This window comes from Pseudomonas sp. S2_B10 (assembly GCF_054668425.1).
The window spans coordinates 3,144,084-3,605,456 of sequence record NZ_CP162768.1 but is presented as its reverse complement, the minus strand read 5'-3'; the positions used below and the strand labels follow the sequence as shown (position 1 = coordinate 3,605,456).

Annotated in this window: 378 protein-coding genes, 5 tRNA genes, 11 pseudogenes and 1 riboswitch (2 of these 395 running past the window's edge); of the genes and pseudogenes, 181 read left to right on the top strand and 213 right to left on the bottom strand. The window is 60.5% G+C overall.

Annotation, left to right across the window (positions count from 1 at the left end; genetic code table 11):
• Window positions 1-884, bottom strand: the 5' portion of a protein-coding gene (gene amaB, locus AB4O45_RS16085) for an L-piperidine-6-carboxylate dehydrogenase (protein ID WP_024011383.1). Its footprint begins 607 nt before the window's first position; 884 of the gene's 1,491 nt are visible here — the first part of the coding sequence; its start codon is at window positions 882-884; the stop codon falls past the left edge of the window.
• Window positions 885-1,048: 164 nt separating this feature from the next.
• On the opposite strand from amaB, the gene AB4O45_RS16080 reads away from it, so the two are divergent.
• From AB4O45_RS16080 to nadE, 3 genes are all read left to right on the top strand, one after another.
• Window positions 1,049-1,948: a LysR family transcriptional regulator gene (locus AB4O45_RS16080; protein ID WP_071174249.1), complete on the top strand. Its 900-nt coding sequence runs from the start codon at window positions 1,049-1,051 to the stop codon at window positions 1,946-1,948.
• A gap of 214 nt (window positions 1,949-2,162) precedes the next feature.
• Entirely contained in the window at window positions 2,163-3,386 is a 1,224-nt protein-coding gene (gene pncB / locus AB4O45_RS16075) for a nicotinate phosphoribosyltransferase (RefSeq protein WP_076565435.1), read from the top strand.
• Between the two features lie 4 nt (window positions 3,387-3,390).
• Window positions 3,391-4,218, top strand: coding sequence for an ammonia-dependent NAD(+) synthetase (nadE, locus tag AB4O45_RS16070; protein WP_460160295.1), 828 nt, complete (start codon window positions 3,391-3,393; stop codon window positions 4,216-4,218).
• Between the two features lie 167 nt (window positions 4,219-4,385).
• Here the strand turns inward: nadE and azu are convergent, their stop codons facing one another.
• Window positions 4,386-4,832, bottom strand: coding sequence for an azurin (gene azu, locus AB4O45_RS16065; protein WP_252885227.1), 447 nt, complete (start codon window positions 4,830-4,832; stop codon window positions 4,386-4,388).
• Window positions 4,833-5,174: 342 nt separating this feature from the next.
• Between azu and AB4O45_RS16060 the strand changes: the two genes are divergently transcribed.
• Both AB4O45_RS16060 and AB4O45_RS16055 read left to right on the top strand, forming a co-directional pair.
• Window positions 5,175-5,762: an LOG family protein gene (locus AB4O45_RS16060; RefSeq protein WP_024011379.1), complete on the top strand. Its 588-nt coding sequence runs from the start codon at window positions 5,175-5,177 to the stop codon at window positions 5,760-5,762.
• A 68-nt stretch (window positions 5,763-5,830) separates the two neighbouring features.
• Window positions 5,831-6,019: a hypothetical protein gene (locus AB4O45_RS16055; protein ID WP_016771927.1), complete on the top strand. Its 189-nt coding sequence runs from the start codon at window positions 5,831-5,833 to the stop codon at window positions 6,017-6,019.
• 209 nt (window positions 6,020-6,228) lie between these two features.
• Here AB4O45_RS16055 and AB4O45_RS16050 read toward each other — a convergent pair whose 3' ends face one another.
• The 4 genes from AB4O45_RS16050 to AB4O45_RS16035 form a co-directional block, all read right to left on the bottom strand.
• The gene (locus AB4O45_RS16050) at window positions 6,229-7,119 is read right to left on the bottom strand and encodes a transglutaminase family protein (RefSeq protein ID WP_110602754.1); all 891 of its coding nucleotides are present in this window, start codon (window positions 7,117-7,119) and stop codon (window positions 6,229-6,231) included.
• Window positions 7,119-9,605, bottom strand: coding sequence for a circularly permuted type 2 ATP-grasp protein (locus AB4O45_RS16045; protein WP_150741657.1), 2,487 nt, complete (start codon window positions 9,603-9,605; stop codon window positions 7,119-7,121). The genes AB4O45_RS16050 and AB4O45_RS16045 overlap by 1 nt, the downstream gene beginning before the upstream one ends.
• An 88-nt stretch (window positions 9,606-9,693) precedes the next feature.
• The gene (locus AB4O45_RS16040; protein ID WP_460160294.1) at window positions 9,694-12,969 is read right to left on the bottom strand and encodes a transglutaminase family protein; all 3,276 of its coding nucleotides are present in this window, start codon (window positions 12,967-12,969) and stop codon (window positions 9,694-9,696) included.
• A gap of 341 nt (window positions 12,970-13,310) precedes the next feature.
• Window positions 13,311-15,614 (bottom strand): YgiQ family radical SAM protein, encoded by a 2,304-nt coding sequence (locus AB4O45_RS16035; RefSeq protein ID WP_016771932.1) that lies wholly within the window; start codon window positions 15,612-15,614, stop codon window positions 13,311-13,313.
• Window positions 15,615-15,843: 229 nt separating this feature from the next.
• On the opposite strand from AB4O45_RS16035, the gene AB4O45_RS16030 reads away from it, so the two are divergent.
• Both AB4O45_RS16030 and AB4O45_RS16025 read left to right on the top strand, forming a co-directional pair.
• A complete protein-coding gene (locus AB4O45_RS16030) occupies window positions 15,844-18,549 on the top strand; it encodes a hypothetical protein (RefSeq protein WP_460160293.1) in 2,706 nt (901 codons plus the stop codon).
• Window positions 18,550-18,552: 3 nt separating this feature from the next.
• Complete coding sequence (locus AB4O45_RS16025) at window positions 18,553-23,193, top strand: NEL-type E3 ubiquitin ligase domain-containing protein (protein ID WP_460160292.1); 4,641 nt, start codon at window positions 18,553-18,555, stop codon at window positions 23,191-23,193.
• A gap of 39 nt (window positions 23,194-23,232) precedes the next feature.
• On the opposite strand, the gene dnaB is transcribed toward AB4O45_RS16025, so the two are convergent.
• The 7 genes from dnaB to rnr form a co-directional block, all read right to left on the bottom strand.
• Window positions 23,233-24,630, bottom strand: a complete 1,398-nt coding sequence (gene dnaB / locus AB4O45_RS16020; RefSeq protein WP_016771936.1) for a replicative DNA helicase — start codon at window positions 24,628-24,630, stop codon at window positions 23,233-23,235.
• 119 nt (window positions 24,631-24,749) lie between these two features.
• Complete coding sequence (gene rplI / locus AB4O45_RS16015; RefSeq protein WP_003221136.1) at window positions 24,750-25,196, bottom strand: 50S ribosomal protein L9; 447 nt, start codon at window positions 25,194-25,196, stop codon at window positions 24,750-24,752.
• An 18-nt stretch (window positions 25,197-25,214) separates the two neighbouring features.
• The gene (locus AB4O45_RS16010; protein WP_016771937.1) at window positions 25,215-26,108 is read right to left on the bottom strand and encodes a hypothetical protein; all 894 of its coding nucleotides are present in this window, start codon (window positions 26,106-26,108) and stop codon (window positions 25,215-25,217) included.
• 36 nt (window positions 26,109-26,144) lie between these two features.
• On the bottom strand, window positions 26,145-26,375 hold the full coding sequence (gene rpsR, locus AB4O45_RS16005) for a 30S ribosomal protein S18 (protein ID WP_002551829.1): 231 nt from the start codon (window positions 26,373-26,375) through the stop codon (window positions 26,145-26,147).
• A gap of 29 nt (window positions 26,376-26,404) precedes the next feature.
• Window positions 26,405-26,827 (bottom strand): 30S ribosomal protein S6, encoded by a 423-nt coding sequence (rpsF, locus tag AB4O45_RS16000; RefSeq protein WP_016771938.1) that lies wholly within the window; start codon window positions 26,825-26,827, stop codon window positions 26,405-26,407.
• Window positions 26,828-27,133: 306 nt separating this feature from the next.
• Window positions 27,134-27,898 carry a 23S rRNA (guanosine(2251)-2'-O)-methyltransferase RlmB gene (gene rlmB, locus AB4O45_RS15995; RefSeq protein WP_024011372.1) on the bottom strand — a complete coding sequence of 255 codons (765 nt, stop codon included), beginning with the start codon at window positions 27,896-27,898 and terminating at the stop codon, window positions 27,134-27,136.
• Window positions 27,895-30,525, bottom strand: coding sequence for a ribonuclease R (gene rnr / locus AB4O45_RS15990; protein ID WP_460160291.1), 2,631 nt, complete (start codon window positions 30,523-30,525; stop codon window positions 27,895-27,897). Before rnr ends, rlmB begins: the two co-directional genes overlap by 4 nt.
• Window positions 30,526-30,750: 225 nt before the next feature.
• Between rnr and AB4O45_RS15985 the strand changes: the two genes are divergently transcribed.
• The 4 genes from AB4O45_RS15985 (at window position 30,751) to AB4O45_RS15970 (ending at window position 33,865) form a co-directional block, all read left to right on the top strand.
• Window positions 30,751-30,837, top strand: a tRNA-Leu gene (locus AB4O45_RS15985).
• A gap of 180 nt (window positions 30,838-31,017) precedes the next feature.
• Window positions 31,018-31,104 (top strand) — tRNA-Leu (locus AB4O45_RS15980).
• 185 nt (window positions 31,105-31,289) lie between these two features.
• The gene (locus tag AB4O45_RS15975) at window positions 31,290-32,300 is read left to right on the top strand and encodes an extracellular solute-binding protein (protein ID WP_016771941.1); all 1,011 of its coding nucleotides are present in this window, start codon (window positions 31,290-31,292) and stop codon (window positions 32,298-32,300) included.
• On the top strand, window positions 32,300-33,865 hold the full coding sequence (locus AB4O45_RS15970; RefSeq protein ID WP_150741662.1) for an ABC transporter permease: 1,566 nt from the start codon (window positions 32,300-32,302) through the stop codon (window positions 33,863-33,865). The genes AB4O45_RS15975 and AB4O45_RS15970 overlap by 1 nt, the downstream gene beginning before the upstream one ends.
• A 90-nt stretch (window positions 33,866-33,955) precedes the next feature.
• On the opposite strand, the gene AB4O45_RS15965 is transcribed toward AB4O45_RS15970, so the two are convergent.
• The 3 genes from AB4O45_RS15965 to AB4O45_RS15955 form a co-directional block, all read right to left on the bottom strand.
• Complete coding sequence (locus tag AB4O45_RS15965; RefSeq protein WP_217851188.1) at window positions 33,956-35,890, bottom strand: methyl-accepting chemotaxis protein; 1,935 nt, start codon at window positions 35,888-35,890, stop codon at window positions 33,956-33,958.
• 139 nt (window positions 35,891-36,029) lie between these two features.
• Window positions 36,030-37,319, bottom strand: a complete 1,290-nt coding sequence (locus tag AB4O45_RS15960; protein ID WP_016771943.1) for an adenylosuccinate synthase — start codon at window positions 37,317-37,319, stop codon at window positions 36,030-36,032.
• A gap of 54 nt (window positions 37,320-37,373) precedes the next feature.
• Window positions 37,374-38,561 (bottom strand): ATP phosphoribosyltransferase regulatory subunit, encoded by a 1,188-nt coding sequence (locus AB4O45_RS15955; protein ID WP_460160290.1) that lies wholly within the window; start codon window positions 38,559-38,561, stop codon window positions 37,374-37,376.
• A gap of 89 nt (window positions 38,562-38,650) precedes the next feature.
• Between AB4O45_RS15955 and AB4O45_RS15950 the strand changes: the two genes are divergently transcribed.
• Window positions 38,651-38,857, top strand: coding sequence for a hypothetical protein (locus AB4O45_RS15950; RefSeq protein ID WP_150638270.1), 207 nt, complete (start codon window positions 38,651-38,653; stop codon window positions 38,855-38,857).
• Between the two features lie 17 nt (window positions 38,858-38,874).
• Here AB4O45_RS15950 and hflC read toward each other — a convergent pair whose 3' ends face one another.
• From hflC to AB4O45_RS15905, 9 genes are all read right to left on the bottom strand, one after another.
• Window positions 38,875-39,744, bottom strand: coding sequence for a protease modulator HflC (gene hflC, locus AB4O45_RS15945; RefSeq protein WP_016771945.1), 870 nt, complete (start codon window positions 39,742-39,744; stop codon window positions 38,875-38,877).
• Entirely contained in the window at window positions 39,744-40,910 is a 1,167-nt protein-coding gene (hflK, locus tag AB4O45_RS15940) for an FtsH protease activity modulator HflK (protein ID WP_024011368.1), read from the bottom strand. Before hflK ends, hflC begins: the two co-directional genes overlap by 1 nt.
• Window positions 40,911-41,006: 96 nt before the next feature.
• Window positions 41,007-42,308, bottom strand: a complete 1,302-nt coding sequence (gene hflX / locus AB4O45_RS15935; RefSeq protein WP_041480728.1) for a ribosome rescue GTPase HflX — start codon at window positions 42,306-42,308, stop codon at window positions 41,007-41,009.
• A gap of 12 nt (window positions 42,309-42,320) precedes the next feature.
• Complete coding sequence (hfq, locus tag AB4O45_RS15930; RefSeq protein WP_016771947.1) at window positions 42,321-42,587, bottom strand: RNA chaperone Hfq; 267 nt, start codon at window positions 42,585-42,587, stop codon at window positions 42,321-42,323.
• A gap of 95 nt (window positions 42,588-42,682) precedes the next feature.
• A complete protein-coding gene (gene miaA / locus AB4O45_RS15925) occupies window positions 42,683-43,654 on the bottom strand; it encodes a tRNA (adenosine(37)-N6)-dimethylallyltransferase MiaA (protein WP_353187896.1) in 972 nt (323 codons plus the stop codon).
• A complete protein-coding gene (gene mutL, locus AB4O45_RS15920) occupies window positions 43,654-45,561 on the bottom strand; it encodes a DNA mismatch repair endonuclease MutL (protein ID WP_252868703.1) in 1,908 nt (635 codons plus the stop codon). The genes miaA and mutL overlap by 1 nt, the downstream gene beginning before the upstream one ends.
• Entirely contained in the window at window positions 45,558-46,937 is a 1,380-nt protein-coding gene (locus AB4O45_RS15915) for an N-acetylmuramoyl-L-alanine amidase (RefSeq protein ID WP_370593506.1), read from the bottom strand. Before AB4O45_RS15915 ends, mutL begins: the two co-directional genes overlap by 4 nt.
• A 51-nt stretch (window positions 46,938-46,988) precedes the next feature.
• A complete protein-coding gene (gene tsaE, locus AB4O45_RS15910) occupies window positions 46,989-47,459 on the bottom strand; it encodes a tRNA (adenosine(37)-N6)-threonylcarbamoyltransferase complex ATPase subunit type 1 TsaE (protein WP_041480731.1) in 471 nt (156 codons plus the stop codon).
• Window positions 47,447-48,946 (bottom strand): NAD(P)H-hydrate dehydratase, encoded by a 1,500-nt coding sequence (locus tag AB4O45_RS15905; RefSeq protein ID WP_460160289.1) that lies wholly within the window; start codon window positions 48,944-48,946, stop codon window positions 47,447-47,449. Before AB4O45_RS15905 ends, tsaE begins: the two co-directional genes overlap by 13 nt.
• A gap of 63 nt (window positions 48,947-49,009) precedes the next feature.
• Between AB4O45_RS15905 and queG the strand changes: the two genes are divergently transcribed.
• The gene (gene queG, locus AB4O45_RS15900) at window positions 49,010-50,110 is read left to right on the top strand and encodes a tRNA epoxyqueuosine(34) reductase QueG (RefSeq protein WP_252887227.1); all 1,101 of its coding nucleotides are present in this window, start codon (window positions 49,010-49,012) and stop codon (window positions 50,108-50,110) included.
• A gap of 55 nt (window positions 50,111-50,165) precedes the next feature.
• Here the strand turns inward: queG and AB4O45_RS15895 are convergent, their stop codons facing one another.
• The 6 genes from AB4O45_RS15895 to orn all read right to left on the bottom strand — a co-directional run bounded on the left by AB4O45_RS15895 (window position 50,166) and on the right by orn (window position 61,533).
• Complete coding sequence (locus tag AB4O45_RS15895; protein ID WP_460160288.1) at window positions 50,166-54,908, bottom strand: RHS repeat domain-containing protein; 4,743 nt, start codon at window positions 54,906-54,908, stop codon at window positions 50,166-50,168.
• Window positions 54,909-54,988: 80 nt separating this feature from the next.
• Window positions 54,989-55,975: a hypothetical protein gene (locus AB4O45_RS15890; RefSeq protein WP_460160287.1), complete on the bottom strand. Its 987-nt coding sequence runs from the start codon at window positions 55,973-55,975 to the stop codon at window positions 54,989-54,991.
• A gap of 341 nt (window positions 55,976-56,316) precedes the next feature.
• Window positions 56,317-58,836 carry a leucine-rich repeat domain-containing protein gene (locus tag AB4O45_RS15885; protein ID WP_460160286.1) on the bottom strand — a complete coding sequence of 840 codons (2,520 nt, stop codon included), beginning with the start codon at window positions 58,834-58,836 and terminating at the stop codon, window positions 56,317-56,319.
• A gap of 185 nt (window positions 58,837-59,021) precedes the next feature.
• Entirely contained in the window at window positions 59,022-60,047 is a 1,026-nt protein-coding gene (locus AB4O45_RS15880) for a hypothetical protein (protein ID WP_095180966.1), read from the bottom strand.
• A gap of 177 nt (window positions 60,048-60,224) precedes the next feature.
• Complete coding sequence (locus AB4O45_RS15875; RefSeq protein ID WP_177342722.1) at window positions 60,225-60,839, bottom strand: trimeric intracellular cation channel family protein; 615 nt, start codon at window positions 60,837-60,839, stop codon at window positions 60,225-60,227.
• A 151-nt stretch (window positions 60,840-60,990) separates the two neighbouring features.
• Entirely contained in the window at window positions 60,991-61,533 is a 543-nt protein-coding gene (gene orn, locus AB4O45_RS15870; protein WP_016771957.1) for an oligoribonuclease, read from the bottom strand.
• 107 nt (window positions 61,534-61,640) lie between these two features.
• Between orn and rsgA the strand changes: the two genes are divergently transcribed.
• The 3 genes from rsgA (at window position 61,641) to AB4O45_RS15855 (ending at window position 64,430) form a co-directional block, all read left to right on the top strand.
• On the top strand, window positions 61,641-62,672 hold the full coding sequence (rsgA, locus tag AB4O45_RS15865; RefSeq protein WP_024011360.1) for a small ribosomal subunit biogenesis GTPase RsgA: 1,032 nt from the start codon (window positions 61,641-61,643) through the stop codon (window positions 62,670-62,672).
• 313 nt (window positions 62,673-62,985) lie between these two features.
• Complete coding sequence (locus AB4O45_RS15860) at window positions 62,986-63,945, top strand: caspase family protein (protein ID WP_460160285.1); 960 nt, start codon at window positions 62,986-62,988, stop codon at window positions 63,943-63,945.
• A complete protein-coding gene (locus tag AB4O45_RS15855) occupies window positions 63,945-64,430 on the top strand; it encodes a toll/interleukin-1 receptor domain-containing protein (RefSeq protein WP_056787531.1) in 486 nt (161 codons plus the stop codon). The genes AB4O45_RS15860 and AB4O45_RS15855 overlap by 1 nt, the downstream gene beginning before the upstream one ends.
• Before the next feature lie 59 nt (window positions 64,431-64,489).
• On the opposite strand, the gene motB is transcribed toward AB4O45_RS15855, so the two are convergent.
• Window positions 64,490-65,530: a flagellar motor protein MotB gene (gene motB / locus AB4O45_RS15850; RefSeq protein ID WP_073471668.1), complete on the bottom strand. Its 1,041-nt coding sequence runs from the start codon at window positions 65,528-65,530 to the stop codon at window positions 64,490-64,492.
• A 3-nt stretch (window positions 65,531-65,533) separates the two neighbouring features.
• Window positions 65,534-66,385, bottom strand: a complete 852-nt coding sequence (gene motA / locus AB4O45_RS15845; protein WP_024011357.1) for a flagellar motor stator protein MotA — start codon at window positions 66,383-66,385, stop codon at window positions 65,534-65,536.
• Between the two features lie 166 nt (window positions 66,386-66,551).
• Between motA and AB4O45_RS15840 the strand changes: the two genes are divergently transcribed.
• The 4 genes from AB4O45_RS15840 (at window position 66,552) to AB4O45_RS15825 (ending at window position 71,642) form a co-directional block, all read left to right on the top strand.
• Complete coding sequence (locus tag AB4O45_RS15840; RefSeq protein WP_252868696.1) at window positions 66,552-68,090, top strand: HDOD domain-containing protein; 1,539 nt, start codon at window positions 66,552-66,554, stop codon at window positions 68,088-68,090.
• A 42-nt stretch (window positions 68,091-68,132) separates the two neighbouring features.
• Window positions 68,133-68,948: a thiosulfate sulfurtransferase gene (gene rhdA, locus AB4O45_RS15835; protein ID WP_076565369.1), complete on the top strand. Its 816-nt coding sequence runs from the start codon at window positions 68,133-68,135 to the stop codon at window positions 68,946-68,948.
• Between the two features lie 18 nt (window positions 68,949-68,966).
• On the top strand, window positions 68,967-69,827 hold the full coding sequence (gene asd, locus AB4O45_RS15830; RefSeq protein WP_024011354.1) for an archaetidylserine decarboxylase: 861 nt from the start codon (window positions 68,967-68,969) through the stop codon (window positions 69,825-69,827).
• 66 nt (window positions 69,828-69,893) lie between these two features.
• Window positions 69,894-71,642, top strand: coding sequence for a molecular chaperone (locus AB4O45_RS15825; protein ID WP_460160284.1), 1,749 nt, complete (start codon window positions 69,894-69,896; stop codon window positions 71,640-71,642).
• Between the two features lie 103 nt (window positions 71,643-71,745).
• Here AB4O45_RS15825 and serB read toward each other — a convergent pair whose 3' ends face one another.
• Window positions 71,746-72,960 (bottom strand): phosphoserine phosphatase SerB, encoded by a 1,215-nt coding sequence (serB, locus tag AB4O45_RS15820; RefSeq protein ID WP_016771966.1) that lies wholly within the window; start codon window positions 72,958-72,960, stop codon window positions 71,746-71,748.
• Between the two features lie 134 nt (window positions 72,961-73,094).
• Between serB and AB4O45_RS15815 the strand changes: the two genes are divergently transcribed.
• Window positions 73,095-74,606, top strand: a complete 1,512-nt coding sequence (locus AB4O45_RS15815; RefSeq protein WP_056787522.1) for an AhpA/YtjB family protein — start codon at window positions 73,095-73,097, stop codon at window positions 74,604-74,606.
• A 348-nt stretch (window positions 74,607-74,954) separates the two neighbouring features.
• Here the strand turns inward: AB4O45_RS15815 and AB4O45_RS15810 are convergent, their stop codons facing one another.
• The 9 genes from AB4O45_RS15810 to AB4O45_RS15770 form a co-directional block, all read right to left on the bottom strand.
• Window positions 74,955-75,665 (bottom strand): PqiC family protein, encoded by a 711-nt coding sequence (locus AB4O45_RS15810; RefSeq protein WP_024011350.1) that lies wholly within the window; start codon window positions 75,663-75,665, stop codon window positions 74,955-74,957.
• A 185-nt stretch (window positions 75,666-75,850) separates the two neighbouring features.
• Complete coding sequence (parC, locus tag AB4O45_RS15805) at window positions 75,851-78,115, bottom strand: DNA topoisomerase IV subunit A (protein WP_024011349.1); 2,265 nt, start codon at window positions 78,113-78,115, stop codon at window positions 75,851-75,853.
• Window positions 78,116-78,122: 7 nt separating this feature from the next.
• Window positions 78,123-78,647, bottom strand: a complete 525-nt coding sequence (locus tag AB4O45_RS15800; protein WP_041477648.1) for a retropepsin-like aspartic protease family protein — start codon at window positions 78,645-78,647, stop codon at window positions 78,123-78,125.
• Complete coding sequence (locus tag AB4O45_RS15795; RefSeq protein ID WP_041477647.1) at window positions 78,644-79,633, bottom strand: esterase-like activity of phytase family protein; 990 nt, start codon at window positions 79,631-79,633, stop codon at window positions 78,644-78,646. Before AB4O45_RS15795 ends, AB4O45_RS15800 begins: the two co-directional genes overlap by 4 nt.
• Entirely contained in the window at window positions 79,633-81,540 is a 1,908-nt protein-coding gene (gene parE / locus AB4O45_RS15790) for a DNA topoisomerase IV subunit B (RefSeq protein ID WP_024011346.1), read from the bottom strand. Before parE ends, AB4O45_RS15795 begins: the two co-directional genes overlap by 1 nt.
• A 41-nt stretch (window positions 81,541-81,581) precedes the next feature.
• Window positions 81,582-82,190: a YqiA/YcfP family alpha/beta fold hydrolase gene (locus tag AB4O45_RS15785; protein WP_095180976.1), complete on the bottom strand. Its 609-nt coding sequence runs from the start codon at window positions 82,188-82,190 to the stop codon at window positions 81,582-81,584.
• A gap of 290 nt (window positions 82,191-82,480) precedes the next feature.
• Window positions 82,481-83,296 carry a 3',5'-cyclic-AMP phosphodiesterase gene (gene cpdA / locus AB4O45_RS15780; protein ID WP_460160283.1) on the bottom strand — a complete coding sequence of 272 codons (816 nt, stop codon included), beginning with the start codon at window positions 83,294-83,296 and terminating at the stop codon, window positions 82,481-82,483.
• A gap of 97 nt (window positions 83,297-83,393) precedes the next feature.
• Complete coding sequence (locus AB4O45_RS15775) at window positions 83,394-83,846, bottom strand: DUF1249 domain-containing protein (RefSeq protein ID WP_016771972.1); 453 nt, start codon at window positions 83,844-83,846, stop codon at window positions 83,394-83,396.
• Window positions 83,837-84,454, bottom strand: a complete 618-nt coding sequence (locus tag AB4O45_RS15770) for an NUDIX domain-containing protein (RefSeq protein ID WP_024011344.1) — start codon at window positions 84,452-84,454, stop codon at window positions 83,837-83,839. The genes AB4O45_RS15775 and AB4O45_RS15770 overlap by 10 nt, the downstream gene beginning before the upstream one ends.
• A gap of 227 nt (window positions 84,455-84,681) precedes the next feature.
• On the opposite strand from AB4O45_RS15770, the gene AB4O45_RS15765 reads away from it, so the two are divergent.
• A complete protein-coding gene (locus AB4O45_RS15765; protein ID WP_016771974.1) occupies window positions 84,682-85,428 on the top strand; it encodes an RsiV family protein in 747 nt (248 codons plus the stop codon).
• Here AB4O45_RS15765 and cytX read toward each other — a convergent pair.
• Window positions 85,397-86,689, bottom strand: a complete 1,293-nt coding sequence (gene cytX / locus AB4O45_RS15760) for a putative hydroxymethylpyrimidine transporter CytX (protein WP_460160282.1) — start codon at window positions 86,687-86,689, stop codon at window positions 85,397-85,399. The two genes, AB4O45_RS15765 and cytX, sit on opposite strands and share 32 nt — an antisense overlap.
• A gap of 140 nt (window positions 86,690-86,829) precedes the next feature.
• Window positions 86,830-88,719: a phosphomethylpyrimidine synthase ThiC gene (gene thiC, locus AB4O45_RS15755; RefSeq protein ID WP_095180980.1), complete on the bottom strand. Its 1,890-nt coding sequence runs from the start codon at window positions 88,717-88,719 to the stop codon at window positions 86,830-86,832.
• Window positions 88,720-88,864: 145 nt separating this feature from the next.
• Window positions 88,865-88,970, bottom strand: a riboswitch (TPP riboswitch).
• Window positions 88,971-89,174: 204 nt separating this feature from the next.
• Here thiC and AB4O45_RS15750 point away from each other — a divergent pair.
• Window positions 89,175-90,608, top strand: a complete 1,434-nt coding sequence (locus AB4O45_RS15750) for a TolC family outer membrane protein (protein ID WP_016771977.1) — start codon at window positions 89,175-89,177, stop codon at window positions 90,606-90,608.
• Window positions 90,609-91,614: 1,006 nt separating this feature from the next.
• On the opposite strand, the gene waaA is transcribed toward AB4O45_RS15750, so the two are convergent.
• A complete protein-coding gene (waaA, locus tag AB4O45_RS15745; RefSeq protein WP_460160281.1) occupies window positions 91,615-92,889 on the bottom strand; it encodes a lipid IV(A) 3-deoxy-D-manno-octulosonic acid transferase in 1,275 nt (424 codons plus the stop codon).
• A gap of 11 nt (window positions 92,890-92,900) precedes the next feature.
• Entirely contained in the window at window positions 92,901-93,797 is an 897-nt protein-coding gene (locus tag AB4O45_RS15740; RefSeq protein ID WP_095180982.1) for a LysR family transcriptional regulator, read from the bottom strand.
• A 107-nt stretch (window positions 93,798-93,904) separates the two neighbouring features.
• On the opposite strand from AB4O45_RS15740, the gene AB4O45_RS15735 reads away from it, so the two are divergent.
• The 4 genes from AB4O45_RS15735 (at window position 93,905) to AB4O45_RS15720 (ending at window position 97,425) form a co-directional block, all read left to right on the top strand.
• The gene (locus AB4O45_RS15735) at window positions 93,905-94,237 is read left to right on the top strand and encodes a DMT family transporter (protein ID WP_460160280.1); all 333 of its coding nucleotides are present in this window, start codon (window positions 93,905-93,907) and stop codon (window positions 94,235-94,237) included.
• A gap of 202 nt (window positions 94,238-94,439) precedes the next feature.
• Complete coding sequence (locus AB4O45_RS15730) at window positions 94,440-95,615, top strand: FAD-dependent oxidoreductase (RefSeq protein WP_305382073.1); 1,176 nt, start codon at window positions 94,440-94,442, stop codon at window positions 95,613-95,615.
• Window positions 95,612-96,424: an aldo/keto reductase gene (locus tag AB4O45_RS15725; RefSeq protein ID WP_095180984.1), complete on the top strand. Its 813-nt coding sequence runs from the start codon at window positions 95,612-95,614 to the stop codon at window positions 96,422-96,424. The genes AB4O45_RS15730 and AB4O45_RS15725 overlap by 4 nt, the downstream gene beginning before the upstream one ends.
• A 32-nt stretch (window positions 96,425-96,456) precedes the next feature.
• On the top strand, window positions 96,457-97,425 hold the full coding sequence (locus AB4O45_RS15720; RefSeq protein ID WP_056787497.1) for a hypothetical protein: 969 nt from the start codon (window positions 96,457-96,459) through the stop codon (window positions 97,423-97,425).
• Between the two features lie 84 nt (window positions 97,426-97,509).
• On the opposite strand, the gene hldE is transcribed toward AB4O45_RS15720, so the two are convergent.
• From hldE to AB4O45_RS15705, 3 genes are all read right to left on the bottom strand, one after another.
• Complete coding sequence (gene hldE, locus AB4O45_RS15715) at window positions 97,510-98,931, bottom strand: bifunctional D-glycero-beta-D-manno-heptose-7-phosphate kinase/D-glycero-beta-D-manno-heptose 1-phosphate adenylyltransferase HldE (RefSeq protein WP_041477636.1); 1,422 nt, start codon at window positions 98,929-98,931, stop codon at window positions 97,510-97,512.
• A 99-nt stretch (window positions 98,932-99,030) separates the two neighbouring features.
• Window positions 99,031-100,836, bottom strand: a complete 1,806-nt coding sequence (gene msbA / locus AB4O45_RS15710; RefSeq protein WP_016771984.1) for a lipid A export permease/ATP-binding protein MsbA — start codon at window positions 100,834-100,836, stop codon at window positions 99,031-99,033.
• A gap of 15 nt (window positions 100,837-100,851) precedes the next feature.
• Window positions 100,852-102,024 carry an O-antigen ligase family protein gene (locus AB4O45_RS15705; protein ID WP_095180985.1) on the bottom strand — a complete coding sequence of 391 codons (1,173 nt, stop codon included), beginning with the start codon at window positions 102,022-102,024 and terminating at the stop codon, window positions 100,852-100,854.
• Between the two features lie 150 nt (window positions 102,025-102,174).
• Between AB4O45_RS15705 and AB4O45_RS15700 the strand changes: the two genes are divergently transcribed.
• Complete coding sequence (locus AB4O45_RS15700) at window positions 102,175-102,741, top strand: lipopolysaccharide kinase InaA family protein (protein ID WP_224787295.1); 567 nt, start codon at window positions 102,175-102,177, stop codon at window positions 102,739-102,741.
• On the opposite strand, the gene AB4O45_RS15695 is transcribed toward AB4O45_RS15700, so the two are convergent.
• From AB4O45_RS15695 to AB4O45_RS15610, 18 genes and pseudogenes are all read right to left on the bottom strand, one after another.
• On the bottom strand, window positions 102,736-103,830 hold the full coding sequence (locus tag AB4O45_RS15695; RefSeq protein WP_460160279.1) for a glycosyltransferase family 4 protein: 1,095 nt from the start codon (window positions 103,828-103,830) through the stop codon (window positions 102,736-102,738). The genes AB4O45_RS15700 and AB4O45_RS15695 overlap by 6 nt on opposite strands.
• 54 nt (window positions 103,831-103,884) lie before the next feature.
• Window positions 103,885-104,646 (bottom strand): glycosyltransferase family 2 protein, encoded by a 762-nt coding sequence (locus AB4O45_RS15690; protein ID WP_252877317.1) that lies wholly within the window; start codon window positions 104,644-104,646, stop codon window positions 103,885-103,887.
• Between the two features lie 54 nt (window positions 104,647-104,700).
• A complete protein-coding gene (locus AB4O45_RS15685) occupies window positions 104,701-105,657 on the bottom strand; it encodes a glycosyltransferase (protein WP_460160278.1) in 957 nt (318 codons plus the stop codon).
• An 81-nt stretch (window positions 105,658-105,738) separates the two neighbouring features.
• Window positions 105,739-107,139, bottom strand: coding sequence for a PIG-L deacetylase family protein (locus AB4O45_RS15680; RefSeq protein ID WP_460161509.1), 1,401 nt, complete (start codon window positions 107,137-107,139; stop codon window positions 105,739-105,741).
• Window positions 107,140-107,147: 8 nt separating this feature from the next.
• A complete protein-coding gene (locus tag AB4O45_RS15675) occupies window positions 107,148-108,044 on the bottom strand; it encodes an antimicrobial resistance protein Mig-14 (protein ID WP_353187912.1) in 897 nt (298 codons plus the stop codon).
• On the bottom strand, window positions 108,044-109,174 hold the full coding sequence (locus tag AB4O45_RS15670) for a glycosyltransferase (protein ID WP_460094322.1): 1,131 nt from the start codon (window positions 109,172-109,174) through the stop codon (window positions 108,044-108,046). The genes AB4O45_RS15675 and AB4O45_RS15670 overlap by 1 nt, the downstream gene beginning before the upstream one ends.
• Window positions 109,158-110,915: a carbamoyltransferase family protein gene (locus tag AB4O45_RS15665; protein ID WP_024011327.1), complete on the bottom strand. Its 1,758-nt coding sequence runs from the start codon at window positions 110,913-110,915 to the stop codon at window positions 109,158-109,160. The genes AB4O45_RS15670 and AB4O45_RS15665 overlap by 17 nt, the downstream gene beginning before the upstream one ends.
• 225 nt (window positions 110,916-111,140) lie before the next feature.
• Window positions 111,141-111,545, bottom strand: a pseudogene (locus tag AB4O45_RS15660) (DUF3800 domain-containing protein); the annotation flags it as partial.
• 72 nt (window positions 111,546-111,617) lie between these two features.
• Window positions 111,618-111,947: a YceK/YidQ family lipoprotein gene (locus AB4O45_RS15655; RefSeq protein WP_370593503.1), complete on the bottom strand. Its 330-nt coding sequence runs from the start codon at window positions 111,945-111,947 to the stop codon at window positions 111,618-111,620.
• 180 nt (window positions 111,948-112,127) lie between these two features.
• Window positions 112,128-113,579, bottom strand: coding sequence for a lipopolysaccharide kinase InaA family protein (locus tag AB4O45_RS15650; RefSeq protein WP_460160277.1), 1,452 nt, complete (start codon window positions 113,577-113,579; stop codon window positions 112,128-112,130).
• Window positions 113,579-114,331 (bottom strand): lipopolysaccharide kinase InaA family protein, encoded by a 753-nt coding sequence (locus tag AB4O45_RS15645; protein WP_056787474.1) that lies wholly within the window; start codon window positions 114,329-114,331, stop codon window positions 113,579-113,581. The genes AB4O45_RS15650 and AB4O45_RS15645 overlap by 1 nt, the downstream gene beginning before the upstream one ends.
• Window positions 114,328-115,062 (bottom strand): lipopolysaccharide kinase InaA family protein, encoded by a 735-nt coding sequence (locus tag AB4O45_RS15640; RefSeq protein ID WP_041477623.1) that lies wholly within the window; start codon window positions 115,060-115,062, stop codon window positions 114,328-114,330. The genes AB4O45_RS15645 and AB4O45_RS15640 overlap by 4 nt, the downstream gene beginning before the upstream one ends.
• Window positions 115,062-115,868: a lipopolysaccharide core heptose(I) kinase RfaP gene (gene rfaP / locus AB4O45_RS15635; RefSeq protein WP_252877312.1), complete on the bottom strand. Its 807-nt coding sequence runs from the start codon at window positions 115,866-115,868 to the stop codon at window positions 115,062-115,064. The genes AB4O45_RS15640 and rfaP overlap by 1 nt, the downstream gene beginning before the upstream one ends.
• Entirely contained in the window at window positions 115,868-116,989 is a 1,122-nt protein-coding gene (locus AB4O45_RS15630) for a glycosyltransferase family 4 protein (protein ID WP_310219249.1), read from the bottom strand. Before AB4O45_RS15630 ends, rfaP begins: the two co-directional genes overlap by 1 nt.
• Window positions 116,989-118,050 (bottom strand): lipopolysaccharide heptosyltransferase RfaC, encoded by a 1,062-nt coding sequence (gene rfaC, locus AB4O45_RS15625; RefSeq protein WP_323620069.1) that lies wholly within the window; start codon window positions 118,048-118,050, stop codon window positions 116,989-116,991. Before rfaC ends, AB4O45_RS15630 begins: the two co-directional genes overlap by 1 nt.
• 1 nt (window position 118,051) lies before the next feature.
• Entirely contained in the window at window positions 118,052-119,086 is a 1,035-nt protein-coding gene (waaF, locus tag AB4O45_RS15620) for a lipopolysaccharide heptosyltransferase II (RefSeq protein ID WP_095180992.1), read from the bottom strand.
• Between the two features lie 326 nt (window positions 119,087-119,412).
• A complete protein-coding gene (gene glnE, locus AB4O45_RS15615) occupies window positions 119,413-122,352 on the bottom strand; it encodes a bifunctional [glutamate--ammonia ligase]-adenylyl-L-tyrosine phosphorylase/[glutamate--ammonia-ligase] adenylyltransferase (protein ID WP_460160276.1) in 2,940 nt (979 codons plus the stop codon).
• On the bottom strand, window positions 122,349-122,474 hold the full coding sequence (locus tag AB4O45_RS15610; protein ID WP_256584330.1) for a hypothetical protein: 126 nt from the start codon (window positions 122,472-122,474) through the stop codon (window positions 122,349-122,351). The genes glnE and AB4O45_RS15610 overlap by 4 nt, the downstream gene beginning before the upstream one ends.
• 262 nt (window positions 122,475-122,736) lie before the next feature.
• On the opposite strand from AB4O45_RS15610, the gene aceE reads away from it, so the two are divergent.
• The 5 genes from aceE to msrA all read left to right on the top strand — a co-directional run bounded on the left by aceE (window position 122,737) and on the right by msrA (window position 132,854).
• Window positions 122,737-125,382, top strand: coding sequence for a pyruvate dehydrogenase (acetyl-transferring), homodimeric type (gene aceE / locus AB4O45_RS15605; RefSeq protein WP_024011316.1), 2,646 nt, complete (start codon window positions 122,737-122,739; stop codon window positions 125,380-125,382).
• A gap of 11 nt (window positions 125,383-125,393) precedes the next feature.
• Complete coding sequence (gene aceF / locus AB4O45_RS15600; protein ID WP_460160275.1) at window positions 125,394-127,367, top strand: dihydrolipoyllysine-residue acetyltransferase; 1,974 nt, start codon at window positions 125,394-125,396, stop codon at window positions 127,365-127,367.
• 277 nt (window positions 127,368-127,644) lie between these two features.
• Window positions 127,645-129,042, top strand: a complete 1,398-nt coding sequence (locus AB4O45_RS15595; protein ID WP_460160274.1) for an alkaline phosphatase D family protein — start codon at window positions 127,645-127,647, stop codon at window positions 129,040-129,042.
• A 254-nt stretch (window positions 129,043-129,296) separates the two neighbouring features.
• Window positions 129,297-131,993: a putative bifunctional diguanylate cyclase/phosphodiesterase gene (locus AB4O45_RS15590; RefSeq protein WP_460160273.1), complete on the top strand. Its 2,697-nt coding sequence runs from the start codon at window positions 129,297-129,299 to the stop codon at window positions 131,991-131,993.
• A 195-nt stretch (window positions 131,994-132,188) separates the two neighbouring features.
• The gene (gene msrA, locus AB4O45_RS15585; protein WP_460160272.1) at window positions 132,189-132,854 is read left to right on the top strand and encodes a peptide-methionine (S)-S-oxide reductase MsrA; all 666 of its coding nucleotides are present in this window, start codon (window positions 132,189-132,191) and stop codon (window positions 132,852-132,854) included.
• Window positions 132,855-132,978: 124 nt separating this feature from the next.
• Here msrA and AB4O45_RS15580 read toward each other — a convergent pair whose 3' ends face one another.
• On the bottom strand, window positions 132,979-133,818 hold the full coding sequence (locus AB4O45_RS15580; RefSeq protein WP_016772007.1) for a 23S rRNA (adenine(2030)-N(6))-methyltransferase RlmJ: 840 nt from the start codon (window positions 133,816-133,818) through the stop codon (window positions 132,979-132,981).
• 1,210 nt (window positions 133,819-135,028) lie between these two features.
• Between AB4O45_RS15580 and AB4O45_RS15575 the strand changes: the two genes are divergently transcribed.
• Window positions 135,029-135,262, top strand: a complete 234-nt coding sequence (locus AB4O45_RS15575; RefSeq protein ID WP_150638083.1) for a S1 domain-containing protein — start codon at window positions 135,029-135,031, stop codon at window positions 135,260-135,262.
• A gap of 165 nt (window positions 135,263-135,427) precedes the next feature.
• Here AB4O45_RS15575 and AB4O45_RS15570 read toward each other — a convergent pair whose 3' ends face one another.
• From AB4O45_RS15570 to putP, 4 genes are all read right to left on the bottom strand, one after another.
• The gene (locus AB4O45_RS15570) at window positions 135,428-135,748 is read right to left on the bottom strand and encodes a hypothetical protein (protein ID WP_056787448.1); all 321 of its coding nucleotides are present in this window, start codon (window positions 135,746-135,748) and stop codon (window positions 135,428-135,430) included.
• Window positions 135,749-136,079: 331 nt separating this feature from the next.
• Window positions 136,080-136,802: a DUF4123 domain-containing protein gene (locus AB4O45_RS15565; RefSeq protein WP_460160271.1), complete on the bottom strand. Its 723-nt coding sequence runs from the start codon at window positions 136,800-136,802 to the stop codon at window positions 136,080-136,082.
• The gene (locus AB4O45_RS15560) at window positions 136,783-138,798 is read right to left on the bottom strand and encodes a type VI secretion system Vgr family protein (protein ID WP_460160270.1); all 2,016 of its coding nucleotides are present in this window, start codon (window positions 138,796-138,798) and stop codon (window positions 136,783-136,785) included. The genes AB4O45_RS15565 and AB4O45_RS15560 overlap by 20 nt, the downstream gene beginning before the upstream one ends.
• Before the next feature lie 347 nt (window positions 138,799-139,145).
• Window positions 139,146-140,630 (bottom strand): sodium/proline symporter PutP, encoded by a 1,485-nt coding sequence (gene putP, locus AB4O45_RS15555; RefSeq protein ID WP_150638076.1) that lies wholly within the window; start codon window positions 140,628-140,630, stop codon window positions 139,146-139,148.
• A 458-nt stretch (window positions 140,631-141,088) separates the two neighbouring features.
• Here putP and putA point away from each other — a divergent pair, with 458 nt between their 5' ends.
• The gene (gene putA, locus AB4O45_RS15550; RefSeq protein WP_460160269.1) at window positions 141,089-145,042 is read left to right on the top strand and encodes a trifunctional transcriptional regulator/proline dehydrogenase/L-glutamate gamma-semialdehyde dehydrogenase; all 3,954 of its coding nucleotides are present in this window, start codon (window positions 141,089-141,091) and stop codon (window positions 145,040-145,042) included.
• A gap of 312 nt (window positions 145,043-145,354) precedes the next feature.
• Window positions 145,355-147,157, top strand: a complete 1,803-nt coding sequence (locus AB4O45_RS15545) for an acyl-CoA dehydrogenase (protein WP_460160268.1) — start codon at window positions 145,355-145,357, stop codon at window positions 147,155-147,157.
• A 201-nt stretch (window positions 147,158-147,358) separates the two neighbouring features.
• Here the strand turns inward: AB4O45_RS15545 and AB4O45_RS15540 are convergent, their stop codons facing one another.
• Window positions 147,359-148,066 carry a methyl-accepting chemotaxis protein gene (locus tag AB4O45_RS15540; protein WP_374046345.1) on the bottom strand — a complete coding sequence of 236 codons (708 nt, stop codon included), beginning with the start codon at window positions 148,064-148,066 and terminating at the stop codon, window positions 147,359-147,361.
• A 207-nt stretch (window positions 148,067-148,273) separates the two neighbouring features.
• Window positions 148,274-149,251 (bottom strand): annotated as a pseudogene (locus tag AB4O45_RS15535) (cache domain-containing protein); the annotation flags it as partial.
• Window positions 149,252-149,548: 297 nt separating this feature from the next.
• Here AB4O45_RS15535 and AB4O45_RS15530 point away from each other — a divergent pair.
• A complete protein-coding gene (locus AB4O45_RS15530) occupies window positions 149,549-149,920 on the top strand; it encodes a hypothetical protein (protein ID WP_056787429.1) in 372 nt (123 codons plus the stop codon).
• 57 nt (window positions 149,921-149,977) lie between these two features.
• Here the strand turns inward: AB4O45_RS15530 and AB4O45_RS15525 are convergent, their stop codons facing one another.
• On the bottom strand, window positions 149,978-150,280 hold the full coding sequence (locus AB4O45_RS15525; protein WP_056787426.1) for a cell division protein ZapA: 303 nt from the start codon (window positions 150,278-150,280) through the stop codon (window positions 149,978-149,980).
• Complete coding sequence (locus tag AB4O45_RS15520; protein ID WP_122508526.1) at window positions 150,277-150,507, bottom strand: hypothetical protein; 231 nt, start codon at window positions 150,505-150,507, stop codon at window positions 150,277-150,279. Before AB4O45_RS15520 ends, AB4O45_RS15525 begins: the two co-directional genes overlap by 4 nt.
• Before the next feature lie 277 nt (window positions 150,508-150,784).
• Between AB4O45_RS15520 and AB4O45_RS15515 the strand changes: the two are divergent.
• The 5 genes and pseudogenes from AB4O45_RS15515 to selO all read left to right on the top strand — a co-directional run.
• Window positions 150,785-151,507 (top strand): annotated as a pseudogene (locus AB4O45_RS15515) (MCP four helix bundle domain-containing protein); the annotation flags it as partial.
• A 30-nt stretch (window positions 151,508-151,537) separates the two neighbouring features.
• Entirely contained in the window at window positions 151,538-152,410 is an 873-nt protein-coding gene (locus AB4O45_RS15510) for a methyl-accepting chemotaxis protein (protein WP_370695130.1), read from the top strand.
• Between the two features lie 315 nt (window positions 152,411-152,725).
• Window positions 152,726-154,468, top strand: coding sequence for a potassium/proton antiporter (locus tag AB4O45_RS15505; protein ID WP_217851103.1), 1,743 nt, complete (start codon window positions 152,726-152,728; stop codon window positions 154,466-154,468).
• Window positions 154,469-154,502: 34 nt separating this feature from the next.
• The gene (gene mscK / locus AB4O45_RS15500; protein WP_095181005.1) at window positions 154,503-157,856 is read left to right on the top strand and encodes a mechanosensitive channel MscK; all 3,354 of its coding nucleotides are present in this window, start codon (window positions 154,503-154,505) and stop codon (window positions 157,854-157,856) included.
• Between the two features lie 48 nt (window positions 157,857-157,904).
• Window positions 157,905-159,368 carry a protein adenylyltransferase SelO gene (gene selO, locus AB4O45_RS15495; RefSeq protein ID WP_460160267.1) on the top strand — a complete coding sequence of 488 codons (1,464 nt, stop codon included), beginning with the start codon at window positions 157,905-157,907 and terminating at the stop codon, window positions 159,366-159,368.
• 5 nt (window positions 159,369-159,373) lie between these two features.
• Here the strand turns inward: selO and mazF are convergent, their stop codons facing one another.
• Window positions 159,374-159,736, bottom strand: a complete 363-nt coding sequence (mazF, locus tag AB4O45_RS15490; RefSeq protein WP_056787412.1) for a type II toxin-antitoxin system toxin MazF — start codon at window positions 159,734-159,736, stop codon at window positions 159,374-159,376.
• Window positions 159,736-160,005 carry a type II toxin-antitoxin system antitoxin MazE gene (gene mazE, locus AB4O45_RS15485; protein ID WP_008077592.1) on the bottom strand — a complete coding sequence of 90 codons (270 nt, stop codon included), beginning with the start codon at window positions 160,003-160,005 and terminating at the stop codon, window positions 159,736-159,738. Before mazE ends, mazF begins: the two co-directional genes overlap by 1 nt.
• Window positions 160,006-160,241: 236 nt before the next feature.
• Here mazE and trxC point away from each other — a divergent pair, with 236 nt between their 5' ends.
• Window positions 160,242-160,676, top strand: coding sequence for a thioredoxin TrxC (gene trxC, locus AB4O45_RS15480; RefSeq protein ID WP_095181008.1), 435 nt, complete (start codon window positions 160,242-160,244; stop codon window positions 160,674-160,676).
• A 132-nt stretch (window positions 160,677-160,808) separates the two neighbouring features.
• On the opposite strand, the gene AB4O45_RS15475 is transcribed toward trxC, so the two are convergent.
• Complete coding sequence (locus AB4O45_RS15475; protein ID WP_056787407.1) at window positions 160,809-161,579, bottom strand: ParA family protein; 771 nt, start codon at window positions 161,577-161,579, stop codon at window positions 160,809-160,811.
• 356 nt (window positions 161,580-161,935) lie between these two features.
• Between AB4O45_RS15475 and AB4O45_RS15470 the strand changes: the two genes are divergently transcribed.
• The 22 genes from AB4O45_RS15470 to AB4O45_RS15365 all read left to right on the top strand — a co-directional run bounded on the left by AB4O45_RS15470 (window position 161,936) and on the right by AB4O45_RS15365 (window position 181,083).
• Window positions 161,936-162,661, top strand: coding sequence for a beta-ketoacyl synthase chain length factor (locus AB4O45_RS15470; RefSeq protein ID WP_041477598.1), 726 nt, complete (start codon window positions 161,936-161,938; stop codon window positions 162,659-162,661).
• Window positions 162,637-163,449, top strand: coding sequence for a lysophospholipid acyltransferase family protein (locus tag AB4O45_RS15465; protein WP_041477597.1), 813 nt, complete (start codon window positions 162,637-162,639; stop codon window positions 163,447-163,449). Before AB4O45_RS15470 ends, AB4O45_RS15465 begins: the two co-directional genes overlap by 25 nt.
• A complete protein-coding gene (locus AB4O45_RS15460) occupies window positions 163,427-163,702 on the top strand; it encodes a phosphopantetheine-binding protein (RefSeq protein WP_039756723.1) in 276 nt (91 codons plus the stop codon). Before AB4O45_RS15465 ends, AB4O45_RS15460 begins: the two co-directional genes overlap by 23 nt.
• A 9-nt stretch (window positions 163,703-163,711) precedes the next feature.
• Window positions 163,712-163,966 carry an acyl carrier protein gene (locus AB4O45_RS15455; protein ID WP_150638062.1) on the top strand — a complete coding sequence of 85 codons (255 nt, stop codon included), beginning with the start codon at window positions 163,712-163,714 and terminating at the stop codon, window positions 163,964-163,966.
• Window positions 163,963-164,508: a COG4648 family protein gene (locus AB4O45_RS15450; protein ID WP_041477595.1), complete on the top strand. Its 546-nt coding sequence runs from the start codon at window positions 163,963-163,965 to the stop codon at window positions 164,506-164,508. Before AB4O45_RS15455 ends, AB4O45_RS15450 begins: the two co-directional genes overlap by 4 nt.
• Complete coding sequence (locus AB4O45_RS15445) at window positions 164,505-166,184, top strand: acyl-CoA synthetase family protein (protein ID WP_252868666.1); 1,680 nt, start codon at window positions 164,505-164,507, stop codon at window positions 166,182-166,184. The genes AB4O45_RS15450 and AB4O45_RS15445 overlap by 4 nt, the downstream gene beginning before the upstream one ends.
• On the top strand, window positions 166,177-166,911 hold the full coding sequence (locus tag AB4O45_RS15440) for a glycosyltransferase family 2 protein (protein WP_056787395.1): 735 nt from the start codon (window positions 166,177-166,179) through the stop codon (window positions 166,909-166,911). Before AB4O45_RS15445 ends, AB4O45_RS15440 begins: the two co-directional genes overlap by 8 nt.
• Entirely contained in the window at window positions 166,908-167,855 is a 948-nt protein-coding gene (locus AB4O45_RS15435) for an LpxL/LpxP family acyltransferase (RefSeq protein WP_016772029.1), read from the top strand. Before AB4O45_RS15440 ends, AB4O45_RS15435 begins: the two co-directional genes overlap by 4 nt.
• Entirely contained in the window at window positions 167,836-169,380 is a 1,545-nt protein-coding gene (locus AB4O45_RS15430) for an HAL/PAL/TAL family ammonia-lyase (protein WP_460160266.1), read from the top strand. Before AB4O45_RS15435 ends, AB4O45_RS15430 begins: the two co-directional genes overlap by 20 nt.
• Window positions 169,373-169,798: an acyl-CoA thioesterase gene (locus AB4O45_RS15425; protein WP_056787385.1), complete on the top strand. Its 426-nt coding sequence runs from the start codon at window positions 169,373-169,375 to the stop codon at window positions 169,796-169,798. Before AB4O45_RS15430 ends, AB4O45_RS15425 begins: the two co-directional genes overlap by 8 nt.
• Window positions 169,795-170,397, top strand: coding sequence for an outer membrane lipoprotein carrier protein LolA (locus tag AB4O45_RS15420; protein WP_056787382.1), 603 nt, complete (start codon window positions 169,795-169,797; stop codon window positions 170,395-170,397). The genes AB4O45_RS15425 and AB4O45_RS15420 overlap by 4 nt, the downstream gene beginning before the upstream one ends.
• Window positions 170,381-172,711: an MMPL family transporter gene (locus AB4O45_RS15415; RefSeq protein WP_460160265.1), complete on the top strand. Its 2,331-nt coding sequence runs from the start codon at window positions 170,381-170,383 to the stop codon at window positions 172,709-172,711. Before AB4O45_RS15420 ends, AB4O45_RS15415 begins: the two co-directional genes overlap by 17 nt.
• Window positions 172,708-173,871, top strand: coding sequence for a cation:proton antiporter (locus tag AB4O45_RS15410; RefSeq protein WP_460160264.1), 1,164 nt, complete (start codon window positions 172,708-172,710; stop codon window positions 173,869-173,871). The genes AB4O45_RS15415 and AB4O45_RS15410 overlap by 4 nt, the downstream gene beginning before the upstream one ends.
• Complete coding sequence (locus AB4O45_RS15405; RefSeq protein ID WP_460160263.1) at window positions 173,858-175,105, top strand: NAD(P)/FAD-dependent oxidoreductase; 1,248 nt, start codon at window positions 173,858-173,860, stop codon at window positions 175,103-175,105. The genes AB4O45_RS15410 and AB4O45_RS15405 overlap by 14 nt, the downstream gene beginning before the upstream one ends.
• Entirely contained in the window at window positions 175,102-175,827 is a 726-nt protein-coding gene (locus AB4O45_RS15400; protein WP_095181020.1) for a class I SAM-dependent methyltransferase, read from the top strand. The genes AB4O45_RS15405 and AB4O45_RS15400 overlap by 4 nt, the downstream gene beginning before the upstream one ends.
• Window positions 175,827-176,438: a hypothetical protein gene (locus tag AB4O45_RS15395; protein WP_460160262.1), complete on the top strand. Its 612-nt coding sequence runs from the start codon at window positions 175,827-175,829 to the stop codon at window positions 176,436-176,438. Before AB4O45_RS15400 ends, AB4O45_RS15395 begins: the two co-directional genes overlap by 1 nt.
• Window positions 176,435-177,631 carry a beta-ketoacyl-[acyl-carrier-protein] synthase family protein gene (locus tag AB4O45_RS15390; RefSeq protein WP_460160261.1) on the top strand — a complete coding sequence of 399 codons (1,197 nt, stop codon included), beginning with the start codon at window positions 176,435-176,437 and terminating at the stop codon, window positions 177,629-177,631. The genes AB4O45_RS15395 and AB4O45_RS15390 overlap by 4 nt, the downstream gene beginning before the upstream one ends.
• A complete protein-coding gene (locus tag AB4O45_RS15385) occupies window positions 177,628-178,092 on the top strand; it encodes a hotdog family protein (protein ID WP_056787367.1) in 465 nt (154 codons plus the stop codon). The genes AB4O45_RS15390 and AB4O45_RS15385 overlap by 4 nt, the downstream gene beginning before the upstream one ends.
• Window positions 178,085-178,813, top strand: coding sequence for a 3-ketoacyl-ACP reductase FabG2 (locus AB4O45_RS15380; RefSeq protein ID WP_460160260.1), 729 nt, complete (start codon window positions 178,085-178,087; stop codon window positions 178,811-178,813). Before AB4O45_RS15385 ends, AB4O45_RS15380 begins: the two co-directional genes overlap by 8 nt.
• On the top strand, window positions 178,813-180,039 hold the full coding sequence (locus AB4O45_RS15375) for a beta-ketoacyl-ACP synthase (protein ID WP_150741717.1): 1,227 nt from the start codon (window positions 178,813-178,815) through the stop codon (window positions 180,037-180,039). The genes AB4O45_RS15380 and AB4O45_RS15375 overlap by 1 nt, the downstream gene beginning before the upstream one ends.
• A gap of 29 nt (window positions 180,040-180,068) precedes the next feature.
• Window positions 180,069-180,512 (top strand): excinuclease, encoded by a 444-nt coding sequence (locus tag AB4O45_RS15370; protein WP_095181023.1) that lies wholly within the window; start codon window positions 180,069-180,071, stop codon window positions 180,510-180,512.
• 133 nt (window positions 180,513-180,645) lie between these two features.
• Window positions 180,646-181,083: a hypothetical protein gene (locus AB4O45_RS15365; RefSeq protein WP_041477579.1), complete on the top strand. Its 438-nt coding sequence runs from the start codon at window positions 180,646-180,648 to the stop codon at window positions 181,081-181,083.
• 103 nt (window positions 181,084-181,186) lie between these two features.
• Here AB4O45_RS15365 and AB4O45_RS15360 read toward each other — a convergent pair whose 3' ends face one another.
• Window positions 181,187-182,089 (bottom strand): LysR family transcriptional regulator, encoded by a 903-nt coding sequence (locus AB4O45_RS15360; RefSeq protein WP_056787362.1) that lies wholly within the window; start codon window positions 182,087-182,089, stop codon window positions 181,187-181,189.
• Window positions 182,090-182,207: 118 nt separating this feature from the next.
• Between AB4O45_RS15360 and AB4O45_RS15355 the strand changes: the two genes are divergently transcribed.
• Window positions 182,208-183,482 (top strand): MFS transporter, encoded by a 1,275-nt coding sequence (locus AB4O45_RS15355; RefSeq protein ID WP_460160259.1) that lies wholly within the window; start codon window positions 182,208-182,210, stop codon window positions 183,480-183,482.
• A 176-nt stretch (window positions 183,483-183,658) separates the two neighbouring features.
• Here AB4O45_RS15355 and hemE read toward each other — a convergent pair whose 3' ends face one another.
• The 11 genes from hemE to AB4O45_RS15300 all read right to left on the bottom strand — a co-directional run bounded on the left by hemE (window position 183,659) and on the right by AB4O45_RS15300 (window position 199,732).
• Window positions 183,659-184,726, bottom strand: a complete 1,068-nt coding sequence (hemE, locus tag AB4O45_RS15350) for a uroporphyrinogen decarboxylase (RefSeq protein WP_460160258.1) — start codon at window positions 184,724-184,726, stop codon at window positions 183,659-183,661.
• Window positions 184,727-184,977: 251 nt separating this feature from the next.
• Entirely contained in the window at window positions 184,978-186,396 is a 1,419-nt protein-coding gene (locus AB4O45_RS15345; RefSeq protein ID WP_095181026.1) for an FAD-dependent oxidoreductase, read from the bottom strand.
• 33 nt (window positions 186,397-186,429) lie between these two features.
• The gene (gene gltB, locus AB4O45_RS15340) at window positions 186,430-190,875 is read right to left on the bottom strand and encodes a glutamate synthase large subunit (RefSeq protein WP_460160257.1); all 4,446 of its coding nucleotides are present in this window, start codon (window positions 190,873-190,875) and stop codon (window positions 186,430-186,432) included.
• 614 nt (window positions 190,876-191,489) lie between these two features.
• A complete protein-coding gene (locus tag AB4O45_RS15335) occupies window positions 191,490-193,082 on the bottom strand; it encodes an AAA family ATPase (protein WP_252877286.1) in 1,593 nt (530 codons plus the stop codon).
• A gap of 10 nt (window positions 193,083-193,092) precedes the next feature.
• A complete protein-coding gene (aroB, locus tag AB4O45_RS15330; RefSeq protein WP_041477573.1) occupies window positions 193,093-194,193 on the bottom strand; it encodes a 3-dehydroquinate synthase in 1,101 nt (366 codons plus the stop codon).
• A 152-nt stretch (window positions 194,194-194,345) separates the two neighbouring features.
• Window positions 194,346-194,864 carry a shikimate kinase AroK gene (aroK, locus tag AB4O45_RS15325; protein ID WP_024011270.1) on the bottom strand — a complete coding sequence of 173 codons (519 nt, stop codon included), beginning with the start codon at window positions 194,862-194,864 and terminating at the stop codon, window positions 194,346-194,348.
• Between the two features lie 4 nt (window positions 194,865-194,868).
• The gene (pilQ, locus tag AB4O45_RS15320; protein WP_406228076.1) at window positions 194,869-196,947 is read right to left on the bottom strand and encodes a type IV pilus secretin PilQ; all 2,079 of its coding nucleotides are present in this window, start codon (window positions 196,945-196,947) and stop codon (window positions 194,869-194,871) included.
• 13 nt (window positions 196,948-196,960) lie between these two features.
• Window positions 196,961-197,485 (bottom strand): pilus assembly protein PilP, encoded by a 525-nt coding sequence (locus AB4O45_RS15315; protein WP_041477571.1) that lies wholly within the window; start codon window positions 197,483-197,485, stop codon window positions 196,961-196,963.
• Window positions 197,482-198,105 carry a type 4a pilus biogenesis protein PilO gene (gene pilO / locus AB4O45_RS15310; protein WP_041477570.1) on the bottom strand — a complete coding sequence of 208 codons (624 nt, stop codon included), beginning with the start codon at window positions 198,103-198,105 and terminating at the stop codon, window positions 197,482-197,484. The genes AB4O45_RS15315 and pilO overlap by 4 nt, the downstream gene beginning before the upstream one ends.
• Window positions 198,102-198,668: a PilN domain-containing protein gene (locus AB4O45_RS15305; RefSeq protein ID WP_056787334.1), complete on the bottom strand. Its 567-nt coding sequence runs from the start codon at window positions 198,666-198,668 to the stop codon at window positions 198,102-198,104. The genes pilO and AB4O45_RS15305 overlap by 4 nt, the downstream gene beginning before the upstream one ends.
• Window positions 198,668-199,732, bottom strand: a complete 1,065-nt coding sequence (locus AB4O45_RS15300) for a pilus assembly protein PilM (protein ID WP_056787331.1) — start codon at window positions 199,730-199,732, stop codon at window positions 198,668-198,670. Before AB4O45_RS15300 ends, AB4O45_RS15305 begins: the two co-directional genes overlap by 1 nt.
• A gap of 219 nt (window positions 199,733-199,951) precedes the next feature.
• Between AB4O45_RS15300 and AB4O45_RS15295 the strand changes: the two genes are divergently transcribed.
• Window positions 199,952-202,396: a penicillin-binding protein 1A gene (locus tag AB4O45_RS15295; RefSeq protein WP_375709703.1), complete on the top strand. Its 2,445-nt coding sequence runs from the start codon at window positions 199,952-199,954 to the stop codon at window positions 202,394-202,396.
• Window positions 202,397-202,719: 323 nt separating this feature from the next.
• Here the strand turns inward: AB4O45_RS15295 and AB4O45_RS15290 are convergent, their stop codons facing one another.
• From AB4O45_RS15290 to rpmE, 3 genes are all read right to left on the bottom strand, one after another.
• Entirely contained in the window at window positions 202,720-203,988 is a 1,269-nt protein-coding gene (locus AB4O45_RS15290) for a malic enzyme-like NAD(P)-binding protein (RefSeq protein ID WP_016772053.1), read from the bottom strand.
• Window positions 203,989-204,172: 184 nt separating this feature from the next.
• A complete protein-coding gene (locus AB4O45_RS15285; protein ID WP_460161508.1) occupies window positions 204,173-204,961 on the bottom strand; it encodes a thermonuclease family protein in 789 nt (262 codons plus the stop codon).
• A gap of 41 nt (window positions 204,962-205,002) precedes the next feature.
• Window positions 205,003-205,224 (bottom strand): 50S ribosomal protein L31, encoded by a 222-nt coding sequence (gene rpmE / locus AB4O45_RS15280; protein WP_041477565.1) that lies wholly within the window; start codon window positions 205,222-205,224, stop codon window positions 205,003-205,005.
• 284 nt (window positions 205,225-205,508) lie between these two features.
• On the opposite strand from rpmE, the gene AB4O45_RS15275 reads away from it, so the two are divergent.
• Window positions 205,509-207,728 carry a primosomal protein N' gene (locus AB4O45_RS15275; protein WP_041477564.1) on the top strand — a complete coding sequence of 740 codons (2,220 nt, stop codon included), beginning with the start codon at window positions 205,509-205,511 and terminating at the stop codon, window positions 207,726-207,728.
• Window positions 207,729-207,847: 119 nt separating this feature from the next.
• On the opposite strand, the gene AB4O45_RS15270 is transcribed toward AB4O45_RS15275, so the two are convergent.
• Window positions 207,848-207,970: a hypothetical protein gene (locus AB4O45_RS15270; protein WP_016772057.1), complete on the bottom strand. Its 123-nt coding sequence runs from the start codon at window positions 207,968-207,970 to the stop codon at window positions 207,848-207,850.
• Between AB4O45_RS15270 and argS the strand changes: the two genes are divergently transcribed.
• The 9 genes from argS (at window position 207,969) to AB4O45_RS15225 (ending at window position 218,643) form a co-directional block, all read left to right on the top strand.
• Window positions 207,969-209,705, top strand: a complete 1,737-nt coding sequence (gene argS, locus AB4O45_RS15265) for an arginine--tRNA ligase (RefSeq protein WP_095181033.1) — start codon at window positions 207,969-207,971, stop codon at window positions 209,703-209,705. The genes AB4O45_RS15270 and argS overlap by 2 nt on opposite strands.
• Window position 209,706: 1 nt before the next feature.
• Window positions 209,707-210,417: an SPOR domain-containing protein gene (locus AB4O45_RS15260; protein ID WP_041477562.1), complete on the top strand. Its 711-nt coding sequence runs from the start codon at window positions 209,707-209,709 to the stop codon at window positions 210,415-210,417.
• A gap of 290 nt (window positions 210,418-210,707) precedes the next feature.
• Window positions 210,708-211,238, top strand: coding sequence for an ATP-dependent protease subunit HslV (gene hslV, locus AB4O45_RS15255; RefSeq protein ID WP_007968352.1), 531 nt, complete (start codon window positions 210,708-210,710; stop codon window positions 211,236-211,238).
• A gap of 55 nt (window positions 211,239-211,293) precedes the next feature.
• Window positions 211,294-212,631 carry an ATP-dependent protease ATPase subunit HslU gene (hslU, locus tag AB4O45_RS15250; RefSeq protein WP_041477561.1) on the top strand — a complete coding sequence of 446 codons (1,338 nt, stop codon included), beginning with the start codon at window positions 211,294-211,296 and terminating at the stop codon, window positions 212,629-212,631.
• 153 nt (window positions 212,632-212,784) lie between these two features.
• Window positions 212,785-213,162 (top strand): gamma-butyrobetaine hydroxylase family protein, encoded by a 378-nt coding sequence (locus AB4O45_RS15245; RefSeq protein WP_133337328.1) that lies wholly within the window; start codon window positions 212,785-212,787, stop codon window positions 213,160-213,162.
• 257 nt (window positions 213,163-213,419) lie between these two features.
• On the top strand, window positions 213,420-215,099 hold the full coding sequence (phaC, locus tag AB4O45_RS15240; protein WP_041477559.1) for a class II poly(R)-hydroxyalkanoic acid synthase: 1,680 nt from the start codon (window positions 213,420-213,422) through the stop codon (window positions 215,097-215,099).
• Window positions 215,100-215,314: 215 nt separating this feature from the next.
• Complete coding sequence (gene phaZ, locus AB4O45_RS15235) at window positions 215,315-216,169, top strand: poly(3-hydroxyalkanoate) depolymerase (RefSeq protein WP_016772063.1); 855 nt, start codon at window positions 215,315-215,317, stop codon at window positions 216,167-216,169.
• A 140-nt stretch (window positions 216,170-216,309) separates the two neighbouring features.
• The gene (phaC, locus tag AB4O45_RS15230) at window positions 216,310-217,992 is read left to right on the top strand and encodes a class II poly(R)-hydroxyalkanoic acid synthase (protein ID WP_071174138.1); all 1,683 of its coding nucleotides are present in this window, start codon (window positions 216,310-216,312) and stop codon (window positions 217,990-217,992) included.
• Window positions 217,993-218,022: 30 nt separating this feature from the next.
• Entirely contained in the window at window positions 218,023-218,643 is a 621-nt protein-coding gene (locus AB4O45_RS15225; RefSeq protein WP_024011259.1) for a TetR/AcrR family transcriptional regulator, read from the top strand.
• 254 nt (window positions 218,644-218,897) lie between these two features.
• Here AB4O45_RS15225 and AB4O45_RS15220 read toward each other — a convergent pair whose 3' ends face one another.
• From AB4O45_RS15220 to AB4O45_RS15210, 3 genes are all read right to left on the bottom strand, one after another.
• Window positions 218,898-219,803, bottom strand: coding sequence for a phasin family protein (locus AB4O45_RS15220; RefSeq protein WP_217851073.1), 906 nt, complete (start codon window positions 219,801-219,803; stop codon window positions 218,898-218,900).
• A 10-nt stretch (window positions 219,804-219,813) separates the two neighbouring features.
• Window positions 219,814-220,236, bottom strand: coding sequence for a phasin family protein (locus tag AB4O45_RS15215; protein ID WP_076565216.1), 423 nt, complete (start codon window positions 220,234-220,236; stop codon window positions 219,814-219,816).
• 231 nt (window positions 220,237-220,467) lie between these two features.
• A complete protein-coding gene (locus AB4O45_RS15210) occupies window positions 220,468-220,743 on the bottom strand; it encodes a polyhydroxyalkanoic acid system family protein (RefSeq protein ID WP_150638023.1) in 276 nt (91 codons plus the stop codon).
• 154 nt (window positions 220,744-220,897) lie between these two features.
• Here AB4O45_RS15210 and ubiE point away from each other — a divergent pair, with 154 nt between their 5' ends.
• The 11 genes and pseudogenes from ubiE (at window position 220,898) to AB4O45_RS15155 (ending at window position 229,115) form a co-directional block, all read left to right on the top strand.
• Window positions 220,898-221,668, top strand: coding sequence for a bifunctional demethylmenaquinone methyltransferase/2-methoxy-6-polyprenyl-1,4-benzoquinol methylase UbiE (ubiE, locus tag AB4O45_RS15205; RefSeq protein WP_016772069.1), 771 nt, complete (start codon window positions 220,898-220,900; stop codon window positions 221,666-221,668).
• Complete coding sequence (locus AB4O45_RS15200; RefSeq protein WP_150638021.1) at window positions 221,668-222,291, top strand: ubiquinone biosynthesis accessory factor UbiJ; 624 nt, start codon at window positions 221,668-221,670, stop codon at window positions 222,289-222,291. Before ubiE ends, AB4O45_RS15200 begins: the two co-directional genes overlap by 1 nt.
• Complete coding sequence (gene ubiB / locus AB4O45_RS15195; RefSeq protein ID WP_056787303.1) at window positions 222,288-223,892, top strand: ubiquinone biosynthesis regulatory protein kinase UbiB; 1,605 nt, start codon at window positions 222,288-222,290, stop codon at window positions 223,890-223,892. Before AB4O45_RS15200 ends, ubiB begins: the two co-directional genes overlap by 4 nt.
• Before the next feature lie 120 nt (window positions 223,893-224,012).
• The gene (gene hisI, locus AB4O45_RS15190) at window positions 224,013-224,414 is read left to right on the top strand and encodes a phosphoribosyl-AMP cyclohydrolase (RefSeq protein WP_007899278.1); all 402 of its coding nucleotides are present in this window, start codon (window positions 224,013-224,015) and stop codon (window positions 224,412-224,414) included.
• Window positions 224,407-224,739, top strand: a complete 333-nt coding sequence (locus tag AB4O45_RS15185; protein WP_003220849.1) for a phosphoribosyl-ATP diphosphatase — start codon at window positions 224,407-224,409, stop codon at window positions 224,737-224,739. Before hisI ends, AB4O45_RS15185 begins: the two co-directional genes overlap by 8 nt.
• Window positions 224,740-224,764: 25 nt before the next feature.
• On the top strand, window positions 224,765-225,046 hold the full coding sequence (locus AB4O45_RS15180; protein WP_016772073.1) for a twin-arginine translocase TatA/TatE family subunit: 282 nt from the start codon (window positions 224,765-224,767) through the stop codon (window positions 225,044-225,046).
• Window positions 225,047-225,056: 10 nt separating this feature from the next.
• Window positions 225,057-225,500 carry a Sec-independent protein translocase protein TatB gene (tatB, locus tag AB4O45_RS15175; RefSeq protein WP_460160256.1) on the top strand — a complete coding sequence of 148 codons (444 nt, stop codon included), beginning with the start codon at window positions 225,057-225,059 and terminating at the stop codon, window positions 225,498-225,500.
• Window positions 225,497-226,288 (top strand): twin-arginine translocase subunit TatC, encoded by a 792-nt coding sequence (gene tatC / locus AB4O45_RS15170; RefSeq protein WP_016772075.1) that lies wholly within the window; start codon window positions 225,497-225,499, stop codon window positions 226,286-226,288. The genes tatB and tatC overlap by 4 nt, the downstream gene beginning before the upstream one ends.
• Window positions 226,285-226,992, top strand: coding sequence for a 16S rRNA (uracil(1498)-N(3))-methyltransferase (locus AB4O45_RS15165; protein WP_423663844.1), 708 nt, complete (start codon window positions 226,285-226,287; stop codon window positions 226,990-226,992). The genes tatC and AB4O45_RS15165 overlap by 4 nt, the downstream gene beginning before the upstream one ends.
• Before the next feature lie 206 nt (window positions 226,993-227,198).
• Window positions 227,199-228,212: pseudogene (locus AB4O45_RS15160) on the top strand (methyl-accepting chemotaxis protein); the annotation flags it as partial.
• A gap of 30 nt (window positions 228,213-228,242) precedes the next feature.
• Window positions 228,243-229,115, top strand: a complete 873-nt coding sequence (locus tag AB4O45_RS15155) for a methyl-accepting chemotaxis protein (protein ID WP_370695128.1) — start codon at window positions 228,243-228,245, stop codon at window positions 229,113-229,115.
• Between the two features lie 253 nt (window positions 229,116-229,368).
• Here AB4O45_RS15155 and mdoH read toward each other — a convergent pair whose 3' ends face one another.
• The 15 genes from mdoH to hutC all read right to left on the bottom strand — a co-directional run bounded on the left by mdoH (window position 229,369) and on the right by hutC (window position 249,143).
• Entirely contained in the window at window positions 229,369-231,939 is a 2,571-nt protein-coding gene (mdoH, locus tag AB4O45_RS15150; RefSeq protein WP_056787293.1) for a glucans biosynthesis glucosyltransferase MdoH, read from the bottom strand.
• Window positions 231,932-233,713 (bottom strand): glucan biosynthesis protein G, encoded by a 1,782-nt coding sequence (locus AB4O45_RS15145; protein ID WP_162098724.1) that lies wholly within the window; start codon window positions 233,711-233,713, stop codon window positions 231,932-231,934. Before AB4O45_RS15145 ends, mdoH begins: the two co-directional genes overlap by 8 nt.
• A gap of 305 nt (window positions 233,714-234,018) precedes the next feature.
• Window positions 234,019-234,456: a D-aminoacyl-tRNA deacylase gene (dtd, locus tag AB4O45_RS15140; RefSeq protein WP_236168190.1), complete on the bottom strand. Its 438-nt coding sequence runs from the start codon at window positions 234,454-234,456 to the stop codon at window positions 234,019-234,021.
• On the bottom strand, window positions 234,453-235,424 hold the full coding sequence (pip, locus tag AB4O45_RS15135) for a prolyl aminopeptidase (RefSeq protein WP_056787286.1): 972 nt from the start codon (window positions 235,422-235,424) through the stop codon (window positions 234,453-234,455). The genes dtd and pip overlap by 4 nt, the downstream gene beginning before the upstream one ends.
• A 245-nt stretch (window positions 235,425-235,669) precedes the next feature.
• A complete protein-coding gene (hutG, locus tag AB4O45_RS15130; protein WP_150638010.1) occupies window positions 235,670-236,473 on the bottom strand; it encodes an N-formylglutamate deformylase in 804 nt (267 codons plus the stop codon).
• 10 nt (window positions 236,474-236,483) lie between these two features.
• Window positions 236,484-237,689, bottom strand: coding sequence for an imidazolonepropionase (gene hutI / locus AB4O45_RS15125; RefSeq protein WP_150638008.1), 1,206 nt, complete (start codon window positions 237,687-237,689; stop codon window positions 236,484-236,486).
• Window positions 237,690-237,933: 244 nt separating this feature from the next.
• Complete coding sequence (hutH, locus tag AB4O45_RS15120) at window positions 237,934-239,466, bottom strand: histidine ammonia-lyase (RefSeq protein ID WP_150638006.1); 1,533 nt, start codon at window positions 239,464-239,466, stop codon at window positions 237,934-237,936.
• Between the two features lie 116 nt (window positions 239,467-239,582).
• A complete protein-coding gene (hutH, locus tag AB4O45_RS15115; RefSeq protein WP_460160255.1) occupies window positions 239,583-241,106 on the bottom strand; it encodes a histidine ammonia-lyase in 1,524 nt (507 codons plus the stop codon).
• Between the two features lie 184 nt (window positions 241,107-241,290).
• Window positions 241,291-242,121 carry a quaternary amine ABC transporter ATP-binding protein gene (locus AB4O45_RS15110; RefSeq protein WP_016772086.1) on the bottom strand — a complete coding sequence of 277 codons (831 nt, stop codon included), beginning with the start codon at window positions 242,119-242,121 and terminating at the stop codon, window positions 241,291-241,293.
• Window positions 242,118-242,969, bottom strand: coding sequence for an ABC transporter permease (locus tag AB4O45_RS15105; RefSeq protein WP_016772087.1), 852 nt, complete (start codon window positions 242,967-242,969; stop codon window positions 242,118-242,120). Before AB4O45_RS15105 ends, AB4O45_RS15110 begins: the two co-directional genes overlap by 4 nt.
• Window positions 242,970-243,039: 70 nt before the next feature.
• Window positions 243,040-244,008 carry an ABC transporter substrate-binding protein gene (locus tag AB4O45_RS15100; protein WP_071174126.1) on the bottom strand — a complete coding sequence of 323 codons (969 nt, stop codon included), beginning with the start codon at window positions 244,006-244,008 and terminating at the stop codon, window positions 243,040-243,042.
• A 71-nt stretch (window positions 244,009-244,079) separates the two neighbouring features.
• Window positions 244,080-245,552: a purine-cytosine permease family protein gene (locus tag AB4O45_RS15095; protein ID WP_460160254.1), complete on the bottom strand. Its 1,473-nt coding sequence runs from the start codon at window positions 245,550-245,552 to the stop codon at window positions 244,080-244,082.
• Between the two features lie 148 nt (window positions 245,553-245,700).
• Window positions 245,701-247,389, bottom strand: a complete 1,689-nt coding sequence (gene hutU, locus AB4O45_RS15090; protein ID WP_310219330.1) for a urocanate hydratase — start codon at window positions 247,387-247,389, stop codon at window positions 245,701-245,703.
• Between the two features lie 474 nt (window positions 247,390-247,863).
• Window positions 247,864-248,436: a HutD/Ves family protein gene (locus AB4O45_RS15085; RefSeq protein ID WP_460160253.1), complete on the bottom strand. Its 573-nt coding sequence runs from the start codon at window positions 248,434-248,436 to the stop codon at window positions 247,864-247,866.
• Window positions 248,433-249,143, bottom strand: a complete 711-nt coding sequence (gene hutC / locus AB4O45_RS15080) for a histidine utilization repressor (protein WP_252883865.1) — start codon at window positions 249,141-249,143, stop codon at window positions 248,433-248,435. The genes AB4O45_RS15085 and hutC overlap by 4 nt, the downstream gene beginning before the upstream one ends.
• Before the next feature lie 146 nt (window positions 249,144-249,289).
• Here hutC and AB4O45_RS15075 point away from each other — a divergent pair, with 146 nt between their 5' ends.
• The gene (locus AB4O45_RS15075) at window positions 249,290-250,654 is read left to right on the top strand and encodes a formimidoylglutamate deiminase (protein WP_460160252.1); all 1,365 of its coding nucleotides are present in this window, start codon (window positions 249,290-249,292) and stop codon (window positions 250,652-250,654) included.
• Window positions 250,655-250,775: 121 nt separating this feature from the next.
• Here AB4O45_RS15075 and AB4O45_RS15070 read toward each other — a convergent pair whose 3' ends face one another.
• Both AB4O45_RS15070 and AB4O45_RS15065 read right to left on the bottom strand, forming a co-directional pair.
• On the bottom strand, window positions 250,776-251,345 hold the full coding sequence (locus AB4O45_RS15070; RefSeq protein ID WP_460160251.1) for a lipocalin family protein: 570 nt from the start codon (window positions 251,343-251,345) through the stop codon (window positions 250,776-250,778).
• 29 nt (window positions 251,346-251,374) lie between these two features.
• Window positions 251,375-251,629: a hypothetical protein gene (locus AB4O45_RS15065; RefSeq protein WP_016772095.1), complete on the bottom strand. Its 255-nt coding sequence runs from the start codon at window positions 251,627-251,629 to the stop codon at window positions 251,375-251,377.
• Between the two features lie 230 nt (window positions 251,630-251,859).
• On the opposite strand from AB4O45_RS15065, the pseudogene AB4O45_RS15060 reads away from it, so the two are divergent.
• A pseudogene (locus AB4O45_RS15060) lies at window positions 251,860-252,897 on the top strand (cache domain-containing protein); the annotation flags it as partial.
• 141 nt (window positions 252,898-253,038) lie between these two features.
• A complete protein-coding gene (locus AB4O45_RS15055) occupies window positions 253,039-253,803 on the top strand; it encodes a methyl-accepting chemotaxis protein (RefSeq protein ID WP_371915145.1) in 765 nt (254 codons plus the stop codon).
• Window positions 253,804-253,910: 107 nt separating this feature from the next.
• On the opposite strand, the gene AB4O45_RS15050 is transcribed toward AB4O45_RS15055, so the two are convergent.
• From AB4O45_RS15050 to AB4O45_RS15030, 5 genes are all read right to left on the bottom strand, one after another.
• Window positions 253,911-254,513: a DUF924 family protein gene (locus AB4O45_RS15050; RefSeq protein ID WP_305382021.1), complete on the bottom strand. Its 603-nt coding sequence runs from the start codon at window positions 254,511-254,513 to the stop codon at window positions 253,911-253,913.
• A 3-nt stretch (window positions 254,514-254,516) separates the two neighbouring features.
• Window positions 254,517-255,527: a class 1 fructose-bisphosphatase gene (locus tag AB4O45_RS15045; RefSeq protein ID WP_016772098.1), complete on the bottom strand. Its 1,011-nt coding sequence runs from the start codon at window positions 255,525-255,527 to the stop codon at window positions 254,517-254,519.
• A 339-nt stretch (window positions 255,528-255,866) separates the two neighbouring features.
• A complete protein-coding gene (locus AB4O45_RS15040) occupies window positions 255,867-257,231 on the bottom strand; it encodes a DUF3999 domain-containing protein (RefSeq protein WP_150637988.1) in 1,365 nt (454 codons plus the stop codon).
• Window positions 257,228-260,809 carry a DUF2339 domain-containing protein gene (locus AB4O45_RS15035; protein ID WP_460160250.1) on the bottom strand — a complete coding sequence of 1,194 codons (3,582 nt, stop codon included), beginning with the start codon at window positions 260,807-260,809 and terminating at the stop codon, window positions 257,228-257,230. Before AB4O45_RS15035 ends, AB4O45_RS15040 begins: the two co-directional genes overlap by 4 nt.
• Window positions 260,810-261,060: 251 nt before the next feature.
• A complete protein-coding gene (locus AB4O45_RS15030; protein ID WP_041477535.1) occupies window positions 261,061-263,511 on the bottom strand; it encodes a glycogen/starch/alpha-glucan phosphorylase in 2,451 nt (816 codons plus the stop codon).
• A gap of 259 nt (window positions 263,512-263,770) precedes the next feature.
• On the opposite strand from AB4O45_RS15030, the gene AB4O45_RS15025 reads away from it, so the two are divergent.
• Entirely contained in the window at window positions 263,771-264,208 is a 438-nt protein-coding gene (locus tag AB4O45_RS15025) for a YkgJ family cysteine cluster protein (protein ID WP_016772101.1), read from the top strand.
• A gap of 217 nt (window positions 264,209-264,425) precedes the next feature.
• Here AB4O45_RS15025 and typA read toward each other — a convergent pair whose 3' ends face one another.
• Both typA and thiI read right to left on the bottom strand, forming a co-directional pair.
• A complete protein-coding gene (gene typA / locus AB4O45_RS15020) occupies window positions 264,426-266,246 on the bottom strand; it encodes a translational GTPase TypA (protein ID WP_016772102.1) in 1,821 nt (606 codons plus the stop codon).
• Window positions 266,247-266,385: 139 nt separating this feature from the next.
• Window positions 266,386-267,840: a tRNA uracil 4-sulfurtransferase ThiI gene (thiI, locus tag AB4O45_RS15015; RefSeq protein WP_024011233.1), complete on the bottom strand. Its 1,455-nt coding sequence runs from the start codon at window positions 267,838-267,840 to the stop codon at window positions 266,386-266,388.
• 327 nt (window positions 267,841-268,167) lie between these two features.
• Between thiI and glnA the strand changes: the two genes are divergently transcribed.
• The 5 genes from glnA to ntrC all read left to right on the top strand — a co-directional run bounded on the left by glnA (window position 268,168) and on the right by ntrC (window position 273,733).
• Window positions 268,168-269,574: a type I glutamate--ammonia ligase gene (gene glnA, locus AB4O45_RS15010; protein ID WP_016772104.1), complete on the top strand. Its 1,407-nt coding sequence runs from the start codon at window positions 268,168-268,170 to the stop codon at window positions 269,572-269,574.
• Between the two features lie 277 nt (window positions 269,575-269,851).
• Window positions 269,852-270,364, top strand: coding sequence for a DUF4124 domain-containing protein (locus AB4O45_RS15005; protein WP_460160249.1), 513 nt, complete (start codon window positions 269,852-269,854; stop codon window positions 270,362-270,364).
• Complete coding sequence (locus AB4O45_RS15000; RefSeq protein WP_460160248.1) at window positions 270,361-270,984, top strand: DUF4124 domain-containing protein; 624 nt, start codon at window positions 270,361-270,363, stop codon at window positions 270,982-270,984. The genes AB4O45_RS15005 and AB4O45_RS15000 overlap by 4 nt, the downstream gene beginning before the upstream one ends.
• 230 nt (window positions 270,985-271,214) lie before the next feature.
• Window positions 271,215-272,300, top strand: coding sequence for a nitrogen regulation protein NR(II) (glnL, locus tag AB4O45_RS14995; RefSeq protein WP_024011230.1), 1,086 nt, complete (start codon window positions 271,215-271,217; stop codon window positions 272,298-272,300).
• Window positions 272,297-273,733 carry a nitrogen regulation protein NR(I) gene (gene ntrC / locus AB4O45_RS14990; protein WP_016772108.1) on the top strand — a complete coding sequence of 479 codons (1,437 nt, stop codon included), beginning with the start codon at window positions 272,297-272,299 and terminating at the stop codon, window positions 273,731-273,733. Before glnL ends, ntrC begins: the two co-directional genes overlap by 4 nt.
• Window positions 273,734-274,344: 611 nt before the next feature.
• Here the strand turns inward: ntrC and AB4O45_RS14985 are convergent.
• From AB4O45_RS14985 to AB4O45_RS14970, 4 genes are all read right to left on the bottom strand, one after another.
• The gene (locus tag AB4O45_RS14985) at window positions 274,345-276,816 is read right to left on the bottom strand and encodes a leucine-rich repeat domain-containing protein (RefSeq protein ID WP_460160247.1); all 2,472 of its coding nucleotides are present in this window, start codon (window positions 276,814-276,816) and stop codon (window positions 274,345-274,347) included.
• Window positions 276,817-277,063: 247 nt separating this feature from the next.
• Entirely contained in the window at window positions 277,064-279,529 is a 2,466-nt protein-coding gene (locus tag AB4O45_RS14980) for a leucine-rich repeat domain-containing protein (protein ID WP_460160246.1), read from the bottom strand.
• 119 nt (window positions 279,530-279,648) lie between these two features.
• Window positions 279,649-281,640 carry a leucine-rich repeat domain-containing protein gene (locus tag AB4O45_RS14975; protein WP_460160245.1) on the bottom strand — a complete coding sequence of 664 codons (1,992 nt, stop codon included), beginning with the start codon at window positions 281,638-281,640 and terminating at the stop codon, window positions 279,649-279,651.
• A gap of 186 nt (window positions 281,641-281,826) precedes the next feature.
• Entirely contained in the window at window positions 281,827-282,267 is a 441-nt protein-coding gene (locus tag AB4O45_RS14970; protein WP_056787242.1) for a hypothetical protein, read from the bottom strand.
• On the opposite strand from AB4O45_RS14970, the gene AB4O45_RS14965 reads away from it, so the two are divergent.
• The gene (locus AB4O45_RS14965) at window positions 282,266-282,721 is read left to right on the top strand and encodes a tRNA (cytidine(34)-2'-O)-methyltransferase (protein ID WP_016772113.1); all 456 of its coding nucleotides are present in this window, start codon (window positions 282,266-282,268) and stop codon (window positions 282,719-282,721) included. The genes AB4O45_RS14970 and AB4O45_RS14965 overlap by 2 nt on opposite strands.
• A 96-nt stretch (window positions 282,722-282,817) precedes the next feature.
• Here the strand turns inward: AB4O45_RS14965 and secB are convergent, their stop codons facing one another.
• Genes secB through AB4O45_RS14950 form a run of 3 tightly spaced genes read right to left on the bottom strand, consistent with a single transcriptional unit; the run spans window position 282,818 to window position 284,030 of the window.
• Window positions 282,818-283,303 (bottom strand): protein-export chaperone SecB, encoded by a 486-nt coding sequence (gene secB, locus AB4O45_RS14960; protein WP_016772114.1) that lies wholly within the window; start codon window positions 283,301-283,303, stop codon window positions 282,818-282,820.
• 57 nt (window positions 283,304-283,360) lie between these two features.
• A complete protein-coding gene (gene grxC, locus AB4O45_RS14955; protein WP_016772115.1) occupies window positions 283,361-283,615 on the bottom strand; it encodes a glutaredoxin 3 in 255 nt (84 codons plus the stop codon).
• A gap of 1 nt (window position 283,616) precedes the next feature.
• Window positions 283,617-284,030, bottom strand: a complete 414-nt coding sequence (locus AB4O45_RS14950) for a rhodanese-like domain-containing protein (RefSeq protein WP_016772116.1) — start codon at window positions 284,028-284,030, stop codon at window positions 283,617-283,619.
• A gap of 153 nt (window positions 284,031-284,183) precedes the next feature.
• On the opposite strand from AB4O45_RS14950, the gene gpmI reads away from it, so the two are divergent.
• The 5 genes and pseudogenes from gpmI (at window position 284,184) to AB4O45_RS14925 (ending at window position 290,871) form a co-directional block, all read left to right on the top strand.
• Window positions 284,184-285,713 (top strand): 2,3-bisphosphoglycerate-independent phosphoglycerate mutase, encoded by a 1,530-nt coding sequence (gene gpmI, locus AB4O45_RS14945; RefSeq protein ID WP_256808494.1) that lies wholly within the window; start codon window positions 284,184-284,186, stop codon window positions 285,711-285,713.
• A 254-nt stretch (window positions 285,714-285,967) separates the two neighbouring features.
• Window positions 285,968-287,252, top strand: a pseudogene (locus AB4O45_RS14940) (murein hydrolase activator EnvC family protein).
• 31 nt (window positions 287,253-287,283) lie between these two features.
• The gene (locus AB4O45_RS14935) at window positions 287,284-288,603 is read left to right on the top strand and encodes a S41 family peptidase (RefSeq protein WP_423664265.1); all 1,320 of its coding nucleotides are present in this window, start codon (window positions 287,284-287,286) and stop codon (window positions 288,601-288,603) included.
• A gap of 2 nt (window positions 288,604-288,605) precedes the next feature.
• On the top strand, window positions 288,606-289,382 hold the full coding sequence (locus tag AB4O45_RS14930; RefSeq protein WP_460094354.1) for a divergent polysaccharide deacetylase family protein: 777 nt from the start codon (window positions 288,606-288,608) through the stop codon (window positions 289,380-289,382).
• Window positions 289,383-289,497: 115 nt separating this feature from the next.
• Window positions 289,498-290,871: a Vps62-related protein gene (locus tag AB4O45_RS14925; protein ID WP_460094355.1), complete on the top strand. Its 1,374-nt coding sequence runs from the start codon at window positions 289,498-289,500 to the stop codon at window positions 290,869-290,871.
• Here AB4O45_RS14925 and AB4O45_RS14920 read toward each other — a convergent pair.
• The 7 genes from AB4O45_RS14920 to AB4O45_RS14890 form a co-directional block, all read right to left on the bottom strand.
• Complete coding sequence (locus AB4O45_RS14920; protein ID WP_256808503.1) at window positions 290,852-291,607, bottom strand: substrate-binding periplasmic protein; 756 nt, start codon at window positions 291,605-291,607, stop codon at window positions 290,852-290,854. The genes AB4O45_RS14925 and AB4O45_RS14920 overlap by 20 nt on opposite strands.
• 73 nt (window positions 291,608-291,680) lie before the next feature.
• A complete protein-coding gene (gene hisF / locus AB4O45_RS14915) occupies window positions 291,681-292,451 on the bottom strand; it encodes an imidazole glycerol phosphate synthase subunit HisF (protein WP_007897430.1) in 771 nt (256 codons plus the stop codon).
• A gap of 9 nt (window positions 292,452-292,460) precedes the next feature.
• Window positions 292,461-293,198, bottom strand: coding sequence for a 1-(5-phosphoribosyl)-5-[(5-phosphoribosylamino)methylideneamino]imidazole-4-carboxamide isomerase (gene hisA, locus AB4O45_RS14910; RefSeq protein ID WP_056787231.1), 738 nt, complete (start codon window positions 293,196-293,198; stop codon window positions 292,461-292,463).
• A gap of 42 nt (window positions 293,199-293,240) precedes the next feature.
• Window positions 293,241-293,501, bottom strand: a complete 261-nt coding sequence (locus AB4O45_RS14905; RefSeq protein WP_056787227.1) for a DUF2164 domain-containing protein — start codon at window positions 293,499-293,501, stop codon at window positions 293,241-293,243.
• On the bottom strand, window positions 293,502-294,140 hold the full coding sequence (gene hisH / locus AB4O45_RS14900) for an imidazole glycerol phosphate synthase subunit HisH (RefSeq protein WP_056787225.1): 639 nt from the start codon (window positions 294,138-294,140) through the stop codon (window positions 293,502-293,504). It lies immediately after the preceding gene.
• Window positions 294,140-294,733: an imidazoleglycerol-phosphate dehydratase HisB gene (gene hisB, locus AB4O45_RS14895; RefSeq protein ID WP_016772125.1), complete on the bottom strand. Its 594-nt coding sequence runs from the start codon at window positions 294,731-294,733 to the stop codon at window positions 294,140-294,142. The genes hisH and hisB overlap by 1 nt, the downstream gene beginning before the upstream one ends.
• A 273-nt stretch (window positions 294,734-295,006) precedes the next feature.
• On the bottom strand, window positions 295,007-296,671 hold the full coding sequence (locus tag AB4O45_RS14890) for an OFA family MFS transporter (protein WP_016772126.1): 1,665 nt from the start codon (window positions 296,669-296,671) through the stop codon (window positions 295,007-295,009).
• 228 nt (window positions 296,672-296,899) lie between these two features.
• Between AB4O45_RS14890 and AB4O45_RS14885 the strand changes: the two are divergent.
• From AB4O45_RS14885 to AB4O45_RS14830, 12 genes and pseudogenes are all read left to right on the top strand, one after another.
• Window positions 296,900-297,116 (top strand): annotated as a pseudogene (locus AB4O45_RS14885) (acetyl-CoA sensor PanZ family protein); the annotation flags it as partial.
• A 78-nt stretch (window positions 297,117-297,194) separates the two neighbouring features.
• Entirely contained in the window at window positions 297,195-299,411 is a 2,217-nt protein-coding gene (locus tag AB4O45_RS14880; RefSeq protein ID WP_460160244.1) for an AsmA family protein, read from the top strand.
• Window positions 299,408-300,475, top strand: coding sequence for an A/G-specific adenine glycosylase (mutY, locus tag AB4O45_RS14875; protein ID WP_460160243.1), 1,068 nt, complete (start codon window positions 299,408-299,410; stop codon window positions 300,473-300,475). Before AB4O45_RS14880 ends, mutY begins: the two co-directional genes overlap by 4 nt.
• Entirely contained in the window at window positions 300,472-300,744 is a 273-nt protein-coding gene (locus AB4O45_RS14870; protein WP_016772129.1) for an oxidative damage protection protein, read from the top strand. Before mutY ends, AB4O45_RS14870 begins: the two co-directional genes overlap by 4 nt.
• 91 nt (window positions 300,745-300,835) lie before the next feature.
• Window positions 300,836-300,911 (top strand) — tRNA-Phe (locus tag AB4O45_RS14865).
• Window positions 300,912-301,314: 403 nt separating this feature from the next.
• A complete protein-coding gene (sbnA, locus tag AB4O45_RS14860) occupies window positions 301,315-302,289 on the top strand; it encodes a 2,3-diaminopropionate biosynthesis protein SbnA (protein ID WP_336354163.1) in 975 nt (324 codons plus the stop codon).
• Between the two features lie 5 nt (window positions 302,290-302,294).
• A complete protein-coding gene (sbnB, locus tag AB4O45_RS14855; RefSeq protein WP_460160242.1) occupies window positions 302,295-303,326 on the top strand; it encodes a 2,3-diaminopropionate biosynthesis protein SbnB in 1,032 nt (343 codons plus the stop codon).
• Window positions 303,320-305,101 carry an FAD/NAD(P)-binding protein gene (locus AB4O45_RS14850; protein WP_460160241.1) on the top strand — a complete coding sequence of 594 codons (1,782 nt, stop codon included), beginning with the start codon at window positions 303,320-303,322 and terminating at the stop codon, window positions 305,099-305,101. The genes sbnB and AB4O45_RS14850 overlap by 7 nt, the downstream gene beginning before the upstream one ends.
• A complete protein-coding gene (locus AB4O45_RS14845) occupies window positions 305,098-305,712 on the top strand; it encodes a glutathione S-transferase family protein (protein ID WP_056787214.1) in 615 nt (204 codons plus the stop codon). Before AB4O45_RS14850 ends, AB4O45_RS14845 begins: the two co-directional genes overlap by 4 nt.
• Window positions 305,713-305,727: 15 nt before the next feature.
• Complete coding sequence (locus tag AB4O45_RS14840; RefSeq protein WP_150637955.1) at window positions 305,728-307,152, top strand: L-lactate permease; 1,425 nt, start codon at window positions 305,728-305,730, stop codon at window positions 307,150-307,152.
• A 27-nt stretch (window positions 307,153-307,179) separates the two neighbouring features.
• Complete coding sequence (locus AB4O45_RS14835) at window positions 307,180-308,658, top strand: aminotransferase-like domain-containing protein (RefSeq protein WP_150637953.1); 1,479 nt, start codon at window positions 307,180-307,182, stop codon at window positions 308,656-308,658.
• Between the two features lie 22 nt (window positions 308,659-308,680).
• Window positions 308,681-309,028, top strand: a complete 348-nt coding sequence (locus tag AB4O45_RS14830; protein WP_252868628.1) for a hypothetical protein — start codon at window positions 308,681-308,683, stop codon at window positions 309,026-309,028.
• A gap of 12 nt (window positions 309,029-309,040) precedes the next feature.
• On the opposite strand, the gene AB4O45_RS14825 is transcribed toward AB4O45_RS14830, so the two are convergent.
• Entirely contained in the window at window positions 309,041-309,331 is a 291-nt protein-coding gene (locus tag AB4O45_RS14825) for a YceK/YidQ family lipoprotein (protein ID WP_252868627.1), read from the bottom strand.
• Between the two features lie 17 nt (window positions 309,332-309,348).
• The gene (locus tag AB4O45_RS14820) at window positions 309,349-309,633 is read right to left on the bottom strand and encodes a hypothetical protein (protein ID WP_133337418.1); all 285 of its coding nucleotides are present in this window, start codon (window positions 309,631-309,633) and stop codon (window positions 309,349-309,351) included.
• Window positions 309,634-309,665: 32 nt separating this feature from the next.
• On the opposite strand from AB4O45_RS14820, the gene AB4O45_RS14815 reads away from it, so the two are divergent.
• The 5 genes from AB4O45_RS14815 (at window position 309,666) to vapC (ending at window position 312,303) form a co-directional block, all read left to right on the top strand.
• The gene (locus tag AB4O45_RS14815; protein ID WP_460160240.1) at window positions 309,666-310,607 is read left to right on the top strand and encodes an alpha/beta hydrolase family protein; all 942 of its coding nucleotides are present in this window, start codon (window positions 309,666-309,668) and stop codon (window positions 310,605-310,607) included.
• 29 nt (window positions 310,608-310,636) lie between these two features.
• Window positions 310,637-311,050: a hypothetical protein gene (locus AB4O45_RS14810; RefSeq protein ID WP_016772137.1), complete on the top strand. Its 414-nt coding sequence runs from the start codon at window positions 310,637-310,639 to the stop codon at window positions 311,048-311,050.
• A 6-nt stretch (window positions 311,051-311,056) separates the two neighbouring features.
• Entirely contained in the window at window positions 311,057-311,509 is a 453-nt protein-coding gene (locus AB4O45_RS14805) for a hypothetical protein (RefSeq protein ID WP_056787197.1), read from the top strand.
• 165 nt (window positions 311,510-311,674) lie between these two features.
• Window positions 311,675-311,905, top strand: a complete 231-nt coding sequence (gene vapB, locus AB4O45_RS14800; protein ID WP_024011210.1) for a type II toxin-antitoxin system VapB family antitoxin — start codon at window positions 311,675-311,677, stop codon at window positions 311,903-311,905.
• The gene (gene vapC / locus AB4O45_RS14795) at window positions 311,905-312,303 is read left to right on the top strand and encodes a type II toxin-antitoxin system tRNA(fMet)-specific endonuclease VapC (RefSeq protein WP_016772140.1); all 399 of its coding nucleotides are present in this window, start codon (window positions 311,905-311,907) and stop codon (window positions 312,301-312,303) included. The genes vapB and vapC overlap by 1 nt, the downstream gene beginning before the upstream one ends.
• A 78-nt stretch (window positions 312,304-312,381) precedes the next feature.
• On the opposite strand, the gene gabP is transcribed toward vapC, so the two are convergent.
• Window positions 312,382-313,773, bottom strand: a complete 1,392-nt coding sequence (gabP, locus tag AB4O45_RS14790) for a GABA permease (protein ID WP_460160239.1) — start codon at window positions 313,771-313,773, stop codon at window positions 312,382-312,384.
• A gap of 543 nt (window positions 313,774-314,316) precedes the next feature.
• Here gabP and AB4O45_RS14785 point away from each other — a divergent pair.
• The 6 genes from AB4O45_RS14785 to AB4O45_RS14760 all read left to right on the top strand — a co-directional run bounded on the left by AB4O45_RS14785 (window position 314,317) and on the right by AB4O45_RS14760 (window position 319,036).
• Window positions 314,317-315,090 (top strand): ABC transporter ATP-binding protein, encoded by a 774-nt coding sequence (locus tag AB4O45_RS14785; RefSeq protein ID WP_236168220.1) that lies wholly within the window; start codon window positions 314,317-314,319, stop codon window positions 315,088-315,090.
• A gap of 13 nt (window positions 315,091-315,103) precedes the next feature.
• Complete coding sequence (locus tag AB4O45_RS14780; RefSeq protein ID WP_150741763.1) at window positions 315,104-315,856, top strand: ABC transporter substrate-binding protein; 753 nt, start codon at window positions 315,104-315,106, stop codon at window positions 315,854-315,856.
• A 77-nt stretch (window positions 315,857-315,933) separates the two neighbouring features.
• Window positions 315,934-316,629 carry an ABC transporter permease gene (locus AB4O45_RS14775; protein ID WP_041477511.1) on the top strand — a complete coding sequence of 232 codons (696 nt, stop codon included), beginning with the start codon at window positions 315,934-315,936 and terminating at the stop codon, window positions 316,627-316,629.
• Window positions 316,626-317,315, top strand: a complete 690-nt coding sequence (locus AB4O45_RS14770) for an ABC transporter permease (RefSeq protein WP_064363372.1) — start codon at window positions 316,626-316,628, stop codon at window positions 317,313-317,315. Before AB4O45_RS14775 ends, AB4O45_RS14770 begins: the two co-directional genes overlap by 4 nt.
• Window positions 317,296-318,531, top strand: coding sequence for a methyltransferase (locus AB4O45_RS14765; RefSeq protein ID WP_460160238.1), 1,236 nt, complete (start codon window positions 317,296-317,298; stop codon window positions 318,529-318,531). The genes AB4O45_RS14770 and AB4O45_RS14765 overlap by 20 nt, the downstream gene beginning before the upstream one ends.
• A 429-nt stretch (window positions 318,532-318,960) precedes the next feature.
• A tRNA-Thr gene (locus AB4O45_RS14760) sits at window positions 318,961-319,036 on the top strand.
• 85 nt (window positions 319,037-319,121) lie between these two features.
• Here AB4O45_RS14760 and AB4O45_RS14755 read toward each other — a convergent pair.
• Window positions 319,122-319,223 (bottom strand): annotated as a pseudogene (locus AB4O45_RS14755) (helix-turn-helix domain-containing protein); the annotation flags it as partial.
• Here AB4O45_RS14755 and AB4O45_RS14750 point away from each other — a divergent pair.
• Together AB4O45_RS14750 and AB4O45_RS14745 are read left to right on the top strand one after the other, a co-directional pair.
• A complete protein-coding gene (locus tag AB4O45_RS14750; protein WP_374046343.1) occupies window positions 319,192-319,287 on the top strand; it encodes a DUF3077 domain-containing protein in 96 nt (31 codons plus the stop codon). The pseudogene AB4O45_RS14755 and the gene AB4O45_RS14750 overlap by 32 nt on opposite strands.
• Window positions 319,288-319,620: 333 nt before the next feature.
• The gene (locus AB4O45_RS14745; protein ID WP_460160237.1) at window positions 319,621-320,418 is read left to right on the top strand and encodes a lipopolysaccharide biosynthesis protein; all 798 of its coding nucleotides are present in this window, start codon (window positions 319,621-319,623) and stop codon (window positions 320,416-320,418) included.
• On the opposite strand, the gene AB4O45_RS14740 is transcribed toward AB4O45_RS14745, so the two are convergent.
• The 3 genes from AB4O45_RS14740 to AB4O45_RS14730 form a co-directional block, all read right to left on the bottom strand.
• A complete protein-coding gene (locus AB4O45_RS14740) occupies window positions 320,409-321,089 on the bottom strand; it encodes an RES family NAD+ phosphorylase (protein ID WP_353188688.1) in 681 nt (226 codons plus the stop codon). The two genes, AB4O45_RS14745 and AB4O45_RS14740, sit on opposite strands and share 10 nt — an antisense overlap.
• Complete coding sequence (locus AB4O45_RS14735) at window positions 321,086-321,493, bottom strand: MbcA/ParS/Xre antitoxin family protein (protein ID WP_056787162.1); 408 nt, start codon at window positions 321,491-321,493, stop codon at window positions 321,086-321,088. The genes AB4O45_RS14740 and AB4O45_RS14735 overlap by 4 nt, the downstream gene beginning before the upstream one ends.
• Window positions 321,494-321,712: 219 nt before the next feature.
• A complete protein-coding gene (locus tag AB4O45_RS14730; protein WP_056787159.1) occupies window positions 321,713-322,003 on the bottom strand; it encodes a type II toxin-antitoxin system RelB/DinJ family antitoxin in 291 nt (96 codons plus the stop codon).
• Between the two features lie 468 nt (window positions 322,004-322,471).
• Here AB4O45_RS14730 and AB4O45_RS14725 point away from each other — a divergent pair, with 468 nt between their 5' ends.
• A complete protein-coding gene (locus AB4O45_RS14725) occupies window positions 322,472-323,398 on the top strand; it encodes a LysR family transcriptional regulator (protein WP_460160236.1) in 927 nt (308 codons plus the stop codon).
• Here AB4O45_RS14725 and AB4O45_RS14720 read toward each other — a convergent pair.
• The 9 genes from AB4O45_RS14720 to AB4O45_RS14680 form a co-directional block, all read right to left on the bottom strand.
• On the bottom strand, window positions 323,315-323,632 hold the full coding sequence (locus AB4O45_RS14720; protein WP_041477503.1) for an AzlD domain-containing protein: 318 nt from the start codon (window positions 323,630-323,632) through the stop codon (window positions 323,315-323,317). The two genes, AB4O45_RS14725 and AB4O45_RS14720, sit on opposite strands and share 84 nt — an antisense overlap.
• Window positions 323,611-324,327, bottom strand: coding sequence for an AzlC family ABC transporter permease (locus tag AB4O45_RS14715; protein ID WP_016772152.1), 717 nt, complete (start codon window positions 324,325-324,327; stop codon window positions 323,611-323,613). The genes AB4O45_RS14720 and AB4O45_RS14715 overlap by 22 nt, the downstream gene beginning before the upstream one ends.
• On the bottom strand, window positions 324,324-324,701 hold the full coding sequence (locus AB4O45_RS14710) for a GNAT family N-acetyltransferase (protein WP_008080517.1): 378 nt from the start codon (window positions 324,699-324,701) through the stop codon (window positions 324,324-324,326). The genes AB4O45_RS14715 and AB4O45_RS14710 overlap by 4 nt, the downstream gene beginning before the upstream one ends.
• 79 nt (window positions 324,702-324,780) lie before the next feature.
• Window positions 324,781-325,527 carry a 2OG-Fe dioxygenase family protein gene (locus tag AB4O45_RS14705; RefSeq protein WP_041477502.1) on the bottom strand — a complete coding sequence of 249 codons (747 nt, stop codon included), beginning with the start codon at window positions 325,525-325,527 and terminating at the stop codon, window positions 324,781-324,783.
• 231 nt (window positions 325,528-325,758) lie between these two features.
• Window positions 325,759-327,063 (bottom strand): OprD family porin, encoded by a 1,305-nt coding sequence (locus tag AB4O45_RS14700; RefSeq protein WP_056787155.1) that lies wholly within the window; start codon window positions 327,061-327,063, stop codon window positions 325,759-325,761.
• 463 nt (window positions 327,064-327,526) lie between these two features.
• The gene (locus tag AB4O45_RS14695) at window positions 327,527-327,739 is read right to left on the bottom strand and encodes a hypothetical protein (protein ID WP_150637940.1); all 213 of its coding nucleotides are present in this window, start codon (window positions 327,737-327,739) and stop codon (window positions 327,527-327,529) included.
• A gap of 245 nt (window positions 327,740-327,984) precedes the next feature.
• Window positions 327,985-329,091 carry an agmatine deiminase gene (gene aguA / locus AB4O45_RS14690; RefSeq protein ID WP_460160235.1) on the bottom strand — a complete coding sequence of 369 codons (1,107 nt, stop codon included), beginning with the start codon at window positions 329,089-329,091 and terminating at the stop codon, window positions 327,985-327,987.
• Complete coding sequence (aguB, locus tag AB4O45_RS14685; RefSeq protein WP_460160234.1) at window positions 329,091-329,969, bottom strand: N-carbamoylputrescine amidase; 879 nt, start codon at window positions 329,967-329,969, stop codon at window positions 329,091-329,093. The genes aguA and aguB overlap by 1 nt, the downstream gene beginning before the upstream one ends.
• Before the next feature lie 304 nt (window positions 329,970-330,273).
• The gene (locus AB4O45_RS14680; RefSeq protein WP_460160233.1) at window positions 330,274-333,186 is read right to left on the bottom strand and encodes an aminotransferase; all 2,913 of its coding nucleotides are present in this window, start codon (window positions 333,184-333,186) and stop codon (window positions 330,274-330,276) included.
• Window positions 333,187-333,347: 161 nt separating this feature from the next.
• Between AB4O45_RS14680 and rfbC the strand changes: the two genes are divergently transcribed.
• Genes rfbC through AB4O45_RS14660 form a run of 4 tightly spaced genes read left to right on the top strand, consistent with a single transcriptional unit; the run spans window position 333,348 to window position 337,575 of the window.
• The gene (rfbC, locus tag AB4O45_RS14675) at window positions 333,348-333,893 is read left to right on the top strand and encodes a dTDP-4-dehydrorhamnose 3,5-epimerase (RefSeq protein ID WP_056787145.1); all 546 of its coding nucleotides are present in this window, start codon (window positions 333,348-333,350) and stop codon (window positions 333,891-333,893) included.
• Between the two features lie 42 nt (window positions 333,894-333,935).
• Window positions 333,936-335,744, top strand: coding sequence for a sensor histidine kinase (locus AB4O45_RS14670; RefSeq protein ID WP_150637936.1), 1,809 nt, complete (start codon window positions 333,936-333,938; stop codon window positions 335,742-335,744).
• On the top strand, window positions 335,741-337,123 hold the full coding sequence (locus AB4O45_RS14665) for a sigma-54-dependent transcriptional regulator (protein ID WP_041477494.1): 1,383 nt from the start codon (window positions 335,741-335,743) through the stop codon (window positions 337,121-337,123). The genes AB4O45_RS14670 and AB4O45_RS14665 overlap by 4 nt, the downstream gene beginning before the upstream one ends.
• Window positions 337,120-337,575, top strand: a complete 456-nt coding sequence (locus tag AB4O45_RS14660; RefSeq protein WP_056787139.1) for a thioesterase domain-containing protein — start codon at window positions 337,120-337,122, stop codon at window positions 337,573-337,575. Before AB4O45_RS14665 ends, AB4O45_RS14660 begins: the two co-directional genes overlap by 4 nt.
• A gap of 203 nt (window positions 337,576-337,778) precedes the next feature.
• Here AB4O45_RS14660 and cysQ read toward each other — a convergent pair whose 3' ends face one another.
• Both cysQ and nudE read right to left on the bottom strand, forming a co-directional pair.
• Window positions 337,779-338,606: a 3'(2'),5'-bisphosphate nucleotidase CysQ gene (cysQ, locus tag AB4O45_RS14655; protein ID WP_252880129.1), complete on the bottom strand. Its 828-nt coding sequence runs from the start codon at window positions 338,604-338,606 to the stop codon at window positions 337,779-337,781.
• Between the two features lie 7 nt (window positions 338,607-338,613).
• A complete protein-coding gene (gene nudE, locus AB4O45_RS14650; protein WP_016772166.1) occupies window positions 338,614-339,183 on the bottom strand; it encodes an ADP compounds hydrolase NudE in 570 nt (189 codons plus the stop codon).
• Between the two features lie 88 nt (window positions 339,184-339,271).
• Between nudE and yrfG the strand changes: the two genes are divergently transcribed.
• Window positions 339,272-339,934, top strand: coding sequence for a GMP/IMP nucleotidase (gene yrfG / locus AB4O45_RS14645; protein ID WP_310219380.1), 663 nt, complete (start codon window positions 339,272-339,274; stop codon window positions 339,932-339,934).
• Window positions 339,935-340,031: 97 nt separating this feature from the next.
• Here the strand turns inward: yrfG and lysM are convergent, their stop codons facing one another.
• Complete coding sequence (gene lysM / locus AB4O45_RS14640) at window positions 340,032-340,472, bottom strand: peptidoglycan-binding protein LysM (protein WP_123585632.1); 441 nt, start codon at window positions 340,470-340,472, stop codon at window positions 340,032-340,034.
• A gap of 137 nt (window positions 340,473-340,609) precedes the next feature.
• Between lysM and AB4O45_RS14635 the strand changes: the two genes are divergently transcribed.
• The 4 genes from AB4O45_RS14635 to AB4O45_RS14620 all read left to right on the top strand — a co-directional run bounded on the left by AB4O45_RS14635 (window position 340,610) and on the right by AB4O45_RS14620 (window position 345,592).
• The gene (locus tag AB4O45_RS14635) at window positions 340,610-341,497 is read left to right on the top strand and encodes a LysR family transcriptional regulator (RefSeq protein ID WP_252868618.1); all 888 of its coding nucleotides are present in this window, start codon (window positions 340,610-340,612) and stop codon (window positions 341,495-341,497) included.
• Window positions 341,498-341,589: 92 nt separating this feature from the next.
• Entirely contained in the window at window positions 341,590-342,429 is an 840-nt protein-coding gene (gene fdhD, locus AB4O45_RS14630; protein ID WP_016772170.1) for a formate dehydrogenase accessory sulfurtransferase FdhD, read from the top strand.
• On the top strand, window positions 342,426-344,774 hold the full coding sequence (locus AB4O45_RS14625) for an FdhF/YdeP family oxidoreductase (RefSeq protein ID WP_460160232.1): 2,349 nt from the start codon (window positions 342,426-342,428) through the stop codon (window positions 344,772-344,774). The genes fdhD and AB4O45_RS14625 overlap by 4 nt, the downstream gene beginning before the upstream one ends.
• 332 nt (window positions 344,775-345,106) lie before the next feature.
• Window positions 345,107-345,592, top strand: coding sequence for a glycine zipper domain-containing protein (locus tag AB4O45_RS14620; RefSeq protein WP_039756448.1), 486 nt, complete (start codon window positions 345,107-345,109; stop codon window positions 345,590-345,592).
• A gap of 54 nt (window positions 345,593-345,646) precedes the next feature.
• Here AB4O45_RS14620 and AB4O45_RS14615 read toward each other — a convergent pair whose 3' ends face one another.
• The 3 genes from AB4O45_RS14615 to AB4O45_RS14605 form a co-directional block, all read right to left on the bottom strand.
• Window positions 345,647-346,066 carry an acyl-CoA thioesterase gene (locus AB4O45_RS14615; RefSeq protein WP_457264672.1) on the bottom strand — a complete coding sequence of 140 codons (420 nt, stop codon included), beginning with the start codon at window positions 346,064-346,066 and terminating at the stop codon, window positions 345,647-345,649.
• 102 nt (window positions 346,067-346,168) lie between these two features.
• Entirely contained in the window at window positions 346,169-347,395 is a 1,227-nt protein-coding gene (locus tag AB4O45_RS14610) for a 3-hydroxyacyl-CoA dehydrogenase (RefSeq protein ID WP_252877248.1), read from the bottom strand.
• Between the two features lie 213 nt (window positions 347,396-347,608).
• Window positions 347,609-349,537, bottom strand: coding sequence for a RecQ family ATP-dependent DNA helicase (locus AB4O45_RS14605; RefSeq protein ID WP_252877247.1), 1,929 nt, complete (start codon window positions 349,535-349,537; stop codon window positions 347,609-347,611).
• A 271-nt stretch (window positions 349,538-349,808) separates the two neighbouring features.
• Between AB4O45_RS14605 and AB4O45_RS14600 the strand changes: the two genes are divergently transcribed.
• The 3 genes from AB4O45_RS14600 (at window position 349,809) to AB4O45_RS14590 (ending at window position 351,994) form a co-directional block, all read left to right on the top strand.
• On the top strand, window positions 349,809-350,951 hold the full coding sequence (locus AB4O45_RS14600; RefSeq protein ID WP_095181095.1) for a lipase family protein: 1,143 nt from the start codon (window positions 349,809-349,811) through the stop codon (window positions 350,949-350,951).
• A 264-nt stretch (window positions 350,952-351,215) separates the two neighbouring features.
• Window positions 351,216-351,722, top strand: coding sequence for an antitoxin PaaA2 family protein (locus AB4O45_RS14595; RefSeq protein ID WP_460161507.1), 507 nt, complete (start codon window positions 351,216-351,218; stop codon window positions 351,720-351,722).
• On the top strand, window positions 351,722-351,994 hold the full coding sequence (locus AB4O45_RS14590) for a type II toxin-antitoxin system RelE/ParE family toxin (RefSeq protein WP_056787114.1): 273 nt from the start codon (window positions 351,722-351,724) through the stop codon (window positions 351,992-351,994). Before AB4O45_RS14595 ends, AB4O45_RS14590 begins: the two co-directional genes overlap by 1 nt.
• 177 nt (window positions 351,995-352,171) lie before the next feature.
• On the opposite strand, the gene AB4O45_RS14585 is transcribed toward AB4O45_RS14590, so the two are convergent.
• On the bottom strand, window positions 352,172-353,713 hold the full coding sequence (locus tag AB4O45_RS14585) for a phosphoenolpyruvate carboxykinase (protein ID WP_016772179.1): 1,542 nt from the start codon (window positions 353,711-353,713) through the stop codon (window positions 352,172-352,174).
• Between the two features lie 181 nt (window positions 353,714-353,894).
• Window positions 353,895-354,797: an Hsp33 family molecular chaperone HslO gene (hslO, locus tag AB4O45_RS14580; protein WP_150637920.1), complete on the bottom strand. Its 903-nt coding sequence runs from the start codon at window positions 354,795-354,797 to the stop codon at window positions 353,895-353,897.
• 107 nt (window positions 354,798-354,904) lie between these two features.
• On the opposite strand from hslO, the gene AB4O45_RS14575 reads away from it, so the two are divergent.
• Window positions 354,905-355,705, top strand: coding sequence for a phosphatase PAP2 family protein (locus tag AB4O45_RS14575; protein WP_150741778.1), 801 nt, complete (start codon window positions 354,905-354,907; stop codon window positions 355,703-355,705).
• Window positions 355,706-355,802: 97 nt separating this feature from the next.
• Here AB4O45_RS14575 and AB4O45_RS14570 read toward each other — a convergent pair whose 3' ends face one another.
• Window positions 355,803-356,210: an RNA-binding S4 domain-containing protein gene (locus AB4O45_RS14570; RefSeq protein ID WP_016772182.1), complete on the bottom strand. Its 408-nt coding sequence runs from the start codon at window positions 356,208-356,210 to the stop codon at window positions 355,803-355,805.
• 116 nt (window positions 356,211-356,326) lie between these two features.
• Between AB4O45_RS14570 and rimA the strand changes: the two genes are divergently transcribed.
• From rimA to rimK, 3 genes are read left to right on the top strand one after another with little or no spacing between them, the layout of a single operon-like run.
• Complete coding sequence (rimA, locus tag AB4O45_RS14565; protein WP_460161506.1) at window positions 356,327-357,106, top strand: S6 modification regulatory phosphodiesterase RimA; 780 nt, start codon at window positions 356,327-356,329, stop codon at window positions 357,104-357,106.
• A gap of 16 nt (window positions 357,107-357,122) precedes the next feature.
• On the top strand, window positions 357,123-357,602 hold the full coding sequence (rimB, locus tag AB4O45_RS14560) for a retropepsin-like aspartic endopeptidase RimB (protein ID WP_016772184.1): 480 nt from the start codon (window positions 357,123-357,125) through the stop codon (window positions 357,600-357,602).
• Entirely contained in the window at window positions 357,599-358,504 is a 906-nt protein-coding gene (rimK, locus tag AB4O45_RS14555; protein ID WP_024011184.1) for a 30S ribosomal protein S6--L-glutamate ligase, read from the top strand. The genes rimB and rimK overlap by 4 nt, the downstream gene beginning before the upstream one ends.
• A gap of 86 nt (window positions 358,505-358,590) precedes the next feature.
• On the opposite strand, the pseudogene AB4O45_RS14550 reads toward rimK, so the two are convergent.
• Both AB4O45_RS14550 and ompR read right to left on the bottom strand, forming a co-directional pair.
• Window positions 358,591-359,903: pseudogene (locus AB4O45_RS14550) on the bottom strand (ATP-binding protein).
• 114 nt (window positions 359,904-360,017) lie between these two features.
• Window positions 360,018-360,758, bottom strand: a complete 741-nt coding sequence (gene ompR, locus AB4O45_RS14545; RefSeq protein WP_016772186.1) for an osmolarity response regulator transcription factor OmpR — start codon at window positions 360,756-360,758, stop codon at window positions 360,018-360,020.
• A 358-nt stretch (window positions 360,759-361,116) separates the two neighbouring features.
• On the opposite strand from ompR, the pseudogene AB4O45_RS14540 reads away from it, so the two are divergent.
• From AB4O45_RS14540 to tauD, 7 genes and pseudogenes are all read left to right on the top strand, one after another.
• Window positions 361,117-363,442: pseudogene (locus tag AB4O45_RS14540) on the top strand (Tex family protein).
• Window positions 363,442-363,825 (top strand): PaaI family thioesterase, encoded by a 384-nt coding sequence (locus tag AB4O45_RS14535; protein ID WP_460160231.1) that lies wholly within the window; start codon window positions 363,442-363,444, stop codon window positions 363,823-363,825. Before AB4O45_RS14540 ends, AB4O45_RS14535 begins: the two are co-directional and overlap by 1 nt.
• Before the next feature lie 247 nt (window positions 363,826-364,072).
• Window positions 364,073-365,656 carry a glutamate--cysteine ligase gene (gene gshA / locus AB4O45_RS14530; RefSeq protein WP_041477477.1) on the top strand — a complete coding sequence of 528 codons (1,584 nt, stop codon included), beginning with the start codon at window positions 364,073-364,075 and terminating at the stop codon, window positions 365,654-365,656.
• 328 nt (window positions 365,657-365,984) lie between these two features.
• Window positions 365,985-366,962, top strand: a complete 978-nt coding sequence (gene tauA, locus AB4O45_RS14525) for a taurine ABC transporter substrate-binding protein (protein WP_024011179.1) — start codon at window positions 365,985-365,987, stop codon at window positions 366,960-366,962.
• 15 nt (window positions 366,963-366,977) lie between these two features.
• Complete coding sequence (tauB, locus tag AB4O45_RS14520; RefSeq protein WP_041477476.1) at window positions 366,978-367,772, top strand: taurine ABC transporter ATP-binding subunit; 795 nt, start codon at window positions 366,978-366,980, stop codon at window positions 367,770-367,772.
• A complete protein-coding gene (gene tauC / locus AB4O45_RS14515; protein ID WP_150637913.1) occupies window positions 367,769-368,602 on the top strand; it encodes a taurine ABC transporter permease TauC in 834 nt (277 codons plus the stop codon). Before tauB ends, tauC begins: the two co-directional genes overlap by 4 nt.
• Before the next feature lie 139 nt (window positions 368,603-368,741).
• Complete coding sequence (gene tauD, locus AB4O45_RS14510; protein WP_065615359.1) at window positions 368,742-369,584, top strand: taurine dioxygenase; 843 nt, start codon at window positions 368,742-368,744, stop codon at window positions 369,582-369,584.
• A 199-nt stretch (window positions 369,585-369,783) separates the two neighbouring features.
• On the opposite strand, the gene mgrA is transcribed toward tauD, so the two are convergent.
• Window positions 369,784-370,821, bottom strand: a complete 1,038-nt coding sequence (mgrA, locus tag AB4O45_RS14505) for an L-glyceraldehyde 3-phosphate reductase (RefSeq protein WP_460094380.1) — start codon at window positions 370,819-370,821, stop codon at window positions 369,784-369,786.
• Between the two features lie 537 nt (window positions 370,822-371,358).
• Between mgrA and AB4O45_RS14500 the strand changes: the two are divergent.
• A pseudogene (locus tag AB4O45_RS14500) lies at window positions 371,359-371,619 on the top strand (hypothetical protein).
• A 24-nt stretch (window positions 371,620-371,643) separates the two neighbouring features.
• Here AB4O45_RS14500 and betT read toward each other — a convergent pair.
• Together betT and epsC are read right to left on the bottom strand one after the other, a co-directional pair.
• On the bottom strand, window positions 371,644-373,605 hold the full coding sequence (betT, locus tag AB4O45_RS14495) for a choline transporter BetT (RefSeq protein WP_460161505.1): 1,962 nt from the start codon (window positions 373,603-373,605) through the stop codon (window positions 371,644-371,646).
• Between the two features lie 473 nt (window positions 373,606-374,078).
• Window positions 374,079-375,005 carry a serine O-acetyltransferase EpsC gene (gene epsC / locus AB4O45_RS14490; RefSeq protein WP_150637907.1) on the bottom strand — a complete coding sequence of 309 codons (927 nt, stop codon included), beginning with the start codon at window positions 375,003-375,005 and terminating at the stop codon, window positions 374,079-374,081.
• A 190-nt stretch (window positions 375,006-375,195) separates the two neighbouring features.
• On the opposite strand from epsC, the gene AB4O45_RS14485 reads away from it, so the two are divergent.
• The 11 genes from AB4O45_RS14485 (at window position 375,196) to AB4O45_RS14435 (ending at window position 386,656) form a co-directional block, all read left to right on the top strand.
• Window positions 375,196-376,188 carry a D-cysteine desulfhydrase gene (locus AB4O45_RS14485; RefSeq protein ID WP_056787068.1) on the top strand — a complete coding sequence of 331 codons (993 nt, stop codon included), beginning with the start codon at window positions 375,196-375,198 and terminating at the stop codon, window positions 376,186-376,188.
• A gap of 243 nt (window positions 376,189-376,431) precedes the next feature.
• The gene (tcyJ, locus tag AB4O45_RS14480) at window positions 376,432-377,232 is read left to right on the top strand and encodes a cystine ABC transporter substrate-binding protein (protein WP_016772199.1); all 801 of its coding nucleotides are present in this window, start codon (window positions 376,432-376,434) and stop codon (window positions 377,230-377,232) included.
• On the top strand, window positions 377,232-377,897 hold the full coding sequence (tcyL, locus tag AB4O45_RS14475) for a cystine ABC transporter permease (RefSeq protein WP_016772200.1): 666 nt from the start codon (window positions 377,232-377,234) through the stop codon (window positions 377,895-377,897). The genes tcyJ and tcyL overlap by 1 nt, the downstream gene beginning before the upstream one ends.
• Before the next feature lie 4 nt (window positions 377,898-377,901).
• Entirely contained in the window at window positions 377,902-378,651 is a 750-nt protein-coding gene (tcyN, locus tag AB4O45_RS14470) for an L-cystine ABC transporter ATP-binding protein TcyN (protein WP_076565047.1), read from the top strand.
• A gap of 462 nt (window positions 378,652-379,113) precedes the next feature.
• A complete protein-coding gene (locus tag AB4O45_RS14465) occupies window positions 379,114-379,878 on the top strand; it encodes a hypothetical protein (RefSeq protein WP_252877239.1) in 765 nt (254 codons plus the stop codon).
• A gap of 264 nt (window positions 379,879-380,142) precedes the next feature.
• Window positions 380,143-381,384: an SfnB family sulfur acquisition oxidoreductase gene (locus AB4O45_RS14460; RefSeq protein WP_252877238.1), complete on the top strand. Its 1,242-nt coding sequence runs from the start codon at window positions 380,143-380,145 to the stop codon at window positions 381,382-381,384.
• Between the two features lie 27 nt (window positions 381,385-381,411).
• Window positions 381,412-382,605, top strand: a complete 1,194-nt coding sequence (locus AB4O45_RS14455; protein ID WP_252877237.1) for an SfnB family sulfur acquisition oxidoreductase — start codon at window positions 381,412-381,414, stop codon at window positions 382,603-382,605.
• Window positions 382,605-383,963: an LLM class flavin-dependent oxidoreductase gene (locus tag AB4O45_RS14450; protein ID WP_460160230.1), complete on the top strand. Its 1,359-nt coding sequence runs from the start codon at window positions 382,605-382,607 to the stop codon at window positions 383,961-383,963. The genes AB4O45_RS14455 and AB4O45_RS14450 overlap by 1 nt, the downstream gene beginning before the upstream one ends.
• A 125-nt stretch (window positions 383,964-384,088) precedes the next feature.
• Window positions 384,089-384,898 carry a MetQ/NlpA family ABC transporter substrate-binding protein gene (locus AB4O45_RS14445; protein WP_243241532.1) on the top strand — a complete coding sequence of 270 codons (810 nt, stop codon included), beginning with the start codon at window positions 384,089-384,091 and terminating at the stop codon, window positions 384,896-384,898.
• Between the two features lie 2 nt (window positions 384,899-384,900).
• On the top strand, window positions 384,901-386,022 hold the full coding sequence (locus AB4O45_RS14440) for a methionine ABC transporter ATP-binding protein (protein ID WP_460160229.1): 1,122 nt from the start codon (window positions 384,901-384,903) through the stop codon (window positions 386,020-386,022).
• Window positions 386,012-386,656, top strand: a complete 645-nt coding sequence (locus tag AB4O45_RS14435; protein WP_016772208.1) for a methionine ABC transporter permease — start codon at window positions 386,012-386,014, stop codon at window positions 386,654-386,656. Before AB4O45_RS14440 ends, AB4O45_RS14435 begins: the two co-directional genes overlap by 11 nt.
• 77 nt (window positions 386,657-386,733) lie before the next feature.
• Here the strand turns inward: AB4O45_RS14435 and AB4O45_RS14430 are convergent, their stop codons facing one another.
• Complete coding sequence (locus tag AB4O45_RS14430; RefSeq protein ID WP_460160228.1) at window positions 386,734-389,541, bottom strand: RHS repeat domain-containing protein; 2,808 nt, start codon at window positions 389,539-389,541, stop codon at window positions 386,734-386,736.
• A gap of 109 nt (window positions 389,542-389,650) precedes the next feature.
• Window positions 389,651-392,554 carry an RHS repeat domain-containing protein gene (locus tag AB4O45_RS14425; protein WP_460160227.1) on the bottom strand — a complete coding sequence of 968 codons (2,904 nt, stop codon included), beginning with the start codon at window positions 392,552-392,554 and terminating at the stop codon, window positions 389,651-389,653.
• Window positions 392,555-393,011: 457 nt separating this feature from the next.
• Here AB4O45_RS14425 and AB4O45_RS14420 point away from each other — a divergent pair, with 457 nt between their 5' ends.
• Entirely contained in the window at window positions 393,012-393,368 is a 357-nt protein-coding gene (locus AB4O45_RS14420) for a DUF6124 family protein (protein WP_041477463.1), read from the top strand.
• A gap of 105 nt (window positions 393,369-393,473) precedes the next feature.
• Window positions 393,474-394,103 carry a class I SAM-dependent methyltransferase gene (locus AB4O45_RS14415; RefSeq protein WP_056787053.1) on the top strand — a complete coding sequence of 210 codons (630 nt, stop codon included), beginning with the start codon at window positions 393,474-393,476 and terminating at the stop codon, window positions 394,101-394,103.
• A gap of 90 nt (window positions 394,104-394,193) precedes the next feature.
• Here the strand turns inward: AB4O45_RS14415 and AB4O45_RS14410 are convergent, their stop codons facing one another.
• Genes AB4O45_RS14410 through AB4O45_RS14400 form a run of 3 tightly spaced genes read right to left on the bottom strand, consistent with a single transcriptional unit; the run spans window position 394,194 to window position 399,408 of the window.
• Window positions 394,194-397,247, bottom strand: a complete 3,054-nt coding sequence (locus tag AB4O45_RS14410) for an efflux RND transporter permease subunit (protein ID WP_056787048.1) — start codon at window positions 397,245-397,247, stop codon at window positions 394,194-394,196.
• Entirely contained in the window at window positions 397,244-398,308 is a 1,065-nt protein-coding gene (locus tag AB4O45_RS14405) for an efflux RND transporter periplasmic adaptor subunit (RefSeq protein WP_041477460.1), read from the bottom strand. Before AB4O45_RS14405 ends, AB4O45_RS14410 begins: the two co-directional genes overlap by 4 nt.
• Window positions 398,305-399,408, bottom strand: coding sequence for an efflux RND transporter periplasmic adaptor subunit (locus tag AB4O45_RS14400; protein ID WP_252885128.1), 1,104 nt, complete (start codon window positions 399,406-399,408; stop codon window positions 398,305-398,307). Before AB4O45_RS14400 ends, AB4O45_RS14405 begins: the two co-directional genes overlap by 4 nt.
• A gap of 146 nt (window positions 399,409-399,554) precedes the next feature.
• On the opposite strand from AB4O45_RS14400, the gene AB4O45_RS14395 reads away from it, so the two are divergent.
• Window positions 399,555-400,715: an AAA family ATPase gene (locus AB4O45_RS14395; RefSeq protein ID WP_056787044.1), complete on the top strand. Its 1,161-nt coding sequence runs from the start codon at window positions 399,555-399,557 to the stop codon at window positions 400,713-400,715.
• Window positions 400,716-401,545: 830 nt separating this feature from the next.
• Here AB4O45_RS14395 and AB4O45_RS14390 read toward each other — a convergent pair.
• The 8 genes from AB4O45_RS14390 to AB4O45_RS14355 form a co-directional block, all read right to left on the bottom strand.
• Window positions 401,546-402,343 carry a MetQ/NlpA family ABC transporter substrate-binding protein gene (locus AB4O45_RS14390; protein ID WP_016772222.1) on the bottom strand — a complete coding sequence of 266 codons (798 nt, stop codon included), beginning with the start codon at window positions 402,341-402,343 and terminating at the stop codon, window positions 401,546-401,548.
• A 255-nt stretch (window positions 402,344-402,598) separates the two neighbouring features.
• Window positions 402,599-403,519, bottom strand: coding sequence for a sigma 54-interacting transcriptional regulator (locus AB4O45_RS14385; protein WP_460160226.1), 921 nt, complete (start codon window positions 403,517-403,519; stop codon window positions 402,599-402,601).
• A gap of 51 nt (window positions 403,520-403,570) precedes the next feature.
• Complete coding sequence (locus tag AB4O45_RS14380) at window positions 403,571-404,152, bottom strand: alpha/beta hydrolase (RefSeq protein ID WP_041477456.1); 582 nt, start codon at window positions 404,150-404,152, stop codon at window positions 403,571-403,573.
• A 363-nt stretch (window positions 404,153-404,515) separates the two neighbouring features.
• Window positions 404,516-404,917 (bottom strand): ExbD/TolR family protein, encoded by a 402-nt coding sequence (locus AB4O45_RS14375; protein ID WP_056787038.1) that lies wholly within the window; start codon window positions 404,915-404,917, stop codon window positions 404,516-404,518.
• A 1-nt stretch (window position 404,918) separates the two neighbouring features.
• Window positions 404,919-405,644, bottom strand: coding sequence for a MotA/TolQ/ExbB proton channel family protein (locus AB4O45_RS14370; protein ID WP_252882984.1), 726 nt, complete (start codon window positions 405,642-405,644; stop codon window positions 404,919-404,921).
• A gap of 45 nt (window positions 405,645-405,689) precedes the next feature.
• Entirely contained in the window at window positions 405,690-406,496 is an 807-nt protein-coding gene (locus AB4O45_RS14365; protein ID WP_460160225.1) for an energy transducer TonB, read from the bottom strand.
• Between the two features lie 271 nt (window positions 406,497-406,767).
• Window positions 406,768-408,111 carry an aryl-sulfate sulfotransferase gene (locus AB4O45_RS14360; RefSeq protein WP_460160224.1) on the bottom strand — a complete coding sequence of 448 codons (1,344 nt, stop codon included), beginning with the start codon at window positions 408,109-408,111 and terminating at the stop codon, window positions 406,768-406,770.
• 22 nt (window positions 408,112-408,133) lie between these two features.
• Entirely contained in the window at window positions 408,134-410,494 is a 2,361-nt protein-coding gene (locus tag AB4O45_RS14355) for a TonB-dependent receptor (protein ID WP_460160223.1), read from the bottom strand.
• 165 nt (window positions 410,495-410,659) lie between these two features.
• Here AB4O45_RS14355 and AB4O45_RS14350 point away from each other — a divergent pair, with 165 nt between their 5' ends.
• Together AB4O45_RS14350 and AB4O45_RS14345 are read left to right on the top strand one after the other, a co-directional pair.
• Window positions 410,660-411,604, top strand: a complete 945-nt coding sequence (locus AB4O45_RS14350) for a LysR family transcriptional regulator (protein ID WP_460094388.1) — start codon at window positions 410,660-410,662, stop codon at window positions 411,602-411,604.
• Between the two features lie 178 nt (window positions 411,605-411,782).
• Window positions 411,783-413,399: an alkaline phosphatase family protein gene (locus AB4O45_RS14345; protein ID WP_460160222.1), complete on the top strand. Its 1,617-nt coding sequence runs from the start codon at window positions 411,783-411,785 to the stop codon at window positions 413,397-413,399.
• Window positions 413,400-413,597: 198 nt separating this feature from the next.
• On the opposite strand, the gene AB4O45_RS14340 is transcribed toward AB4O45_RS14345, so the two are convergent.
• Window positions 413,598-414,506, bottom strand: a complete 909-nt coding sequence (locus AB4O45_RS14340; RefSeq protein ID WP_056787022.1) for a TauD/TfdA dioxygenase family protein — start codon at window positions 414,504-414,506, stop codon at window positions 413,598-413,600.
• 182 nt (window positions 414,507-414,688) lie between these two features.
• Between AB4O45_RS14340 and AB4O45_RS14335 the strand changes: the two genes are divergently transcribed.
• Window positions 414,689-415,609 carry a LysR family transcriptional regulator gene (locus AB4O45_RS14335; protein ID WP_041477448.1) on the top strand — a complete coding sequence of 307 codons (921 nt, stop codon included), beginning with the start codon at window positions 414,689-414,691 and terminating at the stop codon, window positions 415,607-415,609.
• Between the two features lie 100 nt (window positions 415,610-415,709).
• Here the strand turns inward: AB4O45_RS14335 and AB4O45_RS14330 are convergent, their stop codons facing one another.
• Entirely contained in the window at window positions 415,710-416,723 is a 1,014-nt protein-coding gene (locus AB4O45_RS14330) for an ABC transporter substrate-binding protein (protein ID WP_252868598.1), read from the bottom strand.
• A gap of 396 nt (window positions 416,724-417,119) precedes the next feature.
• Between AB4O45_RS14330 and AB4O45_RS14325 the strand changes: the two genes are divergently transcribed.
• The 3 genes from AB4O45_RS14325 to AB4O45_RS14315 are packed head-to-tail and all read left to right on the top strand — an operon-like array spanning window position 417,120 to window position 421,155.
• Window positions 417,120-418,718, top strand: coding sequence for an ABC transporter permease (locus AB4O45_RS14325; RefSeq protein ID WP_460160221.1), 1,599 nt, complete (start codon window positions 417,120-417,122; stop codon window positions 418,716-418,718).
• Complete coding sequence (locus AB4O45_RS14320; RefSeq protein ID WP_041477445.1) at window positions 418,715-419,530, top strand: ABC transporter ATP-binding protein; 816 nt, start codon at window positions 418,715-418,717, stop codon at window positions 419,528-419,530. Before AB4O45_RS14325 ends, AB4O45_RS14320 begins: the two co-directional genes overlap by 4 nt.
• Before the next feature lie 14 nt (window positions 419,531-419,544).
• Window positions 419,545-421,155, top strand: coding sequence for an arylsulfatase (locus AB4O45_RS14315; protein ID WP_460160220.1), 1,611 nt, complete (start codon window positions 419,545-419,547; stop codon window positions 421,153-421,155).
• 179 nt (window positions 421,156-421,334) lie between these two features.
• On the opposite strand, the gene AB4O45_RS14310 is transcribed toward AB4O45_RS14315, so the two are convergent.
• Window positions 421,335-422,405, bottom strand: a complete 1,071-nt coding sequence (locus AB4O45_RS14310; protein ID WP_460160219.1) for a fatty acid desaturase — start codon at window positions 422,403-422,405, stop codon at window positions 421,335-421,337.
• 100 nt (window positions 422,406-422,505) lie between these two features.
• On the opposite strand from AB4O45_RS14310, the gene AB4O45_RS14305 reads away from it, so the two are divergent.
• Entirely contained in the window at window positions 422,506-423,510 is a 1,005-nt protein-coding gene (locus AB4O45_RS14305) for an AraC family transcriptional regulator (RefSeq protein ID WP_460160218.1), read from the top strand.
• A 3-nt stretch (window positions 423,511-423,513) separates the two neighbouring features.
• Here the strand turns inward: AB4O45_RS14305 and AB4O45_RS14300 are convergent, their stop codons facing one another.
• The 4 genes from AB4O45_RS14300 to AB4O45_RS14285 all read right to left on the bottom strand — a co-directional run bounded on the left by AB4O45_RS14300 (window position 423,514) and on the right by AB4O45_RS14285 (window position 427,147).
• Window positions 423,514-424,737, bottom strand: coding sequence for a type II toxin-antitoxin system HipA family toxin (locus AB4O45_RS14300; protein WP_460160217.1), 1,224 nt, complete (start codon window positions 424,735-424,737; stop codon window positions 423,514-423,516).
• On the bottom strand, window positions 424,730-424,978 hold the full coding sequence (locus AB4O45_RS14295) for a helix-turn-helix domain-containing protein (protein WP_064361629.1): 249 nt from the start codon (window positions 424,976-424,978) through the stop codon (window positions 424,730-424,732). Before AB4O45_RS14295 ends, AB4O45_RS14300 begins: the two co-directional genes overlap by 8 nt.
• 110 nt (window positions 424,979-425,088) lie before the next feature.
• Complete coding sequence (locus tag AB4O45_RS14290; RefSeq protein ID WP_252885124.1) at window positions 425,089-426,477, bottom strand: heavy metal sensor histidine kinase; 1,389 nt, start codon at window positions 426,475-426,477, stop codon at window positions 425,089-425,091.
• A complete protein-coding gene (locus AB4O45_RS14285; protein ID WP_041477440.1) occupies window positions 426,467-427,147 on the bottom strand; it encodes a heavy metal response regulator transcription factor in 681 nt (226 codons plus the stop codon). Before AB4O45_RS14285 ends, AB4O45_RS14290 begins: the two co-directional genes overlap by 11 nt.
• Window positions 427,148-427,283: 136 nt before the next feature.
• On the opposite strand from AB4O45_RS14285, the gene AB4O45_RS14280 reads away from it, so the two are divergent.
• Window positions 427,284-427,769, top strand: a complete 486-nt coding sequence (locus AB4O45_RS14280) for a GlcG/HbpS family heme-binding protein (RefSeq protein ID WP_431078272.1) — start codon at window positions 427,284-427,286, stop codon at window positions 427,767-427,769.
• Between the two features lie 11 nt (window positions 427,770-427,780).
• Entirely contained in the window at window positions 427,781-428,191 is a 411-nt protein-coding gene (gene uraH, locus AB4O45_RS14275) for a hydroxyisourate hydrolase (protein ID WP_042610175.1), read from the top strand.
• Between the two features lie 159 nt (window positions 428,192-428,350).
• On the opposite strand, the gene AB4O45_RS14270 is transcribed toward uraH, so the two are convergent.
• Entirely contained in the window at window positions 428,351-429,028 is a 678-nt protein-coding gene (locus AB4O45_RS14270) for a Crp/Fnr family transcriptional regulator (RefSeq protein ID WP_457264712.1), read from the bottom strand.
• Window positions 429,029-429,112: 84 nt separating this feature from the next.
• Between AB4O45_RS14270 and AB4O45_RS14265 the strand changes: the two genes are divergently transcribed.
• Window positions 429,113-429,637 (top strand): Mpo1 family 2-hydroxy fatty acid dioxygenase, encoded by a 525-nt coding sequence (locus AB4O45_RS14265; RefSeq protein WP_095181132.1) that lies wholly within the window; start codon window positions 429,113-429,115, stop codon window positions 429,635-429,637.
• An 82-nt stretch (window positions 429,638-429,719) separates the two neighbouring features.
• On the opposite strand, the gene AB4O45_RS14260 is transcribed toward AB4O45_RS14265, so the two are convergent.
• The 6 genes from AB4O45_RS14260 to dibA all read right to left on the bottom strand — a co-directional run bounded on the left by AB4O45_RS14260 (window position 429,720) and on the right by dibA (window position 436,096).
• Window positions 429,720-430,709: a sulfate/molybdate ABC transporter ATP-binding protein gene (locus AB4O45_RS14260; protein ID WP_056786991.1), complete on the bottom strand. Its 990-nt coding sequence runs from the start codon at window positions 430,707-430,709 to the stop codon at window positions 429,720-429,722.
• 3 nt (window positions 430,710-430,712) lie between these two features.
• Window positions 430,713-431,585, bottom strand: a complete 873-nt coding sequence (gene cysW, locus AB4O45_RS14255) for a sulfate ABC transporter permease subunit CysW (protein ID WP_041477435.1) — start codon at window positions 431,583-431,585, stop codon at window positions 430,713-430,715.
• Window positions 431,586-431,597: 12 nt separating this feature from the next.
• Window positions 431,598-432,416, bottom strand: a complete 819-nt coding sequence (cysT, locus tag AB4O45_RS14250; protein WP_016772245.1) for a sulfate ABC transporter permease subunit CysT — start codon at window positions 432,414-432,416, stop codon at window positions 431,598-431,600.
• Between the two features lie 126 nt (window positions 432,417-432,542).
• Window positions 432,543-433,556 (bottom strand): sulfate ABC transporter substrate-binding protein, encoded by a 1,014-nt coding sequence (locus AB4O45_RS14245; RefSeq protein ID WP_150637858.1) that lies wholly within the window; start codon window positions 433,554-433,556, stop codon window positions 432,543-432,545.
• Window positions 433,557-433,695: 139 nt separating this feature from the next.
• Window positions 433,696-433,878, bottom strand: a complete 183-nt coding sequence (gene oscA / locus AB4O45_RS14240) for a sulfur starvation response protein OscA (RefSeq protein WP_007917682.1) — start codon at window positions 433,876-433,878, stop codon at window positions 433,696-433,698.
• A gap of 298 nt (window positions 433,879-434,176) precedes the next feature.
• The gene (gene dibA, locus AB4O45_RS14235) at window positions 434,177-436,096 is read right to left on the bottom strand and encodes a phosphodiesterase DibA (protein ID WP_252879211.1); all 1,920 of its coding nucleotides are present in this window, start codon (window positions 436,094-436,096) and stop codon (window positions 434,177-434,179) included.
• Window positions 436,097-436,243: 147 nt separating this feature from the next.
• Here dibA and desA point away from each other — a divergent pair, with 147 nt between their 5' ends.
• Both desA and AB4O45_RS14225 read left to right on the top strand, forming a co-directional pair.
• Window positions 436,244-437,428: a delta-9 fatty acid desaturase DesA gene (desA, locus tag AB4O45_RS14230; protein ID WP_016772248.1), complete on the top strand. Its 1,185-nt coding sequence runs from the start codon at window positions 436,244-436,246 to the stop codon at window positions 437,426-437,428.
• A gap of 194 nt (window positions 437,429-437,622) precedes the next feature.
• Window positions 437,623-438,612 carry a GGDEF domain-containing protein gene (locus AB4O45_RS14225; protein WP_150638089.1) on the top strand — a complete coding sequence of 330 codons (990 nt, stop codon included), beginning with the start codon at window positions 437,623-437,625 and terminating at the stop codon, window positions 438,610-438,612.
• 135 nt (window positions 438,613-438,747) lie between these two features.
• Here AB4O45_RS14225 and AB4O45_RS14220 read toward each other — a convergent pair whose 3' ends face one another.
• The 3 genes from AB4O45_RS14220 to gabD all read right to left on the bottom strand — a co-directional run bounded on the left by AB4O45_RS14220 (window position 438,748) and on the right by gabD (window position 442,999).
• The gene (locus AB4O45_RS14220) at window positions 438,748-439,959 is read right to left on the bottom strand and encodes an HDOD domain-containing protein (RefSeq protein WP_460160216.1); all 1,212 of its coding nucleotides are present in this window, start codon (window positions 439,957-439,959) and stop codon (window positions 438,748-438,750) included.
• A 134-nt stretch (window positions 439,960-440,093) separates the two neighbouring features.
• Complete coding sequence (gene gabT, locus AB4O45_RS14215; RefSeq protein ID WP_016772251.1) at window positions 440,094-441,371, bottom strand: 4-aminobutyrate--2-oxoglutarate transaminase; 1,278 nt, start codon at window positions 441,369-441,371, stop codon at window positions 440,094-440,096.
• A gap of 185 nt (window positions 441,372-441,556) precedes the next feature.
• Complete coding sequence (gabD, locus tag AB4O45_RS14210; protein ID WP_024011131.1) at window positions 441,557-442,999, bottom strand: NADP-dependent succinate-semialdehyde dehydrogenase; 1,443 nt, start codon at window positions 442,997-442,999, stop codon at window positions 441,557-441,559.
• Between the two features lie 433 nt (window positions 443,000-443,432).
• On the opposite strand from gabD, the gene AB4O45_RS14205 reads away from it, so the two are divergent.
• Window positions 443,433-443,509: transfer RNA gene (locus tag AB4O45_RS14205), tRNA-Arg, on the top strand.
• 77 nt (window positions 443,510-443,586) lie between these two features.
• On the opposite strand, the gene AB4O45_RS14200 is transcribed toward AB4O45_RS14205, so the two are convergent.
• Together AB4O45_RS14200 and AB4O45_RS14195 are read right to left on the bottom strand one after the other, a co-directional pair.
• Entirely contained in the window at window positions 443,587-443,856 is a 270-nt protein-coding gene (locus AB4O45_RS14200) for a hypothetical protein (RefSeq protein ID WP_071174021.1), read from the bottom strand.
• Window positions 443,857-443,902: 46 nt separating this feature from the next.
• A complete protein-coding gene (locus AB4O45_RS14195; protein WP_460160215.1) occupies window positions 443,903-444,463 on the bottom strand; it encodes a YbhB/YbcL family Raf kinase inhibitor-like protein in 561 nt (186 codons plus the stop codon).
• 139 nt (window positions 444,464-444,602) lie between these two features.
• Between AB4O45_RS14195 and AB4O45_RS14190 the strand changes: the two genes are divergently transcribed.
• On the top strand, window positions 444,603-446,126 hold the full coding sequence (locus AB4O45_RS14190) for an FAD-dependent oxidoreductase (RefSeq protein ID WP_460160214.1): 1,524 nt from the start codon (window positions 444,603-444,605) through the stop codon (window positions 446,124-446,126).
• A gap of 18 nt (window positions 446,127-446,144) precedes the next feature.
• Here the strand turns inward: AB4O45_RS14190 and pgaD are convergent, their stop codons facing one another.
• The 14 genes from pgaD to AB4O45_RS14120 form a co-directional block, all read right to left on the bottom strand.
• Window positions 446,145-446,675, bottom strand: a complete 531-nt coding sequence (gene pgaD, locus AB4O45_RS14185) for a poly-beta-1,6-N-acetyl-D-glucosamine biosynthesis protein PgaD (RefSeq protein WP_460160213.1) — start codon at window positions 446,673-446,675, stop codon at window positions 446,145-446,147.
• Complete coding sequence (pgaC, locus tag AB4O45_RS14180) at window positions 446,672-448,027, bottom strand: poly-beta-1,6-N-acetyl-D-glucosamine synthase (RefSeq protein ID WP_095181141.1); 1,356 nt, start codon at window positions 448,025-448,027, stop codon at window positions 446,672-446,674. Before pgaC ends, pgaD begins: the two co-directional genes overlap by 4 nt.
• A gap of 1 nt (window position 448,028) precedes the next feature.
• A complete protein-coding gene (gene pgaB / locus AB4O45_RS14175) occupies window positions 448,029-450,026 on the bottom strand; it encodes a poly-beta-1,6-N-acetyl-D-glucosamine N-deacetylase PgaB (protein WP_056786970.1) in 1,998 nt (665 codons plus the stop codon).
• Between the two features lie 12 nt (window positions 450,027-450,038).
• Entirely contained in the window at window positions 450,039-452,519 is a 2,481-nt protein-coding gene (gene pgaA, locus AB4O45_RS14170) for a poly-beta-1,6 N-acetyl-D-glucosamine export porin PgaA (protein WP_460160212.1), read from the bottom strand.
• A 235-nt stretch (window positions 452,520-452,754) separates the two neighbouring features.
• On the bottom strand, window positions 452,755-454,260 hold the full coding sequence (locus AB4O45_RS14165) for a YdgA family protein (RefSeq protein WP_016772258.1): 1,506 nt from the start codon (window positions 454,258-454,260) through the stop codon (window positions 452,755-452,757).
• A 249-nt stretch (window positions 454,261-454,509) separates the two neighbouring features.
• The gene (locus AB4O45_RS14160; RefSeq protein WP_150637846.1) at window positions 454,510-455,145 is read right to left on the bottom strand and encodes an NADH:ubiquinone oxidoreductase subunit N; all 636 of its coding nucleotides are present in this window, start codon (window positions 455,143-455,145) and stop codon (window positions 454,510-454,512) included.
• A gap of 93 nt (window positions 455,146-455,238) precedes the next feature.
• Window positions 455,239-456,681, bottom strand: a complete 1,443-nt coding sequence (locus AB4O45_RS14155; RefSeq protein ID WP_150742986.1) for an efflux transporter outer membrane subunit — start codon at window positions 456,679-456,681, stop codon at window positions 455,239-455,241.
• Window positions 456,678-457,565: an efflux RND transporter periplasmic adaptor subunit gene (locus AB4O45_RS14150; RefSeq protein ID WP_460160211.1), complete on the bottom strand. Its 888-nt coding sequence runs from the start codon at window positions 457,563-457,565 to the stop codon at window positions 456,678-456,680. Before AB4O45_RS14150 ends, AB4O45_RS14155 begins: the two co-directional genes overlap by 4 nt.
• A complete protein-coding gene (locus tag AB4O45_RS14145; protein WP_016772264.1) occupies window positions 457,562-457,771 on the bottom strand; it encodes a DUF1656 domain-containing protein in 210 nt (69 codons plus the stop codon). The genes AB4O45_RS14150 and AB4O45_RS14145 overlap by 4 nt, the downstream gene beginning before the upstream one ends.
• Window positions 457,768-459,831 carry an FUSC family protein gene (locus AB4O45_RS14140; RefSeq protein ID WP_252887102.1) on the bottom strand — a complete coding sequence of 688 codons (2,064 nt, stop codon included), beginning with the start codon at window positions 459,829-459,831 and terminating at the stop codon, window positions 457,768-457,770. The genes AB4O45_RS14145 and AB4O45_RS14140 overlap by 4 nt, the downstream gene beginning before the upstream one ends.
• Window positions 459,828-460,256, bottom strand: coding sequence for a MarR family winged helix-turn-helix transcriptional regulator (locus AB4O45_RS14135; protein WP_150743122.1), 429 nt, complete (start codon window positions 460,254-460,256; stop codon window positions 459,828-459,830). The genes AB4O45_RS14140 and AB4O45_RS14135 overlap by 4 nt, the downstream gene beginning before the upstream one ends.
• Before the next feature lie 363 nt (window positions 460,257-460,619).
• Window positions 460,620-460,901 carry a type II toxin-antitoxin system RelE family toxin gene (locus AB4O45_RS14130; protein WP_071174010.1) on the bottom strand — a complete coding sequence of 94 codons (282 nt, stop codon included), beginning with the start codon at window positions 460,899-460,901 and terminating at the stop codon, window positions 460,620-460,622.
• Complete coding sequence (locus tag AB4O45_RS14125) at window positions 460,891-461,136, bottom strand: type II toxin-antitoxin system Phd/YefM family antitoxin (protein ID WP_041477418.1); 246 nt, start codon at window positions 461,134-461,136, stop codon at window positions 460,891-460,893. The genes AB4O45_RS14130 and AB4O45_RS14125 overlap by 11 nt, the downstream gene beginning before the upstream one ends.
• Window positions 461,137-461,225: 89 nt before the next feature.
• Window positions 461,226-461,373, bottom strand: the 3' portion of a protein-coding gene (locus AB4O45_RS14120) for a DUF2789 domain-containing protein (RefSeq protein ID WP_095181147.1). It continues 98 nt past the right edge of the window; the window shows 148 of its 246 coding nt (coding positions 99-246); the start codon falls outside the window, past its right edge — the gene reads right to left on this strand; its stop codon occupies window positions 461,226-461,228.

Genomic DNA, 461,373 nt, shown 5'->3' with positions numbered 1-461,373 from the left:
TGGGCGATCAGACGGCGCAAAGTCGTGCAGCGTTGCCCGGCGGTGCCGACGGCGCTGAACAGAATCGCGCGCACTGCCATGTCCAGATCGGCGCTCGGGCCGAGGATCATCGCGTTGTTGCCGCCCAGTTCAAGGATGCTGCGGGCAAAACGCGCGGCGACTTTCGGCGCCACTTCGCGGCCCATGCGCGTGCTGCCGGTGGCGCTGATCAGCGCGACACGCGGATCATCGACCAGCGCTTCGCCGGCATCGCGACCGCCGATCACCACCTGGCACAGGCTCGGTGGGGCATCACTGAAATTTTTCACCACGCGATCAAACAGCGCCTGACAGGCCAGCGCGGTCAGCGGGGTTTTCTCTGATGGCTTCCACACCACCGGGTTGCCGCAGACCAGCGCCAGGGTGGTGTTCCACGCCCACACTGCGACCGGGAAGTTGAACGCGCTGATGACGCCGACCACGCCGAGCGGATGCCAGGTTTCACGCATATGGTGGCCCGGGCGCTCGGAGGCGATGGTCAGACCGTACAACTGGCGCGACAGGCCAACGGCGAAATCGCAGATGTCGATCATCTCCTGTACTTCACCCAGGCCTTCCTGAGTGATCTTGCCAGCCTCCCACGACACCAGCTCGCCGAGATCGGCCTTGTACTCGCGCAACACTTCGCCGAACTGACGCACCAGCTCACCGCGACGCGGTGCCGGCACCTTGCGCCAGTGCTCGAATGCATGATCTGCGCGACTGATGTGCTGCTCGACTTCGGCAGCGCCCTCCCAGTTCACCGAGGCAATTTCACTGCCATCGATGGGCGAATGCACCGGCACCTTGCCGTTCTGGTACAGGGCCGGGTTGACTCCAAGACGATCAAGCAATGCGGCTACCATCGGTCTCTCCTCAAGCAAAAACAGAATATGTGCGGCCATCCTTTGCATGGCCGGGCAGGCCTTTAGTTGTAGCCTCACTGCGGCGATGCAACAAACGACCTTTACGCCAGATATCATTCCGTTTATTCATGCTGCCTTGAGAAAGACAAGAAAAAGGACTGGCCATGCTGAACAAACGCCACTTGCCCTCGATCACCGCGCTGCAATGCTTCGAGGCCGTGACCCGGCACCTGAGTTTTACCCGCGCCGCCGAAGAGCTGAACCTGACCCAGAGTGCGGTGAGCAAACAGGTCGCACAGCTTGAAGAACTGTTGCAGCACTTGCTGTTCCGCCGCGTGCGTCGGCGCTTGCAGATGACGCCGGCCGGGGATTTGTATCTGGTCGAGGTCAGAAAAATCCTCAGCCAAGTGGAGATGTCGACGCATTACCTGCGTTCCTACGGCGGCGAAACCGAAGTCTTGCGCGTCTCCACCCCGTCAACCTTCGGCGCCCGTTGGCTGGTGCCGCGCCTGAAAGGCTGGCGCCTGCGCCATCCGTCGATTCATCTGGATCTGTGTAACGAGCAGGAAGCCGACGATCTGTTGCAGGGGCGCAGCGATCTGGCCTTCTATTTCGGCCAGGCTTCGCGTCCGGGCACCGAATGCCTGAAATTGTTCGGCGAACAACTGGTGCCGGTCTGCGCCCCGGGCAGCCTGCCGGACACGCCATTCACTGACCCGACGCAACTCACCGACCTGGTACTGCTGCAAAATGCCTCGCGACCGCAGGCCTGGCACGACTGGTTCGACAGTCAGGGCTACCACACCGAACACAGCTACCACGGGCCGCGTTTCGAAACCTTTTACATGTGCATCCGCGCCGCCCAGGTCGGCTGTGGCGTGGCGCTGCTGCCGCGGTTTCTGGTGGAAGAGGAATTGGCCGAAGGCAAACTGGTCATACCCTGGCAGCATGCGATGCCCAGCAGCGATGCCTATTACCTGGCCTACCCGGAGCACGCGGCGGAAGTGCCGAAGGTGCGGGATTTTGTGAAATGGATGCTTGAACAAATCGATAGCCCGGTGTGAGGTCAACCGGGATCCCTGTGGGAGCGAGCCTGCTCGCGAAAGCGTCGGGTCAGCCACATCATCTTTAACTGACACACCGCCTTCGCGAGCAGGCTCGCTCCCACAGTGGATCTGCGGCGCTCTGAAAAAATGCTGGCAATCCCCACCGCCGATATGCGCCACTAGCGCCATCGATATAGACCGCGCCAGGCGCGGCGCAACTGGAGACCCGTTTATGAGCGAGAGTGTGTTTGCCGATCGCATCGTGCAGAACCTGCTCGACACCGACTTCTACAAGCTGACGATGATGCAGGCGGTGCTGCACAACTACCCCAACGTCGAAGTCGAATGGGAGTTCCGCTGCCGCAACGCCGAGGATCTGCGTCCGTATCTGGCCGAGATCCGCCACCAGATCGAGCGACTGGCCGAGCTGAGCCTGAGTGCCGATCAGTTGAGTTTTCTCGAGCGCATCACTTTCCTGAAACCGGACTTCCTGCGTTTCCTGGGTCTGTTCCGCTTCAACCTGCGTTACCTGCACACCGGCATCGAGAACGGAGAGTTGTTCATCCGCCTGCGCGGGCCGTGGCTGCATGTGATCCTCTACGAAGTGCCGCTGCTGGCGATCGTCAGCGAAGTGCGCAATCGCTATCGCTACCGGGAGACTTCGCTGGAGCAGGCACGCGAACAGCTGTATCGCAAGTTCGACTGGCTGACCGCCAATGCTTCGGCCGATGAGCTGTCGCAATTGCAGGTTGCCGATTTCGGCACGCGTCGACGCTTTTCCTTTGGCGTGCAGGCCGAAGTGGTCAACGTGCTCAAGCACGACTTCCCGGGTCGTTTCGTCGGTACCAGCAATGTGCACCTGTCCCGCGAGCTGGACATGAAACCGCTGGGCACCATGGCCCACGAGTGGATCATGGCCCATCAGCAACTCGGCCCGCGCCTGATCGACAGCCAGATCGCCGCGCTCGATTGCTGGGTTCGCGAGTACCGTGGCCTGCTCGGCATTGCCCTCACCGATTGCATCACCACCGATGCGTTTCTTGGCGATTTCGATCTGTTCTTCGCCAAACTCTTCGATGGCCTGCGCCACGATTCCGGGGACCCGGTGGCGTGGGGTGAAAAGTGCATCGCGCACTATCACAAGCTCGGCATCGACCCGATGAGCAAGACCCTGGTGTTTTCCGACAGTCTGACCCTGCCCAAATCGCTGGAGATTTTCCGCGCGCTGCACGGTCGCATCAATGTGAGCTTCGGCATCGGTACCAACCTCACTTGTGATATCCCGGGTGTCGAACCGATGAGCATCGTGCTTAAAATGACCGCCTGCAACGGCCAGCCGGTGGCGAAGATCTCCGACGAGCCTGGCAAGACCCACTGCAAAGATCCGAATTTCGTCGCCTATTTGCGACATGTGTTCAAGGTTCCTGCCGAATCCAGTCTATCTAGCAAGGAGTGAATTCATGCAAGCCGTACAGCGTGAGATTGCTGAGCAGCTCAAGGTGCAACCACCGTTCGCCGACGATCAGGCCCTGCAGGCGGAAATCGCCCGGCGCCTGACGTTCATCCAGGAATGTCTGGTCAATTCCGGGCTCAAGACCCTGGTGCTGGGCATCAGCGGCGGCGTCGACTCACTGACCGCCGGCCTCCTGGCCCAGCGCGCGGTACGTGAACTGCGCGAAAAAACCGGCGACGACCGCTACAAATTCATCGCCGTGCGCCTGCCGTATGAAACCCAGTTCGACGAGCACGACGCCAAGGCTTCGCTCGACTGCATCGCCCCTGACGAAATCCACACCGTGAACATCGGCCCGGCGGTCAAGGCACTGGCGGCTCAGGTGTCAGCGTTCGAAGGCAAACCGGCGGCGTCGGTGGACTTCGTGCTGGGTAATACCAAGGCGCGGATGCGCATGGTGGCGCAGTACACGATTGCCGGGGTGGCGGGCGGTCTGGTGATTGGCACCGACCATGCGGCGGAAGCGGTGATGGGTTTCTTCACCAAATTCGGCGATGGCGCCTGCGACCTCGCCCCGCTCAGTGGCTTGGTGAAAAATCAGGTGCGCGCCATTGCCCGCAGCTTTGGCGCGCCGGAATCGCTGGTCGAAAAAGTCCCGACAGCCGACCTCGAAGATCTTTCGCCAGGCAAGCCGGACGAAGCAGCGCATGGCGTGACCTATGCCGAGATCGATGCATTCCTGCACGGTGAAGCGGTGCGGGAAGAGGCGGCGAAGATCATTGTCGACACGTACAACAAGACCCATCACAAACGCGTGATGCCGTTTGCGCCTTGAGGTATGGAAATGCCTGCACGAGCCTGTAGGAGCCTGTAGGAGCTGACGAGTGCAACGAGGCTGCGATCTTTTGATCTTGCTTTGAAGATCAAGATCAAGAGATCGCAGCCTTCGGCAGCTCCTACACAAAAAAAGCGTCCCGGGGGGACGCTTTTTTTGTGCCTGGTTTATTTGACGACGATAGTGCCTTTCATCATCGAGATATGGCCAGGGAACGAGCAGAAGAAGCCGTATTTTTCAGCGGCATCCAGCTTCGATACATCAAAGGTCACCGAATCGGTTTCCTTGGCGCCGATGATCTTGGTGTGGGCGATGATGCGGGCGTCGCCATCTTTCAGGTAGTTCTTGTCGATACCGGCTGCCAGGCCGTCGGTAGCGATTGGCTGCATGTCAGCTTCTTTGCTGATCACCAGGTTATGGCCCATGACGGTCTTCGGCAGGCTGCCGGAGTGGGTCAGTTCGACGGTGAAGGTCTTGCAGCTCTTGTCGATCACGATTTCCTTGGTGTTGAAGGTCATCTGATCGGTGGAATCAACGGTGGTTTTGCACTCGGCAGCCATCAATTGGCTGCTGGCCAGCGCCAGCAGGGATACCGCAACAACTTTGGAAAACATGGTGAATCTCCAAGGCAGGGTTAACAAAAACACTAGTGGTGGAAAGACTGCCTGAAATCATCGCAAGTTCATATGACTTGAGTCAAAAATTGTATACAACTTTCAGGCTATGACACTCATCGACACAATCTAACGGCCATTTTGTACGGCCAACCCTATGATCGGCCCACCTACTGAAACGGAGTGCAAGTCATGTTCTTTAACGGTCTGTTGTGCAGCTTGCTCGCCGCCTACGCTTGTGGCGCCAGCGGTACTTTTGAATCACCCGAACGCGAAGTCTAGCCCTTGGAGCGCAGCGTGCCAGCCGTTACCCTGTGCGCCTGATCGACCCAGGAGTAACGCATGTCGCTGAAATCCGTTTGTGTGTTTTGCGGTGCCAATGCCGGTACCGTGCCGGCCTACACTGAGGCTGCCGTGGCCCTTGGCCGGGCATTGGCCGAGCGAAATCTGACGCTGGTCTACGGCGGCGGCGCGGTCGGCTTGATGGGCATTGTGGCTGATGCCGCGCTGGCCGCTGGCGGCGAAGTGATCGGCATCATTCCGCAAAGCCTGATGGACAAGGAGATCGGCCACAAGAGCCTGACGCGCCTGGAAGTGGTCGACGGCATGCATGCGCGCAAGGCGCGGATGGCCGAACTCAGCGATGCATTCATCGCCCTGCCCGGCGGCCTCGGCACGCTGGAAGAGCTGTTCGAAGTCTGGACCTGGGGCCAGCTCGGCTACCACGGCAAGCCTTTGGGGCTGCTGGAAGTGAACGGTTTCTACAGCAAACTCACGGCTTTTCTCGATCATATCGTCGGCGAAGGCTTCGTTCGCGCGCCACACCGTGACATGCTGCAAGTGAGCGAATCGCCAGATTCCCTGCTCGACGCCCTCGATCAGTGGCAGCCGACCGTCACGCCCAAGTGGGTCGACCAAAAACCCGGTTAACCCCCGGACACCGATACAGGGCAGAATACGCGCCGCTCAACCTCACCTTCGACCCCAGAGGATCGCCCATGGCCAAACCCAATTACTCCTTCGCCAAACGTCAACGAGACCTGGCAAAGGAACAGAAGAAAGAGGAAAAGCTTCAGCGCAAGAAGCAAACCGCTGAAGAAGCGGCACTGAACCCTGACGGTGAAGTGGCGACCGATGATGATGTTGATGCATCCGATGCACCGAAAGATCAGACGCCCGACGCCTGAGCCCCACCGGGTTTGATGATCGAATCAGACCCTGCGGATTTGTGACGGGGCTGGCAGTTCTGCTGCCGGCCCTCACAGCCCTGCTTTCCCTGAAACACCAAAATCCCCTGTGGGAGCGAGCCTGCTCGCGAATGCGATATATCTGTTACAAATCTATTGGCTGACCTGACGCTTTCGCGAGCAGGCTCGCTCCCACATTTGAAGACTCATCAATTCTGAGGCATCACCGTAACCCGCACTTCCGGGTCGTGATTACCGCCACCGAGAATCACTCCGCGCAACGGCGACACATCGGAGAAATCCCTTCCCCACGCCAACGTGATGTGTTCCAGCGCCGGCCGCACATTGTTGGTCGGATCGAAATCCACCCAGCCCGATACCGGACAGAACACCGATACCCACGCATGCGAGGCGTCGGCGCCGATCAGGCGTGGCTGCCCCGGCGGCGGCTGGGTCAGCAGGTAGCCGCTGACATAACGCGCCGCCAGACCGCGCGAGCGCACACAGGCCAGCATCAGATGAGCGAAGTCCTGACACACGCCGCGTCGACGCTCCAGCACTTCCACCAGCGGCGTCGCCACCTGGGTGGCTTCGGCATCGAAGGTGAATTCGCTGAAGATCTTCTGCATCAGCGCCTGCACGCCGAGCAGCAACGGTCGCCCTGGCGGAAAACAGCTTTGCGAGAACTCGACGAAGCTGCGCTTCAAATGCACATAAGGTGACTGGAACCGGTAGCGACAGGCTTCGAGCAAGTCGGCGGACAACGGCTGACTGCTGTAGGTCAGCGCATCGCGGGTCTGCTCCCACGCCGGCGACTGATTAAAATCCAGCGCCGGTCGCGCCAGTACCTCGACCGTCAGCCGGGCGTTGACCTGCAATTGGTCATGGGGCCGCTCAAAGGCCAACCGCGTCAGCGGATTGCCGAAAACATCCAGCTCATCCCGGCGCATGGTCGGTTCGGGGCTGATCAGCAACTGCTGCTCGGTGCAGCGCTGCCAGCTGCATTCGCGCGGCCACAGGTGCGCCAGTTGCTGCGCGAGGGAGACCGGGCTGTCGTAGTGATAACAGGTGTCGTGAAAGATCTGGTACTGAGCGCTCATCACACGGACACCGTTCGCTGGCTGACATCATCGACATGGGCGAAATGGCGCAGGGCCAGACGATCCGATACCTGGCCGCTGGCTTCGGCGATTTCCTGCAACAGATCGGCCAGACCATCCAGCGCGGCACGTACGCTGGATTTGCCGAACAGCGGGTTCTCCAGACAACCGAGATCAAACCGCGAGAGGCGTTCGACCAGCTGCGGCAGCGCGGTTTCGCGAGGTGCGCCGAAGTCGTCGTTCAAGCGTTTCAGCGTGCGGGTGACCAGTTTCAGCTGAAACAGCACCGCGTGGGGGTTCTGCTCATCCAGCAACAGCAGATCGAGCACCGGAATCAATTGCGCCACCGCCAGATAGCGTGAGCGATAGGTGATGCTGCTGTTACCCAACTCCAGCAACCACTCCAGCCCGGCCTGATCGAAAGCACCCGCACCGCGCAGAAATGCGGCGAGGCTGCTGCTGAGAAATTGCAGGCGTTCGATGCGCCGGCCAATCATCAGAAAGCGCCAGCCTTCATCGCGGGTCATGTCATCCAGCGCAAACCCCGACAGCGCTGCCAGCGACATCACCAGACGGTTGAGAAAATCCAGCAGTTCGCCGAAGTCCGGTTCATCGACTTCCAGCTCCAGCGCCTCGCGCTGCAATTCGACCAGCGCCTGCCAGTTTTCCCGGGACAGCTTGCCGCGCACTTGCGAGGCGGCCCATTGCAGGCGTTGCAAGTTGGAGCGCAGGCTGAACGACCAATCCTCGCCCAGCAACGCAGCGAGCAGGCGCTCCGGCAGTTCGCCCTCATCCGGCAACAGCGCCAGCCGCTCGCCGAGATCGACCGCTGCTTGCAGCGCCTGCGGATCATCGCCATCGACGTAACGCGTGAGCATGATGCGCAGCAGCCGCGCGCTGTCGTCACAGCGCTCGCAGTAGCGGCCGAACCAGAACAGATTCTCCACCACCCGCGACGGCAGGTACGGATCGCGCCGCACCAGATCGTGCACGCCGACATTGCGCTGCGCCTTCCACTGCTCGCCACTCGGCGCACGGTCGCTGAGCACCCAGGTGTCCTTGCTCGCCCCGCCGCGCTGCATCGACACCACTTCGGCATCAGCCTCGGCCGCCACTCGGGTCAGACCGCCCGGCAACACGCGGTAGCCGTCGTGGCTGGCCACCGCATACATGCGCATGCCGATCGCGCGGGGTTGCAGATGACCGTCTTCGGCTTGCCACACCGGCGCCTGCGACAGTTGCGCGAGTTCTTGCGCGACGTAGGCATAAGGCCGCGCCTGCATACGCTGCGCCAGTTCCAGGCGCTGGCTTTCACTCAAATCACGGCCGAAAACAGGCGCGAAACTCTGCGACGGGAACGCCGGTTTGATCAGCAGCTCCGGAAGTTTTTCCAACGCCTGCGCCAACACTGGCGCTTCACCGCACCACCAGGTGGCGATCGAGGGCAGGATCAGTTCTTCGCCGAACAGGAACTGATTGATCTTCGGCAGAAACCCCAGCAGGCCCGGCGATTCGAGCACGCCGCTGCCTAGCGCATTGGCCACCAGCACCCGCCCCTGACGCACCGCCTCAAGCAGACCGGGGACGCCGAGCGCCGAGTCGGTACGCAGTTCCAGCGGGTCGCAGAAATCATCATCGAGGCGGCGCATGATCGCGTGCACCCGGCGCAGGCCGCTGAGGGTTTTCAGGTAAACGGTGGCATTGCGCACCGTCAGATCGCCGCCCTCGACCAGCGGATAGCCGAGCTGGCGCGCCAGATACAGATGTTCGAAATAACTTTCATTGAACCGCCCCGGTGTCAGCAGCACCACCAGCGGTGCGTCATCGCCCTCCGGTGCCTGACGGGCCAAAGTTTCCTGCAAGGTGCGGAAGAAACCGGCCAGATGCTGGACCTTAAGATCCCGGTACAAATCGGGAAAGGCGCGGGAGACGATGGTGCGGTTTTCCAGCGCATAGCCGGCCCCGGACGGCGCCTGGGTGCGATCGGCAGTGACCCACCAGCGACCATCCGGTGTGCGCGCCAGATCCACGGCATACAAATGCAAAAAGGCTGATTCGGGCGGGGCAATGCCCTGACAGGGCCAGAGAAAATTGTTGTGTCCGAATACCAGCTCGGCGGGCAGCAGGCCTTCGCTGATCAACCGCTGCGGACCGTACAGATCCGCCAGCACTGCATTGAGCAAGCGCGCACGCTGAGCGATGCCGGCGGACAATTGCTGCCATTCATCTGCCGCGATCACATGGGGCAGCAGATCCAGCTCCCACGGCCGGTCAGCGCCCTTGGGATCGGCATAGACGTTGTAGGTGACGCCGTTTTCCTGAATCTGCCGCGCCAGCAAGGCTTGGCGCTGCACCAGTTGCGCCGGACTGCTGCGCTGCAACTGATCGAACAGGCGCTGCCAATGCGAGCGCACCGCGCCGCTGCCGTCGAGCAGTTCATGATAGGTGCCCGCGGTCAGCGGGTAGCGGTCTAGCAGGTCAGGCATGGAAAGCTCGGCAGACAGCAGGGAACGGTCAGACTAACGCAGGCACATGACACGCGGATATACGAAAAATCCGCGTGTTGCGTAGGCTCTAGAAACGGCGCAGATCGATGGTCATCGGTAGCTCGTCATTGATTTCTACTTTGGGTACGGGAAGCTTCCCCGGCGTGTGTCCGAGGCGGAAAAACCGCGCCATGCGCCGACTCTCCGCTTCATTGGCATTGACCGGCAAGGTTTCGTAATTGCGCCCGCCGGGATGGGCCACGTGATACTGGCAACCGCCCAGCGAACGCCCCATCCAGGTATCGAGCAGGTCGAATACCAATGGTGCGTGCACGGCTATGGTCGGATGCAGACAGTTGGCTGGTTGCCAGGCCCGAAAGCGCACCCCGGCGACAAACTCGCCTACTCGTCCGGTCGGGTGCAACGGCACCGCGACGCCATTACAGGTCAGCAGATAGCGCTGTGGCGGCAGGCCGTTGAGCTTGACCTGCAAGCGCTCCAGCGAAGAATCGACGTAGCGCACCGTGCCGCCCGCCGAGCCCTCCTCGCCCAGGACATGCCAGGGTTCAAGCGCCTGACGCAGCTCCAGCTCGATGCCATTGACGGCGTAGTCGCCGACCTTGGGAAAACGAAATTCCAGATGCGCCGCGAACCACTCGGCGCGCAACGGGTAGCCAGCGTTGTTGAGTTCGACGATAACGTCGGCGAAATCCTCTTCGATAAAGTGCGGCAGCAGAAAGCGGTCGTGCAGCTCGGTGCCCCAGCGCGCGAGTTTCGCCGGCGCATAAGGCTCGCGCCAGAACCGCGCGACCAGCGCCCGCAGCAACAACTGCTGAGCCAGACTCATGCGCGCATGGGGCGGCATTTCAAAAGCGCGCAGTTCCAGCAAGCCAAGACGCCCGGTGGCGCCGTCCGGTGAATACAGTTTGTCGATGCAGAACTCGGCGCGATGGGTATTGCCGGTGACGTCAATCAGCAGATTGCGCAACAGTCGATCGACCAGCCACGGCGCACATTCCTCGCCCGGTTCCGGCATCTGCGCGAAAGCGATTTCCAGTTCGTACAAGGCGTCATTGCGCGCCTCATCAACCCGAGGCGCCTGGGACGTCGGGCCGATGAAGAGGCCGGAAAACAGGTACGACAGCGAAGGATGGTTGTGCCAGTAACTGATCAGGCTGCGCAGCAGATCCGGCCGCCGCAGAAACGGTGAGTCCGCCGGTGTCGCGCCGCCGAGTACGAAATGATTGCCGCCGCCGGTGCCGGTGTGGCGCCCGTCGATCATGAACTTTTCGGTGGTCAGGCGGGTTTGCCGTGCCTGTTCATAGAGAAACTCGGTGCGCTCGACCAACTCATCCCAAGTCGCCGATGGCTGCACGTTGACCTCGATCACGCCGGGGTCCGGAGTGACACGGAAATTGCTCAGGCGCGGATCACTTGGTGGTTCATAGCCTTCCAGCAGCACCGGGCAATGCAGTTCTTCAGCGGTGGCCTCAATGGCCGAGACCAGTTCCAGATAATCCTCGACCCGCTCCAGCGGCGGCATGAACAGATACAGCCGCCCTTCGCGGGCTTCAGCGCAGAATGCGGTGCGGGTCAGCCAGTCGGCGGACTCATCGATTTTCGGCACGCGCTCATCCAGCGCAGCAGGTTCGCCGTGAACACCAAGCTGCGCAGGATCCGGCAGTTCAGCGAAGTCCTGATTCGGATCGTTGGGATGGATGAACGGATATTCCGCCGCTTTCACCCACGGCTGCGACGCCAGCGGCAGGCGATAACCCAGCGGCGAATCCCCGGGCACCAAGCGACAGTGCTCATCGCGCAGATACCAACGCCCGCTCTGCCATTGATCGCCCTTGGCCGTGAGCGCCAGCGGCAGCACCTGGCCGATCACCTTGTTCAGGCCCTGACTGAAGACCTTGCGCAACCGCGCACGCTCCAATGGCTCTTCCAGACGCGAATCTTCGGCGCTGACGTTGCCGGGCAACGCGCCCTCGCGCCAGAGGTAATAGAGATGATCCTCGTAAGCCGGGAAGACGAAGCGCGCAGGCAACTTCAGACGCTCGGCGACGCTGGCGAGAAAGCGTCCGGCCAGTTCGCCGTCGGCGCCATAGTCCTGCTGTTCGTCGGCGATCAATGCGTCGTTGTGCCAGATCGGCTGACCGTCGCGGCGCCAGTAACAATTGAGCGACCAGCGCGGCAGCTGCTCGCCGGGATACCACTTGCCCTGACCGAAATGCACCAGCCCCTGCGGTGCATATTGCTTGCGCATGCGTTGAAACAGTTCGGCGGACAGCCGACGCTTGTCCGGCCCCAGCGCGGCAGTGTTCCATTCGGCGCCGTCCGGGTCGTCAATGGAGACGAAGGTCGGCTCGCCGCCCATGGTCAGGCGCACATCGCCTTCGAGCAGGTCGGCATCGATCTGCCGGCCCAGTGCCTGGATCGCCCGCCACTGTTCATCGGTGTAGGGCTTGGTGACGCGTGGCGCTTCCCAGATTCGCTCGACCGACATTTCATGGCTGAACTGTGTCTCGCAAGGTTCGACCAGACCACTGATCGGCGCCGCCGAGGACGGATCGGGACTGCAGGCCAACGGAATATGCCCTTCCCCGGCGAACAGCCCGGACGTCGCATCAAGGCCAATCCAGCCGGCACCCGGCAAATACACCTCGCACCAGGCATGCAGGTCGGTGAAGTCGACTTCAGTGCCGGACGGGCCGTCGAGGCTTTTCACGTCGGCGGTCAGTTGAATCAGGTAACCGGAAACAAACCGCGCCGCCAGACCGAGATTGCGCAACAGCTGCACCAGCAACCATGCCGAATCACGGCAGGAACCGGAGGCGTGTTGCAGTGTGTGCTCCGGAGTCTGCACCCCGGGCTCCATGCGGATCAGGTAGCCGATGTCTTCACTGAGGCGCTGATTGAGCGCCACCAGAAAATCCACCGCCGGCAGTGGCGTGCGGTCGATGCTGTCCAGGTAAGCCTTGAACGTTGGCGTCAGCGGCAGGGTTTCGAGGTACGGCGCCAGCTCCTTGCGTTCATCGGCGGCGTAGCTGAACGGAATTCTCTCGGCGTACGGTTCGAGGAAGAAGTCGAACGGATTGAACACCGCCATTTCCGCGACCAGATCGACTTCGATGCGCAGCTCTGCGGTTTTTTCGGGGAACACCAGACGTGCCAGGTAATTGCCCTGGGGGTCCTGCTGCCAATTGATGAAATGCTGCTCGGGCGAGACTTTCAGCGCATAGGAAAGAATTCGCGTGCGGCTGTGGGGCGCCGGGCGCAGGCGGACGATCTGCGGGCCGAGTTCGACAGCGCGGTCGTAGCGATAATGCGTGACGTGATGCAATGCGACATGAATCGACACGGCGTGCCTCCTGCGAGCCTTGGGCGTATGGGAAAGCGCGCAAGACTTATGCCATGCACAGGCTTGCGCGCTTTCGCGAAATGCTCAAGGCAGTACAGCACCAAAACCGGGCGATGCGAGGAAATGCTTGGACTCAGTTGCACGCAAATGTTGCGGACGCTGATTCTTGCGGTGTTTGATCGGACGCTTTCGCGAGCAGGCTCGCTCCCACATTTGGAATGCGTTCCCCGGTGGGAGCGAGCCTGCTCGCGAAGAGGCCAGAGGCATTCCCACGCGGAGCGTGGGAACGATCAGCAAAACGCCAACCCGAAGGTTGGCGTTCTGTTCAGCTCAAGCAGTGTTTAGCGCGGCACGACCGGCTTGCGTGTCGGCTTCGGCCCTTTGCCTTTGGCCGCATCCTTGCGCTCCTTGGCCGCCTGCTGGTTGCGGGCGAAAGCCGCAGCCTTGGCCTGTTCACGCTTGTCCCACGGATTACCGCCATCACTGGCACGCGGCGGCAGACCGGTGTGCTGGGTGAGAATCTTGGTGGTCTTCTCTTTGGCGACCTTGTGGCTGCCGGCCGGCGTCGAGTTCTTGCGACGGGCGCTCTGGTAGCTGTCGGTGGCAGGCTGATGCGCCGGGATCAGTTGATCCTTGCCCGGGCCGATCAGATCGGCGCGGCCCATGCGGATCAGCGCTTCACGCAGCATCGGCCAGCCTTTCGGGTCGTGATAACGCAAGAACGCCTTGTGCAGACGACGCTGATCTTCGCTCTTGACGATGGTCACGCCGTCGCTCTTGTACGTCACCTTGCGCAGCGGGTTCTTGCCCGAGTGGTACATCGCCGTGGCGGTGGCCATCGGCGACGGGTAGAACGCCTGCACCTGATCGGCGCGGAAGCCATTGCCCTTGAGCCACAGAGCAAGGTTCATCATGTCTTCGTCGGTGGTGCCCGGGTGGGCGGCGATGAAGTACGGGATCAGGTACTGCTCCTTGCCCGCTTCCTTGGTGTACTTCTCGAACATGCGCTTGAACTTGTCATAGCTGCCGATGCCCGGCTTCATCATCTGGTTGAGCGGACCTTCCTCGGTGTGCTCCGGGGCGATCTTCAGATAACCGCCGACATGGTGAGTCACCAGCTCCTTGACGTATTCCGGCGACTCGACGGCGAGGTCGTAACGCAAACCGGAGGCGATCAGGATCTTCTTCACACCCGGCAGGGCGCGGGCGCTGCGATACAGCTGGATCAGCGACGAGTGGTCGGTGTTCAGGTTCGGGCAGATACCGGGGAACACGCACGACGGCTTGCGGCAGGCGGATTCGATTTCCGGGCTCTTGCAGGCGATGCGGTACATGTTCGCAGTCGGGCCGCCGAGGTCGGAAATCACGCCGGTGAAACCCGGCACCTTGTCGCGGATCTCTTCGATTTCGCGAATGATCGACTCTTCGGAACGGTTCTGGATGATGCGGCCTTCGTGCTCGGTGATCGAGCAGAAGGTGCAGCCACCAAAGCAGCCACGCATGATGTTCACCGAGAAACGGATCATGTCGTAGGCCGGGATCTTCTCCTTGCCGTACGCCGGGTGCGGCACACGGGCGTAAGGCATGCCGAACACGTAGTCCATTTCTTCGGTGGTCATCGGAATCGGCGGCGGGTTGAACCAGACATCGAGCTCGCCATGCTTCTGCACCAGCGCACGGGCGTTGCCCGGGTTGGTTTCCAGGTGCAACACGCGGTTGGCGTGGGCGTAAAGAACCGGGTCGTTGCGCACCTTCTCCATCGACGGCAGACGAATCACGGTCTTGTCACGGGTCATGCGCGGGCTGGCCAGGATCTGCACGACCTTGGCTTCCTGCGGATCTTCGACCGGGCCTTTTTCCTGCTCGATGGCGCAGGCCTGGGTGTCCTGGGTATTCACGTACGGGTTGATGATCTTGTCGACCTTGCCCGGACGGTCGATGCGCGTGGAGTCGACTTCGTACCAGCCCTGCGGCGTGTCGCGACGGATGAACGCGGTGCCGCGCACATCGGTGATGTCTTCGATCTTGTGGCCCCACGACAGGCGCTGGGCAACTTCGACAATGGCCCGCTCGGCGTTGCCGTACAGCAGAATGTCGGCGCTGGCGTCGATCAGGATCGAGTTGCGCACGCGATCCTGCCAATAGTCGTAGTGGGCGATGCGGCGCAGCGAGGCTTCAATGCCGCCGAGCACGATCGGCACATGCTTGTAGGCTTCCTTGCAGCGCTGGCTGTAGACCAGACTGGCGCGATCCGGACGCTTGCCGGCCATGCCGCCGGGCGTGTACGCGTCATCGGAACGGATTTTCTTGTCCGCGGTGTAACGATTGATCATCGAGTCCATGTTGCCCGCCGCGACGCCGAAGAACAGGTTCGGCTCGCCGAGCTTCATGAAGTCGTCTTTGGACTGCCAGTTCGGCTGCGCGATGATCCCGACGCGGAAACCTTGCGACTCCAGCAGCCGGCCGATGATCGCCATGCCGAACGACGGATGATCGACGTAGGCATCACCGGTAACAATGATGATGTCGCACGAATCCCAGCCGAGCTGATCCATCTCCTCCCTGCTCATCGGCAGGAATGGCGCTGGCCCGAAACATTCGGCCCAATATTTTGGATAGTCAAATAACGGCTTGGCTGCTTGCATGTCGACGACCGGTGTTGAAGTGAAAAATCGCGGGCGCGGAATATAGCACAAATTTTGACCAATTCCGACGACGGTGGTCGGTTTCTCTGCGAGCTGGTCTCGCGCAGCCAGCCCGCGACACATCACGAGTTTTCGCTGAGCGTACGACGCACCAAAACGGCAAGGAAGCCGCCCGCCCGCAGCACTCCCCCGGGAGTAACGGGGCATTCAACGTAAAGGAAGACAGGCAATGTCACCCAAACCGCCAATCAGAGGCATCACTAACGTCTCGATCCATAATCCGCGACCCGATTATTCGCTAGCCCGGCCTGGTTTCCCCCTGTCCTTCGATGGCGCGTCGGGGCTCAGGATTCCCACGCGCCCGACGACAACGATCGCAACAGCGATCGATCACGTGCTCAACCACATTATCCCCATGCCTGCGCGGGCGGCGGTCAGAACGGCAGCGGTAGCGCAATCTGTTGCCTTTGTGCACGACCGCCCTTTGAAGGATTACTGGATCACTTCGCTGGTTGTGCTGCCGGCGGCCGATGCCGAAGGCATGTCGACGCTCAATGGACGCCAGTATGTCCAGGTACCGGAGGGTGGCACCGTACAGGTGAGTCTGGACTCGGCCAGCGGTTTCTACCGGGCAAAATTGCCCAGCGAATTGCACGCGTCGGGACCGCTATTGCGCTTCGATACCGACAGCCGTCTCTGGCAGCCCATCGACACCTCGGCGCCCTCCACCTACCCCTTGTCCACGACCCGGCTGGAGGCGTTTCGCACCGATCTGGATTTCAGCACGGTCGAGCCGGACGGCGATGGCCTGTTGCGCTTCAACGGCAAACTCTATGTGCAGATCGAGAGCTACGCCTATCAGGTTCTGCATGATCTCGACGCCTCGACACCGCACAGAGCGGTGATGCGCATCGTTCGCCCTGAAGATCCGATCGCCGCCGATGCGACAAACGTTTACGTCGCATCACGTCCCGGCAGGTCGGAAGCGATTACTTTCAATGCTCAATCCGGCTGGCGCGGAACCTCCTTGACAGGTGTAGCCGGAATGCCGAGAGGCGCAGCGGCGCGACCCTCAGACTTATGGCTGCATCTGGAGGTGACAGTCGCACTCGAGGGTATCAACAAGCGGATCAAGCAGGATCAGGATAAACGTGAACAGCTGATAAACGCCTGGCTGGAGGCGAGTAACGCGCAGGGAGAGCATGCGCAAACCGTTCGACGCGAAACAATGGCGCTGCTTGATCGCGAGGTTCACTGCCACAAAGAACTGAAACACCTTGGAAAGGCGCTGAAATACTACGAGGAGCAAAAATCCTCGATCAAGCGCTTCATGAAGCAGGACGCTTACCTGAACAACATAATCAGGCTGCAAAAAAAACAGATGCTCGCCTATCAGCAACTGATCGAATGCGGCTTGACGCGCCACGCCCTGGAGGGTCCGATGATCGACCTCGACCCGGAGCGGCTTCCGCGAACAGTCAACGTTCTGGGCAGGATGCTGAGTCATCTGAAAGAGCGCCAGCAAATCGCCGACAATCTGGTGAACAAATGGCGGGTCTCTCCAGACGAGTTCAGCGCGGATGTTCTTTCACCAATGGACACCCATAACGTTGTTGCCTCCTGGGTCCTGACCAAAAGTCTGATGCTGGATACCCCACAATCGGCCGGCAACGCCCCTCTGGCATCGGAACTGGCCACCCGCTTTGGTCAGGTGACCTTTGTTTACGGAGCGCTTGGCGCAGTTCCCGAGGTTTCCCACCCTGCCGTATTGAATAACCTGTTCCAGGAATGCACAGCCATCCGCCACTGGTTCGAACGCCTTGATCTGGCACCGGGGGAGCAGCACGCCACTTCACGCAGGGAGATCACTGCGGAAATCGAAATATTCGAGCAGACGCTGGTAGGCCGCTTGAACCAGTTTCTCCATCAGGCTGACCGTCCGGTGCTGACGTTCGACCAGCAGAACATTGATTTCGAGTTCATTCCGGCCCAGGACAGAAGCGGTCTCCAACCGCCGCCCAAGCTCATCTTTCGGGCAAAGAAAAACGGCGTCTACAAGCTCAATGTCGGCGAGTCTCGACGCACCGCGCAAAACGAAGAGGTGATTGAGGTCCGCAACCTCCACAATCCCAGGCAGCCGTCACAGACCTATGACCGAGGACGCGGTGAATGGCGTTCGCCGCGGACAACGCCGCAGAGGAGCTTGCCGTCATTGGTTGCCGAAGCCACTCGGCACCTTGACCGTGTCGACGCGCATGTCCGCGCTGCCCTCCACGAAGAACGGCAAAGAAACCATCCGGACAACATTGTCGAGATGCTCGAAAGCAGCGCCGGGGCAATGGATGACACCGTATTGCAGTTGCAGCGGGCGGAACCGGCCCATGATGAGACCGCCGCGCTGATTCGACGCCTGCAGGACGCCAGTGAACGTCTGCGCAATGAGGGCGAAACCATCCGCCTGCGAATCTATAAGGACAAGCATGTTCTGAACGTCGACCGACTGCTGTACCTGATCGACAAGGGCCACGTGAACGCCCGGAAAATCGAGAGCCGATTGAAACGTGGCAAGGGTTCGGACCGGCAATATCTCGACATCTATCTAGTCACCGATGCACATACCCACGATCCCCTCTGGCACGCACATTTCCATTATGCGAGACAGGATTCCCCGGACTTGAATTTCAACGTGCGCGGCGCGCATTTGAAAACCCTTGAACAAAGCAGCAGGGGTATTCAATCGCAGCGCAGGGAAGAACTGGCGCAGCGGCCGCATCAACCTGTCTGGCGCGAATATCTCGATGGACGCACAGCGCAGAAAATCTTCGACCTGGCCGCCGCCTCCGCTCACCCGATGACACAGCCTCAGGCAATGACGCCGAACAGGCCGGCAGCTTCCGCTGAAGAAGCTACCGTGCAACGACTACAAGGAATGTAAGACATGCCAAGCAAACCGCCGTCGAAAGTGACGCTTCCCGGTCATTCACATATTCGACCGGACACATCCATGGATACGCCCCCGCCACGCCTCAACCTGACCCCGCGCCCCGGCCTGGATCCGACCACGTTGAGCGGCCCGTCAATCCGCGCGAACAGGCCCACAGACGGTATCGATCCTGATGCAATCGTTCCTGCTCCCAACGTCACAGTGCAGGCGATTGCTTCAATGCATGACGCCTTCGCTCATGTGGGCCACCCGCCTGAGCATTACCGGCTCAGTGCAACGATCGGCTTGCCCGATGCCGACGCTGAAGGCCTGAGAACATTCAAGGGCCGCCATTACGTGGAAATGACCGATGGTGGCTTCGTGCAGGTGGGCAAGGATGCGCAGAGCGGCCTCTGGCGCGCCAGGCTGGCCAGTGAATCGATCCCCTCCGGACCGCTGATGCTGCACGACCCCGAGAGTGGGCGATGGCATGCGCTGGAGTTTTCGCAACCAAGCACCTTCGCTTTATCGGGGGCGCGTCTGCAGGCGTTTCGCACGCCGCTCGACTTCAGCACCAGCTCACCCGACAGCGACGGGCTGCACCGCCATGACGGCAAGCTCTATGCAGTGATCGATAATCACGGCTATCAGGTCCTGTACGATTCCGATGCGTCGACGCCTCTGGCCGAAGTGATGCGCATCGTTCGCCCGCAAGATCCTGTCGCCGCCGACATCGACAACATCTACAGCGCTACGCGCCCGGGCAGATCAGAGCCTGTGGTGTTCGATGCCCGTCAGGGCTGGCAAGGCATCTTAGTCGGCGGAGCCGGCGGAATGCAGCGTGGCAGTCCCGACCAACCGGCTTCACCGGGGCTGCGGGAACGGCTCAACACCGCGTTCAACCGACTGCGCACGCCACAATCGCGACTGCGAAAACTTTATCCCTCTCTGGACAGCGAGCAGATCCGCACGCTGCTGAGCCCCCACAGCGACGATGTACAAGGCTTCTTGACCCGCGTCGAGACTGAATACAAGACCTTGAAGCTGGAACTCGCGACGTGGCTGAAGACCAGTACGCTGGCCGGCGGGGCGGCCCATCCCTCGGTGGAGCGCGCCGCGCAAGAGATCAAGCGTTGCTGGAAACGGCAGACGGGAACAACGCTGCAGCTGGATCTTGGCGGCGCCGGCATCGCTGCGCTCTCGGCAGATTTCAGCCATGTACGCACGCTGCACTTGCAGGCGGTGGCATGGTCGGCGGGGTGCGAAACTTTTCTCAAGGGGTTCACAGCCCTTGAACGCTTGAAAATCAACGCTTCGGCGCTCGATACACCGCCGGCGAATCTCACGCAGATGCCCGGCCTGAAGGAACTGGACCTGCGAGCGAACCGCATTGAACTGAGCGAGCAAACCGCCGGCGAGCTGGCTTCGCTCAGCCAACTGGAAAACCTTGATCTGTCGGACAACCCGCTGGGCAAGACCCTGGACTTCAGCGGCATGCTCCAGCTCAAGACCGTGAGTCTGCGCAACACCGGGCTGGATGAATGGCCAACGGGGCTGCGAGATCAGCTAGCGATAGAGTCAATCGATCTGCGCGACAACCGATTGCGCGAAATTCCGCAGGCAATCATCAATCCGGCGAGTGATCAGTTGCTCGACATCGCCAACATCAACCGCGTCACCCTGATCGAAGGCAATCCCTTCGCCAGCGGTTATTGGCGGCGACTGGAAGTCTATTGGCAGCGGGTTACGGCGCAATACCCGGCACTGATCACCAGCGCACGCACGGCTGCATTCCGGATTGATGGCGACATTCCAGAAGTCGCCATGCTGCTGCAGATGCATCCAGAGAGAACCCCGCAAACTGCCCGGGAATACCTGATCGGTCTGGGGGATGATGCAGAAGCCACGATCAGCCGGCGTTTCGAGGAGTTCAAGGTGCTCGACGCACAGCTGCAGGCTTACGTCGCCGACAGCACGTCGGCAGCATCCAGCGCCGCCGGCCAGGAAAAGCTTCGGGCAGAATACATTGCCCGGACTATCAAGGACTGCTGGCTCCAGGAATCGACGTCGCTCATGCTGCCAGCAGTGAACGGACCGCTACCGTCACTGACTGCCGACTTCAGTCGGTTGAAAATGCTCATCCTCAATAACGTCGTCTGGTCCGACACTGCCGACACGTTCCTGTCGCGGTTGCCTGATCTGGACATTCTGACGATCACCCGCTCCGGCCTGAAAAAATTGCCCGCAGCCATCAGCGGGATGAGCCGGCTCGCCCACCTCAATCTGACTGAAAACCAGATAAAACTCGATGAGCACAGCGCTGGTGCATTGAGTGCATTGCATCAGCTGGTTACCGTCAAGCTCTCTGACAACCCACTGCAGATACCGCCCGATTTCAGCGCGATGTCCGGACTGCAGACACTGGAGCTGAGGAACACCGGAATCAGCGAGTGGCCCCTCGGGCTGGCTGACAAGACCACCTTGACCGGCGTCGACCTCAGCAACAATAAACTGCGCAACGTCCCCGACGCGCATATCAACCCGCCTGCCGATCAATTGGCCGTGGTCGCGCGGATCAACAACCGCACGCTGATTGAGGGCAACGACTTCCCTTCGCCTTACTGGAGAAAGTTCGATGGCTACTGGCGAAGACTCAATGAACTGCATCCCGAGTTGATGACTCCAGCCCACCCCGCCGTATTCGATACTGAGAACTCGCGAGCGCAACGCTACCGAAGACTGTTTCCGGGCAAAAGCATCAAGGCCTGCCGGGATTTTATCTGGAGCCAAGACAAGGGCACTGTCGCGACCAGGCTGTTGGCGCTCGAGCAGGATTTCGCCGTGCTGAAAAACCAGTTGGATGACTGGGTTTTTTCCGGAGGCAGCAATCGTCTGCGCTATATCCGCGTCAATCAATTGCACGCCAACACTCAAACCCGCAATGAGCGCATCGAGGCACGTGACCGGATCATCAGTTGCTGGCGACGTGAAACGCCCGAGCAACACGCCTTCGACGGCACGCCGATAGGTCTTGAACTGGATTTGAGCGGTTTGACACTGCCAACCCTGCCGGATCTGAGCAGCGACTTCAGCCATGTCGGCTCACTCAAACTCAACAACATGAATCTCACCGAATCCCCGGAAGGTTTCCTGACCCGCTTCCGGCATTTGCGCTGGCTGAACATGGCGAACAATCGACTCAGGGATCTTCCTCCGGCCATCGGCGAGATGCACGGGATGACGCGGTTGTTCCTGCAGGGCAATCAACTGGAACTCACCGCCGAGACCGCGCAGATACTGGCCGGGAGAACCACTCTGAGGGCCTTGTGGATTCACGACAACCCGCACTTGAGCGTGAGCCCGGATTTCAGTGCGATCACTGACATGCGCGAGGTCGACATGTCCAATACGGGCATCGAAAGCTGGCCAACCGGACTGTTCGATCAGCCCCTGCTGGGCAAGGTCCATCTGAACGACAACCGGATCACGAGTCTGCCCGACTTTGTCGTCGCACCGGCAGCGGATCGCCTGACGCATTCGATTCAGGTCAACAGTGGCACTCAGATAAGCGGTAATCCCCTGAGCGCATACACACGAGAACGCCTGGCCGGCTACGGTGAATGGCTGAACCGCTCCGCAGCATCGCTCTACAATCCATTGAACCTGCTGACGACTTCTGTTTCGGCAGCCCACCCGCAAGCAGTGGCAACGAACTCTGTTTCGGTCTATCCGCAGTTGACCGTCGGCATGACGGCAGACGAGGCGATGATTCGCGCCGAGCAATTGAACAGGCTCAAAGCACAGGTGGGCTCAGATGGCTTTTTCAACATCATTTCCAAGCTCGCCCACCATGCCGATTTCCGCCGACAGATCTGGGACGTGGTCGATGCGATCAGCGAGAACAGCGTGCAGACACGTGCGCTGCGCAGAGACGTTTTTGATCGCGCCTGCGAGGCTGGCTGCACTGACCTTGCCGCTGCCACGTTTACAGACATGCAAGTACTGACCATGACGCACAAGGCGCGAATGCAGGCGAGGCAAGACGGCGATGGTGCTCGATTGGTGGACCTGTCCAGAAGCCTGTTCAGACTCAGACAGGTCGATGATCTGGCCGCAGCCGAAATCGCTGCGAGCAGGGCAATCGTCGACGATCCGCAAACTTCAGCGAGGGAGCGCAATATCCATCAGCTGCGCTTGCGCGACCCGCACGAGATGACGATGGCCTACCGCTTTGGGCTCAAGGATCGGCTGCAGTTACCGTTTCAGCCGCAGACACTGTCCTTTATCGGCATGGCCGGCGTCACATCGCCGATGCTGGAAGTGGCCTACCGAAAGGTCATCGCCTTGAACGACTCCCCCGATGAGTTTCAGGCTCTGGTATCGATGGATTTCTGGCAGGACTTCATCACGCACAAATACTCGTCCCGGTTCGACGCCGCACGTCAGCCCTATCAACAGAAACAGGCCGCACTGGACGCGCAGTCCGCGACAAATGCCCTGACCGAAACCGAATATCAGGCGCAAACCAATGACGTCACAGCACAGCTGGCCATCAGCGAAGCGACGCTGATCCAGGCACTGACCCGCGAGGAAATTCGCCCCGGTGACGGAGTCGAAACAACTGCAAGCAGCGAGACGGCAGCTTCGGCCGATTGAAACCGACCACGACAGCAGGCCGGATGATCCGGTCTGCTGTTACTCGTCGTCGTCGAAGTTGTAACTGCCCGGCGCGAGGTTTTCGAAGCGCGTGTACTTGCCGATGAACGCCAGCCGAATAAACCCGATCGGGCCGTTACGCTGTTTGCCGATGATGATTTCGGCAATGCCCTTGTGCTCGGTTTCCGGGTGATACACCTCGTCGCGATAAACGAACATGATCACGTCGGCGTCCTGCTCGATCGCTCCGGATTCGCGCAAGTCGGAGTTGACCGGGCGTTTGTTGGGGCGTTGTTCGAGGGAGCGGTTGAGCTGCGACAGGGCGACTACCGGGCAGTTGAATTCCTTGGCCAGCGCTTTCAGCGATCGCGAAATCTCGGAAATTTCGTTGGTGCGGTTGTCACCGCTGGAACCGGGGATCTGCATCAGTTGCAGGTAGTCGATCATGATCAAGCCGACATCGCCGTGCTCACGCACCAGACGCCGGGTCCGCGCGCGCATTTCCGAAGGGCTGATACCGGCGGTGTCATCGATGAACAGTTTGCGATCGTTGAGCAGGTTCACCGCTGACGTCAGGCGCGGCCAGTCGTCATCTTCGAGCTGGCCGGAACGCACCTTGGTCTGGTCGATTCGGCCGAGCGAAGACAGCATACGCATGATCAGCGATTCGCCTGGCATCTCGAGGGAGTAAACCAGGACAGCCTTTTCGCTGCGCAACACGGCGTTTTCCACCAGGTTCATCGCGAAGGTGGTTTTACCCATCGACGGACGGCCGGCGACGATAATCAGGTCGGACGGCTGCAAGCCGCTGGTCTTTTCATCGAGGTCGGTGTAACCCGTAGACAGACCGGTGATGGCGTCGGCGGTGTTGAACAGGGTATCGATCCGGTCGATGGCCTTGGTCAGCAACTCATTGACGCCGACCGGGCCGCCGGTCTTCGGCCGCGCTTCGGCGATCTGGAAGATCTGCCGTTCGGCTTCATCGAGGATCTCTTCGGCGGTGCGGCCTTCGGGGTTGAAGGCGCTGTCGGCAATCTCGGTACTGATGCCGATCAGTTGGCGCAACGTCGCACGCTGGCGGACGATCTGCGCATAGGCCTTGATGTTGGCGACGGACGGGGTGTTTTTCGCCAGTTCGCCCAGATAGCCGAGGCCGCCGACTTGCGAAGTCTGACCTTCCTTGTCCAGCTGTTCGGCAAGGGTCACGACGTCGATCGGCGAGTTCTGATCAGCCAGTTTGGCGATCGCTCGGAAGATCAGACGGTGGTCATGTCGATAGAAATCGCCATCGGAGACTTGATCGAGCACGCGTTCCCAAGCGTTGTTGTCCAGCATCAGACCACCGAGTACGGCCTGTTCGGCCTCGATGGAATGCGGCGGCACCTTCAGGGCAGCGGTTTGCAGATCGTATTGCTCGGGAGCGGAGATATCGTTCATGGCCACTTGAGTATTAGTGAAAAGCAGGGAATTCAGAAAGACAAAGGGCACGACCTGTAAACAGGATCGTGCCCGATGTTAACCGTCTGACGGACAAGCCGCCAGCCGATCCGTGTTGCTTAAGCTGCTACCACGACAACGCGTACGGTGGCTTCAACTTCGGCGTGCAGGTGCACGGCCACGTCGAATTCACCCACGTTGCGGATGGTGCCGTTCGGCAGACGAACTTCGCTCTTCTGCACTTCAACGCCGGAGGCGGTCAGTGCGTCAGCGATGTCGTGAGTACCGATCGAACCGAACAGCTTGCCTTCGTCGCCAGCGGTGGCAGTGATGGTCACTTCCAGCTCGGCCAGTTGGGCAGCACGGCTTTCAGCCGATGCCTTACGGTCTGCGGCGGCTTTTTCCAGCTCGGCGCGACGCTCTTCGAACGCAGCCAGGTTGGCAGCGGTCGCAGCGGTAGCCTTGCCGAAAGGCAGCAGGTAGTTACGGCCGTAACCGGCCTTAACGTTTACTTTGTCGCCCAGGTTGCCCAGGTTGGCGATTTTTTCCAGAAGGATCAGTTGCATGTGAAAATCCTCTAACTTTTAACCTTCACCGTTCGCGCTGTCGGTGTCTTTCGACACGTGACGACCGCGAAAATCAATCAGGCTGTCGACAATGGCCAGAACCACGAGCAACGGATAGATCAGCTGCATGAACAACAGCAGCGTGACGTACAACCCCACCAGCCAGAAACCGGCCAGTCGCTTCTGCCCGACCAGCCCGTGAATCAGGGCCAGCCCGGCGAACACCAGCGGTACACTGCACAACGGCGTCAACATGGCCATCTGTGCGCCGAGATTCGGGCCCAGAAGCATCAACGCCAGCAGTAACATCGCCGGCCCCAGCGGGATGCGGATGGCGCGAAACTCGCGACCGAAACCACCCGGGTTGTACAACAACGCCTGCCAATGCCGCCCGACAATCAGGCTCAGCACGCTGACGATCTGCAACAAGGCCGCAATCAGTCCGGTCAGGACCGGTGCAATCAGGGACGCGAAACGCGCTTGCTCATCGACCGACAATTGCTTGTAGGTCTCACCGAGAAGTGCCGGCATGACCTTTATAAGGGCCTGTGCAAGCATCTCGATCTGAGCCGCAAACGCGACCCCGAGCACCACTGAAAACACCACGCCGATCACTACGCTGACCAGCAGCGTGCGGACCCAGGATTCGCTTGCGCGCAAAACCAACGCAAGCCCCGAAGACCCCAGCAGCACCAGAAGTGCCCGTGGGTCGTCGGCATACAGCCACCAGATCAAGGCCGGCAGCAGTCCCAGCGACAGAACGCCAAGGGCGTCCGTCAATCCGCGCCGCAGCAGCACAAGGCTCCCGGCGGCAGCACCCAACCAATACAACAACGGCAATGTTGCACATCCGGCCACCACGAGAGTGGCCTGCATTCGGCCTCGCATGATGAACTCAGCTAAGGCGCGCATGCATTCAATCCTTTGCTACTTGTCGACTGCCCGGTCTCAGCGGCCGTGGCTGTCGGTGTAGGCCAGCAGGGCCAGGAAGCGGGCGCGCTTGATAGCGGTGGCCAGCTGACGCTGATAACGAGCTTTGGTACCGGTGATGCGGCTTGGAACGATTTTGCCGGTCTCGGATACGTAAGCTTTCAGAGTGTTGAGATCTTTGTAGTCGATCTCTTTCACGTCTTCAGCGGTGAAGCGGCAGAATTTACGACGACGGAAGAAACGTGCCATTTGATAGGCTCCTTAATAAGGTCCGTGGATTACTCGTCAGCGTTATCGCTGTTGTCGCTGTCATCACTGTCGGTGCCTTCGGCGCCTTCGTGCTCAGGACGGTCGCGACGCTCACGGCGCTCACTGCGGTTTTCTTCAGCCTTGAGCATCTCGGACTGGCCGGTAACGGCTTCGTCGCGACGGATGACCAGGTTACGGATCACTGCATCGTTGTAGCGGAAGTTGTCTTCCAGCTCGGCCAGGGCCTTGCCAGTGCACTCAACGTTCAGCATCACGTAGTGAGCCTTGTGAACATTGTTGATTGCGTAGGCCAGTTGACGACGGCCCCAGTCTTCCAGACGGTGGATTTTGCCGCCGTCTTCTTCGATCAGCTTGGTGTAACGCTCAACCATGCCGCCGACTTGCTCGCTCTGATCCGGGTGGACCAGAAAGATGATTTCGTAATGACGCATGAATGCTCCTTACGGGTTGTAGCCTGCCGCTCAAAAACGGTCAGACAAGGAGTGAATGACACTTATGGACTTGCTGGCGCGGGGCACATGCGTGCCTGCCGTCACAGCAAGGGGCGCAATTGTAGAGAAGGGACTGCGGGCGCGCAAGGCAATTGGTGAATATTTGAACAACCACCGATCTTCCAGACACCGTAAACGAATGTGGGAGCGAGCCTGCTCGCGAATGCGGCCTGCCAGGCAACAATGACGTCGACTGACACTCCCTCTTCGCGAGCAGGCTCGCTCCCACAGTTGATTGCGTGAAGCTTATTTCTTCGCGGCAGCCTTGGCCTTCGCACCGCGCTGGCGCTGGGCTTCGAACAGGCACACGCCGGTGGCGACCGAGACGTTGAGGCTGCTGACGCTGCCGGCCATCGGCAGGTTCACCAGATAGTCGCAGTGCTCGCGGGTCAGGCGACGCATGCCTTTGCCTTCGGCGCCCATGATCAGAATGGTCGGGCCGGTCAGGTCCTGGTCATAAATGCTGACCTCGGCTTCACCAGCGGTGCCGACTACCCACAAACCGCGCTGCTGAAGTTTTTCCAACGTGCGCGCCAGGTTGGTCACGGCCACCAGCGGGATCACTTCCGCCGCGCCGCAGGCGACTTTACGCACCACCGGGGTCAGCGTGGCCGACTTGTCTTTCGGCACGATCACCGCCAGCGCACCGGCCGCATCGGCCGAACGCAGGCAGGCGCCGAGGTTGTGCGGATCGGTCACACCGTCGAGCACCAGCAACAGCGGCGCGCCTTCGGTGCGATCGAGCAACTCGTCGAGCATCGCCTCGCCCCAGACCTGACTCGGGCTGACTTCAGCCACAACGCCCTGATGCACGCCTTCAACCCAGGCGTCCATTTCGCGACGCTCGGCCTGGCCGACCTGAACACGGTTTTCATTGGCCAGCTCGACCAGCGTCTGCACGCGCGGATCGTTGCGGCTTTCCGCCAGCCAGATCTGCTTGACGCGCTTGGGGTGGTGACGCAGCAACGCTTCTACCGCGTGAACGCCGTAGATTTTTTCCAACTGACTCATGACTTCGCCTTCGGTTTACGCGCCCCGCCACTTTTGGCTGGAGCGGAACCCGCTTTTGGCGGGCCCTTACGGTGTTTGCTCGGCTTGGCTGGCTTGCCGTCGGTCGACCTGTCAGGCGCCGACCGTCCGGTCTTTCCCCCGGACGCCGCTTTACCACCGTTTTTCGCATCGGCCAGCAAGGCCTTCTTCAATTCACGGCTTTTGCGCAGCTCGGCGTTTTTCGCCACGGCATCGCTCGGGCGATAGGCTTCGGCGACCTTTTCCTTGGCCGGACGACGGCTGGCGGTTTTCGCTGGAGCCTTTTCTTCCGCAGCCTTGGCAGCAGGCGCAGCGGTTTCGGCGCCACGTTTCTTGCGACCAATCGGCGCGCTGATGGTTTTCTCGGCCATCTCGAAGTCGATCTTGCGCTCATCGAGGTCGACGCGCATGACGCGTACTTCAACGGTGTCGCCAAGACGGAAACTGCGACCGGTGCGCTCGCCCGCCAAGCGGTGATGCACAGGATCGAAGTGGTAGTAATCGCCCGGCAATGCGGTGACGTGCACCAGGCCTTCGACGTAGATATCGGTCAGCTCGACGAACAGACCAAAACCGGTCACTGCGGTGATCACGCCCGGGAACGATTCGCCCACGCGATCCTTCATGAACTCGCACTTGAGCCAGTTCACCACGTCGCGGGTCGCCTCGTCGGCACGGCGCTCGCTCATCGAGCACTGCTCGCCAAGCTGCTCCAGCGCCGCTTCGTCGTACGGATAGATGCGCGCTTTCGGAATGGTCATCGCACCGGCACGACGAACGTGCGGGGTGTCCTGTTTCGAATGGATCACGCTGCGAATCGCGCGGTGCGTGAGCAGGTCCGGGTAACGACGGATCGGCGAAGTGAAGTGGGTATAGGCTTCGTAATTCAGGCCGAAGTGGCCGTCGTTTTCAGCGCTGTACACCGCCTGACTCAACGAACGCAGCATCACAGTCTGGATCAGGTGGAAATCCGGACGATCCTTGATGCTCGCGAGCAAAGCCTGATAATCCTTCGGCGACGGACCGTCCTTGCCCTTGTGCAGGGAAAGGCCGAGCTCACCAAGGAACGCGCGCAGCTTTTCCAGACGCTCTGGCGGCGGACCGGCGTGAACGCGATACAGCGCAGGGATTTCGTGCTTCTTGAGGAATTCGGCAGTGGCCACGTTGGCGGCCAGCATGCACTCCTCGATCAGCTTGTGCGCATCGTTGCGCACGGTCGGACGGATTTCCGCGATCTTGCGCTCGGAGCCGAAGATGATCCGGGTTTCCTGGGTTTCGAAATCGATCGCGCCACGCACATGACGGGCGGCCAGCAATACCTTGTACAACGCGTAGAGCTGCTTGAGGTGCGGGACGACGTCGGTGTACTCGCCACGCAATTTGCGCGCTTCGGTAGCCTTCGGCGTTTCCAGCATCGCGCTGACCTTGTTGTAGGTCAGACGGGCGTGGGAATGGATCACCGCCTCATAGAAGCAGTAGTCGGTCATTTCGCCGGACTTGGAGATGGTCATCTCGCAAACCATGGCCAGACGATCGACTTGCGGGTTCAGCGAGCACAGGCCGTTGGACAGTTGCTCCGGCAGCATCGGAATCACGCGCTCGGGGAAGTACACCGAGTTGCCGCGAACCTGAGCTTCGTTGTCCAGCGCCGAGCCGATCTTCACGTAACTGGAAACGTCGGCAATCGCCACGTACAACTTCCAGCCACCGGAGAACAGACGCAGCTTGCCCGGTTTGGCTTCGCAGTAGACCGCATCGTCGAAGTCGCGGGCATCTTCGCCGTCGATGGTGACGAACGGCAGATGACGCAGGTCGATGCGCTTCTCTTTGTCTTTTTCTTCAACTTCCGGCTTGAGCTTGGCGGCTTCTTTCACAACCGCTTCAGGCCAGACGTGCGGGATATCGTAGGTGCGCAGGGCAACATCGATTTCCATGCCCGGCGCCATGTAGTTGCCGACCACTTCGACCACATCGCCTTGCGGCTGGAAACGCGGCGTTGGCCAGTGGGTGATTTTCACCTCGACGAATTGACCGATCTGCGCATTGGCGTTGCGGCCCGGGGTGACCAGCACTTCCTGCTGAATCTTCGGATTGTCGGCAACGACGAAACCGATGCCGCCTTCTTCGAAGTAGCGGCCGACGATGGTTTCGTGAGCGCGGGAAACTACTTCGACGATCACGCCTTCACGGCGACCACGACGGTCGAGCCCGGAAACCCTGGCCAGCGCGCGGTCACCGTCGAACACCAGACGCATTTGCGCCGGGTTCATGAACAGGTCGTCGCTGCCGTCGTCCGGCACCAGGAAGCCGAAACCGTCACGGTGACCGCTGATGCGGCCGAGGATCAGGTCGAGCTTGTCCACCGGCGCGTAAGTGCCACGGCGGGTGTAGATCAGTTGAGCGTCGCGCTCCATGGCGCGCAAGCGGCGGCGCAGGGCCTCGATCTGGTCTTCGGTGGTCAGACCAAACTCTTCGACCAGTTGCTCGCGGGCAGCAGGCGAACCCCGATCGGCGAGGTGCGCCAGGATCAGTTCGCGGCTGGGAATAGGGTTTTCGTATTTTTCCGCTTCACGAGCGGCCTCGGGATCGAGGGACTGCCAATCGGCCATTAGAGAGTTTTCACCTTGTCTATATGCGGGTTAGTTTGGCATAGGCGCCGGGAAACGGGAAATTTCCGCTTCTATAAGGCTTTGCATGGCCCTGTATCGACGCTCTGATAGGGTTTTGAACGCCGCTGGTAAAAAAATTCAGTTTTTTCTGCAGTAGGGGTTTACAGTTAAAAAGGCGCTCCGTATAGTGCGCGCCATCGACGACGCACAAGCGCTTTCGATGATGCCCAGGTGGTGAAATTGGTAGACACGCCAGCTTCAGGTGCTGGTGACCTTACGGTCGTGGAAGTTCGAGTCTTCTCCTGGGCACCAATTTCGAGTTTGAGACTAGATCAGTTTCAAGACTCACACAAAACCCGCGAAAGCGGGTTTTTTGCATTTGCGGGAAAGCTTTTGTTCACACTGATTTATTAAAACCAAATCAGGGGTTTACAGATCAAAAAGGCCTCCGTATAGTGCGCCACATCAACAGCGGCAACGCTTGCGATGATTGCCCAGATGGTGAAATTGGTAGACACGCCAGCTTCAGGTGCTGGTGACCTTACGGTCGTGGAAGTTCGAGTCTTCTTCTGGGCACCAATTCAAATTCAAGGTTCACGCCTTGGATTTCACAAAAACCCGCGAAAGCGGGTTTTTGCGTTTCTGGCTTCCTGAATTTCGCCATCCCTACAAGACTGCCAGTCGCCCCACAAGGCGCACATGAGAAACAATATCGTTTATCATTGTTGCAAGTTTTTGCAATGCGACAGTGAGGAACCCTGCGAATGACGTTTCGAAATACCCTGCGCCGAGGCCTGACCTTCACCCTCCTCGGCCTGGCACTCGCCACTCCCCTCACCCAGGCTGCCGATGCGGTTTCCCTGACTCTCTACAACGGCCAGCACAAGGAAGTCGGCGACGCGATTGCCAAGGCTTTCGAAGCCAAGACCGGCATCCACGTCAACGTGCGCAAAGGCAGCAGCAACCAGCTCGCCAGCCAGATCATCGAAGAAGGCGACCGCTCCCCCGCCGATGTGATCTACACCGAAGAGTCGCCGCCGCTGAATAACCTCGGCGAACAGGGTCTGCTGGCCAAGGCCGATGACGCCACGCTGGCAGTTCTGCCGGAAAAATACGTCGCCGCCAATGGCACCTGGATCGGCGTTACCGCCCGCGTACGCGTGGTCGCGTTCAATCCGAAACTGATCGATGAAAAAGACCTGCCGAAATCGGTGATGGAATTTTCCGAGCCGCAGTGGCAGGGCAAGGTCGGCTTCGTTCCGACCAGCGGCGCCTTCCAGGAGCAGGCCGTAGCGATCATCAAGCTGCACGGTCGTGACGCCGCCGAAGAATGGCTGACCGGCCTGCGCGCATTCGGCAAGACCTACAGCAACAACATGGTCGCGCTCAAAGCGGTGGAAAACGGCGAAGTCGCTACCGTACTGGTGAACAACTACTACTGGTTCGCCCTGCAACGCGAGAAGGGCAAGCTCGATTCCAAATTGCATTACTTCACCGGCGGCGACGCTGGCGGCTTGATCACCGTGTCCAGCGCTGCCGTACTGAAATCCAGCAAACATCCAAAAGAAGCCCAGCAATTCCTCGCCTTCATGGCCAGCGAAGAAGGTCAGCGCGTGATCACCCAGACCACCGCTGAATATCCGCTGCACAAAGGCATGGAATCGGATCGCGGTCTCAAGCCGTTCAGCGAACTGGAAGCGCCGAATGTCACCCCGGCGGATCTGGGCAACGCTGAAGAAGCGCTGGAACTGGAACGCGAAGTTGGCCTGAACTGATGGCAGCATCGTTATCGCCCCCCGCCGCGCGCGGGGGTTATGTGCCAAGGCGCAAGCGGCCGTCGATCTGGCTGGTGCTGCCGGTATTGCTACTGGTGGTACTGAGCCTGTTGCCACTGGCCTACGTCGGGGTGAAAGCCTGGCAGGCCGGCTGGGCCGAGGCGCTGCATTTGCTGTGGCGCCCGTATGTGTTTGGCCTGTTGCGCAACACCTTGGCACTGATGGTCGGCGTGACGATCACCTGCGCCGTGATCGGCCTGTCGCTGGCATGGCTACTGGAACGCAGCAATCTGCCGGGTCGACGCCTGTGGGGCGTGATCCTGTGCCTGCCGTTTGCGGTGCCGGCGTTTGTCAGCAGCTTCACCTGGGTGTCGCTGAGTGCGCAGTTCGAAGGCCTCGGCGGAGCGATTCTGGTGATGAGCCTGTCGAAGTATCCGCTGATCTTCCTGCCAGTCGCGGCGACCCTGCGCAATCTCGATCCCTCTCTCGAAGAATCCGCCCGCACATTGGGACAGAATCGCTGGGGCGTGTTTTTCCGCGTCACCCTGCCGCTGTTGTGGCCATCGCTGTTGGCCGGCTCGCTGCTGATTGCCCTGCACATGCTGGTGGAATTCGGCGCGCTGTCGATCATCGGTTTGCAGACCTTTACCACGGCGATCTACCAGCAATTCGAACTGGAATTCAGTAACGCCAACGCAGCGATGCTTTCGGCGGTGTTGCTGGCGCTGTGCCTGCTGCTGTTGTGGCTGGAACTGCGGGTGCGCGGCAAGGGCCGGCATGTGCGCACCGGCCAAGGTGCAGCGCGACAGGCTGAGCAAGTCAAGCTTGGGCCATGGGCTGCGGCAGGTCAGTTGTATTGCCTGTTGCTGGCGATTATCGGCAGCGGCGTTCCGCTGGGCATGTTGGCCTACTGGCTGGCGGTCGGTTCGTCGGCGGCATTCCCGGTAGCAGCGATCACTGAGGCGCTGCTGTCATCGCTGGCATTGTCGTTGGGCGGCGCGGCGTTGTGCCTGGCGCTGGCAGTGCCGGTCGGGCTGCTGGTGGTGCGCTACAAAGGCCAATTGGCAATCTGGGCCGAACGCCTGCCTTATCTGCTGCACGCGCTGCCGGGCCTGGTGATTGCGTTGACGCTGGTGTATTTCGCCCTGCATTACGTGCCGGTGCTGTATCAGACGTCGGGCTTGCTGCTGATCGCCTATGCGCTGCTGTTTCTGCCATTGGCGCAGGCGCCGATTCGTACGGCACTGAACAAGGCTGCGCCACAGCTGGAAGAAGCGGCGCGGACCTTGGGCGCATCGTCGTTCACGGCTTTTTGCCGGGTGACATTACCGATCATTTTCCCGGCACTGGGCGCGGCGTTTGCGCTGGTGTTTCTCGATGCGATGAAGGAACTGACGGCAACGTTGCTGCTCAGCCCTACCGGACTCAATACATTAGCGACCGAGGTCTGGGCGCATACAGCGAATGTCGAGTTTGCGGCGGCGGCACCTTATGCGGCGTTGTTGATTGTAGTGTCCGGGCTGCCTGTGTACTTGCTGACGACACGGATGTATCTGAGCCGCTGATACCGTTTTCGCGAGCAGGCTCGCTCCCACGATGGATTGAGTTTCCCTGTGGGAGCGAGCCTGCTCGCGAAGAAGCCAGCCCGGATTACATCAGGCCCGGAACTGCCCCAGGCTGGCTTTCAATTGCGCCGCCAGACCATCCAGCACCTTGCCACTGGCCGTGGTTTCCACCACTGCCTGCGCCGCTTTCTCGGCCTGTGCATGAATCGTCTCGACGCGCCCACGCACTGCCTGCGCACCCTGCGCCTGATGTGCTGCTGCTTGCGTCGCCAGACCGATCGCCGCATGCACCTGCTCGACCGAAGCCTGCACCGATTGCTGCAAGCGCGCACTGTCGCGCAAGACCAGCAAACCTTCGCTGGCCTGCCGTCCGGCCTGGCCAATCGCCTCGACTGCCTCACGTGCGCCCTGTTGCAGAGCGACGATGTGCGCTTGAATATCACCCGTGGAGCTTTGCGTCTTGCTCGCCAGCGCACGAACTTCATCCGCCACCACGGCAAACCCACGCCCGGTTTCACCGGCCCGCGCCGCCTCGATCGCAGCGTTCAATGCCAGCAGGTTGGTCTGTTCGGCGATGCCGTGAATCACCGTCAGCACCACCTCAATCTGCTCGCTCTGCTGCGCCAGTCGCTCGATAACCTTCGCCCCGGTATCGACCTGCCCGGCCAGCGCTTCGATCAGGCTGCCAACCTTCGCCGAAGTCCGGGTGTTCTCATCGGTGGCCTGACGAATATCGACAACCTGCTTGAGCGCCGCCTGCATTGCCTGACTTTCCGACTGCGCCTCGTCTGCCATTTGCGACAGCGCGCGCAGGCTTTCTGCAACTTCATCGCGCTGCATTCCGGCAGCCGCATCGGCGCCAGCGTTGCGCAAAGTCATCGCGCCAATTTCCACGCCAGTGCGCTGCGCGACATCGCCCGCCTCGCGCACGATCGGCTGCAGCTTGTCGACGAAGCGATTGACCGCCGACGCCATGTCGCCGATTTCATCCTTGCTGTTGATCTGCACACGCTTGGTCAGGTCGCCCTCGCCCGCCGCCAGATCGTCCATCGCCGCATTGAGCATTTTCAGGCGATTGACCACGCGATGACCGAGCACCACGGCCAGCAACAGCAGCACGCCGCAACCGACCAGTGCCAGGCCAAGGCCGATACGCCAGCGCAGTGTCGCGGCAGCGTCTTGAACGGTTTGTGCGGTGTTGGCTTTCATTTCGCCAGCGGTGCCCTGCGCCGATTGCAGACGCGCCTGCATCGCTTTGGCGCTGTCCGCCGCCGCGCCTTTGAGGCTGTCGCCGACCAATTGATCGCTGCTGGCAATCAGCGCCAGGAAGCGCTTGTCGAGCTCGGCCAGATCGGTTTCCACCGAGGCCGTGGACACACCCATCAGCACTTTGCCGATTTCCACGCCGTTGGGATTGATCGAGGCCTCGAGGTAGTAGACCGAAGGATCATTCTTCGCCGCATCCAGCACTTTATCCAGCGCGCGCTCGCCCTGACCTTTTTCCAGCAAGGCCTTGTTGATCGGGTTTTCACGGTTGAGATAACGGGTCAGATGCTGGCCGGTGGCGTCGTCATACACCACGAACAGCACGTTGGGATTGCGCTGGGCGCGGCGGGCGAACTCCGAGAGCGTCGGCACGTCGCTGTCCCACATGGCACGCGGCGCTACGGATGCAAGCAACTGCGCCATGTCGTTGGCCGAATCCTTCAGATCCTTTTCCAGCGTCGCTCGCAGCTGCGCCTGCTCTTCTTTCAGACGCGCGGACAGGCCGACCGTCAGGCGCTGACGAGTGCTGGCCGATAACGCATCAAGACTTGAAGTGACTTCACGCCCGGCCTGCTCCAGCTCACCGGAGAGCTTCTGGCTGTCGGCACCCAGGCGCACGGCCAGATCGGCTTCCAGCGCGGTGACCGTGCTCCGCGTCAGGGCAACCGCCACCAACACCTGCACCAAAAGGGCGATACCAAGGGTAACGAACACCGGCCGCAACAAACGGCTTTGTAACAGTGAGAGAACGGCTGACACTTTAAATCCCTCTACTTCTGACGCCATTAATTTGATGGCACTCTTGTAGACAGATTCACAGCAAAGGTCATGCCGTCCAACAGGCATAAACGACAAAGGCCCCGATTAAGGGGCCTTTGTTTTTTACATCAACGACTTATCAAGCAAACGGATGACGCAGAACGATGGTTTCGTTGCGGTCCGGGCCCGTCGAAATAATGTCGATCGGCGCGCCGATCAACTCTTCAACGCGTTTGATGTAGGCACGAGCATTGGCCGGCAGCTCTTCCAGGGTTTTTGCACCCACGGTCGATTCGCTCCAGCCCGGCACTTCTTCGTACACAGGCTGCAGGCCTACGTAGCTGTCAGCATCGGTCGGGGCAACAGCATTGCCTTGCGCGTCTTTGTAGCCGACGCAGATGTTGATGGTTTCCAGACCGTCGAGTACGTCCAGCTTGGTCAGGCAGATGCCCGAGATGCTGTTCACATCGATAGCGCGACGCAGGATGACGGCGTCAAACCAGCCGCAGCGACGGGCACGGCCGGTGGTAGCGCCGAACTCGTGACCCTGCTTGGCCAGGTGTGCACCGACTTCGTCAAACAGCTCGGTCGGGAACGGACCGGAACCGACGCGAGTGGTGTAAGCCTTGGTGATGCCCAGGATGTAGTCGAGGAACATCGGACCAACGCCCGAACCGGTCGCCACGCCACCCGCAGTGGTGTTGGAGCTGGTCACGTACGGGTAGGTGCCGTGGTCGATGTCGAGCAACGAACCTTGCGCGCCTTCGAACATGATGTCCTTGCCAGCACGACGCAGGTCGTGCAGCTCGGCGGTCACGTCGAGCATCAGCGGCTTGAGCAGCTCAGCGTATTCCTTGCACTCGGCCAGGGTCTTTTCGAATTCGATGGCTGGCTCTTTGTAGTAACCGACCAGCATGAAGTTGTGGTAATCCACCAGTTCACGCAGCTTGTCTTCGAAGCGCGGCATGTTCAGCAGGTCGCCGACGCGCAGGCCACGACGGGCAACTTTATCTTCGTACGCCGGGCCGATGCCGCGACCGGTAGTACCGATCTTCAACTCGCCACGGGCCTTTTCACGGGCCTGGTCCAGCGCGACGTGGAAGGACAGGATCAGCGGGCAGGACGGGCTGATACGCAAGCGCTCGCGCACCGGTACGCCTTTCTCTTCCAGCTTGGTGATCTCGCGCAGCAGGGCGTCAGGTGCAACCACCACGCCGTTGCCGATCAGGCATTGCACGCCTTCGCGCAGCACGCCCGACGGAATCAGGTGCAAGACGGTTTTCTCGCCGTCGATCACCAGCGTGTGACCCGCGTTGTGGCCACCCTGGTAGCGCACTACGGCGGCAGCATGTTCGGTCAGCAGATCAACGATCTTGCCTTTGCCCTCATCACCCCACTGGGTGCCCAGGACTACGACATTCTTACCCATAACACTTGTCCTCATTCGCGCAAACTTGGTGCCGGCGATGGCCGGCAGGAAAACTCAAGAAGCCAGTGGCGATACTTGCCAAAGCCCGTTCTGCTGAATCAATTGCCGGTCGCAGTCCGCATCACGGGCGGCGGCCAAAGGTTGTCCAGGCAAGGCCTGAACGACACGCTGACCCTCACTGCGCAACTGGCAAACCCGCTGCCAGAGTGCCGCATCCGTACTGTCAGGCATCCAGATACCGCCAGACGGTAGCTCGATCTCAGCACGCCCCAGGGTCACCAGGGTTTTCAAATCGGTAGAGAAACCAGTCGCCGGACGGGCGCGACCGAAGTCGGCACCGATGTCATCGTAACGACCGCCCTGAGCGATGGACTGGCCAACGCCCGGCACGAACACCGCGAACACCACACCGGTGTGGTAGTGGTAGCCGCGCAACTCACCGAGGTCGAAATACAGCGGCAGGTGCGGGAAGCGCACGGAAAGACGCTCGGCGATCGCCAGCAGGTCTTCCAGCGCCGCCAGCACCGGCGCCGGCGCATTGGCCAGACGCTCGCGGGCAGCGCTCAATACTTCACGGCCGCCGCACAGATCAACCAAGGCACGCAGCATCCCCGACAGATCGGCCGGGAGACCTTCGGTCAGGGTAATCACTTCATCGATGGCCTTGCGCTGCAGGGCATCGAACAACTGCTGCTCGACTTCACCGGAAAGACCAGCGGCACGCGCCAGACCACGGTAGATGCCGACATGCCCGAGGTCCATGTGCACGTCCGGCACATCGGCCAGTTGCAGCATGGCCAGCATCAGGCTGATGACTTCGACGTCGCTGCTCGGGCTGGCGTCGCCGTACAGCTCGGCGCCCAGCTGGATCGGGCTGCGCGAGGACGACAATGCACGCGGCTGGGCGTGCAGGACACTGCCTGCGTAGCACAGACGGCTCGGGCCTTCGCGGCGCAGGGTGTGCGCATCGATACGCGCCACCTGCGGTGTGATGTCGGCACGGAAACCCATCTGCCGGCCCGATTGCGGGTCGATGACCTTGAAGGTACGCAGATCCAGGTCCTGGCCCGCGCCGGTCAGCAGGGATTCCAGGTACTCGATATGGGGAGTCACGACGAACTCGTAACCCCAGCTCTGGAACAGATCCAACACCTGACGACGCGCGACTTCAATGCGCGCCGCCTCCGGTGGCAGTACTTCTTCGATGCCATCTGGCAGCAGCCAGCGGTCTACCGTTGCCATTACGCCATTCCCCTTTGATCCGGGCGGCCAGCACGAGGGCGAGCCTTGAGTGAAGCAGAAAATGACCGGGTCGTTCAAAACGCACGCGCATGAACGACGCAGCGAAAGGCCGGCTGGCGGCTTCGCCCATCACTTTCCTCGAAAAACGCTCGGGCTATTCAAACCCGATGCCTGCAACAAAAACAGCAATCAAACGTGCAGACGCAAAAAAGCCGGGAATTTCCCGGCTGCCGCATCATACACACGTTTTCCGAAAGGATCACCCCGCCCGAGGTTTTAGCCGCCGGGCGGACTGATTCAGGTCAACGTCGTATCAAGGTTTGGCTTTTTCCAGGTAACGGAAGAAGTCGCTGCTTGGGTCGAGGACCAGGACGTCGGATTTGTTCGCAAAGCTTTCACGGTAGGCACGCAGGCTACGGTAGAAACCGTAGAACTCCTGATCCTGACCGTAGGCCTTGGAGTAGATCGCAGCTGCCTGGGCGTCACCGTCACCGCGAACCTCTTCGGATTCACGATAGGCTTCGGCCAGCAGCACGCGGCGTTGACGATCGGCGTCGGCACGGATGCCTTCGGCCAGCTCGTTACCCTTGGCGCGGTGCTCGCGAGCTTCACGCTCACGCTCGGTGCTCATACGCTCGAACACACTGCGGTTCACTTCTTTCGGCAAATCGATGGCCTTGACCCGGACATCGACCACTTCGATACCCAGCTCTTTTTCCGCCATCTTGTTCAGCGATGCAGTGATGTCAGCCATCAGCGCATCACGCTCACCCGACACCACTTCGTGCAGGGTGCGCTTGCCGAACTGGTCACGCAGGCCGGATTCCAGACGACGGGACAGACGTTCGTCGGCGATCTGCTTCAGACCCGAAGTTGCGGTGTAGAAGCGCTCGGCATCTTTCACCCGCCACTTGGCGTAGGCATCGACCATCACGGCTTTCTTTTCCAGGGTCAGGAAGCGCTGCGTCGGTGCATCCAGCGTCAGCAGACGCGCGTCGAATTTGCGCACCTGGTTGACGTAAGGCACCTTCACATGCAGACCCGGCTGGACATCGGCCTGAACCACACGACCGAATTGCAGCAGCACCGCGCGCTCGGTCTGAGCGACGATGTAGAAGCAATTCCAGCCCACCAGTACCACAACGACGCCAACGATCAGGGCGATCAGCGATTTATTGCTCATCAGCGGGTCTCCCTTGTACGCGTCTGCGGCACGTCAGTGACATGCGGCGTGACGTCCGTGTTGTTGCTGGCGGCCGAACCGGTCACCGGTGCGTTGCCCGAGCTATTCTGGATCATTTTGTCCAACGGCAGGTAAAGCAGATTGCTCTGGCCGTTCTTGTTGCCGGTCACGAGCACCTTGCTGGTGTTGCTGAAGACTTCCTGCATGGTGTCCAGGTACAGACGCTCGCGGGTGACTTCAGGTGCCTTGCGATACTCGGCGACCAGTTTGGTGAAGCGATCGGCCTCACCCTTGGCGCGCGAGATGGTCTCGTCGCGATAACCGTTGGCATCTTCGATGATGCGCTGGGCCTGACCACGGGCTTCCGGCACGACGCCGTTGGCGTAGGTTTCAGCCTGGTTGCGCGAACGCTGCTCGTCTTCACGGGCGCGGATCACGTCATCGAAGGCTTCCTGCACTTCACGCGGTGCCGCTGCGCTCTGTACGTTGACCTGAGTGACAGTGATACCGGTGCGATAGGTATCGAGGAAACGTTGCAGACGCTCCTTGATCTCGCTAGCCATCAATTCACGACCTTCGGTCAGCACCTGGTCCATGGCGGTGGAACCGACCACGTGACGCAGTGCACTTTCAGTCGCGTGCTGCAGGCTGATCTCCGGCTGATCGACGTTCAGCACGAAGTCCTGCAGGTTGCTGATCTTGTACTGCACGGTCAGCGGCACTTCGACGATGTTCTCGTCTTCAGTCAGCATCTGGCCTTGCTTGGTGTACGCACGCTCACGCGTCACGTTCTCCATGTACTTCTTGTCGATCGGCGGGAAGTAGATGTTCAGGCCCGGGCCGACAGTCTCGTAGTACTTGCCGAAGCGCAGCACCACGGCTTGCTCCTGCTCGTCCACCACGTAGACCGCGCTGTACAGCCAGACAGCCGCCAGCACGACCAGGCCGATGCCGAGCAGACCGCCGAAGCCGCCACTGCTGCGCCCCGACCCGCCGCCGTCATCACCGCGTTTCTTACCACCACCGAACAACCCGTTCAGGCTTTCCTGCAGCTTTCGGAAGGCCTCGTCGAGATCCGGTGGCCCCTTGCGGTCGCCGTTATTGCGGCGCTTGCCACCCCAGGGATCCTGATTATTCGAGTTGCCACCCGGCTCATTCCAAGCCATAGCGCTCTCCATCTGATAAAGCAAAGACGCACCCACGGCGCGCCGACCAATGCTACAGAATGCCTGCCGTTGCGGCACAACCGCTTTGTCAGGCTTTTATTGCAAAGTGTGTTGCTCGATGAATTCCATCGGCTGCAATCCTTCGCGGCTTACCAATCGATTCAACTCGATCCGGGGCAAACGAACGGCCAGCAGGCTGACACCTTCATCATCGTATTCTTCTTTCTGCACCGCCCCGAGTTCGAAGAACTGCGCACGCAGCCGAGCGAATCGTTGCGGCAAGCGCAAGGTACCGACGAACAGATCACTGCCGAGCAACTCGGCGATGGCCTGTTCAAGCAATTCCAGACCGCTGCCATCACGCGCCGAGAGCCAGACCCGTTGCGGCTTGCCATCGGCATCGCGCTGGATCTGCGGCTCGACGCCTTCAAGCAAATCGAGTTTGTTATAGACCTCGAGGATCGGCAAGTCCTGGGCACCAATCTCGCCCAGCACCACCATCACCTGCTCGATCTGCAACATGCGATCCGGTTCGGCCGCATCGATCACGTGCAACAGCAGGTCGGAATTGCTCGACTCTTCGAGCGTAGACCGAAATGCCTCGACCAGCTTGTGTGGCAGGTGACGAATGAACCCCACGGTGTCGGCGAGGACGATGGGACCGAGGTCGTCAAGCTCCAGCCGGCGCAGGGTCGGGTCGAGCGTGGCGAACAGTTGATCGGCCGCGTACACCTCGGACTTCGTCACGTTGTTGAAGAGTGTCGATTTGCCGGCGTTGGTGTATCCCACCAGCGAAACGGTAGGGATGTCCGCACGGGATCGGCCACGGCGCGACTGCTCGCGCTGACTGCGCACCTTCTCCAGCCGCCCCTTGATCTGACGCAGGCGAACCCGCAGCAGACGGCGGTCGGTTTCCAGCTGGGTTTCACCCGGACCGCGCATACCGATACCGCCACCCTGACGCTCAAGGTGAGTCCAGCCGCGAACCAGCCGCGTGCTCATGTGGTCAAGCTGGGCCAGTTCGACCTGCAGCTTGCCCTCATGGGTGCGTGCGCGTTGGGCGAAAATATCGAGAATCAGCCCGGTGCGGTCGATCACGCGACACTCGAAAACACGTTCGAGGTTGCGTTCCTGACTGGGCGTGAGGATGTGATTGAAAATCACCAGATCGGCTTCTTCAGCCTTGACCAGGTCGCGCAGTTCCTCGACCTTGCCGCTGCCGATCAGATATTTGGCGGTTGGCCGATGACGCGGCACGTTAAAAAACGCGACGGTCTCGGCGCCAGCCGAATTTGCCAACTCCTGAAACTCCTGCGGATCTTCGCGCGCCTCAGGGTCCTGTCCATCCAAGTGAACGAGGATGACTCGTTCACCACCACCGTGGCGCTCAAAGAACAAAGGAGACTCCTATCAGGCGTTACCCGGCGCTGCATCGGCATCGCCCTGTTCGTTTTCGGTTGCGCTAGGCAGACGAATTGGACGAACCGGCACGACGGTCGAGATAGCGTGTTTGTAGACCATCTGGCTTACGGTGTTTTTCAGCAGGATCACGAACTGGTCGAACGACTCGATCGTCCCTTGCAGCTTGATACCGTTGACCAGATAGATGGAAACCCCGACTTTCTCTTTACGTAAAGTGTTCAGGTAAGGGTCTTGTAGCGAATGCCCTTTTGACATGTGCCGCACTCCTTTAAGGATTCAATAATAAAAACAGGTAAATTCAGATGGCTTCGGCCGTCACACCCCCAAGGATAGACGGCAATTGCAAGGACTCAGCTCAATATGGAGATGGTCCCGAGGTATTTCAAGGCGCGTGGCAGATTGTCGCAATCAAGACTGTCCAGCCAATGCAAATCGTCCCAGCTGCGCAGCCAGGTAAACTGGCGTTTGGCCAATTGGCGCGTGGCGATGATGCCCCGCTCCTGCATCTGGGCCAATGTCAGCTTGCCGTCCAGGTAATCCCAGACTTGGCGGTAGCCTACCGCACGTATAGACGGCAACCCCGAATGCAGGTCACTTCTTTTACGCAGGGCTACGACCTCGTCGATGAATCCCTGTTCCAACATATTTGTGAATCTTTGTTCAATTCGCTGGTGCAGAACCTGACGATTCGCCGGAGCAATGGCCAGGTTCGCGACAGTATAGGGCAATTGTTGCCGTCCCGAAGCGGCTGCTTCAGTACTTTGCACAGATTGTTGCTCGCGCAGAGCGGTCATGCTCTGCCCGCTGACTCGATACACTTCCAGTGCCCGACTCAAGCGTTGCGGATCATTGGGATGGATGCGCGCCGCCGACACCGGATCGATCTGCGCCAACTGTTCGTGCAGGGCTTGCCAGCCGAGGCGTGCAGCTTCTTCCTCGATCTGCGCGCGGACCTCGGGATCGGCTGCCGGCATGTCCGCCAGACCTTCGACCAGAGCCTTGTAATAGAGCATGGTGCCGCCGACCAGCAGCGGGATCTTTCCTCGCCCAGTGATTTCGGCCATGGCCTGCAACGCGTCGCGACGGAAATCGGCAGCGGAATACGCTTCAGCGGGGTCGAGAATGTCGATCAGCCGGTGTGGGTATTCGGCGAGCAGTTCTTGCGAAGGCTTGGCCGTGCCGATGTCCATGCCGCGGTAGACAAGCGCCGAATCGACACTGATCAACTCGCACGGCAGCACCTTGGTCAGCTCGATGGCCAGATCGGTCTTGCCCGCAGCGGTCGGGCCCATCAGGAAAATCGCTGGAGGCAGCTGGCTCATCAGCGACCGCGCAGGAACAGTTTGTCCAGATCGTCCAGGCCCAATTGGGTCCAGGTCGGTCGGCCATGGTTGCATTGACCACTGCGCTCGGTGTTTTCCATATCGCGCAGCAGACCGTTCATTTCCGGCAGGGCCAGACGCCGGTTGGCGCGGATCGCGCCGTGGCAGGCCATGGTGCCGAGCAGTTCGTTGAGGTGCGCCTGGATACGGTCACTGGTGCCGTATTCCATCAGGTCAGAGAGCACGTCGCCGACCAGTCGATTGGCTTCGGCCTGCTTGAGCAAAGCGGGAATCTGCCGGATCGCCAGGGTTTCCGGCCCCAGCCGCTGCAATTCAAAACCAAGACGCTGAAACCAGGCGGCGTGTTCTTCAGCACAATCGGCCTCGCGCTGACTGACCGCCAGCGACTCCGGCACCAGCAACGGCTGGCCACTGAGACCTTCGCTGGCCATGGCGATTTTCAGGCGCTCGTACATGATCCGCTCGTGGGCGGCATGCATGTCCACCAGCACCAGGCCATGGGCGTTTTCGGACAAGATATAGATGCCTTTTAGCTGCGCCAGTGCATAGCCGAGCGGCGGAATATCTTCCTGACCGGTCGGCAGTGCGCTGGCATTGGCTTCAGGCAGCGGCGCGAAAAATTCCTTGTATGCGGCTTGCGCCTCGGCAGCAGGCAGCGCCGATTGCGGACGCGGCGTGTATTGATACTGATAAGCGCCGCCAGCGCTGGCCCCGGACGAAGTATTGAACACCGGTTGCGCCTGCGGCTGCTCCAGCAGCGCATTGGCGGCCAGACGCATCTCGCCCTGTGGGCCAAACTCGCCCGCCTCGATCCCGCTCGGCCGAACGATCGCCGTGGTGACCGAGCCGGCCAATTGATCTTCCGGACGCACATCGCCCAGCGCACGGTGCAGCGTGCCATACAGGAAATCGTGGACCATGCGCCCGTCACGGAAGCGTACTTCGTGCTTGGTCGGGTGCACGTTGACGTCTACTGCTGCGGGATCGACCTCGAAAAACAACGCGAAGGTCGGATGCCGACCGTTGAACAGTACGTCGCGATAAGCCTGGCGTACCGCGTGGGCCACCAGTTTGTCGCGCACCGCCCGCCCGTTCACAAAGAAATACTGCAAGTCAGCCTGGCTACGGTTGAAGGTTGGCAAACCGACCCAGCCCCACAGGTGCAAGCCATTGCGTTCGATCTCGATCGGCAACGCCTGCTCAAGGAAACCCGAACCGCAGATCGCCGCCACACGCCGTGCGCGGGCTGCATCATCGTGGGCCTCGTGCAGGCTGAGGATGGTCTTGCCGTTGTGGCGCAGATGAAAAGCCACGTCGAAGCGCGCCAGCGCCAGACGCTTGATCACTTCCTGCAGGTGATCGAATTCGGTTTTTTCGGTCTTGAGAAATTTGCGCCGGGCCGGGGTGTTGAAGAACAGGTCGCGAACTTCCACCGAGGTGCCCACCGGATGCGCCGCCGGCTGCACGCGCGGCGCCATATCCCGGCCTTCGGTCTCGACCTGCCAGGCCTGATCGGCATCGCGGGTGCGCGAGGTGAGGGTCAGACGCGCCACGGAGCTGATCGACGCCAGCGCCTCGCCACGGAAACCCAGGCTCATCACCTGTTCGAGGTCTTCGAGGTTGCGAATCTTGCTGGTGGCATGACGGGCCAGGGCCAGCGGCAGGTCATCGGCGGAAATACCGCTGCCGTCATCGCGCACGCGCAGCAACTTGACGCCGCCCTGCTCGACATCGACGTCAATACGCCTGGCGCCGGAGTCGAGGCTGTTTTCCAGCAACTCCTTGATCACCGAAGCCGGGCGCTCAACCACCTCACCGGCGGCAATCTGGTTCGCCAGCCGTGGGCTGAGCAGCTCGATGCGCGCGGTGTTCATTACCTGGTTCATTCTTTGGACGCCAGTTCGGTGCCTGGAATGGTCAGGTGCTGACCGACTTTCAGCTCATCGCTTTTCAGATTGTTGGCGGCGCGCAAGGTGGCCGGCGAAACCTGATAGCGCACGCCGATCATCGCCAGGGTTTCACCCGGGCCGACACGGTGGTCGCGCGGGCCTTGGGCAATCTTGCCGGAGTCACGCAGCCAGGCGATGTAGGTGCCCGGCGGCGGATTCTGCTGGAAGAACTGGCGCACGCCGCTGCTGATCGAACGGGCCAGCGCTTGCTGATGGCTCGATGCGGACAGCTTGTTCGCTTCGTTGGCGTTGGAGATAAAGCCGGTTTCGACCAGGATCGACGGGATGTCCGGCGACTTCAGCACCATGAACCCGGCTTGTTCCACACGCTGTTTGTGCAGCGGCGTAACGCGACCGATATTGGTCAGCACCTTCTGGCCGACGTTGAGGCTGGAAGTCAGCGACGCAGTCATCGACAGGTCGAGCAACACGCCGGCGAGCATGCGGTCCTTGTCGTCGAGGCTGACGTTGCCGGCACCACCGATCAGGTCGGATCGGTTTTCACTGTCGGCCAGCCAGCGGGCGGTCTCGGAGGTAGCGCCACGATCGGACAGGGCGAACACTGAAGCACCGAAAGCGGCCGCGGACGGCGCAGCGTCGGCGTGGATCGAGACGAACAGGTCGGCGCCCTTCTTGCGGGCGATTTCGGTACGCCCGCGCAATGGAATGAAGTAGTCGCCGGTACGGGTCAGCTCGGCGCGGAAGCCTTTCATGCCGTTGACCTGACGCTGCAATTCGCGGGCGATCTGCAGCACCACGTCTTTCTCACGCTGGCCGCGCGAGCCGGACGCGCCCGGGTCTTCCCCTCCGTGGCCGGCATCGATCACGACGATAATGTCGCGCTTGCCGGCCGGGGCTGGCGGCAGCTTGATCGCCGGTTCGGTCGGAGTCACCGGCACCGCCGGCACGGTCGCCACCGATGGCGTCGGGGCTGGCGGCGGCGCGGCATCGGCCGGGTTGTCGAACAGATCGACCACCAGACGGTTGCCGTATTGCGCGTTCGGCGCCAGCGAGAAGCTTTTCGGGGTGACGGCTTTTTTCAGGTCGATGACCACCCGCAGGTCGGTCGGCGTGCGCTGGGCTGAGCGCATCGCGGTGATAGGCGTGTTCGCGGTCTGCACGTTCAACGGCGCGCCGAGGGTGGCGCCGTTGATGTCGATCACCAGCCGATCAGGGGCTGTCAGGGTGAAAACGCTGTGCTGCACCGGGCCGCTGAGGTCAAAGACCAGTCGCGTGTTGTCCGGCGCCCGCCACAGGCGCACGCTGTTGACCTTTGAATCGGCCACAGCGTTGACGGTTACTGCCATCAACATCAGTCCAGCGGCAGCCACCAACGCGCGAAAGCGCATACCAAACCCCATCATTTAATTGGATTCCAATGCCAAAGCGGCACACCAGGCCTCGCCACGCGAGCCCTGGGCTAAAATTTTCAGCGAACGCCCGCTGTCTTGCGGGCTAATGGTAATGGTCAGGTCAGGCTTTGGCAAAAAGCCTGCACCTTTATCGGGCCATTCGATCAGGCACAGGGCATCGTCTTCGAAGTAGTCGCGGATGCCGAGAAACTCCAGCTCCTCGGGATCGACCAGGCGATAGAGATCGAAGTGGAAGGCACGAACGTCACCGATCTCGTAGGGCTCGACCAATGTGAAGGTCGGACTTTTTACCGCGCCGACATGCCCCAGCCCACGAATGATGCCCCGTGACAGGGTGGTTTTGCCCATACCCAGATTGCCTTCAAGAAAAATCAGGCCATGGCCCTGGGTGACGCGGGCGATCCGTGCGCCAAAGTCGCTCATTGCCTGTTCATCGGCCAGGTACAGGGTTACTTCAGACACGGTGCTTGCTCCTCCAACAACTGACGAATGGCTGGAATCAGATCACTGGCCGCCAGCCCGCGGCCGAATTTGCCTTGTTGCATGCCGGCGTTGGCGTGCAGCCAGACGGCCAGGCATGCCGCATCGAACGCGCCCATGCCCTGGGCCAGCATTGCGCCGGTCAGACCGGCCAGCACATCGCCGAGCCCGCCCGTGGCCATCGCCGGATGACCCTGATGACACAAGGCCAGACGCCCATCGGGATGGGCGATCAGACTGCCGGTCCCTTTCAGAACCACTACCGCTGAATACTTTTTGCTCAACGCCAGAGCAGCGGCCGGGCGATCGGCCTGCGCTTCGGCGGTACTGATGCCAAGCAAGCGCGCCGCTTCACCCGGATGCGGGGTGATCACGCTATCCTTGGGCAACTGGACAAAATCGCTGGCCAGCAGGTTCAACGCGTCAGCGTCCCACACTTGCGGCAACGCAGCATTGGCGGCCGCCGACAACAGCGCACGGCCCCAACTGCCCTGACCGAGACCCGGTCCGACCACCAGCACCGAAACCTTTTCCAGCAGCCCCATCAGTTGATTGGCTGATGAAGTGCCGAGCGCCATCGCCTCCGGCACCCGAGTCAGCGCCGCCGGCATATGCTCTGGGCGAGTCGCCAGCGAAACCATGCCTGCGCCGCCGCGCAAGGCCATTTCAGTGCTGAGCAGAATCGCTCCGCCGAAACCGTGATCGCCGCCGATCAGCAACACATGGCCAAAGCGGCCCTTGTGCGAGGTCGGCGCGCGCGGCGCAAGTGCTGGAAGATTAGCGGCGCTCAGACGCTGAGCGCAGACAGGAATGTCACTGAAAATTTCGTCGGGGGCTTGCAGGTCGCTGAAGACCAGCTCACCGATATGATCCGCCGCATCACCGGTCAACAGCCCGACCTTCATACCAATGAAGGTCACCGTTAGATCGGCGCATACCGCGACACCCAGTTCACACCCGGTATCGGCACACAGCCCGGAAGGAATATCGACCGCCGCTACCGGCAAGCCGCAGGCGTTGATCGCCTTGATCGCCGAGGCATAGGGCTCACGCACTTCGCCGCTCAGGCCAGTGCCGAGCAACGCATCGAGGACGACACCGCGCAGCTCGCGTTGCGCCTGCCAGCCTTGCACCACAACACCAGCAGCCACCGATTCGGCATGGGCCAGTGCGGCATCGCCCTGCAAACGTTGCGGATCGCAGACGGCGAGAACGCGCACGGTCCAGCCGGCCCGCAGCGCCAGCCCGGCCACCAGATAACCGTCGCCAGCGTTGTTGCCGTGCCCGGCGAGCACCGTCAGTTCCTTCGCTGCCGGCCACTTGCGCACCAGTGCGCGCCACGTCGCGCGGGCGGCGCGTTGCATCAATTCGAAGCCCGGCGTGCCGGCGGCGATCAGCCGCGCGTCGAGTTCGCGCACCTGCGCGGCGCGGTACAGCGCGTCGGGTAATTCATCTTTCGTCTGCGGCATGCGTCTTCGGGCTCCGATGTCTGGCAGAATTATACGCACCTCAGCTCCGGTTTCTCTCGCCTCATGTCCGCCATCACCACAGACCTGCCCGCCCTCGCCCAATCGATCAAGGATTGGGGCCGCGAGCTGGGCTTCCAGCAAGTCGGCATCAGCGGTCTGGACCTGGCCGAACACGAGCAGCATCTGCAGCGCTGGCTCGAGGCCGGCTACCACGGCGACATGGACTACATGGGCGCCCATGGCAGCAAACGTTCGCACCCGGAAGAGCTGGTGCCGGGCACGTTGCGCGTGGTTTCCCTGCGCATGGACTACTTGCCAGGCGATACCGAAATGGCCAAACGCCTGGCTGAGCCGGAGAAGGCTTACGTGTCGCGTTATGCCTTGGGCCGCGATTACCACAAATTGATCCGTAAACGTGTTCAACAATTGGCCGACAAGATCCAGGCGGAGATCGGCCCGTTCGGCTTTCGTGCGTTTGTCGACAGCGCACCGGTGCTGGAAAAAGCCATCGCCGAACAGGCTGGACTGGGCTGGATCGGTAAAAATACCTTGGTGTTGAACCGCAAGGCCGGCAGTTATTTTTTCTTGAGCGAACTGTTCGTCGACCTGCCGCTACCGGTGGACGAACCGCACAGCACTGAACATTGCGGGCGTTGCACCGCATGCCTGGATATCTGCCCGACCAATGCCTTTGTCGGCCCGTACGTGCTGGACGCCCGGCGCTGCATTTCCTATTTGACCATTGAGCTGAAAACCGCGATTCCCGAAGAATTGCGGCCATTGATAGGCAATCGGGTGTTTGGCTGCGATGACTGCCAGATCGTCTGCCCATGGAACCGCTTCGCTCGGCCGACTGGAGAAAGCGATTTCAAGCCACGGCACAATCTCGATAATGCCGAGCTGGCTGAACTGTTCATGTGGGATGAAGAAAAGTTCTTGAACAGCACCGAAGGTTCACCGTTGCGGCGTGCCGGGTACGAGCGCTGGTTACGCAATCTGGCGGTGGGGCTGGGGAATGCGCCTTCATCGATTCCTGTGCTGGAAGCGTTGAAGGCGCGACGTGATTATCCGTCAGAGTTGGTCAGGGAACATGTCGAGTGGGCACTGGAACAGCACGCCCACCGCGCGCTCGCAAAACCGGCAAGCGTACTGTTCAAATCGTAGCCGGACCTTGAGTGTTCCTGCTTTCGCCTTGTATCGTTTCGTTGCGTGCTCCGACTTACTTTTTTTCCTTTAAATGACCACCCAGCTGGTTGATGACCGCGATCCGCTCCTTGGCGTTTTCGGTCATATATATTCGGTCTCCTTGCGATAGATAGAGATGCATCGGCTTTGATGCTGAGCCGGATGGACCATGCATGGGCGTGTATTTGGCATGAATCAGCGCTGCAGAGGACGTCGGGGAGTTACCCGCCTCAATGTGCTGCATGAAGGTTTCGGCCTTTTCAAGCAAGCCGGTAAGGCCCTCTTTCTCAAGGATGTTCTTTTTGGGGTCGACCCTGACGAGTGACCATGGTTTCTCGGCCTCTTCCTGAACGGCCGCGCTGGCCTTCGCCTTCGCCTTGGCCGCCGCCTTGTTTCCCTTACCCTTGATCATGCCTCGGGCCATCTCTTGACCCGCTGCTTTGGAGCCTTTACTACTCAGGCCCTGCTTGAAGGCGCCAGCCAGTTTCCTGCCAGCATTGATGCCCGCTTTGGCACCAGCTGCCAGCCCTGCCCCCACCGAAGCCAGCCCAAGACCAAAACTGATCCAGCCCAATATCTCGCCCGCTTGAGAACCCGGTGCGAGTTCATTGACCACCTCGCTGGCAATACCCGCCAGGCCTGAAGCAACCGCCAGCCCCAATGCCGCCACTGCCCATGGCGTCGCCGCGCCCATCGTCACCACGCTGGCAACAATTCCGAGAACACTGAGGCCGATGCCCAGGATCGATTGCCAGGAGATATGCCCGGTAGGGTCGACACGATTGACAGGGTCGCCCAGGCAATAACTGTAGGCATTCAATCCGCCCGCGCCAAATGGACTCATGCTGTCGGGGGCGAGAAAGCGCATCAGTGTCGGACTATAAGCCCTGTAACCGTTGCCCAGCAGATACAGCCCGGTAACCGGATCCAGCTGTTCGCCGTTGAACCCTGCCACGCTGAACAATCCACCTTCGGCGGGACGATGCCCATAAGGGCTGTAGGCGCAATCGGTGAGCTGCTCCTTGCCCAGCGTTGCCAGCACACTTTGCTGCTGATCGGTGGCGTATAGCTGCGCGTCGGGGTTCAACCCCGATTGCTGTTGCCCCACGAGCGCTCCACCGTGACGCACAACACTGGTTGAACTTTCACCACTCACCTCGTTGGCAACCCGGCCTGCGTAGTAGTAACGCTGCACAATTGTTTTTTCGGCTTGCGACAGCTCCACCAGATCATCGAAACCGTCGTAATGGTAGCCACGAATCACTGATCCCCCTGCGCTGGACAACTGCTCGAGACGTCCGAACGCGTCATAGGCCAGCGTTCGCGCCTGGTCGTCCTTGATCATCCTGCCGTTGGCGTCGTATTCCAGCGTCACTGCCGAGGGATAGTCGACGTGGGAATGTTTGACGGCGCTGAGCTGTGCAGGATCAGGATTGTCGTAACTGAAGGTGGTCAGATTCACCCCCAGCGGGAACTTCGTCTGCACGGTGAGGATGTTATCCAATGCATCGAAGGTGAATGTCTGGCGGATAATTTCCTTGCCATACGGATCGCGCGGCTTTTGCGTGCCGGCACAGTCGTACTGGATCAAGCGCCCGCGCACATCGTAGGTGAACTGTTCATCACGTAACACTTGAGTGCCACGTCTGGACACTTTCTGCGCCAGTTTGCCAGCCAGCGTGTAAGTCGATTCCAGGGTCTGGTCTGGCTGCCCCTGAATCTCGAATGTTCGGCGGGTTTCACGCCCGATATCGTCATAGGCAAACCGGGTGAGCATTTGACGCTTGATTGACGTTTCTTCGGTTTTCGTCCAGTCCAGCATCCCCGTCTGCGCGTCGTAGTGGAATTCGGTTTTAAGCGAGCCTTGAGAGGTGGATAGCAGGCGGCCGTGCTTATCGTATTCGGATGTGCTTTCGACTCCGAGCACATCGACATGGGCGATCGGTCGCCCCTGCAGGGACCAGCTACTGGAGGTTGCTTTGGTGATAGCGCCGAGGGTCGTCGTTTCGGTTTTCACACGCCCGGAGGGGTGATAGGCGAAATTGCGCTGTCTGCCGTTTTCGGTACAGGTCAAGGGATTGCCACTGAGGGGGTCATACGTCATGGTCGTGACCAGATCCCCTGCCTTGCGCTCAGTCAGCAGGCCGCCCAGTTCCCGCAAATAAGTGAATTCGGTCTTTTTGCCATCAGCACTCCTGTACCACTGCGGCTGGGTGAAGCCCGCTTCATAACCTGCCTCGGACTTACGTCCGCCAACGGTACTCCGGATCAAGCGACCCAGACCGTCATAAGTTTGCTGCCCCAACACTTTGTCAGCGACCTTGATGTTGATCGGCAGACCTTCATCACTATGCCCGGCGTAGTCGGTCACGACCGCAGTGGCGTCGGGCAGGACACTGCGGGTTATCCGGTCAAAAACGTCGTACTCATATCGACTGGTATTGCCGACAGGGTCTGTCTGACTGGTTGTGCGCCCGTAACCGTCATAGGTGTAAACGGTTTTGCCGAGACTCTTGTTCTTCAGATTGAAGCTCTCGACGCTCAGCGGTTTACCGAAATCATTGACGAGGGTGATCGTCTTGCCCATCCCCTGGAACCAATGGGTCTGCCGGCGAAGAACCGGGTCCGCCTCGCTGTGTTCGATACGCCCATCATCGTGCAGCGTCTTGCTGACCTGGCCCCAGGAATCGAATTCGTAGCCGGTGCTGACCGGATAAGGCTTGCCATCACGCCAATCAGTCAGCGTCACTTTCACCTTGTGGCCGACCGAATCATGCAGCGCAGAATAAAGCGTGCGTGTCTGAATCAGACCGTCCTTGTCGGGATGGTCGCAGTCCTTTTCATGAACGGTGATCACCCGTTCCATCCCGTCATAAGTCACTTTTTGCTCGCCGCCAGCAGGATCCGTGGTCACCATTGTCGCCGGATGCTGTTTGCTGGCAGCCAGATAGGTCCACCGGGTAACGGCCGCATATGGGGTGCCGCCAGCAACCGTTTTGCCCACTGCCCGACCGATTGCGTCGTACTCATGCTCGATGTGCTCGCCATCGACACCGACTTCAGAGACCTGTAATCCGGTCAGCGTCGACAGCACTTTCTCACTGGTCTGCAGCGTGCCGTCAAATCCGCGCGTGCTGGACCTGACTCGCAAACTGTCACCCTCAAGCTCATAGGAAAATTCGATAGCGGTTTTTTTTTCATTCAGGATGACACTCTGCTCTTTCGTGGCTCCATGCTTGAGTGGATCCTCGGGCGTATTCAAATAACTGCGTGCGGTTTTCGAACGCAATACCTCAACGCCTTCCAACACTTCACAAAAACGCTCCTCGACCGGTAACACGGATGCCAGTTCCGCACCGTCCAGCGCCGGATGCAGCGCGTAGTCGTAGTAGGTGACTGTCGAAGCACCATCGGATGCGGCAGCAGTCACCGTCCTTTTTTTCGGGAATCTGGAAAAGCCCAGCGGATCCTCTGGGCAGTTATCTCCACCACTGGCCGGATAAAATTCCGTGGTCGTCGTCACCCCTGTGGGCTCGACCTGCTTGAGCAAGTTACCTTCGTCATCGAACTCCGTGACGGTGGTTTCCACACGCTGCTGTTGAGTACGCCGATCGAGGTACGTCACCGTGTGGACTTTAGGCATGCGGAACTGAGCCACCTGCTCACTGAATGGCTTGGTAACGGAACAGTGATATTCCGTGGTGGTGGCGATCTGGGCGTCACCGCAGGTTGTAACCTCAGCCACCAACAGATGGAATTTGTTGTAGGTGCGTTTGATGCGGGTATGTACTTTGCCGCTGACCAGCAAGTGCTCGTCCGAGGTGTAGACGTAGTGGCCGGGCGCCAGATAGAGAGGATCCAGGTCACTATCCTTGGCAGGAAGGAGGCCCTGCCCAAGGAAGTTATGGTCGGAGTACGTGTAAGTCTTGCACAGTCGGGGCTGGCTGCGCCCAGGGTAGACATCGTGAGCAATCACAAACGGCAGTGTCCGTTCCACACCGCTGATGAAGCTGTGGCCGTGCCGCTTGTAGCGAATGATTTCGACCCCGCGCAGCGGATTGACGATGCGATGAACATAGCTGGCTCCAGCGATGACTTCATACTCAAGGTCCCAACCCTTACCAACCGGCAGCTCGATGGCCGTCACTCGAGAGTTCTTCAAGATCAGCTTGTAGTTGGAACTGGAAGTAGTGTCGGGATGCCGGGACAGCGTCACCTGACCTGCCGCGCGGGTGATTTTCAACAGGCAGCGCTTGGCATCACGGACTTCGGCCAATCGGGGAAACTGGTTGAACAACTCATGCTTCAGGGTAATGCTCACACCGTTCGCCGCTATTATTTTTTCCGCGACGGCGACCTGAGTGCCGGCCAGGACTTTGAGCAGTTCACGCCGGCCATCCTTGTATCGAACTTCATAGCGCCCTGCTCCAGCGACTGACACTTTCGCCGTTTGCAGTTTCATTTCCTTGAACTTAAGGCCGGTAGGCGTCTCGACAGCCTTGTAGCGCTCACCGTTGGACAAGGTCATCACTTTGCTGCGCAAGTCATAATTGGTCAGTGTCAAAGACCAGCCAACGCCGAAACCACTATCCGCCTGATTGAGCGGATTAAAGCCCACTGAAAGCGCAAGCTCCGGACCATTGAGATCCGCCGAGTGCAACTTGCCAAGCGAAAATGCGCAGGTGTACATGCCCGTGCGGGGATCAACGCCTCCTGAAACAAATTCACCAAAGTTGAAAGCGTTTGAATGAACAGAGGGAGAGAAATTACTTTCCATTGGTAAACCGTCCTTTTATTTCCAGACTTAGGTTGAGCAGTTAAAACTGGCCAGCAAAAAGCGCCGACCACACAACGAAGTCAGCTAAGCTGCTTCATTGACCGCCTGGATTGATCCAGAATAAAAGTGAGCCGCTCTTTATCACCATCGATACAAAGGCGGTGCTCCGTACCGAACTCATCGAACACGGCAAACTCGAATGCGCTTTCATTTTCCCGTGCTGCTTGCGGGTCAGCGGAAAGATATTGAATAAGGGTTAATTGCCCAGGCACCTTATTGATAGGGACGGTAACGTAGCTCAGGGGACTGCGGAATGTTGCTTGCACGCCATATATCGGTGCCATATAGCCATAAAAAACTTTGCGACTACCTTGTATTCCGGGGATATTACCGGACACATAGACTTGCACCGCCTCTTCGGAATCATAAGGATCAAGTTTCACCTCACTGCTGTACCAGTCAAGGAGGTGAATCTGCCTGCCTTCAGCGCGCAGGGCAATATGATAATGCTGAATCGAATCGTATCGACCCCTCTGCCGTTTCTCATCATACTTGCTCAATGAAAAGCTGCTCAGCGAGTACTCTTTCGGAGGAATCGCCTCCAGCGTGACACTGCTGTCGAAACCAACCCCATTACTTCGCAATACCACGCCATTCAAGGAGATCTCGGCAGCTACTTCCATAATTCCAGGTCGGGAAGCCGAGACCCAGAACTGGAAAATCTGTACCGGATCTGCGGCGTTGCTTACCTGGTTGTCACTAACCCGAGGGAGTTCTGTCAGGCGCGTTGCACCACCCGACATTTCGTGAGCGTAACGATTTTCCTGAATCGAAACACTCCAGTCTCCCTCCAGAGGCCGAGCACCGTTGTAGGCAATCAGCCGCAATGACGGCAATCCAGGATGTCCATGCAGCGATACGCCGTCGCCATTGTTATCGATACCGTGCAGAAGCACCAATACACGCACCTGCATGCGACCGTTGGCATAAAGCACTTTGTGCTGGCCATGATTTGTGGCGTCGAGCTTTACCTCGATACGGGAAATACCAACTTGCTCATCAAACATCTGATAACACCTCAGCCGATTAATATATTTCGCCCTTCAAGGGCTCGGCAAAGTATTAACGTCGAATTTAAATATAAACAGCCGCGACATTTGACATTTTGTGAAAAAGCAAACTTTCAACATTATCTTTAATAATTCACACAGATGCTAATAACTTCAAAAAATGCGATCTGCATGTTACGAGATTCAACACTAAGCCCTTCGCCCCTTTGATTCTGGCCCACGATGGCCTGTTACCCCTTCCGAATTCAATCAACCCGAACCGGAAGGGGAGTCAGCGAGTAGCTTATGTTTGCCAAATCATGTTGGCAGCGTGATCGATCCGTTACTTTCGACAACACTCAGTCGCTATCTGGACCTGTCGAAAATCCGCTCTCCGATGACTCACTATCGGAATCAAAATCTGAAACTGCTTCTTCCGTTTGGATTTCCACTTTCCGGTCCATACTGGAATTTTCAAGGTATTGATTAATCCGCCGCATCGACTCGTCACTCAGCGGATTGTTCAATAAACCAACATATAGATCTTGAGTATCCGGAATATCGAACAAATCGCCCCCTACGTCTGAGATATTATTATCCTGTAACGCCATGACCCGAAGATCTCCAAGCCTGTCTATGCCGGAGGGTAGGCTGGAGAGATTGGCGTTATATAGCATCAACTCGGTTAAACCTGTCATGAAGCCTACATGCGGAGCAACTGTCAGAGGGTTGTTGGCCAGATTCAACAAAGTGAGCGTCTCGATCCTGGACACACCTTCAGCCGTCGCTTCAGATAATTCAAGCGAACAATCGTCCAGTACCAGTTGACGCAACTGGCGCATTTGGAATATCCCTGACGGGAAGTCCTCCATTTTTATGCCAGTGACCATCAAATATTGAACATTGGGAAAACTGTCAAAAAAAGCGCCGATGCGTGCGCCTGGTGTTTCTACAGTCAATACCAACTCTGTTACATAGTCGAACCTGGCGGATAATCTTGGTAACTCACCAGTAAAATCGACATGATGGGAAAAATGATAGTCACCGTAACCCCACCTGGAAACCGACTTGCGTCGCCAGATATCTTGCAGTTTTGCGCTAAATTGCTCGCGAGCCGGGCGCTGTTCTGCGATCTGCATTGCGTCCTGCGAAGAGTCCGCTTGGGTCGATAATCCTTCCGCACTCCAGATCGCCAATTCATTGCGCAATATTGCGAGGTCTGTCTCCAGGCGCGCTAAAACTGTGGACGGCTCAGATCCCAGGCGCTCGGAAACGAACGCGGCCAACTCCTTGTCATCAAGTTGCGGATAGAGGCTACGGACACGTTCCACAACGGATCCTGTCAACATCGGGTTGACATCGCCGCCGCCTCGCAGCCCCGCTTGCGCGTATTGGGCGCTGGCCGGAACAGCCGTTACCTGCACCGGTGCCAGTCCCAACAATTCGCTCACGCGTTGGCGCGACGGCAATGGCTGTGCGCGTACCAGTTGCCGCAGCGCCGCACCACCGCCCTGCGCTACACCGAGCAACTGGCGCTGCCCGGGCAGTAAAAGGCGCCAGACGGCGGCATACAGATCCATCCGATCCTGAGGGGACGCGATGCCGCTGCGTTGGATAACGTAGCCTTCATGCTGACGAATCAATATGTGCCGCACTGGCGATCGAGCATCGCCAATAGCACTCAATGACTCACCCTCTGACGCTTGCAGACGAATCTCGATACGAATCTGTCGCGGCCACTGATCAAGCTGCCCGAGCATCTGCAAAGCCAGTTGGTCACTGTCCAGGCTGGCTACCGCATCCAGATAGATTCCTTCGCACGCCCTGGCGAGACGCACCTCGCGTAGCGCCACCAGCGTTTTTTCTGCCATGTGCCGCGGCATTCCCGGCCGCAGGCGCAAATGCCTGTGGTCGGCGGCACTGGCCTCTCGCCACAACGCCTGAGCAATCGTCTTGGGCAGATGAGGAAAAATCCGTCGCATCTGCAACGTATTGTCATCGCAATCGAGTTCGAACGCCCGCTCGCTCTGCTCAAAGAGCAAAGCGCGGGACTGTTCGATAACGCGCTCGCTCAGATCAGTTGCCTGTAGCGTTAACAAAGCCTGCAGTTGTGAATCGGCTTGCGCACGCACGGTCGGATCGGAATGTTGCACTTGGGTGATGAACTGGCGGATCTTTTGATCGAGGGCGAAGCGCCTCGCAGTGTCCTGCAGCAATGCCAGCGAAGCGGGATGAATGTCGGACCTGTGCGCCATCATCGCGTCGACGCCGCTCACGGCAAATATGCGTTGGGTCATCAGTGGAGGGAAATCCTTTATTGAATACTCCGTGCCGGGAAGCTCTGTCGTGCGATTTTGTCCGGTAAAGACAGTTGCAACTGGATTGGCCGACTCAGGATCATCCAGCGGATGCCACAAACGGCCCTCGCTGTCAGGCCTCAACAGCGGACCGGAAGGATGCAGTTCTCTGGCATGTGTGGCGCGAAACAGGCCGCTCTCGGGGTCTCGGACCACTTGTACGATGTGATTGTCAGCGACGGCAACATACTGACGCTGCTTCATGATTGCGATGCCCCATGCATCGGTCTTGTCGAGACGCTCTTGCGTGGGTATCCAGTAGTTCTCCAGCGAATTCCTTGCGGACACACTTGCGAACTCGTCGATCGTGAAATATTTCGGCCTCGTGCTCACACTGATGACAGGCATCACTGCAAGCGAATCTGAAGAAGATGGCGAAGGCAAGGGTCCCTGATGATGTGCAACAGTCGAATGCGGCATTGTCGAAGACGGGTTCAGAGCCCGGGGCAGGCCATCCCCGCTGGACTCGATGGGTCTGGTTGGGGCAGATACAGGTTTGATTTTCGGCGGTTTGCCAGTCATGAATGCTCATCCTTGAGGAGTGGTGACGCTGGCCACACATCGCTGCGGGGCCAGCGCAAGACATCAGATAAAGCACTTTCGTGCATATGCCTGATCATCGAACATGGCAGCTTATCTGCAGCCGCGATGCCAAACGCATATACAGCTACTACATCCCAAGACATTGCATCAATGGATGATGAAACTCAGCCTCGCTGAAGAGACAAATTGCGCTCATAAAAACTCACGCGAATCGCCAACTTATGCCCGGTACCATATTCATCGATAGCGATAAAGTAGAGGACACTTCCATATTTTTGCGCACCGGTATTTTCCGAGTATTCGGATAACGCCTGCACAATAGTGAGTTCTCCGTCGCTTTGCGTATTTACTTTGTAATGCTTGTGATTCCATGTTTGCGCATCGCCGGTGAAAGCATATACAAACGGATCACCCCTATCAGGCAAGGTGACGGTCACACTGGTTTTTTCGGGACGGACGAAAATGCACTTCATATAATTGGTTTTGATTTCGTTAAGCCTGTTCCCGCCCGCAAAATCGAGGTTTTCGCCCTCTTCAGCCCCCTCGACCATCCAATCGACCAGGCGGATTTGCTTCCCGTCCGGGTACAGCCCCAGATGGTACTTCCAGATACGATTACCAGGCGACTCATTACCAATCCTGTTCTGATACAACTGAAAGACTCCATATGTCGCGGGCTTTTCAGCCTCCAGAGTCACGCTGCTGTAATGAACACTGGCAGGGGTGGTTCCGTTGCTCAAAATCCTCTCCCCGTTGAGAGACAGGCGCGCACCGACCTCAGTCGTTCCGGCGCTCGACGAGGAAACCCAGAACGTACGCACCTGTGGATGAACGCTGTCATTCTCAAGATCATCATCGTGCCTGTCCAAGGCATCCGGTGCAGGCCGTGCCTCACGCGTAAACCGCCCTTGGACTGCGCTCGCGACCCAACCATCGCGCAAGGTCTTGCCGGTCGCGTAATGAATAAGCTGGATGCTTTCCAGTACATCTTCCGGTACATGCACAGCGTTGCCGTCGGCGTCTACTCCGGCAACGAGCACCTGAACTTTGACTTGCATCCGGCCATTAGCAAAAAGTGCCCTGCTTTGAGTGTTATCACTGGCGTCAAACTTGACCTTCAGACTGGACAACCCCACAAGAACGGGCGAAGTGTTTTGTTGATTACCTGTAGCATCCATGCTTTCACTCATAATACAGCTCCTCTGTGAGAATATAACTTGATAGTGACATCGAAAACATGTCAGCAAAAAAAGTTACATACCCACCAAGAAAATATCAAAGTGAAAAGTGTAAGAAATATGCGTGCACCAGCCGCCGGCAACTCATATGCCTTTAAACCAGCCTCCAATACACCAACGCAAGAATGATCAATGTTCGTCGTTATAGACGAACTTCGGCATTTCCCAATGGAAACGGATGGCCAGCAGACGTAACAGGAACCCGCCAAACAAAGTGATCAGGATGGCTTGTTCGCCCGGCACATTTATATAAAGACAAAACATGTAGCACCATGCCGCAGCGAATGAAACACTGGCATAAAGTTCGCGGCGAAATATCAGCGGAATGTCATTGCAGAAAATGTCGCGCAGGATGCCGCCGAACACACCGGTGATGACGCCGCTGACCGAGGCCACCAGCATGCCGTGGCCCATTTCCAGCGCTGTCATGCAACCGATCAAGGTAAATGCCACCAGCCCCACCGCGTCGAGCACCAGAAACAGCGAGCGCAGGTGACGCATCCAGCGTGCGGCAAACACCGTAAACATCGCCGCCACCGAGGTCAGCACCAGATATTCCGGGTGTTTGACCCAGGTCAGCGGGTAGTGCCCGAGCAACACATCGCGCACTGAACCGCCACCGAGCGCGGTGATGCAGGCGATCAGCACCACGCCGAACCAGTCCATGCCGCGTCGTCCGGCAGACAGCGCGCCGGTCATGGCTTCGGCAGTGATGGCGATCAGATAGAGCATCAGCAACATGATGGCAGTCCAGGCAGGAAGGCGCGCAGTCTAGCCATTTCGGCGCCGCACCAGAAGAGGGCGCGCCTCTCGCGAGCCGGCTCGCGTCCACATAAGCCGCATTCCATGTGGGAGCGAGCCTGCTCGCGAAAGCGTCAGGGCTGATGCCGCCGCATCAGAATTTGATGAAATGCTTGCGGTAGTGCTGCAGCTCGGCGATCGATTCGCGGATGTCATCCAGCGCCAGATGCGTGCTGCCCTTCTTGAAGCTGTCGCGCACATCCGGAGCCCAGCGCGCGGCCAGTTCCTTGAGCGTGGAGACGTCGAGGTTGCGATAGTGGAAGTAGCTTTCCAGCGCCTTCATGTGGGTATAAAGGAAGCGACGATCCTGGCAGATGCTATTGCCGCAGATCGGCGACTTGCCCTTCGGCACCCACTTTTCCAGAAAGGCGATGGTCTCAGCTTCTGCCTCAGCCATGCTGATGCGGCTGTCGCGCACACGCTGGGTCAGACCGGAGTTGCCGTGGGTGCGGGTATTCCACTCGTCCATGCGCGCGAGCACTTCGTCGCTATGGTGGATGGCAATCACCGGACCTTCAGCCAATGTGTTCAGCTCACTGTCGGTAACGATAGTGGCCATTTCGATGATGACATCGTTGTCCGGGTCCAGACCGGTCATTTCCAGGTCGATCCAGATCAGGTTCTGCGGATTTTGCATATTCGGGCTCCTAGGCAATGCTGCGCAGTTTAGCCTAGGCCGGTGGCCGGGCGTGCTAAACTCGCGGCCGTTTTACCTAATCGCTGCATTCTTCAGACGGAACACCCATGGCCAAACGCCAACTCAATCGTCGTCAAAACTGGCGCATCGAAAAGATCCAGGGCGAGCGCGCCGCACGCGCCGCCAAACGCGAGTCCTCGGCGGTCGAAGCCCTCGAGGGCGGCGACCTTGGCCCAGAGCAACACGGCCTGGTGATCGCCCACTTCGGCGTGCAGGTCGAAGTCGAAGCCGTCGACGGCGAACTCGCCGGTCAAGTGTTCCGCTGCCACTTGCGCGCCAACCTGCCAGCGCTGGTCACTGGCGACAAAGTGGTCTGGCGCGCCGGCAACCAAGGCATTGGCGTGATCGTCGCGCAACTGCCGCGCAGCACCGAACTGTGCCGCCCCGACAGTCGTGGCCAGCTCAAGCCGGTTGCCGCCAACGTCGACATGATCGTCATCGTTTTCGCGCCGCTGCCCGAGCCTCATGCCAACCTGATCGACCGCTATCTGGTCGCCGCCGAACATGCCGGCATCCGCCCGCTTCTGCTGCTGAACAAATTCGACCTGATCGACGAGCAGAACGCCCCGGCGCTGAACGCGTTGCTGGCGGTGTACCGCACGCTGGGTTATCCGGTGCTGGAAGTCTCGGCTCACCACGGCGATGGCATGGAACAGCTGCAAAAGCAGCTCGACGGGCGCATCAGCGTGTTCGTAGGCCAGTCCGGCGTCGGCAAGTCGTCGCTGGTCAACAGCCTGCTGCCGGAAGTCGAAACCCGCGTCGGGCCGTTGTCGGAATTGTCCGGTCAGGGCACGCACACCACCACCACCGCGCGCCTGTTCCACTTCCCTGGCGGCGGCGAACTGATCGACTCCCCGGGCATCCGTGAATTCGGTCTGGGCCACGTCAGCCGCGCCGATGTCGAAGCCGGTTTCATCGAGTTCGATGACCTGCTCGGCACTTGCCGTTTCCGCGACTGCAAGCACGACCGCGAACCGGGTTGCGCGCTGCTCAAGGCGCTCGAAGATGGCCGCATCCAGCAGCAACGGATGAACAGCTATCGCTCGATCATCGCCAGCCTGCCCGAAAACGGTTATTAAACAGTCGCGCCGGCAGCCCCGCACCACGGGCTGCCGGTTGTCGGACCGCATCTGAATCAGCTCTCCCCCACTTAAACATAAGCCTCTGCTGTAGGCTTTTGCGCGGCTGCTTGCAGGACCTTTCTGTTTTGCCGCGCAGACCTTGTAGGCCTGAGCCAGCGGCCTACATTCCTTTCCTCCTTCGCTCACAGCGACCTTCGAGGAAAGCCATGCCAACCTGTGTTTTATTCATCCGCCATTCGTCTCGCTACATCCACGCGTGCAGTGCCCACAGCATCGTCGGCGCGATCCGCCTGCACACGGTGGTATGAGCATGCGCAAGGCACTGTTCATCGGCATCAACGATTACACGCATATCGGCGGCCTGAGCGGCTGTTGCAACGACGCCATGGCCATGGCGTCGGTGCTGAAAACCAATGCCAACGGCGACCCCAACTTCAAGAATGTCGTGTTGACGTCCGCCGAGGATTATTTGAGCCGGCAAAAACTCGAAGACCAGATCCGCGAGTTGTTTTCCGGTGACTGCAACGTCGCTCTGCTGTATTTCGCCGGCCATGGCGGTTTCGACGCCGACACTGACGAAGGCATGTTGATCGCGCAGGACTACCGCAACGCCAAGGACGGCATCCGCATCAGCGACATCCTCAACTGGGCGGACAAAGCCACGCGGATCAAAAACAAAGTGATCATCCTCGACTGCTGCGAAAGCGGTTCGGCCGGCGAAGTGCGCGCCCTGCGCAGCGAGAGCAGCATGGTCAGCGAGGGTATGACGATCCTCACCGCCTGCAAAAAAACCGAGCCGGCGCTGGAGGGCGCGCAGCACGGCGTGTTCACCGGCCTGCTCCTGCAAGCGTTGCACGGCGGCGCGGCGAATATCCTCGGCAAAATCACCCCCGGCAGTCTGTATTCCTTTGTCGACAACGCCCTCGGCGCCTGGGAACAGCGTCCGGTGTTCAAGACCAATGTGTCGCAGTTCATTTCCCTGCGCGAAGTCTCGCCGCTGATCCCCAAGGAGATCCTGCGCAAATTGCCCGACTGGTTCGCCGAAGCCGAATCGGTCTACCCGCTCGACCCCAGCCATGAGCCCACCGAAAAGGCGTTCGTGCCTGAACATGGCGAGATCTTTGCCCAGTTGCAGAAGTGCAACCGCCACAGCCTGATCGAGCCGGTCGACGCCGAGCACATGTACTACGCCGCCCTCAACTCCACCGGCTGCCGCCTGACGGCACTCGGCGCCTATTACCGCGAACTCGCCCTCAAAGGACATTTCTGATGCCAGTCTTTATCAGCTACCGCCATATGGATCGCGCTCATGCGATTGCCATCAATACCCGTCTGACCCAGGCGAAGATCAGGACTTACCTCGACGTGCTGGATCCGGAATCGCAGACCACCGATGACATCACCGGGGTCATTACCCGCAACATCACCGAGTGCACGCATCTGCTGGCGGTGGTGTCGGAGACAACAGCACTGTCGTGGTGGGTGCCTTTCGAAATTGGCGAGGCGACGATCAGCAATCGGCGGATCTGTACGTTCAAGACCGGACCTGCGCAACTGCCGATCTATCTGGACAAATGGCCGAAGCTGAGCACGGCCAGCGATCTGGATTTCTTTATCGATGCGTATCGTGATGAGGTGTCGAACAAGCGCTCGATAACCCTGGATTCGTTCAGCGACTCGGTGAAAGGGGCTTACAAGCGCGATGCAGAGATGTTTCATGAACAGCTGAAGAACCGGATTCGTCGGGGATTCTGAGACAGTGCCGGCCTGTGATAGCCACAAAAAAGCCGACATCACTGTCGGCTTTTTTTCACTTACTGCTTCGGCGCAGGCGCCGCCCCACCCGGCTCAGCCGGTTTCGGCGCCGCATCGTCAAACAGATTCAACCGCTCGCGCAACTCGTGAGCCGGCACCGGCTGTTTGTCCGCCGGCAACGCATTCGGATCAACCGGGGCTGCCGGAGCAGCACCGTTCTGCCCCTGATCCGCCGGTTTCGCTGCCTCAGGCCCCTGCGCACCTTCGATGGCGGCCTGGGCTTTCTTGGTCAGCACGACAATATCGATCCGGCGGTTGACCGGGTTGAACGGGTTTTCCCGATCGAACAACGCCGACGAGGCATAACCGACCACCCGCGCCACCTGCGCATCCGGATAGCTGCCCGCGACCAGGGCACGGCGAGCCGCGTTGGCGCGGTTGGCCGAAAGCTCCCAGTTGCCGTAATCGCCAGTGCCAATGTACGGCTTGGCGTCGGTGTGGCCGCTGATACTGATCTTGTTCGGCACCGCTTTGATGGTGTCGGCCATGGCCAGCAGGATGTCCTCGAAGTACGGTTTCAGGCGTGCGGAACCTGAGTCGAACATCGGCCGGTTCTCGGCGTCCATGATCTGGATGCGCAAGCCGTTCGGCGTGATTTCGAAGAGGATCTGATCCTTGAACTTCTGCAGTTGCGGGTTCTCGTCGACCTTGTTCTGCAGTTCTTGCAGGAGCAGTTCGAGACGCTCCTTCTCGACCTGCTCGGCCATGCCTTCAACCTGATCGGTGTCGACCGTAACCTTGTCCGGTTGCGGTTGCGACTTCACTTCCGGGTTGAGGGTGTTTTCCGGCGCCAGGGTCGGCGTGCCACCCAAGTCGATGATGTACGGCGTGCCGCTTTCGGAGAAGCCGACCGGGTCCTTGAAATAACCGGCGATGGCGATCTTCTGTTCCGGCGTAGCGGTGGACAGCAGCCACAGCACGAGGAAGAACGCCATCATCGCCGTGGCAAAGTCGGCGAAGGCGATTTTCCACGCCCCGCCGTGGTGCCCGGCGGCAATGCGCTTGACGCGCTTGACGATGATCGGCTGATTATTTTCCATGACTTAGCGACCGCGAACCGCTTGTTCCAGCTCGGCGAAGCTTGGACGGTGCGCCGGGTACAGAACCTTGCGCCCGAACTCGACCGCCAGCGACGGCGGCATGCCGGACGCCGAAGCCACCAGCGAGGCCTTGATGGCTTCGTAGACGTTGAGCTCTTCCTTGGCATCGTGGGCCAGGGAATGCGCCAGCGGACCGAAGAAACCGTATGCCGCGAGAATACCGAAGAAGGTACCGACCAGTGCCGCACCCACGTGCAGACCGATCGACGCCTGGTCGCCCTCGCCCAGCGAGGCCATGGTCACCACGATACCGAGTACCGCCGCAACGATACCGAAACCGGGCATGCCGTCGGCGATGCCGTTGACTGCGTGCGATGGGTGCTCGAGGTCTTCCTTGAGGCTGTACAGTTCCATGTCGAACAGGCCTTCCAGTTCGTGCGGAGCCATGTTGCCGGAGGACATGATGCGCAGGTAATCGCAGACGAACGCGGTCATGCGTTCATCCTTGAGCACCGCCGGGTACTTGGCGAAGATCGGGCTCGCGGCGGCATCTTCGATGTCGCCTTCGATCGCCATCATGCCTTCACGGCGGCTCTTGTTGAGGATTTCGTAGATCAGCCCGAGCACTTCCAGGTAGAAGGTGTGGGTGAAGCGCGAACCGAACATGCTCAGGGATTTCTTGAGCACGTGCATCGTCATGTAACCGGGGTTGGCCTGGAGAAATGCGCCGAGGGCCGCACCGCCGATGATCATCACCTCGAAAGGCTGGATCAGAGCGGCAATCTTGCCGTGGGAGAGCACGTATCCGCCGAGCACGCTCGCGAATACGACGATGATGCCGATAATTTTAGCCATAGGTAGAAGGTACTTGTTTAAGTCGGGTTCAAGGTCATATTCGGAAGTTAAAAAATCTCTTCTTCTACTTATCGGCAAAACTGCGCCAGACTATAGCCAGTTCAGGCGAAAAGCCAATTTAGCCCATGCCGGGCGCGTCTACAGTCAGTGAAGATCTCGTCCAGACATGGCTAATGAAACGAACATTCCATCGGTAATACCGACCACGCTCCAGGCTTGGGTCAAGCTGCTCGACAGCGTCCGCCTGCCCGTACCACAAGAGGCTCACGACAAAGTCTGCCGGGCGATCCGCGACAATCGCAGCTCGCTGCGCGACATCGCCGATCTGATGCAGGACAGCCCGGCGCTGGCCTTGAGCGTCATCCGTGAGGCGAATCGTCACACCCACGGCACCATGGCCGCGCCGGCGGAAAATCTTGAGGTGGCAATCAATCGCCTGGGCCTTGCCCGCACCGAAGAATTGCTCGCGCGCCTGCCCGCCGAACCGCACCGGCAAATCCCCAAGGCTTTGCGCCAATTGCAACTGATCAGCCAACACGCGACACAACAGGCCAACGGTTTTTTTGCCAGTCGCCTCGCGCGGCTGTGGCAGGACATTCATTGGGGCAGCTTGCTGTTTTTGTCGCCGCTGTGGCCCTTGGCACTGACGTATCCGCAGTTGCTCGAAGAGTGGGAACTGCGGGTGATCCACAAGGGCGAGTCGGCACGTGTGGTCGAAAAGCAATTGTTCGGCGTGCGCCTGTTGAAGATCGCCGAGGCACTGGTCCAGGCCTGGCATCTGCCGATCTGGGTCGAGCAAGGCTACAAATTGCTGCTCAGCGAACAACGCGAACTGGTCAAAGTGCTGCGCATCGCCCGCGACAGTGAACACCCGCTGCGCCAGCAGAATCGCCTCGACGATGACCCGACATTGCGCCGCTGGCTCAACCAGCCGGCGAATACCGTGCTGCTGGCCAATGGGCTGGCGCTGTCGGCGCAACAGGCCTGGGACAGTCCGCACAGCAAGCGCTGGCAGTACCTGACCAGCCTCTATCTGCAGATTTCCATGGACGAAGTGCAGCAACAGTTGCACCAGCAAGCGGCGAACAGCGCGCGTCAGCATGCGATGCCCGATTTGTGGCACCCGGCGGTTTCGCTGATCTGGCCGTGGGGCACTCGTCGCTTGCCGGCCGGCATGCTCCCGGCAGCAGCGCCGAATGCGGATGACTTGGGCCAGTGGCGTCGGCAATGCGCCGAACTGCTCGCCGAACCCAGCCGCTTCACCAATGCCATGAGCCTGACCGTCGCCGCCCGCGAGGCACTGGTGGCCAGCGGCATGCGCCGGGTGATGATTCTGATGGCCGACCGCACGCACTCGACCCTGCGCGTACACCAGACCGCCGGTTTGCCGAAGGATGCGGCGGCGCTGAGTTTTGTCGTCAGCCAGAGCAAAGTCCTGCAACGCCTGCTCGCTCAGCAGGCACAGGTGCGGATCACGCCGGAGAACAACGCACAATTCTCGGCCTTGTTACCGGCGAGCCTGCGCACGCTGTTTCGTGGCGAACATCTGTTTCTGCGTTCATTGGTCAACAATGGTCGGGTGATCATGATCGTCGTTGCCGATCAGGGCGGCGGCCCCTTCGCCGACATCACTGTGCAAGCCTTCGGCAAAACCGCGCAGTGCATCGAAAAAGCCCTGCACAGCTTTAGCAGCCGTGGCCAATGAGCCTGCGCTACAATCCTCCCCTTTGTGCTCTGGAGACCTCACATGTCTGACTTCTCTGGCTTGCCGCTTGTCATCGAGCCGAGCGACCTGCTGCCGCGTCTGGAGTCCCCGGAACTGATCCTGGTGGACCTGACCAGCCCTGCCCGGTATGCCGAAGGTCACTTGCCCGGCGCACGTTTTGTCGACCCGAAACGCACCCAGCTCGGCCAGCCACCGGCCCCCGGGCTGATGCCGGCGAAGGCCGATCTGGAAGCGTTGTTTGGTGAGCTCGGTCATCGCAAAGACGCGGTCTACGTGGTGTATGACGATGAGGGCGGCGGCTGGGCCGGGCGTTTCATCTGGCTGCTCGATGTCATTGGCCACGACAAGTACCACTATATAGACGGTGGTCTTCCGGCCTGGCTGGCGGACGGCATGCCCATGTCGATTCAAGTGCCGGCCGCCGTCGGTGGCCCAGTGTCGCTGACCCTGCACGACGAACCGACCGCCACCCGCGAATACCTGCAAAGCCGTCTCGGCGCCGCCGATCTGGCGATCTGGGACGCGCGTGGGCCGCTGGAATATTCCGGCGAGAAAGTCCTCGCCGCCAAGGGTGGCCACATCCCCGGTGCGGTCAATTTCGAATGGACTGCCGGCATGGACCAGACGCGTCAGTTGCGTATCCGCAGCGACATGCCGCAGATCCTCGAAAACCTCGGGATCACCAAGGACAAGGAAATCATTACCCACTGCCAGACCCATCACCGGTCGGGCTTCACTTATCTGGTGGCCAAAGCCCTCGGTTATCCGCGGGTCAAGGGCTACGCCGGTTCCTGGGGCGAATGGGGCAACCACCCTGACACGCCAGTCGAGATTTAAGGTTTTTAAGGACAACTAATGAAAGAGCGTCTGTTTATCCTCAGCCAGTACCTGCTGCCGCATCACCTGCTGTCGCGCCTGGCCGGCTGCATCGCCGAATGCCGCGTGCGCTGGTTCAAGAATGCCTTCACCCAATGGTTTGCCAAGCGTTATCAAGTGGACATGTCGCAAGCGCTGGTCGAAGACCTGACCGCTTACGAGCACTTCAACGCCTTCTTCACGCGTGCCCTGAAAGACGGCGCGCGTCCACTGGACGAGACCCCGGGCGCAATCCTCAGCCCGGCCGACGGTGCGGTCAGCCAGCTCGGCCCGATCGAGCACGGTCGTGTGTTCCAGGCCAAGGGCCACAGCTTCAGCGTGCTGGAGTTGCTCGGCGGGGATGCGGCCAACGCAGCGCCGTTCATGGGCGGCGACTTCGCTACCATTTACCTGTCGCCTAAGGACTACCACCGCGTGCACATGCCGCTGGCCGGCACCCTGCGCGAAATGGTCTACATCCCGGGCCGCATTTTTTCGGTGAACCAGACCACTGCCGAAAACGTCCCGGAGCTGTTCGCCCGCAACGAGCGCGTGGCGTGCATTTTCGATACAGAACGCGGGCCGATGGCCGTGGTGCTGGTCGGTGCGATGATTGTCGCTTCGATCGAAACCGTGTGGGCCGGTCTGGTCACGCCACCGAAGCGCGAGCTGAAAACCTTCCGCTACGACGAAGCCGCACGCGCACCGATTCATCTGGAAAAAGGCGCGGAACTTGGGCGCTTCAAGCTCGGTTCGACGGCGATCGTGCTGTTTGGCCCGGATCAGGTGAAGTGGGCCGAAGAGCTGGTGGCCGGTTCACCCGTGCAGATGGGCCAAGGCCTGGCACTGCCAAAAGCGTGACCCTGTTCGTGGAAGCAGCCGAGGCTGCTTCCGCAAACTGCGGCATTTGCTGCTATGGTTTTGCTCATGAGCCAGACCAACTTTTCTCCCAAGCTGCGCGCTCCGACTCCCACGCAAACGCGCCTGTCGTTCTGCGAGGCCAGCCCGCGCGACCTCAAGCGCTGGATCGCCGGCCTGCCCAAGGCCAACATCGGCGAAACCGCCCGCTTGCTGTATCAAGGCCTCGGCGAACTGAACCTGTTGCTCACCCCCAGCGACAATCGCCTGCAATTGCTTGAGCTGCTGCGGCCCGAGGTGTATTTCGTCTGCCAGCATCTGGAACGGCATTTTCTGCATCAGGCGATCATGCTCGACGAGCGTTCGCGCAAAGTCAGCAACCTGTGTCAGGCGCTGCAAGGTCAGTTGGCCATCGGCTATAAACAGATCGTTCTGCGCATCCTGCCCAAATACAGCAAGGATCGCGCGACGTTGGTCGGCACCGCCTTGCAACGCGCCGCGCATGCCCTCAAGGCGCAACTGGTGCGCGCCACGCAGCTGTACAGTTCACCGCCGGAACACGTGTGGTTCGAATTGCATCAGCTGTATCGCAGCGCGGCGCAATTGCAGCTGCAACAACGGCGGCTGCGCGATGATCTGGCGTTTTTGACCAGCGAACTGAGCGTCGAACAGACCTACATCGCCGCACTGCTATTGGGCAGTGCCCGTTGCAATCAATTACGCCAGAGCCAGATTGCTCGTCTGGCCGAGGTGATCGAGCCATGGAGCGCCCTGCTCAAGCTGCATCCCGGCAGCGCCGACGACGGTTTGTTCGCCATCAGCCCGGAACTGGATGTTGGTCCACGCTACCGCAAGATGTTTCGCAGCGAACAACAGAGCGGGCTGCTGGGCTTCGACCCGCAGCCCTTGGTCAAGCAGCTCGAAACGCACCTGCTGCAGCAGCCGACTTCAACCCCCCTGCCTGTTTCCGCCGGTCTCAGCATCGATACCCTGCAACATCTGCACGCCACTTGGGGCCAGGCTGCCGAACGCAGTTTTCAGCGCAGCGCCGGCCAGGGCACATTGACCGTGTGCGTCGGCATGAGCGCCCTGCACTTCTACCTCGGCGGCGAGCGCACCTTCAGCGAGTTGCTCAAACATCCCGGTGCCCGCACGGCAAATTTCAGCAGCGTCGTGGCCAACGGCGAAAAGGACAGCTGGAGTCAGGCGTTCGACGCTGCCCCGCAAAGTAACGATGAGCTGTTGCCGTACGAGGAAATCCAGTACGACCAGTTGAGCGAGGATGAAGGCCCCGGCAACTCGCCGAACTATCCGACTTACGCCTTGCCGGTGATCAACCATAGCCCCGGCGGCTATTGCCTGGCCTGGCCGAGCGAGGTGCCGGCGGAATTGCAGGCCGGGGAAATGCTCGGCATTCAGGACAGCGAGGGCAAAGGCTGGAGCATTGCGGTGATTCGCTGGATCCGCCAGGTGCGCGGTAGCGGCACGCAGATGGGCATTGAACTGGTCGCGCCACACGCGCAGCCGTGCGGGCTGCAACTGGTTCGTTCCAAGGACGATCACAGCCATTATCTGCGCGGTTTGCTGTTGCCGGAGATCAGTGCGATCGATGTGCCGGCCACTGTACTTGCGCCGCGCCTGCCGTTTCAGGAAGGCAACAAGGTATTGATCAACACCCAGGGCGAAGAACACCGCGCCGGGCTGGATCGGCGGGTGGCGAGTACGCACAGCTTCAACCAGTTCGCCTATCGCTCGCTGGATCCTGCGCAGAATGGCGGGGGTGAGGAGGATTTTGATTCGTTGTGGAATTCGCTCTAGACCGAGGCACGGCCTTCGCGAGCAGGCTCGCTCCCACACTGGAATGAGATTTCCTGTGGGAGCGAGCCTGCTCGCGAAGAGGCCAGATCAGCTTATGGAGATCTCAGAGCTGCCCGTCGCGATCCCGGAAACCCAGCAGATACAACACACCATCCAGCCCCAGCGTTGAAATCGCCTGCTTCGCCGACTGCTTGACCAACGGTTTGGCGCGGAACGCCACGCCCAGCCCGGCAATCGCCAGCATCGGCAAGTCGTTGGCGCCGTCGCCGACAGCAATGGTCTGCTCCAGACGCAGGCCTTCCTTGTGCGCCAGCTCCTTGAGCAGATCTGCCTTGCGCTGCGCATCGACAATCGGCTCGATCGCCACGCCGGTGCACTTGCCGTCGACCACTTCCAGCTCGTTGGCAAACACGTAATCGATGCCAAGCTTGGCCTGCAGTTGCTTGGCGAAATAAGTGAAGCCGCCGGACAGGATGGCGGTTTTGTAGCCGAGGCGTTTGAGTTCGGCGAACAGGGTTTCGGCGCCTTCGGTCAGGCGCAGCGAGGCGCCGATCGAGTCGAGCACGCTGACGTCGAGGCCCTTGAGCAGCGCCAGACGCTCCTTGAAGCTGGCGCGGAAATCCAGTTCACCGGCCATGGCGCGCTCGGTGATTTCCGAAACCCGGTCACCCACGCCGGCCGCTTTGGCCAGCTCATCGATGACTTCCGCTTCGATCAGCGTCGAGTCCATGTCGAACACCGCCAGACGCCGGTTGCGGCGAAACAGCGAGTCTTCCTGGAAGGCGATGTCGACGTTCAATTCCTGGGCAACGCTGAGGAATTCGGCGCGCAGGGCCTGCGGATCGGCGGCTTCACCGCGCACGGAAAACTCGATGCAACCCTTGCCCTTGTCGGCCGGCGTGTCCAGCGGCATGCGCCCCGACAGACGGTCGATATGGTCGATGTTCAAGCCATATTTGGCGGTGATCGCGCTGACCGCCTGCAATTGGCCGGCGGTGACTTTGCGCGTCAGCAGGGTAACGATATGGCGTTTCTTGCCCTGATTGCCCACCCACTGCTGGTAATCCTCTTCGGACACCGGGGTGAAACGCACTTGCTGATCCAGTTCGTAGCCCTTGAACAGGATGTCCTTGAGCACTGACTTGCCCTGTTCGGAATCGGGAATTTCAACCAGGATGCCGAACGACAGGGTGTCGTGGATCACCGCCTGACCGATGTCGAGAATGTTCACACCACCTTGTGCCAGAACACCGGTGATGGCCGCTGTCAGACCGGGACGGTCGACTCCCGTGATGTTAATCAGGACGATTTCGCGCAACGCGCACCCCCGCAACTGGAAAAAAACCGCATTCTACCCACTTTCAGTGACCATCGGGCACCGCGAGCGCTTTGCCGGTCTGGGGCCTGTCGCTATACTGCGCGTCAACTTCACGGACAAAGAGCCGAGCTCAAGTGAACCGGCCCACGCCAGTCAAAACCGATAACTTCTTCCTGCTGATCTTCCGTGCACTGCGCCATCGCCGTGTACCGATTGCATTGCGCATTGCCAGCCACAACGTGATCCTGGTCGCTCTGGCCCTGGTGATCTATGCCGGGGTGATGGGGCTGCAATTCAAGCAGGCCATGCACGAGCAGGCCGATGCGCTGGGCGAAAGCCTGACCACGCAGACCGCCACCTCCGCCACCGAGCTGCTGGTGTCCAACGACATCCTCAGCCTCAACGTGCTGCTCAACAACCTGACCAAGAACAAACTGGTCGCCCACGCGGCAATCTACAGTGTGGACAACCGCATCCTCGCCGAGTCCGGTCAGCGTCCCAAGCACAGCCTGCTGGGCGAAGCCGAGGGCATGTACGAGAGCAAGATCACTTTCCAGGACGTGACTGCCGGGCAACTGCGCATCAGCCTGGACATGGATCAGTTCCAGCAGCCGATGACCATCAGCCTGCAAAGCATGGGCATTCTGAGCGCAATTCTGCTGGCGCTGTCATTGGCTCTGAGTCTGCGCATGGGCCGCTACCTGTCGACGCCGTTGCTGCAATTGCGCGTGTGGCTGCGCCGCATCGACGCGCACACCCCGGGCATCGACCGCCAGGATGAAATCGGCGATCTGGCGCGCCAGCTGCATGCCAGCTACGCCCCGGAACCGGAGCCTGAGCCCGAACCCGAGCCGGAATTCGCCGAGGAAGAAGACGAGCCTGAATTCGAGGTGCGTAACCTGCGCGATCCGAGCTTCGACGAAAGCCGCCCGCTGGCCGCGAAGAAACCGGCGCCGCGTCACCTGGTCAGCACCGTCGAAGACGATGATGACGATGACGCTTTCGCCGACCTGCGCGACGAATCGCTCAACGACGGCGCCCAACCGCTGACGCGCAAACCGAGCCCTGACGTGCCACAGCACACCGCCGTACTGGCCGTGCAACTGGGCTCGCAGGAACAATTGCGTCGTTTGCCTCGCGCACGTCTGGAAGAATTGCAGGAACGCTATCGCGACTGCCTCGAGCAGGCCGCGTCGCTGTATCAGGGCGAAATCGAAACCCTCAACGATGGCAGCACGCTGTTGCTGTTCCACACCGAAGACTGCGGCGACGATTACCTGACCAATGCCATCTGCTGCGGCGAACTGCTGCGTGCACTCGGCCACCAATTGCAGATTGAGGTCGCAGACAGCGGCATCACCCTGCAATTGCAGCTGGGCCTGACCTTGGGCGATGAGTTGTTCGGTCTGAGCCAGATTGATCTGCTGCTGACCGATTCGGCCCAGGATGCACTGGCCTTGTCGCAACACAGCCGCAATCTGCTGCTGGTCGAGCGCAAGATCAGCGATGACACCTTGATCCGCCAGCGTGCGCGGATCCGGCCGATCGCCAGCCCTGAAGGCGCTTGCTGTGTGGAGCGGTTGATGGAGCCATATCCGTCGATGCTCGAACGGCAACTGGCGCGGATGCATGAGCGCCGGGCGTAAGGCTTAGGCCCGATACGCAAAAGCCCGCAGACAATTAATTGTCTGCGGGCTTTTTTGTGCGCGGTGTTATTGGATTCGAGAGCATCCCTGAAAAGCCCCTCACCCTAGCCCTCTCCCAGAGGGAGAGGGAACAGATTGGGGGATATTCGAGAGTTACATCGACATGCACGTTTGGCTGTGAATCCATAATCGCCAAGATCTCTCAGGTCGACGTAAGACGCCCGACACCTCAGTCGGTCCCCTCTCCCTCCGGGAGAGGGCTAGGGTGAGGGGCTTTTGATCTTCCACCTCACCTCCAGACATAACAAAGCCCGCACAAGGCGGGCTCTGTTCTGACGCGTTCCAGCCTCAGAAGCGAAACACTTCCATATCGGTACGAATAGGCGAGGCCATCGGAATCTTTGGCTGCTTCTCGGCATCCGCCGCCGGCGCTGCGGGTTTCGGCGCGGCTTTACGCGGTGCCTCGGCCACGGGCGGCTGGTTGGCCAGTGGCTTGAGCGCCACCGACAACTGCTCGGCCAGACGCTGCAACAGAACCCCTTGTGCCTGCACCTGGGACGCGGTGCTGCCGGCGTGCGTTTCCTGCAGGTGAATGATGCGGTTATCGCGCACCTTGCCGCGACGATCGATCAAACGCCATTGCGCATCGAGAATCGCCGGTTGTTTCGCCCCGGAATCCAGACGGGTGATGGTCAGCAGAACCTGCACATCCGGCGTGAATCCGGCAGTAGCAGGCGCCAGCACCACACGCTGACTGTCCAGGTGACCAGCCACCTGACGCATCAGCAGTTGATCGATATCCGACGAAAGGCTGCCAGCCCAACGACCGTCGGTCGCCGCTTGCAGGCTGCCGTCGGGTTGACGTTGCAGCAGGGTTTCGCGTTGCAGGTAATCGGCAACAACTACCGGCCCCAGCAAAACCGCCATGCCCGCGCTTTGCGCAGGCTGAACCGGACTTCCGCTGTCCAGTTGGTACAGCGACACCGGCTGGTGAACGCTGCAACCCGCCAGGCCAAGAACGCCGGCGAGCAACAAAATAAGGGGGCGTAGAGCAGTCATCATCCCGTCCAGGTGGCCGCCACAAGGCTGACCACAGTGAAAATACTCAATAAATATGAAGAACGCTCGGCCACGCCGGCGCTTGAAAGGCCATATCATCCGTGAATATGCGTTCCGACTCCAGCGCCAAAGCGTCGATCTACGCGTTTAATCGCAGATCGAACGCTCTAGGAAGGCGTTCTCGCCTAATTGAGGTTTTCGACGAGCAGCGCATCCACCCTCTGGAAGCCCCGCGGAAGTTTGTTTCCGCGCCGTCCCCGCTCACCTTTGTAGTGCTCGAGGTCGTCGGCTTTCAGCGACAGGGTCCGTTTGCCAGCCTGCAATACCAGGGTGGCGCCTTCCGGCAGGACGGCGATGTCCGTGACATATTCTTCGCGACTGGCCACGCGTTCACCGGATATACCGATGATCTTGTTGCCTTTGCCCTTACCTAATTGTGGCAGATCGCTGATTTTGAAGATCAGCAGGCGACCTTCGGTCGTGACCGAGGCCAGCCAGTTCTGCTCACGATCGGCCACAGGGCGCGGCGCGATGACCTTGGCGTTGTTCGGCAGGCTCAACAGGGCCTTGCCGGCCTTGTTCTTCGCTTGCAGGTCTTCGCCTTTGACCACGAAGCCGTAACCGGCATCGGACGCAATCACGTACAGCGCATCGTCTTCGGGCATCAGCACGCATTCGAACGAAGCGCCCGGTGGCGGCGTCAGACGGCCGGTCAAGGGTTCGCCCTGGCCACGGGCCGACGGCAAGGTATGCGCGGCGACCGAGTAGCTGCGACCGGTGGAATCGATGAACACGGCAAACTGGTTGGAGCGCCCCGCCGCCGAGGTCTTGAAGCCATCGCCGGCCTTGTACGACAGACCGGTAGCGTCGATGTCATGGCCCTTGGCCGAACGCACCCAGCCTTTTTCCGACAGCACGACAGTGACTTTCTCGTTCGGCAGCAGATCGTGCTCGCTCAACGCCTTGGCTTCGGCGCGCTCGACGATTGGCGAACGGCGGTCGTCGCCGTAGGTTTCGGCGTCTTTGAGCAGCTCGGTGCGCACCAGTTTCTTCAGCTTCGCTTCGCTGCCCAGCAGGGCTTGCAGCTTGGCTTGTTCCTTGAGCAGTTCGTCCTGCTCGTCGCGCAGCTTCATCTCTTCCAGTCGCGCCAACTGACGCAAGCGGGTGTCGAGGATGTAGTCGGCCTGAATCTCGCTGAGGGCGAAACGCTCAATGAGCTTGGCTTTCGGATGCTCCTCGGTACGGATGATGTGAATTACTTCATCCAGGTTGAGGTAGGCGATCAGCAAACCGTCCAACAGGTGCAGGCGACGCTCGACCTTGTCGAGGCGAAATTGCAGGCGGCGACGCACGGTCAGCACGCGGAATTCCAGCCATTCGACCAGCAGCGCACGGAGGTTTTTCAGCTGCGGCTTGCCGTCCAGACCGATGATGTTGACGTTGACCCGGTAGGTCGACTCCAGCTCGGTGCTGGCGAACAGGTGCTGCATCAGCGCTTCGTGATCGACGCGGCTGTTGACCGGGATGATCACGATGCGGCACGGGTTTTCGTGGTCGGATTCGTCACGCAGATCGGCGATCTGCGGCGCTTTCGACGGTTTGGCCTGCATCAGCGCGGCGATCTGCTCCAGCACCTTGGCGCCGGAGACCTGATGCGGCAGCGCGGTGACGATGATGTCGCCGTCCTCGACGTGGTACACGGCGCGCATACGCACCGAGCCCTTGCCGGTTTCGTACATCTTCAGCAGGTCGGCACGCGGCGTGATGATTTCCGCTTCGGTCGGATAATCCGGACCCTGGATGTGTTCGCAGAGCTGTTCGACCGTGGCTTTCGGCTCATCCAGCAAGCGTACGCAGGCGGTGGCGACTTCGCGCAGGTTGTGCGGCGGTACGTCGGTGGCCATGCCCACGGCGATACCGGTGGTGCCGTTGAGCAGAATGTTCGGCAGGCGCGCCGGCAACACCAGCGGCTCCTGCAGGGTGCCGTCGAAGTTCGGCCCCCAGTCCGCGGTGCCCTGGCCCAGTTCGCTGAGCAGCACTTCGGAATAGCGCGACAGCCGCGCTTCGGTGTAACGCATGGCGGCGAAGGACTTCGGATCGTCCGGCGCACCCCAGTTGCCCTGGCCGTCGACCAGCGTGTAGCGATAGCTGAACGGCTGCGCCATCAGCACCATCGCTTCGTAGCACGCCGAATCGCCGTGGGGGTGGAACTTGCCGAGCACGTCACCGACGGTACGCGCCGATTTCTTGTGCTTGGAATCAGCGTCCAGCCCCAGTTCGCTCATGGCGTAGACGATACGCCGCTGTACCGGCTTCAGGCCGTCGCCGATATGCGGCAAGGCGCGGTCCATGATCACGTACATGGAGTAGTTGAGGTAGGCATTTTCGGTGAAGTCAGCCAGCGAGCGGCGTTCTACACCATCCAGGCTGAGATCAAGGGAGTCGCTCATGCGGGCCTCATCGGTTCGTTGTCTGGCGCAGCAGCATGGTGCCACCGCGCTGGGTAAATTCAAGTCTGTTCAGGGCGCTCATGCCGAGCAGCACCTGGTCGCCATGCAGCCCCGGCGCCACCAGTGCGCGGACATCCCGCAGCACGATGTCGCCCAGTTGCAGGCGGGCAATCTTCGTTCGATAGCCCTGGCTCAGGCCATTGGCCGTGCTCAGGGTCACGCCGAAACCTTCTTGCAGCTTCAAACGCTTGGCCAGATCCGCCGGGATCGCGACATCGGTCGCGCCGGTGTCGAGCATGAACTCCACCGGCTCGCCGTTGATCTGGCCGCTGGCGACAAAATGCCCTTGGGCATTGCTCGCCAGTTTCACTTCGATAAAACCTTCGCCCTGCTCCGACGTGACCACGATGTTCGGATTCTGCTGGCGCTGCTCCCACTGCCCAAAAAACTTCGTCGCGAGAAACAGTGCCGCGCACCAGGCGAGGACCATTAGCACCCGACCGGCACGCTTGCCCGGCGGTTGCTGGCTCATGGCCTGGCACTCCAGCCACCGTCCGGCGCGGCGAAGCGCCAGACCACCGGGCGGACTTCGCCGTCGGCACGCGGGCCAAAATTGTTGTCGACGCCGATCCACGCGCCTTCGGCATCAATGATCAGCGCTTCCTCCAGTCCGTAGTTCTGCGAATACCGACGTTGTTCCTGCAACAGTTCGCCGGCATACGACCAGCACTGCTCGACCTTGGCCGTCTGCGCATCGCGACGGCAGATCTCGAAAGCGTTGCGTTCAAGGGTAAACAGCTTGCCGTTGAACAAGGAAATGTCGGAGAAGTCGCGATGAACCGCTTTCGCCTTGGGAAACTGTGGCGGCTGCATCTCCTTGCCGCCCTCACTGAGCAGCACGCAGCGACCGTCACAATCCCACACCGTCTGCTGGCGTTTGATCAGCAGCAAACCACGTTTTTGCCGTTCGGCGGCCAGCCATATCTGATCACCGGCCGGGTTGATCGCCAGGCCCTCGAAGATCGAATTGAACTTGAGCAGCAGGCCGCTCGCCCGCGCTTCGCGAACCAGCAGCGGCGAGATTTTCAGCCAGTTAGCCGGGCCACTGACCGGCACCTGCAACACCGCCGCATGGGCCTCACTGACGATGTAGCGATTGCCTACGCTGTCGCAACTGATGCCTTCGAAATCCAGATCGCCCCCACGAATGAACGACGCCGCCCAGGTGCGCGAACTCAAGCCCCACGGCAGGCCGCTCTCCGGCACAGGCGGCACGTCGATGTGCACAGTTTGCGCCTGCCAGACCGGATCGTGGGTATCGAGCCGATAGATCTGCTCGTCATCGCGATCGGAAACCGTCCACAGCTCGTTGCCGCACATGGCCAGACCTGACAGGTTACCGCCGCGGATGCCTTCGACCGGGTGTTCGGAAAGCAGCTGCAACTCTTGCAGCGGCTCGGCCGACACGCTCAGCGCACTCAGCAGCAACGCACCCGCCAAGGCCCAGCCAAACTGCATCAGGCCAGCACCTCGGCGAGGTTGCCTTTGGATTCCAGCCAGGATTTGCGGTCACCGGCGCGTTTCTTCGCCAGCAGCATGTCCATCATTTCCGAGGTTTCGGCGAAGTCTTCGCCCAGCGTCAACTGCACCAGACGCCGAGTGTTCGGGTCCATGGTGGTTTCACGCAACTGCGGCGGGTTCATTTCACCCAGACCTTTGAATCGGGTGACCTGGGGTTTGCCGCGTTTCTTTTCGGCCACCAGGCGATCGAGAATGCCGTCGCGCTCGGCTTCGTCGAGGGCGTAGTAGATCTCTTTGCCGAGGTCGATGCGGTACAGCGGCGGCATCGCCACGTAGACGTGACCGGCATCCACCAACGGGCGGAAATGCTGGACGAACAGCGCACACAGCAAAGTCGCAATGTGCAGACCGTCGGAGTCGGCGTCGGCGAGGATGCAGATCTTGCCGTAGCGCAGCTGGCTCATGTCCGCGGCGCCCGGATCGACGCCGATCGCCACGGCGATGTTATGCACTTCCTGGCTGGCGAGCACTTCGCTGCCGTCGACTTCCCAAGTGTTGAGGATCTTGCCGCGCAACGGCAGGATCGCCTGGAACTCCTTGTCCCGCGCCTGTTTGGCCGAACCGCCGGCGGAGTCACCCTCGACCAGGAACAGCTCGGAACGCATCGGGTCCTGCCCGGCGCAGTCAGCCAGTTTGCCCGGCAGCGCCGGACCTTGGGTGACGCGTTTGCGCTCGACTTTCTTGCTCGCCTTGAGACGGCGGCCGGCGTTGTTGATCGCCAATTCGGCCAGGGCCAGACCGGTTTCCGGGTTGGCGTTGAGCCACAGGCTGAACGCATCCTTGACCACACCGGAGACGAACGCCGCTGCCTCACGGGAAGACAGACGCTCTTTGGTCTGGCCGGAGAATTGCGGTTCCTGCATCTTCATCGACAAGACAAAAGCGATGCGCTCCCAGACGTCTTCCGGCGCCAGTTTCACGCCGCGCGGCAGCAGGCTGCGGAACTCGCAGAACTCGCGCATCGCGTCGAGCAGGCCCTGACGCAGACCGTTGACGTGCGTACCGCCCTGGGCGGTCGGGATCAGGTTGACGTAGCTTTCCTGCACCGCGTCGCCACCTTCCGGCAGCCACAGCAGCGCCCAGTCGACCGCTTCTTTATTACCGGCGAAAGCGCCGCAGAACGGCTCGTTCGGCAGACGTTCGAATTCGCTGACCGCATCGACCAGGTAGGAGCGCAGGCCGTCTTCGTAATGCCACTCGACTTTCTCGCCGGTGCCTTTGTCTTCGAAGCTGACCAGCAAGCCCGGGCACAGCACAGCCTTGGCCTTGAGCACGTGCTTGAGGCGGCTGATGGAGAATTTGGGAGAATCGAAGTATTTCGGGTCCGGCGCGAAGTACACGCTGGTGCCGGTGTTGCGCTTGCCGACGGTACCGACGATTTCCAGCTCGGAGGCCTTGAAGCCGTCCTTGAAGGTCATTTGGTATTCGTTGCCGTCACGTTTGACCCGCACGCGCACTTCGGTCGACAGCGCGTTGACCACGGAAATGCCCACGCCGTGCAGACCACCGGAGAACTGGTAGTTCTTGTTGGAGAACTTGCCGCCCGCATGCAGCTTGGTGAGGATCAGTTCGACGCCGGACACGCCCTCTTCCGGGTGAATGTCGACCGGCATGCCGCGGCCGTCGTCGCTGACTTCCAGCGAATGGTCGGCGTGCAGGATGACCTGCACCGATTTGGCGTGGCCGGCCAGGGCTTCGTCGACGCTGTTGTCGATGACTTCCTGGGCGAGGTGGTTCGGCCGACTGGTGTCGGTGTACATGCCGGGGCGTTTGCGCACCGGGTCGAGGCCCGAGAGGACTTCGATGGCGTCGGCGTTATAAGAACTAGCGCTGGGAGTGGCCATAAGGTCTCGTCGTCAGTCATTCATGAAAGAGGGGCAAGACTTCACAGCGTGGTGAAATCGATTGCCTGATACATATCGGCAGCCATGCCGGCAAAACTCAGCAACGCCGGCAATTGCCCGGCAAAGCCCTGGAAACTGTGGTCGCCGCCGGCCTGGATGCGCAAGGCACAGGCGCGGTAATACTGTTGGGCGAGGCGATAATCCAGCGTTTCGTCGCCGGTTTGCAACCAGACCTGATAACGCTGCGGATCCTGCGGTGGTGGCACTTCCAGTTCGGCCAGCGCCGTGACGTGGTCGTGGGTCAGTTCCCAGGTTTCATCGGTGTAGAGGTTCTGCTGCGTGCCCAGATAACCATCGAACATCCGGTGCGGGCTGACCGCCGGGTTGACCAGCAGGGCTTTCAGGCCATGGCGCTCGGCCAGGTGAGTCGCATAGTAGCCGCCGAGCGAACTTCCCACCAGCAACGGCCGGCCCAGCTCGGCGATTGCCTGCTCGAGCTGACCGATGGCTTCACGCGGATGGTGATGCAGCGCCGGCACGCGCAATTGCCCGCTCAAACCCAGCTGCTCCATGACCGCGACCAGCTGACAGGCCTTCTTCGAGGCCGGCGCGCTGTTGAAACCGTGGATATAGAGGATCGAACCGGACATTTGAGCTCCCTGGCTGTCGGCGAAAGATAGCGGAGTTTACAGGGAGAAGGACCGGGATTGGGGGTGGGTTCAATAAATTGGTGTGACAGCACAAGCTGCCCTCACCCTAACCCTCTCCCGGAGGGAGAGGGAACCGACTGGGGGATATTCGAGAGCTACACCGACCTGAGCGTTTTGCTGCGAATCCATAATCGATATCGCTGTTTCAGGTCGATGCACAGCCAAAGACACCGCGGTCGGCCCCCTCTCCCTCTGGGAGAGGGCTGGGGTGAGGGTCTTTGATTGTCAGTTCAGTAACCGTTGGAGCCGTAATCGACTGTGAACTCGAAGTCGCTGACTCTTTCGACGCCCGTTTCCAATTTCCCGTCCGGCAACAATCGCAACCAGCGATACCCCGGCGCCTGCTCGCCCACTTTGAAATCCGCACTCCCCGGCTCGAACTGGATACACGTCGAGGGCGAGGCCATCAAGCGCACGCCATTGCGGTCGCGATCGATTTGCTGATGCACATGCCCCCACAGCACCGCGCGAACCTGTGGAAAGCGATCCAGCACTTCAAAGAACGCTTCCGGGTTGCGCAAGCCGATCGGCTCCATCCACGCGCAGCCGATCGACACCGGATGATGATGCAGGCACACCAGATGATGGCGCTCAGGCGCCTCGCTCAGCGCGCGCGCGAGCAGTTGCAATTGATCATCCTGCAGATAGCCCGGCACCGAACCCGGCACCGCCGAGTCCAGCATCGTCACCCGCCAATTGCCAATATCGACCACCGGCTCCAGCAGCGTGCTTTGCACCGCCGCCTCGGCCATGACCATCGGCTCGTCGTGATTGCCGGGAATCCAGCGCGCGGGTGCACTGATCTGCGCGCTCAGTTGGCGGAATGCCTGATACGACTGCAGCGTGCCGTCCTGGGAAATATCGCCGGTGGCCAGCACCAGGTCGATCTGCGCCTGTTGCGCCAACACCAGGTCGATGACCCTTTGCAGGCTCTCGCGGGTCTTCATGCCCAGCAGCGTGCCGTCCGCCTCGGCGAACAAGTGGCTGTCGGACAACTGCACCAGCAGCGCCGGGTCGGCGCTGGTCAATGTCGATACGCTGGGCAAGGCGCTCTCCCGGGGCTAAGCACGCAATGGATGGGTGCGGCAATTATGCTGGGGGATGACAAAAAGGGGAAACCGCCGAAGCGGACGCAGTTCACAACTAGCGAACGACTTCGTACTCGTGCCCCAACGCCAGGCAATGACTCAGCCATTCGCCCAGAAACACATTGAGCTGGGCCTTTTCATCGGGCTGATGCATGGCGGCGTTCGGATAAGGATAGATGCCGCGAAAGCGTCGTGCATGCTCGGCGCTGACCACTTCGGCCATGCGCGCGTCGTGGTAGACCTGCACTTCCAGTTGCGGCACCGGCAACCACGGCAGACTGTGCTCCTGGCGCACCTGCAAGGTCGTGGTGTACGGGCAGGTCTGCAACACCTCGAGAGCGAGCACGCCAAGCATCTGCTCGCCCTGGGTCACAGCGATACGCCGCGCCTCGGGTTCGTTGCGCATGTCCGGCAGCAGTCGCATCAGGCGCGCGTAGTTGGCCTCGCAGGCGGCTTGCAGCCCTACGAGGTCAACCCGATAACGATCGCGCAGCTTGTTTACGACCATAGCCCCCTCACTTCGGCGCGGTTGAGCGCCAGCCACTGCAAGGCGATGATGCTCGCCGCGTTGGCAATACGTCCGTCACGCACGGCCTGCAAGGCATCTTCAAATGCCCAGACCGTTACGCGAATGTCTTCGGCCTCTTCTTCCAGCCCGTGCAGACCGCCGACACCGTCGGTGCTGCAACGTCCCAGATACAAATGCACGAACTCGTTGCTGCCACCCGGCGAGGGGAAATACTTGGTCATCGGCCACAGCGCCTTGATGTCCAGCCCAGCTTCCTCCTGCGCCTCGCGGTGAGCAACTTCTTCCGGTTGCTCATCCTTGTCGATCAGACCGGCGACCAGTTCGACCAGCCATGGGTTGTCGGCCTTGCCCATGGCGCCGACACGAAACTGCTCGATCAACACCACTTCATCGCGCTGCGGATCGTAAGGCAGGACGCACACGGCATCGTGGCGCACGAAGATTTCACGATTGATTTCGCGGCTCATGCCACCGGCGAACAGCTCATGGCGCAGGTGCACACGGTCAAGCTTGTAAAAGCCCTCGTAGCATTTTTCGCGCCGCACGATATCCACGGCGGTCGGAATGGCGTTGGCAAAGTCAGTCATAATCTTCCTCTTTACTGCACATCCATTACGAGGTTGCTGTGTACAACCGGCAACCTCGACTTCGCGCCATCCTAACGCGCCCGCACCGTTTGATGCAGCCCCTTTACCGTCAGCGGGATGGACGGTGACGGTGAAACACACTCTAATCAGCTTAGTGGCGAACTGACTGCTCCGTTGAGAGTCGAAGCGGTATCTTTTTGCCTTCCCCTGCTTTCGAAAGGACGCCCATGTCGCTTTTCAAAATTGCCTCTGTGGCCGCTATTGCCCTGACTCTGGGCGCTTGTGCCAGCCTGTTCCAGCCCAACTATCGCACGCCGCTGGAAACCACCCGCGACGCCTCGGAACAACTCAAACCCGGTTGTTCCAATCCCGATTGCCCGCTGGTGAACATCGACACCCTGCGCTTCCCGGATGAGCCGGCGCTGGATGGCATCATCGAAAAACGTCTGCTGCAAATGACTCGCACCGAGAAGAACGCACCCGTAGCGCCAACCCTGGCCGCCTACCGCGAGCAGTTCCTCGCCAGCGCCGGCCCGCGCAACAGCAGCTATCTGCAAGCGAAAGTACGCGAGCAGCATGACGGACTGGTGATCATCGAGCTGTCGAGCTACCTCGACACTGGCGGCGCCCACGGCACGCCGGGTCGCGGTTTCATCAACTATTCGCGCCAGCAGCACAAGGTGCTGAACCTGTCCGACATGTTGCTGCCGGGGCAGGAAGAGGCGTTCTGGAAAGCCGCGCAAGTGGCGCACAACAGTTGGCTGATCAGTACCAAACTCGATCAGGAGGCGGAATTCGTCGCGAACTGGCCGTTCGTGAAAACCCCGCACGTGGCGCTGACCTACGGCGGCGTGATCCTCAAGTACGACGTGACCACTATCGCGCCATATGCGCTGGGCCACGTCGAACTGAAGATTCCTTACCCGCGCCTGAACGGCATACTCAAGCCCGAGCTGTTTCCCGGCCGTAACTGAAGGCCCGGCCCAGCACCAGTTGTAGCAACCCTGCCAGCACCAGCGCCGGCAGGGTTGCGCCGACATCCGGATACAGATTCGCCAGCAAGTGGTAGGTGCTGACTCCACCCAGCCACGCCAGCAACGCCGGCCAGCGCAATGCGGCTGAGGCGACCTGAGCACTGCGCTTGCGCAGGATGAAGTGATCCACCAGCACCACGCCGAACAACGGCGCAAACACCGAGCCGATCAGCAACAGGAAACTCTGGTACTGCGCCAACGGCGCCAGCAGTGCGATCAGCGTGCAGATCACGCCGATGGCCAAGGCCAGATGCTCGACTTTCAGACGCAACAGAATCCCGCTCGATACCGCCGCCGAATGAATATCGGCAAAAGCGTTTTCCGACTCGTCGAGCAAAATCAGCAACAGCGGAATGCCCAGACCGGCGCCAGCCAAGGCCAGCAGCAACGCATTGACTTCACCGCTCGGCGCGAACGCCAGGGTGTAGGCCACGCCAAGGCTCATCAGCCAGAAGTTACCGATGAAAAAACCCACAGCCGTGCCACCGAAAACATTCTTCGCACGCTTGCCGAAACGCGAGTAGTCGGCAATCAGCGGCAGCCACGACAGCGGCATGGCGATGGCAATGTCGAAGCCCACGGCGAACGGCATCGAACCGTCACCGGCGCGCGCCCACAGCGCCGCGAGGTCGGCTTTGGCGAACAGGTTCCAGGTCAGCCACAGGCACGCGGCGAGCAACAGCCAGATGCCCCACTTGCGCAGAATCTGCCGCACGAACGTCAACGGCCCGCTCACCGCGAGCAAGGTCGCCAGCGCACCGAAGAACAGCGTCCACAGAATCGGATTGGCCCACAGCGAACCTTCGCTGAAGACGCGGCTGCCGAGCAGACTGGCGGCGTCGCGCATGACGATGATTTCGAACGAGCCCCAGCCGATCAGTTGCAGCAGATTGAGCAGCGCCGGCAGGCTCGCGCCTTTGCTGCCGAGGCTGAGCTTCAGCGCCGCCATCGATGACAGGCCGGTGTCGCTGCCGATCACGCCGACAGCAGCCAGCAACAGCACGCCGACCAGCGTGCCGAGGAAGATGGCCAGCAAAGAACCGGACAGACCCAGACCCGGCGCGAGCAATGCGCCGGTCTGCAAAACCATCAGGCCGATGCCGAGGGAGAACCACAGGGAAAACAGATCGCGCCCGCCGAACACACGCTTTGCAGCGGGGACGGCGAGATCGGGGGAATAGGTGCCGGGTTGAATGCTCAAGGGTGTTATCTCAAAGGGACATTTGTTGTGATCGTTCCCACGCTCTGCGTGGGAATGCCTCTCGGGACGCTCCGCGTCCAGTGACGCGGAGCGTCACGGGCTGCATTCCCACGCGGAGCGTGGGAACGATCAGTACGGGGTCAAACTTTCTTGTACAGCTGACTGCCTTCCTTCTTGAACCGCTCGGCCTGTTCCGCGAGTCCTTTGGCGACGTCCACGTCGACCGCATCGATGCGTTGGTTGGCTGCGTATTCACGGACTTCCTGGGTGATCTTCATCGAGCAGAATTTCGGCCCGCACATTGAGCAGAAGTGCGCGACCTTGGCCGAGTCCTTCGGCAGGGTTTCGTCGTGATAGGAGCGCGCGGTGTCCGGATCCAGGCCGAGGTTGAACTGGTCTTCCCAGCGGAATTCGAAACGCGCCTTGCTCAGTGCGTTATCACGAATCTGCGCGCCCGGGTGTCCCTTGGCCAGGTCCGCTGCGTGGGCGGCGATCTTGTAAGTGATGATCCCGGTCTTCACGTCATCCTTGTTCGGCAGGCCCAAGTGCTCCTTCGGCGTCACGTAGCAGAGCATCGCGCAACCGAACCAGCCGATCATCGCCGCGCCGATACCGGAAGTGATGTGGTCGTAGCCCGGCGCAATGTCGGTAGTCAGCGGGCCGAGGGTGTAGAACGGCGCCTCGTCGCAGCATTCGAGCTGCTTGTCCATGTTCTCTTTGATCAACTGCATAGGCACGTGGCCCGGGCCTTCGATCATGCATTGCACGTCATGTTTCCAGGCGATTTTGGTCAGCTCGCCGAGGGTTTCCAGTTCGCCGAATTGCGCTTCGTCGTTGGCGTCGGCAATCGAGCCCGGACGCAGGCCATCGCCCAGCGAGAAGCTGACGTCGTAGGCCTTCATGATTTCGCAGATTTCGTCGAAGTGGGTGTAGAGGAAGTTCTCTTTGTGGTGCGCCAGGCACCACTTGGCCATGATCGAACCGCCACGGGAGACGATGCCGGTGACGCGTTTGGCAGTCAGCGGTACGTAGCGCAGGAGCACGCCGGCGTGAATGGTGAAGTAGTCGACGCCCTGCTCGGCCTGTTCGATCAGGGTGTCGCGGAACAACTCCCAGGTCAGGTCTTCAGCGACGCCGTTGACCTTCTCCAGCGCCTGATAGATCGGCACGGTACCGATCGGCACCGGCGAGTTGCGGATGATCCACTCGCGGGTTTCGTGAATGTGTTTGCCGGTGGACAGGTCCATCACCGTGTCCGAGCCCCAGCGAATGCCCCAGGTCAGCTTCGCCACTTCTTCTTCGATCGAAGAACCCAGGGCACTGTTGCCGATGTTGCCGTTGATCTTCACCAGGAAGTTACGGCCGATGATCATCGGTTCCAGTTCGACGTGGTTGATGTTGGCGGGAATGATCGCGCGACCGCGAGCGATTTCTTCGCGGACGAATTCAGGGGTGATTTCTTGCGGAATGCTTGCGCCGAAGCTGTGGCCGGCATGTTGCTGTTTGAGCAAACCGGCTGCGCGGGCCTCTTGCAGCTTCATGTTTTCGCGGATGGCGACGTATTCCATCTCGGCGGTGATGATGCCTTTGCGCGCGTAGTGCATCTGGCTGACGTTGGCCCCGGCCTTGGCGCGGCGCGGGTTGTTGACGTGAGCGAAGCGCAGTTTGGTCAGTTCGGCATCGGCCAGACGCTGCTGGCCGAAGTTCGAGCTCAGGCCCGGCAGGCGCTCGGTATCGCCACGGTCATCGATCCACGCTGAACGCACATCGCCAAGGCCTTTGCGCACATCGATGACCACGTTCGGATCGGTGTACGGGCCGGAAGTGTCGTAGACCGTGACCGGCGCATTGATCTCGCCGCCGAAATCGGTCGGGGTTACATCGAGGCTGATTTCGCGCATCGGCACGCGGATGTCCGGGCGCGAGCCCTGAACGTAGATTTTTTGCGAACGGGTGAACGGCTTGACCGATTGCTCGTCGACCTTGGCCGAGTCACTCAGGTTGATCGCGTTTTTTTCTTTTGTTGTCATCACGGGCTCTCCAGACAGCATCCAGCAGTGGATTGTCGGAGCAGAACCTGAAAGGCACGGACGCACCAGGACCGGTGCTGTGCATTCGTCATGAGCGTTCGATTGTCGAACAATATCCCGGACGAAGCACAAGAGGACTCGCCGGGTGACGAGAAATCTTGTTCCCTACGCAGGCGCTAACCTGATCAGGTTCAACGGGATCCGAAATTATTCGATCTCAGCCTCATAGCAAGGCACCCCGACAAGAACCCGGCCAGTCTAGACACAACCATCAAGGAACGCCAACACCGCAGCGAACGCCATGATGAATGGCGTAAATACCCAGGCTGGCCGATTGTTGCCGGAGCAATGCGCAACTACACTCGCTTGGCCTGCCCAGCCTTGACGCTGTGTGGGCTGCGCCTTACCTTTGACGCCCGGATTACTTCCATAATATTCATGCTAGGGATCGCCTCATGCTGCGCAAACTTTCATTGGCTGTTGCCGTGTCCTGTGCGTCCAACACAATGGCCTGGGCAGCGGAAGCACCCTTGTCGACCAAAACCGATCTGGTCAGCGTCTATCAGGAAGCGGTCGACAATAACGCCGACCTCGCCGCGGCCCGCGCCCAGTATGGCGCGCAGAAAGAAGTGGTGCCGCAAGCCCGCGCCGGTCTGCTGCCGAACCTGTCCGGTGGCGCCGAAGTTGCTGACGTGCGCACCTCGATCGACCAGCCTTCGGCCATCGCCAACCGCAGCGCGCATTCCTACCAGGCGACACTCGCGCAGCCGCTGTTCCGCGCCGATCGCTGGTTCCAGTATCAAGCAGCCAAAGACGTCAACGAACAGGCCGCGCTGCAGCTCTCGGCCACCGAGCAGAACCTGATCCTGCAGAGCGCCGAAAGCTACTTCAACGTGCTGCGCAGCCAGGACAATCTGGCCTCGACCAAGGCTGAAGAAGCGGCGTTCAAACGTCAGCTCGATCAGTCCAACGAGCGCTTCGATGTCGGCCTTTCGGACAAGACCGACGTGCTGCAATCGCAAGCCAGTTACGACACCGCGCGAGCCAACCGCATCGTCGCCCAGCGTCAGGTCGATGACGCGTTCCAGGCGTTGATCACCCTGACCAACCGTCAGTACAACTCGATTCAGGGCATCGTCCACACGCTGCCGATCCTGCCGCCGGCGCCCAACGATGCGAAATCCTGGGTCGACACGGCGGCACGGCAGAACCTCAACCTGCTCGCCAGCAACTACGCGGTCAGCTCCGCCGAGCAGACACTCAAGCAGCGCAAGGCCGGCCACTTGCCGACCCTCGACGCCGTGGCGAAATACGAGAAAGGCGACAACGACGCCCTCGGCTTCGCCAACCCCAACTCGTTCGGCGCGCCCTACGGCGGCAACGTCGAGCAGAGCACGCTGGGCCTGCAACTGAACATCCCGATCTACAGCGGCGGCCTGACCAGTTCGCAAGTGCGACAGTCCTATGCGCAACTGGATCAGAGCGAACAGCAGCGCGAATCGCTGCGCCGGCAAGTGGTGGAAAACACCCGCAATCTGCACCGCGCGGTAAACACCGACGTCGAGCAGGTGCAGGCGCGCCGCCAGTCGATCATCTCCAACCAGAGCGCGGTGGAAGCCACGGAAATCGGTTATCAGGTCGGCACACGCAACATCGTCGACGTGCTCGATGCGCAGCGCCAGCTGTACACCTCGGTGCGCAACTACAACAACACCCGCTACGACTACATCCTCGACAACCTGCGCCTGAAGCAGGCGGCGGGGACGCTGAACCCGGGTGATCTGGAAGATCTGCGGCGCTATCTGAAAGCCGATTACAACCCGGACAAGGACTTCCTGCCGCCGGATCTGGCATCGGCGGCTGAGGCGCAGCTCAAGGCCCGGCCATAAACAATCTGGAATGAATCCCATGTGGTGAGGGGATTTATCCCGTCCGGCTGCGCAGCAGTCGTAAATCCTGCTTGCCAGATTTGACTGAATCACCGCGTTGAATGGTTTCGGGGCCGCTTCGCAACCCAGCGGGGATGAATCCCTGTGGCGAGGGGATTTATCCCCGTCCGGCTGCGCAGCAGTCGTAAATCCTGCTTGCCAGATCTGACTGAATCACCGCGTTGAATGGTTTTGGGGCTGCTTCGCAACCCAGCGGGGATGAATCCCTGTGGCGAGGGGATTTATCCCCGTCCGGCTGCGCAGCAGTCGTAAATCCTGCTTGCCAGATTTGACTGAATCACCGCGCTGAATGGTTTTGGGGCTGCTTCGCAACCCAGCGGGGATGAATCCCTGTGGTGAGGGGATTTATCCCCGTCCGGCTGCGCAGCAGTCGTAAATCCGACTTGCCAGATCTAACTGAATCAACGCGCTGAATGGTTTTGGGGCTGCTTCGCAACCCAACGGGGATAAATCCCCTCACCACAGTAATATTCCAGGCGACTATTGGATCAGCCGCGCCAGACCATCCAGCCAAAGGCCCCGGCCATAAACAATCTGGAATGAATCCCATGTGGTGAGGGGATTTATCCCCGTCCGGCTGCGCAGCAGTCGTAAATCCTGCTTGCCAGATCTGACTGAATCACCGCGTTGAATGGTTTTGGGGCTGCTTCGCAACCCAGCGGGGATGAATCCCTGTGGCGAGGGGATTTATCCCCGTCCGGCTGCGCAGCAGTCGTAAATCCTGCTTGCCAGATTTGACTGAATCACCGCGCTGAATGGTTTTGGGGCTGCTTCGCAACCCAGCGGGGATGAATCCCTGTGGTGAGGGGATTTATCCCCGTCCGGCTGCGCAGCAGTCGTAAATCCGACTTGCCAGATCTAACTGAATCAACGCGCTGAATGGTTTTGGGGCTGCTTCGCAACCCAACGGGGATAAATCCCCTCACCACAGTAATATTCCAGGCGACTATTGGATCAGCCGCGCCAAGCCATCCAGCAGCCGCTGCAACGCGCCCTGATTACGGCGCATCACCGCCAGCCCGGCCTCCGCCATGCGCTGCGCATCACGTGGCAGTTCGAACAAGCGCTGCACCTCGATTGCGAGCCCTTCGGCATCATCCACTTCGGCCAACGCCCCGGCTTCGCGCAGTTGCGCGGCGATGTCGAGGAAATTGAACAGGTGCGGGCCGCTGAGTACCGGTTTCGCCAGCGCGGCGGGTTCGAGCAGGTTGTGCCCGCCGTTCGGCACCAGACTGCCGCCGACAAATGCGCTGTCGGCCAGGGCATAGAGAAACAGCAACTCACCCATGGTGTCGCCGAGCAGCACGCTCGTTTGCGCATCGACATTGGCCCCGGTCGAGCGACGTACCGTGGCGAAACCTTCGCGCTGGCACAAGTCGAACACCGAATTGAAACGCTCGGGATGACGCGGCACCAGAATCAGCAACGCATCGGGATGACTGCCCAGCAAACGACGATGGGCGTCGAGCACCACTTCGTCTTCGCCTTCGTGGGTGCTCGCAGCGATCCATACCGGGCGATCCTGCGCCTGCCACCGGCTGCGCAGTTCGGCTGCACGCTGCAACAGTTGCGGGTCGATGGTCAGGTCGAACTTGATCGAACCGGTGACCTCGACAGTTTCCGGACGTGCGCCAAGATCGCGGAAGCGCTGGGCCTCGGCTGCGGTCTGCACGGCCAGCAAACTCATCTCGGCGAGCATCGGCGCAGTGAGTTTGCTGAAGCGGCCATAGCCTTTGGCGGAACGCTGCGACAACCGCCCATTGGCCAACGCCACCGGAATCCCGCGCTTGGCACATTGATGAATATGGTTAGGCCACAGCTCGGTCTCCATGATCACTGCAAGCCTGGGCTGTACGCGATCAAGAAAACGCGCCGCCGCACAAGGCAAGTCATACGGCAGATAGCAGTGTTGAATGCGCGCCTCGTTGGCGAACAGTGCCTGAATCCGCTCCGAACCGGTCGGGGTCATGCAGGTCACGGTGATCGGCAGCGTCGGGTAGCGTTCCAGCAGCGCGCGGATCATCGGCGCGGCGGCAATGCTTTCGCCGACCGACACCGCGTGCACCCAGATGCCACCGGGCTGCAACGTCGGCATGCCATAAGTAAAGCGCTCGCCAATGCGTTTGGCATACGCCGGCGCCTTGCGCGCACGCAGCCATAGTCGAATCGCCACCAATGGCAGCCCCAAGTAAAACAGCGCGGTGTAGAGAGTTCTATTCATGGCGGCGGAGTTTATCGGCTTTTGTCGCCGATCGCCCGCAAGTGCACGGCAAAACGTTCCGCCAGCCAGCGCGCGGCCGGGCCGAGCGGTTCGTCGCGGCGCCAGACCAGTTCCACCACCAGCGCTGGCGGCGTCCATTCGCTGTCGAGCTCAATCATCTGGCCTTGATACGCCGAGTACTGCACAACGTGGCGCGGCAACCAGGCCCAGCCGAGATCGCGCACCAGCCATTCGGACATTACGTAAAAGCTGTCGGCGCGCCACACCTGTGGGCTGGCCGGCTCGTTGCCGGGATAGACGCTGGTCTGCGTCGACATCAGCAATTGCCGGTGCTGCGCCAGTTGCTGGCAGGTCACATAGGAATGCTGCGCCAGCGGATGATTGACGCCACAGACCGTGACCATTTCCACTCGACCCAGTACGCGGCGCTCAAGGGCTTCGGGGATTTCATCGTGATAGAACAGCAGGCCGAGGTCGGCGCGACGTTCGACCAGTTTGCGCGCGACTTCGCCTTGGGCGGCGCTGGTCAGTTGCACTTCCAGGCTGGGAAACTGCTCGGCCAGTTCGCCGAAACTTTCCACCAGCGCCTGATAGGGCATCGCCTCGTCCTGAGCCACCCGCAACTGCGCCTCCTGGCCGCGCAGCATGGCCATCGCGCGGCCGTTGAGGCGCTCGCACTGGCGCAACACTTCCCGCGCCTCTTCCAGCAATGCCTCGCCCGCCTCGGTGAGACTGGGCTGACGGCCACTGCTGCGCTCGAACAGGCTCACGCGCAAATCCTCTTCGAGCATCGCGACAGCACTGCTGATCGCCGATTGCGCCTTGCGTTGTCGACGTGCCACGGCGGAGAACGATCGCTGTTCGGCGACGTCGACAAATACCCGCAGGTGCTCAAGATTCCATTGCATACGATTTTTCAACCTATCTACTGAACAGATAGGTAATGACTTTACCCCATCTGAGCAATCCCTAGAATGTCACTCCAGCAAGCAATGATTTATTTGAGGATCAAACCATGAACGCCTACGTCTATCTGGCCATCGCCATCTGCGCCGAAGTGATCGCCACCGTTTCGATGAAAGCGGTCAGGGGCTTCAGCACTCCTCTACCGCTGATTCTGGTGATTGTCGGCTACGGGATTGCATTCTGGATGCTGACGCTGGTGGTGCGCACCGTACCGGTGGGCGTTGCCTACGCCGTCTGGGCGGGGATGGGCATTGTCATGGTCAGCGTCGCGGCGCTGTTCATCTACGGGCAGAAACTCGACGTACCGGCGATGCTGGGGATGGCGTTGATCGTGCTGGGCGTGGTGGTGATTCAATTGTTCTCGAAAACCGCCGGCCATTAACTGCCAGACACAATCCCCTGTGGGAGCGAGCCTGCTCGCGAATGCGGTACATCAGTCAACACATATGTCGACTGGCATTCCCTCTTCGCGAGCAGGCTCGCTCCCACATTGGCCCATATGTTCGGCATGTTGATCATCGACAAATCCGCCCCTTTCCCGAGTCTGTATACTGCGCCCTCGTCTTGAGCACTGAGGTCGTTGCATGCCATCCGTTATTTCCACCGACGTTCTGATTGTCGGCGCTGGTGTCGCCGGCCTCTGGCTGAATGCGCGCCTGCGCGGTCAGGGTTTCTCGACCGTGCTGGTGGAAAGCGCCAGCCTCGGTGGCGGGCAGAGCGTGAAGTCCCAGGGCATCATCCACGGCGGTGCCAAGTACGCGCTGCACGGCGCGCTGACCGGGGCCTCGGAAGCCATCGCCGACATGCCGCGCCGCTGGCGCGAGGCGCTGGCCGGTAATGGTGAGCTGGATCTGTCCAGCGTGCGCCTGCTGTCCGAAGCCCATTACCTGTGGTCGCCAGGCACTTTGGCCGGCAACCTGACCAGTTTCTTCGCCAGCAAAGCCGTGCGTGGCCGGGTCGATCAGGTCAAGGGCGATGAACTGCCGCTGGCCCTGCAGGACAAGCGCTTCAAGGGCAAGGTCTATCGCCTCGCCGAATTGGTAGTGGATGTCCCGAGCCTGATCCAGCGCCTGGCCGAGCTGGCCGGTGACGGTCTGCTCGCCGGGCAGGTCATCGAACCGTTGCTGGAAGCCGGCGTGCTGGTCGGCCTGAAAGTCGATGGCCGTGAGATCCGCCCTCAGCGCATCGTCCTCAGCGCCGGCGCCGGCACGGCCGAACTGCTTGAAGCCCTGGGCCTGAGCCGTCCGGCCATGCAGCGCCGCCCCCTGCACATGATCCTCGCCAAAGGCCCCGGTTTGAAACCGCTGTACGCGCACTGCCTGGGCGGCGGGACCAAGCCGCGCATTACCGTGACCACGCATCCGGCGGCTGATGGCCAGTGGGTCTGGTACATGGGCGGCGACATCGCCGAAAGCGAAGGCGTGGCCCGCGAGCCAGCCGAACAGATCGCCACCGCGCAAAAGGAAATCGCCCAATTGCTGCCGTGGATCGACCTCAGCACCACGCAATGGGCCACCCTGCGCGTCGACCGCGCGGAGCCGCTGCAAACCGGCCTGACCCGTCCGGACAACGCATTCCTCGCCGAGGAAGGTCGCTTGCTCGTCGGCTGGCCGACCAAACTGGCACTGGCGCCAGACTTCGCCGACCGCGTTATCGCCTCGCTGCAACGCGACGGCATCCAGCCGCAGGCGACCGAGCCGCTGCCGCCGCTGCCGAAACCGCCGCTCGGCGTCCCCGCATGGGAGCAACTGCTGCCATGAGCATTGCCACTCTGCACGAACTGCATCGCCCACTGGGCAGCACCGGCCTGACGGTTTCGCCGCTGGGCCTGGGCACGGTCAAACTCGGCCGCGATCAAGGGGTGAAATACCCCAACGGCTTTCAGATTCCCGGTGATGACGAGGCGCGCATGCTGCTGCGCCAGGCGCGCGATCTGGGCATCAACCTGATCGACACCGCACCGGCCTATGGTCGCAGCGAAGAACGCCTCGGCCCGCTGCTGCGCGGTCAGCGTCAGGACTGGGTGATCGTCAGCAAGGTCGGTGAAGAGTTTGCCGATGGCCTGTCGCGTCACGATTTCAGCGCCGCGCACACGCGAATGTCGGTCGAGCGCAGCCTGCAACGTCTGGAAACGGATTTTATCGATCTGGTCCTCGTGCACTCGGACGGCAACGACATGGCCATCCTCGAGCACGAAGAGGTCTACGCCACCCTCGCGGCGCTGAAGGCCGAGGGCAAGATTCGCGGCTTCGGTTTTTCCGGGAAAACCGTCGAAGGTGGGCTGAAAGCGCTGGAGCAAGGCGACTGCGCGATGGTCACCTACAATCTGAACGAACAAAACGAAAAGGCGGTCATTGACTATGCTGCTGCCCACGGCAAAGCCATTCTGGTGAAAAAAGCCCTGGCCAGCGGTCATGTCTGTCTGAGTCCGGGAGTCGATCCGGTGCGCGCCAGCTTCGAGTTGCTGTTCACTCATCCCGGCGTTGCCAGTGCTATTGTCGGCACGATCAATCCGCTGCACCTCGCCCATAACGTAGCGACCGTTGCCCAGGTCCTGCGTAGTCACTGACGCCGCCCCGCGGCCTTAAGCCAGGAGCCGATATGCCGCGCACGCTCATCCGCAAGAACCCGAGCAACTTCAAGACACTGCCGCTGTTCGTCGAAGCCACACCCGAAGGCCTGAGCTATCAGAGCGTCGGCATGCCGCTGAACTTCGCCCAGACCCTGCAACGGCGTAAGCCGGTCAGCGTCGCCGACAGCGAGCGCTTCGCCCTGGAACTGGCCAACCTCGGCGTGTCCGTGCGCCTGACCCTGCATTGGCAGAATCGCGATTACTGGGTGCTGGTGCGCCAGCGTCGGCAGGATCGCGGCGACGTGGTATTGAAGCTGATTTCCGGCTACGTGCCGGCCCATGAGCTGAATATTCCGCTGCACACGGCGATTCAGGAGATTGCCGAAGAGTGTCTGCTGGAAACCCCGGAAGGCTGGCTCGGCGGGCGTTTCAACGAGACTTGGTTGCCGGCGCCCTACTCCGCTGCGCTGCATTACCGTGAGGCGTTGCCGTTTCGCCTGACGCCGTTGTCCGGTTCGGCGCGTCCGGTGCGCTGCGCCAACCTGCAATTGCTGGAGCGACCAAGGGCGTACGTGCATCTGCCGACGGCGTCCCTGCAATTGATCTATGACTTGCGCCTGGACGTGCCCAAGGAGGCGAAGTCCTTGAGCCTGTTTCATGTCGACGAGCGTCTGGAAGGCGATCAACTGGTGGCGCGGCTCGATCGCAAACGGCCAGACCTGTACTTGATGCCATTGCACGACGGCCAGCCGCTGCCTGAGTTGTACACCCTGAAAAAGGATCAACTGTATCCGGCGAGTACCCGCGGTCTGTATCTGGCCGAAAGCTTCGCGCGACAGGATGGCTGGCTGGTGCGTGATGAGCGGATTCGCTGGAAAGACTGGTTGCGCCAACAGGGCCTGACGCCAGCGGAGAAAGCCACTGGACTGGCACGCCTGCGCGGCAAGGCCAGGCAGCTGCTGAAGAAAATCGTACCGCGCAAGAAAGTGAATTCCTGAAAGCAAAAAATCGCAGCCTTCGACGACTCCTGCATTGGAATGTATTCCCCTGTAGGAGCTGCCGCAGGCTGCGATCTTTTGATCTTATTGGCCGCGGATCTTTTCCACGATCGCTGTCGTCGAGCTGTTTTCCACCAGCCCCAGGACTTTCACGGTGCCGCCGTAGGCGGTGACGATATCCGCGCCGACCACCTGATCGATTCCGTAATCGCCGCCCTTGACCAGCACGTCCGGCTTGACCTCGCGCAGCAGGTTTTCCGGTGTGCCTTCAGAGAAACTGATCACCCAGTCCACCGCGCCGAGACCGGCGAGTACCGCCATGCGGCGATCCACGCTGTTGATCGGCCGGCCCGGGCCTTTCAGGCGGCTGACCGAGGCGTCATCGTTGACTGCCACGATCAGGCGGTCGCCCTGAGCACGGGCCTGTTCCAGATAGGTAACATGGCCGGCATGCAGGATATCGAAGCAGCCATTGGTGAAAACAATCCGCTCGTTGTGCGCACGGGCATCGTCAACCGCCAGCAGCAGCTGCTCAAGTCCCAGCACGCCTCGCTCCGAACCTTCTTCGCGCTGAATGGCGCGGCGCAGTTCCGGGGCGCTGATCGCGGCGGTACCCAACTTGCCGACGACGATGCCTGCTGCCAGATTGGCCAGCGCCACGGCGTGCGGCAGTTCTTCGCCTGCGGCAATGGCCGCGGCCAGGGTCGAAATCACCGTATCGCCGGCACCGGTCACGTCGAACACTTCGCGGGCGCGGGCCGGCAGATGCAACGCCGGATGATCCGGACGCAGCAAGGTCATGCCGTGTTCACCACGGGTCACCAGCAGCGCGCCGAGGTCGAGCTCCTGCATCAGGACGGCGCCCTTGCTCACCAGTTCGTGCTCATCGGCGCAACCACCGACGATGGTTTCGAACTCGCTGAGATTCGGTGTGATCAGGCTGGCACCGCGGTAGATCGAAAAGTCCTTGCCCTTCGGATCAGCCAATACCGGTATACCTTTGGCACGGGCGGCCTGGATCAGGGCCTGGTGATTTTTCAGTGCGCCTTTACCGTAATCCGACAACACCAGCACCTTGATGCCTTCCAGCAACCCGTCAACCTGCGCGGCCAGTGCCAGAGCATCGGTGGCGAACACTTCTTCGAAATCGATACGCAACAGTTGCTGGTGCCGGCTCATGACCCGCAGCTTGACGATGGTCGGCTGGTGCGCGATGCGCTGAAACAAGGCGCGCACGCCCGCGCCCTTGAGACTGTTGCTCAGGCTGTCGGCGGCTTCGTCATCGCCGGTCACGCCCACCAGTGATGCCGGTGCACCCAGCGCGGCAATGTTCAGCGCCACGTTGGCGGCACCGCCCGGGCGATCCTCGATCTGCTCGACCTTGACCACCGGCACCGGCGCTTCAGGAGAAATCCGTGAGGTTCCGCCATGCCAGTAACGGTCGAGCATGACATCGCCGACCACCAAGACAGGGGCTTGATCGAATCGCGGCATCGACAATTTCATGGAGCAACCCACATACAAAATGAACAGGGGCGCGATATTAACAGGATCGCGCGCGCCGGGAATACACGAGGGTGAGGCTGGCCCACCCTCATCTGCAGATCAGGCAATGTCTTCAGCCGGGGCATCCAGCCCCATCGCGTGCAGACGCGCGTAATAGCCATTATGAGCAAGCAGTTGGGCATGAGTGCCGCGTTCGACGATCTCGCCCTGATCCATGACGAGGATCAGATCGGCCTTCTCGATGGTCGACAAACGGTGGGCAATCACCAGCGTGGTGCGGCCTTTCATGACATGGTCGAGTGCCGCCTGAATGTGCCGCTCGGACTCGGTATCAAGGGCCGAAGTCGCTTCGTCGAGGATCAGCAGCGGGGCGTTTTTCAGCAAGGCCCGGGCAATCGCCAGGCGCTGACGCTGTCCGCCAGACAACAGCACACCGTTCTCGCCGACCTGGGTATCCAGGCCTTGAGGCATCTGCGCGATGAAGTCCATGGCAAATGCATCCCTGGCGGCTTTCTCGATATCTTCGCGAGGCGCGCCTGCCAGATCGCCGTAAGCGATGTTGTTGGCGATGGTGTCGTTGAACAGCGTCACGTGCTGGGTCACTTGCGCTACATGGCGGCGCAGATTGCGCAGACGATAGTCCTCGATTTCGACATCATCGAGCAGGATTTCGCCGGTCTCGTGGTGATAGAAGCGCGGAATGAGACTGGCCAGCGTCGATTTGCCGCTGCCGGAACGCCCGACCAGGGCGATCATCTGACCTGGCGACGCGGTGAAGCTGATGTTTTTCAGCACTTCCCGTTCAGTGCCCGGGTAAGTGAAGCTGAGGTTGTTCACCGCCAGATGGCCACTGACCCGATCACGCTCGATCGTACCTGTGTCGATTTCCGGTTCAACATCGAGTTGCTCGAAAATGCTTTCGGCGCCGGCCACGCCTTTCTGGATGGTCGAGCTGACTTCAGACAATTGCCGGATCGGTTTGGGCAGCAACCCGGCAGCTGTGATGTAGGCAACCAGATCACCGGCCGTTGCATCACCGCGCAGGAACAGTACGAGGAACATCAGTACGGCCATGGCGGTGTAGATCACCAGCTGCAGCATCGGCGTATACACCGCGCCGGTCTTGGTCATGCGCAACTGTTTGTCGGTGTTGCTCTGGCTGGCCGCCGCAAAACGCTGCTGCTCATAAGCTTCGCCACCAAAACTGCGCACGACGCGATAGCCTTGAATGGTTTCGGAAGCCACATGGGTGACGTCGCCCATGGCCACTTGAATCTTCTTGCTCTGCTTGCGGAATTTCTTGCTGGTGTTGCCGACCATGAACGCGATCACCGGCAGAATGGCCAGCATCACCAGAGTCAGTTTCCAGTTCATCCACAGCAGATAGGCGAACAGGAAAACCACGGTCAGGCCTTCGCGGATCACCACTTTGATGGCATCCGTGGCGGCGCCGGTGACCATGGTCACGTTGAAAGTGATGCGCGAGATCAGATGACCCGAGTTATGGGTATCGAAATAGCGATTGGGCAGTACCAACAGCTTGTTGAACAGTTCGATACGCAGGTCATGCACCAGCCCCAACGAAACCCTCGCCAGGTAATAGTTGCCGAGAAACGAGCCGAGGCCTTGCCACGCTGCGATCAGGATGATCAGCAACGGCACAGCCATCAGCAATTGCACGTCTCGCAGATAGGGAACGTTGGGGAAGAGCACCGCTTCCGGGTTGCTCAGGCCATCGACAAAATACTTGAGAATCCCGGCCAGCATTGGTTGCGTGGAAGCAAAGATCACGAAGCCCACGATACTCAGCAGGAAAAGACCGATATAGGGTTTTACGTACCCCAACAGCCGAAAGTAGATTTTCAGGCTGGATTCCTGTTCCGCTTTGGGCGGTGCGTCAGTCATCGTAGAGCTCACTGGTTAAGAAGAACGCGAAATTTTATCACAAGCGCTGCCATTGGCCCGCGCCCATACCAAAACGCTGGCAAGCCCCAACGGCAGCCAGCTGATGAACCACTCGGCGCGCGGGGTGCCGGTGAGGCTGGCAGCGTCGAATTGCATCGCCAGTGTCGAGAACAGCCAGATACCGATGATCCCCCGGGCATACAGCGTTTCTCGAACTTTCCACGCTTGGAAAATAACGGCGAACCAGACGGCAGACCACAACAGCAGTCCCGGCAGACCCAGTACGATCGCAACATGGGTGAACAGATTGTGGGCGTGATCGAAAGTCATGCCCGACCAGAAAACCCGGTAGTCCCCACCCAGGCCCAACCCACCCCAGGGATGTTGGGCAATCATATCCAGAGAGGCCATCAGAATCTGCGGACGAAAGGAAACTCCGCGCGCCAGCACCAACGGTTCGAACAGCCACAGCGCCACAATCGCCACCACCAGGGCCACGGCTGCGACGATTCGGCTGTGGCGGTCACGGCACCAGATCGGCATGGCCAGGATGGTCAGAAACAACGCCAGCGCCGCGCCTCGACTCTGACTCATCAGTACAAAGATACCCAGCACCGCCAACGCCAGTGTCCAGACCCCTTGCCACATCACGCCACGCGGCGCCCACAGGGCCAGCCACACCGCCGCCAGGCCGATGACATAGCCGCCGAGGATCGGATGCGCCAGCTCACCCAGCCCTTCCACCCGGGCAGACCAGGCGTTACCTTCGATGACGTAAAACCTGACGATGGCCACCAGCGCAGTTACTGCCAATCCCAGCCCGCCCCACTGCATCAGGCGAATCAATCGCTCGGGGCGTCCGCTGGCGAACACCGGAAAAAACAGCAGGAACACCACGATATACAACAGACGCTTGGCCTCGCGCCCCGTTTCCGGTGCGTTTGTCCATGCCAGACTGATCAGCGACCAGACCAGCAATCCGAGCAATGGCAGGTAGATCCAGCGTTGTTCATGGAGCACTTCTCTGACGCGGTGCCGCGCAGCCCAGCCCAGCACTAGCGCCGGCAACCAGACGAGAGCCACCAGCCCCTGCTGGTAGACCTTGTTGGTGGGCGCTACGGCAATAGCCAGTAAAAACCACAAGAGCCCCATCGCCATCCATAGTTGCGCCCAGCGTGTTTCCTGCATCAATCTGCTCCTGACAAGGGTTCGCCCATGCGACGCGGCATGGTTAAAATCGAAACTTTTCGGCATCATTGCCCGCTACTACACCCCGCACTTTCGACAAGGCTTCCTACGATGCGATGCTCCCGGCTCTCACAAGCCGCTCTAGACCAAATGATCGACGCCGCCAAAGTTCTGGAAGCGGACAGCTATGGGCCGAAAGTCTACCTGCTGCAGGATGGGAAAATTCTCAAACTGTTTCGTCGCAAAAGGTTTTTTTCATCCGCCTTGTTTCGCCCCTACTCGAAGCGATTCATCGACAACGCCGTCGAGCTGCACAAACTCGGCGTACCGACGCTGCAGATCCTCCAGTTCTTTCGCCTTGAGAAACCAGGCATGACCGCCGTGCTGTATGAGCCTCTGCCAGGGCAAACGCTGCGCCAGATCGCCGCAAAACAAGGTTTCAACTGGACTCAGGCATTGCCGGATCTGGCCGAGCTGATACGCAGCCTGCACCGCTCGGGCATCTATTTCCGCTCCCTGCATCTTGGCAACATCGTCGTCACACCAGACAACCGCATGGGCCTGATCGATGTCGCCGACATGCGCTTCACCCGCGGACCGTTGCCAAAGCGCTTGATCAAACGCAACCTGCAACACTTCGCACGCTATATTGCGCGCGAAAAGCTGAACGACAGCTTTCCGATGCAGGCACTTGAGCGCGCGGTCTTGTCGTCATGAAAACAATGCGCGGGCAGCCTGGCTGAAGTTCGCCCAGGCCTCCTGCGGTGCAAGCATCCGGTACTGCTCGGCATTGATCGCTTGAGATGAGGCACCGAAGGCGCGGTCGATGGTCTCGGACCAGGCCTTTGTGTCATTGACCGGGGCATACCAGCCGGCGCTGCCCAGTTGTTCGCTGAACACCTCCAGATCGCTGCACAACACCGGTACGCCGGCCATCACCGCTTCCTGCATGACCAGACCGAGGCCCTCTTCCAGCGAAGGGATCGCAACCCAGTCGAATGCACGATAAAGCTGCGCTGCTTCGTTCAGATGCCCGGTCAGCAAGACCTTGTCGTGCAAGCCAAGCGCGTCGATGCGCTGCTCCAGCGCCGCGCGTTTGGAGCCTTCGCCGATAATGACCAGGCGCAAGTCCGGGCGGCTGTCGAGTGCTGCGGCAAAGGCATCCAGCAAATAACCGAACCCCTTCTCGGAGACCAGCCGCCCTACCGCGCCCAATACCGGCGTATCGCCTTGCGGCAACCCCAACCGTGTCCGGGCTTGCTCGCGGGTGAACAGGTCAGCACGAAACGCTTCCGGATCGAACGCACTTCGCAACGGGGTGACAGGCATCTGCAGATCGCGGGCCAGTGAATCGGCGAGAGTGCTGGAAACGGCAACCAGTTTCAGCCGGGACGCAGGGATTGCCTGGAATAGAGCCTGGTCGCCGGCATTCAATCGCGCCGAACCGTGGAAAATCACTACCGCGCGGATATGCGGCAGCTTCTTGAGGACCGGCAATAACGTGCGGGCAACGCCCATGCCGTCCAGCAGCAGCAATCGAGCGTCACTGTCCACGAGCGCCTGGCGAAACCTCGCCCGCATCACGGGTTTGGCAAAACGCCAGAAATGCCGGCCCTTCAGGCGCGCTGACGATAACTGCCACTCCCGGACCTCACCGACATCCACGCCGCACTCGGCTCCCTGCCCCTGGAGGAGCCAGGTTTTGACCACCGCCGACGGCGCAGCCTGAGAGAGTATTTGCTGGTGCACTTTGTGAATTGATGCGAACGGAGCGCCACCGGCCCACATGATATTGAGAATATTCATAGGGCAGAAAGCCGTTGCACGGATTTGCGGGGACAAGCTGCGGCGTACTCGAACTCAGTTGATGAACCAGCCAATGCAGACTCCCAGCAACAGAAACAAGGCAAATTTAATCTGCTCGCGGCGATTGCGGCGCGCTTTGCGTTCACGCTCGATATCCGTTTGCACATGCAAACCAAAACCGGTGTGCATGACCGCGTCTGCCTCGAGTATCAAGGCCTCCCTGTTCAGTTGCGAGTAGCGCTGTGACAAGGCCTTCTCGCCACCGTGTCCGGCGAAAGGCGCACACAACCGATAATCCTCGAGTCGGCGCAACCCCGGGTTCAGCGAGAACCCTTGCCACTCCGGCTTGTCGGAAATCAGCGGATAACAGGCGACGCCATCGACAATCTCGCGCGCGCCCAAGTGGATGTATGGGCTGTGAACACGCAGATCGTGATTATAGCTGCGCAACCAGATCTGCAGAATTTCCGGCCGCGCTTGCAGAATGGTCATCGAGTCTTCGACGAACCCCGGACGATAGAACTCCCAGTCATCTTCGCAATGAAAAATGTAGGGGGTGCTGACGTGTCCGTAGGCCAGGTCGATCGATGCCAACTGGCCCAGCTTCGGACGATTGACGAAAACCGTGCAATGTTCTTTCCAGTGGGCAGGCAGAATCCCGGCAACGCCTTCGTCGCCGGCATCTTCGGTGATGAACACTTCACGAATGGGTGCCGTGTTGTACCGGTCGAAGCTATCGAGAGTGGCCTTGAGCAGATCGAGTCGACCGCAGCTGGTAACCACCAATGTAATCTGGCTTTCTTTGGAAAATTGCACCGATATCTCGTTAATCAGAAGTCGCCAGCAATATCACTGGCTATATGACACTTGTCAAATGCCCACTTTCAGGCGGATTTTTTCCAGCAGACTCAGCGGCGCCCGCTCACGCAACGACGGCTCAAGCTCTTCAACGATGCGCTGACCGATCCGCGCGAAGCTGAACTGCTCCACCGCCAGCTCGCGACCGTTGTCAGCGATGCGTTGCGCCAGTTGCGGATCCTCGCGCAGCGTGGCCAGCTTTTCCTGCAACTGCGCGATCGTCTGATAGAACACCACGTTGTGCATGTCCTGCAAACCCAGCGCCGCAGCTTCGGCGGCGCCTTGATCATAGGCCAGCAGGACGCAGCCGCAAGCCATGGCTTCGAAGTTCTTGATCATGAACTCGCCCATGCCCACGTCCGCGCTGACAAAAAAACGGATACGGTTGAGCGTGTCAACGTACTCGCCGCCGGACTTGGTCCGCGTCACCAGCAGCGGCTCGACCTGGCCCAGTTCATCCAGCAGCGCCTTGCGGCCACTGTAGGCCACACTGTTGGTGCTGCCGACGAAGGCGAGTTCGATATCCCGCTCGCGCCCCTGGTCCTGCAATTGCGTCTGATCGTAGCCCTTGGGCACGAACACGGCGTCGAAGCCCTCCGAGCGCAGGCGCTCGGCAACCACGAAACCGGAACTGATCACCCGTGCCCACGGCAAACGCCGATAGTGCGCACTGAACTTGCCGGTGTACTTGCAGGGGATGTAATTCTGATAGGCATCGTGCTCCAGAATCACCAGATTGGGGATAGTGCGGATAAACCCGACCTGCCGGATCTCCTGCTTGAAGCGCAGGAAAAACACGATGCGGTCATAGCGGGTAACATCGACTTCGCGGCGGAAATATCGCCGCAGATTGCGCTGCTCGTCACCGCTCAACCAGCGCAGATCGCACTCACAATGGGCGGCGACACCCTCATACAAACGATCGAGAATGGCCCGTTGATCTTTCTGCACCAGAAATAGAACTTTCATTGTCTTCCTTGCCGCAACAGCAACCCGAGCAAACCTGAACATGCCCGCCCGCAAGAAAGTCTTGCGCGGGCGCCTGTGTCGCTACAAACGCCAGAACAGTTCATGTCGCCGAACCGCCTTGCGGAAAAATTCGTTTTCGCCATAAGGCGAACCGGCGCGCCCAGCCAGCAATCGCTGCAAGCTGCGACGCAAGCGACGCTTGAACGGCGCGGGCGGCTGCAGGTCATGCATCATGCCCAGGGCCATTGCCTTGTCACGCTGCTGTTGCAGAGACAATGCCAGGCAAACCGGCTGCACCGGCACGCCAGCATCAAAGGCTGGCGGCAGCGCCACGCCATCGCCACTATTGCCCATCGGCCACCGGTCGTTATCGTGCAGATGGTTGGCATAACCGAGCAGCGTCGGCTGCCAGTCCAGCCCCTTCAACACTTCAAGCACAGCCTGCTGCGCGCAGACGTGGTCGGGGTGCGGGTCCAGCGTCGGATGCGGCAGCACGATAACGTCCGGACGCGCGCGCAGCATTGTTTCGCGCAGATCAGCCAGCAGATTGTTCCAGGTCGGCGCGCCATCGGCGTCACTTGGCAGAACAAACCGGTTGAATTGACGGAACAGACGGGTATCGCTCAAATCCGCTTCGCGCGAGCCCACCGGTTGCTCCGGCTTGTCCCGCATCGCGGCCAGTTGCAGGCAGAAATAGCCCAACTGCACGCAGCGTTCCTGGGGGACACCAGCCCATTGCGGCACGGTGAGGCTGTCCCAGGCGCGCAAGCGTCCCTTCAGCCGCGCTGCGTCGACCTTGCTCATGCCCATCTGCTGATAATGTTCGGCCTCGATTTCGCCAGCGGTCAAGGTGACGATCCAGGCTTCATCGGCCTGACTGTACAACCCGAATGCCGCCAGCTCCGCATCATCCGCGTGAGGGGCAATGACCATGACCCGCTGGCGACGATAATCAGCGTGTTCCAGCGCCCACAGTACCGGCTCGCCCGACACTCGACAGAAACGGCCGCGCAGACGCAATACTCCTTCGGACAACGCTTGCGCCTGACCGCTCAGGTTCAGATAGCGCAGGCCGCCGACACCGCGTTCAAAGGTCTGCACGTCAGGATTGGCGCCACCCGACAACTCGATGAAAGGATCAAGAAAACGTCCCAGCCAAGTACTTTTGACCTGTACAGCCAGAATCAGCACGGCTTCGTCAGCCAGCATCACCCCTTCATCCAGACGCAACTGCTCGCCGTTCAGATGCACCTTAGGCTGCGGCGTATACGCCGGGAAGCTGTATTGGTAATCGTCGCCGGGCGCGTAGAAAAGATGATCGGCAAACCACGCCTCATGGGCGATCCAGCCGCCAATCAGCAACACCGGCGCCAGCCACCAGGCGACCAGCACGCTCAGCGCGATAATGGCGGCCAGCGCGACCAACATGGCCACGCGCTTGTTGCGTCGATGGCGTCTGAGCAATTGCTGTTTGCGGCTCATGGTCTGACTCATACGGTGAACACCGGCACAGGGTTGCACCAGCGGTCCTTGTATTCACGGTCAGCGCGCCCGAATGAAAAACGCAGCGGCTTGCCGAGTGCCCGTGCGTGTTCCCAGGCGCTTTGCGTATTGAGAAAACTCAGCACGCTGCCGGGGCTGAACTCGCGGGTTTCGGGATCCACGCCGCCATTCACGTATTCGACACTGATCCATTCTGCCGCCTCAACGCGGTAGACCAATTGAATCGCAATCGGCGCATCGTTGAGGAAAATGACCGAGCCGATCAGCAACTCGCGCAGCAACTCGATGACCTCGGCCATGCGCGCCGCGCCGGTCGCCGGAAAGCCCCAGCGGCGCTGAAACAGATCGCAGTACATCGCGGCCAGCTCAACGCTGGAAAACTCGCTGACCGCTCGCACCACACCGCCCGCTTCTTCCAGCAGACGCAGCTCTCGACGCTGGTTATAGCGAAACTTTTTCGACAACTCTTCCGGCGTGCGGGCCATGGCCAGTTGCTCAGCCTGCAACTTCAGGCCACTGAAACGGCCTTCGTTGAGTGCCGACAGATAGCGCGCCCGATGTCGCAGCGATGCCTGGGCATCGACGGCGGCTGGCAGGATCAGCTCGGCATTGCCGAGGTCGAACAGGCCTTTCTTGCCGTTGCGTTTGAGCACGTCCTTGGACAGAGCCAGGTCGCGCCCCCAGGTAGCAATAGCGGCTTTAACCTCGCCCTGCTGCTGCCAGGCCAGATAACGCACCGGGATCCCGGCCAGGTCCGCCAGGCGCTCGATGACCAGCGGATGTGTCGCGACACTGCCGCCATAACGTTGCCAGGTAGTGGCGTAGGTCGAGGCGTCAACGGGCGACCAGCCACGTTCGCGCCAGCCTTGAAATCGGTTGAGCATCAGCCCCTCGTTGCCAGATCGGTAACTGGCGGCAGGCGCCAGAAGGTCTCGCGCACCGCACGGTCGGAGAAACGCTCATGCAGTCGCTCGAGCATCATCTGCGCACATTGACGACGCTGCGGCTCATCCATCGCGGCCAGATGTTGCAGCCCCTGAGCCAGATGCTCGGCATCGCCCAATGGAAACAGGATGCCCACACCCTCCACCACTTCCTTCGCCCCGCCGCACGCGGTGGCCAGCAACGGTAAGCCGGCGGCCATGGCCTCCAGCAAGACCATTCCGAACGGTTCATGATCGGAGCTCAAGGCGAACACATCGAAGGCGCGGAAATAATTGCGCGCATCGGGCACCTGACCGAGAAACAGCACTCGGTCGGCAATGCCCAGCTCACGGGCCAGCGCCTTGAGATCCTGCTCCAGGCGACCGCTGCCGAGAATGACCAGCTGACTGTGGTCCGGCAGGCCTGGCAGCGCCTGGGCAAACCCGCGCAGCAACGTGGCCTGATCCTTGTCCGGGTGCAGGCGGCCGACGTTACCGACAATCCAGGCATCCGGCGACAGCCCGAGGATCTGCCGCGCTTCTTCGGAAGGTACCTGACGGGCTTGCAGTGCAGGCACATCGATGCGGTTGTACAACGTCTGGATTCGGCTTGCCGGCCATTTCGGCAGGCAGCGTCGCATGTCGTCACGCACTGCATCCGACACGCCGAGAAGGCTCAGGCGCTGGCGGAAAATATGCGCGAACAACTTGCGCGTCCCACGCTGGTAATCGCCGAACGCGTGGTGCACACCAATGACCGGCAGCGATGTGCCGAGCAAGGCGATATAGATCGGCTTGAAGCGATGGGCGATGCAAAGACTGAAATTGCGTGAGGCGACGATCTTGCGCAGATCGCCGATAGCCCCCAGTTTCAGGCCACGAATGGCCTTGGAGCTGTACTCCATGAACAACACTTCATCGGAAGCACACGCTGCGGCCACCTCGCTATCGGCGGCCCCGGTCAGAAACACCGTGGTCACCCGATAGCCGGTGCCGGCAAACAGGCTGGCGTACTGCCGCGCGCAGTCCAGGAACGGCCCGTCATAGCCGTGACAGAACTGCAGCACATGGCGTTCAGCCGAGCGAGTCATAAGCGTTGGCGCCCTCTTTGACCACCAGAATGTCTTCCATGATCAGGTACTGCAGATCCGAGCCGAAAAACATGTTCAGCGCGTCGGTCGGCGAGCAGATCATCGGTTCGCCACGACGGTTGAGCGAAGTGTTCAGCGACACGCCGTTACCGGTGAGGTTTTCCAGCGCCTTCATCATGTCGTAGTAGCGCGGGTTGTATTCGCGCTTGAGTACCTGGGCACGGGAAGTACCGTCCTCATGGACGACTTCCGGCACGCGGGTTTTCCATTCTTCGGCGACTTCGAAGGTGAAGGTCATGAACGGCGCCGGGTGATCGATCTTGATCATCTGTGGAGCGACTGTGTCGAGCATCGACGGGCAGAAAGGCCTCCAGCGCTCGCGGAACTTGATCTGATGGTTGATGCGGTCGGCGACACCGGCCACGCTCGGGCAACCGATGATCGAACGACCACCCAACGCGCGCGGACCGAATTCCATACGGCCCTGGAACCAGGCGACCGGGTTGCCATCGACCATGATCTGGGCGATCTGCTCCGGCATGTTGTCGAGCTTGCGCCAGGTCGGCTTGTTCTCGTGCCGGGCACACGCGGCAATCACGTCCTCGTTGCTGTACGACGGGCCGAGGTAGACGTGTTCCATCTTCTCGACCGGTACGCCACGGGCGTGCGACACGTAAGCGGCAGCGCCGACTGCGGTGCCGGCATCGCCGGACGCAGGCTGTACGAACAGCTCTTTGATGTCGTCGCGAGCGATGATTTTCTGGTTCAGCTTGACGTTCAACGCACAGCCACCAGCGAAAGCCAGTTTGCCGGTTTCCTTGAGCACGTCGCCCAGATAGTGGTCGATCATCTGCAACGCGAGCTTCTCGAACAGTGCTTGCATGCTTGCGGCGTAGTGGATGTAAGGCTCGTCGGCGATGTCGCCTTCGCGCTTCGGACCCAGCCACTCGATCAGCTTCGGCGAGAAGTAGAAACCCTTGCCCTTCTCTTTATAGCGACGCAGGCCGATCACGTTGGCGTAGTCGGTGTTGATCACCAGCTCGCCATTTTCGAACGAGGCCAGACGCGAGAAATCGTACTTGCTGGCATCGCCGTATGGCGCCATGCCCATGACCTTGAACTCGCCGTCGAGCATCTCGAAACCGAGGAATTCGGTGATCGCACCGTACAGACCACCGAGGGAATCCGGGTCGAAGAATTCCTTGATCTTGTGGATCTTGCCGTTTTCGCCGTAACCGAAGAAGGTCGTGGCGTATTCGCCTTTACCGTCGATGCCGAGGATTGCGGTTTTTTCCTTGAAACCGGAGCAGTGATAAGCACTGGAGGCGTGTGCCAGGTGATGCTCGACCGGCTCGATCTTGATTTTCTTCGGATCGAAGCCCAGTTGCTCGAGGCACCAGACGATCTTGTTGCGATAGCGCTTGTAGCGACGGTTGCCCATCAGGATCGCATCGAGAGCACGATCCGGGGCGTACCAGTAGCGCTTGGCGTAGTGCCAGCGGGCCTTGCCGAACAGGCTGATCGGAGCGAAAGGAATCGCCACCACGTCAACGTCCGACGGTTTGATGCCGGCTTGCTCGAGGCAGAATTTCGCCGATTCGTAGGGCATGCGGTTCTTTGCATGTTTATCGCGTACGAAGCGCTCTTCCTCAGCCGCCGCGACCAGCTTGCCGTCGATGTACAAGGCTGCGGAAGGATCATGGCTAAGGGCGCCGGACAGGCCAAGAATCGTCAATGCCACAGGGGTCTAGCCTCTTTAGTCTGCATGCAGGCGCGATGCGCCTTGAAAATTGATGTGCCCTCGCACAGGGCGAGTGGCAGCTAAAGGGCGGGATTATAGCGTAAAAGCGCCCGCAAGCCTCTAGCAGGAACAGGCAGTCGCCACGTTGACAGGCTTTGGACGTCGCAATAGACTCCAACTCAAATGGACTGGGGGATCCCGGTCGGCGCTAATGCCTCGGTGAGATCACCGGGGCTTTTCGCTTTTTGGAGGCGGGAAAATCTTCAAGCCCCAATTTTCGAAACCTTCTCCAGCGTTTATGCGCCCACCGCTGCAATAAAACTTGCGTTTGAGCACCTCGAAAGCGCGATTTTCCTGACCCGCTCTCAAAACACTCATACCAATGGGTCTCGCAACAAGATCAGCCAGCTGTAAGCCGGTGGAATTGACCTGCTTTGTGGCGAAGACTATTTCGAACGGCAGTTGCACGCCCATTCGATTGGCACCACCGCACATTCTGCGAAACTCTAGCTCCAACTCGTTATCTTCCCGCTTTCCTCGGCGTTCAAAAATCACATGTGTTGATGCGCGGTGCTGACCCTTCTCAGATAAAAAATCGTACAAAGTTTCAAGACAGAAGCCGAGCGCCAGAGCTGAGGCTCTACGCCTTCAAGAACCTCGCGCACCTCGCCCCGATTTTCAAAACGAGAAAACTGCACAACGTCACCCGCGATTGGGACGCCAATAGATACTGAGATTGCCATCCTCGATTTGCCGGTAAATCGTATAGGGCAAGGAAACGGTATCGAACACGGCGGACAGCGGAAGATCGAGCAACACAAAGGGCGCCAGCATACCCGTAGGATCAGGCGGCGCATTCAGCGTGCAAAAATCGAAGGCCAGACCACTGTAGATGCGCGGAATCGATTGGCAGTAGGTCTTCTTTTTGCGCAGGTCACGGGCAGCATCGGCGTCGCCCTGCAAAACGGTCGAGACACTGCCACAGCCTGAGAGAACTGCAGACATTACGCCCAGCGTCAGAATTTTTTTCATGCTCAAGATTCGCCCTCCGAGATCGTCAGGCAAATTAGCATCGAGCCCGAGCAGGGCACAGTTCATGGCTTCTGGAGAAGTTGTAGGACAGATCGCTGTATTTTGTCCGCTACTGCCCACAGACTCCGTTTCGCAGTGGACCAGGTCCATTGCAAGAACGAGTCTGCTCGTGAGAAGGAATCACCCTGCGCTGGAGACTTCTTTCGGCAACCGCTGATCAATGACCTGGTACAACGCGCTGCTTTCAGGCCAGTTGCGCATGAACCGCGCGCGATCGCGGGCGTAAGCTGGGGCAAAACTGCCGACCGATGAGTGCTGACACATGGAGTCGAGGTCGATCAGCGCCCAGCGATCCGCCTGCCAGAATAGGTTGTGGCCTTTGAAGTCGCCATGACTGATGCGCTCGGCGATCAATCGGGCAAACAATTGATCAAGCGCCAGCAACTCGGCTTCCGGTGCCTGGCCATTTTCCACGTACGGCGCAAAGCGCTCGATGATGTCCGGCCCGGGCAGGAACTCGGTGACCAGATAGGCACTGCGGCGCAGCCACAAAAAACGCTTTTCCAGTACCGCCAGCGGTTTCGGCGTGGCGATGCCCAGGAACGCCAGGCGATTGCCTTCACGCCACGAATGCCAGGCCCGGCTCGGGCGCCAGAAGCGCTTGAGCCAATGGGCGAAATTCTTGATGTTGTAGCGTTTGATAACCAGAGCTCGCCCGGCCACCTCGACTCTGCCGACGCTGGCCGCGCCGCCGGTCTTGTACAGATGCCCCCGATCAAGCAAGGCGTCGGCCTGATCAAGCACCGGCAGCATGGCCGCTGCTTCTTCACGGCGAACGGCGCGCAGGACAAATGCACCGCGCTGCACGGCGAACAGCGTGCATTCACGGCCGACCTTGTTCAGATAATCCCTGAGCCGCCAACTGCGCACCTTGTCGATCTGTTTCTGCAACGCCTCCAGCGGCAAAGCATGTTCGCTGTTGCTCAACAGGTAATAGACCAGCAACTCTTCGGTGAACGGCTCGAGTGACTTCGGAAGCTGAGCGAAAAACACCCCGAGATTTTCCAGCACTTTTTGTCGGGACAGTGGCTGGCCCGCAGCTTCCGCACGAACTCCGGCGCCATCGATCAGGTACAACTGACCGCCGTGACGCAGCAGATTGTCCAGGTGCAGATCCTCCTGCCAGAGTCCTTTGCCATGCATCCGACCGATAGCGTCAAGCGCTTCGGCCAGAACGGCGGTCTGCTCATCGGCCAGTGCCGGCAGAGACTCGACCTCGGCCCAGGCATCACCGAGGCTCTCGGCGCCCTCGAGGAATTCGAACAGCAGCCAGCCACCCTCACCGTCTTTCAGTCCATCGGCCAACAGCAGCGGCGTGGTCAGACCTTGCGCAGCGAGCAGGCGCACACCGTCCAGCTCCCGCTGAAAATGCCGGGCGGCCTTGCTGCCGACCAGCAACTTGGCCAATACCGGCCGACCGCGCCAGACGCCGGCGCCAACATAGCGCTGCCCGGGCAACACCCGCAGCAGGCTCAGCAACTGCAAATCCGCAACACCGGCGGCGTCCGCCAGGGTCACGGTCAGCGGCAGTGAGGGGGTACGCCCGGAGCGGGCCAGCTCGGACAATTGCATCAGCGGGTCTCCTTGTGGCTGCGCCGCGCTGTCAGTCGGCTCAGCCAGCTGTCGAGCAGCGAGCTGTCAGTCGGCTGATCGAGATAAGCCGCGAGCAACTGGCGCAAGTCTGCCTCGCTCCATTGCGGCGCTCGCCGTTGCAACGGTTCCAGATCCTTGACCCGATCACGCATGCCGAACAGCAACGGCCGGGTTTTCTCCAGATCGATCAGCTGCGCCTCATAGCCGTCGCCGGTGGCGCGCAGGAAAATATGTTTGGGATAGAAACAGCCATGCACCTGACGCGCGCCGTGCAGCCGCCGCGCCAACAGCCCGCAAGCCTTGAGAATGGCCGAATGCTGCGCGGCACTGAGCTGCGCCCAGCACGCCAGCAACGAATCCAGGTCGCTCCAGCCGTCCAGTGCACGGGTGAGCAGAATGGCGCGCACTTCCCCGGCGACCTTGCGCTCACCGAAAAAGGCTGCCTGCAACGCCGGAATGCCTAGCTTGCGGTAACGGCTGATGTTGCGAAATTCGCGGGCAAAGCTCGGTTCGCCAAACGGCGCCTGCAAGGTGCGGGTCAGATAATTGCTCTGGCGCTTGAGGTAATAGCCCTGGCCTTCAAGATCGAGACGGAACACGCTGCTCCAGCCGCCACCGGCAGTGTTGGGCTCATCCACAGCTTCAAGCTGTTTGGCCCACAGTGCATCGAAATTGCCGAGACCGTGGCGCTCCAGCAGTGCGCGGTCCTGTTCGGCAAGAAAATCAGTCATTCGCGCCCCTCAAAAAATCTCACCACATGGCGGATCCGTTTCTTGTCGGCGACATCGAGCCGATCACACTGGCGATACTGCTTGTAGAAGCGCAGGCGCTGGGTGTTGGACAGGTGATATTTGGCCAGTTTGTCGAGACAGGCGAGGTCCTTGGTGATCCGGTACTTGAGCCAGAAGCCGCGCCAGAATTCGCCGTTGGGGCAGTCGATGAGGAAGATGCGCGCCTGATCGTCGATCAGCAGGTTGCGCCATTTCAAATCGTTATGCGTAAACCGATGGTCGTGCATGGTCCGGGTGTAACCGGCCAATTGCTGGCTGACACCGTCGACCCAGGCGCGATCCTTGAGCCTGGGATCCTTGCGCTCGGCCAGTGCCGAAAGGTCTTCGGTATTGGGCAGCTCACGGGTGATCATCGCACCCCGATCGTAGGCCGCGCCCCGCCGCTCCAGCCCCCAGGCCACCACCTCGGCCGTGGGGATGCCCCACTTGGCGAAGCGCTTGAGGTTCTGCCATTCCATTTTTACGCGCGGCTTGCCGAGGTAACGGCGCAGGCCCTTACCGGCGCCGACGTAGCGTTTGACGTAATAATTGACGCCGTCGCGCTGCACCCGAACCACCTCCGACAGCGGATCGCGGGTGAGGCGTTCGCCCTGCAAGGCAAATACGGCTTCGAGGCTGCCGAAATCTTCGGCGAGTTCGCCGTACTGCGGCTCAAGTGTCCAACCCGCCATCAGAGCGCATCCCCGTAACGCTGTTTACGCTCGTAGAGCTTGTCGGCCTTGCCTTGCAGCCAGCTCAGCAATGGCGCTTCTTCCGCCAGAATCTGCCGCACTGGTTGCTGGAAATAGCCTTTGAGAAAACGCAGTTTGTCGCGACGGGTCAGGCCGATGTCCAGCGCCGAGAAGTACAGCGCCGCCAGATCCTTGTTGCGCCAGCGCTGAGTGATCTTTGCGCGGGTCTGGGCTCGGTGCAGATCGATCACCGAGAGTTTGAAATCCTGCGGCGTGACCGGTTTGTCGGTGTGCAGCAGAAAATGGCAAATGTAGCAGTCACGGTGATTGACCCCGGCGCGGTGCATCATCCCGGTCATCCGCGCGACTTCGGCAATCAGCGCGCGCTTGAGTGTTGGCTCCGGCGGCTGCTTGACCCAGTCAATGCTGAAGTCTTCGAGGCTGATGGTCGGCGCGAGTTCTTCGGTGACGATGAACGAATGCTGATCCGCCGGGTTGCTGCCTTTCTCGCCGTAGGCGACGGCAGTCATGGTCGGCACGCCGGCTTCCTGCAGACGCTGAATGGCTTTCCACTCCTGACCCGCGCCGAGCACCGGCAGCTTGGCGGTCAGCAGGTTCTTGAAGATCTCGCCCCAGCCGATGCCACGGTGGATTTTCACAAAAAACCCGTTGCCGTCGACTTCCGTGCGCAATGTCCGGCGCGCTTCCAGCTCGCGGTACACCTCGCCCTGCAAGCCTTCGACTTCGGCGAACGGGTCGCGTCCGGCCCAAAGGCTTTTGAACGGTTCAGCCAGCATCAACTTCATTAAGCGTGCTCCGCCAGAATCACATCCGCCGCGTGCTGCGGCATGCTGTAGAGGTCGGCCGTCTCGGCGAAGGCCAGACCGTTGCGGCTCCAGGCCGCCCGTGCAGCGTCGTCGCTCAACATCTCGGTCAGGTATCGGGTCAGCTGCGCCTGCTCGAACGGCTCGTCCAGCACTCGCCCGGCATCAGCCTCGGCGATGTAATGGGCGTAACCGCAGACCGCACTGACCAGCACCGGCAAACCGGCCACCAGTGCTTCAAGCAGCACGGTGCCAGTGTTTTCGTTGTAGGCCGGGTGAATCAACAGGTCGGCACCGAGCAGGAAACGCGGGATATCGCTGCGGCCTTTGAGGAAGGTCACATTGTCGCCCATGCCCAGCGTCGCACTCTGCATCTGGAACAATTTGGGGTCATCCTGGCCGATTACAAACAGCCGGGTGCGTTTTCTCAACTCGGCCGGCAGCGCGGCCAGCGCCTTGAGGCTGCGATCGACACCCTTGGTCTTGAAGCCGGAGCCGATCTGCACCAGCAGCAGGTCGTCGTCCTTGAGATTGAATTCCGCGCGGAACCCGGCGCGGATTTCATCGGCATCCGCCGGCCGCCGACGGTCCTGGGCAATGCCCGGCGGCAGCAGGTGGAAGCGCTCGAGCGGCGTGTCGTAATACTTGATGAACAGCGGCTGCTGCACTTCGGAAATCATCAGCACTTCGGTCTTCGCGTCCTTGGCGAACACCGCGCGCTCATACTCGGCGAAGTGGCGATAGCGGCCCCAACGGCGGTACAGCGAGTTGCGCAGGTTCTGCGCCTTGTCTTCGAAGCAGCCGTCGGCGGCGTAGTAGACGTCCAGGCCCGGCATCTTGTTGAAGCCGATCAAGCGATCGACCGGACGCTTGGCCAGATCCGCTGCCATCCACGCGCTGAGCTTTTCGTTGCGACGGTGGTTGAAGAACGCTTTGACCGGCGCCACCAGCACTTCGAAACCCGGCGGCACGTCGCCTTCCCAGATCAGCGTGTAGACGCGAATCTGATGGCCGCGCTTCTGGCATTCGAGAGCGATGCGCATGAAGTCGCGCTGCAAGCCACCGAACGGGAAATATTTGTACAGGACAAATGCCAATTGCATCAGCGCAGCTCCTCAGCCATTAACAACGTGCTCAGTCGGCTGGCGACACGCTCGGGGTTCACACGCGTGAAGCACAAAGGCTGCTCGCGTTTCAGGTCAAACTGACGGGCATCCTGCTCGGTCGGTTGATAAGTACATTTTTTCTGCATGCAGGGCGCGCACGGGAAGTCGCTGGCCAGATGAATCTGCAGCTTGCCGTAAGCGCCGGTCAGGCCCGGGTTGGTCGGGCCGAACAACGAGATGGTCGGCACATCCAGCGCAGCGGCCAGATGGCCGAGCCCGGTGTCCACCGCCACGCAAGCCTGCGCGCCGGCGAGCACTTTGCCAACGCCAGCCAGATTGAGTTTCGGCAGCACCTCAGCGTGCTTGAAGCCGGCGGCGATGCGTTCGGCGCGGGCCTTTTCCTGAGGGTTGCCCCATGGCAGCCTGACGCCAACGCCGAGGTAGCCGACCCGCTCGGTCAGCTCGCGCCAGTAGAGTTCCGGCCAGTGCTTGGTGTCCCAAGTGGTGCCATGCAGGAACACCACGTAGGCGTTCTTGCGCGGCAACTCGACCAGTCGTTCAACGTTGAGGCCGTAATCGCCGAGGCCTTTGGGCAGGTCGTAACCCAGAGCGATGGCGAACAACTGGCGCACGCGTTCGACGGCGTGCTGACCACGGGCGACGGCGAGTTTGCGATCGTAGAAGCGCGCAGCCATCGGCTCGCGAGCGGAGGTTTTATCGAGGCCGGCCACCGGGGCTTTGACGTAGCGGGTCAGCCAGGCACTTTTCAGCAGGCCTTGAGCGTCGATCACCAGATCGTATTTATTGGCGCGCACGCTTTGCTTGAAGCGTTTCCACTCGCCGCTGGTGATGGTTTTCCACAGATTCTTGCGCCAGCGGCGGATCGCCACCGGAATCACTTTATCGACCGCCGGGTGCCAGCTCGGAATCTCGGCGAAGCCCTCTTCCACCACCCAGTCGAACTTGATTCCGGGAATGGCCCGGGCGGCGTCGGTCAGCGCCGGCAACGCGTGAATCACGTCGCCCAGCGATGAGGTCTTGATCAGCAATACCCGCAAGTTAATGAACCTCGACCACGGAGCCCTGCAACTTCTGCAAGGCATCGTTGACCGCTTCCGGCATCAACTGACGCAGGCAGTTGTAATGGCCGAACCGGCAAGTGCGATCAAAGCACGGGCTGCATTCGATGCCCAGGCGCACGATCTCGACCTGCTCAGCCAGCGGCGGGGTGAAGCCCGGCGAGGTCGAGCCGTATACCGCGACCAGCGGACGATTCAATGCCGCAGCGACGTGCATCAGGCCGGAGTCATTGGACACAACGGAATCGGCGCAGGACAGCAGGTCAATGGCCTCGGCCAGCGAGGTGCCGCCGCTGAGGTTGACCGATTCTTCGCGCAGGCCCGGGATCAAACGTGCGCGGATATCTTCACCGACCGCGTGATCGTTTTTCGAGCCGAACAGCCACACCTGCCAGCCTTCGCGGATGCGCGCTTCGGCGACCTTGGCGTAATGCTCGGACGGCCAGCGCTTGGATTCGCCGAACTCGGCGCCGGGGCACAGGGCCAGGACCGGGCGATCAAGGCTCAGGCCGAACTTGACCAGTGCCGCCTCGCGGGTCACCGGGTCGATTTGCAGACTCGGGCGCGGGTAGGGCTTCGGCAGCTCGGCGTTGGCTTCATAGGCCAGGGCCATGAAGCGCTCGATCATCAGCGGGTAGCGTTCTTTGTCGAGAGTGCGCACGTCGTTGAGCAGGCCATAGCGGAATTCGCCGCGCCAGCCAGTGCGTTTCGGGATGCCGGCGAAAAACGGCACCAGCGCCGACTTCAGCGAGTTGGGCAGCAGGATCGCCTGATCGTACTGACCGCGCAGGGACTTGCCGATGCGTCGGCGTGTCGCCAGTTCCAGCGCGCCGTGGCCGAGCGGGAAGCTCAAGGCCTTGCGCACTTCGGGCATGCGCTCAAGGATCGGCCGGCTCCATTCGGGCGCCAGCACGTCGATTGCGCATTGCGGGTGGCGCTGCTTGAGACACTGAAACAGTGTCTGCGCCATCACCATGTCACCGACCCAACTGGGCCCAACGATCAGAATATTCATGTGGTTTCCAAAAACGAACCGGGGAGGCATTTACGCCTCCCCGCCTCGATAATTCTACAAACACTGTAGATCTACTGTGGGAGCGGGCTTGCCCGCGATGGGGTCTTCACATTCAACATTATTGTCGTCTGATACTCCGCTATCGCTGGCAAGCCAGCTCCCACAGGGTTTTGCATCTGTTTCAACATCTGCATTTCAGCGCAGATTACTGTGGGAGCGAGCTTGCTCGCGAAGGGGCCATCACATCCGACATCGGTGTCGTCTGACACTCCGCATTCGCGAGCAAGCTCGCTCCCACAGGGTATTGGGTGCTGCATAAACCGCTTTCAGCTTAGCCCCATCTCTTTCCATATCCGCAAAACCTGCCGGCGTTCGTCGGCAAACTGGTCGCCCGGTATTACCCCGGCGTCCTTCTGCAAGGCCTGCCGGTGAGCGGCGGAGCGGTAGGCCTTGTAGGCCTCGCGCAACAGACTGGCATCTTCGGCGGGCATCAGCCCTTCGTGTTCCAGCTCTTCCAGAATGCGGATGTTATCGGTCCAGCGCAGCAGCGGCGGATGGCTGTGCGACCACGCCAGGGCCGCGTATTGCACCATAAATTCAATATCGACGATACCTCCGGCGTCCTGCTTGAGGTCGAACGGCACGCCCGCGTCGAACGCATTCGCCGCCGTGCCGGCTGCGGTGCTGCGGGTGCCGAGGTTGTCGCGCATCTTGGCGCGCATCTCGCTGACTTCCTGTTGCAGTTTGGCCAGATCCCGTGGTTTGCCCAACACCTGCGCGCGGACTTTTTCAAAAGCCTGGCCAACATCCTGACTGCCCACCAGCACCCGCGCGCGCACCAAGGCCTGATGCTCCCACGTCCAGGCTTCGTTTTCCTGATAGCGGGCGAATGCGCCGAGGGAGCTCACCAACAGCCCGGAAGCGCCGGACGGTCGCAGGCGCATATCCACTTCATACAGCTGGCCGGAATTGGTCTGCGCTGTGAGCAGATGAATGATCCGCTGCCCCAGGCGCGTGAAGAACTGCGCGCCGTCGATGGATTTCGGCCCGTCGGTTTCCGCCTGCGGATCGCCGTCATGGATGAACACCAGATCCAGATCGGAACCATGCCCCAATTCGATACCGCCGACTTTGCCATAACCGACAATGATGAAGCCGGGATCGCACAGCGTACCGTCGGTGCGCAGCGGCGTGCCGTACTTGGCCACGGTCTGCCGCCAGGCCAGGGCCAGCACCTGTTCGAGAATCGCTTCGGCCAGCCAGGTCAGGTAATCGCTGACTTTCATCAACGGCAGGCTGCCGGCGATTTCCGAGGCGGCGACGCGCAAGCGGTGCGCCAGTTTGAAATGGCGCAGGGCTTCCATTTGCTGCTCGAGGTCGTCCTCGGGAATTCGCGTCAGGCGTTCGCGCAACTCGGCCGCCAGTTCCGGCGCCAGCGGCGGCTTGAACAGCCGACCCTCGTTGAGCAATTCGTCGAGCAGCAGTGGGAAGCGCGTGATCTGCTCGGCAATCCAAGGGCTCGCCGCACACAAGGTCAGCAGGCGGCGCAGCGCGCCGGGGTTTTCCGTGAGCAACACCAGATACGCCGAACGCCGCGCCACCGCTTCCACCAGCGGCAGCACGCGCTCGAGCACCAGATCGGGATTTTCATGCTCCACCGCTTGCGCAAGCAGTCGAGGAATAAAAGCATCGAGACGCTCGCGCCCCAGCCGCTGCATCGCGCGCAATTGCGGACTGCCACGCAAACCGGCCAGCGCTTTCAGGGCTTTGCCGGCATCGACGAAACCGCCCTCCTGCAACTGTCGGCACGCGGCCTCTTCGTCCTGTTCTTCCTCCCAGAGTGGCAGCCACTCACCACCGACCACCACTTCGCTTTCGCCGCCCTCTTCTTCGTCGGGATCGGCGATCACCTGGGCGAAATGCCAGGCTACGCGCCCGCGCCAGTACATCAGTTGTTCATGGAACGCCGACCAATCGGCGAAGCCCAGCATGAAGGCGATCCGCGCCTGATCCTGAGCGCTGTCGGGCAGCATCTGCGTCTGGCGGTCGGCAATCGCTTGAATGGCATGTTCGGTGTAACGCAGAAACTCGTAACCCTCGCGTAACTCACTGACCACCGCCGGCGGCAGATAGCCTTGCCCTTCCAGCGTGCTCAGCACCTTTAATAGAGGACGCTGTTGCAGGCTCAGGTCGCGGCCACCGTGGATCAATTGAAAGGCCTGAGCGATGAACTCGACCTCGCGGATGCCGCCGGAGCCGAGCTTGATGTTGTCGGCCATGCCCTTGCGTCGCACTTCCTGCTGGATCAGCTGCTTCATGGTGCGCAGCGCTTCGATCGCCGAGAAGTCCAGATAGCGCCGATAAACGAACGGCCGCAGCATATCGAGCAACTGCGCGCCGGCAACCTGATCGCCAGCCACCACCCGCGCCTTGATCATCGCGTAGCGTTCCCAGTCGCGGCCCTGATCCTGGTAATACTGCTCCAGCGCGTTGAAGCTGAGCACCAGCGCACCGGACGATCCGTATGGACGCAGGCGCATGTCGACGCGGAAAACGAAGCCGTCGACCGTCATCGGGTCGAGCGCCTTGATCAGACGCTGGCCGAGGCGGATGAAGAATTCCTGATTATCCAGCGAGCGTTTCACGCCGACGGTTTCGCCGCCTTCGGGGTAGGCGAAGATCAGGTCGATGTCGGAAGACAGATTCAGCTCGACCGCGCCGAGCTTGCCCATGCCGAGAATGACCATCTGCTGCGGCTCACCGCTGCGCCGGCCGGTGGGTGTGCCGAATTGCTCGCAATGGCGGCTGTACAGCCATTGATAAGCCTGATCGATGGTGGCGTCGGCCATGTCCGAGAGGTCACGGCAGGTCTGCACCAGATCGGCCTGACGGGTCAGGTCGCGCCAGATGATCCGCACCTGATGCCGTGCACGCTGACGGCGCAAGGCGCGGCCGACTTCGTCTTCGCTCTGCGCGCAGTTCACGGCGGCGGCGATCTGTGCGCACAGTTCGCCGGGCGCGAACGCCCGATCAAGTTCGCCGGACGCCACCAGCGACAGCAACATCAAAGGGTCACGAATGCTCTGTTCAATGACAAATTCGCTGGCGGCGCTGACGCGGGCGAATTGCGCCCAGCGCTCCGACGTCCAGTTCGACAGGCCGTGATCGTCTTCAAGGGCGGCGACGGACGTACGGAACGACTGCTCGGATCGGCTGACCAACGGCAGGAGAATGGCGGGCAGTTCGGCAAGCACGGGCAGGGTCATGGTCTATCCTTGATCGGCGTAATAAGGGCCGCTTGTAGTGAATGATGAAAACCCGCTACGTGAAGGACTGTCGAACAAAAGTTAGAAATAGCTGAAATTTCTTCTTCTTTGGCATCCAGCATCAAACTTTCACCTTATTCGGATGGAAATCGACCCGCCTTAACGATTATTCTCACAACGCAGTCGGAGGCCACAAGCCTTTCATCTGTAGTTTTACTACTCGTCTATACATTCGAAAGGCTGAAATGCCGGAAGATTTGTAGTAAAACTACACGCCGCCGGAACAACCTGTCGGCAATCCAAGAATTTTAAATCGTCTGCCCACAAGGCCAGTCGCAAACTCAGGCAACCGATTCTGGAAGCCTTTCCGCCCTGGAGCAAGCCATGCAAGACCTCGATCCCGTCGAAACCCAGGAATGGCTGGACGCCCTGGAATCGGTTCTCGACAAAGAAGGCGAAGACCGTGCTCACTATCTGATGACCCGTATGGGCGAACTCGCGACCCGCAGCGGCTCGCAGCTCCCTTACGCGATCACCACGCCTTACCGCAACACGATCCCCGTTACCCACGAAGCACGCATGCCTGGCGACCTGTTCATGGAACGCCGCATTCGCTCGCTGGTACGCTGGAACGCGATGGCCATGGTAATGCGCACGAACCTGCGAGATTCGGACCTGGGTGGTCACATCTCCAGCTTCGCTTCCAGTGCGACCCTGTATGACATCGGCTTCAACTATTTCTTCCAGGCCCCGACCGACGAACACGGCGGCGACCTGATCTACTTCCAGGGCCACACCTCGCCAGGCGTTTACGCCCGCGCATTCATGGAAGGCCGCATCACCGAAGACCAGATGAACAACTTCCGTCAGGAAGTCGATGGTCAAGGCCTGTCGTCCTATCCGCACCCTTGGCTGATGCCTGACTTCTGGCAGTTCCCGACCGTATCGATGGGTCTGGGTCCGATCCAGGCGATCTACCAGGCGCGCTTCATGAAGTACCTGGAGCATCGCGGTTTCATCCAGCCGGGCAAACAGAAAGTCTGGTGCTTCCTGGGCGACGGCGAGTGCGACGAGCCGGAATCCCTGGGCGCGATCTCCCTGGCCGGCCGCGAGAAGCTGGACAACCTGATCTTCGTCATCAACTGCAACCTGCAGCGCCTCGACGGCCCGGTTCGCGGCAACGGCAAGATCATCCAGGAACTCGAAGGCGTGTTCCGTGGTGCGCAGTGGAACGTGACCAAAGTCATCTGGGGCCGTTTCTGGGACCCGCTGCTGGCCAAAGACGTCGACGGCATCCTGCAACGCCGCATGGACGAAGTCATCGACGGCGAATACCAGAACTACAAAGCCAAAGACGGCGCATTCGTTCGCGAGCACTTCTTCAACACGCCTGAACTCAAGGCAATGGTTGCCGATCTGTCCGACGACGAGATCTGGAAACTCAACCGTGGCGGCCACGACCCGTACAAGGTCTACGCGGCGTACCACGAAGCGGTCAACCACAAGGAACAACCGACCGTCATCCTCGCCAAGACCATCAAGGGTTATGGCACCGGTGCCGGCGAAGCGAAAAACACTGCGCACAACACCAAGAAAGTCGACGTCGACAGCCTGAAGCTGTTCCGCGACCGCTTCGACATCCCGGTCAAGGACGAGGAGCTGGAGAACCTGCCGTTCTTCAAACCAGAGCCAAACAGCGCCGAAGCCCGCTACCTCGCCGAGCGCCGTGCCGCACTGGGCGGTTTCGTGCCACAGCGCCGCGCGCAGAGCTTCAGCGTACCGACTCCGGATCTGGACACTCTGAAAGCCATCCTCGATGGCTCGGGCGACCGTGAAATTTCCACCACCATGGCTTTCGTGCGGATCCTCGCGCAACTGGTCAAGGACAAGGAAATCGGCCCGCGCATCGTCCCGATCATCCCGGACGAAGCCCGTACCTTCGGTATGGAAGGCATGTTCCGTCAGCTGGGTATCTACTCCTCCGTCGGCCAGCTCTACGAGCCAGTCGATAAGGACCAGGTGATGTTCTACAAGGAAGACCAGAAAGGTCAGATCCTTGAAGAAGGCATCAACGAAGCAGGCGCCATGAGCTCGTTCATCGCTGCCGGTACTTCGTACTCCAGCCACAACCAGCCGATGCTGCCGTTCTACATCTTCTACTCGATGTTCGGCTTCCAGCGTATCGGCGACCTGGCCTGGGCCGCTGGCGACAGCCGTACCCGTGGCTTCCTGATCGGCGGCACCGCTGGCCGCACCACCCTGAACGGTGAAGGTCTGCAGCACGAAGACGGTCACAGCCACCTGCTGGCCGCGACCATCCCGAACTGCCGCACCTACGATCCGACCTACGGCTACGAGCTGGCGGTGATCATTCAGGACGGCATGAAGAAGATGACCGAAGAGCAACAGGACATCTTCTACTACATCACCGTGATGAACGAGTCGTACCAGCAGCCAGCCATGCCGGCCGGTGCCGAAGAAGGCATCAAGAAAGGCATGTACCTGCTCGAGGAAGACACTCGCGATGCGGCGCACCACGTTCAGCTGATGGGCTCCGGCACCATCCTGCGTGAAGTGCGTGAAGCGGCGAAGATCCTGCGTGAAGAGTTCAACATCGGCGCTGACGTCTGGAGCGTTACCAGCTTCAACGAACTGCGTCGCGACGGCCTCGCCGTAGAGCGCAGCAACCGTCTCAAGCCTGGCCAGAAGCCTAAGCTGAGCTACGTCGAAGAGTGCCTGAACGGCCGTAAAGGTCCGGTCATTGCTTCTACCGACTACATGAAGCTGTTCGCCGAGCAGATCCGTCAGTGGGTACCGTCCAAGGAATTCAAAGTCCTGGGCACCGACGGTTTCGGCCGTAGCGACAGCCGCAAGAAACTGCGTCATTTCTTCGAAGTCGACCGTCATTTCGTGGTGTTGGCAGCCCTGGAAGCATTGGCTGACCGTGGTGATATCGAACCTAAGGTTGTGGCTGAAGCCATCGCCAAGTTCGGCATCGACCCGGAAAAACGCAACCCACTGGACTGCTGAGGAGACATTTTGTGAGCGAACTCATTCGCGTACCTGACATCGGCAGCGGTGAAGGTGAAGTAATTGAACTGTTTGTGAAGGTCGGCGACCGCATCGAAGCCGACCAGAGCATCCTGACCCTGGAATCGGACAAGGCCAGCATGGAAGTGCCGGCCCCGAAAGCCGGCGTCATCAAGAGCCTGAAAGTGAAGCTGGGCGACCGTCTGAAAGAAGGCGACGAACTGCTTGAGCTGGAAGTCGAGGGCGCTGCCGAAGCGGCCCCTGCTCCTGCCGCTGCTCCTGCCAAAGCCGAAGAGAAACCGGCTGCGACACCTGCTGCTGCCGCGCCTGCCGCTGCTCCTGCTGCCGCTTCGGTACAGCAAGTGCACGTGCCGGACATCGGTTCGTCGGGCAAGGCACAGATCATCGAGATTCAGGTCAAGGTCGGCGACAGCGTCGAAGCTGATCAATCGCTGATCACTCTGGAATCCGACAAGGCGAGCATGGAAATCCCGTCGCCTGCCGCTGGCGTGGTCAAGGCCATCAGCGTCAAGCTCAACGACGAAGTCGGCACTGGCGACCTGATTCTGGATCTGGAAGTGGCGGGTGCTGCGGCCCCTGCGGCTGCCGCTCCGGCCCAGGCTGCTGCACCGGCCGCTGCCGCTGCGCCTGCTCCGGCAGCCGCGCCAGCAGCACCGGTTGCCGACAGCGTTCAGGACATCCACGTTCCGGACATCGGCTCGGCTGGCAAAGCCAAGATCATCGAAGTGTTGGTCAAGGCGGGCGATACCGTTGAAGCCGACCAGTCGCTGATCACCCTGGAATCCGACAAGGCAAGCATGGAAATCCCATCACCTGCCGCTGGCGTGGTGGAAAGCGTTTCCATCAAGCTGGATGACGAAGTCGGTACCGGCGATCTGATCCTCAAGCTGAAAGTCAAAGGCGCGGCCCCTGCTGCTGCCCCGGCTCCAGCTGCCGCAGCTCCAGCTGCCGCAGCTCCGAGCGCTCCGGCACCTGCCGCTGCTGCTCCGGCTGCCGCTGCACCTGCTGCCGCCGCTCCAGCCGCCGCACCGGCCAAGCCGGGCGCGAAAGTTCACGCCGGCCCTGCCGTGCGTCAACTGGCCCGTGAGTTCGGCGTCGAGCTGAGCGCTGTTGGCGCCAGCGGTCCGCACGGTCGCATCCTCAAGGAAGACGTGCAGGTTTACGTCAAGGCGATGATGCAGAAGGCCAAGGAAGCGCCGGCCGCTGCCGGCGGCGCTACCGGTGGTGCGGGCATTCCGCCGATTCCGGTGGTCGATTTCAGCCGTTTCGGCGAAATCGAAGAAGTGCCGATGACCCGCCTGATGCAGGTCGGCGCCGCCAACCTGCACCGCAGCTGGCTGAACGTGCCACACGTGACGCAATTCGACTCGGCGGACATCACCGAGCTGGAAGCTTTCCGTGTTGCGCAGAAAGCCGTGGCCGAGAAGGCTGGCGTCAAGCTGACCATCCTGCCGCTGCTGCTCAAGACCTGCGCGCACTTGCTCAAGGAGCTGCCGGACTTCAACAGTTCGCTGGCGCCAAGCGGCAAGGCGATCATCCGCAAGAAATACGTGAACATCGGCTTCGCCGTCGACACTCCGGATGGCCTGCTGGTGCCGGTGATCAAGAACGTCGACCAGAAGAGCCTGCTGCAATTGGCAGCCGAAGCGGCTTCGCTGGCTGAGAAAGCCCGCACCAAGAAGCTGTCGTCGGACGAGATGCAAGGCGCCTGCTTCACCATTTCCAGCCTCGGCCATATTGGCGGCACCGGCTTCACGCCGATCGTCAACGCGCCGGAAGTGGCGATCCTCGGTGTTTCCAAGGCAACCATCCAGCCAGTCTGGGACGGCAAAGCCTTCCAGCCGAAGCTGATGCTGCCACTGTCGCTGTCCTACGATCACCGCGTGATCAACGGCGCTGCAGCGGCACGCTTCACTCAGCGTCTGGGCAGTCTGTTGGGCGACATCCGCACCATCCTGCTGTAACTCAAACGGCCCTCCGGCGACGGAGGGCCGCTTGCTGCACCCTTTCGAGCGCCACACGCTCGTACCTCAACCCCGTCAATTGACGGGGCTTTTTTTTGCCTGAAATAAACCGGATCGCGCCTCTTTCCTACAACCTGCGCTGACATCGGCCACAGGTCTGGTCCACTTAACGCCAATATTTTCCGCCGCTGGCCAACTAACCTCTGCTCAGGAAAGTTGCTTCAACGCGCTCCGCTTATTTAAATCTTGTTTATTAAAATCTCGAACGGAATCGATCATGTTCAAACCGACTATCGGCCCCATCGTGGGCCACGCGACAACTAACGAAGTGCGCATTTTCATGCGCGGCGAACAACAGGACAAAAAACGTGTATTTGCCGGAGTTCGCGCTCGCAAGGCCGGCACGGAAAAATGGTCGAACAGCGTATTTGCACTTTTGAACCCGGCCAATGACATGTCGGGTGTACTGGTATTGCAGGATCTCGAAGCTGATTGTGAATACGAATATCAAGCCGGCTGGTTAAGTCCGATGAATCCGGTGCATACCATCGACACGGTCATTGAGTTTCCATTGCAATGGCCGCGACAGCTCCACCGCTTTCGCACCCGCACCGCGAAAGCCAGCCAGCCTCGGGGGTTTGTCGTCGGTTCGTGCCGTTATCTGCGGATTACCGCCGGCGTCGCTTCCTTGCCGCAACTGGGCGACCGCATCTTTGGCTCGATCAATCGACTGGTCGAGAACAGTCATCTACCCGTCAGCGCGGTGATCATGACCGGAGATCAAGTGTATGTAGATGATTTGAATGTCATTGCTCCGGATCGCGAAGCCAAAGACATCCTGAAGAAATATCGAACGGCATTTTCGCAACCGAATATTCAGCGACTGATGTCCAATACATCGACTTACATGATGCTCGACGATCATGAAATAGAAGATAACTGGCCTGCCAATGCCACCGCAGCGGACGAGGACTTATATCGCAACGCCATGGCCGCTTATGAACTTTATCAAGCCAGCCACAGCCCGGTTTATGCATGTAATGAGAAGGGTCAGATAGACCGGGATACGTTGAAGCATTACTGGTATCAGTTTGGCGACAGCGATATCGCCTGGTTCGTCACCGACAGCCGCACCCGACGCAACTTGTCGAAGGATGACCGGCGCATTCTCGACATCGAGCAAGAACAGGCCCTGCTGCGATGGCTGATCCATAGCCCGGCGCGAGTGAAGTTCGTGATGACCAGCGTGATGTTCTATCCCGATCGCAAGTTCAACGGTGACGATGCCTGGAAAGCATTTCCCGAACAGCGTCTGCGCCTGCTGGAAACCATCCGCACTCACCGGATCAAGAACGTGGTGTTCGTCTCCGGCGACGTTCATGGCTCTCTGACAAGTCGCCTGTCTCACAGCGAGGACGCCGATTTCGAAGTGCACACCATCGTGTCCTCGCCGTTGCACAACAGCAAATTGCTGCCGTATGCCAAGGCTTCAACGTTTATCCTCGATCAACCGCTGGTGCGCACGGCGGCAGGGGATTATCGGCACGAGCTGACCAGTGCCGTGGTGAGTCAGGACAATTTTGCGCATGTGGTCGTCGAGGCTGATCAGATATTGGTCAATTACCATGACCGCGATGGCAAGAACTTGCAGTCGATCAGTATGAAATTGCGTTGAAACACCCAAAGATCGCAGCCTTCGGCAGCTCCTACACAAGGCGCATTACCCTGTCGGGGCTGCGTGAAGCTGCGATCTTCTGCTCATTTCAGTTGTGCACTGGAGAAATGTTCACTGCAGCCGACATATTCTTATAGCACTTGGCCTTCATCTCTCTTGTCAGTCGGTGCCGCAATGATGCAACCTTGCCGCAGCCAACAGACAAGAGGGCGAGAGCCCGGCGCATTCAGCATATTTCCAAGCGAGTTTCCTTCATGAAGAGCCAGCCCGATGCCGCCAGCCGTATGGCGGCCGAGGTAGTGACGCAGTTGCCTGTGCCCTCGCGGCTCGGCATGCTGCGTTTCGAGCGCTTGAATGAAGCGAGTTGGGCAATGCTGTTCCTCGATCCCAACTGCGAACGCCAGTTTGGCCAGCCGGCCGTCGAGCTCTGCGCGCTGGTCGGCTCGCCTTACGCCAGCCTGATGGAGCCCGAGGCGCGCTATCAACTGCACGATGCGATTCAGCAGCAACTGAGCAAAAGCGCACATTACGTGGTGCGCTACACCCTGCACACCGCCGCCGGCGCGTTGAACATCCTCGAGCTGGGCGAAGCCTACAAACAGCACAACCGGCACTTGCTGCGCGGCTACCTGCTGGCGGTCGACGAGGTGTTCGACGAAGCCCAGGCGCTGCCTTCGGTGGATCTGGAAACCCAGAACTCGCGCCTGCAAATCGCCCTTGAGCTGAACCAGCGTGCCCAGCAGGAACAACTGCAGCATCTGGAGCGCGTGCGTGCCCAGCAGGATCTGATTCTGCTGCTCGCACGCCAGCGCTACAGCACGCACAACTCGCTGCAGGAAGCCGCTGAACTGATCACCCGCTGCGCCTGCGATATCTACGAGATCGACTGCGCCAGCCTGTGGAACCTCGAAGGCCAGCGCTTGCTGCCGATCTCCGCTTACCATCGCGCGACCCAGGAATACATCCTGCCGGAGCCGATCGATATCAGCGGCTTCCCTGACTACATGGAAGCCCTGCACAGCAGCCGCGCCATCGATGCCCACAACGCCATGCACGACCCGCGCACCCGCGAGATGGCCGAGGCGATGCGTCCGCGTGACGTCAACGCCATGCTCGATGCCAGCATTCGCGTCGACGGCCAGGTTGTCGGCGTGTTGTGCCTGGAACAGACCGGCGTCACCCGTGCCTGGCAGTCCGACGAAATCGCCTTTGCCGGCGAACTGGCCGACCAGTTCGCACAAGTGATCAACAACCATAACCGACGCACTGCCACCAGCGCCCTGCACCTGTTTCAGCGCGCGGTCGAGCAAAGCGCCAACGCCTTCTTGCTGGTCAACTGCGACGGCGTGGTCGAGTACGTCAACCCGAGCTTCACCGCGATCACCCAGTACACAACCGAGGAGGTCCACGGTCAGCGCTTGTCGGAATTGCCGGCGCTGGAAAATCTCAGCGAACTGCTGTTCGACGCACCTTCGGCGCTGGCCCAGAGCAACAGCTGGCAGGGCGAATTCAAGAGCCGACGCAAGAACCTCGAACCGTACTGGGGCCAGCTGTCGATCTCCAAGGTCTATGGCGATAACCGTGAGCTGACGCATTACATCGGCATCTACGAAGACATCACCCAGACCAAATTGGCCCAGCAACGCATCGAGCGCCTGGCCTACACCGACAACCTGACCAACCTCGGCAACCGTCCGGCATTCATCCGCAATCTCGATGAGCGCTTCGCCCGCGACAGCGATACGCCGATCAGCCTGTTGCTGGTGGACATCGACAACTTCAAGCGGATCAACGACAGCCTCGGCCACCAGACCGGCGACAAACTGTTGATAAGTCTCGCCCGGCGCCTGCGCAACAGCCTCAGCCCGAGTGGCAGTCTGGCGCGTTTTGCCAGTAACGAGTTCGCCGTGTTGCTCGACGACACCGATCTTGAAGCCGGGCAGCAGATCGCCAGTCAGTTGCTGATGACCCTCGACAAGCCGATGTTCGTCGACAACCAGCTTATCAGCGTCACCGGCTCCGTCGGTCTGGCCTGCGCGCCGCTGCACGGGCGCGATCCGCAAACCCTGATGCGCAACGCCGGTCTGGCACTGCACAAGGCCAAGGCCAACGGCAAACACCAGTTGCAGGTGTTCACTGAGGCGCTGAACGCCGAGGCCAGTTACAAACTGTTCGTCGAGAACAACCTGCGCCGCGCCCTGACGCAGAACGAGCTGGACGTGTTCTACCAGCCGAAACTGTGCCTGCGCAGCGGTCGTCTGCTGGGGATGGAAGCGCTGTTGCGCTGGAACCACCCGGAGCGCGGCATGATTCGCCCGGATCAGTTCATCAGCGTCGCCGAGGAAACCGGCCTGATCATTCCGATCGGCAAGTGGATCGCGCGTCAGGCGTGCCGCATGAGCAAATCCTTGACCGCTGCCGGCCTGGGCAATCTGCAGGTGGCAATCAATCTGTCACCGAAACAGTTCTCTGATCCGGATCTGGTCGCCTCGATCGCCAACATCCTCAGGGAAGAAGCGCTGCCGGCCAATCTGCTCGAACTCGAGCTGACCGAAGGCCTGCTGCTGGAAGCCACCGAAGACACGCATTTGCAACTCGACCAGCTCAAGCGCCTGGGCCTGACCCTGGCCATGGATGACTTCGGCACCGGGTACTCGTCGCTGAGCTATCTGAAGAAATTCCCGATCGACATCATCAAGATCGATCGCAGCTTCATCCACGAAATCCCCGACAACCAGGACGATATGGAAATCACCTCGGCGGTGATCGCCATGGCCCACAACCTGAAACTCAAGGTTGTGGCTGAAGGCATCGAAACCGCCGAGCAACTGGCCTTCCTGCGTCGACACCGTTGCGACGTCGGCCAGGGTTATCTGTTCGACCGACCGATTCCAGGCGGCGAGCTGATCCAGGCTCTCAAGCGCTATCCGCGCGGCCCGCTCTGCCTCTAACCTCGGCTTCTATGAAGATCCCTTGTGGGAGCGAGCCTGCTCGCGAAGGCGATAAAACCGTCGACATCTTCGTCGCCTGACACCCCGCTTTCGCGAGCAGGCTCGCTCCCACAGTTTTGATAGTGCGAATTCCGGCATCATTCGGCACACTGGCGGTCTGACTTTTTACCTCCAACCTGACTGAGAGGAACGCTCATGGTTCTGCGCTCGGAAATTCTGGTGAACAAAAACGTGCTTCCAACCAAAGAACAAGCCCTGCCCGGCCGCGAAACCGCGATGACCCTGCCGGAAAAACACTTTGTCTTCGAAGACACCCCGCTGCTCGGTCCATTCTTTCAGGACGTCGACTTTGCGATTTTCGGTCTGGGTTGCTTCTGGGGCGCGGAACGACGTTTCTGGCAGCGCGAAGGTGTGGTCAGCACCGTGGTCGGTTACGCCGGCGGCTTCACGCCGAACCCGACGTACGAAGAAGTCTGCTCGGGCCTGACCGGCCACGCCGAAGTGGTATTGGTGGTGTATGACAAGGCCCAAGTCAGCTATGAAGAGCTGCTGGCGATGTTCTGGGAACTGCACAACCCGACTCAGGGTATGCGTCAGGGCAACGACATCGGCACCCAGTACCGCTCGGTGATCTACGCGACCTCGCCTGAGCATCTGGACGCGGCGCTGAAGAGCAAGGCTGTGTATCAGGCGGAACTGTCGAAGGCGGGTCTGGGCGAAATCAGCACCGAGATCGAACTGGCACCGACCGTGTACTTCGCCGAGACGTATCACCAGCAATATCTGGCGAAGAACCCTGAGGGTTATTGCGGGATTGGCGGCACCGGCGTTTGCATGCCTGCGAGCCTGGCGGGCGACTAACCCCGCCTGATCGTTCCCACGCTCTGCGTGGGAATGCAGCCCGGGACGCTCCGCGTCCTGACAGCGGACGCAGAGCGTCCATTGAGGCATTCCCACGCGGAGCGTGGGAACGATCGCTCGGCGATCAGCTCTCGGCAATCAACCAATCCATCTGCCAGCCACCCTGAGTCTGCCCCAGCTTCTTCGACAACCACGGCAGCAGCTCACGCAGTTCTTCCTCCAGCCCCCACGGCGGATTGGCGATCGCCAGCCCGGAACCGTTCAGGCTGTTCGGCGTGTCCAGCGGATGCACCAGCAGCTCCACACGCAGCAACTTCGGCGCACCGGTGCCTGCCAGGTCCTGATAGAAACGCCGCAGTGCACGCTGATCCTTCACCGGATACCAGATCGCTGCCACGGTCTGGCGCATGCGGCCGATGGCTTCTTTCATCGACGCCGCGCAACGCTGCATCTCGTCCAGTTGCTCGAACGGCGGATCGATCAGCATCACCGCGCGCTTCTCCTGCACCGGCAACATCGCCCGCGCCACGTGCCAGCCCTCGCCCAAATGGACCTTCACCCGACGATCGCCAGCCATATTGTCCTTGAGCAACACGCCATCTTCGGGATGCTTCTCGTTGAGCATCACCCGATCCTGCGGCCGCGTCAGGCGCCGCGCCAGCTCGGGCGAACCCGGGTAATAGCGCAACTGGCCATCCGGGTTCATCTCGTGCAGCACCTTCATGTAATCGGCGGTCAGCGCCGGCAGGTCCGGCTGATCCCACAACCGCGCAATGCCTTCCAGGTACTCGCCGGTGCGATTGGCCTGATCGCCCTGCAAGTCATACAGACCGATGCCGGCGTGCGTGTCGAGATAGGCAAACGGCTGCTCCTTGCGCGACATCAGAGCGATGAGGCGGGTCAAGGTCAGGTGTTTGAACACATCGGCGTGATTGCCGGCATGGAAGGCGTGACGATAATTCATGGCTGCTCCTGCGAGGGCCGCAAAGTTTACCTTTTACCGGTCGGCAAGTCAGGGGTTCGCAGCCGAGTGGACAAACGCCTTTCCCTCACCCTAACCCTCTCCCGAAGGGAGAGGGGACTTACGGTGGCGATCTTGCGAGTTACATCGACCTGAATGATCGACGTGATCTCAGGCTTGGCCAAACGAAGTTCACCGCTGAAGTCGCAGGTCGGCGTACAACACCAAGACAACTCGGTCAGTCCCCTCTCCCTCTGGGAGAGGGCTAGGGTGAGGGGCTTTGCTTTTATGGCGTTAAACTGGCTAACCATCAACGACAGGAAGTCAAAAATTCATGCGATATCTGATCATCTGTTTACTCGGCCTTCTTAGTCCATACCTCGCCCTTGCCGACGAAACCCACATTGAACAGGCACGCCAGACACTAAAGAACTACGGGCTGAGCCAACTGCATCCCGGCGCCATTCAATGAGCAATCAGCCCAGAGAAAAGACATTGCACTATCCGCCAATGCCTACTCATCCATGGGCAACGGCCTGCATTCCATCCAGCATAATGAAGACACGCTGCAAGTGCTGCACGATCGTTATAAAACAACCAGAAACTATGTGTATGCGGCATCTGAGCAGACACCGTCGATCAGCAAACACTCGAAAAGCCATTTCGTTTTTTATGGGTGCCTGGAGGTCTCAAGTCAGAGGCTTTCGACAGTTTTATCAAGACCCAGGATCGGCACATCGCAGACTGACTGCTGAACCCTAAACGTCAAAAGATCGCAGCCTTCGGCAGCTACTACAGATGATCCCGTGTAGGAGCTGACGAAGGCTGCGATCTTTTGATTTTGCTTCTGAACAGTTCAGGCAGGCATGGCGCCCAGACGTCGCCCGATGACGTCGAGCAAGGGGATGGCGCAGAATTTGGCGAAGTCGCTGAGGATCATCGAGTCACCTTGATCGAACGGCGCATGCATATATTCTCCAGCACCAGGAGCACGGCGCAAAGTGGGGGGTAGTTGAAGGCCATATCAGGAAATCGGAGATGAGGAATTTTACGGAGCTGCACAAAGGTCGAATTTGGATAGACGGTAGTATTTAATGCAATTACCTGTCAGATCTGACAGTGGCGTTATCGGTAGCTACTGATCCATAGTCTGAACGACGCGAAAATCAATCGATCGCCCTGATTCTAGACTACGACTGGAAGGAGATTGGAAATGGCAAAAATTACTGTAAATACATCGGGCAATGGCACCGTGATTAGCGCCTATACCAGTGGTGCAGGCGGGCCGTACCCAACATACTCAATAACGGTGAAACCCGATGACAACAGTGGAGACCTGAGCGTAAGCACTCCGGGCGATCCCCGCCTGAAAGTTGGTGACAAGGTCAGCTTTACCATTAGCGACGGCGCTGCTGGCAGACTTCTGGGAAATGTGACAAAGATATAAAAAAAGTAACCCTGATAAAAAATTCTGTTTACCGCTTCAATAAGGTTGGCTTCGCAGCCTAAAACAACGCCGTGACTTGCTCTTCAACGACAAAAGATCGCAGTCTTCGGCAGCCCCTACATGGGATAGGCGTCCACTCTGCCGAAGGCTGCGATCTTCTGATCTTCAGGCGGGCATGCTGCGCAAGCGTCTGCCGATGACATCGAGCACATCACAGCCATCGCGCAATGGGATGGCGCACAGCAGGGCGAAGTCGCTGAGGATCACGGAGTCGCATTCGATCGAGCCGCGCATGCACATGTTTTCCAGGACCTGGACCACGGCGCGGATGCGATGGTTGGCGGCGTCCATGAGGATGTCGAGGGGCACGTGGGTGTCGACGAACAGGCTGGGCATGTCGCTGCAATTGCCGGTGAGGGCCATGAAGCGGTTGTCGGGGTGAGGAGTGATTTTTTCGTAGGGTGAATCAGTATGCATATTGGTCATTTTCCGGGTCCCATGATTGATAAACGTGAGCCGCCATCACACCTTCCTACGGGTTAGGGTGGCAGCTGTGCGCGGGAGTAGGAACCGAGCAATCATGGACCTCGGCCACGCCGAAGCGTGCCCCACGCACAGCCGCCGCGAACGATCTTACGGACTTGAACCAAGTGCCGCAAAAAGCCAACGAACTGTAACGTCATGAATGCGGGAATCCTTCACCCTGCCACCACTCTCGCGGTGACAACGAAAAGACTATCCCTGCAACCCACCACGCACCAGTTCATGAAAACCGCCGCGATTCGAAGGAAACGTCCGAAGCGTTTGCCCCGAAACTTCACTCTGCCTCTGCCAGCAAAAACTCCAGAAGCGCCGATCGTGACGAATCTTCCGACATCGATAATTTGAAAAACTGCCCGACCTTGCAACGCAGGACCGTCTCGGGAAACGCCTCGAATATGGCCGGTTGCTCCTCGCTCAGCCATTGCAAAGCATTGGCGATGCGTACGCTTGCATCAGTCTGCGCTAACAACGACTGCGGCACGCTCCACCACGGAAAGACCCGCCCCGAAACCAGCGCACGGCCCCCGATTTCAATGGCTTGGCCATTGATCAAGGCTCGTGAAACGACTGGCAGCCATTGCGCGGGAATGACCTCGTCAGAGTGCAAAAGAGGCAGTAAAAAACGACCATCCCAAAAGCGGAAAAACACGGTTTTACCGTCCGGCATCAGCACCTGAGTGAGGCTGCGGAAATGTTCGACCAGCACGTCAAGATCCGCCGAAGACACCGCCAACCATCCCCAATCCCGGGATTCTGTTTCCGCCACCCAACGTAAAAACTCACTGTCTACAGCGACAATTCCCACGTAGGGCATCACCGCGTCCCACTCGGCATAAATGGTTTCGGCCCAGACCGGATTCGCCGTGCCCTGCCAGGCTTTGAAGGCATCGGCGTCGCTGGCGCGGCTGAAAATGGCGAACAGTTGTTCCGACGCATGCAGCGGCTGCCGCGCCAGCCATTGTTCGGGCGTCAATTCCTCACGCTGCACAAACACCATCCTTACAACGCTCACACTCCTCGCAGAATGGCGCATCACCTTTGAGACTCATGATCTGTGCGGCGGTGAGAATCGCCGCCGGCGCAGCGGCCAGTTTCTCCGGCAATCCCGGCACCACCGGCGCAGCGCTGGTCGCCGCCATCGGCGCGCCGCCCACGACGATCGGCACGCTGCTGAAAATTCCGCCGGGGCCGATGTTGATCCACTGCCCGCCGGCCTGAATCGTCGCGCTCGCGCCGCCGTCGATGACCACTTGCTGACCAGCACTGATATGGATCTGCGCCGAGGCGCTGGTGGCTTGATTGTTCACCCGGACCTGCTGGTCACCGAGCACGGACAAATGATCATCCTGCCTGACTTCGGTCTGGCGCTGGCCGTGAGTAATGCGTTGTTCGTCGGCCTTGAGTTCATGGCGGGCGATGCCGGTGACCACCACACTGCGCTGATTATCGACCTGCAGCTGCTGGTCGTTGAGCACATGCTGGGTCCAGTTGCGCTGGGCACGCAGGTAGATTTCCTCGGCGCCTTTTTTGTCTTCGATGCGCAGTTCGTTATAACCGCCACCGCCAGGGCTGCTCTGGCTGCGGAAGATACTGCGGGTCTTGTCTGCCGGCAGATCCAGCGGCACCGGGGTCGCCGCATTCGGCAGGCAACCCATGACCAGCGGCTTGTCGGCATCGCCATCAATGAAGCCGACCAAAACTTCCATGCCGACGCGCGGAATCAACACGCTGCCGTAGTGATCGTGAGCCCAACCGGTCGCAACGCGCAGCCAGCAACTGGAGTGCTCATTGAGTTCGCCATCGCGGTCCCAGGCCAGTTGCACTTTGACCCGGCCGTATTCATCGCAATGGATCTCAAGGTCTTTCGGGCCGGTGACCACGGCAGGTTGGTAGCCCGACATGCGCGGTTTTTCCGGGCACAGCGCCGGACGAAAGACCACGTCCCACGGCGTGGCGACGAAAGTATTGCGGTAGCCCTGGAAGGATTCGCCATCGCTGGTCACCGATTCCTCAAGCACCTGCGGCTGACGGCCGCGATGCTCGACACAGGTGAGCAACCACAGATCATTCCAGTCGCTGCGCGGATGCCCGGTGAGTTGCAGGAAATGGCCGCAGACCAGCGAGGATTCGTCGCTGGTGCCTTCGGCTTGACGGTAATCGGCGACATGACGTTCAAGCGCGCGGCGCGTCAGGCCTTTGCCGGTTTCGCGATCATTGAATTGACCGGGAAAGTGATAGTCCTCCAGCACTGGACGCTGCTCGCCGTCACTGCGACTTTCCAGCGACAGGCGTGGTTTTTCGAAGTTGTAGTCGCGCCGGGTGACGACGCTGGTGCGGGTTTCCACGCGCACATTGAAACGCTGAATCGCCGGCGCGCCCGCCGACATGCCGCTGCCCGGCAGATACAGCGTCGGCTCGGGCAGCTTGGGGAACACGGTCTGGTCGTCGCCGAATACCAGCAAATGGCCTTCGGGGCTGTGTTGAAAGTGGTAATGAATGCCGACTTCGGCACACAGACGCTGGATGAAGGCCAGATCGCTTTCGGCGTATTGCACGCAGTATTCGCGCTCCGGGTATTCGCTGCCCAGGCGAAATTCAAAGGCATCGCGCAGGATCGAATGGTCCTTGAGGATCTGCGTGACAATTTGCGGCACGTTCTGATGCTGAAAAATCCGCTGGTTGATGCGATGCCCCAGATACGTCAGACGCGGGACAAGGCTGAGGTGATAGCGTGTCAGACGTTTCCCGGAATCGCCCTGCCCGACCTGATAAATCTGACCATGAATACCGCAACCCTGAGCATCGAAACTCAGAAACGCCTGACCATGCAGCAGGCTTTCCAGATCCAGGTCCGGCCGCTCGCTGACCAGTTCCAGCTCGAAGCGAAAGGGTTGGCTGATGGCTTCCCTGCCCGTGAACTCAAGGACCTTGAGGTCGTGCCGGGCGCCTTCGAGGGTCAACGTGAAACGCGGTTGATTGGCAGGCGCGAACATCCGATGTCTCTCTGCAGTGTGAGGGCGGGCGATTCTGCATGAGGGGCAAGGGGTGATGAGCAGGTGACGGGAAATTCAGATTTGCCCTACGTGGTTTGCTGAAAGGACCTTTAGAAATTAGCACTTTGACTACAGACATTCCTTCAAGCCGGTCAGTGTCCCTGTGGGAGCTGGCTTGCCAGCGATGAGGTCGGCACATTCAACTTATCGCTGACTGACACACCGTCATCGCTGGCAAGCCAGCTCCCACAGGGTTCTCCAGTGTTGTTGAAGAATCACAGGCAACAAAAAACGGCCCGCCTCCGGTAGGAAACGAGCCGTTTTCATGTGAGCCGAAGCTCAGTCCATCACTTGTTCAAATGGAAATCTTTTTCCGCTGCCTCGAAGCGCTCAACCATGCCGCGAGTCGGTTCACCCGCCTTGCTGACAAAGTAGATGGCGAGGCTGGCAAAGATGAAGCCCGGAATGATTTCGTACAGACCCAGCAGTTCGAAATGTTTCCAGACCACCACGGTGATTGCCCCGACCAGAATGCCGGCCAGTGCGCCGTTGCGGGTCATGTCTTTCCAGACGACCGAGATCAGCACCACCGGACCGAACGCAGCACCGAAACCGGCCCAGGCGTAGGACACCAGACCCAGTACGCGGTTTTCCGGGTTGGCAGCCATCGCGATAGCAATCAAGGCTACCAGCAGCACCATGGCACGACCGACCCAGACCAGCTCAAGCTGGGAGGCCGACTTGCGCAGGAAGGTCTTGTAGAAGTCTTCGGTCAGGGCGCTCGAGCACACCAGCAACTGGCAGCTCAGGGTGCTCATTACCGCAGCCAGAATGGCCGACAGCAGCACACCGGCAACCCATGGGTTGAAGAGGATTTTCGCCAGTTCGATGAACACGCGCTCCGGGTTCTCGGTGACCGGACCGGCCACTTCCGGGTGCGCCGAGAAGTAAGCGATACCGAAGAAGCCCACCGCCACGGTGCCGCCCAGGCACAGGATCATCCAGGCCATGGAAATGCGACGCGCCTTGGCGATCGACTTCACCGAATCCGCCGCCATGAAACGCGCGAGGATGTGCGGCTGGCCGAAGTAGCCCAGACCCCAACCCATCAGCGAGATGATGCCGATGAAGGTGGTGCCTTTGAGCATGTCGAAGTTGCTCGGATCCTGCGCTTCGATGGCCAGGAACGTGGTATCGACGCCGCCGGTGGCCAGCAGGACGATGATCGGCGTAAGGATCAGCGCGAAGATCATCAGGGTCGCTTGTACGGTGTCGGTCCAGCTCACCGCGAGAAAACCGCCGACGAAGGTGTAAGCAATGGTCGCCGCAGCACCGGCCCACAGCGCCGTCTCGTAGGACATGCCAAAGGTGCTTTCGAACAGACGCGCACCGGCGACGATGCCGGAGGCGCAGTAGATGGTGAAGAACACCAGAATCACCACCGCCGAGATAATCCGCAGCAAGCCGCTTTTATCTTCGAAACGGCTGGAGAAGTAGTCCGGCAGAGTCAGTGCATCGCCGTTGTGCTCGGTCTGCACCCGCAGACGGCCGGCGACGAACAGCCAGTTCAGGTAGGCACCGACGATCAGGCCGATGGCGATCCAGCTTTCGGACAGACCGGACATGTAGATGGCGCCCGGCAGGCCCATCAGCAACCAGCCGCTCATGTCGGAGGCACCGGCAGACAGCGCGGTGACGACGCTGCCGAGGCTGCGACCGCCGAGAATATAGTCGGAAAGGTTATTGGTGGAGCGATAGGCCATGAAGCCGATCAGCACCATTGCTGCGATGTAGATCACGAACGTGATCAGGGTTGGATTGCTTACGCTCATTGAGTTACGCCCTGGCTTTGTTTTTATGTAGCGGCGGTAGTGAACCGCTCGCAAACGACGACGTTTGGCAGACGATCCGGGATCCCGCGCATTTAAGACTGATGTTTCCCCAGGAAAGCCATCAGCCGGTACACCGGGTTATTCCCGGTTGCACCTTGGCGGCGAATGCTATGCAACAAAGCAAATAAGGTGCAACCAGTTTCGCGAGAATTAGTTGCACCCAGGCGGATTAATCGACGATCACCCCGTTTTTGCTCCCTTTTGTGGCAGTCACGCCTCTTTGCTAGAAGTAAAAGCACCAAGCAGGAGCAGCACTTTCGTACCAGAAATTATTTCCTGACGAGCTGCGTATTATTCCGGCAAAAAAAGGGTTGCACCCGGTTGCACCTCATTCAGCGCACGGCTAATCTTGCGGCCAGCTGATGCCACGCAACTGTGGCAACCATGAGGATAAAAATATGGCTACCACCACCCTTGGGGTCAAACTCGATGACCCGACCCGCGAGCGCCTGAAGGCTGCCGCAACCTCGATTGATCGCACGCCGCACTGGCTGATCAAGCAGGCAATTTTCAATTACCTGGAAAAACTCGAGGGTGGTGCAACCCTGACCGAGTTGAACGGTTTGACCGCCAAAGACGCCGATGACGCAGGCGAAGTGCAGACCGATCACGCTCACCAATGCTTCCTCGAATTCGCTGAAAGCATCCTGCCGCAATCGGTGCTGCGTGCTTCGATCACCGCTGCTTACCGCCGCCCTGAGCCGGAAGTGGTGCCGATGCTGATCGAGCAGGCGCGCCTGCCGGCTCCGATGGCCGAAGCCACCAACAAGCTCGCGGCGACCATCGCCGAAAAACTGCGTAACCAGAAAAGTGCCGGCGGTCGTGCCGGTATTGTTCAGGGCCTGCTGCAGGAATTTTCCCTTTCGTCCCAGGAAGGCGTGGCGCTGATGTGCCTGGCCGAAGCGCTGCTGCGCATCCCGGACAAAGGCACCCGCGATGCGCTGATCCGCGACAAGATCAGCACCGGCAACTGGCATCCGCACCTGGGGAACAGCCCTTCGCTGTTCGTCAACGCCGCCACTTGGGGCCTGCTGCTGACTGGCAAACTGGTCTCCACCCATAACGAAGCCGGCCTGACCTCGTCGCTGAGCCGCATCATCGGCAAGAGCGGCGAGCCGATGATCCGCAAGGGCGTCGACATGGCCATGCGCCTGATGGGCGAGCAGTTCGTGACCGGCGAAACCATCGCCGAAGCGCTGGCCAATGCGAGCAAGTTCGAAGCCAAGGGCTTCCGTTATTCCTACGACATGCTCGGTGAAGCGGCACTCACCGAAGTCGACGCGCAAAAATACCTGGCGTCGTACGAACAAGCGATCCACTCGATCGGCAAAGCATCCCACGGCCGTGGGATTTATGAAGGCCCGGGCATTTCCATCAAGCTCTCGGCACTGCACCCGCGTTACAGCCGTGCGCAGTACGAGCGGGTGATGGACGAGCTGTACCCGCGCCTGCTGTCGCTGACCCTGCTGGCCAAGCAATACGACATCGGCCTGAACATCGACGCCGAAGAAGCCGACCGCCTCGAGCTGTCGCTGGATCTGCTCGAACGTCTGTGCTTCGAGCCGCAACTGACCGGCTGGAACGGCATCGGTTTCGTCATCCAGGCTTACCAGAAGCGTTGCCCGTACGTGATCGACTACGTGATCGATCTGGCCCGCCGCAGCCGTCATCGCCTGATGATCCGTCTGGTAAAAGGCGCGTACTGGGACAGCGAAATCAAGCGCGCCCAGGTCGAAGGTCTGGAAGGCTATCCGGTCTACACCCGCAAGGTTTACACCGACGTTTCCTACATTGCGTGCGCACGCAAACTGCTGTCGGTACCGGAAGTCATCTACCCGCAATTCGCTACGCACAACGCCCACACCCTGTCGGCGATCTACCACATCGCCGGTCAGAACTATTACCCGGGCCAGTACGAGTTCCAGTGCCTGCACGGCATGGGTGAACCGCTCTACGAACAAGTTGTAGGCAAGGTTGCCGAAGGCAAGCTGAACCGTCCGTGCCGTGTGTACGCACCGGTCGGCACCCACGAAACCCTGCTGGCGTACCTCGTGCGTCGTCTGCTGGAAAACGGCGCCAACACCTCGTTCGTCAACCGTATCGCCGACCAGTCGATTTCGATCCAGGAACTGGTGGCCGATCCGGTGGCACAGATCGAGCAGATGGCCACCGTCGAAGGCGGTTTCGGCCTGCCGCACCCGCGCATTCCGCTGCCGCGTGATCTGTACGGTGCCGAGCGCGCCAACTCGAGCGGCATCGACATGGCCAACGAACATCGTCTGGCCTCGCTGTCCTGCGCTTTGCTCGCCACTGCACACAACGACTGGAAAGCCGCGCCGATGCTCGGTTGCGCCTCCAGTAACGAAACGCCGGTCGCCGTGCTGAACCCGTCCGATCACCGCGATGTGGTCGGTCACGTTCAAGAAGCTACGGTCGAAGATGTCGACAACGCCATTCAATGCGCGCTGAACGCCGCGCCGATCTGGCAGGCCACCCCGCCGGCCGAACGTGCGGCGATTCTGGAACGTGCCGCTGACTTGATGGAAGGCGAGATCCAGCCGCTGATGGGCCTGTTGGCTCGCGAAGCCGGCAAGACTTTCGCCAACGCCATCGCCGAAGTCCGCGAAGCCGTCGACTTCCTGCGTTACTACGCAGTGCAGGCGCGCAACGATTTCAGCAATGACGCCCACCGCCCACTCGGCCCGGTGGTGTGCATCAGCCCGTGGAACTTCCCGCTGGCAATCTTCAGCGGCCAGGTCGCTGCGGCATTGGCCGCCGGTAACCCGGTACTGGCCAAACCGGCCGAGCAGACTCCGCTGGTAGCGGCTCAGGCTGTGCGCCTGATGCTCGAAGCCGGCATCCCGGAAGGCGTGCTGCAACTGCTGCCGGGTCGCGGTGAAACCGTCGGCGCTGGCCTGGTCGGTGACGAGCGCGTCAAAGGCGTGATGTTCACCGGTTCCACGGAAGTCGCGCGCTTGCTGCAACGCAACATCGCTGGCCGTCTCGACAGCCAGGGCCGTCCGATTCCGCTGATCGCCGAAACCGGTGGCCAGAACGCGATGATCGTCGATTCCTCGGCTTTGACTGAACAAGTCGTGATCGACGTAGTGTCGTCGGCCTTCGACAGCGCCGGTCAGCGCTGCTCGGCGTTGCGCGTGCTGTGCCTGCAGGAAGATTCCGCCGATCGCGTCATCGAAATGCTCAAAGGTGCCATGGCCGAAAGCCGTCTCGGCAACCCCGAGCGTCTGTCCGTGGACATCGGTCCGGTGATCGACGCCGAAGCCAAGGCCGGCATCGACAAGCACATCCAGGGCATGCGCGACAAAGGTCGCAATGTTTACCAGGTGGCGATTGCCGACAGCGAAGAGGTCAAGCGCGGCACCTTCGTCATGCCGACCCTGATCGAGCTGGAAAGCTTCGACGAACTGCAACGCGAAATCTTCGGCCCGGTACTGCACGTGGTGCGCTACAAGCGCAAAGAGCTGGATCAACTGATCGGCCAGATCAACGCCTCCGGTTACGGCCTGACGCTGGGCGTGCACACGCGCATCGACGAGACCATCGCCAAGGTGATCGACAACGTCAACGCCGGTAACGTCTACGTCAACCGCAACATCGTCGGTGCCGTGGTCGGCGTGCAGCCATTCGGCGGCGAAGGCCTGTCGGGTACTGGCCCGAAAGCCGGCGGCCCGCTGTATCTGTACCGTTTGCTGTCGACGCGTCCTAGCGACGCCATCGAGCAATCCTTCGCTCGCGGTGACGCCATCGTCGCCCCGGACGTGCGCTTGCGCGATGCCATGAGCCAATCGTTGAACGCTCTGAAAGCCTGGGCCGACAACAACAAGTTCGCCGATCTGAGCACCCTGTGCGTGCAATACGCAGCACAATCGCAGAGCGGCATCACCCGCGTGCTGGCTGGCCCGACCGGCGAGAAAAACAGCTACGCCATTCTGCCGCGCGAACACGTGCTGTGCCTGGCGGAAGTTGAAGGTGATCTGCTGACGCAACTGGCGGCGGTGCTGGCGGTTGGCGGTTCGGCGGTGTGGCCGGAAACCGAGCTGACCAAGGCGTTGTTCGCCCGTCTGCCGAAGGAAGTCCAGGCGCGGATCAAACGTGTTGCCGACTGGAACAAGGACGAAGTGGTGTTCGATGCCGTGCTGCATCACGGCCACTCCGACCAGTTGCGCGGCGTCTGCCAGCAGATCGCCCAGCGTGGCGGCGCGATCGTTGGCGTTCAGGGACTGTCCCAAGGCGAGACCAACATTGCCCTGGAGCGCCTGGTGATCGAGCGTGCATTGAGCGTGAACACCGCTGCGGCGGGGGGTAACGCCAGCTTGATGACGATCGGTTAAACCGCTGTAAATCCAGGCGACCGCAATGGTCGCCTGGTACGCAATACTCTGTGGGAGCGAGCCTGCTCGCGAAGACGGCGTTTCAGTCGACATCAATGTTGCCTGACCCACCGCTTTCGCGAGCAGGCTCGCTTCCACAGAAGATCAAAAGATCGCAGCCTTCGGCAGCTCCTACAGGGAAACGCATTCCAAATGTAGGAGCTGCCGAAGGCTGCGATCTTTTGCTTCTGCATCACTCTCATCAATCATCCTATCCAGCCTCTATTCCACCGACTTAGACTCGGCCCAACCCCAATTTCCAGGTAGGCCGCCATGTCCGAGACGCTGCTCAGTTCCCGCAATCTGGCTTTCGAGCTGTACGAAGTCCTCGATGCCGAGGGCCTGACCCGGCGCGAGCGCTTTGCCGAGCACAATCGCGAGACCTTCGACGCCGCCATCGGCACCGCGCGCAATATCGCCGAGAAGTATTTCGCCCCGCACAACCGCAAGGGCGACGAGAACGAGCCGCGCTACGAGGATGGTAAGGCGATCCTGATTCCTGAAGTGAAACCGGCGGTGGATGCCTTCCTTGAGGCCGGATTCCTTAACGCAGCGCGCAGTTTCGACGCCGGCGGAATGCAATTGCCGACCCTGCTGTCGCAAGCCTGCTTCGCGCACTTTCAGTCCGCCAACGCAGCGTCGACGTCGTACCCGTTCCTGACCATGGGCGCGGCCAATCTCATCGAGAGCTTTGGCAGCGAAGAGCAGAAACAGCGCTTCCTGCAACCGATGATCGACGGACGCTTCTTCGGCACCATGGCCCTGACCGAGCCCCATGCCGGTTCATCGCTGTCGGACATTCGTACCCGCGCCGAGCCTGCGTCCGACGGCACCTATCGCCTGAAGGGCAACAAGATCTTCATTTCCGGCGGCGATCATCCGCTGTCGGAAAACATCGTGCACATGGTCCTGGCCAAGCTGCCGGACGCCCCGCCGGGGGTGAAAGGTATTTCGCTGTTTATCGTGCCGAAGTTTCTGGTCAACGACGACGGCAGCCTCGGCCAGCGCAACGACGTGCTGCTCGCCGGTTTGTTCCACAAGATGGGCTGGCGCGGCACCACATCGACGGCGCTGAACTTCGGCGATAACGGTGAGTGCGTCGGCTATCTGGTAGGCAAGCCACACCATGGCTTGAGCTACATGTTCCAGATGATGAACGAAGCGCGGATCGGCGTCGGCATGGGCGCGGTCATGCTCGGTTATGCCGGTTACCTGTATTCACTGGAATATGCGCGTGAGCGGCCGCAGGGCCGGGTGCCGGACAGCAAGGATCCGACCACTGCGCCGGTGGCGATCATTCAGCACGCGGACGTCAGACGCATGCTGCTGACGCAGAAATCCTACGTCGAAGGTGCGTTTGACCTCGGCCTGTATGCCGCGCGGTTGTTCGATGACACCACCACGCTGGAAACCGAAGCCGAACGCAAACAGGCTCATGAGCTGCTGGACTTGCTGACACCGATCGTCAAATCCTGGCCTTCGGAGTTTTGCCTCAAAGCCAACGAACTGGCGATCCAGATTCTTGGCGGCCACGGCTACACCCGTGAGTACCCGGTGGAGCAGTACTACCGCGACAACCGCTTGAATCCGATCCACGAAGGCACCCACGGCATCCAGTCTCTGGATTTGCTCGGGCGCAAACTGGCGCAGAACGGTGGCGCCGGTCTCAAGCAGCTGATTCGATTGATCGCCAACACGGCCGAACGTTCCACTGCATACGACTCGCTGGATGCAGTGCGCGAACCGCTGGAAAAACTCGTTGCCCGCTTGCAAACCGTGACCATCGGCCTGCTCACCGATCTGGCCCAAGGCAAGGTCAACAGCAGCCTGGCGAACTCAGCGCTGTACCTGAAAGTGTTCGGCCACGCAGTGATTGGCTGGCGCTGGCTGGAGCAGGCGATCCGCGCCGAGGAAGGCCTGGCCAAAGGGAATGCGGCGGATGTCGACTTCTATAAGGGCAAGTTGCAGGCGGCGCGGTATTTCCTGACATGGGAAGTGCCGGGTTGCCAGCATGAGCTGGACTTGCTGGAGGCGCGGGATGATACGTGTCTGGGGATGCGGGATGCGTGGTTCTGAAACGCTACCCTCACCCCAGCCCTCTCCCGGAGGGAGAGGGGGCCGAATGGGGGATATTCAAGAAGTACGCCGACCTGAAAGGGCCTTGCCGGATCCATAATCGACTGGTGTTTTCAGGTCGACGTATAGCGATAGACGCCTCGGTCAGTCCCCTCTCCCTCCGGGAGAGGGCTAGGGTGAGGGGCTTTTCAGGTCTGATACTCAACTCAGTTTGAACCCACCCATCTGCCGCGCCAGATCATCCGCCAGCCGCTGCAACATCTGACAATCCTCACGACACGCACGAACCTCCCCCGCCGTCGCCCGTGCCAGATCGGAAATCCCCTGCACGTTGCGGTTGATCTCTTCAGTCACCGCGGACTGCTCTTCGGTTGCCGTCGCTACCTGATGGTTCATATCGCTGATGCGCTCGACCTGACCGGTGATCGCCGTCAGTGACGCGCCGGTACGCTGGCTCGATTCAACCCCGGTCCCGGTTGCAGCCTGACCGGTGCGCATCGACGACACGGCGTTTTCCGCGCCTTGCTTGAGGCTGCCGATCATCAGTTGAATTTCGTCGGTCGAGGCCTGGGTTCGGCGCGCGAGGGTGCGCACTTCATCGGCGACCACCGCGAAGCCACGGCCCATATCGCCGGCGCGGGCAGCTTCGATGGCGGCGTTGAGTGCGAGCAGATTGGTCTGTTCGGAAACGCCACGAATCACCGCCAGCACCGAATCGATCGACGCCACTTGCTGCGCCAGCTCACCCACTGCGCCCGCCGCTAAGCCGATCTCATCGGACATGCTTTCGATATGACGGATCGAGCCACCGACCACTTCCCGTGCCTGTAACGCCTCATCGCGCGCGGTTTGCGAGGCAAGCGCGGCGTTGCCAGCGTTCTGCGCGATTTCCTGCACGGTCAGGCCCATTTCGTGGACGGCGGTGGCTACCATGTCGGTCATTTCCTGCTGCCGGCCCGAACGCTCGGCGGTGTTGTCCACCACCTTCGCCACTTGCCCGACGGCTGTGCGCAGGCGCTCGCTGGTGGTCAGCACTTCACCGATCATCGCGCGCTGGCTGTCGAGGAAACGATTGAAGCCGCGCGCCAGGTCACCCAGCTCATCGGCACGGCTGGAATCTAACCGATGGGTCAAATCTCCACCACCGCTACCGATGGCCACCAGCGCCCGTGTTACTTGTCGAATCGGTCGCACCAGCCCCTGCGCCAGCCACACCACCAACGCCAGGCAGACCAGCGCCACCACCAGACCGATGCCGCCGCTCATCCACATCGCTTTCCGTGCTTCGGCGTAGATCTGCGACTGCGGCACTTCGGCCACCAGGGTCCAGCCGAGATCGCGCAGCGGCAGGCTGAAGGCGAGGAAGTCTTCACCGTCGCGCTGGAAGCTGCTGTTCACTGCGGATTTGTGCCCCATCAGCGCTTGCGCCGCGTTGGCGCCGATCTGCTCGGTCAAGGTGCGTTTGCCGCTGAACTGCGCTTCAGGATGGACCTGAATCAAACCATCGGAACGCACGAGATAGACCTTGCCGCGCTCGCCGAAACTGAAGTTGTGGATCAGCTCAGACAGCTCTTTCATGCTCAGCCCCAACCCGGCGACACCGACGACTTTGCCGGCCTGCTCGACCTTCAGATCGATGAACAGGGCCAGCTCGCCAGTGGCGCCGTCGTTGTCGATATTGAGGGTGCGCGGCTGATTGCTGTCGAGAAAGGAATAGAACCAGGCGTCGGCCGGTTTCGCGCGACTGAGGGTGCGATCGAGGCCTTTTTCGGTGATGTAATGATTGGATTCGGTGCCGATGATCAACGCGGTAAAGGCTTTGTGTTCAGCGCGGATGCCTTCCAGATATTGCGCGAAAAGCGCGGTTTTGCGGCTGTCTTCGCCGGATGCCAGCCAGTCACGCACCATGGTGTTGCTGGCGATGTCCTTGGCGGCGGTGAGTGGCTGGACGAGGATGCGTTCGATATCGTTGCGCGTCGCTTCAATGCTCGACGGCAGCGCCTGTTCGACCAGATAGCTCTGGGCGAGGCGGTTGACCACCAGGGTATAAATGCCAACCACAATCACGATGCTGATCAGCAGGGCCGCGCCCATGCCGAGAATCAACTGCCACTGAATACTGCGTCGCCACCACTGCATGGAGCACCCCCGAAGAATAAGAGCCTGAACCACTGCAACAGCCGTGCCGATTGTATACAAAGAGCATCAGAATAAAACACAACCTTCGGTACAGCCGTATCCTTACTAGCAAGAAGCTGGCCATTATATCGAGGGATTCACTGTCAAGTCTGACAGGTTACAACTTGCATCGGGTGGCTTAGATTCGCGGTTTCACGTCTGTGACAAGCATCCGCGTCGCAGATCCAAGCCGTCCATCGCAGGAGAAAGAACATGACTGACACCGGTCCACGAGAGAATTTTGTTCAGGCAATGGCTGACAACGATACGTTTGTTAAATCGGCGCTCATTGGCGACTTTGTCGGGAGCTCGACTTCTCAATCGATGATTATTCGCAGGCACTTCACCGAGGTCATGGTTTTCCCGGTAATCCATTACAAAATTACGATCACCACCCTCGCAGGCACGACGTACAGCACAGTTCAGCCAATTCCGTCGGCAGAATATATCTACCTGCTTTCCAAGGGTGATGAAGTGACGATCGAAAATACTACCTATAGAGTTTCCCACTCAGAGTTCATCAAGCAATCCGATGGAGAATGGACAACAAAAGTCTACTGGCAGCCAATACTCCAAGCCTCATAGCAACAAGACCTCAGCATGTTCAGCGCCTCAATGTACCGAGGCGCTGCGAAAAGCGAGTCAACCCTGACTGATCGTCTTGGCAATGGTGTCGACCGTGGCGCTGACTTGCTCTTGATAACGGTCGAGTTCTTCCTGGTGCTGTTTCTTCATTTCGATCTGCTGCGAGCACAGATTCATCGCCGCCAGCACCAGCAAACGGTCACCGATCAGCGTCGGGTATTTGCGCTTGGTGTCTTCCAGCGCGGCCTTGAGCATCATCGCCGCGTCCAACAGGGTCTGTTCTTCCCCGGCCGGTGCCTTGATCGAATAGTCCTCGCCAAGAATGGAGATGACTTTTACCCCTGCTGTGCCGTGGTTCATGCGCTGACAGGACCGGCATTGACGCGATCAACCAGCGCCTGGATGCGCGCGGCGGTGGCGCCGTGTTTTTCTTCCTGCTCCATCAGGTTCAGTTGCAGGCTTTCGTTTTCATCCTTGGCCTGGGCCAGTTCCGTGGACAGGGTCTGGTTGGTCTGCAGCAAGGTCTGGTTCTGTTGCACCAGGTCGCTGACGAGCTGTTCCAATTGGCTGAGGGATGCTTCCAACATTTTGATCTTCCAAGCGTTTTTCAAAGGGCGCGTACGATAAAGAAAAGTCACCACGGATGCCAGGGTTAACCTGGCGCAAGGCCTTGATTTTCCTGGGTGGCGAAGCTTCTCGCGAGTTTAAAAGACTGTGATTGGTCGATCTGGTTCCTGCACTTCGTCGCTCAAGCCTGTCTGCGACAAATACGCACACCACCTCAAGACTTTAGTCGTATGACCGATAAGTCACCCATACAGCAGTCTCAGCCCGCATGGATGCGGCCCTTTTCGGTATCCGCCCATGTCCCTTCGCAATATGAACATCGCCCCACGGGCGTTCACCGGCTTCGCCCTGATCGGCGGCCTGATGTTGATTCTCGGCGTGTTTGCGCTGAACCAGATGAGCAAGATCCGCGCGGCCGGCGAAGACATCGCCACCGCCAGCGTGCCGTCGATCAAGGCTCTGGACGAATTCACCCAACTGACCCTGCGCCTGCGCGTGCTCTCCTATCGTTTGCTGATCAACCGCGAACCCGACGTGCAGCAGAAAACCATCGAACTGTTCGACCTGCGCAATCGCCAGATCGCCGATGCGCAACGCGCATACGAGCCACTGATCGAAGGCCCGCAGGAACGTGCGGCGTACGATCAGTACGTGCAATTGCTGGCGCAGTACCGTCAGCTCGAAGAGCGCATGAAAACCCTGTCGCGCAACAATCAGATCGACGAGTTGCGGCAGATGCTCAACAGCGATTTGCTGAGCAATTCGGAAGCGGTGAATACCGCGCTGGCGCGCTTGCTGGAGATCAACACCCAGCAGATCGCCGAGACTGATCAGGGCGCGAAGGATCAGTATTCGATGTCGTTCAATCTGGTGGTGACCTTGCTGGTGATCGCCAGCGGCCTGACCCTGCTGTTCGCCTGGTTGCTGACCGTGAGCATTACCAAGCCGATTTCCAAGGCACTGGAGGCGGCGGAAACCATCGCCGAAGGCAACCTGACCCAGCCGATCCATGTCGATGGCGAAGATGAAGCCGGGCGCTTGCTGGCGGCGATGGCGAAGATGCAATCGAAGCTGCGCGATACCCTGCAGCGCATCTCCGGTTCGGCCACACAGCTTGCGTCTGCCGCAGAAGAGCTGAACAGCGTCACCGATGAAAGTGCTCGCGGCCTGACCCAGCAGAACAACGAAATCGAGCAGGCGGCCACTGCCGTGAACGAGATGACCAGCGCCGTCGAAGAAGTCGCGCGCAACGCAGTCAGCACTTCGGAAGCCTCGAAAAACGCCACCACTTCGGCGGGCGACGGTCGTGATCTGGTGCAGGAAACCGTCAGCGCCATCGAACGCATGAGCGCCGATGTGCAGAGCACCGCTTCGCTGATCGGCGACCTGGCCAATGAATCCCGCGACATCGGCAAGGTGCTCGACGTGATCCGTGGCCTCGCCGACCAGACCAACCTGCTGGCATTGAACGCAGCGATCGAAGCGGCCCGTGCCGGTGAGGCCGGTCGTGGTTTCGCCGTGGTGGCGGACGAAGTGCGCGCACTGGCCCATCGCACCCAGCAGTCGACCAGCGAAATCGAGCGGATGATCGGCAGCATCCAGAGCGGCACCGAACACGCCGTGGATTCGATGCGCAACAGCACCGAGCGCGCCGAATCGACCTTGAATATTGCCCGTGGCGCCGGGATGTCGCTGGACACGATCAACAGCGCCATCGTCGAAATCAACGAGCGCAATCTGGTCATCGCCAGCGCTGCCGAAGAGCAGGCGCAGGTAGCGCGGGAAGTCGATCGCAATCTGGTCAACATCCGCGATCTGTCGGTGCAATCGGCGACCGGCGCCAATCAGACCAGCGCGGCGAGCAATGAGCTGTCGCGCCTGGCGCTGGATCTGAACAACATGGTTGGGCGGTTCAGCCTCTAAGATCAAAGGCTACCCCCTCACCCCAGCCCTCTCCCCAAAGGGGGCGAGGGGGAAAGGGAGCAGATTGAGGGCCTTTCAGATTTTGAGTTCGGCTCGATATTGCAAGTCGGTGTAACCTGCACAAACACCTCGGTCAGTCCCCTCTCCCCTCCGGGAGAGGGCTAGGGTGAGGGCCGCAATCCTCCGCCTGCCGCAAAACCTGATGCACCCTGAAAACCTTTTTGACAGCATCACATTTCAACAGGTTAGAATCGCTGGCACGCAGACTGCATGGTCAGTTTGTGCCCCCGTCTTTACGCTTCTGGAGTACTGCCTTTGAATGCGACGACCATCAACAGCCTGTTCTTGATCGGCGCGTTGCTGGTAGGCGCAAGCATTCTTGTCAGTTCTCTTTCTTCACGTCTCGGCATTCCGATTCTGGTCATCATCCTCGCGGTCGGCATGGCTGCCGGGGTCGATGGTGGCGGGATCATTTTCGATAACTACCCGACGGCCTATCTGGTCGGCAACCTCGCCCTTGCAGTGATCCTGCTCGACGGCGGCTTGCGTACACGGGTATCGAGTTTCCGCGTGGCGTTATGGCCGGCGCTGTCGCTGGCCACGGTCGGGGTGTTGATCACCACCGGGCTGACCGGCATGGCCGCTGCGTGGCTGTTCGACCTCAATCTGATTCAGGGCCTGCTGATCGGCGCCATCGTCGGTTCGACCGACGCCGCTGCGGTGTTCTCGCTGCTCGGCGGTAAAGGCCTCAACGAACGGGTCAGCGCCAGTCTGGAAATCGAATCCGGCAGCAATGACCCGATGGCGGTGTTTCTCACTGTGACCCTGATCGACATGCTCGCCAGCGGCGAAACCGGCTTGCACTGGAGTCTGCTGACCCACCTGATCCGCGAGTTCGGCATCGGTGGTGTGATCGGTCTGGGCGGCGGCTGGGTGATGCTGCAACTGGTCAATCGCATCAATCTCGCCGCCGGGCTCTATCCGATCCTCATCATTGCTGGCGGTCTGGTGGTGTTCGCGCTGACCAACGCCTTGCATGGCAGCGGCTTCCTCGCTGTCTATCTGTGCGGTCTGGTGATCGGCAACCGCCCGGTGCGCAGCCGCCACGGCATTCTGCATATGCTCGACGGCATGGCCTGGCTGGCGCAGATCGGCATGTTCCTCGTGCTGGGCCTGCTGGTCACGCCCCACGATCTGCTGCCGATCGCCCTGCCCGCCCTCGGTCTGGCGCTCTGGATGATCCTGTTCGCGCGGCCGCTGTCGGTGATGGTCGGCCTGCTGCCGTTCAAGGCTTTCCATGGTCGTGAAAAAGCCTTTATTTCCTGGGTCGGCCTGCGCGGCGCGGTGCCGATCATTCTCGCGGTGTTCCCGCTGATGGCCGGGCTGCCGCAAGCGCAGCTGTATTTCAACCTGGCCTTCTTCATCGTACTGGTGTCGCTGCTAGTGCAAGGCACGAGCCTGCCGTGGGTGGCCAAATTGCTCAAGGTGACCGTTCCGCCAGAACCCGCGCCGATATCCCGGGCGGCACTGGAAGTGCACGTCACCAGCGAGTGGGAACTGTTCGTTTACAAGCTCGGCGCGGAGAAATGGTGCATCGGTTCGCCCCTGCGTGAGCTGAAAATGCCCGAGGGCACACGCATCGCGGCGCTGTTTCGTGGTCAGCAACTGCTCCATCCGTCGGGTAGTACGGTGCTGGAAGTCGATGATTTGCTGTGTGTTATTGGCCATGAACACAACTTGTCGGCCCTCGGCAAACTGTTCAGCCAGGCGCCGCAACGTGGCCTCGATCTGCGCTTCTTCGGCGACTTCGTACTCGAAGGAGATGCCCAGCTTAAAGCGGTTGCAGCGCTGTATGGCTTGCCGGCCGAAGGCATCGATCCGGACATGACCCTGGGCGCGTTCATCGCCCAGAAAGTCGGTGGTGCACCCGTCGTCGGTGACCAGGTGGAGTGGAACAACACCCACTGGACGGTTGCGGTCATGGACGGGAACAAGATCGGCAAAGTGGGCGTCAGATTCCCCGAAGGAAGTCGCCCGGGCCCCGGACTCTTCCTCTAAACTGCTTCCACTCTCACTTGCTTGACCGGTCTCTATGCCTACCCTGCGCTCCTTTTTCGCCGCGGCCCTGCTGGGCCTCAGTCTTGTCGTCGGCCCGCTGCATGCTGCCGAACCACCGTCCAGCGATGCCGTGCAGGCCAGCCTCGACAAGCTGGCTGACAGCAAACTGCCGGACGCCGACAAGAAGACCCTGCAGACCGTCCTGCAGAACACCCTCAATCAACTGAACAACCAGCGTGATTACGAGCAGAAGCTGATCGATCTCAAGCGTCAGCTGGCCAACGCGCCGAAGCAGACGATTGAAAATACCCGCGAACTGAGCCGCCTCAAGGCCACCGCACCGGTGCCGGTAGCGCAACGTTTTCCGAAAGAGTCGATCCAGCAACTGGAGCAGATCCTCACCGATCGCTCGACCCAGCAAAGCGATCTGCAAAAAGCCCTGGCCGAAGCCAACAGTCTGATCATCACCGCGCAGACTCGCCCCGAGCGTGCGCAGGCGGAGATTTCCGCCAGCCAGACGCGCATCCAGCAGATCAACACCATCCTCAAATCCGGCAAGGACACGGGCAAAACGGTCACCGCCGAACAGCGCGACCAGTTGAACGCCGAACTGGCCGCACTCAATGCGCTGATTCCGCTGCGCCGCCAGGAACTGGCTGGCAACACCCAGTTGCAGGATCTGGGCAACGCTCAGCATGACTTGCTCTCGGAGAAATCCGATCGCCTGGACCGCGAGATCCAGGAACTGCAAACCCTGATCAACCAGAAGCGTCTGGCGCAGTCGCAGGAAACCGTCACCCAGCAATCGATCGAAGCGCAGAAGGCCGGCGGCAGCAGCCTGCTGGCGAGCGAGAGCGCGACCAATCTCAAGCTTTCCGACTATTTGCTCAAGAGCACCGACCGTCTCAACGAAGTCACGCAGCAGAACCTGCAGACCAAACAGCAACTCGACACCCTGACCCAGAGCGATTCGGCGCTGGACGAACAGATCAGCGTGCTCAAGGGCAGCCTGTTGCTGTCGAAAATTCTCTATAAACAGAAGCAGGCGCTGCCGCACTTGAAGGTCGACCGCGACCTCGCCGACCAGATTGCCGATATTCGCCTGTATCAGTTCGATGTCAGCCAGCAGCGGGAGCTGCTGAGCAACCCGGCGACCTATGTCGACAATCTGCTGGCCACCCAGCCGCCGGAGCAGGTCACCCCGCAACTGCGCAAAAGCCTGCTCGATCTGGCCAACACCCGTGCTGATCTGCTCGAGCGGCTGAACCGCGAGTTGAGCGCGATGCTCAACGAATCGATCACCCTGCAGCTCAACCAGAAACAACTGCTGAGCACCGCGCAAAGCCTGCGCGCGACCCTCGACGAACAGATGTTCTGGATCCCCAGCAACAAGCCGCTGGACGTGGAATGGATGCGCGGTGTGCCCGAGCGTCTCGAGCGACAGGTCAACACCCTGCCCTGGGCGTCGAGCCTGAGCGAACTGACTGACGGCCTGACCCAGCGGCCATTGTTGTTTCTGCCATTGGCGCTGCTGATCGGCGCCCTGTTGTGGCGCCGCAAAGCGCTGTACGGAAGACTCAACAAGGTTCACCAGGACATCGGCCACTTCAAGCGCGACAGCCAGTGGCACACGCCGCAGGCGATTCTGATCAACATCCTGTTGGCGATGCCGGTGGCGCTGGGTCTGGCGCTGTGCGGTCTGGCCCTGCAGATCGACGCGCGCGGGCAGAACGCCAATATGGGCGCGGCGCTGTTGCAGATGGGTCAGGCCTGGCTGGTGTTCTACACCGCGTACCGGATTCTCGCGCCGGGTGGCGTGGCGGAATTGCACTTCCGCTGGGAGAAGCCGCAGGTCGAGTTCCTTCAGGGCTGGGTGCGTCGATTGGGCCTCGTGGTCATGGCGCTGGTGGCGGTGGTGGCCGTCGCCGAGTTGCAACCAGCGGCGCTGGCCGATGACGTGCTCGGCATGCCGGTGGTGCTGACCTGCTATGCGTTGATGGCATGGCTACTCAGTCGCCTGCTGATCAGCAGCCCGACGCACCAGAATGCCTCGCTGTTCCGCAAAGCCGTCGGTGTGATGTTCACGCTGCTGCCGATCGCCCTGTTTGTTGCGGTGTGCTTCGGCTACTACTACACCGCACTGAAACTCAGCGACCGCTTGATCAATACCCTGTACCTGCTGATGTTCTGGCTGGTGATCGAGGCCACCTTCGTGCGTGGCCTGAGCGTTGCCGCGCGGCGCCTGGCTTACCAGCGCGCGCTGGCCAAACGGCAGGCGGCGAAAGAGGCCGGCGACGGCGAAGCGGTGATCGAAGAGCCGACGCTGGATATCGAAAAGGTCAACGAACAGTCCCTGCGCCTGATCCGTCTGGCCCTGCTGGGCGGTTTCATCGCGGCGCTGTACTGGGTCTGGTCGGACCTGATTTCGGTGTTCTCGTATCTGGACAACATCACCCTTTACGAATACACCAGCGGCACCGGCGCCAACATGAGCATGGTGCCGATCAGCATCGGCGACATGCTCGGCGCGCTGATCATCATCGGTATCACCTTCGCTCTGGCGCGCAACTTGCCCGGCCTGCTCGAAGTGTTCGTGCTGTCCAAACTCAATCTGGCCCAGGGCAGCGCTTATGCGACAACCACGCTGCTGTCCTACGTAATTGCCGGCGTCGGTTTCGTCACCACCCTGTCGACCCTCGGCGTCAGTTGGGACAAGTTGCAGTGGCTGGTGGCGGCGCTGTCGGTGGGCCTCGGTTTCGGTATGCAGGAGATCTTCGCCAACTTCATCTCCGGCATCATGATCCTCTTCGAACGCCCGGTGCGGATCGGCGACACCATCACCATCGGCAACCTGTCGGGCACGGTGAGCAAGATCCGCATCCGCGCCACAACCATCACCGACTTCGACCGCAAGGACATCATTGTCCCGAACAAAACGTTCATCACCGGGCAACTGATCAACTGGTCGCTGACCGACACCATCACCCGCGTAACGCTGAAACTCGGCGTCGACTACGGCTCGGATCTGGATCTGGTCAAGGAGTTGCTGCTCAAAGCGGCTCGGGAGAACCCGCGCGTGCTCAAAGAACCTGAGCCACACGTGTACTTCCTCAACTTCGGCGAAAGCACCCTCGACCACGAACTGCGCATGCATGTGCGCGATCTCGGTGACCGCAACCCGGTGCTGGATGAGGTCAACCGCTTCATCAATCGCGAGTTCAAGAAGCAGCACATCAACATCTCGTTCCGGCAGATGGAGGTTTATCTGAAGAACCTCCACGGTCAGGAATACAAGATGGTGCCTGTGGAGCCCGAGAACAAAACCATCGTGCCGATCGTCGACGGACAGAAACCGTTGCCGGAACCGCCACCGAGCAAACTCGACTAACCGACATGGTCCCAGCAGAATGCTCGGACATTCTGCTGGAGCCGGCCCGTGAAAGCCCTCGACGAACTGACTTTCGACAACCGCTTTGCCCGGCTGGGCGACGCGTTCTCCGCGCACGTGCTGCCCGAACCGATCGACAATCCGCGTCTGGTGGTCGCCAGCCCGGCCGCTCTGGCCTTGCTTGATCTCGATGCGGCCAGCGCCGACACCGAAGAATTCGCGCAACTGTTTGGCGGCCACAAGCTGTGGGCCGATGCCGAGCCACGGGCGATGGTGTATTCCGGGCATCAGTTCGGCGGTTATACCCCGCAACTGGGTGACGGGCGCGGCCTGCTGCTGGGTGAGGTGTACAACAACGCTGGCGAGCATTGGGACTTGCACCTCAAAGGCGCCGGGCAGACGCCGTTTTCACGCATGGGCGATGGCCGCGCGGTGCTGCGCTCATCGATTCGCGAGTTTCTCGCCTCCGAGGCGCTGTTTGCGCTGAACATTCCATCTTCGCGGGCAGCCTGCGTGATCGGCTCCGACACGCCGGTCTGGCGGGAAAAGCAGGAACGCGCGGCGATGGTGCTGCGTCTGGCGCCGAGCCATATCCGCTTCGGCCACTTCGAATATTTCTACTACACCAAGCGCCCCGAGCAGCAGAAACAGCTTGGCGAGCATGTGCTGGCGATGCACTTTCCCGAGTGTCTGGAACAACCGGAACCGTATCTGGCGATGTTTCGCGAGATCGTCGAGCGCAACGCCGAGCTGATCGCCAAGTGGCAGGCCTACGGCTTCTGTCACGGCGTGATGAACACCGACAACATGTCGATCCTCGGCATCACCTTCGACTTCGGCCCGTTCGCCTTCCTCGATGACTTCGACGCGCATTTCATCTGCAATCACTCCGATGATCAGGGTCGCTACTCGTTCAGCAATCAGGTGCCGGTGGGCCAGTGGAACCTCAGCGCGCTCGCCCAGGCACTGACGCCGTTCATCAGCGTCGAGGCCCTGCGTGAAACCCTCGGCTTGTACCTGCCGCTGTTCCAGGCGCACTACCTCGACCTGATGCGCCGTCGCTTCGGCTTCACCACCGCCGAGGAGCAGGACCAGCAACTGCTGGAAAACCTGCTGCTACTGATGCAGAACAGCGGCGTCGACTACACGCTGTTTTTCCGCCGCCTCGGTGAAGAGTCAGCCGAACAGGCCATCGCCCGCCTGCGCGACGATTTTGTCGATATCAAAGGTTTCGATGCCTGGGGCGAACGCTACGTCGCCCGGGTTACCCGCGACGGCAATGCCGATCAGGCACAACGCCGCGCACGGATGCATGCAGTCAATCCGCTGTACATCCTGCGCAATTACCTTGCGCAAAAAGCCATCGATGCGGCCGAGCAAGGCGACTATTCCGAGGTGCGCCGATTGCATGCGGTGCTGAGCAAACCGTTTGAGGAGCAGCCGGGGGTGGAGGGTTACGCCGAGCGGCCACCGGAGTGGGGCAAGCATTTGGAGATCAGTTGTTCTTCGTAGGCGCTTCAGCTTAGCGGGTCGATTGCACTGATTACACGGTCGACGATGTCAGACATTGTCACGTCATCCAGTCGCTCGATGAATTTGGCCGTGCCGTCTCGTACCCGTTGTTCTATGTCAAAACTGCGAACCTGATTACACACCGCTACACCATTGGTTTCGTGGCCAGTAATGGCGACCGCCAAACCCATATACCGGCTGAAATTCCCACCGCTAGTAACAGGCACCGTCATGCTCACGCCCAATGCGTTGATCTCTCTGGGCGTGATCACCACAAAGCGATGTCTGTTCATCATCTCCCGCCCCGCCACTGGGTTTGGATCAATCCAGTAAACGTCACCCCGCTGAGGGGGCTGTCGGCGCACCATCAACCCAGCTCCCGGCCGACAGAATCACCTTCAAGGGTCTCGCTAGTCTGGGCGTTAAGTTTCTGCAATTCTTCTGCGCCTTCGAGTAGCTCTGACAAACTATAACGCTTACGCGTAGCGGCTACGGCTGGACGAGCAATCAGTTCGCCATCGACCACATTCAGCTCTAGCTGTGCGCCAACCTCCAGATGCAACAACTTTAAAAGCGTGGGCGGAATCGTAATGACGGCAGCGCCACCTTGGCGGCGTATCTTGGAAGTTACGGACATTATGTCGCTCCGATTTGATGCATAGGAATCATCGATTCCTGGATTAGTGCAACAAAAGTAGCACGCTTATAAAGACAAAGCGATCTCCTCACGACAAGCGTAAAACGCCGAATTGGTCTTCAGACTAGCCATCGATCCCGGAACTGTTTTGAGAAAAATGTGAGCAGTGGCGACATTGATAAATTGGCAGATCGACTCCAAATCAGTTCTATAGACTGCCTATCAGAGAACCAATCATGACCACCCCACTCCTCATCCCCTGCCCCTCCTGCAATGGCGTCAACCGCATTCCAGCCGAGCGTCTCGCCGATCAACCCAAGTGCGGACGCTGCAAATCTGCGGTACTGCTGAGCAAGCCTTTCGAACTCAAGCAAGGCGATTACGCCAGTCAGATCAAGGGCGATCTGCCGTTACTGGTGGATGTCTGGGCGGACTGGTGCGGGCCGTGCAAGTCGTTCGCGCCGGTGTTCGAACAGGCTGCGGCGCAGTTGGCGGGCAAGTGCCGGCTGGCCAAGCTCGACAGCGAGGCGAACCAGCAGTTATCGGCGCAGTTGGGGATTCGCTCGATTCCGAGTCTGATTCTGTTTAAAAACGGCAGGGAAGTGGCGCGACAGAGCGGTGCGTTGCCATTGCCGCAGTTGATGGCGTGGCTGCGTAGCCAAGGCATCTGACCCAACACAGATCCCCCTGTGGGAGCGAGCCTGCTCGCGAAGGCGGTCGATCATTCAGCGCCGATGTTGAATGTGCCGGCCTCTTCGCGAGCAGGCTCGCTCCCACAGGAGATTTGCGTGTGAGTCGGAAAATCAGTGGCCTTCCAGCAAATTGTGCAATTCGACGAATTGCTGCGTGAGCTTGTGCCGTGGGTCGAGGTGGATCAGCGGCATGCTGGCCTGGTGCGACTCGCGCATGCGCACCGAACTGCTCAGGTACACCGGTAATACCGGCAAGCCTTCGGCGATCAACTCATCGAGCATCTGCTGCGGCAGGCTGGCCCGCGCCTGAAACTGATTGACCACGATGCCTTCGACTTCCAATCCTTCGTTGTGGTCATCCTTCAACTCTTCGATCTCGGCGATCAGCCCATACAGGGCCTGACGTGAAAAGCTGTCGCAGTCAAAGGGGATCAACACTCGATCTGCGGCAATCAGCGCCGATACCGCGTAGAAATTCAGTGCCGGCGGGGTATCCAGATAAATCCGGTCGTAATCCTCGGACAATTCGTCGAGCAACTTGCGCAGCTTGTTGATCTTGTGTTTCGCCTCGAGCTTGGGCTGCAGGTCAGCCAGCTCGGCGGTGGCAGTAATGATGTGCAGGTTGTCGAACGGCGTTTCATAGATGTCCGCCTGATTCTTTTTCGAGAACGGCCCGGACGACAGGGTCTGTTTGAAGAAATCGGCGATGCCCATCGGAATGTCATCACCGGTGAGCCCGGTCAGATACTGAGTGGAATTGGCCTGGGCATCGAGGTCGACCAACAACGTGCGATAACCCTCGCTGGCGCTGACCGCCGCCAGATTGCAGGCGATGCTGGATTTGCCCACGCCACCTTTCTGATTGAACACCACGCGCCGCATGACCAAACCTCCGTGTATCAAAGAATGACCGAGTGTAGTTGGCGGTGACCGCGCTTCGCTACCTTCACCGACATGGACTACGTCGTCAGGTGTAAAAATCGACGCCCAGGCATGGAAAAAACCGCCAGCCATTACGGAGACACCTGACAGACACGCCGCGTCAAATCTGGATAATGGCCAAGTGATAGCCATACAGCGAACCGCTCGGTACATTTTGTTGGGCAAAATGTAACCAACATTTGCTACACACCCGTCGCACCGGGATAATGCGCGCCACCCGGCGCCCTGCGCCAAGCCAAGCCTGCTGCGGCGCTGGCGACTCAACGCGTCAACGAAAGCCCGCAGGGGCGGGATGAATGTCCGTGATCAACTTCAACATCGCCCAATGGCGCGCGTGGGCCCCGGGGCTCGACAGCGTGGACGCCTGGCAGGCCTGGAGCCGACAACCGGTCGTGCTGCAGAGCAGTGATGCCGCGCCCGATGTGTCGTTTCTGCCGGCCATGCAGCGCCGCCGCCTCAGCCGCCTGGCGCGGATGGCCTTCAGCGTTGGCTGGCCGCTGGCCGACGGGCGGGACAATCTGCCGCTGGTGTTCGTCTCGCGGCACGGCGAAACCCCCCGCACGTTTGAAATCCTCCGCGATCTGGCCACCGAGCAGCCCTTGTCGCCGACCCAATTCAGCCTGTCGGTGCATAACGCGATCATCGGTTTGTGGTCGATCATGCGCGGTGAAACCAGCGAAATGACCGCCCTCGCGGCGGCTGGCGATGGTCTGGAACATGGCATGCTCGAAGCGGCGGCATTGCTTGATGAAGGCGCACCGGCGGTGCTGCTGGTGATCACCGAAGAGCAGCCGCCCGAGGCGTATTCGCAGTGGGTCGATGATGTGCCGTTCCCTTATGCGCTGGGCTTGTTGCTCACGCCCGGTACCGACTGGCGGCTGACCCTGAACAGCAGCACCGAAACCCGGTCAAAGGCGCACTGGCCGCACGCGCTCAACCTGCTGCGAACCCTGCTCGGCCAGCAACCTGACTGCCAACATGCGTGGAAAAATCGTGTATGGACCTGGCATCGCAACCCGTGACCGCCAAACACCGCGACGCCTACTACTGGCGCCTGCTGGCCACTGCTGCGAGCTTCGCCTTGTTCGGGCTCGGCGGGCTGTGTCTGCGCCTGCTGGTATTTCCGCTGCTCGGCTGCCTGCCCGGTGACGCGCTGGTCCATCGCCTGCGCGCGCGGCGTACGGTCAGTCGCTTGTTCTGGTTTTTCGTGCGTTTCATGGCCCGCACCGGCGTGCTCACTTACGACATTGAGGGTGCCGAGCGCCTCGGTCGCCCGGGGCAGATGATCATCGCCAACCACCCGTCGCTGATCGATGTGGTGTTTCTCATCGGTCTGGTGCGCCACGCCAATTGCGTGGTGAAAAAAACCCTCTGGGAAAACCCGTTCACCCGTGGCCCGCTGCGCCGCACCGAGTACATCAGCAACGACGGCAGCATGGACATGCTCGACGCCGCCGCGCAGTCATTGCAGGACGGCCAGACCCTGATCATTTTCCCCGAAGGCACCCGCACCCAGCCGGGGCAGGCGCCGGCCTTTCATCGGGGGGCGGCGGCAATTGCCCTGCGCGGTGCGAAAATCGTTACCCCGGTGATCATCAAGGTCAGCCCGACCACCCTGACCAAAGCCGAGCCGTGGTATCGCATCCCCCATCGCCGCGTGCACTTCAGTTTTCGCGTGGGGGCCGATATAGACCCACAGACCTTCGCCGCGCAAGGCCCCGCACCGCAGGCCTCGCGCAAGCTCAACGATTATTTGCATGACTATTTCATTAAGGAGCTCGCCGCAGATGAGCGAACTGAACACCGCTAGCCTGGTGCGTGACATCAAACTGCTGATCATCGACGCCTTGGGCCTGGAAGACATCAGCCCCGAGGACATCGGCGACGAGCAGACATTGTTCGGCGAAGGCCTCGGCCTGGACTCCGTGGACGCGCTGGAACTGGGCCTGGCGATCCAGAAAAAATACGGCATCAAGATCGACGCCGATGCCAAGGACACCCGCAACCATTTCACCAACGTGGCCAGCCTTGCGGCATTCGTCACGGCAAAACAGGCAGCTTGAGACCGGACCATGCAAACTCGTGACGATATTTTCAACACCCTGCGCGATGCCCTGGTCGAGCTGTTCGAACTGGATCCCGCTTGTGTAAGCATGGAAGCCAATCTGTATCAGGATCTGGAAATCGACAGCATCGATGCGGTCGACCTGATCGATCACATCAAACGCCAGACCGGCAAGAAAATCGCCGCCGAAGAGTTCAAATCGGTGCGCACCGTCGGTGACGTGGTCGAGGCGGTGTTCCGTCTGGTTCAACCGGCCGCATGAGCCGACTGATCGGCCTGGGCCTGCTGCTGGCCGGTCTGCTGTACCCCTTTGCGGTGTATTTCGGCATGGAGCATTTCGCCCCGTGGCAATTTGCGCTGCTGTTGGGCAGCCTGTGGCTGGCGCGAGCCCTGACCGGCGAACGCAAGCCGGGCAGCCTGTGGATGGCGTGCGTGGCGATGGTTTTCTGCCTGCTGCTCGCGGTGTTCGACAGCCCGCAGCTGCTGCGCTGGTACCCGGTGCTGATCAGCGCATTCATGCTGGTGCTGTTCGGCGCAAGCTTGAAATTCGGCCCGCCGATGGTCGAGCGTCTGGCGCGCTTGCGTGAGCCGGAGCTGCCGCAGGTTGCCATTCGCTACACGCGCAAGGTCACGCTGGCCTGGAGCGTGTTTTTCTTCTGCAACGGTTTGTGCGCCGCCCTCCTCACCCTGTGGGCGCCGCTGGATTGGTGGATGTTGTACACCGGCCTGATCTCCTACGGATTGATCGGCCTGATGTTTGCCATTGAATGGCTGATACGACAACGGGTAAGAGGCCGTACATGAATTGGATAAAACTTGAGCAGCTGTTGCTCAAGGCACTGCCGGCACGGGCGATCTGCCAGGCGCCGGCACTCGATCACACGCAACTGCGAGCGCAGGCCCTGAGCGTCGCCGCGGGTCTGCAAAGCCAAGGCGTGAAAAGGCTGGCCGTGCATCTGGAAGATGCCGCCGACCTCGCCATCGCCCTGCTCGGCGCGTGGCGTGCCGGCGTCAGCGTGTTGCTGCCGGCGGATCTGCAAGCGCAGACGCGTCAGCGCTGGTCGCAGGAAGTCGATCTATGGCTGACCGATCAATCAGGCGATGCACAGCTGGACGACTTCACTCAGCCCGAACTGCCCGGTGCACAACTGGATCTCGATCAATGCCGCCTGAGCCTGTGCACTTCCGGCTCTAGCGGCGAGCCCAAGCGCATCGACAAGACCCTGCGCCAATTGGCCAACGAGGTCGAAGCGCTCGAACAGTTGTGGGGCGCAGACCTCGGTGAAGCCTGCATCATCGGCAGTGTCGCCACGCAACACATCTATGGCCTGCTGTTTCGCGTGTTGTGGCCATTGTGCGCCGGGCGCCCGTTCGTGCGCCGGCAACTGGCGTTCTCCGAAGACTTGCAGCGCGCCAGCCGCGAATACCCGGCCTTCGCCTGGGTCGCCAGCCCGGCGCTGCTCAAGCGCATGGGCGACAACCTCGACTGGCCGGCCCTGAGCGCGGTGCGCCGGGTGTTTTCCTCCGGGGGCGCGTTGCCGTCGGAAGCGGCGCAAAGCCTGCAACAGCGCTTGCAGCAATGGCCGACGGAAATCCTCGGCAGCTCGGAAACTGGCGGCATCGCCTGGCGTCAGGGCGATTCGTTGTGGCGGCCGTTTGCTGGCGTCGAACTGAGCCAGGACAGCGACGGCGCCCTGCTGATCGCCTCGCCTTACCTGCCTGCCGGCCATGTCGAACACAGCGCCGATGCCGCGCGCATTGCCGCCGATGGTCGCTTCGAACTGCTGGGGCGACTGGACCGCATCGTCAAACTGGAAGAAAAACGCATCTCGCTGCCGATGCTCGAGCAGGCCTTGGCAGCCCATGACTGGGTCGTCGAAGCGCGCCTCGGTGTGGTCCAGGAAAACCGCGCCTCGCTCGGTGCGCTGCTGGTGCTCAGCGAATCGGGCCTGTTCGCCCTGCGCGAGCACGGTCGCCGCGACCTGACCGAAACCCTGCGCAAACATCTGAGCCAACATTGCGAAGCCCTCGCCCTGCCCCGACGCTGGCGCCTGCTGCGGCAGATGCCATTGAACAGCCAGGGCAAACTGGCGCAAGCCGACGTCGAAGCATTGCTGCTGGCCGCGCGACCCAAAGCCCCCGAAGTGCTGGAGCAAAGCGAAAGCGACGGCGAGTGGAGCCTGCAACTCAGCGTGCCGCCGGATCTGGCCTACTTCAGCGGGCATTTTCCCAAGGCACCGGTGTTGCCCGGTGTGGTGCAGGTGGAATGGGCGCTGAATCTGGGTCGGCAGTTGCTGAAGCTGAATGGCGGGTTCGCGGGAATGGAGGTGCTGAAGTTTCAGCAACTGGTGCGCCCGGGTGATGAAATCCAGCTGCATCTGCGTTTCGATGCCGAGCGCGGCAAGTTGTATTTCGCTTATCGCAACGACACGGCGACCTGTTCCAGCGGACGCATTCTCCTGGGGCCTGCCCATGCATAACCCCTGCGCCGTAATCCCGGTATACAACCACGAAACCGCGATCACCACCGTGGTCGATGCCCTGCTCGCACAAGGTCTGCCGTGCATTCTGGTGGACGATGCCAGCGAGCCGTCCTGCGCGCGGGTGCTCGACACCCTGGCCGAGCGCGACAGGGTTTTTCTGGTGCGCCTGACGGCCAATCAGGGCAAGGGCGGCGCGGTGATGACCGGTCTGCGTGAAGCCTCGCGTCTGGGTTACAGCCATGCCTTGCAGGTCGATGCCGACGGCCAGCACGATTTGCACGACGTCGCGCGCTTCGTCGGCGAATCCCGCGGCCATCCCGAGGCGATGATCTGCGGCTATCCGCTGTTCGACGAGAGCGTGCCGAAAGGGCGTTTGTACGCTCGCTACCTGACGCACGTGATGGTCTGGATCAACACCCTGTCGTTGCAGATTCGCGATTCGATGTGCGGCTTCCGTGTTTATCCGCTGGCGCCGACTCTGGCCGTGATCGACTCGGCCAAAGTCGGCAAACGCATGGATTTCGACTCGGACATTCTTGTGCGGCTGGCCTGGCGCAATCAGCCGATGCGCTGGCTGCAGACCAGCGTGCATTACCCGCTGGACGGCGTGTCGCACTTCCGCCTGTTCCACGACAACGCGCTGATTTCCAGCATGCACACGCGGCTGTTCTTCGGCATGTTGCTGCGTTGGCCGGTGATCCTCTGGCGGCGGTGGAAACCATGAGCGAAGAAGTCGACAAGAAGCACTGGGCCGACCGCGAAGAGCGCGGAAGTTTCCTGCTGATGAAATTCACCGCGTTCGCCGCCAAAGTCCTCGGACGGCGCCTGCTCAGCCCGTTGCTGTACGGCATCGTCCTGTATTTCTTTTTGTTCGGCCGGATCGCCCGGCGCAGTGCCTGGCAGTACCAGCAGCGGCTGGCCGCGTGGAGCCAGCGCGACGACCTGCGTCCGAGCCACTGGCGGGTGTTCGGCCAGTTCATGACCTTCGCCGATTCGCTGCTCGACAAGCTCGATGTGTGGAACGGCAAGCTGAGCATCGAGCAGATCGAAATCATCGACCCGGCGCTGCTGCGCAAGCAGTTGCGCGGCAGTCGCGGGCAACTGCTGGTCGGCGCGCATCTGGGCAATCTCGAAGTCTGCCGGGCGCTGGCGGAGATCGGCGAAAAAGTCACCATGAACGTGCTGGTTCACACCAAGCACGCCGAGCAATTCAACCGCTTGCTTGGCGAGGCCGGGGCGACCAATCTGCGCCTGATTCAGGTCAGCGAACTCGACCCGGTGATCATGCTGCAACTGCATGAACGGCTGGAACGCGGCGAGTGGCTGGCGATTGCCGGTGACCGCGTGCCACTGCACGGCGGGCGCAGCGTGACGGTGGATTTTCTCGGCCACCCGGCGCCATTTCCGCAAGGCCCGTGGTTACTGGCCGGCCTGCTCAAGTGCCCGGTCAATCTGCTGATGTGCCTCAAGCAACCCGACGGCCACTATCGCCTGACTCTCGAACCGTTCGCCGACGCGGTGGTGTGGACACGCCGCGAACGCGAGCAGGTCATTCATCAGTGGGCCACCCGCTACGCGCAGCGCCTGAGTCACTATTGCCTCGAAGCCCCGCAGCAATGGTTCAACTTTTACCCTTTCTGGAAGACCGATGACGACGCCAACCCATGAGCCGGTAACCTTCGGCGAACGCCCTTTGCGCATCGAAGACGTGCTGGCCCTGGCCAACCGTCAGGCGCCCGTGCAGTTGCAGGCTGACGCCGACTATCGCGAGCGCATCGCCAAGGGCGCGCGGTTTCTCGATTCGCTGCTGGACAAGGAAGGTGTGATCTACGGCGTCACCACCGGTTACGGCGATTCCTGCGTGGTCGCGGTGCCGCTGCATCACGTCGAGGCGCTGCCGCGTCATCTCTACACCTTTCATGGTTGCGGCCTGGGCAAACTGCTCGACGCGCAGGCGACCCGCGCGGTGCTGGCGGCGCGCTTGCAGTCGTTGTGTCACGGCGTTTCCGGGGTGCGCGTCGAACTGCTCGAGCGTCTGCACGCGTTTCTCGAATACGACATCCTGCCGCTGATTCCCGAAGAGGGTTCGGTGGGTGCCAGCGGCGATCTGACGCCGTTGTCCTATGTCGCCGCAACCCTGTCCGGCGAGCGCGAAGTGCTGTTCCGTGGCGAACGTCGTCAGGCTGCCGACGTGCATCGCGAGCTAGGCTGGACGCCGCTGGTGCTGCGCCCGAAAGAGGCGCTGGCGCTGATGAACGGCACGGCGGTGATGACCGGCCTCGCCTGTCTCGCTTTCGCCCGCGCCGATTACCTGCTGCAACTGGCCACGCGCATCACTGCGCTCAACGTCGTCGCGCTGCAAGGCAATCCGGAGCACTTCGACGAACGCCTGTTCGCCGCCAAACCGCACCCGGGGCAGATGCAGGTCGCCGCGTGGCTGCGCAAGGATCTGGCGATCGACGCGCCGACCGCGCCACTGCATCGTCTGCAGGATCGTTACTCGCTGCGTTGCGCGCCGCATGTGCTCGGCGTGCTGGCCGACAGCCTGAACTGGCTGCGCGGCTTCATCGAAACCGAGCTGAACAGCGCCAACGACAACCCGATCATCGATGCCGAAGCCGAGCGCGTTCTGCATGGCGGGCACTTCTACGGCGGGCACATTGCGTTCGCTATGGACAGCCTGAAAAACCTCGTGGCCAACGTCGCCGATCTGCTCGATCGGCAATTGGCGTTGCTGGTCGACGAGCGCTACAACCACGGCTTGCCAAGCAACCTCTCCGGCGCGCCAGCCGATCGGGCCATGATCAATCACGGCTTCAAAGCCGTGCAGATCGGCACCAGCGCCTGGACCGCCGAAGCACTGAAAAACACCATGCCGGCCAGCGTGTTCTCGCGCTCCACCGAGTGCCACAACCAGGACAAGGTGAGCATGGGCACCATCGCCGCCCGTGATGCGATTCGCGTGCTGGAGCTGACCGAACAGGTCGCCGCCGCCACGCTGCTCGCCGCCAATCAGGGCGTGTGGCTGCGCGCTCAAGCCGCCGATGCGCGCCCGCTGCCGCCGGCACTGGCAGCGATGCACAAAGAGCTGGGCAAGGACTTCCCGCCGGTCATCGAAGACCGCGCGCTGGAAGGCGAACTGCGCCTGTGCCTGCAACGCATCGCCGCGCAACACTGGAGGCTGCATGCGTAGTGCCGGAGTGCTTCACGCCGATACCGAGATTCTCGTGCCGTTTTTCGACGTCGACACCATGCACGTGGTCTGGCACGGCCATTACGTCAAATACCTCGAAGTCGCGCGCTGCGCGTTGCTGGACAAGATCGGCCACAACTACACGCACATGGTCGAGTCGGGTTACGCCTGGCCGATCATCGATCTGCAATTGCGCTACGTGCGCAGCGCGGTGTTCGGCCAACGGCTGAACGTGCGCGCCAGCCTGATCGAGTGGGAAAACCGTCTGAAGATCAATTATCTGATCAGCGACCTGCAGACCGGCGAGCGCCTGACCCGCGCAAGCTCTGTGCAAGTCGCTGTGGAAGTCAGCAGCCGCGAGATGCAACTGGCCTCACCCAAAGTCTTCACCGATGCCGTGGAAAGGATGCTGCGATGAATGTGTTGTTCAAAAGCCTTGGCGCGTTGGCGCTGCTGGCCGTGTCGTCATGGGCCAATGCCTTCGACCTGCAACAACTCAGTGAACAACTGGCGAAACCGGATGTTATCCACGGCCAGTTCACTCAGGAAAAACACCTGCGCGCCCTGCCGCAGCCGCTGATCAGCAAGGGCAGCTTCGTCCTCGCGAAAAATCATGGCCTGCTGTGGCTGTTGAAAACTCCGCTGCAACAGGATTACCGCATCACCGCCAATGGCATCGCCCGCCGTGACACCAATGGCTGGCAACTCCTGCCGAACAAGAGCGCCGGTGCCGAGCAGAACCGTTTGTTCCTCGCCGTGCTGCAAGGTGACAGCAGCGGTTTGCAGCGCGATTTCGAACTGGCCCTGAGCGGCACGGCGCAGCAGTGGCAACTGACCCTGACGCCGCGTTCGATGCTGCTCAAGCAAGTGTTCCAGCAGATCAATATCGATGGCGGCGCCCTTGTGCAAACCATCGAGCTGCTGGAAACCCAAGGCGACAGCACCCTGCTGCGCATGCAGGACAGCACGGCCGAGCAACCCTTGAGCGAAGCGGAGCAACATGACTTTGCCGAGTGAACGCAAGCTGCCCTGGCTGTTTCTGAGCCTGCTGCTGGCCGTTGTCGTGCTGGCTGCCTGGCAGTGGCGCGACGGTGCGCCGCTGTCGGCCAATCTCATGGAGCTGGTACCCGGGACCAGTCCAGACGCGCTGGAGTTGCGCGCCGAACAGCGCATGCAAGAACCGCTCAATCGCGAAATGCTGGTGCTGGTCGGCCACGCCGATCGCCAGCAAGCGCTGACCATGGCCCAGCAACTGGGCGAACAATGGCAGGCCAGCGGTCTGTTCGAAACCGTGCAATGGAACCTGCAAGCCGACTTGCCGGCGCTGCGCAAGCAATTGCTGCAAGGACGCCTTGCGATGCTCTCGGCGGATGATCGGCAGCTACTCAGCAAGCACCCCGACGCGTTCATCCAGCAGCGAGTACAGGCGCTGTTCGATCCGTTCAGCGGCTTTACCCTGGTGCCGAGCCAGGACGACTGGCTGGGCCTGACCGGGCGCATCCAGAACAGCCAGCCGAAACATGGCGCAGTGCAACTGGACATTGGCAGCGGCGCACTGGTCGCCGATGCCGACGGCAAGAGCTGGGTGATGCTGCGTGCGCGCACCACCGGCAATGCCTTCGATATGAACCTGCCGCTGCAAGTTGCGGATCTGCTCCAGCACAGCCGCGAACAGGCGGCGAAAGGCGACGTGCAGTTGCTCGCCGCCAGTGGCCTGCTCTACGCCGCCAACGGCCAGCAACAAGCCACCCGCGAAATGACCTGGGTCGGCGGTGGTGCGACGGTTGGCATTCTGCTGTTGCTGCTGTTGGCGTTTCGCCGCTGGGGCGTGCTGCTGGCATTTGTTCCGGTGCTGGTCGGCATGCTGTTCGGCGCGGTGGCCTGCGTGGCGCTGTTCGGCCACATGCATGTGATGACGCTGGTGCTCGGTTCGAGTCTGATCGGCGTCGCCGTCGATTACCCGCTGCACTATCTGTCCAAGAGCTGGAGCCTCAAGCCGTGGCGCAGCTGGCCGGCCCTGCGCCTGACCTTGCCGGGGCTGACCCTGAGCCTGATCACCAGCGTTATCGGCTACCTAGCGCTGGCCTGGACACCGTTCCCGGCGCTGACGCAGATCGCCGTGTTCTCCGCCGCCGGCTTGCTCGGTGCCTATCTGTCGGCGGTCTGCCTGCTGCCGGCGCTGCTGAAAAATGTCCAACTGCGCCCGGCGCAATGGCCGCTGCGTCTGGCCGAGCGCCTGATTCATCTGCGCGAGGCGCTGCTCGGTTGCATGCGCACGCCCGCGCTGCTGGCCCTGCTGATCGCCTTCTGCATCGGCGGCTTGATGCAGTTGCAGAGCAAGAACGACATCCGCCAATGGGTCGGCGCGCCGCAGCATCTGACCGACGAAGCGCAGACCATCGCGCGCATCACCGGGTATCAACCGACCAGCCAGTTCTTCCTGATCCGCGCTGCCAATCAGGAGCAATTGCTCGAGCGCCAGGCAGCGCTGAGCGAACGGCTGCAGCAGCTGGTCAACCTCGACAAACTGCAAGGCTATCTGGCCCTTGATCAACTGGTCAGTGCGCCGAGCCAGCAACAGCAAGTGCGCGAATCACTGAACAAGCTGCCGTCGTTCTGGCAACCGCTGCTCGATCTCGGCGTGCCGGCGGCTGCGTTGCAAAATGAATTGCAGCAGTTGCAGACCCTGCCCGCCGAAGACATCGACGCCGCGCTGGCCGGCCCGCTCGGTGAGCCGTATCGGACACTGTGGCTTGGACCGACTGAAGACGGCGTCGCAGCGATGACCAGTTTGCAGGGCTTGAACAATCCGTCGTTGTTGCGCGTGCAGGCGCTCGATTTGCCGGGAGTGGTGCTGGTCGATCGCCTCGGTGATCTGAACAAGGTGTTCGCCGCCACGCAGATCAGCGCCGCCGAACTGAAACTGGCCTCCTGCGTGTTGATCGTGCTGGTGCTGATGCTGCCGTTCGGCCTGACCGGCGCCCTGCGTATCGTCGCCCTGCCGCTGCTGGCGGCGCTGTGCAGTCTGGCCAGCCTTGGCTGGCTCGGTCAGCCACTGACCCTGTTCAGCCTGTTCGGCCTGTTGCTGGTGACGGCGATCAGCGTCGATTACGCAATCCTCATGCGCGAACAGGTGGGCGGCGCGGCGGTGAGCCTGCTCGGCACCTTGCTCGCCGCCGTCACCACGTGGCTATCGTTCGGCCTGCTGGCGGTGTCCAGCACCCCGGCGGTGAGCAATTTCGGCCTGTCGGTGAGCCTCGGCCTGGCGTTCAGCTTCATGCTCGCGCCGTGGGCCGGGCGCCATGAACCGGTTGCGGAGCCAGCGGCATGATGGTCTTCGGCTTCTGGTTGCTGGCCTTGGCGCTGTTTGCCCTGGCGACTCGTGTCGGCCGTCACTTCGGCCTGATTCCGATCGTCAGCCAGTTACTGCTAACGAGCTTCGGTTTGCCGTTGCTGATGTATTTCTGGATCGAGCCGGGCTGGCAGCTCAGCGGCGCACAACTGATCGCCCCTGACTGGCTGAAAGATCTCTACAGCCTGAGCTTCGCCTTGCTGCTCGGGCACATCCTCAGCGATGTCATCGATCTGCGTCTGGATCGCCAGAGCGTAAAAATCGCTGTGCCGAGTTTCGCTGTGCCGTTCGCTTGCGGGCTGGCGGTCGCGTATTGGTTGCTGCCGTCGCAGCCGTGGCTCAGCGCATTGGCCATCGGACTGGTCTTCGCCATTACCGCGATCCCGGTGTTGTACCTGTACCTGCGTCATATCGATTACCCGCCCGCTGCCACGCGGCGGCTGGTGCAGACCGCGATCCTTATCGATCTGACTTGCTGGACGCTGTTCGGCCTAGCCCAAGGCAGCCTGCACCTGAGCAGCCTGTTGCTGCCTGTGGCCATGGCCGGCGTGCCGCTGCTTTTGCACCTGCTGCGCGCGCGTCGCCCGCTGACCTACAGCCTCGGCTTCTTCGCGTTGCTGGTCATGGCCGAGCATTACAAACTCAACGCGCTGATTTTCGGCATCGGCTACCTGCTGTGCATGGCGCTGTTGAAAGTGCCGTTGGTGCTGCCGTTGCCGGCGCGCTGGATGAGCCGTTTGCAGACATGGATCGCGATCCCGCTGATCCTCACGTTCGGCATCGTTCAGATCGACGTGCACAGCGCCCTCGCCAGCCTCGACGCCGGGCAATGGGCGGCGCTGCTGCTGTTGCCGATTGCCAGTAAACTGCTCGGCAACTGGCTCGGCCTCGGTTGGGCGGGCGCCTCGTTCGCTGGCGCCAGCCGCTGGCGCGAAAGCGTGCTGCTGAACATTCGCGGCCTGAGCGAAATCGTCTTTCTCAACCTGCTATTGCAACAACAACTCATCACCCCCGCGCTGTATTTCGCGCTGATGCTGATGGGTCTGATCGCGACGCTGCTGCCGGCCCTTATCGGTCTGCATCGCGCGCCCCTGAATCTGAACAGTCCCTTGCCCCGGAGCTCACGTGCCAATCGTTGAAATGGAATCCCGTCAGGTCGTGATCATCGGTGCCGGCCCGTCCGGTGCTATCGCCGCAGCCCTGCTCAAACGCAAGGGCCACGATGTGCTGGTGCTCGAGCGCCAGCACTTCCCACGCTTCTCCATCGGCGAGAGCCTGCTCAGCCACTGCCTGGATTTCGTCGAAGAAGCCGGTATGCTCGACGCCGTCAACGCCGCCGGGTTCCAGCGCAAGACCGGCGCGGCGTTTGCCTGGGGCGAGCGCTACAGCGCTTTCGATTTTGGCGACACTTTCACCGCCGGCAAGCCGACCACGTTCCAGGTGCAGCGCGCCGATTTCGACAAGTTGCTGGCCGATCAAGCGGCATTGCAAGGTGCGGAAATCCGTTATGGCGATGCGATTGTCAGCGTCGATTTCGATCAGGCGAAACCACAACTCGATGTGCGCCGCGAAGATGGCAGCGAGTATCGCGTCGAAGCCAATTTCGTCCTGGACGCCAGCGGCTACGGCCGCGTGCTATCGCGCTTGCTCGACCTCGAAGCACCTTCGAATTTCCCGGTGCGTCAGGCCGTGTTCACCCATGTCGAAGATCACATCGACAACCCGGCGTTCGACCGTGAAAAGATCCTCGTCACCACCCATCCCGAGCATCGCGATGTGTGGTTCTGGACCATCCCGTTCAGCAATGGCCGCTGCTCGATAGGCGTGGTCGCGGCTGAGGAACATTTCCGGGGCCGCGACAGCGATCTCGATGCCTGCCTGCGCAGCTTCATCGCCGAGACGCCGAGCCTCGCCGGGGTTCTGAACAACGCGGTCTGGGACACCCCGGCGCGCACCCTCGGCGGCTATGCGGCCAACGTGAAAACCCTGCACGGCCCGGGCTTCGCGCTGCTGGGCAACGCCGCAGAATTCCTTGACCCGGTATTCTCCTCCGGCGTGACCATCGCCATGCGTTCGGCGAGCATGGCTGCCGGCGTGCTGCACCGCCAGTTGCAGGGTGAAACGGTGGACTGGCAAAGCGAATTTGCCGAACCGTTGAAACGCGGCGTCGATACCTTCCGTTGCTACGTCGAAGGCTGGTACGCCGGCACCTTCCAGGACGTGATTTTCTATGAGGACAGCCAAGCGGAAATTCGCCGGATGATCTGCTCGATCCTCGCCGGTTACGCCTGGGACGAGCGCAACCCGTTCGTCAGTGAAGCGCGGCGCCGGCTGAAGATGATTTCCCAACTCTGCGCGCAGGACGCCTCATGAATTACTTGAGCGACAGTTACGTCGAGGAAACCCGCTTCGGTCTCTGGTTCTTGCGCAGCCACACCTGGCAGCGCCATGTGCTGCGCGTGGCGATCAACGATTTGCGTGGATTATTCAGTGAGCCGCTGCCGGAACACCCGGTGCTGCTCGACGCCGGTTGCGGTCAGGGCAAGTCCTTCGGCCACCTGCGTCAGACCTTCGCCCCGCAGCGACTGATCGGCGTCGACGCCGACCCGCACAGTTTGCAACTCAGCGCCGAAGAGGCCACCCGCCTGGGCATGCCAGTCGAGTTGATCGGCAGCGATTGCGCCACGCTCAACGTCGCCGATGCCAGCGTCGACCTGCTGTTCTGCCACCAGACCTTCCATCATCTGGTCGAGCAGGAAAAGGCCTTGGCCGAGTTCTATCGCGTGCTCAAGCCAGGCGGCTATCTGCTGTTCGCCGAATCCACCGAGGCTTACATTGATACCTGGGTGATTCGCTGGCTGTTCCGCCATCCGATGCATGTGCAGAAGAGCGCCGCCGGCTACCTGCAGATGATCCGCGAGCAGGGCTTCGAGTTTGCCGAGCGCAATGTGTCCTACCCGTATCTGTGGTGGAGCCGGTCGAAGGATTTTGGTTTGCTGGAGCGGTTGGGGTTGAGCAAACCCAAGCCATTCGGTGAGCGCGAAGAGACGCTGGTAAACGTCGTCGCGCGCAAGCCATTGCAGGAATCTGTCTGATGTACGGCTATCGATCTGAACACCTGAAACCCTGTGGGAGCGAGCCTGCTCGCGAAAGCGGTGTATCAGTCAGCCAAAGTGGCGAATGTCAGATGGCATTCGCGAGCAGGCTCGCTCCCACAGGGTTTGCTGCATGGCTGGCGATCGTTTTGTCAGCCTTGCTGTTTAGTGCCTGCGCCAGCCAGCCACCGCTACCAGCGGCCAACCCGACGCTGCCTCTGCCGCTGCAACTGCACATTGAGCGCGAGCAAGCCGGGCAGCGTCAGGACTGGCTGCTGGTGATCCAGCGCGAAGGCGCCGGCACGCGGTGGTCGATGATGGATCCGCTGGGCATTCCCCAGGCCCGCCAGCAACTGATCGACGGGCACTGGCAGGCCGACGGTCTGCTGCCGCCGAACCCGGAAGCGCGGGAGTTGTTCGCCGCATTGCTGTTCGCCCTGACGCCTCCTGCCGAGCTGCTGCGCAACTATCCCGACGCCCGACAACAGGCCGATCAGCGTTCACTGCCGGCGCGCTGGAACATCCGCTATTCACAACCGTTGAGCTTCCAATTGAATCTGCCCCAAGGCCCGCAATATCGCGTTTCCCAGTTAGGTGAATCGACGCCATGACCGCTTACCTGAATGCCCTAGGCGTGATCTGCGCCCTGGGACGCGACAAGTCTGAAGTCGCGCGCAATCTGTTTGCCGGAGACTGTTCGGGAATGCGCCGCGAGTCCGGCTGGGTCGCCGAACGTGAACTGCCTGTCGCCGGCGTACACGGTGAATTGGCGCCGATCCCCGCGGACCTGGTCGAGCACAGCAGTCGCAACAATCAGCTGCTGCTGGAAGCCGCGCTGCAGATTCGAGACGACATCGATCGTGCGATCCAGACCTTCGGCCGCGAGCGCATAGGCGTGGTGCTCGGCACCAGCACCTCAGGCATCGACGAGGCCAGCCGTGGTCTCGCGCATTACATCCGCGAACAGCAATTTCCCCGCGAGTACGACTATCGCCAGCAGGAACTTGGCGCCCCGGCGAATTTTCTCGCCGAATGGCTGCAACTGAGCGGCCCGGCCTACGTGATTTCCACCGCCTGTACCTCCAGCGCCCGCGCTTTAATGAGCGCTCAGCGCCTGCTCGATCTGGGCCTGTGCGACGCGGTACTGTGCGGCGGCGTCGACAGTCTGTGCAAGCTCACGCTGAACGGTTTCTCATCGCTGGAAGCCGTTTCAGATGAGCGCTGCAATCCGTTTTCCACCAACCGCAACGGCATCAATATCGGCGAGGCAGCGGTGCTGTTCGTGATGAGCAAACAGCGCGGCGAAGACCCGGGCATCGCCCTGCTGGGTGCGGGCGCCAGCTCGGATGCGCACCATATCTCCGCACCGGAGCCGAGCGGTCGCGGCGCCCTGCAAGCCATGCAAAAAGCCCTTGGCCGCGCGCATCTGCAAGCCACGCAGATCAACTACCTGAACCTGCACGGCACCGCCACCCAACACAACGACGCGATGGAAAGTCTGGCGGTCGCGGCGCTGTTTCCCCAAGGCGTCGCCTGCTCGTCAACCAAGCCGCTGACCGGCCACACCCTCGGCGCTGCCGGCGCGCTGGAAGCGGCGTTCTGCTGGCTGAGCCTGAGTGCCGACAACCCTGAGCAGGCGTTGCCTCCGCATATCTGGGACGGCCAGGCCGATCCCGCGCTGCCGCCGCTCAAGTGGGTGACCGCGAGCGAACGCCTGACGTCCATTGCACCGCGCTACCTGATGAGCAACTCGTTTGCCTTCGGCGGCAACAACGTCAGCCTGATTATCGGAGACGCCCCATGAGCCACTGGCCGCTCGCCGAACTGCTGCCGCATGCCGGCGACATGATTCTGATCGACGCCATCGAGCGCTTCGATGACGAGCAGATTTTCACTCGCCTCACGGTCAAGCCCGACGGCCTGTTCAACCTGCCCGACGGCAGCCTGCCGGCGTGGGTCGGCGTTGAGCTGATGGCGCAGAGCGTCGCCGCTTTCGCCGGTTGCCACGCCCGGCAAAAAGGCAATCCGCCGGAGCTGGGCTTTCTCCTCGGCACGCGCAAATTCGAGTGCAACGTCGAAGCCTTTGCGCCTGGCAGCGTGCTGACCATCCACGGCCTGCGCTCACTGGAAGACGACAACGGCATGGGCGTATTCGAATGTCACATCCACGGTGACGGCATACATGCCAGCGCCCGGCTGAACGTGTTCCGTCCGCCGCATGCCAACCAATATCTGCAACAGACAAAGGAGTCGCACGATGACTGAATCCGTACTGGTCACCGGCTCCAGCCGTGGCATCGGCCGCGCCATTGCCTTGCGTCTGGCGCAAGCCGGGCACGACATCGTCCTGCATTGCCGCAGCGGCATGACCGAAGCCCAAGCGGTGCAGGCCGAAATCGAAGCGCTGGGCCGCAGCGCACGCATCCTGCAATTCGACGTCGCCGACCGCGAATCCTGCAGAAGCATTCTCGAAGCCGACGTTGAAAACCATGGCGCCTATTACGGCGTGGTGCTCAACGCCGGGCTGACCCGCGACGGCGCGTTTCCGGCGCTGAGCGATGACGATTGGGACGTGGTCCTGCGCACCAACCTCGACGGTTTCTACAACGTCCTGCACCCGGTGATGATGCCGATGATCCGTCGTCGCGCCGCCGGGCGCATCGTCTGCATCACTTCGGTATCGGGCCTGATCGGCAACCGTGGCCAAGTCAATTACAGCGCCTCGAAGGCCGGCGTGATCGGTGCGGCAAAGGCGTTGGCGATCGAGCTGGGCAAGCGCAAAATCACCGTTAACTGCGTCGCCCCTGGCCTGATCGACACGGCCATGCTCGACGAAAACGTGCCGGTGGAGGAACTGATGAAAATGATCCCCGCGCAACGCATGGGCGCCCCTGAAGAAGTGGCCTCTGCGGTGAATTTCCTGATGTCGGCGGAAGCCTCGTACATCACCCGTCAGGTCCTGGCGGTCAACGGAGGCCTGTGCTGATGAAGCGCGTCGTCGTCACCGGCATGGCCGGCATCACCTCGCTGGGCAGCGACTGGCCGACCATTGCCGGCAATTTCGCGGCCAATCGCAGCGGCATTCGCCGCATGGACGAGTGGGATCGCTTCACTGAGCTCAACACGCGTCTGGCCGGACCTATCGATGATTTCCTCGTACCGTCGCACTGGACCCGCAAGCAGTTGCGCAGCATGGGCCGGGTTTCGCGACTGGCGGTCGGCGCAGCAGAAAAGGCTCTGGCCGATGCTGGCCTGCTCGGTGACGAATCGATCAAGGACGGGCGCATGGGCGTCGCTTGTGGTTCATCTACCGGTAGCACTGACGAGATCAAAGCCTTCGGCAACATGCTGCTCAACTCGGTGGCCGAGGGGCTCAACGCCAACTCCTATGTGCGGATGATGCCGCACACCACCGCCGCCAATATCAGCATTTTCTTCGGCCTCACCGGGCGCCTGATCCCGACCTCCAGCGCCTGCACCAGCGGCAGCCAGGGCATCGGCTACGCCTACGAGGCAATCAAGTTCGGCCGCTTGCCGTTGATGCTCGCCGGCGGTGCCGAAGAACTGTGCCCAACCGAAGCCATGGTGTTTGACGCGCTGTACGCCACCAGCTTGAAAAACGATGCACCCCAGACCAGCCCACGCCCGTACGACAAGGGCCGCGACGGTCTGGTGATTGGTGAAGGTGGCGGCATGCTGGTGCTTGAAGAGCTGGAACACGCCCTCGCCCGTGGCGCGCACATTCACGCGGAAATCGTCGGTTTCGGCAGCAACGCCGACGGCCAGCACACGACCCGCCCGGAACAGGTCACCATGCGCCGCGCCATGGAGCTGGCCTTGGAAGATGCCGGCCTCAGTCCGGACGCCATTGGCTATGTGAACGGCCACGGCACCGCGACCGAACAGGGCGACATCGCCGAAACGTTGGCCACCAGCGGCTTGTTCGGCGAACACATGCCGATCAGCTCGCAAAAGAGCTTTCTCGGCCACACCCTCGGTGCCTGCGGTGCGCTGGAGTCATGGTTCAGCATCGAGATGCTCAACAGCGACCGTTACGTGCACACCTTCAACCTCGACGAGGTCGACCCGCACTGCGGCAAGCTCGATTACCTGCGCGGCGAGTTTCGTCAGATGCACCACGATTACGTGATGAACAACAACTTCGCTTTCGGTGGCGTCAACACTTCGTTGATCTTCCGCCGCTGGGCATAACCGAATCAATCCAGGTCAAGGAGACCTACATGCACTTCAAGAAATTCGCCGCCGTTACCCTGCTGCTCTGCGCCCTGCCAGCGGTCAGCCAGGCCCGCGACACGGCGGTCTACCTGCCATTCGACAAAGCCGTCGCCGAAGCCACCCGCTCCGGCAAGATCGATGGCAGCGTGAAATTCTATCTGGCCGGCAACACCCCGGCCGGTAAAGTCACCGTGGTCAGCGCCGACGCCGTGACCAACAAGAAAACCAACGCCTTCAACAAGTCCGACGAAGTCGCCTGCGAATGGGTTGCCCAATCGGCAATCATCAGCCTGCACCAGGCCGCGAAAAACGCCGGCGCCAACGCCGTGACCAACATCGTCAGCTTCTACAAGCGCAACGAGCGCAAGGACGCGCAAACCTACGAATGCCACGCCGGCGCGATCATGGCGGGCGTTGCGCTGAAGGGTGATTTGGCGAAGGTTCAGTAAACGCCAGAAATGACAAAGGGCGCCGTTTGGCGCCCTTTTTTTGCGCTGATTGAACAGCATCTACACTCGCTGATGCAGGTCGCAGCACCGTAACCTGCCCTCGCAGTCTCTTTCACCGTCAAAGGAGATGACCATGCAAGTGAAAGCCCTGATGGCCGCTGCGCTTATCGCCCTGCTGCCAAGTGCCAGCCATGCCACCAACCTCATGTACATGCCTTTCGAAACCGTGCTGTCGGACGCCATTCGCGCCGGTCGGCTGGATGGCAGTGTGAAGTTCTACCTGATCGGCAACGGGCCGCAGGGCACTCAGCAGTTGCTGCGCCAAGGGGTGGTCAGTGATTTGAAAACCAACGGCTTCAACAAGAGCGATCAGGCTTCGTGTGAATGGGTGTTGCAGTCGAATCTGATCAAATTGCAGGCTGATGCCAAGCGGGTCGGGGCGAATGCGGTGGTCAATATCGTCAGCTACTACGACCAGCGTGTACGCAAGGATTTGAATACCTACGAGTGCCGGGCAGGAGTTTTTGTTACCCGGGTGGCTTTGAAGGGGGATTTGGTGCGGTTGCCCTGAAATCTGTGATGTTTGGGCCGACGCCTTCGCGAGCAGGCTCGCTCCCACCTTGGAATGCGTTTCCCTGTGGGAGCGAGCCTGCTCGCGAAAGCGCCAGCCGCCTTCACACCGTCAGCGGTTCAACCTTGCGCGTAAGCAGTTCGACAAACGCCTTGGCCATCGGCGATTTCTGGTCTTTGCGCTGCACCAGCCACACCGCCGAAATCGCTTCGGGATCGAGCAGCGGGCGGTAGACCACGCCGTCGATGCGCATGCGTTGGTAGGACGCTGGCAGCACTGACACACCGAGGCCCGCTGCGACCAGGCCGATGATGGTCATCGCCTCACCAGCCTCTTGAGCGAAGTGCGGGCTGAAGCCGGCGTCACGGGCCAGGTTTAGCAGTTGCGCATAGAGCCCGCTGCCATAGCTGCGCGGGAAAAATACGAACGGTTCCAGCGCCAGCGCCGAGAGAAACAGGCCTTCATCGCTACTTTGGGCCAGTGGATGCTTGGAACTGAGCACCGCCACCAATGGCTCGCGCATCAACTCCACAACACTCAGTGAATCCGGCAATCCGAGCGGGCGCATGATGCCGACTTCGATCGACTCGTCCACCAGAGCATCGGCGACCATGGTGCTGCTCATTTCGCGCAAATTCAGATGCACCGCCGGAAAGCGCTGACGAAAGGAAAAAATCGCCTGCGGAATGGTCGAATTGAACGGCGCCGACGAGGTGAAGCCAATCTTCAATTCACCCAGCTCGCCAAGTTGCGCACGGCGGGCGACATCCGCTGCCTTGTCGACTTGTGCCAGCACCAGCCGCGCCTCCTGCAGAAACAGGCGACCGGCCTCGCTCAACTCGACCCGACGATTGGTGCGCTCGAACAAGCGCGCGCCGAGCTGTTGCTCCAGCGCCTGAATCTGTTGGCTCAGTGGTGGCTGGGAGATGCCCAGCACCTGTGCGGCCCGGCCGAAATGCAGTTCTTCGGCGACTGCGATGAAGTAACGCAGATGACGCAGTTCCATAGGATTTCCATTAGGTCGCTGAAGCTATCAAACAGGTCGAACAATATATTGGATAGAAACATTAGCCAGCTATATGATTTTTTCATTGCCTGCCCGGCTGTGCTTTCCGAGGTCTGAAGTGAAAACTGCTGTCGCGCCCCTTGCCCACGAAATCCCGCCCGCAGCCGACGACGATGCCCTCGCCGAGCTGCAGGAGATCTACATCGAAAAAGGCACGCCGGCGTTCATGCGCACGGTGCTGGCGCTTTTCTGTGGCGGCTTTGCGACGTTCGCGCTGCTCTATTGCGTGCAACCGATGATGCCGCTGCTGTCCCACGAATACGGGATCAACGCGGCGCAGAGCAGTCTGATCCTCTCGGTGGCAACCGGCATGTTGGCCTTCGGCCTGCTGATCACCGGGCCGATCTCCGACCGCATCGGCCGTAAACCGGTGATGGTCGCGGCATTGTTCGCTGCCGCGCTATGCACCATCGCCAGTTCGATGATGCCGAGCTGGCACGGCGTATTGATCATGCGCGCGCTGATCGGCCTGTCGTTGAGCGGCCTGGCAGCAGTGGCGATGACCTATCTGAGCGAAGAAATCCATCCACAGCACATCGGCCTGGCGATGGGTTTGTACATCGGCGGCAACGCGATCGGCGGAATGAGCGGACGCTTGATAACTGGCGTGCTGATCGACTTCGTCAGCTGGCACACGGCGATGCTGGTGATTGGCGGTCTGGCGCTGGTCGCAGCGGCGGTGTTCTGGAAGATCCTCCCGGAGTCGCGCAACTTCCGCGCCCGCTCGCTGCACCCGCGCAGCCTGCTCGACGGCTTCACCATGCACTTTCGCGACGCCGGTCTGCCGCTGCTGTTTCTTGAAGCGTTTGTGCTGATGGGCGCGTTTGTCACGCTGTTCAACTACATCGGCTACCGCTTGCTGGCTGCGCCGTACAACCTCGATCAGGTATTTGTCGGATTGCTCTCGGTGGTCTACCTGTCGGGGATCTACAGCTCGGCGAAGATCGGTTCGCTGGCGGACAAACTGGGGCGGCGCAGAGTGCTCTGGGCGACGATTGCGCTGATGTTCGCCGGGCTCGCGCTGACGATGTTCACGCCGCTGTTGCTGGTCATCATCGGCATGCTGGTGTTCACCTTCGGCTTCTTCGCCGCGCACTCGGTGGCGAGCAGCTGGATCGGCCGGCGCGCGTTGACGGCCAAGGGTCAGGCGTCGTCGCTGTATCTGTTCAGTTATTACGCCGGATCGAGCATTGCCGGGACGGCGGGCGGGGTGTTCTGGCATCTGGGCGGGTGGAACGGCATCGGCCTGTTTATTGGTGCGTTGTTGCTGATTGCCCTTCTGGTGGCGTTGAAGCTGGCGAAGTTGCCGCCGTTGCAGGGTGTCAAAGCCTGACATAAAACCCTGTGGGAGCGAGCCTGCTCGCGAATGCACTGTGTCAGGCAACATCAGTGTTGAATGACACACCGCTTTCGCGAGCAGGCTCGCTCCCACAGTTGATTTGGGTACGACATTAGATCGTGCAAAAGAAAACGCCCGGCATTGGCCGGGCGTTTTTTATTGGGCGCTGATCACTCGTGATACTGCGCTGACAGCTCATGCACCGCACGCAGGAACGCGCCGGCATGTTCCGGATCAACTTCCGGGGTGATGCCATGACCAAGGTTGAACACGTGGCCGCTGCCCTTGCCATAACTGGCCAGAATGCGCCCGACTTCAGTGCGGATCGCTTCCGGTTTGGCGTAGAGCACCGTCGGGTCCATGTTGCCTTGCAATGCGACCTTGTCGCCGACACGGGCACGGGCGTTGCCGATGTCGCAGGTCCAGTCCAGGCCGAGGGCGTTGGCGCCGGCTTCGGCGATGCTTTCCAGCCACAGGCCGCCGTTTTTGGTGAACAGAATCACCGGCACTTTGCGTCCGTCGTTCTCGCGGATCAGGCCGCTGACGATTTTCTTCATGTAAGCCAGGGAGAATTCCTGATACGCCGCCGCCGACAGGTTGCCGCCCCAGGTATCGAAGATCTGCACCGCTTGCGCACCGGCCATGATCTGGCCGTTGAGGTACGAAGTCACCGACTGCGCCAGTTTGTCGAGCAGCAGGTGCATGGCTTGCGGGTTGTCGTAGAGCATCGCCTTGGTCTTGCGGAAGTCTTTCGAGGAGCCGCCTTCAACCATGTAAGTCGCGAGGGTCCACGGACTGCCGGAGAAACCGATCAACGGCACGCGACCGTTGAGTTCGCGACGGATGGTGCTGACCGCATCCATCACGTAGCCGAGGTCTTTGTGCGGATCCGGGATCGGCAACGCTTCGATGTCGGCCATCGTGCTGACGACTTTTTTGAAGCGCGGACCTTCACCGGTCTCGAAGTACAGGCCCTGGCCCATGGCATCGGGAATGGTGAGGATGTCGGAAAACAGGATCGCCGCGTCCAGTTGCGGGTAGCGGTCGAGCGGTTGCAGGGTGACTTCGCAGGCGAATTGCGGATTCATGCACAGGCTCATGAAGTCGCCGGCATGCGCGCGGCTGGCGCGGTACTCCGGCAGGTAGCGACCGGCCTGGCGCATCATCCACACAGGGGTGACGTCAACGGGTTGCTTGAGCAGGGCGCGGAGGAAACGGTCGTTCTTCAGGGCAGTCATGTCGGCATCCGGAAAAAAAGTGCGGGCATTTTCTCAGAGCGCGAGGCAAAAGGCACGGATGTGGGTCAGCCTTTTGTCTATCGGGTCAATTTGTCGCGCTGGAATGCGCTATCAGCAACACCGAGAAACAACTGTGGGAGCGAGCCTGCTCGCGAAGAGGGCTTCACATTCAACATCTCTGTTGACTGATCCACCGCTTTCGCGAGCAGGCTCGCTCCCACAATTAATCCCATTCCAATTTTGGAAAGTGATCAGACACCCAGGTAATCGAGGATCCCTTCAGCCGCATTGCGCCCCTCGAAGATCGCCGTCACCACCAGGTCGGAACCGCGCACCATGTCGCCGCCGGCGAAGATTTTCGGGTTGCTGGTCTGGTGCTTGTACTGACCTTGCTCAGGCGCAACAACGCGGCCCTGGCTGTCGGTCTGGATCTCGAACTGTTCGAACCACGGCGCCGGGCTCGGGCGGAAGCCGAAGGCGATGACCACGGCATCGGCCGGGATGATCTCTTCGGAACCCGGGATCGGCTCGGGGCTGCGACGGCCACGGGCATCCGGTTCGCCGAGACGGGTCTCGACCACCTTCACGCCTTCGACCTTGTCTTCACCGATGATGGCGATCGGCTGGCGGTTGTAGAGGAATTTCACGCCTTCTTCCTTGGCGTTCTTCACCTCTTTGCGCGAGCCGGGCATGTTCGCTTCGTCACGACGATAGGCACAGGTCACCGACTTGGCGCCCTGACGGATCGAGGTGCGGTTGCAGTCCATCGCCGTGTCGCCGCCGCCGAGTACCACGACCTTCTTGCCTTTCATGTCGACGAAATCTTCCGGCGACTTTTCAAAGCCCAGGTTGCGGTTGACGTTGGCGATGAGGAAATCCAGCGCGTCATAAACGCCCGGCAGATCCTCCCCGGCAAAACCGCCCTTCATGTAGGTGTAGGTGCCCATGCCCATGAACACCGCGTCGTATTCGGCGAGCAGTTGTTCCATGGTCACGTCTTTACCGACTTCGGTGTTGAGACGGAACTCGATGCCCATGCCGGTGAAGACTTCGCGACGATTGCTCAGCACGGTCTTTTCCAGCTTGAACTCGGGGATGCCGAAGGTCAGCAGGCCACCGATTTCCGGGTTCTTGTCGAACACCACCGGGGTTACACCGCCACGCACCAGCACGTCGGCGCAACCCAGACCCGCCGGGCCTGCGCCGATGATCGCGACACGTTTGCCGGTCGGCTTGACCTTGGACATGTCCGGGCGCCAGCCCATGGCGAACGCGGTGTCGGTGATGTACTTCTCGACCGAACCGATGGTCACCGCGCCGAAGCCGTCGTTGAGGGTGCAGGCACCCTCGCACAGACGATCCTGCGGGCACACCCGGCCGCAGACTTCCGGCAGGGTATTGGTCTGGTGCGACAACTCGGCGGCCTGGAGGATGTTGCCCTCGGCGACCAATTTGAGCCAGTTGGGAATGAAGTTGTGCACCGGGCACTTCCATTCGCAATACGGGTTGCCGCAACCCAAGCAGCGGTGGGCCTGATCGGCCGACTGCTGGGGTTTGAACGGTTCGTAGATTTCGACGAACTCTTTCTTGCGTTGACGCAACAGTTTCTTCTTCGGATCCTTGCGCCCGACATCGATGAACTGGAAGTCGTTATTCAGACGTTCAGCCATTGTTAAAACCTCATCAAACTCTTCAGGCGCATATCACTGCGGGTTGGCACGAGTGCTGGAAAGCAGGGTTTTCAAGCTGGCAGCCTTGGGCTTGACCAACCAGAAACGCCGCAAGTAATCGTCGAGGTTCTCGGCGAGTTCACGACCCCACTCGCTGTCGGTTTCGGCGACGTACTCGTTCAGCACGTTCTGCAGGTGGCTGCGATAGGCTTCCATCGCCTCGCCGCTGATCCGCTGGATTTCCACCAGTTCGTGATTGACCCGGTCAACGAAGGTGTTGTCCTGATCGAGCACGTAGGCGAAACCACCGGTCATGCCAGAACCGAAGTTGTAACCGGTCTTGCCCAGCACGCAGACGAAACCACCGGTCATGTACTCGCAGCAGTGATCGCCAGTGCCTTCCACGACGCTGTGGGCACCGGAGTTACGCACGGCGAAACGCTCGCCTGCGGTGCCGGCGGCGAACAACTTGCCGCCAGTGGCACCGTACAGGCAGGTGTTGCCGATAATGGCGCTTTCCTGAGTTTTATAAACGCTGCCCTTCGGCGGCACGATGACCAGCTTGCCGCCGGTCATGCCTTTGCCGACGTAGTCGTTGGCGTCGCCTTCCAGGTACATGTTCAGACCGCCGGCGTTCCACACACCGAAGCTCTGACCTGCCGTGCCCTTGAAGCGGAAGGTGATCGGCGCTTTCGCCATCCCCTGGTTGCCATGCTTGCGCGCGATTTCGCCGGAGATCCGCGCGCCGATCGAACGGTCGCAGTTGCAGATATCCAGCTCGAACTCGGCACCGCTGAGGTCGTTGATCGCCGACGAGGCCAGCTCGACCATCTTCTCCGCCAGCAGACCTTTATCGAACGGCGGGTTGCGCTCGACGCCGCAGAACTGCGGTTTGTCCGCCGGGATGTGATCGCTGCCCAGCAGCGGGGTCAGGTCCAGGTGATGTTGCTTGGCGGTCTGGCCTTCGAGGATTTCCAGCAGATCAGTGCGACCGATCAGCTCTTCGAGGGAGCGCACACCAAGCTTGGCCAGCCACTCACGGGTTTCTTCGGCGACGTAGGTGAAGAAATTCACCACCATGTCGACGGTGCCGATGTAGTGATCCTTGCGCAGCTTCTCGTTCTGCGTCGCGACGCCAGTGGCGCAGTTGTTCAGGTGGCAGATGCGCAGGTATTTGCAGCCCAGTGCGATCATCGGCGCGGTACCGAAGCCGAAGCTCTCGGCGCCGAGGATTGCCGCTTTGATCACGTCGAGGCCGGTTTTCAGGCCGCCGTCGGTCTGCACCCGGACTTTGCCGCGCAGGTCGTTGCCGCGCAGGGTCTGGTGGGTTTCAGCGAGGCCGAGTTCCCAAGGTGCGCCCGCGTATTTGATCGAAGTCAGCGGCGAAGCACCGGTACCGCCGTCGTAACCGGAAATGGTGATCAGGTCGGCATAGGCCTTGGCCACACCGGCGGCGATGGTGCCGACGCCCGCTTCAGCTACGAGTTTCACCGAAACCAGCGCCTGCGGGTTGACCTGCTTGAGGTCAAAGATCAGTTGCGACAAGTCTTCGATCGAGTAGATATCGTGGTGCGGCGGTGGCGAAATCAGGGTCACGCCCGGCACTGCGTAACGCAGTTTGGCGATCAGCCCGTTGACCTTGCCGCCCGGCAGTTGCCCGCCCTCGCCCGGCTTGGCGCCTTGGGCGACCTTGATCTGCAGCACTTCGGCATTGACCAGGTATTCCGGGGTTACACCGAAACGGCCAGTCGCGACCTGCTTGATTTTCGAACTTTTGATGGTGCCGTAACGCGCCGGATCTTCACCACCTTCGCCGGAGTTGGAACGCGCGCCGAGGCGGTTCATGGCTTCGGCCAGGGCTTCGTGAGCTTCCGGCGACAGCGCGCCGAGCGAGATACCGGCGGAGTCGAAGCGCTTGAGCACCGATTCCAGCGGCTCGACTTCACTGATGTCCAGCGGCGTGTCGAGGGTCTTGACCTTGAACAGGTCGCGAATCATCGACACCGGACGGTTGTCCACCAGTGAGGTGTATTCCTTGAACTTGGCGTAGTCGCCCTGCTGCACAGCGGCTTGCAGGGTGTTGACCACGTCCGGGTTGTACGCGTGATATTCGCCACCGTGGACGAACTTCAGCAGACCGCCCTGCTGGATCGGCTTGCGCGGGCTCCAGGCTTCGACGGCGAGGGCTTTCTGCTCGGCTTCGATGTCGACGAAACGCGCACCCTTGATCCGGCTTGGCACACCACGGAAGCTCAGTTCGCAGACTTCTTCGGACAGACCAATGGCCTCGAACAGCTGCGCACCACGGTACGAAGCGATGGTCGAGATACCCATCTTCGACAGGATCTTGAGCAGGCCTTTGGTGATGCCCTTGCGGTAGTTCTTGAACACCTCGTAGAGGTCGCCCAGGACTTCACCGGTACGAATCAGGTCGCCCAATACTTCGTAGGCCAGGAACGGATAGACAGCCGAGGCGCCGAAACCGATCAGCACGGCGAAGTGATGCGGGTCACGGGCGGTCGCGGTTTCAACGAGGATGTTGGAATCGCAACGCAGGCCTTTTTCAGTCAGGCGGTGGTGCACGGCACCGGTCGCCAGGGAGGCGTGGATCGGCAGCTTGCCCGGGGCGATATGACGGTCGCTCAGGACGATCTGGGTACGCCCGGCGCGCACGGCTTCTTCAGCCTGATCGGCAACGTTGCGGATCGCCGCTTCGAGGCCAAGGCTTTCGTCGTAGTTGAGGTCGATGATCGCCCGTTCGAAACCCGGACGGTCGAGGTTCATCAGCGAGCGCCACTTGGCCGGAGAGATCACTGGCGAGCTGAGGATCACGCGCGAGGCGTGTTCCGGCGACTCCTGGAAAATGTTGCGCTCGGCACCGAGGCAGATTTCCAGCGACATCACGATCGCTTCACGCAGCGGGTCGATCGGCGGGTTGGTGACCTGCGCGAACTGCTGGCGGAAATAGTCGTACGGCGTGCGCACACGCTGGGACAGCACGGCCATCGGCGTGTCGTCGCCCATCGAGCCCACGGCTTCGTAACCTTGCTCGCCAAGCGGACGCAGCACCTGATCACGCTCTTCGAACGTGACCTGATACATCTTCATGTACTGCTTGAGCTGGTCGACGTCGTAGAAAGCCGAACCGTGGTCATTGTCTTCCATGGTCGCCTGAATGCGCAGGGCATTCTTGCGCAGCCATTGCTTGTACGGATGACGGGATTTCAGACGGTTGTCGATCGCATCGGTGTCGAGGATCTGCCCGGTCTCGGTATCCACGGCGAAAATCTGGCCCGGGCCGACGCGACCCTTGGCGAGCACGTCTTCAGGCTGGTAGTTCCACACGCCGATTTCCGAGGCGAGGGTGATGAAACCATTCTTGGTGGTCACCCAGCGCGCCGGACGCAGACCGTTACGGTCGAGCAGGCACACCGCGTAGCGACCATCGGTCATCACCACGCCGGCCGGGCCGTCCCACGGTTCCATGTGCATCGAGTTGTACTCGTAGAACGCACGCAGATCCGGGTCCATGGTTTCGACGTTCTGCCACGCTGGCGGAATGATCATCCGCACGCCACGGAACAGGTCGATGCCACCGGTGACCATCAGTTCGAGCATGTTGTCCATGCTCGAGGAGTCGGAACCGACACGGTTGACCAGCGGGCCGAGCTCTTCCAGATCCATCAGATCATTGGTGAACTTGGTCCGACGGGCCTGCGCCCAGTTGCGGTTACCGGTGATGGTGTTGATTTCGCCGTTGTGGGCGAGGAAGCGGAATGGCTGCGCCAGCGGCCATTTCGGCAGGGTGTTGGTGGAGAAGCGCTGGTGGAACACGCAGATCGCGGTTTGCAGGCGCTCGTCACTCAGGTCCGGATAGAACGCGGCCAGGTCGGCCGGCATCATCAGGCCTTTATAGATGATGGTCTTGTGCGAAAAGCTGCAGATGTAGTGGTCGGTGTCAGCGGCGTTGGCCACCGACGAACGGCGACGGGCGCTGAACAGCTTCACCGCCATGTCCTGATCGCTCAGGCCTTCGCCGCCGATGTAGACCTGCTCGATCTGCGGCAGGCGCTCAAGGGCCAGGCGGCCGAGGACGCTGGTGTCGATCGGCACTTGGCGCCAGCCGATCAGTTGCAGGCCTTCGGCGAGGATCTCGCGGTTCATGTTCTCGCGAGCGGCTTCGGCCTTGGCCGGATCCTGATTGAAGAACACCATGCCCACGGCATATTGCTTGGGCATTTCGACGCCGAAGCTTTCCTGGGCAATGGCTCGCAGGAAGGCGTCGGGTTTTTGAATCAGCAGACCGCAACCGTCACCGGTCTTGCCGTCGGCATTAATCCCACCGCGGTGGGTCATGCAGGTCAGGGCCTCAATGGCCGTTTGCAAAAGGGTATGACTGGGCTCGCCCTGCATATGAGCTATCAGGCCGAAACCGCAGTTATCCTTGAATTCATCTGGTTGGTACAGACCTGCTTTCATAGACACTTTCTCACCAGGCTGCCTCTATTCGAGGCAAATTTCTTTTCAATTCAACCACTTGCGTTCCGCGCCGAACGTACGCCGGCTTAGCGGGGGCAAAAGGGTGGTCATTGTACACAGCGACACAGAGGCTCACAAATTTGACGACGAACTGTCGCAAATTCATGTCGCATTTGTGAAAGGTTTAAAGCGATCTGCTGTGCTAGTCAAAACTTTTTTAATTTTGACCGCAACGACTCAAAGACTACTGTGACGCAGACACCACAAGGCACGCGACCGCAGGGACGGTTGGCGCTTGCTGGCGAACCGCGTTGCACGCCAACGTGTGCGAGGCAAGGCGCGGGATGCTGCCAATGGTTGTTCCCTTGGCAAATCCCGCAACGCAGCCTCGCACACGTTGGCGCGCAACCCGAAGGGACGCGCCCCATTTTTCGCTGGGCAGCGTTGCTCGGAACTTATTTGGAAAAACCAAACTGCGTTCCTCGCGCCTTGCCCAGCAAAAAATGGGGCGGCGTCGCGGTCGTCAGCAAGCGCCAACCGTCCCTAGAGGCGGCGCGCACTCGTAGAAATTTTGAGGTGCTTGGAGAGGCGGCCTGGGTAAGGCCGCCGAATCTTCAGCGAGTTGTTGCCAGTTCCTGTTGGACGCTGGCGACAGTGCGAGGCCAAGGTTTACCAGCCTGAACCTTCGCTGGCAAGGCCTTGATGGCAGAAACGGCCGCATCACGATTGGCAAAGTTGCCATAGGTGATCACGTAAAGCGGCTTGCCGTTGAGGACTTTCTTGAAATAACGGTACTCGCCGCCCTGCTCCTTGACGAAGTTCTGCGCAGCGGTTTCCGAGCTGGTACCGAGGATCTGTACGACATAGTTGCTGGTCGGCTGACCGGCGTACCAGCTGCCACCGGCAGCCTTGGCCACGGTGACCGGCTTGTCGGCAGGCTTGGCCGGAGCAGGAGCCGGTTTCGCGGCTGGCGCTGGCGTGGCCGGAGCAGGCTTGGCCGTGGCGATCTGCGTCGGTGCCGGTGCCGGTGTTGGTGCCGGTTTGGCGGCAGGGGTCGGAGCCGGTGTCGGCGCGGGACCGGCCGGAACGCCCGCAGGCGGTGCGGAGGTGGTTACGGTCGGCGGCGTATCGCTGGAGCCTTCCAGGGGCACGCCGTCGTCGCCTTCGGTGATGCCACCGGCGGCTTCTGCCAGCGGGCCACGCATGACCGGCTGCGAGTTGCCGACCAATGGCAGCGGCATCGGCTGGGTGTTGCCGGCGAATTCGACGGACGGGTTGGCGCCGTTCGCTGCACCCTGACCCAATGGCAGTTGCGCCTGTTCATTGGCCGGAGCACCGGTGGTCGGTGCCTTGCTGCGACCCGGCATCAGCCAGGCGGCGGCAACCGCGACCACAACGACGGCGGAAATCGCCAATACGTGTTTCTTCGGCATGTTGAACCCCATACTTGGACGCTTGACCGCGGAGCGGCTGGCAATCATGACTTCGATCAGTGCATCGCGAGCGACCTGGTTGATGTTGCCCGGCCAGCCCTCGGAGCTTTCGTGAATATCAGAGATCTGATCTGCGGTGAAAAGTTCGACACCCCGGCCCGCGCCTTCCAGCCGCTGGTCGAGATATTCGCGGGTCTCTTCTTCGGTGTACGGCTGCAATTCGATGACGTGGAAACGCTCTTCTTCGAGCTGCAACGCCTCAAGCTGAGCGATCAGCGACGACTCGCCGAACAGGAACACATGCGGACGACCTTCCGGCGTGCCGGCGCCGAGCGCCATCAATGCTTCCAGCGCGGACTCGTCGAGCTGCTCGGCATCGTCCACGAGCAGATAGACTTCCTGCCCGGTCAGACCCAGTTGCACCACCTGCTCGAGAATCGCGCCGACTTCGGCCTGAGCGACATCCAGCGCCTGCGCCACCTGGCGCAGCACGCCGGCCGCATCACCGGCGCCACGGGCGGAAACCACCACGCTCTGCACCGATTGCTTGTTGGTACTGGCAACGAGCGCTTGCCGCAGCAGGGTCTTGCCGCTGCCCTGCGGGCCGGTGACCACCAGCAGCAACTGGCTGTAACGCGCCAGATGATGCAGTTGACCCAGCACCGGTTTGCGCTGGGCCGGGAAGAATTTGAAGCCCGGCACCCGTGGCGCGAACGGGTCGTGACTTAACTGGAAATGGCCGAGAAACGCCTCGTCGGCATGCAAACTAGTCATCGGAATCGTTTTAACCTTTAAGCTGAGCCAGGGCGCGGTAATCCGCTCCCAGCGTGGCCTGTAGAACCTCTTTCGGATAATCGTCGGTCACTACCGCTTCGCCCATCCGGCGCAGCAGCACCAGGCGCAGACGACCGTCGATCACTTTTTTATCAATTGCCATGTGTTGGAGAAAATCGGCTTCGCTCATCTCTTCAGGCGGAATGACCGGCAGACCGGCCCGCTGGAACAGACGAATGCCGCGGTCACGCTCCTGCTCGCTGATCCAGCCCAGGCGCGCGGACATTTCCAGCGCCATCACCGTGCCCGCCGCCACCGCCTCGCCATGCAGCCAGACACCATAGCCCATGTGGGTTTCGATGGCGTGGCCGAAGGTGTGGCCGAGGTTGAGCGTGGCGCGTACGCCGGTTTCCTTTTCATCGGCGCCGACCACCGCAGCCTTGGCCGCGCAGGAACGCTCGATCGCATAGGTCAGCGCGGTTTGATCCAGCGCGCGCAGGGCGTCGACGTTTTCTTCGAGCCAGGTCAGGAATGGTTCGTCGCAGATCAGGCCGTACTTGATGACTTCCGCCAGGCCCGCCGACAGCTCGCGCTGCGGCAGGGTTTTCAGCGATGCGGTATCGATCAGCACCACGTTCGGCTGATAGAACGCGCCGACCATGTTCTTGCCCAGCGGATGGTTGATCCCGGTCTTACCGCCGACCGAGGAATCGACCTGCGACAGCAGCGTGGTAGGAATCTGGATGAAATCGACACCGCGCTGATAACAGGCGGCAGCGAAACCGGCCATGTCGCCGATCACCCCGCCGCCCAAGGCGATCACGGTGGTGCGGCGGTCATGACGGGCGGTCAGCAAACCGTCGAAAATCAGTTGCAGGGTTTCCCAGTTCTTGAAGGCTTCGCCGTCAGGCAACACCACCGAGATAACCGAAAACTGCGCAAGGCTGCGGGTCAGACGTTCGAGATAGAGCGGCGCGACGGTTTCGTTGGAGATGATTGCCACCTGCCGCCCGTGGATATGCGGCGCCAGCAGTTCCGGCTGATCCAACAGACCTTCGCCAATATGAATCGGGTAGCTGCGCTCGCCTAGATCGACCTTGAGTGTCTGCATGTGTCCCCACAGTGAAGATGGAAGCAGGCATCCTGCCCTGAAATTATTGGTGTTCTGCGGCTCGTAGCGGTATGACGCCGCTCGCCCGGCATCCGCCACACCCTCGGCGGGCGCTGACAGGACGCCGAGGATAGCGCATTTCGGGCGATGCTTTAACGGGGTGGCAACTGCGCGAGACGGTCGAGAATGTCGAGCACCACCATGCGTGGCGGCCGCTCGTCGGTTTCCACCACCAGGTCGGCAATTTCCCGATAAAGCGGATCCCGGATCTCGAGCAGGTCGCGCAGGGTTTTCGCCGGATCGGCGGTACGCAGCAGCGGCCGATTGCGATCGCGGGAGGTGCGGCCGACCTGCTGCTCGACGGAGGCGTGCAGATACACTACGCGCCCGCCTTCATGCAGGGCCTTGCGATTGGCATCACGCATCACCGCGCCGCCGCCGGTCGCCAGCACCACACCATCGAACGCGCAGAGCTCGGCGATCATCGCCTGCTCGCGGTCACGAAAGCCGGGCTCGCCTTCCTTGTCGAAGATCCATGGGATATTGGCACCCGTGCGCAGCTCAATTTCCTTGTCGGAATCCTTGAACGGCAGGCGCAGCTCTTTGGCCAGCAATCGGCCGATGGTGCTTTTGCCAGCACCCATCGGTCCTACAAGTATCAAATTTCGCACAGAATCAACGACTCACAGCAATCGCCTGGTTATTCATGATACGCGGAGTGAGAAATACCAGCAGCTCGGATTTTTTCTCCGAAACCACATCACGCCGGAAAAGGCGGCCAAGATACGGCACATCGCCAAGAAATGGCACCTTATCTACGACCTTGCTCTGAGTATTTGAAAAAACACCGCCGATTACGATGGTCTCGCCGTCATTTACCAGCACTTTGGCGTTGACCTCGTTTTTCTTGATCGGCGGCACATCCTGCACTTTGTTCAGGTAGTCCGGCTCATCCTTGGTGACCTTGACCTCCATGATGATGCGGTTGTCCGGGGTGATCTGCGGGGTGACTTCCAGTGACAGCGAAGCCTCCTTGAACGACACCGAGGTCGCGCCGCTGGAGCTCGCCTCCTGATAGGGAATCTCGGTGCCTTTGAGGATCTTCGCGGTTTCCTTGTCCGAGGTGACCACCTTCGGCTGCGAGACGATTTCGCCGTTGCCGGTCTTTTCCATCGCCGTCAGTTCGAGATCCAGCAGTACGTTGTCGGTGATGAAAGCAATGCCGATCCCCGAAGTGTTATTGACCGTGCCCATGTCGACGAACGGCGAGTTGGTGCCGGTGCTGCCCGGCGTACCGATAGTGCTCGACGAACCGTTGACCCCGGAGGCGTTCCAGTTGCCCTTGTTCTGCACCGAACCGCCCCAGCGCACGCCCAGGCTCTTGTCATAATCGACGTTGGCCTCAACGATGCGCGCCTCGATCATCACCTGGCGTACCGGAATATCCAGCTGCGCGACGATCCGCCGGAGTTCGTCGAGGCGATCCTGGGTCTGGTAGGCAATGATGTTGTTGGTTCGCTCATCGACGGTAATCGAACCGCGCTCGTCGACCTTGGCCTCGGCGCTGGTCACCGACTGGAACAGCTTGGCGATGTCCGCTGCCTTGGCGTAATTGACTTGCAGCAGCTCGCGACGCAGGGGCGCCAGCTCGGCGATCTGCTTCTGCGATTCCAGTTCCTGACGCTCGCGAGCGGCAATTTCATCGGCCGGCGCGACCAGCAGCACGTTGCCGATCTTGCGCTTGTCCAGCCCCTTGGTTTTCAGCACCAGATCCAGTGCCTGATCCCACGGCACGTTCTGCAGGCGCAAAGTGATACCGCCCTGCACCGTATCGCTCGCCACCAGATTGAGATTGGTGAAGTCCGCGATCAGTTGCAGCACCGAGCGCACGTCGATGTCCTGAAAATTCAGCGAGAGCTTGTCGCCGACATAGGCCTGACGGTCGGCGTTGCGCTTTTGCAGGTCGTCGATGCTCATCGGCCGAACGCTCACGGTGAGCTTGTTGTCGGTCTGGAATGTGGAATAGTCGAAGGTGCCGCTGGGCTCGACGCTGATCACTGCGCGATCACCGGTTACCGCGGCATTGACGAACTGCACCGGCGTGGCGAAATCCTTGACGTCGAGGCGCACGCGCAGCTTTTCCGGCAATTGCGTGCGGGCGAAGCTGAGGATGATCTTGCCATCGTGCTCCTGGATATCCGGGGCGATGGTCGGATCAGAGAGGTCGATGACTACGTTGCCCTCGCCCTCGGTGCCGCGCTGGAAATCGACACCGCGAATCGCCCTGCTGCGTTGCGCGGCTGGTCTGGCCGGTGCCGCAGCGGCCATGGCGGCACGCGGTGCAACGGCAGCCGGGCGCGGCGCTGTCGTGGAGGCGCCCTGACCGACCACCACAAACAGATTATTGCCCTCGACCCGCGTGCTGTAAGGCGCCAACTGCGTCAGGCTGACAATCAGCCGCGTGCGATCCTTGGCTTCGGCCACCGTGGCCGTGCGCGCGTTGCCGCTGCCCAGATCAAGATTCTTGTTGGCCATCTGGCTGGTCACGCCCGGCAGATCCAGTGCAATGCGTGCCGGTGACTCGGTTGTGTAGCCCTTGGGCTGTGGTGGCGGGCCGTCGAACGACAGCTTCAGTTCGACGCGGTCACCCGGCAGCGCGGCAACATCCAGCGCTTTCAGACTGGCCGCCATTACCATCGGTGACACCAGCGCTATCCATAGCGAAAAACCGAGGGTGGAGAAAATCCTGTTCATTATTCGACTTCCACTATGAGTGCTCTTTCAAAGGAATGGTGCGCGGCCGCTCCAGCCAGGCGCCGGCGCCGTCGGGCACGATCTCGACGACATCGACCTGGGTAGGGCTGATGGCGACGATGCGGCCGTCGTTGCGGCCCAGGTAGTCTCCGACCTTGAGACGATGCACCCCGCCTGCGCCGCGCAACAGCGCAAACGAGCCCGAGGCATTGGCAATCGTGCCGACCATTTCGAACTGCTCGATATTGAACCCTTCAAGGTATTGCTTGACCCGATTGGGGTCGGGTTTGACGTTGCGCGAACCGTGTTTCTGCCCGGCCAGATCGACCCGCGCCTGCCGCGAAAACGGGCTGCGCAGGTTGGCGGCGCTGTAAGTGAATGTGGGGTAAGACCGGAATGTCGGCGTTGGTTCAATCCTGCCCGCCGGACGCAGGCGCACTTCGTTGAGGTACGCGTCGAGGTCGCTGAAGTCATCGCCGCCACCGCAGCCGCTTAACGCCAGCATCATGGGCAGGACGAGATAACGAATCGGGGTCATTTCTCCAGCCCCTTGTCGTTATAGCGGTACGTCTTGGCAAGAATGCTCATGCGCAGCTTCGTCCCGCCCTCGGGATTGGCTGGCGCCAGTTCGAAATCGTGCAGAGTGACAATTCGTGGCAGCCCGGCGACGCCGCTGACGAAGGTCGCGAGGTCGTGATAGGCGCCTGTCACGGTGATCTGGATCGGCAGCTCGATGTAGAACGGCTGGGTCACTTCCGGCAGCAGCTTGATCTCTTCGAATTCCAGGCCGCTGCCCAGACCGGTGCGAGTGATGTCTTCGAGCAGGCCCGGCACTTCGGTGTCGCTGGGCAATTGCCGCAGCAGCACGCCGAAGGTGTTTTCCATTTCCTTCATTTGCTGGGTATACAGCTCAAGGTTCGCCGACAGCCGCGCCTTGCTGGCGAATTGTTCCTTGAGGGTGGTTTCCTCTTCGCGCTTGAGGTCGAGCTGATTTTCCATATCGCTGATAAAGAAGTAATAGCCAAGAGCGAGGATCAACACCATCACCAGCGCACCGCACAGGGTTTTTACCGCCGGGGGCCAGGAGCCGATGTTGCTGGTGTCGAGGTCGTTGAAATCGATATTGCGCAGGCTTTGCAGCCATTCGGAGGCGTTCATTGCTCGTCCTCCACAACCTTGGGCTGGGTCTGACGAACGGTCAGCTGGAAGACGTTGGCCTGTTCGACCTGATCGGCGCTGGTGGCCTTGACCTCATTCAGGCTTGGCGCGTCGAACCAGTCGGACGCGTCGAGATTGCGCATCAGCTCGGAGACCCGGTTGTTCGACTCCGCCGCGCCACTGATGGACAGGGTCTTGCCGGCCATTTTCACATCGGTGAAATACACGCCGTCCGGCAGGGTACGCGCCAGTTGGTCGAAGACCCGCCCGCTGATCTGCCGATTGCCCTGCAGGTCCTGGATGATGCGCATGCGCTCGACCAGTTGCTGGCGGCGCGCCTTGAGCTCGCTGATTTGCTTGATGCGTTCGTCGACCACGGCAATCTGTTTGCCGATGTAATCGTTGCGCGCCATTTGCCGCTCGATGGCTGCGGTGATGATCTGGTCGGCAATCAGCACCGCGCCGATCGAGCCGGCCAGCACGCCGATAAGTACCAGCAGAAAGCGTTTGCGCCGTTCTTCGCGGCGTTCCTCGCGCCAGGGGAGAAGGTTGATCCGCGCCATCAGTCGAAACTCCTGAGCGCGAGCCCGCAGGCAATCATCAAGGCTGGCGCATCACTGGCCAGCGCTCCGGCATTGACCTTGCTGCCCAAGGCCATGTCGGCGAAGGGGTTGGCGACCTGCGTCGGCGTGTCCAGCCGCTGTTCGATCAGACGGTCCAGCCCGGGCACCGAGGCGGTGCCGCCCGCCAGCAGGATATGGTCGACCGCGTTGTACTGGCCGGAGGCGAAGAAGAACTGCAGCGAACGCGAGACTTGCTGCACCAGTGCCTCGCGAAATGGCTGCAAGACCTCGCTGACGTAATCGTCAGGCAGCCCGCCCTGTTTTTTCGCTAGGCCCGCCTGTTCGACCGTGAGGCCGTAGCGGCGCTGGATCTCTTCGGTGAGCTGGCGTCCGCCGAACAATTGCTCTCGGGTATAGATGATCTTGCCGTTGTGCAGGACGCTGAGAGTGGTCATGGTCGCACCGATGTCGACCACCGCCACGGTCAGGCGCTCCTGGGAGGCCGCCAGATGCGTCGCCAGCAGACCGAACGAGCGCTCGAGGGCGTAGGCCTCGACGTCCACCACCCGCGCGGTCAGGCCGGCGAGCGCCAGCGCCGCTTCACGCACCTCGACGTTTTCCTTGCGACAGGCGGCAAGCAGCACGTTGACCCGATCCGGGTTGCGCGGCGAGACGCCCTGGACTTCAAAATCGATGGCGACTTCGTCCAGCGGATAGGGAATGTATTGGTCGGCCTCGATCTTGAGCTGGTTTTCCAGTTCGTCGTCAGACAGCCCGGCGTCCATCTCGATGACCTTGGTGATCACCGCAGAACCGGCCACCGCCACCGCCACGCTCTTGACCCCGGTTCGCGCTTTCACCAGCAACCGGCTCAGCGCCTGGCCGACGCCTTCGAGGTCGGCGATGTTCTTTTCGACCACGGCGTTCGCCGGCAACGGCTCCACCGCATAGGCCTCGACCCGGTAGCGCTCGCCCTGACGGCTCAGTTCCAGCAGCTTCACCGACGTGGAGCTGATGTCGATCCCCAGTAACGCATTGGTCTTTTTATTGAAGAGTCCCAGCACTACCAATTCCCTATGACTTTCCGTGAGTTACGGACTCTGTAATACGCATTGCGTTCCTTCACCCCCGTCTTGACAGAAGCGCAAATGACGCCCCCGACGGAAAAGTGCTTATAATGCCCAGCGATTTTTTCCGCTTTTTACTGCCAGCGCGGATGGCTCTGTGTGTAACCGCAGCCCCGTGCCAAATTCATTCTTTGCCCTGGATGTCCAAAAGCCTTGATTCGTCTGCTGAAATTTTTCGGTTGGTCCATCGTCGCCGTTTTCTGCGGACTGCTCTTAGGTCTCAGCGGCGCCTTTCTTTACCTTAGTCCGGGTTTGCCGTCTGTGGAGGCGCTGAGAAGCATTCAGTTGCAGATTCCTCTGCGCGTATACAGCAGCGACAACAAGTTGATCGCAGAATTTGGCGAAATGCGCCGTACACCGATTCGTTTCGCCGACATTCCGCCCAACTTCATCAATGCGTTACTAAGTGCTGAAGACGACAATTTTGCCAACCACTATGGCGTCGACCCGAGCAGCCTGATGCGCGCGGCGACGCAACTGGTCAAGAGCGGGCATATTCAGTCCGGCGGCAGCACCATCACCATGCAGGTGGCGAAGAACTTCTTCCTCACCAGCGAGCGCAGCTTCTCGCGCAAAACCACCGAAATTCTTCTGGCCCTGCAGATCGAGCGACAGCTGACCAAGGACGAGATTCTTGAGCTGTACGTCAACAAGATCTACCTGGGCAACCGCGCCTACGGCATCGAGGCGGCGGCGCAGGTGTATTACGGCAAATCGATCCGTGACATCAGCCTGGCGCAGATGGCGATGATCGCCGGTCTGCCAAAAGCACCGTCGCGTTTCAACCCGCTGGCCAACCCGGCGCGCAGCAAAGAACGCCGCGACTGGATCCTCGGGCGCATGTATAAGCTGGGCAAGATCAGCGAAGCCGACTACACCGCGGCGATCAACGAGCCGCTGAACGCCAGCTACCACGTGCCGACCCCGGAAGTGAACGCACCGTACATCGCCGAAATGGCCCGTGCCGAAATGGTCGGCCGTTATGGCAGCGACGCCTACACCGAAGGCTTCCGTGTCACCACCACGGTGCCAAGCAATCTGCAGGAAATGGCCAACACCGCGCTGCACGAAGGCTTGATGACCTACGACCAGCGCCACGGCTACCGTGGCCCCGAGTCGCGCCTGCCGGGCAAGACCCGCGAAGCCTGGGCCAGCGAGCTGACCAAGCAGCGCACCATCAGCAGCCTCGAACCTGCGATCGTCACCCAGGTCGATAAAACCGGCCTGCAGGTGTTGACCCGCACCGGTGAAGAGCACGTAGCCTGGGACACGATGAAATGGGCGCGACCGTTCCTCAACACCAACAGCATGGGCGCCAACCCGCGCCAGCCGTCGGATGTGGCGCAGGTCGGTGATTTGATCCGCGTGCAGCGCCAGACGGACAATTCGCTGAAATTCAGCCAGATACCACAGGCTCAGGGCGCACTGGTGTCGCTGGATCCGCAAAACGGTGCGATCCGTTCGCTGGTGGGTGGCTTCGCTTTCGAGCAGAGCAACTACAACCGCGCCATGCAGGCCAAGCGTCAGCCGGGTTCGAGCTTCAAGCCATTCGTTTACAGCGCCGCGCTGGATAACGGCTACACCGCTGCCAGCCTGGTCAACGATGCGCCGATCGTGTTCGTCGACGAGTACCTGGACAAGGTCTGGCGCCCGAAGAACGACACCAACACCTTCCTCGGCCCGATCCGCCTGCGTGAAGCGCTGTACAAGTCGCGCAACCTGGTGTCGATCCGCCTGTTGCAGGCCATGGGCGTGGGCAAGACCATCGACTACATCACCCGCTTCGGCTTCAACAAGCAGGACCTGCCGCCGAACCTGTCGCTGGCACTCGGCACCGCAACGCTGACGCCGATGGAAATCGCCACTGGCTGGAGCACCTTTGCCAACGGTGGCTACAAGATCACCCCGTACATCATCGACAAGATCGAAAGCCGTAACGGTGACACTTTGTTCGTCGCCAACCCGCCGACCGTGCCACAGGGTGGCGCGGCGACCGACGGTATCGCTGCGCCGGCTACCGAGTCGTTCACGGTCAATGCCGCTCCGGTTGCCGGTGAAGCGTCGGCCAATCCGGCAGTGCCGCAAGCGCCGGCCGTGGCCGAACGGATTGTCGATGGACGTACCACCTACATCCTCAACAGCATGCTGCAGGACGTAATCAAACTCGGCACCGGCCGGCGCGCACTGGCCATGGGCCGCAGTGACATCGCGGGCAAGACTGGTACCACCAACGAATCGAAAGATGCCTGGTTCTCTGGCTACAACGCTGATTACGTAACCACGGTGTGGACTGGTTTCGACCAACCGGAAAGCCTCGGTCGCCGTGAATTCGGCGGTACTGTGGCGCTGCCGATCTGGATGAATTACATGTCGGCCGCGCTGAAAGACAAGCCGCCGCATGTACAGCCTGAGCCAGAAGGCTTGCTCAGCCTGCGGGTAGACCCGGTCAGCGGCCGTGCAGCAACACCGAGCACACCGGGTGCGTACTTCGAACTGTTCAAGGCCGAAGACACGCCGCCATCGGTGAACGAGCTGGGCAACGGCGCAGTGCCAGGCAGCCCGCTGCCGGCGGATGAACAGGCGCCGATCGATTTGTTCTGATCCTGATGCCGCAAAAAGGCCCCGCCTTCGTGAGAAGTGCGGGGCTTTTTTATTACCCGAAGATCAAAAGCCCCTCACCCTAACCCTCTCCCAGAGGGGAGAGGGGACTTACCGAGTTGTCTGGGGTCAAACACCGACACTGAAAGTGTGGTGTCTATTATGGATTCAAAACCATACATTCAGGTCGGCGTAGCTCCCAAGCGTCCCCCAATCAGTCCCCTCTCCCTCTGGGAGAGGGTTAGGGTGAGGGGCTCTTGATCTTCAGGCATAAAAAAGCCCCGACTCTCACGAGCCGGGGCTTTTGTTTGACACGCTACAACGACTTAGCCGTTGAACACGTCATCCACGCTTTTCAGCGGGTAGTTCTTCGGATACGGCAGGGTGGCCACGCCGGTCTCGATCGCAGCCTTGGCCACGGCGTCGGAGATCAGGGTGATCAGGCGCTTGTCCATTGGTTTCGGAATGATGTACTCACGACCGAATTCCAGCGGAGCACCGCCGTAGGCATCGCACACGTCCTGTGGAACAGGCAGTTTGGCCAGTTCGCGCAGGGCGTTGGCGGCGGCGACTTTCATTTCTTCGTTGATGCGCTTGGCGCGAACGTCCAGGGCACCACGGAAGATGAACGGGAAGCCCAGTACGTTGTTGACCTGATTCGGGTAGTCCGAACGGCCGGTTGCCATGATCACATCGCTACGGGTGGCGTGCGCCAGTTCCGGGGAGATTTCCGGATCCGGGTTGGAGCAGGCGAACACGATCGGGTTGGCCGCCATCGACAGCAGGCCTTCGGCGCTCAGCAGGTTCGGACCGGAAAGACCGACGAATACGTCAGCGCCTGCCAGTGCGTCTGCCAGGGTGCGCTTCTCGGTAGCGTGGGCGAACACTGCTTTGTACTGGTTCAGGTCGTCACGGCCAGAGTGGATCACGCCGGTACGGTCAACCATGAAGATGTTTTCGATGCGAGCGCCCATGCTCACCAGCAATTTCATGCAGGAGATGGCGGCAGCGCCGGCGCCGAGGCAGACGATTTTCGCTTCCGGCAGGGTTTTGCCAGCGATTTCCAGGGCGTTGATCATGCCCGCAGCGGTCACGATCGCGGTGCCGTGCTGGTCATCATGGAACACCGGAATGTCGCACTGCTCGATCAGAGCGCGTTCGATCTCAAAGCACTCTGGCGCCTTGATGTCTTCCAGGTTGATGCCACCGAAGGTGATGGAGATGCGCTTGACGGTGTCGATGAAGGCTTGCGGGCTTTCCGAGTCGACTTCGATGTCGAATACGTCGATGCCGGCGAAGCGCTTGAACAGCACGCCTTTGCCTTCCATCACAGGCTTGGACGCCAATGGGCCGAGGTTGCCCAGGCCGAGAATCGCGGTGCCATCGGAAATGACTGCCACCAGGTTGCCCTTGCCGGTGTATTTGTAGGCCAGTTCAGGATCGCGAGCGATCTCGCGTACTGGTTCAGCTACGCCGGGGCTGTAGGCCAGCGACAGGTCGCGGGCGGTAGCAGTGGCCTTGGTGAGCTCGACACTCAGCTTCCCCGGACGAGGATTGGCGTGGTATTCGAGAGCGGCAGTTTTCAGATCAGACATTTTGGCATTCCGCTTTTTTACTGTTGGACAGACTGGTCAGCGAGGATACGCGCCTCGCAAAGTCCCCACAAGACTGGGCAGTCACCGCTGTCAAGCGCCCTGCCCTACGACTTTGGGCCAAGAGCCACGGCGCACAAGGGCTGGACTGTTCACAATCAGCTGTAAAAATGTCTACAATTTTTCTTCAACGCGGTACGTGCAGCATCGAAGGATCGGTCAACGGCAACAACCAGCGCGCCTGACCTTTTTGCAATCCACCGCGCCGGGTTCGGTCAACCACCCAGCCACGCGCCTCGATCTGCCTGCCTTTCAGTGCTTCCAGACCAGCACTGTCAAATCGTCCGAGCAGATTGGGTGCAACCCGCAATACAACCCTGTCCTGCAACTCGATCCAGATTCCGCCGCGATTGCGCTGCACCTTGCTCACCCGACCGCTGACTACGGCAAAGCCTGAACGCTGGATCTCCTGCGCTTTCTGCACCGGCGATTGCCGCCAGAGACCAAGCCCGGCCTGTCGCGCGCTGCGTTCGGCGGCCTGCTGGCAGGGGACCAGGTCGACATTCGGCGCGACCGCAACGTGAAAACCCAGGCCATCGGCAAGCATTTGCGCTTCGAGATTCACTCCGCTGGCGCTGTAAACATGCGCGAGCGTACGCCCGTAATGGTCTTTCGCCTGCTTGCCGGGCCGCAAGCCGACCCGGCCGCCGCTCTCATCCACCAGCGCTTGCAGGCGTTTACGCGCCGCCACGGCGAACGGTTCGTCGCTGCGGCCCTGCTTGCCCAGCTCCGGCGTATTGAGGCCGATCATGCGCACATTGCGCCCGTCGCTCAGGCGCAGGTTGTCGCCATCGACCACCCGCTGCACGCTGACGCTGACGCTGGTCAGCCCTGCGGGTGTCGGGCAGAACGCCTGGGCGGCGGACAGCCAAATCGCAGACACAAAAAAGGCGCCCGCAAGGGACGCCTTTTTCATCAGTCTGGAGAAGTCGAAACGACCATCCAAAATGATCAGCCTCAGGCTTTTTTGCCGACGCCGAAAGTAGCGAAACGGTCTGCGAACTTCTGCACACGGCCGCCGGTGTCCAGAGTCTTCTGCTTACCGGTGTAGAACGGGTGGCATTCGTTGCAAACGTCGATCGCCAGGGCTTTGCCGTAGGTCGAACGAGTTTCGAACTTGTTACCGCAGCTGCAGGTAACAGCAATTTCCGGGTAGTTCGGATGGATATCGGCTTTCATGGTGTCTTCCTCAGGCTAGCGTGCCGCCACCCAACACTATTGTTGAATACCGCACGTAATTAGGCCGCGGATTCTACCAGACCTTTTCAATCGCGCAAGCTGTCACCGAGACCGACCGTCTGCTAGGCTCCCGGCCTTGAACGCACTTCCCTGTGGGAGCGAGTCTGCTCGCGAAGGCGCCATGGCAGTCGACACATGTGTTGCCTGACCCACCGCCTTAGCGAGCAGGCTCGCTCCCACAGGTCATGCATATCCGATCATTTTGCGTATCGAGATCCCCCCGCGTGCCCGACGCCATTTTGCGCCTTGCCCTGCCTTCGCCTCTGCGCCGCCTGTTCGATTACCGGGCGCCGGCCGGGGTGCGGCGTGAGCAATTGCAGCCGGGCATGCGCTTGCGGGTGCCGTTCGGTCGGCGCGAGATGATCGGGATTCTGGTCGAGGTCACCGACACCAGCGAGGTGCCGGCAGAAAAACTCAAACCGGCACTGGCCCTCCTCGACTCGACTTCACCGCTGCCGCCGGCGCTGTTCAAGCTGTGCCTGTGGACGGCGCAGTATTATCAGCACAGCCTCGGCGACACCTTGAACTGGGCCTTGCCAGTGCTGCTGCGTCAGGGCGAGCTGGCCGAAGCCCGCCAGGAACGCTTCTGGTCGGTGGCCCCCGGCGCCAGCGTCGATGACCCGCGAGTGGCCCGTGCGCCACGCCAGCGCGAGGCGCTGACCACGCTGGCCCAGCACCCCCACGGCGTCGCCCATCAGTTGCTGAGCAAACTGATGCTGAGCAAGGACAGCCTCGATCTGCTGCTGGCCAAGGGACTGGTGCAAGTCGAAATCCGCCGCCACGCCCCCGGCGTCCGCCATGAACACTGGCTGGCACAACCGGAGCTGCCGCTCAACAGCGAACAACGCGCGGCGTATGAAGCGATTCGCGCCGGTTTCGACAGTTATCACGCGTTTCTCCTGGCCGGCGTCACCGGCAGCGGCAAGACCGAAGTCTATCTGCAACTGATCCGCGAAACCCTCGAAGCCGGCAAGCAAGCCTTGGTGCTGATTCCGGAGATCAACCTCGGCCCGCAAACCCTGGCGCGTTTCGAACAGCGCTTCAATGCGCGTATCGCCCTGCTGCATTCGGCAGTGAATGATCGCGAACGCCTCGACGCGTGGCTCGCCGCCCGTGATGGCGAGGCCGACATTATTATCGGCACCCGTTCGGCGCTGTTCACGCCGATGAAAAATCCCGGGCTGATCATCATCGATGAAGAGCACGACGGTTCCTATAAACAGCAGGAAGGTCTGCGCTACCACGCTCGCGATCTGGCGCTGGTGCGCGCGCGGCAGGAAAACATCCCGATCGTGCTCGGCTCCGCCACGCCGTCGCTGGAAAGTCTGCACAACGCTTACACCGGCCGCTACGGCCTGTTGCGTCTGAACGAGCGCGCCGGCGGCGCCAAGCAACCGCGCTTCCTGCGGCTGGACGTGAAAAGCCGTCCGCTCGACAGCGGTATTTCCGGGCCGATGCAGCAAGCCATCGGCCAGACCCTCGCCAACGGCCAGCAGGTGCTGGTGTTCCTCAACCGTCGCGGCTTTGCCCCGACCCTGCTCTGCCACGATTGCGGCTGGATGTCCGAGTGCTCGCGCTGCGATGCGCGCATGACCGTGCATCAACGTTACGGCGAGTTGCGCTGCCACCACTGCGGCAACGTCGAGCGCACGCCGCGCCAGTGCCCGAAGTGCAGCAAGGTCGATCTGCGCCCCGTCGGCGCCGGCACCGAACGCGCCGAAGAACGCCTGGCGATTCTGTTCCCGGATTACCCGGTACTGCGCGTCGATCGCGACAGCACCTCGCGCAAGGACGCGATGAATCAGCTGTTTGCGACGATTCAAAAGGGTCAGCCGTGCATTCTGGTGGGCACGCAGATGTTGGCCAAAGGGCACCATTTCCCAAGGGTGACGCTGGTATCGATTCTGGATGCCGACGGTGGCCTGTTTTCCGGCGACTTCCGCGCCAGCGAGCGCATGGCGCAGTTGATCGTCCAGGTCGCCGGGCGCGCCGGCCGGGCTGAGGAGCCGGGCAGGGTGATCATCCAGACGCATTTGGCCGACCATCCTTTATTGGTGCAACTGACCGAGCAGGGTTATTTCGCCTTCGCCGAACAAGCCTTGAGCGAGCGCCGCGCGGCCGGGTTGCCGCCGTTTGCCCATCTGGCGCTGCTGCGCGCCGAAGCGCACAAGCCGGGGCAGGCGGAAGGCTTTCTCGATGAAGCGTGCAGCGCGGCCGAACGCTTGCTGGCCGAATTGAATCTGAGCGGCATCGAGTTGCTCGGGCCGGTGCCGGCGCCGATGGAGCGCCGAGCCGGGCGTTATCGCGCCCAGCTGTTGTTACAGGCGACCGCGCGGGCACCGTTGCACCGGTTGCTGGCGAGCTGGATGCTGGTGCTGGAGCAGATGCCGAGTGGGCGGGCAGTGCGCTGGTCGCTGGATGTTGATCCGGTGGATCTGTATTGAGCTGAAGATCGCTTTCGCGAGCAGGCTCGCTCCCACAGTGGATCAGCGCCGTACATACCTTGTGTGTCCTGCGCAAAAACCTTGTGGGAGCGAGCCTGCTCGCGAAAGCGGACTTTTTGTCACCACATATCCACATCCTGCCTGCTAAGGTTGGCAAGCCCGTCTTCGCAACGGATAATGCCCAGTTTTTCCACCCGCGCATCGATGCGCCCGCCGCGCTTGCGGTCGAAAGAGAAGACCATGAAAGACACCATTCGCCAGCTGATCCAGCAAGCCCTCACCCAACTCGTCAACGAAGGTGTGTTGCCTGAAGGCCTGACGCCGGCGATCCAGGTGGAGAACGCCCGCGACAAGACCCACGGCGACTTCGCCAGCAACATCGCCATGATGCTGGCCAAGCCGGCCGGCATGAAGCCACGGGATCTGGCGGAGAAAATCATCGCCGCCCTGCCCTCTGACGAGAACGTCACCAAGGCCGAAATCGCCGGCCCGGGCTTCATCAATTTCTTCCAGAACACCCAGGCACTGGCCTCGCGCCTCGACGCCGCACTGGCCGACGCCCATGTCGGCGTGCGCAAGGCCGGCCCGGCGCAACGCACCGTGGTCGACCTGTCGGCGCCGAACCTGGCCAAGGAGATGCACGTCGGCCACTTGCGCTCGACCATCATCGGCGACGGCGTGGCCCGCGTGCTTGAGTTCCTCGGCGACGAAGTGATCCGCCAGAACCACGTCGGCGACTGGGGCACCCAGTTCGGCATGTTGATGGCGTACCTGCAGGAAAACCCGATCACCAGCGACGAATTGTCCGATCTGGAAAACTTCTACCGTGCGGCCAAGCAGCGTTTCGACGAGTCCGAAGAATTCGCCGATCGCGCGCGTGGCCTGGTGGTCAAGTTGCAGGCTGGCGATGCCGAATGCCTGGCACTGTGGACCAAGTTCAAGGACATCTCGCTGTCGCACTGCCAGAAGATCTACGAACTGCTCAACGTCAAACTGACCATGGCCGACGTGATGGGCGAAAGCGCCTACAACGACGACCTGATCAACGTGGTCAACGACCTGAAAGCAGCGGGCATGCTGGTCGAGAGCAACGGCGCCCAGTGCGTGTTCCTCGACGAGTTCAAGAACGCCGATGGCGACCCGCTGCCGGTGATCATCGTCAAGGCCGATGGCGGTTACCTGTACGCCACCACTGACCTGGCGGCCGTGCGCTACCGCAGCGGCAAGCTCAAGGCTGATCGCGCGTTGTATTTCGTCGACCAGCGCCAGGCCCTGCACTTCCAGCAGGTCTTCGCGGTGGCGCGCAAGGCCGGTTTCGTCACCCATCCGATGGAAATGGAGCACATGGGTTTCGGTACCATGAACGGCGCCGATGGCCGTCCATTCAAGACCCGTGATGGCGGCACCGTGAAGCTGATCGACCTGCTGACCGAAGCCCAGGAACGTGCCTACAACTTGGTGAAAGAGAAGAACCCGACCCTGGCCGAAGACGAGTTGCGCAACATCGCCAAGGTCGTCGGCATCGGCGCGGTGAAATACGCCGACCTGTCCAAGCATCGCACCAGCGACTACAGCTTCAACTTCGACCTGATGCTCAATTTCGAAGGCAACACCGCGCCGTATCTGCTGTACGCCTACACCCGCGTGGCCGGTGTGTTCCGCAAACTGGGCAAGGACTTCAGCGAAGTCGACGGCCAGATCGTCCTCGAAGCGGCGCACGAGCAGGAGCTGGCGGCGAAGCTGGCGCAGTTCGGCGAAGTGCTGAACAACGTGGCTGAAAAAGGCACGCCGCACATTCTCTGCACTTACCTGTACGACGTCGCCGGCCTGTTCTCCAGCTTTTACGAGAACTGCCCGATCCTCGCCGCCGACACCCCGGCACAGATGCAGAGCCGTCTGCGTCTGGCCGCACTGACCGGTCGCACCCTCAAGCAAGGCCTGGAGCTGTTGGGTCTGGAAACTCTGGAGCGTATGTAAGTTGGCTGCCAAGAAAAAACCTGCACCCAAACGCGGCGCCAGCCGCTATCAGGCCCCGGCGAAACAACCGATTCCGGGCTGGCTGTGGATGGCCATCGGCCTGACCGTCGGCGCGTTCATCGTGTTTCTGATGAAACTGGAACCGGGCAAGGGCAGCGACACGGTCAAGCGCGAGAAGGTCGAACAGCAGCAGAAAGCGTCGAAGATCGCCGAGGCCAACAAGACCCCGCCGAGCCCGACGCAACCGGTGAAACCGAAGTACGACTTCTACACCCTGCTGCCGGAATCGGAAGTGATCGTGCCGCCGGACGCGGTGCCGGAGAAGACCCTGCCGACGCCGCAAGTGCCGGCCGTCCCGACCACGCCGGTAACCCCGGCCGAAGCGGCGAAGATCGACACCGCACGGGCACAGGCAGCTCTGGCGGGGATCACGCCGCCGCCAGCGCCACCGGTGAGCAAGGCCGCGCCAGTGACCAAGTTCTTCCTCCAGGCCGGTTCGTTCCGCAAGGAAACCGATGCTGACAAGGTACGTGCGCAGATCATTCTGCTCGGCCAAGCCGTCGCGGTGGAGTCCGGCACGGTCAAGGATGAAACCTGGTATCGCGTGCTGGTCGGTCCGTTCAGCAACCGTGAACAACTGACCACGGCGCAGAAACAACTGGCTGGCGCCGGCTTCAGCAACCTGTTGTTACAACAACGCCAGAGCCGCTAAGGCTCTCAGAGGTCAGCTCCAACTTGCAGGTGACCTTCAAACTTTGTGGCGAGGGGATTTATACCCGTTTGGCTGCGGAGCAGCCCTGAAACCAGCCATTGCGGTGCAGCAGGCATACCGCAAATGATGGTTTCGCGACTGCTCCGCAGCCGAACGGGGATAAATCCCCTCGCCACAGTCATCACACACACCATTCGTCTCCCATCGTCCCTGCCGGTTGAAATCCCCTCCAGCACCCCCATATGAATGGGCATAAGGCATTTTCGCCCCGCTGCGTGGAGACTCTTCCCTTGACCACCATCGTTTCAGTCCGCCGCCACGGCAAAGTCGTCATGGGCGGCGACGGCCAGGTTTCTCTCGGCAACACCGTGATGAAAGGCAACGCCAAAAAGGTCCGTCGCCTGTACCACGGCCAGGTCATCGCCGGTTTTGCCGGTGCCACCGCCGACGCCTTTACCCTGTTCGAACGTTTCGAAGGCCAGCTCGAAAAACATCAGGGCCACCTGATCCGCGCCGCCGTCGAACTCGCCAAAGAATGGCGCACCGACCGCTCCCTGAGCCGCCTCGAAGCGATGCTCGCGGTCGCCAACAAGGACGCCTCGCTGATCATCACCGGCAACGGTGACGTGGTCGAACCCGAAGATGGCCTGATCGCCATGGGTTCCGGCGGCGCCTACGCGCAAGCCGCCGCCAGCGCCCTGCTGAAAAAGACCGACTTGTCAGCGCGCGAGATCGTCGAAACCGCTCTCGGCATCGCTGGCGACATCTGCGTATTCACCAACCACACCCAGACCATTGAGGAGCAGGATCTCGCTGAGTAAGCCTGTTGCGGCCCGTGTGCCACGGCTTGTTTCTGCTTGAGGACCGTCAATTATTATGTCCATGACTCCCCGCGAAATCGTCCACGAACTCAACCGCCATATCATCGGCCAGGACGATGCCAAGCGCGCCGTCGCGATTGCCCTGCGCAACCGCTGGCGCCGCATGCAGCTGCCTGAAGAGCTGCGCGTTGAGGTGACCCCGAAGAACATCCTGATGATCGGCCCGACCGGTGTCGGTAAAACCGAGATCGCCCGTCGTCTGGCGAAACTGGCCAATGCGCCGTTCATCAAGGTCGAAGCGACCAAATTCACCGAAGTCGGTTATGTCGGCCGTGACGTCGAGTCGATCATCCGTGATCTGGCCGATGCCGCGATCAAGATGCTCCGCGAACAGGAAATGACCCGCGTACGCCACCGCGCCGAAGACGCTGCCGAGGACCGCATCCTCGACGCGTTGCTGCCGCCGGCACGCATGGGCTTCAGCAATGAAGAGGCGCAGAGTTCCGATTCCAACACGCGTCAGCTGTTCCGCAAGCGTCTGCGCGAAGGCCAGTTGGACGACAAGGAAATCGAGATCGAAGTCGCCGAAGTCTCCGGCATCGAGATCGCCACGCCGCCAGGCATGGAAGAGATGACCAACCAGCTGCAATCGCTGTTTGCCAACATGGGCAAGGGCAAGAAGAAGTCGCGCAAGCTCAAGGTCAAGGAAGCGCTGAAACTGGTGCGCGATGAAGAAGCCGGGCGTCTGGTCAACGAAGAAGAACTGAAGGCCAAGGCGCTGGAAGCGGTCGAGCAGCACGGTATCGTCTTCATCGACGAGATCGACAAGGTCGCCAAGCGCGGCAATGTCGGCGGCGCCGATGTCTCCCGCGAAGGCGTACAGCGCGACCTGCTGCCGCTGATCGAAGGCTGCACCGTCAACACCAAGCTGGGCATGGTCAAGACTGACCACATCCTGTTCATCGCCTCCGGCGCGTTCCACTTGAGCAAGCCAAGCGATCTGGTGCCGGAGCTGCAAGGTCGTCTGCCGATCCGCGTCGAGCTCAAGGCCCTGAGCCCGGAAGACTTCGAACGCATCCTCAGCGAACCGCACGCCTCGCTCACCGAGCAATACTGCGCGCTGCTGAAAACCGAAGGCCTGAACATCCAGTTCCAGCCCGAGGGCATCAAGCGTCTGGCGGAGATCGCCTGGCAGGTCAACGAGAAGACCGAGAACATCGGTGCCCGTCGCCTGCACACCCTGCTTGAGCGTCTGCTCGAAGAGGTGTCGTTCAGCGCCGGCGACCTGGCCAGCGCCCACGATGACAAGGCGATTCTGATCGACGCCGACTACGTCAACAGCCACCTCGGCGAATTGGCGCAGAACGAAGATCTGTCCCGTTATATCCTGTAAGCCATACTTACAGCGGTAGCGGACCCTGTGGGAGCGAGCCTGCTCGCGAAGAGGTCGTGTCAGTCGGTATCAATGCCGTCTGAACCGCCGCTTTCGCGAGCAGGCTCGCTCCCACATTTGAATCAGGGTCGCCCACACATCGGACGCCAGCCCATGAATCGAATCCCCACCGACATCAAACTGCACAAAGCCTCGAAAACCCTGACGCTCACTTACGCGTCCGGCGAGGAATTCACCCTGCCCGCGGAGTTTCTGCGCGTGCACTCCCCCTCCGCCGAGGTCCAGGGCCACGGCAAACCGATCCTGCAATTCGGCAAGCTCAACGTGGGTCTGAGCAAGCTGGAGCCGGCCGGCAACTACGCACTGAAACTGACCTTCGACGACGGTCATGACAGCGGCCTGTTCACTTGGGAATACCTCTACGAACTCGGCAAACGCCAGAACGAACTCTGGGACGATTATCTTGCCGAGCTGCGCGCGGCCGGAAAATCCCGCGATCCGAACGAGTCGTTCGTCAAGCTGATGCTCTAGGCCGTGGCTCTCGCTCTTTAGAGGGCATTTTCTAACTTCATCTGTTTGAATGCTCCGCGCATATGGCCCCGGATCGGCCGCTTGCGAAAAAAATTAAACTCGGGTAACCAATGGAGCTGGCAAGTTCCCTGCAGTGCTCTACGACTGTAAAGCAGCTATGCAGAATCAACGGTCACCCGAGCAGTAGTACCCGGCATTGGCTGTGGAAGCGACAGCGTGAAACCGGGTACTCGTCTCAGGACAATGGAGCGTCGTAGATGAGTGACAAGAATAACGATGACCTGAAGTACCAAGCCTCGGAAAACACTCTGGGGCTTAACCCCGTCGTCGGGCTGCGCGGAAAGGATCTGCTGGCCTCTGCTCGAATGGTGCTGAAACAGGCCATCAGACAACCGATTCACAGCGTCAGGCACGTGACCCATTTCGGCCTCGAGCTGAAGAACGTGCTGCTGGGTAAGTCCGCGCTGCAACCGGCCGGTGACGACCGCCGCTTTGCCGACCCGGCGTGGAGCCAGAACCCGCTATACAAACGTTATCTGCAAACCTACCTGGCCTGGCGCAAGGAACTGCATGCCTGGATCGATGACAGCAGCCTGTCCCCCAAGGACATCGCTCGCGGGCATTTCGTCATCAACCTGATGACCGAAGCCATGGCGCCGACCAACACGGCGGCCAACCCGGCGGCGGTCAAACGCTTCTTCGAAACCGGCGGCAAAAGCCTGCTCGATGGCCTCTCGCATCTGGCCAAGGATCTGGTGCACAACGGCGGCATGCCGAGCCAGGTCAACATGGGCGCGTTCGAGGTCGGCAAGAGCCTGGGCGTCACCGAAGGTGCTGTGGTGTTCCGCAATGATGTGCTGGAGCTGATCCAGTACCGGCCGATCACCGAGCAGGTCCACGAACGCCCACTGCTGGTAGTGCCGCCGCAGATCAACAAGTTCTACGTCTTCGACTTGAGCCCGGACAAGAGTCTGGCGCGCTTCTGCCTGCGCAACAACGTGCCGACCTTCATCATCAGTTGGCGCAACCCGACCAAGGCCCAGCGCGAGTGGGGTCTGTCGACGTATATCGAAGCGCTGAAGGAAGCGGTCGACGTAGTCACCGCGATCACCGGCAGCAAAGATGTGAACATGCTCGGCGCCTGCTCCGGCGGCATCACCTGCACCGCCCTGCTCGGCCACTACGCCGCGCTCGGCGAGAACAAGGTCAACGCCCTCACCCTGCTGGTCAGCGTGCTCGACACCACCCTGGACAGCGACGTCGCCCTGTTCGTCGATGAGCAGACTCTGGAGACCGCCAAGCGCCACTCCTACCAGGCCGGCGTGCTCGAAGGCAAAGACATGGCCAAGGTCTTCGCCTGGATGCGCCCCAACGATCTGATCTGGAACTATTGGGTCAACAACTACCTGCTCGGCAACGAGCCGCCGGTGTTCGACATTCTGTTCTGGAACAACGACACCACCCGCCTGCCCGCTGCGTTCCACGGCGACCTGATCGAGATGTTCAAAAACAATCCACTGATCCGCCCCAATGCACTGGAAGTGTGCGGCACGCCGATCGACCTCAAGCAGGTCACCGCCGACATCTTCTCGCTGGCCGGCACCAACGATCACATCACGCCATGGAAGTCCTGCTACAAGTCGGCGCAGCTGTTCGGCGGAAAAGTAGAATTCGTGCTGTCGAGCAGCGGCCATATCCAAAGCATCCTCAACCCGCCGGGCAATCCGAAATCGCGTTACATGACCAGCGAAGAGATGGCGGCGACTGCCGATGACTGGCAGGAAAACTCGACCAAGCACACCGATTCCTGGTGGCTGTATTGGCAGGCATGGCTGGCCGAGCGCTCGGGCAACCTGAAAAAGGCCCCGACGAAACTGGGCAACAAAGCGTACCCGGCAGGCGAGGCTTCGCCGGGCACTTATGTTCACGAACGGTAACTGACACCACCCATTGTGGGAGAGGGCCTTGTGGCGAGGGGATTTATCCCCGTTGGGTTGCGAAGCGACCCCGAATCCTGAAACCGTGATTTGTCAAACGCACCGCGGCTACTCGATTCACGACTGCTTCGCAGCCGAACGGGGATAAATCCCCTCACCACAAGGTCCGCTCCTACAGGAATACGGGTGGACTTGAAATCTACAGGGCCTCACGCATGCCGCAACCGTTCATATTCCGCACCGTCGATCTGGATGGCCAGACCCTCCGCACGGCGGTGCGTCCCGGCAAGCCTCATTTGACGCCTCTGCTGATTTTCAACGGCATCGGCGCCAACCTGGAGCTGGTGTTCCCGTTTGTCGCTGCGCTCGACCCGGATCTGGAAGTGATCGCCTTCGACGTGCCCGGGGTCGGCGGCTCCTCGACGCCCAACCGGCCGTATCGCTTTCCCGGCCTGGCCAAACTGACGGCGCGGATGCTCGACTATCTCGACTACGGTCAGGTCAATGTGATCGGCGTGTCGTGGGGCGGAGCTCTGGCGCAGCAGTTTGCCTACGACTATCCCGAGCGCTGCAAGAAACTGGTACTGGCGGCCACTGCGGCCGGTGCGGTGATGGTGCCGGGCAAACCGAAAGTGCTATGGATGATGGCCAGCCCGCGCCGCTACATTCAGCCATCCCATGTGATCCGCATCGCGCCGATGATCTACGGCGGCTCGTTCCGTCGCGACCCGACGCTGGCTGCCAGCCATGCGGCGAAAGTGCGCTCGGCGGGCAAGCTCGGTTACTACTGGCAACTGTTCGCCGGCCTCGGCTGGACCAGCATCCACTGGCTGCACAAGATCCATCAGCCGACGCTGGTGCTGGCCGGCGATGACGATCCGCTGATTCCGCTGATCAACATGCGCATGCTCGCCTGGCGCATTCCCAACGCCCAGTTGCACATCATCGATGACGGCCATCTGTTCCTGATCACTCGCGCCGAAGCGGTGGCGCCGATCATCATGAAGTTTCTCGAAGAGGAGCGTCTGCGCGCAGTCATGCACCCGCATCCGACCCCGCTCGGCGGCTGATCGCGGCGGCCTGCTTTATGCAGCACTTTTCAAATCAAGCGCGCGGCAGGACGCCGCGCAGGCAGCAACCGGTAACAGCGTCTATGGTGTTCTGGTTCGGTGAGTGTGTTTTTGCCCTGAAGACGAAGGAGTGTTGAGTCATGCGCGAAAAACCAGCGACGGGCGTGGTGCCCAGCCCCGCCGTGTTTATCAACGCCCAAAGTGCGATCGCCGGTCTGCGTGGCAGGGATCTGCTGTCGACACTGCGCAGCGTCGCCGCCCACGGCTTGCGCAATCCGTTGCACAGCGCAAAGCATGCGCTGAAGCTTGGCGGACAGCTGGGCCGCGTGCTGCTCGGCGAAACCCTGCACCCGACCAATCCGCAAGACAGCCGCTTCGCCGATCCGGCGTGGAGCCTCAACCCGTTCTACCGGCGCAGCCTGCAGGCGTATCTGGCCTGGCAGAAACAGGTCAAGAGCTGGATCGATGAAGGCGACATGAGCCCTGAAGATCGTGCCCGTGCGCACTTCGCTTTCACTCTGCTCAATGACGCCGTGGCGCCCTCCAACACGCTGCTCAATCCGCTGGCGGTCAAGGAGCTGTTCAATTCCGGCGGGCAGAGTCTGGTGCGTGGCCTGAGCCATCTGTTCGATGATCTGTTGCACAACGACGGCCTGCCACGGCAAGTGACCAAGCAGGCGTTCGAGGTCGGCAAAACCGTAGCGACCACCACTGGGGCTGTGGTGTTTCGCAATGAAATGTTCGAGTTGATCCAGTACAAATCGATGAGCGAAAAGCAGTACGCCAAGCCCTTGCTGGTGGTGCCGCCGCAAATCAACAAGTACTACATCTTCGATCTGAGCCCGCAGAACAGCTTCGTCCAATACGCCCTGAAAAACAGCCTGCAGACCTTCATGATCAGCTGGCGCAACCCTGATGTGCGCCATCGCGAGTGGGGCCTGTCGAGTTACGTCGAAGCGGTCGAAGAAGCGATGAACATCTGCCGGGCGATTACCGGCGCCCGCGAAGTGAACCTGATGGGCGCCTGCGCCGGCGGCCTGACCATTGCCGCCCTGCAAGGGCATTTGCAGGCCAAACGGCAACTGCGCCGGGTCGCCAGCGCGACGTACCTGGTCAGTCTGCTCGACAGCCAGATCGAAACTCCGGCGACGTTGTTTGCCGATGAACAAACACTGGAAGCGGCCAAGCGTCGCTCGTACCAGCGAGGCGTGCTCGACGGTCGCGACATGGCCAAGGTCTTCGCCTGGATGCGCCCCAACGATTTGATCTGGAGCTATTTCGTCAACAACTACTTGCTGGGCAAGGAGCCGCCAGCCTTCGACATCCTCTACTGGAACAACGACAACACGCGCCTGCCGGCGGCGCTGCACGGCGATCTGCTGGACTTCTTCAAGCACAACCCGCTGATCCACGCGGGCGGTCTCGAGGTGTGCGGTACGCCGATCGACCTGCAGAAGGTCAATGTCGACAGCTTCAGCGTCGCCGGCATGAACGACCACATCACGCCGTGGGACGCGGTGTATCGTTCGACCCTGCTGCTCGGTGGCGAACGACGTTTCGTGCTGTCCAACAGCGGCCATGTGCAGAGCATCCTCAACCCGCCGAGCAACCCGAAAGCTGCCTACGTCGAGAACGCCAAACTGAGCAGCGACCCGCGTGCCTGGTACTACGATGCCAGACACGTCGACGGCAGCTGGTGGCCGCAGTGGCTGGAATGGGTCGCCCAGCGCTCCGGCGCCCTGAATGAGACTCGCACCACCCTCGGCAATCCGAACTATCCACCGATGGAAGCAGCACCTGGCACCTATGTGCATGTGCGCTGACGCTCAACCGAAATTTTCTAAGAAGACTGGATGAAAACCCGCGACCGGATCCTCGAATGTGCGCTGCAACTGTTCAACGAAAAGGGTGAACCGAACGTTTCCACCATGGAGGTGGCCAACGAAATGGGGATCAGCCCGGGCAATCTCTACTACCACTTCCACGGTAAGGAACCGCTGATTCTCGGCCTGTTCGAACGCTTCCAGCACGAGCTCGCGCCCCTGCTCGACCCGCCGCCGGACGTGGAGCTTGCACCGGAGGATTACTGGCTGTTTCTGCATTTGATCGTCGAGCGCCTGGCGCAGTATCGGTTCCTGTTCCAGGACCTGTCGAACCTCGCCGGGCGCTTGCCGAAACTGGCCAAGGGGATTCGCAATCTGCTCAATGCGCTGAAGCGCACGCTGGCGTCGTTGCTGGCGCGATTGAAGGCTTCGGGGCAACTGGTCAGCGATACCCAGGCATTGGGGCAACTGGTGGAGCAGGTGACCATGACGTTGCTGTTCTCGCTGGATTACCAGCGGATTCTTGATCGTGAGGGAGAGGTTCGGTTGGTGGTTTATCAGATCATGATGCTGGTGGCGCCGCATTTGCTGCCGCCAGTGAAGGTGGCGACAGAGCGGATGGCCTTGCAATACCTTGAGGATCACGACTGACCCGAAAAGCCCCTCACCCTAACCCTCTCCCGGAGGGAGAGGGGACTGATTGGGGGATGTTCGCGAGCTACGCCGACCTGAGCGAGCTTCTTTGAATCGATAATCGACTCGATTTGTTGAGGCCGACGTATGACGCAGGACACCTCGGTCGGCTCCCTCTCCTTGGGGAGAGGGCTGGGGTGAGGGGCCGCTTGGAATGCACAAACAAAAACGCCCGACCTTCACAGGCCGGGCGTTTTTGATTTGCCCTGAAATCAGGACTGACTGGATGGCGTCGACGGTGTCGATGCCGCAGTCGGAGTAGCTGCTGCCGTGGGTGCCGCAGCGGAGTTTGCCGCGTTGGCCAGAGCTGTTGGCGCAGTCGATGGCGCCTCAGCCGGTTTCGGCGCAGCGGCTTTCGGCGCGGCCGGTTTTTTCACTGCTGGCTTTTTCGCCGCAGCCGGCTTGGCCGCAGGCTTCGCAGCGGGTTTGGCGGCAGCAGTTTTCGCTGCTGGCTTGGCCGCTGGTTTCGCTGCAGCTTTAGCCGCAGGTTTTGCTGCCGCTTTGGTTGCCGGTTTGGCAGCGGCCTTGGCGGCAACCGGTTTGGCTGCCGCTTTGGCCGCGGGCTTGGCGGCCGCAGTTTTGGTCGCAGCTTTCGCAGCCGGTTTTGCTGCCGCTTTGGTCAGTGGCTTGGCTGCGGTTTTCGCCGCAGGTTTGGCAGCTGCAGTTTTACTGGCAGGTTTCGCCGCAGCGGTTTTTGCCGCCACAGGCTGCGCTTTCAGACCGGTGAGTTTTTCGATCTGCTTTGTCAGCGTATCGACCTTGGCGTTGAGCGCCTTGACCTCATTGCGGCTCGGCACACCCAGGCGCGAAATCGCGCTGTTCAGGCGCTTGTCGAAAGCCCCTTCCAGCTCGTCCCACTTGCCCAGTGCGCGATCTTTCACGCCGCTGATACGCGACTTGGCCGAGGAGGTCGAGTCCTCGACTTTCTTGCCGACGGCAGTCTTGGTGAGCTTCTCGGCTTTCTCGCCGTCTTTGACCAATGCATCGAAGAGTTTGCTGCCGTCAGTGTCGATCTTCGAGTACACGCCTAAACCAGCCAGCCAGATTTTGCGGGAGTAGGACTCGACCTTCCCGACCCACGAGCTGCTTTCTTTATCGGTGTTCTTTTTGCCAGCCATCCCGTTCTCCTTAAGATTTTCGCGCGACGCGTTCGAGCAATGCCGTCAGCTCATCGAGCTTAGCAGAGAGTGCCTCAACGTCATGTTTAGACGGAATGCCGATCCGATTCAAGGCGCTGGCCACACGGTTGTCGAAGGCCTTCTCGACCTTGTCGAGCTGAACTTCAACGCGACCCTTGAACGAGCTGACCTGAGTGGCCGCGTCATCGATCTCGGCGTTGGCCGCATGGAGTTTTTCGCTGACGGCTTTTTTGCCTTTCTTTTCAACAGTTTGACCGGCGGCTACGAGCTCTTGAAAGTACTCGCTGCCCTCTTGGCCGACCTTGGTGTAGGCGCCCAGGCCTGCCAGCCAGATCTTGCGGGCATAGGATTTGACGTCGCTCAGGGTAGAAGTCGGAGCGTCGATTTTTTTCTTCAAAATGACTTTGGCCATGGTGCACCTCACGCGCAGAAGGTTTGAGGAACTGCCGGACGAGTGTCGGGCTCAGGCACAAAGTAGGGAGAAAAATTAGAAAGGGCACCCTAACCAGCGGGAGCATCACAAAACAAATGTGGGAGCGAGCCTGCTCGCGAATGCGTCATATCAGCCAACATTTCAGTCAACTGATACACCGCTTTCGCGAGCAGGCTCGCTCCCACAGGGGACTGGATTTCAATCTGGAAATCAGGCCAGGGCTTTGTCGAGGGCTTTCTCGATCTCGGCTTTGATCATGCCGCTCATGGCCGACATCATCAGGCCCAGTTCGACGTCGACCCTGATCGAATCGTCCGCCACATGCACTTCGCCTTTCACGCCGGAGCGCTTGAGGTTCAGGGTGTCGCCCGACCACTGCGGCTCCAGGCCGTATTGTTCATTGAGCTTTGTGGCCAGTTTGTCGGCCTTTTCGCGGGCGGCTTCCTTGCCTAGGGTGTGGGCGCGCTCAACACTGATTTTGGCCATGGAATGACTCCTGATGATTGAATGGCTTACGTTGAATCTTGACCGCATCTGCGGCAAATCGTCCCGAAGGTTGCCCATCTTACCTTTAGCCATTCCAAGACAAAGCATGGCTTGGGGATTAGAATGTCGCGCATTCTCTTTTGGTGACAGCGATATGACTGATCAGCGCAAAGGCAGCGATGCCGAACCCACCACTCACTTCGGCTTCAAAAACGTTCCGGAAAGCCAGAAAGCGGAAAAAGTCGCTGAGGTTTTCCATTCCGTAGCCGCTAAATACGACCTGATGAACGACCTTCTGTCGGGCGGCATGCACCGTCTGTGGAAGCGTTTCGCGATCGAGCTTTCCGGCGTGCGCAGCGGCAACCGCGTGCTCGACATCGCTGGTGGCACCGGCGACCTGACGCGCAAGTTCTCGAACCTCGTCGGCCCGACCGGCCAGGTCGTGCTGGCCGACATCAACGAGTCGATGCTCAAGGTCGGCCGTGATCGTCTGCTCGATCTGGGCGTTGCCGGCAACGTCGAATTCGTCCAGGCCGACGCGGAAAAACTGCCATTCCCGGACAACCATTTCGACTGCGTGACCATCGCCTTCGGCCTGCGCAACGTGACGCACAAAGAGGACGCGCTGCGTTCGATGCTGCGCGTGCTCAAGCCCGGCGGCCGCCTGCTGGTGCTGGAATTCTCCAAGCCGACCAACGCGCTGATGTCCAAAGCCTACGACGCCTACTCGTTCGCCTTCATGCCGCTGATGGGCAAGCTGATCACCAATGACTCGGAAAGCTATCGCTACCTGGCCGAATCGATCCGCATGCACCCGAATCAGGAAACCCTGAAGTCGATGATGGTCGAGGCCGGTTTCGACCGCGTGACCTATCACAACATGACCGCAGGCATCGTCGCCCTGCACCGCGGCATCAAACCCTGATGTTGCTCACCGGGCTGCTCGCCAGCGTCGAACTCGGCCTCAACCGGGTGCTGCGTCTCGACAGCACGGCGCTGCCGCGCCTGGCGCATCTGACCGGCAAGGTGATTGCCGTCGACTGCCGCAGCCCGGCGCTGCAACTGTTCATCCTGCCCAGCGACGAAGGCTTGATGCTCGCCTCGCAGTGGGCAGCGGATGTCGATTGCACGTTGCGCGCACCGGCATCGAGCCTGGTGAAACTGGCCCTGAGCAAGGACAAGACCGCCGTGCTGCACGCCCCGGAAGTCGAGCTCGATGGCGACAGCGGTGTGTTGCTGGAGCTGGCCGGCGTGCTGCAAAACCTCGAGCTGGACTGGGAGTACGAACTCTCGCGCTGGCTCGGTCCGGTCGCCACGCAATTGCTCGGCGGCCATCTGCGCAGCCGCGCGCGCTGGTATCAACAAGGATTTGCCAGCCTCAACCAGAATCTTGCCGAATACCTCGCCGAAGAATCACGCACCCTTGTCGGGCAGCGTGAAGCCGAAGCGCGATTCAGCGAACTGGACCGGATCAAACTCGATCTGGAACGACTCGAGGCGCGTTTCGAGCGCCTTTCCCGATCCCTCGACCCAAGCGATAACGCATGAAGCTGCTTGCCGTCCGCCGTCTGTTGCGCATCCAGCGCGTCGTGATCCGCTACCGCCTCGATGACCTGCTGTTCGATCTGCCGCTGCCCTGGTTCCTTCTGGCCGTGCGCTTTTTGCTGCCGTGGCGCTGGCTGCCGCGCAAGCCGCTGGAGCTCAACCGTGGCGCGCGCTTGCGTCTGGCGTTGCAGGATCTGGGGCCGATCTTCATCAAGTTCGGGCAGATTCTTTCGACCCGCCGCGACTTGCTGCCGGAAGACATCGCCGATGAGCTGATGCTGCTGCAGGACCGCGTGCCGCCGTTCGACTCGCAGCTGTCGATCAAGCTGATCGAAGAACAGCTGGGCAAGAAAATCAGCGAAGTATTCAGCCGTTTCGACGTCGCCCCGCTGGCCTCGGCCTCGGTGGCGCAGGTGCATGCGGCGCAGCTCAAAAGCGGCGAAGAAGTCGTGGTCAAGGTCATTCGCCCAGGCCTGAAACCGATCATCGCGCAGGATCTGGCGTGGCTGTTCATCCTCGCCCGCGCGGCGGAAAAGTTCTCCGCTGATGCACGCCTGCTACACCCGGTCGACGTGGTGCAGGATTACGAAAAGACCATTTACGACGAACTCGATCTGTTGCGCGAGGCGGCCAACGCCAGCCAGTTGCGCCGCAACTTCGAGGGCTCGCAGCTGCTTTATGTACCGCAAGTCTATTGGGACTGGTGCCGACCGAAAGTGCTGGTCATGGAGCGCATTTACGGCATTCAGGTCACCGATCTGGCGACCCTCGCTGACCAGCGCACCGACATGAAAATGCTCGCCGAGCGTGGCGTGGAGATTTTCTTCACTCAAGTGTTCCGCGACAGCTTCTTCCACGCCGACATGCACCCGGGCAACATTTTCGTCAGCACCGTCAATCCGTGGAGCCCGCAATACATCGCGATCGACTGCGGCATCGTCGGCAGCCTGACCCCGGAAGACCAGGACTATCTGGCGCGCAACCTGTTCGCCTTCTTCAAGCGTGACTACCGTCGTGTGGCGCAACTGCACATCGATTCGGGCTGGGTGCCGGCGGAAACCAAACTCAACGAATTCGAAGCGGCGATTCGTACCGTGTGCGAACCGATCTTCGAAAAACCGTTAAAAGATATTTCATTTGGCCAGGTATTGATGCGCCTGTTCCAGACCGCACGCCGCTTCAACATGGAAGTGCAGCCGCAACTGGTGCTGTTGCAGAAGACCTTGCTGAACATCGAAGGCCTCGGTCGTCAGTTGTATCCGGATCTGGATCTGTGGAACACCGCGCAGCCGTTTCTCGAGCGCTGGATGCGCGAACGCGTCAGCCCGAAAGCCTTGCTGGGCAACGTGCAGAGCCAGCTGGAGCAGATTCCGCACCTGTCGAACATGGCCCGCGATCTGCTCGAACGCATGTCGCAACCCCACGCCAAAGACCCTCCGCCGCCGTGGCACAAACGCAAGGACGACTGGTTCCTGCGCCTGCTCGGCTGCGCGCATCTGGCCGGCGGCGCGATCCTCGCAGCGGGTGGTCCGTTGACCGAGTGGGCGCACTGGCCCGCCGGAATCATGATCGCGGTCGGTTTGTATCTGGTCGTTCGCCGATAGCACGATTGAGCTGCAAGTTATAAGCTGCCAGCTTCAAGCTTGACGCTACAGGCACGCCGCAACGTGCGTTTACTTGCAGCTCGAAGCTCATGGCTTGCTGCTGCTTTTCGAGATTTGACGATGAAAAACTGGCTGGACGAGATCAAGTGGGATGCTGACGGCCTGGTGCCGGCGATTGCCCAGGATCACAAGACCGGGCGCGTATTGATGATGGCCTGGATGAACCGCGAAGCGCTGGAACTGACCGCTGCGGAGAATCGTGCAATCTACTGGTCACGTTCCCGTGGCAAGCTGTGGCGCAAGGGCGAAGAGTCCGGCCATGTGCAGACCCTGCATGAAATGCGTCTGGACTGTGACGCCGACGTGATCATCCTGATGGTTGAACAGATCGGCGACATCGCCTGCCACACCGGCCGTCAAAGCTGCTTTTACCGGGTCTTCGAAAACGGCGACTGGAAAACGGTCGACCCGGTACTGAAAGACCCGCACGCTATCTATTCCGCAGGACACACACATGAGTGACACCCTGACCCGCCTCGCTCAGGTACTTGAAGAGCGCAAAGGCGCAGCCGCCGACAGTTCGTATGTCGCCAGCCTGTATCACAAGGGGCTGAACAAGATTCTGGAGAAAGTCGGCGAAGAGTCGGTCGAAACCATTATTGCCGCCAAGGATGCCGCGATCAGCGGCGATTGCAGTGATGTGATCTACGAGACCGCCGACCTGTGGTTCCACAGTATGGTCATGCTCGCCCAACTGGGGCAGCATCCGCAGGCCGTGCTGGATGAACTGGACCGTCGCTTCGGCTTGTCCGGACACGTCGAGAAAGCCTCGCGTCCGTCCGCCTGAACAACTTTTAGAGAGGAATCGCCACATGGGCATTTTTGACTGGAAACACTGGGTCGTCATTCTGATTGTCGTGGTGCTGGTGTTCGGTACCAAGAAACTGAAAAACCTCGGCACCGACGTTGGCGAATCGATCAAGGGCTTTCGCAAAGCCATGAACGACGACGAAAAACCGGCCGAACCGAGCGTGACCCCGCCGGCCCAGCCAGTGCCACCGGTGCAGCCGCAAACCACCGCTCAGGCCAACCCGCCGCACACCATCGACGTGCAGGCGCAGAAAGTCGAAGAGCCGATCCGCAAAGACGTGTGAGCACTGACTAATGTTTGGTATCAGCTTCTCTGAACTGCTGCTCGTCGGCCTCGTCGCCCTGCTGGTGCTCGGCCCCGAGCGTCTGCCGGGCGCGGCGCGCACCGCCGGTCTGTGGGTCGGCCGCCTGAAGCGCAGCTTCAACGCGATCAAACAGGAAGTTGAACGTGAAATAGGTGCCGACGAGATCCGTCGGCAACTGCACAACGAACATATTCTGTCGCTGGAGCAAGAGGCGCGGAAGATTTTCAATCCGAACCAGCAGGAGCCGACGCCGGTCGAGCCTGTGGGCGAGCAGACGATTCACAGCGCTGCCGCTCCGACTCCTTCACCTGTTGTAACACCGCCAGGACCGGCGCCGGTTACCACAGACACATCGGTTGAACCCGTAGCGCCCTCCGCCGCGCCGACTACACCAGCGCCTCAAGACCCTACACTGCCGCCGCGAGCCCCATGAGCGATCTTCCGGAAAACGACCAGCACATGCCGCTGGTATCGCACCTCACCGAGTTGCGCACCCGCCTGCTGCGTTGCGTGGCGGCGATCTTCATCATCTTTGCCGGGCTGTTCGCGTTCACCCAGCAGATCTACACCTTCGTCTCGACGCCGTTGCGCCAGTACCTGCCGGTCGGCGCGACGATGATCGCCACCGACGTGTCGTCGCCATTCCTGACGCCGCTGAAACTGACGATGATGGTTTCGCTATTCCTCGCGATTCCGGTGATCCTGCATCAGATCTGGGGCTTTATCGCGCCAGGCCTGTACAAGCATGAAAAACGCGTCGCGGTACCGCTGCTGATCTCCAGCATCCTGCTGTTCTACATCGGCATGGCGTTCGCCTATTACTTCGTCTTTCCATTGATCTTCAAATTCTTCGCCGCTGCCACCCCGGCCGGCGTGGAAATGATGACCGACATCGCCAGCTACCTCGATTTCGTCATGACGCTGTTCTTCGCCTTCGGCGTGGCGTTCGAAATCCCGGTGGCCGTGGTCCTGCTGGTGTGGATCGGCGTGGTCGACGTCAAATACCTGAAGAAGATCCGCCCGTACGTGATCATCGGCTGCTTCGTGGTCGGCATGATCCTCACTCCGCCGGACATCTTCTCGCAGACCCTGCTGGCTGTGCCGATGTGGATGCTGTTCGAGATCGGCATCCTCTTCGGCGCGCTGGTCAGCAAGCGCGAACGCCCGGACGAAACCCCGGCCGACGACCACAACGACCAGCCGCCAGCGACTCAGGCATGAACCTGCTGCTGCTCGAAGAGGCCGACTTCATTGCGGCCGACCGCGTGATCCTGCGCGACCGGCGCCTGACCCACATGCAGGAAGTGCATCGCTCCGAAGTCGGTGACAGCCTGCGCGTCGGGCGCATCAACGGACTGATGGGTTCGGCTGAGCTGCTGCGTCTGGAAGCGGGCGAAGCAGAGTTGCGTGTCAGCCTTGATCAGCCACCGCCGGCCAAGCTGCCGCTGACCCTGGTGCTGGCCCTGCCCCGGCCGAAAATGCTGCGCCGCGTGTTCCAGACCGTCGCGACCATGGGTGTGGCCAAGGTGATTCTGGTCAACAGCTATCGCGTGGAGAAAAGCTTTTGGCAAACGCCGTTTCTGGAGCCGGAAGCGATTCGTGAGCAGTTGATCCTCGGTCTTGAACAGGCACGCGATACGGTGTTGCCGGAGATCGTCATCGAGAAACGCTTCAAGCCTTTCGTTGAGGATCGGCTGCCGGCGATCAGCGCGGGCACCCTCGGCCTGGTCGGCCACCCTGGCAACTTCCCGCCCTGCCCGCGCGCCCTGAACGAACCGGTGACCCTGGCCATCGGCCCCGAGGGTGGCTGGATTCCCTACGAAATCGACCTGCTGGCCAAATCCGGCCTGCAACCGGTGCAATTGGGCGAGCGCATCCTGCGCGTCGAAACCGCCGTCACCGCCCTGCTCGCACGCCTGTTCTGACGCGACCCCGATCCTGTGTAGGAGCTGCCGAAGGCTGCGATATTTTGATCTTGTTTTTAAAAGCAAGATCAAAGGATCGCAGCCTCGTTGCACTCGTCAGCTCCTACAAGCCCCTACAGTCGCAGACAAGTGGCGTTACAGATTGCCACCACCCAGCCGATACAACCCCTATAAGTCCAATTAAGTGGTCCGAAGGGAGTGGTCGCATGTACCGTTGGTTAGCCGAGAGTCTTGGAAACGTCAGCGTCAAACGCAAGCTGGGCATCGGTTTCGGCCTGGTGCTGTTGCTGACGCTGTTGATCACGTTCACCGGCTGGACCGGCATGAGCGGCATCATCAGCCGTGGCGACAAGCTCGGCTTCATTTCCAGCCTCAATGAGCTGACCAAAGACCTGCGCCTGGCGCGCATGGACTACGACATGCGTCGTGGTGAACAGGGTCCGGGCGCGGTCAATGAATTGCTCAGCAAACTCGAAAGCGGTTTGCAGTCGGCACGCGGCATGATCGAGCAGCCGTCCGATGTGGCGATGGTCGACCAGCAACTGGCTGCGGTTGCCGAATACAAACGCGCTTTCGGCGAAATGACCCAGGCCACCGTGCACCGTGAAGATGCGCGCAGCAAGCTTGGCGCCAATGCCGATAATGCCGTGGCCAAGGTCGGCGAAGTCGAAAGTGCGCTGCTGCAAGGCGACAGCGTTGCGCAGTACAACGCTGTCATCGAGCTGAGCAAACTGTTGCAGCAGGCGCGCTATCAGGTGCGCGGTTACACCTACAGCGGCAAGGCCGATGCCGAGCAACCGGCGCTGACCGCCATCGACAACGCCTTGAAGAACCTCGAAAGCCTGCCGACCCGCGTGCCAGAGCAGCACATCGCCAACCTGCAGCAGGCCACCGACTCGCTCAAGGCTTACCGCGCCGCTGTCGCTCAGTTCCGTGATTCACAGGTCAAGAACGCCGCCGCACTGGCCAACATGTCGGCTCAGGGCGACATCCTGATCGCGGCGAGCAAAAAGCTCACCGAATCGCAAACCGTGGTGCGCGACACCGATGCCGCCCACGCCAAGAACATGCTGCTTATCGCTACTGCGCTGGCGCTGGCCTTCGGTCTGATTGCCGCTTGGGCGATCACCCGACAAATCATCATTCCGCTGACCCAGACTCTGAAAGTGGCCGAGCGCGTGGCCGCCGGTGACCTGACCCACAACCTGGTTTCCCTGCGTCGCGACGAACTCGGGCAATTGCAGCGCTCGATGCAAAGCATGACCCAAGGCCTGCGCGAGTTGATCGGCGGTATCAGCGACGGCGTCACGCAGATCGCCAGCGCCGCTGAAGAACTTTCGGCGGTGACCGAGCAGACCAGCGCCGGGGTCAACAATCAAAAGGTCGAGACTGATCAGGTCGCCACCGCCATGAACGAGATGGCCGCCACCGTGCAGGAAGTCGCACGCAATGCTGAAGAAGCCTCAGAGGCCGCTGTCGCCGCTGACCAACAGGCCCGTGAAGGCGACAAGGTCGTCGGCGAAGCCATCGCGCAGATCGAGCGTCTGGCAATCGAGGTGGGTCACTCCACTGAAGCCATGGGCGAGCTCAAGCGTGAAAGCGACAAGATCGGCAGCGTCCTCGACGTGATCAAGTCTGTCGCCCAACAAACCAACCTGTTGGCCCTCAACGCTGCCATCGAAGCGGCCCGTGCCGGGGAAGCCGGACGTGGTTTCGCCGTGGTTGCCGACGAAGTGCGCAGCCTCGCCCAGCGCACCCAGAAGTCCACCGAAGAGATCGAAGAGCTGATCGTCGGCCTGCAAAACGGCACTCAGCAAGTGGCGACGATCATGGACAACAGCCGCAGCCTCACCGACAGCAGCGTCGAACTGACCCGTCGCGCCGGCGGCTCACTGGAGAGCATCACCCGCACCGTCTCGGCGATTCAGGCAATGAACCAGCAGATCGCCGCCGCTGCCGAGCAGCAGAGCGCCGTGGCCGAAGAGATCAACCGCAGCGTGCTGAACGTGCGCGATGTGTCGGATCAGACCTCGGCGGCGAGCGAGGAGACTGCCGCATCCAGCGTTGAATTGGCGCGACTGGGCACGCATCTGCAGATGCTGGTAGGCCGTTTCAAAGTCTGAGTTGATGCACAACCCCGGTTCGCCTGAAACCGAGGTGATGCCATTCGCGAGCAGGCTCGCTCCCACAGGGACACGCATTCCAAGGTGGGAGCGAGCCTGCTCGCGAAGGCAGCGGCGCGGTTTGCGCGTCGTAGTTAACGGGCGCGCCAATTCGGCGACGGATGCTTTGCACTGGTTTTAGGTTTGATCGGTGTTTGTTCGCAGCTCAACAGCGGACATAAAAAAACCCCGCTGAATCAGCGGGGTTCTTTTATCAGGCCGGCTGAGCCTGCAGGCTCACCGGTCGCAGCGGCAGCAACGGCGCATGCGGATCGGCTTTCACCGAAGCGCGCCAAGCATCCAGCCACTCGGCAAGCCCTTCGGCCCAGACCTGCTCGTGCAAACGTGCCAGTGCAACAGGGTCGCTGAGCAGTTGCAGACGATCATGGTTGTTCAGCCCGGCCGGGCCGACCTTGATCGCGTGACGCACACGTTCCTGACGCAGCCACTCGATCGGCTCGGCCTGGCCGTGACGCGAGGTCGCCAGCGAGCACGCCAGGGCGTTCTGCTGTGGATCGACCACGGCGCGGACGAAGCCGTCGTTGAGGGCGTGATAGCGGTTCTCGTGGGTGTACTGATCGGTTGCCAGCAAGGCCTGTGGCGGATTGTATTCCTCAGGGATGAGGAACAGGCTCTCGTCACGGGTCTTCAGGCCCAGGCCGACACGGCTGGAGATCACCGATACCGGGATCGACAGCATCAGCGAACCGACGATCGGCACCAGCCACCAGAGGAAGCTCGGGTTCAGCCAGATCACCAGCAGCGCCCACAAGAAGCCCAGCAACGTCTGCGGACCGTGGCGCTTGACCGCTTCGCTCCACGGCGTCGAGTCGTCGTCACGCTGCGGCGAGTTCCAGGTCGCGGCCCAGCCGAGGAACGCGGCGAGGACGAAGCGGGTGTGGAAAATCATCCGCACCGGCGCCAGCAGCATGGAGAACAGCATCTCCAGCAGCATCGACAGGGTCACCTTGAACTTGCCGCCGAACTCTTTCGCGCCCTTGGCCCAGATCAGGATGATGCTCAACAGCTTCGGCAGGAACAGCAGCACGATGGTCGTCGAGAACAGCGCGATGGCCTTGTCCGGATGCCATTGCGGCCACAGCGGATAGAGCTGGCGCGGTTCGAGGAAGTACTGCGGCTCCATCAGCGTGTTCACCGCCAGCAGCGCGGTCGACAACACCAGGAAGAAGAACCACAACGGCGCCGACAGGTAGGACATCACGCCGGTGAGGAACACCGCGCGGTGCACCGGGTGCATGCCCTTGACCAGGAACAGGCGGAAGTTCATCAGGTTGCCGTGGCACCAGCGCCGATCACGCTTGAGCTCGTCGAGCAGGTTCGGCGGCAACTCTTCGTAACTGCCCGGCAGGTCGTAGGCAATCCACACGCCCCAGCCGGCACGGCGCATCAGCGCAGCTTCGACGAAGTCGTGGGACAGGATCGCACCGGAGAACGCGCCTTTGCCCGGCAACGGCGCCAAAGCGCAGTGGTCGATGAACGGCTTCATGCGGATGATCGCGTTGTGACCCCAGTAGTGCGATTCACCCAACTGCCAGAAGTGCAGACCGGCGGTAAACAGCGGGCCGTACACGCGGGTGGCGAACTGCTGCATGCGCGCATACAGGGTGTCCATGCCCGACGCACGTGGCGCGGTCTGGATGATCCCGGCGTCCGGCGTGGCTTCCATCAGGCGCACCAGACTGGTCAGGCACTCGCCGCTCATCACCGAGTCGGCGTCGAGCACGACCATGTACTTGTAGTCACCGCCCCAACGACGGCAGAAGTCGTCGAGGTTGCCGCTCTTGCGCTTCACACGACGGCGACGACGGCGATAGAAGATCTTGCCGAAGCCTTTGGCTTCGCGGCAGACATCCAGCCAGGCCTGTTGCTCGGCGACGCAGATATCGGTGTCGTTACTGTCACTGAGGACGAAGAAGTCGAAGCGATCCAGATCACCGGTGGCGGCGACCGACTCGAACGTCGCACGTAGACCGGCGAATACACGCGGCACGTCTTCGTTGCAGATCGGCATCACCAGCGCAGTACGCGCATCTTTCGGAATCGGCTCGTTACCCGCGCTTTTCCCGGAGATACGGTATTTATCGTGGCCGGTGAGCAACTCGAGGAAGCCCATCAGCGCGGTCCAGAAACCGGCCGAGACCCAGCAGAACAGAATCCCGAACAGAATCAGGATGCTGGTTTGCAGCGCGTACGGCAGCACTTGCGTGGCGGTTTGCAGCAGCGGCTGATGCAGGACTTCTTCCAGATCGACGAACGACCAGCCCTGGTACGGCATGATGCCTTTCATGTACCAGCCGGCAACGATGGTCTGGCCGAGCATCAGCAGCAACAGAATGTAGCGGCGGATCGAACCGACGGTGCGCCAGCGCGCGGCCGGCAGGACATTGGCGTCCTTCGGTGGCTGCGGCGGGTTGGTGCGCCCGGTCAGACGGCGCCAGCCACGCACCAGGATATTGGTGCGCCATGGCTCCGGCACGACCTTGGTGCGGCGGATCGGCGGGGTCGCCTTGAGGCTGACCCGACCGCTGGCATCGAGCACCAGCATTTCCGCTTCAGCCAGTTCTTCGGCAGTGCTCAGGGTCAGACGCTTGCCCACCGAAGCCTGGGCGGCTTCAGCAGGGGCGTCGAATGTCGAGGACGACAGGCGTTCATGCAGCTCGCTGAACGACTGGCAACCCGCGAGTTCCGCGCGTTGCTCGTCGGTCATCGGCAGATGCGCCAGATACTCGGACAGAGTCTCTGGCTGTACTGGTGAATTACTCATCGGCAGGCAACTGATAGCTCCAGGTCTCGGTCAGGACTTCTTCAGTCGGCGCCGATTCCGGTGTGGCTGGGGCCGCGTCGGCAGCGACTGGCTGCTTGGCGTCTTTGTTGGCCTTGTCCTTGGCGTCGGCTGCAGGCTTGGCTTCAGCCTGTTTGGCTTCGGCGGCCTTGGCTTCCTTGTCGAGTTTTTCCTGTTGCTTGGCAGCAACCTTGTCAGCCTTGGCGACCGACGAGTTGGAGGCCGGGACCGATTTGCCCAGATCCGCGGTGACCACCGGCTGAACCAGAGCAGCGCGCATCTCGGTTGCCTTGCTCGGATCCTTAATCTTCATCCGCAGGGTCAAACGCCAGCCCTTGGTTTCCGGGTTGTAGCGCACGCTGTTCTCGACCAGTTCGGCGTTGTCACCGACGCTGACCTGACTGCGCACGTCGGCATCCGGCGTCAGGGCCGCCAGCGACGGGCCTTCGAAGTCGACCAGATAGGCCACGCTGCCATCGGGCTGACGGATCAGGTTCGATTGCTTGACGTCACCGGTCGAACGCAGGGTCTGCGCCACCCAGGCGCTGTCCGGCGCATGGAGTGCTGCTTCGTCCATGGTCCAGTGCATACGGTAGGCGAAGTCCAGCGGCTGGCCTGGCTCCGGCATTTTTTCCGGGCTCCAGAACGCAACGATGTTGTCGTTGGTTTCGTCAGCGGTCGGAATCTCTACCAGATCGACAGTGCCCTTGCCCCACTCGCCCTTCGGCTCGATCCAGGCACTTGGGCGCTTGTCGTAGCGGTCGTCGAGGTCTTCGTAGTGGCTGAAATCACGGCCACGCTGCAGCAGACCGAAACCACGCGGGTTCTCGACGCTGAAGTTGCTCACAGCCAGATGTTTCGGGTTGTTCAGTGGGCGCCAGATCCACTCGCCGTTGCCGGCATGGATCGACAGACCGCTGGAGTCGTGCAGTTCACGACGGTAGTTGAGGACTTTCGACGGCTGGTTGGCGCCGAACAGGAACATGCTGGTCAGCGGCGCGATGCCCAGTTTGCCGACCTTGTCACGCAGGAACATCTGCGCCTTGACGTCGACGATGGTGTCGCTGCCCGGACGCAGGATCAAACGGTAGGCACCAGTGGCACGCGGCGAGTCGAGCAGAGCAAAGATCACCAGGTGCTTGTCGCCCGGCTTGGGCTGCTGAATCCAGAACTCGCGGAAACGCGGGAACTCTTCACCCGACGGCAGCGCGGTATCGATCGCCAGACCACGGGCCGACAGACCGTAGGTGTGGCCCTTGCCGACGACGCGGAAGTAGCTCGCGCCGAGCATGGTCATGATCTCGTCTTGCTTGTCGGCCTTGTTGATCGGGTACAGCACACGGAAACCGGCATAACCCAGTTGCTCGGTGGCTTTCGGATCGAATTTCAGATCGCCGAAATCGAAGCGGCTCGGATCGTATTTGATCTCCGAGACGGTATTGGTGGTGATTTCGTTGATTTTCACCGGTGTATCGAAGTGCATACCCTGGTGATAGAAGGAGAGCTTGAACGGCGTCTTCTGATCGGCCCACTCAGCCTTTTCGGTGAGGAAGCGGATCTTCTGGTAGTCCGCGAACTTCATTTCGCGGAATTCGTTCGGCAGGTTGCTGCGCGGGGCTTCGAACTTCTGCCCGGCCAGCTCTTTGGCCTTGGCCGATACGTCGTCAAGATTGAACGCCCAAAGCTGACCGGCGCTGAGCAGGCACAGGAGCGCCGAACCCGCTACCAGAGCACTTCGCATGCGTTTGGCAGACATTTTTGCTGCATTACAGGGACTAACAATCACGAGCAACCCTCGCCGAAAACAGATCAATAAACCAACGGCCAGCTATCTTTATGCCAGGTTGGCGAGCATTGTTCCGACTCCGCCGGGGCAAAATGATTCCCCAATCGGATCCAGACAAGTCTCTACCTAAGTCAAAACGGATCAACGAATGTCGATCCCCGCAGCGCGCGATTATCTAGTAGCCCGGATGACAACGCATCAGGGGTAACAAAGTATTTATCGCGAAAACAGCCTAAAAACAGTCGAAATTTCCGAAAAAGGTGTTTCAGGCACTGTCAGGTCTGTAACAAAAAGGTAACCGGGCCATCGTTGACCAGGTGCACCTGCATATCGGCGCCGAATCTACCTGATGCCACAGTGCCATGCACCTGTTTCGCCTGGCTCAATAAATAGTCGAACAATTCCTCACCCAGTGCCGGCGGTGCGGCCGTGGAAAAGCTCGGGCGCAGGCCGCTTTTGGTGTCGGCGGCAAGTGTGAACTGAGAGACCAGCAGCAACCCGCCACCCACATCCGCCAGGGACAGATTCATCTTGCCCTCGGCGTCACTGAATACTCGATAGTTAAGCAGCTTATGCAGAAGTTTGTCGGCGCTGGTACGCGTATCGTCGGGTTCTACCGCGACCAGCACGAGCAAACCCTGATCGATTGCGCCGACAATCTCCCCAGTGACTTCAACCCGCGCGCCGCGTACGCGCTGTAACAGCGCCTTCATGCTTCTTCGAGTGGCAAGTCGAGCAGGCGCTGGGCCATTTTGCTCGCCGCGCGCACCAGCGCATCGGTGATGCCTGGCTCGGACGCGGCGTGGCCGGCGTCGCGGATCACCTGCAATTCGCTGTTCGGCCAGGCCTGGTGCAATTCCCAGGCATTGTCGAGCGGGCAGATCACGTCGTAGCGACCGTGAATGATCACGCCGGGCAGATGAGCGATCTTGCCCATGTCGCGGATCAGCTGGTTCGGCTCAAGGAAGGCGTTGTTGGTGAAGTAGTGGCATTCGATCCGCGCAATCGACAGCGCGCGCTGCGGCTCGGAGAAACGATCGACCACCAGCGGGTTCGGCCGCAGGGTCGCGGTACGCCCTTCCCAGGTCGACCACGCCTTCGCTGCATGCATCTGGGCGATCTGGTCGTTGCCGGTCAGGCGTTTGTGGAAAGCACTGAGCAGGTCGTCGCGCTCGTCCAGCGGGATCGGCGCGATGTAGTCCTGCCAGTAATCCGGGAATAGACGGCTGGCGCCGGCCTGATAGAACCATTCGATTTCCTGCGGACGGCAGAGGAAAATCCCGCGCAGAATCAGACCATGGACCCGCTCCGGGTGGGTTTGCGCGTAGGCCAGCGCCAGGGTCGAACCCCACGAGCCGCCGAACAGCACCCATTTTTCAATGCCCAGGTGTTTGCGGATGCGCTCAAGGTCTTCCACCAGATCCCAGGTGGTGTTGTTTTCCAGGCTGGCGTGCGGGGTGGAGCGACCGCAGCCGCGCTGGTCGAAGGTGACGATGCGATACAGATTCGGATCGAAATAGCGTCGGCTCTGGGCGTCGCAGCCGGCGCCGGGGCCACCGTGGATGAATACGACCGGCAATCCTTCCGGCGAGCCGCTTTCATCGACGTACAGCGTATGGGTGTCATCGACAGCCAGATCGTGCCGGGCGTGAGGTTTGATCTGCGGAAACAAAGTCTGCATTGCGCGCTCCGTAAGGGGTCGAGGTCATCCCTGGGGGGACTCGTATTATTCTGCCGTTGGGCATCATAAACCCGATTTGCGTCAATGAGCATGCTCCGGGGCCTGATCGTTCCCACGCTCTGCGTGGGAACGCCTCTTGGGACGCTCCGCGTCCAGTGACGCGGAGCGTCACGGGCTGCATTCCCACGCAGAGCGTGGGAACGATCAAACGGACGCCTTCGCGAGCAGGCTCGCTCCCACAGGGGTTAGGCGCTGTAGTGAGATTTTGCCCAGGCCAGATAGCCCTGCAGCAATTCCCTGAGCACCACCCGCGTCGGCTCGGCCAGGTCAGCGCGGTAGCGGAACGGTTCGAACTCTTCCATGTAGGTGGACTGGCACAGTTCCAGCTGCACGGCGTGGATGTTCTGCGCCGGATCGCCGTACTGGCGGGTGATGTGCCCGCCCTTGAACCGACCGTTCAGCACATGGGTGAACTGCGCGTGCTGCGCACAGATCGCTTCCAGTTGACTGGCCAGTTGCGGATCACAACTGGCGCCATTGAACGTGCCGAGGTTGAAGTCCGGCAGCTTGCCGTCGAACAGGTGCGGGATGATTGAGCGGATCGAGTGCGCATCGAACAACAGCGCGTAGCCGAATTCGGCTTTCAGTCGCGCCAGTTCCTCCTGCAAGGTGCGGTGGTACGGCGTCCAGATCTGCTCCAGGTATGTTGCGCGCTCCTCTTTCGACGGTTCCAGACCTTCCTGAAACAACGGAATGCCGTCGAACAACGTCGCCGGATACAACCCGGTGGTCGCCCCGGCATACAACGGCTTGTCGTCGGACGGCCGGTTGAGGTCGATGACGAAACGCGAATACTCGGCAGCCAGGGTGCTGGCGCCCAGTTCCTCGGCAAAATCGTAGAGCTGCGGGATATGCCAGTCGGTGTCCGGCAAACTCTTCGCGACGGGGATCAACCCGGCTTCGACCGCCGGGGTCAGACGCACGCCGGCGTGGGGCATGCTGATCAGCAGCGGCACGCGACCTTGTTTGAAACTCAGAACCTTGTCCACAACCGCCCTCCTAGAAATTCGATTCGACGCCGTGACGCACGACGCGCTTGTCCAGATCGCCACCGAGCCAATAGGCCAGATCCGCCGGACGCTCGATGTCCCACGCCACGAAATCAGCGACCTTGCCGACCTCCAGCGAGCCGTGGGTATCGGCCATGCCCAACGCCTGCGCGGCATGAAGGGTCGCCCCGGCCAGGGCTTCTTCCGGAGTCATGCGAAAACAGGTGCAGGCCATGTTCAGCATCAGGCGCAACGACAGCGCTGGCGAGGTGCCGGGGTTGAGGTCGCTGGCGATGGCGATCTTCACCTTGTGCTTGCGCAGCGCTTCCATCGGCGGCAACTGGGTTTCGCGCAGGAAATAGAACGCGCCGGGTAGCAGCACGGCAACGGTGTCGGCAGCGGCCATGGCGATCGCGTCGTCCTCGTCCATGAACTCCAGGTGATCGGCGGACAAGGCTTTGTAGCGCGCGGCGAGGCTGGAACCATGCAGCGAGGACAATTGCTCGGCGTGCAGCTTCACCGGCAGTCCGAGTTGTTGCGCGGCGACGAAGACCCGCTCGACCTGCTCCGGCGAAAACGCCAGGTATTCGCAGAACGCATCCACGGCATCGACCAAACGTTCGGCGGCGAGGGCCGGAAGCATCTGCTCGCAGACCAGATCGATGTAATCGTCGGCGCGATCCTTGTACTCCGGTGGCAACGCGTGCGCCGCCAGGCAAGTGCTGCGCACGCTGATCGGCAGCTCTTCGGCCAGACGCCGGATGACCCGCAACAGCTTGCGCTCGTTGGCCAGATCGAGACCGTAGCCCGACTTCATTTCCACCGTGGTCACGCCGTCGCGCATCAGGCTTTTCAGGCGTTTGACGGCGCTGGCGAACAACTCGTCTTCGCTCGCTTCACGGGTGGCGCGCACCGTGCTGGCGATGCCCCCGCCCTGCGCGGCGATCTCGGCGTAGCTGACGCCTTGCAGACGCTGCTCGAACTCGCCGCTGCGGTTGCCACCGAACACGGTGTGGGTGTGGCAGTCGATCAGACCGGGGGTGACCCACGCACCCTGCAAATCATTGACCGCCGGGTATTCGCCGGACGGCAATTGAGTGCGCGGGCCGATCCACTCGATCAGCGTGCCGGACGTCACGATCGCGGCATCCTCAATGATCGAATAGGCGCCGTTGGCCATGGTTGCGACGTGGCAGTGTTGCCAGAGGGTTTTCACTGTTGGCCTCCGTTTGGGTTTGTATGGTGAGCAGCCTCAAAAGCCCCTCACCCTAGCCCTCTCCCAGAGGGAGAGGGGACTGACCGTGTTGTTCCGTCGAGATATGCCGACCTGAAATTTCTCAGCCGAACTCACGTTGCGAAAACAATGAAGATCGGCTCCCTTCCCCCTCTCCCCCTTGGGGGAGAGGGCTGGGGTGAGGGGGATCGATTTCACTAACAATACAAATCTCCCCGTAAAGCGCTTACAAACTAGGCAACAACTGCCCAGCAACAAGCTCGGTCAGACACCGCGAAGCCAGCAATTCAGTCGCCGCATTGATGTCCGGGGCAAAGAATCGGTCCTTCTCATAGAACGGCACTTGCTTGCGCAAAATCGCCCGTGCCTGTTCCAGCTTCGGCGAGGTCTTCAGGCCGTTACGCAGATCCAGCCCCTGCGCCGCCGCCAGCCATTCCACGGCGAGAATGCCGCGAGTGTTCTCAGCCATTTCCCACAGGCGCTTGCCGGCGGCCGGGGCCATCGACACGTGGTCTTCCTGGTTGGCCGAGGTCGGCAGGCTGTCCACCGAATGCGGATGGGACAATGCCTTGTTTTCGCTGGCCAGTGCTGCCGCAGTTACTTGCGCGATCATGAAGCCGGAGTTCACACCACCGTTAGCGACGAGGAACGGCGGCAGTTGCGACATGTGCTTGTCCATCATCAGCGAGATGCGGCGTTCGCTCAGCGAGCCGATTTCAGCGATGGCCAGGGCCATGTTGTCAGCGGCCATGGCTACCGGTTCGGCGTGGAAGTTGCCGCCGGAAATCACGTCGCCTTCAGCGGCGAATACCAGCGGGTTGTCGGAAACCGCGTTGGCTTCGACCGCCAGCACTTCAGCGGCCTGGCGGAACTGGGTCAGGCAGGCGCCCATGACTTGCGGCTGGCAGCGCAGCGAGTACGGGTCCTGGACCTTGTCGCAGTTCTGATGCGAGGCGGAGACTTCGCTGCGCTCACCGAGCAGATCGCGGTAGGCCGCAGCGGCATCGATCTGCCCTCTCTGCCCACGTGCGGCGTGAATGCGCGCGTCGAACGGCGAGCGCGAACCGAGCACGGCTTCTACGGTAAGACTGCCCAGCGCCACTGCACCGGCAAACAGATCTTCGCCTTCGAACAGGCCGCGCAGGGCAAACGCTGTGGAAACCTGAGTACCGTTGAGCAGCGCCAGACCTTCTTTAGCCGCTAAAGTCAGCGGCGCCAGGCCTGCGACTTTCAGTGCTTCGGTGGCTGCAAGCCATTCGCCCTTGTAGCGGGCCTTGCCCTCGCCCAGCAGCACCAGCGACATGTGCGCCAACGGCGCCAGATCCCCCGACGCACCGACCGAACCTTTCAACGGAATATGCGGATAGACCTCAGCATTGATCAGCGCGATCAGCGCATCAATCACCTGCCGACGGATCCCGGAAAAACCACGGCTGAGACTGTTGACCTTGAGCACCATGATCAGTCGCACAAGGTCATCGCTGATCGGCTGGCCAACGCCGGCCGCGTGCGAGAGCACCAGCGAACGCTGCAGGTTTTCCAGGTCTTCGCTGGCGATGCGCGTCGAGGCCAGCAGGCCGAAACCGGTGTTGATGCCGTAGGCGGTGCGGTTCTCGGCGAGGATCTGTTCGACGCAGGCGACGCTGGCCTCGATCTGCGCGCTGGCGCTGTTGTCGAGGGTCAGTGTGACCGGGTTCTGATAGACGTCACGCAGTTGGGCCAGGCTCAGTTGGCCGGGGATCAGATTCAGCGCAGTCATTAAAATGCTCCTGTCAGGCATTGTTATTAACTACCAGTCGCTCCGGAGCATTCCGTTATCCGTCGTTTCTCGTCTTGTGAACGATCCACGCCTTGGCACGCTGGTATGGGTAGTTGTCAGTGCAAATTCGGTAGAACGTTGTGCGGCAGATTCGGGTCTTTCAGCACGGTCGCAGCGGCAGCGATATCCGGCGCCAGCCAGCGATCCTGATCGTAGGCGGGGACCGTTTCGCGCAGCAGTTTCCACGCGCGGTCAGTGCCCACGCCAAAGCGCTGTTCCTTGAGGAATTCAAACGCCTGCGCCGCCAGCAGGTATTCAATCGCGAGGATCTGCGTGCAGTTTTCCAGCGCGCGATGCAGCTTCAGCGCGGCGTTGGTGCCCATGCTCAGGTGATCTTCCTGCAGGCCCGAGGTGATGTAGTTGTCGAGTACCGCCGGTTGCGCCAATTGACGGTTTTCCGCACACAGCGAGGCGGCGACGTATTGCACGATCATCATCCCCGAGTTGACCCCGGGATTGGCCACCAGAAACGCCGGCAGACCGCTGACGTGCGGATTGACCAAACGGTCCAGACGGCGCTCGGCAATCGAGCCGATTTCGGCCATGGCAATCGCCAGCAGATCCGCAGCCATCGCCACGGATTGACCGTGCGGGTTGGCCTGCGACATCACCCGGAAATTGTCCGGTGTGCCGAGCAGTAACGGGTTGTCGGTGCAGCCGTTGAGTTCGGCTTCGACCTGTTTGATCGCATGCGCGAGTTGATCACGCGCGGCGCCGTGGACCTGCGGGATCGAACGGATGCTCAGCGCGTCCTGAGTGCGAATGCCTTTGCTTGCGGCGATCACTTGGCTGCCATCGAGTAATGCACGCAGATTTTCGCCGACCTGCTGCATGCCCGGATGCGGCTTGAGCGCAATGATCTCGGCATCGAAGGCATCGATCTGGCCGCGCTGGGCTTCGAAACTCATCGCACCAATGACATCGGCCCATTGCAACAGCCGCGTAGCATCGGCAATCGCCAGGCAACTGAGGCCGGTCATGCAGGGCGTGCCGTTGACCAGACACAAGCCATCCTTCGCGCCGAGCTGCACAGGTTGCAGGCCCTCTTCGGCCAGCGCCTGTTGCGCCGAAATGATCTGCCCGCGATAACTGACATTGCCAACGCCGAGCAGCGCGATGCCGATGTGCGCCATGTGCGTCAGGTAACCCACCGAACCCTGCGACGGCACCTGCGGGGTGATGCCGCGATTGAGCAGCGCCAGCAGCCCTTCGACCACACGCCGATGCAGGCCGGACTTGCCGTGGCTGTAGTTGTGGATCGCGGCGCAGATGATTGCGCGGGTCTGTTCGTCGCTGAGCACCGGGCCGACACCGCAGGCATGGCTGAGCAAGGTGTTGCGCGAGAGTTGGCTGAGCTGTTCGTCCTGCAGCGAGACGTTGGACAGACCGCCCAGACCGGTGTTGACGCCGTAGGCGCGCTCGCCACTGGCGACGATGCGCTGGACGATGGCCTGAGCATTATCGATGCGCGCCCAGGTTTCGCTGGACAGTTCCAGCAGCGCACCGTGCCGGGCGACGGCGACCACGTCCTGCCAACGCAGAGGGCTGCCTGTGATAACGATTCTTTCAGCCTGGGACATCTCTAACCTCATACCAATTCTGTTGATGCCGGTAACCCAGTGGTGAGGGGATTTATCCCCGTTGGGTGGCGAAGCCGCCCCAAACCATGCCCGCAAATCCGTCAGACAGACCGCAGTGGCCGGTTTTACGACTGCTTCGCAGCCGAACGGGGATAAATCCCCTCGCCACAACGGCCACTCAGTCTCAGACCACCGCCGCGCGCCGCTGCACGAACCGGTCGACATACTCATCGGCCGGTGAATGCAGGATCTCTCTTGGCGTGCCCACCTGGATCAACCGGCCATCCTTGAGAATCGCGATGCGATTGCCGATGCGCACGGCTTCGTCGAGGTCGTGGGTGATGAAGACGATGGTTTTGTGCAGGGTCTTTTGCAGTTCCAGCAACTGGTCCTGCATCTCGGCGCGGATCAACGGATCCAGCGCACTGAACGCTTCGTCCATGAGGATGATGTCGGTGTCCGCCGCCAATGCACGGGCGAGGCCGACGCGCTGACGCATGCCGCCGGAGAGCTGGTGCGGGTATTTGTTTTCGTAGCCTTTTAGACCGACGGTGTTGATCCAGTGCAGCGCGCGTTCGGCGCAGACCTGCTTGCTTTCGCCACGTACTTTCAGGCCGTAGGCGACGTTATCGAGCACGGTCTTGTGCGGCAGCAGACCGAAGCTCTGGAACACCATGCTGATCTTGTGTCGACGAAATTCGCGCAGGGCGTCCATGTCGTACTGCAGGATGTCCTCGCCATCGACCAGAATCGCCCCGCTGGTGGGGTCGATCAGGCGATTGAAGTGGCGCACCAGGGTGGATTTGCCCGAGCCGGACAGGCCCATGATCACAAAGATTTCGCCGGTGCCGATGCTCAGCGACAAGTCGTTCACGCCGACCACGCAACCGGTTTCGTTGAGCACCTGATCCTTGCTCTTGCCCTGGCCGACCATGGCCAGCGCATCCTTGGCGCGGTTGCCGAAAATCTTGAAGACGTTGCGCACTTCGATCTTGCTCACGCTTGCGTTGCTCATTTGCTCACCTCGTGGCGTGGCCGACCGTACGCTTGAGTAATGCGGTCGATGACCACCGCGAGAATCACGATCGCCAGCCCGGCTTCGAGACCACGGCCGACGTTGAGGGTCTGAATCCCCACCAGCACGTCTTCACCGAGGCCGCGGGCGCCGATCATTGAGGCGATCACCACCATCGACAGGGCCATCATCGTGGTCTGGTTGATCCCGGCCATGATGCTCGGCAGGGCCAGCGGCAGTTGCACGCCGAACAGTTGCTGCCAGCGGTTGGCGCCGAAGGCATTGATCGCTTCCATGACTTCGCCGTCGACCTGGCGAATACCAAGGTCGGTCAGGCGAATCAGCGGGGGCGCGGCGTAGATCACCGTGGCGAAAATCGCCGGCACCTTGCCCAGGCCGAACAGCATCAGCACCGGAATCAGGTAAACGAAACTCGGCATGGTCTGCATGATGTCGAGCAGCGGCATCAGCACCGAACGCAGGCGATTGCTGCGTGCAGAGAGAATCCCCAGCGGGATGCCGATCAGCACCGAAATGATCGTCGCGACCATCATCAGCGCCAGGGTCTGCATGAGTTTGTCCCAGAGGCCGACCGCGCCCACCAGAAACAACAGACCGACAATCACGGCGGTGGTCACGACTTTGCGCGTGGCGTGCCAGGCGATGACACCGACGATTGCCAGCATCAACCACCACGGCGCCGCACGCAGCAAACCTTCGAGACTGACGATGGCCCACAACAGCGTGTCGGAGATATGCCGGAACACGTCGCCGTAGTTGGTCACCAGCGAATCGACCCAACCGTTGACCCAGTCGGCGATGGAAAAGGTAAAGCTTTCGGGAAACATAAGGGACTCTCAATCAAGGGGTTGCGATCAAGCGTCCGGCTGCCGTGGCTGGCAGCCGGGGAAACCTGACCTACAAGGCCGCGTCGATTTTCTTGGCTGCGTCGTCGCTCACCCATGCGTGCCAGACTTCAGGATGTTCCTTGAGGAAGATTTTCGCCAGTTTTGCCGACTCGATACGTTCCTTGGCCATGCGCCCGAGGTTCTGATTGAGCAGGTCGATCGGCAGGTTGACCTTTTCCAGCACGGCGACCAGTTCCGGGGCTTCGTCGTGGAAGGTTTTCGACAGGCCGACCTTGATGCTGACGGTCTTGTCGACGCCGGGTTTCTCTTCCAGTTTGACTGCATCGATCTGGCCCATCAGCGGCGTTGGCGACCAGTAGTAGAAGAGGATCGGCTCGCCACGCTTGTAGCTCGACAGCACCGCTGCATCCAGCGCAGGTCCGGTGCCCGGACGGAAGTTGGTGTAGCTGTTTTCCAGGCCGTAGCTCTTGAGCATTTCGCTGTTGTCGAGCTCGCAGGTCCAGCCGGCCGGGCAGTTATAGAAGCGGCCCTTGGACGGCTCTTCAGCGTCCTTGAACACGGCGGAATACTTGCCCAGATCAGCGATGTTTTTCAGGTCCGGGGCTTTCGCCTCGAGCTTGCGCTTGGCGTCGCCTTCGATCACGTAACGCGGCACGTACCAGCCTTCGACCGCGCCCACCACCGGTGCACCGACGCCAACGACCTTGCCGGCCTTCTCGGCCTTGTTCCAAACCTCGCTACGGCCGACCCACTCTTCGGCGAACACTTGAATATCGTTACTGCTCAGGGCGTTTTCCATGGTGATGGAATTGCCCGGCAGGCTGTCGGTCTTGCAGCCGTAACCTTTCTCCAGCACCACTTGCAGCACGTCGGTCAGGAGCATGCCGCTTTCCCAGTTCAGCCCGGCAAATTTCACCGGTTTGCCCGATTCGCACCAGCCGGCGGCTTGCGTCGCGCCGGCACTGGCCAACAGGCCCATGGACAGCAATGTGGTCAGCAGGGTCTTGTTCGATTTCATTGTCGTGACGCTCCTAATCATGAATGGGCTTACGGCAGTTCAAGAGGCATCCAGCCTGGTCCACGTCCAGATCAGGCCTGCGCCGCAGCGCGACCGGCCCCGCTCGTTTTTGCTTGTTGGGTGCTGTTCTGCTCGACCGGCAGAATCAGGCGGTCGGGCACGGTGCTGTGCCATTTCTTTGCGCAGAAGTAATAGACGGCGGCCGGGAGAACCAGACCGATGATCCAGGAAATGTCGACATCACCGAGGGCGGCCACCAGTGGGCCGGTGTAGAACTTGGTCGAGATGAATGGCAACTGCACCAGCACGCCGAACACATAGACGCTGATGCCGAGCAGGTTCCAGCGGCCGTAGCGACCGTTCGGATCGGCCAGCGCCGGCACGTCATAGCGCTCGCGGGTGATGCAGTAGTAGTCGACCAGATTGATCGCGCTCCACGGGGTGAAGAAGGCGAGCAGAAACAGGATGAACGACTTGAACGCACCGAGGAACGAGTGCTGTCCGAGCAAGGCAATCAGGGTTGCCGCGCCGACGATGAACAGCACGAACACCAGCCGTTGCATGCGGGTAACCGTCAGGTGTCCTTTGAAGCCACTGATGATGGTGGCGATGCACATGAAGCTGCCGTAGGAGTTCAAAGTGGAGATGGTCACCTTGCCGAACGCGATGCTGAAATACAGCAGTGCGGCAGTGGCGCCGGTACCGCCGAGTCCGACGATGTAGGCGACTTCATGGCCAGCGAATTGACCGTTGGCCGACGCGGCGGCAAACACGCCGAGGATCATCGCCACCTGCGCGCCGATCACCGAACCTGCGCCAGCGGCGAAAAAGGTTTTCACCGATGAAGTGGCGCTCGGCAGGTAACGCGAGTAGTCCGCCACATACGGGCCGAAAGCGATCTGCCAGGACGCCGCCAGCGACACCGCCAGGAGGAAACTGCTCCAGCTGAAATGACGAATCTGCAGGAGCGCAACGACGTCGGTCTGGCTCATCAGCCGCCAGAACAGGAACACGAAAGCGATCACGCCAATCACACTGGCGACGCGGCCGATCCAGTGGATTACCCGGTAGCCAAGCACCGTGACCAGCACGATGACGCTGGCGAAAATCAGGATGCCTACACTGTCGCTGACACCGAACAACTGGCCCAGCGCTTGCCCGGACAGCACCGTTCCGGTGGCGGTGAAGCCGAGGTACATCAGGCACACCAGCACGATCGGAATCGCAGCGCCGTAAACGCCGAATTGCACACGACTGGAGATCATCTGCGGCAGGCCCAGTTTCGGTCCTTGCGCGGCATGCAGCGCCATCACACCACCGCCGAGCAACTGACCGATCAACAGACCGATCAGCGACCAGAACACATCACCGCCGAGCACCACGGCCAAGGCCCCGGTGACGATCGCAGTGATCTGCAGGTTGGCGCCCATCCACAGGGTGAACTGACTGAACAGACGACCGTGTCTTTCCGCTTCCGGGATGTAGTCGATCGAACGCCTTTCGATCAACGGAGTACTGCCTGCACGTTCGTTGTTAACCGCCATGATTCAACCTCTGTGGATTGCTATTCGGGTTCACTGAAATTCCTCTGTGGGAGCGAGCCTGCTCGCGAATCGGTGTATCAGGCACAGCATTAGCGACTGACACGACGCCTTCGCGAGCAGGCTCGCTCCCACATAAAACCAGAGCGTGTTACCCGCCAGTGATCATCGGCAGATTCAGCCCCTGCTCTTTCGCGCAGTCGATGGCGATCTGGTAACCGGCATCCGCATGACGCATGACGCCGGTAGCCGGGTCGTTGTGCAGCACGCGAGCGATGCGCTCGGCGGCTTCATCGGTACCGTCGCAGACGATCACCATCCCCGAATGTTGCGAGAAGCCCATGCCGACACCGCCGCCGTGGTGCAAAGACACCCAGGTCGCGCCGCTGGCGGTGTTCAGCAGCGCGTTGAGCAACGGCCAATCGGAGACGGCGTCGGAACCGTCCTGCATCGATTCGGTTTCGCGGTTGGGGCTGGCCACCGAGCCGGAGTCGAGGTGATCGCGACCGATCACCACGGGGGCCGACAGCTCACCGCTACGAACCATTTCGTTGAAGGCCAGACCGAGCTTGGCGCGCTGGCCCAGACCGACCCAGCAGATACGTGCCGGCAGACCCTGGAAGCTGATGCGCTCGCGGGCCATGTCCAGCCAGTTGTGCAAATGCGCGTCGTCCGGGATCAGCTCTTTGACCTTGGCGTCGGTTTTGTAGATGTCCTGTGGATCACCCGACAGCGCCGCCCAACGGAACGGGCCGATGCCACGGCAGAACAGCGGACGGATGTAGGCCGGCACGAAGCCCGGGAAATCGAAAGCGTTTTCGACGCCTTCTTCTTGGGCCATCTGGCGGATGTTGTTGCCATAGTCGAAGGTCGGAATGCCCTGCTTCTGGAACTCCAGCATGGCTTTGACGTGCACAGCCATCGACTGCTTCGCGGCTTTGATCACAGCGGCTGGTTCGGTCATGGCGCGGGCGCGGTATTCGTCCCAGCTCCAGCCGGCCGGCAGGTAGCCGTTGAGCGGATCGTGGGCGCTGGTCTGGTCGGTGACCATGTCCGGGCGCACGCCGCGCTTGACCAGTTCCGGGAGGATTTCCGCCGCGTTGCCCAGCAGCGCGATGGAAATCGCTTTGCCTTCTTTGGTGTATTTGTCGATGCGCGCCAGAGCGTCGTCGAGGTCTTTGGCTTGCTCATCGACGTAACGGCTCTTCAGGCGGAAATCGATGCTGACCTGCTGGCATTCGATGTTCAGCGAGCAGGCACCGGCCAGGGTGGCGGCCAGCGGTTGTGCGCCGCCCATGCCACCGAGGCCGGCGGTGAGCACCCAGCGGCCCTTGAGGTCAGCGTTGTAATGCTGGCGCCCGGCTTCGACGAAGGTTTCATAGGTGCCCTGAACGATGCCCTGGCTACCGATGTAGATCCAGCTGCCGGCGGTCATCTGGCCGTACATGGCCAGGCCTTTGGCGTCGAGCTCGTTGAAGTGTTCCCAGCTCGCCCAGTGCGGCACCAGGTTGGAGTTGGCGATCAGCACGCGCGGCGCGTTGCTATGGGTCTTGAATACGCCGACCGGCTTGCCCGACTGCACCAGCAGGGTTTCGTCGTCGTTCAGATTAGTCAGGCTCTCGACGATCTTGTCGTAGCACTCCCAGTTCCGCGCAGCGCGGCCGATGCCACCATAGACCACCAGTTCTTTCGGGTTCTCGGCGACTTCCGGGTCGAGATTGTTCATCAACATGCGCAGCGGCGCTTCGGTCAGCCAGCTCTTGGCGGTCAGCGTGTTACCGCGTGCGGCGCGAATCTGCACGTCACGAAACTTGTTGCTGTTCTGGGTATTGTCAGTCACGAAAAAGACTCCTCAGCGATCAATTCAAACCAACCCTGGCAGTGGGCAGCAGCCTGCGCGCTGTGCTGCGCGACAAGCGAATCAGTGGACGCTGCGGAGAGTCTCGACCGACTCATACGCATACGTCTTTACTTGTACATACAAGCATATGCAATCAAGCGGCCAACTTGCTGGTGGAGTGTTCAGGAAAAATCAGGGGTAGGGCTGGAGAGCGCCTGAATCGAGGGTTCTGGCGTGAATGAAATTTTCTTCGCAGTTATTTTGGGGAGGTTGGGATTGGCTACGACAGCGTGGTTTTGCGCCACGCTGGGGCGTTCGGTAACAAGTTGGTGCGTGGAGGGAAACAAGAGTGGGGATGGCTTGTGGCGAGGGGATTTATCCCCGCTGGGCTGCGCAGCAGACCGCTTTTTTTTATCAAGAATGGGGCCGCTTCGCGACCCAGCGGGGATAAATCACCTCGCCACAGGGGTGTGTTCAGTTCTGGAGGAGTTCGATCACGCAGCATGCGGCGTTGGTGGAGACTTCGACCAGCCCGCTGTTGCCGTCCAGCTGCAGGCAATCATGCCGACCGAGCTGTGAAACGCCGTCGCCAACACGCACGTCCATCAGCTCACTGACACTGAACACCAGCAGCGTCGATGCCGAGCTGAAAAACCGCTGCTCACCGTCCAGCCACTGCAATCGCGCGCTGTAACGTTGCGGCGCGTAGATCAGATTGAAGTCGCGAATCGCACCGCCGAGCAAGGTGCAGGACACCTGACTTTCGCCGCTGAAAGCAAACGGGTCCAAGGGTAACAGTGGACGGGTAGCGTCACCGTCGACGCACAGGGTCATGCCGTCGCCCTGCAACACGGTGATCACTCGCTGGTAACCGGCGAATGTCGAGAAACCGCCCGATTCGGTGATGTCGGCAATTGACAGGCGCCAGCCGAAACCGTCCAGGCCAGCGCCGGCATCACGGGTGATTTCCTCGGTGCTGCCGCCGCCGTTTTTCCACGGCATGCGCGGGTAGCCTTCGGCGCGTAGAACCTTCACTTGATAATTCATTTATGAAAGCGCCCTTCCAGACGATGGCGGGAACCGGGGTGGATCAAACGTGCCGCCGTCACCGGTTGACGCCCCGACCACGTACGCCGACGAATCAGCAGGCACGGTTCACCCTTTTCGATCTGCAGCAACTTGCACTCCGACGGCTCGGCAAGGATGGCTTCGACCACGTGCTCGCCCTCGGTCAGCGGCGCGACCTGATTGAGATAGGCATAGGGCGTTTGCAGGGTGAAGTCCTGCTTGAGGTATTCCGGCGCGACCAGGGCGTTGACGAAACGGTCTTCGATTTGCACCGGGACGTCATTTTCGTAATGCACGATCAGTGAGTGGAAGACTTTCTGGCCTTCGCGCATGTCCAGCGCCAGCGCGCGCTCGGAACCGGCGGCCTCTTCTTCGAGGGTGATGACCTGACAGGTGTGGCGATGCCCGCGCGAGGCGATTTCGTCGGCAATGTTGTGCACTTCGAACAGCGCGGACTGGCTCTTCGGTTCGGCGACAAACGTGCCCACGCCTTGCATGCGCACCAGCAGGCCGTCGGCGGTCATCTCGCGCAGGGCGCGGTTGATGGTCATGCGGCTGAAGCCGAGCTGGCTGACCAGCTCGCTTTCGGACGGCACGCGGTAGTGCGGCGGCCAGTTACCGCTGTCGATCTGCTGGGTGATCATCTGTTTGACGCGGGCGTACAAAGGCGCCGGACTGTCGCCCATGTTCGCGGCCAACGGAGAAACTGGAGGCGGAGTCGGCACGGTTGATCCCTGTTCATTGGATGAAAGTGACTAGCTTGCCGGAGTTTACCGGGCAGGCAAACGTCTGTATATGTATATACAAATAACACACGATGGGGTGCCGAACGATGTCCGCCTTCTTTGCCGAACGCGCACTGCTGCCTAACGGATGGGCCAACAATGTACGTCTCGAGGTCAGCGCCGATGGCCTGCTGACCCGAATCCAGGCCGATTCCAGCGCAGACGAAGCCGAGCGGCTGCGCGGGCCGTTGCTGCCGGGGATGCCCAATCTGCACTCCCACGCCTTCCAGCGTGCCATGGCTGGACTGGCCGAAGTGGCCGGCAACCCCAACGACAGTTTCTGGACCTGGCGCGATCTGATGTATCGCCTCGTCGGAAAAATCAACCCGGATCAGCTCGGCATCATCGCCCGTCAGCTGTACATCGAAATGCTCAAGGCCGGTTACACCTCGGTCGCCGAATTTCACTACGTGCACCACGACAGCAACGGCCAGCCGTATGCCGATCCTGCCGAACTGGCTTTGCGTATCAGCCAGGCCGCCAGCGAAAGCGGCATCGGTCTGACCCTGCTGCCAGTGCTCTACAGTCATTCCGGATTCGGCGGGCAGACGCCAAACGATGGCCAGCGTCGCTTTATCAACAGCACTGAAAACTATCTGAATCTGCAAGCGCGGTTGCAGCCATTACTGGCGCAGCAAAAGGCGCAATCGCTGGGCCTGTGTTTCCACTCGCTGCGGGCGGTGACGCCACAACAAATCAGCGAAGTGTTGGCGGCCAGTGACAAACAATGCCCGGTGCACATACACATCGCCGAACAGCAAAAGGAAGTCGACGATTGCCTGAGCTGGAGCGGTCGTCGTCCGCTGCAATGGCTGTACGAGAACACTGAAGTCGATCAGCGCTGGTGTCTGGTCCACGCAACCCACGCCAATCCGCAAGAAGTCACGCTGATGGCCAACAGTCGCGCGATCGCCGGGCTGTGCCTGACCACTGAAGCGAATCTGGGTGACGGAATTTTCCCGGCGGTGGATTTTCTTGCCCAGGGCGGGCGCATGGGCATTGGCTCCGACAGCCATGTGTCGCTGAGCGTGGTGGAAGAATTGCGCTGGCTGGAATATGGCCAGCGTCTGCGTGACCAGCGGCGCAATCGCTTGTATGGCGCGCAGCAGCCGATGGTCGGCCGCACGCTGTATGACGCGGCGCTGGACGGCGGCGCGCAGGCGCTGGGTCAACCGATTGGTGCGCTGGAAGTGGGCAAGCGCGCGGACTGGATTGTCCTGGACGGTAGCGATCCGTATCTGGCGACGGCTGCGGGGGACGGGATTCTCAATCGCTGGTTGTTCGCCGGCGGCGATCGCCAGGTGCGCGATGTGCTGGTCAATGGTCAATGGGTGGTGCGCGATGGCCGGCATGCTGGCGAAGAGCAAAGCGCCCGAGCCTTCACCCAGGTCCTGCGCGATCTCTTGGGCTGACCCAAAACCAAACTGTGGGAGCGAGCCTGCTCGCGAACGCGGTGTATCAGTCAATATTCATGTCGACTGATACACCCTCTTCGCGAGCAGGCTCGCTCCCACATTTGATTTGTATAGCGGCTTAATTGGAGGTCTTGGCCATCTGCCGATCCGACGCCCGCCAAATCAGGCGTGTGGTGTCGTAACCCTGTTGACGCGCCTTGCTCAGCAATTCTTCACGCACTACACCGTTGACGGTCGGTGTGCGTGACAGCAGCCACAAGTACTTGCGACTCGGATCGCCGACGATGGCGGTCTTGTAATCGTCGCTGACATACAACACCCAGTACTCGCCCTTCGCCACACCCGGCACCAGGCGCGAGAACCAGTTATCGAATTCGACCCAGAGCTTGTCGGTCTTGCCCGGCAATTGTGGATAAGCCGTGCCCTTGGCTTCTTCCCACTGCCACTCCGGAGTCAGGCAACGGTTGAGCACGCCGACATTACCGTCAGGCTTGAGGGTGTAATGGGCTTCGGATTGCGCGCAGTGGCGCTGGAAGTACATCGGCAAGCGTGCCAGTTCATACCAGGTGCCCTGATAACGCTTGAGATTGACGCTGTTGACGGTCTTGGGCGCCAACGGGTCGACGCCGGAAGTGGCGCAGCCAGCCAGTACCAGGCCAGCAAAAAGGATCAGCAATAACCGCTTCATTTTTTTCTCCGTGGGCGCGAAGCCCCGGTTTACTTCAGGCCTTGGCCGGAAAACATCAGCACTTTGTCACCGGCGTATTGCACGCTGATAAAGCTGTTCTTGTCGCCCCAGGTGCAGCTGGACATACCGAGCGCGCCCGAGCAATCGGTGGGCTTGCCGAGAAGGGTTTCCACTTCGGACTTGGCCATGCCGGCCGAGAGCTTGGAGTAGTTTTCCTGATTGACCTTGCTGCATGCGGCCAACAGCACGCAAAACGACAGCAGGGCGATAGATCGCAGCGACATGGTGAAACTCCTGGAACGAGGGGGGATGGCATGGTGCCAACCAGAAGCTTAGAAGAGAAAAGTGTCATCTGGTTCCGTGACCGAACGCCTATTTATCAGCCCGCCCGTCCGGCTTTTGTCGGTAAATCAAAAACTTTGTGAAGCCGTCGAGCATTTCGTAGAATTTCCCTGCAAACGCCTAATCTTTGGCGCGGCTCGGTCGAAATAAGAGCAGCGCAACGCTGCCGAATATGGCAAATTGCCGCCCTTTCCTGACCAGCCCCTTCGCGGTAGTTCATTCGATGACCAGAAACATGAAATTCAGCCACAAGATTTTGCTGGCTGCTGCCCTTGTGGTGGCCGTTGCGTTCGCCTGTTTCATCCTCTTCAACGACTATCGCCAGCGTCAGGCATTGAGCAGCAGCACCGAAGCGACCATGCAGGAACTGGGCAGCCTGACCACCAGCAACATCCAGACTTGGCTGGAAAGTCGCATTCAACTGCTGCAATCGCTGTCGCAGCAAGTCGCCGTCGACGGCAACGCGCCCGCCAGCCTCAAGCGCATCATCGACCTGCCCGCCTACACCGGCAATTTCCAGCTCAGCTATTTCGGTGGCGCTGACGGCGTGATGTTCTCGGTGCCGGCCGGCAACCGTGCGCCGGACTACGATCCACGCGCGCGCGGCTGGTACAAAGCGGCCAACAGCGCGCAGCAGACCATCGTCACCGAACCGTACATTGCCGCTTCGTCGGGCAAACTGGTGATCACCGTCGCCACCCCGGTGCAGCGTCAGGGCCAAATGCTCGGCGTGGCCGGTGCCGACATCGATCTGACCAGCGTCAGCGCGATCATCAACTCGCTGAACTTCGGCGGCCACGGTCATGCATTTATTGTCAGCGCCGAAGGGAAAATCCTGATTCACCCGGACAGCAAGCTGGTGCTCAAAACACTGGCCGAGGCTTATCCGAATGGTGCGCCCAAAGTCAGCCCGGGCCTGAAAGAAGTCGAGTTCGACGGCAAGACCCAGTTGATCTCATTCACCCACGTCAACGGCGTGCCATCGGCTGACTGGTACGTGGCGCTGGTGCTCGACAAAGACACCGCGTTCTCGATGCTCAGCGAATTCCGCACCTCGGCACTGATCGCCATGGTCATCGCCGTGTTGATCATCATCGGCCTGCTCGGCATGCTGATTCGCGTGCTGATGCAACCGCTGCTGACCATGGGCCGTGCGATGCATGACATCGCTGAAGGCGAAGGCGATCTGACCAAACGTCTGGTGATTCACGGCAACGATGAATTCGGCGCATTGGGTACGTCGTTCAACCGCTTCGTCGAACGCATTCATACGTCGATCCGCGAAGTGTCCTCGGCCACCGGCCAGGTCAACGAAGTCGCCCTGCGTGTGGTCGCTGCCTCGAACTCGTCGATGTACAACTCCGACCAGCAGGCCAGCCGCACCAACAGCGTCGCCGCCGCGATCAATCAGCTCGGCGCCGCCGCTCAGGAAATCGCCCAGAACGCCGCGCTCGCCTCGCAGCATTCCAGCGATGCGCGCAGCCTCGCGGTCGACGGCCAGCAGGTGGTGGATAAAACCATCCACGCCATGCAACAACTGTCGGCGAAGATCAGCGATTCCTGCGGCAATATCGAAACGCTGAACAGCAACACGGTGAACATCGGCCAGATTCTCGAAGTGATCACCAGCATTTCCCAGCAGACCAACCTGCTCGCACTCAACGCCGCCATTGAAGCCGCGCGTGCCGGTGAGGCCGGACGCGGTTTCGCCGTGGTCGCCGACGAGGTGCGCAACCTTGCGCACCGCACCCAGGATTCGGCGCAGCAAGTGCAGAAGATGATCGAAGAGCTGCAGGTCGGCGCACGCCAGGCGGTGAGCATCATGACCGAGAGCCAGCGCGAGAGCGAAAGCAGCGTCGGCATCGCCAACCAGGCCGGCGAGCGCCTGGGCAGCGTGACCCAGCGCATCGGCGAAATCGATGGGATGAACCAGTCGGTAGCCACCGCGACCGAAGAACAGACCGCCGTGGTCGAGTCGATCAACGTTGATATCAACGAGATCAACACGCTGAATCAGGAAGGCGTGGAGAACTTGCAGGCGACGTTGCGCGCGTGTTCGGACCTTGAGCAACAGGCGGCGCGGTTGAAGCATCTGGTCGGCAGCTTCAGGATCTAAGCTGCAGCCTCAGGCCTCTTCGCGAGCAGGCTCGCTCCCACAGTGGAATGCATTTCAATTGTGGGAGCGAGCCTGCTCGCGAAAGCGGCATAAGCCGCACTGAAGATTCAGAATCTTGAGCCGGGCCTGGACAGGAACTCCAATTCCTCAGACGTAGACTCCCGCCCCAACACCGCATTGCGATGCGGAAACCTTCCAAACCGGGCAATCACCTTCTGATGCCGCTCGGCGTAGTCCAGGTTATCGGCAAACACCGCCCGCTCCGACTCTGGCTGCTCAGCCACCAATTCAATAAATCTGGAAACGGCTTCGTTCTGCACCGCGAGGTTTTCGCAGTGTTCGAACACCAGATAAATGAACACACGCTGAATCGGCTTCAACTGCCGATCAAAATCTGCCGCAATGCCTTGCGCGACAAGTTTCTGTGCAAGCAGATCACCGAAAAAGGCTTTGGGAGTGTCGCGATAAATCATGCGCGGCAGCTGATCGAGCAGCAGCACTACCGCCAGCCAGCCTTCGGGACATTGCGTCCACTCAGTCAATTCGCCGGCCAGGGCCTGATCGACAAAGACCCCGAAACGCGTCTGCGCTTCGAGGTCTTGGCTGTTTCGCTTGCCGAACCACAACTTGCCCTTTTCGGCCGCCACTTCGCTGGCTGATTCGGCGTGTCCGAACCACCAGTCGAGCAACGGCTGCCAGGGCGCGTGCATGGTTTATTCCTTGTGGTAGGCCGTGGCGCGGGCGACTTCTTCTTTCGAACCGAGGAACACTGCAACGCGCTGGTGCAGGCCTTCCGGCTGGATGTCGAGAATGCGCTGGTGACCGTCGGTGGACGCGCCGCCGGCTTGTTCGACAAGGAACGACATCGGGTTGGCTTCATACATCAGGCGCAGCTTGCCCGGTTTCGACGGCTCGCGGCTGTCGCGCGGGTACATGAACAGACCGCCGCGGGTCAGGATGCGGTGTACGTCGGCAACCATCGCCGCGACCCAGCGCATGTTGTAATTCTTCTTCAACGGACCTTCTTCACCGGCCAGCAGCTCGCCGACATAGCGCTGTACCGGGGCTTCCCAGTGGCGCTGGTTGGACATGTTGATGGCGAATTCCTGGGTGGTTTCCGGGATGGTGATGTCTTCGTGAGTCAGTACGAAGCTGCCCATTTCGCGGTCCAGGGTGAAGCCTTTGACGCCGTCGCCCAGGGTCAGCACCAGCATGGTCTGCGGGCCGTAGATGGCGTAACCGGCGGCCACTTGCTGGGTGCCTGGCTGCAGGAAGGCTTTTTCGTTCAGCGGCTCGTTCTGGCTCAGGTATTCGTTCGGGCAACGCAATACCGAGAAGATCGTGCCGACCGGGGCGTTGATGTCGATGTTCGACGAGCCGTCCAGTGGGTCGAAGACCAGCAGGTATGCGCCTTTCGGGTATTTGCCCGGGATCTGGTAGGCGTTGTCCATTTCTTCGGACGCCATGCCGGCCAGGTGACCGCCCCATTCGTTGGCTTCGAGCAGGATCTCGTTAGAGATCACGTCGAGCTTCTTCTGCACTTCGCCTTGCACGTTCTCGGTGCCCATGCTGCCCAGAACACCACCCAGGGCGCCTTTGGACACGGCGTGGCTGATCTCCTTGCAGGCACGCGCTACCACTTCGATCAAAAAGCGCAGATCGGCAGGAGTGTTGTTGCTGCGGGTCTGCTCAATCAAATAGCGACTCAAGGTAACGCGGGACATGGACGGCTCCGGTGGAATGGGGGGCGGAAAACCCGCGCAGTTTACAGGGAGTCTGAAAACCTAGCGAGCGAAGACGCCGGCTAACCTGCGCCTGGGTGTATTTGCCTGTATGAGACGTGATTGTTGGTGGAGAGTTCAGGTGTCGGGTTTAGCGTAGTTGGAAATGGGGCGGGTGGTGGTTGAGCGATAGCGGCAGTCTGATGAATTTTTGTTGTTTGACCGGCCGCCATCGCTGGCGAGCCAGCTCCCACAGGATGTGTGGTGTACACAAAATATGTGAACGACCGAGATCACTGTGGGAGCGAGCCTGCTCGCGAATGGCGCAAAGCGCCGCCATGCTCAGGTATTGGCTGGCGGTTTGCGCAACAGGCTGAACGCCATCGCCCCGAGAAACACCACACTGAGCAGCAACACCGCCCACAGCCCGAACTTCTTCCAGTTGGTCCCGGCCACCGCAGCCGTCGTCGCCGCCGAAGTTTGCGTGGCCTTCGCTTCGTCCTGCACCGTCGCCTTGCCCAGGCTCGCCAGCTTTTCTGGCTTGAAATCCGGAATCAACGTTGCCAGCGGCAGGTTCGCCGTTTTCACCGTGGCATTGCCCAAGGCCAGGCTGTACGGCCCTTCGCCCCGGGCGAGGAAGATCACCTGCGTGGCGCGCACCGCGTATTTCAGGTCCGGCGCCTGCTCACCCAGACCGCCGCCGCGCTCATCCACGGTCAGCTTGAGTTGCTGCACGGTCTGCCCGGACAGCGGGATTTCGTTCTGGACCACGTCCTGATTGTTCTGGCTCAGGCGATACAGCAAACCGCTGCTCAGTGGCTGCCACGGCAAGTTGCTCTCGCGCCGGCCGGCCAACGTGACCGGCGCCAGACTGTTCGGCTGTTTCAGCTCGATCTGCACCCGCTCGACATTCAGCCCCATGGGCAACTGCCAGATGTATTCCCCGGACTTGGTGCTGCTGCCGGCCACGCTGGGCGACCAGACCAAAGGCAGCGGCAGGTTGCGCGGGTCGCTGCTTTTCAATTGCGCCGACGTCAGGACGGGCGCCGAACCCAGCGACTCCCACAGCAGGCGCACATAGCGCGCGGTCTGCCCCGGCAGGGTCACTTCGTGCTGTTCGATGCGCTCATCGGAAAAGGTCAGCCGTGCCACCTGGCCCTCGCCCCATGACTGCCAGTGCTGCAGATCGTCGCTGGCCTCGATGCTGAAACGCTGGAAACCGTCGCGCTCGCTGGTCCAGTCGAGGATCAACTGCTGCAACGGTGCCTTGATCGCACTGGCATCGAGCAGCCAGCCGCGCAGCACTTCTTCGCCCGCCTCCAGTTGCGAGGACGGTTGCACTTCGACCAGGGTACCGTTGGTGGTCGACTGCACGCGCACATTCGGCGCGCGCTCGCTGGCGTCGGCGGCGTTGTACAGCGGGAACCATTTGACCTCGTGCAGCTTGCCGTCGTCGCGGGTCTGCGCCGATTCGCGAGCCAAGGCGTAGGCCTGCGCTTCGCCGGCGGCGTTGAACACACGCAGGTCGCTGAGATCGGTCTGGCGCGCCTGCAATTGCGCGCTCAGCGGCAAGTCGAGGCGATACCACGGGCCATTGCCGCTCACCGTCAACGGCACTTGCGTGGCGAAGTCCGCCGGTTTTTCCTGAGCACCAGCGACCATCACCACGCCCAGCGCCAACCAACCCAGATTCAGCATGCGACTCAAGATGCAACTCCTTCGGTTTCCGGCGCGGGTTTGTCCGCCGCCGGTTCAGCCTCGACGCGTTTGGGTGGCAGCGGCGCAAAGTAGCCGACCACCAGCAGCAACACGCCAACGCCGATAAACGAGACGATCCGGGCGAGGCCGCCACGGTTGCTCAGTTCGACAAAAATCAGCTTGGCCACCACCAGCGCGATCAGCGCCGCGCCGATCAGCCACACTTCGCGGCGATGGCGCAGATGGCCGCCGATCATCAGCCCCAGCGCCATCAACGTCCAGACGATCGACAGGCCGGCCTGCACCAGCATCGACGCGAGCAGTTGATCAAGCTCGAACGGGATGCCGGCCCAGTGATGCGCCGCGCGGGTGACCAGCGCGGTGCAGAAGGCGAACAGCGAAACCCCGGCGATCAGTTGCGTAGCCTTGTCGGCATAATCCTGACGGATCGACAGCTGCGCGACGGCGCTGCGCGACCAGGCATAAACGCCGAACAGCGCAAACAGCAGACCCAGCTCCAATGGGTTGAGCAGCGGCACGTAAGGCAATGGTTCGGCATTGCCATCGCTGACGCCATTGGCCAGCCAGAACCACGCCAGCATCAGCACCGCCAGCGGTGCCGCTGCGTACAAGCGGTACTCGCGGGCAAATGCGGCCACCGGCCACGGCCACGAACGGGGAGCAGCCATCAGCAACAGATAGAGGCTCGGCAGAATCGCCCAGCCCAGCCACCGCCACGCGTTGTACTGCTCGGACAACAACAGCAGGCCGTAACGCAACTCCAGCGCCAGCACGCCAATCAACAGCCAGCAACCGAACACATGGGCCGCGCTCAATGCGCGCGCCGGCAAGATCGACGCCAGGCGGCGCAGGGTGAAGAAGTGCACCGCGAACAGCGCCGGCCACGCCAGCCAGCCGAAGTCGGCAGCCGGGTGATAGCGTGCATGCCACGCGCCGAGCAAGACCAGCGCCGCCGCCGGAATCAGTAAGGTGCAGAGCAACCCCAGCGCCGGCCATTTCAAGCGCAGTGACAAAATCGTCCACAGCGCCACACTGATCGCAGCGACCAGCAGCAACAATGCGCCTTGCAGGTTCGGCGAAGCGAAACGCAGGATCTCGCCGACCCACGCCAGCGTCCACCAACCGGCGCCCCAGACCAGCAGCACTTGCGACAAGCGCTGCAAACTCAAGGCATCAAAAGCCGTGGCATGGTTGCCCAATTGCAAGCGCCACGCGCCGATCAGCGCGGCCAGCCCCAGCACCAGCGGTGTCCAGAAGCCGCCATGGGCCAACGGTTTCAGCCCTTCGCTGGACAGCGGCCCGAGCCATTCGGGGCCGGCGAGCAGAAACGCTACGCCGCCGATCACCTGCAACAGCAGGCCGAAAACGAAACTCAGACGCTGTTGCAGGTACAGGCTCAGCCAGATGATCAGCAAACCGCTGGCCGCCCACACCGCGCTCGCGGTTTGCCACGGCAGCACGAACAGTACCGCCAGATTGATCAGCACCAACCCCGCCAGCAACACCACCGACAAGCCGCGCAGCAGACGCACATCAGCGCGCACCATCTCATCGCGAGCCGCGAGCAGCATGCCGCCAATCAAGGCCAGTCCGATCAAGGACGCACTGAGCAAACCGCTCCAGCCAGCGCTGAACACCGCCGCCGAATCTTCACCGGCAGTTTGCAGGCGCAGCAGGAACAACGCGCCGCCCAGCAACTGCACGGCGAACGCGGTGAACAGGAATGTGCGTGATTGAATCCGCAGCCCCACGAACAAAGTCGCCAACCCGGCCAAGGCCCAACTGATTGCCGTGCCCTGGATGAACAGGAACAACGGTGCCAGTAGATAAAGGAACGTCAGGCCCAGACACGCCAGCAGCGGCAGGCCTTGCCTTTCCCACGGCGATGTCTGCTCGGGCGTAGCCTTGCGCAGTTGAAGGAAACTGAACAGCAGCGCGGCGCCAAGCATCAGCGCGCCCAGCGGTGCGCCGTCGAGCAGGCTGCTCTCGCCGGGCTGCAACTGGCTGAGAAACGCCAGTGCCGAACCCAGTTGCAGCAGTAAGGCAAAGGCCCGGGCAAACGGTCGATGCTGACGTAAACCAAGCCAGAAAATCCCTGCGCCTTCCACGGCCCACGCCGCAGAAGTCCAGCGCGCATCGAGCCCCAGCGGAATCGCCAGGCTGGCAAAAATCACTCCCAGCGCCAGGCAGGTTTCACCTAGCAGCATCGCGCGCCCGCCCATCAAAACTTTGGCCAGCGTCATATAGATCATGCCCAGCGCCAGAGCACTGAACGCCGCCGCGAATTCGAGATGCTGCACCAGCGCAAACTGCAGACCGAAGCCAATGATCGGCGGGCCGAACAGCATGGTGCCGTCGACGTAATCACCCTTGCGGGCCGACCATTGCAGCAGCGCCTCGCGGTCAGCCTCCGCCGGGGCACCCGCCATTTCGCGCAATTTACGCCGGGCGAACAGCAGGCCGATGGCGAGGTACATGAGGAAAAACACAATCAGGAACGGCTCGGTGCTCCACAGCAGTTCCGGCGTGTAGGAACGCAGCCCCCAGGCGAAACCGATACCGAAGGTGCCGACGAAACCGATCAGGTTGAGCAGGCGCCAGGCCTTGAACCAGGCGATAGCAAGAATGCCCGCGTTGAGCAGAGCGAAATAGCTGAACAGCGCGACGTGATTGCCTTCGCCGGTAGACGTCAGAATCGGCGCGGCGAAACCACCGAGTGCCGCCGCTGCGGCCAACCCCAGCGCGTCCTGGGTAATCGCCAGAATGGCCGAGAACACCGTCACCGCGACCAGCAAACCGAGTGCAGCGGACGGATCAAGCAACGGATGCAGACGCATCGCCGCAAACACCGTCAGGTACAACACCGCGATCCCGGTGCCTTGCAGCATCAATGCATAGTTGCTGTTGCGTCGGCGCAGCCACCAGCCCAGCGCAAGCAGAGCCAACGCCGCTGCCGCGACGCCGGCGTATCGCAACTCGATCGGCACCACCATGCCTTCGGTGGCGTAACGCAGTAAAAATGCCAGACCGAAAAACAGCAGCACCACGCCGACGCGCAGCACCGTGTTGCCGCCGAACAGCCAATTGCGCGCAGCGCTGATGCCGCGTTCGATCAGGCTCGGGCCACGGGGTTCGGCGGGTTTTTGCGGTGGTGCAACGGGAGCCGGTTCGGCGCGCCAGGCATCGGCCGGCAGCGGCTGGGTGGTTTCGCGGGCGACGGCGGAGACCGGTTCGAGTTCGGGGGGCAGTTCCCAGATCAGCTCAGGGGTCGGGGCAGCCTGCTCAGCCACGTCGACGGGTGCGGCGACTGGCTCGGCTTCAGGTGGCGGCGCGGGCGCATGCGAGGGCGAACCTTCCAGCACAAACAGCCGCTGGGCCACGCCTTGCAAGGCTTCGCGCACCTGCTCGAGTTGACGCTGTTGCTCCGCCGCCTGCGAGCCGAGGCGCGCAATGCGTAGCGCCTGGCCGATGACCAGCCCCAGCAGCGCACCCAACAGCGCGCCGCTGAATGACTCGTCGAGCAGTCCACCGAGCACCAGCCCGATCAACATGAACATCCATTGCATGGTCGATATCCCTAAGCAGCCCCGGGGCGGGGCGAGTCCGGCGATGGCTTCAGTCTAGGCACAAACCGTGTGGGAGCGAGCCTGCTCGCGAAGGCGGATTGTCAGCCAACATTTCTGTTTAAGTCGACGATCGCTTCGCGAGCAGGCTCGCTCCCACAGGGTACGGCGGTGATTGATGCCTTTTAACCGGCGCTCAGTATATCGATCCGGCCCAACAAACGTTGGGCCTTGCGCAGATTTGTCGGGGAAAGTTACTCCAGCGCTTTCCAGATATCCGTGGCGTACTCGCGAATCGTCCGGTCGGAAGAGAACCAGCCCATCCGCGAGGTGTTGAGCACCGCCGAACGCCACCAGTTCTGCGAGTCGTGCCAGTGCGCATCGACACGCTTCTGCGCTTCCCAGTAGGAGTCGAAGTCGGCGCAGACCAGGAAGCGGTCATAGTCGATCAGCGAATCGATCAGCCCGGTATAACGCGAGGTATCGTCCGGCGAGAACACACCGCTGCGAATCGCTTGCAGCACATCGTTCAAACGATGGGAGGCGGCGATGTCGGGTACGGCGCTGAACTCGTGGTTCTGCTTGCGCGCTTCAACCTGTTGCGCGCTGAGACCGAAGATGAACATGTGCTCGGCACCGATGCGCTCGCACATTTCCACGTTGGCACCGTCGAGGGTGCCGATGGTCAGCGCGCCGTTGAGGCCGAACTTCATGTTACTGGTGCCCGACGCCTCGAAACCGGCGGTGGAAATCTGCTCGGACAAATCCGCCGCCGGAATGATGCTTTCGGCCAGGCTGACGTTGTAGTTGGGCAGGAACACCACTTTCAGCAGGCCGCGCACGGTCGGGTCGTTGTTCACCACCCGAGCGATGTCGTTGGTCAGTTTGATGATCAGCTTGGCCTGGTGGTAACTCGCCGCCGCTTTACCGGCGAAGATCTTCACGCGTGGCACCCAGTCGACTTCCGGCTCGGCACGAATCGCCTGGTACAACGCCACGGTGTGCATCAGGTTGAGCAACTGACGTTTGTACTCGTGAATACGTTTGACCTGCACGTCGAACATCGCTGCCGGGTTGACCGCGATCCCGAGGCGCTCGTGAATCAGATAGGCCAGCGCCTTCTTGCTGTGCAACCGCTGCTCGGCGAAGGCTTTGCGGAAGGCGGTTTTCTCGGCGAACGGTTCAAGTTCGAGCAGGCGCTCTTCGGGATGGTCGAGCACATCCGGGCCGAGAGCGTCGATCAGCATCGAGGTCAGTTCCGGGTTGGCCTGATACAGCCAGCGGCGGAACGTGATGCCGTTGGTTTTGTTGTTGATCCGCTCCGGGTAGAGCTTGTGCAGTTCGGCGAATACGGTTTTGCGCATCAACTGCGTATGCAGACCGGACACGCCGTTGACGCTGTGGGAACCGAGGAACGCGAGGTTGCCCATGCGCACCCGGCGGCCGTTGTCTTCTTCGATCAGCGACACCGCGCGCAGCACGTCGAAGTCGTGAATGCCCTTGGCCCGCAGCGAATCGATGTGCTGCGCGTTGATCAGGTAAATGATCTGCATGTGCCGTGGCAGCATGCGTTCCATCAGCCCGACCGGCCAGGTTTCCAGTGCTTCCGGCAGCAGCGTGTGGTTGGTGTACGACAGCGTGTCGACGGTGACTTGCCATGCTGCGTCCCACGCGACGTCGTAGACGTCGACCAGTTGGCGCATCAGCTCGGCCACTGCAATCGAGGGGTGAGTGTCGTTGAGCTGGATCGCCGCGTGATCACCGAGGGTCAGCACCGAGGTGTGCATGTTGCGGTGACGGCGCAGCAGATCCTGCAGCGAAGCGGCGACGAAGAAGTATTCCTGACGCAGGCGCAGCTCTTGCCCGGCTTCGGTGCTGTCGGCCGGATAAAGGACGCGGGAGATACTCTCGGCGCGGGCCACTTCCGCCACGGCGCCCAGGTGGTCACCGGCGTTGAAGCGCTCAAGGTGCAGATCTTCCATGGCGCGGGCACGCCACAGACGCAGGGTGTTGACGCTCGCCCCGCGCCAGCCGACCACCGGCGTGTCATAAGCAATTGCGCGCACGGTTTCCGCCGGCGACCAGACCTGACGAGTCTTGCCGGAGGCATCGGTGACGGTTTCGACGCTGCCGCCGAAGCCGATCGGGTAGGCCACTTCCGGCCGTTCGAATTCCCACGGGTTGCCGAAATCCAGCCAGTGTTCGGTCTGTTCCTGTTGCCAGCCATCGACAATCGCCTGACGGAACAAGCCATGCTCATAACGAATGCCATAGCCATGGCCGGCGATGCCGAGGGTCGACATGCTTTCCATGAAACACGCCGCGAGCCGACCGAGGCCGCCGTTGCCGAGCGCCGCGTCGGGCTCCAGCAGGCGGATGCGCTCCAGATCGACGCCCAGTTCGGTCAACGCTTCACGGGCGACGTCGAGCAGCCCAAGGTTGCTCAGGCTGTCGTAGAGAAGGCGGCCGATGAGAAATTCCAGCGAGAGGTAATAAACCCGCTTCTGGCCTTTGCGGTAGATCTGCCGGGTGTGGTCCATCCAGTGTTCGACCATGTGATCACGCGCGGCCAGGGCAATGGCTTCGAACCAGTCATGGTCGAAGGCGTGATCGGGGTCTTTGCCCACGGCGTAGGTGAGTTTGGTCAGGACGGCGTCGCGGAACGCGGCCACCTCTGCTTCGCGAACTAGTGGTTCTTGAGTCATCAACAGGACCTCGAGCGAGCGGGAATTTTCTGAGCCTAGACGGTCTGACCGGCGGTAACGGCTCTGGTTCGGCAGTATTTGCGCGGACTGTGCAGCAGTCCGACATAACCTTGGCGGATGAACCAATGAATGCAGGGGCCGTGCCGTCCTGTCGGGCAAATTGCAGTCGTTGCGAAAATATCCGGCGAAAGGTTGTTCAAAATTCCACCGCTCCCGGTATGATCGCGCGCCCTGATGCATACACGCCTGGTAACTCCCGATGATGAAGCCCAACCTGATCGCCGCCGCCGAGATTGATCGTCTCGATACGTGGGCCAAATACTCGGCGCCGATGTGCGGCTCGTGCATGTCCAGCTGCTGCACGCTGCCGGTCGAAGTGAAGATCAAGGATCTGGTGCGCATCGGCGTGGTCGACGAGTTCGAACTGGGCGATCCGCCGAAGAACATCGCCAAGCGCCTGCAAAAGGAAGGCCTGGTCGAGCGCTTCAATCAGAAGTCGGGGATCTTCACCCTGCAGCGCATGAGCAACAACGACTGCTATTACCTGGATCGTAAAACCCGCCTGTGCACCATTTATGACAAGCGCCCGGACACCTGCCGCAACCACCCGAAGATCGGGCCGCGGCCGGGGTATTGCGCTTATAAGCCGAAAGAAGTCGAGCGGGTGCAGAATTTCCGGGCCATCGACAAATTTTGATCGCTGGGGAAGTTTTCGGCGGCTGATCGGCCGCTTTCGCGAGCAGGCTCGCTCCCACAATAGAGATCAGTGAACACGGATTTTGTGTGCACCCGAAATCCCACTGTGGGAGCGAGCCTGCTCGCGAAAGGGCCAGTGCAAACACTGCATAAACGCCAGACAAACAAAAACGCCCCCTGTCTCGCGACCGGGGGCGTTTTTTTATTCCAGGGCTGAATTACGCCTTGGCTTTCTTGGCAGCGCGGGTACGCTCGCTTTCGTCGAGGATCTTCTTGCGAAGACGGATCGACTTAGGCGTAACTTCGCACAGCTCGTCTTCCTGGATGTATTCCAGAGCCTGTTCCAGGGTGAAGCGAACAGGTGGGACCAGAGCGATGGTTTCGTCTTTACCCGAAGCACGCATGTTGTCGAGCTTCTTGCCTTTGGTTGGGTTCACACCCAGGTCGTTGTCGCGGCTGTTCTGACCAACGATCTGACCGTTGTAGATCTCCTGGCCGTGTTCTACGAACAGCTTGCCACGGGCCTGCAGGGTTTCCAACGAGTAGGTCAGAGCCTTGCCGGTTTCAACCGAAACCAGAACGCCGTTCTGACGGCCGGACATGTGGCCCGACTTCACTGGAGCGTAACGGTCGAAGATCGAGGTCAGGATGCCAGCACCGTTGGTCAGGGTCAGGAACTGGTTACGGAAACCGATCAGACCGCGAGCAGGGATGTTGTATTCCAGACGAACACGGCCCTTGCCATCCGGCACCATGTTGCTCAGGTCGCCCTTACGCAGACCCATCTCTTCCATGACCTTGCCCTGGGATTCTTCAGGGATGTCGATGGTGACGTTTTCGAACGGTTCCTGCTTCACGCCGTCGACTTCACGGATGATCACTTCAGGACGGCCCAGGGCCAGCTCGAAGCCTTCGCGACGCATGGTTTCGATCAGTACCGAGAGGTGCAGCTCACCACGGCCGGACACCTTGAACTTGTCAGCCGAGTCGCCTTCTTCAACGCGCAGTGCAACGTTGTACAGCAGCTCTTTGTCCAGACGATCCTTGATGTTACGGGAGGTCACGAACTTGCCTTCTTTACCGCAGAATGGCGAGTCGTTTACCTGGAAGGTCATGGAAACGGTTGGCTCGTCAACGGTCAGCGGCTTCATCGCCTCGACGGTGTTGATATCGCACAGAGTGTCCGAGATGAACAGCTCGTCGAAGCCGCTGATGCAGACGATGTCGCCAGCTGCTGCTTCGTCAACGTCGATGCGGTGCAGACCGTGGTGACCCATCAGCTTCAGGATACGACCGTTGCGACGCTTGCCGTCGGCGCTGATAGCGACAACCGGGGTGTTCGGCTTGACGCGACCACGAGCGATACGGCCAACACCGATAACACCCAGGAAGCTGTTGTAGTCCAGAGCGGAGATCTGCATCTGGAACGGACCGTCACGGTCAACGGCCGGAGGCGGAACGTGGTCGACTACTGCCTGGTACAGCGGAGTCATGTCTTCCGCCATGGCGGTGTGGTCCAGACCGGCAATACCGTTCAGGGCCGAAGCGTAAACAACCTGGAAGTCCAGTTGTTCTTCGGTCGCACCGAGGTTGTCGAACAGGTCGAAGATCTGGTCCAGAACCCAGTCCGGACGCGCGCCTGGACGGTCAACCTTGTTGATGACCACGATTGGACGCAGGCCGGCTTCGAAAGCCTTCTTGGTCACGAAACGGGTTTGCGGCATAGGGCCGTCTTGAGCGTCAACCAGCAGCAGAACGGAGTCGACCATCGACATTACGCGTTCAACTTCGCCGCCGAAGTCGGCGTGGCCCGGGGTGTCCACGATGTTGATGTGGTAGCCGTTCCAGTTGATGGCGGTGTTCTTCGCCAGAATGGTAATACCGCGCTCTTTTTCCTGGTCGTTGGAGTCCATCACGCGCTCGTCGTTGAGCTCGTTGCGCTCCAGGGTGCCGGATTGACGCAGGAGTTTGTCTACCAGGGTGGTTTTACCGTGGTCAACGTGGGCAATGATGGCGATGTTGCGTAGATTTTCGATCACTTGTGTATCTCGATCAGAGGATTCGGTTTGCTGACAAGTCATGGCAGCGATTAGCAGTAGTGTCCGGCATGGCCGTTACAGCTTGACGGCGGTGTCGGGGGGCCGGTGACGCAGGCCACAGGCAAACAGCCCCGGGCACTTAGCTCGGTCGATAAACGCGCACATTGGCATGCCCCTCACTGAGCAAATGGTGGGCATGCAGGCGACTCATCACGCCTTTGTCGCAATACAGCAGGTACTGGCGAGTAGGGTCCAGTTCCTTGAAACGTGCGTTCACTGCATAGAACGGCATCGTCTGTACCTCTATGCCGGCGAGCTCCAGCGGGTCATCCTCGGCGGCATCCGGGTGGCGGATGTCGATCACGATCTGACCGGCCAGCGCTTCGCTGACTTCTTCAATCTGCAAATCCTGGCCCAACTCGTCGATTACCCGATCGATCGGCACCAGTTTGGCGTTGGCGAGCGCACGCTCGAGTACCGCCATGTCGAATTCTTTCTCTTCGTGCTCAACCCGGCCACGCTTGGCGGCGGTCTTGGGGTTGACCGAAATCACGCCGCAGTATTCCGGCATGTGCCGGGCGAAATCGGCGGTGCCGATCTCGTTGGCGGTATCGATGATGTCCTGCTTGTGCGCGACGATCAGCGGTCGCAGCACCAGTTTGTCGGTCACGCAGTCGATCACCGACAGGTTCGGCAGCGTCTGGCTCGACACCTGGGAGATCGCTTCACCGGTCACCAGTGCATCGATGTGCAGGCGTTCGGCGATCTCGGACGAGGCGCGCAACATCATACGCTTCAAAACCACGCCCATATGACTGTTATCGACTTTGCCGAGAATTTCGCCCAGCACTTCCTCGAACGGCACACTGACAAATAGCACGCGTTGCGAGCTGCCGTACTTCTTCCAGATGAAGTGCGCGACTTCCATCACGCCCAATTCGTGGGCACGCCCGCCGAGATTGAAGAAGCAGAAGTGCGCCATCAGGCCGCGACGCATGATCTGATAAGCCGCCACGGTCGAATCAAAGCCGCCGGACATCAATACCAGCGTCTGCTCCAACGCACCCAGCGGGTAGCCGCCGATGCCGTTGTGCTGGCTGTGAATCACGAACAACCGTTTGTCGCGAACTTCGATACGGACTTCGATTTGCGGTGCTTTAAGGTCGATTCCGGCCGCACCGCACTCACGACGCAGCTTGCTGCCGACGTATTTTTCCACGTCCATCGAGCTGAAGGCATGCTTGCCTGCGCGCTTGCAGCGCACCGAGAAAATCTTCCCGGCCAGTGCATCGCCGTAGTGCTGTTTGCACTTTTCGGTGATGTCGTCGAAGTCGCCCAGCGGGTACTCGTCGATCTGCAGAAAATGCGCGATACCCGGCATGCAGGTCAGGCGCTCGCCCATCTCTTTCAAGGCTTTGGGGTCGGTAACGCGGGTTTCCAGCTCGAGATTGTCCCACACGCCGTTCACCACCACGGCCGGGTCCAGGTCACGGAGCACGGTGCGGATGTTCTTGGCCAACTGGCGGATGAATTTCGTCCGGACAGGTCGGCTTTTGATGGTGATCTCGGGGAAGACTTTTACGATAAGTTTCATGAAAACAGCGCGCGAACGGCCAGCCGAAAAAGGGGGGCGCGGATTATAGCGGAAATTGCTCAAGGTTTAACCAGTTAATGTGCAGAAGGTTTTGCTTGCACCAAAACAGGTCATTTCTGAATTTAAACGCAACATTAAGGGGCGGGATTTGTCGATTCAGTACCTCGCACGCCTTAATAAGCGTGAATTTGGGGCAAAAAACCCATGCTGGGGCACTGGCATGCAATTTGCTCCCTTGTGAGGCAGGTTGCCTTGGCAGAGTATTCGCGCCGGCATCACCATTATTAAGGGCATCCACTACCCGCCCTAATTCACCCGGAGGACACTATGTCGAAGTCGGTTCAACTCATCAAAGATCATGACGTCAAGTGGATTGATCTGCGCTTCACGGACACCAAAGGCACTCAGCACCACGTGACCATGCCGGCTCGCGATGCGCTGGATGACGACTTCTTCGAAGTCGGCAAGATGTTCGACGGTTCCTCCATCTCCGGCTGGAAAGGCATCGAAGCCTCCGACATGATCCTGATGCCGGTCGACGAAACTGCCGTGCTCGATCCGTTCACCGAAGACCCAACCCTGATTCTGGTGTGCGACATCATCGAGCCTTCGAGCATGCAGGGCTACGATCGCGACCCACGTGCGATCGCCAAGCGCGCCGAAGAGCACCTGAAAGCCACCGGTATCGGTGACACCGTATTCGCCGGTCCGGAGCCTGAGTTCTTCATCTTTGACTCGGTGAAATTCAAGTCGGACATCTCCGGCTCGATGTTCAAGATCTACTCCGAGCAAGGTTCGTGGATGTCCGACCAGGACATCGAAGGCGGCAACAAGGGTCACCGTCCAGGCGTGAAAGGTGGCTACTTCCCGGTTCCACCATTCGACCACGACCACGAAATCCGTACCGCCATGTGCAACGCACTGGAAGAAATGGGTCAGTCGGTTGAAGTTCACCACCACGAAGTGGCAACTGCCGGCCAGAACGAAATCGGCGTCAAGTTCAACACCCTGGTGAAGAAGGCCGACGAAGTTCAGACCCTGAAATACGTTGTGCACAACGTTGCCGACGCTTACGGCCGCACCGCGACCTTCATGCCGAAGCCACTGTACGGCGACAACGGTTCGGGCATGCACGTACACATGTCGATCTGGAAAGACGGCAAGAACACCTTCGCAGGTGAAGGCTATGCCGGCCTGTCCGATACCGCTCTGTACTTCATCGGCGGCATCATCAAGCACGGTAAGGCCCTGAACGGCTTCACCAACCCGGCGACCAACTCCTACAAGCGTCTGGTGCCAGGCTTCGAAGCTCCGGTAATGCTGGCCTACTCGGCTCGCAACCGTTCCGCTTCGATCCGTATTCCTTACGTGTCGAGCCCGAAAGCCCGCCGTATCGAAGCACGCTTCCCGGATCCGGCTGCCAACCCGTACCTGGCCTTCGCAGCACTGCTGATGGCCGGTCTGGACGGTATCCAGAACAAGATCCACCCAGGCGATGCCGCCGACAAGAACCTGTACGACCTGCCGCCTGAAGAGGCGAAAGAGATTCCACAGGTTTGCGGCAGCCTGAAAGAAGCCCTGGAAGAGCTGGACAAGGGCCGCGCGTTCCTGACCAAGGGCGGCGTGTTCTCCGACGACTTCATCGACGCTTACATCGCGCTGAAATCGGAAGAAGAAATCAAGGTTCGCACCTTCGTGCACCCACTGGAATATGAGCTGTACTACAGCTGCTGATCCGGTAGCGCTGCGTAAAGCGGCGTGACACAAGAGGCCTCCTTCGGGAGGCCTTTTTTATTGCCCGGCACAGTTCATTTACCCTGTGGGAGCGAGCCTGCTCGCGAAAGCGGTGGGTCATTGAAGATGATGGTGACTGATGCGACGCCTTCGCGAGCAGGCTCGCTCCCACAGGGGATCCATGGTGTCTGAATGATCTTTGGATGTGTCGCCAGTTGGGCCAACCGCCGCACCTGTCCTATGCTGCTACCCATCGCTTCCAACCCCGGTCGATTTCATGGGTCGCACGTTTCTCTACATTCTGCTGCTGATCGCTCTGCCCGCCGCCGGGCAGATCTACAAGTACACCGACGCCAACGGCAACACGGCGTACAGCAATCAGCCGCCGGACGGCGTGCAGGCGCAACCGGTCGAGCTGCCGCCACTCAATCGGGTCGAGCCGCAAGCACCGAGCGCGCCGCAATCACCCCGCCCCGAAGCACCGCAACCAGCGCGCAACGCCTATGAAATCCTCGAACTCGCCGGTCTGCCCACTGACGAGGCGCTGCGCGCCAACAACGGCACCTTTACGGTCAATGTCCTGATCAAACCGCGCCTGCAACCGCCGCATCAACTGAGACTGGTGCTGGACGACGAGCCCTATGGTCAGCCGAGCAACGTACCGGTTTTGCAGTTGGTGAACATTGATCGCGGCGAGCATCGCCTGGCCGTGCAGGTGATCGACGGCCAGACCGTCATTCAGCAGAGCCCGCCAGCCGTCTTCACCGTGCAACGGGTGCATACACCATGATCCGCGCGGGGCTGGTACTCGTCCTGGCACTGATGTCGATGTGCACCTCGGCGGAGGTCTTCACCTATCTCGACGCGCAGGGCAACCGCGTCTATACCGACCAGCCACGCGCCAACGCCAAGCGAGTGCCGATCGCGACGAGCAATCGCATGGCGGTCCCTGCCAACACCGCAGCGCCGGTCAGCACGGCGAAAACATCTGCCGAACCAGCGCCCTTTCATTACGACATGCTGCGCATTCTGATCCCGGAGCCTGATGCCACCTTGCGCAACAGCGCCGGCGAGCTGATCGTCAGCGTCACCAGCGAGCCCGGCCTGCAAAGCGGCCATCGTTATCGCTTGCTGCTGGATGGCAAGGCCACTGGCGAGCCCGGCGTCAGCCCGGTATTTGCGCTGAGCAATATCGATCGCGGCAGCCACAGCCTTTCGATCGAGATTCTCGACGCCGCCGGGCGCACCGTGGAACGCACCGCCAATCAACCGTTCCACATGCTGCGCATTTCCCTAGCGCAAAAACGTCAGGTCAAACCCTGTGTCGCCGACGATTACGGCGTGCGCCCGGAATGTCCGCTCAAGGACAAACCTGACGAACCGAAAAATCCCTTCCTGCGCTTCTTTTAACGCCTGCCGGGCATGCGCACCCTATTGGTGCACTAAACTGCATCTCGCCCACAACCCAACCCATTTTGGTTCGAAACTTCCCGTTTGAGCTGGCTTCGTGCCATACAAACGCGCGTCAAACGCCTGTTTCAGGGGTTAAACGCTTCTTTTCGGAGCCTTGGTTTGGTTTTTGCATTTTCCCGACATCAGCGCTTTGTTCTCGCGCACGCCTTGCTCCAAAAGGGGTCCAGATGACCATAAGCGACGCTATTCACCGTTTGCTGCTCGACAACCTGACCACGGCGACCATCCTGCTCGACGCCGAGCTGCGCCTGGAGTATATGAACCCGGCAGCGGAGATGCTGTTGGCCGTCAGCGGTCAGCGCAGCCACGGCCAGTTCATCAGCGAGCTGTTCACCGAATCCCCCGAGGCGCTCAATTCCCTGCGTCAGGCCGTGGAGCAGGCGCACCCTTTCACCAAGCGTGAAGCGATGCTCACCGCCCTCACCGGCCAGACGCTGACCGTGGATTACGCGGTGACGCCAATCCTCAGCAACGGCGAGACTTTGCTTTTGCTTGAAGTGCACCCGCGTGATCGCCTGCTGCGGATCACCAAGGAAGAGGCGCAGCTGTCCAAGCAGGAAACCAGCAAGATGCTGGTGCGCGGCCTCGCCCATGAGATCAAGAACCCCCTGGGCGGCATCCGTGGCGCAGCGCAATTGCTCGCCCGCGAACTGCCGGAGGAAAGCCTGCGCGATTACACCAATGTGATCATCGAAGAGGCCGACCGCCTGCGCAATCTGGTCGATCGCATGCTCGGCTCGAACAAACTGCCGTCGCTGGCCATGTGCAACGTCCACGAAGTGCTCGAACGCGTCTGCCATCTGGTCGAAGCCGAAAGCCAGGGCTGCATCACCCTGGTGCGTGATTACGACCCGAGCATTCCCGACGTCCTGATCGACCGCGAGCAAATGATTCAGGCGGTGCTGAACATCGTGCGCAATGCGATGCAGGCCATCAGCAGCCAGAACGAGCTGCGCCTGGGCCGCATCAGCCTGCGCACCCGCGCCATGCGCCAGTTCACCATCGGCCACATCCGCCATCGTCTGGTGACCAAGATCGAGATCATCGACAACGGTCCCGGCATTCCGGCGGAACTGCAGGAAACCATTTTCTTTCCCATGGTCAGCGGCCGCCCGGATGGTACCGGGCTGGGCCTGGCCATTACCCAGAACATCATCAGTCAGCACCAGGGCCTGATCGAGTGTGAGAGCCATCCAGGCCACACCACCTTCTCGATCTTCCTGCCACTGGAACAAGGAGCCACATCGACATGAGCCGTAGTGAAACCGTGTGGATCGTCGATGACGACCGTTCTATCCGTTGGGTCCTGGAAAAAGCCTTGCAGCAGGAAGGCATGACCACCCAGAGCTTCGACAGCGCCGATGGCGTGATGAGTCGTCTGGCCCGGCAGCAGCCGGACGTGATCATTTCCGATATCCGCATGCCGGGCGCCAGTGGCCTGGATCTGCTGGCGCGGATTCGCGAACAGCACCCACGGCTGCCGGTCATCATCATGACCGCTCACTCCGATCTGGACAGCGCTGTCGCCTCCTATCAGGGCGGCGCTTTCGAGTACCTGCCCAAGCCGTTCGACGTCGATGAAGCGGTATCGCTGGTCAAACGCGCCAATCAACATGCCCAGGAACAGCAAGGTCTGGAAGTGGTGCCGGCGCTGACCCGCACCCCGGAAATCATCGGCGAAGCGCCGGCGATGCAGGAAGTGTTTCGCGCCATCGGGCGCCTGAGCCACTCCAACATCACCGTGCTGATCAACGGCGAATCCGGTACCGGTAAAGAACTGGTGGCCCACGCCCTGCACCGCCACAGCCCACGCGCGGCCTCGCCGTTCATTGCGCTGAACATGGCGGCGATCCCCAAGGATCTGATGGAATCCGAGCTGTTCGGCCACGAGAAAGGCGCGTTCACCGGCGCGGCGAATTTGCGTCGCGGTCGTTTTGAACAAGCGGACGGCGGCACGCTGTTTCTCGATGAAATCGGCGACATGCCGGCGGACACCCAGACGCGTCTGTTGCGCGTGCTGGCCGATGGCGAGTTCTATCGCGTCGGCGGCCATGTGCCGGTCAAGGTCGATGTGCGCATCATCGCTGCGACACACCAGAATCTGGAAACCCTCGTCCACGCCGGCAAGTTCCGTGAGGATTTGTTCCACCGCCTCAACGTGATCCGCATCCACATCCCGCGCCTGTCGGATCGTCGCGAAGACATCCCGACCCTGGCCCGGCACTTCCTCAGCCGCGCCGCGCAGGAGCTGGCGGTGGAGCCCAAGCTGCTGAAAAGCGAGACCGAGGAATACCTGAAAAACCTGCCTTGGCCAGGCAACGTGCGTCAACTGGAGAACACCTGTCGCTGGATCACTGTCATGGCCTCCGGTCGCGAAGTGCACATCAGCGACTTGCCACCGGAACTGCTCAACCTGCCACAGGATTCGGCGCCAGTGACCAACTGGGAACAGGCCCTGCGCCAATGGGCAGATCAGGCCTTGGCCCGTGGCCAGTCGAGCCTGCTCGACAGCGCAGTGCCGGCGTTCGAGCGGATCATGATCGAGACAGCACTGAAGCACACCGCAGGACGTCGGCGTGATGCGGCGGTGTTGCTGGGTTGGGGGCGTAATACCCTGACGCGCAAGATCAAGGAACTGGGGATGAAGGTTGATGGTGGGGATGATGATGAGGGGGAAGAGGGTTAACGCTTAAGGATTGTCGTGTACTCAGGATCGATCCCCCTCACCCCAGCCCTCTCCCGGGGGAAGGCAGCAATCTCGGGTGGTTTCGAGGCCTGGGTTCGGCTCGGTATCTCAGGTCGGCGTAACTTGACCGGGCAACTCGGTCAGGCCCCTCTCCCTTTGGGAGAGGGGCAGCGTGAGGGCCACCGTGCACCGCATCAATGCACGATGAACCGTGATCGCGCAGAGCCGTATCGCCACCCCCGCATCTGAAAGTGCCGAAAAACCCAGACTTGAAATAAGCGAAAGCCCCGTATTCCGAGGCTTTCGCGTTTTCGAAGCATTTTTTGTTACAGCAAATCAAAACCTGGCACGCCGCCTGCAATATCTATCTCAGGTGATTCGATTCACCACCCGTTTCGGGGACCTTGGTACAGGCAGGCCGGGGATTCCCCTCTTTACACCGGGCTCGCAGCGCAAAGCAGCGAGCCCACCGTTTTGGGATCCTTGGTACAGGCAGGCCGGGGGTTCCCTCTTTACACCGGGCTGACGCCGCAAGCGAAGCCCATGCTTTTGGGAACCCTGATACAGGCAGGTCAGGGATTCCCGCTTTTACACCGCAATGCGTCCCGCCCCTATTCGAATCTGGGGCGCTCGGGCACATGATGTGGGGGCTGGTTTTGCCATGTCGGGTCAAACCTCCTTACTTCCTCCTCCAGCCTGTCCAGCATTTTCCCCGGGCTGGGTTCAGTAGACGCAATGTTCAGCAAACTTTCTTGCTCACCTACGCTGGCCTTTTGGAAGCTTTCAATAAACGACCAGAACCGGCGCTGCAAAAGCAGACGCTCAACCTGAAATTCCGGCGTACGCACCAGATTTCTGAGTTGTTTGATCATTGCGGGGTTCGCTTGAAGGACAAATGAATCCCACAGGGCAGACTTTTCAGCGCGTTGCGTTTGGGGGACATGGTGCAGCCATGGACTGTCCGCCAAATCAGCCTCGATTCTCCCAAGCCACAGATCGGTACCCGTCTGCCGACGTGCAGCTATCAATCGTCGAAGAGAAGCGGGGTCGGCAATCGGACTGCCAGTCAGGTCAAACCCTTTTCTCAGCTCAATGGTTTCGGGAATGGCTCTGATCGCGGTATAGGCCAGATTCAAACGTGTCCTGGGAATATCGGATGTCACACCATCCGGGAATTCTCTTATACGAGTTCGGTGGAGATCGACTTCCCGCAACGCCGTCATTCCCCGCAGTGAGGGCGCCACAGCCAGCCGACTTTCCGACAAATTCAATATCTCCAGCCGCGACGGACCGTTCTGCAAACCAAGCCCGGGCGGCGGCGAGGTTATGAACGTATTGGCCAGATTCAACTCTCGCAATCCGGACATGCGAGTCACATCAGGTGCTTCTGTCAAATCGGGATTATGGTACAGGTCAAGCACCTCCAACCGTGACGCCACGGGCCATTGATCCAGCCCGACAGGGGGACGACTCAAACCACAGGAACGTGCGCGCAAGACCCGCAACTCGCTCATGCCACGCACTGAAAAAAGCGGCCAGATACTGCAGTGCGTCAGGCTCAACTCCCGCAAACGGGTCAATCGCGTGAAATGCTCAAGGCCGTCCGACGGGAGCCATAGTCTGGCTTCCTGCATCGTCAGGACTTTCAACGCCGGGAGTTTATCGATTTCGGCCAACAGTTCATGACACTTGCCATTGAATCTGCGGATTTCGAGGGTTTCAATGTGGGAAAGCATCGAGAACAATTTTCCCAGACTTTTCGAAGGACTTCCTTCCAGGCCTAGAGATACGACGGATCTGAGCGGAACGGAACAACCCGGTAGCGCCAGATTGCGCCGACTTCCCAGGTCGAGCTCCAGCTTGAAACCGACCAGCCGCCCGTCGCGGTAGACTTTTTCCGAATGCTCTCCCTGCCATTTGAACAACCGACGCACGTTGGCCCCTATTGCCAGCCGGCGCCTGCGTTCGGCAATGTCCTGGCCTTTGTAACCCGTCTCCCAGGCAGTGATCTCACGGTTCAATCGAGGAAACTCCAGCTCAAGCCGCTTGAGTTCGACTTCTGCGACACCCGCTTCCCCATAACGCGCAATGAAATCATCGGCATGTTGATCCGTCGCATCAGCAAAATAGCGTCTGACCAGTGTCCGTGTGGTCGCAACCAGAACCGGCGGCTGTCCCCCGGAGGGACCTGCGCCGGTGAGCCAGGGGCGGTGAAAGTTGAACGGGTTGGCAGGTGCTTGAGCAGCGCCATCCATCCCACCGCGCAAACCTGTGAGGATGCAAACCCAGGTGTTCTGCTCGCTGCGGGTGATCGCCAGGGTTTCACCGCCCAGGCTGGCGCGGTAAATGTTCACGCTGTCGGCAGCGACGGGATCGTTGGGTTTGACCAGGCGCCAAACCCTGTATTCCGGGCGGGAGGCATCCAGATCCTGCATCACCTGATACGCCTGCTCATGGATGACCACATAGAGTTTGCCATCGTGACGTATCACGCCGTCGCTGCCCGATTGTGCGCCACTGACATCCAGCCCGGCATGAAAGCCATCCAGGCTTTGGGCGGTCAGGGGGTTGGTGCGGGTGCTGAAGTCGCTGTGCGGATGCCAGATGCCGCTTTCGCTATCGCGCAACATCCATGGGCCGCAAGGGTACAACTCGCCGGGATGTCGAGCGCGATACCATCCCGTATCCGGATCAACTGCGACGAGAACGAGGCCACTGCCAGGGACGTCAACATAACGGCGATTTTTGTACAACCTGAAGCCTTCGCCATCAGCGTCAGGCAATTCGGTGGTTGATGTTATCCGGTAAGTCTCCAGCGACCGGTGTATCACAGGAGAGATGGCAGCAACCTCCGGTGCCGGGCGAACCTCGACCACCGGCGCCGATAGGATCGTATTCGGGCCTGCGTCGTCGCCAGGTTTGGTGCTAAGCGACATCAGATCATCGAGACCAGCCCAGGGGACCGTGCCATCGCGGACGGGCATATCCGCCGCTGTGAAATCCTTGTCCGAGCTTCGCTTCGGGAACGTGTGGACATCCGTATCAACGTGGGTGCTGCCCCCGCGAGGTGGTTTTACTGACATGTTTTTTCATCCTTGAAAAGTCGCCCCGCCATTCATGCTCAGGCGGGGGGGTCGGCATCCTGCCGGTTAGCTGGGAAGACCAACGATAGCCTGCGTTAACGTTGACGCGCAGCGGAAAAACAGACGGCTCCGGTGGGAAATGACGCTAGCAAATGTGGGAATGGCAGGGCAGGCCGAACGTCATCAGCCTGCGCTTTTGTGCAGGGGTGATGATGCCGGCATCGTGCCGCCTGCGGTTTGCACCCCCCTATGCAAGCCGCGGCCGCTTGGGCAAATGATGCGGGGGCTGGTGCTGCCAGGTTGAGTCGAACTTCGTCATTTCCTCTTCGAGCCTTTCCAGCATTTTTCCGGGACTGGACTCCGTTATCGCGATGTCCCGCAAAGCGTCTTGCTCACCAAGACTCGCCTTTTGGAAATGTTCCAGAAACGCCCAGACCCGACGCTGCAGAAGCGGCCGCTCAACCTGAAACTCAGGCGTGCGGACCAGCTCTCTGATTTTGCCCATCATGGCAACATTCGTCTGATCGATTAACGAGTCCCAGAGGGAAATCCGGGCGGCGCGTTGCGCCTGTGGAACATTGTGCATCCAGTGGTCTATGACCAGATGGCTCGAAGCTCGTCCCAACCAGATGTCCGTACCTGTTTGCCGACGTGCAGCAATCAACCGCCGAAAGTAGACAGGATCGGAAATCAACGTGCCGGTAAGGTTGAAACCTTCCCTGAGTTCAACAGCTTCGGGGATTGATTCGATCCGGGTATAACTCAGATCCAGACGTGCTCGGGGAACCTCGGAGTTCACGCCGTCCGGGAAAGTTTTTATCGCGGTATGGCTCAGGTCAACCTCCAGCAATGCCGACATTGCGCTGAGCGACGGCGCCACAGCGAGTGGGGTGCTGGATAAATTCAAGACCTGGAGTCGCGAAGGACCGCTCTGCATGCCAAGCCCGGGTGGCGGCGCGGATATGCGGGTATGGGACAGATCCAATACTCGCAATTCGGACATCTGGGTCACATCAGGCGGATGTCGCAGTTCGGGATTGTGGTACAGATCAAGCACCTGCAACCGTGACGCCACGGCCACCTCATCCAATCCGAAAGGCAGACGGAGCAAGCCACAGGAACGTGCGCGCAATACCCGTAACCCGGTCATCCCTCGCACTGAAAGATCGGGCCAGATACCACAGTTGATCAGGCTCAACTCTTCCAGCCCGGTCAATGTGGCGAAGTGGTCGAGGCCTGTCGACGACAGCAACAGACTGCTTTCACGAATTTCCAGGACTCTCAACTGTGGGAGCTTGTCGAGTTGGGCAAGCAATTTCTGGCCGTCGATTCTGCGTGTTTGCAAGGTGTCCATGCGCGGGAACATCGACAACAGATCTCCCAGATTCCTAGAGGTGCGTCCCTCCAGGCCAAGAGACACAACAGATCCGAGTCGAATCGAAAAAACCGGAAGGGCGAAATTCCCCCGCGCGCCCAAATCCAGTTTCAACCTGAAGCCGATCAGCCGGCCATCCCGGTAGACTTTTTCCGAACTGTCGCCCTGCCACTTGAACAATCGACGCACGCTGGCACCTATTGCCAGTCGCCGAATGCGCTCGGCACTGCTGTCACCCCTGTAGGCAGTCTCCCACGCAGTGACCTCACGGTTGAGTTGAGGAAACTCAAGCTGTAGCCGTTTGAGCTCCACCTCAGCCGCACCTGCCTCAGTAAATCGGGCAATGAAATCATCGGCATGCTGATCGGTGGAGTCGGCGAAATAGCGTTTTACCTGCGCCCGCGTGGTCACGTCTGCGACCACCGCTTGCCCCCGTGAAGGGCCGGAGTCAGTGAGCCAGGGGCGATGAAAGTTGAACGGATTGGCACCTGCAGCCTCATTGCGCTGCATGCCCCCGCGTAAACCAGGAAGGATGGAAACCCAGGTATTGCGCTCGTTCCGGGTAATGGCCAGCGTCTCACCGCCGAGGCTGGCGCGATAAATGTTTGCGCTGTCGGTGGCGCCGGGATGACTGGGATCAACCAGACGCCAGACCTTGTATTCCGGGCGAGACGCAGCAAGATCCTGCAAAACCTGATACGCCTGTTGATCAATGACCACGTAGAGCTTGCCAGCGTGACGTACCACGCCGTCGCTGCCGGGGGCGACGCCGCTGAGATCCAGCCCGCTGCGAAATCCCTGCAAACCCGCAGCGGTCAGAGGATCGGTGCGTGCGTTGAAGTCGTTGTGCGGATGCCAGAGGCCGCTGCGGCTATCCCGCAACATCCATGGACCGGTGGGCAGCAACTCGCTGGGGAGTCGAGCGCGATAAAATCCGCTGTCCGGATCCACCCCTACCAGAACGATGCCGCCGCCAGACACATCCACATACTGACGTTTTTTGTACAGCCTGAAGCCGTCACCGTCAGCTGCCGGCAGTCCGGCCGGTGATCGCATTGCGTAACTGTCCAGCGACCTGGCGATGACGGGAGGACTTGGATTGGTGTGCGGCGCAGGGCGAACCTCGACCATCGGCGTCGGCAAGGTCCTGTCCGCGCCGACAACATCGCCCGGCAAGCTGCCCCGCAGCTTCGGATCATCGCCACGAACCCAGGGGGCGGTGCCATTGAGATCGGGAGTGCGCACCAGTGCGAAATCCTTGTCCAGACGTCGGGTCATGGCCGGGTGAACATCCGTGTCCACGCGGGTGCTGCCACTGCGGGGTGGTTTTACTGGCATGTTTTCATCCTTGAAAGTCGTCCCTGGCATTTATCCCAGAGACGATGGGGGGGTGGCATTGCTGTTACAGACGGGTCGAGGTTTGCCGCTTTTGCATCGGCACTGCGTACTCCTGCGAGTTACTCGAACCTGGGCCGCTTGGGCAAAGGATGCAGCGGCTGACTCTGTCGTCCTCCGTCATAGCTGCGGATTTCATTCTCCAGCCTGTCCAGCATTCTCCCGGGACTCGTTTCCGTATAAAGAATGACGTCGAGCCTGGCCCGCTCGTTGACTTCGGCGCTGTCATACATTTCCAGAAACCACCACACGCGCCGCTGCAGAAGCGGGCGCTCCACGTGAAACTCGGGCGTTCGACTAAGTCGACGAAGAATGCCGGTCACTGCCAGTGGCATTGCGGCGTTATGCCTGTCCCACAGCGCTTGTTTTTCCGCTATCTGTTCCTGTGGCACATTGCGTAGCCAGAGATCGGCAGTTACATCGCTGCTTTCCTGCCCAAGCCAGATATCGGTGCCTGTCTCTACACGTGCTCGTATCAACCGCCGTAAAGAGGCCGGGTCCATTATCGGATTGCCGATGAGATTGAAGCCCGCTCTGAGCTCCACGGACTCGGGGATCGACCTGATGTGATTGTCCGCAAGATTAAGTTCTCTTGCGGGAATCCTGTCGGTAATGCCCTCGGGAAATCTTTGCAATCGTGTATTGGAAAGATCCAGCTCCTGCAGTGCGGTCATGTGTTCGAGTGAGGGGCTGGTCGAAAGCGGATTGCCCCCCAGTCTCAACACTTCCAGCGTCGACGCCACGTCGATGGCATCAAGTCCGGAAGGCAGCAGGTGTATTCCGGTGCGGCTCAGATCCAGCACCCGCAGTTCAGTCATCCCTCTGATATCAGCTGCCACGTGCAAAAAGGTGACTTGCTCCTGATGCCGCATCTGCATGTCCAGGCTGTTCACCGGGGCCTCGAAGGTGTTGCAAAGCCATAGCTCGTTTAGCCTGGCAAGGCCTCGTACGGAAAAGTCAGACGTCAATTCACAGTCCTGCAGGTGCAGCCTTTGCAAACGCGGGAATCTTTTCAATTGCTCGGCAAAGCGCGAATCCAGCCTGAATTTCGAATAAGCCCGTTCGATCACGTTCCAGCCTTGAAACCGCCCTTCCACTTCGATTGCCTGACTGGTAATGGTCAGACTTTCAAGATTGGGAAACTGTGCGCAAAACACGTCCGGGTCCAGCCGGCCACGGCCTCTTAAAGTCAGAGAAACCACTGAGCTGAATTTCAAGGAAAGCGGTTTTTGAACTGGCCATATCGTCAGATCGATTTCCAGCTTGAAGCCCACATGCCGCCCGTCACGGTAGACGCGCTGTTCGGGCTGACCTTGCCATCGGTACAACTGGCGAAACGTCGCCCATATATTCCGCGCCTCATGTAACTCCTTGTCCGATGAAATGCGACCTCGACTGATCGGCAGGTCAAAACGCGTCGAGTCCAATTGCGCCAGCCCAAGCTGAATATGCTTGAGCTCAAGCTCTGCCACGTCCTTGTCATCGAACCGGGCGATGAAGGCATCCGCGTCCTCGTCGGTCGTGTCGGGCAGGTACTTGCGGATCTGCTCCCGGGTAGTTGGTTCCACGACTTCACGCGCATACCAAAGTCCGCTGTCCACATCGCGCAGCATCACCGGGCCGGATGGGAGCAACTCGCTTGGCCGCCGGGCTCGATACAGACCCGTCGCAGGATCCACTGCGACAGGCACCAGGTCGCCGTTGACCAGGTCTGCGTAGGTTCGCCGACTGATCACCCGCAAACCCTCACTGTTGACCTGTGGAAGTATCGCTCGGGCGTTGGTGACGTAATTGTCCAGCGAAGGCTGGGTGGTGGGAGGGCGAATACCTTCTGCGAGTGCGCGCACCACAACGGCCGCGGCAGGAGGTATGGCACCCAGGGTCGCATCACTGGATGATTCGGCGCGCGGCAGCAAATGGTGCTGAGCAAAATTCACATCGACGCCTATGCGACCCGGGTGGCCGTGGAGCGAAATGTCGGCGTCCGCAGCCCGATGCAGGCTGCCCGGAACGTCCACGTGGGTACCGCCACCGCGAGGGGGTTTTACTGGCATGTTTTCATCCTTGAAAAAGACGCCCCATGCTGTCGAGCAAGGGGACAACGGGTTTCGGCATCCTGCCGTTTGAAGGGGCAAACGATAGCGTGGACGAGCATCGGACGGAGATGGGAAAGGGAGACGGCCGCAGTGGGAAACGACCTCAAACAGTGTCGGAGCGCGCCCAGTGATGAGGACTTGCCCCTAGGGCTCGCTCAAGCGGATCTCCAGCCGCCAACGATCATCGACCTCGCTGCCAACCCAGTCGCCCTGCAACGGGCGCGCTGCCAGCACCGTCAGCAATAACCCTCCATCGCTTTTGCGCGTGCGCCAGTTGACGTCCTTGCCGTTGAGCCTGAGCTGGCCCTTCTGCGGTCGACCTTCGGCCTGAAACAGCAGCGCGACGGTGCCATCGATAATCTCGCCGTGCAGTTTCGGCTCGTTGTTGAACCACACCACCAGGCCGCCATCGGTGACCTCGACACGCTCCAGCACGCTTGGATCGGGCGTGGTCAGACGGCCAATCATCAAGCCGATCATCAAGCCGACAATCGCCAGCGAGCCGATGACTCGCGGGAATAGTTTCGAACGGTTGTCCACAGGCGGCGTAGAATGCCGCTCATCTTTACCTTCGGAGCCGTGCATGTTTCACGTCATCCTTTTTCAACCAGAAATTCCGCCGAACACCGGCAACGTTATCAGGCTGTGCGCCAACAGTGGCTGCCACCTGCATTTGATCGAACCACTGGGTTTCGAGATGGACGACAAGCGCCTGCGCCGTGCCGGTCTCGACTACCACGAATATGCCACGTTGCAGCGTCACGCTGACCTGGCCAGCTGTCTGGAAAGTCTGGGTAACCCGCGCGTGTTCGCCTTCACCACCAAGGGCTCGCGGCCGTTCCATGATGCCGCGTTCGTGCCCGGCGACGCGTTTCTGTTCGGCCCGGAAAGTCGTGGCCTGCCGGCGGACGTGCTCGACGCCCTGCCCGCCGAACAGCGTCTGCGCCTGCCGATGCGCGAAGGCTGCCGCAGCCTGAACCTGTCCAACACCGTGGCGGTCGCCGTGTACGAAGCGTGGCGGCAGAACGACTTCAAATAGTTTTCGCCTGACCAAAACAATCGCGGGCAAGCCCGCTCCCACAGGAATGTGCAAAACCTGTGGGAGCGGGCTTGCCCGCGATGCGTATCCGAGCCTTTATTGAACGGTCGGGGTCTCGCCGCTTTCCTGCATGCGCTGCAGCTCTTGCGCGTACAGGGCGTCGAAGTTCACCGGGGCCAGCATCAGCGCCGGGAACGAACCGCGGGTGACCAGGCTGTCCAGGGTTTCGCGGGCGTACGGGAACAGGATGTTCGGGCAGAATGCACCGAGGGTGTGGCTCATCGAAGCCGCGTCCAGATTCTTGATCAGGAAGATACCGGCCTGTTGCACTTCAGCGATGAAGGCCACTTCTTCGCCGTTTTTCACGGTAACGGAAAGGGTCAGCACCACTTCGTAGAAATCGCCTTCCAGCGCTTTCTGGCGGGTGTTCAGATCCAGACCGACCGCCGGATCCCACTGCTGGCGGAAGATCGCCGGGCTTTTCGGGGCTTCGAAGGACAGGTCGCGTACGTAGATGCGCTGCAAGGAGAATTGCGGTGCGGTTTCTTCTTCGCTGGCTGCAGTGTTCTGTTGGTCAGTCATCTCAGATCCTTATCGATCTTGGGTCTTTTAGGGAGTGCTGTACGTGGGTGCAGCCGTTCAGCCCTTGAGCAGCGCGTCGAGTTTGCCGGCGCGCTCCAGGGCGTATAAATCATCGCAACCGCCGATGTGCTTTGCGCCGATCCAGATCTGCGGCACGGACGTGCGCCCGGCCTTTTTGGTCATTTCGGCACGCAGCTGCGGCTTGCCATCGACCTTGATCTCTTCGAAGGCCACGCCTTTGCTGGCGAGCAGATGCTTGGCGCGCGAGCAGTAAGGGCAGTAATCGCTGGAATAGACGATGACTTCACTCATGTCATTTCACCAGCGGCAGGTTGTCGCCTTTCCAGCTGGAAATCCCGCCGGACAGCTTGGCGGCGGTGAAGCCGGACTTCATCAGCTCGCGGGCGTGGGTGCCGGCGGTCTGACCGAGGGCGTCGACCAGAATGATGGTCTTGGCCTTGTGTTTTTCCAGCTCCCCGACGCGGGCGGCCAGTTTGTCTTGCGGGATGTTCACCGCGCCGACGATGTGGCCAGCGGCGTAATCCTTGGCCGGACGGATGTCCACCACCACGCCTGCATCTTTATTGACCAGTGCGGTCAGCTCGCCGGTGCTCAGGCTTTTGCCGCCGCCCTGCATCGTGTGCGCCAGCAACAGAGCCAGAAGTACGACGAAGATACCGACAAGAATGTAGTGGTTAGTGGCAAATTCAATCAGGTGAGCAACCATCGAAGGAGGTTCCAGGGCGTTAAAATGTCGGCCAGTATACACAGCCACTATGGTCGGCCAAACCCCGTCCGGCGGTGACGCGGTCGGAACTTCGCTTTAAACTCCAACTCCGTTTTCCATCGCCCTCTTCTTTATCAGCCACGAGTGGATTCCATGACGACTACGCCCAAACCTTTGGTCCTGATGATTCTCGACGGCTTCGGTCACAGCGACAGCCCCGAATCCAATGCTGTGTTCGCGGCAAAGAAACCCGTGCTGGATCGTCTGTGGGCCACCGTGCCGAACGGCCTGATCTCGGGCAGCGGCATGGACGTCGGTCTGCCGGACGGCCAGATGGGCAACTCCGAAGTCGGCCACATGAACCTCGGCGCCGGGCGCGTGGTGTATCAGGACTTCACCCGTGTGACCAAAGCGATCCGCGACGGCGAATTCTTCGACAATCCGACCATCTGCGCCGCTGTGGATAAAGCCGTGGCCGCCGGCAAAGCCGTGCACTTCATGGGCCTGCTGTCCGATGGCGGCGTGCACAGCCATCAGGATCACCTGATCGCCATGGCCGAGCTGGCCTTCAAGCGCGGCGCCGAAAAAATCTATCTGCACGCCTTCCTCGATGGCCGCGACACGCCGCCGAAAAGCGCCGCTTCGTCGATCGAACTGCTCGACGCGACTTTCCAGGCATTGGGCAAAGGCCGGATCGCCAGCATCATCGGCCGCTATTTCGCCATGGACCGTGACAACCGTTGGGATCGCGTCGCCCAGGCCTATAACCTGATCGTCGACGGCAATGGCGAATTCAACGCCGCCACCGCTCAGGAAGGTCTTGAAGCTGCCTACGCCCGTGGCGAAAGCGACGAATTCGTCAAAGCCACCTCCATCGGTGAGCCGGTGAAAGTTGAAGACGGCGACGCAGTGGTGTTCATGAACTTCCGTGCCGACCGCGCCCGCGAGCTGACCCGGGTGTTCGTCGAAGACGATTTCAAGGAATTCGCGCGCGCCCGTCAGCCGAAACTGGCCGGTTTCGTCATGCTTACCCAGTACGCCGCAAGTATTCCGGCACCGTCGGCCTTCGCCGCCGGCAGCCTGGAAAACGTTCTCGGTGATTATCTGGCGAAAAACGGCAAGACCCAGCTGCGCATTGCTGAAACCGAAAAATACGCTCACGTGACCTTCTTCTTCTCCGGCGGTCGTGAAGAACCGTTCCCGGGCGAAGAGCGCATCCTGATCCCGTCGCCGAAAGTCGCTACTTATGACTTGCAGCCGGAAATGAGCGCGCCGGAAGTCACCGACCGTATCGTCGACGCGATCGAAAACCAGCGTTACGACGTGATCGTGGTCAACTACGCCAACGGCGATATGGTCGGCCACAGCGGTGTGTTCGATGCGGCGGTAAAAGCGGTCGAGTGCCTGGACACCTGCGTCGGTCGCATCGTTGAAGCGCTGGAAAAGGTCGGCGGCGAAGCACTGATCACCGCCGACCACGGCAACGTCGAGCAAATGGCCGATGAATCCACCGGTCAGGCGCACACCGCGCACACCACCGAGCCGGTGCCGTTCATCTACGTCGGCAAACGCGACCTGAAAGTGCGCGAAGGCGGCGTGCTGGCGGACGTAGCGCCGACCATGCTGATGCTGCTGGGTCTGGAAAAACCGGCGGAGATGACCGGGACTTCGATTCTGGTCTGAGCCGAATCCGGAAAACACCGCAAAAACCCTGTGGGAGCTGGCTTGCCAGCGATAGCAAGCTGACAGCCAGCATTTATGTTGAATGTGCAGCCGCCATCGCTGGCAAGCCAGCTCCCACAGTGGTTTGTGCTGGTTTCGAAGATTATTTTCAGCTGTATCTCCAGCCAGTTATCACACAGCCCCAATTGGGCGTTTTTTTTGCAGCCTCGGGCGGGCATACTAGGCCGTCCCTTACCCTGGTGCCGCCCGCCCCTATGCTTCGCGTCCTGATCGCCCTTGCTCTGACCTGTCTGCTCCAGCCGGCCTTCGCCGACGAGCGCGCGCAAACCCAACAGCAGTTGGAGGCCACGCGTCAGGATATCGCCGAGCTGAAAAAACTCTTGGGCAAGCTGCAGGAAGAAAAGTCCGGCGTGCAGAAAGAGCTCAAGGGCACTGAAACCGAGATGGGCAAGCTGCAGAAGCAGGTCGACGCGCTGCAGAAAGAACTGCAGAAAAGCGAATCCGAGCTGCAGCGGCTCGATGCAGAGAAAAAAACTCCAGAGCGCGCGCACTGAACAGCAGCGACTGATCGCCATTCAGGCCCGAGCGGCGTACCAGAACGGCCGCCAGGAATACCTCAAGCTGCTGCTCAACCAGCAGAATCCCGAGAAATTCGCCCGCACCCTCACCTATTACGACTACCTGAGCCAGGCACGCCTGGAGCAGTTGAAGAACTTCAATGAAACCCTGCGCCAACTGGCCAATGTCGAAAAAGACATCGGTCTGCAGCAAGCGCAGTTGCTGGTGCAGAAAAGCGACCTGGACACGCAGCGCGAAGCACTCGAGAAAGTCCGCAAGGAGCGCCAGCAGGTTCTCGCCAGACTCAATGACGACGTCAAGGCCCGCGATCAGAAACTCGCCGCCCGCGAGCAGGATCAGGCAGACCTGTCTAAAGTCCTTAAAACCATTGAAGAAACCCTGGCCCGACAGGCTCGTGAGGCAGAAGAGGCGCGGCAGAAAGCGCTGATCGCCCAGCAGGAAGCGGAAAAAAAGCGTTTGCGTGAGGCGCAGGCTGAAAACAGCGACGCCCCACGAAAATCCGCCAGATCAAGCCCCGGCGCGCTGGTATCGAGCAGCGGCGAAACGTTTGGCGGGCCATTTGCTGCAACCCGGGGAAAACTTCCGTGGCCGGTTGATGGTCGATTACTCGCACGCTTCGGTGAAAGCCGTGGCGACGACGCCCGCACCAAGTGGGATGGCGTGATGATCAGCGCCTCCGCCGGCAGCCAGGTGCACGCCGTACACGGCGGGCGCGTGGTGTTCGCCGATTGGCTGCGCGGTGCCGGTTTGCTGGTGATTCTTGATCACGGCAACGGTTTTCTGAGTCTTTACGGCCACAACCAGACGCTGCTCAAGTCGGCGGGTGATGTGGTCAAGGCGGGCGAGTCGATTTCCACTGTCGGTAACAGTGGCGGTCAGGACACGCCAGCGCTGTATTTCGCAATTCGTCAGCAGGGTCACCCGAGTGATCCGGCGCAATGGTGTCGTGCGCAAGGATAAGCGCACCACCTAATTCAGGAGTTCGTTCGACATGCTGCATTTGTCCCGCCTTACCTCGCTGGCCCTGACGATCGCCCTGGTGATCGGCGCGCCTCTGGCGTTCGCCGCGCAACCGGCCCCGACCGTCGCTCCGACAGGCACTGCCGCGACCGCCAAGGCGCCGTTGCCACTGGAAGAGCTGCGCACCTTCGCCGAGGTCATGGACCGGATCAAAGCCGCCTATGTCGAGCCTGTAGACGACAAGACCCTGTTGGAAAACGCGATCAAGGGCATGCTCAGCAACCTCGATCCGCATTCGGCCTACCTTGGCCCGGAAGATTTCACCGAGCTGCAGGAAAGCACCAGCGGTGAATTCGGCGGTCTGGGCATCGAAGTCGGCGCCGAGGACGGCTTCATCAAGGTTGTCTCGCCGATTGATGACACGCCAGCGTCGAAGGCGGGCATCCAGGCGGGTGACTTCATCGTCAAGATCAACGGCCAGCCAACCCGTGGCCAGACCATGACCGAAGCCGTCGACAAGATGCGCGGCAAGATCGGCCAGAAAATCACCCTGACCCTGGTTCGCGATGGCGGCACGCCGTTCGACGTGACCCTGGCCCGTGCAGTAATTCAGGTCAAGAGCGTCAAGGCGCAGCTGCTGGAATCGGGCTACGGCTATATCCGCATCACCCAGTTCCAGGTCAAGACCGGCGAAGAAGTCTCCAAGGCTCTGGCCAAACTGCGCAAGGACAACGGCAAGAAGCTCAACGGCATCATCCTCGACCTGCGCAACAACCCGGGTGGTGTGCTGCAATCGGCGGTGGAAGTGGTCGACCACTTCATCACCAAAGGCCTGATCGTCTACACCAAGGGCCGCATCGCCAATTCCGAGCTGCGCTTCTCCGCCACCGGCAAGGATGAAAGCGAAGCGGTACCGATGGTCGTGCTGATCAACGGTGGCAGTGCCTCGGCTTCGGAAATCGTCGCCGGCGCCCTGCAGGACCAGAAGCGTGCCGTGGTCATGGGCACCACCAGTTTCGGCAAGGGCTCGGTGCAGACCGTGCTGCCGCTGAACAACGACCGCGCGCTGAAGATCACCACCGCGCTGTACTTCACGCCGAACGGCCGCTCGATCCAGGCTCAGGGCATCGTGCCGGACATCGAAGTGCGCCGCGCGAAGATCACCAACGAAGCCGACAGCGAATACTTCAAGGAAGCCGATCTGCAAGGTCACTTGGGCAACGGCAACGGCGGCGCCGACAAACCGAGCGGCTCCGGCGGCAAGGCCAAAGCGATGCCGCAGGATGACGATTACCAGTTGGCCCAGGCCCTGAGCCTGCTCAAAGGCCTGAGCATCACGTCCGGCCGCTGAGGATGTTGTTGCGTTCCCTCTGCGTTCTGTTGTGCTGTCTGGCGGGTCTTGCCCAAGCAGAGCCCGCCAGTTCCTCGCCGCACAAGGCCTACCTGACACTGATCATCGATGACCTGGGGCAGAACCTGCCCCGGGATCGTCGCGTGCTCGCCCTGCCCGGCCCGGTCACGGCGGCGATCATGCCCGATACCCCCCACGCCACCGAATTTGCCCGCGAAGCCCATCGCGCCGGCAAGATCGTCATCCTGCACATGCCCATGGACCCGGCCACCGGGCCGTACGCCTGGCACCCCGAACTGCCCCTCGAAGAACTGCAGAAACGCCTGAATGCTGCGTTCGAAAAAGTCCCGTTCACCGCCGGCATCAACAATCACATGGGCAGCCGCATGACCGCGCAGCCTGTGGCGATGGCGTGGTTGATGGGCGAATTGCAGCGTCGGCACAAGTTCTTCGTCGACAGCCGCACCAGCGCTCAAACGGTCGCTGCGCAGCAGGCGCAGAAGATCGACCTGGCCAGCGTTTCCCGTGATGTGTTTCTTGATGATGAGCGCACCGAAGCGGCCATTGCCACTCAGTTGCAGACCGCGATCGCCCTGGCGCACAAACAGGGTTCAGCGGTGATGATCGGCCATCCGTATCCGCAGACCCTGGCGGTGCTCGAGCGCGAATTACCCAAGCTCAAAGCGCAGGGCATCGACTGGATCGATATCAAGCAGATGATCAGCGTGCGCAGCAACCGCGCCATGGCTGGCCATGGCAAGGATGGCGTTTACCGGTAACACCCGGTCACGTTGCAATACATAGTTACCACCGAACGCCCCTCCCCCTTCCGGATAGTGAGACCTGCAACAGGTCGCGACTCCTTTGAGTCGCTTGCAACTATCAGGAGTGCCCATGACAAACAACGCCCCGATTATCCCGCCCGTTGGGCGGACTGAACCGATCCGCATCGATAACCTGCTGATCAACTTCACAACAGAATTTCTGCGCATCTGGGATACCAACGGTTTGTCGGCCAGACCCGCGTCGTTCTGGCGCCCGACTCCGGCTCCCGACGCGCTGCCCGGTTATTTCCCCTTGGGCGACTTCGTCACCAGAGGCGTTGGCAACATCAACGGCGAACGCGTGGTCGCGGTTGTTTGTGAGGCAGACATTGCCAGCACTGACCCCACCAAAGGCAGGGCACTGCGACGTCCCGATGATTACGAGCTGGTCTGGAAGGACTCCGGATCAGGCTCGAAACGAGATCTGTCGATCTGGCGACCGCTAGCTCCCGCAGGCTACGTAGCGCTGGGGTCGGTGTGCTCGAACGATCATGAAAAACCTTCGCTCAACGCGGTGCGCTGCGTTCGCGAAGACCTGGTGATCGCGTCGAATACCACCGATCTGATCTGGGACGACAAGGGCAGCAAGGCCCGACAGCGCGTCAGCACCTGGAGCGCCGTTCCTCCAGCCGCTTTGCCGGGCGAAGTCTACTTGGCATCGGGCAGTTTTTTCAGCTTGAGTGACTACACCCGACCGGCCAGTTTCCCGGTCTACTGCTTGCGCTTGCAGATCGGCCTGCAGATGTCTACACGCCCATCGCCACCGGTGCTCTGCGGCGAGACGCCAACACCTGTAGAGCCAACGGACGATGCGACTTACACCGCCAGCCTCCCCTGGTTCACGGTCAACGATCCGCGTTACACCGCCGCTGAGCAATGGCGTCACTCGCCCTTCTATCTGCTTGAACGCAAGGATCGCTACATCCTCGTCGGTCACGCACGCAACAGTGGCAACGACAGCCAGATATTCAGGTGGAATGCGCAGCGCGCCCAGCGTACTGGCGGCTTGCGTACTTTCACTCAAACCACTTGCATCGAATTCGGCGCGCAATGGCAAACCCGACAGCACGGCGCGCTGATGTTTTCCGCACGGCTGGGCCACGATTTCACCCAATGCGAACTGCATTCGAATGAATGGCTCAATACTGCGACCATCGAAGTGGTTGCGGTGGTGGACAAAAACCGCTCAGTGGCCGCCTACCTGGCCCAGAGCGAATACAGACTGGTGCGCGCGGACGGCACGGCAGTGACGGATGGTTTCATCTACACCGATGGCAATAGCCTTCACATCAGCCAGTACGCACCCACCGAGCCTGCAACCATCGTCGCGTCGGAGCCAGAGGCGGTCGAAGATCAGACTGTGCTTGCGCCTGCGACCGAGGGCGAAATCAGCGCCTCCCAGCCAGAGCCCGACGAGTCAGCCGTTACAGATAGCGCGCCATGATTTCATCGACCACGCCTTCCTTGCGCAACTGATCCAGCGCGGTCTGTAGCTTGTTGACCACCTCATCGGAGACGTCCTTGTTCAGCGCCAGGTACAACTCGGCGCTGTTGAAGCGCAGCACGGTCTTCAGGCCGGTCACGCCATCCTGCCGCGCCAGATAACGGCCGGCAGGATCACCCGTGGCCCACAGATCGATCTGGCCATTGAGCAGTTTTTTTGCGTTGTCCTGATCGCGCAGCACTACTACCGGTTTGAGGCCTTGCTTGGAGAGCGTCTCGGCAATCGCATCGCCCTTGTAGGCGCCGATCTTGTATTTGCGCGCATCATTGAGGGTTTCGAGGGTGATCTTGCTGTCAGCCTTGGCCAGCAGGATCCAGTCGTCCGGGCCGATTGGGCCGACCCATTTGAACAGTCTTTCGCGATCGGGCAGGCGCGCCATGACGAAGGCCCCGTAGCCGGGATTCTCCAGGGCGAGTTTGTAGACACGCTCCCAGGGGAAACGCAGGGTCAGGCTGTAAGTGAGGCCGGCGCGCTGGAACATCTCGCGAACGATGTCCGTGGCAATGCCGTTGATGTTGTCGCCCTGGGCAAAATTCTTGCCGTTCTTCGCCATGTTGTACGGCGGGAAGTTCTCGGTGAGCAGCACCAGATCGGTGTCGGGACTGGTTTCGGCCCGGGCATTGCTGATGAACAACAACGAGGCGCTGGCGAGAACAACAAGCAGGCGTTTGATCATGTCGGGCTACCGGAATCCATGGCGTGCCCAAGAGTGCCTTGGGCGCGCCATGCTGTCCACTGGCCTGTACGCTTTAGCGCATGACGATGCCGCGATGGGCCATGTAGGCCTTGGCTTCCTGCACGGTGTATTCGCCGAAGTGGAAAATACTCGCCGCCAGCACCGCACTGGCATGACCTTCGAGAATGCCATCGGCCAGATGCTGCAGATTGCCGACACCACCGGAAGCGATCACCGGAATGCCCAGCGCGTCGCTGATGGCGCGGGTCACGCCGAGGTCGAAACCGTTTTTCATGCCGTCCTGATCCATGCTGGTCAGGAGGATCTCGCCGGCACCGAGGCCTTCCATTTTCTTCGCCCACTCGACTGCGTCGAGACCGGTCGGCTTGCGCCCGCCGTGGGTGAATATTTCCCAGCGCGGGGTTTCGCCGGGACCGGAAACTTTCTTGGCGTCGATGGCAACGACGATGCACTGCGAGCCGAAATGCTGCGCGGCCTCGCCGACGAACTCGGGGTTGAACACGGCGGCGGTGTTGATCGACACCTTGTCCGCGCCGGCATTGAGCAGATTGCGGATGTCTTGCACGGTACGCACGCCACCGCCGACGGTCAGCGGGATGAATACCTGGCTGGCCATGCGCTCGACGGTATGCAGCGTGGTGTCACGGCCATCGACGCTGGCGGTGATGTCGAGAAAGGTAATCTCGTCGGCGCCCTGCTCGTCGTAGCGACGAGCAATTTCCACCGGGTCACCGGCGTCGCGGATGTTCTCGAACTTCACGCCTTTGACGACCCGGCCGTTGTCCACGTCCAGGCAAGGGATGATGCGTTTGGCCAGCGCCATGGTCAGTCCTCAGCCTTGGTACGAATCGCAGAAAGCTTGCGCTTCGGCGACATCGAGAGTGCCCTCATAGATCGCCCGGCCGGTAATCGCGCCGATGATGCCCGGTGCCTTGGCGTCGAGCAGCGACTTGATGTCACCCAGGTTATGGATGCCGCCGGAAGCGATCACCGGAATCCTGGTGGCAGCGGCCAGCGCGGCGGTGAACGGTACGTTGCAGCCCTGCATCATGCCGTCTTTGGCAATGTCGGTATAAACGATCGAGGATACGCCGTCGGCTTCGAACTGCTTGGCCAGGTCAATGACCTGCACGGTGCTGATCTCAGCCCAGCCGTCGGTGGCGACGAAACCGTCTTTCGCATCCAGACCGACAATGATCTTGCCCGGAAACGCACGGCAGGCTTCAGCAACGAACGCCGGATCTTTTACGGCTTTGGTACCGATGATCACGTAGCTCACGCCCGCCTTGACGTAGTGCTCGATGGTTTCCAGCGAACGAATGCCGCCACCGATCTGGATCGGCAGGGTCGGGTAACGCTTGGCGATTGCGGTAACCACTTCGCCGTTGACCGGCTGGCCTTCGAACGCGCCGTTCAAGTCGACCAGATGCAGACGGCGGCAACCGCCCTCCACCCACTTGGCAGCCATGCTCACCGGGTCATCGGAGAACACCGTGGAATCTTCCATGCGGCCCTGGCGCAGACGTACGCAGGCACCGTCTTTGAGATCGATAGCGGGAATAATCAGCATCTGGCAAACCTTAAAATTGGAATGTTCAGCTTGGCTCGGGAATCAGTTTTTCTCGAGCGCCCACAGGTCGCTTTCGATGCTTTCAAACCGTTCCTTGAGGTGGGTCTGCACATCGAAAATCGCCCTGTTGTAATAGTGCGGAGCAATCTCGCGGGTAAACAGCTCAAGAATTTCCGCCGCTTCGAACGAACCCAGGTCCAGTTCGAAACGGTCTTCCATGAACCGCTGGATCTTGCGATTGGCCTCGCTCTCCTGCTCGGGAGTGAGGGTCAGGATCGGCGGTCTGGATTTCTTGACAGCCATTTACCAGCGACCGTCCCACGCAGCGAAGTTCTGCAGCAGTTGCAAGCCGTGGGTATGGCTTTTCTCCGGGTGGAACTGCACGGCGAAACGCGAACCGTCGGCCAGCGCTGCGGCGAAATCGACACCGTAATGGCCGCTGCCTACAACCTGACGCGCATTGGCGGCGGCGATGTAGTAGCTGTGCACGAAATAGAAACGCGCCAGGTCGGGGATGTCGTGCCACAGCGGGTGACTGATCTTCTGCTTTACCTCGTTCCAGCCCATGTGCGGGACTTTGAGGTGCTCGCCGTCTTCGTGCAGATCCTTGCCGAAGAATTTCACCGCGCCCGGAAACAGGCCGATGCAGTCGACGCCGGCGTTCTCTTCGCTGGTATCGAGCAAGGCTTGCATGCCGACGCAGATGCCGAGGAACGGCCGATCCTGGCTGACCTCACGGACCAGCGAGTCGAAGCCGAGGCGACGGATCTCCGCCATGCAATCGCGAATCGCGCCAACGCCCGGGAATACCACACGGTCGGCTTCTCGAATCACGTTCGCGTCGCTGGTAATCAGCACCTTGCCGGCGCCGACGTGCTCAAGAGCCTTGGCCACCGAGTGCAGATTGCCCATGCCGTAGTCGATAACTGCAACCGTCTGCATTACAAAACGCCTTTGGTCGACGGCATTTGCCCGGCCATGCGTTCGTCCAGCTCGACGGCCATGCGCAGGGCGCGGCCGAAAGCCTTGAACACGGTTTCGATCTGGTGGTGAGTGTTGGTGCCGCGCAGGTTGTCGATGTGCACACTGACCAGCGCGTGGTTGACGAAGCCCTGGAAGAATTCCTGGAACAGGTCAACGTCAAAACCACCGACGGTGGCGCGGGTGTACGGCACGTGCATCTGCAGGCCCGGGCGACCGGAGAAATCGATCACCACGCGCGACAGCGCTTCATCGAGCGGCACGTAGGCATGGCCGTAGCGACGGATGCCTTTCTTGTCGCCGATGGCTTTGGCGAACGCCTGGCCGAGGGTGATACCGACGTCTTCCACCGTATGGTGGTCGTCGATATGCAGATCGCCCTTGCATTCGATATCCAGGTCGATCAACCCGTGACGGGCGATCTGATCCAGCATGTGCTCAAGAAAAGGTACACCGATATCGAATCGGGCCTTTCCGGTGCCATCAAGGTTGATCGAGGCTTTGATCTGGGTTTCCAGAGTGTCGCGCTCGACAGACGCCTTACGTTCGGCCATCACCAGCTCCGCAAAATCATTGGGCGAAAAAGGCAGCCATTATAGGCACGCGAGGCGCAAACAGAAACACGAGAGGAGAGATGCCTGACGGATAGAACGCCCGGCTGTCGCGGGTAGACATGTCCATACAAGCCATTACAGGCATGCCAGAAACAAATGTGGGAGCGAGCCTGCTCGCGAATGCGGCAGGCCAGCCAACATTGATGTCGACCGGTGCTCCGTCTTCGCGAGCAGGCTCGCTCCCACAGGTTCGGCGTTTATTCAGCTAACACCTTAGTGAAACAGTACCGCCGTCTTCTGCAGGGTCACCCACACACCCCACGCCAACGGAATACCCACCACCAGCCAGGCAGCGATCGCCAGAGGCTTGGTGCCCGGCGCCGCTTTCCACTCCAGAACGGTGCTGGCATCGGCACCCTTGTCGTGGCCCAGCGCCTGTTCGGCGGCCAGTTCAGCGTCGGTCATGAAGTACTTGTCGGCCACCGGGCGCACCATCAGATTGCACAGGAAGCCCAGCACCAGCAGGCCGGCGAGGATGTACAGGGTGATGTCGTAAGCGGCAGCGCGTTCCACGCCGATGCTCAACTGATATTCACGCAGGTAGTTCACCAGCACCGGACCGAGCACACCGGCAGCGGCCCAGGCAGTCAGCAGACGACCGTGGATCGCACCGACCATCTGTGTACCGAACAGGTCGGCCAGATACGCCGGAACGGTGGCAAAACCACCGCCGTACATCGACAGGATGATGCAGAACGCCGCCACGAACAGCGCAACGTTGCCCAGATGGCCCATGTTCGGAATCAGCGCGTACAGGGCAAAACCCAGCGCGAAGAACACGAAGTAGGTGTTCTTGCGGCCCAGGTAGTCGGAGAACGAGGCCCAGAAGAAGCGGCCACCGATGTTGAACAGGCTCAGCAGACCAGTGAAGCCCGCTGCGATCGCCGCGATCGAGGCCAGTTGGCCAGCGTCGAGCTGACCGAACGGCACATCGACGCCCAGCAGTTTGCCGCCGAACACTTCCTGCAACAGTGGCGAAGCCATGCCGAGGATACCGATACCCGCCGACACGTTCAGGCACAGCACCAGCCAGACCAGACGGAATTGCGGAGTTTTCCAGGCTACATTCACGTGGACGTGACGGTTGGTGATCATGGCGTTGGAAGCTTTCTTCGCCGGAGCGGTCCAGCCTTCAGGCTTCCAGCCGGTTGGCGGCACGCGGTAGGACAATGCGCCACCGATCATGAACACGAAGTAAATGGCCGCCATGGCCACGAAGCTCTGCCATACGCCCACGCCTTCTGGCGATGCGAAGTGGCTCATCAGTGCAGTCGCCAACGGTGCACCGACCATCGCGCCGCCACCGAAGCCCATGATCGCCATGCCGGTTGCCATGCCGCGCTTGTCCGGGAACCACTTGATCAGGGTCGACACCGGCGAGATATAGCCCAGGCCCAGACCGATACCGCCGATCACGCCGGAGCCGATCCACATCAGCCAGATCTGGTGGGTATAGATACCCAGCGCGGAAATCAGCAGACCGCCGCACCAGCACAAGGCCGAGACCACGCCCGCTTTACGAGGCCCGGCGTGTTCCAGCCAGCCACCCCAGATCGCTGCCGAGCAGCCGAGGAAGATGAAGAACAGCGTGTAGATCCAGCCGAGCATGGAGATCGGCCAGTCGCAGTTCGACGAAAATACCTGTGCGATGAAGCTCATGTCCGGCGCGCAAGCCACCGGCGCGGTAACGCCCAGCGCCTTGGACAGCGGCAACCAGAACACCGAGAAGCCGTAGGCCATGCCGATGCACAGGTGAATGGCCAAAGCGGCCGGTGGAACCAGCCAACGGTTGAAACCGGGCTTGGCGATGATGCGTTCCTTGGACAGGAACGCAGGCTGGTCGGCTTTGAGGCCGTCCGCCGTGATGCTCGTGCTCATTGTGTATCCCCCAATTGTTAGTATGGTTCGCCAGCCACTGCTCACCCTCGGCCTTATGCACGCAGGCATGACCGTTTTTTTAGGTGAAGCTCCTTGAAGGCGCGACGTTAAGTCGCAGACGGGCGGACCAACTGGCGAAGGTTACCATTCTCAGGTGACAGAAAAACCAAACTGATATCACCTTTTTTCAAGTCATCTGTTCTCGTACGACTCGGGAAGCCGCCAACCCCGCGTCTGCAAAGGCACCACGCCGTTTGCTACTTGTCCCATTTATGCGTGCGAAAAGTTACCCGTCGCCTTGGCGGGGCTGAACGACTGGTGAACCAAGCGCAAAAAATGGCGTCGCAAGCGGGGCCGGATTGCGCCCTCTGGCGCCCGCCGGGCATCCTCAAGCGCAGGCCCGGTGGCGAAGTTGCAGGTGCCGCCGCCGACCCTCGGCAGATGACGCCACACCGAACCGGGTGCCGGCAGCGCTATACTCCCCGGCCAAATGACGAATTCGACTAACTACAAGGACTCGCCCATGAAAGCGTTCGGCAAAATCCTGGGTCTGGTACTTCTCGGGCTGTTGCTGATCATTGTGGCGGCAGGTTTTGCCCTGACCCACCTCTTCGATCCCAACGACTACAAAGACGAGATCCGCCAGATAGCCCGCGACAAGGCCCACATCGAGCTGACGCTCAATGGCGATATCGGCTGGAGCCTGTTCCCGTGGCTCGGCCTGGAATTGCACGAAGCCAGCGTCGCCACCCTGGCCAAGCCTGCCGAACCGTTTGCCGACTTGCAGATGCTCGGCCTGTCCGTGCGCGTGCTGCCGTTGTTGCGCCGCGAAGTGCAGATGAGCGACGTGCGCGTCGAAGGCCTCAACCTGCGCCTGAACCGCGACAAGAACGGCCACGGCAACTGGGAAGACATCGGCAAGGTGCCTGTGGCGCCTGGCTCGACTGCACCCGCCACACCGGGCGCGACCACCAGCGAGCCGACCGTCGCCGTGGAAAAACCGGCGCAACCGATCCGCCTCGACATCGACAGTCTGACCGTCAACAACGCCCGCGTTGAATACAACGATGAGCTGACCGGCAAGCAGTTCAGTGCCGAAAGCATTCAGTTGAGCACCGGCCCGGTACACGATTCGACCAATATCCCGGTGAAAGCCACCGCGTTCCTCGGCACCAATCAACCGGTGCTGCGCGTGCGCACCGAGCTCAACGGCGAGCTGCGCTTCGAGCGCGCCCTGCAACGCTACAAGTTTGAAGACCTGAAACTCACTGGCGAGCTCGCTGGCGATCCGCTGCAAGGCAAAACCATGACCTTCTCCGCTCAAGGGCAGTTATTGCTGGATAAAGCAGCGAACGTCGCCGAATGGACCGGCATCAAAATTTCCGCCAACCAGTTGCGCGCCCTGGGCGAGTTGAAAGCCAACGACCTCGACAAGACGCCACAGATCAGCGGCGGCATTTCCATCGCCCAGTTCGATCTGGCGAAATTCGTCGACAGTATCGGCCAGACACTGCCGGCGATGGGCGAAGGCAGCCTGAGCAAGGTCGAACTGGTCAGCCGCGTTGCGGCCACCCCGACCAGCCTGTCGTTCGACAACATCAACCTGAAACTCGATGACAGCAGCTTCAGTGGCCGCATCGCCGTCGAGGACTTCGCCAAACAGTCGCTGCGCGCGATTCTCAAGGCCGACACGTTCAACGTCGACCGCTACCTGCCACCGAAATCGGCTCAGGCCAACAGCGCCACGCAAACCCGTCAGGCCGAAGTCGCCAGCACCGAGGCCGGCGCCGTCGCGGGTACCACGCCGCTGCCGGACAAACCGAGCAAAACCGCCTGGAGCACCGAGCGCCTGCTGCCGGTCGAGCGCCTGGCCAAACTCGATGTCGATGCCGACCTTACTTTCGGCCAACTGACCCTCGACAAGCTGCCGATCCAGAACGCCGCGCTCAAAGCCACCGGCCAGGGCGGCTTGCTGACGCTGACTAACCTGAGCGGCGATCTGTACAACGGCGGCTTCGTCGCCAACGGCACACTCGACGTGCGCCCAAGCGCGCCAGTGCTGAACCTGCAGACCCGGCTCAACCGCGTGCCGGCGGAAAAAATCATCGAAAGCCAAGGCAAGAATCCGCCGGTCAAAGGTCTGGTAACGCTGACCAGCAGCCTCACCGGCAGCGGCAACAGCCAACAGGCGCTGATCGATACGCTGAACGGCAACGCCAGTTTCGTCATCAACAACGGCGTGCTGCTCAACGCCAACCTTGAACAGCAATTGTGCAAAGGCATCGCCACCCTCAATCGCAAATCCCTCAGCGGCGAGCCACGGGGCAAGGACACACCATTCGAGGAGCTCAAGGGCAATCTGACTGTACGTAACGGCGTCGCCAGCAACCCCGACCTGAAAGTGCGCATCCCCGGCATGACCGTCAACGGTGACGGCGACATCGACCTGCGCGTGCTCGGCATGGACTACCGCGTCGGCATCATCGTCGAGGGCGACACCAGCGCCATGCCCGACCCGGCATGTGAGGTCGGCGAGAAATTCGTCGGCATCGAGTGGCCACTGCGCTGCCGTGGCCCGCTGGAACTGGGCGCCAAGGCCTGCCGCGTCGACAATGACCGTCTCGGTCAGGTGGCCAGCAAGATGGCTGGCAACAAGCTCAGCGAGAAAATCGACGAAAAACTGGGCGACAAAGTCAGCCCGGAATTGAAAGACGCGTTGAAGGGACTGTTCAAGCGATGACAGCGGAGCAATTTTCCACGGCGGTGCTGGAGTGGTTCGACCGCCATGGCCGCCACGATTTGCCGTGGCAGCAGGACATCAATCCATATCGGGTCTGGGTGTCCGAGATCATGTTGCAGCAGACTCAGGTGAGCACCGTGCTCAACTATTTCGAGCGTTTCATGGCGGCGCTGCCAACGGTCGAAGCGCTGGCCGCAGCGCCGGAAGACGAGGTGCTGCACCTGTGGACCGGGCTGGGTTACTACACTCGCGCACGCAATCTGCAGAAGACCGCGAAGATCGTCGTCAGCCAGTACGCTGGCGAATTCCCGCGTGACGTGGAAAAACTCACCGAGCTGCCAGGCATCGGCCTGTCCACCGCCGGGGCGATCGCCAGCATCAGCATGGGCCTGCGCGCGCCGATCCTCGACGGCAACGTCAAACGCGTACTGGCGCGCTTCACTGCGCAAGAGGGCTACCCCGGCGAACCGAAAGTCGCCAAACAGCTGTGGGCCAACGCCGAGCGCTTCACCCCGCACGATCGGGTCAACGCCTACACCCAGGCAATGATGGATCTTGGCGCGACACTCTGCACGCGCAGCAAGCCGAGCTGTCTGCTGTGCCCGCTCCAGCGTGGCTGTGAAGCGCACATGCTTGGCCTGGAAACCCGTTATCCGATTCCCAAGCCGCGCAAGGCGATCCCGCAGAAACGCACGCTGATGCCAATGCTGGCCAACGGCGAAGGTGCGATTCTGCTTTATCGCCGCCCGTCGACGGGACTGTGGGGCGGTTTGTGGAGCCTGCCGGAACTGGACGACCTGGAAGATCTGCAACATCTGGCCGATCAGCACTCGCTGACCATGGGCCAGCAGCAGGCGCTGCCGAGCCTGGTGCATACCTTCAGCCATTTCCAGTTGTCCATCGAACCGTGGCTGGTTCAGGTGCAGGAAGCCAGCCATCACGTGGCCGAGGCCGACTGGCTCTGGTATAACCTCGCCACCCCGCCGCGCCTGGGCCTTGCTGCCCCGGTCAAGACCTTGCTCGAACGCGCGGCCGCCGTCTTGAATGCAGGAGAATCGCCATGACCCGCACCGTAATGTGCCGCAAGTACAAAGAAGAACTGCCCGCGCTGGAACGCGCCCCTTTCCCGGGTGCCAAGGGCCAGGATATTTTTGACCACGTCTCGGCCAAGGCCTGGGCCGACTGGCAGAAACACCAGACCCTGCTGATCAACGAAAAGCGCCTGAACATGATGAACGCCGAAGATCGCAAATACCTGCAGGGCGAAATGGACAAGTACTTCTCCGGCGAGGAATACGCCAAGGCCGAAGGCTACGTGCCGCCAGCCGAATAACCCGCAGATTTCGTAAGCGACGGAATTAATTTAAGAAATTTTCAAAAAGTCGTTGACGTAAATCCGAAAAACCCTTTTAATGCGCCCCGTTGCCCAGATAGCTCAGTCGGTAGAGCAGGGGATTGAAAATCCCCGTGTCGGCGGTTCGATTCCGTCTCTGGGCACCAAATACCGAAAACCCTGAATCGCAAGATTCAGGGTTTTTTTATGCCTGCGATTTGATTCCCCTCCCCTCGTCCCCTTCGATACACCCGGATTCCAGCTGTACTGGAAAAAACCCGAAATCTGTATCTCTCCGCGCAGATGGCGTTTCGCCAATACTTCACGCAAGCCTTGGCGAGCCAATGACTGGCTCTACTTTGCGCCCCGCAACACTCTGGACTCCTGTAGCCCTCAGAGCGCAAAACCCTGATTTTTTGAATCGATCGGCGTCGCCCGCAAGGTCACTTCCTGTCCAGCAAAAAAATCTGAACCCAACCCACAGGCGAACTGCAGTTATTGCTTTTCAAACATTCCAGGATGAATGCTGGCGCCCCCGTGCGCCCGGCAAAAGAGCGAAACGGACGACGTATGATCAAGCAACTCATCAATGAAGACAGTTATGTGCAGATCGGCGATCTTTGCAGCGCAACGATCCAGCTGAAAATCGAAGGACTGAATCCCGCCGGCTCCATCAAGCTGAAGACCGCGCACGCGCTGATCACTGATCTTGAGGTCCGCGGACTGATCAACCACAAGACCCGCCTTATCGAATCCTCATCGGGCAATCTCGGCGTTGCGCTGGCCATGGTCTGCGCTGCCAAGGGTTACCAGTTCGTTTGCGTGATCGACCCGAATATTTCCGCGCCGAACCGCAAGCTGATTCACGCCCTTGGCGCGCAAATGCTCATGGTCGATCAGCGTGACGAGAACGGCGGTTACCTGAATTCGCGGATTCGCCTGATCGAACAACTGGTCGCTGACAATGCCGACTACATCTGGCTCAACCAGTACAAGAATCCGACCAACCCCCTCGCCCACTATCAAGCGACTGCCAGGTCCATCGCGCGCAAGTTTCCCCAGGTGGATTACCTGTTCGTCGGCGCGGGTACCACCGGCACGCTGATGGGCTGCAAGAACTACTTCGCCGAACATCATCCGCAGACCAAAGTCATTGCCGTCGATACCGTCGGCTCGGTGACGTTCGGCCTGCCGGGCGGCACGCGCCATATCCCGGGGCTCGGCACCAGCCGCCTGCCGGAGATATTCGAGTCGTCGGGCATTCACGACTTCCTGTCGATTCCCGAGGACCAGACGATCAAGGTCTGCCGTTGGCTGGCGCAACGCTACGGCCTGCTCTTCGGCGGCTCCACCGGCACTGTGCTCGCCGGCATCCGCCAGTGGGCGCCGCATATCCGGCCCGACGATGTCGTGGTGGCGATCTCCCCCGACATGGGTGAGCGCTATCTCGAAACCATCTATTCCGACGACTGGGTCACCCAGCGGATCGGCGCAACCGCACTGCAGCCACTTTTCCCTGAAATCGCTCTGGCACTCTCGGCGTAATCCTCATGACCACACAGAATCCGATCCAGCCGTTCCACGTCATCCCCGGCGCTGTCGTCAAAGACATCCTCAACGGGCTGCGGCATGCAACCATCGACATGGTGGCGCAGACCTACCTGACCCACGAGCGTGGCGAAACCGTTAACCCCGACAGTTATTTCCTGCGTTTCCCTGCGCAACCGGCGAACCGGATCATTGCGCTGCCGGCGGCCATCGTCGACAGCGAGGGCGATCAATCCGTCTCCGGGATCAAGTGGATTGCCAGTTATCCCGATAACATCAAGTCGGGCATTCCGCGCGCATCTGCGGTGCTGATTCTCAACGATCCCGATACCGGTTACCCCTACGCGCTGCTCGAAGGTGCGCTGATCAGTGCCGTGCGCACGGCAGCGTCGGCAGTCTTGGGTGCCTGGTGGCTGAATGGCCAGAACCGCCACGCGGCGACACTTTCGATCATTGGTGGCGGGGTAATCTCAAGAAATATCCTCGAGACTTTCGTCGCGGACGACTGGTCCTTCGACAGTGTGGGCATTCACGATCTCAACGCGGAATCGGCGCAAGCCCTCGCGGAATTTGGTGAACAACTGGGCCTGCCGGATGTACGCCTGCTTTCGCTCGAAGAAGCGCTGACTGCCGACATCGTGGTGTTCGCCACCAGCGCGGGCGAGCCGTACGTAAAAGGCCAAGGCACGTTCCGCCCGGGGCAGATTGTTCTGAACATCTCGCTGCGGGATATCGGCGCCGAAATCATCGAGGAAAGTTACAACTACTTCGACGACGTCACCCATTGCCTGAAGGCCAATACCTCACCGCATCTGGCCGAGCAGCAATACGGCCATCGCGACTTTGTCACCGGCACAGTGGCGCAGCTGATTCGCGGTGACCTGCATGTCGCCCAGGACAAACCGCTGATCTATTCGCCATTCGGCATGGGCATTCTCGATCTCGCGATTGGCCGGATGATCCACGACATTGCGGTGGCGGCCGGTACGGCAATTGCCATCCCGTCATTTTTTGGCGAGGAGCGCAGATGGTGAAGGCGCCTGTGCACATCGGCCTGATCGGCTGCGGTTCGCGCGGATTGTCGGTATTCGAGCGCCTGTTGAGCCGCGCCGAGGAACGCCCGCAACAACCGGTGTTCATCGACATCTTCGAGCCCAACGTGCTCGGCAGCGGCGCGCACTGGCCCGATCAACCGGACTACCTGCTGCTCAACACCGTCGCCGGTCAGCTCGGGGTATTTCCCGACGCAGCAGCGTTCGGTGATCTGACCGACGCCCGGGAACGGCCAGGGCCGGACTTTCTCGTGTGGTGCCGAACACAGCGCGTCAAGGTTGACCCCGACAGCGGCCTGCTCGCCGCCGACGGTCGCGACGTCGAGCCGGAGGATTTTCTGCCACGGCACCTGCTCGGCGCTTATCTGGCCGACGCCTTCACGCGGATCCTCGCGACCGCACCCGCTTGGGTCACGGTCAATCTGCATCGGCATCAGGTCACGGCGGTCGAGCGCAACGAGAATCAGCAATACCTTCTGCTAACCGCAGAAGGCGCTGCGGTGGCGGTGGATCGTCTGGTGCTGACCGTTGGCCACACCGGACGCCTGCGCCTGGCGGGGCAGAACCGGGTCGACAACGTTTACCCGCTGCCGGGCAGCCTCACCACCGTCGAGCCCGGCGAAACGGTGTTGATCGAAGGGTTGGGCCTGGGCGCCATGGACACCCTGGCGGCGCTGACGGCTGGCAGAGGCGGGATCTACAAACCCATGGCTGATGGCAGTCACACTTACCAGCCTTCGGGTCAGGAGCCGGTGATCTTCATTCAGTCGCGGGACGGGCTGCCGTTTCGCACGCGTCCCAATGGCTTGATCGGCTTCCCCCGCCATAGCGCCGTGCTGCTCACGAGCGAGCGTATCGAATCGTTGCGGGTCAACGCGCACAACCGCCGACTGGATTTCGAACGGGACATTCTGCCGCTGATGCTGCTGGAGATGCGTGCCGCTGCGGTCGCCGTTCTGCATAAACCTTCAGCGCCACAACAGCTGCTTGAGCAGCTCAGAACCGTCAGCGTTGTCGGCCCAGCAGGGGTTGTCGCCTGCGAAGCTTTGCTGCGCGAGTTCGAAACGATTGCCGGGGCAATCAATCCGCTGGAGCTGATCTGCCACGCACTGCCCGACAGCGTGACGCCTTACAACTATCACGCATGGATTTACGACACCCTCGAAGCCGACTTGCATGAAGCACGTCTGGGACGCGGCGCGTCGCCGATCAAAGCCGCCATCGAAGTCTGGCGCGACTTGCGCGACCGGCTGCGTGAGGCGGTCGATTTCGATGGGCTCACCGAAGATTCGCATCGGCAGTTCTATGGCCGCTGGCACAAGGCGATCAACCGTCTGGTCGCCGGCCCGCAGAAGGAGCGCCACGCCGATCTGCTCGCGCTGTGTGATGCCGGTTTGCTGACCTTTCTCAAGCCCGGCTCACGCCCCGCGATCGATCACTTCAAGCGAGTCGCCGGTTACGTCCAGAGCAGCGGCGTCACCCACAGCGACTGCGCACCTGTGCGCGACCTCGCGCGCCTGGGCCTTGTGCGTCCACGCACCGATGTGCCGGGCATCGACGGCATCGATGTCGACGCGGCGTCCAACCCCAAGTCGAACAGCGGCGAAACGGTGCGTGACATCTGGGTGCTGGGTCCGCTCGCTGAAGGCTCCTGTTATTACAACCACTACGTCACCTCGGCGGGCGCACCTTCGCGGCTGTTCATGGACGCCCATCGAGTCGCCACCGCCATCCTTGAGACAGGAACTCGCGCATGAAACTCTATTATCAGACGCATTCGCCGTACGCCCGCAAGGTGTTGGTGCTGGCTCACGAACTTGGCATCGCATCGAGCCTTGAGGTGATACATCACGAGACCAGCCCGACTTCACCGAACGCGACCATTTACCAGGCCAACCCCTTGGGTAAAGTGCCGGTGCTGATGCTGCCCGACGACAGCGCACTGTTCGATTCCATCGTGATTTGCGAATACCTCGATGACCTGAGCAATGGCCGTAAATTTATCCCGGCCAGCGGCCCCGAGCGCTACAAGGCGCTGCGCCTGCAGGCATTGGCGCAGGGCATGTGCGACGTCGGCATCAAGCTGCGCTGGGAAGTCGAGCGGCGCCCCGAGGCTTTGCGCTATCCGGCGTACGCGGACGGCCAGGCCTACAAACTCAAGGAGGCGTATCGCTTCATCGAAGAGCACGTCGACCTCAATGGCCCGATCACCGTTGGCCACATCGCCTTGGCGACCGCGCTGGACTGGATCGCTTTCCGTCAACTCTCGGACTTCTCGGCGCAAGCACGCCTGAGCGAGTGGTATCAGACGTTCTGCCAGCGCGCGTCCATGCGGGCGACCGAGTACAGCGGACAGACGCACGATTAAGCCAAGGAAACCGCTATGAGCTCTCTCTTGCTGCAAATGTCACCGATCGCGCTGGTGATCGCGCTGATCCTGATCCTCCGGCGTCCGCCGGTACAGGCCGCGCTGGCCGGTGTGGTGCTGGTGCTGGTGCTGTGGGCACTGGGCGCTGCCGGGCCGGTGTCGGCGGCGATCTCCTCGGCGATTTTTCAGGACACCACGATCCTGTTTCTCAGCACCGCGTGCGTCATCGTCCCAGGGCTGGCCTTCGTCATTCTGGTCGAGCGCGGCGGCGCGCCACAGGCCATCGGCGCGTGGGTCAAGGAACTCGGCTGGACACCCCCGGCGCAGGTGATTTTCATCGTGCTGGGTCTGGCGCCGCTGCTGGAAGCGATGACCGGCTTCGGCGTTTCGCTGATCGCCACGGTGCCGCTGCTGATGGGGCTTTTCACTCGCCAGTCGGGGATGAAAATCGCCCTCGCCGGCATGGTCATCATGCCGTGGGGCACGCTGGGTCTGGCAACGGTGATCGGCGCCTTGCTGGCACATTTGCCGGCGCAAACCCTCGGTAGCCATTCAGCGCTGATCAGCGCGCCGGTGTTCCTCTGCCTGGCGTCGCTGGCCTTGTGGCAGGCCGGCATCCGCAGGATTACTCCGTGGCTGGGGCTGATCGTCGTGACCGCCCTGTTCGTTGCCGTGCTGTATTGCGTCAACCTGTGGGTCGGCCCGGAAGTTTCCGGTGTGCTGGCCGGGCTGGCCGTGGCTTGCGTCGGCCTGGGCATCTCCTGGGCGCAACGGAAAAAACTGGTGCGCTGGCCGAGCGCGGCATGGCCTTATCTGGCCTTGCTGGGAGTGATTGTGGCGTCGCGCGGACTGTTCGTGCTGTCGGGCTGGGATGGCCTGTGGGTCATCAGGGGCGAACACGTTTCATGGAAGCCGCTGGCGTCTCCAGGGCTGGCGCTGCTGATCGTGACCGTGCTGATGGCGTTCAGGCAAACCGCGAGCGCGGGTTTCCCGTGGCCAGCGCTGTTCAACCGGGCGAAGTTTCCGGTCACGACAATCTTCCTGTTCCTGCTGCTGTCCCAGGTGATGGTCAACGCTGGATTCCTCGTCGAGGCGCAAAGCGCATTGCAATCCATGTCGGGTATTTCGCTGGCGCCGACGATCGCTCTGCTGGCGGGGATTGCCGGTTATGTCACCGGCTCCAACGTCGGCGGCAACACGCTGGTGATGCCGTCCATTGCCGCGCTGAGCAGCGAACACGGGGCGTGGCTGGCGGCAATGGTCAACAGCGCCGCCGGCCATGGCGCACTTGGCTCGCTGTCGATCCTGTCATTGATCACCGGACTTGCCGGGGCCAACCGCCAGGAAGAAAACAGCCTGATCCGCTTCGCCTTCGGTCTGGTGGCGCTGAACATCGTCATAGTTGCTGCAACGGGGATCGTTTTGCTCTACTTTCTGTGAATTGTTTCGAATCATCACAGAGAACTTATGGACAGGTTTGATTTGCCGGACAAGCGCTGGCGGATAGTCAAGGACTGGATTATTCGCCAGATCGACAGCGGTGACCTGGCGGCCGAAGCGAAACTGCCGTCAATCCGCGTTCTGGCGCGGATGTTCGAGACCAGCATCACCACGGTGCAGCGGGCGCTGGCCGATCTCGAGGCCGACGCCTACGTCTCGACGGTGCCGCGCGTCGGCTACTTCGTCTCGGCATCAGGGCGGGCAAAACCGTCCGGCGCTTTCGACTTTTCCAGTGTCACCGTCAACGTCAATCATGCGGTGGTTGCGATGCTCTCCGAGGCGGCCTCGCGCACCACCGCATCGCTGAATTCGGCCGTCCTGCACAGCGATCTCACGCCCAACGTGCTGCTCAACAAATGCCTCTCAGTGTTGGCCGCCAGGACCGACAACGCGCTGAGCGGTCTGGTCGCGCCACCCGGCCTGCCGGCGCTGCGACGGCGCATCGCCGGGCTGATGCTGACCCGCGGTGTAGTCTGCGGGCCGGACGATATTCTGGTGACGTCGGGCGACACCATCGCTCTCGAACTGGCCCTCGAAGCAGTCGCGTCGAAAGGCGCTACAGTCGCCATCGAAACCCCGACCTATTACGGCATCCTGCAGACCATCGAACGCCTGGGCATGCGCGCCCTGCCGATCCGCACCGACGGCCGCACGGGCCTGGATGTCGATCATCTGGAAGAAGCCCTGAAGCAAAAAAAGGTCGCGGTGATTTTTCTCAACCCGACGCTGCAGAATCCGCGTGGCTTCATCATGCCCGACGAAGCGCGCGCGCGACTTTCCAGGATCGCCCGGGAAGCGGATGTGCCGATCATCGAAGACGACATCTTCTTCGACCTGGTGCCCGAAGCTGATCGACCGCGCGCCCTCAAGAGCTACGACAGCAGCGGCCAGACGATCTACTGCTCGTCCTTTTCCAAAACCATCGCGCCGGGTTATCGCGTCGGCTGGTGTCTGGCCGGCAAATACCGCAATGCCATCCTCGCGCAGATGTTTTCGCGCAATCTGGCCGTTTCCAGCCTGGCGCAAAATGTTCTCAATGAATTCATCGGCCGTGGCTACATGGACGAGCACTGCGCCAGATTGAGGTCGCAACTCTCTTCGCTGGCGAGTTTTGTCGAAGCGCTGGTGCGCACGGATTTCCCGCTCGGGACCGTCTATGTGCCACCGCGCGGCGGTTTCATCCACTGGGTCGAAATGCCTGCACACACCGACATGCCGGCGCTGCAGCAACTGGCCACGGAGCGTGGTTGCCACGTGGCTGGCAGCGGCATATTTTTCGCCGATGGCCAGGCTTCCACAGGCGTGCGCATTTGCCTCGGCACTATGCTGACCCCGGCGGTGATCGGCATTCTCAAGGTGATCGCCGAATGCGCCCACCTTGCCGCACGCCCGACGAGCCCGCGGCAGATGCCAACTGAACAGCTGCAAGAGCTGGCAGTTTCCTGACCGACTTGCGCGAGCCTCGCTTATGAATCAGAAAAGAACCCGTATTCGCTTGCCGCATCCCCCGCCGTATCGCCCGAGCCACTGGACATTCTGGCTGACGGTGCTCGCTGGCGTGCTGATTGCCTTAGCCGTGTGTCTTTCGATCTACATGCTTATCGAAAGCTGGATCAGCGGTTCCATCACCACCAACAATCGCGGACCGCGCAGCACCTACACCTTGGCACTGCAACCTCGGCGATACTGGTTCGAGTTCATGTGGCAGAGCTTCTGGACCGCGTTCATGTTGGCCATCGGTGTGTTCGGGCTGTGGATTTATCGCAAAGGGCGGGTGCGTGAGCAGAGGCCGAAGGGCAAGCGCACAAGTCAATAGTGCATGCCGCCTTCACAGAGTGTTGATGTAATCGACGGGCAACAAGACTGTATCCACAGCGGCATCCACTGGCAGGGATACAAGAGTGATGACCGGGCAGACGATCATCATGTAACAGATGATCGCTGCCGGCATGCCATCGCTGCCTCCTCCCCGAACACCGAGCAGGTGTAGGCCGCCATCGACCCCTCGGTAATATTCGGCGTCGGACAGACCATCATTCAAGCGCCCGATAAACGTTCCGCAGCCAACCAACAGCAGTGCCAGGCCTATGACACAGCCAATTCGCAGAATCCCTTTCAAAACAGCGCTTCCTTACGTCACAAAATACTGGGCGCGGGATTGTACTCGCGCCTTTCGCTCGTGACTGCTTTACCTGCTGACTCGGCATATCGGTTAAACCAGATTGCCTGTTGCGCGACGGCGCATTCGAACGCTGTCATGTTGGCATTACGCCGCTGCGCGTTGCATGAACTGGAGCGGATGTGAAATGAACTGTCTCTCGGACTTATGTAAATCGTGACGCAGCGCGTCACGAATTCGATCACATTGAATTCGGAACGCACTGCGTTCCGTATGTTGCTCGGCGCCAGTTCCAGGCTCATTCTCGATCCACCTTCGCAAAGGCCGAGCCCTTATGAACAAATGCCTTTCGACCGACCCGGTAACCATTGGCGAATCGTTCATAGAGAACGCAGCCGACGGCTACGCACTCGGCGGCTTCACCTGGCGCCACAGTTCGCCCGATCCACAGCGCCCGGTGGTCGTCATCAACGCCGCCACCTCCGTGCGCTGTCGCCATTACTCAAGGTTCGCAGCCTATCTGTTCAGTCACGGCTTCGACGTCATGACCTACGACTACCGGGGCATTGGCGAATCACGCAGCGAATCGATCAAAGGGCTGCGTGCCTCGTGGACCGACTGGGGCGCGCTGGATTTCGAAGCGATGCTCAAACGCGCGCAGCGGGAGTTTCCCGGTCAGCCAATCGATGTGGTCGCCCATAGTTTCGGCGGTTGCGCGGCGGGCTTGGCGGAGTCGGGCAAGGTGATCCGACGGTTGGTAACCGTCGGTGCGCAGTTCGCTTATTGGCGCGATTATGCTTCCGAACAGCGCTGGCGGATGTTCGGCAAGTGGCATGTGGTCATGCCTTTGATGGCGCTGCTCTGCGGCTATTTTCCAGGCAAGCGGATCGGCTGGCTGGAGGACACGCCAACCGGCGTAGTCTGCGACTGGAGCACACCCACTGCACGGTACGAGGATCGTCCAAGCTGTCGTGTGCTGATGAAAAAGGCGGGCGCCCTGCCCTTCGATGGCGTCCGCGCGCAGACCCTTGCCATCAGCCTCAGCGATGATCCTTACGGAACGATCCCGGCGATCGAACGCCTGCTCGGCTACTTCAGCAACGCGGCAAAAACCCATCTGCGCATTGCGCCGCAGGACATCGGCGAACGACAAGTCGGACATTTCGGCTTTTTTCGCAGCGCATACCAAGCCACACTATGGCCCATTGCTCTGACCTGGCTGCAGACCGGCGCACTGGCCGCCGATACACCCGGCCGACAAGTGCCACGCAGCTGAGCCCCTCTCAACGCACGACGGAACACATCATGGCCTCCGCCAACAAGCAGCAAAAACGCGCCACCCGGGCCAAAGCCAAGGCCAAGCAGAACCGCACCAAGCGCGCCGAAGCGCCGGTCGAGCTCGACCCGAACGACGACCGCATCGATTTCGAATCGGTGGACCTGACCGAGCTGTTCAAGAAAATGATCGACGCCGAGAAGATCAGCCAACAGGCCATGTGCACCGCGTTCCTTGAAGATCCGCTGCTGGAACTGGTCTATGAGCAGGAGGGTGAGGAAGGCGCGATGGATTTCATCCTCGCCGCGCTGATCGAGTATCGCCAGTGGTCGCAGGAAACCGACGAGGCTGGCGCACTGGCGTGGATCGAATCCCCGGCCTTCCAGGCTGACTATGTAGCGGCATCCGACGCGATCGCTGCACAAACCCAACAGAAGAACTGAGCTCACATGGCATCCCTGAACAAGCAACAGAAACGCGCCAAACGCGCCAAGGCCAAAGCCAAACAGATCCGTATGGTCGGGCGCAAACCGCTGGATCAGGACGAAGAGCTCGGCCACCTCGCCGAGCCGATCCCGGAATACACCCTGGCGATGTTCAGCAAAATGCGCGACGCCGAAGCCGTCAGCCGCAACGAAATGCTGCTGACGCTGCTGCGCGAACTGGCCTTCATCATCGTCGACCACCCCGAACTGCTCGACATGGAAAACGCCGACAACGAAGGCATGGCCGCCACCCACCTGGCCGCCGACATGCTCATCGACTACCGCATGTGGGCCGACGGCATGACCATCGAACAGGCCCAGGCCTGGCTGAGCGAGCCGCAGTTCATTACGGATTTCGGCGTGGCGCTGGATGCTTATGGCAAGTCGGTAGAGCCCCAGGAAGACAAGAGCGAATAAGCCCTTCTCAGAAACAAAAAACGGCCGCTAGTCATCCCTGACAGCGGCCGTTTTTGTTTGGATGGCCTAGCTACTCTTTGTCCGGTGACGATGTATATCCCATTGACATATCCCCAGCACGATCTATCCTGAGCTAATCACAGGAACAGACCCGGGAGCTCGAATATGGAGCAGACCACAATTTTCATGAGCAACAGAAGTCAGGCAGTCCGACTGCCAAAGGCAGTTGCGATGCCCGGCGACGTTAAACGAGTGGAAGTCATCGCGATTGGCAGAACACGCGTCATTACGCCTGCTGGAGAAAGCTGGGATAGCTGGTTTGATGGCGACAGCGTCAGCCCTGATTTCATGGCTAACCGTGAGCAACCCACTGAACAGGAGCGCGAGTCGTTCTGATGATCAAGTACATGCTGGATACAAATATCTGCATCTTCACCATCAAGAACAAACCACAAATTGTCCGGGAAGCCTTCAATCGACATTCCGGGCAGTTGTGCATCAGCGCTATCACGCTTATGGAGCTTATTTACGGTGCTGAAAAGTCGGCGGCCCCGGAGAAAAATCTGGCAATTGTTGAAGGATTTGTCGCGCGACTGGATGTCTTGCCTTTCGATAACGACGCAGCCGCACAGGCCGGGATGGTTCGATCTGAACTCGCGAAGGCTGGAACGCCGATCGGGCCATACGACCAAATGATCGCTGGCCACGCACGCTCACTTGGACTCATTGTAGTGACGAACAACGTACGGGAGTTTCAACGCGTTTCCGGTTTGCGAATCGAGGACTGGGTTTAACCTGACTGGAAAGCTCAGAAACAAAAACGGCCGCTAGTCATCCCTGACAGCGGCCGTTTTTACATCACGCGTTACGACTCAGTTCAACACCACCGCACCACGCTTCTCCAGCTTGCGACGGCGCGACACCAGCAGACCAGCGGCTACCACCATCAGGCTCAGCAGGCCCGTGGCAAGGATCTCCACGCGGTGGGCTTCCTGGAACAGCATGATGGTCAGCGCGGCGACGATGAAGATGATCACCGCCCAGGTCAGCCCGGGGAACAGCCACATGCTGAAGACGATTTTCTCGCCGCGCGCCATGCGCTGTTTCCGCATGCGCAGTTGCGAGAAGGCGATCACCAGGTACACCAGCAGGGCGATGGCGCCGGAGCTGGCCAGGAGGAATTCAAACACCGCGGCCGGAGCCACATAGTTGGCGAAGGTGCAGAGAAACGCTGCGCCGGTCGACAACATCACCGCCCAGTAAGGCGTACCGCTCTTGTTGGTGCGGGTCGACATGGCCGGGGCATCGCCGCGCTTGCCGAGGGAAAAGAGCATGCGCGAGGAGGTGTACAGCGCCGAGTTCAGGCAACTGGTCACTGCGACCAGTACGACGATGTCGACGATCATCTTGGCGTTGGGAATGCCCATGCGCTCAAGTACGGCCTGGTAGGAACCCAGGTTGGCCAAGGTAGGATCGTTCCACGGCACCAGCGCAACCACGATGAAAATCGACACCAGATAGAACAGGCCGATCCGCCAGATCACCGAGTTGGTCGCTTTGGAAATCTGCTTGCCAGGGTCTTTCGATTCCGCCGCCGCGATGGTGACGATTTCGGTCCCCATGAACGAGAACATGGTGGTCAGGATCGCGCCCAGCACAGCACCCATGCCATTGGGCAGAAAGCCGCCGCTGTCGAACAGGTGCGAAACGCCACTGACCTGGCTGGTCGGCAGGAAGCCGAAAATCGCTGCAAGGCCGAGGCCGATGAAGCCGATGATCGCAAGCACCTTGATCAGGGCGAACCAGAACTCGAACTCACCGTAATTCTTCACGCTGAACAGGTTGGTCACGGTCAGCAGCATGGTGATCACCAGCGCGAAAGCCCAAATGTCGACACCCGGGAACCACGCATGCAGGATGGTCGCGGCGGCGTTGGCTTCCAGCGGAATCACCAACACCCAGAACCACCAGTACAGCCAGCCGATGGTGAATCCGGCCCAGTGACCGATCGCGCGATCAGCGTAAGTCGAGAACGAACCGGTGTCCGGCGAAGCCACGGCCATCTCGCCGAGCATGCGCATCACCAGCACCACCAGAGTACCGGCAGCGGCGTAGGCCAGCAGCACGGCCGGGCCGGCGGCAGCGATGGCGTGGCCGGAGCCGACGAACAGACCGGCGCCGATCACACCGGCGATCGACAACATGGTCACATGACGCGGTTTGAGCCCCTGTTCGAGGCCAGTGGAGCTTGGGGTACTGCTCATAGAGACTACCTTTGCAAGGAAAGCGAGTGCGTCCGGCGCGTCTGTAAATTCTTTCTCGTAAAAAGAATCCAACGGCCTGTTCCTTATTCTGCACGCAATATTTGCGCCAAAATGTTTCAAGTCCTTGAGGGCCGGGGGCTCCGGCATCCGGTGCAAGTCCTTGAGTTTAATGGCTATTCGCCAGAACGTTACCCGGCGACTCACTTTCAAGACGAATTCGCGCACCAGAAACACACAGATAAAGTGTGCGGCGCACAGAAAAAGGGCGAATAAGGAACGTTCGGCCGGATAGCGCTTCCAACACCCCGCCAAAGCTGGCAACATCGCGCCTTTTTTTACGCGGCACCCACGGGTTTGCACGATCAAACACCCGTTCGGTTGTTGACGGGGCGACAGTCTGCTGCGCCGATGCGACAACCCGCCACATGCCACCCGTTTACCGCTCGTAGCGCTGTTGGCTGCCATTGAAACGCTATGCTAGCTTGGCCGCCTCGCCAGGAAGGCCCGCCAACAGCAGGAGCGCAACATATATGAGGAACGCACATGGCTGAGGCCACGCCCGCGCTTGAAATCCGCAACTTGCACAAACGCTACGGACAGCTGGAGGTGCTCAAAGGCATCTCGCTGACCGCCCGCGACGGCGACGTGATCTCGATCCTCGGCTCTTCCGGTTCCGGCAAGTCCACGTTCCTGCGCTGCATCAACCTGTTGGAAAACCCGCACCAGGGCCAGATCCTGGTGGCCGGTGAAGAACTCAAGCTTAAAGCCGCGAAGAACGGCGAACTGGTCGCCGCCGACGGCAAACAGATCAATCGTCTGCGCTCGGAGATTGGTTTTGTATTTCAAAACTTTAATCTGTGGCCGCACATGAGCGTGCTCGACAACGTCATCGAGGCCCCGCGCCGCGTGCTCGGCCAGAGCAAGGCCGAAGCCATCGAAGCCGCCGAAGCGTTGCTCGCCAAGGTCGGCATCGCCGACAAGCGCCACGCCTACCCGGCGCAATTGTCCGGTGGTCAGCAACAACGCGCAGCGATCGCCCGCACGCTGGCGATGCAGCCGAAGGTGATCCTGTTCGACGAACCGACCTCCGCGCTTGACCCGGAAATGGTTCAGGAAGTACTTAGTGTCATCCGCGCATTGGCCGAAGAAGGCCGCACCATGCTGCTCGTGACCCACGAAATGGGCTTCGCCCGCCAGGTTTCCAGCGAAGTGGTGTTCCTTCATCAGGGCCTTATAGAAGAGCAAGGATCGCCACAGCAGGTGTTCGACAACCCGCTTTCGGCGCGCTGCAAACAATTCATGTCCAGCAACCGCTAACGGAGCAACATGCATGCAGAATTTCAAAAAGGTCTTCCTGGCCGCCGCCGTCACCCTCGCGTTCAGCGCCGGTGCCATGGCTGAAACCCTGAAGATGGGCATCGAAGCGGCCTACCCGCCGTTCAACAATAAAGACGCCAGCGGCCAAGTGGTCGGCTTCGACAAGGAAATCGGCGACGCCCTGTGCGCGAAGATGAAAGCCGAATGTTCCGTCGTCACTTCCGACTGGGACGGCATCATTCCGGCGCTGAACGCGAAGAAGTTCGATTTCCTGATCTCCTCGCTGTCGATCACCGAAGAGCGCAAAGCCGCGGTGGACTTTACCGACCCGTACTACTCGAACAAATTGCAGTTCATCGCGCCGAAAAACGTCGACTTCAAGACCGACAAGGACTCGCTCAAGGGCAAAACCATCGGCACCCAGCGCGCAACGCTGGCCGGCACCTGGCTGGAAGACACCTACGGTGACGATATCAAGGTCAGCCTCTACGACACCCAGGAAAACGCCTACCTCGATCTGACCTCCGGTCGTGTCGACGCGATCCTCGCCGACAAGTACGCCAACTACGACTGGCTGAAAACCGACGCTGGCAAGAACTACGAGTTCAAGGGCGACCCGGTAGAGGAAAGCGACAAGATCGGTATCGCCGTGCGCAAGGGTGACAACGAACTGCGCAACAAGCTGAACGCCGCACTGAAGGAAATCGTCGCTGACGGTACCTACAAGAAAATCAACGACAAGTACTTCCCGTTCAGCATCTATTGATCTGACCTGTGGGACCGGCGCCGTAATCAAGCGGCGCCGGCTCCCGACTTTGCCTGCCGCAATTTGAACAGAAACCCATGATTATCGACCTCTACGGATTCGGCCCGGCGCTCGCCGCTGGTGCGCTGATGACCGTCCAACTGGCCCTCACCGCCCTGTGCCTGGGCCTGGTGCTCGGCCTGCTCGGCGCCTTGGCCAAGACTTCCCCGTACAAGCCGCTGCAATGGCTTGGCGGTACCTACTCGACACTGGTGCGCGGCGTCCCGGAACTGCTTTGGGTGCTGTTGATCTACTTCGGTACGGTCAACCTGATGCGCGCCCTCGGTGAGTACTTCGGCAACCCCGACCTGCAACTCAACGCCTTTGCCGCTGGTGTGATCGCACTGGGTTTGTGCTTCGGCGCCTACGCCACGGAAGTGTTTCGTGGCGCCCTGCTGGCCATTCCCAAGGGCCACCGTGAGGCCGGCCAGGCCCTGGGCCTGTCGAAATGGCGGATTTTCACCCGGTTGATCATGCCGCAGATGTGGCGCATCGCCCTGCCGGGCCTGGGCAACCTGTTCATGATCCTGATGAAAGACACCGCGCTGGTATCGGTCATTGGTCTGGAAGAAATCATGCGTCACGCGCAGATCGGTGTGACCGTGTCAAAACAACCGTTCACCTTCTATATGGTCGCGGCGATCATGTACCTCGGCCTGACAGTGCTGGCGATGACCGGCATGCACTTCCTGGAAAAACGCGCCGCCCGCGGCTTTGCGAGGAGCGCGCAATGAACTGGGAAGTCATCATCAAGTGGCTGCCAAAACTGGCACAGGGCGCGACCCTGACGCTGGAACTGGTCGCCATCGCGGTCATCGCCGGCCTGCTGCTCGCGATTCCGCTGGGTATCGCCCGATCTTCGAAGCTGTGGTACGTGCGCTCGCTGCCTTACGCCTACATCTTCTTTTTCCGGGGCACGCCGTTGCTGGTGCAGCTGTTCCTGGTCTATTACGGCCTGGCGCAGTTCGACGCCGTACGTGAAAGCTCGCTGTGGCCGTACCTGCGCGATCCATTCTGGTGTGCCACGGTGACCATGACCTTGCACACAGCGGCGTACATCGCCGAGATTCTGCGCGGTGCCATTCAGGCGATTCCACCCGGTGAAATTGAAGCCGCGCGAGCCTTGGGCATGTCCAGACCGAAAGCGATGTTCTACATCATCCTCCCGCGTGCTGCGCGCATCGGCCTGCCGGCCTACAGCAACGAAGTGATCCTGATGCTCAAGGCCAGCGCCCTGGCCAGCACCGTGACCCTGCTGGAACTGACCGGCATGGCACGCACGATCATCGCCCGCACTTATCTGCCGGTGGAGATCTTCTTCGCCGCCGGCGTGTTCTATCTGGTCATGGCTTACGTGCTGGTACGCGGCTTCAAGCTGCTGGAGCGCTGGCTGCGCGTCGATGCCTGCCAAGGCCGCTGACACTTCCTGCGTGCTGACGGGCGAGGACTTACTCGCCCGCTTCACCGCGCTGGATGCTTTTCTGATTGAGCATCAGGCGCTGTGGAAACCTCGACCGTTCACTCACCTACAACTTCCATGGGAAGCGTCCTACCCGGAGTTGTCTGCGTGGCTACGCAAGCGATCGCTGGAAGCCGCAGAACGCGCGCATAACCATCCTGCTGATCTTGTCGATGCGCCAGAGCCGTTCGCTTCATTGGCGAAGTTGTCGGCAGAGTTGAGTACGGTCGATGAGTTTCCGGGGCATGCGCTTGAGGCTGCCGGGCATCGCTTGAATGTCGATGTGCCCGGGCGCAAGTGGCAGCAGATTGAAGCGTTTGCCAGTCGTTTGTCTTTTGCCTCGCAGCCGACGCATTGGCTGGACTGGTGCTCGGGCAAGGGACACTTGGGGCGGCGCCTAATGGGGTCTGGGCAACAATTGACTTGCGTTGAATACGATCCGGTGCTGGTCGCCAGCGGTCAGGCCTTGAGTCAGCGTCATCATCTGCACGCTTTGCATGTCGATCAGGATGTACTCGCGGCAGACGCCCCGGCCGTATTGAACGCCGCCCACACCCCCGTCGCCCTCCACGCCTGCGGTGATCTTCATGTGCGCTTGATGCAACTGGCCAGTGCCGCAGGCTGCCAGCAAATGGCGATCGCACCGTGCTGTTACAACCGCATCAGTCGTAACGAATACCAGGCCTTGTCCTGCGCAGGATCGGCATCGCTTCTACAGCTCTCGCTGGAAGATCTGGCGCTGCCGATGAACGAAACCGTCACCGCCGGTGCGCGCGTCCGGCGCCAGCGTGACACATCGATGGCTCGTCGCCTGGCTTTCGACCTGCTGCAACGGCAAGTGCGCGGCGTCGATGAATACCTGCCAACGCCCTCCCTGCCCAGCGCCTGGCTGGACAAACCGTTCGCTGCTTACTGTCGCGATCTGGCTGTGCTCAAAGAGTTATCCACAATCGGCGAGCCAGATTGGCCCGAACTCGAAGCAGCCGGTTGGCAGCGGTTGGCCGAAGTTCGCAATCTCGAATTGCTTCGCGGTTTGTTCCGGCGACCATTGGAGCTCTGGCTGAATCTGGATCGGGCGCTTTTCCTCGCAGAACAGGGATACGTCGTACGCCTCGGCACCTTTTGCGACGCCTCACTCACACCGCGTAACTTACTGCTGCTCGCCGAGCGCGCCTAAAACGTTACAACCTGTGGATAACTCTGTTGATGGATTTGCTGTGGATCCAATATCTGCGCCTGTTTCGTCGCTTTAACAACACTGGTCATTTTTTGTTCACATGAATAAAAAACCTGTAAAACAGGGATTTGCGAACAAGATGAGAATGGGTTCACAACACCTCGCATAAGCCAGTATCCGCGCCCCTCAGTTGTGCATAAGCTGCCAATCAAAACGACATAACCGACGAATATTGGGCTAGCCGAGTGAATAATTGTGGGGTCATGAAAGCCGAAGCTGACCCGTACGCCCTGTATAAATGTCTTACTACGCGCGAGGTACAAAAGCAGCGCATAAATTTGCGCTGGGCCTGATTTTTCCGGAATGCAAAAATAGTCTGAATTCAGGGGTTTACAGGATCTACCCAATCGCTATAATCGTCGCCCACACGCCGGTATAGCTCAGTTGGTAGAGCAACTGACTTGTAATCAGTAGGTCCCGGGTTCGACTCCTGGTGCCGGCACCATACAAAACAAAGCCCCTGCAGAAATGCAGGGGCTTTGTTGTTTCTGAGTCAGCCAAGACGTCCAAAATGGGGATCGGGCAGGATGCAAATCCCGCAACGCCTCAGGATGCTGACTTGCGACCCGCAAGAGAGTCTGCGCTGCACCCGTCGGTTGCCTGCGCCCCTGCTCCCAATCCTGCAAAGTCCGCGCTTATGCCTCGCAGTATCTGCACGAGCTAAGCAAGGCATTGATCGATGATGTGGTGAAGTAATGGATTCGCCACCAGAAAGGCATCGATGCAAACCGCCATTCGAAGCCCTCCTTGATGCGAGGGCTTTTTGCATTTCAGGCCTGCCGAAAACATGCCGGCCTTCCTCAAGGTCCCTTGGTGCGGGGACATATCCGACTTCCCTCCTGCATCTATCCAGATAACCCGCCAGCCACTGGAGCGTTCTTGGCCAACGCATGGGCTGCCCAGCAGCCAACTGGGAACTAACGCCGAGCGCAACACTCACTTACAAAGCGCGGCGCTGTGGAAGAGTCATCTCGCTTCATCACGTCAGCACAACGGACTGAACGCATGACATGGACCTAGAGACCATCGATGAACTCGACATCAAGAACGCCAAATGCCTCCCCACTTCCCCTCCACGTCAGGGACTTTGCTGACTGCCGAAATATCGCTCACGGCGCTGCATTCATCATCGTTTCGGGCAGCTCCGCGAAAGATTTTCCCATTGAACAGTTTGCCGACATCCCGATGATCACGGTGAACGGCGCGATATCCATGTTCATGGGAACAGGCATAAAGCCGTTCTTCTACGCATGCACCGATACCAGTTTTTCGCTACAACAACCTGAACTGTTTGCCTATGCGATGCGCACTAGTCAGCGTGTAGCTGTGTGGGCTAACCAGGCTCAGGAACTGATTGTTGAACCGACAGGTGATCTCTATTTGCTCAAGAAAGCGCCCAAACCAACCTTGACTGAATGGCTACTGCGCAACAACCAGGATCTGGTACGTAATCGAGCTGTTTGGGGTAGTCGAAACCGCAGTATCGGGTTCAGCAAAAACCTGGCCCATGGTTTTTTTGATGCCCGCACAGTCTTGTATCTCGCACTCCAACTTGCCTATCACGCAGGCTTTTCAAAGGTGATTTTGGTGGGAGCGGATATGAACCAGTCCGCGGGGCGCTTTTACGAGACTGATGGAAGCTCTATCTCGCCGTGCGGTCTGGATCAGCATTTTCATTCCAGAATACTTCCATCTCTGAAACTCATGTCCGACAAAGTCGTCGGCAAAGAGTTTGCCGTTTACAACTTGTCGCCCTCTTCGCGAATTCCATCCAGCGTCATTCCTGTCACAACACTCGACAAAGTCAAAGCGATAATTCAGACCTGACTGACCTCGAACACAAACGAAATCCTGCCCTCACTTGCGCTCCAGACATAGCGCAAATGCTTGCCCTGCTTCGGAATCGAAACCGCAGGCGGGCGGAACGCTGCAACGCATTCATGCCCAGGCAACCTCACGCTGTTATAGAGCAAGCCCCACGACTCGGCGTCGCGCAGTTGCCGCGCGAACAGCTGTGATGGGCCATAGGCTTCAGGATCAGGCTGATGCAAGTGATCAAAGCCATGGCGGACATCATGCAGCGGCTTGGTCACCTGATTGATATAGGTACGCATGGTCAATTCGAGATCGGCTTCCCGGGTCGCGGCAAGAAAACGTTCCTGGTGAAAACAGGTTTCGGCGATGGCCGCAGCCTGGCTGCTGGCGGCGTAATAGACGCCGAAGGTGCCGTCACTGAAACGGCTGCGTTTGCCGACGTGAGTGAACGCGGCCATCACCGGGCTGGAACCGGGGCCGGACAGACGATCTTCGGGACGTACGCGGGCAAGGACGCCGGCCTGTTCGATCAGGCGATCATTGGTCAGCGCTTCGATGGCGTAGGCAACTTCGAGGTCCTCGGGGTCGAGGACGTCTTCGAACAGCGCAATCGGCGGGAAGCTGCTGTTGACGATGCGATACGCCCGCGGCCATGGCACATCCACCGGCGCCGGCGCTTTCAACCGCGCACTCCGTCGAGGTAGCGGCGTACATCGGCGATATCGACCACCCGGCCCGCCAGCATGTAATCCAGCGCGGTTTTGCCATTGAACGGTGCCGCGTTGTTCGGGCTGCTAACCCACTTGTAGGCGCGCTCGCGACTATTGCTGAAGATGATGCTCAACGCCTTGTGAATACCCATCAGGTAAGAGATGCGCTCAAGGGTGTCATGGGGCAGGCGTATGTTTGGCAGGTGTTTGTATTTATAGAACGTGGTGTTGCCGACTCCTCCGAGCAGGGTGCGTTGTTGCTCGGCGTTGCACCCCCAGTGCTCCATGAGGTTGAAGAAGAACTTCAGCGCAACGCGGCCGGCTTCGGGGGCGTCGAGTTGTTCGCGTGGGGTGAGAGCTGGGGATGAGGTAGGCATAGACGCCTCCTGATTTTTTGTCTTAGCTGAAGACTAGTACATAACTGTAATTTTTTAGCGTTTTGATACACAAATGAACGAATCGTAATATTCAAACGCTCAGAAGCCGGAGTTAAGCCGGCTTATGTTTTTCTGCGCTATTTAAACAGTTCTGAATGACTCCCTAAACGATCCCAAGACTTCTTGAATTCAGAAGTCTGTGCACACTGTTTAGGCCGATCAGCGCGTTTTTGCGTTTTCTCCTGTTTCGCCATCAGCATTCCTTAGCATGTCGTCTATCGAGTCGAAACGCTGACGGATTTCTCGTGCTTCCATCATTGCGCGGGCCGTCTTCTCCGATGGAACTCGCACCTCGAAGGGAAGCCCCTGAGTAGCAACAACCTGTCGCAGAAAAAGTCGCATGGCGTCGCTAATGCTCAGCCCGCAAGCGTTCAAGACTTCAGTGGCACGCGCTTTCAAATCCTCATCAATGCGGCAGCGCACATCGGTAGTTTTCAGTAGTGCAGCCATTTCAATTACCTCATCGTGGTTTTGTAGCTACATCAGCGCTACCTCTGCGTTGTGTTCGGAGTGATCTTTGTGGGTCAATGCGAAGTTGATAGGTGGTTATCTACCACCATGGCTCGCATGCCAGACATCCATTTCAACTCCTTTGACTGTTGGGCGCTATCAGCTGAATCGTTACTTTACCTGAGACCTATCTGCGTATGACGCAGGCAAAAAGCTAGGAAGATGTAAGCTGTTTCTCTTCGAAAAAAATCTCCCCGCGCACCAAAACCACGCACTTTTTTGACCTTCATCACCCCCACTTCACCAAAAACCCCGATCCTCTGTCAGCCTCCAGCCATCGGCGGGGAAATCAATTCGCTACTAAATCCGCGACAACTATGCTCAGGTGCAGGAATATAGCCGGCATATGGCGCCGTTTCGGTCGTTTCGTAAACAACAATACCCAGCCCACTTCAGAGGGCATTACCCATGGATAGCAGAACCTTACGCAACCTCATGCGCATCGTGCAGACCGGCTCGTTGTCGGCCGCAGCCGAGCATTCGTGCCTGACCGTGCAGGCGTTGGCCGCACAGTTGAACAAGGTCGAAGAGCAGTTCGGTTTCCGCTTGTTTCGCCGCTCCAACAAGGGCCTGACGCTGACGCCGCAAGGTACGGAGCTCACGCCTTACATCGACAAAGTGTTGATCGCCACGCGACAGATGGAAGAAAAGGTCGAGGCGCTGAAGGTGCCCGGGCAGCGCACGTTGAAGGTGGCGTTGAACAACACCCTGTCGCCTGATTTCAACCGACGCATGATCAGACGCCTGATTGAGGTGTTTCCCGATTACCAGATGGAATTCAGCTACGCCGAGTCGATGGAAAACCTCAGCAAGCTGAGGAACGAAGATTTCGACCTTGCCGTGCTGATCGGCCCGCAGCGGCCGGGGCTGCCGAGCATCGTGCTGCCAGAGGTGCAGGTGCAGGTGGTCGGTGCGCATTGCGGTCAGGAAAACGATCCGCTGACCTTGCTGGGCAACAAGTTTCAGGTGCGTCCTGCGGAAGATTGTCCGTATTCCCACAGCTTCTTGCGGTTTCTCGACGCCGGGCTGGGCAATCACGAGAACGGCCAGCGCATGGTCTATTCCTGCAGCGAAACCCTGACGCTGTCGTTGATCACGCAGATGGATGCGGTCGGCATGGTCTCGCGTGAAGCGGCGCAGAAGAACGGTCTGACGATTTTTCCCGGTTTCGAGGATTTCCTCGAAGTGCGCCTGGCGGTAAACAATCCGGAGCTGTCGCACCAGGCGCTGAACGACGTCGTTGATCTGCCGCTACATGAACGAGCCGAGCGCAATGTACGCAGCCGTCCCCACCGCCACACTGAGAAAGAGGTTTTTGCTGAAATACGCACATAGCAACGTCGGAATCGCGGCATAGAATTCCGGGCGATCGAGCTGGATCTGCCGATCCTTGATCAACAGGGGTGTGAGGCTGATCGCAGCGACGATCGCCACCGGCAGATATTCCAGCGCCCGCGCCACGAAGGGCGGCCAGTGGTCGGTGTTGATCTGCAGCGGCAAGGCGCGTGGCAGGAAGGTCACGGCCATCATCAGCACCACCACCAGAATCAGGAACGTTTGGTCAGGCATACACCCACTCCGCAGCCCACAAACGTGGCGATAAATACGTTGAAGGGCGAACTGCCGATCAGGCTCAGCGCACCCATGCAGACCACGGCGGCAGCGGCGGCGATCAGTTTGTTGCGCGTGTTGCACAGCGAGACCAGCACGTAGAGCATCATCGCCGTCAGCGCGTAGTCGAGCTGATATTTGATCAAGTGCGCCGCGTACTGCGCGCAGACCGCACCGAGCAAACCGCCGAGCACCCACGAGGTGTGGCAGAACAGGTTGAAGCCGATCAGGTAACGCACATTGACCGGTGCGCCCGTGCCAAGCTTGACGCTATGAAAGGCGAAGGATTCATCCGTCAGGCCACCGGCGTAAGCCCAACGCTCCATGCGGCTCAAGCCAAGGGCGCGCAGGGCCTTGGCCATGTACACCGACATCAGCATGTGCCGCGCATTGATCAGGAAAGTGGTCAGCACAATGGTGGTCAGCGATGCGCCGCTGGAGATCAGCGCCAGCGCGGCGAACTGCGAGGCGCCGGCATAGACAAACAAGCACATCGCTACTGGCAGCCACATCGGCAGGCCGGCGTTGACCGCCATCAGCCCGAAGACAAACGACACGGTGAAATACCCGGCGACCACCGGGCTGGCTTCGGCAAACGTGCGCGACGGCTGATGAGTCGCCATCAGCGGCGCGCTGCCGGACCTTTCATTCATAGATCCCTCTCAAATGTTCGTTCGCCGTGAGGCTCGCAAAAACCCTGGGCAGTCCAGAATCGCTTGCCCGCGAGGTTAGCATCGTCGACGAACAGAAACATCCGCAGCACCCCGACCCGTTTCATGTCGGACGACGCTGCTTCAACCAGACGCTGGCCCACGCCCTGGCTGCGGTAGCGCGGGCTCACGGCCAGATGATTGATCGTGCCGCGACTGCCGAGCATGCCGCCGAGCACCGCGCCGACGATCTCGCCAGCCACATCGAACGCCAGATACGCCGTGGTGGTTTTCTGGATCAACACGCCGCGCAGGCATTTGGCGTCCTGCCATTCGCAGAACGACACTTCGTCGAACTGGCGGAAGAAGCGCTCCATGCGTTGCGCATCCTTGGCGGTGGCGCGGCGCAGTACCACTGGCGTCGAGCACTCGACGCCGTCGATTGGGGTGATCTGATTAGCGAACAATGTCGAAAGCGGTCCCGGGCCGCGAGAAGGAAATCGCCAGAATCTGCCGGTATGCCATGGCATGGGTGTGGGTATTGCGCGCCGGGGTCACGTAGTGGCGCATGTCGCGATCGAGGAAGAAGGTGGTATCGAGAATTTCCTCGTAGGTGGTCGCCGCCAGCTGATGCTCGTGGATGTCGTACAGTCGACTCTCGGCACCCTCTACGTTACTGCGGCCCCAGAAGTGCACACCGCTGAACGGATAGCCGTCGCAATGAATACCTTCAGGAGTGATTTCCAGCTGTTTGCCGGGTTTGATCTCGATGCGGATCTGATGGATCTGGCACTGCCAGATTTCATCGTGCAACTCTTCCGGCAGGACACTTTTGTACACTTCGAAATCGGTGTCGATCAGGCTGCGCATCACCGGGGAAGAGATCACTTCTTCGGAAAAGTCCTGAAAGTGCCGTACCACGCCACCGACGTAAGCGTTGTTCTCTTTCGATTGCACGTAGGCGCGATGCTCAAGTTGCTTGAGTTCGCGGGTTTTCGGGTTGTATTCAAAGTCGCTGTAACGACGATAACGCATGCCGGCTTCGGCCTGACCGTAATAGCTGTCAGGCTCCATGTTTTCCCAACTTTTGGTCAGTCTGACGAAGTCGGCAAAATGACCGTAGAGATTGAAGTCACCACCCTGGACGTTGACAAACTTGTCGCGCCGTAGCGATTCGCCCACTTCTCTGTTCAAAACGATCATTACCAAATTCTCCGCTGCGTTGAACGCCCTAATCTATTGGGTGGAGAATTTGCGTCCATGAGAAAGAATTTCAGGCATTTGAAGCACTGCTTGAAACGGAATCTGCAGCGCTTGAAAAACGACTTTTATATGACAAGAACACCGGTTATTTGCGGTTTTCGCTGAAAAACCGGCGAAAAAAAACCCCGAACGAATCGGGGTTTTCTCATTTTTCTTACAGCGGATCGATCATCAGAAGATGTTGATCGGATAGTCCACGAATACACGCAGCTCGTTACCGCTGACGTTGTACTCGCTGGATTTCTGCGATACCCGCAGGATCGAGCTGCGCAGCTTCACGCTCAGGTCTTTGGCCGGGCCACTCTGCACGACGTACTTGAACTGGTTGAAGATTTCGCGCTCGGTGCCGCCTTCGCTGGTGGACGTGGTGATGTTGTCGCCGCGCACGTAAGCGAAGTTGTAGCTCAGACCCGGAACGCCGAACGAACCGAAGTCCAGGCCGTAACCCAGCTGCCAGCTGCGCTCGTCTTCGGCGTTGAAGTCGGACCAGTAGGAGTTGGCCAGATAGATGGAGTTACCACCGTCGCCAACACGGCCCTGATCTTTCTGGTAGCCACCATAGGCGTAACCGAGGTTGCTGTCGCCAGTAGAACGCTGATGCGCCACGGTGAACGAGTGCGGGCCGGTGGCGAAGGTGGCTGCCAGGCTCCAGATCTTGTTGTCGCGACCGGTGACGATGCTTTCGCCCGGCACGGTGTTTTCGCGTACGTACGAGCTGTCCAGCTTGGTGCGATAACCGTTGAAATCCAGGGTCAGCGACTGATCCTTGTTGAACGGAATCACATAGTTGGCGTTCACGTACTGTTTCTTCAAGACGTCTTCAACGTCGGACGCATAGAGCGCGCCTTTGAAGTGTTCGGTGAACTGATAGCTGCCGCCCAACACGTTGATCGACTTCAGACCGCCGCTGTCACGGCCTTCATCGCTCTTGCGCGATTCGGCGGTGAAGCGACCGGCGTTCAATTCCAGGCCTTGGATTTCACGGGAAGTGATCAACGTACCGGTATAGCTTTCCGGCAGCAGACGCACGTTGTCGTAGCTCAGCACCGGCAGGGCCGGCATCTGGTCGCCATAGGTCAACACGGTGTTGGATACACGAAACTTGACCGCAGCACCGCCCTTGGCGATGTCGTGGTTCGCACGACCGTCATTTTCCTGTTTGAAGAAGTCGATGCCGCCAGCGCCGCTACGGCCCTTGCCGCCGTCCAGGCGCAATGCGTACAGACCGAAAGCGTCCACACCGACACCGACGGTGCCTTGGGTGAAGCCCGACGAGAACGTACCGATGGCCGCTTGGCCCCATTCGGCCTTGTCCTTGTTACCGTCTTTGTAATCACGATTGATGTAGGCGTTGCGCAACAGCACTTTAAGGCTGCTGTCTTCAACGAAACCCTTGGATTCGGCCTGGTCGTTAGCCATGGCCTGTGTAGCACTCAACATCCCCAGTGCGATCAGACTGATTCGCTTGTTCAACATTTTGTTTTCCTTATTACGGGTTGAAACGCGCTGTGTCGAACGGCTGAAACGGCGCTTTCTGCACTCTTGTATTCACCCCGAAACAAAAAAGCCCGCCGACGTAACGTCCTGGCGGGCCTGCTCCTTATTTTGAGTCATGGCGGTTAGCCACAGGCGTTGGGCCGAATCGTAGCCGCGCCCTGAACTGTGTGTCAATTTCAAGAATCGTCTTTAAATAGGCGAAAAACGTCTAAGAAACGTATTTTTTTTGCTGGGCTGTTGCAGAAAAAACGGATTAAACAGGGAGTTCTGAACTGTGGGAGCAAGCCTGCTCTGGAAGCGCTGGATCAGTTAACAAAGTCATTGGCAGTGCTGACGCCTTCGCGAGCAGGCTCGCTCCCACTTTTGAATGCCTGTGGATAAAAATCAGGCCAAAAAAAGCGCCGCCATCCCGGCAGCGCTTTTTGACCAATCCCTGTTGTTCCTATCCTTCCATCACATCCCACAAGGCTTCCAGCTCGGCCTCGCTGAACAGGCCAGCGGGGTAACGCTCGATCATCATCCGGCGCGGATCAGGTTCTCTGATCTGACGCGTTCCATTGGACTTCAACCAGTGCGCGACAAGCTGGAGCGATTCGCCGTTGACGGCCATGGGATGCACAGTCCGCTCGCTGACTACGTTCACTTCCGCGTTCATTTCAGCGCTCTCTCCCCGTTCATGAGCGGCTACGTTATCCAAGGTTTGTGACAGAACTGTTGAAGTTCCCCTCCCTCCCTAGTGCATCAGGAGCAATACAAGAGCTATGCCAAGGCGACTCGAATGTCGACCGGCGGATACAAACAAGCCCGCGGTCCTGACGGGCCGCGGGCTTGCTTTCATGCTGAGCGAGCTAATCATTGCCTGGCTGATTTGTTAATCAACTCAAGCTGTTACGACTCAACTCACTCTTTGTGCGGCGCTGGCTGCTGTTGGGTAAGGCAGTGAATATTGCCGCCACCCAGTAACAGTTCACGGCCCGGCACCATCACCACTTCGTGCTGCGGGAACAGCTTCTGCAGGATTTCCCTGGCCGGGGCATCCATCGGGTCGTCGAAGCTCGGCGCGATGATGCCACCGTTGACGATCAGGAAGTTCACGTAGGAGCCGGCCAGGCGCACGGAAGGGTTGCGCTCCTGCGAACCGTCCACCGCATCGACGCCGGCACACTCTTCTTCGGTCGCGTACAGCGGCCCCGGAATCGGCATTTTGTGCACCGTGAACGGGCGGCCCTTGGCGTCGGTGCTGCTTTGCAGCACTTGCATCGCGGCCTGGCAGCGCGGGTAGTTCGGATCCTGCGGATCATCGGTCCACGCCAGCAGCACTTCGCCCGGACGCACGTAGCAGCAGAAGTTATCCACATGGCCGTCGGTTTCATCGTTGAACAAGCCATCCGGCAACCAGATGATCTTGTCCACAGACAGGTTGTCGCTGAGTACGGCTTCGATTTCTTCTCGGGTCAGGTGCGGGTTGCGATTGCGGTTGAGCAGGCATTCTTCGGTGGTGATCAGCGTGCCTTCGCTGTCGACATGAATCGAGCCGCCTTCGAGCACGAAACCTTCGGTGCGGTAGCGCGGGCTGCGCTCGATCTCGAGGATCTTGCCGCCGACCTGCGAATCACGGTTCCACGGTGCATACAGGCCGCCATCGAAACCGCCCCAGGCGTTGAAATCCCAGTTCACACCGCGCACTTCGCCATGGTTATTGATAACGAAGGTCGGGCCGCTGTCACGAACCCAGGCATCGTCGCTGGACATTTCCACCACGCGGATATTCGGCACATCGAGGCGCGCGCGGGCGTTTTCGTATTGGCCGGCGGAGACGGCAACGGTCACCGGCTCGAAGCGGGCGATGGCTTTGGCCACTGTGGCGTGCGCGGCCTGCGCCGGTTTGCCACCCAGACGCCAGTTGTCCGGGCGCTCGGGCCAGATCATCCAGGTCTGGGTTTGTGGCGCCCACTCGGCCGGCATGTAGAAGCCGTCGGCGCGCGGGGTACTTTTCAATGTGGTCATCAGGACTCCAGGGAACCGTCGAGGGTTTTCAACGCGCCGTACAGATTCGGCCGGCGGTCGCGGAATGAACCCCACGCGCTGCGAATATGTTCCAGCTCGTCGAGGTTGAACGTGTGCACAAGAATACCTTCTTCGGTTTTATTCAGCTCCTGCACTTTTTCGCCGAACTGGTTGGCGATGAACGAAGAGCCATAGAAGGTGATGTCGTAGCCGTCCTGTTCTTCGTTGCCGATGCGGTTGCTGGCGATCAACGGCATCAGATTGGCGCCGGCATGGCCCTGCTGCACCCGCTGCCAGTGATCGCGCGAAGAAATGGTCTTGTCGTGCGGCTCGCTGCCGATCGCGGTTGGATAAAAGAGAATTTCCGCGCCTTGCAGGGCCATGCTGCGCGCCGCTTCCGGGAACCACTGGTCCCAGCAGATGCCGACGCCGATTTTCGCATAACGGGTGTTCCACACCTTGAAACCGGTGTCGCCCGGGTTGAAGTAATACTTCTCGTGGTAGCCGGGGCCGTCGGGGATGTGGCTTTTGCGATAAATCCCGAGGTTGCTGCCGTCAGCATCGATGATCGCGATGCTGTTAAACCGCGCACGCCCGGCCAGTTCGTAGAAGCTGATCGGCAGTACTACTTGCAACTCTTTGGCGATTTTCTGGAAATGCTTGATGGCCACGTTCTCTTCAACCGTCGTTGCCAGTTGCAGGTAATCCGGATTCGGCTTCTGGCAGAAATACGGTGCCTCGAACAGTTCCTGGATGAGGATGATCTGCGCGCCTTTGCCGGCGGCTTCACGGACCAGTCTTTCAGCGGTTTCGAGGTTGGCTTCCAGGTCCCACGAACAGGCCATCTGCGTGGCGGCGACGGTAACGATACGGCTCATGAATCATCTCCGGGCTAGTGCTTTGACGGTCGAAGAATTCAACCGAAAAGAAAACGCGCGCACCGGACAAGAGATCGCCATGCCGGAGCAATGGCGAATTTATAACCGATAAATATCGGCTTTAAAAGCTGTAAATCAGTAATTTCTTCGTTTGAACGCTAATTAAATCGATACAAATCGAACTTAAAAGCGAAAAAAATGTGGGAGCGAGCCTGCTCGCGAATGCGCTGTGTCAGTCACCGCATGTGGCGACTGATACACAGCTTTCGCGAGCAGGCTCGCTCCCACAGGGGATGTGCCTTGCTTACAGGCCTTCGCTCAACACCCGATCCAGCATTTCGACGAAGAAATCCACGCTCTGGCGCGACGTCACCATCGGTGGCTTGATCTTGAGGATGTTCAAGTCATCGCCCGTCGGCTGCATGAAGATCCCCAACTCGCGCAGGCGGTCACACAGCAACGCTGTCTCGGCGGTTGCCGGTTCCAGCGTCTGCCGATTGCGGATCAGCTCCAGCCCCAGATAAAACCCGGAGCCGTGCACCGCGCCGACCAGCGGATGTTTATCGATTAACGCTTCCAGGCGCGCCTTGAAGTAACCGCCGACGACCTGGGCGTTTTCCCAGAGCTTTTCCTCCTCCATCACATCCAGCACCGCCATGCCGATCTGGCAACTGACCGGACTGCCGCCCGCCGACGAGAAGAAATAACCTTCGGCCTCCAGCGCCTCGGCGATTTCCCGGCGGGTGATCACCGCGCCAAGTGGCTGGCCGTTACCCATGCCTTTGGCCATGGTGATGATGTCCGGCACCACGCCCTGCTCTTCGAAGCCCCAGAAGAAATGGCCCATGCGCCCGTAACCGACCTGCACTTCGTCAGCGATACACACCCCGCCCTGCGCGCGGACCTTTTCATACACCTGCGGCAGATAGCCCGGCGGTAAAGAAATACCCCCGGCATTACCGTAGACCGGCTCGCAGATGAAACCGGCCAGTTGCCGCTTTTGCTCGGCCAGTTTTTGCAGGTGATGTTCGACGCTGCGCACGTAATCCGGCGCCGAATCCGCGCCACGGAATTCGCCCCGATAAGTGTTCGGCGCCGGCACCGGATGCACCCAGTCCGGGCGACTTTCCAGCGCCCTCGGGTTGTCGGCAATCGACGTCGATACCGCATCGGCACCGATCGTCCAGCCGTGATACGCCTCGAGCACGCTGATCATGTCGCGCCCGCCGCTGTAGGCCCAGGCCAGACGAATCGCCAGGTCATTGGCCTCGCTGCCGCTGTTGACCAGGAACACGCGATCCATGCCCTTCGGCGCCAGCTTCAGCAAGCGCTCGGAGAACTCGGCGACCGCCGCATAGTTGAAGCGCGAATTGGTATTGAGCAACGACCACTGCCGCGCCGCGACCGCCGCCATCCGAGGGTGACCATGGCCGAGAACCGCGACGTTGTTGAGCATGTCCAGATAGGATCGGCCGTGCATGTCGATCAGGTGATTGCGCCAGCCGCGTTCAATACGTGGCGGGTCAACGTAATAGTGTTTTTGCGTGCGGGCGAAACTGGCATCGCGGCGTTCGAGCAGGGTTTGCGCGTCCAGCTCAGGCTCGGCGTCGCAGGCCAGCCCGAGCAAAGTCGCCGGTGACGGGCACACCGCCTGCCATGCGGATGCACGGGACGGCGTGCAGAACAGCGGCGCGTCGAGTTCTGCTCCCCGGCACATCTGCACTAGCAGCGGGCCCGTGACCGTACCGAGCTTCTGGCCTCGATCCAGTGCCGCGTCATGGCCAAGAACTGGCGTCACGCCCCACAGGCGAACGCTGAACTGCGGGCCATCGAGTTGCAGCGCCCCGTTTGCCGCTTGATTCAGAACGCCGGGGAACGGTGCTTGCACCTCGCTTCCGGTCGGCACACGCAATTCAACATGCAACGGGAACGTATCCGGTTCAGTCGCACTGTCCGGGCGGGTGCGTGACAAGCGGTACTGGCCATAACGCGTCGCCGCCAGCCCATGGACCGCTGCTGCTTCTGTCAGCAAGCGCTGATCAATGCCCGGCTGCTCCCAATTGCCCGCTTCGAAATGCGGACTCAACACGCCCAGATCGATCAGCGCAAATTCACGCCCGACCAGCCCGGGCAACAATGGTGCAAATTCTGTGTTTTCAGCCTCCGGCACGGTCTGTCCCACGGCGGTGAGAATCGCCGCTTCCATCAGCTCCAGTGGCACCGAGGTCGCGACGCGGAAGATTTCCCACTCGTGGCTGAGATTGTCGCGGCTATAAGTATTGGCGGGATCGATGCTCACCTGTTGCTCGCCACTGAGCACCAGCACCGCCGCCCGCGCCACGATCAAGGGCCACAGCGCTTGCAGTTCTGCGTACTGCAACGGATTGACCGCGTGATACGCCTTGACCGCCGGCAGGATGACAAACGGATCGCCATCGGCGTGATGCAGCAAAGCCGCACAGGTCACGGACAAATCAGTGATGCGCCAGGTGCGCACCAGATCACCGAAGTCGATCACCCCCTGCAATTGCCAATGCCGCTGGGCATCACGCGCCCAGACGACGTTGTCATCGGTGATATCCATGTGAATCGCCTGCACCGGCAGCTTGTCCAGCAGCGGCTGCAAACGGCGCTCGGCCTGCTCGGCGGCAGCGCTGATCACCGCACGCTGCTGCACGTCCGAGATCACCGGCAACAGATGACTGATCAAAGCGTTGGCGTGACGCGCGTCCCACTGCAAGGTGCGTTCAAGGCCGGGGTGATCGAAGCCTGCCAACGCCAGATCCATCTCGCCACAGAGTCGGCCAAACCCGGCAACCACGTCCTGGCCAAGATGATCGAAATCGGTCAACGGCTGCCCGTCGATGTACTCCAACAACCGCACATGCACCGTTTCGCCATTGGCTTGCAACGACAACAGATCTGCACCGTTATTGGCTGCAATGACGCGCGGCACCTTGATCGCCGAGTGCTCGGCCAGATAATTGAGGCCTGCGTGCTGGGCTTGCAGCTCCACAAGAGCGTAGTCGCCACGACAGACTTTCAACACTAAGCGCCCATTTGCGCTGTCGACGCGGTAATTCAGATCCTGCTGGCTGCCCAGTGCCTGCAAAGTGCCGCCAAGTCCGTAATATTCGGCCAGCCATTGCAGCGCCTGCGCCTCTGAAACCTGCGGACCGGGCAAACTGGCGCGATGAATCAACGTGGCGAGCGGCATGAAACGACCCCTGAAATTTTATTAGGCGCTTATATCGCCATTGCCTTGGCGGTTACGCAACCCCCAGCGTGACTGAACGGCCCAATTCAAACCGAACGCTCGCGCCCTGCAGCACTTTGCGCAAGAATGTCGGCCATTCACACCTGTCTATGGAAATCCTCATGAATGTCATCACCACCGATCTGCCCGGTGTTCTGATCATCGAACCCAAGGTGTTCGGCGACGAGCGCGGTTTTTTCTACGAGAGTTTCAATGCCAAAGCGTTTCAGGACGCCACCGGTCTGGATACGCAATTTGTGCAGGACAACCATTCGCGCTCGCAAAAAGGCGTGCTGCGTGGCCTGCATTACCAGTTGCAGAACACCCAGGGCAAACTGGTTCGCGTGACCGCGGGTGAAGTGCTTGATGTGGCGGTGGACATCCGTCGCAGTTCGCCGCATTTCGGCAAGTCGGTGGCGGTGCGCCTGTCGGCGGAAAACCATCGCCAGCTGTGGGTACCGGAAGGTTTCGCTCACGGCTTCGTGGTGCTGAGCGAGTTCGCCGAATTTCTTTACAAGACCACCAACTACTACGACCCGTCTTCCGAGCGCAGCATTCGCTGGGACGACCCGGCGCTGGGCATCGACTGGCAACTGGACGAAGCGCCGAAGCTGTCGGCCAAGGACCAGGCGGCTGCGCTGCTCAAGGACGCTGACGTCTTCGCCTGAGGCCGGGCATAATGCGCCTGTCCCTACAGGCGTATCCGGCACATGAAACCACCGCTTCCCCGCAGACCCCGCTGGCGCAGCCTCGCGCTGTTGGCCCTGTGCCTGGCGCCGCTGCTGTGGCCGCTGGAACATCTTGCCGAGCGCTATTACCGCAGCGAACTCGCCGGGCAGAATCGCCAGACCCTCGATCTCTACGTCGCCAACCTGCTCGGCACCCTGCATCGCTATGAAGTGTTGCCGCAGATTCTCGGCGATCTGCCGGCCCTGCGCGCGGTGCTCGGTGCGCCGGACGACGGCGTGACCCAAGGCAACGCCAATCGCCTGCTGAAAAACATCGCTGCGCAGACCGGCGCTGAAGTCATGTATCTGATGGACACCTCCGGCCAGACACTGGCGGCGTCGAACTGGGACAAACGCGACAGCTTCGTCGGCCGCAACTTCGCCTTCCGCCCGTATTTCAGTGAAGCCATGGCCGGGCGCCTCGGACGCTTCTTCGGCCTCGGCACCACCTCGGCCAAGCGCGGTTATTTCTTCGCCGCGGCTGTGCGCAGCGGCGAGAAAATCATCGGCGTGCTGGTGATCAAGGTTGACCTCGACCACACGGAAAGCCTGTGGGGCAAAACCCCGGAACAACTGCTGGTGACCGACCATAACGGCGTGGTCATCCTGACGTCGCGCCCGGAATGGCGTTTCCGCTCCACTCGCGAGTTGAGCGATGCCGAGCGCGCCGCGATCACTGCGATCCAGCCCTATCCGACCCGTGAACCCCGGCCGCTGAACCTGAGCCCCGACGCCTGGCTGACGCAGACCCACGACATCGCCGAGACCGGCTGGAGCGTGAGCATCCTCGCCCCGCGCACGCTGATCGATCGTCCCGTGCGCACGGTGGTCGCGATCGGCGGCGCCACACTATTGGTGGTGATGCTGCTGGTGGGTTTGATGATGCAGCGTCGCCGGCACTATCTGGAGCGCATCGCCTTCGAAGCCAAGGCCCGCCGCGAACTGGAAGGCCGGGTGGCCGAACGTACCAGCGATCTGGAAGGTCTCAACCGGCGTTTGAAACAGGAAGTGCTCGAGCGTGAGCAGGCGCAGCAGGAGCTGGTGCGCGCTCAGGACGATCTGGTTCAGGCCGGCAAACTGTCGGCGCTGGGGACCATGTCGGCGAGTATCAGCCACGAACTCAATCAACCGCTGGCGGCGATTCGCAGCTATGCGGAAAACGCCGAAGTGCTGCTCGATCATCAGCGCACCGAAGACGCGCGCGGCAACCTCAAGCTGATCAGCGAACTGACCGGGCGCATGGCCTCGATCATCGCCCATTTGCGTGCCTTCGCCCGCCGCGATCGCCACGCACCGGAAAGCGTCGCCCTGCAACCGGCGCTGGACGATGCGCTGGCATTGCTGGCCAAACGTCGCCGCAGCATGGAAGTCGAACTGATCCGCGACTTGCCCGCAGCCACGCTGTGGGTCGAGGCCGGCGAAACCCGACTGCGCCAGGTGCTCGGCAATCTGCTGGCCAACGCCCTCGATGCGCTCACCGAAAAAGGCCCGCCGCGCAAGTTGTGGCTGAGTGCCGAAGCCACCGCCGACGGCGTCAATCTGTACATTCGCGACAATGGCCCCGGGTTCTGCATGGAAGCTCTTGGCCGCGCCAGCGAGCCCTTTTACACCACCAAGACCCGCACACAGGGTCTGGGTCTGGGACTGGCCATTTGTGAAACGCTGATGCGCGCCTTTGGTGGCGAGCTGTCGTTCGCCAACCACAAACAAGGCGGTGCCCTGATTACCCTGCGCCTGCGCGCCGGCGCGCCCGGAGTCAGCCTGCAACCGTCCGAGGATCGAAGTGCATGACCATCGACAATCGCATCCAGGTAGTGTTGATCGACGACGATCCGCACTTGCGCCAGGCTCTCGGCCAGACCCTGGACCTGGCCGGCCTGAAAATTCTGCCGCTGTCCGAAGCCAAAGGGCTGGCCGCGCAACTTGAGCGAGACTGGCCGGGGGTGGTGGTCAGCGACATCCGTATGCCGGGCATGGACGGCCTCGAACTGTTGAGCGAGTTGCATGCACAGGATCCCGAGTTGCCGGTGCTGCTGATCACCGGCCATGGCGACGTACCGCTGGCAGTGCAAGCGATGCGCGCCGGTGCTTACGATTTTCTGGAAAAGCCCTTTGCCAGCGATGCACTGCTCGACAGCGTCCGTCGCGCCCTCGCGCTACGGCGGCTGGTGCTGGACAACCGCAGCCTGCGTCTGGCCTTGAGCGACCGCAACGAATTGAGCGCGCGGCTGGTCGGCCATTCGACGCCGATGCTGCGCCTGCGTGAGCAGATCGGTGCGCTGGCGGCGACCAAGGCTGACGTGCTGATCCTCGGCGAAACCGGTGCCGGCAAAGAAGTCGTGGCCCGCGCGCTGCACGACTTGTCGAGCCGCCGCAACGGCCCGTTCGTAGCGATCAACGCCGGCGCCCTGGCGGAATCGGTGGTGGAAAGCGAACTGTTCGGTCACGAGCCCGGCGCCTTCACCGGGGCGCAGAAACGTCGCATCGGTAAATTTGAATTTGCTAATGGCGGCACGCTGTTTCTCGACGAGATCGAAAGCATGAGCATGGACGTGCAAGTGAAACTGCTGCGCATGCTGCAGGAGCGCGTTGTTGAACGCCTGGGTGGCAATCAGTTGATACCGCTGGACATCCGCGTCATCGCCGCGACCAAGGAAGACCTGCGCCAGGCGGCGGATCAGGGTCGCTTCCGCGCCGACTTGTATTACCGCCTCAACGTCGCGCCGCTGCGCATCCCGCCGCTGCGCGAAAGGGGCGAAGACGCATTGGTGCTGTTCCAGCATTACGCCGATGAAGCCAGCGCCCGCCATGGCTTGCCGCCCCATGAGCTGCAGCCGGCACACCGCGCCCTGCTGCTGCGCCACACCTGGCCGGGCAATGTACGTGAACTGCAAAATGCCGCCGAACGCTTCGCCCTCGGGCTTGAGCTGGCACTGGACAACAGCGCTGACGGCAGCGGCGGCGCGCCCGTAGAAGTGGTCAGCGGCGGCCTCAGTGAGCAAGTGGAAAACTTCGAGAAGTCGTTGATAGCCGCCGAACTGGCGCGCTCGCACAGCTCGGTGCGCAGCCTCGCCGAAGCTCTGGGTATTCCGCGCAAGACCCTGCATGACAAGCTGCGCAAACACGGTCTGAATTTCGGCGACAGCAGTCACGGGGAAGACAACGAATGAGCAGCGAAAGCGAATACCTGCAAACGGTGCTGCATCACGACATTCCGCTGACCGCCGAAATGGGCCTCGAGGTGCTTGAGTGGCGCGAGCAGCAACTGAGCCTGCACCTGCCCCTCGCGCCCAACGTCAATCACAAGAGCACCATGTTTGGCGGCAGCCTGTACTGCGCAGCGGTGCTGGCCGGTTGGGGCTGGTTGCATTTACGTTTGAAAGAAGAAGGGATTGCCGACGGACATATCGTCATTCAGGAAGGACAGATCAGTTATCCGCTGCCGGTGACGGGAGACGCCATGGCCATTTGCCCGGCGCCGGAGGCCGCGGTGTGGAAACGCTTTGTGGCGATGTATCGGCGCTATGGACGGGCGCGGCTGACGCTGGATACGCGGATACTGAATGCGGGAAGTGAGGACGAGGCGGTGAGATTTACCGGGCAGTACGTTTTGCACCGTTGAAGATCAACAGCCCCTCACCCTAGCCCTCTCCCGAGGGAGAGGGAACCGATACGGGGATGCTACAGATTTACGTCGACCTGAAACTGCTTCGCCGAATCCACAATCGACTCGATTCTCCAGGTCGATGCATAGCGCCAGACAACTCGGTCGGCTCCCTCTCCTGGGGGAGAGGGCTGGGGTGAGGGGAATTGCGGATCAGGCAGTTAGCCTCGGGCCAACTCCAACAACCGTCCGCGCCACGCAGCCTTCGCCGGCAGCGCCAGAAAGAACTCGTTCAACAGCGATTCTCGCGGCGGATAACTGAACGCTTCACCCTTCAAATCCAGCACCTCGCCCCCCGCCCCTTCCAGCACGCCCTGCGCTGCCGCCGTGTCCCACTGCGAAGTCGGCGCCAGTCGCGGATAGCAATCAGCAGCACCTTCGGCCAACAGACAGAACTTCAAGGAACTGCCGATATTGGCCAGTTGCAACTCACCAAGACTGGCGCTCAACCCGGCCAGCAAACGCTCTTGCTCGGGACTGGAATGTCGACGGCTGGCGACCACGGTAAACGCCTCGCCCGGCGCAGGCACATCGCGCACCTGAATCGCCGTCGGCGTACCGCCCTCGTCGCCACGCCAGGCTCCAAGTCCGGCGCCGCCGACATAAAAACGACCGTTGGTCGGCATCGTCACCACACCAAACACCACCCGGCCATTTTCGATCAGCGCGATGTTGACAGTGAATTCTTCGCTACCGCTGATGAACTCCTTGGTACCGTCCAGCGGATCCACCAGCCACCAGCGCTGCCAACCGGCGCGAACACTTTGCGGGATGTCGGCGTCCTCTTCGGACAGCACCGGAATGCTCGGATCCAGCGCCATCAGCCCGGCAACGATAAGGTGATGGGCGGCCAGGTCGGCGGCCGTGACCGGCGAATCATCGGACTTGGCCGTGACTTCAACGCCGGCGCGCCAGAACGGCAGAATCGCCTCGCCAGCCTGTAAAGCCAGCGCAACCACAGGTGCCATCAGCGGATGGGGAAAATTCATCGACGTCTCACTCATAGCTGAACACCCCGCGCTGGCTCAGCAGGTCGCGGGTCAGATACAGCGCAGCCAAGGCGCGGCCCTCGGAAAATTGCGGATTCTGCGCCAGTGCCGACAGTTCGCGCAGGTTGACCTTGTCGACCCGCATCGGCTCCGGCTCATCACCTTCCAGCCGCTCTTCATACAGGTCGGTGGCCAGCACCACCTGGATTTTCTGGCTCATGTAACCGGGCGACAGCGACAGCTCGGTCAGATGTTCCAGTTGACGTGCGCCATAACCGGCCTCTTCCTTGAGTTCCCGCTCAGCGGCCGCCAGCACGTCTTCGCCCGGCTCGATCAGGCCTTTGGGCAGAGACAGTTCGTACTCGTCGGTGCCGCCGCAGTATTCCTCGATCAACACTGCGTGTTCGGCATCAAGCATCGCGACGATCATCACCGCGCCGTAGCCCGCACCCTTGCCGACCAGACGCTCGTAAGTGCGCTCCACGCCATTGGAAAATCGCAGCTTGAGTTCTTCGACGCGAAACAGGCGACTGGTGGCGACGATCTCGCGGGCGAGTACGGTGGGTTTCTGGCGCATGCAAAGCTCCTTGGCGTGAACGCGCTACTATAACGCGGCTTTCCCGATTGTTTGCGTCGGATATCTTTTCACCGTTCGAGACGTTGCCATGCCTTCTTTACCGTGGTCCGACATCGATACCGTTCTGCTCGACATGGACGGCACGCTGCTGGATCTGCACTTCGACAACCATTTCTGGCTCGAACACCTGCCCCAACGCTACGCCGAACTGCACGGCATCAGCCGGGCCATGGCCGAGCTGGAATTGCAGCCGTTGTTCGAGCGCCACGCTGGCCAGTTGCAGTGGTACTGCCTGGATTTCTGGAGCGCAGAACTGAAATTGTCGGTGCGTGAACTGAAACAGGAAACTGCCCACTTGATCGCCCTGCGCGCCGATGCCGATACCTTTCTCGGCGCAATCAAACGCGCCGGCAAACGGGTGATCATGATCACCAATGCGCACCGCGATTCGCTGTCGTTGAAACTGGAACGGATTGAACTGGCAGCGTACTTCGAGCGGCTGATCAGTTCGCATGACTATGGTTATCCCAAGGAGAACCCGCAGTTCTGGGATGCCTTGCAGGCGGACATAGGTTTTGATCCGGCGCGCAGCCTGTTTATCGACGACACCTTGCCGATCCTGCGCAGTGCGCGGGATTTTGGCGTGGCGCACTTGCTGGCGGTGAAAGAACCGGACAGCCGCAAAGGGCCGAAGGACACAGCGGAGTTTGCCGCAGTCGAGGATTACCGCGATTTGATTGCAGGGCTTTGACCCCTGTAGGAGCTGCCGCAGGCTGCGATCTTTTGATCTGCTTTTTTAAAGTCCAAGTCAAAAGATCGCAGCCTTCGGCAGCTCCTACATGATTGCGTTATTTCGGAATGCGCAGTTTTTGTCCCGGATAGATCTTGTTCACATCCTTGAGCATCGGTTTGTTGGCATCGAAGATTTTCTGGTACTGGTTGGCATTGCCATAGACGCGCAGGGAGATCGCACTGAGCGTGTCACCTGCCTTGACCTCGACAAACTCGGCAGCCACGACGACCGGTCCGGTCACCGTGATCTGATCATCGACACTGCCTACGCCCGCAATGTTGCCCACCGCGAGCAGAATCTTTTCCTTCTCTTCCTGGCTCGCCACTTCACCGGTCACCGTCACCTTGTCGCCATCCACGGTCGCCTGCACGTTGGGATTGCCCAACCCGACCTTGCTGATATGTTCCTTCAACTGCTCACTCGCATTGGCATTGCCTGGGGTCAACAGATCAATCAGCTTCTCACCGGCCTCTTTCACAAAGCTCAACAGACTCATAGCGCACACTCCTTGATTTGGGTTCCAGTCGTCCAAGCCTAGACCACCCCGGCCAAACCCGGTTCCAGTCCGACCAATGACGCTGCCGCGCCGCAGGCGGTAGAATCGCCACACCCCGCCAACCGCCCGGAGCGAAGATGGACATCAAGCAACTGAAATTCCTCATCGCCCTCGACGAAACCCGCCATTTCGGCCAGGCCGCCGCGCGCTGCCACATCACCCAGCCGACCCTGTCGATGCGCTTGCGCAGCCTCGAGGAAGAACTCGACCTGCCATTGGTCAATCGCGGCCAGCGCTTCGAAGGCTTCACCGCGCCGGGCGAGCGCGTGCTGGCGTGGGCGCGCACGGTGCTGGCAGCCTATGACGGCTTGCAGGCGGAAGCGGCGGCCTGTCGCGGCAATCTGATCGGTACGCTGCGCCTGGGCGTGGTGCCGCTGTCGAGCTTCGATCCCTTGCCGCTGATGCAACGTCTGCACGCGGCGCACCCGGACCTGCGCTTCGAGCTGTCGTCGCTGAGCTCCGAGCAGGTGCTCGAACACTTGGCGAACAACCGCATCGACATTGGCGTGTCGTATCTGGAGCGTCTGGACAGCGAGCGCTTCGATTCGCTGGCCTTCAACGAGACGCGCATGGGCCTGCTCTATGACGAGCGCTCGTTCAGTTTCGGCGATGAACCCCTGAGCTGGGAATCGCTGATCGAACTGCCGCTGTGCATGCTCACCAGCGGCATGCATTTTCGCCAGTCCATCGACCACAACTTCCACAGCCGTGGCCTGACGCCGCAACCGCTGTTGCAAACCGACGCCGTGCATCAACTGCTGCAAGCAGTCCACGGCGGTTTTTGCTGCGCAATCATGCCCCTCGACGGCGGCGCGGAAACCCTCGCCGATCACCTGCGCCTGCAACCGATCGAAAATGCCCACACCCTCGCCCCGCTGGGCCTGATCATGCGCCGTGGGGCGCCGCGTTCAGCGCTGGCAGAAGCCTGTTTCGCGCTTTATCAGAAATCGTCAAAAGACGCTTGATCGACGGCATCTATCGGTAGATCGGTAATAGCGATTAGACGCGACAACTTGCCGCGCCTAGTCTTGACCTAGATCAAACCGTCGGTGATGCCATGAACGCCAAGCGCCCAGCCTGCGCGGCGCCAGCAATTGAAACGCCCGCGCCAGCCGCCAGCCAGACCTACAGCTACAGCGATCTACCCTTTGAGGCATCGGCCAGCACCGCGCTGGCCGAGGAAGTCGCGTTGGCGATCGCCTACAACGGCATCAGCCAGGCGGTGATGCTGGTGACCCCGACCGATCTGGAAGACTTCATTGTCGGCTTCAGCCTCGGCAGCGGCATCATCGAAGACGCCAGCGATATCTACGATCTGCAACTGACAGGCGCAGGCTCGGCGCAATACGCGCAAGTGACCATTGCCAACCGCGCGTTCTGGAACCTCAAACAGCAGCGTCGGCAGTTGGCCGGCACCAGCGGCTGCGGACTGTGCGGCGTCGAAGCGGTCGAACAGGCACTGCCTGATCTCAAGGTATTGCCGGGCGCAGCCTTGCCACCGATCGAATGGCTCGACGGTTTGCGCCAGCGCATCGGCGCGTTCCAGCCGCTCGGTCAGCACTGCGGCGCGGTGCACGCGGCGGTGTTCATGAACGCCAGTGGTGAACTGCTGCTCGGTCGTGAAGACATCGGTCGGCATAACGCGCTGGACAAGCTGATCGGCGGACTGATCCGCCAGAAGATATCCACAGAGGGCGGGCTGGCGATCGTCACCAGCCGTTGCAGCCTCGAATTGATCCAGAAAGTCTTGCGTGCCGGCATCCAGACCCTGGTCAGCCTGTCGGCGCCTACCGGCCTGGCCGTGCAATGGGCCCGGCGCCACAACCTCAATCTCATCCACCTGCCGCAGAAAAGTGCGCCGCGGGTGTACAGCCCCGCGATGGAGAATCAAGCGTGAGCCAACATCATCAAGCCGACCAGAAACCTGTCCCGCGCTACAAGCCTTACAAAGGTGCCGCCGGCGGCTGGGGCGCCCTGATCAGTGTGGCCCAGGCGTGGCTGACCAGCGACAACGCCCTGAAAAACCTGCGCATGATGCTCAAGACCAACCAGAACGGCGGCTTCGACTGCCCGGGTTGCGCTTGGGGTGATTCGCCGGAGAGCGGCATGGTCAAGTTCTGCGAGAACGGCGCCAAAGCGGTGAACTGGGAAGCGACCAAGCGTCGCGTCGACGCGAAATTCTTCGCCAAGCACAGCGTCACTTCCCTGTTGGAACAAAGCGATTATTGGCTGGAATATCAGGGTCGCCTGACCGAGCCGATGGTCTACGACGCCGAGTCCGATCGCTACAAGCCGATCAGTTGGGAAGATGCCTTCGCTCTGATCGGCAAGCACCTGCGCAACCTGCCAAGCCCGGATCAGGCTGAGTTCTACACCTCGGGGCGCGCCAGCAACGAAGCGGCGTATCTGTATCAACTGTTCGTGCGGGCTTACGGCACCAACAATTTCCCTGACTGTTCGAACATGTGCCACGAGGCCAGCGGCGTGGCGTTGGCGCAGAGTGTCGGCGTCGGCAAAGGCACAGTGACCTTCGACGACTTCGAACACGCCGACGCGATTTTCGTCTGGGGCCAGAACCCTGGCACCAACCATCCGCGCATGCTCGAACCGTTGCGTGAAGCGGTGAAACGCGGCGCCCAGGTGGTGTGCATCAATCCGCTGAAAGAGCGCGGTCTGGAGCGCTTCCAGCATCCACAGCACCCGATCGAAATGCTCACCAACGGCGACAAGCCGACCAACACTGCGTACTTCCGCCCGGCACTCGGCGGTGACATGGCGGTGCTGCGCGGCATGGCCAAGTTCCTTCTGCAATGGGAACGCGATGCGCAGAAGGCGGGCGAGCCGGCGGTGTTCGACCATGACTTCCTCAATGCTCACAGCGCCAACGTGCTGGAGTACCTCGCCACGGTCGACGATACCTCGTGGGAGCAGATCGTCGAGCAATCGGGCCTGACCCTGGTCGAGATCGAGCAAGCAGCGCGCATGTACGCCAAAGGCAAGAACGTGATCATGTGCTGGGCCATGGGCATCACCCAGCACCGTCATTCGGTGCCGACCATTCAGGAAATCGCCAATCTGATGCTGCTGCGCGGCAATATCGGCAAACCTGGCGCCGGTCTGTGCCCGGTGCGTGGTCACAGCAACGTGCAGGGCGACCGCACCATGGGCATCAACGAGCGTCCACCGGTGGCGTTCCTCGACTCGCTGGAGCGTCGCTTCCAGTTCAAGGTGCCGCGTCATAACGGTCACAACGTGGTCGAGGCAATCCATGCGATGGCCGAAGGTCGCGCCAAGGTGTTCATCGGCTTGGGCGGCAACTTCGCCCAAGCCACGCCGGACAGCTCACGCACCTTCGAAGCGCTGAGCAACTGTGACCTGACTGTGCAGATCAGCACCAAACTCAACCGCAGCCACCTCGCTCACGGTAAAGACGCGCTGATCCTGCCGTGCCTGGGCCGTACCGACATCGACATCCAGACCGAAGGCCCGCAAGCGGTGACTGTGGAAGACTCGTTCAGCATGGTCCACGCTTCCAACGGCCAGTTGCAGCCGCTGTCGAACCAGATGCGCTCGGAGCCGTCGATCATCGCCGGCATCGCTGCCGCGACGTTGGGCAGCCAACCGGTGGACTGGAACTGGCTGGTAGCCGATTACGCGCGCATTCGCGAACTGATCGCCGACACCATCCCGAGTTTCAAAGACTTCAACGACAAGATCAAAAACCCGGGCGGCTTCTATCTGGGCAACTCGGCTGGCGCCCGCAAGTGGAACACGCCATCGGGCCGTGCCAATTTCCGCGCCAACCAGTTGCCGAAAGATCTGGTTCACGAACGCACCCGTGCCACTGGGCAGGTGCCGGATCTGATCCTGCAATCGATGCGTTCCCACGATCAGTACAACACGACGATCTATGGTCTCGACGACCGCTACCGTGGCGTTAAGGGCCAGCGTGACGTGCTGTTCGCCAACGAGGCCGACATCATTCGCCTGGGCTTCCGTCCGGGGCAGAAGGCCGACATCGTGTCGATCTGGGACGACGGTCGCGAGCGTCGGGTGAAAGGTTTTACATTGTTGGCGTTCGATATTCCTGCGGGGCAGGCGGCGGCGTACTATCCGGAGGTCAATCCGCTGGTGCCGCTGGAAAGTACGGGGGATGGCAGCCACACGCCGACGTCGAAGTTCATTGCGATCCGGCTGGAAGCGGCGAGTGAGACTGGGTTGATCATGGCTAAATCCGCTTAACCGCGGAGCCAGATCCGGCCCCTTCGCGAGCAGGCTCGCTCCCACACTTGGAATGCATTTCAAAGGTGGGAGCGAGCCTGCTCGCGAAGGCGATCGACCTGTCAACAGATCTGCCGTGGCGAAGATTTTCGACCGCCCACAAAAAAGGCCGTTTCTGCATGAAAACGGCCTGTCCGAAGTAGCTAAAGACCGGCGAAAATCGGTTAAGTTCCGGTGAAAAAACAGTAACTTGCATTATTGTATACAAGTCGTGTTATTCGTCGGATTTTGATTGTCACGCCCAATGCAGAGCCTCAGGATCGGCGCCGTCATCCCTTTGAGGCTCATCCTCTATGAAGTTCTCCTCGATTCTCTTGTTGTCCCTTGGCCTGGTCAGTGGCTTCGCTTCTGCCGGAGGCACCACCGAAGCAGGTGTGGGCGGCGCATTGGGCGGGGTTCTTGGCTCGGTCGTCGGTCAATCGTTAGGCGGCAATACAGGTTCCACCATCGGCGCAGCCTTGGGCGGCGCGGGTGGTAGTGCGGTCGGCGCAGACAAGCGCAGCCGTGGCGAAGCGGCCATCGGCGGTGCACTGGGTGCAGCCGGCGGTAACGTGGTTGGCCGTAGTCTCGGCGGCACCACCGGCAGCCTGATCGGCTCCGCCGCTGGTGGCGGCGCAGGTGGCGCACTGGGTAACTACATGGGCAACAAGAGTGACGACGATGATCGTCGTTACGACCGTCGCCATGATGACCGTCGCTACTACCGCGACCGTGGTCATCCAGGTCGCGGCCATGCCTACGGCCACCGCAAGCATCACAAGTACTATCGCCACCACTAAGGCGAAGGCTTGAACAAAAAATCGCAGCTTTTGGGCTGCGATTTTTTTGCGCGTCTAGACCACCAGCCGCTCCAGCGCCCCGCGCAAACCGGCAGGAATCGGCACCGGCTGATTGCTCGCCCGATCGACAAACACATGCACGAACCGCCCCGCCGCACACGCCTCGCTTCCGCCAACCTTGAACACAGCCAGTTCGTATTGCACCGAACTCTTGCCCAGCTTGCCGACCCGCAGTCCGATCTCGATCAGATCGGGGAAAGCGATCGAGGCAAAGTAATCGCAGGCCGAACTCACCACGAATCCCACCACTTCGCCGTCATGAATATCCAGGCCACCGACCTGAATCAGGTAGGTATTCACCGCCGTGTCGAAGAAGCTGTAGTAGGTAACGTTGTTGACGTGACCGTAGGCGTCGTTGTCATGCCAGCGTGTGGTGATGGGCTGGAAGTGGGGGTAGTCGCAGCGTTGATTCATGCAGGGTTCTCGCATTCTCTTAATTGAATTTGATCGTGATGACGAACACTTTACCTGTGGGAGCGAGCCTGCTCGCGAAGGCGTCAGCACAGCCGACTGGTGTCAGCGATCAGCAAACCCCTTCCCCTGCGCCGCCAGTTCGCCAATCAACCGCGCCGGCTTCCACTGATCGCCCTGGCGTGTCTCCAGCGCCAGCAAGCGCTGATGAATATCCGCTAGCCCCTGCCGATCCGCCCACGCCATCGGCCCACCCTTATCCGCTGGAAAACCATAGCCGTTCAAGTACACCAGATCGATGTCATGGGCCGAGCCGGCAATGCCTTCCTGCAAAATCTTCGCGCCTTCGTTGACCAGAGCCAGCAAACAGCGCTCAAGGATTTCTTCGGGACCGATGTCGCGACGCTGGAAACCCAGCTCTTCGCTGACCCGCAGTACCAATGCATCGACCTCAGGATCATGCTCGGCCTGGCGACTGCCCGGCTCATAATGATAATAACCGTTACCGGACTTCTGCCCGAACCGGCCCATCTCGCACAGGCGGTTATCCACCTGAACTTCGGGCGCATCCTGCCCCTTGCCAGCTAGCTCTCGAGCACGCCATTCCAGATCGATGCCAACCACGTCGTACATGCGAAACGGCCCCATGGCGAAGCCGAAGCCTTGCAGCGCGGTATCCACCTGCTGTGGATAAGCGCCTTCGAGAAGCATCTTGCGCGCTTCCAGTACATACGGATGCAGCATGCGGTTGCCGATAAAACCGTGGCAGTTGCCCGACACCACACTGACCTTGCCCATGCGCTTGCCGAGTGCCAGCGCGGCCTCCAGCGCCGCTGGCGAGGTCTGCGCACCGCGCACGATTTCCAGCAATTTCATGATGTGCGCGGGGCTGAAGAAATGCAGACCCAGCACCTGTTCCGGGCGCCGGGTCGCAGCCGCGATGGCGTCGATGTCCAGCGCCGAGGTGTTGCTCGCCAGCAAAGCCTCGGGCTTGAGCAAGCCATCCAGCTCGCGAAAGATCTTCTGCTTCAGTTCAAGGTTTTCGTACACCGCTTCGATCACCAGATCGACATTGCGAATCGATGCGTAATCCGCCGCTGCTGATACGCGAGCCATTCGCGCATCCGCTTCGGCCTGATCGATGCGGCCCTGACGCACGTTGTGTGCATAAGTTTCGGCGACCGTCGTCAGCGCCTGCTCAAGCATCTGTGGATTGTTGTCCACCCACTGCACGCTCACGCCGGCATTGGCCAGGCACATGACGATGCCACGGCCCATGGTGCCCGCACCGATCACCGCAGCTTGCTGGATTTCGAAGGATGTCTGGCTCATGTTGTTCTCTTGTGGGTGGCCCGAAGACAGATTCCAACCTTAGTCAGGCAACGGCGGTTTTTGAAGTTTATTAGCGTGATGATCGACATTCAGCGGATGGATGGAGGCTCTGCCTTGATGACACTTGAAGTAGGAGCTGCCGAAGGCTGCGATCTTTTGATCTTGAAAAAATCAACATCAAAAGATCGCAGCCTTCGGCAGCTCCTACAGGGGTCAAAGGTGCTCTTGCGCCCACTCGCGGACCTGCGCGTAGGGGTATTCTTCCAACGCAGCAAAACCCGGTATCGCCCGCGCCTTGAGTTTGGTGAACAACGGCACGCTGATTCCGCACAGGAACCGCGTCAGACGTTCGGCCGATGGAATACGCCCCGTTTGCTGCTCATGCCTGTGGATAAATTCACCACACAACTTCGCGAAGTTTTTATCCACAAGCGGCGGCAATGGCGGCGGCTCCGGCAACCGCGCGATCTGGCCGTGACATACCGAACAATGGCCACAACGCTCGGGGGCATTGTGGTCACCGAAATACTCGGCCAGGCGATAACCCAGGCAGCGTTCGGTGGCGAACACCTCAAGCATGGCGTGAATCCGCGCCACTTCAGTCTGTTCGTGGCGGGTGAAATACTCGTGCAGCTCAGCGCTCAGGGCATCGCTGGCGAAATCACTGTGCAGCAGGCTGTAGACCTCGGTCATCTGCTTGCTCTCCAGCTCGACCCAGCCCTTTTCCTGAAAGTAATCCAGCGCTGTCACCACGCGATTGCGCTCGGCGGAATACTGCGAATACATCGCCTCGAAATCTACTGTGGCCCAGGTGCGTGCTCGCGTGGACGTCCTGATGATCGCCGCAACGAAATCCCTGCGCTCGCCTTCGAAGCGCTGGAGCAATGCTTCAGGCTCAAGCAGATATTTGAAGCGGTATTCAGCGTAATAAGCGTAGCGCGGCGCGATCAGGCCTCGCAGTTCCAGCTGCACCAGCAAAGTCTTCAACGGCAACGAGCGAATGTTGCTCTGATCCGCCAATGGCCCAAGCAAAAACTCCCATTGTCCGTCCGGCACTGAGGCTTTGAGCTCTTCGAGCACATAATGAATCCCGTCGCGTTCGGGCGTATCACCGTAGACGAAGTTTTCCAGCACATTGAGGCTGTCGCGGTTGGCCAGTACCAGGCAGTCGGAGGGCTGCCCGTCACGCCCGGCGCGGCCGATTTCCTGGCTGTAGTTTTCGATGGATTTGGGCAGATCGAAATGCACCACGTTGCGGATGTCGCTCTTGTCGATGCCCATGCCGAAGGCAATGGTGGCGACAATGCAATTGGACTGCCCGGCCATGAAGCGGCGTTGAATGTCTTCACGCTGATCGTGGGGCAAACCTGCGTGGTATGCCTCGGCCTGGATTCCGTTGCGTTGAAGATGCTCGGCGATGTGCTCGGCGGTCTTCTGCAACGTCACGTAGACAATGCTCGGTTGCCCGGGACGCTCGGTCATCCATTCGACCAGACGCCGGCGTTTGTCCTGACCGCGTACAGGCTCGACCAGCAAATTGAGGTTGGGCCGATAGAAACCAGTGGTCACTACATCGTCCGGAGCGATGGCGAATTTGGCCTGCATGTCGGCGATGACTTTTGGTGTCGCCGTGGCGGTGAGCAGCAAAGCCTGCGGAATGTTGAACTGACGCTGGTAGTCGGGGAGTTTCAGATAGTCCGGCCGGAAGTTGTGGCCCCATTCGGAAATGCAGTGCGCCTCGTCGACCACCAGCAACGAGATCGGCACCTGCTGCAGGAAATTGCGGAAGCGCTCGTTCTTCAAGCGCTCGACGGAGATCATCAGAATTTTCAGCTCGCCCGAACGTGCACGGGCCATGACGTCGTTGGCATCCTCGCGGCTCTGCGCCGAATCGATACTGCCTGCCGAGATGCCGCGGGACTTGAGAAACGCCAGTTGATCCTGCATCAACGCCAGCAACGGCGAGACCACCAATGTCAGGTGTGGCAGTAAAAGTGCCGGCAGTTGGTAGCAAAGCGATTTGCCGGAGCCGGTGGGAAAGATCGCCGCCGCGGATCGCCCCGCCAGCACCGCGCTGACAGCGGCCTCCTGACCGGGGCGAAACTGTGGATAACCAAAAACCTGTTCCAGGGTGTGGTGCATTTGCTGTCACTCCTTTGACTGCTGCCATGCCCAAAGCCTAGCGGGCGATTGCAGCGAGTCGAGAAAAGGTCGGGGGTGAATCGATACTGAATGATACATGGGAAGCGAAAACCAAGCGTTTAACAATCGAAGCGCCTCGACATACTTTCGAAAAGCTCAGCTACATATATAACAAACTTCACATTACAAACGCAGACACAACAGCGCCCTTTATTTTTAACACCACCTAAAACTAAATTGACTGCTCTTATACATAAGCAAGAGCAACGAAATGACAACTTTAACAATATTTTTCTGCGGCACCGGCTCCAACAAATTTGATGACAAACATAAAAGCTTCTGGGACGGCGAAATCGTTTCTACGCTCGCTGCACACCACAGCGGACGCGAATTTGCCGAGTGGATCGTCGTCGATGGCCCTGGCAGCGGCAATATGCAAGCCGACGACCTGTTCACCAAGACCTCTGAATACGGCCTGTCCGGCACGCTGTTCGGCAAAGGCTGGGATGAAAACGTGCAGCACGCTGTGAACATTATCAAAGGCAAATGCGACTGGCAGCGTAAACAACTGACCGAGTTAGAATATAACCGTCTGAAAGCCGCAGGCATTCCTATTGAAGATGTGAAAGTGGAAGGCTCCTGGTTCTGGCGCCAGTATAACTATGGCGATCGGAGTATCACGCAACAGAAGTTGCAGGAACAGATCATCAAGACTTTCCGCAAGAACGGCGTTATTCCCGCGCGAGTCAATCTGGTCGGCTGGAGCCGTGGCGGTATCAGTTGCCACATGCTCGCCAATGCGATGTTCCAGGACGCTGCACTCAAACATATTCCGGTGAATATATTTGCGATTGATCCAGTCCCGGGCATCGGCAACTTCCAGGAAAACCGCGTCAAACTTCAATCCAACGTCAAGGAATACATCGCCTTCTATGCCCGCGACGAGCGCTCAAAAGGCTTCAGCTGCGTGATCCCGCAAACCGCTACCGGCACCAAAACCTCGATCTATCCAATGGCCGGTCGCCACGCCACCCTCGCCGGCAACGCCACGGCCCTCGGCGGCGATCCCACCAACAGCAGCGACCTCAATGCGCTGATCGAGCCCGGCCGCATCGTTCGCCATCTGGCGGAAACCTGCCTCAAGCGTTGGGGCGTGCCACTGAGCAAAACGCTCAACCTGAGCGATGCCGACCTACTGCGCTTCACCGGCACCATCGTCAGCGACGAAGCCCGCTACAAGAAGATGCACAGCCAGTCCTACACCTATTTCACCGAACAGGACAAAGGCGAGCGCTATGTCTCGCTGGGCAGCAAAGGCGTGCCGTTCTCGGCAGTCAAAGGCACGATCTACCGGCCGGCAACAGGACTGACCACAAGCCTGCTGGATATTTCTGGCTACCAACATTTGCGTTGAAAAGCGTTTAAGAATCGGTAGCAACGTCTGGCGAATTGTTCGTCCCGTTCCTACTTCACGCAATGCCTTGTCGGCTATCGCGAGCGGGTGGTGCGAACCTATAGTCGTGGGTGTCGCTGCTTTGGCAGCGACACCCACATCACCCACGCCCTGTACCTGCTGACACAGGACGGCTGGGACCTGCTGCAAGTCAGATGCCCCCGGCCAAGTAACAAACGAAACATCATCGCTGCACACGCCGTGTCCAGCACCAGGAGTCAAAATTTGCAAACTACTATTGATTGCGTACGATGGGAGCCATTACTCAGCGAAGGGCTCGCATTTATGGCCAGCACTGAAATCATCGATCACAGCGCCCTCGTTCGCTTGGTCGAAAACGGTTCTGTGAGCGGCACAATTATCGTCGCGAAACCAGGAGGCTGGTCGGTCGAGATTCGGCAAGGCAGCCGCAAATGCGCGCTGACAGCACAACGCAGTGGTCAGGTGCGCCTGTTCAAGAGGCTGGAGACGCTTGTGACCTATCTGCAGGGCTTGGGCATCAGCCAATTCAACGTGGATGCCTCCGGCTATGACCCGCTGCAACTGAAAACCTACGCCAGGCCTGATCGCTCTGAAGCGTTGAAACAAGCCCATGAAGCGGCCGCTTATGAGGAATGGTTCAAGCGACAGGTGCAGATCAGCATCGATGATCCAAGGCCAAGTATCAGCGATGAAGATGCTCGCCGAATATTCGCCGCCAAGCGTGATGCCCTGCGTCAACGAGGGCGCTGATGAGGTTGGTCTGGCGCCCGGAAGCGCTTGCTGACCGAGACCGGATAATGGACCGAATCGGTCAGGACAACCCAGACGCTGCTGCGGATCTCGATGAAATGTTCGAATCAAAAGGGGAAATAGCAAGACAGCGCCCAACCTTGTACCGAAAGGGCAGGGTCCTCGGAACACGTGAAATCGTTGCGGCCGCCAACTACGTCATCGTCTACGCAATCAAAAAAGACCGGGTGGAAGTGCTGCGTGTCATGCATGCACGGCAGCAATGGCCTTAATTAGAGGATCATGTTGCAGTACTGTTGAGTGGCATTACTCTGGCCGTATCAGGCCAAAAATGAATGAATACTGCTACATGGCAAGTGACGAACCGCCGTTGAGATGAGCTTACCCAAATCTTCGCCCATGAAAAAACCGCCCCAAAGGGCGGTTTTTTATTCACTGCAAACTACTACTTACAACTTCGGCCCAGCCGCCTTGATCGCGTCGCTCACTTCGAACTTCTTGAAGTTCTCGATGAACAGACCGGCCAGTGCTTTCGCTGCCTCGTCGTACGCCGCCTTGTCAGCCCAGGTGTTGCGTGGGTTGAGCAGGTTGGTGTCGACGCCTGGTACGGCCAGAGGCACGTCGAGGTTGATGGTGTCCAGGTGCTCGGTGGCAGCACCGATCAGAGCGCCGCTCTGGATCGCTGCGATCACCGCGCGGGTGGTCGGGATGTTGAAGCGTTGGCCGACGCCGTAGCCGCCGCCGGTCCAGCCGGTGTTGACCAGGTAGACCTTGGAGCCGAAGCCGCGGATGCGCTTGATCAGCAGTTCTGCGTATTCGCCAGCCGGACGCGGGAAGAACGGTGCGCCGAAGCAGGTGGAGAAGGTCGACTTGATGCCGCTGCCCGAACCCATTTCAGTCGAGCCCACCAGTGCGGTGTAGCCGGAAAGGAAGTGGTAGGCCGCTTGCTCTTCGTTGAGGATCGACACTGGCGGCAGTACGCCGGTCAGGTCGCAGGTCAGGAAGATCACCGCGTTTGGCTCGCCACCCAGGTTCTTCTCGGAACGCTTGGCAACGTGCTCCAGCGGGTAGGCGGCGCGGCTGTTCTGGGTCAGGCTGACATCGGCATAATCGGCGTGCTTGGCGTCGTCGATGACGACGTTTTCCAGCACCGCGCCGTGCTTGATGGCTTTCCAGATAACCGGCTCGTTCTTCTCGGAGAGGTCGATGCACTTGGCATAGCAACCGCCTTCGATGTTGAACACCACGCCTTCGCCCCAGCCGTGTTCGTCGTCACCGATCAGGTAACGGCTTTCGTCGGCCGACAGGGTGGTTTTACCGGTGCCCGACAGACCGAAGAACAGGGTCACGTCACCGTCTTCGCCGATGTTGGCAGCGCAGTGCATTGGCAGCACGTCAGCGGCCGGCAGCAGGAAGTTCTGCACCGAGAACATGGCTTTCTTCATCTCGCCGGCGTAACGCATGCCAGCGATCAGCACTTTCTTCTGCGCGAAGTTGATGATCACGCAACCGTCGGAGTTGGTGCCGTCACGCTCAGGCACGCACTCGAAGTTGGCAACGTTGAGCACTTGCCATTCTTCACGGCCAGCCGGGTTGTACTGGGCCGGGTTGATGAACAGGCAACGACCGAACAGGTTCTGCCAGGCAGTCTGTGTGGTCATTTTCACGGCCAGGTAGTGATCTTCCGCCGCGCCTACATGCACGTGGGAAACGAAGTGCTCTTGCGCGTTGTTGAAGGCCTCGACGCGAGCCCACAGGGCATCGAACTTGTCGGCCGGGAACTTGCGGTTGATCGGGCCCCAGGCAATAGCGGCCTGGGTGGAAGGCTCTTCAACGATGAAACGGTCGACTGGCGAGCGGCCGGTGCGGTGACCGGTGCGAACAACCAGAGCGCCGGTATCGGCAAGCTCGCCTTCACCGCGATTCAGGGCTTCTTTTACCAGATCATCAACACTCAGATCGGTGTACACGGCGTTATTGGCTTGCGTCATGAGGTTCCCCGTCGGCCAGTGGCCGAGTGTGCTCCAAACGTTTTGTAGTAGAAAGTCGTGCACTACTACCGCGAAAAAAGTGGGCCGGATTATGCCAGAAAAGCCCAAAAAGAGTAGGGTCCTCCCGTCGTAACGGCGATATTCCGTCATTACGCAGTGAATTTACCTGCGCTGAACCGTTTTAGTGACGGGTATCTGACGGCGTATCGACGCCCGCGCCAGCGAACAATTGAGCAATATCGGCTGCGTCAAACAGGTACTGCTGATTGCAGAACTGGCAATCGATCTCGACTTTGCCGCCCTGCTCGGCGGCCAGCGCCAGCGCATCTTCCAGCCCAAGACTGACCAGCGCATTGCCGGAGCGTTCCCGCGAGCAGCTGCAACTGAAGCGCAGATGCTGCACATCAAACAGACGTACCTGCTCTTCGTGGTACAGGCGATGCAGCACGGTTTCGTTGTCGAGGCTGAGCAATTCATCGGCGCTCAGAGTGCTGGCCAACGCGGTGAGATGCTGCCAGCTGGCGGCGCGGTCCTCTTCGTCTTTCAAGCGATCGGCGGGGAGCTGTTGCAGCAACATGCCACGGGCACGACGACCGTCGGCGAAGAGCTTGAAGCGGGTGCCGACCTGTTGCGACATGACGAAATAGTTGGTGAAACAGTCCGACAGTGTCTCGCCGTCAAGATCAACAATGCCCTGATAGCGCTGGCCAACAGTCGGGTCGACGGTCAGGGCCAGAACGCCGTTCGGCATCAAGTCGGCAAGGGTCGCGTCAACCGCGATCTGCTCGGCGTCGTAACGCGCCAGGCCACGGATTTCGCGCTCGCTGGAACACTCGATCATCAGCAGCGGAATCGGCCCTTCCGAGCGCGCCTGCAAAATCAGCAAGCCATCGAACTTGAGCGTGCCGACCAGTAACGACGCGGCCGCCATCAGTTCGCCGAGCAACTGCGCGACCGGCTCCGGGTACGGGTGTTTGGCGAGGACTTCGGCGTAGCTGCGCTCCAGCGCTACCAGTTCGCCGCGAGTGTCGCTGTCATCGAAGATGAAGCGTTGAGTGAAATCGGTATCCGCTAGATCGGTCATAGGTCTGGGTATCTGAATGTGATGACAAAATGGTTACAAAACGTGAAAATTTGCGCTTGCTGGCACTTTTTTTGGTGCCGGCGCTTTTTCGCCATGGGAGGCATTTTATGAACAATCCGGGTTTGTTCCAATCAAGGTGGAACCTCGGCCGGCTGGTTCTGTGTAACGTAGTGCCGCTGGCGCTACTGGCTTTCTGGTTATGGCCTACCGGTCAGATGCTGTGTGTGATTTTCGACGAGTGGCTGTTCCGCTCGTTGAATGCGCCGCTGGCCAGCAACCCGATATGGCTCCACATCTGGGCAATTGCAAGTCTGCGCCCGTTCGACATCGTCGTCGGACTGATTCTGCTGACGCTGCTGATCAAGGGCGATTGGGTTTTCAGGGCGATCGACGTGCGTCGCGCGTTCTTCGGTTTTTTCTCGATCCTGCTGCTGATGGTGGTGATCCGCGCGCTGTTTTCCAAATTCGCCGATCACATGGGCTGGCAGCACAGCAGCCCGTCAATGGTGCTTGAGGGCGCCGTGCACATCAGCGATTACTTTCCGCATCTGGAAAAAACCTGGGAGCTGAAGGACCGTTCCGGCCAGAGTTTCCCCGGTGATCATGCCTCAGTGCTGTTGATCTGGGCATTGTTCATGGGCGTGTTCAGCCGCACCGTCGGACAATTTCTAACAGTATGGGGTCTGGCCGTATTGTTCATGTTGCCGCGTCTGGTGGCCGGCGCGCATTGGGGTCAGGACGACTACATCGGCGGTGTGCTGCTGGCGGTGTGGGCGTTGGGCTGGGGTTACTACACGCCGTTTGCCTATCACGCGTCGAACTTCTGGTTGAAGCTGACCGCGCCGGTTTTCGCGCTGTTGGGCAAGCTGCCGATGGTGTCGCGGATGAGTGTGGTGCGTAGCGCCTGATACCGCGTCGTACTCGATTCGCGAGCAGGCTCGCTGCCACAGACGACTCGATCGAATGTGGGAGCGAGCCTGCTCGCGAAGAGGCCGGCACAACGTTTCAATCTTCGTTGCTGCTACCGCGAAACTTGAACAGATCCCGCCGCTGCTTCTTGCTCGGCTTGCCATCGGTGCTCACGCCCAACGAGCCCGCCTTGCGCATCGCCGCAGCCGCTTCACGCTTGGCGACACTCGCTTCGGTCTCCGCGTACAAGGTTTGCGCCTCGGGTGCGCCACGACGCACGATCGACAATGCCTCGACCCTCACCGTGCGCACTTCGAAGCCGGTGCGAATCTCGAACTCATCACCAATGCGCGGCTCCTTGCCCGGCTTGCAGCGCTCGCCACGACAATGCACCTTGCCGCTTTCGATTGCTGCTTTGGCCAGAGCACGCGTCTTGTAGAAACGCGCCGCCCATAACCACTTATCGAGACGGACCTTGTCGTCCTCCTCCTGCTTCTGTCCCATATGAATTCCTCGCTCAGCCAGTAGTCGGAACTGTACTACCGTTTCTGTCGGGCGCAAGAACTCGGCCCTCCAGATTGACTGTGATCTTCGCCGCCCGACCGGCCTGGAGTGACCGCGTGACTAAATTTCCAACTTCGTTGACCTCACCCAGGGGCGGTTGCCAGGGCTGCCAGCAAAGCGAACCGCTGGATTTCGATTTTGCCTTCGCCTACCAGCCGATTGTCGACCTGCGCGATCAATCGGTATTTGCCCACGAAGCGCTGGTCCGAGGCGTGTCAGGGGAAGGTGCACTGTCGGTGTTAAATCAGGTTACAGAAGACAACCGCTACCGTTTCGACCAGCTCTGCCGGACCCGCGCCATCGAAGGCGCAGCGAGCCTTAATATGCAGACACACTTGTCGATCAACTTTTTGCCCAACGCCGTCTACCGTCCAGAGCTATGCATTCGCAGCACACTGGAGGCCGCACGCAAACACAACTTTCCGATCGACCGACTGATTTTCGAAACTCTGGAAATCGAGCACGTAGATAATTATCGCCATTTGACCAATATTCTGCGTGAATACCGCGAATTCGGCTTCAAGACCGCCATCGACGATTTTGGTGCCGGCTATTCGGGGCTCAATCTGTTGGCTGATTTCCAACCGGATCTGATCAAACTCGACATGGCGCTGATCCGCGATGTTGACCAGGACCGTGTCCGTCAGGTGATCGTTCGGGGGATTGTCACAATGTGTGCGGAGTTGGACGTTACAGTCATTGCCGAAGGCATCGAGAGCGTCGGGGAGCGGGATTTCCTCGCGGACTGTGGGATATTTCTGATGCAGGGCTACTGGTTCGCCAGACCTGCATTCAAAGCGTTGGCCCAGGTGCCGGACGGGGCCTGGAAGCGTTAACCCTTGGTTTTTTTCTTTGAAGACATTTGATCATTTGACCGTTGTCGGTCTGCGCGAGTGGGTGGCGCTCCCGGGTTTGGGAGTTGCGGGCCTGCGCGCAAAAATCGACACCGGCGCCAGCACCTCCAGCCTGCACGCCACCGACATCGAGCCTTTCGAACGCGACGGCGAGAAATGGGTGCGCTTCACTGCGCATCTCGGCACGGTGGTGCAGTTGCGTCACCGGCGCTGCGAAGCGCCGCTGGTCACGCGCAAAACCATCAAGAGCTCCAACGGCCATGCGCAGGTGCGCTATGTGATCAGCACCACGCTGGCCCTGGGTGATCGGGTCTGGCCGGTGGAGTTCACTCTGGCCTGCCGCAAGTCCATGCGCTATCGCCTGCTGCTCGGTTCCAAAGCCCTGATCGATGGCCAGTTGGTGGTCAATCCGGGCATCAAATATGTACAAGACAAGCCGGTGTTCCCGGTATCTACCTCCTCCACAGGTGTTGCATGAAGATCGCTGTGCTGTCGCGTAATCCGCGTCTGTATTCCACCCGCCGTCTGGTCGAAGCCGGAATCGAGCGCGGGCATGAAATGGTGGTGATCGACACCTTGCGCGCCTACATGAACATTGCCAGCCACAAGCCGCAGATCCATTACCGCGGCAAACCGCTGGAAGGTTTTGACGCGGTGATCCCGCGGATCGGCGCATCGGTGACGTTCTACGGCTGCGCGGTGTTGCGTCAGTTCGAAATGATGGGCGTGTTCCCGCTCAACGAGTCTGTGGCCATTGCCCGTTCGCGGGACAAATTGCGTTCGCTGCAACTGCTGTCGCGGCGCGGAATCGGTTTGCCGGTCACCGGTTTTGCCCACTCGCCGGACGATATTCCCGACCTGATCGCCATGGTCAACGGTGCACCGCTGGTGATCAAGGTACTGGAAGGCACCCAGGGCATCGGCGTGGTGCTGTGCGAAACAGCCACGGCGGCAGAATCGGTGATCGAGGCGTTCATGGGCCTGAAGCAGAACATCATGGTCCAGGAATACATCAAGGAAGCCGGCGGCGCGGATATCCGCTGCTTCGTGGTCGGCGACAAGGTGATCGCCGCAATGAAGCGCCAGGCCAAACCGGGCGAGTTTCGCTCCAACCTGCATCGCGGCGGCAGCGCCAGCCTGATCAAGATCACCCCGGAAGAACGCATGACCGCGTTACGCGCTGCCAAGGTCATGGGCCTGGCGGTGGCGGGTGTGGATATCCTGCGCTCCAATCACGGTCCGCTGGTGATGGAAGTGAATTCGTCGCCGGGACTGGAAGGCATCGAGACCACTACGGGCAAGAATGTCGCCGGAATCATCATCGAGCATCTGGAAAAGAATGGCGGGCCGAATATGACCCGCACCAAGGGCAAGGGCTAAAGCAAAAGATCGCAGCCTTCGGCAGCTCCTACAGGGGAATGCATTTCGTGTAGGAGCTGCCGCAGGCTGCGATCTTTTTTCCGCCGTTACACCGCATCTCGGGGCAACATCAATCCCAACGGCAATCTCACCCGCGCTTCCAGTCCCCCCCGGACCGGTTGCGCAATTCGACATTGCCGCCATGCATCGCCGCAATCCTTTTCACGATCGCCAGCCCCAGCCCGGTGCCTTTGCCACCGCGAGCCCGATCACCTCGGGTAAACGGGTTGAAGATCGCTTCAAGCTCGGACGGATCAATACCCGCGCCACGGTCCATAACGCTAAGGACCACATACGGCGCGCTGGTATCTCCCGATACATACGCCGCTACTTCAACGCCGGTACCGGCATGGTTCAACGCATTGCCGATCAGGTTGTTGAGCAGGCGTTTCATCGACACACGACGCAGCGGGAACGGCTGGATCGGTTCCAGACGCAGGCGCACTTTCTCTTCGTTCTGGTTGTACGGCGCGGCGACTTCGCGCACCAGATCGCTGAGGTCGACCTCTTCCACCGACTCGTCACGACCGTCGCGAATGAACGCGAGGAACTGGTCGAGAATCGCGTCCATGTCCTCGATGTCGCGGACCATGTCGTCGGTGAGGTCGGTGTGATCGCCCATCAGTTCCAGCGACAGGCGCAAGCGCGTCAGCGGTGTGCGCAAGTCGTGGGAAACCCCCGCCAGCATCAGCTCCCGCTCACGTCCGGCCTGTTCGACGTCCTCGGCCATCTGGTTGAAGGCGCGATAAACCTCGGTCATTTCGCTCGGCGTATCACTGATCGGCAGACGTACGCTGCGGCCCTGGCCGAGTTGCCGCGCGGCATACACCAGGCGCTTCAACGGCTGGTTGAGCTGGCTGACGAAAATCCATGCCGACGCCGTAGAAAGCAGGCCGATGGCGAGGAACCAGCCGAGCACGTTCCAGATCTTCTGGCCGCGCAGCGGGTGCGGATACAACGGCACTTTCAGCCAGCCATCGCCCAGGCTCGGTGCCCTCACCCACAATGCCGGCGGCGAGTGCATGCGCAAACGCACCTCGGTGTCGGCACCCAGTTCCGCCTGCATCTGACGTTGGTAGATTTCGCTGTACGGCCAGTGCTGCTCGCCTTCCGGCACACCGGCGCCGACCACACGAATCAGGGTCGCGGCATCGGCAATTTTTGCGCGGTTCTCTTCGTCGGCGGCCCAATAGGCGCGCAGCGTCAGAGCGACACCATGGCTGTATTGGCGATCCACCAGCACGTCCTCGTTCATCAACAGATAAACCAGGGTCAGCGCCTTGGAAAACAGCACGACGATCAGCACCAGCCAGAGGGTGCGGGAGAAAAAACTTTGGGGGAACCAGACGGGGGTTTTCATCTTTAACCGCTACACACTTGCAGGAGCGAGCAATGCTCGCATATTGCGGATTGCGAGTCTGTGGCAATGGCCGTGCGACCAGAGCCTTGCAGACCCGCTCCTACAAATCACCGATCACTTGGTGGCGGTGCCATCCGGTACGAACACGTAACCCACGCCCCAGACGGTCTGGATGTAGCGCGGTTTCGACGGATCGGGTTCGATCATGCGGCGCAGACGCGAGATCTGCACGTCGATGGAACGCTCCAGCGCATCCCATTCACGGCCACGGGCGAGGTTCATCAGCTTATCGCGGGTCAGCGGCTGACGCGCGTTCATCACCAGCGCCTTGAGTACCGCGAACTCACCGGTGGTGAGCATGTGCACTTCATCGCCACGCTTGAGCTCGCGGGTCGCCAGCGACAACACGTAATCACCGAAGGTGACGTTTTCGTCTTCACTGCCCGGTGCGCCCGGCACCGGTGCGGCCTGACGGCGCAATACCGCTTTGACCCGAGCCATCAGCTCGTCCGGGTTGAACGGCTTGGCCAGGTAATCGTCGGCGCCCAGTTCAAGGCCCTTGATACGGCTCAGCTCATCGCCCTTGGCGGTGAGCATGATGATCGGAATCTGGTTGTTCGCGCTGCGCAGGCGGCGGCACGCGGTCAGGCCGTCTTCGCCCGGCAGCATCAGGTCGAGAACGACCAGATTGAACACTTCACGCGCCAGCAGACGGTCCATCTGCTCGGTGTTCGGAACGGTACGGGCACGGTAGCCCTTGCTGACGAAGAAACGCTCCAGCAGGCTGCTCAGCCCCGGATCGTCATCAACGATAAGAATTTTTTCGCCTTCAGCAGTTTGTGCTGTGCTGCTCATTGGATGCTCCTTTTAGCTCGGCGCGCATTATGGCGTAGCTGCCGTTATACGCACCGTGTGCATTGTTAGCAGATTTTTCCTTCACTGCCAGAAAACCGAGGTTTATGCCTACAGCCTGCAACGCCCCCGAATGACAGAACGCTGGTTATAATGCGCGGCGTTTTGCGCCAGGCAACGTCTGAATCGTTACCGTAAGTGGCCGGTATTTTTTCCGGCCCTGTGCAGTAACTGTTCGATTTCACGGGTCAATGGGCAGCTTCTTGATCCAGGCAGCGGCAATTTTCCAGCCGCTCAATCAGCCTCCAGGCCATTATCTGCGTGCCTGCGAGCCTGCTTTCATACTATGTCAGGTGGTTTTATGGACAGCATCAACAGCCGCATCGCCGAGGAACTCGGCGTACGCCCACAACAGGTCGAAGCGGCCGTCGCGCTACTCGATGAAGGTTCTACCGTCCCCTTCATCGCCCGTTACCGGAAAGAAGTCACCGGCAGCCTCGATGACACCCAGTTGCGTCATCTGGAAGAGCGCCTGCGCTACCTGCGAGAACTCGACGAACGGCGCATCAGCATCCTCGCCAGCATCGAGGAGCAAGGCAAACTCACCCCTGCCCTTGAGCGCGACATCAAGCTCGCCGACACCAAGACCCGTCTCGAAGACTTGTACCTGCCGTACAAGCAGAAGCGCCGCACCAAGGGCCAGATCGCCCTCGAAGCCGGCCTCGGCGAACTGGCCGACGGCTTGTTCAACGACCCGAACCTGTCGCCGGAAACCGAAGCCGCACGCTTCGTCGATGCCGAAAAAGGTGTGGCCGACGTCAAGGCTGCGCTGGAAGGCGCCAAATACATTCTCATGGAGCGCTTCGCCGAAGACGCCAGCCTGCTGGAAAAGCTGCGTAATTTCCTCAAACAGGAAGCGATCCTCAGTGCCCGCGTCATCGCCGGCAAGGAAGAGGAAGGCGCCAAGTTCCGTGATTACTTCGAACACGACGAGCCTCTGAAAAGCATGCCATCGCACCGTGCCCTGGCGATTTTCCGTGGCCGCAACGAAGGCATTCTCAGCTCCGCGCTGAAAGTCGGCGATGAGTTGCTCTGGCACCATGCACCCGTGCGAAGGCATGATCGGCCAGCAGTTCGGCATCCAGAACCAGAACCGCCCGGCGGACAAATGGCTCGGTGAAGTGGTGCGCTGGACCTGGAAGGTCAAGCTCTACACCCACCTGGAAACCGACCTGCTCGGCGAGTTGCGCGACGGTGCCGAAACCGAAGCGATCAACGTTTTCGCGCACAATCTGCACGACCTGCTGTTGGCCGCTCCGGCCGGCCCTCGCGCGACGCTGGGCCTCGACCCGGGCCTGCGTACCGGCTGCAAGGTGGCCGTGGTCGACTCCACCGGCAAGCTGCTCGACCACGCCACGGTTTACCCGCACGTGCCGCACAACAAATGGGATCAGACCATCGCCATCTTGGCCGCCCTGTGCGCCAAGCATTCGGTGGACCTGATCGCCATCGGCAACGGTACTGCCAGCCGTGAGACCGACAAGCTGGCGATCGAACTGATCAAAAAATATCCAGCGATGAAAATGACCAAGGTCATGGTGTCCGAAGCCGGCGCCTCGGTGTACTCGGCCTCGGAACTGGCGGCCAAGGAATTCCCGGACCTCGATGTGTCGATCCGTGGCGCCGTGTCGATCGCCCGTCGCCTGCAGGATCCGTTGGCCGAGCTGGTGAAAATCGATCCGAAATCCATTGGCGTCGGCCAGTACCAGCACGACGTCTCGCAGCTGAAACTGGCGCGCGGTCTGGACGCCGTGGTCGAGGACTGCGTAAACGCCGTGGGCGTGGATGTGAATACCGCCTCCGTGGCCTTGCTGGCACGGATTTCCGGCCTCAATGCGACGCTGGCGCAGAACATCGTTGCTCACCGTGACGAACACGGCGCGTTCAAGACCCGTGCAGCGCTGAAGAAAGTCGCGCGACTGGGCGAGAAAACCTTCGAACAGGCCGCCGGTTTCTTGCGCGTGATGAACGGCGACAACCCGCTGGATTCGTCGGCGGTGCACCCGGAAGCCTATCCACTGGTGCAGCGCATTGCCGCTGAAACCGACCGCGACATTCGCTCGCTGATCGGCGATGCCGCGTTCCTCAAGCGTCTGGACCCGAAGAAATTCACCGACGAAACCTTCGGTCTGCCGACCGTCACCGACATCCTGCAAGAACTGGAAAAACCCGGTCGCGACCCACGTCCGGAGTTCAAGACTGCCGAATTCCAGGAAGGCGTCGAAGACCTCAAGGATCTGCAACTGGGGATGATCCTTGAAGGCGTGGTGACCAACGTGACGGCGTTTGGTGCATTCGTCGACATCGGCGTGCATCAGGATGGTCTGGTGCACATCTCGGCGCTGTCGGAGAAGTTCATCAAGGACCCGCGCGAAGCGGTCAAGGCCGGTGACGTGGTGAAAGTGAAGGTCATGGAAGTCGATATCCCGCGCAAACGCGTCGGTCTGTCGATGCGCATGAGCGACACTCCCGGCGAGAAAATCGATGGCGCCCGTGGCTCGCGTCCGGGCTCGGCACCGCGCCAGTCTTCGGGCAACGCGCCGCGCAAGGAAACCGCCACAGCCGCGCCGGTGAACAATGCGATGGCCTCGCTGTTCGCCAACGCCAAGCAGTTGAAGAAACGCTGATGGAAATGCCGGCCGGGCTCGTCGAGAGCGCGTTTTTCAAGCTGTTGGGCTGTCGCCTGCACAGTCTCGAAACCGGGGTGGCGCAAGTCGCCCTGGCGCTTGAGCCCGAACTGCGCAACCGCGGCGGCAAACTGCACGGCGGCGCGCTGTTCAGTCTGGTCGACATCGCCATGGGCCTGGCTTGTTCCAGCAGCCATGGCTTCGATCAGGAGAGTGCGACCATCGAATGCAAGATCAACTACATCCGCGCCGTTTCCGACGGCGAGGTGCTGTGCACGGCGCGGGTGATCCACCCGGGCCGGCGCACGCTGGTGGTCGAAGCCGAGGTGATGCAGGGCGACAAACTGGTCGCAAAAGCGCAAGGCACCTTCGCTGTCCTGTAGATGTTGCTCATCATTTTGAGTTAATTTCGGCGCAACGAATCCTGTGGGAGCTGCCGAAGGCTGCGATCTTTTGATTTTGTTTTTCAACAGCAAGATCAAAAGATCGCAGCCTTCGGCAGCTCCTACGGGTTCATGTGTGCGGCTGACAGGCTAGAAAACCAGGCGATAACGCCAGTTTCAACTTCACCCTTGTAGACCGTCTTGCCCACCCCCATATTGGGGCGACTGACGCGTGAAGGAATCCAAATTGAGCGAACTTCTCAACCGCCGCCTGGCTCTGCTCGGCGAGCGCGCTAACCTCTCTCTGCTCAAGCAGTGCCTGCACGGTATCGAACGTGAATGCCTGCGCGTGACCAGTGAAGGTCGCCTGGCGCAAACGCCGCACCCCGAAGCCCTGGGTTCCGCGCTGACCAACGAACAGATCACCACCGACTACTCCGAGTCGCTGCTGGAATTCATTACGCCAGCCCTGCCGGATCCTGCCGACACGCTGGCGAGCCTGGACAAGATTCATCGTTTTGCCTACAGCAAACTCGGCAACGAGTACCTGTGGAGTCCATCGATGCCGTGCCCGTTGCCGGCCGAGGAAGATATTCCGATCGCCTATTACGGCACCTCCAACATCGGTCAGCTCAAGTACGTTTATCGCAAGGGCCTGGCCCTGCGTTACGGCAAGACCATGCAATGCATTGCCGGGATTCACTACAACTTTTCCCTGCCGGAACAGCTCTGGCCATTGCTGCGCGAGGCTGAAGGTTTCGTCGGCACCGATCGCGATTTCCAGTCGGTGTCCTACATCGCCCTGATCCGCAACTTCCGTCGCTACAGCTGGCTGCTGATGTACCTGTTCGGTGCCTCGCCGGCGCTGGACGCCGGCTTCCTGCGCGGGCGTTCGCATCAGCTCGAGCAGCTCGATCCGGACACGCTGTATCTGCCGTACGCCACCAGCCTGCGCATGAGCGATCTCGGTTATCAGAGCAATGCCCAGGCCGGCCTGACACCGTGCTACAACGACCTGGCGAGCTACACCGACAGCCTGCGCGAAGCCGTGGCCACGCCCTACGCGCCATACGTGGAAGTCGGCACGCACAAGGATGGCGAATGGGTGCAGCTCAACACCAACATCCTGCAGATCGAAAACGAGTACTACTCCAACATCCGCCCGAAACGCGTGACCTACACCGGTGAGCGGCCGATCCAGGCGCTGATGGCGCGCGGCATCCAGTACGTCGAAGTGCGCTGCCTGGACATCAACCCGTTCCTGCCGATGGGCATCGACCTCACCGAATCGCGCTTCATCGACGCCTTCCTGCTGTACTGCGCGCTGAACGACAGCCCGCTGCTGACCAACACTTCGTGCGGCAACGCCACCTCGAACTTCCTCAGCGTGGTCAAGGAAGGTCGCCGTCCGGGCCTGCAATTGCAGCGTGACGGTCAACCGGTCGAGATGAAGCAATGGGCGGCCGAACTGCTGGAACAGATTGCTCCGCTGGCGGCGATGCTCGACCAGAGCGTCGGCGGCGATGCCCACAGCAAGGCGCTGGATGCGCAACTGGCCAAGGTCAACGACCCGTCCCTGACCCCATCGGCGCAGGTGCTGGCGGCCATGGCTGAGCACAAGGAAAGCTTTGCGCAGTTCTCCCTGCGCCAGAGCCAGACCCACGCCGAGTTCTTCCGCAGCGAGCCGTTGGCGGCTGACGAGCAAGCGAAGTTTGAAGAACTGGCGCGCGCATCGCTGGCGCAGCAGACCGAGCTTGAACAGAACGAGGTTGGCGATTTCGATGTGTTTGTTGGCGCGTATCAGGCGAGCATCCTCGCCATCAGCAATTAAAAGCCCCTCACCCTAACCCTCTCCCAAAGGGAGAGGGGACTGACCGCGTTGTTCTTGCGAGCTACACCGACCTGAAATACCGGGCCGAACTCAGGCCTTGAAAAGCATGAAGATCAGCTCCCTTTCCCCCTCGCCCCCTTGGGGAGAGGGCTGGGGTGAGGGGGCAAAGTTCTGACGTCGAACGAATCATCCGAAATCCCCACACCCTCTCCTATCCTTAGATTTTTCCGCTCATATGCTCATTCGAAAAAGTTATTTATTTATCGATTCTTAGATCATTTAGTCTCCATTCACGCCGACATTCGGTCGCCTGATCTGGAGCTCTCAATTGAAACTGAATTTCCCGCTTCGCCTGCTCGCCGCCGCCTCGCTGGCCGCTGCAAGCTTCCTGGCCCAGGCGGCCGATCTCACCGTCGCCTACCAGACTACCGTCGACCCGGCCAAGGTCGCTCAGGCCGACGGCGCCTACGAGAAAGCCACCAAGGCCGATATCAGCTGGCGCAAATTCGATAACGGTGCCGACATCATTGCCGCCATCGCGTCCGGCGATGTGCAGATCGGCTATCTCGGTTCGAGCCCGTTGACCGCTGCGATCACGCGCAAAGTGCCGGTGGAAACCTTCCTCATCGCCACCCAGATCGGCGCCGCTGAAGCATTGGTCGCGCGTGACGGTTCCGGCATCAAGACTCCGCAGGATCTGATCGGCAAGAAAATCGCCGTGCCATTCGTTTCCACCGGGCATTACAGCCTGCTCGCGGCGCTCAAGCACTGGAACATCGACCCGTCGAAAGTCACCGTGCTCAACCTCGCGCCGCCAGCCATCATCGCGGCGTGGAAACGCGGCGACATCGACGCCACTTACGTGTGGGATCCGGCACTGGGCGTCGCCAAGGAAAACGGCAAAGTGCTGATCACCTCCGGCGAACTGGCCAAGTTCGGCGCGCCGACCTTCGACGCGTGGATCGTGCGCAAGGACTTCGCCGAGAAGCACCCGGAAATCGTCACCGCATTCGCCAAGGTCACCCTCGACGCCTATGCCGCTTACCGCAAGGATCCGCAGGCCTGGCTGGCCAACCAGAGCAACGTCGACAAACTGGTCAAACTCTCCGGCGCCAAGGCCAGCGACATTCCATTGCTGTTGCAGGGCAACGTCTACCCGCTGGCGGCAGATCAGGTCAGTGACCTCGGCGCGCCGACCACCAAAGCCATCACCGACACCGCCGCGTTCCTCAAGGAGCAAGGCAAGGTCGAAGCCGTCCTGCCGGACTACGCGCCGTACGTCAGCGCCAAATACATCACCAACTGATCGGGAGGTACAGCGATGGCCTTGCTACAGCTGGAGCGCATCAGCGCACAGTACCCGGGCAGCCCGGAGCCGGTGCTGGCGGATATTTCTCTGACCCTGGGGCCGCAGCAATTGCTGGTCGCCCTCGGCCCGTCCGGCAGTGGCAAGACTTCGCTGTTGAACCTGATTGCCGGCTTCGTCGAGCCGAGTGCCGGGCGCATCACCCTTGACGGCGTGCCGGTCAAAGGCCCGAGTGCCGAACGTGGCGTGGTGTTTCAGGACGACGCTTTATTGCCTTGGCAGGACGTACTGGCCAACGTCGCCTTCGGCCTCGAACTGGCCGGTGTCGGCAAGGACAAGCGGGAAAAAATCGCCCGTGAAATGCTCGCGCTGGTCGATCTTGCCGGCTTCGAAGACCGGCGCATCTGGCAATTGTCCGGTGGCCAGAAACAACGCGTCGGCCTCGCCCGCGCCCTCGCCGCCGATCCGCGCGTGCTGCTGATGGATGAGCCGTTCGGTGCGCTTGATGCGTTCACTCGCGAGCAGATGCAGGAGCTGTTGCTGCAAGTCTGGCAGCGCACTGCCAAACCGGTTTTCCTGATTACCCACGACATTGAAGAAGCGGTGTTCCTCGCCACGGACCTGATTCTGCTGGCACCGAATCCGGGGCAGATCGTCGAGCGCCTGCAGCTGGATTTCGGTCAGCGTTATGCCGCTGGCGAGTCGGCCCGCGCGATCAAGTCCGATCCGCGTTTTATCGAAACCCGCGAGCACGTGCTGAGCAAAGTCTTCTCGCAACGCAGCGCCGTACCCCGGCAGGAGCGCGCATGAGCAGTTACGACGTTTCCGCTGCGGCGGTGAAAACACCTTCGGTGAGCATCCCGCTGCGCCGCAGCCTCAGCACTCGCTGGATCAGCCTGCTGACCCTGTTCGGCCTGTTGGCGGTCTGGTGGGCGGTGACCGCGACCGAGTTGATCGAACCGCTGTTCTTGCCACCGCCCTCTGCCGTGCTGCAAAAAGGCTGGCTGCTGGCGACCTCGGGATATATGGATTCGACGTTATGGCAGCACCTGGGCGCGAGCCTGAGCCGCATCGGCCTGGGTCTCGCTTTTGCGATTCTGACCGCCGTGCCGGTGGGCATTGCCATCGGCGCCAACCGCATCGCCCGTGGCGTGCTCGATCCACTGATCGAGTTCTACCGTCCTATTCCGCCGTTGGCCTATCTGCCGCTGATCGTGATCTGGTGCGGCATTGGCGAGTTGTCGAAAGTGCTGCTGATCTATCTGGCGATTTTTGCGCCGATTGCGATTGCCACCGCGACGGGTGTGCGCACGGTTGATCCAGCAAAACTGCGCGCGGCGCAGTCCTTGGGCGCGACGCGCGTGCAGTTGATTCGCCATGTGATTCTGCCCAGCGCTCTGCCGGACATTCTCACCGGCGTGCGCATTGGCCTGGGGGTTGGCTGGTCGACCCTGGTCGCCGCTGAACTGATCGCGGCCACCAGTGGCCTGGGCTTCATGGTGCAGTCGGCTGCGCAATTCCTGGTCACCGATGTCGTGGTGCTGGGGATTCTGGTCATCGCCCTGATCGCCTTCGCCATGGAAATGGGCCTGCGCGCATTGCAGCGCAGACTGGTGCCGTGGCACGGCCAGGCGCACTGAAGCATTTTTGAATCACACATGTAGGAGCTGCCGAAGGCTGCGATCTTTTGACTTTGATTTTTACCAAAACAAGATCAAAAGATCGCAGCCTTCGGCAGCTCCTACAAAGGGTGGTTTCACCGAATTGAAGAGAAAGACCATGAGCACCCTCAACATCACCCCGTTAAGCTCGGCCCTCGGCGCGCAGATCAGTGGCGTCGACATTAGCCAGCCGCTGAGCCTGGAACACCGCGACGCCATCGAACAGGCGTTGCTCAAATATCAGGTGCTGTTCTTCCGCAACCAGCCGATCGAGCCAGCGCAACAGGCACGCTTCGCGCATTATTTCGGCGACCTGCACATTCATCCGATCTACCCGAACGTGCCGGAACAACCGGAAGTACTCATCCTTGACACCGCCGTCACCGACGTGCGCGATAACGCGATCTGGCACACCGACGTGACCTTCCTGCCAACACCGGCAATGGGCGCGGTGCTCAGCGCCAAGTTGCTGCCGGAGTTCGGTGGCGACACGTTGTGGGCCAGCGGCATCGCGGCATATGAAGCGCTGTCGGCGCCGATGAAAACCCTGCTCGAAGGTCTGACGGCCACCCACGATTTCACTCGTTCGTTTCCGCTGGAGCGCTACGGCAACACGCCTGAGGCGCTGGCGCAGTGGGAAGAAGCACGGCGCAAGAATCCACCGCTGTCGCACCCGGTGATTCGCACCCATCCGGTCAGCGGACGGCGCTCGCTGTTCGTCAGTGAAGGATTTACCTCGAAGATCAACGAGCTGTCCGAAACCGAGAGTGAGGCGATTCTGAAGTTTCTGTTCGCCCACGCGACACGGCCGGAATTCACCATTCGCTGGCGCTGGCAGAAGGACGACATCGCTTTCTGGGACAACCGCGTGACGCAGCATTACGCGGTGGATGATTACCGCCCGGCGCGGCGGGTGATGCAGCGGGCGACGGTGTTGGGGGATGTGCCGTTTTTTCGCTGAGCCCTTTCAAAGGCAAAAGCCCCTCACCCTAACCCTCTCCCGGAGGGAGAGGGGACTGATTGGGGATGCTGTAGAAGTACGCCGACCTGAACGTACTTTGCTGAATCCATAATCGACTCGGTATTTCAGGTCGATGTAAGACGCAAGACACCTCGGTCGGCTCCCTCTCCCTCTGGGAGAGGGCTGGGGTGAGGGTGGCTCACTCCGCCGTCGAAGGCTTCTCCCAAAGATTGATCCCGCCCTCCTGGGCAAACCGGTCAATCTCCGCCAGCTCTTCAGCACTGAAATGCAGATTCTTCAGCGCCCCGACGTTCTCGATGATCTGCTCCGGCCGGCTCGCACCAATCAGTGCCGAGGTCACTCGTGGATCACGCAGGGTCCACGCCAGTGCCAGCTGCGCCAGACTCTGGCCGCGACGCTGGGCGATTTCGTTCAACGCTCGCACGTGAGCAATGTTGGCCTCGGACAAGTGCGAAGCCTGCAGCGAGCCGCCGCCCGGGCGATTGACTCGCGCATCGGCCGGCACGCCGTTGAGGTATTTGTCGGTGAGCAAGCCCTGCGCCAGCGGCGTGAACGCGATGACGCCCGTGCCGAGTTCATCGGTGGTGTCGAGCAGATCCTTTTCCACCCAACGATTGAGCAGGTTGTACGCCGGCTGATGAATCAGCAGCGGCACTTTCCACTCTTTCAGCAGCCCGGCCATCTCGCGGGTTTTCACCCCGGAATAGGACGAGATACCGATGTACAGCGCCTTGCCCTGCTGCACAGCGGTGGCGAGGGCGCTGGCGGTTTCTTCCAGCGGGGTGTCCGGGTCGAAGCGGTGCGAATAGAAGATGTCCACATAGTCCAGACCGAGGCGTTGCAGGCTCTGGTCGAGGCTCGCCAGCACGTATTTGCGCGAACCGCCGCCCTGACCATACGGGCCGGGCCACATGTCCCAACCGGCCTTGCTCGAGATGATCAGCTCGTCGCGATACTGCTTGAAGTCTTCGCGCAGCAGGCGACCGAAATTGATCTCGGCGCTGCCGTATGGCGGGCCGTAGTTGTTGGCCAGATCGAAATGATTGATGCCCAGATCGAACGCGGTGCGCAGCAAGGCACGCTGGGTCTCGATCGGCGTGCTGTCGCCAAAGTTGTGCCACAGGCCCAGCGACAAGGCCGGCAGCACCAGACCGCTGCGGCCGACGCGGCGGTAGGGAATGGAGTCGTAGCGATTTTCGGCAGCGGTGTAAGTCATCGAATCCTCTCTTGTCTGTCTTTTAGTCATCTGCAACCGGACACCTTTGTGGCGAGGGGATTTATCCCCGATGGATGGCGAAGCCGCCCCAAAACCTGAAACCTCGGCGAATCTGGTGTACCGAATGCGCTGGTTTTACGACTGCTTCGCAGCCGAACGGGGATGAATCCCCTCGCCACAAAAGCCCCATCAATCATGCAAAGCGATTTGCAGGTCGAACCAGCCCCAGGTTCTGCCGCAACGTCCGGTCTTCATATCCAGTTCTGAACAACACGCCCAGCATACGCCCAAGCGGCGCGACGCCGACCTCCGGTTCGACCAATTGCTGAAACGTTTCACATTTTTTCCTGCGCTTCAGCCTCGCTGGATTGGCCATGCTCAAAGTGACACCGAGTTGGCCCCTTCGCGAGCAGGCTCGCTCCCACAGAGTTCTCCTGTGAACATGAAATTCATGTCCAGCCGAGATCCATTGTGGGAGCGAGCCTGCTCGCGAAGGCGGCCAATCAGGCAACACCCATTCACCAGGCGAAAACTGCCATGCACATCACCATCATCACTTTCTCCGGCCTGGTCCTGCTCGCACTGATGCTTTACATCGGCGACCCCCATTGGCTTCAGCCGCCAGACCATGGCCTACCGCTTCGCAGCGCTATGGCTTGCGATGACCCTGATCAATGGCGCAGTCGGCGTAGTTCATGCGGGCGGCCGCTGGGTACGGAAATAGCGCTTGGCAGCGCGGTATTCGGCATGCCGGCAGCAGCAATGGTGCTGTTCATGCTGCTGAGCGCCGAGTCCTGAGCAGACCCGGCGCGCAGCCGTCGGTCAACGCACCAGATGCAGGAACTGCATGTGCCGTTCGTACTGGTCGAGGATGTCGTTGATGATCTGCTCTTTGGTGTAGCCGACCAGATCGTAGTCCTGACTGCCCTCGCTCAAGTGCACTTCGGCGCGGTAGTAGCGGCGATTGTTGAGTTGCTTGGAACCCATGCCGCCGCGCGCGAACGATGGCGTGAAGTAGCCGCGCATCTGCACCTGATAGATGAACGGATGCTGCTCGCCATGACCGATTTCCAGGCTGACGTTGTCATGCGCCGGATCCGGCTGGGTAACCACGTGCAGGCCTTTTTCGACGAACACGGCGGTCACTTCCTCAATCGCCGGACGCACCGTGCTTTCCATGAAGCGGTACACCTCGTCGCGGGACGGGAAGTGCACGGCCTGACTCAGGCGCTGACGCCAGCCACCGGTGCCACGCCGCGAACCGGAGACCGGCGCCAGCGAATGCAGCTGCGCGATCTGCTTCTGCGACTCCAGATAGAACGCCTTGTGCAGGCCCCACATCATCAGCAGCAGAATCAACGAGAACGGCAATGAGGTCAGCACCACCGCCGACTTCAACGCATCGATGCTGCCGGAAAACAGCAGTGCGCTGGTGATCAGCGCGGTCATCGCACCCCAGAACACCCGCAGCCATTTCGGCCCGTCTTCATCCGGATTGCCACCCTTGGCCGACAGGGTCGAGAGCACCACGGTGCCGGAATCCGCAGACGTCACGAAGAACACGAAGCTGATGAACACCGTCACGGCGATGACAGTCTTGCTCCACGGATAGGTTTCCAGCAGCAGATAAATGCTCATCGACGGATTGTCGATGGCCGACATGCCCAGCGCACTCATGCCGTGATTGAGCACTTGATCCAGGGCGCTGTTGCCGAAGATCGACATCCACGCCAAGGTGAAACCGAGCGGAATCAACAGCACGCCGAAGACGAATTCACGGATGGTGCGGCCCCGGGAAATCCGCGCGATGAACAGGCCCACGAACGGCGACCATGCGATCCACCAGGCCCAGTAGAACACGGTCCAGCCGCCCAGCCAGTCGCTCGGTTTGTCGTAGGCGTAGAGGTCGAAACTCTTCATCGGCAGCGCGCCGAGGTAATCGCCGACGTTCTGGATCAGGGTGTTGAGCAGGTGCTGTGTCGGCCCGGCGAACAACACGAACAGCAGCAGCCCGCAGGCCAGCAGCATGTTGATGTCCGACATCACCCGTACGCCTTTGTCGACGCCGGAGACGGCCACAATGATCGCCGCACCCATCATCAGCGTGATCAGGCCGACCTGAATCCACTGTGTGTGGGCGATGCCGAACAGATAATCCAGACCGGAATTCAGATGCAACACGCCGAAGCCCATGTCGGCACCAAGGCCGAACACCGTGGCGATGATGCCGAAGCCGTCCACCGCATAGCCGATCGGGCCGTTGATGCGTTTGCCGATCAGCGGATACAGCGCCGAACGCAGGGCCAGCGGCAGGTTGTGCCGATAGGCGAAATAGGCCAGCGCCATGCCGACGAAGGCAAACACGCCCCAGCCATGCAGGCCCCAATGCAGGAACAGGATCTGCATCGCCTGGCGTGCCGCATCCGCCGTGCCCGCGTCGCCTTGCGGTGGCTGGAGCATGTGGGTCAGCGGTTCGGAGACGCAGAAGAAAAACAGCGTGATGCTGATCCCGGCGGCGAACAGCATGCCGGCCCAGGACAGGTAACTGAATTCGGGTTCGTCGTGGTCGGCACCGAGTTTTATCTTGCCGTAGCCGGATAAGGCGGTGACCACCACGAAGACCAGATACAGGGTCATCGCGAGCATGTAGTACCAGTCGACCGTGTTGGCCGCCCAGTTTTGCGCTTCCAGCAACCAGGCGCCGGCCTGCTCGGGGATGGCGATGACGACAAGACCAAACAGCAGAATGACCGTCGCGGCGAAGTAGAACACCGGCGGATTCATGCGCACCAGACCGCTGGCGGGGGTAGACGATGCACTCATGAAAGGTGCACCTCGAAGGGTTGAAACGTGGCTGAAATGATCGGACTCAGCAAAGGCAAGCCTCCTGTTGTGAGCGGGCAGCGAACCACCGGTTTAACTTGAATGAACGTTCAAGTTAAACATGAATGGGGCGGTAAGGACTAATCGCAGGGCTGGGCGGTAGGTTTCCTACAGCGCCCGAGGAGGTTTATGACGCGGGTTTTGTGAGATTCGTTCACTGCGCCAAGCAAGAATCAAAAGCCCCTCACCCTAACCCTCTCCCAGAGGGAGAGGGGACTGATTGGGGGATGTTCAGAATGTGCGCCAACCTGAGGAAACCGTGCCGAATCCATAATCGACCCGGTATTTCAGGTCGATGTATGACGCAAAACACCTCGGTCGGCCCCCTCTCCCTCCGGGAGAGGGCTGGGGTGAGGGGAAAAGGATTCCACGGCCTACTTCTGCGTCCCGTCATCATGCTGCAGATTTGCCTGCGTCAGATTCGCCCCCGCCGGCACACTGCGCGTCAGCCAGACGTTGCCGCCAATGGTCGAGCCCTTGCCGATGGTGATCCGTCCGAGAATCGTCGCCCCGGCATAAATCACAACGTCATCCTCAACGATCGGGTGGCGCGGGTGGCCCTTCTGCAACTGGCCGTCCTCATCCGCCGGAAAGCGCTTGGCACCCAAAGTCACCGCCTGATAAATGCGCACCCGCTCGCCAATGATCGCGGTTTCGCCAATCACTACGCCTGTGCCGTGATCGATAAAGAAACTGCGGCCGATCTGCGCGCCCGGGTGGATATCGATGCCGGTCGCCGAGTGCGCGATCTCCGCGCTGATCCGCGCCAGCAACGGCAGCCCGGCGCGATACAGATGGTGCGCCAGTCGATGGTGAATCACCGCAAGAATGCCCGGATAGCACAGCAGCACTTCGTCAACGCTGCGTGCCGCCGGGTCGCCGTGATAAGCCGCAAGCACATCGGTGTCGAGCAGCGTGCGCAGGCCCGGCAAGGCCAAGGCGAAATCCTGCACAATCTGAATGGCGCGGATCTCTACTTCACTGTCGTCCTGCGCACTGTGGCGGGCAACGTAACGCAGCTCCAGTCGTGTCTGCGCCAGCAAAGCATTCAGCGCTACATCAAGTGTGTGGCCGACGTAGAAGTCTTCACTTTCTTCACGCAGATCGACCGGCCCCAGACGCATCGGGAACAGCGCGCCACACAGCGCCTCGAGGATCTCCGCCATCGCCGCACGCGACGGCAACTCGCGCCCACCCTGCTCCCCTGAAGCGCGACCATTCTGTGCGCGCCACTGATCCCGCGCGCTGCGCAGCTGGCTGACGATGGTCTGCAATTGCCAATGGCTGGAACGCTCGCTCACGGTAAAGACTCCTCACGGGCGGCCGGACTGTCTGGCCGCGTCAACGGCGCCTACTTTACGGCATGCCTTTGCCGACGAATTAAGAACCGATAGTGCTGGCCTCAGTCCATTTGGCTATAAGCGATTGGCGGTTGCCCGGGCAAAATCGCGTGCCTATAGTCCTTTCATTCTTCTGCGCCAGTACGGACCCATGATCAAACAACAGCTGCAACGCTTCCCCCGTCTCGAACTGCTGAGCCACCCCACGCCGCTGGAAAAACTCGAACGCCTGTCCACCTGGCTTGGTCGCGAGGTGTACATCAAGCGCGATGACCTGACGCCGCTGGCGATGGGCGGCAACAAGCTGCGCAAACTGGAATACCTGGCCGCCGACGCGCTCGCGCAAGGTGCTGACACGCTGATCACGGCCGGTGCGTTGCAATCGAACCACGTGCGCCAGACCGCCGCGCTGGCCGCGAAACTCGGCCTCGGTTGTGTGGCGCTGCTGGAAAATCCGCTGGGCACTGATGATGGAAATTACACCGGCAACGGCAACCGCTTGCTGCTGAATCTGTTCGACACCAAAGTCGAGCTGGTCGACAACCTCGACAATGCCGACGAACAACTGGCCGCCCTCGCCGTGCGCCTGCGCAGCAACGGCAAGAAGCCGTATCTGGTGCCGATTGGCGGCTCCAACGCGCTCGGTGCTCTGGGTTATGTGCGCGCCGGGCTGGAACTGGCCGAGCAGATCAAGGACAGCGGCCTCGATTTCGCCGCTGTGGTGCTGGCTTCAGGCAGTGCCGGTACTCACAGTGGTCTCGGACTGGCGCTGAGTGAGGTGCTGCCGCAACTGCCGGTGATCGGCGTGACCGTTTCGCGCAGTGAAGAAGATCAGCGCCCGAAGGTTCAGGGTTTGGCCGAATGCACCGCTGAGCTGCTGGGCATCGAGTTGCCGGCCAGTTTCAAGGTCAAGCTGTGGGACGAATATTTCGGCCCGCGTTACGGCGAGCCGAATGCCGGTACTTTGGCGGCGGTGAAACTGTTGGCGGCTCAGGAAGGTCTGTTGCTTGACCCGGTGTACACCGGCAAGGCCATGGCCGGCCTGTTAGACGGGATTGGCCGGCAGCGATTCGATGACGGCCCGATCATCTTCCTGCACACCGGGGGCGCGCCAGCGTTGTTTGCCTACAAGGATTTTCTGTAAGAGCAGATCAAGAGATGGTGATTGTTCCCCACGCAGAGCGTGGGAATGATCTTATGCAGAAAGTGAATATCAAAATTGATATTAAGTATTTTCAAGTCTAACGATCACATCTTATAGTCTCGCCGCAGGCGAATTTCAGGCGAGACGCTTAAGCTGCTTTAAGGCAGGATAGCGCTGTCGTTCAAATCACCAATTTGCCTACATTCCTTAAGCGTCTTCCATAAGAAAACACAGGGGCTTGTCATGAATTTTTCCGCACTACGTCGCACTCTGCTGGTCGGTTCGCTGGGTCTTGCGCTCAGCGCCGGCCTGATCGGTCAGGCAGTGGCCGGTGAGCAGTTGCAACAGATCAAGGACAAGGGCGTTCTGAACGTCGGCCTGGAAGGCACTTACCCCCCGTTCAGCTATGTCGACGAGAACGGCAAGCTGTCGGGTTTTGAAGTGGAGCTGTCCGAAGCGCTGGCGCAAAAGCTCGGCGTCAAGGCCAAGATTCAGCCGACCAAATGGGACGGCATCCTCGCCGCACTGGAATCCAAGCGTCTGGATCTGGTGGTCAACCAAGTGACCATTTCCGACGAGCGCAAGAAGAAGTACGACTTCTCCGAACCGTATACCGTCTCTGGCATTCAGGCCCTCGTGCTGAAAAGCAAAGAGTCGGCGCTGAACATCAAGACTGCCGCTGACCTGTCCGGCAAGAAAGTCGGTGTCGGCCTGGGTACCAACTACGAGCAGTGGGTCCGCGCCAACGTGCCGGGTGCTGACGTGCGCACCTACGATGATGATCCGACCAAATTCGCCGACCTCAACAACGGTCGTACCGATGCCATCCTGATCGACCGTCTGGCTGCCCTCGAATACGCCAAGAAAGCCCCGAAAACCGTAGCTGCCGGTGAGGCCTTCTCGCGTCAGGAATCCGGTATCGCCCTGCGCAAAGGCGAGCCTGAACTGCTGGCTGCGGTGAACAAGGCGCTCGACGAACTGCGTGCTGACGGCACTCTTGAGAAACTGTCGAAGAAATACTTCAACGCAGACGTCACTAAATAATGGAAGAGGCTTTCCAACTCGCGCTGGATTCCGCGCCCTTTCTGTTGAAGGGCGCGTACTACACGGTAGTCCTCAGCCTCGGCGGGATGTTCTTCGGTCTGCTGCTGGGCTTCGGCCTCGCGCTGATGCGCCTGTCGCGCTTCAAATCGGTCAGCTGGCTGGCCCGCATCTACGTGTCGTTCTTTCGCGGCACGCCGTTGCTGGTGCAGTTGTTCGTGATCTATTACGGCTTGCCGCAACTGGGCATGGAGCTTGATCCGCTGCCAGCAGCGCTGATCGGTTTCTCGCTGAACATGGCCGCCTACGCCTGTGAAATCCTTCGGGCCGCGATCGGTTCGATCGAACGCGGTCAGTGGGAGGCTGCTGCGAGTATCGGCATGACCCGCGCGCAGACCCTGCGCCGGGCCATCCTGCCGCAAGCGATGCGCACGGCATTACCGCCGCTGGGCAACAGCTTCATTTCGCTGGTCAAGGACACGGCGCTGGCCGCGACCATTCAGGTGCCGGAGCTGTTCCGTCAGGCGCAGCTGATTACCGCCCGGACTTTTGAAGTCTTCACCATGTATCTTGCCGCCGCGCTGATCTACTGGATTCTGGCCACGGTGCTTTCGCACTTGCAGAACAAGTTGGAAGAGCGGGTCAATCGGCACGACCAGGAGTCCTGACGCGATGATTGTCGTGGAAAAACTGACCAAGCAATTCAAGGGACAGGTCGTGCTCAACGGCATCGACCTTGAGGTAAAGGAAGGCGAAGTCGTCGCGATCATCGGTCCCAGTGGTTCGGGGAAAACGACGTTCCTGCGCTGCCTGAATTTCCTCGAAGAACCCACCAGCGGCCGGATCAAGGTCGGCGATATCGAAATCGATACCAGCCGTCCGCTGAACCAGCAGCAAAGTCTGGTGCGCAACCTGCGCCAGCACGTCGGCTTCGTGTTCCAGAACTTCAACCTGTTCCCCCATCGCACCGCTTTGGAAAACGTCATCGAAGGCCCGATCGTGGTCAAGAAGATGCCGCGCGACCAGGCAGTTGCTCTGGGTAAAAAGCTGCTGACCAAAGTGGGGCTTGCCGGCAAGGAGGACGCGTATCCGCGCCGGCTTTCCGGTGGCCAGCAACAGCGCGTGGCAATCGCCCGGGCGCTGGCGATGGAGCCGGAAGTCATTCTGTTCGACGAACCGACCTCCGCCCTCGACCCGGAACTGGTCGGCGAAGTGCTGGCGACCATCCGCGGTCTTGCCGAAGAAAATCGCACCATGGTGATTGTCACCCATGAAATGGGTTTTGCCCGTGACGTGGCCAATCGCGTGGTGTTTTTCGACAAGGGCGTAATTGTTGAACAAGGTGAAGCCAAGGCACTGTTTGCCAACCCGAAAGAAGAACGCACCAAACAGTTTCTCAGCAAGTTTCTGAATCACGCCTGAGAACTTTCTCTGCCACAGCCCTCAACTTCCACGGACGGAAGTTATCCCTCCCCCGGCATTTCATTCTTCTAAATATTTATTACTTGTGCGCGCAGATATACATTGCGCAACGATGACGCACGTTCTCGACTCGTCATATTTCCACACGTTTGCCGGTGAACGAACCCGCACAAAACGCCGCGAAACCGCTGTTTATCTGTAGCTGATTTCGCGCTTACGCCTAGGCTTAGTGCCTCGATGACGTAGGAGCTTTCTGATTAACTTGTAATTTACGCATTAACTAATCCCCTCTATTGACACCCCTCTCCGCAGACTTTTATCTAGTCGGCAACCGGCGCCCATTAGTTCAAACAACCCGCACTAATACCGAGCAAATACTTGTCGCTTTTATTGCCAGTTGATTCGCGCCTTTTTTGTTTTCCAGAAACGGATTTCGCTGCAAGACTTCAAGGAGAGAAACCGATGACCCGCACTTCGCACACACCCGAACTTGCAGCGCCAACGCTGGCATGCGCACAAAAAACCGGCATCAACCTGGCAACGGCAGCTCACCTGCTCATCGACGTGCCGCCCTACTGCGACATGGACGTTGGCGATCTGATCGAACTGTTCTGGGACAAATGCTATGTCGCGTCAAAAGTCCTCAGCGCGGCCGATGTGGGCGAGTCGGTCAGCCTGCGGGTGCCGGAGAGTTTCATCACCAACGGCACCGCGCGCATTCACTACCGCGTGATGCAGGTCGGCCAGGGCGCCGCGCTTTCGGCAACGACGCGGATACAGGTCAAACTCGATTGCCCGGGTGGCCAGCCCGCTGCGCACTGCGAAGATGAAAACCAGCAACTGGCACCGGTGATCATCCCCGAAGCGATTCGCCGCCAGGGCGTCAACCCCAGCCAGATCAAACGCGGCGTGCCGCTGACTATCGAGCCTTATCTGAACATGGCCGAAGACGACGCCATCACATTGCGCTGGGGCGATGTGCGCATGGATCTGGCGGCGCTCACTGCGGCCGACGTCGGGCTGCCGATTCAGGTCTGGGTGCCACCGGCGGTGATTGTCGAAGCGGGCGAAGACCTGCGACTGGACGTGACGTACTGCATCCTCGACCGGGTGGGCAACAATTCGCGATGGGCGCCGCCGCGCACACTGAAAATCGGTTGCGTGAATCCGTACGTGAAAGTCCACCTGAAGCCCGAATTCAAGGCCGCCGAATCACGTACCAAGTGAGACCTGCTCAGGGGTGGGAGGTCAGTTATCTCTCACCTGAACCTCGTTAACCAAGCCGAACATCCACCCTTCTATGCATATTCCTAAAAGTTAGTTCATTTAATTTTTATACACGCTTAGGGTATATGCACCGGACCACCGGACATTCTTTCAATCGCCGCACTTCGCGGCGTTTTTCATGAGATGTGAGGTAGGTATGGTCCGGAACACAATCACCCCAGTGCAGATCGCCAGGGCATTGCGTGCAGCCAGGGAGCGGCACTGATGTCCAGTCTGGCAGATGCGAATCTGCAGTCCGATCTGGACATCGCCCCACTGTTGTTGCCCGCGCAAGTACTGCGCAACGACGCTCAAGCCATCAAGGCCGCCCACGAGCTGGCGCAGGCCGCCCGCGTGCAGGCGGCCAAACGCGACCGTCAGCGCAAGCTGCCATGGTCGGAAATCGAACAGTTCACCCGCAGCGGTCTGGGCAGCATTGCCATCCCGCGCGAATACGGTGGCCCGCAGGTTTCCTTCGTCACATTGGCTGAAGTATTCGCGATCATTTCTGCCGCCGACCCGGCGCTCGGACAGATTCCGCAAAACCAGTTCGGCATCATCCATCTGGTGCTCGGCACCGCTACCCAAGCGCAGAAAAAGCAGCTGTTCCAGAGTGTTCTGGAAGGTTGGCGCATCGGCAATGCCGGCCCGGAACGCGGCACGAAAAACACCTTGGAACTGAAGGCGCGAATCAGTGCAGATGGCGACGACTACGTGATCAACGGCCAGAAGTTCTATTCCACCGGCGCCCTGTTCGCCCACTGGGTCGCGGTGAAAGCGCTCAACGATGACGGCAAGCAAGTGCTGGCCTTCGTCCGTCGCGGCACGCCAGGTTTGCGCATCGTCGATGACTGGTCGGGTTTCGGCCAGCGCACCACCGCCAGCGGCACGATCCTGCTGAACAACGTGCGCGTCGAGTCGAGCCTGGTCATCGACAACTGGAAGATCAACGACAAGCCGAACACCCAAGGGGCAGTGTCGCAGCTGATTCAAGCGGCCATCGACGCCGGCATCGCACGCGGTGCTATCGACGACGCCATCGACTTCGTCAAAACCCGCGCGCGGCCATGGATCGACGCCAAGGTCGAGCGCGCCAGCGATGACCTCTACGTGATCGCCGATATCGGCAAACTGAAAATCGAACTGCACGCCGCCGAAGCGCTGCTGCGCAAGGCCGGGCAAGTGCTCGATGAAGTCCACGCCGCGCCGCTGACTGCCGAATCCGCCGCACGCGCTTCGATCGCCGTGGCTGAAGCAAAAGTACTGACCACCGAGATCTCGCTGCTGGCCAGCGAAAAGCTCTTCGAACTGGCCGGCAGCCGCGCGACCCTCGCCGAATTCAATCTCGACCGCCACTGGCGCAACGCCCGCGTGCACACCCTGCACGACCCGGTGCGCTGGAAATATCACGCAGTCGGCGCCTATCGCCTGAACGGCACTTTGCCGGCTCGCCATTCCTGGATCTGAGACGACCAGTCATCTGGAGAACCCCCTATGACGCTTTCCCATCACGTCGCGCTCATCACCAGCGATGAGCAAGCCCTGATCGTCGCCAGCGACCTGGCCGAAGATTTCAAACGCGACAGCGCGATCCGCGACCGCGAACGCCGCCTGCCATTGGCCGAGCTCGAAGTGTTTTCCCGCTCCGGCCTGTGGGGCATCAGCGTGCCAAAAGAATATGGCGGCGCGGGCGTATCCAACGTCACCCTGGCCAAAGTCATCGCCCTGATTGCGCAGGCCGACGGTTCACTCGGGCAAATTCCGCAGAACCATTTCTACGCACTGGAAGTGCTGCGCGTGAATGGCAGCGATGAACAGAAACAACGTCTGTACGCCGAGGTCCTCGCCGGTCAACGCTTCGGCAATGCGCTGGCGGAACTGGGCACCAAAACCGCTCACGACCGTGTCACCCGTCTCAAACGCGACGGCGCTGGTTATCGCATCAACGGTCGCAAGTTCTACTCGACCGGGGCGATTTACGCGCAGCGCATTCCGACGTCGGTGGTCGATGAAAACGGCGTACAGCAACTGGCCTTCGTCCCGCGCGAGAGCAAGGGCCTGACGGTGATCGACGACTGGAGCGGCTTCGGCCAGCGCACCACTGGCAGTGGCTCGGTGGTGTTCGAAGATGTGTATGTAGCGGCTGAAGATGTGCTGCCGTTTCAGAGCGCTTTCGAGCGCCCGACCACGGTCGGCCCGCTGGCGCAGATTCTCCACGCCGCCATCGACACCGGCATTGCCCGCGCCGCTTTCGAAGATGCCTTGCATTTCGTGCGCAGCAAGACCCGTCCGTGGATCGATTCCGGCAACGACAAGGCCACCGAAGATCCACTCACATTGAAGAGCTTCGGCCACTTGAGCATTCGGTTGCACGCCACCGAAGCCTTGCTCGAACGTGCCGGCGAAATCCTCGATGCCGCGCAAGCCGAAACCAACGCCGAAACCGTCGCCGCCGCATCGATTGCAGTTGCCGAAGCGCGGGCGATCAGTACGGAAATTTCCCTCGCCGCCGGCAGCACCCTGTTCGAACTGGCCGGCAGCCAGGCGACGCTGAGTGAACACGGCCTCGACCGCCACTGGCGCAACGCCCGAGTGCATACCCTGCATGACCCAGTGCGCTGGAAATATCACGCAGTTGGCAATTATTACCTCAACGACGAAAACCCTCCGCTGCGAGGGACGATCTGATGAGCGCTGCGAAAAAGAAAATTCTGCTCAATGCGTTCAACATGAACTGCATCGGCCATATCAATCACGGCCTGTGGACGCATCCGCGCGACACTTCGACCCGCTACAACACGATCGAATACTGGACCGAACTGGCGCAGTTGCTTGAGCGTGGATTGTTCGATGGCTTGTTCATCGCTGACATCGTCGGCGTCTACGACGTCTACCAGAACTCGGTGGACGTCACGCTGAAAGAGTCGATCCAGTTGCCGGTCAACGATCCGCTGCTGCTGGTTTCAGCGATGGCCGCCGTCACCAGAAACCTCGGCTTTGGCCTGACTGCCAATCTCACTTACGAGCCGCCGTATCTGTTCGCCCGACGCATGTCGACGCTCGATCATCTGAGTCGCGGCCGGGTCGGCTGGAACATCGTCACCGGTTACCTGGACAGCGCCGCCAAAGCCATGGGCCTGCGCGAACAGGTCGAACATGACCGCCGCTACGACCAGGCCGAAGAATATCTGCAGGTCTTGTACAAGCTCTGGGAAGGCAGCTGGGAAAACGGCGCGGTGCTCAACGACCGCGAGCAGCGCATCTACGCCAATCCGGAAAAAGTGCACAAGGTCGAGCACAAGGGCGAGTTCTATCAGGTCGAGGGTTATCACCTCTGCGAGCCGTCACCGCAGCGCACGCCGGTATTGTTCCAAGCCGGCAGCTCCGATCGCGGCTTGCTCTTCGCCGGGCGTCACGCCGAATGCGTGTTCATCAGCGGCCAGAACAAACCATCGACCAAAGTGCAGGTCGACAAGGTCCGTGCCAGCGCGGTCGAAGCCGGGCGCAATCCTCAAGACATCAAGGTATTCATGGGCCTCAATGTGATCGTCGGCGCCACCGAAGAAGCGGCGTGGGCCAAGCATGCCGAGTACCTGAGCTACGCCAGCGCCGAGGCCGGCGTGGCGCACTTTTCCGCGTCCACCGGTATCGACTTTGCCCAGTACGAAATCGACGAACCGATCCAGTACGTGAAGAGCAATGCGATTCAGTCGGCGACGAAAAACCTGCAGAACAACGACTGGACCCGGCGCAAATTGCTCGACCAGCACGCCCTTGGTGGTCGTTACATCACCGTGGTCGGCTCGCCCGAGCAAGTGGCGGATGAACTCGAATCGTGGATCGCCGAAACCGGTCTGGACGGCTTCAACCTGACCCGCATCGTCACCCCGGAAAGCTATGTCGATTTCATCGAACTGGTGATTCCCGAGTTGCAGCGGCGCGGCTCGTACAAGACTGCGTATGACAGCGGCAGCTTGCGCGAGAAGTTGTTTCACGGTGAGGCGCAGTTGCCTGAGCAACATAGCGGCTCTTCGTACCGACGCTAAAAGCATCGCTGGCAAGCCAGCTCCCACAAGTGTCTGCGGCGCACACAAAACCTGTGGGAGCTGGCTTGCCAGCGATGAGGCCACAACAGACACACAAATCTTATGCACTGACTGGAAAACTCATCATGACCAAAAAAACCCTGTCCCACCCAGTCAAAGCACTGGCCCTGGCCTTCGGCCTGTTCAGCTCGGCAGTGTTTGCTGCCGATGCACCGCTGAAAATCGGCACCACCGCCGCTTTCGCCATTCCGCTGGAAGCCGCCGTCGAGGAAGCTTCCAAACAAGGCCTGAAAGTCGAGCTGGTGGAATTCACCGACTGGATCGCGCCCAACGTCAGCCTCGCCGCTGGCGACATCGATGTGAATTACTTCCAGCACATCCCGTTCCTGGAAAACGCCAAAGCCGCGTCCGGTTTCGATCTGGTGCCGTTCGCACCCGGGATCATCAACAACGTCGGCCTGTATTCGAAGAAATACAAAAGCTTCGATGAACTGCCCGAAGGCGCCAGCGTCGCCATCGCCAATGACCCGATCAACAGCGGACGTGGTTTGCAACTGCTGGCCAAGGCCGGGTTGATCACCCTGAAAACGGGCGTCGGTTACAAGGCCACCGAGGACGACATCGTCGCCAATCCGAAGAACATCAGGATCCTGCAGGTCGAAGCCGTGCAACTGGTGCGCGCCTATGACGACGCCGACCTGGTCCAGGGTTATCCAGCCTACATCCGTCTGGCGAAGACCTTCGATGCCGGCTCGGCGCTGCTGTTCGACGGTCTCGATCACAAGGAATACGTGATCCAGTTCGTCATCCAGCCGAAGAGCAAAACCGACCCGCGCCTGATCAAGTTCGTCGACATCTATCAGCATTCACCGGCCGTTCGCGCGGCACTGGACAAGGCCCACGGCGAGCTCTATCAGGCCGGTTGGGAAAGCTGAACATGACCGCAGCGATCCAACGGCGACTGGAGCTTCCGGAGCCACACAATGCTGAAAAAACCGAGCTGCATCCCGAGCTGAATCGCGCCCACGTACGCTTTATTGGCGTGGGCAAAACCTACAACGGCCGACAAGGTCCGGTCGCGGCTTTGCAGGGCATCGACCTGGCGATTCAGCGCGGTGAAGTGTTTGGCATCATCGGCCGCAGCGGCGCTGGCAAGTCGTCGCTGATTCGCACGATCAATCGCCTGGAGCAGCCAACGTCGGGGCGGGTGCTGATCGATCAGGTGGATATCGGCGAGTTCGATGAAGACCGCCTCGTCGCCCTGCGCCGGCGCATCGGCATGATCTTCCAGCACTTCAATCTGATGTCGGCCAAGACCGTCTGGCAGAACGTCGAGTTGCCGCTGAAAGTCGCCGGCGTGCCGAAGGAGCAGCGCGACAACAAGGTTCGCGAACTGCTCGAACTGGTCGGCCTGCAAGGCAAGCACAAGGCGTACCCGGCGCAACTCTCCGGTGGGCAGAAACAGCGTGTCGGCATCGCCCGTGCGCTGGTGCATGACCCGGACATTCTGCTCTGCGATGAAGCGACATCGGCGCTCGACCCGGAAACCACGCAGTCGATCCTCGGCCTGTTGCGCGAGATCAACAAACGCCTGGGCCTGACCATTGTGCTGATCACTCACGAAATGGCAGTGATCCGCGAGATCTGCGATCGCGTCGTCGTGCTTGAGCATGGCCATGTGGTCGAGCAAGGGCCGGTGTGGCAAGTGTTCGGCAATCCGCAACACGCAGTCAGCCAGACTTTGCTCGCGCCGCTGCAACACGCCTTGCCGGAAGAACTGCAAAGCCGATTGCAGGCGCAATCCACGGCTTCAAATGCAGCGGTGGTGTTGCGTTTGCAGTTCACCGGCAGTGCCGCTGATGAGCCGGATCTGGCTGCATTATTTGCGGCATTGGGTGGCCAAGTGAAGCTGCTTCAGGGCGGCGTGGAAAGGATTCAGGGACACGCGCTGGGGCAGCTGTTGCTGGCCGTCAGCGGCTCGGCATTCAGCGCTGAGCAATTGCGCGAACGCGCCGGGCAATGGGCGCAACGAGTGGAGGTATTGGGCTATGTGGTTTGATCGCTTGCTGCAGGGTTTTATCGACACCTTCCTGATGGTTGGCGTGTCGTCGTTGATCGCGCTGCTGGCGGGGATTCCCATGGCGGTGATTCTGGTCACCAGTGACAAGGGCGGGATCTATGAGGCGCCGCTGTTGAACCGTGCGCTGGGCGCCTTCGTCAATCTGTTCCGCTCGATCCCGTTCCTGATTCTGATGGTTGCGCTGATTCCGTTTACCCGCCTGATCGTCGGCACCACCTATGGCGTGTGGGCCGCTGTGGTACCGCTGACAATCGCCGCAACGCCCTTCTTCGCGCGGATCGCCGAAGTGAGTCTGCGCGAGGTCGATCATGGTCTGATCGAAGCCGCGCAGGCCATGGGTTGCCGGCGCTGGCATATCGTCTGGCATGTGCTGCTGCCCGAGGCGCTGCCGGGGATCGTCGGGGGGTTCACCATCACGCTGGTGACGATGATCAATTCGTCAGCCATGGCTGGGGCAATTGGTGCTGGTGGGCTGGGGGATATAGCTTACCGCTACGGCTATCAGCGCTTCGACAGCCAGATCATGTTGACGGTGATTGTCTTGCTGGTGGCGTTGGTGGCGGTGATTCAGTTGGGTGGGGATCGGTTGGCTCGGGGGTTGAACAAGCGGTGAAGCAGACTCTTTGCTTCCGATGGCTGGAACGCCAGCGCCCACCATCGGATGCGAACTGGTGGCGCTACTGTGAGTGTTCACCCGACATAACCTGGAGTAATCGAATTTTTTTTCAGAAAAGCCCGGGTATTTCCCTGATCAAGCGTGTTTTCCATGTTTTCTCTTGTCTGAAAAATCAGACTCGTCATGTCTTTCCACTTCACGCTGTTATGAGATTGCCACTCCACATACTCATCAGGCGAAGCCAGACCCGTTTCGACACCCGACATAATCCTTGTCAATACTTGCCACGTTTTGGATTGCATTTGGTGAAACACTGGATACAGATTTCCAAATGAAGCCAGATTATTGATTGAAGGCTTCAGATCAAAGCTGTCGACTCCGGTCAACGTCATATATTTACGTGACTCATCTTTCAGATGGAAGGCAGCAGCCCCATAGGCTGAAGCGCCACCCGCGCTGGCCAGACCGGCAGAGAGTTTCAAAGCCCCATAAACAGGCCTGAAATCCCCATTGAATTTCGGATGATCTAGCGAGCCATACTCTTTTATTATTCTGGAAGGGGAATGAGCATAGTCAAACATGCCCATTTCGAAACCATCCCGGATCTCCGTTGCAAAACCTGGTTTAACCCCTTGATGCCACATATTCATGAGGCCATCACCTTCTAGATCAGGGATGCTTTCCGGATTGATATTGAAAGTCAGTTTCGCCCTGGATATGACATCAACAGCGGCTTCCAGCAATTCATCCGCAGCCACATCGCTCTGGATGCGCGCCAGCTTTTTAATTTTGCCAATGGCAGAACTCTTATCCGTGTCCTTTCTAGCCATGATGCTGGGGAGCAAATGCAATTTGAAATGGGCCCTGCGCGCATGCTCCGCGTCACTTTCGCCGCTCAAAACGCTACTCAAACCTCTGATCGTCCCCTGTTCATCAACGAAAATCAGCGGACTATTTCCTAGCATTGCGTAAAGATTGATTCCATCGATATCTCGGCCAGGATCGGGACTTGTCCAGCGTTGTAACCACGGCGCGTAATAACGATATCCATAATAGTAAAGACCGGTCGCATCCCGCTCTTTGCCTGAGTAGCGAATCGTTTTGTTTTTCACCGCCAATGAATTCTTACCCGCCCAGCACGCCGTGCCACCAAACGGGTAATAGTGCTCCTGAGTCAAAATCCCCGCACCATCATCCAATTCCAGCGTGCTGGAACCAAGATGATCACTGAGGCTGTAACGCAGTTGGTCGCCTTCCACCCCGCTTGGCCAGTGCAGCAGTCGTACCCGATTGCGCCCGGTGTCGACATTGACGACATGTCGCTCGACACCATCGACTTCGCGATGAATCTCGAGCCCCGGCAGATAACGAACTTCTACCGTCAGCGTCTGACCGGACGCTTGGCTGACAGTCGTTTTACGCAACCGATGGCCCGGCTCGTCGTAGCCATAACACTCGTAGTCATCGCTTTCATCCGCACGCTGCACCAACACAACCCGGCTTAACTCATTGCGTACGTTCCAGTACATGGCCTGACCGCGTTGCAACTCCAACTGATTACCCGCCGCATCAAATCCCAGCGCTATCTCCGCTTCCCCGGGCAAGGAACCATCGTCGCGCTGCGCCAGGCTTCGGTTGCTGCGATGGGAGGTGTACATCGAAAAACCCGGCGCACCGCTGTGGTGGCGAGTGATCAGGTTGCCCGCTGCGTCGTAGTCGAATTTCTGCGTGTAGTTGCGCCGTTGATTGGGATCGAGCGGCGTTGGCAGCAGCTCCGGCAAGGCCGGGCCATGACTGGGCTGGCTGACTTCCCAGCCGCTGGCCTCGACCAGTTGATAAAGGCTGTCGTAGCGATACCGACTGACCGGATCGATGCGCTGATTGTTGAGCCAGGACACGGCTTGAGTCTTGTCTTCCAGGCTGATGATGTTGCCCACCGGATCGTAGACGTAATTCAGATCCTGCAACGGAGGATGCGTGCCGACACTGGCGAGCAGTCTGAGCAACCGGCCGTCATCGCGGCTGTATTCGGCGCGGGCGATGACGCCGTTGCCGGCCGTTTCGCTTTCGATCTGACCCTGCGCGTTGTAGCGAATCGCGCTGACCAGGCACTTCGGCTGCCTGCCCTCGCCGGCCTGCAACAGCCAGGTCGCGCAAGCTTGCCCGGCGATGTTGTAATGCTGGGTCCGGAGGTTGCCTACCGCGTCGGTGTGATGCTGCAACTCGCCGGTTGGAGTGAAAGTCTGCCGGGTGACGTAGGTTGTTTCCTCGAGATAGTCATCCCGCCGGTCGGGTTCGAGTGGCCAGTCAGGCGTCTCGAGCTCGATCAAAAAGCGTCGCGACTCCACCACCACTGCACCGCCGAGGCCGTAGTGATCGAAGTGCCGATTGCCGGCCGGGTCGTCGTGGCGGATCGGTCGACCGCACTGGTTGTGCTGTGCGTGATCATCGGTGGCTTTTGCATAGGTCCAGCGCTCGACCACGCGAGGCTGCCCGTCGTGCGCCTGCTCGGTGAGGGCTAGCGGTCGCTGCAGATCATCGTATTGGCGGTGACTCTGACTGCCCCGCGCATCCCAGCCAGAACACATCGAGCCCGCTTCATTCAACAGCCGCACCTGCCAACCGGCGTCGACGCTGTCTGCGAGTAAGTCTTGACCGCTCAATGCGTAGAGTGTGGCCAGATTCGGTTTGGGCGCAACGCCGTACAAACGCGGATCCCACGACGCTACCTGACGCCCCGCCTCATCAAAAATCTGCCGGGTGATGCGCGATTCGATGTCGGCTTTATCCGGGTGTCGGCAATAGGCAACGCTGCGAACCACCAGTGCGCGCGGGTCAATTACCGACAAGGTCGGAGTGGTGGTGTCATGACGAGTGCCCATTTGGAGTGAGTCCTTGGCATCTTTGATACCAAGACTGTGCTTATTCTGGTCGAGCCGCTACTGTAAAAACTAACAGGTCAACCTCTTTTAATGACTCAACCGCCAGGTTTCAGGAAAACCATTTTTTGAAAAATCCCTGTTTGTGGGGCTTTTCGTAATAAGCGATGAAGTTGGCGATGGATCGGACGGATGATCCTTCTTCAGGCCTTCTGTAAAGCAATTCGTCGTGTGCTCCAACCACGCCGATTCCCGCCGAATGACCACCATCAAGATTCACCGACCATCCACCAGCACCGTTCATCCTCTCGAGCCTGGCCATTACCCTGGACCATTCGGGCATCGTATAGCCAGTCGCTGTGTCGCTGCGCCCGGTACTGCCGCCCCATGCCAAACGCGTACGCTGCCCGTTATCTGTTCCGCCGGGCAAACTGATGCCGGAGCGGATGTTAGGTGAACCTGCATGACCCAGCTTGCCCGGCTGATTGTTCTTCGGGTCAAAGAGAAATTTGGTGAGATCCAAATGGCTTTCCGGGAAGACCGCTTCCCCACCTTGCGAAAGCACAGGCCCGGATTCAATCCTCGATCCATCTCTCATTCGAACTGTCACGAAATGCTTTCGATAGTCTGAAGGCACCGGGGCGTAAATCTGACTTTTACCGCCGATCTTGCTTGGGCCAATCGGCGCAAACGGCGAAACGTTACTGCTAGCCTGATTCCGCATATTGAAGAAACCGCCGTTGATATAGGCAACGGCACCCGCGTTCGGGATAGCTGCTTGCGCCTTGATATCTTCTCCCGACGCCGTGTTCAGACGAAAACCAGTCTCGGCGCCCGCTACTTTGCTTCGCAGTGTCGAATCAATCGACAAGTAGGCAAGGCTTCTATTGCCTACGATCAGACGAGTCAAATTCATTCCCATCCGATTGAACAATTCATTACCGCCGACAATATCAACTGCCACAATTCCCCGGGCCACTGTGCGTACCCAGACACCGTCTCTTGACGCCACTATTCCCGCATAAGCTCTGCGCCAACGATCCTGCGCATCGCTGCCCTTCAGACCGTCGGAATCGACAGCGCTTGTCGGATTGTTTGCGACCATTGCGTACAGATTCAACCCGTCCCCTTGCGGATCCGCACTTATCCATCGCTGTAGCCAAGGCGCGTAATATCGGTAGCCGTAGTAATAAAGTCCCGTAGCGTCTCGCTCCTTGCCAGAATATCGGACGGTTTTGTATGTCGCCGCCTGCGCATTTCTGCCAGCCCAGCAGGCTGTTCCTCCAAAGGGATAATACTGCTCCAGTGTCAGAACACAGCCTTCATCATCCAGCTCCACAGTAGAGGAGCCAATGAGATCGTCATAGCCGAAACGCAGTTGATCCGGGTTTCTGGCGCAAGGCCAGTGCAATAGTTTTATCGAAGCTCGACCGACTCCGGTTTCGATCACTTGATACTCTTCACCTCCGGCACGTCGGTGCAATTGGAGACCGGGAAGATAGCGAACCTCGCTATCCAGAATTCGAACCGCAGTCTGTCGGATAAACACTTTGCGCGAACGATGTCCGGAAATGTCATAACTAAAGCATTCGTAATCGTCGACCTCTGCCTCGCGTTGAACCAGCACTACGCGACTCAGCTCATTGCGCACGTTCCACGTCATGGCCTGTCCGCGCTGCAGCTCAAGCTGATTACCCGCCGCATCAAATCCCTGCGCTATCTCCGCTTCCCCGGGCAAGGAACCATCGTCGCGCTGCATCAAGCTTCGGTTGCTGCGCTGGGAGGTGTACATCGCAAAACCCGGCGCACCGCTGTGGTGGCGAGTGATCAGGTTGCCCGCTGCGTCGTAGTCGAATTTCTGCGTGTAGTTGCGCCGTTGATTAGGATCCAGCGGCGTTGGGAGCAGCTCCGGCAAGGCCGGGCCATGACTGGGCTGGCTGACTTCCCAGCCGCTGGCCTCGACCAGTTGATAAAGGCTGTCGTAGCGATACCGACTGACCGGATCGATGCGCTGACTGTTGAACCAGGACACGACTTGAGTCTTGTCTTCCAGGCTGATGATGTTGCCCACCGGATCGTAGACGTAATTCAGATCCTGCAACGGAGGGTGCGTGCCGACACTGGCGAGCAGTCTGAGCAACCGGCCGTCATCGCGGCTGTATTCGGCGCGGGCGATCACGCCGTTGCCGGCCGTTTCGCTTTCGATCTGACCCTGCGCGTTGTAGCGAATCGCGCTGACCAGGCACTTCGGCTGCCTGCCCTCGCCGGCCTGCAACAGCCTGGTCGCGCAAGCTTGCCCGGCGATGTTGTAATGCTGGGTCCGGAGGTTGCCTACCGCGTCGGTGTGATGCTGCAACTCGCCGGTTGGAGTGAAAGTCTGCCGGGTGACGTAGGTTGTTTCCTCGAGATAGTCATCCCGCCGGTCGGGTTCGAGTGGCCAGTCAGGCGTCTCGAGCTCGATCAAAAAGCGTCGCGACTCCACCACCACTGCACCGCCGAGGCCGTAGTGATCGAAGTGCCGATTGCCGGCCGGGTCGTCGTGGCGGATTGGTCGACCGCACTGGTTGTGCTGTGCGTGATCATCGGTGGCTTTTGCATAGGTCCAGCGCTCGACCACGCGAGGCTGCCCGTCGTGCGCCTGCTCGGTGAGGGCTAGCGGTCGCAGCAGATCATCGTATTGGCGGTGACTCTGACTGCCCCGGGCATCCCAGCCAGAACACATCGAGCCCGCTTCATTCAACAGCCGCACCTGCCAACCGGCGTCGACGCTGTCTGCGAGTAAGTCTTGACCGCTCAATGCGTAGAGTGTGGCCAGATTCGGCTTGGGCGCAACGCCGTACAAACGCGGATCCCACGACGCTACCTGACGCCCCGCCTCATCAAAAATCTGCCGGGTGATGCGCGATTCGATGTCGGCTTTATCCGGGTGTCGGCAATAGGCAACGCTGCGAACCACCAGTGCGCGCGGGTCAATGACCGACAAGGTCGGAGTGGTGGTGTCATGGCGGGTATTCACGGCTACGCGAGTCCCTGATGTCTATACGCCGAGACTGAACCAGTTTTCTCCATCCCGATACTGTAAGAACTACCAGTTGCATTCAGGTTTGCGCACCCATGCGGTCATTCAGACAGGCTGGCGCGAGGACTGAATAAGCGCTAAGGTCGATGGCGGCAGGTGGCCATCAATCAGGCCCTTGTGATCGCGATATCTTAGGCAACGCCCTTCGCAAAAATCAGATGCTTCCTACACCACTTTTGTCGTTTCGCCAGCCCGAACCACGGGGGTTTGCAGGACGATTCCTAGAATATTTTGCCCGCTTGTACCCGAAATATCCTGTAGCTAATCTCCGGTCGTCACTGTTTTGCGGTGACTGGATTCAGTTGTCCGGCCGGCGACTGATCCGCGTGCAGCCGCCGTCCTGCTCGTTTAGTCGCGAAATGGTTGGCTCCCACTTGAAGTCAGGAGTTTACCCATGGAAAAAAATCTTGCCGATCCGCCACTCAGCCTTACCTCAAGCAAGCGGTTCACCGAGGATTTGCTCAAGGATCGCTCTGCACTGTGCCGCGCCGTCGACTCGCATCTGGCCGGCAATCAGGTCACGTTGGCGGGACAGAAACGCGTTTACAGCATCAGCGAAGATGTGACGCTGGAGGACGCCCAACTGTATGTTGCCGATCTGCTGCGCTGCGCCTCGGTGACCGTCCATCAATGCGGTGACCAGCTCGGGGGCGCGGATCGGGCCATGGTGTTTTCGGTCTGGCATCTGCTGGAAATGGCCAAGGCGATGATGGACCGCTCGATCGATTGTCTGGGAGCGAAGCAGCACTGAAGCCTGGCACCCATTGCCGCCTGCACTGGCCCCAGCGCAGGCGGCGTTTTTTTGCCGGTGAAAAGGCTTATAGTCCGCCCTCACGCCGCCAATACAGCATCGATCATGAAGCAAACGCCCAGCGACCTCGAACAGATCACCGCCACCACCCTTGGTCACTACAACTCGGTGGCCGAGGATTTCCGTGAAGGCACTCGCGACCACGATGTCAGCCAGAATATCGAGGCCTTGCTGCGTCACATTCACGGTGAAGCACCTTTCACGATTCTCGATTTCGGCTGCGGGCCGGGGCGGGATTTGCAAACCTTCACGCGCATGGGCCACGTCGCGATCGGCCTCGATGGCTCGCAGGAGTTCGCGCGCATGGCCCGCGAAGACAGCGGTTGCGAAGTCTGGCAGCAGGACTTTCTCAAGCTTGATCTGCCGGCCGAGCGCTTCGACGGCATTTTCGCCAACGCCGTGCTGTTTCATGTGCCGCTGCAGGTGTTGCCGCAAGTGCTACGGCAACTGCACGGCACCTTGAAACCGGGTGGAGTGCTGTTCAGTTCCAATCCGCGTGGCGACAACCAAGAGGGCTGGAACGGGCCGCGCTACGGCTCGTATCACGATCTCGAGGCCTGGCGCGGGTTGCTGACGGCGGCGGGGTTTGTCGAGCTGGAGCATTATTACCGGCCTGCGGGCTTACCGCGCGAACAGCAGCCGTGGCTGGCGAGCGTGTGGCGTCGAGTTGATTGAAGATCAAAAGATCGCAGCCTTCGGCAGCTCCTACGTTGGAATGCGTTTCCCTGTAGGCGCTGCCGAAGGCTGCGATCTTTTGCTTTTGCTTCAGGAAGATTCTTTTTCAGGCTCGCGAATCTTGTACCAGGCCACATACAGCGCCGGCAGGAACAGCAGCGTCAGCAGCGTCGCCACGACAATCCCGCCGATCATTGCGTAGGCCATCGGTCCCCAGAAAACTTCGCGGGCGATCGGGATCATGCCCATGCTCGCTGCCGCTGCGGTCAGCAGGATCGGTCGGCGCCGGTGTTCGGTGGCTTCGACCACCGCGTCCCACGGCGCATAGCCTTTCTGCTCGAACTCATCGATCTGCGTCACCAGAATCACCGAGTTGCGGATGATGATGCCGATCAGCGCGAGAATCCCCAGGATCGCCACGAAGCCCATCGGCGTGCCGGTCGGCACCAGCGCCAGGACCACGCCTATCAACCCCAGCGGCGCCACACTGGCGACCAGGAACATCTTCTGCACGCTGTGCAACTGAATCATCAGGAACGTCGCCATGAGGAACAGCATCAGCGGCAACACCTTGGCAATCGGCCCTTGGGCCTTGCCGCTTTCCTCGACCGTGCCGCCGGTGGCGACCTTGTAGCCGACCGGCAGTTTCGAGGCAAAAGCATCGATCGACGGCTTGAGCAGTTTCACCAGATCGGTCGGCTGAATCTCGTCGCGCACCGAGGCCTTGATGGTAATGGTCGGCAAGCGGTCGCGACGCCAGACCAGCGGTTGTTCCAGTTCATAGCGCACGGTGGCGAACGCCAGCAGCGGAATCGAGGTGCCGCTCGGCGTGACGATCTGCAGGTTCTGCAGGGTTTCCGGGGTACCGCGCTCGGAATCCACGGCGCGACCGACCACGTTGATCAGGTAGATATCGTCATCGACCTGGGTCAACGGTGAGCCGCTGACAATGCTGTTCATCAGGTTGGCCACATCTTCTGACGACAGTCCCAGTTGCCGCGCCTTGTCTTGGGCGATGTCGATGCGCAGGACTTTGCCGGGCTCGTTCCAGTCGTAAATGATCTCGCCGATGTGCGGGTTCTTGTCCAGTTCGGTGGCCAGATCGATGGCGTGTTTGCGCACCTGATCGACGTCTTTGCCGCTGACTCGATACTGAATCGGACGCCCCACCGGCGGGCCCATTTCCAGAGCCTGCACGTAGCTGCCGATGCCGACGAAGTCTTTGTGCAGGCGCTCACGCAAGCGCTGGCTGAGTGCCTCGCGGGCTTCGAAATCCTTGCTGACGATCACCAGTTGCGCGTAGTACGGGTTCTGCAACTGTTGGTCCAGCGGCAGGTAGAAACGGATCGCCCCCTGACCGATGTAAGTGCTCCAGCGCACGATGTCCGGGTCGCCCTTGAGCGTCGCTTCGAGCTTGTCCACCGCCTTGCGGGTTTCGTCGATCGAGGCGTTTTGCGGCAGGTTCAGGTCGACCAGAATTTCCGGGCGGTCGGAAGCGGGGAAGAACTGGTTCTGCACGAAACGCATGCAGAACACCGCCAGCACGAACAACAGCACGGTGACGCCGATCGCCCACCAACGATTGCGCATGGCCCACAACAGACCACCGTTGAAGGCGCGACCGACGCGACCCGGCTCGGCATCGTGGGCCTTCACCTTGTCGCTGAGGATGTGCACGCCAATCACTGGTGCGAAGAACACCGCCACCACCCACGAGACGATCATCGCCACGGCAATCACCGCAAACAGCGTGAACGTATATTCACCCGCCGAACTGGCGTTGAGACCAATGGGCACGAAACCGGCGACGGTCACCAGCGTACCGGTGAGCATCGGGAATGCCGTCGAGGTGTAGGCGAACGTCGCCGCCTGCTCCTTGCTCTCGCCCATTTCCAGGCGCGTAACCATCATCTCCACGGTGATCATCGCGTCGTCCACCAGCAGACCGAGGGCGATGATCAGCGCGCCGAGGGAAATCCGCTGCATGGTGATGCCGCTGTATTCCATGAACACGAAGACCATGGCCAGCACCAGCGGAATCGAGCAGGCCACCACCAGACCGGCGCGCACGCCGAGGCTGATGAAACTCACCACCAGCACGATGATGACCGCTTCGAACAGCGCGCTGGTGAAACCGCCGACGGCCTCTTCCACCACCACCGCCTGATCGGAAACGGTGTGCACGCCAACGCCGACCGGCAAATCTGCGGTGAGCTGGTCGATGCGCTCATGCAGCGCTTTACCGAACTCCTGAACGTTGCCGCCCTTCTGCATGGCAATCGCCAGGCCGATCGCCGGTTTGCCGTCGAAGCGGAATTCCGGTGTCGCCGGATCGACGTAGCCACGGCTGATCTCGGCGATGTCGGCCAGACGATAGAAGCGATCGTTGAGCTTGAGATTGACCTCGGCCAGATCTTTCTCCGACTCGAACTGGCCCGAGGTGCGCACGGAAATCCGCTCAGGCCCCGCCTCGATCACCCCGGCCGGAGTCACCGCGTTCTGCGATTGCAGGCTCTGCACCACCTGGCGCTGGTCGATACCTAACGCGGCAAGTTTGCGCGTGGAGAAGTTCAGGTAAATCGTTTCGTCCTGTTGGCCGACCATTTCGATCTTGCCCAGCCCCGGCACGTTGCGGATTTCTGCGCGCGCCTGTTCCACGTAATCGCGCAACTGGCGCATGGTCAGGCCGTCGGCGGTGAAGGCGTAGACCGAGCCGTACACGTCACCGAACTCATCGTTGAACCCCGGCCCCTGAATGCCCTGGGGAAACTGGCCGCGAATGTCGTCGATCTTCTTGCGCACCTGGTACCAGATTTGCGGAATGTCCTCAGCGCTGGTGGTGTCGCGCAGGTACACGTACACCGTCGATTCGCCGGGGCGGGTATAGCTTTTCACGTAGTCGAGGGAATCGAGCTCTTCGAGTTTTTTCTCGATGCGGTCGGTGACCTGCTTGAGGGTTTCTTCCTGGGTCGCGCCCGGCCATTTGGTCTGGATCACCATGGTCTTGATGGTGAATGACGGGTCTTCTTCGCGGCCGAGATTGAAGTAGGAGAACACCCCCATCAGCAGCCCGACGAACATCAGGTACCAGACGAATGACTGGTGCTTCAAGGCCCATTCGGAGAGGTTGAAAGAGCCTTTCATTGACTGTCCTCGTCAAGTTTTACCGATTGTCCGGGTTTGAGACTGTTGACGCCGGCGCTGACCACGCGCTCGCCGTTTTGCACGCCACCGGCCAGCACCACGCTGTTGTCGCCACGGCTGACCACGCTGACGTCGCGCGGGTTGACGGTTTTGTTCTGCGTGTCGATGACCCAGATCCGGGTTTTACCGTCGGCTTCCTGCAACGCCGTCACCGGCAGTTCGATGCGCGGCTTGATCGCCGAGCTGAGGGTCACGCTGATCGCGGTGCCGAGGCGGAAACCGTCCGGCGTATCCGACAGGGTCAGGCGCGCGCGGCGGGTGCGCGTGGCGCTTTGCGCCTGGGGTTCGATCTCGCGGATGATCGCCGTGGTGTTGATGCTCGGGTCGAGTTGCGCGGCCACCGAGAACACCACGTCGCTGGGCAACTGATCGACCAGCGTATCGGGCAGATCGATCACCGCTTCCTTGATGTCCGGCTGCGCCAGCGTCACCACCTGTTGGCCGGCAGTTACCACTTGCCCGGCTTCGGCGTTCCACGCGGTGACCACGGCTTTGTGATCGGAGCGCAGCTCGGTGTAGCTCAGTTGATCCTTGCTCTGGCTGACCGCCGCGCGTGCCTGATCGAGCGAGGCCTGAGTGGTTTTCAGATCGGTGTTGGCGACGTCCAGTTGCGCCTGCGCACCGACGCCGCGATCGAACAGCGCTTGCTGACGGCGTGCATTGGCCTGCGCGTTGATCAGCTGCGCCTGGATCCGCGCCAGATCGCCCTGGGCCGAGCGCAACTGGTTCTGCTGATCGGACGGATCGAGGGTGGCAAGCAAGGTGCCCTTCTGCACCTCGGCGCCGACATCGACGTTGCGGCTGGCGATGCGTCCACCGACGCGGAAACCGGTGTTGCTCTCGTAACGCGCCTGAATGCTGCCGGCAAAGCGTCCGAGGCTTTCTTCGTTGAGCGCTTTGACCGTGACCGACAGCACCGGACGTACCGGTTCCGGCGGGGTTTCCTTTTCCGAGCAGGCGCCCAGCAGCAACGCCATGCACAACAGGCCGAGGCGCTTCATGGCTGCGCTCCCGGTTGCAGATCCTTGTAGGTGTTTTCGGCAATCTCGACTTTCATGCCGGGGTGCAGCAATTGGCCGCCGGCGACAATGACTTTCTCGCCGCCCTTGAGTCCTTCGCTGATGATCACTTTGCCGGTCAGATAACGGCCGACTGTGACCGTATGCAACTGCGCCTCGCCCTTGTCATCGACCAGCCATACCGCCGGGTCGCTGATGTTTTTTGTCAGCGCCGACCAGGGCAGTTCCACCGCCGATTTGCCGGTGCCCTTGGCGGTGGCACTGACCACCGAGCCGAGCTGCATGCCCGGCGGCAGTTTGTCGAGGCTGACCTTGACCTGCACGGTGCCCGATTGCGCCGACACCGATGGCGTGATCTCACGCACGGTGCCGGTGGTCTTGATCTCGGGATTGTCGAGCAGGCTGACCACGATCGAACGATCGGACGGACGCTCGGCCAGCAGCGATTCGTAGACATTGAATACCGCGTCGCGGTCGCCATCGCGGGCGAGGCTGAAAATCGGCGCGGTGGCCTGCACTACCTGGCCGACTTCGGCCTGGCGCTCGGTGATCACCCCGGGTGCATCGGCGATCAGCGCGGTGTAGCTGAGCTGGTCCTTGGCGTTCGCCAGTTGCGCCTGCGCCGCGCTCAATGCGCTCTGACTGCTGCGCAGCGCGGCTTGTGCCGAATCGTATTCGCTCTGGCTGGTGTAGCCCTTGGGCAGGAGTTTTTGCTGACGCACGAAAGCGGCCGCCGTTTGCTTAACGCGGGCCTGTTCGGCGACGACTTGGGCCTGAGCGGAATCGACGTTGGTCTGCAGATCCTTCGGATCGAGTTTGGCCAGCACCTGTTTGGCCGTGACGCGGTCGCCGACATCGACCATGCGCTGGATGATTTTGCCGCCGACGCGAAATGACAGCTGGGTCTGCACCCGCGCCTGCACATCACCGGTAAGGGTCACCGCTGCGGCGTAGTTGGCCGGTTCGACCTCTTGCACAAAGACCCGTGGCAAGTATTCCTCAGCAGGCTTCTTGTCGCCGCAAGCGGTGAGCAACGCCATGGCGCTCACGGCCATCAGCACTTTCAATCCGGGACCCGCCATGCACACTCCTTGGCCTTAAATGCTGCTGTCGAGACGATACGACTTCAGAGCTTAGAACAGGGTTCCACGGTTGCGGACGCCAACACCAGATTTATCTCATTAAAGGTATGCTGCCCGCGTATCGCAGTGACCCGGAGAAGGATTTCATGCTCAACACTCTGGCGGTGGCCAATTACCGCTCGATCAACAAACTGGTGATTCCGCTCGGGCGCCTGAACCTGATTACCGGGCCTAACGGCAGCGGCAAGTCCAACCTCTACCGCGCCTTGCGCCTGCTGGCGGAAACCGCCCAGGGCGGTGTGGTCAATGCACTGGCGCGTGAGGGCGGGCTGGAATCGACGTTCTGGGCCGGGCCGGAAACCATCAGCCGGCGCATGCGCAACGGTGAGGTGGCGATCGAGCCGACGGTGCGCCAAGGCGTGAAAAGGTTGCGCCTGGGATTTGCCGGCGAGGATTTCAGTTACGCCATCGGCCTGGGCCTGCCGGAGCCGAGCACTTCATGCTTTTCCCTCGACCCGGAAATCAAGCGTGAGTGCATCTGGGCCGGCCCGGTGTTTCGCCCGGCGAGCCTGCTGGTCGACCGCAACGGCCCGATGATCCGCGCCCGTGAAGGTCGCGCCTGGGATGTGCTGGCGCAACACACGCCGAACTTCGACAGCCTGTTCGATCAGGTCGGCAATCTGCGCAGCTCGCCGGAAGTGTTTCAGATGCGCGAATTCATCCGGCGCTGGCGCTTTTATGATCACTTTCGCAGCGATGCCGACGCGCCGGTGCGTCAGCCGCAACTGGGCACGCGCACACCCGTGCTGCACCACGATGGCCGTGATCTGGCGGCGGCCTTGCAGACAATTATCGAGATTGGCGATCCGCAAGCACTGAGCGCGGCGATCAGCGATGCGTTTCCCGGCGCGCGGCTGAACATTGCACTGTTGGCCGGTGGCCGTTTCGCTATCGAGTTTTATCAGGAAGGCTTGTTGCGACCGCTGTCAGCGGCAGAGCTGTCGGACGGCACTTTGCGTTATCTGCTGCTGATCGCCGCCCTGCTGACCCCACGACCGCCATCGCTGATGGTGCTCAACGAACCGGAAACCAGCCTGCACCCGGACCTGCTGCCGGCGCTGGCGCGGCTGATCATTCGCGCTTCGGAGCAGTGTCAGGTGTGGGTCGTATCCCATGCACGGCGTTTGATCTCGGCGTTGCAGGAAGACCCGGAATGCAATTGCATCGTGCTGGAGAAGACGCTGGGGCAAACCGGGATCGTCGGGCAGCGGGTGCTGGATGAGCCGGCGTGGCAGTGGCCGGATTGAGGGTGCCAGCGAAAAGCCCCTCACCCTAACCCTCTCCCAGAGGGAGAGGGGACTTCACCGAGTTGTTTGCGAGAGTTACGCCGACCTGAAAGCCTGAAGTCGAACCTGATTTTGAAAAGCCCAGACATCGGCTCCCTCTCCCTTGGGAGAGGGCTGGGGTGAGGGGCGAGCCTCACCGCTGATCCAACGGGCAATCACCCCAACCACTTGCCCCCTTCACCAATCACACTCTCAGGCCGGGTGTCATCACTCAGCTCTTTGCGCACATATTGGGTGACCGCATTTTGCTTAGCCCATCTGGGCTGCCCACATTCATCTCGCTTAAACATTATTCTGCGGGTTTGCCGGGAAGGAATAAGACGGCTATTTTTCCTTGCGCTGTAGGACGGATCTTTTTTTCAGGAAAGACCTCCAAGGACCCACAGCTTTTGGCCAGACTCTCCGGCCCATCCACCACAAGGAAGAACAACATGGACGTAAAAGTGCCGCAGCGGCTGGATCCGCAGGACATTGTGAAATTGCTCAGGGCGTTGCGCCGGGCGTTGAAGACTACAGCGTAAGTCGAAAGCCCCTCACCCCAACCCTCTCCCGAAGGGAGAGGGGGCCGACCGTGGTGTCTTTCGTCGTACATCGACCTGACGAACCGAGTCGATTATGGATTCAGCGACGCACGAACAGGTCGGCGGGCCTCTACAGCATCCCCCAATCGGTCCCCTCTCCCTCTGGGAGAGGGCTAGGGTGAGGGGCTTTTCAAGACACACAAAAACGCCGATGACCATCACTGGCCATCGGCGTTTTCACGTCTGAAGCGGATTCACTCAAGCGTCAGATCAGAACGCCGGCAATACCGCGCCGCTGTACTTCTTCTCGATGAACGCTTTGACTTCCGGGCTGGTCAGGGCCTTGGCCAGTTTCTGGATCGCGTCACTGTTCTTGTTGTCCTCACGGGCCACCAGGAAGTTCACGTATGGCGAGTCAGCGCCTTCAATCACCAGCGCATCTTTCTGCGGGTTGAGCTTGGCTTCCAGCGCGTAGTTGGTATTGATCATGTCCAGATCAACTTCTTTCAGCACGCGCGGCAGCAGCGCCGATTCCAGTTCCTTGAACTTGAAGTTGTGCGGGTTCTTGGCGATGTCTTTCGGCGTTGCCAGAGCGTTTTTCGGATCTTTCAGTTCGATCAGACCGGCCTTCTGCAGCAGGATCAGCGCACGGCCGCTGTTGCTGCCTTCGTTCGGGATGGCGATGGTGGCGCCATCCGGCAGTTCGGCCAAGGTTTTGTACTTGCTCGAGTAGCCACCGAACGGTTCAACGTGGACGCCCTGCACGGTCACCAGGTACTTGGACTTGTCGTCCTTGTATTTGCCTTGGTTGAAGCTGTTCAGGTACGGCAGGGTCTGGAAATAGTTGGCGTCCAGACGCTTTTCACCAACCTGTACGTTCGGTTGCACGTAATCGGTGAAGACCTTGATTTCCAGATCCACGCCTTCTTTGGCCAGGGTCGGTTTGATCAGCTCAAGGATTTCAGCGTGGGGCACCGGCGTTGCGGCAACCACCAGTTTCTCGCCGGCGTTGGCGAAAGAAGCCGTCAGCGCAGCCGCCAATGCGGTAAACAACAGAACCTTTTTCATGCAGTGTCCTTATCGAAAATCACGGTCGTCATCGACGACGGCATTTAATACGTGTGCCAGTGAAGTGATATCGCTGGCGTGAGGCGGACAATACCCGGATTTTTTATTCCCGGACAATAACGTTTATTCAGCTTCATATTCCATTTTGTTCATACAGCTCTACCTCAACTGAAGGAGCTGCCGAAGGCTGCGATCTTTTGATTTTCAAGGCTTTGAGACAGCTGAAGATCAAAAGATCGCAGCGTGCCGCAGCTCCTACAGAAGTTTGGCGTCCGCCAGAAGTTGCTTGAGCGCGGCTTGGTCAGCGGGGGAGCCGGTGGTCAGGATCTGTTTGATCTGGCTTTCGATCTGCGTCAGCACCGGCGGCAGATTCAGATGTTCCGGCAGAATATCGTCGCCGGCGCTGACCAGCAGAGCGAAATGAATGACGTTTTCCAGCTCGCGGGTGTTGCCCGGCCAGCTGTGTTGTTCGAGCACATGTTGCGCGGCTTCGCCGATCAGCGGCACGGGCAGGTCAAGACGCTGGCTGTAGATGCCAAGGAAATACTCGGCGAGCGAGAGGATATCGCCGGTGCGTGCGCGCAACGCCGGCAGCTCCAGATGACCCTCGCTGAGATAGTGATAGAGACGCTCGTGGAATTTTCCCGCGTCCACGGCCTGGGCCAGATCGATGCTGGTCGCCGCCACCAGGCGCACATCCACCGGGCTCGGCTGATGCGCACCGACGCGGGTGACTTCGTGGTTTTCCAATGCCGCGAGCAACTTGACCTGGATAGGCAGCGGCAGGTCGCCGATCTCATCCAGGTACAAGGTGCCGCCGTTGGCCGAACCGAACCAGCCGGCGCGGCTGCTGGCCGAACCGCTGTAACTGCCGGCGGCGTAGCCGAACAGCTCGGCGTCGGCGTAGGTCGGGCTGATCGCGCCGCAGTTCACCGAAACGAACAGACCGCTGCGGTCACTGGCGCGATGGATATGCCGGGCGAGCAGCTCTTTACCGGTGCCAGTCTCACCGCGAATCAACACTGAAATCGAACGGGGAGCCAACTGCTCCAATTCCTCGCGCAATTGCCTCGAGCGTGGATCGACGAACACCAGCGCCTTGGCGCGAATGCTCAGAGGGCTTTTTTCCGCATCGGGAAAGGTCAGCAAGGGCTGACCGAAGGTTTCAAAACTCATGGCAGGCTCCCGCCCAAAACCGCCAGCCGACGGGGGCGTTGAAAAATTAGATCAGGCGCGACGGCGGGCGTGGTCTTCCAGGCGGTTTTGCAGGCGATAGAGATAGGCGAAACCCTGCTCCCAACGCTGATGCCCGGACTTGACGTTGATGTGCCCGGCACCGGCAAGAATCCCCGCCTCCGCCCCCCAGTTGCGTGCCAGTTCGAGCGCGCGCGGGGCACTGACGGCGGCGTCGTTGTCGGAGCTGACGACCTGACTGGGAAACGGCAAAAGATCCGTCGGGATCGGCGCGAAATTGCGCAGTGCCGGCGCACAGGCAGGACGCTCGACATCGGCCGGCGCAACCAGCAACGCCCCGCGCACCTGACGCAGGTATTGCAGCGGCGCAGTCGCCGCCCAGTGGGCAACGGTGATGCAACCGAGGCTGTGAGCGATGAGGATCACTGGCGTGCTGTCGGCGGCAATCGCTTCGGCCAGCGCGGCGACCCAGTCCTCACGACGCGGCGTCAGCCAATCGGCCTGTTCCACCCGTGCGCTGTTCGGCAGGCTGTTCTGCCAATGGCTTTGCCAATGATCTTCTGGCGATCCTTGCCAGCCCGGCACAATCAGGTAGCGGATTGATTCGTTGCGCATGGGGAAGCTCTCCTGCGTCGTGTCTGTTCCGGGTCGAGTATAGGGAGAGGAGTTATATTCGTTAAGGAATAAGAAGCTATTTATTAAGACCTGTATCGAATATGTGATCTGTGTAGGGCGTGAGATTCTTCCCCCTCACCCCAGCCCTCTCCCCCAGGGAGCGAGGGGGAAAGGGGGCTGATCTTCAGGCTCTTCAAATCTTGAGTTCGACTGGATTTCTCATATCGGTGTATAGCCGCCAGACAACCCGGTCAGTCCCCTCTCCCTCCGGGAGAGGGCTAGGGTGAGGGGCTTTTCAAAAACTGAACGCAAAAAAAGGGCCGCACCCTGCCAAGGAGACGGCCCCGGAAAAACGAAAATCTGTCACCGCGCGGTGATCACCGACAACTTGGTAATCCCCGCCCGTTCGATCGAAGCCATGGCACGCGCCACTTCGCCGTAATTCACCCCGTCATCGGCCTGCAATTGCACGCGCACCTCAGGGTCCTTGGCTTTGGCCGACTTGAGGTTGAATTCGAGCAAGTCGGGCTGAATCTCGTCCTTGTTGATAAACAGTTTGCCGACGCCGTCGATGCTCACCACCAGCGGATCCTTCTGCTCGACCGGTGCCACCGCTTCGGTCTTCGGCAGGTTGATCGGGATCGCGTTGGTCAGCAGCGGCGCGGTGACGATAAACACCACCAGCAGCACCAGCATCACGTCTACCAGCGGCGTCACGTTGATTTCGCTGAGCACCTCATCCGTGTCTTGCGTGGAGAAGGCCATATCAGGACGCCTCCTTCACTTTTGCCGCGTTGCCCGACGTTGCCACTTTGTGTGCGGTCGGGTGGATCAGCACGCGGAACGCGCTCTTCTGCGCCAGGCTGTAGAAGTCGTGGGCGAAGTCATCCAGATCCGCGGCGGTCAGTTTCAGCCTTCGCAAAAAATAGTTGTAAACCAGCACCGCCGGCACCGCGACGGCGATCCCCACGCCGGTCGCGACGAGTGCCGCACCGATCGGGCCGGCCACCGTTTCCAGGCTCGCCGAACCGGCGGCGCTGATGCCTTTCAAGGCCTCCATGATTCCCCACACCGTGCCAAACAGACCAATGAACGGCGAGGTGCTGCCAATACTCGCGACCACTGCCAGACCGGTTTCCAGGGAGCGCCGCTCGCGGACGATCTGCTGGCGCAAGGCGCGCTCGAGGCGATCCTGATGGTTGATCGCCTGGCTCAGATCACTCGCCTGCGGCGCCTCGCCCACCTGGATTGCTGCGTAACCGGCCTGCGCAACTCGCGCTGCGGCGCCGGGCTGGGTTTCGCTCAGCTCGGCGGCGGCATCCAGACTCGACGCGGCCCAGAACCGTTTGTGAAAGCGCCGGTCCTGCGCCTTCAGACGACCGAACTGCACGGCCTTGAGCAATGCCAGGCCCCAGGTGGCGACGGAAAAAACCACCAGCAGCCAGATCACCGCGCTTTCGATGGATTCCAGTGGAGATGCCAGTAACGTCATGATGTGTTCCCTCGTGTAAACATTTCGCGCGAATTTGGTTTCGGTTTAATGAATCTTGAAATCGATGGGCACGCTGACCCAGCCGTCCTGGGCGACATCACCCTGCTTGGCCGGGACGAAACTCCAGCGCTTCACAGCATTCAGCGCAGCGTCGTCAAGCTGCTGGCGGCCGCTGCTTTTGGCAATCTGGATCTCGCCCGGCTTGCCGCTGGCCAACACATGCACGCGTAACAACACCGTGCCTTCCCAACCGCGACGCTGGGCCAGTGACGGATATTCCGGTGCCGGATTTTTCAGATACGCAGCGTTGGCTGAAGCCGGGGTAACGGGCGCCGGTGCCGGTGGCGCAGGAGGCGCTGACGCGGCGACCGGGGCTGCCGGTTTCGCTGGCGCTTGCTCCACCGGCTTGGGCGCGGGTTTGGGCGGCGCCTTGACCACCGGCTTGGGTTTGGGAATCGGCTTGGGCGGCGGCGGTTTTACCGCCAATTCGTCTTCCACTGGCGGTGGCGGTTCGACCACCGGCGCCGGCGGCGGCGGCGGCGCAACAACCGGCGGCGCGGGCGGAGCCGGGCGTGAAAACTCGATGGTCATCGGCGGAATTTCCGGCGGTACCACCGGCAGCACCGGCGTCGGTTTCTGGCTGACCCAATAAATCACCGCACCGTGCACAATCAACGCGAGCACACCGAGCAGAAGGGTTTCGCGCCGACTCAAAATGCCCTTGGGCGCACGCTGCAAACGCAACTGCCCCAACGGCACCCGGTGCGGCCGGCCAAGATCGACCAGTTCGCCACTCGGCGTGTGCCGCCACAGCAATTCCCCTGCGCTGGCGGCGGTCTGGACATTGCCCATTGTTCAACTCCCTGCGGTCTCTTTCGTTCTACTAGCCAAAGCGATCGTCTCGCCATTCGTGAAGCCCCCACGGCGTAGTCGACGGGGCAATCATTGGGCCTGAACGCTTATCACCGAAAGTAATCTTTGAAGTTATGTATAGATCTGCATGGAATATACAAATCGGCCTTTTTCACCGAGGCCACGCGCTACAAGGGCTGCAGCGATGAGCCGTAAATCGCATGCCTTTGCGGCATGAAAAGTATTCGTCCACGGCATCCATCCGCGCCCTTCAACGGCTGGCATTGGTTTGCTGCACGCCGACAGCGGGCGCGATCACTGCAGTCTCTGAACGCGGTGTACCGGCAGGCACCCAGTCATAGCTCACCGGCAGCGCTCGATACACCCAGTTGCTGATTGCATCGCTGCCCGGCGCTTTGCCCAGATACGGGCTGACGTATTCCCAAACGTTTTCACCACTGGCGGTTACCTGGAAAAACCGTCCGTTCATGCCTTCGTCGATCAACGTGTTGCCGTTGGGCAACCGCCGCGCACTGCTGATGAACGAGCTATAGAACGCCCAGCCCGGCTGCTTCGTATTGGCCGCGCTGTACTGCCAGACGATTTGGTTTTTCTGTGGGTCGATTTCCAGCACCCGCGAGCCGGATATCAACCCAAGGGTGACGTTTGGATAGCCCGCCGAGCCCTGGTTATCGAACACCAGCAGATTGCCGGCGCCGGGCAGCCCGGCGGGGATGATGTGCGCGTCATGCTGGCCGACGAACTGATCGACCGGACGCGCCAGTTTCTGCGCGGTTTTCGGATTGATCAGCGGCAGATTCGGCCCCAGCCGCCAGACCACTCTGCCGCTGCTTTTGTCGATGATGGCGATGAAGTTGGCGTTGCGTGAATCGATCAACAGATTGTCCGGACTGAAGCGCTTGTCACCGGCGTCGAACCACTTGTTCGGCCCGACCAGACTGAGGTTGTTGATGTGCAGGTAATCCGGATTGTCACTGGCGCGCACCAGTTTCAATTGCTCGGCAGTGAAGCCGAATTCGCTCAGATGATCCGAGGCCAGCCACTGCCATTTCACTGCACCGTCGGGGCTGACTTCGTAGATCACATCATCGATTACTTCGGGCGCCTTGAAGCCTGTGACCTTGTGCACCTTGTTCGCCAGCACCACGGTGTTGCCATTGCTCAAGCGCCGCTGATCGTGATGTTGCTGCGCCGCGCCACCAGGAGCCTTGTCGCCCCACTGCCAAACCACTTTGCCGTCCCAGTCGAGTTCGCCGACGCTCTGGTTGCCCAGGCCATTGCCCGCCGAGCCGAGCTTGCCGGGGTCCTTGTCACTCAATTGCAGCAGCACATGGCCGCGTTTACCGCCGACCAGTTGCGGATCGATGATTGCGGACGGGAAACCTGCCTGCGGCCAGGTCTTCACTTCGTTGCCGTTCATGTCGATCAGGTGCGTCTGTTTGTCGGCACCGCTGAAGATCACGTACTGGTTAAACGCCTTGTCTGGGTCATAACGGGTGACTCCAGTCGGGTACACACTGGGCGCGGCGAAAGCACCGCTGCTCAGGACTGCGCCGGATAGCAGCAGGGGTAAAGCGCTTTTGATGGGCAACATGGTGCAGCTCCTTGAAGGCAAATCAGAAGTCGTAGCGACCGGTAACGCCGAGGGTGCGCGGGGTGCCGAGCAGGCCTTCATAGCCGCCGTTACCGCCGGTCCACAGGGTCGTGTAATAGGTTTTGTCGAAGGCGTTTTTCAGCCACAGCGAGACGTCCCACTGGCCCTGATTGAAATCGCCGCGCAGGCCGGTAGAGAAGTTGACCACCGCGTAACTGGGGATCTGCCCGTAGTCGGAATCCTCGACCGTGCCCACCGCTTTGGAGCGGAACGCGTAGCTGCCGGTGACGTAGGGTTCGAAGCCGTTATCCAGATTCCATTTGTATTCGCCGTTGGCGTTGCCGATCCATTTCGATGCGCCGACCACTTGATGACCGCTGAGGTCGCAGGAGGCCGGTGCGCCTGGGGCCTGGCTGACTTCCGGCGGGCACGGTGCATCCTTGTACGAGAGGTAGCTGACGTCGTTGTACGAACCGTTGAAATTCAGGGTCAGGCCACGCAGCGGCACCACGGTGCTTTCGAACTCGATGCCGCGCGAGCGCACCGAGCCTGCGTTGGTCAGGTATTGCACGCGGTTGGCGGCGTCGTAGGCGTTGGTCTGGTAAGCGTTGACCTGGGTCCAGAACACGTTGGCGTTGAGTTGCAGGCGGCGATCCCACAGGGTGCTTTTGAAGCCGAGTTCGGCGTTGTTGGCGCGCTCGGTGCCGATCAATAACGAGTCGGCGCCAGCGGTAGGTGCGGAGCCGACCGCAAGGTTGACCCCGCCGGATTTCTCGCCGTGGGACAGCGTGGCGTAACCGAGCACATCGTCGGTGATGCGATAGCTCAGGTTGAGCAGTCCCGAGGGGCTGGAGCTGTACTGATTCAAGTCTCCGGAATCGTAGACGCCGGCACGGCCGCGACGCGCATTGGCTGCCGCGCCGGCCACAGCTACACCGCCGACCGGCGCGGTGCGGCCGACCGAGGCGTTTTTCTCCTCGTAGGTGCCACGCACCCCGGCGGTGAAATCCAGCCGCTCGCTCAGGTGCCAGGTGCCTTGGGCAAACAGGGCGAAACTGTCGGTCTTGATATGGCCGTTGCCGACGCTGCTGACGTTGGCCAGGGCGCCTGCCGGCGTGCCGTTCCAGATATCCGCTTGCGGGCCGTAATAGGCGAAGGATTTGTTGTCCAGGTCCGAGCCGAAATAGTAGGCGCCGACCACGTAATCGAAGAACTCGCCCTTGGGCGAGGCCAGGCGAAATTCCTGCGAATACTGTTTGTCTTCCACCGACACACCGGCGTTGTAACTGGCCGGCACATTGAGGCCGTCATCGTTGCGCGGGGTGAAATTCCAGAAACGATAAGAGCTGACCGACGTCAGGGTGAAGTCGCTCGGCAACGTCCAGTTGGCTTCCACTGAAGTGCCGCCCTGATGCACGGTGACGTGCTGGTCATTGTCGAGATTGACCTTGCGATGCCGGCCGTTGACCAGCGTCGCCCCGGCCGCGCTGGCCCGCGATTCATACAGATTGACGCCGTTGATGGTCGGCCCGGTGTTGTACAGCACGCGGGTGCCGGCACTGGAATCTTCTTCGTTGTAATCGCCGATCCAGCGCAGATTGAAATTTTCATTGGGCTTGAACAACAGCTGCGCGCGGAAGCCCTCGCGGGAGCCGCCGTTGAGGTCGTGGCCGTCATATTCGTTCTTGATGTCACCGTCACTGCGCGTGCGATACGCCGAGAAGCGCCCGGCCAGTTGATCGTTGAGCGGCCCGGAAATCGTGCCCTTGGTCTGGAAATAACCGTCCTCGCCGACCGATGTTTCGATGCTGCGCTCAGGCGTGAAACTGGGCGCGCGGGTGCTGATATTGATGACCCCGGCGGTGGTGTTCTTGCCGAACAGCGTGCCCTGCGGCCCGCGCAAGACCTCAAGCTGCTCGATATCCATCAAGTCGAACACTGCCATACCCGGACGGCCCAGATAAACGTTGTCGATGTACAGGCCAACGCTGCCTTCCAGGCCATCACTGGCCGGGTTGTTACCGAGGCCACGGATCGACACGCTGGACTGCCGCGCATGCATGTAAGCGACGTTGACGCTGGGCACCAGTTGCTGCAAGTCCTGAATCCGGTAAACCCGTTGCGTCTCCAGATTCTGCCCGCTGACCACGCTCATCGGCGTCGGCACGTCTTGCGAGCTTTCTTCGCGGCGGCGGGTGGTGACGGTCACCGTTTCCAGCTGTGAACCATTGGCCGCCGCGGTGCCTGCCGGAACCGGCGCCGGTGTTTCGGTTTCTGCGGCATAAGCGTGAGTCCAGCTGGCGCTGCCTGCCAGCAACAGGGCCAAAGGCAGGCGTTTGAGCCGTCGGGTTGATGGGGGGGACGCAAGGTTCAACGGACTCATGGCGCGGCTCCTGGTCAAAAAACACACAGACATCTTCAGCGCTGCATATTCTTTTAAGTTATTTATTTATGGATTTACAAATATTTACTGCATAAGAGATTGCCTTTATAAGGAGTCGACCTAATGCATATCCAATGCATTTCCCGGATATTTTTTATGTGAAAAATGCATATCGACTTGCGCCAACTTCGTCACTTCATCGCGCTCGCTGAACAACGCAGCTTCGTCGCTGGCGCGCAGGCGGTGAACCTGTCGCAGTCGGCGTTCAGTCGCAGCATTCAGGCGCTGGAACACAGCGTCGGCTGCCAGTTGGTCGACCGTGGACGCAAGGAATTGCCGCCGACCAAACAGGGCCAGGTCCTGCTCGAACACGCACGGCGACTGGTCAGTGGTGCGCAGCAGATGGCCAACGAGATCAGCCAGTTCAACGGCCTCGAAGCCGGGGAGTTGCGCTTCGGTTGCGGGCCGGCGCCGGCGGCCGGATTGATCCCGCGCGCGATCGGCGCGTTCATCGGTCGCTACCCGAAAGCACGGGTGCAGTTTCAGGTCGATGACTGGCAAAGTCTGAGCAAACGCCTGCTCAGCGAAGAGTTCGAATTCTTCGTCGCCGACACCCGGCAATTCGAGGCGGATCCGGACTACCAGACCCATCGCTTGCGGGCGCGCAAATGGCATTTCTGCTGCCGCGCCGGGCATCCGCTGACGGCGTTCGAACGCATCACCGCCGAGCAGTTGCTGAGTTATCCACTGGCCGTAAGCATTCGCCCGCCGAACCTGCGCAAGGTCATCGTCGACCTCAGCGGCCGCCCTGATTTCACCCCGAATGTGGAATGCGAAAACGGTTCGACGCTGTTGAGCGTGGTGCTGCGTTCGGAGGCGATCGGAATTGTCGGCGCGTATTCCGATGCGCTGCATCTGGCCAAGGGTGAGCTGGTCTGTTTGAAGATCGAAGGCCTGGCGGATGATCTGGAGGAGCTGTACACCCGCTATGGGATTGTCAGCCGCGCGGGGTATCGGTTGTCGCCACTGGCCGAGGCGATGATCGAACAGATCAAGGCGATTGATGCGGAGGATGAGGAGGTGTGTTCGCTGGAGAATTTCGCGGTCTGAGCTGGCCCCTTCGCGAGCAGGCTCGCTCCCACAGGAATACGCATTTCAAATGTGGGAGCGAGCCTGCTCGCGAAGAGGCTGATGCAATCGCTGCATAAAAACCATTCCCCAAATGCACTTGCCGAAAACCCCCACCGACAGCGAAAACCCTCACCTGTCCCACTGACCGGTGAACTCCATGCCCACCCCATCCAACCCCGTGCGCAACGTGCTGTACATCATGTGCGATCAACTGCGCCGCGATTACCTGTCCTGCTACGGCCACCCGCATCTGCACACACCGAACATCGATCGCCTCGCTGCCGAAGGCGTTCGTTTCAGCCGTGCCTACACCCAAGGCACGATCTGCGGCCCGTCGCGGATGTCGGCCTACACCGGGCGCTATGTCAGCAGTCATCAAGTGGCCTGGAACTCGGTGCCGTTGCCGCTGGATGAATTGACGATCGGCGATTACCTGCGACCTCACGGCATCCGCACCGCGCTGGTCGGCAAGACCCATGCGACGGCCAATGTCGACGCCTTGCAGCGGCTGGCGATCAACCCGCAAAGCGCGCACGCCGAGTTGCTCAATGAGCTCGGCTTCGAACCGTACCTGCGCCACGACGGCATCTACCCCGACGATCCGTCATTCGACGACAAGCGCGAATCCGCGCCCTATACCCAATACCTGCGCGCGCAGGGCTTCGATGGCAAGAATCCCTGGCACGACTGGGCGAATGCCGCCGAAGGCGAGAACGGTGAAATCCTCAGCGGCTGGAAAATGCGTCATGCGAATTTGCCAGCACGAATTCCCGAGCAACACTCAGAGACTGTCTACACTACAAATCGCGCCATCGACTTCATCGCTGAGCAAGGCGAAAAATCCTGGTGTTTACACCTCTCGTACATCAAACCGCACTGGCCCTATATCGTACCGGCGCCATACCACGCCTTGTACAGTACGAAATCGATTCTGCAACCGATCCGCGCGACGCTCTCCGAAGCCAGCAAACACCCCGTATACACTGCCTTTCGCCAACATGAGGAAAGCCGCAACTTCTCCCGCGATTCAGTACGATTGAATGTAATCCCCACCTACATGGGCCTGATCAAGCAAGTGGATGATCAGTTGGGGAGACTGTTCGATTTTCTACAGAGCAACGGGCGCTGGGATGACACGTTGATCGTGTTCACCAGCGATCACGGCGATTTCCTCGGCGATCATTGGCTCGGCGAGAAGGAGTTTTTGCTGGAGCAGGCGGTGGGTGTGCCGTTGATCGTGCGCGATCCTCGGGGGGCGGCGGATGTCACTCGCGGCACTGTCGATGAGCGCTTGGCAGAAACCATCGATGCGCTGCCGACATTTCTTCAAGCACTGGGATTGCCGGCAGCAGAGCATCGGCTTGAAGGGCGTTCATTGATCCCGTTGCTGCACGGGGAAAATCCCGATTGGCGCCGCTATGCAATCAGCGAATACGACTACGCCTTCCAGGCCCCGGCGCGGGAACGTCTCGGCCAGCCGATCGACCGTTGCCGCATGACCATGGTGCGCAGCAAGCGCTGGAAATACCTGGCGTACGACGGCTTTCGACCGCAGCTGTTTGATCTGTTGAATGATCCGCAGGAACTGAATGATCTGGGCGAGGACCCGGCGTACGCGGCGGTGCGCGAGGAGCATGCGGGGTATCTGTTTGAGTGGATGCGTGGATTGAAGCGGCGGACGACGATCAGCCATCCGGAGATCGATTTGCGCGGGCAGCGGTTTCGTTATGGCGAACCGGAAACCGAGAAGGTTGTTCAGATTGGTGTTTGGTAGCGGGAAGAGCCCCTCACCCTAACCCTCTCCCGGAGGGGAGAGGGGACTGAATGGGGGATATTTCAGAGGTGCACCGACCTGATCCAGCTTCACCGAATCCATAATCGATAAGGTCTTTCAGGTCGATGCATAACGCTAGATAACTCGGTCGGCTCCCTCTCCCTCTGGGAGAGGGCTGGGGTGAGGGGCTCTTGATCTTCAATCACGACCTTTGATGGTCTGGCTGCGCTGCCCATTCACCCCCACCGGCACCTCGCCCTTGAGCGTCACCCGGCGCACCACGCGATCCTGGGTGCCGTAATCATCAATCGCGTAATGCTGCGTCGAGCGGTTGTCCCAGATTGCCACGTCACCGGCCTGCCAGCGCCAGCGCACGGTGTTTTCCTGGCGGATTACATGGCTCTGCAGCAAGCCGAACAGGTGCGCCGAATCGGCCTGCGAATAACCTTTGATGCGCTTGACGAAATGCCCCAGCAGCAGGCTCTTTTCGCCGCTGATCGGGTGCACGCGCACCACCGGGTGCTCGGTTTCGTAGACGGTCGAGGTGAAGACTTTGCGATAGCGCTCCAGCTTCTCTGCCGAGACGTCCGGCTTCGCCCCGGCGTAGTCGTACTCGTTGCTGTGCACAGCGGTCAGTTTGTCGGCCAGCTCACGCAGCTCGCTCGGCAAACCGCTGTAAGCGGTCGCGGTGTTGGCCCACAGCGTATCGCCGCCGAATGCCGGCGCAACCACCGAGCGCAGGATCGATGCTTTCGGATAGGCATCAACGAAGGTCACGTCGGTGTGCCAGGAATTGGCGCGCTGGCCCTCGGCGCCGTCCAGCTCCAGAAGGTAGCGAGTGCCTTCACGCACCGGCACGGTCGGGTGCGCCACCGGTTCGCCAAGCAGATGGGCAAAGGCTTCCTGACGCTGATCGTCGAGTTGCGTCTGCTCGCGGAAGAACAGCACTTTGTATTCGACCAAGGCTTGCTGGATGGCTTCGACAGTGGCGGCGTCCAGCTCACCGGACAGGTGAACGCCGCGGATTTCGGCACCGATACGACCGGCCACCGGGTGAATTTCCAGCGCGTGAGAAACGGGTTTTACAGCGAGTGCGGCATTGCTCATGGGAAGACCCTCATCGACGGCTTGCGGTTTTGACGGCAGCGAAACAACGCTCTATCTATATTCCATTTACATCTAATAGATAATCACATGCTTCGTTGACGGAATAAGAGCTTGCATTTAAAACCTCAAGCAACCCTCGTCGCAAATGCCTTCGAGCTATTTTTAGGATGCCGGAAAAGCATATGGATCTTCGCCAGTTGCGCTACTTCATCGCCCTTAACGAACACCGCAGTTTTGTCCGTGCGGCAGACGCCATGGGCATCACTCAACCGGCGTTCAGCCGCAGCATTCAGGGGCTGGAGCAGGAATTCGGTTGCGTGCTGGTCGATCGCGGCAACAAGGATCTGCGCCCTACGCCCGAAGGCCAGGTGGTGCTGCAACACGCCCTGAGCCTGGTGCAGGGCGCAGCTTTGCTCAGCGCCGAAGTGACGCAGATGACCAAGCTCGACGCTGGCGAAGTGCACTTCGGCTGCGGCCCGGCGCCGGCAGTGAAACTGGTGCCGGATGCGGTGGCGCAGTTCATCAATGCGCACCCGAAAGTGCGCACCTGTTTTCAAGTGGATAACTGGGAAAAACTCAGCCGTGCGCTGAGCCGCGAAGAGATCGAATTCTTCATCGCCGACATCCGCCATTTCGAGTCCGACCCGAATTTCCAGACGCAACCGCTGACGCCCAAGCGCGGCGTGTTTTTCTGCCGACCGGGGCATCCGTTGCTGGCCAAGGAAAGCCTGTCGACCAACGACATGTTCGACTACCCGCTGGCCGCCACACTGATCCCGCCGGGCATTCGCAAGCTGCTGGCGAACCTGAGCGGGCGCATCGATTTCTCGCCGACCATCGAGACCGAGCACTTTCCGGCACTGGTCAAAGTGGTGCTGCAATCCAATGCGATAGGTGTCGGTACCGAGGAGGCGTTTGCCGAGGATGTCGCCAAGGGCTCGCTGGTGCTGCTGCACTGGCGCAACCTGCCGCAGAACCTCGAAAGCATGAACGCCCGTTGCGGCATCGTCAGCCGCACCGGGTTTCGACTATCACCAGCAGCGAGGGCAATGATCGAGACGTTGATTGCGGTGGATCGGCAGGACGTCAGCGTCGCTGTCTGAAACCCTTTCGCGAGCAGGCTCGCTCCCACACAGGACCTGTGTACACATCCAATGTGGGAGCGAGCCTGCTCGCGAAGAGGGCAGCGAAGACGCTGGAGATCTAAAGCTTGGCGGCTGAGAGTTCAGGCGCCACCCAATCGCTGATCTTGAACGGCTTGCGAATCAGCTTCTGCTGCGCCGCCAGGTCGACCTTGTCCTGCAGGCCGCTCAAGAACACCGGATCCAGTGTCGACGGGAAAATCTCACTGAGATTCTGGTCCTTCAGATCCTGAGCCAGAATCACCGGCGGATAACTGGCCAGCCCTGATACCAGCTGCACATAGGCGTCCTTGTTGCTGTCCTGCGTCAGCCACTCGACCGCTTGCTGCTGCGCCTTGAGCAGTTTCGCAATGACCTCAGGATGGGCGTCGACAAACTTGCCATTACCCAGCAGCACCGCCTGCACGCTGCCAGCGCCGCCAAGGTCCTTGGTGTTGAGCGGCAATTCCGCCAGGCCTTTGGCTTGCAAGGCACTCAGCGCGGAGCTGCCCCACGAGGCATCGATCTGCTTGGCCGCGAGTGCCGAAACCGCCGCGTTGAAATCCAGATTGATCACCTTCAGATCCTTCTCGCTCAGGCCCTGACTGGCCAGCGCCGCATCGAACGACAGCTGCGTCGCCGTCCCGCGAAAGATCGCCACGCGTTTGCCCTTGAGATCCTGCAAGGTCTTGATCCCCGAGCCGGGCACCACGCCGAGGTATTGCTTGACCCCACGCGCCGTCGCGCTGAGCAGGCGCGTGTCCAGACCGTTGGACTTGCCGATGATCGCGGCCAGATCACCGAGATAGGCCAGATCGACCTGCCCATTGGCAAACGCCTCATTGATCACCGGCCCTGCGCCCTTGAAGAAACTCCACTGGATCTTGATGCCCTGCTCGGCGAAGGCCTTTTCGAAGATCTGCTGATCGCGCAGCACATCGACGATGCCGCCGCCGCTGTGTTGAGTGCCGGCGCTGAGGTCGGGCACCGCGATGCGGATTTCCTTGAGTTCTTCGGCTTGGGCGCCAAGCGCAAGAAAGCCTGCAAGCGCCGGGGCGGCCAGCAGGCTGATGATTCGTTTGAAGGGAAGGTTCATGGGGTGCGGCTCCTTGATCGCTGAGGAGCCGAAAGTAGGCCGGATGCACACCTTCACTTAAATACTATAAATGCACATTTTTATATCCATATGAGCTAAGCGAGGGCGTGTGCGGTTTGCAGCGCGATATGCATTAACAGCATCGAAAATATTCTTCGAATGCATTGGATGCGCGTAAGCAGGCAAGCCTTAAATGGATTCGCTTATCTCCCGATAGCATCGAACGCAACTTTGTTAGATCAGTTACATATATGACGAAACCCAGTGTGGGAGCGAGCCTGCTCGCGAATAGGCCATACCAGCCGACATCAGTGCTGCCTGAAACAGCCATTCGCGAGCAGGCTCGCTCCCACATGAAAAGCGGTTCGCCATGCAACCCGACAACGGAGGTCACCCATGGCCCGTCAATCCCTGCTCAGTCTGCCGCTGGCCGCGCTGCCGCTGAAAAGCCGTCGCACCTGGCCGAGCCTGAATCAACGCCTGTTGCCCTGGCTGTTGCCCGTCAGCCTGTTCGTCCTGTGGTGGCTGGCCGCGCGCAATCAGTGGATGAGCGAGCAGATCCTGCCGGCGCCATCGCTGGTGTGGAGCAGCGCTGTGGAACTGGCCCAAGGCGAGTTGTGGAGTCATTTGTGGATCAGCCTGCAACGGTTGTTCTGGGGCTTGTTGGCAGGCGTTTCGACCGGCGCGGTGCTTGGCGCCGCACTGGGCTTCAGTCGACGTCTGGAGCGCCTGGTTTTTCCGACATTCGCTGGATTGGCGCAGGTGCCGACGCTGGCGTGGATTCCGCTGTTCATGGTGTTCTTCGGCATCGGCGAAGTGCTGAAACTGGTGGTGCTGATCAAGGCCATTGTGGTGCCGGTGACCTTGCACACACTGGTTGGCGTGCGCGATGCGCAACCGAAACTGCGCGAAGCCGCCGCCGTGTTGCGCCTGCCGCCGCGTCTGCTGATTCGTCGTCTGGTGCTTCCCGCTGCGCTGCCGGCGTTCATGGCTGGCGTGCGCCTGGCACTCGCCGCCGGCTGGACCTCGTTGCTGGCGGTCGAGCTGCTGGCCTCCAGTGAAGGCATCGGCTATCTGATGGTCTGGGCGCGGCAGCTGTTCATGCTCGACATCGTGTTCGTGTGCATCGTGGTCATCGGTCTGATCGGTGTGGCCATGGATCGCGGCATCGGCCTTCTCGACCGCAGACTGGTGCACTGGCCGCACCCGGCCACCGCGCAAATCACTCGCGGCCCGCGCTATCAGGGCTGGCAACGCCTGCAACCGTGGCTGTTGCCGCTAGGCTTGTTGGCGCTTTGGCAAACGGCCAATGATCAGCAGTGGGTCGACGCGAATATTCTGATCAGCCCTGCGGCTGTGCTGAGCACGACATGGGACGGATTGCTCGACGGCACGCTGGTCAACGGCATGGCGCTGAGCCTGAGCCGCACCCTGGGCGGCTTGCTGATCGGTGGCGGCCTCGGCTTCGCCCTGGGCTTGCTCCTCGGCCTGTCGCGTTTCAGCGAACGCCTGCTCGGCCCGACACTCGCCGCACTGCGCCAGATTGCGATTTTCGCCTGGGTGCCACTGCTCACCGCGTGGTTCGGTCTCGGCGAACTGGCCAAGTGGGTGTTCGTCGCTCTCGCCGCCTTCTTCCCGCTGTTCGTCGCCACCCAGCGCAGCGTCGCCAATCTCTCGCCGCAACTCAACGAAGCCGCGCAAGTGCTGCGCCTGAGGCTCGGCCAGCGCCTGCGTCGACTGGTGCTGCCCGGCGCTGCGCCGGGGATTTTCGCAGGGCTGCGATTGAGCCTGATCTACGCCTGGCTCGGCACCATCGGCGCTGAATATTTCATGCCGTCCAATGGCGGCATCGGCAGCCAGATGATCGGCGCGCAGCAGCTGTTGCGCATGGATCTGATCATGGCCGGCATGCTGCTGGTCGGCCTCACCGGCGCCCTGCTCAACCTGAGCGGCCAACGCCTGGAAATTCGCGCGACCCGCTGGAGACACGCATGAACGCACCGATTGTCAGCTTCAACCACGTAGGCAAATCCTTCGCCGTCAACGGTTTCGAACTGGAGGCGATTCGCGAATTCAACCTGGACATTGCCGAGGGCGAATTCGTCGCCATCGTCGGCTCCAGCGGCTGCGGCAAATCCACTTTGCTGCGTTTGCTGGTCGGCCTCGACACCGAGTTTCGCGGACAGATCAGTGTCGATGGCAAGGCCGTCAGCGGCATCGGCGGCGAGCGCGGTATCGTCTTTCAGGAACATCGTCTGTTTCCGTGGCTGACGGTCGCCGACAACATCGGCCTCGGTCTGGTCAATGAACCGCTGAGCGGAGCGCAGAAACAACAACGCATCAAAGACTTTATCGAGCTGGTCGGCCTCAGCGATTTCACCGCGGCCTATCCGCATCAACTCTCCGGCGGCATGGCGCAGCGCGTGGCGATTGCTCGCGGTCTCGTCGCCAGCCCGCGAATCCTGTTGCTCGACGAACCCTTCGGCGCCCTCGACGCACTGACCCGCCAGCAAATGCAGGACGAACTGCTGGCAATCCGCGAACGAGCAAAGATCACCACGATTCTGGTGACCCACGATGTCGAGGAAGCGATTTTTCTGGCCGATCGCGTGGTGGTGATGGAGCCGCGTCCGGGGCGGATCAAGCAAGTGGTCGACATCGCCCTGCCGCACCCGCGCCAGCGCAGCAGTTACGACTTTCATCAGCTGCGCGAAGAACTGCTGCACGAGCTGACCAGTGATGACCATTACCAACCGAGCGCACCGGTGCAGATCCGCGATCTGCCGCTGACGTTCATTGCCTGCTGAACAGGAGTTTCGCGATGCCGCAACGTCCCAACTTTCTAGTGATTCTGGCCGACGACCTAGGCTTTTCCGACATCGGTGCGTTCGGCGGCGAAATCGCTACGCCGAACCTCGATGCGCTGGCCGAGAACGGCCTGCGCCTGACCGATTTCCACACCGCACCGACCTGCTCGCCGACGCGCTCGATGCTGCTGACCGGCACCGATCACCACATCGCCGGCATCGGCACCATGGCCGAAGCGTTGACCCCGGAACTGATCGGCAAACCTGGCTACGAAGGCTACCTGAATGACCGCGTCGTCGCCCTGCCCGAGCTGCTGCGCGAGGCTGGCTATCAAACCTTGATGAGCGGCAAATGGCATTTGGGTCTGAAGGCTGAACTGGCGCCCCATGCGCGCGGTTTCGAGCGCTCGTTTTCACTGTTGCCGGGCGCTGCCAACCACTATGGTTTCGAGCCGACCTACGATGAGCAAACGCCGGGCCTGCTGAAATCCACCCCGGCGCTGTACATCGAGGACGATCAGTTTGTTGACGAGTTGCCGAAGGATTTCTATTCCTCCGATGCCTTCGGCGACAAGCTGCTGCAGTACCTCAAGGAACGCGATCAGACCCGGCCGTTCTTCGCTTACCTGCCCTTCTCCGCGCCGCACTGGCCGCTGCAGGCACCGGCCGAGATCGTCGAGAAATACCGTGGCCGCTATGACGCCGGCCCACAAGTGCTGCGCCTCGAACGCCTGGAAAAACTCAAGGCACTGGGTCTGATCGAGGCAGACGTCGAACCGCACCCGCTGATTCAGCTCAGCGCGCAGTGGGACGCGATGAGCGATGAACAAAGGCAGATTTCCGCACGAGCCATGGAGGTCTACGCGGCGATGGTCGAGCGCATGGACTGGAACATCGGCCGGGTCGTCGATTACCTGCGCCAGCAAGGCCAGCTCGACAACACCTTCATCCTGTTCATGTCCGACAACGGTGCCGAAGGCGCGCTGCTGGAAGCGTTCCCCAAATTCGGCCCGGAGCTGATGACCTACCTCAACCAGCATTACGACAACAGCCTCGACAACATCGGCCGGGCCAATTCCTACATCTGGTACGGGCCGAACTGGGCGCAAGTGGCAACCGCGCCGTCACGCTTGTTCAAGGCTTTCACCACCGAGGGCGGGATCCGCGTGCCGGCGCTGCTGCACTATCCACAATTGCCGCTGAAAGGGCAGATCAGCCATGGTTTCGGCACGGTGATGGACATCACCCCGACCATTCTCGATCTGGCTGGCGTGCGGCATCCGGGCAAACAGTGGAAAGGCAAAGCCGTGGCGCCACTGCGCGGCAAGTCGTGGCTGGGCTTCCTGTCCGGCGAGACCGCGCAGGTGCATGACGAGCATACGGTCACCGGTTGGGAATTGTTCGGACGCCGGGCGATTCGCCAGGGCTCGTGGAAAGCGGTATGGATCCCCGGGCCGGTCGGGCCAGCGACCTGGCAGCTTTATGATCTGGCGAATGATCCAGGGGAGATTCATGATCTGGCGTTGAGTCAGCCGCAGAAACTCACTGACCTGATCGGGCATTGGCAGCGGTATGTAGAAGAGACCGGGGTGATCCTCAGTGCTTCGCCGTTTCAGCCGGATTGAACCAAGATCAAAAGCCCCCCTCACCCCCAGCCCTCTCCCTGAGGGGGAGGGGGAAAGGGAGCAGATCTTCATGCTTTTCCAACCTGAGGTCGGCTCGAAATTTCAGGTCGATGTATCCAGCATAAACAGCTGGATCAGTCCCCTCTCCCCTGGGAGAGGGTTAGGGTGAGGGGCATCTTTCAGGCCTCCACCGCCTCCCCGGACACCACTTCCTCATCTCCGCGCACAAACCGGTTCGCCCGGCCAAACGTGCCGAAATCATTGAAGCGCACACCCATCTCGCGCATCACCTTGTGCGCCACCGGCACAGTCATCTGACGAATGTAAAACGGCTCCTTGACCACGAAATGATGAATTCCGTGACTGCTGCCGAAGTTGAAGCAGAACGCTTGCAACGGCCACAGCCACCACGGGTTCAGCACCTGGCATTGCTGCAGCACATTGCCCGGTTCGACGTCGCCGTAGTAATGCATGTTCGAGCTGATGAAGTGCAGGCAGAAAGTGCGCAGCACGTTGGGGCCGATGATCACCACGGCGGCGATATCGATCACCTGCATCACCGACAGCGTGGTGGCCGACCACTCGATGGGCGAGCCGAGCAAATGCGCGATGCCGTTGGCCCCGTGAAAGCCGAGAAACACGTACCACGCTCCCCAATGCAGCAGCGCCAGCGGTGCGTAGACCTTGAGCACGCGCTTGCCGATGCTCCACTTGTGTGCCCAGGTCCTGGCGCGGAGCAGGCGGATAAACGCCGACATGACGTTATCGCCAACCATCAGCAGACGGGCAAACCCCCACGGCTCGCCATTGGTGATTGCGCGCTCTTCCATGTCGGCTTCAGTGCCGGAAACCTTGTGATGGTTGAGGTGCAGGTGGCGACGGATCCACGGGTTGATCGTGCTCGGCCGCGCCAGCCAGACCAGGCCCATCATCAGGTTGTGCGGTACGCGCTGTTTGCGGAAGTACATGCTGTGGATCAGGTCGTGTTCCAGCTCATGGGTCAGCGAGGCGAAAAAAGCATTGAACAGCAGGCACACCCACCAAGCCATATGGCCAGTGATGTACAGCGCCGCCGAGCCGATCATCCCGGCCAGCGCGAACGCCAGAATCCCCGCACCGAGGGCATCCTGATGCTGAAGAATCGGGTAGCGCTCACGCAATTGCGCACCCTTGGCCAACACCACTTGGCGAATATGTGCCGAGCGCTGCGCCGCATTCAGTCGTTCAGGGCTTGCAGAAGTACCGTCCATGCTTCCATCCTCGGGTCTAAGATGAATGCATCGTGCCTTGCCGGGGTTCGATCCGCGCTAGCCAAGAACGCCAACCTGTTGACCGGACGCGCCAATCCGCATGAAGGAACCGACCTCCCTCGCCAGCTGGACCCGCGCCTTGCGCAAACAACTCGACGCGCTCGGGCTGGACAGCCTTGCCTTGTGCCAACAGGCCGGGCTCGACCCAACGCTGATGGACGACCCCAATGCGCGCTATCCGCTATCCGGTACCACGCGCCTGTGGGCGCTCGCCGTTGAAGCCAGCGGCGACCCGGCGCTGGGCTTGCGCGTGTCGCGTTTCGTCAGCCCGACCACGTTCCACGCGCTTGGTTATGCGCTGGTGGCGAGCGGCAGCTTGCGCGAAGTGTTCGAACGCATCGTGCGTTATCATCCGGTGGTCAGCGATGCGCTGGAGCTGGAGCTGAGCCGTAGCAATGACCGTTATCAATTTCGCCTGAAAATTCCGCCCGGCAACCCGGCGCCGGCCTTCGAAGCCATCGACGCATTTACGGCGATCTACGTGCGCACCTGCCGCAATCGCCTCGGCCGTGACTACGCACCGCTGGCGGTGTACTTGCGCCGCCCCGAACCGAGCGATGCCCAGCAATGGCACAAAGTCTTCCGCGCGCCAGTGTATTTTTCCGCCACCGAAGACCGCCTGGAATTCGCCCTCGGCGACTTCGACAGCCACCTCGACGACGCCAACCCGGAACTGGCCGAGCACAACGAAGCCGTACTCAAACGCACCCTCGCCCAGCTCAAACCGCTGACCTGGGAGCGCAAGGTGCGCGATGCCATTGAAGAACAACTGCCCGAAGGCGAACCGAGCGCCGAACGCATCGCCCAAGCCTTGCACCTGAGCCTGCGCAGCCTGCAACGGCATCTGGCGGATGAGGGCTGTCGCTTCGACACCCTGCTCAACGAAAGCCGCGAGAATCTGGCGCTGCTGCACTTGCGCGACCCGCAGTGCTCCTTGAGTGAAGTCAGCTATCTGCTGGGATTCGCTGACACCAGCAGCTTCAGCCGCGCGTTCAAGCGCTGGACCGGGATGACGCCGGGGCAGTTTCGGGATCAGTTGCGCTGAGTTTCAACTGTTGCGCAGGCTGCGCGCCAGACCGGCCGACCATTGTTCGATCATTGCAGCGCCCACCTCTGCGAAGGCAGGATGATTTGCGCTGTACTCCGCCATTTCGCCCAGCGCTTGCTGTACACCCTGCGCGACCATTTGCAGTAACTGGTTGCAACGCGCTTCACTTAGATTGCAGGCCGTACGACCAAACCTGGTAAGCATTTTATGCTTGGGCCACGCCTTCGAACCGCCCAACAGCAGTGCCATGCTATCGCTCTTGATGTACACCGACGTGGTGATGATGTCGTACGCCGGAGCCAGCCTGACCAATGCGCGCTCGCCACAATCCTCATAGAGCACGCCAAAGTTTTTCAGGTGGGCATCGCCGTTTTTCAATGCCGCCGATAAAGCGACAATCTTGAAGAAAGCTTCCAGTGCGTGCTTGAGTAATGAGGGCGAAACAAACGCCTTGATCTGCCGTGCGACTCCTTCGTAAGAGCCATCGTATTTGGCCTTCGACGGCCAGCCGTTGAGCACGCAAAAGTCTTCGAAACCGAGGTATCCGGTGTCGCTCAAGTCAAAACGCTCGATGACGAGAAATTTGCCATGCTCGCTGAGTTCGAAATGCGGCACGTCGAGGCCACAAAGTTGCGCAGCGCGCAGGCAGAAATATTCGTTGGTTGCCAGCTCGGGATACTCTTCGGCACGGAAGGCTTTGACCAGATGAGTCGAGCCTCGGTGCGTCAGTCGGTCTATTGCAGCGGCACTGTCACGCACCAACACTTTGGGCTGCACGCCTGAAACTCCGGAATACTGCCCGTAAGTCTGCAAAAGATCCTCGAACAAACCTTGCGCACCGTCATGAACCAACAATTCAGCCAGCGAGGTTTCAGGTGGACGATCAGTTGTCGATGCGCTCGCGATCGAAAGACGCCCGAGTTGATGCGGGCCGACGATACTTAGTAAAGCGAAGTCATCGAAGCCGCGCACGGCTTTGCTGAAACGCCGGACCAACTCATCGCGCAACGCACCTTCAGGAAGATTCATCTCGAATATCGGATGAATGCCGCGTTCATAACCATAACTTTCCAGGCGTGTCGGCATGGTCAGCGAAACGGCATTTTCATCAATCGCATCGTCCCGATAGCTGAACACGCTGTCGACACCTGCGTGCCCGCGCCCCAATCTTCCAACCTCATGGCCGCCGACGCAGACCTGCAAGCGGTCCAATGCCTCAGCCATGGAAGTTCACCTTGCGCAGCGTGTCGAGTGTCGGCCGTCGAGAGGCGCGGGGGATTGCGGCCAATTCGTAGCCGAATCCGTTAAGAATCGCTTCGACTTTACGCAGACCGATTTCCGAGATTGTGTTGTTTTCAATCCCCGAGATTGTTGCGCGGCTCATGCCGTATTGCTGCGCCAAAGCTTGCTGGGACAGCTTTTCAGCCTTACGCAAGCTTCTGATCAACTCGCCAATTTTTTCCATCACCGCCCCAGATGCATTGTTTACAATGCAAATCCACCAAAAAAATTAACTGCATCATAAGCAATGCAATTAATTGAGCTTAGCGTAGATGGTCAGCCATCGCTAACGTCTTAACACCGCCCCGCAAACCCCAACTCAAACACCGTCCCCCCCACATCACTCCTCACCCGCACCTGCCCGCCATGCAACTGCATGATCGACTGCACGATCGCCAAACCCAGCCCACCCGAATCTCCCGGTTCCGCACGTGAAGGATCGACGCGGTAGAAACGGTCGAACAGTTTGCCCAGATGCTCAGGCGCGATGACCGGGCCGTGGTTGTGCACTTGCAGCCAGCACATACCCGGTTCATCGCGGCGTTGCAGGCTGATCAGGGTGCCGGGGTCGGCGTGGCGTACGGCATTGGCCAGCAGATTGCCGAGGGCGCGTTGCAGCAGTTGCTGGTCGGCGAGCAATTCGCCGTGCATGCGGTTTTGCAGTTGGAGGTCGCGGTCATCGGCCAAGGCTTCGAAGTAATCGCAGAGTTCGTCGCCGACGTTGCGCAAGTCCAGTGTGTGCAGATTGAGCGCACGTTCGGCCTGTTCGGCGCGGGCGAGGAACATCAGGTTCTCGGCCATGCGCTTGAGCCGTTCGAACTCTTCCATGTTCGAGGCCAGCACTTCCTGATATTCGGCCGTGCTGCGCGGATGGTTCAGGGCCTGGCCGTTGCTGGCGAGCAAGGTGTGCAGAGGGGTGCGGATTTCGTGCGCGAGGTCGGCGGAGAATTGCGACAGGCGCTGCACGCTGTCGTCCAGCCGCGCCAGCATGGTGTTGAGCGCGTGCACCGGCTCGCGCAGTTCGCTCGGCGTGCCCTCGGTAGGCAGGCGTCGATCGAGGCTGCGCAGATCGATGCTGCGCACCGCTTCACTCAACTGATGCAAGGGCTGCAAGCCACGCCGCAGCAATAACAGGCCCAGAGCAAACGCGAGCACCGCGCCGAGGCCGACGGACAGGTACAGACGCAGGCGATAACTGCCGAGCATCTGCTCACGCTCGCTGAGCACTTTGCCGGCGATCACCGTGAGGGTTTCACCGTTGGGGCCTTGGGCCTGGCCGGACAGCAAGGCCAATTCGGCGCCGTCGCTGGCCTGCCAGGTGAGCACGTCACGGCGCTGCGGCATTTGCTCTCGCGGTAATGCATTGAGCGCGGGCAGTTCACGCTGACGCGGGTTGATCGCGATCACGCTGGAGCCGTCGGCCCGGCGCACCAGCAGCAGACTGTCGAGATTACCGAGCATGTTCTGATACAACCGTGGCCGCGCCTGCAAGGCGTCGAGGCTGTCGCTGTCGGCGAGCAAGGCACGTACTTGCTCGAGGCGACCGAGCAAGGCCATGTCGTCACGAAAGGCCAATTCCGAGGCCAGCGAGCGGTAGAGGAACACGCCGATTGCGCTCAGCGCCAGCGCGCAGACCATGGCGAAGGCCAGCGCCAATCGCCAGGCAATCGACTTACTCCACATCGTCCGGCGCTTCCAGTTGATAACCGACGCCGCGCACGGTGTGGATAAGTTTCGGCATGTACGGGTCGTCAACCTTGGCGCGCAAACGACGCACGGCGACTTCGACCATGTTGGTGTCGCTGTCGAAATTCAGGTTCCACACCTGCGATGCGATCAGCGTGCGCGAAAGCACTTCGCCCTGGCGGCTGGCGAGCAGCTGCAAGAGGGCGAATTCCTTGTTGGTCAGGGCAATGCGCTGGCCGCCGCGACTGACCCGGCGGCGCAGCACGTCGATTTCCAGGTCGGCGATGCTGTACGACTCGGCTTCGCGCATCGGCCCGCGTCGCAGCAGCGTGCGCACGCGCGCGAGCAACTCGGCGAAGGCGAAGGGTTTGAGCAGGTAATCGTCGGCGCCCAGCTCAAGACCACGCACGCGGTCTTCGATAGCGTCCTTGGCGGTGAGAAACAGCACCGGTGTGGCGCCGCGCTGGCGGATCAGCTGGAGCAATTGCCAGCCGTTGAGGCCAGGCAGCATCACGTCGAGGATGATCAGGTCGTATTCCTGCTGCTCGATAAAATAGCGGCCGTCGAGGCCATTGAGCGCCACGTCCACGGCGAAACCCGACTCGCCCAGGCCCTTGGCGAGGAAATTGGCGGTTTTGGCTTCATCTTCTACGACCAGCAAACGCATGGCACACCTCAATTGATCAGGTACACAGGCTAGGCGTGTTCGGCGCCGTTGCCCATTACAAACTTGTAATCCGCCTGACGGAGTTCTGACGAAGTGCGCCGGTTAAGGTGCAGACATCCCCATTCGGAGCCTGCCCATGACCGTCAAATACCTTGTCGCCAGCCTGATCCTCGGCCTCAGCGGCGCAGCAAGTGCCACGCCAGAACTGCCGCGCCACGCCGATCTCGACCTGAAAACCGCACGCTGGCTGGCGGACAAGGCGATGAGCAGTTGCACCGGCACGGTGTCGGTGCTCGACCGTGGCGGCAACCTGCTGGTGACTCTGCGTGGTGACGGCGTTGGCCCGCACAACACCGCCGCCAGCCAACGCAAGGCTTACACCGCGCTGTCGACCAAGACGCCGACGCGGCTGTTCGCCGAGCGCGCCCGCAGCAACCCGGAAACCGCCAACCTCAACACCCTCGATAAATTGCTCTTGCTCGGCGGCGGCATTCCGTTGTTCGCCGGCAGCGAACTGGTCGGCGCCATGGGCGTGGCCGGTTCCGGCGGCGGTGAGCAAGACGAAAACTGCGCCCGCGCCGCCGCCGACAAAGCCGGCCTGACCATCACCCGTTCCCACTAAGGAGATCCACCATGACCACCCTGCGCATGACTCTCGCCGCCCTCGGCCTGAGTGCTGTTTCCAGCCTGGCGCTGGCCGCCGGCAATCCGCTGAGCGTGCACGTGCTCAACCTGGAAAATGGCCTGCCGTCACCGGGCATCAACGTTACCCTGGAAAAACACGTCGGCGAAAACTGGCAGCCACTGGCCCAAGGCACCACCAACGAACAAGGGCGGATCGCCGAACTGTTCCCGGCCAAACAGCCATTCGAAGCCGGTGAATACCGCGTGGTGTTCAAGACCGGCGAGTATTACCAGAAGATCAAGCATGAGACGTTCTTCCCGGAAATTCCGGTGATCTTTCAGGTCAAGCAGACCGATCAGCACTACCACATCCCGCTGCTGCTGAGCCCGTACGGTTTCTCGACCTATCGCGGTTCGTAATCCAAACGCGGATCCTTCGTAGGAGTGAGCCTTTGTGGTGAGGGGATTTATCCCCGCTGGAGTGCGCAGCAGTGCCTTTTTCAGGGCCGCTTCGCGCCCCAGCGGGGATAAATCCCCTCGCCACAGGTGCCAGTTCCGACATTGGATCGGTTTCAGTTTTCAGATCGTGGCCAAGGCACGCAATCTCACCGCATCGAGAATTTCGATTTCGCCGTATGCGAGCCCGATAATCCCCTGCCCCTGCAGATCCTTGAGGATCTGATTGGTGGTCTGCCGCGACAGCGACAGCATCGCCGCCAACTGCTCCTGCGGCAGTTGCAGCGTCCGGCGTGGTGCGTCGAGTTCGCCGTAGCCTTCGGCAATCATCAGCAGCCGATGGGCGAGACGCGCCGGGGCTGGCAGCAGGCTCAGCTGTTCGAGATTGATGAAGGCCAGGCGCAATTTGTGGCTCATCAGCAGCGCCAGATGCCGCCAGTACTGCGGCTGTTCGTCGAGCAATTTGAGCAACGCCGCTTGCGGAACATTCAGCAAGGTGCACGACCCGACTGCATAGGCATCGTGAGTGCGAGGCTGGCCATCGAACAGGCAGATTTCGCCGAACCAGTGCGGCGCCTCTATCAGACTCAGCAAGGCCTCCTTGCCCTGCTCGCTCACCGCGCCAATGCGCACTGCGCCATCGAGCACTGCATACAGACCGCACGGCGCATCGCCACGCTGGAACAGTCGTTGTCCCGCCGTCAGCCGCCGCTCCCGAGCCAGCGCCAGCAGGCTATCCTGAAAAGATGCAGGCAAATGACTGAACCACTGGCCGCTGAGCAACCGTGCACGAATTTGCATAACCACTCCTGGAGTGTCGCCTGCCCGACAGAGCGAACGCGGATCCCGAGGGATGATGCATTCAACCCCACTGGAGGAACAACAATGAAAAGCCTCGTCGACCACCTCAGTCAATACGCCGCCTACCACCGCGACCCGCGCAACATCGCCAGCCACTTTATCGGCATTCCGCTGATCGTGGTGGCGGTGGCTGTCCTGCTGTCACGGCCGCAGTGGGCGCTGGGCGGGTTGTGGATATCTCCGGCGGTTTTGTTAGCGCTGGCCTCGGCGTGGTTTTACCTGCGCCTGGAATTGAAGCTTGGCGTGTTGATGACAGTACTGATGGGGCTGTCGGTGTGGGCCGGGCATGCACTGGCGCAGCAGAGCACCATGGTCTGGCTGAGCAGCGGCCTGGCGATGTTTGTGATCGGCTGGGTGATCCAGTTTGTCGGGCATCACTATGAAGGGCGCAAACCGGCGTTTGTCGATGACATCAGCGGGCTGATTGTCGGGCCGTTGTTCGTTGTGGCTGAGTTGGCGTTTCTGCTGGGGATACGGCAGGAATTGAAACAAGAGATCGAGTTGCGGGCGGGGATGGTGCGGGTCAATCCGAATCGCGCTGCTGTCTAGATCGTATTCGCGAGCAGGCTCGCTCCCACATTTGGAATGAGTTTTCCCTGTGGGAGCGAGCCTGCTCGCGAAGCTTTTGCCTTTAAATATTGGCGACTTTCTGCCAGACCTTCGGCTTGAAGAACAGGGTTTCACCCTTGGCCAACCCGATCAGGCTGTCGTGGTCTTTCACCACTTCGGCCTCGATCAAATCCGTCTGCCCCTCAACCTTCAACGTCACCCGCGTGGTCGCGCCCAACGGCCGGATATCGCGCACTTCAGCGGCATGGTGATCTTCCAGCTCATGCTTGGACAACGACACTTCGTGCGGGCGGAACAGCACGTGGTTGTCGTCGCTCAGCAGCAAGCGGTTCGAGTCGCCGAGGAAGTGATAGACGAAATCGCTGGCCGGGTTTTCGTAGACGTCGCCCGGTGAGCCGATCTGCTCGATCACACCCTTGTTCATCACCACGATGCGGTCGGCGACTTCCATCGCTTCTTCCTGGTCGTGGGTCACGAACACCGAAGTCAGGTTGATGTCTTCGTGCAACCGCGCCAGCCAGCGCCGCAGTTCCTTGCGCACCTTGGCGTCGAGGGCGCCGAACGGTTCGTCGAGCAGCAGCACTTTAGGTTCCACCGCCAGGGCACGGGCCAACGCGATGCGCTGACGCTGGCCACCGGACAACTGCTCCGGGTAGCGATCCGACAACCAGTCCAGTTGCACCATGTTCAGCAGTTCGTGAACCTTGGTGGCGATCTGGCTTTCGCTCGGGCGCTGGTTTTTCGGTTTCATCCGCAGGCCGAACGCGACGTTGTCGAACACTGTCATGTGGCGGAACAAGGCGTAATGCTGGAAGACGAAACCGACGTTACGATCACGCACATCGTGGCCGGAAACGTCCTCGCCGTGAAAAACGATGTTGCCCTGATCCGGGGTTTCCAGACCGGCAATAATCCGCAGCAAGGTGGTTTTGCCGCAGCCCGACGGACCAAGCAGCGCGACCAGCTCACCGCTGTGGATATCCAGGCTGATGTTGTCCAGCGCCTTGAACGCGTTGAAATTCTTGCTGACGTTACGCACTTCGATCGACATGAATTATTCCTCCGCGGCGCTGGCGCGCAGGCGGTTGATACGGTTTTCGCTCCACTGCTTGAGCAGCAGGATGAAGAGCGCCAGGATCAGCAACAGGCTCGCCACGGCGAACGCGGCCACGTGGTTGTATTCGTTGTAGAGGATCTCGACGTGCAGCGGCAAGGTGTTGGTCACCCCGCGAATGTGCCCGGAAACCACCGACACCGCACCGAACTCGCCCATGGCCCGCGCGGTACACAGCACCACGCCATAAATCAGGCCCCACTTGATGTTCGGCACGGTGACGTGCCAGAACATCTGCCAGCCATTGGCACCGAGCAGGCGCGCGGCTTCCTCCTCTTGGGTGCCTTGTTCCTGCATCAGCGGGATCAGCTCCCGGGCCACGAACGGCACGGTGACGAAAATCGTCGCCAGCACAATGCCCGGCAGGGCGAAGACGATCTGGATGTCGTGATCCTGCAGCCACGGCCCGAACAGGCCCTGCGCACCGAACATCAGCACGTAGACCAGACCGGCGATCACCGGCGACACCGAGAACGGCAGGTCGATCAGCGTCACCAGCATGCTCTTGCCACGAAACGAGTATTTGCTCACGCACCATGCCGCACTGACACCGAACACCAGGTTCAGCGGCACCGAAATCAGCACCGCGAACACGGTGAGTTTCAATGCCGAAAGCGCGTCCGGTTCAAAAATCGCGGTGAAGAACGCGCCGAGACCGTTTTTCAGACCTTGCGATACGACGATGAACAACGGCAGCAGCAGAAACAGGAAAAAGATCAGCCAGCCAAGACCGATCAGGACTCTGCGCGAAGTGGCGCTGCCACGGCGCGCTGCGTTGGCCGAAGAGGCGGCCGCAATGGACGATTGGGACATGTTCGCGCCTCCTTATGGGGTTTCGATGCGCCGCTGCAGCAAGTTGATCAGCAGCAACAGGATGAAGGAAACCACCAGCATCAATACGCCAATGGCGGTAGCGCCGGTGTAATCGTATTGGTCGAGTTTGACCATGATCAGCAGCGGCAGGATCTCGGTTTTCATCGGCATGTTGCCGGCAATGAAAATCACCGAACCGTACTCGCCGACGCCACGCGCGAACGCCAGCGCAAAACCGGTCAGCCAGGCGGGCAGCAGTGCCGGAACCAGAATGTGGCGAAATACCTGCCATGGCTTCGCACCCAGGCACGCCGCCGCTTCTTCGACTTCACGGGGAATATCGGCCAGCACCGGCTGCACCGTGCGCACCACGAACGGCAGCGTGACGAAGGTCAGTGCGAGGGTGATGCCCAGTGGGGTGTAGGCGATCTTGAAACCGAGGTCAGCGGCAAATTGCCCGACCAGCCCGGCCGGCGCGTACAGCGCGGTCAGCGCGATACCGGCCACAGCGGTCGGCAGGGCGAACGGCAGATCGATCATCGCATCGATCACCTTGCGCCCGGGGAAGGTGTAGCGCACCAGCACCCAGGCCAGCAGCGTGCCGATGATACCGTTGATGATCGCCGCACACAGCGCGGTACCGAAGCTCAGCTTCAACGCCGCCAGCACCCGTGGTGCGGAGATGATCGTCCAGAACTGATCCCAGGTCAGTTGGGCGGCGTGGACGAACATCGCCGCCAGCGGGATAAGCACAATCAGGCTGAGGTACACCAAGGTGTAACCCAGCGTCAGCCCGAAGCCGGGTATGACGGGGGAGATACGACGCGACATAAAAGTCCCTGGTTGAAAACGCATCAATGTGGGAGTGAGCCCTGTGGTGAGGGGGCTTATCCCCTCACCACAAAAGCTCAGTCCCACATGTCATGTGCCCAGACATCAGGCCGGTTGAAGGCGAGATTACTGCGCCTGATAAATCTGGTCGAACACGCCGCCGTCGTTGAAGAATTTCGGCTGCGCGGATTTCCACCCGCCGAAGTCCTTGTCGATGGTCACCAGTTCCAGTTTCGGGAACTGCTGGGCGTACTTGGCCGCTACGTCCTTGTCACGTGGACGATAGAAGTTTTTCGCGGCGATTTCCTGACCGGCCGGGCTGTACAGATGCTTGAGGTAGGCTTCGGCGATCTGCGCGTTGCCCTTCTTCTCGGCATTCTTGTCGACCACCGCCACTGGCGGTTCGGCGAGGATCGACAGCGACGGCACGACGATATCGAACTTGTCTGCGCCGCCGTCTTCTTTCAGCGCCAGGAACGCTTCGTTTTCCCAAGCCAGCAACACATCGCCCTGACCGTTGTTGACGAAGGTAATGGTCGAACCACGGGCGCCGGTGTCGAGGATCGGCACGTGCTTGAACAGGGTCTGTACGTATTCCTTGGCCTTGGCTTCGTCACCACCGTTGGCTTTCAGGCCATAGGCCCACGCGGCGAGGAAGTTCCAGCGCGCACCGCCCGAGGTTTTCGGGTTTGGTGTGATCACCGAGACATCGTTCTTGACCAGATCGCCCCAGTCCTTGATGCCTTTCGGGTTGCCCTTGCGCACCAGGAACACGATGGTCGAGGTGTACGGCGTGCTCGCTTGCGGCAGACGCTGCTGCCAGTCGGCCGGCAGGCTCTTGCCGAGCTTGGCGATTTCATCGATGTCACCGGCCAGGGCCAGGGTCACCACGTCAGCACGCAGGCCATCGATCACCGCACGGCCCTGCTTGCCCGAGCCACCGTGGGACTGCTGGATTTTCACCGTGTCGCCGGCATGGTCCTTCTGCCAGAACTTGATGAATTCGGCGTTGTATTCCTGATACAGCTCCCGCGTCGGGTCATACGACACGTTGAGCAGCTCGTAATCCTTGGCAACGGCGGAACCGGCAAACACGGCACTGACCAGCGCGGCCAGAGCGTAACGGCGAATCGACGACATGGTGAAAGCTCCTGGAATTCTTGGTGATGGCTTTTTCTTATGTATTGCTGGAATCGGGTCCCGTTGAAAGATCGCCGCCTTCGCCAGCTCCTGCACACAGCCCCCTGTAGGAGCCGCCGCAGGCTGCGATCTTTTGATTTCAGCCCGGTTGTTTACCGGGTTGCTGCAAACGAAATTTCTCTTTGCGTTCGATCTGTACGACTTGCGCGTTGTGCACAGTGATCTCCACCGCGCCGAACCGCAGATCGCGCAGGGCGCTCTGGATTTCACGCAAGATGGTGCTTTCGTCCTGACCGTCAACGCTGCGAAGGGATGCGCTCATGGTGCTGCTCCTTTGAAGGGGATTTGCCTGGCAGTGGGCGGCACTGCGTTCGGCGTGGGAGCAATATAAGAGAGGCATGGATATTCTTAAAAAGACTATTTAAGAATGTTTATATAACCAGAAAACAATATGAGAGAGGGCAAGGGGTTTGCGCTGATTTGAAATCGTCAAGAGAACTTGTGGCGAGGGGATTTATCCCCGTTGGACTGCGTAGCAGTCCCGTTTTTTTGGGTCGCTTCGCGACCCAACGGGGATAAATCCTCTCGCCACAGGATCGGTGTTAGCCATATAGGCTTATTCAGCCAATCATTGGCGTTTTCGCCCAATCAAGCCGATCCGCAGACACCGGCCGCCCAAACCAGTAGCCCTGCCCCAGATCGCATTCCTGCGCCAACAGAAATGCCGCCTGCTCAACCTGTTCGATCCCTTCGGCATGGACCTGCATGCCCATGCTGCGGGCCAACGCGATGATCACCCGGACAATCGCCACGTCATCTTCATCCCACGGCAACCCGGCGACGAAGCCCTGATCGATCTTGAGTTTCTGCACCGGCAGGCGCTTGAGCCGCAACAGCGAGGAATAACCCGTGCCGAAATCATCAATAGCCAGACGCACACCCAGCTCGCGCAAGCGATGCATCTGTTCCAGCGCCACTTCGGGATCGTCCATCACCGCGCTTTCGGTGACTTCCAGTTCCAGATAGACCGGATCCAGCCCGGTGTCGTGCAGCACCTGCGCCACCTGCTGATACAACTCGCGCCGGGCAAACAGCCGCGAGGAGACATTCACCGCGACGAACGCCAGCACCACGCCGCTCTGCTGCCATTGGCACATCTGTCGGCAAGCCTGCTGCATCACCCAGGCATCGATCTCGGCGATCAGCCCGGTGCGCTCGGCAATCGGAATGAATTCTGCCGGTGACACCAGACCGCGTTGCGGATGCTGCCAGCGCACCAGTGCCTCGACGCCAACCAGACGGCTGCTTTGCAAGTCATGCACCGGTTGGTAGTAGACGCGCAGTTCCTCCTGCTCCAGTGCGCGGCGCAGCTCGAAGGCGATTTCGACCCGTTGCTGGGCATGGGCGGTCAGCTCTTCGGTATACAGCGCGTAGCCATTGCGCCCGCTGCTTTTGGCCTTGAACAGCGCGCTGTCGGCGTTGCGTAACAACTGCTCGGCGCTGAGGGCATCGCTGGGAAACAGGCTGATGCCGATGCTCGCGTTGATGAACAATTGATTGCCATCTACCAGCACCGGCTCCTTCAAGGCGTCCAGAGTCCGTTGCGCCAGCGCGGCAGCCTGGGCCGGCTGTGGACAACTTTCCGCGAGCACCGCGAACTCGTCACCGCCGAGCCGCGCCAAGGTAATGCCGTGGCCGAACAGTTCCTGCAAACGCGTCGCCACCGCTTTTAGCAACCGATCGCCGACGTTATGCCCGAGGCTGTCGTTGATCATCTTGAAATGATCCAGATCGAGCATCAGCAGCGCGCAGCCACGCTTGTGCGTCTGCGCGGAAGCCAACGCCTGTTCGGCGCGGTCGCTGAACAGCAGGCGATTGGGCAGATCGGTCAACGGATCGTGATGCGCCAGGTGTTTGAGCTCGGACTCGGAATCCTTGATCGCACTGATGTCGGAGAACACCGCCACGTAATGGCTGAGCCGGCCGGAATCATCGTGAATCACCCGGATGGTTTGCCACTGTGGATAAATCTCGCCAGTCTTGCGCCGGTTCCAGATCTCGCCGCTCCACTCACCTTCAGCCTCGAGGGTAGCGAACATCGCCTGATAGAAGCCCGGCGGATGATGGCCGGACTTGAACAGACTGGGCTGCTGGCCGATGACCTCGTCGCGCCGATAACCGGTGATCTCGATAAAGGCGCGATTGACGTGGACGATCAGGCCCCGGTGGTCGGTAACCAGCACCCCTTCGCGAGTGCAGTCGAACACGGCGGCCGCCTGACGCAGACGCTCACGGTCGGTGTGGCGCTCGCGCAAATGCGCGCCGATGCCGAGAAACCCGCACAGCCGCGCCCGTGCGAGGAAAATCAGCGCGGCGCTGATCGTCGCCAGCAGATAACCGTTGATCAGTTGCCAATGGGTCAGCTCACGGGAGTCATCGAAGAATCTGCTTAATAAATGATCAGAAACTTGCAGCCACAGGGCGGCCAGTACGAGGTAGAGCAGCGCTGCACGCAAGGCATCGCGGTAAGTCGCAGACATTCGGTCGTCCATGTCCCTACAAAAAGGTTGGAATTATAGGTCAAGAAACATTCAGCGACTTCTTATCTGAAAGGGCGACTGGTTTTATCTGTGTGCTTAGTGATAATGCAACGGCTGTTTTTATCTTTATCGAGGGCCCTATAGCCTATGTGGTACGAAGGTTTTCTTGGCTTGTCGGCCTGGTCACTGGTCGCGGTCACCCTGCTGATGACCCATGTGACGATTGTCGCCGTCACGGTCTATCTGCACCGTTACTCGGCCCACCGCTCGCTCGAGCTGAATGCGGGTCTGAAGCACTTTTTCCGTTTCTGGCTGTGGCTGACCACGGCGCAGAACACCCGCGAGTGGACTGCCATCCACCGCAAACACCACGCCAAATGCGAGACCGAGGATGACCCGCACAGCCCGGTCATCAAGGGTCTGTCCACCGTACTGCGCACCGGCGCCGAGCTGTACCGCAGCGAAGCGCAGAACCCGGAAACCCTGCGCATCTACGGCAAGAACTGCCCGGAAGACTGGATCGAACGCAACGTCTACAGTCGCTATCCGCTGCTGGGCGTGGCGATCATGGGCGTGATCGACCTGCTGCTGTTCGGCACCATCGGTATCACCATCTGGGCAATCCAGATGATGTGGATCCCAGTGTGGGCCGCTGGGGTGATCAACGGTCTGGGCCATGCCGTCGGCTATCGCAATTTCGAATGCCGTGACGCAGCGACCAATCTGGTGCCGTGGGGCATCCTGATCGGCGGCGAAGAGCTGCACAACAACCATCACACCTACCCCAACTCGGCCAAGCTGTCGGTGAAGAAGTGGGAATTCGACCTCGGCTGGGCGTGGATCAAGGTCTTCTGCTTCCTGCGCTTGGCCAAGGTGCAGCGGGTCGCACCGATTGCCCACCGCGTCGAAGGCAAGGGCAGCCTGGACATGGACACCGCCATGGCGATCCTCAACAACCGCTTCCAGATTATGGCCCAGTACCGCAAATTGGTGATCGGCCCGCTGGTCAAGCAAGAGCTGGCCAAGGTCGATCATTCGGTGCGCCACCAGTTCCACCGGGCCAAACGCCTGCTGTCGCGGGAAACCAGCCTGCTGGAAGACCGTCATCACCTGCGCATCCAGACCATGCTCGAACACAGCCATGCGTTGAAAGTGATCTACGAGAAGCGCCTGGCTTTGCAGCAGATCTGGGTCAAGACCAGTTCCAATGGCCACGACATGCTGGCCGCCATCAAGGAATGGATTCACGAGGCCGAGGCCAGTGGCATCCAGTCGTTGCGGGATTTTGCTGATCAGCTGAAAACCTACTCGCTGCGTCCTGCGACTGCCTGACCTGCAATGAGGCTGCGATCTCAAAGATCGCAGCCTCATTGCACTCGTCAGCTCCAACCCCCACCGCCCGGCGGGACTCGGTAATGGCCGGGAACTTCGCCGAAAATCACCTATCTCAATGACACTTCGCCATCCCGGCGGGCTGTCCTGTGGCCGTTGTCGACATTGCGGCGCGCCCTTTGAGATTTGTGCCGATGGTCAACAACAACCAGAAAGACACGTCCTTCACTCAATGGCCCGAGGCCGCGCAAACGCTGATGGCGTTGATGCATGCGCAGGGCGAAGTCGCGCGCCTGAGCGAGCGCGAACAATTGATCAGTTCGCTGCTGGTCAGCGTCAACGCCGTGCTCTGGGCTTTCAACTGGGAAACCCGACAGGTGTTGTACGTCAGTCCGGCCTATGAACGGATCTTCGGCCGTTCCGCCGCGCTGTTGTTGGCGGATTACAACCAGTGGCGCGACAGCATTTATCCCGATGATCTGGAGTACGCCGAGCAGAGCCTCGCCGAAGTCCTGCACCGAGGTGCGGTGGAAGATCGCGAGTACCGCATCATTGCCGCCGATGGCCAGGTGCGCTGGCTCAGCGACAAATGTTTTATCAATCGCCAGGACGAGCCTGGACAGCCGGTAATCATCGTCGGCATCGCCGAAGACATCACTGACAAGAAAAACATGGAAACCGAGCTGCAGCGCTTGGCCACCACCGATGTGCTGACGCAAAGCAGCAACCGCCGCCACTTCTTCGAATGTGCCCACCGCGAGTTCGCTGAGGCCCGCCGCCAAGGCACACCGCTGGCCTTCCTGTTGCTGGACATCGACGATTTCAAAGTGATCAACGACAGCTACGGCCACCCCGAGGGCGACAACGTGCTGCAACGGATCGCCGAATGCGGGCGCGGCTCATTGCGCCGTGGCGATCTGTTCGGGCGGATTGGTGGTGAGGAGTTCGCTGCGGTGTTTCCCGGCTGTGCGCCGGACATGGCCGTGCAAGTGGCAGAGCGACTGCAGCAGGAGATCCAGCGACTGCGCTTCAACCACGACGGGCAAGCATTCAGCATCACCGTGAGCCAGGGCCTTACCAACCTCACCGACGAAGACAAGAGCCTGGACAGCCTGTTCGCCCGCGCGGATGCGGCGATGTACGAGGCGAAACGGCAGGGCAAGAACCGGATTATTGCGGCCTGATCCGTATTTTGTGGCTGCCGCAATTCCTGTGGGAGCGGGCTTGCCCGCGATGAGGCCCGCACTTTCAACAAAAATGTTGCCTGCGCTGGCGCCTTCGCGAGCAGGCTCGCTCCCACATTGGAATGTGGTGATCTGTCATTTGCGCATCCGCAGCAACTCCGGCAGCCCGATCTTGAGCAACCGCGCCGTCCGGCTCTTCGCCAGTTCCTCAACGCCTTCATGCTCGGTCAGCCGCGCCATCTGCGCCGCCATGTGCATCACCAGCGCCTCGCGACTGTAAACGCCGCCACCGAGCTGGTAGGCCGAAGCAATCAACTCGCGCAACTCCAGCGGCAGACGCCAGCGAGTGCGCAATGCCGAGCCATAAGAAGCGGCAAACTTCGCCAACGCTTCACCGACCTCCTGCAACTCGTCCAGCTCGCCGCCGGCCTGCTGCCACTCCTGCAAGCAGCGCAGCAGCGCCAGATCGCCGAGCCGATGCAGCATGCCCGCGCAATAGCAGCGCTCCTGATCCAGATCGAGCAGGCGCGCCAGCGTACGGGCGTATTCCGCAGTGTGCAGGGATAGTCCCCAATAGCGCTCGGCGTAATCCGCCAGGCATGGATCGCTGAGCCGCGCGCTGCGTTTTAGCGCCAGGCCGAGAATCAGGTTCATGCTCTGCCCGGTGCCGAGTCGGTGCAGCGCCTGGGCCAGGGTTTGCACCGGCGCGCCGTAGTGTTGCGCGGCACTGTTGGCGGCTGCGATCAGCACGGCGGTAATCTGCGGATCGGTGCGGACCTCTTCCTCCAGCAACTTGAGGTCCAGCCCTTCGGGATTGAGGCTACGCTTGACCGCCACTTGCACGTCGGTCATCAACGGCGCGCCATCGGCCTGCTCGCGACGCCGCTCAAGGAACACCGAGAGCGTCATGCCCGGCGCCAGTGCCGGCACTTCGCATACCACCGCTTCGCCAGCGTTGAGCAGCAACCCCTGCAAGCGCTCGGTCAGGTATTCCATATTCAACGGCTTGGTCAGGTACGCCGTCGGCGCCAGCGGAATCGCTTCGCGCACACTGGCGCTGTCGTTGCGGCTGCTCGTCAGAATGAACGGCAGCGGCGGATTGCGTTTGCGCTGCCGGACGCTGCGCAGCACATGTAATCCATCGATGCCGGGCAGCTCCCAATCGACGATGGCCAAGTCATAGGGCACCTCGCTGAGCAAGGACATTGCCTGCTGGCCATCTGCACACAAATCCAGACGCGCATCGCAGCGCACATTGAGTAGCACTTGTTTGAGCAGGTCACGGGACCAGGGATCGGCCTCGGCAATCAACACCCGGGGTACGGCGGGTAAATCAACGGCAGTCATGCGCGCTCTCCTTGCAATGTCTGAACCTTAGCCAATGCTGGCGATTCGATACAGGGCAAACAGGTCCGATGTGTTTCAAGGGACGAAAAAAACCCGCCGAAGCGGGTTTTTGTCGAGCAAGTCACACCAACGGATCAGAGCTCAGAGAAGCACTCTTCGATGATCGCCAGACCTTTGTCCAGTTGCTCATCGGGCGACGTCAGCGGAACCAGCACGCGCAGCACGTTACCGTAAGTGCCGCAGGACAGCAGGATCAGGCCCTTGTCACGCGCCTTGGCCACCACGGCAGCCACGGCAGTCGGGTTCGGCTTGTGGCTGTCGCCGTTTTCGAACAGCTCGACCGCGATCATCGCGCCCAGCGCACGCACTTCACCGATCACCGGGTACTTGGCCTGAATGGCCTTCAGGCCAGTGACCAGACGCTCACCGACAGCCTTGCAACGGTCCAGCAGTTGCTCTTCTTCAAACACTTCCATCACTGCCAGTGCAGCGGCGCAAGCGATCGGGCTACCGGCGTAGGTGCCGCCCAGGCCGCCCGGCGCAATGGCGTCCATGTACTCGGCCTTGCCGCACACGCCGGCCAGCGGGAAGCCGCCAGCGATGGACTTGGCGAATGTGGTGAGGTCGGCGGCAACGCCCATCTGTTCCATAGCGAAGAAGGTGCCGGTACGGCCAGCGCCGGTCTGCACTTCGTCAGCGATCAGCAGGATGCCGTGCTGGTCGCACAAAGCGCGCAGACGCTTCATGAATTCCTTCGGCGCGACGTAGAAACCACCTTCGCCCTGCACTGGCTCGATGATGATCGCAGCGATGTCTTTCGGCTCGGCGTCGTTCTTGAAGATGCGTTCGATGGAAGCGATCGAATCGTCGATGCTCACACCGTGCAGTTCGTTCGGGTACAGCGCGCGGAAGATGCCGCCTGGCATCAGGCCCATGCCGGCCGAGTAAGGCACGACTTTACCGGTCAGGCCGAGGGTCATCATCGTGCGACCGTGGTAAGCGCCGGTGAATGCGATCACGCCAGCGCGGCCAGTGGCGGCACGGGCGATCTTCACGGCGTTTTCCACCGCTTCGGAACCGGTGGTGACCAGCAGGGTTTTCTTGGCGAAATCACCCGGCACCTTGGCGTTGATTTTTTCGCACAGCTCAACGTACGGCTCGTAGGCCAGTACCTGGAAGCAGGTGTGGGTCAGCTTGTTCAGCTGTTCGGTCACGGCGGCGATGATTTTCGGGTGCACGTGGCCGGTGTTCAGTACAGCGATACCGCCAGCGAAGTCGATGAACTCACGACCTTCAACGTCGGTCACGGTGGCGTTCTTTGCCGACTCGGCGAAGATCGGGTGAATCTGGCCAACACCACGAGGTACGGCATTGGTGCGGCGGGCCATCAGTTCAGCGTTAGTCTTGCTCATTACAGTCCTCATTCGCCGCTCATCGGGCGGCGTGGTTCAAGGATGAAGCGGGAGAAATCGGCGGTGGCAGCATGCGATGATCGACTGCCACGGCGTTCCTGGCCGCAGAGAAAATTCCTGTTTGAAACCACGCAAAGGGACAGCGCTCTCGTGCCCTTTGCGTTTGCAGCGATCCCTTTCCCGGCTTAGATGCCCAGGCAGAGGTATTTGATTTCCAGGTAGTCTTCGATGCCGTACTTGGAGCCTTCACGGCCCAGGCCCGAAGCCTTGATGCCGCCGAACGGCGCGACTTCGTTGGAGATCAGCCCGGTGTTGACGCCGACCATGCCGTATTCCAGCGCTTCGGCGACACGGAACACACGGCCGAGGTCACGTGCGTAGAAGTACGAGGCCAGACCGAATTCGGTGTCGTTGGACATGGCGATCACTTCGGCTTCGTCTTTGAAGCGGAACAGCGGCGCCAGCGGACCGAAGGTTTCTTCCTTGGCCACGGCCGCGTTTTTCGGCACGTTGGTGAGAATGGTCGGCTCGAAGAAGTTGCCTTCCATCGCCTTGCCGCCCGCCAATACGGTGGCACCTTTGCTCACGGCGTCAGCGATGTGTTCCTGAACCTTGGCCACGGCTTTTTCGTCGATCAGCGGGCCGGTGGTGGTGCCGTCTTCCAGACCGTTGCCGATCTTCAGTTTGGCTACAGCTACTTTCAGCTTCTCGGCGAACGCATCGTAGACCGCGTCCTGAATGTACAGACGGTTGGCGCAGACGCAGGTCTGGCCATTGTTGCGGTATTTGGAGATGATCGCGCCTTCGACGGCCTTATCCAGATCGGCGTCGTCGAACACGATGAACGGCGCGTTGCCGCCCAGTTCCAGCGAGACTTTCTTGATGTCCTTGGCGCATTCGGCCATCAACTGGCGACCGATTTCGGTCGAGCCGGTGAAGGACAGTTTGCGCACGATCGGGTTGCTGGTCAGCTCGCTGCCGATGTCGCCAGCGCTGCCGGAGACCACGCTGAACACGCCCGCAGGAATGCCCGCGCGCTGAGCCAGTTCGGCCAGGGCGAAAGCGGAAAATGGAGTTTGCGATGCTGGCTTGAGCACCATGGTGCAACCGGCGGCCAGAGCCGGGCCGGCCTTGCGAGTGATCATTGCCGCCGGGAAGTTCCACGGGGTGATCGCGGCGGTGACGCCAATCGGTTGTTTGATGACGATCAGGCGCTTGTCCGGCTGATGACCCGGAATCACGTCACCGTAGATGCGTTTGGCTTCCTCGGCGAACCACTCGATGAACGATGCGGCGTAAACGATTTCGCCCTTGGCTTCGGCCAGCGGCTTGCCCTGCTCGAGGGTCATCAGGCGCGCGAGGTCGTCCTGGTTCTCGATCATCAGCTCGAACCAGCGACGCAGTTTGCCGGCACGCTCTTTGGCGGTCAGTGCACGCCAGGCCGGCAGCGCCTTGTCGGCGGCCTCGATGGCACGGCGGGTTTCAGCGGCGCCCATCTTCGGCACGGTGCCGAGGATTTCGCCGGTTGCCGGGTTGTTGACCTTGATCGTCTGACCGTTGTCGGCATCGACCCAAGCGCCATCGATGAAGGCTTGCTGGCGGAACAACTGGGTGTCTTTAAGCTGCATGTCGGCTTTCCTTAACAGCACCGCGGCCTGCGCGGAGCAAATTATGATTGTAGAAAGGCGCCTCGCAAGGCTGCCGTCAGGGAAATCAGTGAGCGGATTGTGGCGCATCAACAGTGCACGACCGGGCGCACCTGCGCTGCAACATCCCGCCAAAGAGCGTTTGAAATCTCAAACGGATCGTAGGTTCAAAGGGGGTAAAGGACAATAGGTCGTTCGAAAAAAAGAACAAAAATGCCGCTTTTCAGATCAACGCACACAATACCCATGCCGCAGGAAAAACCTTAGATCAACCCCGACGAAGCGCCAAGCGAGGGTTTTGCAGGACGTTACCGCTTTAAGGAATGCAGCGATTTTGCGCCGACACGCACACTGACAAAACCCGCCAAACCCGGCATGGACGCCCCGAGCCGACCTAGGTATGATGTCGCCCGCTGCACCAGTAGCTCAGCTGGATAGAGTACTGCCCTCCGAAGGCAGGGGTCGTGGGTTCGAATCCCGCCTGGTGCACCATGAATCAAACGAGAAAGCCCCGGACTGTGATGGTCCGGGGCTTTTTTGTGGGCGATGGCAAGATCGCTGGAACGCCGTCACTCCGTCGTCCAGTCAAACTCGTCATATTCATCGTCGTCATCCCCCTCCTCCTCAGCCTCGTCAAATACCTCGTCTTCTTCAACGAGGTCTTCTTCCGGCTGATTCAGCAGAAACTCCTTACGTGTCTCGGTTACTGCACGCCGCATTTGTTCGCCCTTTTCCGGGCAGTTGAGTAGCTGGGCGATGCGGTCGATTTTTGCTGCCACGGTGTCCTCCAGCGCATTGGCAATGGCTTGATAGTGCGCGTTTTCGCGGGGCAATGCCAAATGGCTGGGGAATCAGGGCAGTCAGCCGCCCGTGAGCGGCCGAACCTCAGCGGTGATAACGCCGCACCGCGCTGCTGTTGCGCAGCACATGGCCTTTGATTTTTTCCATCAGCTCGGCGCGGGTCAGGCCGGCAGGCAGGGCGTCCGGGGCGAGGTCGAGGGCGTAGATCTGGATGATGTAGTGGTGCGCGCTGTCGCCCACTGGCGGGCACGGACCCATGTAGTGGGTGTTGCCTTTGCTGTTGGTGCCGTCGACGCCTTCGAGGGCGGATTTGGCACCGACGCCGGCCGCGATCTGGTGGGTGGTGGGTTTGATGCCGTAGTGAATCCAGTGATCGACGCCCAAGCCTTTCTGGCCATCCGGGTCGTGCATGACGATGGCGTAGCTCTGGGTACCGGCAGGGCCGGCGTTCCAGCTCAACGCCGGCGACTGGTTCTTGCCGCCGCAGCCGGGTGCGTCACTTGCCGCTGCCGAGGTGAACAGACGGTTATCCGACACGCCGGGGATGCTCAGGGTGAAGCGCTCCTGGGCCTGTGCCGGGAACTGCACGCAAAGGGTCACGGCGATGGCCGCCAGCCATGGGTTGAGAGAGGTCAATCGGGTCATTCCGGGAGCACCTTGTGCAGTGAGGCCGTCGTCGGCCCGCAAACTATAGCCGTACCGTTCGTGCCTTGGCAGTAGCAAATGGCTGAACCTCGCGCGGCGCCGCCAACTCACAAGAGAAATGCCTGCGAGGAACCCGAAAATGTCCCTGCACCGTGTCGCCCGTTTCGCCGATGTCCCGCAAGACCGTGGCCTGCAAGTCGAAATCGGCGACTGCAAGATCGTCCTGCTGCGTGCCAACGGCGAGTTGCGAGCGTTTCAGGGCCTGTGTCCACACGCCGGTGCGCCACTGGCCGAGGGTGCGTTGTGTCACGGAAGGTTGATTTGCCCTTGGCACAAAGCCGCGTACCGCGCCGAGGACGGTGGCCTGTGCGAGCCGCCGTCGCTGGACAGTCTCAAGCGCTATCCGCTGGAGTTGCGCGGCGATGAAGTGTGGGTCGATGACCAGCCGTTGCCCGATCCGCACACCCCGCCCGCTGACGACCCAAGAACGTTCGTGGTGGTCGGCGCCGGGGCGGCGGGTACGGCTTGCGCGGCGGCCCTGCGGGAGAAAGGTTTTGGCGGGCGCATCGTGCTGGTCGATGGCGAACCGGGTGCCGGATACGACCGCACGGTGTTGAGCAAATTTGTCCTCGCCGGAGAAATGTCGCCCAAAGATGTCCCGCCGCTGCGCGATGAGGCGTTCTATCAAGCGCAACGGATTGAACGTGTGCAAGGCGAAGTGACTTCACTCGACGCCCCAGGCAAAACGCTGCATCTGAACAACGGCGGCATCCTGCGCTACGACGCCGCTGTACTCGCCACCGGTGGCGCGCCCAATCCATTGCAGTTGCCTGGTGCCGAGTTGACCAACGTCTTCGTCCTGCGTTCGAAAACTCAGGCTGAACAGATCATCAACGCCGCTCAACCGGGCCAGCGCGCGGTGATCATCGGCGACAGTTTCATTGCCCTCGAATGCGCGTCGGCCCTGCGCGAGTTCGGCCTCGACGTCACCGTGCTGGCACGCCACTCAGTCCCGTTTGCCAAGCAATTCGGCGAGGCCGTGGGCAAGGCGATTCGCGCCCTGCACGAAGAGCACGGGGTGAAGTTCATCAGCGAACACGAGGCCACGCAGATCCTTGGCGAGGACATGGTCGAGGGCGTGCTGCTCGACAACGGTCTGCGCCTGGCGGCGGATCTGGTTCTCGCCGGCGTCGGCGTTCACCCGGCCACTGAGCCTTTCGACTCATTGCCCAGGGAAGAAGACCAATCATTGCGTGTCGACGGCGGCATGCGCGTGAGCGATGGTTTATGGGCGATCGGCGATATCGCCACGTTTCCGCTGAGCGGCCAGCCAACTCGCATCGAGCATTGGCGCCTGGCCCAGCAACACGCGCGGATCGCCGCCAGCAACATGCTGGGTGGCGAGGAGCATTATCTGGATGTGCCGTTTTTCTGGACGTACCACTTCGGCAAGAACTACGACTATCTCGGTCATGCGCAGGAGTGGGACGAGGTCGAGTTCAGCGGTGAGCCGGAACAGCCGCCGGTCATTGGCCTGTTTGCAAAAGACGGCATCGTCGTTGCGGCGGTGGCCTGCGACAAGCAACGCGCAATGGCGCTGCTGGCCGAGCGAATGAAGCAACCTCTGCGAATGAAAGAGGCCTGGACGCTGATTCAGGCCTGACATCGATGCTGTACGAGGTCAGGTCAGGCGTTTCACCGGCTCACGATTATTGTCTTCTTCGGCATGCAGAAAGATCACCCGTGGATGCTCTAAAGGTGCCAGCGGCGCCGGTAGTGCTTGCTGCTGAAGCGGCCACAAATGCGTTTCGACATGACTGATGTCGCCGTCCTGGTCGTTGTGAATGGTCATCACCCCCGGCGTGCGCAGTTTCTGGAAACGCTCATCGCACAACTTGAAACTCTTGCTCAGACCTTCATCACCAATTACCGGCGACGGCAAACGGCGCTGGGCGAAGCTGCGGCTTTTGCGTTGCTGGTAACGCGCCCAACCGATCAGGATCACCGCGTTGACCAGCGCCACCCACATATAAACCTGCAAAGTGCCCAAGGCGTCGAACGCCGAATGATCGATGCGCGGGCCGCCGGTGGTTTCGATCAACGGCCATAACCCGCGTACCAGCAGGAACAGCAGGCCAACCCAGGCCAGGACGGTGAGGATCACGTCGATCACCACCAGAAAGGGCCGCTGGCGAGTGCGGATAATTTTCATTTGATGACTTCCTCCTGGTCGTCGCCCAGCGGGCGAATGCCCCGATCAGGACTGACCCAGCGCGCGCGTTTTTTGTGTTGGCTGAACAACACTTTGGGGAAACTGACCAGGGTGGTCAGCAGACTGACGAGCCAGAACACCAACGGATACCAGACCACCCAGAACATGGTCTTGCCCAGACCCGGCTCATAGCGCCGGTCAATGACGATGCTGACGGCAAACTGCACCAGGCAGACAAACGCCAGCAACAGACCGGTGAAGGCCGGTGGCATCAGGTGATCCACGGCGATCGCGTCGGGCATGACCATGAACTTGCCCATGCCCCAGAAAATCACCGACAGCAGGAAAGTGAAGGCCCAACCGGTGGACAGGCAGTATTCGAACAGCAGAGGCCACAGGTAGCGATGGCGGTATTGCCAGATGCCGCGAATGTTCTTGAACAGCACTTCGGCGCCGCCCTGAGCCCAGCGCAGACGCTGCTTCCACAGACCGCCGAGGGTTTCCGGCATGAGGATCCAGCACAGGGCGCGCGGTTCGTAGAAGATGCTCCAGTGATCCAGTTGCAGCTTCCAGCTGATGTCGATGTCTTCGGTGATCATGTCCGGGCTCCAGTAGCCGACACGGTTCAGCGCGGTGCGGCGGAACGCGACGATCACGCCGGAGACGGTAAAGATGCGCCCGAACACCCGTTGCGTACGTTTGATCAGCCCGATGATCGAGGAGAACTCGCCGACCTGCACTCGCCCGATCAAGGTCGAACGCGTGCGGATGCGCGGGTTGCCGGTCACTGCGCCAAGACGTGCGTTATCCAGCATCGGCGCGACCAGGTACGCCGCGGTGTTCGGCGCCAGCAAGGCGTCGCCGTCGATGCACACCAGATACTCGCTGCGCGCAGCGATCGCGCCCATGCGCAGGGCTACAGCCTTGCCCTGGTTTTCCGCCAGATGCAGAACCCGCAGTCGCGGATCTTCCTTGGCCAGCGCATCGAGCACAGCGGCAGTGTTGTCCTTGGAGCCGTCGTTGATCGCGATGACTTCGATGTTCGGGTAGTGCTGGGCCAGCGCCGCGTGGATGGTATCGGCAGCGTTATCGCCCTCGTTGTAGCAAGGAATCAGAATCGAAATCAGCGGCTCGCCTTCCAGCGGTGGCGGCAGCGTGTCGTCCTGCCATGGCCAGTGGCGCTCCCAGTGCAGCCAGAAATACAGGCCGCCGGCGATCCACAACCCGGACATGAACAGCGGGTAGAAGAACACGAACGACATCAGGAACTGGCCGGTCACGAGGAAGATCAGCCCCAGCGGAACGCCAAGGACAATCGCCAGAACAAGCAGGGCTAACAGTCTATCCAGCATGTTATGGATTCCATTTGTTGGAGAGTGCAGGCCTTACGGTTTTCAGGTCTGGCAGGTTGTCGAGGAAGTTGTCCGGGTAGTAACCGAAGCTGGTTGCGCCTTGACGCTTGAGCCGGCCCATCCAGTCCGCCAGATGCACGGCGTCGATATCGGCCTGATCCTTCTGGTTCCAGTCACGCGCCTGCAATTCGAACACGGTGCGGTTGAGCGCGCCGGGACGTTTCTTCACTGTGGCGACCAGTTCTTCCAGCCACGGGCCGGACTCGGCCAGCGTCTGTTTTTCCATCAACGGCATGGCCATCGGCGCCGTCCAGTCGTAGGTGGCGAGGAAGTCATCGAGGTTCTGTGCGAACCACGCTTCGCTCTCTGGATTGAGCATCGGTTCGGCGAAGATGTTGCGTGCCGTCAGCACTTGCGGGCCGCGAATCGCACGGACTTTCGCGGTCAGTTCGTTGGTGAAGTCGATCAGGTAGCGGCTCTTGAAACGCGTCCAGCGTTGCATCGCCGCCGGATCGTCGCGCAGCGCGGCAATCGAACCTGGCAGACCTTGAGCGGCGTAGGCCTTCAGGGCATCCGGGCTGGCGTCCTCAAAATCCGAGAGCACCGCATCGTCGTGGTAGAGAATGCCGTCGACCGAGGTCAGCCGCGCCACGTCTTCATAGATTTCACCGATGATCTTGCGCACTTCGGGATTGAACGGTGACAGGCGTTTGTACTGTTTCGGATCGACCGAGGTAGTGGCGGTTTTCGGGTCCCAGCGGGTCACGCGCGGCAGCTTCGAATCCAGTTCGAAACTCAGCACCGGCATCCACGCAAAGACCTTCACGTGGGCACGGGTGCGCAGTTGCCAGGCGACGCGGTCGAACAGGTCGGCGCGCATCGGCAAGTGACGGTTGGGGAAGTACAGCGAATGCACCAGACCATCGCCCTTGGGATCGGCGAAGGCTTGCAGGAACACCGTGCTGGCGCCCAGGTCAGCCATGCGTTGCACCAGTTTGCCGAGGTTGATGTCCTGCTGGGCCGGGTCCGGGTCGTAGACGTTGTCGAGGTCGACATGCACCACGCGCATCGGCGCTTCGGCCTGCACCGAGACGATGCTGTTGGCGAAATGCTCGCCATCAGGATCGGAGGCGACCAGAAAGCGCGGCCCGCTCATCAGGTTATCGAGGGTGTCGAGGCCGTCGTCCAGGGTCAGGGCCATTTCATAGCCCTCCTCACCGACCACGGTCAGCGAGGTACCGTCGGCGGTGCCGTACGGCCAGACCCAGACGCGTGGTTTGTAACCGGTGGCCTTGCGGATCTTCTCGGAAATGTTTTTCACGTCGGTGCGAATGCGCGCCTGGAAATCGGCTTCGGATTCGTAGCGTTTGGTCACCGGGTCATAACGCCGGGTCGCGGCGGCCGGCTGCAGGTTGCCCTGCGGGTTGCCAAGGATGCCTTTGTGGTTGGCATCGGTGTGAGCGGCGATCTCTACCAACCCGGACCTGGAAATTTCGCGGATCTGCTGCCAGGTCAGGAAGTTCTCACGGTTACGCGGCGTGCCGGCGAAATCCACCGGTTGATTGAGCGGCGTGTCGATCCAGGTGCCGACCGGCGCCAGCAACGCGTGCCAGTTGTAGGCGCGCAGCACTGGCAGCACGCGGGTATAGAAGCTGGCGTAACCGTCGTCGAAACTGAGCAGCACCGCTCTCGCCGGCAGCTCCGGGCCGCCCTTGCGTGCGGCCATGATCTGATCGACGGTCACTGGTTTGTAGCCGTTCTCGCGCAGCCAGGCGAGCTGCTCGATCATGCGCTCGGTGCGCACCGCCACCACGGCCTGATCGGGATCACGGTCTTCGACATCGTGGTAGGCAATGCCGAGCACGTGGTTTTTTGGCCACGGTTGTTCACTGGCCGCGACCGGCCGCTCGGAGGGCGGCGCGAAGGCCGGGGCTTGCTGGGCGCAGGCGCTGACCAGCAGCGCTCCCAGCAGAAGGATGAAACGCGAGATAAAAGGCATCTTCAAACTCTTCTAGAAGCGGAAAGTGAGGTCGACAAGCAGACGCAGATCAGTTTCCCGATCACCGTCATAAGGCCGGTTGATCACACTGAACATGCCGCCCACATCGAACACGTCGTTCCAGGCGTACCGTTGGCCGTAACCGAGCAACGCCATGCCGCCGGTGCCGTGGTCGCGCTGACTGTAAGTGCCCGCGCCGGCCTGGAATTGCTGGCTCCAGGAAGTCTCGTAACGGTGGTAGAGCACGTGGTTGACGTTGACCAGCGGCATCACGCTGAAGTCCGACTTCGGGTTGAAGTAGGGCACGTCGTCGGATTTCGAGTTGTGGCTGGTGCCGACTTCCAGGCCGGCGTCGACCTGGATGTTCGGCGCGGTGTAGATGCCCTCGCGCCCGGTCACCAAGGCTTCGACGCGGTTGTTGCCATCACTGAAGTGCGACGGGCTGACCGACACGCGCCACTCGCGGCTTTCGTTGGCGCGCCAGCGCAGGAACGCACTGCCGCCATTGGCCTTGATGTCGCTGTTGAGCGCGCGCAGCGGCGTTTCCGCCGAGAGGTATTCGAGGCTGCCGCCGTACTGCCAGTGATCGTTGATGTCGCGGGCTATCGCCAGGCGTGCGCCTTGTTTGTCACCGAAGCCGTAATCGTGATTCGACACCTCGGCTTCGAGGGTCATGTCACGGGTGCGCCGTTCCAGGCCGACACGCTGGAAGCGATGGTGGCCGGTGCCTTCGGCGAAATCACCGGTGGCATAACCGGCGCCGGCGAACACTCGCCAGTCTTCATTGATCGGTGGGCTGTAAAGGGTGCTCTGGATACCGAAATCACGGCTGCCGCTGACCGCACCGGCATCGCCGCTGCCGCCACCGTTGGCCTTGCCGCCGTAGGCTTCGACGCGCAGTTCGGCCATGTCATGGACTTCCCGTTCGCGAGCCAGACGCTGCACCTGGCGGTTGTCCGGATAACGCGCGACCACATCGTCGACCAGCGCATCGTTCTGCCGCCATTCCTGCAACTCCATCGCGGTGCGCGCCTGAGCGACCTCCAGGCCGGCATCGCGGGGCGCCATGCTCTCGGTTTCCTTGAGCTGATTTTCCGCGCGGCGCGGCCACTGGCGGGCGAGGTAAAGATCGGCCTGGGCCAGACGCAAGCCAAGGTTGCCCGGCGCCTGATCGACCAGAGTCTGCAAACGCTCTTCACCGTGAGGCAGGTCGGAACCATAGGTGCCGGCCTGGGCGGCGAGTTGCTGGGCGTCCATCCATTCATCGTTGGGGTTGCCGATGGGCAGACCTTTGAGCTCGACGCGCGGACGCTGGGCTTTCGCTGCGTCTTCAGCGACCTTGCGCGCTTCATCGGCGCGGTCGCTTTCTAGCAAGGAGTAATACAGCGCAGTGCTGTCTTCAAGACGATCACCGACATCGGCGTCCGGCGCCGAAAGCACCTGGCGATACAGATCGGTGGCAGTCTCGGGCTCACGCTGATCGAGATAAGACGCTGCCACCCAGCGCAGGGCATAGGTCTGAATCTCCACGCCTTCGGCTTGCAGCTTTTGATATTCGCTGATGACGTCGGCGGTGCGCGCCCGCGCCTTGAGCGCGCCCATGCGGTCGATGCGCCAGCGCGTCACGTCGTCGTGAGCAGTGGCGTCAGGCGTCCAGGTCGCGAGCAATTTGTCGTAATCGGCCAGCGCGCGGTCGGCGATGACGTAGCGTTCCTTTTCGCTGCGGGTGGCCAGTTCGGCGAGGCGCACGCGTTCGGCGGCGAGATCGCCTTCGAGCCGGCGCAAGGTCACCGGATCAATCAGGCCGGGACGTTGACTGGCCAGCCGCAGCGCCGGTTCTGGCAGGCGGGCCTTTTGCAGGGCGACCACGTACTCGCGGGCAACTTCCGGCTTGTTGCCGGCGCGGATGAAGGCCTGATCGTATTCGAAGAGTGCGTCGTACTGTTTGCCGGCGCGACCGAGTGCATAGCCCAAGGCGAGACGGCGTGACGGATCGTCGGGTTTGGCGGCGACCAGCGCCTGGGCGCGGGTGACGGCCTGATCGGGTTTGCCGGAATCGGCCTGGGTCAGCGCGAGACCCAGTTGCAGGTCGGCGTTGTCCGGCTCCAGCGCCAGCGCCTTGTTGTACACCTGGGTGGCCTGATCCCAGCGCTTGAGGTTGCGATAGGCACGCGCAACGGCAGTCAGCGCCTGCACCGGCAGAACGCGGTCACGGCCTTGGGTTTCATAGACCTTGACCACTTCGGCATCGAGCCCGGCCCAACTGGCGATTTGCAGATGATCGCTGATCTGGCCTTCGCTGGCCTGGCCAGGCGGCACCTGACGCAGCACGGTCAACGCAGGCGTGTAATGCCCGGCCCGGGAATCGCGTACCATCTCGTCGTAGGGTGTGTCGGCCAACGCCAGCAGCGGCCAGAGCAACTGGCTGCACAGGGCGAATCGGAACAAAGGGCGTAAACCACGATGTAATACAGGGCCATCAATACGCGGCATTTGTCAGCATCCTTACATGGCCAGCCGGGTCGCAATGCCCTCCTTGCCCATTCGTAACGGTGGCCGACAAAAACAGCCTTCGGCCAAGCTTGGTGAGGCAGTCTGCACGCAAGCGAGAGCGAATTTTCACAACGCAATATTTGTTCAGAATCGGTCCATCCGTACAAAATCCGTACAGCAAAACGCCCGGCGCCTGTTCACACAGGGGCCGGGCGTCTGGGGGGCGCGGTTGGGTTTATTGCTCTTGGGTGACGCCGGCAAACTTGCTCATGAGGAAACCGATGAACTGCTCGACGGTCATCTTCTGGCCGTTGAATTCGACCTGATTGGCCGCGTAATGCAGTTTGGTCACCACGTTGGTGCCGTCGGCGACAGCCAGTTGCGAGCCGACCGCCATGCCGGCGAACATGTCCGCCGCTTCCTTGGACTGATCGACGATGGCTTTGGCGTCAGTCTGGCCATCGAGTTGCGCCTGCACGCTGAGCAGATCGACCAGCATCGGCTTGGATACCTGAATGTTCAGGTCGAGCAGCGCGATCAGTTGCTTGCCGAGTTGATCCGGCGGCAGATCCATCGATTGCGGCTTGGTCAGGTCGATCACCAGATTGGCGCGGCTTTCACCGTTGGCGGTGTTGAACGACAGGTTCTCCAGCGCCAGTTGCGGGCCGGCCGCCAGCAACTTCTGCAGATCGGCTTTGACCTGGGCGTTTTCCGCTTCGGTCAGATTCAGCTCCGGTGCCGGCAAACCCTGCGCGGCGGCCTCGGCGGCAGCTTTTTCGTATGGCTGCAATTTGGTCTGGTAGATCTGCATCAGCGACATGGTCGACGGAATGTCGAGGTTCTTCAGGCTCATGGCCATGGCCGCCGAACCGACTTTCTTGTCGTTGAGCGTCACTTCGCCGATTTTGTAGTCGGCACGCCCCGAGGCGTTGCTGCCGCTTTCTTCGGTGCGGTTCTTCATTTCGAAGTTCTTCACGCCCAGCACCATCGGCTTGGCACCGAAGGTGGTTTTGCTGCTGGTCACTTCCAGGGTGTTTTCCCCGGTGTAGTAGCCGTAGCTGCTCTTGGCGAGGTTGCTGGCCAGGGTCAAACCGTTGAGCTCGACCTGCACCGGCGCCTGGTCTTCCGACACGGTGACCAGTTTCAGGTTGTCCATGTAGCCGTCGGCCTTGACCTTCTGCGCCTGGGCGCTGGCAGCGATGTCCATGCTCAGACCGGAAAACTTCAGGCTCGACTGCTCATCCAGCGCGGTTTCGAACGGCACCAGGTTGAGGGTGCTGGTGGTCGATTCGTCGTAGCCGATGTTGGTCACGCCCTTGAGCGGCGCGGCGCCGTTGGTGGCGGCGAACCATTTTTCCGTGGACGGGCTCTTTTCCAGCTCGTAGTTGCTGGTGGCCATGACCGGCAGCCACTTCAGCGAAACCAGGCGCGAGAACGGCAGCGGGCCGTGTTCGATGTGGTCGACGAACAGCAGCTCGACCGGGGCATCGCCGAACATCTCGCCCTCGCCCTTGAGACGATAGTGCGCGGTGCTGGTGAAGGTGTGGCGCTCCAGCGATACCAGTTCCAGCGACGCGGTGCCGTTGGAGCCGGCCATGGCGGTCTGCAGCTCTTTGTTGGCGTTGGTCACGGCGTTGTTCAGTACGCCTTCGATCTTGGTCCCGGTGTACCAGGCCCCGCCTGCGCTGATCGCGCCGATGGCAACAACAATTCCGAGAAGCACGCCTGCTGATTTATTCATGAATGACCTGATCGGTTTCCGTGGCTGTGGATGAAGTCGTCTTCCTTGAACCCGGGATCGGGTCGCGGCTCGACTGTGCGCAATTAAGCGATGGAGATTAGCACCGGGCGCGGGCGACGGCCCAATGTTTAAAGGTTAAAGAGTGTCTATGGACACTTGGGAGAGCAAAAAGATCGCAGCCTTCGGCAGCTTCTACATTTGCAATCCGATTGTCCTGTAGGAGCTGCCGAAGGCTGCGATCTTTTGATTTCAGGAATACTGAACCTCGATTTCATCCAGCTGATGATCAAAGCTCTTCAGCCGCGCGGTCCAGGTATACACCAGCACTTCGAAGTCACGATCGATCACCGCTCCGCCGGTGGTATCCGCCCGCACATCGCAGAAATCCAGTTGATAGCGTTCACGAGCCATGGCCGTGGCGACGTCGGACAGCTCGCGGGCGTTGCTCAGCCAGTGCCAGCCGTCATCGGCGATCTGCTTGTCGAGTTCCAGGCATTGCTTCTTCAGCGCTTCGAGGCTTTTTTCCAGCGGCGTGCCGGTGAGCTCGCCCATGACTTCGGCGAAGGTTCGCCCGGGCTGCCAATAGCTACCCCAGAAGTAGCGGTCGAACACGGTTTCGACCCGGCGCAGGGCGACTTTGGTGTCCCAGATCAGGACGAGCATCCTGCCCCGTTCGAGCTGGCGCTTCTTGACCCGTTGCAGCTGAATCGAGGTCCACGCGACGACGACGATCGCCATCACCGCGATCAACGCAACGGCGCTGTCGAGGAAAACCATTGCCGTGTCGATCTGGTGGGCCAGCATGATCCCGTAGAAATACGTGGCCGAGAGCAGCACCAGTGCGACCAGAGCGCACCAGAAGCCGAGAGCGTAAGGGTTTTTCATTATTGGTTTCCCCTGGGCCAGCACGAGCAATGTGCATTGCAGGAGCGCTTGGCATGGGGCGCCCCTCCAACACTTCAAAGCATAGCAACGGCCTCAGGGTTTGCTGGCGCTCGAGGTGTTCGTTCGTCCGCTTTCCCAGCCACCGCCCAGGGCGAGGAACAAATCGATCTGGCTCATTGCGACCTGGGTGTTGGCGGCGGCCAGTTGCGCGGTGACATCGGTGTAGGTGCGGGTTGCCTGCAGGTCGGCGAGGAACGACTCGCGGCCGGCCTGGAAGAAGCGGTGCGTCTGCTCGGCGGCGAGCTTGGCCGACTGCTCGGCTTCGGCCAGCGCATCGCGGCGTTGCAGCAGCGCGCTGTACTGGGCCAGACCGGTCTGGGTCTCGCGGATGGCGTTGAGCACCACGCCGTCGAAATGCGCTAGCGCGCCTTGAGTGTTGGCCTCGGCTTCACGGATGCGCGCGCGGGCGCCGTTGGTCGGTACTTTCCAGCTCAACGACGGGCCGAAGCCCCAGCGGTTGGTCGACGGGTCGCCGAGGTCATCAATGATGCCGACGGTGCCGATGGTCGCGCCGATGCTGATGTCCGGGTACAGCTCGCCGGTGGCAATGCCGATGCCGGCGGTTGCCGCCGCGAGGCGCCGTTCAGCCTGACGAATGTCGGGACGGCGCTTGAGCAGCGCAGCGCCGTCACCGACCGGCACCAGTTGCGCGATCTTCGGCAACTCGGCGCAACTGGCTGTACCTGCCGGCAACTGCTCGACCGGTTTGGCCAGCAGCATCGACAGACGGAACAGCCCGGCCTGACGCGCCGCTTCATAACGCGGCAAGTCGGCGCGCAGGGATTTGAATTGGGTCTGCGAACGGGTGACCTGGGTCTCGTCGCCACGCCCGGCATCGCGCAGACGCTGGATCAGCGTGGTGCTTTGCGATTGCAGGTCGAGAGAATGCTCGGCGATTTCCCGCTCTTCATTGGCTGCGCAGACTTGCGTATAGGCGCGAACCACGTCCGCCACCAAGGTGATACGCGCAGTGTCGGCTGCGGCCTGAGTCGCATCGGCATTGGCTTTGGCCGCTTCGATACCGCGCTGCAAGGTGCCCCACAGGTCGAACTGGTACGAAGCGCTGATACCGATATCGGCGATGTTGGCCACCGGGACTTTTTCCGGCAGCAGGAACGCCTGACCGGACTCCTGCAAACGTTGCGCACCCATTTTCACCCCGCCGCTCCAGCCGCCAGCGGCCTCGGCTTCATCCACCTGAGCGCGTGCCCGCGACAGGTTCGCCGCCGCCACGCGCAGGTCGGTGTTGGAAGCCATGGCCTGCTGTACCAGTTGATCGAGGCGCGGGTCTTTATACAGCCGCCACCAGTCCGCTGGCACCGGCGCCGAGACCACCGGTTTGCCGGCGACTGCCAGCTCACCCTGAATATCCTTGCGCTGCACCGCCGCGTCGGCGGGCACCTGATAATCCGGGCCGACCATCTGACAGGCCGAGAGCATCATGCCCAACCCGGCGATCAACCAGGCCCTGCTCATGGCTGCGGCTCCTCATGCTGATCGTCGATGATCGACACAGTGGCGGTACGCCCGGCAATCATGCGGAAGTCGGCCGGTACATCATCGAATGCGATGCGCACCGGAATCCGCTGCGCCAGGCGCACCCAACTGAACGCCGGGTTGACGTTGGGCAGCAGGTTGCTGCCGCTGGTGCGGTCGCGGTCTTCGATGCCGGCGACAATACTTTCGACATTCCCGCGCAACCTGGCGCGGTCGCCGATCACGCGGATATCCACCGATTGCCCGACGTGGATGCCGTCGAGTTTGGTTTCTTCAAAATAGCCGTCGATGTGAAAGGAGTTGCTGTCGACCACCGACAACACCGGGCGCCCGGCGGTGACGAATTCCTGCGGACGCGGCGCGCGGTCGTTGACGTAACCATCGACCGGGCTGCGGATCACCGAGCGATCGAGGTTGAGCTGCGCACTGTCGACCGCCACCAAGGCTTCGGCCAATGCCGACTGCGCACGGGCGACGCGCGACTGGCTTTCTTCCAGTTGTTCGGCCGGCACCAGGTTGCCGAGGCCACGGTTACGCTTGGCTTCACGCTGCGCCTGGGCGAGGGTTTCTTCGCGATCGGCAACGGCGGCCTTGGCCTGGCGCAGAGCCAGTTTGAAGCGATCCTGGTCGATGCTGAACAGCACCTGACCGCGCTTGATCAACTGGTTGTCCTTTACCTCGACCTGCTGGATCAGCCCGGACACGTCCGGAGCGATCTGGATGATGTCGGCACGAATGTGGCCGTCGCGGGTCCACGGCGCGAACATGTAATACATCACCATGCGCCAGACGAGGACAACGGCAAAAGTCACGATCAGCAGGGTCAGAACCACGCGACCGATGGTCAGAAACGGTTTTTTCATGTCATCAGGTATCGACTGAGTGAGTCCACGCCGTACAGCAGCACGGCATAGAGCGCCACGTTGAACAATGCCCGGTGCCAGACCAGACGGTAAAAGTGCAGGCGTTGCAGCACGCCATGCACCAACAAAAACAGCACGTAAGTGATGCCCATCAGCACCAGCAGGGTCGGCAGGAAGATGCCGCTGATATCCAGATCACCGATCATAGGGGCGCTCCATCGGGCAGCGGTTCTTCGGGCTCGGCGCTGGAGACGAACTCGACGCCGGGCAGCAAGGCCAGACGCAGACCGCTCAAGGCGTGCAACAGGTGCAGACGGGTTTCATCGTCACCCTGGCCGTTGAGCGCACGGCGCGTGCGATCGAGGGTCATCAGCAGACCGCTTGGCGCCGGCAGGCGTTCGTCGGCTTTGAGGCAGGCACGGAAATATTCGCCAACCTCGCCCACCACTTGTCGCAGCAGGGCATTTGGCACGCCGGTGACGCGCGGGGTGTAGGCAAGCAGATCGAGCATATTCAGACCGACACGCACTTCGCGCATGGCGATGCCGGTGTCCTGACCTGTCAGGGCCAGACGCGGCAGGTGCTGCATCAGCCGATCGAGCAGCTGCACGCCCAACTGCCGATGCTCGGCGAGGCTGGCCGGCTCGGTCATGCTGACGATGTCTTTCCAGCTGAATCGGGTCAGACGCTTGGCCGCCAGTTCGGCACCGAATGGCCGCGCCACCAGCGTCCAGATGAAGGCGAACAACAGCCCCAGCGGTCCAGCCAGATTGGAGTTGGCGAAGGCGAAAAAGTCCGCGTCGTAGGCACCCTGAATACTGATGAACGACGAGGTATTGACCAGCGTCAGCAGCATGCCGAGGTAGAAACGCGGCTGCACGGTCAGCGTACCGATGCAAATGAACGGCACGGCAAACGCCAGCACCAGCATCGGGAAATCGTGCAGGTTGGGCAGAATCAGAAACAGATAAAGACTGGCGAACAGCACCGACATCCCGGTCCAGAAAAAGAACCGGTAAATCTGCGGCGCCGGGTCGTCCATCGAGGCAAAGAAGCTGCACGCCACCGCTGCCAGGATCACCGCGCTGCCGCCGTCAGGCCAGCCGAGCAGGATCCACAGCACCGAAGCAACGATGATCGCCAGAATGGTCGAGGTCACCGAGTAGAGCATCAGCCCGCGATCGATGAACGGCGTCAACCGGCCCAGGCGCCAGTGCCGGTACACCGCGCGCCAGCTGTCCTGGCGCTCGCAAAGAATCGCATCCTGCAGGCTGCGGCAGTCCTGCCACAGATCGATGAATTCACCGAGGCGGTAAATCGCATTGGAGAACAGCAACTGTTTGCGCTCCTCCAGCGCTTCGGCGCTCGGTTGCAACGCGTCGAGTTGATCTCTGAGTGCTTGCCAGCGCTCGAGATTGGCGTCCGCGTGGCCCAGCCATTCCCGGGTCGCGGTCAGCAACGGCTGGAATTTTTCCACCAGTTCCGGGGTGCGGCGTTCGAGGGCGTACAGCGAATCCTCAAGGGCATCGATCACCGGCAACAGATGGATCATGCGCCCGCGCAATTCCTTGGTGTTGCGCACGGTTTGTGGCCTCGCGCCTTCGTGGGGCAACTGGCCGATCATCAACTCGAGGCTGTTGAAATTGGCGACCATGGCCATGCGCAGCGCGGTGACTTCTTCCGGCTGCACATCGCGGCTGAGAAACTTCAGGCTGTAGCTCGTCGCATCGGCGAACCACTTGCTCACGGCATCATTGAACACCGGCGCCAGCCGTCGCGGCCAGAACATCGCACCGACCACCGCCGCGACGGCGATGCCAAGGAAAATCTCTTCGGTACGCGCCTCGGCCACGTCCCACACCGCCAGCGGATTATCCACCACCGGCAGGGCAATCAGCGGCAAGGTGTAACCGGCCAGCATCAGCGCATAACTGTTGGCGGTGCGCAGATGCAGGGACATGAACAACAAGATCCCCGTCCACAAGGCAATCACCACCACCAGCACATACGGGCTCTGCACGAACATCGGCACGAACAGCACCGCCGCCGCTGCGCCGAGAAATGTACCGGCCGCGCGGTACAGCGCTTTGGAGCTGGTCGGGCCGAGAAACGGGCTGGAGACGATGTACACCGTGGCCATCGCCCAATACGGACGCGGCATTTGCATGAGCAACGCGATGTACAGCGCAATCATCGACGCTGCAAAGGTACGAACCCCGTAAAACCAGTCACGGGCCGGCGGCATGCCAGTGAAAAAACCGTTCAAGAATTGACCACCACAGGCGAACTCGCCGCCTCAAAAGCCCTGAGTACCCGAAGCGTAGCTTCCAGATCACTGCGCTCGATGCCTTCCAGCACCTCATGACGCAAGCGCACCAGCTCAGCCTCCACCGCCTGCACCAGCTCGCGACCGGTATCGGTCAGGTTCAGGCACTTGGCCCGGCGATCCTGGGCATCTTCGGTGCGACAGACGTAACCGGCGTGGCACAGCTGATCGAGCAAACGCACCAGCGAAGGACTCTCCATCCCCGCAGCCTGGGCGACTTGCACCTGACGCACGCCCTCGCCCAAACGCCCGATCATCAACAAGGGCACGGCGCAGGCTTCGGAAATTCCGTAATTGACCAGCGTGGTCTGGCAGATCTTCCGCCAATGCCGGGCGGCCACCACCATGGCGCTGCTGATGTTCATCTGGAGACTGTCGAGGGAATCGGACACGGGATAACGTACACTGTTAGTTTGCTAACTATCAATATCGCATTGGAGGGGAATTTCAGTCAAGTTTTGAAACAAATCTCCCTACGCTTGGCCGAGGCGTACCACGAGTTGGATTTGTAATTTTTCGAAGAAAAAATCTAATGCGACGGACAAAACGAAATTTTTTTTACAGTAAGGAGGTTTTTTTTACATCTGAGCCTTTTCGCGCAATTTTTTTTACATGCTGCGCCTCATGCCAGACGATACATCAACTGATCCCGCACTTTGGTGGCCCAGTCCGGTCACTCAAGAATCTCATCGACAAACATCGGCCACTTGAATGAAGCGGGGGCTCGTTCAACGGTTCCTGGCAGCATCGTAAACGCTGCTGCGTTCGCGCTTGCCAACCGCTAGCACGGAAACCACGACTCGTTCGTCGATGACTTGGTAAACCAATCGATATCCCGAGGCTTTGAGTTTGATTTTGTAGCAGTCGGGCATGCTGTGGAGGGCGTCAGCCGGGATTCTGGGAAGCTTCAGCCTCTCACCCAGCTTCTTTTTGAACTGCTCCCGCAACGTATGACCCAGCTTGTTCCACTCTTTGTGCGCAGACGGCAGAAACTCAAGCTTATAAGTCATCCAGGCTTACCGAAATGGGCGTTTCGTGGAGGCGGGAACGAACAATGTCAGCCAGCTCAAGATCATCAAGCCGCTCCATCATTGCTTCATAAACTTCGGCCGGCACCATATAGCCCATGACGCGATTGTGGTTGAGGACAGCGACGGCCCCCCCATGTGCACCGTTCAACACGGCAGTAGGATTTTTCTTCAGTTCAGAGACACTGACAGCCATATCGGCGAGAACGCTTTGCATAATAAGAACCTCAAATTAGGACGTGATTTTGGTCTATTTATGCCATGTGGACAACTGTGGCGTTCAACGAGGATACAACTTCGCGATGATCACCCCACCCGCCCCTTACGCAACATCACATTCAACTGATCCACCACCTCCGCCCAATCCGCATCATCCAGAATCTCCTCGCGCAGAAACTGCGCCTGACTTTCCGTCCAGAAAAACGCGTCAGCCAGATGCAATTCCGGTTTGAGC

Excerpts from the sequence above, each read along its gene's own strand:
- AB4O45_RS16080 (WP_071174249.1), top strand. The coding sequence starts at position 1,049 with ATGCTGAACAAACGCCACTTGCCCTCGATCACCGCGCTGCAATGCTTC.
- pncB (WP_076565435.1), top strand. The coding sequence starts at position 2,163 with ATGAGCGAGAGTGTGTTTGCCGATCGCATCGTGCAGAACCTGCTCGAC.
- nadE (WP_460160295.1), top strand. The coding sequence starts at position 3,391 with ATGCAAGCCGTACAGCGTGAGATTGCTGAGCAGCTCAAGGTGCAACCA.
- azu (WP_252885227.1), bottom strand. The coding sequence starts at position 4,832 with ATGTTTTCCAAAGTTGTTGCGGTATCCCTGCTGGCGCTGGCCAGCAGC.
- AB4O45_RS16060 (WP_024011379.1), top strand. The coding sequence starts at position 5,175 with ATGTCGCTGAAATCCGTTTGTGTGTTTTGCGGTGCCAATGCCGGTACC.
- AB4O45_RS16055 (WP_016771927.1), top strand. The coding sequence starts at position 5,831 with ATGGCCAAACCCAATTACTCCTTCGCCAAACGTCAACGAGACCTGGCA.
- AB4O45_RS16050 (WP_110602754.1), bottom strand. The coding sequence starts at position 7,119 with ATGAGCGCTCAGTACCAGATCTTTCACGACACCTGTTATCACTACGAC.
- AB4O45_RS16045 (WP_150741657.1), bottom strand. The coding sequence starts at position 9,605 with ATGCCTGACCTGCTAGACCGCTACCCGCTGACCGCGGGCACCTATCAT.
- AB4O45_RS16035 (WP_016771932.1), bottom strand. The coding sequence starts at position 15,614 with ATGCAAGCAGCCAAGCCGTTATTTGACTATCCAAAATATTGGGCCGAA.
- AB4O45_RS16030 (WP_460160293.1), top strand. The coding sequence starts at position 15,844 with ATGTCACCCAAACCGCCAATCAGAGGCATCACTAACGTCTCGATCCAT.
- AB4O45_RS16025 (WP_460160292.1), top strand. The coding sequence starts at position 18,553 with ATGCCAAGCAAACCGCCGTCGAAAGTGACGCTTCCCGGTCATTCACAT.
- dnaB (WP_016771936.1), bottom strand. The coding sequence starts at position 24,630 with ATGAACGATATCTCCGCTCCCGAGCAATACGATCTGCAAACCGCTGCC.
- rplI (WP_003221136.1), bottom strand. The coding sequence starts at position 25,196 with ATGCAACTGATCCTTCTGGAAAAAATCGCCAACCTGGGCAACCTGGGC.
- AB4O45_RS16010 (WP_016771937.1), bottom strand. The coding sequence starts at position 26,108 with ATGCGCGCCTTAGCTGAGTTCATCATGCGAGGCCGAATGCAGGCCACT.
- rpsR (WP_002551829.1), bottom strand. The coding sequence starts at position 26,375 with ATGGCACGTTTCTTCCGTCGTCGTAAATTCTGCCGCTTCACCGCTGAA.
- rpsF (WP_016771938.1), bottom strand. The coding sequence starts at position 26,827 with ATGCGTCATTACGAAATCATCTTTCTGGTCCACCCGGATCAGAGCGAG.
- rlmB (WP_024011372.1), bottom strand. The coding sequence starts at position 27,898 with ATGAGTCAGTTGGAAAAAATCTACGGCGTTCACGCGGTAGAAGCGTTG.
- rnr (WP_460160291.1), bottom strand. The coding sequence starts at position 30,525 with ATGGCCGATTGGCAGTCCCTCGATCCCGAGGCCGCTCGTGAAGCGGAA.
- AB4O45_RS15975 (WP_016771941.1), top strand. The coding sequence starts at position 31,290 with ATGACGTTTCGAAATACCCTGCGCCGAGGCCTGACCTTCACCCTCCTC.
- AB4O45_RS15970 (WP_150741662.1), top strand. The coding sequence starts at position 32,300 with ATGGCAGCATCGTTATCGCCCCCCGCCGCGCGCGGGGGTTATGTGCCA.
- AB4O45_RS15960 (WP_016771943.1), bottom strand. The coding sequence starts at position 37,319 with ATGGGTAAGAATGTCGTAGTCCTGGGCACCCAGTGGGGTGATGAGGGC.
- AB4O45_RS15955 (WP_460160290.1), bottom strand. The coding sequence starts at position 38,561 with ATGGCAACGGTAGACCGCTGGCTGCTGCCAGATGGCATCGAAGAAGTA.
- AB4O45_RS15950 (WP_150638270.1), top strand. The coding sequence starts at position 38,651 with ATGAACGACGCAGCGAAAGGCCGGCTGGCGGCTTCGCCCATCACTTTC.
- hflC (WP_016771945.1), bottom strand. The coding sequence starts at position 39,744 with ATGAGCAATAAATCGCTGATCGCCCTGATCGTTGGCGTCGTTGTGGTA.
- hflK (WP_024011368.1), bottom strand. The coding sequence starts at position 40,910 with ATGGCTTGGAATGAGCCGGGTGGCAACTCGAATAATCAGGATCCCTGG.
- hfq (WP_016771947.1), bottom strand. The coding sequence starts at position 42,587 with ATGTCAAAAGGGCATTCGCTACAAGACCCTTACCTGAACACTTTACGT.
- miaA (WP_353187896.1), bottom strand. The coding sequence starts at position 43,654 with ATGAGCCAGCTGCCTCCAGCGATTTTCCTGATGGGCCCGACCGCTGCG.
- mutL (WP_252868703.1), bottom strand. The coding sequence starts at position 45,561 with ATGAACCAGGTAATGAACACCGCGCGCATCGAGCTGCTCAGCCCACGG.
- AB4O45_RS15915 (WP_370593506.1), bottom strand. The coding sequence starts at position 46,937 with ATGTTGATGGCAGTAACCGTCAACGCTGTGGCCGATTCAAAGGTCAAC.
- AB4O45_RS15905 (WP_460160289.1), bottom strand. The coding sequence starts at position 48,946 with ATGCCGCAGACGAAAGATGAATTACCCGACGCGCTGTACCGCGCCGCG.
- queG (WP_252887227.1), top strand. The coding sequence starts at position 49,010 with ATGTCCGCCATCACCACAGACCTGCCCGCCCTCGCCCAATCGATCAAG.
- AB4O45_RS15895 (WP_460160288.1), bottom strand. The coding sequence starts at position 54,908 with ATGGAAAGTAATTTCTCTCCCTCTGTTCATTCAAACGCTTTCAACTTT.
- AB4O45_RS15890 (WP_460160287.1), bottom strand. The coding sequence starts at position 55,975 with ATGTTTGATGAGCAAGTTGGTATTTCCCGTATCGAGGTAAAGCTCGAC.
- AB4O45_RS15885 (WP_460160286.1), bottom strand. The coding sequence starts at position 58,836 with ATGACTGGCAAACCGCCGAAAATCAAACCTGTATCTGCCCCAACCAGA.
- AB4O45_RS15880 (WP_095180966.1), bottom strand. The coding sequence starts at position 60,047 with ATGAGTGAAAGCATGGATGCTACAGGTAATCAACAAAACACTTCGCCC.
- orn (WP_016771957.1), bottom strand. The coding sequence starts at position 61,533 with ATGCAAAATCCGCAGAACCTGATCTGGATCGACCTGGAAATGACCGGT.
- rsgA (WP_024011360.1), top strand. The coding sequence starts at position 61,641 with ATGGCCAAACGCCAACTCAATCGTCGTCAAAACTGGCGCATCGAAAAG.
- AB4O45_RS15860 (WP_460160285.1), top strand. The coding sequence starts at position 62,986 with ATGCGCAAGGCACTGTTCATCGGCATCAACGATTACACGCATATCGGC.
- AB4O45_RS15855 (WP_056787531.1), top strand. The coding sequence starts at position 63,945 with ATGCCAGTCTTTATCAGCTACCGCCATATGGATCGCGCTCATGCGATT.
- motB (WP_073471668.1), bottom strand. The coding sequence starts at position 65,530 with ATGGAAAATAATCAGCCGATCATCGTCAAGCGCGTCAAGCGCATTGCC.
- motA (WP_024011357.1), bottom strand. The coding sequence starts at position 66,385 with ATGGCTAAAATTATCGGCATCATCGTCGTATTCGCGAGCGTGCTCGGC.
- AB4O45_RS15840 (WP_252868696.1), top strand. The coding sequence starts at position 66,552 with ATGGCTAATGAAACGAACATTCCATCGGTAATACCGACCACGCTCCAG.
- rhdA (WP_076565369.1), top strand. The coding sequence starts at position 68,133 with ATGTCTGACTTCTCTGGCTTGCCGCTTGTCATCGAGCCGAGCGACCTG.
- asd (WP_024011354.1), top strand. The coding sequence starts at position 68,967 with ATGAAAGAGCGTCTGTTTATCCTCAGCCAGTACCTGCTGCCGCATCAC.
- AB4O45_RS15825 (WP_460160284.1), top strand. The coding sequence starts at position 69,894 with ATGAGCCAGACCAACTTTTCTCCCAAGCTGCGCGCTCCGACTCCCACG.
- AB4O45_RS15810 (WP_024011350.1), bottom strand. The coding sequence starts at position 75,665 with ATGACTGCTCTACGCCCCCTTATTTTGTTGCTCGCCGGCGTTCTTGGC.
- parC (WP_024011349.1), bottom strand. The coding sequence starts at position 78,115 with ATGAGCGACTCCCTTGATCTCAGCCTGGATGGTGTAGAACGCCGCTCG.
- AB4O45_RS15800 (WP_041477648.1), bottom strand. The coding sequence starts at position 78,647 with ATGAGCCAGCAACCGCCGGGCAAGCGTGCCGGTCGGGTGCTAATGGTC.
- AB4O45_RS15795 (WP_041477647.1), bottom strand. The coding sequence starts at position 79,633 with ATGCAGTTTGGCTGGGCCTTGGCGGGTGCGTTGCTGCTGAGTGCGCTG.
- parE (WP_024011346.1), bottom strand. The coding sequence starts at position 81,540 with ATGGCCACTCCCAGCGCTAGTTCTTATAACGCCGACGCCATCGAAGTC.
- AB4O45_RS15785 (WP_095180976.1), bottom strand. The coding sequence starts at position 82,190 with ATGTCCGGTTCGATCCTCTATATCCACGGTTTCAACAGCGCGCCGGCC.
- AB4O45_RS15775 (WP_016771972.1), bottom strand. The coding sequence starts at position 83,846 with ATGGTCGTAAACAAGCTGCGCGATCGTTATCGGGTTGACCTCGTAGGG.
- AB4O45_RS15770 (WP_024011344.1), bottom strand. The coding sequence starts at position 84,454 with ATGACTGACTTTGCCAACGCCATTCCGACCGCCGTGGATATCGTGCGG.
- AB4O45_RS15765 (WP_016771974.1), top strand. The coding sequence starts at position 84,682 with ATGTCGCTTTTCAAAATTGCCTCTGTGGCCGCTATTGCCCTGACTCTG.
- thiC (WP_095180980.1), bottom strand. The coding sequence starts at position 88,719 with ATGACAACAAAAGAAAAAAACGCGATCAACCTGAGTGACTCGGCCAAG.
- AB4O45_RS15750 (WP_016771977.1), top strand. The coding sequence starts at position 89,175 with ATGCTGCGCAAACTTTCATTGGCTGTTGCCGTGTCCTGTGCGTCCAAC.
- waaA (WP_460160281.1), bottom strand. The coding sequence starts at position 92,889 with ATGAATAGAACTCTCTACACCGCGCTGTTTTACTTGGGGCTGCCATTG.
- AB4O45_RS15740 (WP_095180982.1), bottom strand. The coding sequence starts at position 93,797 with ATGCAATGGAATCTTGAGCACCTGCGGGTATTTGTCGACGTCGCCGAA.
- AB4O45_RS15735 (WP_460160280.1), top strand. The coding sequence starts at position 93,905 with ATGAACGCCTACGTCTATCTGGCCATCGCCATCTGCGCCGAAGTGATC.
- AB4O45_RS15730 (WP_305382073.1), top strand. The coding sequence starts at position 94,440 with ATGCCATCCGTTATTTCCACCGACGTTCTGATTGTCGGCGCTGGTGTC.
- AB4O45_RS15725 (WP_095180984.1), top strand. The coding sequence starts at position 95,612 with ATGAGCATTGCCACTCTGCACGAACTGCATCGCCCACTGGGCAGCACC.
- AB4O45_RS15720 (WP_056787497.1), top strand. The coding sequence starts at position 96,457 with ATGCCGCGCACGCTCATCCGCAAGAACCCGAGCAACTTCAAGACACTG.
- hldE (WP_041477636.1), bottom strand. The coding sequence starts at position 98,931 with ATGAAATTGTCGATGCCGCGATTCGATCAAGCCCCTGTCTTGGTGGTC.
- msbA (WP_016771984.1), bottom strand. The coding sequence starts at position 100,836 with ATGACTGACGCACCGCCCAAAGCGGAACAGGAATCCAGCCTGAAAATC.
- AB4O45_RS15705 (WP_095180985.1), bottom strand. The coding sequence starts at position 102,024 with ATGCAGGAAACACGCTGGGCGCAACTATGGATGGCGATGGGGCTCTTG.
- AB4O45_RS15700 (WP_224787295.1), top strand. The coding sequence starts at position 102,175 with ATGATCGACGCCGCCAAAGTTCTGGAAGCGGACAGCTATGGGCCGAAA.
- AB4O45_RS15695 (WP_460160279.1), bottom strand. The coding sequence starts at position 103,830 with ATGAATATTCTCAATATCATGTGGGCCGGTGGCGCTCCGTTCGCATCA.
- AB4O45_RS15685 (WP_460160278.1), bottom strand. The coding sequence starts at position 105,657 with ATGAAAGTTCTATTTCTGGTGCAGAAAGATCAACGGGCCATTCTCGAT.
- AB4O45_RS15680 (WP_460161509.1), bottom strand. The coding sequence starts at position 107,139 with ATGAGCCGCAAACAGCAATTGCTCAGACGCCATCGACGCAACAAGCGC.
- AB4O45_RS15675 (WP_353187912.1), bottom strand. The coding sequence starts at position 108,044 with ATGCTCAACCGATTTCAAGGCTGGCGCGAACGTGGCTGGTCGCCCGTT.
- AB4O45_RS15670 (WP_460094322.1), bottom strand. The coding sequence starts at position 109,174 with ATGACTCGCTCGGCTGAACGCCATGTGCTGCAGTTCTGTCACGGCTAT.
- AB4O45_RS15655 (WP_370593503.1), bottom strand. The coding sequence starts at position 111,947 with ATGAAAAAAATTCTGACGCTGGGCGTAATGTCTGCAGTTCTCTCAGGC.
- AB4O45_RS15650 (WP_460160277.1), bottom strand. The coding sequence starts at position 113,579 with ATGCAATTGTCCGAGCTGGCCCGCTCCGGGCGTACCCCCTCACTGCCG.
- AB4O45_RS15645 (WP_056787474.1), bottom strand. The coding sequence starts at position 114,331 with ATGACTGATTTTCTTGCCGAACAGGACCGCGCACTGCTGGAGCGCCAC.
- AB4O45_RS15640 (WP_041477623.1), bottom strand. The coding sequence starts at position 115,062 with ATGGCGGGTTGGACACTTGAGCCGCAGTACGGCGAACTCGCCGAAGAT.
- rfaP (WP_252877312.1), bottom strand. The coding sequence starts at position 115,868 with ATGAAGTTGATGCTGGCTGAACCGTTCAAAAGCCTTTGGGCCGGACGC.
- AB4O45_RS15630 (WP_310219249.1), bottom strand. The coding sequence starts at position 116,989 with ATGCAATTGGCATTTGTCCTGTACAAATATTTCCCGTTCGGTGGCTTG.
- waaF (WP_095180992.1), bottom strand. The coding sequence starts at position 119,086 with ATGAATATTCTGATCGTTGGGCCCAGTTGGGTCGGTGACATGGTGATG.
- glnE (WP_460160276.1), bottom strand. The coding sequence starts at position 122,352 with ATGACCCTGCCCGTGCTTGCCGAACTGCCCGCCATTCTCCTGCCGTTG.
- AB4O45_RS15610 (WP_256584330.1), bottom strand. The coding sequence starts at position 122,474 with ATGCTGGATGCCAAAGAAGAAGAAATTTCAGCTATTTCTAACTTTTGT.
- aceE (WP_024011316.1), top strand. The coding sequence starts at position 122,737 with ATGCAAGACCTCGATCCCGTCGAAACCCAGGAATGGCTGGACGCCCTG.
- AB4O45_RS15595 (WP_460160274.1), top strand. The coding sequence starts at position 127,645 with ATGTTCAAACCGACTATCGGCCCCATCGTGGGCCACGCGACAACTAAC.
- AB4O45_RS15590 (WP_460160273.1), top strand. The coding sequence starts at position 129,297 with ATGAAGAGCCAGCCCGATGCCGCCAGCCGTATGGCGGCCGAGGTAGTG.
- msrA (WP_460160272.1), top strand. The coding sequence starts at position 132,189 with ATGGTTCTGCGCTCGGAAATTCTGGTGAACAAAAACGTGCTTCCAACC.
- AB4O45_RS15580 (WP_016772007.1), bottom strand. The coding sequence starts at position 133,818 with ATGAATTATCGTCACGCCTTCCATGCCGGCAATCACGCCGATGTGTTC.
- AB4O45_RS15575 (WP_150638083.1), top strand. The coding sequence starts at position 135,029 with ATGGCAAAAATTACTGTAAATACATCGGGCAATGGCACCGTGATTAGC.
- AB4O45_RS15570 (WP_056787448.1), bottom strand. The coding sequence starts at position 135,748 with ATGACCAATATGCATACTGATTCACCCTACGAAAAAATCACTCCTCAC.
- AB4O45_RS15565 (WP_460160271.1), bottom strand. The coding sequence starts at position 136,802 with ATGGTGTTTGTGCAGCGTGAGGAATTGACGCCCGAACAATGGCTGGCG.
- AB4O45_RS15560 (WP_460160270.1), bottom strand. The coding sequence starts at position 138,798 with ATGTTCGCGCCTGCCAATCAACCGCGTTTCACGTTGACCCTCGAAGGC.
- putP (WP_150638076.1), bottom strand. The coding sequence starts at position 140,630 with ATGAGCGTAAGCAATCCAACCCTGATCACGTTCGTGATCTACATCGCA.
- putA (WP_460160269.1), top strand. The coding sequence starts at position 141,089 with ATGGCTACCACCACCCTTGGGGTCAAACTCGATGACCCGACCCGCGAG.
- AB4O45_RS15545 (WP_460160268.1), top strand. The coding sequence starts at position 145,355 with ATGTCCGAGACGCTGCTCAGTTCCCGCAATCTGGCTTTCGAGCTGTAC.
- AB4O45_RS15540 (WP_374046345.1), bottom strand. The coding sequence starts at position 148,066 with ATGGGCCTGACCGTGCAGGAAATCGCGCAGAACGCTGGCAACGCCGCG.
- AB4O45_RS15530 (WP_056787429.1), top strand. The coding sequence starts at position 149,549 with ATGACTGACACCGGTCCACGAGAGAATTTTGTTCAGGCAATGGCTGAC.
- AB4O45_RS15525 (WP_056787426.1), bottom strand. The coding sequence starts at position 150,280 with ATGAACCACGGCACAGCAGGGGTAAAAGTCATCTCCATTCTTGGCGAG.
- AB4O45_RS15520 (WP_122508526.1), bottom strand. The coding sequence starts at position 150,507 with ATGTTGGAAGCATCCCTCAGCCAATTGGAACAGCTCGTCAGCGACCTG.
- AB4O45_RS15510 (WP_370695130.1), top strand. The coding sequence starts at position 151,538 with ATGGCGAAGATGCAATCGAAGCTGCGCGATACCCTGCAGCGCATCTCC.
- mscK (WP_095181005.1), top strand. The coding sequence starts at position 154,503 with ATGCCTACCCTGCGCTCCTTTTTCGCCGCGGCCCTGCTGGGCCTCAGT.
- mazF (WP_056787412.1), bottom strand. The coding sequence starts at position 159,736 with ATGGTGCGCCGACAGCCCCCTCAGCGGGGTGACGTTTACTGGATTGAT.
- mazE (WP_008077592.1), bottom strand. The coding sequence starts at position 160,005 with ATGTCCGTAACTTCCAAGATACGCCGCCAAGGTGGCGCTGCCGTCATT.
- trxC (WP_095181008.1), top strand. The coding sequence starts at position 160,242 with ATGACCACCCCACTCCTCATCCCCTGCCCCTCCTGCAATGGCGTCAAC.
- AB4O45_RS15475 (WP_056787407.1), bottom strand. The coding sequence starts at position 161,579 with ATGCGGCGCGTGGTGTTCAATCAGAAAGGTGGCGTGGGCAAATCCAGC.
- AB4O45_RS15470 (WP_041477598.1), top strand. The coding sequence starts at position 161,936 with ATGTCCGTGATCAACTTCAACATCGCCCAATGGCGCGCGTGGGCCCCG.
- AB4O45_RS15465 (WP_041477597.1), top strand. The coding sequence starts at position 162,637 with ATGGACCTGGCATCGCAACCCGTGACCGCCAAACACCGCGACGCCTAC.
- AB4O45_RS15460 (WP_039756723.1), top strand. The coding sequence starts at position 163,427 with ATGAGCGAACTGAACACCGCTAGCCTGGTGCGTGACATCAAACTGCTG.
- AB4O45_RS15455 (WP_150638062.1), top strand. The coding sequence starts at position 163,712 with ATGCAAACTCGTGACGATATTTTCAACACCCTGCGCGATGCCCTGGTC.
- AB4O45_RS15450 (WP_041477595.1), top strand. The coding sequence starts at position 163,963 with ATGAGCCGACTGATCGGCCTGGGCCTGCTGCTGGCCGGTCTGCTGTAC.
- AB4O45_RS15445 (WP_252868666.1), top strand. The coding sequence starts at position 164,505 with ATGAATTGGATAAAACTTGAGCAGCTGTTGCTCAAGGCACTGCCGGCA.
- AB4O45_RS15440 (WP_056787395.1), top strand. The coding sequence starts at position 166,177 with ATGCATAACCCCTGCGCCGTAATCCCGGTATACAACCACGAAACCGCG.
- AB4O45_RS15435 (WP_016772029.1), top strand. The coding sequence starts at position 166,908 with ATGAGCGAAGAAGTCGACAAGAAGCACTGGGCCGACCGCGAAGAGCGC.
- AB4O45_RS15430 (WP_460160266.1), top strand. The coding sequence starts at position 167,836 with ATGACGACGCCAACCCATGAGCCGGTAACCTTCGGCGAACGCCCTTTG.
- AB4O45_RS15425 (WP_056787385.1), top strand. The coding sequence starts at position 169,373 with ATGCGTAGTGCCGGAGTGCTTCACGCCGATACCGAGATTCTCGTGCCG.
- AB4O45_RS15420 (WP_056787382.1), top strand. The coding sequence starts at position 169,795 with ATGAATGTGTTGTTCAAAAGCCTTGGCGCGTTGGCGCTGCTGGCCGTG.
- AB4O45_RS15415 (WP_460160265.1), top strand. The coding sequence starts at position 170,381 with ATGACTTTGCCGAGTGAACGCAAGCTGCCCTGGCTGTTTCTGAGCCTG.
- AB4O45_RS15410 (WP_460160264.1), top strand. The coding sequence starts at position 172,708 with ATGATGGTCTTCGGCTTCTGGTTGCTGGCCTTGGCGCTGTTTGCCCTG.
- AB4O45_RS15400 (WP_095181020.1), top strand. The coding sequence starts at position 175,102 with ATGAATTACTTGAGCGACAGTTACGTCGAGGAAACCCGCTTCGGTCTC.
- AB4O45_RS15395 (WP_460160262.1), top strand. The coding sequence starts at position 175,827 with ATGTACGGCTATCGATCTGAACACCTGAAACCCTGTGGGAGCGAGCCT.
- AB4O45_RS15390 (WP_460160261.1), top strand. The coding sequence starts at position 176,435 with ATGACCGCTTACCTGAATGCCCTAGGCGTGATCTGCGCCCTGGGACGC.
- AB4O45_RS15385 (WP_056787367.1), top strand. The coding sequence starts at position 177,628 with ATGAGCCACTGGCCGCTCGCCGAACTGCTGCCGCATGCCGGCGACATG.
- AB4O45_RS15380 (WP_460160260.1), top strand. The coding sequence starts at position 178,085 with ATGACTGAATCCGTACTGGTCACCGGCTCCAGCCGTGGCATCGGCCGC.
- AB4O45_RS15375 (WP_150741717.1), top strand. The coding sequence starts at position 178,813 with ATGAAGCGCGTCGTCGTCACCGGCATGGCCGGCATCACCTCGCTGGGC.
- AB4O45_RS15370 (WP_095181023.1), top strand. The coding sequence starts at position 180,069 with ATGCACTTCAAGAAATTCGCCGCCGTTACCCTGCTGCTCTGCGCCCTG.
- AB4O45_RS15365 (WP_041477579.1), top strand. The coding sequence starts at position 180,646 with ATGCAAGTGAAAGCCCTGATGGCCGCTGCGCTTATCGCCCTGCTGCCA.
- AB4O45_RS15360 (WP_056787362.1), bottom strand. The coding sequence starts at position 182,089 with ATGGAACTGCGTCATCTGCGTTACTTCATCGCAGTCGCCGAAGAACTG.
- hemE (WP_460160258.1), bottom strand. The coding sequence starts at position 184,726 with ATGACTGCCCTGAAGAACGACCGTTTCCTCCGCGCCCTGCTCAAGCAA.
- AB4O45_RS15345 (WP_095181026.1), bottom strand. The coding sequence starts at position 186,396 with ATGGCTGAACGTCTGAATAACGACTTCCAGTTCATCGATGTCGGGCGC.
- gltB (WP_460160257.1), bottom strand. The coding sequence starts at position 190,875 with ATGAAAGCAGGTCTGTACCAACCAGATGAATTCAAGGATAACTGCGGT.
- AB4O45_RS15335 (WP_252877286.1), bottom strand. The coding sequence starts at position 193,082 with ATGACTAGTTTGCATGCCGACGAGGCGTTTCTCGGCCATTTCCAGTTA.
- aroB (WP_041477573.1), bottom strand. The coding sequence starts at position 194,193 with ATGCAGACACTCAAGGTCGATCTAGGCGAGCGCAGCTACCCGATTCAT.
- pilQ (WP_406228076.1), bottom strand. The coding sequence starts at position 196,947 with ATGAACAGGATTTTCTCCACCCTCGGTTTTTCGCTATGGATAGCGCTG.
- AB4O45_RS15315 (WP_041477571.1), bottom strand. The coding sequence starts at position 197,485 with ATGACCCCGATTCGTTATCTCGTCCTGCCCATGATGCTGGCGTTAAGC.
- pilO (WP_041477570.1), bottom strand. The coding sequence starts at position 198,105 with ATGAACGCCTCCGAATGGCTGCAAAGCCTGCGCAATATCGATTTCAAC.
- AB4O45_RS15305 (WP_056787334.1), bottom strand. The coding sequence starts at position 198,668 with ATGGCGCGGATCAACCTTCTCCCCTGGCGCGAGGAACGCCGCGAAGAA.
- AB4O45_RS15290 (WP_016772053.1), bottom strand. The coding sequence starts at position 203,988 with ATGTCTGATCTGAAAACTGCCGCTCTCGAATACCACGCCAATCCTCGT.
- AB4O45_RS15285 (WP_460161508.1), bottom strand. The coding sequence starts at position 204,961 with ATGAAAAAGGCGTCCCTTGCGGGCGCCTTTTTTGTGTCTGCGATTTGG.
- rpmE (WP_041477565.1), bottom strand. The coding sequence starts at position 205,224 with ATGAAAGCCGATATCCATCCGAACTACCCGGAAATTGCTGTTACCTGC.
- argS (WP_095181033.1), top strand. The coding sequence starts at position 207,969 with ATGAAAGACACCATTCGCCAGCTGATCCAGCAAGCCCTCACCCAACTC.
- AB4O45_RS15270 (WP_016772057.1), bottom strand. The coding sequence starts at position 207,970 with ATGGTCTTCTCTTTCGACCGCAAGCGCGGCGGGCGCATCGATGCGCGG.
- hslU (WP_041477561.1), top strand. The coding sequence starts at position 211,294 with ATGTCCATGACTCCCCGCGAAATCGTCCACGAACTCAACCGCCATATC.
- AB4O45_RS15245 (WP_133337328.1), top strand. The coding sequence starts at position 212,785 with ATGAATCGAATCCCCACCGACATCAAACTGCACAAAGCCTCGAAAACC.
- phaC (WP_041477559.1), top strand. The coding sequence starts at position 213,420 with ATGAGTGACAAGAATAACGATGACCTGAAGTACCAAGCCTCGGAAAAC.
- phaZ (WP_016772063.1), top strand. The coding sequence starts at position 215,315 with ATGCCGCAACCGTTCATATTCCGCACCGTCGATCTGGATGGCCAGACC.
- phaC (WP_071174138.1), top strand. The coding sequence starts at position 216,310 with ATGCGCGAAAAACCAGCGACGGGCGTGGTGCCCAGCCCCGCCGTGTTT.
- AB4O45_RS15225 (WP_024011259.1), top strand. The coding sequence starts at position 218,023 with ATGAAAACCCGCGACCGGATCCTCGAATGTGCGCTGCAACTGTTCAAC.
- AB4O45_RS15220 (WP_217851073.1), bottom strand. The coding sequence starts at position 219,803 with ATGGCTGGCAAAAAGAACACCGATAAAGAAAGCAGCTCGTGGGTCGGG.
- AB4O45_RS15215 (WP_076565216.1), bottom strand. The coding sequence starts at position 220,236 with ATGGCCAAAGTCATTTTGAAGAAAAAAATCGACGCTCCGACTTCTACC.
- AB4O45_RS15210 (WP_150638023.1), bottom strand. The coding sequence starts at position 220,743 with ATGGCCAAAATCAGTGTTGAGCGCGCCCACACCCTAGGCAAGGAAGCC.
- ubiE (WP_016772069.1), top strand. The coding sequence starts at position 220,898 with ATGACTGATCAGCGCAAAGGCAGCGATGCCGAACCCACCACTCACTTC.
- AB4O45_RS15200 (WP_150638021.1), top strand. The coding sequence starts at position 221,668 with ATGTTGCTCACCGGGCTGCTCGCCAGCGTCGAACTCGGCCTCAACCGG.
- ubiB (WP_056787303.1), top strand. The coding sequence starts at position 222,288 with ATGAAGCTGCTTGCCGTCCGCCGTCTGTTGCGCATCCAGCGCGTCGTG.
- hisI (WP_007899278.1), top strand. The coding sequence starts at position 224,013 with ATGAAAAACTGGCTGGACGAGATCAAGTGGGATGCTGACGGCCTGGTG.
- AB4O45_RS15185 (WP_003220849.1), top strand. The coding sequence starts at position 224,407 with ATGAGTGACACCCTGACCCGCCTCGCTCAGGTACTTGAAGAGCGCAAA.
- AB4O45_RS15180 (WP_016772073.1), top strand. The coding sequence starts at position 224,765 with ATGGGCATTTTTGACTGGAAACACTGGGTCGTCATTCTGATTGTCGTG.
- tatB (WP_460160256.1), top strand. The coding sequence starts at position 225,057 with ATGTTTGGTATCAGCTTCTCTGAACTGCTGCTCGTCGGCCTCGTCGCC.
- tatC (WP_016772075.1), top strand. The coding sequence starts at position 225,497 with ATGAGCGATCTTCCGGAAAACGACCAGCACATGCCGCTGGTATCGCAC.
- AB4O45_RS15165 (WP_423663844.1), top strand. The coding sequence starts at position 226,285 with ATGAACCTGCTGCTGCTCGAAGAGGCCGACTTCATTGCGGCCGACCGC.
- AB4O45_RS15155 (WP_370695128.1), top strand. The coding sequence starts at position 228,243 with ATGCAAAGCATGACCCAAGGCCTGCGCGAGTTGATCGGCGGTATCAGC.
- mdoH (WP_056787293.1), bottom strand. The coding sequence starts at position 231,939 with ATGAGTAATTCACCAGTACAGCCAGAGACTCTGTCCGAGTATCTGGCG.
- AB4O45_RS15145 (WP_162098724.1), bottom strand. The coding sequence starts at position 233,713 with ATGTCTGCCAAACGCATGCGAAGTGCTCTGGTAGCGGGTTCGGCGCTC.
- dtd (WP_236168190.1), bottom strand. The coding sequence starts at position 234,456 with ATGAAGGCGCTGTTACAGCGCGTACGCGGCGCGCGGGTTGAAGTCACT.
- pip (WP_056787286.1), bottom strand. The coding sequence starts at position 235,424 with ATGCAGACTTTGTTTCCGCAGATCAAACCTCACGCCCGGCACGATCTG.
- hutH (WP_150638006.1), bottom strand. The coding sequence starts at position 239,466 with ATGACTGCGCTGAATCTGATCCCCGGCCAACTGAGCCTGGCCCAACTG.
- hutH (WP_460160255.1), bottom strand. The coding sequence starts at position 241,106 with ATGTCCCAGGCTGAAAGAATCGTTATCACAGGCAGCCCTCTGCGTTGG.
- AB4O45_RS15110 (WP_016772086.1), bottom strand. The coding sequence starts at position 242,121 with ATGAGCAACGCAAGCGTGAGCAAGATCGAAGTGCGCAACGTCTTCAAG.
- AB4O45_RS15105 (WP_016772087.1), bottom strand. The coding sequence starts at position 242,969 with ATGTTTCCCGAAAGCTTTACCTTTTCCATCGCCGACTGGGTCAACGGT.
- AB4O45_RS15100 (WP_071174126.1), bottom strand. The coding sequence starts at position 244,008 with ATGAAATCGAACAAGACCCTGCTGACCACATTGCTGTCCATGGGCCTG.
- AB4O45_RS15095 (WP_460160254.1), bottom strand. The coding sequence starts at position 245,552 with ATGGCGGTTAACAACGAACGTGCAGGCAGTACTCCGTTGATCGAAAGG.
- AB4O45_RS15085 (WP_460160253.1), bottom strand. The coding sequence starts at position 248,436 with ATGAATTATCAAGTGAAGGTTCTACGCGCCGAAGGCTACCCGCGCATG.
- hutC (WP_252883865.1), bottom strand. The coding sequence starts at position 249,143 with ATGGGCGACAGTCCGGCGCCTTTGTACGCCCGCGTCAAACAGATGATC.
- AB4O45_RS15075 (WP_460160252.1), top strand. The coding sequence starts at position 249,290 with ATGTCCGCCTTCTTTGCCGAACGCGCACTGCTGCCTAACGGATGGGCC.
- AB4O45_RS15070 (WP_460160251.1), bottom strand. The coding sequence starts at position 251,345 with ATGAAGCGGTTATTGCTGATCCTTTTTGCTGGCCTGGTACTGGCTGGC.
- AB4O45_RS15065 (WP_016772095.1), bottom strand. The coding sequence starts at position 251,629 with ATGTCGCTGCGATCTATCGCCCTGCTGTCGTTTTGCGTGCTGTTGGCC.
- AB4O45_RS15055 (WP_371915145.1), top strand. The coding sequence starts at position 253,039 with ATGTACAACTCCGACCAGCAGGCCAGCCGCACCAACAGCGTCGCCGCC.
- AB4O45_RS15050 (WP_305382021.1), bottom strand. The coding sequence starts at position 254,513 with ATGCACGCGCCCTGGCAGCCGTTGCTCGACTGGTGGTTCGGACACGCC.
- AB4O45_RS15045 (WP_016772098.1), bottom strand. The coding sequence starts at position 255,527 with ATGTCCCGCGTTACCTTGAGTCGCTATTTGATTGAGCAGACCCGCAGC.
- AB4O45_RS15035 (WP_460160250.1), bottom strand. The coding sequence starts at position 260,809 with ATGCAATGGATGTTCATGTTGATCGGGCTGGTGCTCGGTGGACTGCTC.
- AB4O45_RS15030 (WP_041477535.1), bottom strand. The coding sequence starts at position 263,511 with ATGACTCAAGAACCACTAGTTCGCGAAGCAGAGGTGGCCGCGTTCCGC.
- AB4O45_RS15025 (WP_016772101.1), top strand. The coding sequence starts at position 263,771 with ATGATGAAGCCCAACCTGATCGCCGCCGCCGAGATTGATCGTCTCGAT.
- thiI (WP_024011233.1), bottom strand. The coding sequence starts at position 267,840 with ATGAAACTTATCGTAAAAGTCTTCCCCGAGATCACCATCAAAAGCCGA.
- glnA (WP_016772104.1), top strand. The coding sequence starts at position 268,168 with ATGTCGAAGTCGGTTCAACTCATCAAAGATCATGACGTCAAGTGGATT.
- AB4O45_RS15005 (WP_460160249.1), top strand. The coding sequence starts at position 269,852 with ATGGGTCGCACGTTTCTCTACATTCTGCTGCTGATCGCTCTGCCCGCC.
- AB4O45_RS15000 (WP_460160248.1), top strand. The coding sequence starts at position 270,361 with ATGATCCGCGCGGGGCTGGTACTCGTCCTGGCACTGATGTCGATGTGC.
- glnL (WP_024011230.1), top strand. The coding sequence starts at position 271,215 with ATGACCATAAGCGACGCTATTCACCGTTTGCTGCTCGACAACCTGACC.
- ntrC (WP_016772108.1), top strand. The coding sequence starts at position 272,297 with ATGAGCCGTAGTGAAACCGTGTGGATCGTCGATGACGACCGTTCTATC.
- AB4O45_RS14985 (WP_460160247.1), bottom strand. The coding sequence starts at position 276,816 with ATGTCAGTAAAACCACCTCGCGGGGGCAGCACCCACGTTGATACGGAT.
- AB4O45_RS14980 (WP_460160246.1), bottom strand. The coding sequence starts at position 279,529 with ATGCCAGTAAAACCACCCCGCAGTGGCAGCACCCGCGTGGACACGGAT.
- AB4O45_RS14975 (WP_460160245.1), bottom strand. The coding sequence starts at position 281,640 with ATGCCAGTAAAACCCCCTCGCGGTGGCGGTACCCACGTGGACGTTCCG.
- AB4O45_RS14965 (WP_016772113.1), top strand. The coding sequence starts at position 282,266 with ATGTTTCACGTCATCCTTTTTCAACCAGAAATTCCGCCGAACACCGGC.
- AB4O45_RS14970 (WP_056787242.1), bottom strand. The coding sequence starts at position 282,267 with ATGCACGGCTCCGAAGGTAAAGATGAGCGGCATTCTACGCCGCCTGTG.
- secB (WP_016772114.1), bottom strand. The coding sequence starts at position 283,303 with ATGACTGACCAACAGAACACTGCAGCCAGCGAAGAAGAAACCGCACCG.
- grxC (WP_016772115.1), bottom strand. The coding sequence starts at position 283,615 with ATGAGTGAAGTCATCGTCTATTCCAGCGATTACTGCCCTTACTGCTCG.
- AB4O45_RS14950 (WP_016772116.1), bottom strand. The coding sequence starts at position 284,030 with ATGGTTGCTCACCTGATTGAATTTGCCACTAACCACTACATTCTTGTC.
- gpmI (WP_256808494.1), top strand. The coding sequence starts at position 284,184 with ATGACGACTACGCCCAAACCTTTGGTCCTGATGATTCTCGACGGCTTC.
- AB4O45_RS14935 (WP_423664265.1), top strand. The coding sequence starts at position 287,284 with ATGCTGCATTTGTCCCGCCTTACCTCGCTGGCCCTGACGATCGCCCTG.
- AB4O45_RS14930 (WP_460094354.1), top strand. The coding sequence starts at position 288,606 with ATGTTGTTGCGTTCCCTCTGCGTTCTGTTGTGCTGTCTGGCGGGTCTT.
- AB4O45_RS14925 (WP_460094355.1), top strand. The coding sequence starts at position 289,498 with ATGACAAACAACGCCCCGATTATCCCGCCCGTTGGGCGGACTGAACCG.
- AB4O45_RS14920 (WP_256808503.1), bottom strand. The coding sequence starts at position 291,607 with ATGATCAAACGCCTGCTTGTTGTTCTCGCCAGCGCCTCGTTGTTGTTC.
- hisF (WP_007897430.1), bottom strand. The coding sequence starts at position 292,451 with ATGGCGCTGGCCAAACGCATCATCCCTTGCCTGGACGTGGACAACGGC.
- hisA (WP_056787231.1), bottom strand. The coding sequence starts at position 293,198 with ATGCTGATTATTCCCGCTATCGATCTCAAAGACGGTGCCTGCGTACGT.
- AB4O45_RS14905 (WP_056787227.1), bottom strand. The coding sequence starts at position 293,501 with ATGGCTGTCAAGAAATCCAGACCGCCGATCCTGACCCTCACTCCCGAG.
- hisH (WP_056787225.1), bottom strand. The coding sequence starts at position 294,140 with ATGCAGACGGTTGCAGTTATCGACTACGGCATGGGCAATCTGCACTCG.
- hisB (WP_016772125.1), bottom strand. The coding sequence starts at position 294,733 with ATGGCCGAACGTAAGGCGTCTGTCGAGCGCGACACTCTGGAAACCCAG.
- AB4O45_RS14890 (WP_016772126.1), bottom strand. The coding sequence starts at position 296,671 with ATGAGCACGAGCATCACGGCGGACGGCCTCAAAGCCGACCAGCCTGCG.
- AB4O45_RS14880 (WP_460160244.1), top strand. The coding sequence starts at position 297,195 with ATGAAAGCGTTCGGCAAAATCCTGGGTCTGGTACTTCTCGGGCTGTTG.
- mutY (WP_460160243.1), top strand. The coding sequence starts at position 299,408 with ATGACAGCGGAGCAATTTTCCACGGCGGTGCTGGAGTGGTTCGACCGC.
- AB4O45_RS14870 (WP_016772129.1), top strand. The coding sequence starts at position 300,472 with ATGACCCGCACCGTAATGTGCCGCAAGTACAAAGAAGAACTGCCCGCG.
- sbnA (WP_336354163.1), top strand. The coding sequence starts at position 301,315 with ATGATCAAGCAACTCATCAATGAAGACAGTTATGTGCAGATCGGCGAT.
- sbnB (WP_460160242.1), top strand. The coding sequence starts at position 302,295 with ATGACCACACAGAATCCGATCCAGCCGTTCCACGTCATCCCCGGCGCT.
- AB4O45_RS14850 (WP_460160241.1), top strand. The coding sequence starts at position 303,320 with ATGGTGAAGGCGCCTGTGCACATCGGCCTGATCGGCTGCGGTTCGCGC.
- AB4O45_RS14845 (WP_056787214.1), top strand. The coding sequence starts at position 305,098 with ATGAAACTCTATTATCAGACGCATTCGCCGTACGCCCGCAAGGTGTTG.
- AB4O45_RS14840 (WP_150637955.1), top strand. The coding sequence starts at position 305,728 with ATGAGCTCTCTCTTGCTGCAAATGTCACCGATCGCGCTGGTGATCGCG.
- AB4O45_RS14835 (WP_150637953.1), top strand. The coding sequence starts at position 307,180 with ATGGACAGGTTTGATTTGCCGGACAAGCGCTGGCGGATAGTCAAGGAC.
- AB4O45_RS14830 (WP_252868628.1), top strand. The coding sequence starts at position 308,681 with ATGAATCAGAAAAGAACCCGTATTCGCTTGCCGCATCCCCCGCCGTAT.
- AB4O45_RS14820 (WP_133337418.1), bottom strand. The coding sequence starts at position 309,633 with ATGAGCCTGGAACTGGCGCCGAGCAACATACGGAACGCAGTGCGTTCC.
- AB4O45_RS14815 (WP_460160240.1), top strand. The coding sequence starts at position 309,666 with ATGAACAAATGCCTTTCGACCGACCCGGTAACCATTGGCGAATCGTTC.
- AB4O45_RS14810 (WP_016772137.1), top strand. The coding sequence starts at position 310,637 with ATGGCCTCCGCCAACAAGCAGCAAAAACGCGCCACCCGGGCCAAAGCC.
- AB4O45_RS14805 (WP_056787197.1), top strand. The coding sequence starts at position 311,057 with ATGGCATCCCTGAACAAGCAACAGAAACGCGCCAAACGCGCCAAGGCC.
- vapB (WP_024011210.1), top strand. The coding sequence starts at position 311,675 with ATGGAGCAGACCACAATTTTCATGAGCAACAGAAGTCAGGCAGTCCGA.
- vapC (WP_016772140.1), top strand. The coding sequence starts at position 311,905 with ATGATCAAGTACATGCTGGATACAAATATCTGCATCTTCACCATCAAG.
- gabP (WP_460160239.1), bottom strand. The coding sequence starts at position 313,773 with ATGAGCAGTACCCCAAGCTCCACTGGCCTCGAACAGGGGCTCAAACCG.
- AB4O45_RS14785 (WP_236168220.1), top strand. The coding sequence starts at position 314,317 with ATGGCTGAGGCCACGCCCGCGCTTGAAATCCGCAACTTGCACAAACGC.
- AB4O45_RS14780 (WP_150741763.1), top strand. The coding sequence starts at position 315,104 with ATGCAGAATTTCAAAAAGGTCTTCCTGGCCGCCGCCGTCACCCTCGCG.
- AB4O45_RS14775 (WP_041477511.1), top strand. The coding sequence starts at position 315,934 with ATGATTATCGACCTCTACGGATTCGGCCCGGCGCTCGCCGCTGGTGCG.
- AB4O45_RS14770 (WP_064363372.1), top strand. The coding sequence starts at position 316,626 with ATGAACTGGGAAGTCATCATCAAGTGGCTGCCAAAACTGGCACAGGGC.
- AB4O45_RS14765 (WP_460160238.1), top strand. The coding sequence starts at position 317,296 with ATGCCTGCCAAGGCCGCTGACACTTCCTGCGTGCTGACGGGCGAGGAC.
- AB4O45_RS14745 (WP_460160237.1), top strand. The coding sequence starts at position 319,621 with ATGAACTCGACATCAAGAACGCCAAATGCCTCCCCACTTCCCCTCCAC.
- AB4O45_RS14735 (WP_056787162.1), bottom strand. The coding sequence starts at position 321,493 with ATGCCTACCTCATCCCCAGCTCTCACCCCACGCGAACAACTCGACGCC.
- AB4O45_RS14730 (WP_056787159.1), bottom strand. The coding sequence starts at position 322,003 with ATGGCTGCACTACTGAAAACTACCGATGTGCGCTGCCGCATTGATGAG.
- AB4O45_RS14725 (WP_460160236.1), top strand. The coding sequence starts at position 322,472 with ATGGATAGCAGAACCTTACGCAACCTCATGCGCATCGTGCAGACCGGC.
- AB4O45_RS14720 (WP_041477503.1), bottom strand. The coding sequence starts at position 323,632 with ATGCCTGACCAAACGTTCCTGATTCTGGTGGTGGTGCTGATGATGGCC.
- AB4O45_RS14715 (WP_016772152.1), bottom strand. The coding sequence starts at position 324,327 with ATGAATGAAAGGTCCGGCAGCGCGCCGCTGATGGCGACTCATCAGCCG.
- AB4O45_RS14710 (WP_008080517.1), bottom strand. The coding sequence starts at position 324,701 with ATGGAGCGCTTCTTCCGCCAGTTCGACGAAGTGTCGTTCTGCGAATGG.
- AB4O45_RS14705 (WP_041477502.1), bottom strand. The coding sequence starts at position 325,527 with ATGATCGTTTTGAACAGAGAAGTGGGCGAATCGCTACGGCGCGACAAG.
- AB4O45_RS14700 (WP_056787155.1), bottom strand. The coding sequence starts at position 327,063 with ATGTTGAACAAGCGAATCAGTCTGATCGCACTGGGGATGTTGAGTGCT.
- AB4O45_RS14695 (WP_150637940.1), bottom strand. The coding sequence starts at position 327,739 with ATGAACGCGGAAGTGAACGTAGTCAGCGAGCGGACTGTGCATCCCATG.
- aguA (WP_460160235.1), bottom strand. The coding sequence starts at position 329,091 with ATGACCACATTGAAAAGTACCCCGCGCGCCGACGGCTTCTACATGCCG.
- aguB (WP_460160234.1), bottom strand. The coding sequence starts at position 329,969 with ATGAGCCGTATCGTTACCGTCGCCGCCACGCAGATGGCCTGTTCGTGG.
- AB4O45_RS14680 (WP_460160233.1), bottom strand. The coding sequence starts at position 333,186 with ATGCCGCTCGCCACGTTGATTCATCGCGCCAGTTTGCCCGGTCCGCAG.
- rfbC (WP_056787145.1), top strand. The coding sequence starts at position 333,348 with ATGAATGTCATCACCACCGATCTGCCCGGTGTTCTGATCATCGAACCC.
- AB4O45_RS14670 (WP_150637936.1), top strand. The coding sequence starts at position 333,936 with ATGAAACCACCGCTTCCCCGCAGACCCCGCTGGCGCAGCCTCGCGCTG.
- AB4O45_RS14665 (WP_041477494.1), top strand. The coding sequence starts at position 335,741 with ATGACCATCGACAATCGCATCCAGGTAGTGTTGATCGACGACGATCCG.
- AB4O45_RS14660 (WP_056787139.1), top strand. The coding sequence starts at position 337,120 with ATGAGCAGCGAAAGCGAATACCTGCAAACGGTGCTGCATCACGACATT.
- cysQ (WP_252880129.1), bottom strand. The coding sequence starts at position 338,606 with ATGAATTTTCCCCATCCGCTGATGGCACCTGTGGTTGCGCTGGCTTTA.
- nudE (WP_016772166.1), bottom strand. The coding sequence starts at position 339,183 with ATGCGCCAGAAACCCACCGTACTCGCCCGCGAGATCGTCGCCACCAGT.
- yrfG (WP_310219380.1), top strand. The coding sequence starts at position 339,272 with ATGCCTTCTTTACCGTGGTCCGACATCGATACCGTTCTGCTCGACATG.
- lysM (WP_123585632.1), bottom strand. The coding sequence starts at position 340,472 with ATGAGTCTGTTGAGCTTTGTGAAAGAGGCCGGTGAGAAGCTGATTGAT.
- AB4O45_RS14635 (WP_252868618.1), top strand. The coding sequence starts at position 340,610 with ATGGACATCAAGCAACTGAAATTCCTCATCGCCCTCGACGAAACCCGC.
- fdhD (WP_016772170.1), top strand. The coding sequence starts at position 341,590 with ATGAACGCCAAGCGCCCAGCCTGCGCGGCGCCAGCAATTGAAACGCCC.
- AB4O45_RS14620 (WP_039756448.1), top strand. The coding sequence starts at position 345,107 with ATGAAGTTCTCCTCGATTCTCTTGTTGTCCCTTGGCCTGGTCAGTGGC.
- AB4O45_RS14615 (WP_457264672.1), bottom strand. The coding sequence starts at position 346,066 with ATGAATCAACGCTGCGACTACCCCCACTTCCAGCCCATCACCACACGC.
- AB4O45_RS14610 (WP_252877248.1), bottom strand. The coding sequence starts at position 347,395 with ATGAGCCAGACATCCTTCGAAATCCAGCAAGCTGCGGTGATCGGTGCG.
- AB4O45_RS14605 (WP_252877247.1), bottom strand. The coding sequence starts at position 349,537 with ATGCACCACACCCTGGAACAGGTTTTTGGTTATCCACAGTTTCGCCCC.
- AB4O45_RS14600 (WP_095181095.1), top strand. The coding sequence starts at position 349,809 with ATGACAACTTTAACAATATTTTTCTGCGGCACCGGCTCCAACAAATTT.
- AB4O45_RS14590 (WP_056787114.1), top strand. The coding sequence starts at position 351,722 with ATGAGGTTGGTCTGGCGCCCGGAAGCGCTTGCTGACCGAGACCGGATA.
- AB4O45_RS14585 (WP_016772179.1), bottom strand. The coding sequence starts at position 353,713 with ATGACGCAAGCCAATAACGCCGTGTACACCGATCTGAGTGTTGATGAT.
- hslO (WP_150637920.1), bottom strand. The coding sequence starts at position 354,797 with ATGACCGATCTAGCGGATACCGATTTCACTCAACGCTTCATCTTCGAT.
- AB4O45_RS14575 (WP_150741778.1), top strand. The coding sequence starts at position 354,905 with ATGAACAATCCGGGTTTGTTCCAATCAAGGTGGAACCTCGGCCGGCTG.
- AB4O45_RS14570 (WP_016772182.1), bottom strand. The coding sequence starts at position 356,210 with ATGGGACAGAAGCAGGAGGAGGACGACAAGGTCCGTCTCGATAAGTGG.
- rimK (WP_024011184.1), top strand. The coding sequence starts at position 357,599 with ATGAAGATCGCTGTGCTGTCGCGTAATCCGCGTCTGTATTCCACCCGC.
- ompR (WP_016772186.1), bottom strand. The coding sequence starts at position 360,758 with ATGAGCAGCACAGCACAAACTGCTGAAGGCGAAAAAATTCTTATCGTT.
- AB4O45_RS14535 (WP_460160231.1), top strand. The coding sequence starts at position 363,442 with ATGGAAATGCCGGCCGGGCTCGTCGAGAGCGCGTTTTTCAAGCTGTTG.
- tauB (WP_041477476.1), top strand. The coding sequence starts at position 366,978 with ATGGCCTTGCTACAGCTGGAGCGCATCAGCGCACAGTACCCGGGCAGC.
- tauC (WP_150637913.1), top strand. The coding sequence starts at position 367,769 with ATGAGCAGTTACGACGTTTCCGCTGCGGCGGTGAAAACACCTTCGGTG.
- tauD (WP_065615359.1), top strand. The coding sequence starts at position 368,742 with ATGAGCACCCTCAACATCACCCCGTTAAGCTCGGCCCTCGGCGCGCAG.
- mgrA (WP_460094380.1), bottom strand. The coding sequence starts at position 370,821 with ATGACTTACACCGCTGCCGAAAATCGCTACGACTCCATTCCCTACCGC.
- betT (WP_460161505.1), bottom strand. The coding sequence starts at position 373,605 with ATGAATCCGCCGGTGTTCTACTTCGCCGCGACGGTCATTCTGCTGTTT.
- AB4O45_RS14485 (WP_056787068.1), top strand. The coding sequence starts at position 375,196 with ATGATCAAACAACAGCTGCAACGCTTCCCCCGTCTCGAACTGCTGAGC.
- tcyJ (WP_016772199.1), top strand. The coding sequence starts at position 376,432 with ATGAATTTTTCCGCACTACGTCGCACTCTGCTGGTCGGTTCGCTGGGT.
- tcyL (WP_016772200.1), top strand. The coding sequence starts at position 377,232 with ATGGAAGAGGCTTTCCAACTCGCGCTGGATTCCGCGCCCTTTCTGTTG.
- tcyN (WP_076565047.1), top strand. The coding sequence starts at position 377,902 with ATGATTGTCGTGGAAAAACTGACCAAGCAATTCAAGGGACAGGTCGTG.
- AB4O45_RS14465 (WP_252877239.1), top strand. The coding sequence starts at position 379,114 with ATGACCCGCACTTCGCACACACCCGAACTTGCAGCGCCAACGCTGGCA.
- AB4O45_RS14460 (WP_252877238.1), top strand. The coding sequence starts at position 380,143 with ATGTCCAGTCTGGCAGATGCGAATCTGCAGTCCGATCTGGACATCGCC.
- AB4O45_RS14455 (WP_252877237.1), top strand. The coding sequence starts at position 381,412 with ATGACGCTTTCCCATCACGTCGCGCTCATCACCAGCGATGAGCAAGCC.
- AB4O45_RS14450 (WP_460160230.1), top strand. The coding sequence starts at position 382,605 with ATGAGCGCTGCGAAAAAGAAAATTCTGCTCAATGCGTTCAACATGAAC.
- AB4O45_RS14445 (WP_243241532.1), top strand. The coding sequence starts at position 384,089 with ATGACCAAAAAAACCCTGTCCCACCCAGTCAAAGCACTGGCCCTGGCC.
- AB4O45_RS14440 (WP_460160229.1), top strand. The coding sequence starts at position 384,901 with ATGACCGCAGCGATCCAACGGCGACTGGAGCTTCCGGAGCCACACAAT.
- AB4O45_RS14435 (WP_016772208.1), top strand. The coding sequence starts at position 386,012 with ATGTGGTTTGATCGCTTGCTGCAGGGTTTTATCGACACCTTCCTGATG.
- AB4O45_RS14430 (WP_460160228.1), bottom strand. The coding sequence starts at position 389,541 with ATGGGCACTCGTCATGACACCACCACTCCGACCTTGTCGGTAATTGAC.
- AB4O45_RS14420 (WP_041477463.1), top strand. The coding sequence starts at position 393,012 with ATGGAAAAAAATCTTGCCGATCCGCCACTCAGCCTTACCTCAAGCAAG.
- AB4O45_RS14415 (WP_056787053.1), top strand. The coding sequence starts at position 393,474 with ATGAAGCAAACGCCCAGCGACCTCGAACAGATCACCGCCACCACCCTT.
- AB4O45_RS14410 (WP_056787048.1), bottom strand. The coding sequence starts at position 397,247 with ATGAAAGGCTCTTTCAACCTCTCCGAATGGGCCTTGAAGCACCAGTCA.
- AB4O45_RS14405 (WP_041477460.1), bottom strand. The coding sequence starts at position 398,308 with ATGAAGCGCCTCGGCCTGTTGTGCATGGCGTTGCTGCTGGGCGCCTGC.
- AB4O45_RS14400 (WP_252885128.1), bottom strand. The coding sequence starts at position 399,408 with ATGGCGGGTCCCGGATTGAAAGTGCTGATGGCCGTGAGCGCCATGGCG.
- AB4O45_RS14395 (WP_056787044.1), top strand. The coding sequence starts at position 399,555 with ATGCTCAACACTCTGGCGGTGGCCAATTACCGCTCGATCAACAAACTG.
- AB4O45_RS14390 (WP_016772222.1), bottom strand. The coding sequence starts at position 402,343 with ATGAAAAAGGTTCTGTTGTTTACCGCATTGGCGGCTGCGCTGACGGCT.
- AB4O45_RS14385 (WP_460160226.1), bottom strand. The coding sequence starts at position 403,519 with ATGAGTTTTGAAACCTTCGGTCAGCCCTTGCTGACCTTTCCCGATGCG.
- AB4O45_RS14380 (WP_041477456.1), bottom strand. The coding sequence starts at position 404,152 with ATGCGCAACGAATCAATCCGCTACCTGATTGTGCCGGGCTGGCAAGGA.
- AB4O45_RS14375 (WP_056787038.1), bottom strand. The coding sequence starts at position 404,917 with ATGGCCTTCTCCACGCAAGACACGGATGAGGTGCTCAGCGAAATCAAC.
- AB4O45_RS14370 (WP_252882984.1), bottom strand. The coding sequence starts at position 405,644 with ATGACGTTACTGGCATCTCCACTGGAATCCATCGAAAGCGCGGTGATC.
- AB4O45_RS14365 (WP_460160225.1), bottom strand. The coding sequence starts at position 406,496 with ATGGGCAATGTCCAGACCGCCGCCAGCGCAGGGGAATTGCTGTGGCGG.
- AB4O45_RS14360 (WP_460160224.1), bottom strand. The coding sequence starts at position 408,111 with ATGTTGCCCATCAAAAGCGCTTTACCCCTGCTGCTATCCGGCGCAGTC.
- AB4O45_RS14355 (WP_460160223.1), bottom strand. The coding sequence starts at position 410,494 with ATGAGTCCGTTGAACCTTGCGTCCCCCCCATCAACCCGACGGCTCAAA.
- AB4O45_RS14350 (WP_460094388.1), top strand. The coding sequence starts at position 410,660 with ATGCATATCGACTTGCGCCAACTTCGTCACTTCATCGCGCTCGCTGAA.
- AB4O45_RS14345 (WP_460160222.1), top strand. The coding sequence starts at position 411,783 with ATGCCCACCCCATCCAACCCCGTGCGCAACGTGCTGTACATCATGTGC.
- AB4O45_RS14340 (WP_056787022.1), bottom strand. The coding sequence starts at position 414,506 with ATGAGCAATGCCGCACTCGCTGTAAAACCCGTTTCTCACGCGCTGGAA.
- AB4O45_RS14335 (WP_041477448.1), top strand. The coding sequence starts at position 414,689 with ATGGATCTTCGCCAGTTGCGCTACTTCATCGCCCTTAACGAACACCGC.
- AB4O45_RS14330 (WP_252868598.1), bottom strand. The coding sequence starts at position 416,723 with ATGAACCTTCCCTTCAAACGAATCATCAGCCTGCTGGCCGCCCCGGCG.
- AB4O45_RS14325 (WP_460160221.1), top strand. The coding sequence starts at position 417,120 with ATGGCCCGTCAATCCCTGCTCAGTCTGCCGCTGGCCGCGCTGCCGCTG.
- AB4O45_RS14320 (WP_041477445.1), top strand. The coding sequence starts at position 418,715 with ATGAACGCACCGATTGTCAGCTTCAACCACGTAGGCAAATCCTTCGCC.
- AB4O45_RS14315 (WP_460160220.1), top strand. The coding sequence starts at position 419,545 with ATGCCGCAACGTCCCAACTTTCTAGTGATTCTGGCCGACGACCTAGGC.
- AB4O45_RS14310 (WP_460160219.1), bottom strand. The coding sequence starts at position 422,405 with ATGGACGGTACTTCTGCAAGCCCTGAACGACTGAATGCGGCGCAGCGC.
- AB4O45_RS14305 (WP_460160218.1), top strand. The coding sequence starts at position 422,506 with ATGAAGGAACCGACCTCCCTCGCCAGCTGGACCCGCGCCTTGCGCAAA.
- AB4O45_RS14300 (WP_460160217.1), bottom strand. The coding sequence starts at position 424,737 with ATGGCTGAGGCATTGGACCGCTTGCAGGTCTGCGTCGGCGGCCATGAG.
- AB4O45_RS14295 (WP_064361629.1), bottom strand. The coding sequence starts at position 424,978 with ATGGAAAAAATTGGCGAGTTGATCAGAAGCTTGCGTAAGGCTGAAAAG.
- AB4O45_RS14290 (WP_252885124.1), bottom strand. The coding sequence starts at position 426,477 with ATGTGGAGTAAGTCGATTGCCTGGCGATTGGCGCTGGCCTTCGCCATG.
- AB4O45_RS14285 (WP_041477440.1), bottom strand. The coding sequence starts at position 427,147 with ATGCGTTTGCTGGTCGTAGAAGATGAAGCCAAAACCGCCAATTTCCTC.
- AB4O45_RS14280 (WP_431078272.1), top strand. The coding sequence starts at position 427,284 with ATGACCGTCAAATACCTTGTCGCCAGCCTGATCCTCGGCCTCAGCGGC.
- uraH (WP_042610175.1), top strand. The coding sequence starts at position 427,781 with ATGACCACCCTGCGCATGACTCTCGCCGCCCTCGGCCTGAGTGCTGTT.
- AB4O45_RS14270 (WP_457264712.1), bottom strand. The coding sequence starts at position 429,028 with ATGCAAATTCGTGCACGGTTGCTCAGCGGCCAGTGGTTCAGTCATTTG.
- AB4O45_RS14265 (WP_095181132.1), top strand. The coding sequence starts at position 429,113 with ATGAAAAGCCTCGTCGACCACCTCAGTCAATACGCCGCCTACCACCGC.
- AB4O45_RS14260 (WP_056786991.1), bottom strand. The coding sequence starts at position 430,709 with ATGTCGATCGAAGTGCGTAACGTCAGCAAGAATTTCAACGCGTTCAAG.
- cysW (WP_041477435.1), bottom strand. The coding sequence starts at position 431,585 with ATGTCCCAATCGTCCATTGCGGCCGCCTCTTCGGCCAACGCAGCGCGC.
- cysT (WP_016772245.1), bottom strand. The coding sequence starts at position 432,416 with ATGTCGCGTCGTATCTCCCCCGTCATACCCGGCTTCGGGCTGACGCTG.
- AB4O45_RS14245 (WP_150637858.1), bottom strand. The coding sequence starts at position 433,556 with ATGTCGTCGATTCGCCGTTACGCTCTGGCCGCGCTGGTCAGTGCCGTG.
- oscA (WP_007917682.1), bottom strand. The coding sequence starts at position 433,878 with ATGAGCGCATCCCTTCGCAGCGTTGACGGTCAGGACGAAAGCACCATC.
- dibA (WP_252879211.1), bottom strand. The coding sequence starts at position 436,096 with ATGTCTGCGACTTACCGCGATGCCTTGCGTGCAGCGCTGCTCTACCTC.
- desA (WP_016772248.1), top strand. The coding sequence starts at position 436,244 with ATGTGGTACGAAGGTTTTCTTGGCTTGTCGGCCTGGTCACTGGTCGCG.
- AB4O45_RS14225 (WP_150638089.1), top strand. The coding sequence starts at position 437,623 with ATGGTCAACAACAACCAGAAAGACACGTCCTTCACTCAATGGCCCGAG.
- AB4O45_RS14220 (WP_460160216.1), bottom strand. The coding sequence starts at position 439,959 with ATGACTGCCGTTGATTTACCCGCCGTACCCCGGGTGTTGATTGCCGAG.
- gabT (WP_016772251.1), bottom strand. The coding sequence starts at position 441,371 with ATGAGCAAGACTAACGCTGAACTGATGGCCCGCCGCACCAATGCCGTA.
- gabD (WP_024011131.1), bottom strand. The coding sequence starts at position 442,999 with ATGCAGCTTAAAGACACCCAGTTGTTCCGCCAGCAAGCCTTCATCGAT.
- AB4O45_RS14195 (WP_460160215.1), bottom strand. The coding sequence starts at position 444,463 with ATGACCCGATTGACCTCTCTCAACCCATGGCTGGCGGCCATCGCCGTG.
- AB4O45_RS14190 (WP_460160214.1), top strand. The coding sequence starts at position 444,603 with ATGTCCCTGCACCGTGTCGCCCGTTTCGCCGATGTCCCGCAAGACCGT.
- pgaD (WP_460160213.1), bottom strand. The coding sequence starts at position 446,675 with ATGAAAATTATCCGCACTCGCCAGCGGCCCTTTCTGGTGGTGATCGAC.
- pgaC (WP_095181141.1), bottom strand. The coding sequence starts at position 448,027 with ATGCTGGATAGACTGTTAGCCCTGCTTGTTCTGGCGATTGTCCTTGGC.
- pgaB (WP_056786970.1), bottom strand. The coding sequence starts at position 450,026 with ATGCCTTTTATCTCGCGTTTCATCCTTCTGCTGGGAGCGCTGCTGGTC.
- pgaA (WP_460160212.1), bottom strand. The coding sequence starts at position 452,519 with ATGCCGCGTATTGATGGCCCTGTATTACATCGTGGTTTACGCCCTTTG.
- AB4O45_RS14165 (WP_016772258.1), bottom strand. The coding sequence starts at position 454,260 with ATGAATAAATCAGCAGGCGTGCTTCTCGGAATTGTTGTTGCCATCGGC.
- AB4O45_RS14160 (WP_150637846.1), bottom strand. The coding sequence starts at position 455,145 with ATGAAAAACCCTTACGCTCTCGGCTTCTGGTGCGCTCTGGTCGCACTG.
- AB4O45_RS14155 (WP_150742986.1), bottom strand. The coding sequence starts at position 456,681 with ATGAGCAGGGCCTGGTTGATCGCCGGGTTGGGCATGATGCTCTCGGCC.
- AB4O45_RS14150 (WP_460160211.1), bottom strand. The coding sequence starts at position 457,565 with ATGAAAAAACCGTTTCTGACCATCGGTCGCGTGGTTCTGACCCTGCTG.
- AB4O45_RS14145 (WP_016772264.1), bottom strand. The coding sequence starts at position 457,771 with ATGATCGGTGATCTGGATATCAGCGGCATCTTCCTGCCGACCCTGCTG.
- AB4O45_RS14135 (WP_150743122.1), bottom strand. The coding sequence starts at position 460,256 with ATGAACATCAGCAGCGCCATGGTGGTGGCCGCCCGGCATTGGCGGAAG.
- AB4O45_RS14130 (WP_071174010.1), bottom strand. The coding sequence starts at position 460,901 with ATGACTTATAAGCTTGAGTTTCTGCCGTCTGCGCACAAAGAGTGGAAC.
- AB4O45_RS14125 (WP_041477418.1), bottom strand. The coding sequence starts at position 461,136 with ATGCAAAGCGTTCTCGCCGATATGGCTGTCAGTGTCTCTGAACTGAAG.